The following is a 451,814-nucleotide window of genomic DNA, read 5'->3' as shown; positions in this document are numbered from 1 at the left end:
GGTCGCGCCCGCCGACGTCATCGTCTTCCACGACGAACTCGACCTCGCCCCGGCCAAGCTGCGCGTGAAACTCGGCGGCGGCAATGCCGGCCATAACGGCCTGCGCTCGACCACAGCCGCGATCGGCAACGACTACCGCCGGGTCCGCATGGGCATCGGCCATCCCGGCCTGAAGGAGCTCGTCCACGCCTATGTGCTGAACGATTTCGGCAAGGCGGAGGGGCCCTGGGTCGAGGATCTCTGCACCGCCTGCGCCGACAACGCCGAGCTTCTGGCGAAGCACGACGACGCCGGCTTTCAGAACAAGGTGCATCTCTTCATGGAGGCGCACGGCCACGGCGCCGTGAAGCGGCTGGGCGAGAAGGCCGGCGACTGAGACGACTCAGTAGGGCAGTTGCGCTCCGGGCTTGGCGATCGTCACGCGGCTGGCCGAATGGTCGCCCTCATCGGCCCATTGCATCGCGCTCATGATCACCTGCGCCCCCGGCTTAAGCTCGCTCGCTTCGGCTGGCGCCGCCTCTGTGGTGTTGTTTCGGGCGGGATCGTCAGCGTCCATCTTGCGCCAAAGGATATCAGACCGCCACGGACGTTCGTACGGCCGACCACAGCCCGGATCATTGACACGAAAACACGGAAACACGATGTTGGACTGCCGCGAGGTTGGTATGAGATGAAGAATTTGACGGTGACACTTCCTGACGAGACGCTGTCGCGCCTGCGCGTGGCAGCGGCGCGGGAAGGCAAGAGCATGTCCAAATTCGTGACCGAACTGCTCGAACGGCGCGTTGGCCGGACGATCAGCCAGCGCGAAGCGCTCGACAGGTTCCTCGCCGGGCCTCCTCTGCCGCTGTCGGACGAAAACGGCAAACTCCCTTCCCGGACCGAATTGTATGACGAGCACCTTCTTTCTCGACACGAACGTGCTGATCTACAGCCGGGATCCGGGCGCGAGGCAGAAGCAGGATCGGTCGCGGATGTGGCTGAACGCTCTGATCGAGACTAAGCCGCCGGTGATCAACCTGCAGGTCATCAACGAGTTCTGCCACGTCGCGCTGCGTAAGCTTCCGCATCTCGATGTGGAAACCGTGAGAGCCGACGCCGAAGGCCTGAGGATTTGGGGCGACACGCCCATCGATCACGAGACACTGACGGACGCCTGGCAGATCCGCGAGGCAGCAGGCTATCAATGGTTCGATTGCGTGCTACTCGCCGCTGCGCAGAATTTGGGGTGTTCCCACTTCCTCAGTGAAGACATGCGGCATGGTCACGTCGTAAACGGCATCACGATCGTCAATCCGTTCATCGCCCTCCCCGGCGATTTCATACTTCGAGACTGAAAGACCACCATGGGTTTCAAATGCGGTATCGTCGGCCTGCCGAATGTCGGCAAGTCGACCCTCTTCAACGCGCTGACGCAGACGGCGGCCGCCCAGGCCGCGAACTACCCGTTCTGCACCATCGAGCCCAATGTCGGCGACGTCGCGGTGCCTGATCCCCGGCTGGAGAAGCTCGCCGCCATCGCGGGCTCCAAGGAGATCATCCCGACGCGGCTGACCTTCGTCGACATCGCCGGCCTCGTCCGCGGCGCCTCGAAGGGCGAAGGGCTGGGCAACCAGTTCCTCGCCAACATCCGGGAATGCGACGCCATCGCCCATGTCGTGCGCTGCTTCGAGGACGGCGACATCACCCATGTCGAGGGCAAGGTCGCGCCGATCAACGACATCGAGATCATCGAGACCGAGCTGATGCTGGCTGATCTCGAAAGCCTCGAGAAGCGCGTCCTGCCGCTGGAGAAGAAGGCCAAGACCGGCGACAAGGAGGCCAAGGAACTCGCCGAGCTGATGAACCGCTGCCTCGTGCTGCTGCGCGAGGGCAAGCCCGCCCGCCTCGTCCAGGTCGCCGCCGACGAGCGCAAGGCCTTCGAGACGCTCGGCCTGCTCTCCTCCAAGCCGGTCCTCTATGTCTGCAATGTCGAGGAGGCCGCCGCCGACAAGGGCAACGCCTTCTCGGAAGCTGTGAAGGCCCGAGCGGCGGAAGAGAACGCCGTCGCCGTCGTCGTCTCCGCCAAGATCGAGAGCGAGATCGCCGTCCTACCGGCCGCCGACCAGAAGGACTATCTCGAGGCCGTCGGCCTGGAGGAACCGGGCCTGAACCGCGTCATCCGCGCCGGCTACGCCCTGCTCCACCTCGTCACCTATTTCACGGTCGGACCGAAGGAGGCGCGCGCCTGGACCATCGAGAAGGGCACCAAGGGTCCCGCCGCCGCCGGCGTGATCCATAGCGACTTCGAGAAGGGCTATATCCGCGCCGAGACGATCGCCTATGACGACTACATTGCCCACAAGGGCGAGAGCGGCGCCCGCGAGGCCGGCAAATTCCGGCTCGAAGGCAAGGAATACGTCGTCGCCGACGGCGACGTGCTGCATTTCCGCTTCGCCAACTGAGCGGGCGCTGGGCGCGATGCTGTTTTTCGAGGATTTCATCGTCGGCGAGACGGTGCCGATGGGCAGCCTCGCGGTCTCGGAAGGAGACATCGTCGCCTTCGCCTCGCGATTCGATGCGCAGGACTTCCACGTCGATCCGCACAAGGCAAAGGCGAGCTTCGTCGGCACGCTGATCGCCTCGGGCTGGCACAGTTGCTCGCTGCTGATGCGGCTGATGGCGCAGAGCTTCCTGCTCAACTCCTCAGGGATGGGCGCACCCGGCATCGAGGAGGTGAAATGGCTGCGCCCGGTCCAGCCGGGCGACGTGCTGCACGGCCGCCGCACCGTTACCGAGATCAAGCCCTCGCGCTCGCGCCCGGCGATGAGCCTCGTGCGTTTCAAGCTCGAGCTGCTCAACCAGCGCGACGAGCCGGTGCTGGAGCAGGTCAACTGGATCATGTTCGGCCGGCGCGGCGTCGCCGCCCTGCAGCCGGCGGGCGACTGGCTGGCCCATCCGCCGCTCTATGTCCCGCCCCCCTCGCCCGCCCCGATCGAGCCGCCGGCCGAGCCGACGCCCGCCGCGCGCTTCTTCGAGGACATCGTGATCGGCGACCGCTTCGAGCTCGGCAGCACCGTCTTCACCGCCGACGAGATCATCGCCTTCGCGCGCGCCTTCGATCCGCAGCCCTTCCACATGGACGCGGCGGCGGCGGCGGCATCCTCCTTCGGCCGGCTCGCGGCTTCAGGCTGGCACACGGCCTCGGTCTGGATGGCGACCATGGTCACGCATCGCCGCCGCCAGCTCGCCGCTTTTGGAGAGGGCCGCGCGCCGCGGCTGGGGCCCTCACCGGGCTTCAAGAACCTGCGCTGGACGCGGCCCGTCTTCGCCGGAGACCGCATCACCTACCATTCCGAGGTCACCGACAAGCGCGCCAGCACCTCGCGCCCGCAATGGGGTCTGTTCTTCCACCGCAACACCGGTGTGAACCAGAACGGCGAAGAGGTCTTCAGCTTCGACGGCTGCGTTTTCGTCGAGCGCCTGCCGGGCTGAGCGAGCCGCCCTGCTTCCTTCGCCGGTGCCCCGCGCAACGGTGGCGCTTTTGAGCGCGGGCCTCACCCTGTAGGCAAGGCGCGCGAGGTGGCCGCAGAGCCGCCGGCGAGACATCTCCGGGAGGAGCGCATCGTGGCGGCAGCCCGCATCTTCAGCACGACCCAGATGGCGGCGCGCGCCCGCAAGCGCCTGCCCCGCGCGGTCTACGACTTCATCGAGGGCGGCGCCGGCGCCGAACAGGCGGTGGCCCGCAACCGGGCGCGCTTCGGCGAGATCGCGCTGATGCCGCAGGCCCTGCGCGACTGCGCCGCCGCCCATACCGAGGTCACGCTGTTCGGCCGCCGCTATGCCGCGCCCTTCGGCGTCGCGCCCATGGGCTTCGCCGATCTCGTTTGCCCCGGCACCGACCGCGCGCTCGCCGCCGCGGCCAGGGCACAGAACGTCCCCTACACCCTCTCCACCGCCGCAACGACCTCGATCGAGACCATCGCCGGCATCGCCCAGGACAATCTCTGGTTCCAGCTCTATCCGGGCGCCGACGAGACCATCGCCGCCGGGCTGATGCAGCGGGCGCTCGCGGCCGGCGTGACGACGCTCGTCGTCACCATCGACATCCCCGTGCCGGCGAGGCGCGTGCGCGACCTCACCAACGGCCTCGCCATCCCGTTGAAGCCCTCGCTCGCCACCATCCTCGACGTCGCGCGCCATCCCGGCTGGCTCTGGCGGGCCGCGCGCGGCGAACGGCCGGGCATGGCGAACTTCGTCGAGAACAAGGGGTCGCTGAGCGGCCTCGCCCATGCCGAGTTCGTCGCCCGCCAGCTCTCCTGCCCCGGCCTCGACTGGGCGCGCATCGAGGCGATCCGCAAGGCCTGGCCGCATCACCTCGTCATCAAGGGCATCCTCAACCCGCAGGACGCGCTGATGGCCGAGCGCATCGGCGCCGATGGCGTCGTCGTCTCCAACCATGGCGGGCGTCAGCTCGATTCCGCGCCGTCTTCGATCGAGGTGCTGCCGCGCATCCGCGAGGCCTGCGGCGACCGGCTGGCCCTGATTCTCGACAGCGGCGTGCGTACCGGCGACGACATCGCCCGCAGCCTCGCTTCGGGCGCCGATTTCGTCCTGCTCGGGCGGCCCTTCCTGTTTGCGGTCGCCGCGCTCGGGCTGTCCGACGGCCCAAAGGCGATCATCGACATCCTGCGGGCGGAACTCCTCAACACGCAGATCCATCTCGGCTGCGCCGAGCCCACAGAGCTCGGCAGCGACCATCTCTGGCCCAGGCAGGGAGCCAACCGATGACCATCGCGATCATGGGGGCCGGCGGCGTCGGCTGCTACTACGGCGCCATGCTGGCCCGCGCCGGCCATGGCGTGACGCTGATCGCCCGGCCCCCGCATGTCCAAGCGATCGAGCGGCACGGCCTCGTCTTCGAGGCTCGGGGAACGACCGAGAGGCTTGCGGTCACAGCCACGACCGAGGCCTCCGGCATCGCCGAGGCCGACATCGTGCTGTTCTGCGTGAAGTCGGGCGATACAGAAGAGGCCGGCCGCGCCATCGCACCCCACCTTGCCACAGACGCCACGATCCTCAGCCTGCAAAACGGCGTCGACAATGCGCAACGCCTGCAGACGGTGCTCGGCCGGCCCGTCGTTCCGGCGGCCGTCTATGTCGCGGTCGAGATGCCCGGCCCCGGCCATGTCCGCCATCACGGGCGCGGCGAACTGGTGATCGGCCCGGGCGCGACCAGCGCGGCCATCGCCGAGCGGTTCGGCCGGGCCGGCATCCCCACCGAGGTCTCGGAAAGCGTCATCGGCGCGCTCTGGACCAAGCTGATCGTCAACTGCGCCTACAACGCCCTCTCCGCCATCCCGCAGCTTCCCTATGGCCGGATGATCGCGATCGAGGGCGTGCGCGCCAGCATGGCCGACATCGTCGCCGAATGCCGTGCGGTGGCGCAGGCCGCCGGCATCGCCATCGGCCCCGAAATCCTCGACACCGTCCTGGCACTCGCCCCGGCCATGCCGGCGCAATCCTCATCGACGGCGCAGGACCTCGCCCGCGGCAAGCACACCGAGATCGACCACCTCAACGGCTATGTCGTGCGCACCGGCGAGCGGCTCGGCATTGCGACGCCGGCCAACCGCCTGCTGACGGTGATGGTCAAGCTGATGGAGGAGCGTGCCGGCGCGTGAGGCAGGCCCCTCGGTCGCCGGGCCGTCATGCGCGCATGCGCGTTGTCCCCTCAGCCTCCACCATGCCAAGCTTCCGCTGCGCCAGCGACGGCGCCACAAGAAAAGACGGTTAGGAAACGACACCCATGAAGCGCAGATTGTTCTTGAAGGGCGCCGGCATCGGCGCCGCGGCCGGCATTGCGTCCCCCGCGATCGCCCAGAGCACGCCCACCGTGACATGGCGCCTGGCGTCGAGCTATCCGAAGTCGCTGGAGACGCTCTACGGCGCCTGCACCCATTTTTCGGAAGCGGTCTCGGCCGTCACCGACGGCAAGTTCAAGATCCAGGTCTTCGCGGCCGGCGAGATCGTGCCCGCTCTCCAGGTGGCCGATGCCGTCACCAACGGCACCGTCGAGATGGGCCATTCCGGCTCCTATTTCTACATCGGCAAGGACACCGCCTTCGCCTTCGGCACGGTCATTCCCTGGGGCCCCAACAGCCGCCAGATGCAGGCCTGGCTGTTCCATGCCGGTGGCCTCGAACTGCTCAACGAGTTCTACTCGAAGTTCAACATCTACAACCTGCCGGCCGGCAACACCGGCGCGCAGATGGGCGGCTGGTTCCGCAAGGAGATTAAGTCGGCGGCCGATCTCCAGGGCCTGAAGATGCGCATCGGCGGTCTCGGCGGCAACGTCCTGCAGAAGATGGGCGTGGTGCCGCAGCAGCTCGGCGCCGGCGACATCTACCCGGCGCTGGAACGCGGCGTGCTCGATGCGGTCGAGTTCGTCGGCCCCTATGACGACGAGAAGCTCGGCTTCGCCCGCGTCGCGCCCTATTACTACTATCCCGGCTTCTGGGACGGCTGCGCGGAACTGAGCTTCTTCATCAATCTGGAGAAGTGGAACAGCCTGCCCCCGACCTATCAGAAGGTGCTCAAGACCTGCGCGATGGCCTCCGGCCACGACATGCAGGCAAAATACGATGCGCTCAACCCGCCGGCCCTCAAGCGGCTGATCGCCGGTGGCGCGCAGCTGCGCCCGCTGCCCAACGACATCCTGCGGGCCAGCTACAAGCACACCAAGGATCTCTACGCCGAGATGTCGGCCGCCAACCCGATCTTCAAGAAGATCTACGACCACCTCTGGGCCTTCCAGCAGGACAGCACCCGCTTCTGGCAGATCTCCGACCTCTCCTTCGACCTGATGTCGGCGACGGCGCTGCAGCAACGCTGGCAGGACGGCTGAGACAGCCTGACACACTCCAGCGCAGATCCGGAGACGCTCGTTACGGGCGCCTCCGGACGGCAGCCTCCAGCCTCGGCGGAACGACGCGGCTTGGCCGCGTCATCACCCGGCCCAACTCGGATGGCGCTGCGACAGAACTTTGCCTGATACGATTGGATATTGAACATTTTATCCAATTGACAATCCTGCGGTTTGGAGGCCTTCTCCACACGGGGCCTGCGGGGCCCGTTGAATCCGGATAGCCATGTGGTCGCGCCCCAGTCCATCCGCTCGCGAAGGCCGCTGCTGCGTCAGACCGTCACCGGCGCCACGGTGGCCGAGCTGCGCCGCCGCATCCTCTCCGGGGCCGTCGCCGCCGGCGAGGCGCTGCGGCAGGACGCGCTGGCCCGCGAGTTCGGCATCAGCCGCATCCCCCTGCGCGAGGCCTTCCATCAGCTCGCGGCGGAAGGTCTGGTCACGCTGCATCCGCATCGCGGCGCGGTCGTCACGGCGCTCTCGGCCGCCGACATCGCCGAGCTCTTCGATTTGCGCGCCATGCTGGAGCCCGATCTGATCCGCCGTGCGGTCCCGTTGCTGAACGCCGCCGATTTCAAGCAGGCTGAAACGATCCTGGCCGACTATGCTGCCGCGATCGGTCGGGGCGATCTCGAAGCCTATGGCGAACTGAATCGCGAGTATCACCTCTCGCTCTACCGGGCTTCCGGCCGTGGCCAGACGCTCGAGCTGGTACGCGTCCTGCTCGCCAACACCGACCGCTACACCCGTGTCCAGCTCTCCATGTCCGAAGGCGCCACCGCCCGTGCCAAGCGAGAGCACGCCGCGCTTCTCGATTTCTGCCGGGCGGGCGACGCGGAAGGCGCGGCGCAGCTGACGCATGACCATGTCCTGGCCGTCCGCGAAGACCTGCTGCATCTGCTGGAGCCGGACGAGGCCGACATCACCCTTCCCCAGGCTCCAGCTGCCTGACTTTCACGACTGACCGGCGAGGACTGCGGATCATGACGATCGGAGTGGGCGGATCGAGCTTCGAGGCGGAACTCGCCAAAATGAAGCCGATGACGGACGGCGTCGAGCCGATCGCGGTCGGTGAGTTCAAGCAGCGCATCGCCAAGGCCCAGACACTGATGCGCGAGCAGGGTCTCCAGGCGCTCTACCTCGATACCTCGACGAGCCTGGCTTATTTCACTGGTATCCAGCTCGGCCTGAGCGAGCGGCTGCATGGCGCGGTGATCGCTGTCGAGGGCGAGATCGCCTATCTCAGCCCCGCCTTCGAGGAGCCGAAGACGCGCGAATACATGAAGTTCGGCGACGATGTCCGCTGCTGGGAAGAGCATGAGGACCCGACCGAACTCGTCGTCGAGACCATCCGCAGCATGGGCTATGAGAGCGGCCAGGTCGGCCTCAACCCGCAGACCCCGTTCTTTATCGCCGACGGACTGCGCAAGGCGGGCAACCGCTTCACCTTCACGCAGGGAAGCTCGATCACCGCGACCTGCCGCCAGCTCAAATCGGCGGCCGAAATCGCCCTGATCCAGCGCGCCATGGACATCACCATGGAGGTCCATCGCGCCGCCGCCCGCACCCTGCAGGTCGGCGTGACCACCGCGCAGGTCAAGGATTTCCTCGGCCAGGCCCACCGCAAGCTCGGGATGAGCACCTCCTTCGGCGCCGCGCAGTTCGGCGAGGCGACAGCCTATCCGCATGGCGTGCCCCATGAGCAGACGCTGCAGGATGGCGACATGGTGCTCATCGACATGGGAACCAAGGTCGGTGGCTACTGCTCCGACATCACCCGGACCTATGTCTTCGGCGAGCCGACGCAGCGCCAGCGCGAGATCTGGAACCTCGAAAAGAAGGCGCAGCTCGCCGGCTTCGCCGCTGCCCAGCTCGGCGCTCCCTGCGAGAACGTCGATTTCGGCGCCCGCGGCGTGATCGAGGCGGCCGGCTACGGCCCCGGTTACAAGGTCCCCGGCCTGCCGCACCGCACCGGCCATGGGCTCGGCCTCGACATCCATGAGGAGGCCTACATGGTGAAGGGCAACAAGACCCCCCTGCAGGTCGGCATGTGCTTCTCGATCGAGCCGATGATGTGCATCTACGGCGAGTTCGGCGTGCGCCTCGAGGACATCGCCTACATGGCCGAGGACGGCGCGCGCTGGTTCACCCAGCCCGCCCACACCGTCGACGACCCCTTCGCCTACGAAGCCTGACCCCGCCGGTCTCCGAAACCTGAACGACGCAAGAAACCGCCAAGGAAACGTTCAATGGCCTCAAACATCTTCTCCGGGACGATTCCCGCCCTCATGACGCCGTGCAAGGCGGATCGAAGCCCCGATTTCGATGCCCTCGTCCGCAAGGGCAAGGAACTCGTCGAGGCCGGCATGTCGGCGGTGGTCTATTGCGGCTCGATGGGCGACTGGCCGCTGCTGACCGACGAGCAGCGCATGGAAGGCGTCGCCCGCCTGTGCCAGGCCGGCGTGCCCGTCATCGTCGGCACCGGCGCCCAGAACACGCAGCGCGCCGCCGCCTTCGCCGCCCATGGCAAACGCGTCGGTGCCAAAGGTCTGATGGTGATCCCGCGCGTGCTCTCGCGCGGCCCCTCGGCATCCGCGCAGGCGGCGCATTTCGGCGCCATTCTGGAGGCCGCCGACGGCCTGCCGGCGGTGATCTACAACAGCCCCTATTACGGCTTCGAGACCCGCGCCGAGCTGTTCTTCAAGCTGCGCGAGAGCTACTCCAACCTGATCGGCTTCAAGGAATTCGGCGGCGCCAAGAGCCTGACCTACGCGGCCGAGAACATCACCGGCCAGTCGGAGGACATCACGCTGATGGTCGGCGTCGACACCCAGGTCTTCCACGGCTTCGTCAATTGCGGCGCCAGCGGCGCGATCACCGGCATCGGCAACGTCCTGCCCAGGCCGGTGCTGCACCTCGTCTCGCTCTGCGAGAAGGCCGCCACAGGCGATGTCACGGCGCGCGCCAAGGCGCTCGAACTGGACGGCGCGCTCGGCGTGCTGTCGAGCTTCGACGAGGGGCCGGACCTGGTTCTGTTCTACAAATACCTGATGGTGCTGGAGGGCAGCCCCGAATACGAGCTGCACTTCAACGCCTCCGACAGCCTGACCGAGGGCCAGAAGCACTACGCCAGCACCCAGCTCGCGCTGTTCAAGCGCTGGTATGCGGAGTGGGCGAAGGGCTGACGCTCATCGATCGCTGCGTGATGGGGCATCACGCGCGGGTCATCATCCCGGACGAGTTGGGAAGCGGCACCGCTCCGGGTTGACGCCCCCAGAGGCTTGGTCAGCCGACCTTGCCGTAACCCGCGAACTTCGCGCTCACCCGCGCCATCTCGGCCTCGTCGAGGATGACAGGCTCAAGCCCCGCGGCGAGAATGTCGAGATACTGGCCGGCCAGGTTCTCGACCTCGGCCACGATCTGGTGCGCCCCGGCGAGGGAGGCGCCGAGCGCGATGACGCCGTGATTGGCGAGCAGCACCGCCTTGCGTCCCTCCAGTGCCCGCACCGCATTGTCCGCCAGTTCGGGCGTGCCGAAGGTCGCGTAATCGGCACAGCGGATATCGGAACCGCCGCAGAGCGCGATCATGTAGTGGAACGCTGGGATGCCACGACGGGTGCAAGACAGGGCTGTGGCGCGCGGCGAGTGGGTATGGACGATCGCCTGCGCCTCGGGCCGGGCCCGGTAGATCGCGGCGTGGAAGGGCCATTCCGAGGACGGCTTGCGCGCGCCCGACAATACCGCGCCCTCGAGCGACAGCTCGATCAGATCCTCCGGCGTCGTCTGCGCATAGGGCAGGCCCGAGGGCGTGATCAGGAAACCGGCTTCCGTCCGGGCCGAGACATTGCCCGATTTCGATGGGCAAAAGCCCGCCTTGTCGATCGCCTGCGCCACAGTGACGATGCCGGCGCCGAGTTCGTTCCTGGTCATGATCTCGTCCTGCTCACGCGGTGCGCCGCCCGGCCCGTTCCGGAAACAGCCGCGCCAGCCCCTCAGCGCTGGCCTCGCAGACACCACGCTCGGTGATCAGTCCGGTCACGAGCCGGGCCGGAGTGACGTCGAAGGCGGGGTTCGCCGCAGGGCTGCCCGGCGCGACCACGCGGAACGAATGCACCTCGCCGTCCTCCGCCAGCCCGGAGAGATGGGTGACCTCCCGTGCCGCGCGCTCCTCGATCGGAATGTCGCGCAGGCCATCGGACAGGCTCCAGTCGATCGTCGGCGAGGGCAGCGCGACATAGAAGGGCACGCCGTTATCGCGCGCGGCCAGCGCCTTGAGATAGGTCCCGATCTTGTTGGCGACGTCGCCACTGGCCGTCGTCCGATCGGTTCCGACGATCACCATATCGACCTGGCCGCGCTGCATCAGATGCCCGCCCGCATTGTCCGCGATCACCGTATGCGGCACGCCATGGCCGCCGAGTTCGTAAGCCGTCAGCGCGGCGCCCTGGTTGCGCGGCCGTGTCTCATCGACCCAGACATGGACGGGAATTCCGGCGTCATACGCGAGATAGATCGGCGCCAGCGCCGTGCCCCAGTCGACGGTCGCGAGCCAGCCGGCATTGCAATGGGTCAGGATGTTGACGGTGGCCCCATCGGCCTTTTCCGCCGCGATCGAGCGGATCACGCCCAGCCCATGCTCGCCGATGGCGCGGCAGAGCGCGACATCCTCGTCGCAGAGCGCGGCGGCCTCGGCATAGGCGGCCTCAACCCGCTGCGCCTCCGGCAGCGGCGCCAGCCGTGTGCGCAGCCGCGCCAGCGCCCAGTGCAGGTTGACCGCCGTCGGCCGCGTCGCGCCGAGCAGGGCGAGTGTCGCCTCCAGCGCCGTGTCGGAGGCATCGGCCCGCATCGCCAGCGCCACGCCATAGGCCGCCGTCGCCCCGATCAGCGGCGCGCCGCGCACGACCATGCTGCGGATCGCCTCCGACGCCGCCTCGGCCGAGGACAGGGTCACCGTCTCGAACCGGAAAGGCAGCCGCGTCTGGTCGATGACGCAGACGCGCCAGCCATCGGGCGCGAGCCAGATCGTGCGGTAGGTCTGTCCGTTGATCTTCATGCGCGCGTCAATGCCCGCCGAAGGAGACAAGCGTGCGAACGGGCACGCCGAGCCGCCGCACCCGGTCGGCGCCACCGAGATCGGGCAGATCGACGATGAAGCAGGCGGCGACCACCTCCGCCCCCAGCCGCGAGAGCAGGTTCACCGCGCCTTCGGCTGTCCCGCCCGTGGCGATCAGATCGTCGACCAGCAGCACGCGCTCGCCCGACGACACCGCATCCTTGTGGACCTCGATCTCGTCGGTCCCGTATTCCAGCTCATAGGTGACACTGACCGTCTCGTGCGGCAGCTTGCCCTTCTTGCGCACCGGCACGAAGCCGGCCGAGAGTTGGTGTGCCACCGCGCCGCCCAGGATGAAGCCCCGCGCCTCGATGCCGGCGATCTTGGCGATCTTCAGACCGGCAAAGGGCTGCACCAGCTCGTCGACGGCACGGCGGAAGGCGCGGGCATCGCCCAGCAGCGTGGTGATGTCGCGAAAGACGATGCCCGGCTTGGGATAGTCGGGGATGGCGCGGATGCTGTCGGCAAGGTTCATCGCAGTCAGGCCGCTTTCAGGAGGCGCCCCGCCACGGCGTCGAGCTTGGCGAGGAGGGCCGCGTCGCGCATGTCGGGCGCGGTGATGAGGGCGTTGTCGAGCGCGTTGTGGGAGCCGACCGGACAGGGCACGCGCTCCTGCGGGAAATCGGCAGCCAGCCGCGCCACCAGCCGCTTCGCCTTGTCGGCATTGTCGTGCAGCACCTTGACCACGGAGGCGACGTCGACCGGCCCGTGCTCCTCATGCCAGCAGTCGTAGTCGGTGACCATCGCGACCGTCGCATAGGTGATCTCGGCCTCGCGGGCGAGCTTGGCCTCCGGCATCGCCGTCATTCCGATCAGATCGTAGCCGAGCGTCTTGTAGGTGATCGATTCCGCGTAGGTCGAGAATTGCGGCCCCTCCATCGTCACCAGCGTGCCGCCGCGCACGAAGGGCAGCCCCTCCGCGGTCGCGGCCTCCGCGATCAGCCCCTGCAGGGCAGGGCCGACCGGATGAGCGACGGAGACATGGGCGACGCAGCCCCGCCCGAAGAAGGAGGAGGCCCGCCCGCTGGTGCGGTCGACGAACTGGTCGACCAGCACGAACAGGCCGGGATAGAGTTCCGCCTTGTAGGAACCGCAGGCCGAAAGCGAGACGAGGTCGGTGACGCCGGCCCGTTTCATCACGTCGATATTGGCGCGATAGTTGATCTCCGAGGGCGGGATCGCGTGGCCGCGACCATGGCGCGGCAGGAAGACGATCCGGGTGTCGCCCATCCGGCCGATCCGCAGCACGTCGGACGGCTCGCCCCAGGGACTTTCGATGCGCTCCTCGCGCAGGTCGCTCAGCCCCGGCAGGTCGTAGATGCCAGACCCGCCGATGATTCCCAGAACCGCTGCGCTCATGTCGATGTCCTTCCTGACCGGGCGGGACTGTGCCGTGCGGTCCTCCCGGCATCAAGCGTGGGAGCATCGCGATCCGTGGCAGCGTCCAAGAAATGGTGGCACCCAAGAAAAAAGGCCCCGTCGCCGGGGCCTCGTTTCGATGGCGGTGTTCTTCAGTGCGCCGGCGTGCCGTCGGGCATGCGCGACCAGACCTTCTTCTTCGTGTAGTAAAGCAGCCCGCCGAAGATCAGCAGAAACAGCATCACCTGCAGGCCGAGACGCTTGCGCGCCTCGAGGTGAGGCTCGGCTGCCCACATCAGGAAGGCCGTGACGTCCTTGGCGTATTGCTGGGCCGTCTCCGGCACCTGCGGCTGCCCGTCGGCTCCCTTGGGGAACTCGACCTGGCCGTCGTTCAGCACGTTCGGCATCGCGATCAGATGGCCCGGCATATAGGTGTTGTAGTACTGGCCCGGCAGCAGCGTCACGCCTTCCGGCGGCGGATCCTTGTAGCCCGTCAGCAGGGCGGCGATGTAGTCCGGCCCCTGCTCCTGATACTGGCTGAAGATGTCGATGACGAAACGCGGGAAGCCGCGCTCATAGGTCCGCGCCTTCGCCAGCACCGACAGATCGGGCGGATAGGCGCCGCCATTGGCGGCGCGGGCAGCCTGCTCGTTGGGAAACGGTGCGGGGAACGGGTCGGCGGCGCGGCCCGGCCGCTCGAACATCTCGCCCGACTCGTTGGGGCCGTCCTTGATCTGGTAGGTCGCCGCCAGCGCCGTGACCTGGCCGGGCGAGAATTCCGGCCCGCCGGGCTGCGACAGGTTGCGGAACTTCAGCAGCGAGGCGCTGTGGCAGCCCGCGCAGACCTCCTTGTAGACCTTGTAGCCACGCTGAAGCTGGGCGCGGTCGAAGGTGCCGAAGGGGCCGGAGAACGACCAGCTCAGCTCCGGCGGAATGACGCGTTCACCGGCCGCTTGGGCGGTCAGCGGCAGGGCGGCGAGCAGGAGGCCGAAGGTGGCCGAGCGAATCGAGAGAGTGATCATGATTCGTCTCAGCCCTTGGCGTTGGGTTCGGCGGCGACGGCAGTGCCCATGCGCGCACCCGATCCGCCCTGCATGGCGCCGAGCACGGAGTCGGCGATCGAGTTCGGCAGCGCCTTGGGCCGTTCGAACAGGCCGACGACGAACAGAGCGACGAAGTAGCCGAAATACAGGACGGTGAAGATCTGCGAGGCGATGACGTAGCCGCCCTCCGCCGGCATGGCACCGAGCCAGCCGAGCCCGATGCAGACCACGACGAAGGCCCAGAAGAGCTGGCGGGCGATCGGCCGGTAGCTCATCGACTTGATCTTGGAGCTGTCGAGCCAGGGCAGAAAGGCCAGCACGACGATCGCCGCGCCCATCGCGATGACGCCGCCGAGCTTGTCGGGCACCGCACGCAGGATCGCGTAGAACGGCAGGAAGTACCATTCGGGCACGATATGGGCCGGCGTCACGGCCGGATTGGCAGGGATGTAGTTGTCGGCATGGCCCATGAAATTGGGCGTGTAGAACACAAAGTAGGAGAACACGAAGATGAAGCACACCATCGCGAACACGTCCTTGACCGTCGCATAGGGTGTGAACGGCACCGTGTCCTTGGCGACGTTCTTCACCTCGACGCCGGTGGGGTTGTTCTGGCCGACATGATGCAGCGCCCAGACATGGAGGATGACCACGCCGAAGATCATGAAGGGCAGCAGGTAGTGCAGCGAGAAGAAGCGGTTCAGCGTCGGGTTGTCGACCGAGAAGCCGCCCCACAGGAAGGTCACGATCGTCTCGCCGACGATCGGAAGCGCCGAGAACAGGCTGGTGATGACGGTCGCACCCCAGAACGACATCTGGCCCCAGGGCAGCACATAACCCATGAAGGCGGTTGCCATCATCAGCAGCAGGATGACGACGCCGAGGATCCAGAGCACCTCTCGGGGGGCCTTGTAGGAGCCGTAGTAGAGCCCGCGGAAGATGTGGATGTAGACGGCGAGGAAGAACATCGAGGCGCCGTTGGAGTGCAGATAGCGCAGCAGCCAGCCATAGTTCACGTCGCGCATGATGTGCTCGACGGAGTTGAACGCCATCGTCGAATGCGGCGTGTAATGCATCGCCAGGATGATGCCGGTGACGATCTGCGCCACCAGCATGAACATGAGGATGCCGCCGAAGGTCCAGAAATAGTTCAGGTTGCGCGGCACCGGATAGGAAACCGCCGAATCATGCGCCAGGCGGATGATCGGCAGGCGCGCATCGAGCCAGCGTTCGAAACCTGTCTTCGGGACGTAGGAGCTGTGACCACTCATGCGGATTGCCTCGGGGCTGTCTCTTACAGGCGGGTTCGGGCCGAGCGCGTGGCTCAGCCGATCCGGATCTTGGTGTCTTCGGTGAAGGCGTAGGGCGGGATCGGCAGGTTGAGAGGCGCAGGCCCCCTGCGGATGCGGCCCGAGGAATCATAGTGCGAGCCGTGGCAGGGGCAGAACCAGCCGTCGAAATCGCCCTTCGGATCGCCGGGATTGTTGCCGAGCGGCACGCAGCCGAGATGGGTGCAGTTGCCGTACACGACCAGGAACTGCTCGTGGCCCTCCTTGACGCGGGCCTGGTCGGCCTGCGGATCGGGCAGCGAGGCGACGTTGACCGCGCGGGCCTCGTCGATTTCCTTCTTGGTGCGGTGACGCACGAAGATCAGCTTGCCGCGCCAGAACAGCTTGATCGCCTGGCCTTCCGCGATGGGGGCGAGGTCGAGGTCGATCGGCGCGCCAGCGGCGACCGTCTGGGCGTCGGGCGCGAGCTGGCTCACCAGCGGCACCATCACCGCGCCGAGGCCGACGGCACCGGCGGCACCGGTCGCGAGCATGAGGAAATCGCGGCGGGTGGATTCGGTCGGTTTCGTATCGGTCGCGTTCGCCACGATCCAATCCTCTACAACGTCAGTCGAGCTTTGGAAAAACTCGAAATTGCAAGCCTGCGCCGTATCTACGGGCGCGTCGTCACGGCCGCAATGCGGCGGCGCGTCACTGCCGCGCTCTTTGGCATGCAGATTGGACGAAGTCTACTGTTGCAAGAGCCCTGCCGGTGCATGGCGCATCCTCGACAGACGAGCCTCAGGCCGGCAGCGTTTCCGGGTCGGCGGCGGCGAGAAACCCGCCCGACTGGCGCGCCCAAAGCCGGCCATAGAGCCCGCCCCGCGACACCAGCTCCGCATGGCTGCCGATATCGACGATCCGCCCGCGGTCGAGCACGACCAGCCGGTCCAGCGCGGCGATCGTCGACAGCCGATGCGCGATCGCGATAACCGTCTTGCCCTGCATCAGCGCGGTGAGCTGCTCCTGGATTGCGGCCTCGACCTCGGAATCGAGGGCCGAGGTCGCCTCGTCGAGGATCAGGATCGGCGCATCCTTCAGCAGCACGCGCGCGATGGCGATGCGCTGGCGCTGGCCGCCGGAGAGCTTCACGCCGCGCTCGCCGACGCGCGAATCGAAACCGTGGCGTCCGTCCTGGTCGCTCAGCCCCACGACGAACTCATGGGCCGAGGCCTGGCGGGCCGCCTGAGCGATCTCCTCGGCCGTCGAGCCGACCCGCCCATAGGCGATGTTGTCGCCGATCGAGCGATGCAGCAGGGAATTGTCCTGCGTGACCATCCCGATCTGCGCGCGCAGCGAATCCTGGGTCACATGGGCGATGTCCTGCCCGTCGACCAGGATGCGCCCGCCTTCGAGCGGGTAGAGCCGCAGCAGCAGGTTCACCAGCGTCGACTTGCCGGCGCCGGAGGGCCCGACGAGGCCGATCTTCTCGCCCGGCCTGATCGTGAGATCGAGCCCCTCGAACAGGCCGCCGCTCTTGCCGTAGTTGAAGCGGACCTTGTCGAACTGGATGCCACCCTGCTCGACCCGCAGCGGCACTGCGTCGGCCGCATCGGGCAGGTCGTGCGGCTTGGCGATCGTCTCCATGCTCTCCTGCACCGCACCGATGTTCTCGAACACCCCGCGCACGAGATGGATCAGCCAGCTCGACATCTGGACGAGGCGCAGCACCAGGCCGATCGAGGCCGCCACGGCGCCGGGCGTCATCGCGCCATGGCTCCAGAGCCAGAGGCTGAGCCAGGCGGTGACGACCACGAGCAGGCTGTTCATCGTCTGCAGGATGACGCTGACGCCGGTGATCAGCCGCGACAGGTTGAGGAAGGCCGCGTTCCAGCGCGACAGCGATTCGCGCACGGCCGAGCGCTCGGCATCGGCGCGCGCGAACAGCTTCACCGTCAGGATATTGGTGTAGGCGTCGACGATGCGCCCCGTGGTCGACGAGCGCCCGAGCGAATTGGCCTCCGAGCGGCTCTTGGCGCGCGGCACGAAATAGATCAGCAGCACGACATAGGCCGCGAGCCAGACCAGCACCGGCAGCGCCAGCCACAGCGAGGTCGCGCCGAAGAAGCCGATCGCGACCGTGGCGAAGATCAGCGCGTACCAGAGATCGTCGATGACCTCGATGGTGGCGCCGCGGATCGACTGGCCGGCCTGGATCACGCGGGCGGAGAGGCGCCCGGCGAAGTCGTTCTGGAAATAGCCGAGCGCATGGCCCAGCGTGTAGACATGGTTGCGCCAGCGGATCTGGTTGGTGATCTGCGGCACCACGACCTGATCGACGATGGCGTGGTTGGCGAAATAGACCAGCGGCCGCACCACGACCACGAGAAAGGCCGCTCCCGCCAGCAGCCAGCCATGATCGCGAAAGATCGTCTCCGGCGACTGCGTCGCCAGAAGATCGACGAACCAGCCGACCATCAGATACATCGCCGCTTCGATGCCGCTGAAGCCGAGCCCCGTCAGCATGACGAGGACGAGCCAGCCCTTCACCCCCTTGATGTGGTGCCACATGAACGGCCAGACGCCGCGCGGCGGCGTCTCCCGTTCGTCGAAGGGCGCGAAGACGTCGATGCGGCTCTCGAGCCAGCGGAACAGCGGGGTGAACATGTCCGCCCTCCTCTGGACCGGCATGGCGACGAAATCGGGGCAGGGCCCGGGGGCGGATCCGACCGGGAGCCGCGCATATGGCGTGCAGGCGCGACAATTGCCAGCCGTGCCGACGCATGCCCCCGCCCGGCCTACGGCTTGACGCATCTCCCGCCGTCATCCCATGACAGGACACGATGACGGCGACGGACGAAGCAGCATCTCCGAGGGGCCGGGCGCCGCTGCGCCTGGCGCTCTACCAGCCCGACATTCCCCAGAACACCGGCACGATGATCCGCATGGCCGCCTGCCTCGGCGTCGCCGTCGACATCGTCGAGCCCGCCGCCTTCGACGTCTCCGACCGGCATTTTCGCCGCTCCGGCATGGATTATCTCGAACGCGCGGCCGTGACCCGCCACGCCTCCTTCGCCGCCTTCGACCGCTGGCGCCGGCAGGCGGGGCACCGCCTGATCCTGGCCGAGACAGACGGGCGCACCCGCCATCTCGATATCGCCTTCTCGCCCGGCGACATCGTCATGGTCGGCCGTGAATCGGCCGGCGTGGCGCCCGAGGTCTATGCGGCCGCCGATGCGGTGGTCCATGTCCCGATGCTCGAAGGCCTGCGCTCCCTCAACGTCGCGATTGCGGCCGCCCTGGTTCTGGGCGAAGCCTTGCGTCAGGTCGGCGGCTTCGTCCCGGCGGCCGGGGACGAAGACCGACAACAAGAAGCGCATCCAGGGTGAGGAGACGGGGATGACTGACCACAAGGCCGCTACCGTGGCGCCGAGCAACCCCGCGGCGATGGCGCTGGCCGAGGCGATGAAGCCGCGCGCGAAAGCCTGGTTCGAGACGCTGCGGGACCGCATCTGCGCTGCCTTCGAGGCGATCGAGGCTGAGGCGACCGGCCCCTTCCCGCCCGAGACGGACGCGCCCGGCCGCTTCGTCCGCACGCCCTGGCAGCGCAACAACCATGACGGCGCGCCGGGCGGCGGCGGCGTCATGTCGATGATGAGCGGGCGCGTCTTCGAGAAGGTCGGCGTCCATGTTTCGACCGTTTACGGCACTTTCCAGCCCGAATTCGCCGGGCAGATTCCCGGCGCGGCGGAGGATCCGCGCTTCCACGCCACGGGCATCTCGCTGATCGCCCATCCCTGGAACCCGCACGCCCCGACCGTGCACATGAACACGCGCTTCGTCGTCACCACCAAGCCCTGGTTCGGTGGCGGCGCCGACCTCACCCCCGTGCTGGTCGCGCGGCGCAACCAGGACGATCCCGATGCCATCGCCTTCCACGCCGCGATGCGCGATCCCTGCGAACGCCATGCGCCGATCGCCGACTACCCCCGCTTCAAGGCCTGGTGCGACGAGTATTTCCACCTGAAGCATCGCGACGAGCCGCGCGGCATCGGCGGCATCTTCTACGACTATGTCTGGTCGGGCGATCCGGACGGCGACCTTTCCTTCACCCAGGCCGTGGGCGAGGCTTTCCTCAATGCCTATCCGCCGATCCTGCGCGCCAACATGGGCAAGCCCTGGAGCGCCGCCGAGCGCGAGGAGCAGCAGATCCGCCGCGGACGCTATGTCGAGTTCAACCTGCTCTACGACCGCGGCACGATCTTCGGCCTGCGCACAGGCGGCAATGTCGACTCGATCCTCTCCTCCATGCCGCCGACGGTGCGCTGGCCCTGAGCGAGGGCTGCTTCAGTCGGCCGCTGGTCCCGGGCGCGTCGACCGAAGGGCCTCATCCAGAAACCGCCATTGCGCGGATTCGTCGGGAGGGGCGCCCCCCTCGAGCCAGGTGTGCCGCGCCGCCGCCAGCACCTGCCCCACCCGAGGTCCGGCCGGCACACCCAGCGCGATCACGTCCCGCCCCGTCGGCAGAAAGGGCGGCGTGCGGGCCAGTTCGGCGATCATCGCCTGAGCCCGCCCGGCAGCCTCCGCGCCCCGCCCGGCCAGCAGCACGAGCCCGGCCGCCGTCGCGTCCTGCCCGATCCGATGAGCGAGATGGCGCAGTTGCGCCAGGGTCGCGGGCTTGTCCCGGCCCGACACCCCCTCCAGCGCCAGCGCGATCCGCTCGATCCGGTCGAACTCCTCATTGGAAAGGCGAAGCTCCTCGCGCAGCCGCAGCGCGTCCTCCCGCACACCAACGGCGAGGGCCGCCAGCCGGAAGGCGGGATAAATGCCCTCGCCTCCGCCCTCAGTCACCGCCTCGAAACGGGCCAGATGCGGCACGCGGCCGATCATCGGCACCAGCAGCCCGGCTTCGGCCATGACCCGCAGCGCAGCGGCCGCGCCGGGCGCCACCAGCAGCTTCATCAGTTCGGCCCGGACGCGTTCGCGCGACAGCCCCGCCAGCCCGCCCCGCCCCGCGATGCAGGCGCGGACGCCGTCGGCATCCGGCGAACCGGCCCCATAGCGGGCGTGAAAGCGGAAGAAGCGCAGGATCCGCAGATAATCCTCGCGGATGCGCGTCCCCGCATCGCCGATGAAGCGGATGCGCCGCGCGGCGAGATCGGCGAGCCCGCCGCAGGGATCGTGGACGGCGCCGAGCCGGTCGAGCGAGAGCGCATTGACCGTGAAATCGCGCCGCCGCGCATCGGCGACGAAATCGCGCCCGAAGCGGACCGTCGCGCGCCGGCCATCGGTCTCGACATCCTCGCGCAGCGTCGTCACCTCGCAGGCGATCCCGTCCGCGACGAGGGTCACCGTGCCGTGCTCGATCCCCGTCGGCACGGCCTTGAACCCGGCGAGCCGGCCACGCCGCATCGTGTTCTCGGGCAGCGCGGTCGTCGCCAGATCGACATCGCCGATCGGTTCGCCGAGCAGGGCGTCGCGCACCGCGCCCCCGACGATGCGGGTTTCCTCACCCTCGCCGTTGAGCGCTTCCAGCAGCCGGGAGAGCGATGGCCGCGCCAGCAGGGCGGCGATCCGCCCCTCGGAAGAGGTCATTTGAAGCGGCCGGGCACCAATTGCCCGTTCTCCATATGCGGCGGCTCATAGGCGCCGGTGGCGCGCGGCGCGGTCCAGCCGCCATAGGCGACGAGCGCGATCGACAGCAGCAACCCGACGATAGCAAGCCAGAACAGGTGCCGGCTCCAGTGCTCGACATCGAGCGGGTTGCGCCGTTTGACGATGAGGTAGCCGGCGAAGATGCAGAAAGGCAGGACGAAGAGAAGCACCTCTTCGATGATCGAGCGCAGCATGGCCTTGATCGTCCAGTCCGGTTCAGCCGGAGAGCCGCTCGTAGAGATTGCGGATCATGCCGGCGGTGGCACCCCAGATATAGCGATCCCCGAACGGGATCGCATAGTAGGTGCGGTAAAGCCCCTGCCATTCCCGGCCCTCGCGCCGGTGATTGGCAGGGTCGAGCAGAAAGGAGAGCGGCGTCTCGAAGGCGTCGTCGACCTCGTGGGCGTTCAAGGTCAGGGTGAACGGCGGCTCGAGCAGGGCGACCACCGGCACGATACGGTAGCCCGTCCCCGTCAGATAGGCATCGAGGAAGCCGAGCGTGCGAACGCGTTCCCGCGGCAGCCCGATCTCCTCCTCCGCTTCGCGCAGCGCCGTCACAACCGGCGAGCCGTCCACGGCATCGACCCTGCCGCCGGGAAAGGCCACCTGTGCCGAATGACTGCGCAGCGTCGCCGCCCGCTGCGTCAGAATGACCGTCGGCCCCTCGGGCCGCGGCACGATGCCGATCAACACCGCCGCGGCAACGGCCGCCCTCTCGTCCGGCGGCGGGACGGGGTGCGGCTGGTGGTCGTGGTCGCCGCGCGGCCGCGCGATCACGTCGCCCAGTTGCGGCGGCTCCAGCCGCAGCCGGCGTTGAGCCAGTTCGGCGAATTCGTCGACCGTCAAATCAAGAGCCTGCATCACAACCCGTCGATCTCGCCCGCCGGAACGGCCGGATGGAACAGCCCGCCCGCGGCCACGCCGAACTGCGCCAGACCCTCCACCTCGCGAACCTCCCCCAGCGCCAGCAGATCATAGGTCAGCGCGCGCGTGAGCCGGGCCCAGAGGTTGCGACGCACATGGACATAGGGCTTCAGCCCGTCTCCCGCCGCCTCCCGCTCGAAGCGAATCGGATGCTCCGGACCCACCTTCACGAGATCGTCGACCTGCGTGCGAAAGGCGATCGCGCGGGCCTCGCCCTCGCCCTCCACCGCCATCTCCACGGCCTGGAAGGGTGCATCCTCGACCGTGATGCCGAGCTTTTCCACCGGGGTCACGAGAACGTAATCATCGCCGTCCCGCCGCAGGACCGAGGCAAACAGCTTGACCAGAGCCGGCCGACCGATGGGCGTTCCGAGATAGAACCAGGTACCGTCGGCCGCGATCCGCATGTCGATATCGCCGCAGAAAGCGGGGTTCCAGCGCTCGACTGGGGGGATCCCGCGCGCCTTCCCGCCCTGCAGCGCCGCGACCAGCCGCTCCATCGCGCCGCCGCTGTCGCTCATGAGAGTCTCTGCCGGTGCTGCCTGCGGCATCGTGGTTACATCATCGCCTCTGCCTTGAACTCCACATAATCGTGAAGCCGTGTTCTGTGCACCGCGTCATTCCGCCCTTGAGCCGGCATGGCGCCCCGTCCACAGTCAACGGCTCAGGCCGTTGCGGGTTGCGGGACAGCGGATGGCGCGGAGCCGAGGGTGAAGGAGATCGATATGGTGGCGCAAGTCCAGGCTCTGGAAGCCAACCCCCCCGTCAGCCTGGATACCGGCATCGTCGAGGCTGCGGAAGCCGCGCTCGGCGCGATCGGCGCCGCCCGCAACGAAATCGGCCGGGTCATCTTCGGCCAGCAGAAGGTCGTCGATCTCTCGCTGATCACCCTGCTCGCGGGCGGCCATGGCCTGCTGGTCGGCGTGCCCGGCCTCGCCAAGACCAAGCTGGTCGAGGCGATGGGCACGGTGCTCGGCATGAGCGCACGCCGCGTCCAGTTCACGCCCGACCTGATGCCCTCCGACATCCTGGGCTCCGAGGTGCTCGACGAGAGCGCCGACGGGAAGCGCCATTTCCGCTTCATCAAGGGCCCGGTCTTCGCCCAGCTCCTGATGGCCGACGAGATCAACCGCGCCTCGCCGCGCACCCAGTCGGCGCTGCTGCAGGCGATGCAGGAGCACCACGTCACCGTCGGCGGCGAGCGCTACGACCTGCCCGCCCCCTTCCATGTGCTGGCGACCCAGAACCCGATCGAGCAGGAGGGCACCTATCCGCTGCCCGAGGCGCAGCTCAACCGCTTCCTGCTCGAGATCGACGTCGCCTATCCCGACCGCGAGGCCGAGCGCCGCATCCTGATGGAGACCACCGGCGCCTCCGAACACAAGCCGGCCCAGGCGATGACGGCCGAGACCCTGATGTCGACGCAGCGGCTGGTGCGCCGCCTGCCGGTCGGCGACGCCGTCGTCGACGCGATCCTCGATCTCGTCCGCTCCGCCCGCCCCGGCGAGGGCAGCGACGCCGCGATCACCGACAAGCTTTCCTGGGGCCCGGGCCCGCGCGCCAGCCAGTCGCTGACGCTGGCCTGCCGCGCCCGCGCGCTGGTCGAAGGCCGCCTCGCGCCCTCGATCGACGATGTCGTGGCGCTCGCCGTCCCGGTGCTCAAGCACCGCGTCGCGCTGACCTTCGCCGCCCGCGCCGATGGCGAGACGGTCGAGGGCATCATCGGCAAGCTCGTCGAGCGGCTGGGATAGGGGCGGACAGGGATGCTGCGCACGCGCGTTCTCGGATCGGCCGAACGCCAGCCCGCGAGGCCGGTCGTCACCGCCTCGCTCGATCTGGCGGCGCGCCTGCCTCGGCTGATCCTCGAGGCGCGGCGCGTCTCCGCCAGCCTGCACGGCATCCACGGGCGCCGCCGGGCGGGCCCGGGCGAGACCTTCTGGCAGTACCGCCCGCTCGTCACCGGCGAATCCTCCTCCCGCATCGACTGGCGCCGCTCGGCCCGTGACGGCCACCTCTTCGTCCGCGAACGCGAATGGGAGGCCTCCCACGCGATCTGGCTCTGGATCGACCGCTCCGCCTCGATGGGCTTCGCCTCCAGCCTCGCCATGGCCTCGAAGTTCGATCGCGCACTGATCGCGGGCTTCGCCCTCGCAGAGACCCTGGTCGATGGCGGCGAGCGCGTCGGCCATCTCGGGCTGACGCGGGCGCTGGCCTCGCGCCGCATCGTCGAGACGCTGGCCCAGGCCATCCTCGCCGATGCCAAGGGAGCCGATCTCGATCTGCCGCCGGACGGGCCGCTGCCGCGCCTGGCCGATGCGATCATCATCACGGACGGGCTTTCGCCAGCCGATTCGCTCGCGCGCCGCATCGCCACCCTCGCCTCCTCCGGCGCCCGCGGCCATGTCCTGCTGATCGCGGACCCGATCGAGGAGACCTTCCCCTTCACCGGGCAGGCCGAGCTCTTCGATCTTGAGGACGGGCTCTCGTTGCGCGTCGGCGATGCCGGCTCCTGGGGTGCCGAATACCGCCAGCGGCTGGAAGCCCATCGCGATGCAATCCGGGAGGCCTGCCGAAAGGCCGGCTGGACGCTGACCCTGCACCGCACCGACCGGCCCGCGAGCGAAGGCGTGCTGCGGGTCGCGAGCCTCGTCGCGGCAGCGCGCGGAAGCGGGAGATAGCCGGTGCTGAACGCGCTCCCCCTCGCCTTCTCCGCCCCGCTCGCGCTGGCCGCGCTCGCGCTGCTGCCCGCGCTCTGGCTGATCCTGCGGGTCACGCCGCCGCGGCCGCGCCGCATCGACTTTCCGCCGCTCAAGATCATGGCCGACCTCGTCGCCAAGCGCGAGATGCCGGCCCATACGCCGTGGTGGCTGCTGGCGCTGCGCATGCTGGTCGCGGCTCTGGCGATTCTCGCTGTGGCCGGCCCGGTCTGGAACCCGCCCCGCGAGGCCGGGCCGCTGCAGGGCCCGATGCTGCTGCTGATCGACAACGGCTTCGGCGCCGCCACCGACTGGCCGGAGCGCCTGCTGGTCGCCGAATCCCGCGTTGCCGCCGCCGCACGCGAAGGCCGCCCTGTCGCGCTCGTCGGCCTGGCGGAAAACCCAGCCGAGATCGCGCTGTTTGAGCCGCGCGCCGCCCTCGACCGCCTGCGCGCGCTCGCCCTGCAGCCGCATGCGCCCGACCGGGGCGCTCACCTGCCGCGCATCGAGAATTTCCTGCGCAGCGCCCCGGAGGCCGAAATCGTCTGGGTGGCCGACGGGCTTTCGGTCTCCGACGACGCCGCCTTCCTTGCCCGGCTGAGGCAGGAGGCCGGCGCCGGGCGCCTCTCGATCCATGCCGCCCCCGTCGCCCAGCTCGCTCTGGCCGCACCCGAGAATCTCGCCGGGGCGCTGGCGGTCAAGGTGCTGCGGCCGACCGCCAGCGCCGCCGCCAGCGGCCTCGTGCGCGCGCTCGACCTTAAGGGTCTGCCGCTTGGCGATGCGCCCTTCGTCTTCGAGGGCTCCGCTCTGCAGACCACCGCCCGTCTGACCCTGCCGATCGAGGTTCGCAATGCGGTCTCGCGGCTCGAAATCGTCGGCGAGCGCAGCGCCGGCGCGGTCGCCCTGCTCGACGACCGGTCCAAGCGCCGCCGCGTCGGCATCGTCTCGGGCGCGACGACCGACACGGCACAACCGCTGCTCTCGCCGACCTACTACGTCTCGCGGGCGCTTTCGCCCTTCGCCGAGATCAGGGAGCCGCGCCCGGGTTCGACCGACCCGGTCGGTGAATTGCTGGAGCAGAACCTCTCGGTGCTGGTGCTGGCCGATATCGGCGCGCTCGATCCCGAGACAGCGGGCAAGATCAACGATTTCATCCAGCGCGGCGGCGTGCTGCTGCGCTTCGCCGGCGCGCGCCTGGCTGCCGCCTCCGACGAGCTCACGCCGGTGCGCCTGCGCCGCGGCGGGCGCACGTTGGGCGGCGGGCTCTCCTGGGAAACGCCGCGCAAGCTCGCCGCTTTCACCCGCGAGAGCCCCTTCTTCGGCGTGCCGATCAGTGACGATGTCCGCGTCAGCCGCCAGATCCTGGCGGAGCCGGAAGCCGATCTGTCGCGCAAGACCTGGGCGGCGCTGGAGGACGGCACGCCCGTCGTCACCGGCGAGCGCCGCGGCGACGGCATGATCGCGATGATGCATGTCACGGCCGACACGACCTGGTCGAACCTGCCGCTGTCGGGCCTCTTCGTCGAAATGCTCAGGAAGATCGTCGGCCTCGCTGGCACCGGCCCGGCCGAGCCCCAGGGAGAGGATGCCCGCGTGGAGACGCTCTCGCCGACCCGCGTGCTCGACGGCACTGGCAGCTTCCGCAGCCCGCCCGCCACGGCCCAGCCGGTCGCACGCAGCTTCACCGGCCGCGCCACGCTCGCCCATCCGCCCGGCATCTACGGCCCCGCCGACGGCTCGCTCGCGGTCAACACGCTCAACCCGACCGACACACTGCACGCGATCGACCTCGCCGCGCTGGGCGTGGCTGTTCTGCCGGTCGACAAGCCGGTCGCGCTCGACATTCGCCCGCAGCTTCTCGTTCTGGCGCTGCTGCTGCTGGTCGCCGACACGCTGGCGACGCTCTGGCTCGGCGGCCGCCTGAACTTCGCCCGCCGGGCCCGCCGCGCCGCACCCGCCGCCATCCTCCTGGCGCTGGCGCTGGGCGGCGGCACGCTCCTGCCGGAGCCGGCTCAGGCCCAGACGCCTGCGTCGACGCCGGCTCCGGACCAGCGCCCGCCGATCCCGCGCGAGCTTTTCGCCGCCGGAGCGGTCACCCGCCTCGCCTATGTCGTCACCGGGGACCGCGCGGTCGACGAGATGTCGAAGGCCGGGCTCGCCGGGCTCAACGTCGTGCTCGGCGCGCGCACCGCGCTCGAACCGGGCGAGGCCGTCGGCGTCAACGCCGACCGCGACGAACTCGCTTTCTTTCCGGTGCTCTATTGGCCGATCGTCTCCGGACGGCCGATCCCCTCCTCGGAGACGCTGCGCAAGCTAGAGGCCTATATGAAGGGCGGCGGGCTGGTGATCTTCGACACCCGCGACGCGATGAGCGCACGTCCGGGCGGCGGCACCACCCCCGAGGGTGACCAGCTCCGGCGCATGCTGCAGACGCTCGACATTCCCGAGCTCGAGCCGATCCCGCGCGACCACGTCCTGACCAAGACCTTCTACATCCTCGACGGCTTCGTCGGGCGCTATGACAGCGGCACGACCTGGGTCGAGATCCTGCCACCGGCCGGCGCCGACGGTCGCCGCCCGGCGCGGGCCGGCGACAACGTCTCGCCCATCGTCATCACCTCCAACGACCTCGCCTCGGCCTGGGCCGTCAACCGCCGCGGCGAGCCGCTCGTGCCGCTTTCCGGCTCCGATCCGCGCCAGCGCGAAATGGCGCTGCGGGCCGGCGTCAACCTCGTGATGTACGCCCTCACCGGCAACTACAAGGCCGACCAGGTCCATGTCCCGGCCCTGCTCGAAAGGCTGGGCCAGTGAGGCGCACTCGAACCGTGCAATGGCTGCGGGGGCGTAGCGACAGGACCTTGATCTGATGTGGAGCCTCTCCTTCGCGCCGCTCGTCCCGCTGCCGCTGCTGATCGGCCTCGCCGTTCTGGCGGCGCTGGCGGCGGGTGCGGCGATCGTGCTCGCCGGCAGGAGCGCGATCCTGCGCGCGCTCGCCCTCGTCGTGCTGACCCTGACGCTGGCCGACCCCTCCCTCGTCTTCGAGGACCGCGAGCCGGTGAAGGACGTCGTCTCCGTCGTCATGGACCGCTCCGCCTCGAACCGCCTGAGCGACCGCTCCGCCCAGTCCCAGGCCGCCCAGGCCGAGATCGAGCGACAGCTGCGCGGCATCGGCAATGTCGAGTCGCGCATCGTCGAGGTCCGCGACGCGCAGGGTTCGGGTGACGGCACGAGGCTTTTCGAGGCGCTGGCCGCCAGCCTCGCCGACGTGCCCTCCGAGCGCGTGGCCGGCGCCATCGTCGTCACCGACGGCCTCGCCCATGACACGCCGCCGACGGCGGAGGCGCTCGGCCTGCGGGCTCCGCTGCACGTGCTGACCACGGGCCGCGAGCGCGAGATCGACCGCCGGATCGTGCTGGTGGATTCACCCCGCTTCGGCATCGTCGGCAAGGACCAGACGGTACGGCTGCGCGTGCTCGAGAAGGGCGGTCCCGGTCGCGCCGCCCTGACGGTGCGGCGCGACGGCGAGATCATCGCCCGCCGCGAGGTCGTGGTCGGCCAGACCGTGTCGCTGCCGGTCCGCATCGACCGCGGCGGCCCCAATGTCGTCGAGATCGAAGCGGCCCCGCTCGACAACGAGCTGACGCTCGCCAACAACCGCGCCGTCATCACCATCGAAGGCGTGCGCGACAAGCTGCGCGTGCTGCTGGTCTCCGGCGAGCCGCATCCGGGCGAGCGCACCTGGCGCAACCTGCTCAAGGCCGACGCCAATATCGACCTCGTGCATTTCACCATCCTGCGCCCGCCGGAGAAGCAGGACGGCACGCCGATCAACGAACTCTCGCTGATCGCCTTCCCGACGCGCGAGCTGTTCCAGGTCAAGATCAAGGAATTCGACCTGATCATCTTCGACCGCTACGCCAACCAGTCGATCCTGCCGCTGGTCTATTTCGACAACATCGTCCGCTATGTCCGCGAGGGCGGCGCGCTGCTGATCGCCGCCGGTCCGGAATATGCCGGTGCCCAGTCGCTGGCCCGCACGCCACTCGGCCAGATCCTGCCGGCCCTGCCGGACGGTTCGGTGATCGACGAGGCCTATCGCGCCCGCGTCAGCGAGCCCGGCCGGCGCCATCCGGTGACGCGCGACCTGCCGGGCTCGGAGGTCGAGCCGCCGCAATGGGGTGAATGGCTGCGCATGGTCGGCGCCCGTGCCCGCACCGGCTCGCCGGTGATGACCGGCCCGGGTGAGCGCCCGCTGCTGATGCTGGCGCGCGAGCAGAAGGGCCGCGTCGCGCTCTTCCTGTCGGACCATGCCTGGCTCTGGGCGCGCGGTTTCCGCGACGGCGGTCCCCATCTCAACCTGCTGCGCCGCCTCGGCCACTGGCTGATGAAGGAGCCCGATCTGGAGGAGGAGGCCCTGCGCGCCGTCTCGCGCAGCGGCACTATCGAGGTCGAGCGCCAGACGCTGGGCGACAACCCGGCCCCCGTCGTGGTCACCGGCCCCGACGGTCAGTCCCGCTCCATCCCGCTCGAGCCCGGTCGCCCCGGCCTGTTCACGGCCCGGATCCCGACCAGCGAGTTCGGTCTGCACCGGATCGCAGGCGACAACCTCACCGCCTTCGCCAGCGTTGGCCCGGAGAACCCGCGCGAACTGATGGAGGTCGTCAGCGATCCCGCCCAGCTTAGCACGCTGGCCGAGGCGACGGGCGGCTCGTCGCGCCGCATCGGCCAGGAGGGTGGCTCGGACGTCACCGTGCCGCGCATCGTGCCGGTGCGATCGGGCAGCCAGTTCGCGGGCTCGGACTGGATCGGCCTGCGCATCAGCGATTCCGGCATCGTGCGCGGCGTCCAGATCTCGCCGCTCTTCGTCGGTCTGATCGGGCTGGCGCTTCTGTTCGGGGCCCTCGTCGCGGGCTGGCTCGGCGAAAGCGGCCGGCGCTTCAACCGCAAGCCCGACGCGGCGGCCTAAAGATCAGGCGCGTCATGGTCGGGCTTGACCCGACCATCTCGGAAACCAGAATTTCCGTGTCATGAGATTCTCGGGTCAAGCCCGAGAATGACGATGTGGCAAGCCTCATGCGCCTGGCTTGATCGTCGTCACCGCGCCGCGCCGCTCCACCAGCACGCCCTCGGCCAGTTCCAGCGCCAGGAACCGCGCCGGATCGGCCGGGCCGGGCAGCACGAGCTGGCCCGGCGGAATGACCCTGAAGCCGAAGCGGGCGTAATAGGGCGCGTCCCCCACCAGCAGGATGAGGTCGTGCCCGTCGGCGCGCGCGGCCTCGATCGAGCGGTTCATCAGCGCAGCCCCGATGCCCCTTCCCTCGAAGGCGGGATCGACGGTGAGAGGCCCCAGCATCAGCGCGGCATGGCCACCGGCCGCAACCGGCGTCACCCGGATCGAGCCGACGAGGAAGGTGCCGACATGCGCCGCGAAGGTCAGCGCCGGATCGGGCGGCACGCCCTCGCGCAGGCGGAAGGCGGTGCGCGCGAAGCGCCCGGGCCCGAAGGCGCGCTCATGCAGCCGCTCGATCGCGGCGGCATCGGCGGGAAGCTCATGGCGAATGGTCAGGGGAAGCGAAGTCATGACGGCGTCAAACCTGCGGACGGGCAGAGGCGGGGCATGTTAGGGCGGGGTCCGCGCGCGGCGCGGCCCTGCCAGAAGCGCGTTCAGCGCGCCGGTCGTCGCAGGAGGGAGGTCGGGAGCCCGTTCGTCATGGTGGCGGCGCTGTAGCAGAGCACCGGGCGGCCGTCCATCGGCAGGTTTCACCACTCCGCCGAGGGCGTTGAGCTCCCCGCGATCTCGGCCAGCCTCCTCCGCGTCCCCGGCGTCAGCCCCTGCGGCAGCGCGTCGAGCGGAAAGAATGCGGCCTCCGCGATCTCCAGATCGGGCTTCTTGGCCGCGTCGACCACGAAATCCCTGACGACATAGAGCGCCACATGATCGCGCCGCGAGATCTTGCGGTTGAAGTAGACGCCGAACAGCGTGGCCGGCCCCGACAGGCTGATCCGGGCCTCCTCCGCCAACTCGCGCGCCAGCGCCTCAACCATCGGCTCGCCGACCTCAACCCCGCCTCCCGGCAATTGCCAGCCCGGCGTATAGGTGTGCCGGACTAGGAAGACCTCGCCCCGGTCGTTCAGAACCGCCGCGCGCACGCCCAGCGTCATGCCGCGCATCAGCCGGAAATAGACATGCAGCAGGCGGATCTGCAGGCGCTGGAGCCGCGTCAGGGTGCTGTCCGAGCCCTGCTCCGCGCCGGTCTGCGCTCGTCCGCTCACGCATGGCCTCCAATCGTTACCGAATTGTATATGCAAATTACGCATGACGGACCCCCGTCCTGCGGTCTCAAGCGTCACAAACGCGCCGCAAACCGGGCCGATATCCCAGCCTCATTGCTGGGGAATACCGACATGCTTCTCTCTTTCATCATCGCGTTCTTTCGCGCCAAGCCCGCCTTCGTCTGGCAGCCCGCCCTGACGCTGACCGATTCGCGCATCGTCTCCGAACTGACCGGCGCCGCAAACTGAACCATTCGCACCATCCGCGCACGCGAAAGCGTGCGGCACGGGTGGCTTGACGATGGCTTGGCCGCAAGGCTAGCGCAGGGCGTGTTCAAGCTCGCGCACCTGTCCGATCCGCATCTCGGCCCGCTCGCGGGTTTTTCGCTGCATCAGCTCTTCGGCAAGCGGGCGACCGGTTACGTCAACTGGCGCCGCAAGCGCCGGCACGCCCATGACATGGATATCCTGGCGCTGATCGTCGCGGATATCCGCGCGCAGATGCCGGATCATATCGCCTGCACCGGCGACGTCTCCCATATCGGCCTGCCCAACGAGTTCAAGACGGCCGTCGCCTTCCTCGACGAACTCGGTCCGCGCGAGGCCGTGAGCTTCGTGCCGGGCAACCACGATGCCTATGCGCGCTCCTCCCTGAAGGCGCTGGCCCATCATCTCGGGCCATGGGTCGCAAGCGACGACGGCAGCGTCGGCTATCCCTGGTATCGCCGCCGCGGCCCCGTCGCGCTGATCGGGCTCAACACCGGCGTGCCCACCCTGCCCCTGATGGCGACCGGCAGGGTCGGCCGCGACCAGATCGCCAAGGCGGAGATCCTGCTCAACCGCGCCCGCGACGAGGGGCTGATCCGCGTCGTGCTGATCCACCACCCGCCCTATGTCGGCGGCGCACGCCGCTCGCGCGAGCTGGTCGATGCCGCCGCCTTCGAGGCCATGCTCGCCCGCAAGGGTGCCGATCTCGTCATCCACGGCCACAATCACCGCTTCTCGCTGGCCTGGCGCCCGGGGCAAGGCCGCGACGTGCCGATCGTCGGCGTGCCCTCGGCCTCGATCGGCCCACTCGGCCATGGCGAACTGGCGGGCTGGCATCTGTTCAAGATCGAAGGCGATGGGCGCGACCCGCACATCGCCTTCGAGCAGCGCGGCTTCGAGCTCGACGGCACCGTGATGCGGCGACAGGAGATCGCGCTTCACACCAAGCCGGTGTGACGAGACGCGTCATTTTCGTGCGACGCAGAGCGCTGACCCGAGAATCCCGTGACGGGTTTCACTGGTTTACGAGATGCCCGGGTCCGCGCAGGGCGCGGCCCGGGCATGACACGACATCTCAGATGCAGCGACCGCCATCGACGGCCAGCACCGTCCCCGTCACCATCTCCGCATCGTCCGAGCAGAGATAAAGCGCGGCATTCGCCATATCCTGGGGTGTCGAGAGCCGGCCCCAGGGAATCGAGGCGCGAAACTGCGCGCGCTTTTCGGGCGTGTCCTCGCCCATGAAGGTCGCCAGCAGCGGCGTCTCGCCCGCGACGGGCGCGATCGCGTTGACGCGGATGCGGTCCGGCGCGAGCTCCACCGCCATCGACTTCGACAGCAGGTTCACCGCGCCCTTGGAGCCGTTGTACCAGGTCAGGCCCGGTCGGGGTCGTACACCGGCGGTCGAGCCGATGTTGAGGATCACGCCGCCGCCATGCTCGCGGAAATGCGGCACCGTCGCCTTCGTCATCAGGTAGATCGACTTCACATTGACGGCGAAGACCCGGTCGAACTCTTCCTCCGTCACCTCGGTCATCGGCATGTTGCGATGCGTCGTGCCGGCATTGTTGACGACGATGTCGAGCGGCCCGAGCTTGGCGATGACACGGGCCACGGCCTTCTCGACGCTCTTGGCCTTGCCGACGTCGCAGGTCACGGCGAAGGCCCGGCGGCCGATCGCCTGCGCGGCCTCCTTGGCCTTGTCGCCGTTGAGGTCGAGCAGCGCCACCCGCGCGCCCTCGCGCACGAAGGTCTCGGCGATGCCGAAGCCGAACCCCTGCGCCGCGCCGGTGACCAGCGCCGTCTTGCCCTTCAGTCTCATCGTCGTTCCCCTGCCAGCAGGCCGCGCGTCGCGACCGTTACGCGCCGATCTCCTCGCGGAGCATCTCCAGTTCCAGCCAGCGCTCCTCGAGCCCGGCGATCTCGCGGGTCACCTCCTCGAGCCGGGTCGTGGCCTTGGCGAAGAGCTTCGGGTCGCGCGTGTAGAGATCGCCGGCGAGCGCCTGGTTGAGCTTGGCGGCCTCCGCCTGCAGCACCGCGATCGTCTTCGGCAGCGTCTCCAGAGCGTGCTTCTCGTTGAAGGAGAGCTTGCGCTTCGAGGTCGGGGCGGCTGGCGAGATCGGCGCGGCAACCGCCGGTTCCGCCGCCGGGGCGCCCGCCTTGGGGGCCACCCTGACCTTCGCACCGACGCCGCGCCCGCGCTGGGCGAGCATGTCGGTGTAGCCGCCGGCGAACTCCGTCCAGACGCCGTCGCCATCCGAGATCAACGTCGCCGAGACGACGCGGTCGATGAAGTCGCGGTCATGGCTGACCAGCAGCACCGTGCCCTTGTAGTCGGCCAGCAGTTCCTGCAGCAGGTCGAGCGTCTCGAGGTCGAGATCGTTGGTCGGCTCGTCCAGCACCAGCATGTTGGAGGGCTTGGCGAGTGCACGGGCCAGCATCAGCCGGCCGCGCTCGCCACCCGACAGCGCGCCGACCGGCGTGCGCCGCTGCAGCGGCTGGAACAGGAAGTCCTTCATATAGGCGATGACATGGCGCGGCGTGTCGCCGACCATGACCTGGTCCGAGCCGCCGCCCGTCAGCGCATCGCCCAGCGGCGTCGCCGGATCGAGGCTCTCGCGGCGCTGGTCGAGCGTCACCATCTCCAGCGAGACGCCGAGCTTCACCGTGCCGGAATCGGGCGCGAGCTGGCCTGTGAGCAGGTTGATCAGAGTCGTCTTGCCGGCGCCGTTGGGGCCGACGATGCCGATCCGGTCGCCGCGCGCGACGCGCAGCGACAGATCCTTGATCACGACATTCGAGCCATAGGCCTTGGAGACGTTGAGCGCCTCGATCACCAGCTTGCCCGAGGTCTGCGCCTCGCTCGCCTCCAGCTTGACGCTGCCGACGGCGAAACGCGCGGTGCGGCGCTGCTCGCGCAGGCCGTGGAGTTCGCCCAGACGGCGCTGGTTGCGGGTGCGCCGGGCGCTGACGCCATAGCGCAGCCAGTCCTCCTCGCGGGCGATCTTGCGATCGAGCTTGTGGCGGTCGAGCTCTTCCTGGGCGAGGACCTCGTCGCGCCAGGCCTCGAACTCGCCGAAGCCCCGGTCCATGCGCCGGGTCAGGCCGCGGTCGAGCCAGATCGTCGCCCGCGAGAGATTGGTCAGGAAGCGCCGGTCATGGCTGATCAGGACCATGGCGGAGCGCAGCGATTTCAGCTCCTGTTCGAGCCATTCGATCACCGGCAGGTCGAGATGGTTGGTCGGCTCGTCGAGCAGAAGGATGTCGGGCTCCGGCGCCAGCACGCGCGCCAGCGCCGCACGACGCGACTCGCCGCCCGACATCGTCGCCGGATCCTCCTCGCCGGTGAGGCCGAGTTCCTCGATCAGATACTGCGCGCGATAGGCGTCGTCACCCGGCCCCAGCCCCGCCTCGACATAGGCGAGCGAGGTCTTGTAGCCGCTGAAATCCGGCTCTTGCGGCAGATAGCGCACGGTGCAGCCCGGCTGGACGAAGCGCTCCGCCTTGTCGGGATCGACGAGGCCGGCCGCGATTTTCAGCAGGGTCGACTTGCCCGAGCCGTTGCGGCCGACGAGGCAGACGCGTTCGCCGGCCGAGACCGCGATCTCGGCCGCTTCCAGCAGCGGTTGTCCGCCGAAGGTGAGCGCGACGTCGCGCAGATGCAGCAAGGGGGCCATGGCTTATCCGTGAAGGGAGATGGATGGCGGGATAGACCGGCAGCCCCCCGATGTCACGCCCGCAGGCCCTGGCACGGTGCTTGCCCCGCCCGGCGCACTTGCTAACCTCGCAGTCGCACAGGACGAAGAGAGCCACGATGTCTCGCCAGCGCCCCATCGGAATCGGCCACAATGGCGGGCCACCGCTCAAGGAGCGCAGGCGCCGTTCCGAGACCGGAACGGGCCGGATCGGCCGCTTCTTCGACTGGCGCTTCGCCCACCGCAAAGCGTGGAAGAAGCCGCGCGACATCGCCCTGCGGCGCGAAGACAACGCGCAGGCGCTCGGCCTGACCTATGAAGAGTACTCGCTCGAGATCATGGAGCGCGGCTACCATCCCCAAGCCGAGCATGTCCAGGCGATCAAGGCCAGGCGGGCGGAGCGGCGTCGCGCCGGCGGTGTCGTCGGTCAATCGCTGAAGGGCCGCCTCGACTGAAGGCGGGGCTCAGGCGCCGGTCCAGCGCCGCAGCGTGCGCGTCACCGGGACTTCGAACAGCTTGTGAACCAGAAGCGCCGCGATGACCGCACCGGTCAGGGCGGTCGCGACGAAAAGGCCGGGCTCGAACAGCCCGAGCCGCGCGAAGATTTCGCGAAGGCCCCTGATCACGAAGGGGTGGACGAGATAGAGCGCATAGGAGGCATCGCCGATCCGGGCGAGCGCTATCGTCAGCACTGAAGGCGCGGCCGGCTCGCGGGACCCGGTGACCGCAGCCAGGACCATCAGCGCAGCAGCAAAGCCGTGCATCGCCAGGTCGCGCCAGGGGCCGGCCACCAGCGGCAGGTGCCGGCCGAACAGCAGCAGGCCCAGCGCCGCGGCGAGAAGACTCAAGCGCATCCCTTGGCCCAGCTGCAAGCCACGCCGATGCAGCAGCGCGATCCCCATGCCAGCCGCGAATTCGAGCACGATCGGCTGGCCCCAGAAGCCGAAAGGCAGCGGCAGCGGGCCCAGCGCAACGGTGGCACCAACGAGGATCGCCAGCGCGAGCGTCACCGCGGGCACCACGAGGGGCCGCGGCAGGGCGAGCGCCATGCCGAACAGCGCGTAGAACAGCATCTCGTAGTTCAGCGTCCAGCCGAGCGAATAGACCGGCTGCACCAGCCCGCTGGACGAGACAGCGGGCCAGAACAGATAAGAGGCCATGATCTGCCCGACGCTCGGCGCCGCCGAGTTGAGCGTTGCAGGCAGCGCCAGAGCGATCAGCAGGAACAGCGTCGTCGCCGCCCAGTAGAGCGGCACGATTCGGACCAGCCGCCGCTTCAGGAACAGCCTCGGCGCGCCCGGCCGGTCGAACAGCGAGGCAGAGGCATGCACCATGATGAAGCCGGAGACGACGAAGAAGATGTCGACGCCCGCCATCCAGGGCAGCAGATCGCTGCCGGCGAAGGGCTGCCCCGCCAGCCGCGCCAGCACCGCGGCGTCGGGCTGGACGTGATGCACGGCCACCATGAAGGCGGCGAGCGCCCGCAGAACCTGAATCGGGAGGATGGCAGACAAGGCGGGGCGAGCCGTCCGTTAGGGCCCGCCGGACGGCGCGCCGTCGTCAGCCAAACCACAAGCGTGCGGGATCGTCGAGGCCGAAGCGCGCCGGCGCGGCGGCGATCGCGGCCATGCCGCGCTCGGCGCAGTCGTGGGCGGTGATGACATGCAGCGAGAATCGCGCGGCGAGATCCTCCATCGGCGGCTTGGCCGAAAAGACGGTCGCGATCGCGCCCCGCTCGGCCAGCGGCAGCAGGCGCGGCACGATCCCGCCCGAGAGATAAACGCCACCAGTCGCCTTGAAGGCGAGCGCGAGATCGCCGGCGACCCGGGCGAGCAGCCGCCAGAAGCAGATGACGGCCATCAGCGCGGCGGGTTCCCCGTCGAGCGCCAGGGTCGTCACATCCGCGGCGCTGACATCGGGCTCGCGCAGGCCAGAACTGTCGGCAACGGCGCGGTGGAAGCGAACCAGACCGTCGCCGCTGAGCAGCGATTCAACCGTGACGCGCGGCAGCCCGGCAGCCAGCGCCGGCCAGATCTTCTCCTCGGTCGGGTCCTCTGGGCCGATGCCGATATGCCCCGCTTCGGTCGGCACCAGCACGCTGCGCCCGGCGCGCGTGACGAGGGCGGCAGCGCCGAAGCCGGTGCCCGGCCCCAGCACGAGCCGCGTGCCACCGGCTTCCGGCTCTCCCGCCACCAGCGTCGTCACGTCCCCGGCTCCGAGCACGGCGAGCGAAGCGGCCTGCGCCTCGAAATCATTGACGAGGAGCCCCTGCTCCAGCCCCAGCGCCCGGCCGAGGCCGGGGCCGTCGAAGGTCCAGTTCGCGTTGGTCAGCCGTGCGGTGCGCCCTTCGAGCGGACCGGCCACGGCGAGGATCGCGGAGCGCGGGCGCTGGGCGAGAGTCGCCAGCACGCTCTCCAACGCGGCTTCGGGCGTGGCCTGGCTGCCGGTCGCGATGCGGGCAAGATGAACGGGCTGGGCGCCCGCCTGCTCGATCAGCGAAAGACGGCAATTGGTCCCGCCGATGTCGGCGACCAGGACCGGCCAGGCGAAGGGCGGCATCACGCCACGTCCAGCGGATCGGGCCGCAGGTCGTGCCGGCGATAGGGCGCAAACCAGCCGAGCCCCTCGAGCGTGCCCGCGCGCGGCCGGTATTCGCAGCCGACGAAGCCGTCATAGCCGAGCTCGTCGAGCAGCGCGAAGAGCTGCGGATAATCGGGCCCCTGGTCGTCCGGCTCGTGGCGGCCATTGGCGCTCGCGATCTGGACATGGCCGACGAGCGGGAACAGCGCCTTCAGCCGGCCGGCCACGTCGCCATGGATCAGCTCGCAGTGATACATGTCGAACTGCAGCCTGACATTGTCCCGCCCGCACTCGCGGACATAGGCCCCGGCCCGGTCGAAATCGTTCAGGAAATAGCCCGGCATGTCCTTGCCGTTGATCGGCTCGAGCAGAAGCTCGATCCCGTGCGGGGCCAGCGCATCGGCAGCATGGGCGAGCGAGGCGCGATAGGTCGCCTGCGCCTTCGCATCGTCGGGATCGGCGAGGCCCGCCATCATGTGCAGACGCTTGACGCCGGTCTCATGGGCATAGACCAGCGCCGTCTCGACGCCGGCCCGGAACTCGTCCTCGCGGCCGGCCAGCGCCGCGATGCCGCGCTCGCCCTTGGCGAAATCGCCTGGCGGCAGATTGAACAGCGCCTGCTCGAGATGCCCGCCGGCCAGGGCCAATCCGACCTGCTCGGCCGGATGCTCATAGGGGAACAGGAATTCCACAGCTTCGAAACCGGCATCCGACGCCGCCTTGAAGCGGTCGAGGAAGGCCCATTCGTTGAACATCATCGACAGATTGGCGGCGAAGCGAGGCATGACGATCCCGGAGGTTGACGATCTCAGGCGAAGCTAGCGCGCTGCGCGGCCCGCGTCATGCCGCAACGCGGCATCGCCGCGATGCGTTCCCTGTCGAGGCGCGACCGCTCTATTTCTTCTCGGCCCGGGCCGGCGGGTTCGGGTCCTTGGAGAAATTGCGGAACACCATGTCGGGCGAGGAGGTGTTGTGGCGCGAATGCGTGGTCCGCCCCATCCAGATATCGGTCGCCTTGCCGCTGGTGAACGGCATCAGCGGCTCCTCGCGCCAGCCCTTGGCGCCGGGCTCGCGGATGGCGATGCGGGCCACGTCGTTGTTGAACTCGGTGACATACATCGAGCGCAGGGCAACGAAGGCATTGCCGCCGCCGACCGGCCGGTCGAGCACGACGTCGAGCACCATCCGGTTCTCGTCGACGCTGTCGAGCTTCAGCGTGCCGGAGGAGCCGTCCCTGAAGCTCATCTTGAACGAGACCGTCTTCGGGTCGAACTCGATCTCGCGGATGTTGACGACCGGGCGGGCGCCGTCCTGCACGATCGGGCCGACCAGGAAGGACGAGCCATAGGCGGTGGCCGGCAGCGGCGCGGGCGGCATCGGCCGGGCGCGCCAGTAGCCATCCTGAGGATAGACCACGAGCAGTTCGTGCGAGCGGTCCTTGCCCAGCTTCCAGAGCTGGACGAGATGCAGGCCCTTCTCGACGCGGTCACCGACTTTGAACGTCGTCTCGGACGGCCGCCAGAAGGTCGGGAAGGTGTAGCCGACGAGCCAGTACTCGATGCTCTCGTAGAAGGTGACGCGGCGCGGCGGCGTCACGGCGGCGAAGACGGGGTCGCCCGTCATGTCGCAGGCTGTCCAGTCCGCATCCCAGTTGTCGCGCATCAGCCCGGCGATATAGGCCGGATGCGCGGCCTCGATCTGGAAGCGCCGCACCTCGGGCGAGATCGCCTTGATGGTGACGTTGTCCTTCTCGGCGCAGAGCACCGGCTCGGACTCGTTCCTGACCTCCACCGCCACGTCGCTGGCGGCGAGAGCCGGTGCCGCGGACAGGGCCAGGGCAATGAGGGCAAGGCGGAGGCGGTTCGCGCGCATCGTGATCGGGTCTCAGTTCTGCAGGAGGGCGTAGACATCGCCCGAATTCGCGGAATGGGGAAGGTCCCGCAGATAGCAGCCCATCGCCTCGGCGCTGGCGAAGGCCCCCAGTTCGAGCTGCTGGCTTTCGCCGAGCGCGACATTGAAGCGATACGGCCCCAGCGTTTCCAGCAGGGCGAGGCAGGCCTCGGCCACGTCGCGCTGGATCGTCGTGAATTCGAAGGAGATCACCGGCACGGGTCGCGTCAGCCCCGCGAGTACATGGGCCTCGAAACCCTCGACGTCGATCTTGAGCAGGGCGGGCAGGCCGTACCGGGCGATCAGCGCGTCGAGTGTGGTGCTGGGCACCTCGATCTCGCGGTCCCAGACCTGCTCCTGCCAGCCATCCGCCCCGCTGGCAGCCCCGATGAAGGCGTCGGACGCGGTCGAAACCGTCGGATTGGCGCTGTTGATCCGCAGCCGCACGACGCCCTCGGCGTCGCCACAGGCGGCCTCGACGAGGGTCACCTGCGGGTCGCGGCCATGGATCAGCCGCAGCGCGCGCGCCGGGCCGGGCTGCGGCTCGAGCGCGACCACGCGCGCGCCCAGCCGACGGAAGCAGGAGATCCGGTCTCCGACATGCGCGCCGATGTCGAAAGCAAGCTCGCCGGGCTTGAGGAAGCGGCCATAGAGCGCATCCATGGCGCCGTTGCGGGACTTGTCGCCGTGGTAGACGCGCAGCGACCGGCCGATGGCCCGCGCCGTACCGGGTGCGTGGAGAGCGGCAGTCATGAACGGGCCTTAGCGCGGATCGCCTGCAGCACCGGCGGCGGGTCGAAATCCTCGGGGATGCCGCAGAGCCCCTGCCGCGCGAACCAGGCTCCAAGCGCGGGCAGGGCCGTCGCCATCGCGAAGGGTATCGCCAGCAGGTAGCCGGCCGTCAGCGGCAGCGACCAGAGCAGCACCGTCGGCGAGATCACCGCCAGCGTGCCGAACAGATAGACCGCGAAGAGCAGATGCGGCCATAGCCCGGCGAAGGCTGTCGCCAGCGAGAGCGCATGGGCGTCACGCGCCTGCCCGCCCCAGCCGATGCGTGACCGCCCGAACAGCAGCCCGATCATGAACAGGGTCGTGCGGAAGCTCGACACCGCACCCTGCAGAAAGGCGAAGACGACCTCGATCGCCGCCGACGCCACGAAGCGCAGCCGCCCGCCATAGCTGCGGGCACCGCCCGGAGCGAGCAGGATGTCCGCGAAGCCCGCGAGCTTCGGCGAGAGGTACATTCCCAGGAAGAGCAGATAAAGCCCCGCCGCCAGCCCGGCGGGATAATCGGCGAGCCCGCGGTCCTCGATGACCTTCAGCGGCAGCAGCGCGATCATCAGCGTCCAGGCCGGCAGGCCGAGGAACATCAGGATCGCCCAGAACAGCTGGAAGCGGCTCATCGGCAGCAGGCCGGGAATATCCATCAGCTTGAGGTACTGCAGATTGCCGAGGCACCAGCGCAGGTCGCGCTTGGCGAAGTCGAGCATGGTCGGCGGGTTTTCCTCCCAGCTGCCACCCTCGACCGGCAGCACGCGAACCTCGTAGCCGGCCCGGCGCATCAGCGTCGCCTCGACCTGGTCATGGCTCATCACCGCCCCGCCCAGCGGCGGGCGCCCCGGCAGCACCGGCAGATGGCAGCCATCGCGGAAGGGGGCGATGCGGACGAGGGCGTTGTGCCCCCAGAACGGGCCGCAATCGCCGATCCACCAGGCGGACCCCATCGTGTAGGGGCGCATGCCCTGGCGCATGCCGAACTGGAAGATGCGCGCGAACGCCGACTGGCTCGGCATGCCGACGACGAGGCTCTGCAGGATGCCGAGCTTCGGATAGGCCTGCATCATCCGCGTCAGCTTCACGATCGCCTCGCCCGACATCACGCTATCGGCGTCAAGCGGCAGCATGAGTTCGTAGTCGGCGCCCCAGCGCTCGCAGAAATCACGGACATTGCCGGCCTTGAAGCCGGCATTGTCGGTGCGGCGGCGATAGGTGATGCGGCCGTCCTCGCCCGCCTCCTGCTGCCATACGGCGGCAAGCCGCTCCTCGGCGGCCGCGACCTCGGGATCGTTGGTGTCGGACAGCACGAAAAAGTCGTACCACCCGCCCTCGCCCGTCGCGTCGAGGCTCTGCTTGACCACGCGCAAGCGGGCGAAGGCGCGCGCCGGGTCCTCATTGCGCAGCGTCATCAGGATGGCCGTGCGGACCGTGTTCGGCGTCGGCAGATCGCCAGCGGCCGCGAAGGGGGCGACCCGCTCGAGCCCGTCCTTCACGCCATGCAGCAGCCAGAAGCCGAGCACCGCGTTCCAGAAGCCCAGCACCGTCCAGGGCGCTCCGAACAGGAAGGCGACGAAGATGGCGCCGTCCGCAAATGTCCAGCCGCCCGTGCCGAGAACCTGCGCCAGCCCGGAAAGAAGCACCGCCAGCGTCGCCAGATTGAGGCCGAGCACCAGCCAGCGGCGGCGCGACAACACCGCCCTGTCCTGCAATCCGGCAGGGGTCGTCCCCGCCGCGGGCAGCGGCATGGGGGCGATGGTGAGGCCTTGCGCCGCCGGCTGGAACGTGGTCGGAGCGGGACGCTGGTTCATGGCTGTCTCTGTCATGCGAGCGATCGTGGCGAGGCGGACGAAGCGGAGCGGGTGGGGAAGGCCGAAGACATGACGCCGAACGATGCAGCCGGGGAGCTAAAGCCGGCATTTCCGTCCGGCGCAAGCGCCCAGGCGACGGCCCTCTGGTATGTGAGCCCGCGTGAATGCGCCCTGAACGCCGAGGCGCTTCCGGCGCCCTCTATGGGCGACTGCCTCGTCCGCACGATCTGGAGCGGCGTCAGCCGCGGAACTGAACGCCTCGTCTGCGAGGGACGCGTGCCCGAGGCCGAATATGAGCGCATGCGGGCGCCCTTCCAGCAGGGCAATTTTCCCTTCCCCGTGAAATACGGCTACTGCGCCGTCGGCGTGGTGGAGGTGGGCCCCGCCGACAGGCTGGGACAGACCGTCTTCTGCCTGCATCCGCATCAGGACCGTTTCGTCGCGCCCGCCGATCGGCTCACTCCGGTCCCGCCGCAGGTGCCGGCCCGCCGTGCCATCCTCGCCGCCAATATGGAAACAGCGCTGAACGCCCATTGGGACGCCGGCTCCGGCCCGGCCGACCGCATCGTCGTGGTCGGCGGCGGCGTGCTCGGCCTGCTCGTGGCGTGGCTCGCGGCGCGCCTGCCCGGTGCGCAGGTGACACTGGTCGATGTCGAGCCCGCCCGCGCGCAACTCGCGCGCCATCTCGGCTTCGGCTTCGCCTTGCCGGCCGACGCGCCCACCGACGCCGACCTCGTCTTCCATGCCAGCGCCTCGGCTGGTGGCCTCGCCACCGCGATCGCGGCCGCCGGTTTCGAGGCTCGCATCGTCGAGCTGAGCTGGTATGGCGAGGGCACGGTGGCCGCCCCGCTCGGTGGTGCATTTCATGCCAGGCGGTTGCAGCTCGTCTCGACCCAGGTCGGCGGCATCGCACCCTCGCGGCGCCCGCGATGGGACTACGCCCGCCGGTCGGCCGCCGCCATGGCGCTGCTCGCCGACGACCGGCTCGACGCGCTGATCAGCGAAGACATCCCTTTCAGACAGGCAGCGGAACGCCTGCCTTCGGTGCTCGCGCACACATGGCATGGCCTGACGGCCGCCATCTGCTATTGAACGCGCCATGACTGCGCCTCGCTCGCATCCCCGCCCCGCGCTCGTACCCGAGCTATGCATCACTGCATTGCCCGCGAGCCTCGCCTTCTGGCGCGACCTGCTCGGCTTCCGCGTCCTCTACGACCGGCCCGAGCAGGGCTTCGCGGCGATCGAGCGCGACGGCGTCGAGTTCATGCTGGAGGAATACGAGACGGGCCCCTCGGAGCGCTGTTGGGACACCGGCGCGCGCGAAAAGCCCTATGGCCGCGGCATCAACTTCGAGATCACGGTCGTCGATGTCGCCCCTGTCCTCACAGCTCTGCAGCAGGCCGCATGGCCGCTCTTCTTCGGCCCCGAGGAACGCTGGTACAGGATCAGCGACACCGAAGAGACCGGCGTCCATCAATTCCTGGTACAGGACCCGGACGGCTATCTGCTGCGGTTTTCGCAGTCGCTCGGCCGCAGATCCCGCCCCGACTGACATCGATCCCACCGCCTGAAGGAACGCCCATGTTCTCCGTCGAAGTCCGCGACCGCATCATGATCGGCCATTCCCTGCCCGATCCCTTTTTCGGCCCTGCCCAGAACATGCACGGGGCGACCTTCGTCGTCGACGTCGCCTTCTTCCGGCCGACGCTGACGAAGCAGAACGTGGTCGTCGACATCGGCGCCGCGCTCGACGTGCTGAACAAGACGCTGAAGCCGCTGAACTACCAGAACCTCGACACGCTGCCGCAGTTTGCCGGCGTGCTGACGACGACCGAGTTCCTCTGCAAATACGTCTTCGACGCGATGGCGGCGGCGGCGAAATCCGGCGCGCTCGGGCAGGATGGCGCGGGGCTCGCACGCATCCGCGTGACGCTGCACGAGACGGATCTCGCCCGGGCCACCTATGAGGGCACGCTCGCGTGAGCGCCATCGCCTTCGCCATCCCCGGCGACATCGACCTGCCGACCGGGGGCTACGCCTATGACCGGCGGCTGCTGGCGGAATGGCGCGCGATCGGCATCCCGGCGCAGCACATCGCCCTGCCCGGCTCCTTCCCCTTCCCCACCGAAGGCGATCTTCACGAAACCGGCCGGGCTCTCCTGCAGCGGCCCTATGACGACACGCTGCTGATCGACGGGCTGGCCTATGGCGCCTTTCCCGAAGGGATCGCCGCAGGCCTCGCCGGGCGCGTCGTCGCCCTCATCCATCATCCGCTCGGGCTCGAGACGGGGCACGCCCCGGAGATCGCCGAGGCTCTGCTCGCCCGCGAGGCGGCGGCGCTGCGCTATGCGCGTGCGGTGGTGACGACCAGCCCGGCGACAAAGCGGCTGCTGGTCTCCGATTTCGGCGTCCCCGAGGCGCGCATCGCCATCGCGCTGCCCGGCGTCGATCCCGCGCCACGCGCCACGGGCTCGGCGGAGGATCAGCCCCTGCACCTTCTGGCCGTGGGCTCGGTCGTCCCGCGCAAGGGCTACCGCGTCCTTGTCGAAGCCCTCTCCGGCCTGCGCGGGCGCGACTGGCGGCTGACCATCGTCGGCGCGACCGACCGCGCACCGGAGACGACGCGCGACCTCATCGCCGCGATCGCGGCCGCGGATCTGGGCGGGCGGATCGACCTTCTCGGCGCCATCCCGGACGCCGCGCTGGCGGAGGCCTATGCCCGTGCCGACCTCTTCGTGATGCCCTCGCTCTTCGAGGGCTACGGCATGGTGCTGACCGAGGCGCTGGCGCGCGGCCTGCCGATCCTCTGCACGACCGGTGGCGCCGCGGCCGAGACCGCCCCCGACGATGCCGCGCTGAAAGTGGCGCCGGGCGACGTGACGGCCCTTGCCAAGGCCCTGGCAAGCCTGATTGATGCGCCGGCTCGGCGCCGGGCGATGGCCGATGCGGCCTGGGCGGCCGCCGATGCCTTGCCACGCTGGCGCGACACGGCGGCGATCGTCGCTGGCGTGTGTCTGCCCGGCTTCGGGCAAAAGGGGGATTGATGGCCGGATTTTCTCCCGAATGGCTGGGCCTGCGCGAGCCGGCCGATCACGCCGCCCGCAATCCGCAGGTGCTCGGGGCCGTGGGCGCGCATTTCGCCGGCCGCAGTTCCCTCACGGTCGTCGATCTCGGTTGCGGTGCCGGCTCCAATCTGCGCGGCAGCTATGCCGCCCTGCCGGCGCGCCAGCACTGGACGCTGGTCGATCTCGACGAGCGCCTGCTCGCCGCCACCCGGCAGACGCTGTCGGCCTGGGCCGACGAAGCCCGCGAGCAGGGCGAGGAACTCGTCCTGACCAAGGGCGACCACCTGATCACCGTCGACACCCGCCAGGCCGATCTAAACACCGATCTCGAATGGGTCCTCGGCTGGCAGCCGGATCTCGTCACCGCCGCCGCGCTGTTCGACCTCACCTCCCGACGCTGGCTCGAACGCTTCGTCGCGGGCCTGACCAGCCTGCGCCTGCCGCTCTATACGGTGCTGACCTATGACGGCCGCGAGATCTGGCAGCCGCCCCACCCCGCCGATGCTCCGATTCTGGCCGCGTTCAAGCACCATCAGCGCGGCGACAAGGGCTTCGGGCCGGCCGCCGGCCCCGAGGCCACGGACGTGATGGCGGAGGCCTTCCGCAAGTCAGGCTTCGCGGTTTCGATCGGCGACAGCGCCTGGCGTCTCGATGCGCGCAGCGGCGATCTGGCGCAGGTGCTGGCAAAGGGCATCGCCGAGGCCGTCCTGGAAACCGGCCAGGTCGATCCCGCCACCGTCGCCGATTGGCTCGCGGCCAAGGCGGGCGAGGCCACGGCGCTGGTCGGGCATCACGATCTCTGGGCGCGGCCGGTCTGAGACGGGCGCTAGCGCGGCCCGAGGCCCGGCAGCATCCGCCTGAGCACGCCGTCCTTGCGGATCAGATGGTGGTAGAGCGCGGCGCCGATATGGGCGCAGACGAGCAGCCCCATCGCCATGGCCAGGGTGCCATGGATGTTCAGGACCCTGCCGGCGAGATCCTGGTCCGGCGAGGCGATGGCGGGTAGGCTGAACAGGCCAAACACCTTGAGCGACGGGTAGAGCGAGATGCCGAGCCACCCAAGCAGGGGAACGATCAGCAGCAGCCCGTAGAGCAGCCAGTGGACCAGATGCGAGCCGGCCTTCTGCCACCAGAGCAGCGTCGGCTCGTCGGGCGGCGCGCCCTTGATCAGGCGATAGGCCAGCCGCCCGGCGACCAGCCAGAGGACGAGGAAGCCGAGCAGCTTGTGGGCGCTGTACATCGCGTCCGTCAGCCCATCCCAGATATTCAGCGTGTTGCCGCGATAGGTCATGGCGAGGCCTGCGGGGATCATCACCAGCACCGCGGCGGCGGTGACCCAGTGCATATGGCGCGCGGCGGCGCTGTAGACGGGAGCCGGGTTCGGCTCGCGGTTCGCCTGCGTCATCTTCGCCTCCCCATTCCCTGCCGCTCGTGACGCCGGCTTCGACATTCATCCCGCGTTCAAAGTCGCGCTCCTATATGCCTTGCTGCGACAGGGCCTGTCACGCGATTGCATGACGTCACGGGTCGGATCGCGTGAAATCGATGCGCAATGGAACTGCCGTCACCTAAAGCACGTTTGATGGAAATCTGTGCAGCTCTGATCTATATCGCCGTGGTGCCCGTAACAGCCTAACCCAACGCCGGGCGCGCGCTCTCGCAGCCGGCCCATTCTGACGGACAATCCGATGCTTCAGTCGCGTACGCTGTTCGGACGCCCGCTCGAGACGAGCCTCGTGGCGGTAGACCGGGCCATTGCCGAGTTTCGCGCCGGGCGACCCGTGCTGTTGCGCGCGGGCCAGCGGCTCGCCTTGGCCCTGTCCGCCGAGTTGGCCGACGAGGATCTGGTGGCGCGGCTCGATGCGCTGGCCGCCGGCAAGGCCCATCTCGTCCTCACCCCGGCGCGGCTGCGCCGGCTGGGTTCCAAGAGCCGCGCAGAGACCGGCATCCTCGCCATGCCGACGCTGGATCTCGTTCGCATCGAGATGCTGGCGCTGAAGATCGACGGCAAGGTCGATGCGCCCGTTGCGCCCGCGTCCGATCTCGACGACGCCGCTCTCGAACTGGCGCGGCTCTCGCTCGTGCTGCCGGCGACCATGATCGTGCCCGTCACGCCCGAGCAGATCGCCGGCGAGCCTCTGATCGAGGTCGCGATCGAGTCGATCAACGCTTACCGCGCCGCCCAGGCCGCGACGCTTGCCATCGTCGGCCGCGCGCCGGTGCCGCTCGAGGGCGCCGCCGAGACCGAGTTCGTCGTCTTCCGCGGCGGCGAGGGCCTGCGTGACCAGGTCGCGATCATCGTCGGCAGCCCCGATCTTACGGCCGCCGTGCCGGTGCGCCTGCATTCGGCCTGCCTGACGGGGGACCTGTTCGGCTCGCTGAAATGTGACTGCGGCGACCAGCTGCGCGAGACCGTGCAGTGGATGGCCGAGAACGAGGGCGGTATCCTGCTCTATCTCGACCAGGAGGGCCGCGGCAACGGCATCTCCAACAAGATGCGCGCCTACAAGCTGCAGAGCCAGGGCTGGGACACCTATGACGCCGACGAGGTGCTCGGCTTCGATCTCGACCAGCGCCAGTTCGACTTCGCCGCGACGATGCTGAAGCAGCTCGGCGTCACCCGCGTCACCGCGCTGACCAACAACCCATTGAAGGTCGGCGCGATCAAGGCGGCCGGCGTCGAGGTCGTCGGCACGCAGCGCGTGCTCGGGCGCCCCAATGTCCACAATGTCCGCTACCTCGCCTCCAAGCGCGACCGCGCCGGCCATTCGATCGACATGGACGCGCTGATGGCGCGGGCCGCGCCGAAGGATTGAGCTGAGCCGGGGCTGGCCCCACGGCCGGCGTGCCGGACATGTCGGAAGGGCTTGAACGCGATGCCGACTTCGGGCACCGCAGCCTGATGTCGCCCCTGCCGCGCCCGCACTCCGACGTCCCAGCTGCACCCTGGCCCCTCGCCCGGGTCGCCGGCCTCGTCGTCCTCGCCTGGATCGCCCTGTCCTGGCCCTGGCTGTCCGGCATCGTCACCATCCCCTGGGATGCCAAGGCGCATTTCCAGCCCCAGCTCCAGTTCCTGGCGGAAGCCTGGCACAGCGGCCGCTCGCCCTTCTGGACGCCCTACGTCTTCGCCGGATCGCCGCAAATCGCCGATCCGCAGTCGCTGATCTTCTCCCCGCCCTTCGCTCTGATCGCCGCGCTCGAGCCTGTCCCCGGCTTCCGGCTCGGCGACGGAGCGGTGCTCGGCACCCTGCTGGCGGGCGCGCTCGCCTTCGTCGTCATCTTCCACGACCGCGACTGGCACCCGGCCGGGGCGGTCGTCGCAGCGCTCGCCTTCGCCTTCGGGGCGGCAGCCGCCTGGCGCATCCAGCATATCGGCCAGGTCCTGAGCCTCGGCTACTTCGCCATCACGCTCGCGCTGATCGCGCGTGCGCTGGAACGCGGATCGATCGCCTATGGCTTCGCGGCCGGCATCGTCGCGGGTTTCATGGTGCTGGGGCGCGACCAGGTCGCGCTGCTCGGCGTCTATGTGCTGGCCGGGCTCGTGCTCGCCGCCATCGCCATGGCGCGCCAGCCCTGGCGGGCACTGAAGACGAGCCTGCTCCCTCTGCTCGCGGGCGGGGTCGGGGCCCTGCTGGTCGCGACGGTGCCGATCCTGCTGACCGCCATCCTCGCGGAGGGCTCCAACCGCCCCACCATCGACCTCGTCGGCGCCGGCAAGGGCTCGCTGCATCCGGCCGCCCTGCTGACAGGGCTCTTCGCCAATCTCTTCGGTGCAGCCGGCCCGCTGGAGAATTTCTGGGGCGCGCCGAGCCCCGCCTTCGAGGCCCGCTTTGGGCCCCAGGACCTCTACCTCGCCCGCAACATGAGCCAGCTCTATCTCGGGCTGATCCCGATGGGGCTGATCCTGACCATCGGAATCGTCCGCGGCGCGCTGCTGCGCCGCGAGATCGTCGCGCTGAGTATCGCGGCCCTGCTCGTCCTGATCTTCGCGCTCGGCCGCTTCACCCCGGGCTTCCGCCTGCTGTTCGAGCTTCCCGGCGTGTCCTTCTACCGCCGCCCGGCCGACGCGCTCTTCATCCTCGGCGCGCTCTTGGCCCTGCTCGGCGGCTATCTCACCCATCTGGTCATGACCGATGCCGCGCCGCGCGCCCGGCCCTGGCAGCGCGTTGTCGAGGTCGCGATCTTCGCGGGTGCGCTCGCCCTCGCGCTCTGGCTCGCCTGGACGGTGGGGCGTCTCTGGGTGGCGACTGTTCCGCTGGTCACCGCGCTGCTCTGCGGCGTGCTGGCGATCGGCGCTCTCGTCGCGGCGCGCGGCTTTGCCCTGCGAGGCGCCGGGCTGGCGGCGGCGATCGTGCTGGCCGCGACCCTGACCATCGACCTCTCGGTCAACAATGGTCCCAGCGAATCCACCGCCCTGCCCGCGCAGGATTACGACGTGCTGCGTGCCGACAGCACCAACGAGACCATAGCCCTGCTCAAGAGCGAGACCGCCGCCACCGCCGGCCCCGACCGGCGCGACCGCATCGAACTCGCCGGCATCGGCTTCCACTGGCCCAATGCCAGCCTCGTCCACCGGCTCGACAACACGCTCGGCTACAACCCGCTGCGGCTCGGGATCTACAGCAAGGCCACCGGCGCGGGCGATCATGTCGCTTTGCCCGACCAGCGCACGTTCTCAGCCCTGATGCCGGGCTACCGCTCGCTGCTGGCCGACATGCTCGGCCTGCGCTTCATCGCCACCGGCGTGCCCGTCGAGCAGATCGACAAGGCGCTCAAGCCCGGCGACCTGACCCTGATCGCCCGCACGCCCGACGCCTATGTCTATGAGAACCCGCGCGCCTTGCCCCGTGTGCTGCTCGTGACCAAGGCCGAGACCGCCGATTTCGACGCGATCCTCGCCACCGGCCAATGGCCTGAAGGATTCGACCCGCGCCGGACCGTGCTGCTCGACCGCCCCCTGCCGCCGCTCCCGCGCGACCCGCTGGCGACCGGCCGGCCTGCGGGCGCGGCAGCTCCCGCAGGCGCGACCGAACCCGGCCAGAGCCCGGCCGGCAGCGTCCGCATCACCGATTACGGCACGACCGACGTGACGTTGCGGGTCGAGGCGCCCCAGGGCGGCTATGTCGTGCTCAACGATGTCTGGCACCCCTGGTGGCAGGTCGAGATCGACGGCGCCCCGGCCGAGATCCTGCGCGCCAACGTCCTGTTCAGGGCCGTCGCCGTCCCGCCGGGCCGCTCGACGGTGCGCTTCGTGTTCAAACCGTTCCGGGGGCTGTTCCAGGATCTCGGGAAGCGGCTCCGGGCGGGGAAGGCCCAGGTCGCAGGCTAGTCCCAACGCGCGATGCTCCCTGCCTCGCCACCGGTCCGCCCCGCAGGCTTGAATGGCTCTTTCGGCAGGCTAGAGTTGAGGGCTCACGGTCGTCGGCACGGACGTGTTGTGCGGGGCCGGCGGCGCCCGGTCCGGACTGACGGCCCATCGGGAGACCAGCTTGGCGATCAGGGAACAAACCGCCTCGCCAGCCGCCAGCAGTATGAGCGGGCGCGTCGTCATGTTTCTCCGGGCGCTCGCCGTGATGGTTGTGGCCGTCCTCGGCGACGCAGGTCGTGGTTTTGCGCAGTCGCCCGCGAGCGTCGACGAGTCCGGCCGGCTCGAGAGCATCGAGATCCGGATCGCCAATCCATCGCCGGATGCCGCATTGAACAGCCGCGTCATCGACCGCATCCGCGTCGGCCTCGGTGCCTTCACCGGCGACCACTTCTCGCGAACGATCGCCGAGTTCAACCTGGCGAAAGCCCGCCGGGCGTCGCCGATCACACAGACGACGCTGCAGGTCTCGCCCGGCCCCACCGGCGGTGTCTCGGTCACGATCATCGCCACACTCGGTTCCGCGGCGGCGACCGCGGCCGGCCGCGGTGCGCTGATCAGCGGGACGATCAGCGATCTCCCCGTGCTCGTCGATCGCGACGGAACCTTCGTGAAGGCTCGCCTGGAAGGCGTGTCGATGTACTACGGCAACAAGAACGCCTGGTATGGTCAGGAGCAGCGTCTGCTGTCGGGCAATCCCCTGGTCAAGGGCCGCAGCGCAGGGCGCGCCTACAGCGACTGGACGGAAGGATACGTCCATACCGGCCTCTATGGCATTACGCCGCTGAACGACAACATCAGCGTCTATGCCGGCCTCAGCGGCATCTACAGCGCCTCCATCGGCCAGGAGTTGTTCACCGACCGGACGCGGGGGCACTTCGGCGTCGAGGATGCCTATGTCGGCGTGGTCGGCGGGACCACCACGACCCAGGGCGACCGCCTCGTCCTCAACGCCTCGGTCGGCCGCCAGCGCTTCGGTGTCGGCGATGGCTTCCTGATCGCCAACACGGCCTCGAACGGCAGCGCGCGCGGCGCCCTGCAGTCCAACCCGCGATGGGCGGCTGACCGCCTGGCGCTGGTCCAGGCGCGCTACAACAACACCAAGATCGAAGCCTTCGACCTCGATCCAGACGAATTGCCGCTGGTGGACTCCAGGACACGGATCACGGGCGTCAACCTCGAGACACGCCTGCGCGGCGATCTCGATGTCGGCGCGATGTATCTCTACGTCCCGCAGTCGAATTTTCAGTATTTCACCCTGTCCGACACCTTCAGCCGCAAGGGACTGCAGGTTTACAACGGCCGCTTCCGCTGGCAGCCGAACCCCGCCGGCGCCGGGCCCTTTCTGGCGGGCGAAGCCGCGCTCCAGCGCAACGAGCGGATCAACATGCGCGCCACCGGCGTGACGGCCGAGATCGGCTACAGCTTCGCCGACACCCTGCCCTGGTCGCCGACCCTCTCCTATCGCTATGCGGCGTTCTCCGGGGACAACCCGTCGACCTCGCGGTTTGAACGCTGGGACCCGCTGCTGTCTGGCGACAATGGCGAGCGCTGGGTCCAGGGCATCAATCACTTCAAGGTTTTCCAGAACAGCAACCTGCAGACCCACCGTCTGCAGCTGCGTCTGCGCCCCCACGGGCAGGTCGAGATCGTGCCCCAGATCTGGGTTTTCCTGTCGGAGAGCGCGAGGAATCTCGGCGGCAATCCGGCCTTCTCGTTCCTCAGCGGCAAATATCTCGGATACGAGGCCAATCTGACGATGAAATGGTTCATTTCGCCGCAATGGATGCTGCAGGGCCATGTGGCGGCGACCTTTCCGAGCTCGACGGTCGACAGGACCATCGGCGCGCGGGCCGAGCCCTGGATCAGCACAATGGCTTTCCTCAGAGCCAGTTTTTGACACGCAGCAGCGGGGGACCACGATGGAACGTCGAGACATGATCAAGGGCATGGTCGTGGCGGCCGGCTCGGCGGCCACCTTGGCCGCGGGCCAGGTTGCCTCGCCTTCACCGGCCCAGGCGCAGGCCAGGGGCGTCGGCGTCAAGGACATCACGCCGACGGACGACGAGTACTTCATCCCCGACCGCTTCAAGGGCAAGACCCTGCTCGTAACGGGGTGCGCGCGCGGGATGGGGGCGGCGGCGGCCCTCCGCGCCGCGCGGGAAGGAGCGTCCGTTGTCGGGGTCGACTGGATCGAGGATCTCGGACGGGCGACGATCGAGCGGATCAAGGCCCGCGGCGGCCAGGCGACCTTCCTTCACGGCGACATTGCCGAGTCCGCCGTCTGCGAGCGGATGGTCAGGATCGCGGTCGAGAACTACGGCAAGCTCGACATGGCCCTCAACAATGCCGGCGTCATGGACGGCGTGTTCTCGGGGGACGCACCCGACTATCCAAGGCAGCGCGAGCTTATCTTCGCGCCGCTCCATGAGGCGAGCGATGCCTACTTTGACAATGTCCTGCGCACCAACACGACCGGCATGTTCCGCTCCCTGCGGGCCGAACTCAAGCAGATGGTGGCCCAGGGCACGGGCGGCGCGATCGTCAATGTCGGTTCGATCGCCGGGATGACCGGACTGGCCGGAAACCCCGCCTATGTCGCCAGCAAGCACGCCGTCAACGGGCTGACGCGGAACGCGGCCATCGACTATGCGCCCTATGGCATCCGCGTGAACTCGGTCAACATGGCCGCGACCGACACGCCGATGGTCGAACGCGCGGGGATTCTCGTGGCGGAAGCGGCCAGGGCCTCCTCCGGTGTCGGCATGGGCCGCATCAAGATCGACAGCCTCCTGTCCTACACGGACTCGCGCAAGCGGCCCTCGACGGTCGCCGAGCAGGTGTCGGTCATGCTGTTCCTGCTGTCGGCAGAAGCGTCCAACCTCACGGGAGGCCTCTACGCGACCGATGGTGGCTGGACGGCCTACTGAGCGCGCCAGCCGTTGTCCCGACGCATACGACAATTCGGCCGGCAAAATGCCGGCCTGACGAAAGCGTCTGTCTGCGAAGCCCCACGTCGACGGGTCTGCCACTCACCCCAGCGCCGCCATCGCCGCGACCGGCTTCACCGGGTGCCCCGCCAGCACGGCCTCCAGCCCCGCCGGATCGAGCACCCCGTCGCGCAACGTCTCGTCGCGGTGGATGCCCCCGGCGATGAACAGGCTGTCGAAGCCCATCAGTCGCGCGCCGGCGAGATCGGTGCGGACCGCGTCGCCGATCACCAGAACCTTCGCGGGATCGGCCGGATGGCCGCCGCGCGCCGAGCGGGCCGCCTCCAGAGCCAGGTCATAGGCCGGGCGATAGGGCTTGCCGGCATAGGCGACGCTGCCGCCCAGTTCCTCATAGATGAGGGCGAGCGAGCCGGCGCAGGGCAGAAGATCATGCCCGACATGGACGACGAGATCGGGATTCCCGCAGATGAAGGGCAGCCCCCGCGCCGCAAAGCGCTCCAGCAGCGGGCGGTACTGCTCCGGCTGCTCGGTGCGATAGTCATTGAGCTCGGTGGCGACGACGAGATCGGCCTCGTCCTCGGAGACCAGTTCGACATCGGCGCAGTCGAAGACGGCGCGATCGCTCTGCCAGCCGATATGGAAGATCTTGCGGTGGTGGCTCTCGGCGATGAGCGAGCGGGTGACGTCGCCCGAGGTGATCAGCCGGTCCCAGGCTTTGCGCGGCACCCGCTTCTTGTCGAGCAGTTCGGCCACCTGCTCGGAGGGGCTCGGCGCATTCGAGAGCAGCACCACAGCGCCGCCCTGCTCGCGATAGCGCGTCAGCGCCTCGCAGGCCGGCGGTAGCGCCCAGACACCGTCATGCACCACGCCCCAGACATCGCTGATCAGCACGTCATAGCGGGCGAGCAGCGCGCCCGCCGTTTCCAGAATCTTGACGGCCATTACGTTGCCTTCTTCGCTTCGATCATGATGATTTAACAAGGAAACACCGCGTCATCCTGGACAAGCCGCGAAGCGGCGCAGCTCCGGGATCCATCATAGGGCTCCGACTGCACTCTAGGATGGATCCCGGGACGACCTTCGGTCGCCCAGGATGGCGGCGGGGTCCCGAGGTCAACGGGCAGCTTCGAGAGCCATCCGCGCCTCGACATCGGCGCGGCGCGGCAGGGGCGCCACCGCGCTGAAGCCCTGGGTGGACAGGGCCGCGGCCACATTGGCGTAGGCTCCGGCGGCAAAAGCGTTGCCGGTACGGATGTATTCGGCGAGGAAGGCCCCGTCATAGCAGTCGCCGGCGCCCGTGGCGTCGATCGCATCGACCTTGATCGGCACCAGCCGCTCGCGGCGCTCCGGCGTCGCGACCAGCGAGCCCTCATGGCCGAGTGTCAGCGCGACGATCTTCGCGCCCAGCCGCAGATAGAAATCGGCGATGGCGTCGGCATCGCTCAGCCCGGTGAGCTGCGTCGCGTCGTCATAGCCCGGCAGCACGATGTCGGCCATGCCGCAGGCCGCGTTGATGATCGCCTTCGCCCGGGTCAGCGGCCAGAGCTTGAGGCGCAGATTGGTGTCGTAGGCCGTGATCACGCCGGCCTCGCGCGCGATCGCGAAAGCCTCGAACACCGCGTCGCAGGCCGAGGCCGAGATCGCCTGGCTGATGCCCGACGCCTGCACAATCCTCACTGATGTGATCAGCTCGCGTGGAATGTCGCGCGGCCCCATCAGGCTCGCGGCCGAGCCGGCGCGCAGATAGGAGAAGACATGGCCCGACGGCCCGTGATCGACGAAATAGAGCCCCGTCGGTGCGCTTTGATGCGTCGTGACATGGCTGTCGTCGACGCCTTCGCGGCGCCAGAGATCGCGGATCGAGCGGCCCGCCATATCGTCGCCGAGCGCACTGAGATAGGCCGTCTTCGCACCCTGGCGCGCGGCGGCGACGGCGCAATTCGAGGTGTCGCCGCCATGGCCGAACTGAAACGCGCCGCTGTCGGCGCGGGTGGCGTTGAATTCGCCCAGCGGCTCGCCGATGCAGAGGAGATCGTAGCGGGTGTCAGTCACTGGGCGAAGACCATCTCGTTGGAAGCAGGGCGACCGAAGCGCAGGCGCGCCTTCCTAGAGCATCATCGCGGCAGGGGGAACGGCGTTTGCAGGGGAAAGCGCGCTACTCGGCCGCTTCCTGCTGCGGCGGCAGGTTCATCAGCCGCTCGGCGACCGCCATGATCTCGCGCCGCAGCGCGGCGTTGGCCTCCGGGTCGGGCGCAGGCGCCGCGGCGCCTGCCTTGCGCGCCGCGGCCGCCTCGCGCTTCAGCCGCGCGCGCTCGGCCCGCGATTGCTCGAGCGCGCCCTGAAGGGTCTGGAGCTCGGCATGAACCGTCTCGATCTGCTCGTCCCGAGCCCGCAGATCCGCACGCAATGTCGCAATCTCCCGGGCTGACTCTTCGGACCGCGCTTCCCCTGCCGAGCGCGCCTCGGCGAGTTCGTGTGCGAGCGCCTGCTTCGCCTCGCGCTCCGCGGCATGGGTCGCGATCTCCTGCGCCAGCTGCGTCTCGATGCGTGCGGCCTCGACGCCGGCCGCCACGGAGCGGGCATCCGCCGCCGCGAGCCCCGCTTCCGCCTGGGCCGTCCGCGCCGCGAGCGCGTCCGCCCGCAGGCGCTCGCTGTCGCGATCCTCGGTCATCGCCGCGAGCGCGGCCTGGCTCGCGGCATGGTCCCGCTCCTTCGCGGCCAGCCTGTCGGTGAGATCCGTCGCCTTGGCCTCGAGCACCATGATCTTCGTCCGGTCCTCGACCTGCGCCACGCGAATCTGGTCGTAATCCTGCCGCAGCCGGGCGAGTTCCCCGTCGCGCTCGGCCAGCAGCGCCTGGGTCCGTCCCAGCGTCTCCCGCTCGCCGGCCAGTTCGGCCTCGCGCGCGGCGAGGTCGGCACTGGTCCCGGTCAGCGAGCCGCGCGTCTCCGACAGGTCCCGCTCGATGCTCGCGAGGTCGGCGAGGCGCTGTTCGAGCGTGGCCCTCGTCTCGGCCAGCGTCGCGCTCTCCGTCGCCAGGGCCGCCTGGGTCTGTGCCAGCACGCCGCGCGTCTCGTCGAGATCGCCTTCGAGACCGGCGATCCGCCCGTCGCGCGCGCTGACCACGTTCTCGAGTTCACCGATCCTCATGTCGCGGCGGCCGAGGTCCTGCATCGCAGACGCCTTGGCAGCGAAGCTGCGCTCCACCTCCTGCTCCAGCGTGCGGGCGCGCAGGGCCAGTTCGGCGCGCAGATGGTCGCGATCGGCCGCGATCTCGGCGAGAGAGAGCGGGAAGGCCGCCTCCGCCCGCTTGCGCGCCAGCCGGTCGGCGCGCCGGTTGAGGGCCGGCACGATCGACAGCGCGAGCAGGCTGGCGCACAGGAAGCCGAGCGCGACGAGCATGACAGCTTCGATCAAGACGAGCGGCTCCACAAACGGGGGAGTGTCAGATTACGGCAATGCGCCCGAAACGGGAAATCGGATTTCCTAACGGCAGCACGCAGCCGCGCTCAGAAGGGGTTCCAGGTCGCCTGCGGCGTGAATTTGAGATAGCCGAGATTGACGCCGAGCCGCCAGCCGACCCCGGTCCGGATCGGCACCACCGTGACGCCCTCCGCCGCCAGCGCTGTGAAACCGAAGCCGCCAATGAAATAGGCCGAGCCATCGACGCCGACGAAGCGCTGATACAGCGCATCGACCGTCGGCAGCCCATAGACCAGCATCATCGTCCGTGAGCCCTCGCCGCCAAAATCGAAGCCGACCGAGGGGCCCTGCCAGAACACCTTGCGGTCGCCGGCGTTGCGGGTGAACAGCGTGCCCTCGCCATAGCGCAGGCCTCCGACGAAGGCGCCCGCCGCCTCCTGGCCGAGCACATAGCCATTGGGCTCGCCCCAGCGACGGACCGCCTCCTCGACCGTCAGCGCCAGGCCGCGCGAGATATTGCCGAAGAACTGGTGGCCGGAGCTGACGAGTTCGTTCTGAGAAAAGGAGCGGCTCTGGCCATAGGATTGTTGCGCGAGCGCAGGGCCGGCGAGCGGCCCGGCCGCGATGCCGGCACCGGCCAGGGCGAGGCTCCCCTTGATCAGGCTGCGACGGGTCGTGGTCATGGGATACGATCTCCGGGTGGGGGCTTGTCGCGCAGTCGGGGCGCGGGGCCTTGATCTCGGGTCTCCGGCCGGCCACGCGGCCGGCGGTGCGGGAACGGGCCTCACCGGGCCGGGCGCCATCAACGGAAAAACAACCGTCTCGCTCGATCCGGTGCAATGCGAACCAATTCGGTAACCAGTCTGATACCCCCGAAAGCGTATCCAACCCGTGAAGACGCCAGCCAGGGGGCAGGTCCACCGGCAGCGACGGAGGTGAGGATTTGCCGGTGATGAAGGCTGGAACAAGGCAGGGTCGCAGCGCCCTGTCATCGAAGGTCGCCGATCGTGCGGGCGTGATCGTCCGCATGGCGGGGGGGCTCGCGCTGCTCGCGCTGCTCGCACTGCCCGATCAGGCCATAGCCGGCACGGCCGGACTGCCTGCGGGGCTGCCGGAACTGCCCTCCCTGAGCGAAAGCGTCCAACATGACGCAAGGTCCGGCCTCGCGCTGAACGGCTACGATCCCGTGGCCTACCGGCTCGAAGGTCATGCCGTGGCGGGCGACCGGGACTATGAGATCGTGCACGGGGGCGCCGTCTGGCGCTTCGTCTCGGCGGCCAATCGCGCGGCCTTCCGCGACGCGCCGGAGATCTATGCACCCGCCTTTGCCGGGTTCGATGCCTCCGCCGTGGCTCAGGGCCGCGTCGTCGAGACAGACCCGCAGCAGTTCGCCATCATCGGATCGCGCCTGTTCCTGTTCAGGACGGCCGAAAACCGCAAGCGCTTCGTCGCCGACAGCACGCTGCAGCAGATGGCGGACGGCCAGTGGGCGAGCGTCTCGCAGACCCTGACCCGCTGACCGGGCTCCGTTCGCCGCAACCTCAGGACGTGGCGGCGGCGAGCGCACGCCGCGCCAGCGCCTCGCTCGACGCGGCGACGAAGGGCGGGTTGCGATAGCCCCGCTCGACGCAGCCATAGCGCGGAACCTGCCCGTCGAGCGTTAGCACGATGCCGCCCGCCGCGCACAGGATACAGTCCCCGGCGGCAATGTCCCACTCCATCGTCTGGCCGCCGCGGATGTGGAGATCGGCCTCGCCCGCCGCGATCAGCCCGAACTTGACCGCCGACGACATGGGACATGTGCTGGCTGACTGCAGCGCGTCCGAGACGCTCTCGCTCAGCGCGTCACCATGAAAGCGGCTGACCAGCGTCGTCGGGCCCGCCTCCGGTAGGGGCCGCACAGCAATGCGACGTTCCGCGCCGCATGTCGTTCCGTCGGAAGCGGTGTTCTGAGCGAAGGCGCCGAGACCGGCGAACCAGACCCGGCCGCTCGCCGGAGCCGCGATCGCGCCCGCGACCGGCCGGTGCCCCTGGATCAGGGCGATCGCGACGCAGTAGCTGTCGCCGCCGGCCAGGAATTCGCGCGTGCCGTCGAGCGGATCGAGCAGGATGAACAGCGCAGCCGGGGCCACGGCCGCCACGCTTTCCTCGCTGACGACGGGAATTCCGGGCAGCAGACGCGCCAGGGCCCTCTTGGCGGTGTGATCGGCCGCCATGTCGGCGGAACAGACGGGCGAGCCATCGGGCTTGATCCTGACGTCGCGCGCCGCGCGCATCGCCAGCAGCACGGCGCCGCTCAGGCGGGCGGCTTCCGCGAGACGCCGGGCGAGGTCGTCGCGGTCGGCAAGCCTCGGCTCGGCCGAAATACCGTCCTCTTGTTTCGCGGGCCGGGGGGTGGTCACGGCTGCGCGTCCTCCGCTGCACCCGGCCGGAAACCGGGACTTAACCACATCAAAACCAAGATACCACCATATCAGGGGTAACGGCGCATCGTTCACCCCTCGCGCCACGCAGCCATGTTCCCAGGACAAGCCCCATGACCGCCATCTCGCTCGAGCCGCTCGATCTGGCCGCGCTCCTCTGCAGCCGCGTCTGCCATGACGTGATCAGCCCGGTCGGGGCCATTGTCAACGCGCTGGAGGTTCTCGAGGAAGATGATCCCTCGATGCGCGACTTTGCCCTCGAACTGATCAAGAAGAGCGCCCGCAACGCATCGGCCCGCCTTCAGTTCGCGCGTCTCGCCTTCGGCGCCGCCGGCTCGGCGGGAGCCATGATCGATCTGGGCGATGCCGGCAACGTCGCAAACGGCTTCCTCAACGACGAGAAGCTCTCGCTCGACTGGGAGGCACCGCGTGCCCTTCTGCCGAAGAACCAGGTCAAGCTCCTGCTGAACCTGCTCGTGCTGGCGGCCCAGGCGGTTCCGCGCGGCGGCAAGCTGACCTCGCGTGCCACCGTCGAGGGCGAACAGGGCAGCTTCGTCATCACGGCAGCCGGTTCCCATGCCCGCATCCCCGCCCATGTCGAGGACCTGATCGCCGGCCGCTCCGACACCGGCACGATCGACGCCCATGCGGTGCAGCCGCTTTATACGGGGATGGTCGCGCGCGCCGCCGGCATGACGATCGGCTTCGCCATCGAGGGCGACACGGTCACGATCACGGCCCGCAAGTCCGACTGAGACCGGCCGATCAGATCGGCGCGTCTTTCGCGCCGATCTCAACTGATCATAAACCCTTCTGCTGCTTAGCTGTCGTCGTGTGTTGTCGCGTTGAGTGGTGGTCCCCTGCATGGACGACTTGCTGCAAGAGTTCCTGACCGAGACGGGCGAAAATCTCGACACCGTCGATCGGGAACTCGTGCGCTTCGAGCAGGAGCCCAATAACGGCGATATCCTGCGCAACATCTTCCGGCTGGTTCACACCGTCAAAGGCACCTGCGGCTTCATCGGCCTGCCGCGGCTGGAGGCGCTGACCCACGCCGCTGAAAACCTGATCGGGCAGTTCCGCGACGGCGCCACGGTCAGCGCCATCGCGGTCACGGCCGTTCTCGAGACGATCGACCGGGTCAAGGACATCCTCTCCGAGCTGGCGGAAAAGGGCGAGGAACCCGCCGGCAATGACGAGAACCTGATCCGCGAGCTCGGCATCCTCGCCGATCACGCCCGCTCCGAACTGCTGCGGAAAGCTGCGGCGGAGCCAGGTGCACCCGATCCCGTCGCTGCCTATCTCGCACGCCACTCGGGGCCGAGCGCCCTGCCTCCGGCGGAGGAAGGGCTCGATCTCGTCTTCCGCAGCGCGCCGGGTCCGCAGCGCGGAGCCGACGGGCGCATCGAGCGGGCGGATGCGGCCGCCGCACCCGAGGAGGCCGGCCCGCGCGAGCCACGTCCGACCGGCCCGGCCACGCTGCGCGTCAATGTCGACACCATCGAGCATCTGATGACGATGGTGTCCGAGCTGGTGCTGACACGCAATCAGCTCCTCGAAATCTCGCGCAAGCAGGACGACAACGGCCTGAAAGGCCCGCTCCAGCGCCTGTCGCTGATCACGGCGGAACTGCAGGACGGCGTCATGAAGACGCGGATGCAGCCGATCGGCAACGCCTGGTCGAAACTGCCCCGGATCGTCCGCGATCTCGGTGCCGAACTCGGCAAGCGCATCGAGCTGATCACCGAAGGTGCCGACACCGAACTCGACCGCCAGATCCTCGACCTGATCAAGGACCCTCTGATCCACATGGTGCGCAACTGCGCCGACCATGCGATCGAGCTCCCTGCCGAACGCCGCGCTGCCGGCAAGCCGGAGCAGGGGACGATCCGGCTCGCCGCCTATCACGAGGGCGGTTCGGTGACGATCGCCATCGCCGACGATGGGCGCGGCCTCGACTTCGAGCGCATCCGCAGCCGGGCGATCCGGCAGGGATTGGCCAGCGAGACCGAAATCGAGCGCATGAGCGATGCGCAGATCAGCCGCTTCATCTTCCATCCCGGCTTCTCGACGGCCGACAGCATCACCGCGATCTCGGGCCGGGGTGTCGGGATGGATGTGGTCAAGGTCAATGTGGACGCCGTGGGCGGCCTGATCGACATCATCAGCAAGCCCGGTCTCGGCACGACGATCAAGATCAAGATCCCGTTGACGCTGGCGATCGTCGCCGCGCTGATCGTGGTGGCGGGCGAGCAGCGTTTCGCCATTCCCCAGATCGTGGTCCGCGAGCTCGTGCGCGTCAAATCGGGCGCAGATCATCGCATCGAGAACATCAATGGGGCGCCGATCCTTCGGTTACGCGGACGGCTGCTGCCCGTGATCGCGCTCTCGGCGCTGATGGGCACGGCTGAGCCCTCCTTTGAGGACGGCTTCATCGTCGTCACGCAGATCGGCGAGCGGCAGTTCGGCATCCTCGTCGACGGCGTCTTCCACACCGAGGAAATCGTCGTCAAACCGATGTCGAGCAAGCTGCGGCACATCCCGCTCTTCTCCGGCAACACCATCCTGGGCGACGGCGCCGTCGTGCTGATCGTCGACCCCAACGGCGTCGCTGGCCTCGTCGGCGGCACCGGGGCGGGCGACGCTTTCAGCGTCGAGGCGTCGACCTTCCTCGCCGCCGCCGTCGAAAAGACGACGATGCTCGTTTTCCGGACCGGGGCCGAGGGCGTCCGGGCGGTGTCGCTGTCGCTCGTGACCCGGCTCGAAGAGGTCGATGCCGCGCTGTTCGAGCATGGCAGTGGCCGCACGCTGCTGCATTATCGCAACCGCCTGGTTCCGGTCGTGCCCGTCGGCGAGACGCAGTTGCGCGCCGAGGGGTTGCAGCCGCTCGTCATCATCAGCGAAGGGGACATGACCGTTGCGCTCGCCGTCGACGCGATCGTCGACATCGTCGATGAGGTTCTCGATATCGAGATGGCGGCCGTGCAGGATCGCGGCATCGTCGGCTCGGCCATGATCCGCGGCCGTGCCACCGACATCATCGACCTCGCGCACTATCTGCCGATCCACGAGCGCGGCTGGCGCACGAGCGCCGCCACCCCGGGCAGCCTTTCGACGGCAGCGCAGATCGTCCTCGTCGAACCCTCGAGCTTCCTGCGCGAGATGCTGACCCCGGTCCTGAAGGCCTCCGGCCACCGCGTCGCCTTCGCGGCCGATTTCGCGGCCGCCCATCAGATCATCGCTGCGGGACCGGCCGCCATCCTCCTCGTCGACCTCGACGGGGACATCGACGCGGCCTTCGCCTTTGCCGAAGACGTGCGCGCCGGCGAGCACGGGCATCGCCTGCGCCTGATCGGCATGACCACGCTCGTCACACCCGATCTCCATATGCGCGCCGGCCAGGCCAGGCTCGACGAGGTCGTCGCCAAGTTCGACAGGCGCGCCCTGCTCGCCGAACTGGCCGAGCGGCGGCCCGGCATGAGGGACGCGGCATGACGCTTCATGAGACCAACGCGAGCGACGACAGCGAGCGTCGCATGGTTGCCGAACCCGCGGCGCCAGGCTTCGATTCGCTCGACTACGTCACCGTGATGATCGGCGACCAGATCCTGGGCCTGCCGATCGGACGGGTGCACGACGTCTTCATCACCAACCGCATCACGCTCGTGCCGCGCGCACCCTCCGAGATCATCGGGCTCCTCAATCTGCGCGGTCGGATCGTCACCGCGATCTGCCTGCGCCGGCGGCTGGGCCGCCCGGTCACCCTCAGGCAAGATCGAGAAGGCAAGACGGAGCTGGTGGCCGTCGGCATCGACCATGAGGGCGAGGCCTATGCCCTGATCGTCGATGCCGTGGGAGAGGTGATGCGGCTGGATCAATCGACCTTCGAACCCGTGCCGGTCCATCTCGACCGCGCCTGGGCGGCGTTGGCGACGGGGGTGCACCGCCTGGATGAACGCCTGCTCGTCGTCCTAGACGTCGACGCGCTCCTCGCAATCGAGCTGGATGCCGCGGCCTGACGCGCCTCGGCACCAATCTGGAGATTGATCATGAAATACTGTCTCGTCGTCGACGACTCCGCGGTGATCCGCAAGGTCGCGCGACGCATCCTCGAGGGCCTGCAGTTCCGCATTGCGGAGGCCGAGGACGGCGCGCGCGCGATCGACGCCTGCAAGGGCGAGATGCCCGACGCGGTGCTGCTGGATTGGAACATGCCGATCATGGACGGCTACGACTTCCTGCGAACGCTGCGGCAGATGCCGGGCGGCCGGCGCCCGAAGGTTGTCTTCTGCACGACGGAAAATGACATCGCGCACATCGCGCGCGCCATGCATGCGGGCGCCGACGAATACATCATGAAGCCCTTCGACAAGGAGATCGTCGCCTCCAAGTTCCATCAGGTCGGGCTGCTGTGATCATGCGCACGCCAGCGCCCGACGGTACGCACCGGCCCATGGCCGACGTCGCCGCCGGCGTAGGCGCACCATGCCGGCGGATCTGCGACGCATGACCAGATTGTCCCCTTCCGGCACGGCGGGCGCCCCCAGGCACAAGACGGTGGTCATCGCCGACGACTCCGTGGTGGTCCGGGGCCTGTTCGCGCGCTGGCTCGGGGAAAGCGGCCAGTTTCATCTGGTCGCAGTCGCCGGCGACGGAGAGACCGCCGTGGCACATGCGGGACGCTTCAAGCCCGACGTCATGGTGCTCGATCTCGACATGCCGGGCGTGGACGGCGCCACCGCCCTGCCCCAGATCCTGAAGGAAAGCCCTCATACGGGCGTGCTGCTGGCGACGACGCTCAACGAGCGAAACACCCGCATCGCTCTCGAGTGCATGACCAAGGGCGCGATGGATGTCGTCTCGAAGCCGGACAGCCGCAACGGACTGACGCTCTCGCTGGAGTTCCGCAGCGAATTCCTGCTCAAGCTCGGGAATGTCGCGCAGGCGCGCGCCAAGCCCGGCGCCCTGCCGGTCGACGTCGAACTCGATTTCATCCCCGGCGGAAATGCCGGCCTGCGCCAGCTGGTCTCGGTCGTCCCGCGCTATCTGGTCATCGGCGCCTCGACCGGCGGACCCAGAGCTGTGGCCCGGGTGCTGTTCGACATCGGCGACGCGCTGCATGATCTGACGACGATCGTGGTTCAGCACATGCCGCCGGTGTTCACGGCCTCCTTCGCCGAGCAGATCTCGAGCTATATCGGCATTCCCGCCCGCGAGCCCTTCGATGGCGAGCGGCTTGTGCGCGGCACGATCTATGTCGCGCCCGGCGGCCGGCATCTCGGCATCGATCGACGGCTCGGTCACATCACCGCCAGCATCGACGACGGCCCCCCCGTGCGCTTCTGCCGCCCGGCCGTCGACGTGCTGTTCAACGACGCAGCCCGGCATCTCGGCCCTTCGGCCCTGGGCCTCGTGCTCACCGGAATGGGCGCCGACGGCACCGAGGGCGCCGGGGCCCTGCGCCGTGCCGGCGCGGCGGTCATTGCCCAGGACGAGCAGAGCAGCACGATCTGGGGCATGCCGGGCTCGATCGTCCGGGCACAACACGCCAGCGCGGTCATCGCTCTCGAAGACATCGGAGCGGCAATCCGCGGGCTGGTCCGCACAGGTCAGCCGTCGTGACCGACGCCGATTTCAATTTCCTGCGGCTGCTGCTGCATCTGCGTTCGGGGCTCTCGCTGAGTCCGGAAAAACGCTATCTCGCCGAAAGCCGCCTCGGCATCCTCTGCCGACGCCGCAACATTGCCGACATTGGGACGCTGATCCAGAAGCTGCGGCCGGGCCACGACGCCGCGCTCGAGCACGCCGTCATCGAAGCGATGACGACGAACGAGACGCTGTTCTTTCGCGACCACACGCCGTTTGATCTGTTCCGGGACGTCATCCTGCCCGAACGGATCGCAGCGAACGCCGCGACGCGCAGCCTGCGAATCTGGTGCGCGGCCGTCTCAACCGGCCAGGAAGCCTATTCGTTGGCGATGATCCTCGACGAGATGGCCCCGCGGCTGTCGGGCTGGAAGATCCAGATCGTCGGAACCGATATCTCCGGGGAGGTGCTCGAACGCGCCCGCACCGGCCTCTACAGCCAGTTCGAGATCCAGCGCGGTCTGCCGATCCAGATGCTGCTCAAGCATTTCAACCAGGAGGGCGACCGCTGGCGGATTTCGGAGCGCCTGCGCGCGATGGTGGACCTCAGGCAGCACAACCTGCTCGAGCCCAACAGCCATCTCGGTCAGTTCGACATCATCTTCTGCCGCAACGTCCTGATCTATTTCGACGTGCAGACCAAGGCGCGTGTCCTCGAAGCGCTCGCCCCGCGGCTGGCCCCGCAGGGAGCCCTGTTCCTGGGTGCGGCCGAAACCGTGATCGGAATCTCGACGACGATCCTGCCCGACCGGCAGCATCGCGGCGTCTATCGCGGCCAGAACTGCATCCACGCCCAGCCGGCCGGCATGAGCTTGCCGCGGGAGCCCCTTCGCGCCCTCGCGGGCACCAAATCCTGATCAAGCGAAGCGGACCTCGCGCCGCCTGGACGCCCCAAACAAAAACCCCGCCTCGCGGCGGGGTCCCCGTCAACCTGTCGTGTACATCCGACGATCAGGCTGTCTTCTCGTCTACAGGCGGAACGTGACCGGCGTGTGACGCCGCCGTTCCACCCGGAATTCAGGCCGGGATGCGATCCTCGGCTTCGGACGGCTCGCGCAGCACATAGCCGCGGCCCCAGACCGTCTCGATGTAGTTCTTGCCGTCGGACGCGTTGGCGAGCTTCTTGCGCAGCTTGCAGATGAACACGTCGATGATCTTGAGTTCGGGCTCGTCCATGCCGCCATAGAGATGGTTGAGGAACATCTCCTTGGTCAGCGTCGTGCCCTTGCGGAGCGAGAGCAGCTCCAGCATCTGGTATTCCTTGCCCGTCAGATGGACGCGGGCGGCATCGACCTCGACCGTCTTGGTGTCGAGATTGACGACCAGGTCGCCGGTCGTGATGACCGACTGGGCGTGGCCCTTCGAGCGGCGGACGATGGCGTGGATGCGGGCGACCAGCTCGTCCTTGTGGAAGGGCTTGGTCAGGTAGTCGTCGGCGCCGAAGCCCAGGCCCTTCACCTTGTCCTCGATGCCGGCGAGGCCCGACAGGATCAGGATCGGCGTCTTGACCTTCGCCACGCGCAAGCTGCGGAGAACCTCGTAGCCGGACATGTCGGGCAGGTTGAGGTTGAGCAGGATGATGTCGTAATCATAGAGCTTGCCGAGATCGACGCCCTCTTCGCCGAGATCCGTCGTATAGACGTTGAAGCTCTCGGATTTGAGCATCAGCTCGATCGACTGGGCGGTCGCGCTATCGTCCTCGATCAGCAGAACCCGCATGTCCACGTCCCCAATTTCGCCCGCAGGCAAGCCGATCGTTCCGCCCGAACCCGAACGGCCCTGAGCGAGAAGGCGCTTGCCCGATGAAACGCCACGCGACACGCTACGGGCACAATGGTTAACAAACCGTGATTCCCGTGCGCAAGCGGTTCCTGGGTGAAGGGCGACGATCCTTGTCGGAGTGAGTCGAATTTGACACGGATCGTTTCGCTATTCGCCCGCGAAATGCGCTTTCGCGGAGACGGCCTCGTGGAACCGGGACGAAAGACCCCTGCACCGCGACGCAGCCTCGAAAGACAGTGTTAATCACTCGGCTTAATGAAGGGTAAACGCGGCCGCTCGCTTGCAGCCTTTCACCCGGGGCCGTCTCAGGAGGAGCGGTCCTGCAGATACAGGCCCGCAAGATAGCCCGAGCCCAGCGCCAGCAGATTCCCGGCGAAGATGAAGAAGCTGAAGATGTCGACGTCGCTGAAGATCACCCAGCTCGCAAAAAGCAGCAGGATCGCCAGGATCAGCATGATCGCGCGGTATACGGCATCATACATGAGCCCGGCGCCCACGCCGAGGGTGAACAGCGCCAGTGCGAGGATCATCGAACGGTCCCGTTTCAGACCGCTCCGGCCTAGGCGTCCGCCCCTTTCCGCCCTGTTCTCTGTCCACAGACAATCCGATTCAAATTGGCGCCATCTCCGGGCCGCCGCCCGACGGGCGACGGCCGCAGGGAGGCCGTCATGAATAGCCCCGCCCAGGGTCACGATCGCCTGTCGGGCCTCGCCGCCACGATCGCAGGGCTCGACCCCGTCACGGTCTATGGCCGCGTCATCGCGGTGCGCGGCCTGCTGGTCGAGATCGCCGGCCCGATCGGGGCGATGAGCCTCGGCGGGCGCATCGGCATCGAGATCGCGCCCGGCAGCCGCGTCCCCTGCGAGGTCATCGGCTTCTCCGGCGACAAGGCGCTGGTCATGCCCTATGGCGGGCTCGACGGGGTGCGCCGCGGCTGCCCGGCCTATATCGACAAGGCGGCGCCCGGCCTGAAGCCGACGCCGGCCTGGCTCGGCCGCGTCGTCGACGCGCTCGGCCGCCCTGTCGATGGCGGCCCGCCTCTGCCGCAGGGCGAGGCGCTCTACACCTTCCGCAACGACCCGCCGCCGGCCCATTCGCGCCGCCGCGTCGGCCGCCCGCTCGATCTCGGCGTGCGCGCGCTCAACGCCTTCCTGACCTGCTGCCTCGGCCAGCGCATGGGCATCTTCGCCGGTTCCGGCGTCGGCAAGTCGGTGCTGCTGTCGATGCTGGCGCGCTATGCCCGCGCCGACGTCAACGTCATCGGCCTCGTCGGCGAGCGCGGCCGCGAGGTCCAGGAGTTCCTCCAGGACGATCTCGGCCCCGAGGGCCTGGCGCGCTCGGTGGTCGTCGTCGCCACATCCGACGAGCCGGCGCTGATGCGCAAGCAGGCCGCCCTGACCACGTTGACCATCGCCGAATATTTCCGCGACCAGGGCCTGCAGGTCATGTGCCTGATGGATTCAGTCACGCGTTTCGCCATGGCGATGCGCGAGATCGGCCTGGCGGCCGGCGAGCCGCCGACCACCAAGGGCTATACGCCGACCGTCTTCGCCGAACTGCCGCGCCTGCTCGAGCGGGCCGGCCCCGGCGTCGGCGACGGCGCCATCACCGGCCTCTTCACCGTCCTCGTCGATGGCGGCGACCATGACGAGCCCGTCGCCGACGCGGTGCGCGGCATCCTCGACGGGCATATCGTGATGGAGCGCTCCATCGCCGAGCGCGGCCGCTTCCCGGCGATCAACGTGCTGAAATCGGTCTCGCGCACCATGCCGCGCTCCTGCGATCCGGCCTTCTACCCGGTCGTGCAGAAGGCGCGCGCGACGCTCGCGACCTATGCCGACATGGAGGAACTGATCCGGCTTGGCGCCTACCGGCAGGGCGCCTCCCCCGAAGTCGACGAGGCGATCCGCCTCAACCCCGCGCTGGAGGCCTTCCTGAAACAGGCCAAGGACGAGGCCACCCCGCTGCCGGAATGCTATGCCCGCCTCGCCGCGATCATGAACGGCTGAGGTCGCGGCCCTGCGCCAGCAGGCGCAACAGCGCGACCATCGCGACGACCGCAAACAGCTGGATCACGGCGGCGCCGATCAAGGCGAGGTCGCGCCCGAACTGCGCGATCATCGCCGCGAAGAGCAGCGGCGCGGCGGCGAAGGCGAGATTCTGCGGCACGGTCAGCCGGCCCATCAGGCCGCCGAAGCCGTCGCGGCCGAACAATGCGAGCGGCAGCGTCGCCCGCGCGACCGAGATCACGCCCATCGCCGCGCTGAAGCTGACGACGAAGACGGTGGCGGCGAGCGCCGTCCCCGGCGCAATCACCAGCACCAGGCAGGCGAGCGGCCCGAGCACCAGCCCCGCCAGCGCCGTCCACTCGACCGGCAGCCGGTCGCCGAGCGTCGCGTCGACGAGCCGCGCCAGCAGCGTCGCCGGCCCGCTCAGCGCCGCGATGCCGACGGCCTCCGTCGGCCCGATGCCGGCATCGCGCAACAGGTCGATCAGATGCAGCGGCAGCCCCCAGGAGACCAGCCCGCTCGCCGAGAACACGACCGCCACCAGCCAGAAGGCGGCGCGGCGATGCGCGGGCGGCAGCCGCTCCTCGTCCCGCTCCGCCGCCGGCGCCCCCGCCGGGGACGCCACGCCGGAGGGGCGCTTGCGCGGAACCGCGAGATAGATCGGCAGCACGATGACGATCTGCAGCGCGGCGAAGATCAGACAGGTCGTGCGCCAGCCCCCCTGCGCCACGAGCCAGGCCGTCAGCGGCCAGAACAGGGCCGAGGAGAGGCCCGTCGCCAGCATCATCAGCCCGATCACCCGGCGCGCTCGCGCTCCCATCAGCTGCGCGATGGTGACGCCGCCGACATTGGCCAGCGACAGGGCATGCCCGATGCCGATCACCACCCAGGCGGCGAGATAGCTCACCGGCCCCTGCGCGAGGCCGAGCAGGACGAGCCCGAGTGCACATGCCAGCGCGCCGCAGCCCATCGCCCCGCGCGTGCCCGCGCGGTCGAGATGGCGGCCGACCGCCGGCGCCAGCGCCGCGCCCGTCAGCAGCAGCAGCGTGATCCCGCCGAAAACGAAGGTCACGTCGAGCGAAAGATCACGCTGGATGTCGCGCGCCAGCACCGAGAGCGCATAGAAGGTCGAGCCCCAGCCGATGATCCGCGTGACGACGAGGCCGGCAATCAGCGGGCCGTGCTCGGGAAGGCGCGGAAAGGCGGGCAAGGCGGGCAATCCCGGAGGCAGGCGGCGGGGCGCGGGAGCGGCCCGGACACCCCGCTACTAGCCCCTGCCGCCGTCATGCGTCAGCAGCGGCCACGCGACCGCGCCATGCAGCGAATGCGAGGCTTTCCGGTAAGGAACGGTCAACCTCCTTGCGCCATTGTCCTTTTCGTCTCGCGGCCAGGAGTTCCGGGCACGCGCCGAGGGGTCGGCGTTGGCCCATGCGTGATCAGGAGTTGGAAACGACATGAAGTCGCGAGACACATTGCTGCGTCTCAAGCGCTTCCAGGTGGACGAAAAGCGTCGCCGGGTAAGCCAGATCGAGATGATGATCGCGGATTTTCACCGCATGGCGAGCGATCTGGACCGCGAGATCCAGAGCGAGGAATCCCGGGCCGGCATCTCCGACCCCGCCCATTTCGCCTATCCGACCTATGCCAAGGCGGCGCTGGGCCGCCGCGACAATCTCCGCCAGTCCGCCGACAACCTGAAGGGTCAGCTCGAGGAGGCCAAGGCCGAACTCCAGGAGGCCTTCGAGGACATGAAGAAGGTCGAAATCCTCGACGACCGCGAGAAGGCGACCGAGCGCGCCGCCGAAGCCGCCCGCGACCAGGCGATGATGGACTCGATCGGCCTGCGCCCGAGGGCGTGAATGGCGGGTTGAGGTTGTGGATTTGAAAGGCCCGCCGGGATGTCCGGCGGGCTTTTTCCGTTCGTCCGGCCCAGAGCGGGCGAGAGACGAACTAGGGCAGCCATCCGCTGACGAAGCGTAATCCGCCACGAGGCGCATGCGTCCCATGTCGCAGCCTGATCTGTTTCACCCTCATGGAGAATGTTAGCCTGGGATCTGCGAGGGGAGACGGCAAAATGGCCAATGATCGGGTTGCAGGGATCGCCGTTTCGCTGGTCCTGCTCGCTGCCCCTGCTGCGGCCCAGCAGATTTTTTCTCAGGAGCCTGCCAAGGGGCAGATCCGTGCGGGACAGAAGGTACTCGTCGACAACGGCCGATGCCCGCGTGGCCACCTTCTTGAAGTCACCGGAGGCACAAATCCGGGGCTCAGGGGCAGGCATGGGCAGTCGACAGAACGGTCGCGGCGCTGCATCCCGCGGACATAGCCAGCGAGAAGCCAGCGTCGGGTTAGCAGAACGGGTTGGCTACCGACGTCAGCGGCGCGCGTCCCGCGTCGTTCCGCTGCGCCACCATTGTGAAGGCCCTACCCGATCACCGGATGATGCGGCGCGCAATCCCGGCGCATCTGCCCCTTGAGCCGCGGATCGTCATCGATCTCCACCCCCCGCTTGAACACCGAAAACCCCGAGCGCTGGTAGAATTCCGGCGCAGCGGGGTGGTCGAGCGTGCAGGTGTGGACCCAGAAGCGGGCGATCGGCTTGCCCCAGGCCAGCGCCAGCGCCCGGTTCATCAGCCAGCGCCCGGCGCCCTGGCCGAGCACCGCCTCGTCGAGGCCGAAGAAGGCGAGTTCCGCCTCGCCCGCCACCCGGAAGTCCAGTTCGAGCAGGCCCTGATCGGCGCCCTCGCGGCGGACCATGTAGGTTTCGACATTCGCGTCGCCGAGGATCGCCGCGACCTCGGCCCGTGGCTTGACCAGCCGGCTGAACCACATCCAGCGCTCGCCCAGCCGCCGGTACATGGCGAGATAGCGGTCGAGTTCGTCGGCGCCGATGCGCTCCAGCGCAAATCCCTCCAGCCCCGGCGGGTCGGGCCGCTCGGGCGGCCGCGCCCGCATCTCCAGCGAGGTGACGATGGCGGCGATCTTGCCGGGCGGCAGGTCGGTGGTGCCGGTGAGGCTGATGGTCAGGGTCTGGGTCATGTCGGCCTGGTCGGTGAAGCGGCATTCGGCGGCCGGCCGGATTCGGCTGGCGCCCTGCCCCGATCATGACATGATCGGGGCGGAGACATCACCTCATGACGAAGCGGCATCAGCGGGCAGGGACGGGCGGGCGCGGCCTCGCGCTGGCGCGGCTCGCGGTTGCGCTCGCGATCATGCTGCTCGCCGTGCTGCCCCATGCGACGCTGGCGGCGGGCCATGCGATGCCCGCGACCGGCCACGCCCGGCCGCACCCTGCCGCCGCCGCGGAGCCGACGCCCTGCCATGGGGAGGCCGGCCATCACGACACCGCGCCGGCCGCGCCCGGGCAGGCCATGCCCTCCTGCTGCATCCTCGGCTGCGGGCTCCTGGCCCAGGCTCCTGCCCTGCCCATGGCCAGCGATCCGGCCGGCTGGCGCAGTCTCGCCCCCGTGACGGTGGCCGCGAAACCGGAGCGGACGCCCGAACCGGCGGAACGCCCGCCGCGACGCAACCCGGCCTGAATCCTTCCGCCCTTTTTCGTTTCCAGGGAGCCGCGCGCCCGGCCAGCGCGCCGCCGCGGCCTCCCGTCTTCATCCAGGACCAGCCATGACAGGTTCCGTTTCCACCCGCCTCGCCCTCGGGCTCGTCGCCGCGCTCGCGCTCGGCGGCACCGCCCTCGCCCAGCAGCATCACGGCCACGGCTCCCATGCCGGCCACGGCGCGCCCGCCACGAAGGCGGGCGACAGCGCCGCCGTCGCTGCCTACAAGGCCGCCAATGCGAAGATGCACAAGGACATGGACATCGCCTTCAGCGGTGATGTCGACGCCGATTTCGTGCGCGGCATGATCCCGCATCACCAGGGCGCGATCGACATGGCCAGGGTCATCCTCGCCCATGGCAAGGACCCCGCCCTGAAGAAGCTCGCGACCGGCATCATCGCCGAACAGGAGAAGGAGATCGCGATGATGCGCGACTGGCTGAAGGCCAACGGCAAATAGCGAGCGACGAGGCGGCAGGCGGCGGCGACGCCGCTTGCCCTTCCCCCGGCCCGCTGGCACACAGGCTGCACCGACGGCTCTGCGCCGCCCGTCTCGCCTCGTCCCACGCCCCTCGCAGCCCGCGGGTCTCATGAAACGCTATCTCGATTATCTGTGGCCGCTGATCGGGCTCGTCGCGGTCGTCTGGTCCGTCGACCTGCTCTGGGACAAGCTCAAGACCGAGGCCGGGACCGATGCCGCCATCGAGGCGCTGCTGGCGCAGGGCGGCTTCTGGGACAATCTGGGCATCGTCGCCGGCCGCATCGGCCAGAAGATCGCTGTGATCCCCACCGAGGCCTTCTTTCACGCCGCGCTCGCCACCCTCGTCGCCTATGCGGCGCTCGCCTGGTACGACCGCATCGCCCTGCTGCATCTGGGCAAGGAGAAGGGCATCTCCTGGCTCTACATCTCCGTCTGTTCCTTCGTCACCTACGCGCTCTCGCACAACATCGGCGCCTCGGTGTTTTCCGGCGGCATGGTGCGCTTTCGCGCCTACACCGCCAAGGGCCTCACCGTCGGCGAGGTCGCGGTGCTCGTCGCGCTGTGCTCCTTCACCTTCGCCTTCGGGACGATCCTGCTGATGGGCCTCGTCCTGCTCTACGAGCCCGAGATCCTGCGCCCGCTCGGGCGGCTGTCGCCCTGGTTCGCGATCGGCGACAACGGCGCAAGGCTGATCGGCGTCGCCATGCTCGGCTTCGTCGCGCTCTACACCATCGGCTCCTGGCTGAAGTTCAGGCCGTTCCGGCTGGGCAAGCTCGAGATCATCTATCCGCGCTTGCCGATCGTCTTCCGGCAATATCTCGCCGCCCCGATCGAGCTCGCCGGCGCCGCCGGCATCATCTATTTCGCGCTGCCCGAGCAGGGCAATCCGGGCTTCATGATCGTGCTCGGCGCCTTCCTGCTCTCCTTCTCGGCCGGGCTGCTCAGCCAGGTGCCGGGCGGGGTCGGCGTGATGGAGGCGGTGTTCCTGGCGGTGATGCCGGGCATGCCGGCACCGGCCGTCTTCGCCGCGCTGCTGGTCTGGCGGATGTTCTACCTGATCATCCCGCTGGTGATCTCGCTGCCGGTCGTGCTGGCCTTCGAGCGTGCCCAGCTCAAGCGCAACACCCGGATCGCCCCGCCGCCATAGCATCGGCCCGAAAGGCGGCAACCGGTTTTCAGGGGAGGCCGATGCGCGAGAAAGCCTGTCAGCGCCGCAGCGCGATCGCGGCGGCGGCGAACATCAGCACCGCGCCGACCCCTTCCGCCCAGCCGAAGGGTTCGTCCAGCACGACGATGCCGGCCGCGACCGCGATCACCGGGCTGACGAAGGCATAGAGCCCGGCGCGGAACGCGCCCCAGTCGCGCAGAAGCCGCAGATAGACTGTGTACCCCACCAGCGATCCGGCGACGATGATGAAGCCCAGCGCCTGCGCCGTCGGCCACGACACCAGCGCCGCGAGGTGGCCCAGCGTCACCGGCTCGATCAGCAGCGACAGTGCCACCAGCCCCACCGCCCCGATGGTCGATTGCCAGCCCGCCAGCGCCAATGTCGGGATCGATGGTGCGATCGCCCGCGTCAGCACGGCGCCAGTGCAATAGGACAGCGTCCCGAGTGCGACCGAGGCAAGCCCCCAGAGTTCGAGGGGATCGCGTGCCGCCTTATTGAGGCCTTCCGCCGCCCGCGTCCAGAACAGGAAGCAGAGACCGAAGAGCCCGAGGCCGACGGCGAGGACCTGCCGGCCCGTGATGCGCGTGCCCTCGACCAACCGGCTCGCCAGCAGCGACCAGATCGGGATCGAAGAGAGGTTCACGATGGCGGCGAGCCCCGACGGGGCATGGGCCGTGCCCCAGAATACGAGGGCGTAGCAGGCGGTGTTCACCAGCATCGCCGTGCCCAGGAGGCGCCACCGGGCGTCGGCAGGCACGCGCAGGGCATCGCGCCCGGCCCAGAGCAGCAGCAAGGGGCCGGCGATGACGAAGCGGGCGGCGGCGAAAAAGATCGGCGGCACATGCTCCGCCGCGATTTTCACCGGCAGAAAGGTGAGCCCCCAGACGAGGCACATGGCGGCGAAGAACAGGGCGTTTCGGGACATCAGGCCGGCTTAGCCACGGCCCGCGGGGCTGACCATTGCGCCACCGGCATCGGCGCCCCGTGGAAACGGACGGCGGCGCCCGCTCAGACCGTGCCGACCGTCTTCAGCCGGACGCGCGGGTGGATCTCGGCTTGCGACAGCACCGGCGTCTCGCGGCGGAAGCGCTCGATGATCTGGCGCACGAAGGGCCGGGCCATGCCGGAGGTGACGAGCGCCGGCATCTCGCCCATGCGGGCCGCATCCTCGAACTTGTCGCGCACCTGGTGGACGAACTCCTGCAGGCGCGAGGGCTGCATGGCGAGATGGCGCTCCTCGCCCTGGCCGATGATGGATTCGGCGAAGACGCTCTCCCAGGCCGGCGAGAGCGTGATGATCGGCAGATGGCCCTGGGGGTTCGAGAACTGGGCACAGATCTGGCGGGCGAGGCGCATGCGGACATGCTCGGCGATGTCGCGCGGGTTCTTCAGCCCGCCGGCCGCCTCGGCGATGCCCTCGACGATGGTGGCGAGGTCGCGGATCGAGATGCGCTCGGAGAGCAGGATCTGCAGCACGCGCTGGATGCCCGTCGTCGAGATCTGGCTCGGCACGATTTCCTTGAGCAGGTCGGCATGGTCCTTCGGCAGCTCGCGCAGCAGCTTCTGGACCTCGCCATGCGAGAGCAACTCCGGCATGTGCGACTTCAGCACCTCGGTCAGATGCGTCGAGATCACGGTTGCCGCGTCCACCACCGTGTAGCCGCGCAGCTGCGCCTCGTCCTGTAGCGCACCGTCGATCCAGGTCGCCGGCAGGCCGAAGGTCGGCTCCAGCACATTGTGGCCGGGCAGGTTCACGCTGCCGCCCATCGGGTCCATCGCCATGTACTGGCCGGCATAGACGAGGCCGTGCCCGGCATCGATCTCCTTGATCTTGATGTAGTAGTGGTTCGCCTCGAGCTGGACGTTGTCGACGATGCGCACTGCCGGCATGACGAAGCCGAGCTCGGCGGCGAGCTGGCGGCGCAGCGCGCGGACCTGGTCGGTCAGCCGGTCCTGTCCGCCGGCCGAATTGACCAGCGGCAGCAGGCCGTAGCCGATCTCGATCTTCAGTTCGTCGAGCTTGAGCAGATCGTTGAGGGTCTCCTCCTTCGGCGTCCCGTCGGCCTGCAGCGGCGAGGCCGCCTCGGCCGCCTCGGCGACTTCGGTCTCCTTGGCCTTGGCCAGCCGCCCGAAATGGCGCGCGAGCCAGGCCGAGCCGAGAGCCAGCGCCATGAAGGGCAGCATCGGGATGCCGGGCAGGACGGCGATCAGCGCCATCACCGCCGCCGACATGCCGAGCGCCTTCGGATAGCCCGAGAGCTGCTTGCCGAGCGCCTTGTCGGCCGCGCCGCGCACGCCGGATTTCGAGACGAGCAGGCCCGCCGCCGTCGAGACGATCAGAGCCGGGATCTGGCTGACGAGGCCGTCGCCGACCGTCAGCTGGGTGTAGTTGCGGGCCGCGTCGCCGAAGCTCATGCCCTGCTGCGCGACGCCGATGATGATGCCGCCGAGGACATTGATGAAGGTGATCAGCAGGCCGGCGATGGCGTCGCCGCGCACGAACTTCGAGGCGCCGTCCATAGAGCCGAAGAAGTTCGCCTCGTCCTCCAGCGCCTTGCGCCGGGTCTTGGCGACCTCCTGGTCGATCAGCCCCGCCGAGAGATCGGCATCGATCGCCATCTGCTTGCCAGGCATCGCGTCGAGCGCGAAACGGGCCGCGACCTCCGCGATGCGGCCCGAGCCCTTCGTGATGACGACGAAATTGACGATGATCAGGATGGTGAAGACGATCACCCCGATCACGAAATTGCCGCCCATCACGAAGTTGCCGAAGGCCTCGATGACATGGCCGGCAGCGGCGCCGCCCTCATGGCCATGGGCCAGGATCAGCCGTGTCGAGGCGAGGTTCAGCGACAGCCTGAGCATCGTGACGATCAGCAGGACGGTCGGGAAAGCCGAGAACTCCAGCGGCTCCTCGATGAACAGCGCCGTCATCAGCACGAGCACCGACAGGATGATCGAAAGCGCCAGCAGCAGATCGAGCAGCACCCCCGGCAGCGGGAAGATGAGCACCACCAGGATGCCCATGACGCCAATCGCCAGGAACAGGTCCGGACGATTGAGGAGCTTCCCCATCGCCCCGCGGCTCATGTCGAAGCCGCCGCCTCCGCCTGCCGTCACATCGGTCATCGACCAGCCTGCTCCCAGCGCGGACGCCCACGCACAACCCGGCAATTCTTGCCGGGCTTATGGTGAACGAGTGGTTAAGGCGCGCAAAGAAACTCGTCCCGGAACCCTTTCCTGAACAGACCGTTAGTGAAGGGCCGCGTTGTGGCCCCATTCGGCTCGCCCACTCGGAACGGGGTGGATGGACTGGTCTGATCGACCACAGATACTGGAGACTGACTTTGGATAGACGTTCATTCGTGATGAGCCTTTTCGGTGGCCTGGCTGCCGCGAGCCTGGGTGGCATTGCCCTCTCCCATGCGGCGGGGCCGGAAGTCCCGGCGACGGCGGGCGACCTCGATGCCGCCATGAAGGCAGGGCTGGACAAGGCCGATGCGGACTTCAGCCAGGTGGTCGTTCGTGAACGCGTCGTCCGCCGTCGCGGTCCCTATCGGCGCCCGGTCGTGCGCGAGCGTGTCATCTTGAGGCGCCGTCCGCGGCGCTACCGCCGCCCGGTCGTGATCCGGCGCCGCGTCATCGTGCGCTGAGGCATCGGGGCGACGGCTCGCGCCGTCGCCCTTCTTGCATCCGGAGGAAGCCGCCGGCATGACCTCGCCAGCCCCGCTCCCGAGACAGTCCGACACGCCCACGCTGGCGACCCGAATCCCGGCAAGGCTGGACCGCCTGCCCTGGTCGCCTTTCCATACGCTCGTGGTGGTGGCGCTCGGCGTCACCTGGATCCTCGACGGGCTGGAGGTGACGCTCGCCGGCTCCGTCGCGGGAGCGCTGAAGGAAAGCCCGGCGCTGCGCTTCACCAACACCGAGATCGGGATGGCCGGCGCCGCCTACATCGCCGGAGCGGTCCTGGGAGCCCTGTTCTTCGGCTGGCTGACCGACCGGCTCGGCCGCAAAAAGCTCTTCACGATCACGGTGCTGGTCTATCTCGCGGCGACGGCGGCGACGGCCTTCTCCTGGAATTTCTGGAGCTTCATCATCTTCCGGTTCTTCACCGGCATGGGCATCGGCGGCGAGTACACCGCGATCAATTCGACCATCCAGGAACTGGTCCCGGCCCGGGTGCGCGGCTGGGTCGACCTCGTCATCAACGGCTCCTTCTGGATCGGTGCGGCGCTCGGCGCGATCGGCGCCATCGTCCTGCTCAACCCCGCCGTGATCGATCCCGAGATCGGCTGGCGGCTGGCCTTTTTCATCGGCTCGGCGCTGGGCCTGATCATCCTCGTGCTGCGACAGTGGATCCCCGAAAGTCCGCGCTGGCTCATCGGCCATGGCCGCGTCGACGAGGCCGAGGCCATCGTTGCGGCGATCGAGGCTCGCGCGGGTGTGACGCACCAGCCGCAGGAAGATCTCGCGGTGACCCATCTGCGGCCGCGACGCGTGACGCCGCTGCGCGAGGTCTTCAATGTGCTCTTCATGGTCCACCGGCAGCGGTCGCTCGTCGGCCTGGCGCTGATGGTGTCGCAGGCCTTCTTCTACAACGCGATTTTCTTCACCTACGCCCTCATCCTGACGGACTTCTACCAAGTCCCGGCCCAGGCGATCGGCTGGTTCATCCTGCCCTTCGCCGCCGGCAACTTCCTCGGTCCGCTGATCCTCGGGCGCCTCTTCGACACCGTGGGGCGCCGCATCATGATCGCAACGACCTATGCGCTCTCGGGCGTTCTGCTGACGGGAACGGGCTATCTGTTCTGGCAGGACCTGCTGACCGCACAGCAGCTCACCCTGTGCTGGAGCGTCGTGTTCTTCTTCGCCTCGGCCGCGGCGAGCTCGGCCTATCTGACGGTGAGCGAGACCTTCCCCGTCGAGATGCGGGCGCTGGCCATCGCCGCCTTCTATGCCGTTGGGACCGGTGCCGGCGGCGTCGCGGGCCCCTGGCTGTTCGGCGTCCTCATCGACACCGGTTCGCGGGCCAGCGTCTTCGGCGGCTATCTGTTCGGGGCCGTCCTGATGATCGCGGCCGCCGTCGTCGCCGCCCGCTACGCGATCAGGGCCGAACGCCAGCCGCTCGAACGCGTGGCCCGTCCGCTCAACGCCGTCGATTGAGGGCCGACGAACGTTCGGACGGATCGACGGCTTTCATCCCAAACGGAACAAACATCATTCGAATGCATTATCCCAAACCGCCGCTTTGGCCCTAGGATGACGGGGATGATGTGGTGAGCAACTCTCGGAGGATGTCGTGGACAGACGTTCGTTTCTGGTGACACTGATCGGCGGCATCGCCGCCGCGAGCCTCGGCGGCATGGCCGTCGCGGAGGCAGCGCAGCCCAAGGCAGCGCCCGCTCCCGGCCCGGCCACAGCTCCCGAAAGCGAGGCGGTCACGGCCGAGATGGCCGACGCGCTGGACAAGAGCGAGGCCGATTTCAGCCAGTACTATTACTACCGCCGCCGCCCCCGTTATGTTGCGCGGCCGCGCTATTACCGCCGTCCCCCGGTCTATTATCGCCCGCGGGCCTATTACCGGCCGCGCCCGTACTATCGCCGCCGCTACTGGTAGGACGCCGCCTCCCGGACCGGGCGCGTCGTTCACACAGCGTTGACGCGCGCCTGGCCGGGTTCGGCGACGGCGATGCCCGCCGAGGTGTATTCGCTGAGCTTGTTGCGCAGCGTGCGGATCGAGATTCCCAGGATCTTGGCCGCATGCGTCCGGTTGCCCAGGCAATGGTCGAGCGTGTCGAGGATCAGCTCGCGCTCGACATCGGCGACCGTGTGGCCGACGAGCGAGCGGGTGACGGCCTCCGCCGTCTGCGCGGCGCGCGCCGCGCTGTCACGCCCTGACGCGGGGCCCAGCGTCTCGCCCTCCGGAGTTAGCACGGCCTCGGCACCGATCTCGCCGCCCTGCGCCAGCAGCACTGCGCGGTGGATCGTGTTCTCCAGTTCGCGGACGTTGCCGCGCCAGCCGTTGGACAACAGCAGCCTGCGCGCATCGGCGGCGATCGGTCGGACAGGCACGCCGTTGAGTTCTGCATATTTCCGGGCAAAGTGATCGGCCAGGGCGAGGATGTCGCCCGGCCGCTCGCGCAGCGCCGGCAGTCGCAGATGCACGACGTTGAGGCGGTAGAACAGGTCTTCCCGGAACGAGCCCTCGCGCACGGCATCGCCGAGATTGCGGTTCGAGGTGGCGATGATTCGCAGATCGACCTTGACCGGCGTCGTGCCGCCTACGCGGTCGATCATCCGTTCCTGCAGCGCGCGAAGCAGCTTGGCCTGGAGCCGGACATCCATCTCCGAAATTTCGTCGAGCAGCAGCGTGCCGCCATTGGCCTCCTCGAACTTGCCGATGCGGCGCGCGATCGCGCCGGTGAAGGCACCCTTCTCATGGCCGAACAGCTCGGATTCCAGCAGGTTGTCGGGGATCGCCGCGCAGTTGACTGCGACGAAGGGCTTGTCCTTGCGCAGCGACTTCTGGTGCAGGTGACGCGCGATCACCTCTTTGCCGGTGCCGCTCTCCCCGGTCACGAGCACCGGCGCATCCGAGCGTGCGACCTGGGCCGCGAGTTGCACCACGCGCTCCATCGCCGGATCCTTCCAGATCAGGCTCGACTGGTCGGCGGCAACGGCTTCCAGCACGGCCGCGATCAGCTCGGGATCGGGCGGCAGCGGCACGTATTCGCGCGCGCCGGCCTGGATCGCCGCGACGGCGGCCCGGGCATCTGTCGAGGTGCCGCAGGCCACGATCGGGGTGCGGATGCGTTCGGCCTCCAGCGCGGCGACGAACTGCGCCACCGGCAGCGTGACCTCGACCATCAACAGATCCGCGCCCTTGGCGCGCAGCACCGCCAGCGTTTGCTCGAGCCCCTCCGTATGGGTGACGTTGGCGCCGTGCGCGATCGCGATCTTGGCAGCCGCGATGAGTTGTCCCTTGAGACCGCCGGCAATGATGAGGCGCATGGCTCAGGCCCTTTTGCGTGGAGATTTGGCGAGCAGACCGGCCATTACCGGTCCGCCTTGATGATCTCGGTCATGGTCACGCCGAGGCGATCCTCGACGACCACGACCTCGCCGCGCGCGACGAGGCGTTCGTTGACGAAGATGTCGATCGCCTCGCCGACGCGCCGGTCGAGTTCGAGAACGGCGCCGGGCACGATCTGGAGCAGATCGCCGATCGCGATCTTGGACGACCCCAGCACGGCCGAGACGTTGACCGGCACGTCGAAGACCTGCTCGAGGTCCTCGGCCGTCTTGACCGGGATCGGCCCCGACCGCGCCACCGAAGCGTCGTTGTTGTCGAAGGACAGGTCCGCCGGGTTCAGCGGCGGCAGCTTGAGGTCGTTGTCGGCGCTCATCGCTCAATCCTCACTGCGCGGGCGGCCGGAAGCTGGGGAAAGCGGTCGCGACCGCCTGATCCACCAGCAGCTTCAGCCGCTCCGCCTCGATGACGAAACCGCCATCGGCCCATTCGATGCGCCCGTCCTCGGGCGCGATGTCCGGTTCGCCCAGAACCACCAGGCGGCCCGCAAAACCCATTTCCTGCGCCAGCCGCTTGACCAGGCCTTCCGCCGCCTCGACGGCGGCGTCATTGACCCGCATGACCAGATGCGGCGCCTGCCGCGCCTGCGCCAGGCATTCCCGCAAGCCGTTCTCGAGCGCCGCGAGGGGGCGCTCGTCGAGGGCGGCCCCAGCCAGCGCCTTCGCCGCGACGATGGCGACATAGGCGGCCCTCGCCTCGACCTCCGCCGCATGCGCGGCCTCCTGCGTGACGAGCCGCTCGGCCGAGCGGGCCAGCTGCGCGAGCAGCCCGTTCAGCTGGTGCTCCGCGTCCCGGCGGCCTTCCTCGCGGCCGATCGCGAGCCCCTCGGCACGCGCAGCCGCGACCTCGGCCTCGCCGGCGGCGCGCCGTCCGCCTTCCCGAAAATCCGTTCCGAACGTGAAACGTGTGGCTGTGCTCATCGTCAATAAACCAACTCGTCTTCCGCATTGCCCTTGGAGAGGACGATTTCACCTTTGTCGGCGAGTTCCTTGGTCAGCGTGACCAGCTTCGTCTGCGCCTCGTCGACCTCCTTGAGACGCAGCGGCCCGAGGCCCTGAATGTCATCCTGCATGTTCTTGACCGCGCGCTGGGACATCGCGCTGAAGAAGAAGTCCCGCATGGTTTCGCTCGCGCCCTTGAGCGCGCGGGTCAGCGTGTCCTTGTCGACCTGGCGCATCAGCGTCTGCAGCCCAGCAGGATCGAGCTTGGCGAGATCCTCGAACGTGAACATGAGGGCCCGGATGCGGGCGGCCGAATCCTGGTTGGACACGTCCAGGGCCGAGAGGAAGCGCATCTCGGTCTGGCGATCGAAGCCGTTGAAGATTTCGGCCATCATCTCATGCGGGTCGCGGCGGCGCGTCTGTGTCAGCGTCGCGACGAACTCGGTGCGCAGCGTGTTCTCGATATGGTCGAGCGCTTCCTTCTGGACCGATTCCAGCCGCAGCATCCGCCCGACGACCTCGATCGACAGATCGTTGGGAAGGTTGCGCAACACATTGGCCGAGTGCTCGGGACGGATCTTGGAGAGAATCACGGCGATCGTCTGCGGGTACTCGTTCTTCAGGAAGTTGGCGAGCACCACGGCGTCGATATTGCCGAGCTTCTGCCACATGTTGCGGCCGGCCGGACCGCGGATCTCCTCCATGATCATGGCGACCTGGTCGCCGGGCAGGATCTTCTCGAGCAGCGAGATCGTCCGGTCGAAGGAGCCGGTGACGGCGCCGGCGCTGGACAGCTTGCCGACGAAATCCAGCATCAGCCGCTCGACATCGTCGGCATCGACCGTGCCGAGTTCCGCCATGGCGCGGGTGATGATGCGGATTTCCTCGTCGTCGAACTCCGACCAGATCTTCTTGCCGTGATCTTCGCCGAGCACGAGCAGGATGACCGCGGCCCGCTGCGGGCCGGTCATCTCATCGATATTGGTGACGCCGAGGCCACCGCCTTCGATGGAGCCGTCGCGATTGGCGAGGGAGCGCGATTCAGCCATGGCTCAATGCCCCGTCATGCCGCGGCTTTTTCATGGATCCAGGTCCGTAGCACCGCGACGCTGTCCGCCGGGTTCTGGGAAACCATCTGGCCGATCTTCTCGACCGACTGCGCCTTGAGCTGCCCCTTGAACTGGGCGACGGCCAGCATGCGTTCCGAGGGCAGCTCCACGTTGAGCGGATCGCCGTCGGCGCTGGGAAGCGCGCGCGACGCGGCCGGATCACCGTTCGTTTCGGCGGGAATCATCGCGACGCCGTTGCGGATGATCATGGGCCCGCCCCGCGCGGCCGCCCCGGGATCCGGCGCCAGGATCTGCTTCAGCAGCGGCCGCACGACCACCATCAGCACGATCAGCGTCAGCAGGGCGATCACGCCGATCTCGGCGAAGCGGATCACGTCCTCCTTGGTGATGGAGAGCAGTTGCTGCATCAGGGTCTGCTCGACGAGATCGGTCACCGTCGGCGGCGCCTCGGCGAAGCGCAGATTGACGACCTCGAGCTTGTCGCCACGGGCCTCGTCGAAGCCGGCCGCTGTGCGCACCAGCTGGCCGATCCGTTCGAGATCCTCGTTGCTGCGCGGCTGATAGGTCACCTCGCCATTGGCGCCGCGGGTATAGGTGCCGTCGACGAGCACGGCGACCGACAGGCGCTTGACGCGTCCGCCCTCCAGGACCTCCGTGCGGGTCGTGCGGGAGATCTCGTAATTGACGACCTCCTCGTTCTTCTGGGAGTTGTCCCGCGGCGCGTTGCCGCCCTGGCCCGGCTGGGCGCCGGGCAGTTCGTTGCCGACGGTGACCGCGCCGCCGCCCTCGGAGGTGGTCGAGGCTTCCGTGCGGTTCTGGCTGGAGCGGACGACGCGGCTCTCGGGATCGAAGGTCTCGGAGCGGCTCTCGATGCGGTTGACGTCGAGCGCCGCCGAGACCTGCACGCGGGCACGTCCATGACCGACGATGCTGGCGACGATATCCTCGATCTGGAGCTTGAGCCGGCGTTCGATGCCGACCTGACGCTCCTCGATGCCGAGTCCCGCAATGCCATTGTCCGACTGCGCGCCGTCGGCCAGCAGGCGCCCGCGCTCGTCGACGATCGAGACCCGCTCGGGCTTCAGCCCGTCGACGGCGGATGAGACGAGATGGCGGATCGCGCGCACCTGCGCGGCATCGAGCTCTCCAGCCAGCTTGAGCGCGATCGAGGCGCGCGGTGGCTCGCGGTCACGCTCGAACAGGCGCTTCTCCGGAATCACGAGATGCACGCGTGCGGCCTGGACCCGGCTGATCGAGCGGATGGTGCGCGACAGCTCCCCCTCGAGCGCACGCATGTGGTTGATGTTCTGGACGAAGCTGGTCGAGGAAAAGGCGTCGCCCTTGTCGAAGATCTCGTAGCCGACGCCGCCGCCGGCCGGAATCCCCTTGCTGGCGAGGTCGAGCCGCAGCCGCGCGACGGTTGCCTTGTCGACGAGAATGGTCTGGCCGTCGCCGCGCAGCTCGTATTTGACGCCGCGCGTGTCGAGATCCTTCAGGATGGCGCTGACGTCCGACGAGTTCAGGTCCGAGAACAGCACCCCCATGGTCGGCTGGGACATGCGCAGCATGACGAAGCCGAAGAACCCGACCAGCGCGAGCGTGACCGCCAGCATGGCCGCCAGGCGGGCTGACCCGAAACGCGAGAACTGTTCGACGATGCCGCTCACGCCGCTATCCGTTTCACAAAGCCGTCCTGCCCGCTTCTGATCGCGGGTCACTAGGCAAGTTTTTCCCGGTGCGTGGTTAGCGCCCGGTTAATTTTTGCCGGGCGGCCGTTAAAGATTGTGGGCAAGCCCCGTGCTCGCACCCGCGGACGGCGGTCATCCGCAACGCAAAAGGCGCCGGTCCGGAGACCGACGCCTGTCTGAATCTGGCAATGGTGGCAGCGCCTACTGCCGGTAATGCTGGATGCGTGTGGTCCGCAGCCCCGCCAGACCGTGCTGGTCGATCGACATCTGCCAGCTGAGGAACTCATCCACCGTGAGGGTGTACCGCTGGCAGGCTTCTTCGAGGCTGAGCAGGCCGCCGCGCACCGCGGCGACGACCTCGGCCTTGCGCCGGATCACCCAGCGGCGGGTATTCATCGGAGGGAGGTCCGCGATCGTCAGCGGACTTCCGTCCGGTCCGATCACGTATTTCACCCGCGGTCGCAAAGGCTCGCTCATGGTACACTCACACAACTCAACAGAGCTACTTGTGATGAGCATAGGGCCACCGCTTTAAGAATTGCCTAAGGCGAAAGCGCTGGGTTTCGGCATCGGTGATTCGCTCTTCACTGCGCCCGGACGACGCTCTTGACCTTGTCGATCGGCACGCTGATCGAGCCGATCTTCAGGGTCGGGATCGATCCGGTGAAGTCGACGCCATCGACCACGCCGCTGATCTTGGTCGCGGCCGTCATGGCGGCGCCCGTCGTGTCCTTCGCATCGACCGTGATGGTGTATTCGCCATCGGCCGCCTTCTGCGCCGTCGAGGTCGTGCCGTCCCAGCTATAGGTCTGGTCGCCTGCGGTCAGCGTCTTGGTCAGTGTCTGGACGACGCTGCCCTTCGAATCCTTGATCGTGATCGTCGCGACGCCGCCGCGCGGCACGTTGACCTGCCATTCGGCCTTGCCTTTCTCCAGGCGCGTCGTCGCTCCATCGGAGGTGATCGTCGCGCCGATGAAGCCCACCGCGTTCGTCGCCGTGCCCGCCGCATTCAGGCTGAGCAGCGAGGTCAGCGTCTCATTGGTCTTCAACTGCTGCTCGACGCCGGCAAACTGGACGAGTTGTTGCGTGAACTGATTGGTGTCGAGCGGATCGAGCGGCGACTGGTTCTTGAGCTGCGTCGTCAGCAGCGTCAGGAACTGGTCGAAATTCTCGGCGATCGCGGCGCCGCCGGAAACGGTGCTGGCACTGCTGGTTGAGCTGGTGCTGGTCGAGCTGGTGGTGCTGGAGACGGCCATGGCGCTCCTCCTTGGATCAGACGCTCATGTCCACGCCGCCGAGCCGCACGAAGCGGCGCAGGGGCGCGGATGACGTCACGATGGGGGTGTCTTCGGTAGAATTGGCGTTGCTCCCGGACCCGCGGGGGCGTTGGGGCGCCTCGTCCTGCTGCCGCGGCTGACGGAAGCCGGACTGGTCGGAGGGATCGCGCAGGCTGATGTCGACTCCGGCGTCGGAAGGCTTCAGCCCCGCCTGCTCGAAGGCGCGCTCGAGCGTGCGCGCATCGCGCTGCAGCAGATGCAGCGTCTCGACGCGGTCCACGACCATCTTCGCGCTCACCTCTCCGGCGTCGGAGATCGAGAGCGTGACATCGACGCGGCCGAGCTCACCCGGATCCAGCCGGATGTCGAACTGGCGCGCTCCGGCCAGGGCCTTGAGCCCGATCTCGATCGGCAGCACATGCAGCGGGGTCGGCGGGCCTTCCGCCGCCGTCTGGCCCTGCGGCTGGCTGGACGGAGCGACGATCGGGTCCGCAATGGTCATCAGGCGCAGCGGATCGGGCCGGGCCGCGCCCTGCTGGGGCTGCACCGATGCATCGATGGCATTCAGCAGTTGTTCGAACCGCTCTGCCGACTTGGTCTCGGTCCCGGCGACGGGCTGGGGCGCGGCGCCGCCTTCGCTCTTGGCCAGCTTGTCGAGACCTTCGCCCGGAGTCTGCGGGAGGGCGTCGGCCTTCGGCGCAGCGCCGGTCTCGGCCGCCACCAGCGACAGCTGGGATTGTGCCGGGGCGCCCGGCCGCGTCGGCGTGGGCGCGACAGCATCCGCGGACGCGCCGGACTCCGCGGTCTCGGCACCGGCCTGGGCGGCGATGCCGCTGGCTGCGGTGCCGGCCGCGGTGAGGGCCACCGCCGCGGCAAGGGCGGCCGCATCGGCCTGTTTCGTCTGCTTCTGTTCCTCGCCGACGGCCGCCGTGCCGGCCGCCGTCGCGGCGGGAAACTCGGGCGTGACGGGCGCTGGAACAAGCTGCGGCAACACCGGCACGGGCGTCGGCACGGCGGCGTCGGCCGCAGTGGCCGTGGCGCTCTCGCTGGCCTTGGCCTCCTCGCCGCCCTCCGTGGCGCCTGCGGCCTTCGTCTTGACCGTCGGCATCGGCAACATCTCGCCGGCGACCAGCGAGGGATCGACCTGCGGGGTCGGCTGCGCCTGGCTCTCGCCCTCGGCGGCGGCCGCGATGGTGACGAGCGCGGCGATGTCGAGCTTCGGCGCTTTCGGCCCGCTCGACAGCAGGACCTCGGGGGTTGCGGCGACGGGCTTGCCGGGCTCGGCGAGCGACGGCTTGGCGGGCGCCGTCTTCGCGTCCGGCTCCGCTGCGGCGGTCTCGTTGGAGGCAGCGGTCTCGTCGGAGGCAGCGATCCTGGCGCGGCTCTCGGCCTCGGCCTTGGTTCGCGGGTTTTGATCGTCAGCGGCGCGCTGCGTCTCCGATGTTTCGCGGGCGGCCTGATCCGCCGCAGCCGCCGTATCACGGCGGGCTTCGCGGCTCGCCGTCCGCGTGTCCGCGACCGGCTCGTCCGGCGGCAGGGCGAAGCTTTCCCGCGCCGCATCGGCGTCGCGATCGGCCATGCGCCGACGCGCAGCCGCGCCGTCGGCGGGAGGGGGGGAACTCGACAGGGGCTGTATCGACATCGTCTCGTCCGCAACACGGGCGCAGAACGCCCCTGCGGCTCTCACAGCAATGCCTGGGCCACGACCGCAATCAATGAAATCAGAGTGTTAGAGGCAACAAAGCCGATCGGCCGCGGCAAGATCGGCCGCATCGGGGCCTCCGGGCGGCAGCTTTTGCCCATCGCGGCTGGCCGCGCCGCGCCAAAACCGGTATAGAGCCCGCGTCTCGCCTCCCCCGCCGCAGGACCGCCCCGCTTTCCATGACCGCGCCCCGCAACTCCCTCGACATCGCCAAGCCGCCCGCGGCCACGCGCGTCGTCGCGGCGATGTCGGGCGGCGTCGATTCCTCGGTGGTGGCCGCCCTGCTGAAGCGCGAGGGCTATGACGTCGTCGGCGTGACGCTGCAGCTCTACGACCATGGCGCCGCCGTCCACCGCGCCGGGGCCTGCTGCGCCGGGCAGGACATCCATGACGCGCGCCGCGTCGCCGAGCAGATCGGCATCCCCCATTACGTCCTCGATTACGAGAACCGCTTCCGCGACGCCGTGATCGAGCGCTTTGCCGAGAGCTATCTCGCCGGCGAGACTCCGATCCCCTGCGTCGAGTGCAACCGCACGGTGAAGTTCCAGGACCTGCTCGGGCTCGCCCGCGAACTCGGGGCCGACGCGCTGGCGACCGGCCATTACGTCGTTGGCCGCGAGCTGGCCGATGGCCGTCGCGGCCTGTTCCGCGCCGCCGATGCCAACCGCGACCAGAGCTATTTCCTCTATGCGACGACGCAGGAGCAGCTCGATCTGCTGCGCTTCCCGCTCGGCAGCATCGACAAGGCGCAGACCCGCGCGCTCGCCGCCGAACTCGGCCTCGGCATCGCCGACAAGCCCGACAGCCAGGACATCTGCTTCGTCCCCAATGGCCGCTATGCCGACGTCATCGAGCGGCTGAAGCCGGGCGCGGCGCGGCCGGGCGAAATCGTCCATCTCGACGGCCGGGTGCTCGGCCGCCATGAGGGCGTGCTGCGCTTCACCGTCGGCCAGCGCAAGGGCCTGGGCCTGAGCACGCCCGAGCCGCTCTATGTCCTGCGGCTCGACGCCGACGAGGCCCGCGTCATCGTCGGCCCGCGCGAGGCGCTCAATGTCCGCGAGGTCCGGCTGCGCGATCTCAACTGGCTCGGCGAGACTGCGCTTGAGTCCCTGCCGTCGGAAGGCCTCGATGTCGCCGTGCGCGTGCGCTCGACGCGCCCCCCGCGCGAGGCGCGCCTGCTGCGCGACGCGGCCGGGCTCAAGGTCGAACTCGCCACCGATGAGGAGGGCGTCTCGCCCGGCCAGGCCTGCGTGATCTATGCCGATGCCGGCCCCGGCGCCCGCGTGCTCGGCGGCGGCACCATCATCCGCCCCGAATTGCGGATGCCGCAGGCGAAGGCCACCGCCGACCTCGCCCTCTCCTGACGCCGGCCGCCCGGCTCCTCTTCGTCCATCCCGCTCGCGAGCCGCTCCATGCCGGTGCCAGACCATCTCGAAAGCCAGAAGCGCGTCTATGCCATCTGGGCGCGCATCTATGACCGGATCTACCAGAACCTGCTGGCCGGGCCGCAGCGCGAGGCCGTGGCCGCGGCTTGCGCCTGCGGGCCCGACATCCTCGAGATCGGCGTCGGCACGGGCCTGACCCTGCCCTATTTCACCCCGGGCTCGCGCGTCGTCGGCGCCGATCTTTCGCTCGACATGCTGAAAGTGGCCAACCGCAAGGTCGCCAGCCAGGGCCTCTCGCATGTGCGCGGGCTGATGGTGATGGACGCCTGCCGGCTCGGTTTCGCCGACGAGGCCTTCGATGCGGTGACCGCGCAGTTCGTCATCACCCTCGTACCCGACCCCGAACAGGCGCTGACCGAGATGGACCGCGTGCTGAAGCCCGGCGGCGAGATCGTGATCTCCAGCCGCCTCGTCGACGATGGCGGGCCTTTTGCCGCGCTCTGGTCGGCACTCGCGCCGCTCGCCCGCGCCGTCGGCTGGAGCTCGGACTTCAAGGTCAGCCGCCTCACCGGCTGGGCCGCGCGCACCGGGCGCTACGAGACCACCCATGTCGGCTCGGGCTATTTCAAGGTGGTGCGGCTGCGCAAGCTCGCCTCCGCCGGCTCCGCGACCGCAACGGCCTGACCGCGCGGGAACCGGCGAGCCGAGGCTTGACGAGCCCCAGTCCGCCCCCCTATATCGCGGCCTCCGGCGAACGGCGGCCTTCGGGCGGGCCGGTCATTGGGGCGGGGTAGCTCAGCTGGTTAGAGCAGCGGAATCATAATCCGCGTGTCGGGGGTTCAAGTCCCTCTCCCGCTACCAACGGATCTTCCAGGATCCACGTCGTGAGAGTTCTGACCTCCGATCCATCCATCCGGCTCTCCTGATCTCCGTATCGGGTCCGAGGCCGGGCAGAGGGTTGAGCGATGTGCAACCTCTACAGCCACACCCGCAATGTCGAGGCGATGCGCAAGCTCTTCGCCACCTTCGACGTGGCCGCACAGATCGTTCCGCAGCCCGGCATCTTTCCCGACTATGCCGCGCCCGTCATCCGCAACGAGGGCGGGACGCCGACGCTGGCGATGACGCGCTGGGGCATGCCCTCGCCCGCCTTCGCGCTGGAAGGCAGGAAGACCGACCCCGGCGTCACCAATGTGCGCAACACCAAGAGCCCGCACTGGCGCCGCTGGCTCGGCATCGAGAACCGCTGCCTCGTGCCCTTCACCGCCTTCAGCGAGTTCAACAGGGCCGAGGGCGGCGACATCTGGTTCGCCTTCGGCGAGGACCGCCCCACGGCCTTCTTCGCCGGTATCTGGACGCCGCAATGGACCAGCGCGCGCAAGCTGAAGGAGGGCCCGGTTTCGGCCGATCTCTACGCCTTCCTCACCACCGACCCCAATGCCGAGGTCAAGGCGATCCACCCCAAGGCCATGCCCGTCATCCTGACCACGCCGGAGGCCTGCGAAGCCTGGATGACCGCGCCCTGGGAGCGGGCGGCCGCGCTCCAGCGTCCCCTGCCCGATGGCGCGCTGCGGATCGTCGCGCGCGGAGTGAAGCAGGATGGCGGCTAGCTGATCCCTCGGTCGATCCCTCTCCCCCGCACCACACCGCGCCTTGACGCACCCGGCTCCTTTCGGCCTTCTCGCGCACCTCCCCCTCCGGACGCCCCATGACAGCCCCTGCCGACACCACCTGGACCGTTCCCGCCACCGACGCCGCGCCGCTGGAGAGCATCCGCTTCCACGGCCTGCAGGCGGGGCCGAAGCTGCTCGTGCTCGGCGCCGTGCATGGCAATGAGAGCTGCGGCCCCAAGGCGATCGCGCGCATCGTCGACGATTGCCGGGCCGGCCGGCTGCTGATCGCGCGCGGCGAGATCACCTTCGTGCCCGTGACCAACCCCAAGGCCTATCGCCAGAACACGCGCGAGGGCGACCGCAATCTCAACCGGGACCTGCGCGAGCGGCTGCAGCCGCTCGACAACGAGGACCGGATCGGCCGCAGGCTCTGCGCCCTGCTGCGCGAGCACGAGGTGCTGCTCGATGTGCATTCCTTCCGCGGCGAGGGCGAGCCCTTCGTCTTCTTCGGGCCGGAGGACAACACCGGCCCGCTCGAGCCCTTCCGCCACGGCGCGGCGGAGCTCGCGTTGGCCGCATGCCTCGGGGTTCCCGTCGCGATCCATGGCTGGCTCGACAACTACGTCCAGATCATCGCCGCGCGCGAGCGTCTGAACCTGCCGCCGCTCGCCGTCACCGAGGGCTTCGGCACGACCGAGTTCATGCGCTTTGCCGGCGGCTATGGCGTGACGCTGGAATGCGGGCAGCATGACGACCCGGCTTCCGTCGAGATCGGCTATGCCGCCATCCGCAACACGCTTGCCCATCTCGGCCTGATCGACGCGCCCGCCCCTGCGCCGGCGCTTGCCTCGGTGATCCAGATGACCGAGGTGGTGATCTGCGAGGCCGAAGGCGACCGGGTGGCGCAGGGCTGGAAGACCGGTGACCGCGTGCCGGCCGGGGCGCTGCTCGCGACGCGCGCCGATGGCCGCGCCGTGACCGCACCCAGCGACGGCTTCGTCATCTTCCCGAGCGCCACGGCCAAGCCCGGCGAGCCGATCTGCCATTTCGGCGTGGCGAGCCCGCGCCGGCCGCTCTGAGCGCGCCTTTAGAGGCAGTTCACCCAGAGAACCCGCGTCTCGCCCGCCGCCGCATTGGCGAAGCGGTGCGGCCGCGAGGACAGGAAGCGGAAGCTGTCGCCCTCCTGCAGCGTCCAGCTCTCCTGCTCGACGCTGAGGCTCATCGCGCCGCTCATCACCAGCCCGGCTTCCTCGCCACCATGGGTGTAGAGCTCGTCGCCCGTGCTGGCACCCGGCTCCATCTCGACCAGATAGAGGCTGAGCTTGGCGCCCTCGCTATGAGGGGTCAGCATCTGCTTGCGGATGCCGGAGCGCCAGAGCTTCAACTCGCTGCGCCCGGCCGCGCGCACGATTGTCGCGGTCTGGGACGAAGCCCCCTCGCCGCCCCTCGGGAAGAGATCGCCGATGCCCACCCCCAGCGCATCCGCCATGCTGACCAGCGCCCGCAGCGTCGGCGAGGACTTGCCGCGCTCGATCTGGCTGAGGAACCCGATCGAGAGATTGGTCCGCGTCGACAAATCGATGAGCGAGAGGCGGCGCTCGCGGCGCAGGCGGCGCAGGCCGGCCCCGATCTCCTGATCGACTTCCGGGCGGGACGGCGGGGCGGCAGGGCTGCTCATGAAGGCTCCATTCGTCGCCGTTATTTCATGCACGTGAAATCGCTTGCCGACAAGTTTGTCCTATGCTCGTATCTTCACGCAGGTGAAAATCCTGCGACCGCGTCACGCAGGCGCACACTCAGAGGATATCGCCATGGAACGTCGGACCTTTCTGTCGATGCTGGCAGGCAGCGCGCTTGCCGGCGGCCTGAGCCCGGCCTGGGCGCAGGCGGTTCTCAAGGTCGGCTCGACGCCGACGGGCAGCCCCTTCACCTTCCTCGACACCAAGACCAACACCATCGAAGGCGTGATGGTCGACCTGATCAAGGCGATCGCCGCCGTCTCCGACTTCAAGGTCGCGGTCGAGGGCATGCAGTTCTCGACGCTGATCCCGTCGCTCACCGGCAACAAGGTCGATATCGTCGCCGCCGCGATGTACATCACCCCGGTCCGCAAGGAGGTGATCGACTTCTCGGACCCGATCTACACCTATGGCGAGGGCCTGATCGTGCCGGCCACCGACACGAAGGACTATGTCGCGCTGGAGGACCTGAAGGGCAAGACGATCGGCGTGCAGATCGGCACGGCCTATGTCGACAAGCTGCAGAGCTCGGGCCTGTTCTCGGAGGTGAAGCTCTACAAGACGCTGCCCGACATCCTCGCCGACGTGAACGCCGCCCGCGTCCAGGCCGCTGTCTTCGACCTGCCGATCATCGCCTACAACCTCTCGCAGGGCCAGTTCCCGCGCGTGCGCATCGTCAAGACCTACAAGCCGGTGATCTCGGGCTCCGTCGGCATCGGCGTGCGCAAGACGGATGGCGAACTGCTGAAGAAGATCAATGCCGGCCTCGCCAAGCTCAAGGCCGACGGCACGGTCGACAAGATCCTGGCCAAGTGGGGGCTCGCCTGAGCGCCGGTCGGGTTCTCCCGCACGAACCACACCGTCATCCCGGACGCAGCGAAGCGAAGCTCCGGGATCCATCGTAGGGCATTGTTGCATCCTATGATGGATCCCGGATCGGCGTCGCTTCGCGACTTGTCCGGGATGACGGGCTGAGGTTCACACGTTTCTGACTGCCTGCCTTAGACGCCAAGAACCGCATGCAAACCTTCCTGCGCGACGCCACCCAGTTCCTGCCGCTTCTCCTGCAGGGCGTGAAGTTCACGATCATCGTCGCGCTGGGCTCGCTCGCGCTCTCGACCGTGCTCGGCCTGGTCTGGGCGCTGATGCGCGTGTCGGGCATCGGCTGGCTGGCGACGACCGCCAAGATCGTCGTCAACACACTGCGCGGCATCCCGATCCTGGTGCAGCTCTTCTACATCTACTTCGTGCTGCCCGAGTTCGGCATCGCGCTGACGGCGCTGCAGGCGGCGATTATCGGGCTCGGCATCGCCTATTCGGCCTATCAGTCCGAGAACTTCCGCGCCGGCATCGAGGCGATCGACCACGGCCAGATCGAGGCCGCGCAGTCGATCGGCATGGGCTGGGGCCTGACCATGCGCCGGGTGATCCTGCCGCAGGCGATCCGCCTCGTTTTGCCACCCTATGGCAACATCATGGTGATGATGCTGAAGGATTCCTCGCAGGCCTCGACCATCACGGTGGCTGAACTCACGCTGCAGGGCACGCTGATCGCCTCCTCCACCTTCAAGAACATGACCGTCTACACGCTGGTCGCCCTGCTCTATCTGGCGATGTGCCTGCCGCTGATGGGGCTGGTGAGCTGGCTCGAACGCCGCTTCGGCAAGGGGGCCAGGCGATGACCGGGCATGCGATGGCGGGCGCGCCGATGATCGAGATCACCGGCGTCACCAAGAGCTTCGGCTCGTTTCCGGTGCTCAAGGGCATCACGGCGAGCGTCGCCAGGGGCGAAGTCGTCTGCCTGATCGGACCGTCCGGCTCCGGCAAGTCGACGATCCTGCGCTGCATCAACGGGCTCGAATCCTATGATGGCGGCGCGATCACGATCGACGGCGAACGCGTCGAGCGCGACAAGCCCTCGATCGTCGGCATCCGCACCGCGATGGCGATGGTGTTCCAGCGCTTCAACCTGTTCCCCCACCGCACCGCGCTGGAGAACGTCGTCGAGGGGCCGATCTTCGTGAAGAAGGAGCCGGCGGCACAGGCGATGGCGCGTGGGCGCGAACTGCTCGATCGTGTCGGCCTCGGCAACAAGATGGACGCCTATCCCGGGCAGTTGTCCGGCGGACAGATGCAGCGCGTCGCCATCGCGCGGGCGCTCTGCATGCAGCCCAAGGCGATCCTCTTCGACGAGCCGACTTCGGCGCTCGACCCCGAACTCGTCGGCGAGGTCCTGCAGGTGATGAAGAGCCTGGCCGAGGAGGGCATGACCATGCTCGTCGTCACCCATGAGATGGGCTTCGCCCGCGAGGTCGCCGACCGCGTGCTCTTCCTCGACGGCGGCGTCATCGTCGAGCAGGGCCCGTCGCGCGAGGTGCTGAGCGCGCCGACCCATCCGCGCACGCAGGATTTCCTGCGCCGCGTGCTGCGTCCGATCTGAGGAGCAAGCCCCGTGGCCGAACCCTTCCCGCTCGCCCCCTCGCTCTGGTTCGCGACCGCGCCGGCCGCAGCGCCAACACCGCCGCTGGCGCAGGACGTCAGCGCCGATGTCTGCGTGATCGGCGCCGGCTTCGCCGGACTGTCGACCGCGCTGCATCTGGCGGAGGCCGGCGTCTCCGTCGTGGTGCTCGAGGCGCATGAGCCCGGCTGGGGCGGCTCGGGCCGCAATGGCGGGCAGGTCATCCCCGGCATCAAATATGATCCGAGCGAAATCCTCGCCAAGTTCGGTCCCGTCGCGGGCGAGGCGCTGATCGGCTTCGTCGGCTCGACCGCCGATCTCGTCTTCGACCTGATCGCGAAACACGAAATGGACGTGCCGCACAAGCGCGCCGGCTGGATTCAAGGTGCGCATACCCCGGCCATGGTCGAGACGGTCAAGCGCCGTGCCGCCGAATGGCAGGCGCGCGGCGTCGATGCCGCCTTCCTCGACCAGGACGCCGCCGCCCGCCTGCTCGGCACGGATCGCTATCTCGCCGGCTGGGTAGACCGGCGCGCCGGCGGCGTGCAGCCGCTGGCCTATGCCCGCGGCCTGGCGAAGGCGGCCATCGCGGCCGGCGCCGCCATCCACGGCCAGAGCAAGGTCGTCTCGCTCACGCGCAGTGGATCGACCTGGACGGTGCGCACGGCCCAGGGCGCTACCGTCAAGGCGCCGCGCGTCGTCGTCGCCACCAATGGCTACACCGGCGACCTGATCCCGAAGCTGCGCCAGACCGTGATCCGGCCGAACTCCTTCATCGTCGCGACACAACCGCTGTCAGACAATGTCGCCGGCACGATCCTGCCCGAGGGACAGGTCACCTCCGACACGCGGCAATTGCTGCTCTACTTCCGCAAGGACCATCAGAACCGCCTGCTGATGGGCGGGCGCGGCCCGTTCCGCGAGCCGAGGGACGCCGCCGACTGGGCTCATCTCGAGCGCGTCGTCGGCAAGATGTATCCGCAGGCGAAGGGCGTGCCCTTCGACTTCCGCTGGTGCGGGCGGGTGGCGCTGACGCGCGATTTCCTGCCGCATCTGCACGAGCCGGAGCCCGGCCTGCTCGTCGACATCGGCTGCATGGGCCGCGGCGTCGGGCTGCAGAGCGCCATGGGCAAGGCGATGGCCGGCTATATCGCCACCGGCGACAAGGGCCGCCTGCCCTTCCCGGTCGTGCCGATCAGCCCGCTGCCCCTGCACGCGCTGAACGCGCTCTACGTCTCGGCCATCATCGCCTGGTACCGCCTCACCGATGGCGGCATGAAGGACAAGGCGGCCTGAGCACCGGCGGCGGGTATCCCCGCCACCGGCTCCAATCTCTCAGACGCAGCGCCCGCCATCGACGGCCAGCACGCTGCCGGTCACCATCTCGGATTCGTCGGAGCACAGGAACAGCGCGGCATTGGCGATGTCCTGCGGCGTCGAGAACCGGCCCCAGGGGATCGTCGCGGTGAAGGCCTTGCGCTTCTCCGGCGTGTCCTCGCCCATGAAGGTCGCCAGCAGCGGCGTCTCGCCGGCAACCGGCGCGATCGCGTTGACGCGGATGCGGTCCGGCGCCAGTTCCACCGCCATCGACTTCGACAGCAGGTTCACCGCGCCCTTGGAGCCGTTGTACCAGGTCAGGCCCGGCCGGGGCCGTACACCGGCGGTGGAGCCGATGTTGAGGATCACGCCGCCGCCATGCTCGCGGAAATGCGGCACCGTCGCCTTCGCCATCAGATAGATCGACTTGACGTTGACGTCGAAGACGCGGTCGAACTCCTCCTCACTGACGTCGAGCATGGGCTGGTTGCGGTGGCTGATGCCGGCGTTGTTGACGACGATGTCGAGCCGCCCGACCTTGGCGATGACTCGCGCCACGGCCTTCTCGACGCTCTTGCCCTTGCCGACGTCGCAGGTCACGGCGAAAGCCCGGCGGCCGATCGCCTGCGCGGCCTCCTTGGCCTTGTCGCCGTTGAGGTTGAGCAGCGCCACCCGCGCGCCCTCGCGAACGAAGGTCTCGGCGATGCCGAAGCCGAACCCCTGCGCCGCGCCGGTGATCAGCGCCGTCTTGCCCTTCAGTCTCATGATCTGTCCTCGGTCTTCCTGGGAATGCCATGTTTTTGGGAACGCCATCTTTGGCCGGGCCCGATGCCCGCGGCCAATGCGATTTGGCGATCCCGCTCAGACGGAAATGCTATGGCCGCGCATTCGCGCGCCCGCATGCTCCCCGCTTATGCCGGGGATCGCGAAACGATCTTTGACAGGCCCCGCCATTTGCGGCCCGATGGCGGCAACGACACAAGCCTGCCGAGGAACGCCTTCATGAAGATCCGCGCCGCCGTGCTGAACGCCAGCCCCGTCTCCGCCCCTTACGCGCAGAGCCGGCCGCTCTCGATCGAGGAGGTTCGAGCTCGCCCCGCCGGGTCCGGGCGAGGTGCTGGTTCGGGTCCGCGCCGCCGGTCTCTGCCACTCCGACCTGTCGGTGATCGACGGCAACCGCCCGCGCCCCGTGCCGATGGTGCTGGGCCATGAGGCGGCAGGCGAGGTCGTCGAGCCCGGCCCCGGCATCCAGGATCTGAAGAAGGGCGACCGCGTCATCATGGTCTTCGTGCCCTCCTGCGGCCATTGCTCGCCCTGCGCCGAAGGCCGCCCGGCGCTCTGCGAGCCCGGCAATGCCGCCAACGGCATCGGCGAGCTGATCGGCGGTGGTCGCCGGCTCTCGGCCCATGGCCAGCCGGTGCACCACCATGTCGGCGTCTCTGCCTTCGCCGAATACGCCGTGATCTCGCGCCACTCGCTGGTGAAGCTCGAGGCCGACATTCCCCACGAGATTGCCGCGCTCTTCGGCTGCGCGGTGCTGACCGGCGTCGGCGCGGCAGTTAACACCGCCAAGGTGCGGGCCGGTGAGACGGTCGCCGTCGTCGGCCTCGGCGGCGTTGGCTTGAGCGCGCTGATGGGCGCCGCCGCCTGCGGCGCTTCCCGGGTCATCGCGGTCGACCTCTCGGAGGAGAAGCTCGCGATCGCGCGCGATCTCGGCGCGACCGACACCTTCAACGCGGGCGATCCAGGCGTCATCGAGGCAATCCGCGCCGCGACCAAAGGCGGCGTCGACCACGGGCTGGAGATGGCCGGCTCGGTCAAGGCGCTCGACCTCGCCTACCAGATCACGCGGCGCGGCGGCACGACCACGACGGCGGGCCTCGCCAACCCCGCCCATACCCTGTCGCTGGCCCCCGTGCGCCTCGTCGGCGAGGAGCGGACACTGAAGGGCTCTTACGTCGGCTCCTGCATCCCGATGCGCGACATCCCCCGCTTCGTCGACCTCTATCTGCGCGGGAAGCTGCCGGTGGACAAACTGATGACGAGCCAAAGCGGCCTCGACGGCATCAACGAGGGCTTCGACGCCCTCAATGAAGGCCGCACCATCCGGCACGTCATCATGATGTGAGGTTTGTCATTCCGGGGCGCGCCAACGGCGCGAACCCGGAACCCACGACCGGGTGAGCCCGTCATTGCGCCGATTGACGTCCGACCCAGTCGTGGGTTCCGGGTTCAGCGCTGCGCGCTGCCCCGGAATGACAGTTCTCACCCGTGCTTGTGCACGATCGTCTTGGTCACCGCGAACTCCTCCAGCGCGGCGAAGCCCTTTTCGCGGCCATGGCCGGATTTGCCGGTGCCCCCAAAAGGCAGCTCGATGCCGCCGCCGGCGCCATAGCCATTGATGAAGACCTGGCCGGCGCGGACCTTCTTGGCGACGCGCTGCTGGCGCCCGCCATCCTTGGTCCAGACCGCCGCGACGAGCCCGTATTCGGTCGAGTTCGCGAGCTTGATCGCGTCTGCCTCATCGCTGAAGGGGAAGGCGGCGAGCACCGGGCCGAACACCTCCTCCTGCTCCAGCCGGTTGCCGCGTGGCACCTTCCCGAACAGCGTCGGCGTCACGTAAAAACCGCCATTGGGCACGCCCTGCGCGATCTGCCCCTCGGCGATGACCGGGATGCCGGCCTCGCGGGCCTGATCGATGAAGCTCTGCACCCGGCCACGCTGCTTGGCGTTGATCACCGGGCCGCAATCGAGGTCCATCTCCGGCGTGCCGGCGCGCAGCTTGGTGAACTCCTTGGCGACCGCCCCCATGAAGTCGTCATAGACGTGGCTTTGCACCAGCACGCGCGAGCCGGCCGAGCAGGTCTGCCCGGTGTTCTGGACGATCGCCTTGCAGACGATCGGCACGGCGGCGTCGAAATCGGCATCGTCGAAGACAATCTGGGGCGACTTGCCGCCGAGTTCCAGCGTGCAAGGGATCAGATGCTCGGCGCAGGCGTGCTGCACCATCTTGCCGACCTCGGGCGAGCCGGTGAAGGACATGAAGTCGACGCCGCGATGGGCCGAGAGAGCCGCGCCCGCCTCATGCCCGCGGCCGGTGACGATGTTGATCGCACCGTCGGGGAAGCCGACCTCGGAGGCCAGCACCGCCAGCCGCAACGCCGTCTGGCAGGCCTCCTCGGCCGGCTTCAGCACGACCGCATTGCCCATGGCGAGCGCCGCAGTCAGCGACCGCCCGAACATCTGCGCCGGGTAGTTCCAGGGCAGGATATGGCCGGTGACGCCATGCGGCTCATGGATGACGTTGACGCTGTAGCCGTTGAGAAACGGCACGATGTGGCCGTGCACCTTGTCGGCGGCACCGCCATAGAATTCGAAATAGCGGGCGGTCGCCTCGATATCGGCCCGGGCCTGCGCCATCGGCTTGCCGGTGTCCTGCGCCTCGGTGCGGGCGAGTTCGTCGAAATTGTCGAGCACCTTGAGACCGAGCTTGGCGATCAGCCGGCCGCGCTCGGCCGCCGTCAGCTTGCCCCAGGCGCCCTCATAGGCCGCGCGCGCCGCCTTCACCGCATCGTCGATGTCCTCGGCCGTGCCGCAGGCGATCCGGGTGAACTCCTCGCCGGTGGCGGGCGCCAGCACGGCCATGGTCTCGCCGCCGCGGCCCGCCACATGGCGGCCGTTGATGAAGTGCTGGGTCATAGGTTTCTCCTAACTCGACAACGAGTGCTTGATCTCAAAATCGCATCGTCATCCCGGGCTTCGCGCAGCGAAGTCCGGGATCCATCGGAGAGCGCTGGAGCCCTCCGATGGATCCCGGAGCGGCGCCGCTTGCGCGGCTTGTCCAGGATGACGGTGTGTTCCGTCTGCGACCTAATGCAGCCCCGCCGCTTCGAGCGAACTTGCCGCCAGGCCGCCAGCCACCTCCGTGACTTCGCCGCGCTCGATCGCATAGGCACGCTCGGCGAAGCTGCGCAGCAGACTGGGATTGGATTCGGTGATGAGCAACGCGATCTCGGGATGGCTGTCGCGCAGCGCACGCAGGGCAGTCGCGTAACGCTGCGCCAGCACCGGCGCGAGGCCCTGGAAGGGCTCGTCGAGCAGGATGATGCGCTGCCCCACCATCAGCGCCCGCGCCAGTGCCGCCATTTTGCCCTGACCGCCCGAAAGGCCAGCGGCCGCACGATGGCGCAGATCGGCCAGTTCCGGCAGCACCTGGTAGATCCCCTCCAATCGCCTGGCGATCTCGGCGCCCGGCACCTTCATCACCTCGGCCGGCAAGCGGATGTTCTCCTCGATCGAGAAACTGGAGAACAGCCGCCGGTCCTCCGGCGCATAGCCGATCCCGAGCCGCGGCCGCTCATGCGGCGGGATCGTCAGGATCGGCCGGCCGTCGAAGGCGATGGTGCCCTCCGTCACGGTCATGAAGCCCATGATCGCGCGCAGCAGGCTGGTCTTGCCCGCGCCGTTGCGGCCGATCAGCGCCACCGTCGCGCCCTCAGCCAGCGCGAAATCGACCTTGCGCAGCACCTGCACGCCTTCGATGACGGCAGACAGTCCCCTGATCTCCAGCATGGCTAAACTCCCACCCCGATCACGGTTTCGCGCACCTCGGGATGATTGAGGATCTCGTCGGGCGTGCCTTCCAGTGCGATGCGCCCGCCCGACCAGACCGCGACGCGGCTGGCGTAGCGCGCGACCACGTCCATGTCGTGCTCGACGAAGATCGCGGTCGTGGCGCGAGCATCGAGCGCGCGCGTCAGCGTGTCCATCACCTGGAACTTCTCGGAGCTGGAGACGCCCGAGGTCGGCTCGTCCATGAAGATCAGCTTCGGGTCGAGCGCCAGCGCCACCGCGATGTCGATGAGCTTGCGCATGCCCTCCGGCAGCTCCCGCACGAGCCGTTCGGCAGTGTCGCGCAGGCCGACACTGTCGAGCAGCGCCGTCATCTCCACGCGCTTGGGGTGGCGGTCGAGCCGCAGGAAGGGCGACCATGTGCCCTCGCGCGCGCTCAACGCCAGCAGCAGGTTCTCCATCACCGTGTTGTCGGTGAAGAGCTGCGGGATCTGGAAGGAGCGGCCGATGCCACGCCGCGCGATCGTGCGCGGCGACAGCCCCGTCACATCCTGCCCCGCGAAGACGACGCGGCCCGATTGCGGTTTCAGATAGCCGGTGCAGAGGTTGATGAAGGTGGTCTTGCCGGCGCCGTTGGGGCCGATGATGGCGATGCGCTCATTGGCCCGCACCTTCAGGCTCGCGCCATTGGCGGCCAGCACGCCGCCGAAACGCAGTTCCAGGTCGCGCGCCTCGAGGATGAACTCGCTCATCGCCCGCCCTCCTCGCCAGAGCTCGCGGCGGCCGGGCGCTTGCGGCCCGCGATCAGCCCGTAGAGCCCGCTCGGCGCGAAGAAGATGATCACCAGCAGCATCACGCCGAGCACCGCATGCCAGGTCTCCGGCGCATGCACGGCCGCATAACCGCGGATGATCTGGAACATCAGCGCGCCCAGGAAGGGTCCCGCCACGCCGCCGACGCCACCGAGGATCGCGATGAAGACGAACTCGCCCGAGCGCACCCAATAGGCCAGCTCCGGCGTGACATGGCCCGAGACCAGCGCGATGATCGCGCCGCCCAAGCCCGCCAGCAGCCCCGAGAGCAGATAGGCGCCGTAGAGCACCTTGCGGCTGGAGACGCCGAGATATTCCAGCCGCGTCTCGTTCGACTTGATCGCCTCCAGCGCCTTGCCGCCAGGCGAGACGAGATAGCGCGCGACCCCGAGCGCCGCGACCACCGCCAGCGCCAGGGTGATGTAGAACATCCAGAACTCGAAGGTCTCGCGATCGAGCGTCATGCCCGCCAGCGTCGGCCGCGGCACGCGCTTGCCGTCGGCGCCGCCGGTGATCGAGAACAGCTTCTCCAAAAGCGAGAAGAACACCATCGAGATGGCCAAGTTGAGCATGCCGAAGAAGATCGCGCGGTAGCGCACGATGAAGAGCCCGACGACCGCGGCGACAAGGCCCGAGGCCGCGGTGGCGATCGGCACCAGCAGCAGCACCTCGTGTCCGAAGCTCGCGGCCGCCATGAAGGCGACGACATAAGCCGACAAGGCGAAGAACAGCCCATGGCCGAAGGAGACTTGGCCCGCCCGCAGCAACACGAGGATGCCGAGCGCCGCCAGCCCCTCGCAGAGCGCGACGGTGAGAATGACCGTCGCCCAGGGCGAGATCACGGGAAAGACGATGAGCGCGATCAGCAGCGCCGCGCCGATGAGATATTGGCGCGCCATCAGACTTTCCTCGTCTGCAGCGTGGTGAACAGCCCTTCCGGCTTGATCAGCAGCACCGCGACCATGATCAGATAAGGGATCAGCACGTCGAATTCCGGCGCAAAATAAACCGCCGCCGAGCGTCCCAGCCCGATCATCAGGGCAGCCACCGCCGCGCCCTCGATCCGCCCCAGCCCGGCCGTGGCCGCCACCGCGAAGGACAGCACGATCATCCCCGAGCCGATGCCCGGCGTCAGCGAGGTCGTGGCCGAGGACAGAGCTCCGCCCAGCGCCGCCAGCGAGGCCCCGATCATGAAGGTGAAGAGATAGATCCGCGTCGCATTGATGCCCATCGCCATCGCCGCCTCGCGGTCCTGGGTCACCGCGACGATCGCGCGCCCGAAGGCGGTCCGGCGCAGGAAGAGCCGCAGGCCCACCAGAACGGCCAGCGCCACCAGCGGGATCAGGATGAGCTGGTATCGGGTGTAATAGATGCCGAAGACCTCGACCGTGCCGAGCCAGTTCATCGGCGCATTGGCGAAGAGCGGCTGCGTGCCGAAGACGACCTTCTGCGCATCCTCCAGGATCATGAAGACCGCGAAAGTCACGAGGAGTTGCAGCACCTCCTCCTTGCCGTAGATCCGCCGCAGCAGCAGCGCCTCGACCAGCCCGCCGACGACGACGCCGACGAGGATGGCGGAGATCAGGAACAGTGGGAAGGCAAGCCAGGTCGGCAGACCCATCCCGGCCGCCGCCAGCACGGCGCTCGCCGCGACATAGGCGCCGATCGCGTAGAACGAGCCATGGGCGACATTCAGCACGCCGAGCACACCGAAGATCAGCGACAGCCCGACCGCCACCAGGAACAGCAGCGAGCCATAGGCGAGGCCGTCGAGCGCGGCGAGGAAGAGCATTTCAGGAGGCATGGCCATCCGATTCTGGATTGCGATCAACCGTTCCGCGTCATCCCGGACGCAGCGAAGCGGAGATCCGGGATCCATCGTAGAGCGCGGTGCCCTCCGATGGATCCCGGAGCTGCGCCGCTACGCGGCTTGTCCGGGATGACGGCGGCGGATGCGGCTGGTTCGATTACTTCGAATAGTCGAAGGTCTCGATCGACTTGTCGGCGACCATCTCGGGCTTGATCTTGGAGAACCAGTCGAGCGACTTCTGGCCGACCGGCGTGGTCACCAGCTTGCCGGGATAGAGCGCCATCTTGTCGTAGACGGCGAAGGGGTATTCCGCCACGCGCTTGGTGGTGCCGAGCAGCTGGTCCTCGAGGCCCTGATGGTCCGAACGGATGGTGATCGTCCCGGTCAGCGACTTGAACTCCAGCCCCTCGAAGGCGGCGATGACCTGCTCCTTGGTCGGCCACTTGCCGCCATTGGCGGCGCTGGCCTTCTCATAGGCCTTGGTGAGGCCGGTGACGGCCTGGTTCATGTGGAAGGTCGGATAGATCGGATAGACGTTGGTCTTGTCCTTGTACTTCTTCACGAAATTCTGCATCTCGGCCGAGTTCTTGTGCTTGGGATGCAGGAAGTAGTGGTCGCCGCGGCCGCCGACGATAACGCCTTCGGGCATCACCGCGCCCAGGCGCTCCATCGAGCTTTCGGCGAGCGGGAGCACGAAAGTCGACTGCTTCAGGAGCCCGCGCGCGGCGGCCTGCTGGACGAAGGTGTCGAGATCGCCGCCCCAGGAGGTCGAGAGCACGACATCGGGCCGCAGCGCCGAAAGGCGCGTGATCTCGGTCGAGAAATCCGGCGCGCCGAATTTCGGGAACAGCTCGGCGACGATCTTGACGTCAGGCTTCAGCGCCTTCAGCCCGGCCTGGAACAGCGCCCAGGACTCACGCCCCCAGGCATAGTCCTGGTTGACCACCGCGATCGTCTTGAAGTCCGGCTTGGTCTTCATCAGGTAGAGCAGCGTCGCCATCATCTCGGCGCCGGCATGACCCTGGGTGCGGACCGAATACTTCCACTTGCCCTCCTCGAAGATGGTCTGCGTGCCGCAATCCCACATCACATTGACGACCTTGAGGTCCTCGGCGACGGGGGCGAGCGCGTTGCAGGAGCCCGACGAGATCGCGCCGAACATCACCTGCGCGCCCTGGTCCTGCACGACGCGGCGATATTCCGAGATCAGCTGGTTGGTGCCGGCGCCCTCGTCGACATAAACAGGCTTCACCGGCACGCCGAGGATGCCGCCCTTGGCATTGAGCTCCTCGATGAACAGATCGGCGGCATTCCGTCCCGGGACGCCGAAGACCGAGGCCGGCCCGGACAGGAAGGTCGCGATGCCGACGACCAGTTCCTTCGGCTTGTCCTGCGCCTGCGCCGGCAGCGCCATCAGCGCTCCCAGGGCGAATGCGGCTACGGCTGATCTCTTGGTGCTCATCGTGACCTCTCCCTGAATGGTTTCTGGAGCGCGCTCTTGGGTGGCACGCTGCCTGGAGCGCAGAGGGGTGCATGGGCGATCCGGCAGGACAAGTAGGATAAAACGATGAGGGCCATAGCGATAATCTATGGAGATCGCCGCACAGCGAGGATTTCGCTATGGCCCTCATCGCAAAACCCTATTTGACTTGGCCCCGGCTTCGACGGCCCGTCTGCGGTTGTGATGGGCAAGGCGAACCGCCGGAACGACGATGAACGCGCTCGAAGGAATTCTGGTGGTGGCGCTGGAGCAGGCGGTGGCCGTGCCGACCGCGACCTGCAAGCTCGCCGATGCCGGCGCGCGCGTGATCAAGCTGGAGCGCGCGGAAGGCGACTTCGCCCGCGGCTATGACGACTATGCGAAAGGCCTGTCCTCCTATTTCGTCTGGCTGAACCGGGGCAAGGAATCCTGCCGCGTCGATCTCAAGCAGGCCGATGACCGCGCCATGGTCGAGGCCATGCTGGGCCAAGCCGATGTCTTCATCCAGAACCTCGCACCGGGTGCCACCGGCCGGCTCGGCCTCGGCGCGGCCGAGCTGCGTGCACGCTATCCCCGCCTGATCACCTGCGACGTCTCGGGCTATGCGCCGGGCACGCCGCACCACACCCGCAAGGCCTACGACCTGCTGGTCCAGGCGGAATCCGGCCTCGCCGCCATCACCGGCACGCAAGCCTCGGGGCCGTCGCGGATCGGCGTCTCGATCGCCGACATCGCCACCGGCCAGGCCGCCTATGCCGCGATCCTGGAGGCGCTGCTGCGCCGCGCGAAGACCGGCGAGGGCTCCGCGATCCAGCTCTCGCTGTTCGACACGCTCGGCGACCTGATGAACGTGCCTTATCTGACGCGGCGCTATGGCGGCATCGAGCCACCGCGGCTGGGCCTCGCCCACCCCTCCATCGCTCCCTATGGGGTTTTCTCCACGGCCGATGGGGATGTGCTGATCTCGATCCAGAGCGAGCGCGAATGGCGGATCCTCGCCCGCGAGGTCCTGGGCAGCGCGGCGCTCGCCGAGGACGCCCGCTTCGCTACCAATGTCCTGCGGGTGCGGCAGCGCGAGACGGTGGATCGCGAGGTTCAGGCCCTGCTCGCGACGCGATCCTTCGCCGAGGTCACCGCCGCGCTCGATCGCTATGCCATCGCCTATGGCACCGTCTCCAGCGTCGGCGACCTGATCACCCACCCCGCCGCGACCGCGCTGGCCACGCCAACGCCGTCGGGCCCCGTCGAGGTCCTCGCCCCGCCGGCCATCGTCGACGGACAGCGCGTGACGATGCGCCCCGTGCCGGCGCTCGGCCAGCATGATGACGCGCTGCGGGCGGAATTCGGCGACCAATCCCGTCTCTCACGAACCCCACCGTCATCCCGGACAAGCGGCGAAGCCGCGCAGATCCGGGATCCATCGTAGAGCGAACGCTCTGGGCCGTATGCGCCCTACGATGGATCCCGGAGCTCCGCTTCGCTGCGTCCGGGATGACGCAGAGGTTGATCGAGCCCGACAGCAGAACAAGCGACGCCATGCAGCACCCGTCAGACCATGCCGAGATTCGCGACGCCGTCGCCCGCCTCTGTGCCGGCTTCCCCGGCGAGTACTGGCGCAAGCTCGACCGCGAAATGGCCTATCCGACCGAGTTCGTCGCGGCGCTCACGCAAAGCGGCTTCCTCTCGGCGCTGATCCCGGAGGCCTATGGCGGCGCCGGCCTGACGCTGTCGGCGGCCAGCGTCATCATGGAGGAGATCCAGCGCCAGGGCTGCAATGGCGGCGCCTGCCATGCCCAGATGTATGTCATGGGCACGGTGCTGCGCCACGGTTCGGAGGCGCAGAAGCAGGCCTGGCTGCCGCGTGTCGCCTCGGGCGAGCTGCGCCTGCAGGCCTTCGGGGTCACCGAGCCGACCAGCGGGACGGACACCACCGCGCTGCGCACCACCGCGAAGCGCGAAGGCGACCATTACATCGTCAACGGCCAGAAGATCTGGACGAGCCGCGCCGCGCAATCGGACCTGATGCTGCTGCTGGCGCGCACCACCCCGCGCGACCAGGTCGCCAAGCGCACCGACGGGCTCTCGGTCTTCCTGCTCGACATGCGCGAGGCGCTCAAGAGCGGGCTCACCATCCGGCCGATCCGGACGATGATGAACCACGCCACCACCGAGGTCTTCTTCGACAATGTCCGCATCCCCGCCGAGAACCTCGTCGGCGAGGAGGGCAAGGGCTTCCGCTACATCCTCTCGGGCATGAACGCCGAGCGCATCCTGATCGCGGCCGAATGCGTCGGCGACGCAAAATGGTTCATCGAGAAGGCCTCGGCCTATGCCAAAGAGCGCCAGGTCTTCGGCCGACCGATCGGCCAGAACCAGGGCATCCAGTTCCCGATCGCCAAGGCCTACGCCAACATGCGCGCCGCCGAGTTGATGGTGCGCGAGGCGGTGCTGCTCTACGAGGCCGGCGAGAATGCCGGCGCGGAGGCGAACATGGCCAAGATGCTGGCGGCGGACGCCTCCTTCGAAGCGGCGAATGCCTGCATCCAGACCCATGGCGGCTTCGGCTTCGCCGAGGAATACGACATCGAGCGCAAGTTCAGGGAGACGCGGCTCTACCAGGTGGCGCCGATATCGACCAATCTGATCCTGTCCTATCTCGCGGAGCATGTGCTGGGCATGCCGCGCTCCTACTGAAGCCACACGTCATGCTCGGGCTCGACCCGAGCATCTCCTGCCAGAGTTTCTCGGGTCTCCGCTCCGCTGCGCCCGAGAATGACGCCCCGGGAAAAGCACATGGACATCGACCATCTCCGCCGCTGGATCGGCAGGACGGAAGAGGCCTCCGACGTTGTCACGCCGCGCCTGATCGAGAGCTATGCGGCCACCTTCACGCCCCATCTCGCGCCCGGCCCAGAAGGCGAGGCGCCGCTGGCGCTGCACTGGTGCCTGGCGCCGCCGATCGCGCCGATGAACGCGCTCGGCCCCGATGGCCACCCGGCGAAGGGCGATTTCCTGCCGCCCGTGCCGCTGCCACGGCGGATGTGGGCGGGCGGGCGCCTCGAGGCGCTGGCGCCGCTGCGCGAGGGCGATCTCGTCACGCGCCGCTCGACCATCGGCGACGTCACCGCCAAGGAAGGCCGCAGCGGCGCGCTCTGCTTCGTCGCCGTCCATCACGAGGTCTCGACCCCGCGCGGGCTCGCGCTCCGCGAGCGCCACGACATCGTCTACCGCGAGGCCACGAACCTGCAGACCGCAACGCCCACCGCCACGGCCGAGCCGGAGCCGGCCGATCTCGTCTGGGAGGTCGAAGCCAGCCCGACCCTGCTCTTCCGCTACTCGGCGCTGACCTTCAACGGCCACCGCATCCATTACGACCAGCCCTATGCGACCACTGATGAAGGCTATGCCGGGCTCGTCGTCCACGGCCCGATCCAGGCGACGCTGATGCTCAACATCGCGGCCACGCTGGCGGGGACGACGACGCTGGCGCTCGACTATCGCGGCCTGAGCCCGCTGATCGCCGGGGTTCGCTTTCTCGTCAAAGCCCGGCGCAATGTCGACGGCAGCATCCGGACCTGGACGGAAGGCGGCGATGGACGCCTGCGGATGGAAGGGTCGGCGCGTTCGCTTTAGGCGGGGCGTCGCCAGCCTCAGCTATACAGTGTCGGCGGCCCGCCATCCTGTCCCAGCGTCGCCGTCCAGGTTTCGTCGGTGACGAGGCCGCGCAGGATCTCCCAGGAGAGCTGGCCGATCGCGCGCGCCGCCGCCGGCATCGGCCGCTCGGTCGAATAGGCGAGGTAGACCTTGCGGTAGAGCGTCGGGCGCTCGAGCGGCCAGGACCGGAACAGCCCAGCCTTCTCCTGCGCCGCCACCGCCATCCGCGGCAGGATGCTGTAGCCGAAGCCCTGCTCCACCAGCCGCTTGATCTGGCTGTAGGATTCGATCTCGATCGCCGGCTGGATGGTCGCCCCGGCCGAGGCCGCCGCCTCGTCGATCTGGTCGCGCAGACCATGCCCGATGCCGGGCAGGATCAGGTCGAGCGCTGCCGCATCGGCCATCGCCACCGCCTGCCCCGCCGGCGCCGGCGCACCCGCCACTCCCGGGGCGCAGAACAGGCAGAGCTCCTCGGTCAGGACATGGTGGATGCCGAGCCCCTTGGGATCGGAGGTTGAGTAGATCATCGCCAGATCGACCTCGCCGCGGCGCAGCCAGTCGAGCACAAAGCCGCTCATCGCCTCGGCGATTCGGATGCGGATCGCCGGATAGCGCTCGCGCGCCGCCTGGATCAGCGGCACGCTGAACTGCTCGCTGACCGTTCCCGGAAGGCCGATCCGGACCTCGCCGCCCGGCAGTTCGGCCTCGCCACGCACGGCCTCGCGCAGCGCCCCGAATTCGGCCAGGATGATGTGCGCCCGGGCCAGCAGCCGCTCGCCGGCCTCCGTCGGCAGCACGCCGCGCGTGCCGCGATGCAGCAGCGCCACGCCGAGTTCGTCCTCCATATGGCGCAGATGCTGGCTCAGCGCCGGCTGCGCCACGCGCAGCTTGGTGGCGGCCTTCGAGAACGAGCCCTGCTCGACGATGGCCGCGAAATAGCGGAGCTGCCGTAGATCCATCGCCGTCTGGGTCTCCTCAAGGCCTGCGGCGAGCCGCATGCCTGCATAACGGCGCAGGGCGGCCGTGACCAGCGATGCCCGCCCCTCCCACCAGCTTTGCCTTATGGCCGCTAGAGCGAACCGGTATTGGCCCGGCCCCCGACGCAGGTGCATCGTCGTGCCCGGAGCCGAGGGCGTGGCGACCGCCTCCCTCGTGCACACCCAAGAGCACAGGCCGCAAAGCCGGCCCCCACCGCCATCAGGAGGACATGCCATGTCGAACGACCCGTTCCGTCTGCCGTCGGCGAGCCGCCGCGGCTTCCTGGGCGCAGCCGCCGCCCTCGCCGCCACCGGTGGAAGCCTGCCATTGATCGGCCCGGCGGCGGCCAAGGCGCCGCTGTCGAAGACGCAGCCCGCCTATTTCTACCGCTTCATGCTCGGCACAGCCGAGGTCACCGTCGTCTCAGACGGGCCGCTGCCGCTCGGCGACCCCGGCACGAGCTTCCTCGGCGTGCCCAAGGACACCGTCTACGGCATGCTGGAGAGCAGCTTCCTGCCCAAGGACAATGTCGTCCTCGAGCAGAACATCCCGATCGTGAATTTCGGCGACCGGCTCGTCATGTTCGACACCGGCATGGGCTTCTCGAAGATGTTCGGTCCGACGACGGGTCGTCTCGCCAAGAGCATGCAGGAAGCCGGCATCAAGCCCGCCGACATCGACGACATCGTCGTCAGCCATGCCCATATCGACCATATCGGCGGCATCTGCAGCGCCGACGGCAAGCCGCTCTTTCCCAACGCCCGCATCCATATCAGCCAGATCGACTTCGATTTCTGGACCGACGAGGGCAAGCTCGGCTCGCCGCTCAAGGCATTTGTCGAGCATGCCCGCGCCAATCTGATGCCGGTGCGCGACCGCATCGTCTTCTTCAAGGACCAGCAGGAATTCCTGCCCGGCGTGCAGGCGATCGCGGCGCCCGGCCACACCGCTGGCCACCACATCTTCAAGGTCGCCTCGGCCGGAAAATCCTTCGTCTTCCTCGGCGACCTGACCCACCACGCCGTGCTGCTGACCGAGAACCCGCGGCTGGAGTTCGCCTATGACAGCGACCCCAAGCAGGCGGTGCAGTCGCGCGTTCGGCTCCTGACGATGCTGGCGCAGGAGAAAACGCCGGTGATGTCCTATCACTTCGCCTGGCCGGGCTTCGGCAACCTCGCCAAGGCGGGCGAAGGCTTCCGCTATTACCCGGCGCCGATGCAGTTGATCCCGGTCTGAACGCGATCAGGCGCCCGCATCGCTCGCGCCTGGCGGGCCATAGCCCGGCAGGCGCGACACCACCCCGGTCACGGGCCGAAGATGCTCGTCGAGGACGGCGCGCGCCCGCCCCTCGTCGAAGGCCCGCAGCGCCGCGATGAAGTCGCGGTGCTCGACGCGGATTCGCTCGATCCGACCTGGATCCACCGCCAGCGCCCGCATCGCGACGCGCTGCTGCCGTGCCCCCAGCGACTGGTAGAGTTCCGACAGCACCTCGTTGCCGAGCGCCTGCACCATCCCGAAATGGAACTCGCGGTTGAGTTCGACACGGGCGAAATGGTCGCTGCCGGCGATCGCGTCGAGCCGATCGAGGATCGCCTCCATCCTCTCGGGCAGCACGATCCTCTCCCTGCAGATCCGGGCGACCGCATAGCCCTCGATCATGCGGCGCGTCTCGTAGAGATCGGCCAGTTCCTGCGCCGTGACCTGCCTCACCAGCGCGCCCCGGCGCGGCAGCAGGTCGATGAAACGCTCCGCCTCGAGCCGGTGGAACGCCTCGCGGACCGGCGTCCGCGACACGCCCATCACGGAGGAGATCGCCTCCTCCTCGACGAAGGAGCCTCCGGCATAGACGCCGCGCAGGATCTGCTCGCGGACATGCGCATAGACCCGCTCGCGAGCCGGCCGGCTCTCCGCATCTTGCTCCTGGGGCGGCGTCATCATGTTCAAAGTCGGGCGTCCCTCGTCCGGGCATGTCGATGCGGCAACTCTAGGCGCTTCGCGGCCAGACATCAAAAATCCCCCACGTATACATGACGCATGGCCGACATGCGTTGCCGGACTGGCGTCGCGCGCCCGATGGCGCTCTTCTTGCCAGACGAGGGCTGCCGGACAGACGCCACAAGGCGCGCGGCGATGACGACCACAGCGAGGAGAAAGCCGATGACGATCTCACGCCGCACGATGCTGGCCGCCGGGCTGGCCGCGCCTTTCGCGAGCCTGCCGCTGCTCACCCGCCCGGCCAGCGCGCAGCGCGCGGCCGGCATCCTCCGCTATGGCCTCTCAGCCTACCCGCCCAATCTCCAGCCCTGGGTCTCGACCGGCGCCTCGGCCGGCACGGTCAAGATGCTGATCCACCGCAGCCTGGTCTCCTACGGCCCCAATGGTGAGCTGCGCGGCGAACTGGCGACCTCCTGGTCGCGCGACGGCGACGGCGCCTGGGTCTTCAAGCTCAGGCCCGGCTGCGTCTTCCACAATGGCGATCCGGTCACTGCAGAGGACGTCAAGTGGTCGATCGAGCAGATCGCCAGCGAGAAATCGACCGCCTATATGCGCAGCCAGTTCCAGAGCGTCGAGCGCATCGAGATCCCCGACCCGGGCACGATCCGCCTGGTCACCAAGACACCCCTGGCGACGCTGCCGAACTGGTTCGGCAACTACAACACCTTCATCCTCTCGCGGAAATCGACGCCGGCCGAGCCGATCGGCGCCGGCCCCTTCCGGCTGGTCGGCCAGGAGCGCGGCTCCTCGGTCGAGATCGCGGCCTTCGACAAATTCTACAAGCCCGGCATCCCAAAGCTGAAGGGCATCAAATTCGTCGTCTATGCCGACGAGAACCTGCGTTTCGCCGCCCTGCAATCGGGCGATGTCGACATGATCGAATACGTCCCCTGGCAGTCGATGGCGGCGGTCGAGGCCGATCCGCGCCTCAAGCTCGACACCCAGCAGGGGCCGTTCATGGACGTGCTCTTCAACGGCACCAAGCCGCCTTTCAACGATCCGCGCGTGCGCCGCGCCGTCGCCCATGCGGTGCGACGCGAGGACATCGTCAAGGTTGCCTTCTTCGGCCGCGGCAAGCCGCTCGAGGGGCTGCCGATCGTCGAGGGCACGCCCTGGTGGGACAAGGACCTCGCGCATGGCTGGAACTACGACCCCGCCCGCGCCAAGGCGTTGCTAACCGAGGCCGGATTCGGCAACGGCTTCCAGACCACACTGCTCGCGACGGCGCAGTTCGGCATGCACAAGGACACCGCCGAGATCGTCCAGCAGCATCTCGCTGCCATCGGCATCCAGTGCGAACTGCAGTTGCCCGACTGGTCGACCCGCGTGGCCCGCGGCTCGAAGGGCCAGTACGACATGGCGATCCACGGCGTCTCCTCGGACAATAACGACCCCGACGGGCTGACGGTCGTTCTCGACACCTCGCTCTCGCCGAGCCATGGCCGCTCCTTCCGCGTCGACGCCCCGCGCACCATCGCCGCCCTCGCCAAGGGCCGCGCCGAGTTCGACCAGGCCAAGCGCGTCGAGATCTACAAGGAGATGCAGCGGGCAGCGCTCGAGGAGGTGCCGCTCGTCGGCCTCGCCTGGCGCTCGCAGGGATACGGCATGGACAAGGGCGTGATGGGCTTCACCAACCTGCCCGGCGCGCTGTCCAACTCCTCCGGCAACATGCTCGAAGAGACCTATTTCGGATGAGCGCGACCTGGCTGGCGCGCAAGCTGACGGTCGTCGCAGGGCTAGCCTGGCTCGTCGCGACGATCGTCTTCCTGGCGCTGCACATGGTGCCCGGCGACCCCGCCGAGCTCCTGCTCTCGACGGGCGGCGTCTCGCCCGACCCGGCCTCCGTCGCCGAACTGCGCGAGAAGCTGGGTCTCGAGCGGCCGCTCTTCGTGCAATACGCCGCCTTCATCAGTGGGCTGCTGCGCGGCGATCTCGGCACCTCTCTCATCGACGACTATCCGGTGATCAGCGAGATCGCGCTGCGTCTGCCGCGCACGCTGGAGCTGATCGCGGCCGGCAGCGTCATCGCCATCCTGATCGGCGTGCCGGCGGGCGTCTTCGCCGCGCTCGATCGCGGTGGCGCCTTCGACCGCGCCGCTTCTGGCGTCACTGCGCTGCTGCTGGCCGTGCCGGTCTTCGTGCTGGGCACGCTGCTCGTGCTGCTCTTCGCGCAGACGCTGCGAATCATGCCCGCCGGTGGCTTCGTGCCCTTCGCGCAGGACCCGGTGCAGCATCTGAAGCTGCTGATCCTGCCCGCCATTGCCATCGCCAAGGGGCTGGCCGCCGTTCTGTTCAGGATGACGCGCGCGGCGATGCTGGACGCGCTCGCCAACGACTATGTCCGCACCGCCCGCGCCAAGGGCCTCTCGCCCACCCGCGTCATCGTCGTGCATGTCCTACGCAACGCGCTGAACCCGGTCGTCACCGTGCTCGGCCTGCAGATGGGCACGCTGCTCGGCGGCACGGTGCTGGTCGAATACGTCTTCAACTGGCCGGGAATGTCGACGCCGCTGCTGCGCGCGGTCGAGGGCCGCGACTATCCCATGGTGGTCGGCATCGTGCTGACGATCTCGGTGCTGTTCCTGCTGCTCAACCTCTTGGTCGAACTCGTCCACGCCTGGCTCGACCCGCGGGTGGCGCACGCATGAGCGGCAACCGGCATCTGAAGCGCCTCTGGCTGCCCGGCGGCTTCGTCGCCCTGATCGCGCTGGCGGCCCTCTGCGCGCCGCTGTTCCCTCTGCCCGACCCGATCCGCCAGGACGTCGCCAACCGGCTCGCCGGCCCGATGGCGGGCTCCTGGCTCGGCCGCGACGAGTTCGGACGGGATGTGCTCTCGCGCCTGCTCTGGGGCGCCCGCACCAGCCTGGGCGTGGCCTTCATCTCCGCCCTGACGGCCGGCGCCATCGGCGTGCTGCTCGGCCTGATCGGCGGCTGGGGGAAGGGCGCCGCGGCCTTTCTCTCGGTGCGCAGCATGGACATCGTGCTCTGCTTCCCACCGATCCTTCTGGCTCTTTTGGTGGTGACCCTGCTCGGCCCGGGCGCTGCGACGCTGATCCTCGTGCTCTCGGTGCTCTATCTGCCGGGCTTCGCCCGCGTCACCCATGTCGAGGTCGTTGCGGTCAAGAATCGGGACTATGTCGAGGCGACGCGCGCGCTCGGCGCGAGGCCCGCCTATCTCTTGCTGCGCACCGTGCTGCCCAACATCGCCGGGCCGATCCTGGTCCAGCTCTCGCTCGCGGTCGCCGCCGCCGTCGTGCTGGAGAGCGGGCTCTCCTTCCTTGGTCTCGGCGTCGTCCCGCCCGCCCCCTCCTGGGGGCTGATGATCCGCGGCGCCCGCGCCACCATGGAGCAGGCGCCGCTGCTGCTGGTCTGGCCCTGCGCGGCGCTGACGCTCACCATCCTCGCCATGAACCTGCTCTGCGACGGCCTGCGCGACGCGCTCGACCCGCGCACCGCCGGCCGTTGAACCACCACCGAAACCTGCAAGGACACAGTCCCATGGCTGCCAAGACCGACCCCCTCGTCCATATGGGCACGATCACCGGGGGCGAGGCCCGCGAGATCCTGGCCGAAAACCCCGTCATCCTCCTGCCGATGGGGAGCCATGAGGATCAGGGCCCGCACGCCCCGATGGGCGACTATCTGCTGGCCGAGAAGATCGCCGAGCTCGCCGCCCTCCGCGCCACCAAGGCCGGCACGCGCACGCTGGTCGCGCCCGTCCTGCCCTTCGGCGGGGCCGACTGGTTCGGCCCGATGACCGGTGGCATCGCGATCTCGCAGGCGACACTGACCGCCGTGATCGCCGAAATGGTGGATTCGCTGCATCGCAACGGCCTGACCCGGATCATCGTCATCAACGGCCATGGCGGCAATGTCGGGCCGATCTCGGAGGTGGCGCGCGAACTTTATCAGCGAGACGGCATCGTGCTGCCGAGCCTTTACCTCTGGCGCATCGGCTACGGCCTGCTGCCGGGCATCCTCGGCGGGGCCGACAAGGCCGCCGCCGTCGCCGGCCACGGTGCCGACCCGCTGACCTCGATCGGCCTGCACCTCTTCCCCGAGCTGATCCGCAAGGATCTGATCCCCGACGCCAAGCCGCTGAAGCGCGACCCGGTCCTCAACCTGCCCTTCACCGGGCTGGGCCTTGCGAGCTTCGACGGCCACGAGGTCGCGATGCCCAACGAATATGACGAGACCTACAATCTCGGCGTCGCCAAGGGCGATCCACGCCTCTGCTCCGCCGAGACCGGCGCCGCGCTGACCGAGAAGCTGACCGACATCTGCGCCCGCTTCATCGCGCATTTCGCCAGCAAGGTCGAAGCCTGATCCTGACGCCGCCGCGCCATGCCGCGGCGGCTCGCCCTGCCTAGCCGTTCATCCTTGACCCGGGAGGTTACCATGCCGACACGCCGCCGCCTTCTCCAGACCGGCCTCGCCACCATCGCCATGCCCTCCGTGCTGCGGGCCCAGGGCCTGAGCGGGCAGATCACGCTGATGTCCTATAGCGGCATCTTCCAGGACAACTACACCAAGGCCGTGGTCGAGCCCTTCCTCGCCGCCAATCCTGGTGTGAAGGTGACTTATGCGCCGGGCGGAACCTCGGCCCAGATGGTCGGCTCGGTGCGGGCGCAGAAGGCCGATCCGCAGGTCGACGTCGTCATCATGGATGTGACGACCTCGAGCATCGGCAACATCGAGGGCCTGTTCGAGAAGCTGACCCCGGCGGAATTCCCGGTGCTCGAGGAGCTGGCGCCCGAGGCGCGCGCGGCCGGCGGCGAGTTCGGCCCGGCGGTCACCTTCGACCACCTCGTGCTGGTCTACGACGCCCAGAACCTGAAGCCCCCCATCACGAAACTGGCGGATCTCTGGCGCCCGGATCTGAAGGGCCAGCTCGCGCTCTCGGCCCCGCCGAACATCCAGGGCCTCGCCCTCACCGCCATGGTCGAGAAGATGGAGGGTGGCGACCATCGCAAGTCGATCGACGCCGCGATGAGGAAGCTCAAGGAACTCGCCCCCTCGGTGAACACCTTCGAGCCCAATCCCGACGGGTACTCGCTGATCCTCAATGGCGTGGTAAAGGTCGCGACCGGATGGAACGCCCGCTCGCAGCTCTATGGCGACCAGTCCAACGGCAAGCTCGGCACGCTGCTGCCGCCCGAGGGCTCGGTCTTCCAGATCAACACGATCAATCTCACAGCCGGCTCGAAGAACCGCGCGGCCGCCGCCGCCTTCGTGAAGCACGCCCTGTCCCAGCCGGCGCAGAAGGCCTTCACCGAGCGGATGTTCTACGCGCCCACCAATGCGAAGGCGCAGATCGACCCCAAGGCGATGGCGCGCACCGCCGCGGCGCCGGAAAGCCGCGCCAACATGATTCCGCTGAACTGGAACGACATCCTCAAGGTCCGCGATCAGTGGAACAACCGCTGGCGCCGCGAAGTGATTTCGGCCGCACGGTGAGCCGTGCACGCGGCGTCATGCTCGCCCTTGTGGCGAGCATCAACGTCTTGGACACCGCGGTCGCTGAAGAAAGACTTCGATGGTCGGGACAAGCCCGACCACGACGGAACAGCCCGGAATGTCTGTATCATGAGCTATCTCGAACTGGCCGGCCTGCAGAAGCGGTACGGCGCTTCCGTCGCGGTCGATGACGTCTCGCTGTCGGTGGCGAAGGGCGAATCCGTCGCCCTGCTCGGCCCCTCCGGCTGCGGCAAGACCACGACCCTGCGCATGCTGGCCGGGCTGATCGCGCCCGACCGCGGCACGATCAGCGTCGACGGCACCGAGATCACGAAGCTTCCGGCGCACAAGCGCAACATGGGCTACGTCTTCCAGTCCTACGCGCTGTTTCCGCATCTCTCGGTCGCTCGCAACGTCGCCTTCGGGCTGGAGGAGCGCGGCGTCGCCAGGGCCGAGATCGCCCGGCAGGTCGCGGAAGGCCTGGCCATGGTCCGGCTCGGCCATCTCGGCGAGCGGCGCCCGCGAGAGCTCTCCGGAGGCCAGCAGCAGCGCGTCGCGCTGGCCCGCTCGCTGGTGATCCGCCCGACCGTCCTGCTGCTCGACGAGTCCCTGTCCAATCTCGACGCCAAGCTGCGCGACGCGATGCGCCACGAGATCCGCTCGATCCAGCGCTCGCTCGGCATCACCACCCTCTTCGTCACCCACGATCAGGTCGAGGCACTGACGATGTGCGACCGCATCGCCGTGATGAACCGCGGCCGCATCGCCCAGATCGGCACGGCCGAGGATATCTACGAGCGTCCCACGACGCGCTTCGTCGCCGAATTCGTCGGCAGGATGAACGCGCTCGCCGCCACGCGTGACGGCGACGGCAAGGTCCTGCTCTGGGGCGGGCGCCAGCCGCTCGCCGCCCCGCCCCACGGCGAGTTCGATCTCTTCGTGCGGCCGCAGCGCATGCGGCTCGTCGCGCCGTCCGAAGCCATCGGCGAGGCGAGCCTGCGCGTCGCAGGCCGCGTCCTGCGCAGCGTCTTCGTCGGCGATCATGTCGAGGTCCTGGTCGAGGGCAAGGGCGGGCAGCTCACGGTCGAGATGCCCTCTGGTACCGCGCTCCCGGCCGAAGGCGACGAGGTCGCCGTGGTCTGGCCGGCCGACAACAGCCTCGCCTTCGCCCGCGAGGCGGCATGACCGGCGCGCTCCGCCTGCCGCTGCTGCTGGTCCCCGCGGGCCTCTTCGTCCTGGCGATTTACGCCTGGCCGACGCTGCTGCTGCTGCGCAACGGCTTCAACGAGGTCGGGCCGACCGGCGCGATGGTCGAGGCCTGGTCGCTGAAGACGGCGGCCGACACCTTCGCGGACGGCTTCACCTTCGAGCTGACGCTGAACTCGCTGCAGCTCTCGCTGAGCGCGACGGCGATCGCGCTCGCTTTGTCCTATCCACTCTCGCTCTTCCTCTTCCGCACGGAGTCCCGCTTCCGCGGCCTGCTCGCCGTCGTCGCGATCATGCCCATGCTGATCTCGAGCGTGGTGCGCGTCTTCGGCTGGCTCGCCATCCTCGGCGACCGCGGGCTCGTCAACGGCATGCTGCAATCGCTGGGGCTGATTTCGGCACCGCTGCGGCTCGTCTTCAACTGGACCGGCGTCACCATCGGCCTGGCCGAGAGCATCATGCCCTATATGATCCTGGCGCTGCTCGCCGGCTTCGGCCAGCTCGACCGCACGCTGGAGGAGGCCGCCCGCTCGCTCGGGGCCTCGTCCTGGCGCACCTTCTGGAGGGTGACGCTGCCGCTCAGCCTGCCCGCGCTCGCGCTCGCCGCGGGACTCGGCTTCATCCTCTCCATGTCGGCCTACATCACGCCGAAGCTGCTGGGCGGTGGGCGCGTCTTCGTGCTGGCGACAGAGATCTTCGAGCAGGCGACGACCAACACCAACTGGCCGGTCGCGGCCGTGCTGGCGATCTATACGCTTGGCCTGCTCCTGCTGCTGCTCGTCCTCTCCAATCTGCTGGCGCGGGGGCTGAGGCGATGAACGGCGCCGGTCCCGTCCTCTCCACCCTCGCGGCCATTGTCTACGCGCTGATCCTGGCGCCGATCATCGTCGTCGTGATGCTCGCCTTCTCGGCCGACAACTTCATCCTGTTCCCGCCCTCGGGCTATTCCCTGCGCTGGTTTGAGGCGCTGAGCGCGCATGCGCCGCTGCTCTCGGCGCTGGGGCTGAGCCTGCAGGTCGCCAGTGTCGTCACGCTGCTGTCGCTCGCGATCGGCGTGCCCGCGGCGCTGGCCCTGGCCAAGGGCACGTTCCACGGGAAGGAAGCGCTGACCGGCTTCTTCCTGGCGCCGCTGCTGCTGCCGACGCTGATCACCGGCCTCGCTCTGCTCTTGTTCTTCACGCCGCTGCGGCTGACGGCGACGCTGCCGGGGCTCGTCCTCGGCCATATGACGGTGACGGTGCCCTTCGTCATCCGCATGATGACCACGGCGCTCGCGAACCTGCCTCATGACATCGAGGCCGCCGCCGCGACGCTCGGCGCCACGCCCTGGCGCGTCGTTCGGCGCGTGACGCTGCCGCTGGCGACGCCGGGTTTGATCGCCTGCGCCTGCCTGTCCTTCCTGCTGTCCTTCGACGAGACGGTGATCTCGCTCTTCATCTCCGGCCCGCGCGCATCGACGCTGCCCGTCGAGATGGTGCGCTATGTCGAGGGCCGGACCGACCCGCTGATCGCCGCCCTCTCCGTCGTCCTCATCATCGCCACGCTGATCATCGTGGTCGCGGTCGAGCGCCTCGTCGGCGTCGCCCGCGCCGTCGGCAAATAGGAGACCATCATGCCCGACTACCGTATCGCCCCGATGCCGGAACAGCTCCCGGCCGCCCTCGTCGCGAAACTGCTCAAGGTCGAGACCGCGACCATCGGGCACTCGCAGCATTGGGGCTTCATGGATCGCGGCATCCAGCCGCTCCTGCGGACCAAGCGGATCGCCGCCGCAGCGGTGACGCTCGCCATCCCCGGCCAGGATTCGACGCTGCTGCACCACACGCTCGGCCTGCTGCGGCCCGGCGACATCCTCGTCGTCGACCGGCTCGGCGACGACAAGCATGCCTGCTGGGGCGGCGGCGTCACGGTCGCGGCCAAGGCGGCCGGCGCGGTCGGCGGCATCGTCGACGGCCCCTGCACGGACCTGACCGAGATCCAGGACAGCGACTTCCCGATGTGGTGCCGCGGCATGTCCCCGATCACGACGCGGCTCTACAATCTCGGCGGCACGCTCAACCTGCCGATCTCCTGCGGCAATGTGCCGGTCAAGGCCGGCGACGTCATCCTCGCCGACGAATCCGGCGTGCTGGTGCTGCCGCGCGACGAGGCGGAGGCGATCGCCGACGCCGCCATCGCCCGGCAGGAGCGCGGCGAGCGCACGCAGGATCGCGTCCGCAAGGGCGAGAAGCTGGGTGACATTTCCGGCGCGACGAAGATGGTGCTCGACGCGCTGGCGCAGCAGGCCGGCTGAGGAAACGCCCCATCATGACCGCCACCGCCCGCGCGCCCCGCATCACCCCCTTCACCTGCGACAAGAGGCCGGCGACGGGCTCGCGCGGCATGGTCGTCACCAATCATCCGCTCGCCTCGGCGGCGGGCACGCAGATGCTGCTGGCGGGGGGCAACGCGATCGATGCGGCGGTCGCCGCGCTCTTCGCGCTGACGGTGGTCGAGCCGATGATGGTCGGGATCCTCGGCGGCGGGCTCGCCCATATCCGCATGGCCGACGGCCGCCATGTCGTGCTCGACGGACTCTCGACCGCGCCGCGGCGCGCCACGCCGGACATGTATGACTGCCTCTCCGACGAGATCGGCAAGCAGCGCGACGTGCGCGACCGCGAGAACGTCGTCGGCCCCAAGGCCGTCGCGGTGCCCGGCGCGCTCGCCGGCTGGTGCGAGGCCCTCGCCCGCTTCGGCACGCTGCCGCTCGCCGACGTCCTGCAGCCGGCCATCGCGCTGGCCGGCCGCGGTTTCACGGTCACGCCCTATCTCTCCAACTGCATCGCCGACAATGTCTCCGATCTGTCCCGCGACCCGGGCCTTTCGGCGCTGTTTTTGCGCGACGGTGCGGCCCTGCCTGCTGGCACGAGGCTGGTCCAGAGCGACTACGCCAAAAGCCTGACCCTGATCGCCGAGACCGGCCCCGCCGCGCTCTATGGCGGCCCGCTCGGCACCGCCCTGACCGATTTCATGGCGGCCCATGGCGGGCTGATCGGCCAAGACGATCTCGCCGCCTATCGTGTCGAGACGCGCGAGCCGATCCGCGGCAGCTATCGCGGCCACGAGATCCTGGGGCCGCCACCGCCGGCCTCCTCGGGCGTGCACATCGCGCAGATGCTCAACATTCTCGAGGGCTACGACATCGGCGCGCTCGGCTTCGGCTCGCCGGACGCGATCCATCTCCTGGCCGAGGCGCTGAAGATCGCCTTCGCCGACCGGGCCGTCGCCACCGCCGATCCCGCCTTCGTCGAGGTGCCGGTCGACCGGCTGATCGACAAGGCCTATGCCGACGAACGCCGCGCCCTGATCGAGATGGACCGCGCCAAGAGCTGGACGGCTGGTCTCTCGGGCGGTGAATCGGCCGACACCACCCATGTCACGGTCGCCGATGCGGACGGCAATGTCGTCACCGCGACGCAGACCATCAACGGCCTCTTCGGCGCCTGCACCCAGATTCCCGGCACGGGGATGCTGGCCAACAACTACATGTTCAATTTCGACCCGCATCCCGGCCGCGCGCTCTCGATCGCGCCTGGCAAGCGCGTCTTCACCTCCATGGCGCCGATGATCGTGCTGAGGGAGGGCAAGCTCGCCTTCGCGCTCGGCCTGCCCGGGGCGCTGCGCATCTTCCCCTCGGCACTGCAGGCGATCGTCAACCTGATCGATCACGGCATGAGCCTGCAGGAGGCGGTCGAGGCGCCGCGCATCTGGACCGAAGGCGGCGTGCTCGAACTGGAAGAGGCCTTTCCCGAGACGGTGGCAGACGCGCTGCGCGCGCGCGGTCACCGCATCGTCCGGATGCCGCGCATCGCCGGCGGCATGAACGCCATCCGCTTCGACGCCGACGGCACGCTGACCGGCGCCGCCTGCTGGCGCGCCGACGGTACGCCCGTCGCGGTCTCGGGCGGCCTCGCCCGCGCCGGCGCCCGCTTCACGATCTGACAACGGAACCAGACGATGACCGAGACCATCTGCCTCCTCGACATGACCACGCCGGCGCGCGCCGAGAAGCTGCGCGCCCTGCTGCCGCCGGGCTTCGTGCTGACCCATGGCACCGCCCGCGGCGACGAGCACATGAAGGAGATCATCGCGCAGGCCGACTACGCCATCTCCGGCCAGGTCGCCGTCTCCGGCGACGTCCTGCGCGCCGGCAAGAAGCTGAAGCTGCTGCACAAATGGGGCGTCGGCTACGACAACATCGACATCGCCACCGCCCGGGAACTCGGCATCAAGGTCGCCCGGACGACGGGCAGCAACGCGCTTCCCGTCGCCGAATTCGCGCTCGGGCTGATGATCTCGGCCCTGCGCTATATCGGCTACGGCCACGCCGAACTGAAGAAGGGGCATTGGAGCACCGGCAGCCTGCCGGGCGAGACCTTCATGCTCTCGGGCAAGACGGTCGGCCTCATCGGCTTCGGCGCGATCGGCCAGAACGTCGCCAGGCTGCTCCGGGGCTTCGGCTGCACCATCCTCTACAGCAAGCGCCAGCCCCTGACGGCAGAGGAGGAGGCCACCCTCGGCGTCCGCCATGCCACCCTGGACGAGATCCTGACCCAGGCGGACATCGTCTCGCTGCACTGCCCGCTGACGCCCGAGACCACCAATCTGATCGGCCGCGAAGCCTTCGCGAGGATGAAGAAGACGGCTGTGCTCATCAACGTCGCGCGGGGCGGCGTCGTCGACGAATCGGCGCTGGTCACTGCGCTGCGCGCGCGAGAGATCGCCGGCGCGGCGATGGACGTCTACGCGATCGAGCCGCTGCCGGCCGACAGCGAATTGCTGACGCTCGACAATCTGGTGGTCACGCCGCATCTCGCCGCGATGGCCGCGGACAATTTCGCCCCCACCGTCTCGCGCATGTTCGCCAACATCGCCCATGTTTCGCGCGGCGAGCCGGTGCCCGCCAAGGACCTCGTCGTCTGAAGCTGCGACACCCCGTCCCGCGGGTCCCTTGATATGCATCAAAGCCCGCGGGTGCCGCCCCCTCTAAGCCTCGGCCATGACAGCGTGCGCGAAGAGCGCCGCGGGGTGAGCAGGGGCTGGGCATGGCGACGACGGGCAATCCGATCCGACAGGCGACGATAGGCGAGTTGACGGGCATCGCGCTCGCCGCGGTATCCTTCCTGGGGCTGCTGCTGATCGCCGCGAAGACTGACCATGGCGCCTACGCCTTCCATGCCGCAGTCGGCATGGCGGCGGCCCTCGCCACGGTCTTTCTCATCGGCAACCGCTGCTTCAAGCCGGGCACCGGGCCCGCGCCGCAGGAGATCGACGGCCGGCCCAACTACAACATGGACCCGGTCAAGTTCGGCACCCTTGCCGCGATGTTCTGGGGCATCGCCGGCTTCACGGTCGGGCTGATCATCGCGCTCCAGCTCGCCTTTCCGGTGCTGAACTTCGATCTGCCCTGGATCAATTTCGGACGCCTGCGCCCGCTGCACACTTCGGCGGTGATCTTCGCCTTCGGCGGCAACGTGCTGATCGCGACCTCCTTCTACGTCGTCCAGCGCACCTCGCGCGCAAGGCTGGCGGGTGATCTGTCGCCCTGGTTCGTGGTGCTGGGCTACAACCTGTTCATCGTCATCGCCGGCACGGGCTACCTGCTCGGCATCACCCAGGGCAAGGAATACGCCGAGCCGGAATGGTATGCCGATCTCTGGCTGACGATCGTCTGGGTCGTCTATCTGCTGGTCTTCCTGCTGACGCTGGCGAAGCGCAAGGAACCCCACATCTATGTGGCGAACTGGTTCTACCTCGCCTTCATCGTCACCATCGCGGTCCTGCATCTCGGCAACAACCTGGCGCTGCCGGTCTCGATCTTCTCGCCGAAGTCCTACATCGTCTGGTCGGGTGTCCAGGATGCCATGTTCCAGTGGTGGTACGGCCATAACGCGGTCGGCTTCTTCCTCACCGCCGGCTTCCTCGCGATCATGTACTACTTCGTGCCCAAGCGCGCGAACCGGCCGGTCTACAGCTACCGGCTCTCGATCATCCACTTCTGGGCGCTGATCTTCATCTATATCTGGGCCGGCCCCCACCATCTGCACTACACCGCCCTGCCCGACTGGGCGCAGACGCTCGGCATGACCTTCTCGATCATGCTCTGGATGCCCTCCTGGGGCGGCATGATCAACGGAATCATGACGCTTTCGGGGGCCTGGGACAAGCTGCGCACCGACCCCGTGCTGCGCCTGATGGTCGTCTCGCTCGCCTTCTACGGCATGTCGACCTTCGAGGGCCCGCTGATGTCGATCAAGGCGGTCAACTCGCTCTCGCACTACACCGACTGGACCATCGGCCACGTCCATTCCGGCGCGCTCGGCTGGGTCGCCTACATCTCCTTCGGCGCAATCTATTGCCTCGTGCCCTGGCTCTGGAACCGCAAGGAGCTGTATTCGCTCAAGCTGGTGAACTGGCATTTCTGGATCTCGACGCTCGGCATCGTGCTCTACATTTCGGCGATGTGGGTCTCGGGCATCCTCCAGGGCCTGATGTGGCGCGCCTACACCTCGCTCGGCTTCCTCGAATACTCCTTCATCGAGACGGTCGCGGCGATGCACCCCTTCTACGTCATCCGCGCGCTCGGCGGCGCGCTCTTCCTGGCCGGCGCGCTGATCATGGTCTTCAACGTCTGGATGACCATCACCAGCGGCGAGCCGGAGAGCGCCCAGGACAACGCCCCGCTGCAGCCCCGCCTCGTGCCGGCCGAGTAAGGACCGCTCTCATGACCACCATCGAAACCAAACCCCCGCGCAAGTCGCTCTGGTCCAAGCACAAGATCTTCGAGACCAACTCCATCATCCTGATCATCGGCGTCCTGCTGGTGATCTCGGTCGGCGGTCTGGTCGAGATCGCTCCGCTCTTCTACCTGAAGAACACGATCGAGAAGGTTCAGGGCATGCGGCCCTACACGCCGCTCGAGCTGGCCGGACGCGCCATCTATGTCCGCGAGGGCTGCTACAACTGCCACAGCCAGATGATCCGGCCGCTGCGCGACGAGGTCGAGCGCTACGGGCATTACTCGCTGGCGGCCGAGTCCATGTACGACAAGCCCTTCCAATGGGGCTCGAAGCGCACGGGGCCGGACCTCGCCCGCGTCGGTGGCAAGTATTCGGACGAATGGCAGCGCGCCCATCTCGTCGATCCGCGTGCGCTCGTGCCGCAGTCGATCATGCCCGGCTACCCCTTCCTGACCAAGACCGAACTGAAGTTCGACGCCATCGCCGACGAGCTGCGCGCCAATCGCGGCGGCGGCGTGCCCTACACCGACGAGATGATCGCCCAGGCCGCGAGTGACCTGCGCGCCCAGGCGACGCCGGACCATCCCAAGCAGGGCGAACTCGAAGCGCGCTACCCGAAGGCCCAGGCCCGCGATTTCGACGGCGACCCGGCCCGCATCACCGAGGCCGACGCGCTGATCGCCTATCTCCAGGTGCTCGGCACGCTCGTCGACTTCAAGCTCTACGACAACAAAGCCAACATCCGCTGAGCGAGGGGACCATGGACACGACCTATCAGTGGCTCGCGCGCTTCGCGCAATCCGCCGGCCTTCTCTACTTCGTCGGAATCTTTCTCGCCGTCTGCGTCTACGCCTTCTGGCCGGCCAACCGGGCCCGGTTCGAGGAGGCGGCCCGCACCCCGCTGCAGGACGACTGAATCATGGCTCAGCATCAGGACCACCACGAGGTGGACGCCCATACCGGAGTGTCCACGACCGGCCATGAATGGGACGGGATCCGTGAACTCAACACGCCGCTGCCGCGCTGGTGGCTCGGCATCTTCTACGCCACGATCGTCTGGTCCGTGGGCTACTGGGTCGTCTACCCGGCCTGGCCGCTGATCACCACGACGACCCAGGGCGTGATCGGCTACGCCTCACGCAACGACATCGCCCGGGATCTCGCTTTGCTGCAGCAGCAGCGCGCCGGCCAGGCGGCCGGGCTGACCGAGGCGTCGCTCGAGCAGATCAAGGCCGATCCCTCGCTCTTCCGCATCGCCATGGCGCAGGGCAAGGCCGCCTTTGGCGACAACTGCGCGGCCTGCCACGGCGTCGGCGGCGGCGGAGCCAAGGGCTACCCCAACCTCAACGACGACGAATGGCTCTGGGGCGGCACGCTCGACGAGATCCATCAGACCCTTCAGCATGGCATCCGCGTCGCCGGCAACGCCGACACGCGCATCAGCCAGATGCCGGCCTTCGGCAAGGACGGCGTTCTGAAGCCGGCCGAAATCCGCGTCGTCGCCAACCATGTCCGCGCGCTTGCCGGCCTGCCGACGGAACAGGGCGCGGACCTGGCCAAGGGACCGGAGCTGTTCGCCACCAACTGCGCCGCCTGCCATGGCGACGACGGCAAGGGCAACAAGGAGATGGGCGCGCCCAACCTGACCGACGCGATCTCGCTCTACGGCATGGACATGGCCTCGCTCACCGAGACCATCACCAACAGCCGCGGCGGCGTGATGCCGGCCTGGAGCCAGCGCCTCGACCCCACGACGGTGAAGGCCCTGACCCTCTACGTCCACTCGCTCGGAGGGGGCCAGTAGTCATGGCCATCCAGGAGACGGAGCTCGGCGACCTGCCGCTCTTTGCGGCGACGAAGAAGGTCTATCCGCAAAGCGTGTCCGGTCCGTACCGGCGCGCCAAGTGGCTGATCCTCGGGCTCTGTCTCGGCGTGTACTACCTGTTGCCCTTCCTGCGCTGGGACCGCGGGCCGAACCTGCCCAACCAGGCGGTTCTGGCCGACATCGCCAATGCGCGGTTCTACTTTTTCTTCATCGAGATCTGGCCGCAGGAGGTCTATTACTTCACCGGCCTGCTCATCATGGCCGCCTTCGTGCTGTTCATGATGAACGCGGTCGCCGGTCGGGTCTGGTGCGGCTATCTCTGCCCGCAGACCGTCTGGACCGATCTCTTCCTGACGGTGGAGCGCTTTTTCGAAGGCGACCGGCGCGAGCGCATCAAGCTCGACGAAGGTCCCTGGACTGCCAGCAAGGTCTGGCGAAAGACGGCCAAGCACTTTGTCTGGCTGATGATCGCCTGGTGGACCGGCGGCGCCTGGGTGCTCTACTTCGCCGACGCGCCGACGCTGGTGCGCGACCTCGCGACGCTCCAGGCCCCGTTCACGGCCTATGCCTTCATCGCGATCCTGACCTTCACGACCTATGCGCTGGCCGGCATCATGCGCGAGCAGGTTTGCAAGTACATGTGCCCCTGGCCGCGCATCCAGGCCGCTCTCACCGACGACGACGCCCTGAACGTCACCTATCGCTATGACCGCGGCGATCCGCGGGTCTCGGTGAAGCAGGCCGAGCGGCTGCGCGCTCAGGGCGAACCGGCGGGCGACTGCGTCGACTGCCGCCAATGCGTCGCCGTCTGCCCGACCGGCATCGACATCCGCGACGGCGCCCAGCTCGACTGCATCCAGTGCGGCCTGTGCATCGACGCCTGCGACAACGTCATGGAGAAGATCAGCCGCCCCAAGGGGCTGATCGCCTATGAAACCGACGACAACGTCAAGCGCCGTATCGCCGGCGAGAAGCCGATCTACAACCCGCTGCGCCTGCGCACGATGATCTACGCGGCGCTGATCCTCGTGGTCGGCGGCGCCATGGTCTTCCAGCTCGCGACGCGCCGCACGATCGAGATGTCCGTGCTGCACGACCGCTCGCCGCTCTTCGTCCGTCTGAGCGACGGCTCGATCCGCAACGCCTATACCATCCGCATCCTGAACAAGCGGCCCGACGAACGCCCCGTCGCGCTGACGGTGCATGGCCTGCCGGGCGTCCGGATCGAGGCGGTCGGCGTCGCCGCCACAGCGGATCTGCGCCCGGTCGTCTCGGTCGCGCCCGACTCGTCGCGGGAGGTGCGCGTCCTCGTCACCCTGCCGCCCGACATCCGCCCCGAGAAGACGCAGGTCATCACCTTCACCGCCGCCGATCTCTTCGCCGGCGAGATGGTGACCGCGACCGACCATTTCATCGCGCCCTGAGGGGGCACGCCATGTCCTGCTGTGGAGCCTTCATCATGCCCGTGGACCTGACAGCGCCGGTTCGTCCGCGCAGCGACCAGCCCTTCCGTCTCAGCGGCCGCATGGTGCTGGGCGCGCTGATCGGCTTCTTCCTGGTCGTGGCCGGGGTGAACGCCGTGATGATGACCATCGCGATCACCACCATGCCCGGCGTCGACGTGAAGAGCGCCTATGAGACGAGCCAGCGCTTCAACGGCGAGATCGCCCGCATGCAGGCGCAGGAGCAGCGCGGCTGGCAGGCGAGCGCGCAAATCCGCCGGTCGGGAGCCGATGCCGTGGTGACGCTGTCGCTGCGCGACAACGCGGGCGCGCCGGTCACCGGCCTTCTCGTCGAGGCGCGGCTCGAACATCCCGCCGCCCGTCGCGAGGATCATGCGGCGCCATTGAACGAAGGCTCCGCCGGCGACTACACCGCCACCATCCCGGAGGTTCACGGCGGCCGCTGGACGCTCGCCGTCCAGGCCGCTCGGGGCACCGAAACGGTCTTCGTTTCGCGCAGCCGCGTCGTGTTGAAGGACTGAGCCGACATGGCCACGCAGCAGGACCTCTCCGTCTTCGTCCGTCATGGCGAAGGCGGCGTCGCGGGCATGGAGCTGGCGGTCGAGGGCATTCGCTGCGCCGGCTGCATGCACGCCATCGAGAGCGGGCTGGCGAAGGACGCGTCCATCCTCAAGGCGCGCGTCAATCTCGCCCTGAAGCGGGTCACCGTCGAGTGGAAGGAGGGTGCGCTGCGGCCGGAAGGCGTCATCGACCGTCTGGCCGCGCTCGGCTTCAAGGCCTATCCCTTCCTCCCCTCCTCCGAGCGCGACAGCGTCACGCAGGAAGAGCGGCGGCTGCTGCGCTACCTCGCCGTGGCGGGCTTTGCCGCCATGAACATCATGCTGCTCTCGGTCTCGGTCTGGTCCGGAGCCAATGGCGACATCACACCGGTCACGCGCGACTTTTTCCACTGGCTTTCGGCCCTGATCGCCCTGCCGACGGCGGCCTATGCCGGGCGCCCCTTCTTCGAGAGTGCGCTGCGGGCCCTGCGGGCCGGCGGCGTCAACATGGACGTCCCGATCACGCTCGGCATCGTGCTCGCGCTCGGCATGTCCGTCGTCGAGACCGCCAACCATTCCCAGCACGCCTATTTCGACGGCGCGGTGATGCTGATCTTCTTCCTGCTGATCGGCCGCTATCTCGACCAGATGATGCGCCGGCGCACGCGCGACCTCGCCGGCAATCTCGCCGCGCTCAAGGCCGAGACCGCGACGCGGCTGATGCCGGACGGCACCACCGTCACCCTGCCGATCGCCGCGATCGCGCCGGGCGATCTCGTCCTCGTCCAGCCCGGCGAGCGCGTCTGCGTCGACGGCCGTGTCGAGAGCGGCCGCTCGGAGATCGACCGCAGCCTCGTCACCGGGGAGACCGACCCCGCCCCGATCGCCACCGGCGGCCAGGTCCATGCCGGCACGATGAACCTGTCGGGTGCGCTGACGGTCCGCGTCGAGGCGGCCGGCACCGGCACGCTGCTCGACGAGATCGACAAGCTGATGGCCCAGGCCGTCGAGAGCCGCTCGCGCTATGTGCGCCTCTCGGATCGCGCCGCGCGGCTCTATGCGCCACTCGTCCATGCCACGGCGCTGGCCACGCTGGTCGGCTGGATCGTCTTCGGCCTCGCCTGGCAGCAGGCGCTGATCATCGCCATCACCGTGCTGATCATCACCTGCCCCTGCGCGCTGGGACTGGCGATTCCCGCCGTTCAGGTCGTCGCCGCCTCGGCGCTGTTCCGCCGCCAGGTGATGCTGAAGGAGGGCGACGCGCTGGAGCGGCTGGCCGAGGCCGACCTCGTCGTGTTCGACAAGACCGGCACCCTGACGCTGCCCGAGCCCGATCTCCTGAATGCGGATGCGATCGGCCCCGACATCCTGCGGGCGGCCGCCTCGCTCGCCGCCGCCAGCCGCCACCCCCTCGCCCAGGCGATCGGGCGCGCCGCCGGCAGCCCCGCCCCCTGCGCCGAGACGCAGGAGCATCGGGGTCTGGGCATCGCGGCGATCGTCGAGGGCGAGGAGATGCGGCTGGGCAGCCCCGCCTTCTGCGAGGCCGAGGCGCTTGCCGCGGAGGCTGGCGCCCGCTTCCCCACCGCCTCGCTCATCGCCTGGCGGCATGGCGACCGGCGCGCCGTCTTCGCCGTCGGCCAGAAGCTGCGCCCCGATGCCCGCGCCTGCGTCGAAAACCTGCGCCGCCTCGGCCTCGAGCCGGTGATCCTCTCCGGCGACCGCGAGGCGGCCGTCGCCGCCGTCGCCCATGATCTCGGCATCGCCGACTGGCGCTCGGGCCTGCGGCCCGACGAGAAGCTGCACGCGCTCGACGATCTCGCCAAGCGTGGCCGGAAGGTGCTGATGGTCGGCGACGGTCTCAACGATGCTCCTGCCCTGGCGAAGGCCCATGTCTCGATCTCGCCGATCAGCGCGACCCACCTCGCCCAGGCCGCGGCCGACATCGTCTTCCTCGGCGACAGCCTCGCCCCCGTGGCGACCAGCCTCACCATCGCCCGCAAGGCGCGCACGCTCATGGTCGAGAACCTCTGGTTCGCCGTGCTCTACAACGCCATCGCCGTCCCCATCGCCATCGCCGGCCTGGCGACCCCGCTGGTCGCCGCTGCTGCCATGTCGGGCTCGTCGCTGGTGGTGACGCTCAACGCGCTGCGCGCAGCCCACCGGCCGGCCGCGGCGACAGAGGAGGCCGCGTCATGAACATTCTCGTCGTGCTGTTCCCGCTGGCGCTGGGCATGGGCCTGGCCGGGCTCGGGGCCTTCTTCTGGTGCATGCGCACAGGCCAATATGCCGACATCGAGGGTTCGGCCTGGCGCGTGCTGCAGGATGACGACCTCGGGCTCGAAGCGGATGTGCTGGAGGACAGGCTCGACGAGACGCCCGCCCCGTCGCCGGCCGCGGAACGCAGCGCCCGTTCATTGACACAAGGCGCGATCTGAAACATGGGGTGACCCCACGGAGACCGTGATCGGGCACGGGCTCCGCCCTCTCCTGACCGGGCGGAACGGGCGTCATGACCACGGTTTCAACCCGCCGCGTCCTGCTCACCGGCGCGGCCGGCTTCGTCGGTTTCCATGTCACGCAGGCGCTGCTGGCGCGCGGCATCGCCGTGCTCGGCATCGACAACCTGACGCCCTATTACGATCCCGCCCTAAAGCAGGCCCGGCTCGACCGGCTCCTGCCTCAGGAAGGGTTCAGCTTCGAGCCGATCGACATCGCCGACCATGACGCGCTGACGGGCGCCTTTTCACGCTTCGCGCCTGACGTCGTGATCCATCTCGCGGCGCAGGCCGGCGTGCGCTACTCGCTCGACAATCCCCGCGCCTACGCCCACTCCAATCTCGACGGCTTCCTCTCGGTGCTGGAAGCCTGCAGGCACCACCCGGTCGCCCACCTCGTCTACGCCTCGTCGAGCTCGGTCTATGGCGCCAACGCCAAGGTGCCCTTCAGCGAGCACGACGGGGCCGACCATCCGGTCTCGCTCTACGCCGCGACCAAGCGCGCCAACGAGCTGATGGCCCACAGCTATGCGCAGCTCTACGGCATCCCTGCGACCGGCCTGCGCTTCTTTACCGTCTACGGCCCCTGGGGCCGGCCGGACATGGCCTATTTCAAGTTCACCAAGGCGATCCTCGAAGGCCGGCCGATCGACGTCTATGCCGAGGCAGAGATGAGCCGGGACTTCACTTATGTCGACGACATCAGCGAGGCGATCGTGCGGCTGGCCGCCCTGCCGCCCGCCCCGGGCGGGGCCGGCGCCGGCCAGGACCCCGCCACGGCGGACGCGCCCTGGCGGATCTACAACATCGGCAATCACACGCCCGTCCGCCTCGACCGCTTCATCGCGGTGATCGAGGCCGTCTGCGGCAAGTCCGCGATCAAGCGCCATCTGCCGATGCAGCCCGGCGACGTGCGGGCGACCTATGCCGATGTGTCGGACCTGATGGCGCGCGTCGACTTCAGCCCCGATACGCCAATCGAGACCGGCATCGCCCGCTTCGTCGCGTGGTATCGCGACTTCTACGGCCCCCCCGTTAGCTGATCAGCCGCCGACGAGCTGGCGGGAGAAGCGCGCCACGGATTCGTCCAGTCGGCGGGCCGATCCGTCGACGCCCGCGGCGGCGTCCGAAACCTGCCGGCCATTGTCCATGGTCAGGGCGGCGTCGGCGGCGACGAGATCGATCGCACCGGCGGCGCGCTGCGTCTCGCGGACCGCGCGTGTCAGCAGGTCGACCATGGTCCGGATCGCCTCGGCCTGCTGGTCGACCGCCAGCACGATCCCGCCTGTCGCGCCGACGATCGCATCCGTGGAGACGCTGATGTTCATGACGGCCGCCAGCGAGCGCTCCGTCGAGGCCCTCACCTCCTCGATCCGCTCCGCGATTTCCTGCGTCGCCGCTTCCGTGCGCTCGGCCAGGTTCTTCACCTCGGTCGCGACAACGGCGAAGCCGCGCCCCGCGACACCGGCACGGGCCGCCTCGATCGTCGCGTTCAGCGCAAGCAGATTGGTCTGGGCGGCGATCTCCCGGATCAGGGCCGAGACCTCGCCGATGTCCCTCACCGAGCGGGTCAACTGCTCCTTGATCGCGACCGACGCCGCCACATCGGACGCGGCCGTCCGCACCAGCTGCGTCGTCCGGTCCGCTTCGGCGCGGATCAGCGAGATGGTGTCGGTCAGCCGGTGCGAGCAGGATTCGACCGAGGCGATGTCGCGGCTGGCTTCGCCGACCTGCGTCAAAAGCCCGCCGAGCTTGTCCTGCGAGCGCTGGGAAATCGAGACGAGTTGCTCCGCCGCACCGTTCATGTGGTCGACCGACTGGAAGACCGGTTGCAGGATCGCACCGATCTCGTGCCGGAATGCCTCCGCCTGCCGCTCAACCTCTTCGCGACGCGCCTCCTCGACTCCGGCCTGGGCCTTCGCCTCCTGCCCGAGAGCCTGGGCGCTGCTGATGGCACGGACCCGGTCGATGAAGAGTTGCGCCATGCTGCGCAGCGACACCAGCATCACCGAGCCATAGATCGCCTGGAAGGTCAGGTTCTCCAGCATGTGATCGCCCGGCGACAGCGCGATGTGGATCACGCGTGCGCCGAGGATGATCCCCGCGAAGAGCAGCGCCGCCGACGGCATGCTCGCCATGGTGAAGGTCCCGGCGCAGACGAGGCCGGCGAGCAGCGTCGCGGTCAGCACCTCCATCTCCGGGACGGCGGTGGGATTGAAGACGACGGCCATGACCACCCAGGGCAGCGCCATCAGGGCGGAATCGATCAGGATCTTGTCGTTGAACTTGATCGAGGGTGCGTCCTCGCGGGCACGCTCCCTGATGCGGGTGATGCGCAGGATGCCGAGGACGCCGATCGCGACCACTGCGGAACTCCAGAGCAGCGGGAACCAGAGCCAGCCATGGATCATCGCCGTGATCGCGACCAGGACGGCGGACAGGAGATTGGAGAGCAGAATCGGCGGCAGCACGCGCCCGAACTGCTCGCCTTGCGCCTTCCGCAGAGCCGCCGCATCGCTGTCGTCGAGCCGGGTCATGCCCAACCGGCGGTTGACCCAGGCGTTGTAGCGCGCCGGCCATGAGGCTCTCACCGTGAGGGCTGTCGACGCCGGCTTCATCACATTCACACTCGACACCCGCGAGCAGGGGCAAGCAGGAAAACTCGCAGAGAGGTCTCAAGCATCCGTTAACGATAACGTTGAGGAAGCTGCGCCCAGGTATGGGACAGGCTGCTTGGCCCGCGGCGGCGGTCAGGACCAGCCGGGCCGCCAGGCTGCGAACTCGGCCTTGGTCTGTTCGTTCGCCGGATAGAGGCCAAACAGGCCCTGCCCGCCGCGAACGCGCTCGGCGACGAAGTCCTCATAGGCCGTCTGCTCATAGACCTCGGGCGCGATCTCGTTGGCGAGATGGGCGGGGATGACGCAGACGCCCTCGCTGTCGCCGACGATGATGTCGCCGGGATAGACCGCGACGTCCCCGCAGGCGATCGGCGCATTGATGTCGAGCGCATGATGCCGGATCAGGTTGGTCGGCGCGCTCGGACGGTTGTGATAGGCCGGGATCGCCATGCCGGCGATCTCGGGACTGTCGCGAAATCCGCCGTCGGTGACGATGCCGGCGACACCGCGCTGCATCAGCCGCGACACCAGAATCCCGCCGGCGGACGCCGCGCGCGGATCCTTGCGTGAGTCGATCACCATGACATGGCCGGGCGGACAATCCTCGACAGCGCGGCGCTGGGGATGCTGCGTCCCCTCGAAGGTGCCGAGATGGTCGAGGTCCTCCCGCGCCGGGATGTAGCGCAGCGTGAACGCCTCGCCGACCATGCTCTCCGCCTTCTGGCTGAGCGGCCGCACGTCCTGGATGAAGACGTTGCGGAAGCCGCGCTTGAACAGCGCCGTCGTCAGCGTCGCGGTCGAGACCCGCTTCAGCTTCTTGCGGTTGTCGTCGGTAAGGGTGGTCAATGTCATCGCGGCGCTATCCGGTTCTCGTGACGCAGTGGACGTGGGAAGGGCGTCATTCTCGGGCTTGACCCGAGAATCTCGGGACCAGATCGCTGGTTTCTGAGATGGTCGGGTCAAGCCCGACCATGACGCTGGCTTATTCGATCACTCGATCCGGACATTCGCCTTCTTGGCCACGTCGGCCCAGCGCTTGGTCTCCGCGGCAATATGGGCCGTGAACTGCTCCTGGCTGGAGCCCACGGGATCGACGCCGAGCTTCTTCATCTGGTCGATGACGGCCGGCTCGCGCATGATCGCCTGAACCTCGGTCGAGAGCTTGGCGACGATCTCCTTCGGCACGCCGGACGGCGCGAAGAAGCCGTGCCAGGACGCGGCCGAATAGCCCGGGATGAACTCGGCCAGTGCCGGCAGGTCCTTGGCGACGGCGAGCCGCTCGGGCGTGGCGGTCGCGAGCGCCCGGATCTTGCCGGCCTCGACATGCGGCCAGGCGATCGTGATGTTGTCGAAGGTGATCTGGATCTGGCCCGAGAGCAGGTCCTGCGTCACCTGCCCGCTCGAGCGATAGGGCACATGCACCATGTCGGTGCCGGTCGAAACCTTGAACAGTTCGGCCGCCATATGCGTCGAGGTGCCCGCCCCCGAGGAGCCGAAGGAATACTTGTTGGGGTTCTTCTTCAGCAGGTCGATCAGCTCCGGCACCGTCTTCACCGGCAGGTCGATATTGACCATCAGGATGTTCGGCACGCTCGCCACCTGCGAGATCGGGGCGAAGTCCTTGACGTGGTCGAAGGGCATCTTCGCATAGACACCGGGATTGATCGCATGGGTCGAGACCGTGCCCATCGTCAGCGTGTAGCCGTCGGGCGTCGCCCGCGCGGCGGCCGCGACACCCGTGTTGCCGCCGGCGCCGGGCCGGTTCTCGACGATGAACTTGCCGCCGAGCCGCGCGCCAAGGCGATCGGCCAGCACGCGTCCCAGCAGGTCGGTCGTGCCGCCGGCGGCGAAGGGGACGATGATCGTCACCACCTTGCTGCCAGGATAGTCGCTCTGCGCCAGCGCGGCCGGAGCGGCCAGCAGGCAAGCGGCGGCCAGCGCGGCCCTGCGTGTCATCGTCATCGGTCTTCCTCCCATTGCATCAAAGAGCCGGCGGGGTTCGCCGGCGCGGTCCGTTGTCGGATCCTTGTCGACTCCGATAGCACAGGATTCCAGATTTGAAATCTGAAATTTCAGACTTGCTGTGGCTTGTCCTTTATGGTGAGTGATGCCGTGATGAAGCCGACACCCCGCCGCCGGCGAAGGCGGATTCGCGGGTGCCGGCTTCGGAAACTGGACGCGAGATGCCGCAGACCCTGACCATCGAACCCGTCGCCCCTCATCTGCTGCGCTCGCTGCGCGAGCATGTGCATGAGCGGCTGCGCCGGGCGATCGTCGCGGGGCGCTTCCGCAATGGCGAGCGTCTGAACGAGCGGCATCTGGCCGAGATGCTGGGCGTCAGCACCACGCCGGTGAAGGACGCCATCCGCAAGCTCGAGAGCGAGGGGCTGGTGCGCACCGAGGCGCGCCGCGGCGTCTTCGTCGAGTTTTCCGCCCGCCAGGCGCTGGAAATGGCACTGGGGCGCGCCGCGCTCGAAAGCGTCATGACCCATATCGCCGCCAACCGCCTCGGCGACGCCGACATCGCCGAGATCGGCCGCCTGATCGAGGAAATGGCCCATGCGACGCAGCACAGCGCGCTGGAGGATCTCGTCACCCTGAACGAGGCCTATCACGGCGCGATCCACCGAATCTCGGGCTGCGGCTATCTCGAGCGCCGGCTCGACGGGCAGCGCATGTACGACCACGCGCAGCGCATCGCCCTGCTCTCGGAACCCTCCGAGCGCGGCCAGGGCTTCGAGGAACATCGCTCCATCTACGAGGCGCTGCGGGCGCGCGATCCCGCGCTCGCCGAACAGAGAATGCGCCGCCACATCGTCCGCTCGGCAAAGGCCCATGTGCGGCAGGTGTTCGGCGCCGACGCGGAAGGGCTGGACTATGACGAGTGATAAAATCCGCGGTGCTTTGCGCGGCATTTCGGGCGTGCATGTCACCGCCTGGGGCGCCGATGGCGAGGCCGACTGGGCGGTGACGGGTAAGATCGTCGCCCGCATCGCCGCGGCCGGCATCCACAACATCGTCTCCACCGGCAACACCGGCGAATTCTACCCGATGACATCCGACGAGGTCGTGCGCAGCCACGCCGTCGCCGCCGAGGCCGCCGCCGGCAAGGCGCTGGTCACGGCCGGCATCGGCCGGTCCTTGCGGGAAGCGATCTCGACCGGCCGGCTCGCGGCCAAGGCCGGCTGCGACGCGGTGATGGTGCATCACCCGCTCGACCCCTTCGCCGCGCCCCAGTCGCAGGCGGACTATATCCTTGCCATCGCCGAGGCGCTGACGCTGCCGCTGGTCGCCTATATCCGCTCGGATGCGATCGGCGTGAAGGATCTGGTGCGCGTCGCGACCCATCCCAATGTCGCCGGCGTGAAGTTCGCCTCGACCAACATGATGCTGCTGTCCGAATGCGTCCGCGCCACGCAAGGCACCTCCGCCAACTGGATCTGCGGCCTCGCCGAGGGCTGGGCCGCGCCCTTCTACGCGCTGGGCGCCCGCGGCTTCACCTCCGGCCTGATCAATGTCGCCCCGGAACGCTCGCTGGCGGTTTGGCGCGCGCTTGAAAAGGGCGACTACGCCGCCGCCCGCATCGAGGTCGACGCCATCGCCGGCTTCGAGACGCTGCGCACCAAATACGGCAACGGCGCCAACGTCACCGTCGTCAAGGAAGCGCTCGGCCTGCTCGGCACGAATGTCGGCCCCGTCCGCCTGCCCGGCCTGCCGGAGCTCAACGCCGAGGAGAAGGCGCAGCTGCGCGCCATCGTCTCCGGCTGGAGCGCCCAGCGCGCGGCGGCGGAGTAATCCCGTTTCACCACCCTCCCCGTCATCCCGGACAAGCCGCGAAGCGGCGTAGCTCCGGGATCCATCGGAGGGCGAACCGCTCTACGATGGATCCCGGGTCTGCGCTTCGCTTGCCCGGGATGACGCAGAGGTTCGAGAGCAAAAAGAACAAGCCGAGGAAACGCCGATGTCGCCCCATCCCCGCAAGACGCCCGAGACCCTGCGCTCGAAGCGCTGGTTCGGCGCCAGCGATCTGCGCTCCTTCGGGCACCGCTCGCGGGCGCTGCAGATGGGCTTCGCGCATGAGGAGTTCATGGGCAAGCCGGTCATCGGCATCATCAACACCTGGTCCGAGATCAACCCCTGCCACACCCACCTGCGCGACCGGGCGGATGCGGTGAAGCGCGCGGTCTGGGCGAGCGGAGGCTTTCCGGTCGAGATCCCCGTGATGTCGGTCTCGGAGCAGTACCAGAAGCCGACCACCATGCTCTATCGCAACTTCCTGGCAATGGAGACGGAGGAATCGATCCGCTCCCACCCGCTCGACGGCGCGGTGCTGCTCGGCGGCTGCGACAAGTCCACGCCGGCCCTGATCATGGGCGCCTGCAGCGCCGGGCTGCCCTTCATCTTCGTGCCGGCCGGGCCGATGCTGCGCGGCAACTGGGCCGGCAAGGTGCTGGGCTCGGGCGCCGACGTCTGGAAGTACTGGGCCGAGAAGGAAGCAGGCCTCATCACCGACGACCAGTGGAAGGACATGGAGAGCGGCATCGCCCGCTCGCATGGCACCTGCATGGTGATGGGCACCGCCGCGACCATGATGAGCCATGCCGAGGTGCTGGGCCTGACCCTGCCCGGCGCCTCCGCCATCCCCGCCGCCGACGCGGCCCATCCCCGCATGGCGGCGGCGTCAGGCAAGCGCATCGTCGAGATGGTCTGGGAGGATCTGACGCCCGACCGCATCCTCAGCCGCAAGAGCTTCGAGAATGCGCTCACCGTGCACATGGCGGTGGCGGGCTCGACCAACGCCATCATCCACCTGATCGCCATGGCCGGGCGCGCCGGCGTTTCGCTGACGCCGGATGATTTCGACGCCTTCTCGCGGACCGTCCCGGTCATCGCCAATCTGCGCCCGTCCGGCGAATTCCTGATGGAGGATTTCTTCTATGCCGGCGGGCTCCCGGCGCTGCTGAAGCAATTGGAGAGCAAGCTCCACACCGATGCGATGACGGTGACCGGCAAGCCGATCTCGGAGACCATCGCGCTTGCGACCGTCTATGACGACAACGTCATCCGCCCGCTCGACAACGCCGTCACGACTGCCAACGGTCTCGCCGTGCTCAAGGGCAACATCGCCCCCGATGGCTGCGTCATCAAGCCCTCCGCCGCCGAGCCGCGCCTGCTGAAGCATTCCGGCCCCGCGCTGGTCTTCGAGGATTACGATGCGATGATGAAGGCGGTGAATGACGAGGCGCTCGACGTCACGCCCGACCACATCATGGTGCTGAAGAACTGCGGTCCCGTCGGCGGCCCCGGCATGCCGGAATGGGGCATGATGCCGATCCCGAAGAAGCTCCTGAAGCAGGGCGTGCGTGACATGCTGCGCATCTCGGACGCCCGCATGTCGGGCACCAGCTACGGCGCCTGCGTGCTGCATGTCGCGCCGGAAGCCTATATCCGCGGGCCGCTCGCCGCCGTGCAGACCGGCGACGTCATCAGCGTCGATGTCGAGGCGCGCAGCATCTCGGTCGCCCTGACCGAGGCGGAGATCGCCGCGCGCCTCGCCGCCTGGACGCCGCCCGACCGCGACTATCCCCGCGGCTGGGGCAAGATGTCGGCCGCCCATATCCGCCAGGCCGACAAGGGCTGCGACTTCGATTATCTCGAGGGCACGGCGAAGATTCCCGAGCCGGAGATTCATTGAAAGCCGTCATCAACCTGTCAACGCCGCTGACCAGTTTGCCGCTCCCGTGAGGAGGGGAAGCCATGGTCACGCGTCGTCATCTGCTCGCCGGCGGCATTGCCGCGCCGGCCCTGTTGCCCCGGCTGGTCCGGGCGCAGAGCGATACGCGGCCGGTCCTGCGCGTCGCCGTGCAGGCTCTGCCGCCGACGCTGGAGCCGCTCGAGTCGATCTCGAATGTCGGCTTGCGGGTCTCCTACAACGTCTTCGACACGCTCTGGCGCCGCGACTTCCTGGGTGAGGCGGCCGAAGGCGGGCAGAAGCTCGTGCCGCATCTCGCCACATCGCTGCGCCAGCGCGACCCGCTGACCTGGGAGGTCAAGCTCCGACAGGGCGTGCGGATGCATGACGAGACCGTGCTGAGCGCCGACGACGTGCTCTCCACCTTCTCGCCGGAGCGCATGTACGGGGCTCAGGTTCAGCACCATGAGGGACGCGTCAATTTCGGCCATCTCGCTTCGGTCGAGGCGGAATCGCGCGACACCGTCATCCTGCGCACGAAGACGCCCGATGTGGTGATGCCGCAGCGCCTGGCCGCCTATGGCGGCTGGATCCATTCGGCCAAGGCCTATGGCGAGCACGGCATCGCCGGCCTGCGTCAGAAGCCGGTCGGCAGCGGGCCCTACCGCGTCGCCGCTTTCCAGCGCGATCAGCGCGCCGTTCTCGAAAGCCATGACGACTACTGGATGGGGCGCCCCAAGGCCCGGCAGATCGTCTTCACCGTCGTCCCCGACGCATCGAGCCGGCTGGCCGGGCTGCAGGCCGGCGACTTCGATCTGGTCACCAATCTGCTGCCCGAGCAGGCGCAGACACTCTCGGGCAACAGGACGTTCGAGGCCGTCGATGTGCCCTTGGAATTCGCCCACATCCTCTACTACGACACGCGCAACCCGGTCCTTCGGGATGCGCGTGTTCGTCAGGCCCTGAACTACGCCGTCGATTACGAAACGCTCGGCCAGTCGCTCTGGGGAGCCAGCTTCAAGCGCATGGCGGCGCTGCAGACGCCCTCCTTCGGCCCGCTCTACGACGGCAACCGCCGCGGCTTCACCCATGACCCCGAGCGCGCGCGCCAGCTGCTGCGCCAGGCGGGGTACAAGGGGGAGGAGATCGTGATCCGGATCACGCCGGGCTACTATCTGCAGATGCTGCTCGCCGTGCAGGTCATTCAGCAGATGTGGGAGGCCGTCGGCGTCAAGAGCCGCCTCGAGACGATGGAAAACCTGGCGCAGCTGGTCAATCCGGGCGCCGATGTCCGGCCGACCTCGGTCGCCTTCCGCTTTCCCGATCCGCTCGGCGGCGGGCTGCTGGTGCACCTGTCGAAGGACTATTTCCTGCAGAAATCGGGCTTCTGGCAGCCGACGGCCTTCAATGCCATCAGCGACGAACTGCGCCTCGCGACCGACCCGGCCGAGCGCAAACGGCTCTGGCTGCGTCTCATGGATGAGTACGAGGCGGAGGCTCCGGCGCTCATCCTCTATCCGGTGCGCGAATACTTCGCCAAGCGCCGCAGCGTGAAATGGACGCACTACCCGCTCTATTACATGGACTTCCGCTCCTTCAACCTGGACTTCGCCTGAGGCCGGCATGACCCGCATCATCATCCTGTCCGACCCACATCTCTCGCCGACGCACGGCTTCTTCTGGGAGAACTGGCTTCTGGTGCGCGATGCCGCCGCGCGGATCGAGGCCGCCTGCACCATCGTCAACGGCGATCTCTGCATCGACGGCCCCGACAGCGACGCCGAGATGGAATTCGCGGCAGAGGCCCTTCGCGCGTTGCCGGGCACCGTTCTGCCGCTGCCCGGCAATCACGATGTCGGCGACGAGCCTCCCGGCCAGGACGTCAGGCAGCTGATCGACGAACCTCGCCTTGCCCGCTGGGACCGCTTCATCGGAGCCGACCGCTGGCGCCATGATCTCGATGGCTGGACCCTGCTCGGCGTCAACGCCCAGCTCTTCGGCTCGGGCCTGGCGCGCGAGACCGAGCAGACCGACTGGCTCGACGCGGCGCTCGCCGACAGCCGGGGCCAGCGCATCGCGCTCATCCTGCACAAGCCTCTGTTCATCGAGCAGGCCGACGAAGCCGATCCGACCATCGGGTCGATGGGCCTCGCGCCCCGGCGCGACCTGATGCGACGGCTGGCGGGCGCCGACACCCGGCTGATCGTCAGCGGCCATCTCCACACCCACCGCGACCGCGTCGTCGAGGGCATCCGCCATCTCTGGGTGCCGTCCTGCGCCTTCGCCGGCAGCCATGGCTATCCGGACGATCCGGCCTGCGGCTTCCTGACGCTCGACCTCGACGGCGACACCGTAACGACCGCGGCGATCCGCCCGCAGGGACTGGTCTCGCATGACCTGGCCGCCATCAAGCAGCACGGCCGCTACAAATTCCTGCGCGAGATGCCGCCCTGCGCGCCGGAGCTCGGAAGCGCGACGCAACTGGCATTGGAGCAGGCGAGCCGCTAGCCTCAAACCCGACAGCGAGGGCAGGACCGCCGGCGCGATGGAACCCAGCATGATTGACGCGCCGGCCAACCCGCCCTCCCTCTCCTGGCAGGACGCCTTCGAGACGCCGACGAACTCGCAGATCGAGCAGGAGCGCTGGGTGCTGGCGATGTGCGGCGGCCGCCGTGGCGGGCGCTTCGCCGAGATCGGTGCCTTCGACGGGGTGCTGCACAGCAACACCTGCTTCCTCGAAGCCGACCATGGCTGGAGCGGTGTGCTGGTCGAGCCCAACCCGATCCTTTTCGCCAGGCTCACAGCCAGCCGCAAGGCCGCCTGCCTGGAGCGGGCCGTCCATCGCGAGGGCGGGCAGTTCCTGTCCTTCGTCCCCTCGCAGGAAATCGGCACACTCGCCGAATACGCCGAGTCGGACGGCTATGCCGAGCACAGGCGCCAGGCGATCAGCGAGAACGGACTGATCACCGTCGAGACCATGACCTTCGACCAGATGGACCAAGCCGACGGACAGGCGGGCTCGGGCTTCGACTATGTCTCGCTCGACACGGAAGGCTCGGAACTCGACATCCTCCGCACGATCGACCTCTCCCGCCACGCCATTGCCCTCTTCACCATCGAGCACAATTTCGTCGAGCCGCGCCGCGAGACGATGCGCGTTCTGCTGGCGGAGGCCGGCTACCAGCGGCTGAATGTCGGCTTCGACGACTGGTACTGGCACGAGGGCCATCTGCGGGTGCGCAATGGCGGGACGCTGCCGGACATCGCCGCCATCAACGCGCATGTGAAGAGCATCTATCAAGACTGACGAGGACGCTCCTTCACAGCTCCGCGTCGAAGGCGATGCTGCCGAAACTGGCCTGCACCCGGCCGGCGGCCGAGGCCGTCACCGAAGCGCGCGCCTCGCGGCGGGAGAGCACTATCAGCGCCGGACTTCCACCCGCGACATTCACCGTGCCCGAGACGGCGAAGGCGGCGCTCGGCGTCGCCCGCATTCTGGCCGGCAGCATCAGGGTCTGGCCCACCGCGCCGCCCGCGGCCTGATAGGCATCGAGCGCAATCGCGCTTTCTGGCCGCCAGAAATAGCGGGCGCAGAGCAGCTCCTCGAGCGTCGCCGGGCGCGCCGCCCAAGTGCTGGCGCGGCGCCCGATCTCCAGCTTGATCCGGCGCAGCGTCACGGCAGGCCCGGCCGGCGTCAGACTGACCGAGAGCGCGCCGGTATCGCCGGCCGCCGGCGTCAGCTTCACGCTGCGCCGGCCCGTCCCCGCGGCAATCGAACCCGAGACGCTGCCGACGGTCACCGAGAGCGCCCCACCCGACAGCCCCTCGACCGACAGCGTCAGCGGCAGGCCGGCGAAGGACGAGAGCCCCCACAGCGCCGGCTCGACCGGCTGCACGAGCGCCCCGGCACTGAGGGTGAGGTCATAACCCGCCACGGCGAGCGTCGCGCCCACCGGGCCGGCCTTCCAGCGGTCGAAGCCATAGATGCCCGCGGCCAGCGCGCCGCCGGCGAAGCCGCGCTGGTTGATCTGGAGATCGCCATTGAGCAGGAGATTGCCGCCGCTCGCCCAGGGTGTCGCCGGCAGCGAGACCTCGCCGGTTGCCGCGTCGATCACCAGGGCCTCGGCCCAGGCCGATCCATCCACGCTCACCTTGCAATGCAGATCGTCGTCACCCGCGAGGCCGATCTCGGCGCGGCCCGAATAGCCGTCCTGAAACAGCAGACTCGCCGTCTCGCCGGCGACCGCCTTGTTGAGCTTGAGCTGGTGCCCGGCACCGTCATGGTTGAACAGGCTCGCCGGCGCCTGCACCACGAAGCGCGTCGTGACGTCGGCGGTGCCGTTCACGCCCCATAGGCTGGCGCCGAGGCTGCTGAGCGGGCTGTCGCGCCGCCATTCGCTGCCGGTCCAGAGATGGTGCTCGCTCTCATCAGTGACCCAGGCCTGCCAGCCTGGGCGCGGCACCAGGAAGGTCCAGCCGCCATCCTCGAACAGCGCGATCTGGTCGGTGCGGCCGGCGAAGGCGCCCGTCGCGCCGGGCGGGATGATGAAGGCGGAAAGCTCGGTCGGCACCGCCGGCGGCGTGCCCTGCGAGCAGCTGTCGACGGTGAGATGCACCAGCGCGTCGAGCCGCGTCAGGGCGTCGTTATGGGTGACGTGCTTCTGCGCCTGCCCGGCAGCGAGCAGGGGCAGGAAAAGCCGCGGCGTTGCGGTCATGGAGCCTCGCGGGGTCGGGCGCCGCCTCGGCGCCGGGGGATGCGAAGCCCAGCATCGCTTCCCGTACAGGCACCGGGGATAAACCCCCTCGCCTATCCCCGCGTCGCTGCCCTGTCAGAACACCCGCGGCCTCAACCCGGCATAGAACCAGCTGATCATCGAGAAGATGTCGTGGACCGGCCGCCCGGTCGCCGCCTGCACGGCCGCGGCATAGGGCGGCATGTTGGTGCATTCGAGCACGATCGCGCCCACCTCCGGATGCCGCGCCACCAGATCGAGCGCCGCATCGACGACGTCCTGCCGCGCCAGATCGACATCCATGTCGTCCTTCTCGGCCTTGATCAGCACCCGGAAGAACTCGCGGCCGCCCTCCGTCCCGGCGACCGGCGTGTCGAGCGGCACGCCCGCCTTCTCCAGATGCGCGGGCGTCAGGCTCCCCGCGGAGACCGTGACGACGCCGACCCGCTGGCCAGGCGGCAGCGTTGCTTGCACCCAAGGCACCTGCATCAGCGAGGAGGTCGCGACCGGCACGCCGACGGCCGCCGCGAGCTCGCGTTGGAACAGCGAAAGGAATCCGCAATTGGTGGTGATCGCCTCCGCACCGAGCCGCACCAGATCCTGCGCGGCGGCGATGAAGTCCGGCAGCAGGCCGTCGGCGCCCCGTAGCACGACCTTGTCGGGGCTCGCCCCGCCGACCACGCGGTAGAGCACCGGGAAGGGCCAGGTGCCGCCATTCCCCATGTCGCCGAGAATGCGCGGGAAGCGCGCCTCCAGCATCAGGATACCGAGCGGCGCGCCATAGATCGCCTTGCCGCCACGCGCGATGCGTGGCCCCTGCGATGGTTCCGAAGCGATCGTCATGGCAGGTCCCCGCGTCATGATGGCGACGCAGAACTAGCCCCGCGCAACGCCCGCGCCAAGGCGGCGGCGGCCCGCTCGGTATGTCGGCCCGACATGGCGCGCGAGGGTGACGCTGCGGTGCAACAGGCGTATGGGTGGGCTCGGGCGCCGGCAACGAGCGCGCCCGTGAGGGTTGAACGTGCATCATCGGCTGGCACAGGGCTGCGTCGTCCCTCTCGGCCGGGATTGCCTGACCTGCGAGACGCGTCCCCACAGCATCTGCGCGGCCCTGCCGGAGGGCGACCTCCTCAACCTGCAGGCCCTCTCAACCTCCGTCCACTTCGCCACGCGTGAAATGCTGATGGTCCAGGGCCAGCCCGCAGGGAGCGTCTACACCATCACCTGCGGCTGCGCCCGCCTCTACACCCTGCTGCCGGACGGACGCCGCCAGATCGTCGGCTTCGCGCTGCCCGGGGATTTCATCGGCCTGTCGCTGGCGCAGACCGCCGGCTTTTCCGCCGACGCGATCGGGCCCGTCGTGGCCTGCGCCTTTCCCCGCGCCGGCTTCTCGCAGTTCGTCGATGCCAGGCCCGCGCTGCTGCGGCGCCTGCATGAGCAGGCGAGCCATGAACTCTCCCTGGCGCAGGAGCAGCTCATGCTGCTCGGCCGCCGCAACGCGCAGGAGCGGATCGTCTGCTTCCTGCTCGGGCTACAGCAACGCTTCGCCCGCATCGGCCGCGCGTCCGTCACCGTGCCCCTGCCGATGGGCCGGCAGGACATCGCCGATTGTCTCGGCCTGACGATCGAGACGGTGAGCCGGACGCTGACCCGGCTGTCGCGGGATCGCATGATCCTGCTGGTGCCGGACGGTGTGCGGCTCCTGAACGCCGAGCGCCTCGCCGCCATCGCAGCCGGCTGAGCGGCGCGCACAGCGCCGCGACCGCTGTTCCAGAACGGATCAGCCCGGCACGCGCCCGTCGCGCAAGACGTCCCGGCTGACCGAGAAACCAACGCGTTTCCGCACTTCAGCCGACGGAACAGCCCATTTTGGCGCGTTCTCCTGCGGTATACCGCTTGCGCTGCCACCGCCGAGACCAGCCCGAGAGCGAGGATCTGTGCCGCTGCCGCACAACTCGCCCGGGCTTCGGCGGAGGCGACGAACCGGATGAGCGTCAACGACATCGGCCTGGCCGCCTATGCGGCCCGCGAGGGGCGCGCCCGCGCCTGGCGCCACTGGCTCTGGCTGGTGACCGCCGCGACCGACGCGGCGACCGTCGCCTTGATGGTGGGGCTGGTGTCGCTGGCCTATCACCTGCCGGTCTATGGCGATCCGCGGGCCGACCAGGTGACCCTCGAACTCGCCCTGATGCTGGCCGCGATCTTCGTCTTCGTGAACGCGACGCGCGGCCGCTACCAGCTGTCCAACTATCTCTCGACCAAGGGGCAGATCGCCTCCGCCTTCGCGGTCTGGAACCTGACCATGGTGGCCTTCGTCGCCATCCTGTTCCTGGCCAAGATCGCCGACCACTATTCGCGCGGCGTCGTCCTCGCCAGCTACCTCGCCGGCATCCCGGTCATCGCGCTCGCCCGCTCGGCGATGGTGCGGACGATCTCGATCGGCAGCAAGACCGGCCGCATCACCAGCGAGCGCGTCTTCCTGATCGGCCGCGAGCCCGACGTCATGTCCTTCGTCTCGCGTCACCAGCCCTGGAACGTCGGTTTCGCCATCGTCGACGTCGCCTTCCTGCGCAGCAACGACGCCCGCCGGATCAACGACCCCGCCGCCGCGCTGGCCGCGGATCTCGCGAGCGCGGTGGCGAACTGCCGGGCCAAGCAGCCGGACTCCGTCTTCATCGCCCTGCCCTGGTCGGATCAGGAGACCATCGATGCCTGCATCGACGCCTTCATGAACCTGCCGGTGGCGATCCATCTGACGCCCGAGCGGATCATGGACCGCTTCGACCGGCCGCTCATCATGCGCACCGGCAGCCTGACCAGCCTGCGGCTCAACCGGCCGCCGCTTTCGGCGCTGGAGATCGCCCTGAAGCGGGGCTTCGATCTCGTCGCCGCCGCGCTCATCCTGGTGCTGTGCGCACCTTTACTCCTGCTCGTGGCCGCGCTGATCCGGCTCGACTCGCCAGGCCCGGTGCTGTTCCGCCAGCGACGCTACGGCTTCAACCAGCAGGCCTTCCGGATCTTCAAGTTCCGGACCATGACGACCACCGACGACGGCGCCGTCATCGTCCAGGCGAGGCGCGACGATCCGCGCGTCACGCGCATCGGCCGCATCCTGCGCCGTTACAACCTCGACGAGCTGCCGCAGCTCCTCAATGTGCTCGCGGGGCAGATGTCGCTGGTCGGGCCTCGCCCCCATGCGCTCGCCCATGACCGCGAGTTCGAACGCAAGATCGCGCTCTATGCCCGGCGCCACAACGTCAAGCCGGGCATCACCGGCTGGGCGCAGGTCCACGGGCTGCGCGGCGAGACCGACACCGACGACAAGATGGCCAAGCGCGTCGCCTACGACCACTGGTACATCGACAACTGGTCGATCTGGCTCGACATCGCGATCCTGCTCAGAACGGTGCTGAGCCGGAAGGCCTTCATGAACGCACGGTGAGAGATCTTACGAGACAATAGAGCTATCGAGCAGACGCCAATCGGCAAGCCTCTCCCCAGCGACCATCAGACGGTCATACCATCCGTCACCATAGGCAACGGCGGTGCCCGCACCGTCCCGCCCGAGAAAAACTGTGCTCCGGCTGGCCGGCGGGGTTCCGCTGTCAGTCGCCACGACGGCGCCGTTGCGGGCGACCGAGCGCCCGGTTCCGTCGAAGGCGCAGGCGGCGGCGTAGCTGCTGTTGCGCAGATCGGCCCCCGCCGCCGTCGCGAGCTGGCCCGAGCCGTCCATCAGCACGGAGAGCCGGTTCGACTGGGCGCGCAGCAGCGACGAGGTGCCGTTGACGCCGACGATGCGGGCCGCGTTGCGCTCGAGCCTCTGGCCGCGCACCACGATGGTCGCGGCACTGCGTTGCAGCAGCGCCTCCAGCACGGGCGACAATTCGGCCGTTTCCGCCGCCCGGCTCACTGCGGCGTCCGCGGTCGCGATGTAAGGCGAGGCGAAGCTGTTGGCCTCGAGCTGGGCGAGGCGGACATCGCCGTTGAGCGTCAGGGTGAGTGTGCCCGCTGCCGGGGTGAAGACGAGCGACACGCGGCTTGCGGCCCCCAGCCCCATCAGTGGCCCCGCGCTCGAAGCCCCCGAAAGCGCGATGCTGCCCGTACCCGTGAAGGAGAGCGCATGGCTCTGTGCGCTCACCACGACGCTCTGGCTGGCGGGCGCGGCGCTGTTCAAGAGCAGATTGGCGCAGGCGCCGTTGAGCGCGAGCTGGCGGCGCCCGTTCGTCCAGTCGAAGCGCGGCTCGTCGGCGGCGAGGTCGGCCTGCAGGTCGCCTTGCGCATCGAGATAGGTGCGCGCCGGCCCCGAGCTGCAGGTGAAGGCGATCAGCTCGGCAAAGCTCGCCGCGCGCTTGACCCGCAGCGCCGCGACGCTCGCCCCGGCGATGTCGGCGAGCGGCACGGTGGTGATCGCATAGCGGTCGGCGCCGAAATCGGCGATCGCCGCGAAGTCCCCATAGGCCGGCGCCTCGAACCAGGCGCGCTTGCCCGTGGGCGTGAGACGCGGCAGATCGAACGGGTCGCGCCGGCGGCGCGTCAGGGAGACGGGCTGTGCGACCATGGTCAGCCCCAATATTCCAGCGAGCCCTTGCAGGCATTCGCCGCCCTCAGGCACAGATGCGTCGCGGACGGCGGCAGGCGCCGGACGCCCGGATTGAGCGCGCTGCCGCTGCCATCCGTCGCCGTCGCCGCGGGCAGGGTCAGCGCGGTGTCGACCAGACCCGCCTTCACCCGGACATCGCCGTCGAAGGACAGCGAGACGAAACGCGCCCCCTCCGGCACGGCGACGCGCAGCAGCGTGTCGGCCGCCAGCACGATGTCGTGCACGGTGTCGGAGAATTGCGGCGCCTGCGCCAGCCGCCCCGCATTCAGCGGAAACTCTTCATGGAAGGAAAGCATGGTCTGGCCCCTCGCTGGTTGACGAAGGGCCAGATTAGGCCGGCCCCAAGGGGCCGGGGATAAGCGGTTGGATGGTTACGGATACCTCTGTGAAGCCAAATCAGCAGCACTCAAACCGCTCAGGCGGCGTCCCGCTTGCCTTTAAACGCGGGGGGTGATGCAGTTCGGCCGACATCGACATAGGTGAAGCCCTTGGCGCGGACCTGCTCGGCCCGGTAGACGTTGCGCAAATCGACGAGGACCGGTGCGGCCATGGCGACCTTGACGCGGTCGAAATCAAGCGCGCGGAAGATGTTCCACTCGGTCACGATCACCGCGGCATGGGCACCGTCGACGCACTCATAGGCGTCGTTGCAGTAGTTGACGCCGTCCGGCAGCATCGCCCTGGCCTGCTCCATCCCCTCCGGATCGAAGGCGCGGATGGTGGCGCCGCCATCCTGCAGCGCCGTCACGATCGACAGCGACGGCGCGTCACGCATGTCGTCCGTGTTCGGCTTGAAGGTCAAACCGAGCACGGCGATCGTCTTGCCGCGGACCGAGCCGCCGCAGGCGGCGACGACCTTCTTCGCCATGGCCCGCTTGCGCAGGTCGTTGACCGAGACGACGGCCTCGACGATCCGCGACGGGGTGCCGTAGTCCTGCGCCGTCTTGATCAGAGCCAGCGTGTCCTTCGGAAAGCAGGAGCCGCCATAGCCGGGGCCGGCATGCAGAAACTTGCTGCCGATGCGGTTGTCGAGCCCCATGCCGCGGGCGACGTCCTGCACATTGGCGCCGACCTGCTCGCACAGATCCGCCATTTCGTTGATGAAGGTGATCTTCGTCGCCAGGAAGGCATTGGCCGCGTATTTCGTCAGCTCGGCGGTGCGCCGGCTGGTGTTCAGAATCGGCGCGCTGTTCAGGTAGAGCGGCCGGTAGACATCGGCCATCAGCGCCTGGGCACGCAGATCGTCCGTGCCGATGACGATGCGGTCCGGGCGCTTGAAATCGTCGATGGCCGCGCCCTCGCGCAGGAACTCCGGATTGGACACGACGGCGAAGTCGGCATCGGGACGCAGCTCGCGGATGATCCGCTCGACCTCGTCGCCGGTCCCGACCGGAACGGTCGATTTGGTGACGATGACGGTGTAGCCGTCGAGCGACTGGGCGATCTCGCGCGCCGCCGCATAGACATAGGACAGGTCGGCGAAGCCGTCGCCGCGCCGCGACGGCGTGCCCACCGCGATGAAGACCGCATCGGCCTTGGCGACCGGCCCGGCCAGATCGGTGGTGAAGGACAGCCGGCCCGCATCGGAATTGCTGCGCACCAGCTCAGAGAGGCCGGGCTCGAAGATCGGGATCTCGCCCTGCTTCAGCGCCGCGATCTTGCTCTCCACCTTATCGACGCAGACGACCTCGTGCCCGAAATCCGCGAAACATGCGCCGGACACCAGCCCGACATAACCTGATCCGACCATGACGATCTTCATCGGAGACTCCCTGCCGACGTGCCGAACTAGCGTAATCCGACCGATAGCATCCGTGACCGCCGAGACAAAATCTGTCGTGATCTATCAGGGAAACAGAGCCCGCGGGACAAGGCTTTGGCGGTCAGAGCCTAGCGTAAGCGTCCTCGATCCGGATGATGTCGTCCTCGCCGGTATAGCTGCCGACCTGGACCTCGATCAGCTCGAGTTCGATCTTGCCGGGATTGCACAGCCGATGCGTGCAGCCGATCGGCAGATAGATCGAACTCGTTCTCGTGAATGTGGCTGATGCTGCCGTCCAGCGTGACCTCGGCCGTGCCGCGCACCACGACCCAGTGCTCGGAACGGTGGAAGTGTTTCTGCAGGCTGAGCTTGGCACCGGGCTTCACATTGATGCGCTTCACCTGGAAACGGGAGCCGATGTCGATCCGCTGATACCAGCCCCAGGGGCGATAGATCCGCAGATGCTCGGTCGCCTCGGGGCGGCCCTGCTGCTTCAGCGTCTCGACCAACTGCTTCACATGCGGCGCCGCCGACTTGGACGCCACCAGCACCGCGTCGCGCGTCGCGACAACCACCATGTCGGTCAGCCCGATCGTGGTCAGCAGCATGTCATCGCTGCGCAAGAGCGAATTGGTCGTGTCGAGCGCGACCACCGGGCCGCGCAGCACGTTGCCGGCGCCGTCCTTGTCCATCACCTCATGGATCGAGTCCCAGGCACCGATGTCCGACCAGTCGAAACCGGCCGCGATCACCCCGGCATGCTGTGTCTTCTCCATCACGGCATAGTCGATCGAGATCCGCGGCGCCTGACTGAAAGCGCGGCCGTCCAGGCGGATGAAGTCGAGATCGGTGGTCGCACCGTCCAGCGCCTCGCGTGCCGCCGCGATCACATCGGGGGCGAAGCGGGTCAGTTCCTCGATCATCGTCGGGGCGGCGAAAACGAAGTTCCCGCTGTTCCACAGGAAGCCCTGGTCAAGATAGCCCTGCGCCGTCGCGGCATCGGGTTTCTCGACGAAGCGCTTCAGCCGCTTCGTCCGGGAATCCCCGAGAGCCTCGCCCGCCTCGATATAGCCATAGGCCACCGACGGCGCCGTCGGTACGATTCCGAGCGTCACGATCAGCCCCGTGGCGGCGAACTTCGCCGCCGCGAGGGCGTCGGCCCGGAAAGCGGGTGCGTCTTCCACGACATGGTCCGCCGCCAGGGCGACGGCCACGGCATCGGGTGCGACGCGGCTCGCAAGCAGGGCTCCGACCGCGATGGCGGCGGCGGAATCGCGCCGCTCCGGCTCGAGCACGATCTGACCCTCGACACCCACCGCCTGCATCTGCTCGGCGACAATGAAGCGGAACTCGTGATTGGTGATCACGATCGGCGGCAGGAAGGGAGTGCCCTTCACCCGCAGCAGGGTCGCCTGGAAGGTCGACAGGTCATCCTCCAGCAGAGCGATGAACTGCTTGGGCATCGAATCCCGCGACAGGGGCCAAAGTCGCGTTCCGGCCCCGCCTGCCATGATCACTGGAACAATCAACGTCATCTCGACAACTCTCTCCCGGTCGCCCGAGAGCCCGCCAAAAGCTTGGAATTCCTACGTCACAGGGACATCCGCACATCCCGGTCCTATATGGCCCGAACGCCCGAAGCCATCGCATCCCCTTTCGGACATTAAGAATGGGTTAACCACGCGCAGTTGACCGTTTGGTGTCGGTTGCTCTGCCGCCGGAGGTGCGCCATCCCGTCATGAGGTCCCTCGCAAACACCTGGCCTCCAGCACCGCGTCATGCTGCAACCGGAGTTGCAGCCGAGACAGGCCCTACCTCCTCGAGGCCAGCCGTCAGGATCGGGTCGACGCAGATCCTTGAAGCCTTGGGCATGCCTTGCGCCTCCCTCGCGATCGAGCGGCTGACGAAGGTCTTGTAGCCAAGCCAGGACCCGATGACGCGCGCACACCCCCCGCACGAAACCGGTGCTTCATCCGCAACCATGGCAGGGATGATGATTGAGGGGGAACCGCATTCACACGCAGTGAATTGTCCCAGGACGGGCGTTCCGGTCATGATCGACTCCCGTTGCAGGCTCATGGCGAAGCGAGGAGCAATATCGGGGCCAACCAGCCCTATCCACTCGACACGGTGGCGATCGACGGCTCCAGAGGACGCTTCGCCGGCCTCAGCCGTCTGAGCGCCGTGGGTTCGCGGCGATCTCGGCCGCCATGCGCACGAGGTAACGGCCATAGTCGCTTTTCGCGAGGCGGCCCCCCAGAGCCTCCAACTGTGCGACCTCGATCCAGCCGCGCCGGCAGGCGATCTCCTCCGGGCAGGCGATGCGCAGGTCCTGCCGGCCCTCGAGGGTCCGGACGAACTCGCCGGCCTGCAGCAGGCTGTCAGGCGTCCCGGTGTCGAGCCAGGCGAAACCGCGCCCCATGCGCTCGACCGAGAGTTGGTCGCGTTCCAGATAAATGCGGTTCACATCGGTGATCTCGAGTTCCCCGCGAGCCGACGGCTCGAGCGACGCGGCGATCTCAACCACCTGCGCGTCATAGAAATAGAGGCCCGTCACTGCCCAGTTCGAGCGCGGGACCTTCGGCTTCTCCTCGATGGAGGTCGCCTTCCCGTCGGCGCCGAAGCTGACGACGCCATAGCGCTCGGCATCTCTCACCTGATAGGCGAAGACCGTCGCGCCCGCTTTGCATCGGCGCGCACGCTTCATCAGCTCGGGCAGGCCGTGCCCGTAGAACAGGTTGTCGCCCAAGATCAGCGCCGACGGACCGCCGGCCACGAACTCGGCCCCGATCAGATAGGCCTGCGCCAGCCCGCCCGGATGCGGCTGCTCGGCATAGCTCAGCGACAGGCCCCACTCCGATCCGTCGCCGAGCAGGCGCTGGAAATGCGGCAGATCCGTCGGGGTCGAGATGATCAGGATCTCGCGAATGTCCGCCAGCATCAGCGTCGTCAGCGGATAATAAATCATCGGCTTGTCATAGACCGGAAGCAGTTGCTTCGAAACCGCCAGCGTCATCGGGTGCAGCCGCGTGCCGGAACCGCCGGCGAGAATGATGCCCTTCATGAAATCGGCCCCGTTTCTTCGCTTTTGAGCAGCCTGGTCACGCAGGCGGTGGCGGCCCCGCGCCAATGCGGGAGTCTGATGCCGTGAGTGGCCGCGAGCTTTGCACCGTCCAGCCGCGAATTGGCCGGCCGACGCGCCGGCGTCGGATAGTCGGCGGTGGCGATGCGGCGCACCCGGACCGGGCGGCGCCCGGCCGCCGCGGCCTCGGAGAACACCGCCTCTGCCAGTTCGGCCCAATTCGCCTCGCCCTGCGCCGCCATGTGGAAGACGCCGCGCAGAGCCTGATCGGCAGGCGAGCCGACGAGGTTCCGCGCCACGGCCAAAACGGCATCCGCAATGTCCAGTGCGGAGGTCGGGCAACCGGTCTGGTCGTAGACGACGGACACCTCCTCGCGCTCCCCGCCGAGTCTCAGCATGGTCCGGACGAAGTTTGTCCCGAACGGGCTGTAGACCCAGGCGGTGCGCAGGATCGCATGATCGGGCGTGGCCGCCGCCACGGCCCGCTCGCCGGCGAGCTTGCTGCGTCCATAGGCCGAAATCGGCCCGGTCGCATCGTCCTCGCGATAGGGCCGCTCGAGCGAGCCGTCGAAAACATAGTCGGTCGACAACTGAATGAGCGGGACGCCGAGCCCGCGCGCCGCAACCGCCACCGCCCCGGCCCCGACCGCATTGACGGCGAAGGCCCGCGCCTCTTCTGTTTCCGCCCGGTCCACCGCGGTGAAAGCGGCCGCATGGACCACGACATGGGGGCGCGCGGCCGCCAAGGCTGGAGCGATCGTCTCGGGGCGCTCCAGATCGAATTCCGGCCGTCCGACGGCCAGCAGAACGTCACCCTGATCGGCCGCCCGCTCCGCGAGTGCCCGCGCGACCTGACCTGCGCGCCCGGAGACGACGACCCTCACGCGAAATACCGCGGCAGTTCGGCGAGGCGGGGGTGTCGGCGGTCCTTGTCGGACAGGATCAGCCTCTCGGGCGGCAGCCCCCAGTCGATCCCTATCGCAGGATCGTCGAAGGCTACGCCCCGGTCATGCTCGGGGGCATAGGGGGCGCTGACCTTGTAGAGCACCTCGGTGTCGGGCTCGAGCGTGACGAAACCATGCGCGAAACCGGCCGGCACGAGCAATTGCCGCCAGTTCTCCGCCGAGAGTTCCACTGTAACGAATCGGCCGAAATCCGGCGAAGAGGCGCGGATATCGACCGCGACGTCGAGGATGCGCCCGCGCGGCACCCGCACCAGCTTGTCCTGGGCGAAGGGAGGCGCCTGGAAATGCAGACCGCGCAGCGTGCCAACCGCGGCCGAGAGCGAATGATTGTCCTGGATGAAGTCGAGCTTGATGCCCGCCTCGGCGAAGGCCGAGCGGCTATAGGTCTCGGAGAAGAAGCCGCGATGATCACCGAACCTCTTCGGCTGGATGATCTTCACATCCGGCAGCGCGGTCGGCTCGACAAGCAGCATGCTCACTGTTCTCCCGGCAGACCGACCACCGCAGCCGTTCCCAGCCGCTCGCCGCGATAGACGCCGGAGCGGATGTCGCCCCACCAGTTCTGATGGGCCAGATACCATTCCACGGTCAGGCGCAAGCCACTGGCGAAGTCGCGGCGCGGGCTCCATCCGAGCTCGCGGCCGATCCTGCCCGCATCGATGGCGTAGCGCGCATCATGCCCGGGCCTGTCCGCGACATGCGTGATCAGCCGGTCATGCGGACCTGCGGGATCGGGCCGCATCTCGTCGAGCAGCGCGCAGATCGCGGCGACGACCTGCTGGTTCGACATCTCCGCCGAGCCGCCAATGGCGTAGGTCTCGCCCGGCTTGCCCCTCTCGGCGACGAGCAGCAGCGCCTCGGCATGGTCCTCGACATAGAGCCAGTCGCGCACGTTCAGCCCGTTGCCATAGATCGGCAGGGGCTTGCCCTCGATCCCGTTGATGATCATCAGCGGGATCAGCTTTTCCGGGAAGTGGTAAGGCCCGTAATTGTTCGAGCAATTGGTGATGAGCGTCGGCAGGCCGTAGGTGTGGTGCCAGGCCCGCACCAGATGGTCGGAAGCGGCCTTTGAGGCCGAGTAGGGCGAGGTCGGCGCATAAGCCGTCGCCTCGTCGAACAGGCCCTCAGGACCCAGCGAGCCGAACACCTCGTCGGTGGAGACGTGATGGAACCGGAAGCGCGCCCGCCGCTCGCCGGTCAGGCCGCGCCAATGCCTCAGCGCCTCCTGCAGCAAGACGAAGCTGCCGACGATGTTGGTGTCGATGAAGGCCGATGGTCCGTCGATCGAGCGGTCGACATGGCTCTCGGCTGCCAGATGCAGCACGATGTCAGGATCGACCTCGGCGAAGATCGCCCGCATCCGCTCGCCATCGGCGATGTCCGCCTTCTCGAAGCGGAAGCGCGGATCGGCGGCGACCGGCGCCAGCGAGGCGAGATTGCCGGCATAGGTCAGCTTGTCGACGACGCAGACGCTATGGCCGGTTTGCGCGATCAGCCTGCGTGTGACGGCCGAGCCGATGAACCCCGCACCGCCGGTAACCAGAAACCGCAAAGACGCCGGCAATACCGTTCTCGCTCCCGTTGGACGCGCGCATATAGGGCGCGCGGGCCCTCAGCGTAAACCCCGTGGCCCGGCCCGCCTCGGCTCAGCGGCCCTGCCATTGCGGCGGCCGCTTGCCAAGAAAGGCCTCCATGCCTTCGCGGAAATCGGCGCTGGTGTAGCACATCACCACGAGGTCCTCGCCGCCTTCGGCAGGCACCGACGCGTTGACGAGCCGGCGCAGCGCCTCCTTCGTGGCCCGCATCGTCAGCGGCGCGTGGCCGGCGATGGTCGCGGCCAGCTCGCGGGCGCGGCTCAACAGCGCTGCGTGATCGGCGAGGACCTCGCTGTAGAGGCCGATGCGCTGGCCCTCCTCCGCCTCGATCAGCCGTGCCGTGAAGACGATGTCCTTGACGCGGGCCGGCCCGAGTAGGGCCGACAGCCGGGCGTAATTGGCCGTCGACAGGCAGTTGCCCAGCGTCCGCGCGATCGGGAAGCCGAAGCGCGCGGACGCCGTCGCGATGCGGATGTCGCAGGCGCAGGCGATGCTGGCGCCGCCGCCCGTCACCGCCCCGGCGATCGCCGCGACAAGCGGGATCGGGGAGCATTCGATCGCCGTGAGCACGCGCTCGATCTTCTCTTCATAGCCCAGCGCGTCCTGCGGCGAGGCGAAGCTGCGGAACTGCGCGATGTCCGTCCCGGCCGCGAAGGCCCGGTCGCCGGCCCCGGTGATGATCAGCACCCTGGGGGCGCCATGCGCCGCCGGGTCGGCACAGATCGCCGCCACCCGCTCATACATCGAAAAGGTCAGAGCATTGCGCGCCTGGGGGCGGTTCAGCGTGATCGTGCCGATCCCGTCGTCCACCGCGTAGAGCATCTCATCGTCCATGCGCTCGCTTCCATGGCGGCCGGGGGAGCGGGACTATCCGGTCAGGCCTCCACTGCGTCAACGGCGGTGGCCCCCGTCGCGAAGTCACGCCCCGGCGCCGCCTCGATCAGGGCCCGCGTATAGGCATGAGCCGGCGCGGAGAACACCTGCAAGGTCGCGCCCTGCTCGACGATCACCCCCTTCTCCATCACCACGATCCGGTCGCAGATCTGGGCCGCCACCCGCAAATCGTGGGTGATGAACAGGATCGCCAGGTTGAAGCGCTCCTGGACATCGGCGAGCAGGGCCAGCACCTGCTTCTGGACGGAGACGTCGAGCGCCGAGACCGCCTCGTCCGCGATCAGGATCTCCGGCTCCATCGCCAGCGCCCTGGCGATCGCGATGCGCTGGCGCTGACCGCCGGAGAACTGGTGCGGATAGCGCTCGAGCGCATTCGGCTGTAGCCCGACCAAACCCATCAGGTCGCGCGCCCGCTGCAGCGCATCCGGCTCGCTCAGGCCGAAATTCATCGGCCCCTCGATGATCGAAGCGCCCACGGTCCGGCGCGGGTTGAGCGACCGGAACGGATCCTGGAACACGACCTGGATCTTGCGGCGATAGGACCGCAGCCGCCGCTCGGGCAGTGGCGCGATGTCGATGTCGGGCACCAGGATGGAGCCGACGCTGGGCGGCATCAGCCGCGCGATGCAGCGCGCCACCGTGGTCTTGCCGGAGCCGGACTCGCCGACGATGCCGACCGTCTCGCCCCGCCGGACGCGGATCGCGACGTCCTTCGCCGCATGCACGACCCGCTCCTTCCGGAACAGCGCCTTGGAGCTGTAGGTCTTGCCGAGCCCCACGGTCTCCAGCGCCAGCGGCCCGAGCACCGGCTTGCGCTGCGCCGGCTTCAGGCTCGGCACCGCCCCAATCAGCATCTGCGTGTAGGGGTGCTGCGGCCGGGTCAGGATGTCGGCTGCTGGGCCCTGCTCGACGACGCGGCCCTTTTCCATCACCACGACGCGGTCGGCGATCTCGGCGACGACACCGAAATCATGGGTGATGAAGAGCACGCCCGTGCCGCGTCGGCTCTGCATGTCCTTGATCAGCTTGAGGATCTGCGCCTGCGTGGTGACGTCGAGCGCCGTCGTCGGCTCGTCGGCGATCAGCAGGGCGGGATCGAGGATCAGCGCGGCGGCGATCATCACGCGCTGGCGCTGCCCACCGGAAATCTGGTGGGGATAGGAAGCGTGCATCCGCTCCGGTTCGGGCAGGCGCATCGACTCCAGCATGGCGAGCACCTGCGCGCGCCGCTCGGCGGGGCCGAGAGAGGTGTGGATGCGCAGCACCTCCTCGATCTGGTCGCCGATGGTCAGCACCGGATTGAGCGCCGTCATCGGCTCCTGGAAGATCATCGCCATCCGGTCGCCGCGCAGCGCGCGCAGCCGCTGCGGCGTTGCCGCCAGCACATCCTCGCCCTCCAGGCGGATCGCGCCCGCCACCGGCTTCAGCGCCTTGGCGAGCAGCCCCATCACCGAGAAGGCGGTGACGGATTTGCCCGAGCCCGATTCCCCGACGACGCAGACGATCTCGCCGGCGCCGACGCTGAGCGAGACGTCCTCAACCGCGAAGGCGCGATCGCCGCCGCCGGGCAAAGCGATGCTCAGCCCCGCGATCTCCAGGACGGGTGTCTGTCCCTCGCTCATCGGCCGGCCATCTTGGGGTCGAGGGTGTCGCGCAGGCCGTCACCCAGCATGTTGACCGCCAGCACCGTCAGGGCGAGGAAGATGCCCGGATAGAGGATGTTGTGCGGGAAGACGCGGAAGAGGTTGCGCCCCTCGGCCATGATGTTGCCCCAGGTCGGAATCTCCGGGGGTATGCCGATGCCGAGGAAGGACAGGATCGCCTCGACCAGGATCGCCGAGGCCGCGATGAACGTGCCCTGCACGATCAGCGGCGCGATCGTGTTGGGTAGGATGTGTCGCACCATCAGCTTGGGCAGCCGCGTCCCGGCCATGATGGCGGCCTCGACATAGGGCTCCTCGCGCACCGACAGCACGATCGAGCGCACGACCCGCACCACGCGCGGGATCTCCGGCACGATGATCGCGATGATCACCGATACCAGTCCGCTGCGGAACAGCGAGACCACGGCGATGGCGAGCAGGATGCCGGGAATCGCCATCAACCCGTCCATGAACCGCATGATGATGCCGTCGAGCGGGCGCACATAGCCGGCGACGAGGCCGATCACGAGCCCGATCGCGATCGCGAAGGACGCGACGGAGACCGCGATCAGCAGCGAGACGCGCGCCCCGTAGACGACGCGGCTGTAGACGTCCCGGCCCAGCGAATCCGTTCCCATCCGGTGCTTGAACACCGTCGCGGTGCCGTCGTCGGCGCGGATCGTCCGCTCGAAGCCGGGCAGGCGGTTGCGGGTGCTCGGATTGATGGCGGTGGGATCGAGCGTGCCCAGCCACGGCGCGAACAGGCCGATCATGGTCATCAGCAGCAGGACCGTGCCGCCGATGGCGACCACCGGGTTGCGCACGAGCCGCTTCATCACGGTGCGGGCCGGCGTCGCCGGCTCGGCCGCGGCCGGTGCGAGGAGGGTCGGCTCGGTGCTCAATAGCGGATCCTCGGGTCGAACAGGCTGTAGGCGAGGTCGATCAGCAGGTTGATTCCGACATAGACGCCCGAGAACAGGAGGATCACCGCCTGGATGGTGGGGTAGTCGCGGGCCAGGACCGCATCGACCGTCAGCCGGCCGAGACCGGGGATCGAATAGACGCTCTCGGTGACCACCACCCCGCCGATCAGGAGCGCGATGCCGATGCCGACGACAGTGACGATCGGCACCGCCGCGTTCTTGAGCGCGTGGCGGAACAGGATCTTGCGCTCGACCTGCCCCTTGGCGCGGGCGGTGCGGATATAGTCCTCGTTCAGCACCTCGAGCACGCTCGCCCGCGTCATCCGAGCGATCAGCGCGATGTAGATCACCGACAGCGTCACCGCCGGCAGCACCAGCCGCTGCAGGAATCCGCCGAACCCGCTCGACAGCGGCTGGTAGCCCTGGACCGGGAACCAGCCCAGCGTGATCGCGAAGACGTAGATCAGCGCATAGCCGATCACGAAGACCGGCACCGAGAACCCCAGCACCGAGAAACCCATCACGATCCGGTCGATCCAGGAGCCGTGCTTGTAGGCCGCGAGCACGCCAAGCGGAATGGCGACGCTGATCGCGATCAGCATCGTCGCGAAGGCGAGCGACAGCGTCGGCTCGATGCGCCCGATGATCAGCTCGCCGATCGGCTTCTTGAAGAAGAAGCTCTCGCCGAGCTCGCCCTGCAGCAGGTTTCCGGCCCAGATCAGGAACTGGGTCAGGATCGGCTGGTCGAGGCCGAGGCGATTGCGGATCAGCGCGATCTGCTCGGTGTTCGCGTTGTCGCCGGCGATCACCGCCGCCGGGTCGCCCGGCGTCAGGCGCAGCATCAGGAAGACCAGGACCGCGACGATCACCAGCACGGGGATCGTCGCCAGCAGGCGTCGCAGGATGTAGCCGAGCATCAGCGCCGGGTCCGGCCGATCAGCGTCGCCACCTCACTTCTTCTCGACGTTCCAGAACACCGGCGCCGGCGCGGTCAGGATGCCGGTGACGTTCGTCCGCGTCGCGATCGGCACGTTGTACTGGCCGAGATGGACATGGGTGACGACCTCGCGCCAGCGCATCTGGACCGCTTCCGCGATCGTCTTCTGCTTGGCCGGATCGGGCTCGCGGGCGAAATCGTCACGCAGCTTCTCCATCTGAGCGTCGCAGGGCCAGCCGAAGGCCGCCTTGTCGCAGCTCGCATTGAAGAAGCCCGCCATGACCGGGTTGAGGATGTCGGCCGAGACCCAGGAGGTCTGCATCACGTTCCAGCCGCCCTTGTCGATCGGGTCCTTGCGGACACGGCGAGACACCACGGTCTGCCAGTCGGAGGACTGCATGTCGACCTTGAAGCCGCCCTTCTCGAGCAATTGCTTGGCGACGGGCCCGAGATTGGTCAGAGACTGCAGGTCGGTGGAGTGCAGCAGCACGATCGGCTTGCCGTCATAGCCGGCTTCCTTCAGCAGCTCCTGCGACTTCTTGAAGTTCGATTCCAGCAGCCCGTCCATCCCCTTCTCGGAGGCGAGCTGCGTGCCGCAGACGAACATCGCCTTGCAGGGCTTGTAATAGTCGGGATTGCCGACCGTCGCCTCGAGGAAGTCCTTCTGGTTCAGCGCATAGGTCACGGCCTGGCGCACCTTCGGATTGTCGAAGGGCGGCTGCGTATGGTTGAAGCGCATCGTGTACTGCAGGCCGAGTGGATTGTAGTTCCACAGCTTGATGCTCTTGTCGCCGGCGAGCAGCGGGATCAGGTCGAAGGCCGGCTGTTCGACCATGTCGATCTCGCCCGCCAGCAGCGCGTTGACCGCCTGCTGCTGGTCGGACACCGCGAGCCACTCGACACGATCGACCTTCGCGACCTTGCCACCGGCGAGGCCCGATGCCGGCTCGGCGCGCGGCTTGTAGTCCTTGAACTTCGTGTAGACGATCTTGTCGCCCGGCTTCCATTCGTCGGTCTTCAGCACGAACGGGCCAGACCCGATGAATTCCGAGATCTGCGTGTTGGGGTCGGTCTTCGCGACGCGCTCGGGCATCATGAAGGGCACGTTCGACGACGGCTTGCCGAGGCCGAAGATCAGCAGGCCGGTCGGCGACTTCAGCTTCACCGTGAAGCTCTTGGCGTCGTCGGCGGTGATCGTGTCGACGAAGGTCATCATCTTCTGGCCGACGGGGTCCTTCGCCGACCAGCGCCTGATCGAGGCGATGCAGTCTGCAGAGGTGACGGGCTTGCCGTCATGCCAGAGCAGCCCGTCCCGGAGGGTGAATTTGTAGGTCAGCTTGTCCGGCGATTCGGTGAAGCTCTCGACCATCTGCGGCTTGATGTTGCCGGCCTCGTCCATCGAGAACAGCGTGTCGTAGATCATGTAGCCGTGGTTGCGGACGATATAGGCCGTGGTCCAGATAGGATCGACGATCTTCACGTCCGAATGCATGACGATCTTCAGGGTCTGCGCCTGCGCCAGCGAAGTGCCGACGACGATTGCGCAGGCGGCCACCAAAGTCTTCAAACGCCCTGCCATGGTGCTTTCCCCTTCAACTGTCGTGCGCGTTCGGCGCATCGCGATCTATGCAGGCCCCGTGCCACCGGGAGGGCCCATGCTCGCCCGGCATCCTCACGCGGTCAACCGCGCCAGCAGGCCGGCCATCAGCCGCGTCCGCTGCAGCAGGCTGCCCACCTCGATATGCTCGTCCAGCGTATGATAGCCCGCTCCGAGCAGGCCGAGCCCGTCCAGCGACGCGATGCCCTCGGCGCCAGTGAAATTGGCGTCCGAGCCCCCGCCGGCCGAGTCGTGCTCGAGGCTCCAGCCCAGTTCCTGGGCCACCTCGCGGGCGAGGCCGAACAGCTTCAGCGTCGCCTCGCTGGGCTCCCAGACCGGGCGGGTGACGCCGCGCGTGACCGCGAATCGCGTGCCGTCGGCGTTCTGCACGCCGAGCGCCAGCATCCGCTCGACTCCGCGGTCGAGATCGGCCTGCCGCTTCGCCATGCTGAGCGCCTCGGCCCGGCAGGTCGTCGGCACGCAATTGACCCATTGCCCGCCCTGGATCACGCCGACGCTGAAGGTGCAGTCGTCACCCGTCATCGCCTCGATCGCGAGCAGTTGCTGCGCCATCATGCTGATCGCCGAACGCCCGTTCTTGAGCTGGGAGCCGGCATGGCTCGGCCGCCCCTCGGCCAGCAGGTTGAAGCGTGCGATCGCATAGCGTCCCGTGACGACGCCGTTGCCAGGCCGCCCTGGCTCGGGAACCAGGATGAAGCGGTGCCGGCGCGCCTGCTCCATGATCAGGTCGCGTGTGCCGGGACTGCCGATCTCCTCGTCGCTCGTGAAGAGCACGCTGACCGGCAGCGGCGTCTCGATGCCCGCCTTGGCCAACGCGATGATCGCCTGCAGCCCGGCATAGGCGCCGCCCTTCATATCGAGGATGCCCGGCCCGTAGCAGCGCCAGCCATCGCGCCGGAAGGGCAGTGTCTTCAGCGTGCCGACCGGATGCACCGTGTCGAGATGCGACATCATCAGAATGCCGGGCTCGCCCTGTCGCGGATGGGGAAAGTCGCCGCGCAGGCAGTCGCCGAGCCCCGCCGGGCCGGGAAAGCGCGTGACGACGGCGCCGGCCGCAGCCAGTTCGCTCGCCGCAAAATCCATCATCCGATTGACAGCCGCGACGTCGAAGGTCGGGCTTTCGCATTCGATCCAGGGCCGAAGGCCCGCGAGCAGGGCATCGAGATCGAGAGGCAGATCGGCGGGATTCATGCGGGGCGCCTTCAGGTTTTGCTGCGCGTTTCGACGAGGCGCGCCAGCAGGCTCGCCCCGATCGGCAGGATGCCGTCATCGAGCACGAAGGCCGGGTTGTGGACGGGCACGCTGCCCGCATGGCCGACCCAGGCATAGGCGCCGGGCACCACGCGCAGCATGTCGGCGAAATCCTCGCTGCCCATCACCGGCTTCGGCTCGGTCAAGACGTTGCCGGCGCCGACGATTTCGGCGGCGACCGCCGCGGTCGCGACCGCCTGCTCGGGATGGTTCACCAGCACGTCGAAGATGCCGCGGATGTCGATATCGACCTGCACGCCGAAGGTCGCCGCCATGCCGGCGCAGATCTCGCGCATGCGCTCGCGGATCAGCTTGGCGATGTCGGGCGAGAAGGTCCGCACCGTGCCGGCCAGCACGGCCTCCTCCGGGATTACGTTATAGGCCGAGCCGGCGTGGATCTGCGTGATCGAGAGCACGGCGGCCTCGCGCGGATCGGCATTGCGGCTGACGATCGTCTGCAGCGCCGCCGCCAGCGAGATCGCGACGATGACCGGGTCGCGCCCGACATGGGGCATGGCGCCATGGCTGCCCTTGCCGGTGATCTTGATGTCGAAGAAATCCGCACCCGCCATCGCCGGACCGGGAAAAACCGCGATCTGTCCGGGGTCGAGATTGGGCGCGTTGTGGAGGCCGTAGATCTCATCGCAGGGAAAACGCTCGAACAAATTGTCGGCGAGCATGGCCCGCGCCCCGCCGAGCCCCTCCTCGGCTGGCTGGAACACGAAGATCGCCGTGCCCGAAAAGCCGCGGTTCTCGGCGAGGTAACGCGCTGCACCGAGCAGCATGGTGGTGTGCCCGTCATGGCCGCAGGCATGCATCCGGCCGGGAATGGTCGAGCGCCAGGGCAGGTTGGTGATCTCGTCCATCGGCAGCGCGTCCATGTCGGCGCGCAGGCCGATGCGCCGACCCGGCCCACCCGTGCCTTCGAGGATACCGACCACGCCTGTGCCGCCGATGCCACGATGCACCTCGATGCCCCAGGCCGTCAGCTTCTCGGCGACGATGCCGGAGGTGCGGACCTCCTCAAAACCGATCTCGGGATGGGCGTGGAGATCGCGGCGGATGGCGACGAGTTCGTCCGTGAAGGCCTCGATTGCGGTCAGGGCAGGCATGGGAAGTAACTCCGGGAGGATTGGGGGCGGTCAGCCGAAGACGGGGCCGAGCGGCGCGGTGCGCAGACCCGGACGCAGATGCTTCCAGGGCAGCACGGAGGGATCGACCGGCATCGGGCCGGGCGCAGCACAGACCAGGATGGAATGCGCGATCGGCTCGAAATCGGCGCGGAAATGCACGGAGCTTTTGTTCACGAGGATCGCCTGCTCGGTCGGCTCGATGCCGACCTGCCGGTACATCGCCTGGTCTGCCATCTGCGCCTTGCGCGAAGCGACGACGATGCGGACCCCGCCGATCCGCAGCGCGGCACAGGGCCCAAGATTCATCCGCGATCCCCCGAAGAAGGGGCCCGGCGCGACGAAGCGTCCGTCCGACAGCTGCTCGACGACGAACTCGCCCTCCAGCGGCACATCGCCGGGAATGCCGGACTTGGCACCGAGCGCAGCCCGGATCGTCGCCCCGACGCCCGCCTCATGCGCCTGGCGCGCCACCTCGGGATCGACGATCAGCCCGATCGCGGCCCGCTGTGCGCCGTTGCGGACGAGCGCGCGCGCCATCCCCATCGTGTCGGAATCGCCGCCCGCACCGGGATTGTCCTGCGTGTCGGCGATGACGATCGGCTTCGTCGCGCCGCTCGCCAGCCCCATCGCTTCCAGAACACCCGCATCGGGATCGAAGACCTTGCCGTTGAACGCCGCCTCGCTGGCCATGACACGCGCAGCGACCGCATCGGCCGCCCGGTCGGCGTCCTCTTGCGTCGCGCCATAGGCGACGACGGTCGGCCCGCAATCGGCGAAATCGGCGGCCGGGAAGCCAGGCAGGAAGGACAGCGTCGGCACGCTCTCGCCCTCCAATGCCGCGAGTTCGGCATAGATCGTCGCGCACGGCTCCATCGCCGTCGCCTGCCAGGCAATCGGGATCAGATAGGGGATCTGCCGGAAGGCCTTGGCGTCACGCTTCGCCGTGCCGATCAGCCGCGCGAGATAGGTTGTCGCGCGGCTCCCCGTCAGGGCCATGTCGACATGGGGGTAGGTCCGGTAGGCGACGAGCGCATCGGCGCTGTCGACCATCAGCTGCGTGACATTGCCATGCAGGTCGAGACTGGCGACCAGCGGCACGTCCGGGCCGATCGCGGCGCGCACCCGCCGCAGCGTCTCGCCCTCCCCGTCTGGAAAGCCTTCCGCCACCATGGCGCCGTGCAGATCGAGATAGACGCCGTCCAGCGGCAGCGCCGCCGTGATAGCCTCGACCAGCTCGCTCAGCAGCGTCTCGAAGGCCTCCGCCGTGACATGGGCGGAGGGGCTGGCGGCGCACCACAAGGTCGGCACCATCTCCCAGCCCAGCCCCCGCGCCGTCTCGACGAAGCCCGACGCGCCGACATTGACGTTGCGGACAGCCTCGAACACGGCCTCGCCCCGCGCCAGCGACGGCCAGCCGCCCCCTTGGACGAAGGCGTCGAGGCCCGCCTTGCTCGGTGCGAAAGTGTTGGTCTCGTGCAGGAATCCGCCGAAGGCGATGCGTGGCGACATGGGGGTAGGCTCCGGCTCGGCGACGAACCGGTGCAGGTCATCACGCCGGACGACCGCCTACAAGGCCGAAAACGAGCCGGCTGCCTTTCAAAAAGGCAGAGCTGGCCTGCGTCCCGTCACTTCTCCACGAAGGCGCGCTCGACCACATAGGTCGCCGGCGTCGAGCTCGAGCCCTCGACGAAGCCGCGCCCCTCGAGCTGGGCCTTCATGTCGGCCAGCATCGCCGGGCTGCCGCAGAGCATGACGCGGTCATGCGCGGCATCGGCCATCGGCAGGCCGAGCGAGGTAAACCAGGCCTCCGAAGCGAAGAGCTCCGTCACGCGCCCGCGATTGGGGTAGTCTTCGCGGGTGACGGTCGGGTGATAGATCAGCTGGGCCGAGACCATCTCGCCGATCAGTTCGTCGGCCGGCAGGTCCTTGCGGATGAAGCTCTCATAGGCCAGCTCCGAGACCAGTCGCACGCCATGGATCAGGACGATCTTCTCGAAGCGCTCATAGGTCGTGGGATCGCGGATCAGGCTCATGAAGGGCGCGAGCCCCGTACCGGTGGAGAGGAAATACAGGTTGCGGCCGGGCACCAGATTGTCGTGCAGCAGCGTGCCGGTGGCCTTGCGGCCGATCAGGATTTCGTCGCCGGGAACGATCTTCTGCAGCCGCGAGGTCAGCGGCCCGTCCGGCACCTTGATGCTGAGGAATTCGAGCTCCTCGTCGTAAGGAGCGCAGGCCATGCTGTAGGCGCGCAGCAGCGGCCGCCCCTCGACCATCAGGCCGATCATCGCGAACTGGCCGGCCTCGAAGCGGAAGGCGGGATTGCGGGTGGTGCGGAAGCTGAACAGCGTGTCGTTCCAGTGATGGACCGACAGCACCTTCTCGACAAACTGGTTGCTCATGCTCGCGTCTTCCGTCCAGCCGTTGCGTTCCGCATCGCGGGGCGTGGCCGTCGGGCGATGCGCGGCCACTCCTCTTCGAAGCCGGCGCGGAAGGCAAGCCGTTCCCTGCCTGCGTTGGCGCCATCTTTGCGCAAGCGGCTTGCAGATCGCGCGGCACCGCGCCGGAGGCAAGGCCCTCCCGACCCCGCCCGAACGGGTCGCCCCGGCGCGAAACCTCCGCTATGTCGGATGATCGCCGCACCGAGAGAGCGAGCGAGACCGGAGCGACCATGACCATCCGCGCCCAGCTGATCGAACGCTTCCTCCGCTATGTCGCGATCGAGAGCCAGAGCGACGCCAAGGCGACCACGCTGCCGAGCACGCCTGGCCAGCAGCGCCTCGCCGATCTGCTGGCCGGGGAACTGCGCGCGCTCGGCCTCGCCGACGTCGTCGTCGACGACCACGCCACCGTCACGGCGGTGAAGCGCGGCAACCGTCCGGGCGCTCCGCGGATCGGCTTCATCGCCCATCTCGACACCGTCGATGCCGGGCTGTCCCCGGTCATCCGTCCGCAGGTGCTGCGCTTCGAGGGCGAAGATCTCTGCCTCAACCGCGAGCAGGACATCTGGCTGCGTGTGGCGGATCATCCCGAGATCGCGCGCTGGAGCGGCGCCGACATCCTGTTCGGCGACGGCACCAGTGTGCTGGGAGCCGACAACAAGGCCGCCATCGCCATCGTCATGACGCTGCTGGCGACGCTCGGCCCGGACGACGGCCATGGCGACGTCGCCATCGCCTTCGTCCCCGACGAGGAGATCGGCCTGCGCGGCGCCAAGGCGCTCGATCTCGCGCGTTTCCCCTGCGACTTCGCCTATACGATCGACTGCTGCGAGGTCGGCGAGGTCGTGATCGAGAACTTCAACGCGGCAGGGGGCGAGATCGTCTTCACCGGCGTCAGCGCCCACCCGATGTCGGCCAAGGGCGTGATGGTCAATCCGCTGCTGATGGCGCATGACTACATCGCCGCCTTCGACCGGGCCGAGACCCCGGAGCACACCGAGGGCCGCGAAGGCTATGTCTGGTTCATCGAGCTAACGGCCCATGCCAGCCAGGCGCATCTCAAGCTCGCCATCCGCGACTTCGACCGGGAGAGCTTCGCCAGCCGCAAGCGACGCGTCGCCGAGGTCGCCGACGCGATCGCCGCCCGCTATCCGACGGGGCGTGTCTCCTGCAGCGTCACCGACACCTACGGCAACATCTCCGACAGCCTGGGCGATGATCGTCGCAGCGTCGATCAGCTGCTGGCGGCGATGCGGAGCCTCGGTATCGAGCCCAGGCTGATCCCCATGCGCGGCGGCACGGACGGCGCGGCGCTGGCGGCGCGGGGCCTGCCCACCCCGAACTTCTTCACCGGCGCCTACAACTTTCACTCGCGCTTCGAATTCCTGCCGATTCCCGCCTTCGAAACCGCGTTCGCGGTCGCGCGGGCCCTTTGCCGGGAGCCGGTGTCAACGGCGCCTCTCAGCTGAGGCTGCGACCGAACCCGGCGGACCAGGGCTCTCCGGCGACGGGCTCGTCGGCGAAGCCGGCGACATAGGCGGCGCAGGACGCCTCGGCGGCCGTTGCCGCGCCGCGGCGATCGGCCAGCCGCCGCAGCAGGCCGATCTTCAGCGGGCAGGAGCCGGCGCCAGCCATGCCCGAGGCCTCTGCGAGGTCGCAGAGGCAGGTCGTGCAGGGCAGTGCCGGCCGCAGGCCGCCTGGGCTCGGAGAAAGTCCGCTGCTGAGGCTCATCGATTGGGTGTCCGGGCGGGCGCACACATCGCCGACCCGAACCTGCAACGAAAAGCCTCACCACCGCGTTAACCCAGCCGGAGGGTTCTGCCCGATACAACGGCATTTTAACCACAGCGGGCGATGCTCCCGAAATCGTAGCCCTCAGGGACGAAACATGCCCACTAAATCCTCCCATCGGGTGATCGATCAGGGATTGCGCGACGAGGTCTACGTATCGCTGGTCCGCTCGCTCTATGCCGATCCGCGCACGCTGATCGTCGGCTCGAGCGGGACGGTTCTGGCCGCCTTCGTCTCGGGCGCGATGACGGGTCACCCCGTCTTCTATGGCTGCGCCTGCGTCCTCCTCGCTCTCGCGCTGATCCGCGCCACCGATGTCGCCCAGTTCCGGGCTGCAGCCAAGCGGATCCGCGACCCGCACGAGGCGACCCGCTGGGAAATCCGCTACACCGTATTCTCCTCCGCCTATGTCTTCGTCTTGGGTCTGTGGTCCTTCCTGACCTTCGCGCTGCACGCCAGCCCCCCGGTCCAGATCCTCGCCTTCTCGATGACGCTGGCGAACATGATCGGCGTGGCCGGCCGCAATTACGGCAGCCGCATGCTGGTCATGACGCAGTTGAGCTGTGCGGGCGTGCCGCTGCTCGCGGGTCTCACGCTCGGCGGCAACAGTCATTACGCGATCGTCGCCTGCGTGCTCGGGCCCTTCCTGCTCAGCTTCAAGACCATCGCCGACAAGCTGCGGGCGACGCTGACGACGGCCGTCGTCTCCGCCAAGCATGAGCGCCTGCTCGCGGCCCGCCTGGAGGCCGCACTCGACAACATGGCGCACGGCCTCTGCATGTTCGATCGCAACGGCATGCTCTCGCTGGTCAACAGCCGCCTGCCGGCGATCGTCGGCCTGCCCGTCGGCCTGGGGGAGCCTGGCCGCAGCATCGGTCGTTTTCTGGTCCGCTGCCAGCGCGCGGGCCTGATCGGCCGTACCCAGCTTCGCAGCCTCGTCCTCGCCGCCCAACTCGCCCTGCGCGATCACAGCGAGGCGCGGCTGACCGCCACGCTCGCCAATGGTCATATCCTCGAGCTGACCTTTCGCACATCCGGCGCCACGGGCACTGTGGTCGTGATCGAGGACATCACCGAACAGCGCCAGCAGGAGGACACGATCCGCCAGCTCGCACTCTACGACCCGCTGACCAGCCTGCCCAATCGCAGCCTGCTGAAGGCGCATCTCCAGTCGCTGATCGGGGACGCCGGCAAGAGCTTCGCGATCCTGTTCATCGATCTCGACCACTTCAAGAAGGTCAACGACACGCTGGGCCACCCCTGCGGCGACGCGCTGCTGGTCGAGGTGGCGCGGCGTCTCACGGCGCTTCTCGACGGCGCCTCGCTGATCGCCCGTCTCGGCGGCGACGAGTTCGTCGTCGTGATCCCGGATGTGATCGACCGCGCCGCGCTGGAAAAGATCACAACGCGGGTCAGCACCAGCCTGCTGCAGCCCTACGAGATCGAGGGCAACGCCATCGTCAGCAGCGCGAGCATGGGCATCGCCATCAGCCCCGACGACGGCCGCGACCCCGACATCGTCATCCGCAACGCCGATCTTGCGCTGTATGATGCGAAATCGAGCGGCCGTGCCTGCGCGCGCTTCTACGACAGCAGCATGATCGAGGTGGCGCGCGCTCGCCGCATCGTCGAACTGGACCTGCGCGAGGCGCTGGCCGAGGACCAGTTCGAACTGTTCTACCAGCCGATCGTCGCCATCAGCACCGGCCGGATCACCAGTTGTGAGGCGCTGCTGCGCTGGCGCCATCCCGAACGCGGCATCGTCGCCCCCGGCGACTTCATCGGCATCGCCGAGGAGGTCGGCCTGATCACGCAGATCGGCCGGGTCGTGCTCGACAAGGCCTGTCGCGAGGCGATGTTGTGGCCCGACTGCGTGTCGGTGGCGGTCAACATCTCGGCCATCCATTTCCGCGGCGAAGCGATCATCGAGGACGTCGCCGGAGCGCTCGAGCGCAGCGGCCTCGACGGGTCGCGTCTCGTCATCGAACTGACCGAGTCGGCCCTGATGCAGGACGATGCGCAGGCGCTGGCGATCCTGATGCGCTTGCGGAAGATGGGGGTCCGGATCGCGCTGGACGACTTCGGCACGGGCTATTCCAGCCTCAGCTATCTGCAGTCCTTCCCCCTGCAGAAGATCAAGATCGACCGCTCCTTCGTCTCCGGCGGACGGGAGACGCAGAAGGACCAGACGCTGCTCGTCGGCATCGCACGCCTGTGCAAGGAGCTCGGGCTCACCGTGGTGGCCGAGGGTGTGGAGACGGCCGAGCAGCTCGACAACCTCGCCAAGATGGGGGCGATCGACGAGGTTCAGGGCTATCTGCTGGCCCGTCCGCAGGCGACACCGCTGGTGCGAGATCTGATCACCGCCTTCGCCGCGCGCTCTCTGACGGCGAAGGTCGAGCGGCTGCCACTGCGGCGGAGCGTCCGCTGAAATCGCCGCCGGTCGCGAGACCGCGAGGACGACCGTCACATCTTCGTCGCAGTGGCGCGAAATCTGTTTCGAACGACGTAGCGGCAGGCTGAAACTTGTGCAGCCCGCGCCTTGACGCGTCGCTGATCGCACGACGATGGTTAATTCCAGTTAACCATCACCGGTCGCATCATGGTCCAAGCCGTCGCTCACCAGGGATCGTCCTTGAACGATCGTGTCATGCGGGCGCTCGAGCGGATCGATTATCGCCCGGCCCTGTCGCACGAGGACCGGGAGCAGGTCTTCAACCTGCGATACCGGGCCTATCTGCGCGAGGGCGTGATCGCCGCCAGCGAGGACGAGCGGTTCACCGATCCCGTCGACGAACAGCCCAACTGTCTGATCTTCGGCGTCTATGCCGATGGCGAACTGGCCGGTGCGATCCGGCTCAGCATCTCCATTCCCGGCCTGCCCCAGATCCCGACGGCGCACGTATTTCCCGACACCGTTCTACCCCAGATCGAGGCCGGGCGCATGCTCGTGGACCCGACACGCTTCGTGGCCGATGCGCGCTGGTCGCGCGAACTCCCGGAACTGGCCTATCTGACACTGCGTTTGCCCTGGCTCGCCATGGAGCAGTTCGAAGCGGACGTGATGCTCGCCGCCGTCCGCCCCGAGCACTACCCGTTCTATCGCCGCCTCTGGGGCAATACCGTGGTCAGCCCGCCGCGGCTGTATCCCGGCCTCGCCAAGCCCGTCATGCTGTCACAGCTCGACTATCCCAAGGCCGTCTCGCGCGTCGAAGCGCTCTACCCCTTCTTTCAGGCCCGCGAAGACGAACGCGCGGCGATCTTCGGCGCGTGTCCCCTGGCCTGGCTGCCGGCGGCGGCCGCCCATCTGGCGCAGCCCATTCGAACCTGAACGCAGGCGGACCCGTTCGGTTCCGCGCACAGTTGCGAACCGCACCTGCAAAAAACGGATTTCCTCCGCTTCCGCCGATGCTCTAGAAGATGTCCGCTTCGACGCCTCCCGGCGCGACGCTCGTGCCCGCGTCGGCGCGACGAGCCCTGACGAGCGGAATTTCATGCCCGACCCAGCACCGGTTCCGCCGTTTCTCCAGGGCGAGGGCGAACTCGCGGCGCTGATCCGCGCATTCGAATGGTCTGCAACCAGCCTCGGCCCGATCGCGCAATGGCCTGCGGCGGTGACGTCGATCGTCGGCATGATTCTGCGCTCGCCCCTGCCGATCGTGACCCTCTGGGGCGAGCCCGGCATCATGATCTACAACGACGCCTATTCCGGCTTCGCGGGTGCGCGCCACCCCGCCTTGCTGGGGTCGGAGGTCCGCAAGGGCTGGCCCGAGGTGGCCGACTTCAACGACCATGTCGTCCGCACCGTCTTCGGCGAGGGTCGGACCCTGTCCTACAAGGATCAGGAACTGACGCTGAACCGCGGCATGGGGCCGGCTCAGGTCTGGATGAACCTCGACTACTCACCCCTCCTCGGGGAGGGCGGCAGGCCGCTCGGCGTCATCGCCATCGTGGTGGAAACAACCGAAAAGGTCCGTGCCGACCGGCAACTGCGCGACGAACGCCTTCGCCTCCAGCAGATGTACGAGCAGGCGCCGTCCTTCATGGCGATGCTGGAAGGGCCGGAGCATCGCTTCACCCTCGTCAACGAGGCCTATCAGCAGTTGGTGGGCCATCGCGAGGTGCTCGGCCGGACCGTGGCCGAGGCGATGCCCGATGCCGTCGAGCAAGGCTATCTGCGCATCCTCGACGAGGTGTTCGACAGCGGCCAGGCCTATCGGACGGCGGGCGCACGCTTCGTCCTGCAGCCATCCGACGGCAGCGCCCCCCAGACGCGGTTCGTCGACTTCGTCTTCCAGCCAATCACTGACGCCACCGGGACCGTCACGGGTATCTTCGTCGACGGCATCGACGTGACGGAGCGCATCCTCGCGCAGGAAGCGATCCGCACGAGCGAGGCGCAGTTCCGCGGCTTCGCTCAGGCGATGCCCAACCATGTCTGGACGGCGCCTGCGAACGGCCTGCTCGACTGGTTCAACGAGCGTGTCGCCGAATACAGCGGCCGCGAACCGCAGGAACTGCTCGGCGCGCGCTGGCTCGACATCGTCCACCCCGATGACCGCGAGATGGCGGTCGCGCAATGGCAGGAGGCCCTCGCTTCGGGCGAGGCCTACCAGACCGAATTCCGCATTCGCAATGCGGCCGGCCAGGACCGCTGGCATCTCGTGCGGGCCGTGCCGATCCATGGCGAAGCCGGCGAGATCATCCGCTGGATCGGCACGAACACCGACATCCACGAGCAGAAGCTGGCGGAGGTCGAGACAGCGCGCGATCGCGACCGGCTCTGGACGCTGTCGCAGGAGCTGATGCTCGTTTGCGATTACGAGGGCGTCATCACGGCGGTGAACCCCTCGGCGGAACGGCTGCTGGGCTGGAGCGAGTGCGACATGGTGGGCCAGTCGCTCGCCACCTTCATCCACCCCGACGACCTCGCCCGGACCATTGCCGAGCTCGGCAGGCTGTCGCAGGGGGCGACCACGCTCGCCTTCGAGAACCGCTATCGCTCGAAGACGGGCGACTATCGCCTGCTCGACTGGACGGCAGTGCCCGATGCAGGCCGCATCCATGCGATCGGCCGCGACATCACCGAGGAACGGCGCGCCACCCGCGATCGCGACCGGATCTGGAACCTGTCGCCGGTCCTGAAGGTCGTCGCGACACGGGATGGCATCATCGCGGCCGCCAACCCGACCTTCAACAAGGTGCTCGGCTGGCTGCCGGAAGAGACCGTCGGGCGCAGCATCGTCGACTTCGTCGAGCCCGCCGATCGCGAAGCCGCCAAGGCCCGGCTGGCGCGCGTCGCCAACGGGTCTTCAATCATGAGTTCGGAGAGCGTGCTCCTGACCCGGGACGGCGAGCGACGCCGCATTGCCTGGACCAGCGTGCCCGACGGCGAGACGATCTATGCCTTCGGCCGCGACATCACCGCCGAGACCGAGGCCGCCGCCGCCCTGGCCAGCAGTGAGGCGGCGCTGCGTCAGGCCCAGAAGATGGAGGCCATCGGCCAGCTCACCGGAGGCGTCGCGCACGACTTCAACAATCTGCTGCAGGTCGTCAGCGGCAATCTGCAGCTCCTCGCGCGCGACATCGCCGGCAACGAGCAGGCGGAGCGCCGCATCCGCAACGCCATGGAGGGCGTCGCCCGCGGCTCGCGCCTCGCCTCGCAGTTGCTCGCCTTCGGCCGGCGCCAGCCCCTGGCTCCGAAGGTCCTCAACCTCGGCAAGCTCATCCGCGGGATGGACGAGATGCTCAGGCGCGCTCTCGGCGAAACCGTCGAGATCGAGAGCGTGGTGGCGGGCGGCCTCTGGAACACGATCGTCGACCCCGGCAATGTCGAGAACGCGCTGCTCAACCTCGCGATCAACGCCCGCGACGCGATGAACGGCAGCGGCAAACTCACCATCGAGGCCGGCAACGCGACCCTCGACAGCGCCTATGCCCGCGCCCACCCCGATGTCACGCCAGGGCGCTACGTGATGCTGGCGGTGACCGATACCGGTGTCGGCATTCCGCCCGACATCATCGACAAGGTCTTCGACCCCTTCTTCAGCACCAAACCCGAGGGCAAGGGCACGGGCCTCGGCCTGTCGATGGTCTATGGCTTCGTCAAGCAGTCCGGCGGTCACGTGAAGATATACAGCGAGCCCGGCGAGGGCACGACGATCCGCCTCTATCTCCCACGCTCGGTCGAGGCGGAGGAGGATCTCACCTCCCACGACAGCGGCCCCGTGACCGGTGGCGCGGAGACCATCCTCGTCGTCGAGGACGACCGGGGCGTACGCGAGACGGTGATCGAGACGCTGGCGGATCTGGGCTACCGCGTCCTGCAGGCGCCCGACGCGAAATCGGCGCTGGCCATCGTCGAGAGCGGTATCCCGATCGACCTTCTCTTCACCGACGTGGTGATGCCGGGGCCGATGAAGAGCACCGAGCTCGCTCGCCGGGCGGTGGAGCGGCTGCCGAACATCAAGGTCCTGTTCACCTCCGGCTACACCGAGAACTCGATCGTCCATGAAGGGCGGCTGGACGAGGGCGTCGAGCTCCTGAGCAAGCCCTATTCGCTCGAGCAGCTGGCCCGGAAGGTGCGCCACCAGTTCGCCAATGCCGAGCAGCGCCGGCAGGCGCTCGAGGCTCCTCCCTCGACGCAGCCCGTGGCGGCGCCGGAGCGCAAGCTGACGATCCTGCTCTGCGAGGACGATGCGCTGATCGCGATGGCCACGGTCGACATGATCGAGGATCTCGGCCATGCGGTCATCGAGACGGGCACGGCGCGCGATGCGCTCGCCATGCTGGAGCAGACCGAGGTCGACCTTTTGCTGACCGATGTGGGCCTGCCCGACATGCCGGGCACGGCCCTCGTGGAGAAGGCCCGCGCGCTACGGCCGACATTGCCGGTGATCTTCGCCACCGGGCACTCGCGGGTCGAGGGGGCGGAGACGAATGACCAGACCGCTCTGGTGGTGAAGCCCTATCAGTCCTGGGACATCGCGGCCGCCATCGCCAAGGTCGTCGGAGCCCGCACCGGCGGCTGAGGCACCGGCACCGGGCCTCAGGCCGCGGCCGCGTCGCCCGGCGCGTCCTTGAGGGTGATGGCGAACAGCCCGACATCGGTCGCCGCGCTGCGGAACCCGCCCTCGCAATAGCAGAGGTAGAATTCCCAGAGCCGGCGGAAGGGCTCGTCGAACCCCAGCGGCCCGATCGACTGCCATTGGACCAGGAAGCGCCGGCGCCACTCCTGCAAGGTCAGCGCGTAGCTCTCGCCGAAGCTGAAGCGCTCGGCGAGATCCAGACCGGCCGCGGCGATCTGTTCGCGCATCGCGCTCGGCGAGGGCAGCAGCCCGCCGGGGAAGATGTAATGCTGGATGAAGTCCGCGCCGCTGGCATAGGAGGCGAAGCGGCTGTCCTCGATGGTGATGGCCTGCAGCACGATGCGCCCATCCGGCTTCAGGCAGTCGCGGAGCGTCGCGAAATAGCTCGGCCAGAATTCGCGGCCGACGGCCTCGATCATCTCGATCGAGACGATGCGGTCGAATTGCCCGGTCGTGTCGCGGTAGTCCTGCAGCCTCAGATCGACCCGGTCAGACAGGCCCGCCGCCGCGATCCGCTCCCGTGCATAGGCGAGTTGCGACGGCGACAGCGTGATGCCCGTGACATGGCAGCCTTCGCGCGCGAGCCGCTCGGCCAGGGCGCCCCAGCCGCAGCCGATCTCCAGCACGCGCTCGCCGCCCTTGAGCTGCAGCCGCTCGACGATGAGGTCGAGCTTGGCGGCCTGCGCCTCCTCGAGAGTCTGCCCCGGCTGGGTATAGAGCGCAGAGGAATAGGTCATGCTCTCGTCGAGCCACTGGGCATAGAAGGCATTGCCCAGGTCGTAATGCGCCGTGATGTTGCGCTTGCTGCCGCGGCGCGTATTGGCGCGGCCGAGATGCAGCATCCGTGTCACGGCGCGTGCGGGCCAGGTTCCCGAGATCAGCGCGCGCAGGGTGTGGTCGTTCACCGCCGCGAGCTCGATCACGGCCGTCATGTCGGGGCTGCTGAAATCACCGTCGCAATAGGCGCGCGCAAAGCCGATGTCACTTTGCAGGACGAGCCGGCGGATCGCCCGCCAGCGCTTCAAGACGATGACGGCCTCTGGTCCGGGCTCGGGTGCCTGCTGCACCAGGACAGAGCCGTCGGGCGTGACCACCGTCAACCGGCCCCGGGCCAGAAGCGCCATCAGCTTCGCCAGGAAGGCCCGAGACAGCCCGAGGCTCCAGTCGTGGCTCGGCCGGTCCAGGGTGCGCTGATGCGTCTCTCTCGTCGTCATGCTCTGAGACCAACCCTTCTGGAACGCGACCCCGATCTGGGCGTTGGTCGCAGGCGGAAGACCGCTGCGCCCCCGCCTTCGTTTGGGGCTTTCCATTCCATACGCTGCAACCAAGCAAACAGATTTGCCGCGGCAGCGTCCAGTGAGGCCCCTCGCCAGGGCCGGGCGATCCGTCGCGCGGCCGGCGTCGTAAGGCTTCGTCGTCAGCCGGAGAACGTCATGACTTTCATCGCTGGTTATTTCGTCTTCCTGCTCGTCTTCGGCGTCATCGACGTGATCTGGCTGTCGGTGATGGCCGGCCGTCTCTATCGGCCGCCCCTGGGCGAGATCCTTCTCGAGAAGATCCGCTGGGCGCCGGCACTGCTGTTTTATTTCGCCTTCCCGGCCGGCCTGATCCACTTCGCCCTCATGCCGGCACTGCAGGCCGGTTCGGCGATGGCAGCCTTCGTCAATGGCGGGCTGCTCGGCCTGCTCGCCTACGGGACCTACGACCTGACGAACTACGCCACCTTGCGGCCCTGGACACTGAAGATCACGATTGCCGACCTGATCTACGGCACGGTCGTTGCCGGCATCTCGACGCTCGGCGCCTATGCCGGCGTCCTGACGATGCGCGGCTGGGGCTGGCTCTAGGCCGGCCGCAGCCGGTAGTGGCCGACGCCCCAGGACTCGCCGGCGGCGTAGCCGAACAGACCGCTCGTCGCGAGGAAGAAGAGGCGCCAGCGGCGCCGCCACAATGCGGCGTCCGGGCCGTAGACCTCGGCGAGGATCGGATCGATCACTGATAGGTTGCGGTCGAAATTGCTCAGCCAGTCATCGGCGGTCCGCCGGTAATGCTCGCCGCTCCAGTGCCATTCCTGCTCGACCGCGAACAACTCGGGAAAGCCGTGGACGATCGTGCGGCTCGGCATCAGACCGCCGGTGAAGAAATGCTGGGCGATCCAGTCCGACTTGTCGTCGATGTCGAAGCGATAGCACGCCGTGCGATGCGTGAAGACGTGCAGGAAGAGCCGTCCCTCCGGCTTCAGCCAGCCCCGGGCGCGTGACAGGAGCTCCGTCCAGTTGGCCATGTGCTCGAACATCTCGACAGAGACGATCCGGTCGAACCCGCCCTCGCAGGCGAAGCTGTTCATGTCGGCGGTGACGATCCGCAGATTGCTCAGCCCGCGCGCCGCGATCTCGCCTTCGATGAAGGCCCGCTGCGAGGCCGAGTTCGAGACCGAGACGATCTCGGCTCGCGGCAGCCGCTCGGCCATGAACAGCGAGAGCGAGCCCCAGCCGCAGCCCAGTTCGAGGATGCGCTGCCCGTCCGCCAGATCGGCATGCGCGAGCGTCAACTCGAGCGCCCTGACCTCGGCCTCGTCGAGCGTCGTCTGCGCCGTCTCGTAATAGCAGGACGAGTATTTGCGCCTGGCCCCGAGCACCGCCTGGAAGAAGGCGGCCGGGACCTCGTAGTGCTGCTGGTTGGCGGCGTCGGCGTGCTGGGCGATCGGATAGGCCGCCATCTCCCGGATAAAGGCGCTGTCCGGCTGGACGTCGGCCTGCCGCAGCCGGCGATCCGTCCGGCCGACCAGCGTTGCGATGCCGGCGCGGGTCACGACATCGGGCAGTGGCAGCTTTTCGCCCCAGGTTCCGAGATTCTGGAGAACGCCCATCGCTTCAGGCCTCTTTGGCGGCGGGCGGCCAGGGCAGCAGCGCGCTCGTGCGGCGCTGGTAGGCACGGTAGGCCTCGCCATGCTTGGCGACCATGTGTTCCTCCAGAGGCGGAATGCCGGAGATCTTGGTGAGGAGCAGCGTCATCGCCAGCGGCGCCAGCACGGCGACGAAACCATAAGCATAGCCGGAGAGCGCGATCGCGATCACCGGATAGGCGGCCCACAGCACGCATTCGAAGAAGTAGTTCGGGTGCCGCGACCAGGCCCACAGCCCCGTATCGCAGATCTTGCCCTTGTTGGCCGGATTGCCCGCAAAGGCGCGCAGCTGACGGTCGGCCACGGCCCCGCCACCGACGCCGACCGCGAAGATCAGCACGCCGATCAGGTCCTGCAGCCCGAGCCCCGGAGCCGGGTTGTGCGCCGCCAGCACGATGGCGATGGCGAGCGGCGAGCTGGCCAAGGCCTGCATCATCATGAAGCGGAACATCTGGCGGTCCTTGTCGGCCCCCCAGTCGCGCTTCAGCTTGGCGTAGCGCGGATCGTCCGAGATGCCGCGCGTGCGGGAGGCAACATGCAGGCCAAGCCGCAGCGCCCAGGCCGCGGCGAGCGCAGCCACGAGCAGGCGCCGCGACATCGGCCCGTCCCCGAACGGAAGCAGCGCGGCGACCACGCCCGTCGTCCCAAGCCCGAAGGTCCAGATCGCGTCGACCCAGCCGGAATTGCCGGTGCGCCGTTCGACCAGCCAGGCGGTCGTCATCGCGGCGGCCATGAGAGCCGCGACGGTCGCCAGCGCTAGGACGAAGGAGCCGAAGGTCACAGCCGCACCAGCGGTTGCAGCAGGCGTCCGAGCCAGCCGCGGAACCTCACCTCTCCCGTCAGGGCGACAATGCAGGTGCAGCCCTCGACGGCGTCGACCCGCGGGTGATGCTCGTGGTTCTCGTTCGCCTCGTCGAAGTCGCCGCGGCCGAACCGGCCATATTCATGCTCATAGGCGCCGGCGAGAATCGTCGTCCACTCGTTGCCGGTGTGGCGATGCTCGGGCAGCCAGATGCCGGGCGCGGCGCGCAACATGAAGACCCGCGCCTGTGCGCCGGGCACATGGACGCGCCGCATCGCCACGCCCCGGCCGATCGGATGCCAGCGGCCGAGTTCGTAGGGCTGCAGCACCTGCGGCAATCCGGCCTCGACCGCGCGGACCGGAACCGGCACCGGCGCCTCGCCTGGCTCGCGATCGAGCCGGGCCAAAGCATCCTCCGCCGAGGTCAGCATCGGCACGGCCTCGCCTTGCGCCAATACGCCGCCGCCGACGGCCTCGATCTCGCGAAGCGCCTTGGCCGAGGCGGCGTTGATTTCCAGATGCGCGGCGACGACGAGCGACATGCCCTCATCCAAGCGGCCGGCGGAAAATCCGGCCAAGGTTTCGTCCGACGCGAGATGCCGGGCGTTCATCGCAGATCCTCCAGATGCCGGCGCAGATGCGCCATCGCGAGCCGCAGTCGCGATTTCACCGTCCCGAGGGGGATCGAAAGCCTTTGGGCGACATCCTGATGGCTGAACCCCTCGAGGAACGCGAGTTCCACGACCCGGTATTGTTCTTTGGACAACCCCTTGAGTGCCACACGCACCCGGGAGTCCCGCTCCGACCCGGAGAGCACCGCATCGGGCTGCTCCGGACCCTCTTCCTCTTCGAGAATCTCATAGACCTGCGACAGCCGCGAACGCTTTTCGCGGCGGGCATGGTCGATCCTGAGATTGCGCGCGATCGTCGCGATCCAGGTGCTGGCCCCGGCCTTGGCCGGGTCGAACAGGGCGGCCTTGCGCCACACCGTCATCAGCGTTTCCTGGGCCAGTTCCTCTGCCAGATCGGGGGGCGTGCCACCGCGCATCAGCAGGCCCTTCACGCGCGGCGCGAAATGCTCGAACAGCTGCGCGAAGGCGCGCCGGTCGGCAGATGACGCGATGGCCTGAACGAGAGCGTCTGCATCCATGGGAACGCTGGTCGAACCTCTCCGCACCCCGGCCGGAGCCGGAGGTCGTGTCGTGCTGGCTGTCTCGGACGTTGCGAACATGACCGCTTTACGCAGCCGGCCCGCATCTGGATCAGAGCACCGTCAACTCAACCGCCCTCCGCGAATGGAAGCCGGCTGTCAGACCGGCTAGCACCTGTCGCCGTCCTCATAAAGACTGAACCGAAGCCGGGAGCCGTTCGTACCCGTGACGAAACATCGCGACACAGGTCGGTTCATGCACGGCTCCCTCCATAAACGCCTCGAGATCGCAGTCGTCGGCTCCGGCATCGCCGGACTGTCCTCGGCCTGGCTGCTGTCGCAGGCCCATGACGTCACGCTCTACGAAAGCGCGACGCGCCTCGGCGGCCATGCCAACACCGTCGACGTTCCCCAGACGAGCGGGGCCAGCGTGGCGGTGGACACCGGCTTCATCGTCTACAACGAGGCGACCTATCCGAACTTCAAGGCGCTGATGGCCCATCTCGGCGTGGCGACGAAGGCGACCGAGATGTCCTTTGCCGTCTCGCTCGACGAGGGGCGCCTCGAATACAGCGGCACCAGCCTGTCGGGCCTGTTCGCCCAGCGCCGCAATCTGCTCAGCCCGCGCTTCTGGTCGATGCTGAGCGACCTTCGACGCTTCTACTCGCAGGCGACGCAGGATGCGCTGGCCCAGTCCCCCAGCAGCCAGTCGCTCGGCGACTATCTCGATGCCGGCCGCTATGGCGTGCCCTTCCGCGAGGATCACCTCCTGCCCATGGCGGCGGCGATCTGGTCGGCCCCCTGCAATGAGATCCTGGCCTATCCCGCGGCCGCCTTCATCCGCTTCCACCACAATCACGGCCTGCTGAAGCTGACCAACCGGCCGGTCTGGCGCACTGTCGAGGGGGGCAGCCGCTCCTATGTCGAGAAACTGCGGGCCGCCTTTTCCGGAGAGGTCTGCGCCGGCAACGCCGTGCGCAGCGTCGCGCGCACGGCCGATGGCGTCATGCTGGAAACGGCCGAGGGCGCGCGACGGAGCTTCGACCATGTCGTGATCGCAGCCCATGCCGACCAGGCCCTGGCGATGCTGTCCGACCCCTCGGCGGAGGAACGGGCCCTGCTCGGCGCCTTCCGCTACAGCCGCAACCGGGCCATCCTGCACAGCGACACAACCCTGATGCCACGCCGCCGCAGTGCCTGGGCGAGCTGGAACCATCTCGGCGACCGGGCGGCCCCCGACGCGCCCTGCGCGGTGACCTACTGGATGAACCGTCTGCAGGGCCTCGAGACCGAGAAGCCGCTCTTCGTGACGCTGAACCCGCCCCGCGATCTGGCGCCCGAGACCGTCCTGCGCGACGAGATGTATGAGCACCCGATCTTCGACGGACCGGCGCTGGCCGCGCAGGAGCACCTCTGGTCGCTCCAGGGCGGCCGCAACACCTGGTTCTGCGGCGCCCATTTCGGCTCCGGCTTTCATGAGGACGGACTTCAGGCGGGCCTGGCGGTGGCCGAGGACCTCGGCGGCGTGCGCCGGCCCTGGAACGTCGCCGAGGAATCCGGCAGGATCGTCCGCACGCCGCTCGCCACGGCTCTGGAACAGGCAGCATGATCGGCCAGGCCGCCTCCGCACTCTATGTCGGCATCGTCCGGCATCTGCGGACGCGGCCGCGCGCACACAAGCTCGCCTATCGCGTCTTCTGGATGCTGCTCGACCTCGACGAGGTCGACACGCTCGCGGGACGTCTGCGCTGGTTCTCGCGCAACCGTTTCAACCTCTACGCCTTTCGCGACGCGGATTATGGCGACCGCAGCGGCGCACCGCTCCGGCCGCAGATCGAGGCCCTGCTCAGGCAGGCCGGACTCGAGCCCGATGGCGGGCCGCTGCGCCTGCTGACGATGCCGCGCATCCTCGGCTATGCCTTCAACCCGCTCAGCACCTGGTTCTGCCACCGCCGCGACGGCGAGCTGATGGCGATCGTCTACGAGGTCCACAACACCTTCGGCGAGACGCACAGCTATGTCGCGCCCGCCGCGGGCGAGGCCCGCATGGTGGCTCAGGAGGCCGAGAAGCGCTTCCATGTCTCGCCCTTCATGGGGCTGGACATGCATTATCGCTTCCACGTCGTCCCGCCGGGCGAGACGATGTCCGTCTCGATCGACGGTTCCGATGCGAGCGGGCGCCTGATCGCCGCTACCATGAGCGGAAAGCGGCGTGACATCTCGGACAGCACCCTCCTGGGGCTCCTCGCGAGCCATCCGTTGCTGACCCTGAAGGTGACGCTCGCGATCCACTGGCACGCGCTGCGCCTGGTCCTGAAGCGGATCCCGTTCTTCCCCCATCCCGCACCCGTGGAGCCCAACGTCACGCTGGGCCGCGAGGCCCCCGCCGCCCCGTCCGCGGCCATCGGGTCCTCGCCGACGTGAAAAAGGCGCCAGCAGGCGCATCTCGCACCGGCTAGCGGTGGCGCTTCGCCTGCCAACGCTCGATCCGGTCGATGATCCACATCGTGAACCGGGCCATCGGCCGCCGCAGGAACGGCACGTCGGACGCAATCAGCATCAGGCCGAGCGGCAGCATCCAGACGCCCAACACCGGCAGGAATGAAAACACGCCACCCAGGATCAGGACGAGCCCGACCGGCAGCCGCGCCCAGCGCGACGCCGGGTGGCGCAGCCAGCGCAGCGATGACGCGACCCGGCCCGGCAGCAGGCGCTCCAGCCTCTTGAAGGCGGCGCGCAGTTGCTGCTGCGCGCTGGAGAGGGGCTGCGAGGAGCTCATGCCCCGTCCCCTCCGGTCATTGGTGTCTCGCTCATCACCGGGATGTCAGCACATCGGCGAATTCGGGGTGGCGGCGCGCCCAGGCGGCGACGAAGGAGCAGGCCGGCACGACCCGCCGTCCGCTCGCCCGCGCCTGCTCGAACAGGCCCCGCACCAGCAGCGAGCCGATGCCCTGGCCGTTGAAGGCGGGAGGGACTTCCGTATGCGTGACGATCAGCCTGTCCCCGTCGCGGCGATAGACGGCGAAGGCCTGTCCGCCGGGAAACGCCAGTTCGAAGCGCCCGGCCGTGGCATTCTCGACCACCGGACCGTCGGCGCCCTGCACCCTATCCATGAAAACCTCTGCTGCGACTGTGCCGACCTTATGTCGGTGCCACGTCGCCGGAGTTCAACCGGACAGGTCGATGCCGGTTCCGGTCAGGGCGATCGCCCGCCTGCCGAGCCGCGTCAGTGACGGGTGCCGCTGCTGAAGGCTCCGGTGCGGACCTTGTCGGCGAGCCCCTCGGCGAAGATCGCGGTCGCCTCCTCGCCATAGGTCTCGACGAGCGTGCGGAAGGCTGCAAACAGCGCGGCATGCGCCAGCGCGTCGCTGTCGAGCCCATCCTGCTGCGCTTCGGCGAAGGCGTCCTCGACATAGCCATAAGCGACGCGACGGGCGTCGTGGCTGTCATCGGTCGAGACGAGGTCAAGCGGCAGGTCGTCGGAGATGATGGACATGAAGGCGAGGACTCTACGGCTGGCTTTGATCGGCTTCTTGTCGCGCACCGCCCGCGCTGATGTCGCGAACTGTGCCAGTTTCGGCTCTCGATGACCGGGGCCGGACACACCGTAACCATAGGGCGTGCCAGAGCGGGACGCTACCACCCCCTTTAGGAAAGGTTAACGCGGCCGCGCGAATCCTCCGCAGGCAGGCAGTTCGCGCAGCGCTGTCACCTATCCGCCATAGCGGCCGGCCAGGGCCCGGGCGAGGCGCTCGCCTTCCCCAGCCAGCCGCGTCGACGCCTCCTGGCTGCCGTCGGTGCAGGCCCGGTGCGTCAGCGAATAGGCGCGGAAGCCGCGGTTATAGGCGCTGGTCAGCCGCTCGCGGCGCGCGGGCGTCCGCCCCTCCGCCTCGACCAGCGCCGCCATCCGGTCGCGCCAGTCCTGGGCCTCCTTGCCACCGCACAGCGTCCGCAGATAGGCGAGCGAGCCCATGATCTCGGCGAGCTTCAGCAATTGCGGCTCGTAGGGCGGCGGCGGCGGTTCGGGCGCAGGCGCAGGCTCGGCCGGCTTCGTGGCCGGCGGGGTGCGCTGCTGTGCGGGGGCGGCGCCCCAGGGCGCAGCCACCAGCAACGCGAGCAGGCCGAGTGCCGCCCGCCTCATGCGCCCTCCCCGGCCCGGAGCAGGATCGCTCTCGCCTGCCGCAGGACCTCTCCCAGGTCCCGCGTCGTCGGCAATCCGCCGAGCTTGAGCGGATCGGCCCACATCACGGCCCCGGCTTCGGGTCCGGGCTGCGGTTCGCCCGACAGCCATTCGCCGACGAAGGAGGCCACGACGAAGTGATGGGTGACGGCGCCCAGCGCGTCGCGCCCGAAGATCTCGACATGGCGGTTGAAGCCGACGATGCGCGCCCGGACGCCGACCTCTTCCTCCAGTTCGCGCAGGGCGGCCTGCTCCAGGGTCTCGCCGGCCTCGACCTTGCCGCCGGGCAGCGACCAGAGCCGGTCCGCCGGGGGCTTGGTGCGCGTCGCGAGCAGCACCTTGCCATCGCGGAACACGGCCACGGACGCCGCCAGAACCGGGCGCGCCGGGGCCTTGCCCGGCGCCGGAAAGCGGATGACCTGGCCGCCGTCGCCGCTCATCTCAGCCGGCCTGGATCATACGTGCTGGCCGCCGTTGATGTGCAGCTCCGCGCCGGTAACGTAGCTCGACCCATCCGTGCAGAGGAAATGGATCGCGCGGGCGACCTCCTCCGTCCGGCCGAGCCGCCCGAGCGGCAAGGTCGCGACGATCTTCTCGGTGCCGGGCGAGAGGATCGCGGTGTCGATCTCGCCCGGCGAGATCGAGTTCACGCGAATGCCGAGCGGGCCGAAATCGGAGGCCATCTCGCGCGTCAGGCTGGCCAGCGCCGCCTTCGAGGTCGCATAGGCGGCTCCCGCAAAGGGGTGGACGCGCGATCCCGCGATCGAGGTGACGTTGACGATCGTGCCCTTGGCCACCGTCAGTTCGTCGAGCAGGCCGCGCGCCAGCATGATCGGCGCGAAGAAATTGACCTGGAAGACCTTGTGCCAGTCGTTGAAGGAGGTCGTCGCCGCGCCCAGCCTGGCGCCCTTGGGCCCCTTCGGCGAGATGCCGGCATTGTTCACCAGCGCGTTGAGCTTGCCGCCCTCGGCCGCCAGCCGGCGCTTGATCTCGGCGATGCCGCGCATCGTGTCCTCGGGGTCGCCGAGATCGATCTGGACATGATCGTCGGCGCCCGACGGCCAGGGGCACTTGTCGGAGAAGGCCTGGCGCGAGCAGGACAGGATGCGCCAGCCCGCCATGGCGAACTGCATCACCGTGGCATGGCCGATGCCGCGGCTGGCCCCCGTGAGCAGCATCACGGGCCGCTTGCCGGGCTCGGTCTTGGGAAAGTCGAATTTCGGCATCGCCATCGGACTATCGATCCTCAAGGGTAAAGGCGGGCGCGCGCCCAGGGCTCGCCGACCTGGGCGCGACGGAAGACGACGCGATCGTGCAGACGGAAGGCCCCGTCCCGCCAGAACTCGAGATAGACCGGGCTGATGCGGAAGCCGGTCCAGTGCGGCGGGCGCGGGATCGTGCCGACGCCGAATTTCGCCGCCTGGATCGCGACCGCCTTCTCCAGGGCGAAACGGCTCTCCAGCGGGCGCGACTGCTGCGAGGCCCAGGCGCCGATGCGGCTGTCGCGCGGGCGCGACTGGAAATAGGCGTCGGCCATCTCGTCGCTGACGACCGTCACGGCACCGCGAATGCGGACCTGCCGGCGCAGGCTCTTCCAGTGGAACAGCAGCGCCGCCTTGGGCTGGGCCAGCAGTTCCTCGCCCTTCTGGCTCTGGGTGTTGGTGTAGAAGACGAAATCCTCGCCGTCGCGCCCGTTGAGCAGCACCATCCGGCTGTTGGGCATGCCCTCCGCATCGACCGTCGAGAGCGCCATCGCGTTCGGATCGTTCGGCTCGCTCTTCTTGGCCTCCGCAAACCAGGTCTCGAACAGCGCGAACGGGTCCTGTTCCTGGGTGAAGTCACCGCTCGTTAACTGTTCCACGTTCTAATCCTCGGCGAATGAAGCACTGCGTTTGGGCGAGCGCGAGCGGTGATACCGGACCTGACCGAGCGACTATATAGGACAGGCCGGCGGCCGTCCCAAAGCCTTCCGCAGCGCAGCCGCGTCATGCGCATCCGCAGCCTTGGTGCGGCCCTTATTCTGGCCCTGGCCGGTGCCGGCTGCTCGGTGTCCTTTCCCATTCTGGGGCTGTCGAGCAAGGCCGAGGACGAGATCGTCACGACCTCCTCGGTTTTGCCCGCGCGCGGCGCCAGCAGGCCGGGCGCCCTCGCCTCGCTGACCTCCGAACTCGGCCCCGAAGATCTGCGCCGCGCCGAAGGCGCGATGGCGGTCGCGCTCGACCCGCAGGGCAACGGCGCCGCCGTCTCCTGGGACAATCCCCAGAGTGGCGTGAAGGGTTCCTTCATTCCCGTCGGCGGCCCCTTCCTGCGGGCCGACGAAATCTGCCGCGCCTTCATCGCCCAGGTCCAGACCCAGACGAAACCCGCGAAGCTGCAGGGCACGGCCTGCCGGCCTTCGGGCGGCGAATGGGCCGTCAAGGACGTCGCTCCCTGGAAGGGCACGGGCTGATCGCCTGAGGCGCCATCGATCTGCCGCGCCGGCTGTTGCACTCAGGCCACACCATTCCCAGATAAGGCTCGACGATCAGGCTGGCCTCCGGCGCGTGTCCCGGCGGGCCGGTCGCCAGTGCCACATGGGGTTCATCGATGCGCGACCCGTATCAGATTCTGGGCGTCGCCCGCACGGCGAGCGAGGCGGAGATCAAGAAGGCCTATCGCCGCCGTGCCAAGGATCTGCATCCCGACCGCAACCAGGACGATCCGAAGGCGCAGGACCGCTTCGCGGAACTCAACGGCGCCTATGAGATCCTGGGCGACGAGACCAAGCGCAAGCAGTTCGACCGCGGCGAGATCGATGGCGAGGGCAAGCCGAAATTCTCCGGCTTCGAGGGCATGGGCGCGGGCCGCGGCGGCCGGGCCGGCGGCTTCGAGTTCAACTTCGGCCAGGGCGGCGGCAGCAACCCCTTCGGCGCCGGTGGCGGCGCCGGCGCGGGTTTCGATCCCTCCGACATCTTCGGCTCGCTGTTCGGGGACGCCGCGCGCCGGGCGGGTCGAACCCGTGGCGAGGCCCCCAAGCCGCCGGAACAGAGCTTCACGCTGGAGGTGACGCTGGCCCAGGCCGCGACCGGCGCGACGCGCCGCGTGCGGCTGCCGAGCGGCCGCGAGGTCGAGGTCACGATCCCCGAGGGCGTCGCCGACGGCAAGGTCATGCGCCTGCGCGGACTCGGCCCGACCGACCCGTTCTCGGGCCAGGCCGGCGACGTGCTGATGACGATCAAGGTCAAGCCGGATTCGCGCTTCACCGTCGAGGGCAACGACCTGCGGATTCGTGTTCCCGTCCCGCTGGCGCGCGCCGTTCTCGGCGGCGAGGTGCATGTGCCGACGCTCACCGGTGCGGTCGAGATGAAGATTCCGCCTCTGACCGGCACCACCCGGTCCTTCCGCCTGCGTGGCAAGGGCCTCAAGGGCGAGGGCGAGACGGTCGGCGATCTGTTCGTTTCGATCGATATCGAGATGCCGGAGAGCGATGCCGAGTTGCTGGCGTTGATGAAGGCCCGCACGCCGTGAGCCCTCGGCTTCCGGCAAAGCCGGTTCCCACTGGCGCCGCCATGCTCTAAGAGACGGCCTCGTCTTTTCCAGTTTGCGGGTTCCCGATGCCTGATTCCAACGCCCTCGCCCGGCCGACCGCCAATCTCCTCAAGGGCAAGCGCGGCCTCGTCATGGGCGTCGCCAACAACCGCTCGATCGCCTGGGGCATCGCCAAGGCCGCAGCCGACGCCGGCGCCGAGCTCGCCTTCACCTATCAGGGCGACGCGCTGAAGAAGCGCGTCGAGCCGCTCGCCAAGGAGCTGGGCGGCCATGTCGTGGGCCATTGCGACGTCACCGATTCCGCCTCGATCGACGCCGTCTTCGCCGAGGTCGAGAAGCTCTGGGGCAAGCTAGACTTCGTCGTCCACTGCATCGCCTTCTCCGACAAGGACGAGTTGACCGGCCGCTATGTCGAGACCACGGAAGCGAACTTCACCAAGTCGCTGCTGATCTCCTGCTACTCCTTCACCGCCGTCACCCAGCGCGCCGAGAAGCTGATGACCGATGGCGGCTCCATGCTGACGCTGACCTATTACGGCGCCGAGAAGTGGATGCCGCATTACAACGTCATGGGCGTCGCGAAGGCTGCGCTGGAGTCGAGCGTGCAGTACCTCGCCGCCGATCTCGGCCCCTCGAAGATCCGCGTCAACGCGATCTCGGCCGGGCCGATCAAGACGCTCGCGGCGTCGGGCATCGGCGATTTCCGCTACATCCTGCGCTGGAACGAGTACAACTCGCCGCTCCGCCGCACCGTGACGATCGAGGAAGTCGGCGAGACCGCCGTGTTCCTCGTCTCCGACATGTCGCGCGGCATCACCGGCGAGATCCTGCATGTCGACGCCGGATACCATGTCGTCGGCATGAAGGTGCCGACGGCGCCGGACATCACGCTCGACAAGGCCGAGTGAGGCGAAGCTAGACCACCGGCATCATCCGCAGCCGCTCCGTCGCGGCCGGGTCCCGGCGGATGGTCTCGTCGATGACCTCCTCTAGGAGGTCGGCGACCGATCGCCCCCCGATCACCAGCCCCGGCGCGATCTCCGCGAGCGGCGCCAGCACGAAGGCGCGTTCCGCGATCCGCGGATGCGGAACTTGCAGCCCCGGCTCGTCGATCACCTGCCCGCCATAGGTCAGGATGTCGATGTCGAGCGTGCGCGGCCCCCAGCGTTCGCGCCGCTCCCGGCCGCCCTCGCGTTCGAGAGCAAGGCACAAATCCAGCAATGCCCGCGCCGGCAGATCCGTCTCGACCAGAACGGCCATGTTGAGAAATTCCGGCTGGTCGAGCTTGCCCCAGGGTGCCGTGCGATAGACGCTGGACGGGCGGACCCGCGCGACCGCCTCATGCCTCTCCAGCCGCCGCAGCACCGTCGCGAAGGCCACCACCGGATCGCCCAGATTGCCGCCAAGGCCGAGCGCGGCCTCAGCCTTCACGCGCGAAACTCAGCTTGATGCCGACGCTGGCGAGCGTCGCATGGATCGGCGGCGTCGGCTTGCGCAGCGTCACCTCGATGCGGGTCACGGGCGGAAACCGCTCCAGCACCGCCAGCGCAACGGCGCGGGCGGCCGCCTCCAGCAGATTGAAGCGGCGCGTGGTGAAGACCTCCGTCACCACGCCAACCACAGTGCCGTAGTTGACGGTGTCGGCCAGCGCATCGCTCACCGAGGAGGGCCTCAGGTCGGTTTCCAGCGCGAGGTCCAGCACGAAGCGCTGCCCCAGCCGCTCCTCCTCCGAGAAGAAGCCGTGATAGGCGTAGATATCGAGCTTCTCGATCAGGATGACGCCGGTTTCGCTCACGCGCTGGGCTCCGAAGACTGTGACAGGGCGGCCCAGACTTTGAACGCCTGCACATGAGGAGCGATGTCATGGGCGCGGATGATGGCCGCTCCTTGCGTCGCTCCATAGAGATGGGCGGCGACGCTGCCGGCGACACGCTCGGCGGGGACACTCTGGCCGGTGACGACGCCGATCACCGATTTCCGCGAGGCGCCCAGCAGGACCGGGCAGCCGAGGCTCTCGAGCTTTGCCAGTTCGCGGATCAGCCGCAGCGACTGCTCCGGCGTCTTGCCGAACAGCCCGATGCCGGGATCGACCACGATCTGCTCGCGCGGGACGCCGGCCTCCAGCGCGATCGCGATAGAGCGTTCGAGGAAGCGCAGCACGTCGGACAGGATGTCGAGCCCGGGATCGGTCGTCTCGCGGTTGTGCATCAGGATGATCGGTGCGCCATGACGCGCCGCAACGCCGGCGATGGCCGGGTCGCGCTGCGCGCCCCAGACGTCGTTGACGATCGAGACGCCCGCCGTCAGCGCCGCCTCCGCCACCTCGGCCTTCCAGCTGTCGATCGACAGCGGCGTTCCGACCCGCTCGCGCAGGCCGTCGATGACCGGCAGCACCCGTCCGAGTTCGGTGGCGGCATCGAGCGGGGCATGGCCGGGCCGCGTCGATTCCCCGCCGACATCGACGATGTCGGCGCCCTCCTCCACCAGCCTCACGCCATGCGCGATCGCTTGCTCGGCATTCTGCAGCATCCCGCCATCGGAGAAGGAATCGGGCGTGATGTTGACGATCCCCATCAGCAGGGGGCGGTCATTCAGGGCGAGCCTGCGACCATCGGGCAATGTCAGGGCCGGCGGCATGAAGCGGGGTCCGAAGGAAGCGGAGGCCCGCCTATAGACCGTCGGCTGCGGCAGGCCAAACGAAACGCTTGCCCGCGGCCATGGCTGCGACGCATGGCCCCGCGCCCGCCGGATGCTTTGACCTCGCGGCCGGCAACGTGCAGAAGCCCGCCATGGTCCCGATCACGCTCCCGCACCGGCTCATCCTCATCCGCCACGGCGAGACCGACTGGAATCGCGAAGGCCGTCTCCAGGGCGGCCAGGACATTCCCCTGAACGATCTCGGACGCCGGCAGGCCGCTGAGGCTGCGGAGCGGTTGCGGACCCTGGCACCCGGCTTCGCCGCGCTGGATTATATCGGCTCCCCCATGCAGCGGGCGCGCGAGACGATGGACATCCTGCGCGCCACGCTCGGGCTGGAGGCTGGCGCCTACCGCACCGACGACCGGTTGAAGGAACTCACCTTCGGCAGCTGGGAGGGCTACACCTGGCGCGACATCCGCAAGGCCGAGCGCGAGCAGGCGCAGCTGCGCGAGCGCGACAAGTGGAGCTTCGTGCCGCCGGGCGGCGAGAGCTACGGCATGCTGGCAGAACGCATCCGGCCGGTGCTGGAAGCACTGTCGCGCGAGACGGTGATCGTCAGCCATGGCGGCGTCGCCCGCGCCGTCCTCGCCCTCGTCGGCGCGGTGCCGCCGGCCAAGGCCTCGATGGTCGAGATCTGGCAGGGCAAGATTCTCGTGGTCACCGGCCGCCGCGCCGACTGGATCTGACTCAGACCAGCGGCTGCGTCTCGACGATCTCGATGCCGAAGCCGCCCAGTCCGACGAATGAGCGCGACGACGAGGCGAGGTTGATGATGGAGCGCACCCCGAGATCGCGCAGGATCTGCGCGCCGAGCCCGACCTCGCGCCATTGCTGGGAGCGCTGGGCTTCGGCCCCCTCCTCCACCGGCTTGATCGGCACACCGGCCGAACCGTCGCGGAGATAGACCAGCACCCCGCGCCCATCCTGCTGGAAACGCCGCAACGCGCACTGGATCGCGCTCGCGCCGCCCAGCACATCGGCCACGACATCGGCCCGGTGCAGCCGGGCGGGAACACGCTCTCCGTCACCGATCTTCCCGGCAACGAAAGCGAAGTGCTGCGTGTCGTCGAAGGGCGTGACGTAGACATGGCCGGTCATCTCGCCGAAGGCGGTCTTGACCGGGAAGGAGTGCACCCGCTCGACCAGCTTCTCGCGCGACTGGCGATAGGCGATGAGGTCCGCCACCGTGATCTGCTTCAAACCATGCTTTTCGGCGAAGGCCGCAATCTGAGGACCCTTCATCACCGTGCCGTCGTCATTGGCCAGTTCGCAGATGACGCCGACCGGCGGCAGCTCGGCGAGCTTGCACAGATCGACCGCGGCCTCGGTATGGCCCGAGCGCATCAGCACCCCGCCCTCCTTGGCGATCAGCGGAAAGACATGGCCCGGCCTGACGAAATCGCCCGCGCCCATGTTGCCGTTCGCCAGCGCCCGCACGGTGTTGCAGCGCTGCTCGGCCGAGATGCCCGTCGTCAGCCCGTGCTTGACGTCGACCGTGACGGTGAAGGCCGTGCCCAGCGGCGCGTCGTTGGAGGACACCATCGGGTCGAGCCGCAGGCGCCGGGCTTCGGATGCGGTCAGGGGCGCGCAGACGATGCCGCAGGTGTTGCGGATGATGAAGGCCATCTTCTCCGGCGTGCACAGCGAAGCGGCAACGATCAGGTCGCCCTCGTTCTCGCGATCGTCGTCATCGGTCACGATGACGATCTCGCCGCGGGCGAAGGCCTCGATGGTGGCAGTAATGTTGGTGGGCATGGTGGCCTCGCGCGGCCTGACGAGGCCGAGGAAATCATTGGGGGTGACGGCGCCGCCGGTCGCGGCGGCGATGCGCTCGGCGCTCTCGCGCGAAATCCAGGCGCTCTGGTCGTTGCAGAGCGCCGTCACGCTGGCCGGCGACAGGCCGACCAATCGCGCGAAGGCGCTGCGGCCGATCTTGTTCTGCGTGAGCCAGGCGTCGAGCTTCATCGCGCTAAGCTAAGGCAGCAACCCTTCATCCGCAATGAAGCAGCTACGCAATTTCAGTATGACTGAAATGCAAGCGAGGCCTCACGTATCGTCAGGGGCCGGCTGGCCATCACTCCTGGAACGGCCAGCGCGGCTCGACCACGCCGACCTGCGCCCGATGCCGCAGGAAATGATCGGCCAGCACGCAGGCGACCATCGCCTCGCCCACAGGCACCGCACGGATACCGACGCAGGGGTCGTGTCGCCCCTTGGTGAACATCTCGGCCTCGCCGCCGCTGCGCGTCACGGTCGCCCGCGTCGCCAGGATCGACGAGGTCGGCTTGACCGCGAAGCGCGCCACGATCGGCTGCCCCGTCGAGATTCCGCCGAGGATGCCGCCGGCATGGTTGGACAGGAAGAGCGGCCGCCCGTCATTGCCCGCCCGCATCTCGTCGGCGTTCTCCTCGCCGGAGAGTTCCGCCGCCGCGAAGCCGTCGCCGATCTCGACGCCCTTCACCGCATTGATGCTCATCAGCGCAGCCGCGATCTCGGCGTCGAGCTTGCCATAGATCGGCGCGCCCAGGCCCGCCGGCATGCCCTCCGCCACGATCTCCAGCACGGCGCCCGTCGACGAGCCCGACTTGCGGACACCGTCGAGATAGCCCTCGAAAAGCTGGGCCGCTTTGGCGTCCGGGCAGAAGAACGGGTTATTGGCTATCTCATTCCAGTCCCAGTTGGCGCGGTCGATCTTGTGAGGCCCCATCTGCACCAGAGCCCCGCGCACGATCAGGCCCGGCACGACCTTGCGCGCAATCGCGCCCGCCGCCACCCGCATCGCCGTCTCGCGCGCCGAGGAGCGCCCGCCGCCGCGATAGTCGCGGATGCCGTATTTCACGTCATAGGTGAAATCGGCGTGTCCCGGCCGGTACTTGTCCTTGATCTCGGAATAATCCTTCGAGCGCTGGTCGACATTGTCGATCATCAGGCCGATCGAGGTGCCGGTCGTGACCTGCACCCCGTCGCTCTCCCGCGCGAAGACGCCCGAGACAATGCGGACCTGATCGGGCTCCTGGCGCTGCGTGGTGAAGCGCGACTGGCCGGGCCTGCGCCGGTTGAGATCGCCCTGGATGTCGGCCTCGCTCAGCGGGATCAGCGGCGGGCAGCCATCGACCACGCAGCCGATGGCCGGCCCATGGCTCTCGCCGAAGGTCGTGACGCGGAAGAGATGGCCGAAGGAGTTGTGGGACATGGAAACCTGCACAGAAATCCGTGCAGGCTCATAGTCCCGGGCAGGACTGGCGGTCAAACGCCATGCTGCCGATCAATGGCCCGCGGGCGCCCCCGCCGGCACGGCCGGTGCGCCCTCCCAGCACGTATGCGCCGGCAGGTTCTCGCCCTTCATGATGACGGTGAGCAGGCCGATCTGCGCGAAATCCCCGACGCGGGTGTCGTAGAGCACCGTCGCCGCCGCCCCGACGCAGACGCCCTTGCCGAGATGCACCCGGCCGACCTTCATGACGCGGTCCTCGTAGAGATGCGTCTGCAGCGCGGAATGGGCGTTGATCTGGCAGAAATCGCCGACGGTGACGCAGTCGAACTCGGTGATGTCGGTCATGTCCATCCAGACGCCCCGGCCGAACTTGGCGCCGAACAGCCGCAGGAACCAGGGCAGGAACGGCGTGCCGCGCAGATACTCGAACAGCACTTTCCCGCCGAGGCCTGAATAGAGAACCGCGATGGACTCCGTCCGCATCGCCCACCACGACCACATCGGCTTCATCAGCGGCTTGTAGACGCCCATCATCAGCCATTTGATCGCGACGCAGATCAGCGCCTGTGCCACGGCGATGAGCACGGCGACCGCCATGAAGGACAGGACGAGCCCGAGCCAGTCGCGCTGGTTGATCCGCTCCTGCAGGACGAGATCGACCGCGATCGTGCCGAAGGTGATGAACAGCATGGCCGGGAAGGAGGTGTGAAGCGCCTCGAAGACGCCGCGCAGCGTCTGCTTCTGCCAGGACGGCCGATAGGTCCAGTCCGCCCCGAGATCGACCTTCTGCCGGTTCGGCAACTGGATCGGCGGCGAGCCGAACCAGGTGTCGCCCGGCTGCATGCGCTCATTGGCGGGCGGCTTCGACTTGATGCCGATCAGCACGCGGTCGGGGATCTGCGCGCCCGGCGGCACGACCGCGTCGTTGCCGACGAAGACCTGATCTCCGGTGCGGGTCATGTCGAGGCGCATATAGCCGCGCCGCATGTCCTCGTCGCCGAAGACGACCTCGTCGGCGATGAAGTTGCCGGCACCGATGCCGGTCACGTCGTAGCGACCCGACAGATTGGTTGAGATTTCCGAGCCCTTGCCGATCGCCGCGCCCATCATCCGGTACCAGGCCCGCATATAGATCGTCGCAAACAGCGAGGAGAGCGTCTCGAGCGTCACCTCCGTCGCCAGGCCCACCGTCCATTTGCGGGCGAAGAACGCGGAATGGATCGAATAGGACCCTGACGACACGCGCGGCAGGATCGCCCAGCGCAGCGCGGCGATCAGGAACACCGTCAGCGTGACCAGCCCGATCGCGGTCGGCCAGGTCAGGAGCGGCAGATACCAGAGATAGCTGATCTCCGACCAGGTCGCGATCCAGTCGTCGATCTTGTCGAACAGCATGAAGGCCGGGAAGATCGGCAGCAGACTCACCGGCGGCAGCACGACAAGCATCAGGATGTAGAAGGCCGTCATCCCGGCCCGTCGACGGGGGCTCGCTTCGGCCTGCGGCGGCAGGGCCGCCAGATCGACCATCCCGATCTTGCGCCCCGGCGAACCGTCCCAGATCTCGGCTTCGCCGACCTGTCCGCCGATCGGCACGGTCGTCAGGTCGAGCAATTCGGCATGGTCGGAGACGACACAGTCATGACCGAAGACCACGGAGGACCCGGCATAGACATCCTTGCCGATGGTGATCCGGCCGATGACCAGCTTGTCGCCGATCGCCTCGGCATTGGCGAAGGTCGTCTTGGCGCCCAGCGAGGAGCCGTCTCCGATGCTAACCAGGTCGACCGCGCCCGCCTCGTAATCGGAGATGATCACGTCGCGACCGACCTTGGCGCCGAGCAGCCGCCAGTAGACGCGCATGACAGGCGTCGACTGCAGCCATTTCAGATGGACCAGGCCAGCGATGCGGGACGCGAACCACCAGCGGAAGTAATAGACGCCCCAGAGCGGATAGACGCCGGGCTTCGTCCGCCCCAGCACCAGCCACTTCAGCGCGATGGCGATGAAACCCGTGACGATCGTGATAGCGACATAGACGCCCAGCAGCGCGATGACCTGCCCGGCCAGCGGCAGATCCTCGCCCGACAGCAGCATGTAGGTGACGAAGATGCCGAGCCACTGCGTCGTGGCAAGGCCGATGATGACCGGAAGGACGGCCGCCTGCGCAAGACCACAGAGGAAGCGGCGCAGGAGGGGCGGCGGCGTGAAGGAGAGGTCTTGCGCCTCCGCGATCCCGCGCCCGTCGAGCAGCGCGGCCATGCCGCGCAGCGTGCGCGCACCATACACGTCCTGAAGCGTGATGCCGGCATAGGACGGGTTCTCGCGGACGATCGAGATGAAGCGCGCCGCCAGGAGCGAATGCCCGCCGAGATCGACGAAGAAGTCGGCCTCCAGCGGCAGGCTCGATGCGCCCAGCACGCGCTTGGCGGCCTCCAGCAGCGCGGCCTCGGTGGCGTTGCGCGGCGGCTCCTGCTCGCCCTGCGCGCTCGGCGCCGTCAGCGGCGCCGCCTTCAGCATCCGCCGGTCGACCTTGCCGGAGACCATGCGCGGCAGCGAGCCGACCGCCTCGAAATGCGCCGGCACCATATAGGGCGGCAGCTTGTCGCGCAGCGCCGCACGCAGCACGGCACCATCCACGGCGACGCCCGGCTCGGCCACGACGAAGGCGACGAGACGTTCGATCTCGTCATCGGTCCGCATCACCACGGCCGCCTGATTGACGCCGGGCTCCTCGGCCAGTTTCGATTCGATCTCGCCCAACTCGACGCGGAAGCCGCGGATCTTGATCTGGTCGTCGATGCGTCCGTGAAAGACGATGTTGCCGGCCTCGTCGATGCTGACCGCATCGCCCGAGCGGTAGAGCACCGGGTCGTCGGCTCCGAAGGGCTGCCCGAACGGGTTGGCGATGAATTTCTCGGCCGTCAGCTCGGGCCGGCCGTGATAGCCGCTGGCCACGCCCGGGCCGCCGATCAGGAGTTCGCCCTGCTCGCCGGGGCTCACGAGCGCCATCGCCTCATTGACGACATAGGCCGTGTAGTTGGGGATCGGCCGGCCGATGGTCACCGTCTCGCCCGGTAGGACCTCCGCCGCCGTCGCCACCACCGTCGCCTCTGTCGGCCCGTAGGTGTTGAGGATACGTCGGCCCGGCCGGGACCATTTCTGCACGGTCGCCGGCGGCAGCGCCTCGCCGCCGAGCAGGATCAGCTTCAGCGAGGGCACGTCTTCGGGCAGGATGCCGAGCAGCGTCGGCACCGTGTCGATCACGGTGACGCCGGCCTGCGTCAGGATCGCCGGCAGATTCTCGGCATCGCCCATCATCTCCGGCGAGGCCACGAACAGCGTCGCACCGGCGAGATAGGGCGTCCAGATCTCCTCCATCGACAGGTCGAAGGCGACCGAGGCCCCCTGGAAGACGACGTCGTCGGGGCCGATCCCGTAGAGCGCGTTCCCTGAGCGCAGGAAATGGCAGATGTTGAGATGGCTGATGACGATCGCCTTCGGCGTTCCCGTCGAGCCGGAGGTGTAGATCAGATAGGCCGGGTGTTCGCGCGTCAGCCCGGCCGCCCGGGCGGGCATCGGATGCCCGTCATCGCCCTGCGCCAGCGCCTCAGGCGTCCAGACGTTGCGTTCGGTGGCGGCGGCGCGGCCGCTCCAGGCCGCGCAGGTCACGATGCCCTTCGCCTGGGCGTCGGCGAGACAGATCGCGATGCGCTCGACCGGCGCCTCGGCGTCGAACGGAATCCACGCCGCGCCTGCGCGCGTGATCGCGATCTGCGCGATCAGCAGGTCGATGCCGCGGGGCATCCACAGTCCGACGAGATCGCCCGGCCCGACCCCCTGAAGCGCGAGCCCGCGCGCCTGCCGGCCCGCTTGCGCCCAGACCTCGTCATAGCTCAGCCGGCGGGTGCCATCGACGAGGGCGGGATGCCCCCCACGGCGTTCGACGGTGGCGGCCAGGATTTCACCCAGCACCTCGTCGCGCAGCAGATCGGGACGCTTCTCGCCCGCCATCATGGCGACGACGGTCGGGTTTGCCTGGTCTGCCGTTCCCGGCAGCATGGTCATGTCGTTCATCGCGCCCCGCTGCGCGCAGCCGACCGGTCTCGCGAAGCGACGCGTCCTGGCGCCCTCCCCGGTCCGATGCAGCCGTCACGCACCTCGTTCTTGTTGGAAAACGCGCGACCCGACGCCGTTTTCCCAGTCGATTCCCCCGGCCGGGCGAGTGCCGCAACGTGCCCCCGCACTAGCACGGTTCTCCTGCCCACGCACCTCTGAACCCATGATGAACGCCCCTCACCGGCCCGGTGCAGCGCGGCGTCACCCGCGCATCAGTGCCATGACATGCGCGGCCACGGACCGCGACAACCCCTCCAGGTCGTAGCCGCCCTCCAGCACCGAGACGATGCGCCCGCCGCAACGTCGGTCCGCGATCTCCATCAGCTGCTGCGTCGCCCAGGCGAAGTCGGTCTCCTTGAGGTTGAGATTGGCGAGCGGGTCGCGCCAATGGGCATCGAACCCGGCCGAAATGATAATGAGATCGGGCGCAAATGCGTCGATGCGCGGCAGCAGCACGCTGTCCATCGCCTCGCGGAAAGCGTCGGACCCGTCTCCCGCGCTCAGCGGCGCGTTGACGATCGTGCCATGGGCTCCCCGCTCGGACAGGGCACCGGTGCCCGGATAGAGCGGCATCTCGTGGCTCGAGGCGTAGAGCACGCTCGGATCGCTCCAGAAGATCTCCTGGGTGCCGTTGCCGTGATGGACGTCCCAGTCGATGATCGCGACGCGCTCCGCGCCATGGGCGCGCTGCGCATGCCGCGCCGCGATCGCCGCCTGGTTGAAGAAGCAAAACCCCATCGCCTTGACGCTCTCGGCATGGTGGCCCGGCGGCCTCGTGGCACTGAAGGCGTTGGCGACGCGTCGCGTCATCACCTCGTCCACGGCCTGCACCGCACCGCCGACGCCATGCATCACAGCACCGACCGTCCCCGGCGACATCATCGTGTCGGCGTCGAACGGCACGAGCCCGCTGGCCGGCGAAGCGGCCAGCACCGACTCGACGAAGTCGTGCGGATGGCAGAGGCCGATCTGCTCGAGCGTGCCCTGCGGGGCGGTCTCGCGAATCAGCGGTGCGAACCGTTCGCTTTCCAACGCGGCCTCGACCGCCCGGATGCGATCGGGCCGCTCCGGGTGGCCGGGTGGCGTCTCATGCGCCAGACTGGACGGGTGGGTGATCAGCAAGGTCGTCACGGCGGGGCGCTTTCGGACTGGCGGGCGGAGAAAGCGTGACCATACGGCCACGGTGCGGGGCGAAAAGCAGGGTGGGCGCTTCCTGCGCGGAACCCAAATTGCACGCCCCCCGTTTCCGGCCTAGAGCAAGTCTCGTTCGGTCGTGCCGCCCCTGCAGCCGGTGGATACCAAGCGTTAACCCTGAATTCATCATAAGGATGGCTTGCAGGCCGTCTGGTGGACGTCATGAAACAGACCGTGATCCTCGCGTTGGCGATGTCGACCCTGCTGGGGGCGTGCCAGTACAAGAGCGTCAACGCGCCGGCTCTGTCGTCACGCGATGCCGAGTACATCGCGCTGGTGCCGAAATTCGAACACCACCTGACGCACCTTCCCTATGAGATTACCGATCCCACCGGCCAGGCGCCCGGCACGATCGTCGTCGATACCCGGGAGAAGTATCTCTATTACGTCCTGCCGAACAAGAAGGCGATCCGCTATGGCGTCGCCACCGGCGACGAGGCCTTCGGCTGGACCGGCGAGGCGATCGTGCAGCGCAAGGCGGAGTGGCCGCGCTGGACGCCGCCCGCCGAGATGATCGCACGCTGGCCGCACCTCGCTCCGCGCGCCGGCGGCATGGAAGGCGGCCCGGACAATCCACTCGGCGCCCGCGCCCTGTACCTCTACCAGAACGGCCGCGACACGCTCTACCGCATCCACGGCACCAACGAGCCGGAGACGATCGGCCGCTCCGCCTCCTCCGGCTGCATCCGGATGCGCAACATCGACGTGATCGACCTGTTCAACCGCGTGCCCAACGGCACCAAGGTCATCGTCACCTGAAGCCGGGGCCGGCGCGCGCCGCTCACCCCAGTTCGATCAGCACGATCTCGGGCGGAATCCCGAACCGGATCGGCAACTGGCTCGTGCCGATGCCGGCCGACACGACGAGATCGCGCCCTCCCTCTCGGACATGGCCATAGGCGTAGCGGTTGCCGTAGCGCGACGGCACGATCGGCGCCCAGCCCAGGAACCGGACCTGTCCGCCATGGGTGTGGCCCGACAAGGTCAGCGTCACCCGGTCGGGCATGCGGGCGAAGACGTCCGGCTCATGCGCCATCAGGATCACCGGCGCCCCGTCATCGGCGATCTGCGCCATCGTGCCGGCCAGATCGTCGATCCCGTGCGGGCGCCCGCGCAGCCGCGGCAGGAAGGCGATCTGATCGCCGAGGCCGGCCAGCCAGAGCGGGCCTGCCTGAGTGGACAGCCGCAAGGCGCGGTTCTCCAGCACCGGGATGCCGGCGCGCTCGAGGGCCTGGCCGACCTGGGTCGGGCCGGCCCGCAGCGCCTGCGTCGGCTCGTCATGCCACCAGTCGTGATTGCCGAGGATGGCGAAGACGCCGTTGCGGGCCTCGAGCTTCGCGAGTTCGGCCGCCCAGTCCGCCATGGCGGGGTCCGAGGCGACGCGCCGCCGGCTGGCGACGAAATCGCCGAGCAGCAGCGTGAGGTCGGGCTCGAGCGCATTCGTGGCGGCGACGAGTTCGGAGACGCGGGCGAGCGGCACGTGCAGCGATCCGACATGCAGGTCCGAAAGCACTGCCAGCCGCAGCCTGCGTCCCTCGGGCCAACCGCGCGGCGTCAACCGGTAGCGCGTGATGACCTGGCGCCCAGGCTCCCAGATCGCAGCATAGGCGCCCGTCCCCGTCACGGCCAAAAAAAGACCGGCGAGTGTCCGAAGGACGCTGCGCCGGTCAAGCATGGAGGGTCTCGAAGAAGTCTCGAAGGTCAGTCGTCGAAGCCATTACGAAGGACACCGGCAAGCCGGGATGGTGCATCCTTCGTACGGTGATCCAACGCAGCCGGAGCACGCCTTGTTCCAGCCGCCAGTGCGGGAAGCGCGATGGGCTTGAACCAGGACGCATAGGCCTCCCGGGCATGGGCATCGTGGAAACTCGCATGGGCGGGAATCGGGCGGCGGGGTTGGGACGGGCTCGTCATGGGGTCCGACTGGGTTGGCTGCGATGTGGCGACGGGTCCGTCGCCACATCGCAAGCTGACCTCAGATCGGGACTCCAAAACGGCATGATCGTGATGCGTTCGCGGCGTTTTGTGTCGCAACGTCACATTGCGCCACAATCGTGAACGACCTGCATCGCACGCGCGGCACCGAAGTGCCGCTTCCGCATCAGGCCGCGAGCAGACCTTCCGCCTTGGCCCAGGCGAGCGTCTTGTCGAGGGCGCGCTCGTAGCGGTTGAACATCTCCTCGATCTCCGCCTCCTTCATGATCAGCGGCGGGCAGAAGGCCACCCGGTCGCCCATGGCGCGCAGGATCAGGCCCTCCTGCTGCGCGAAGAAGACCGATTTCGGTCCGACGCCCTTCTTGATCTCGAAGGAAGCCTTGGTCGCCTTGTCCCTGACCAGCTCGACGCCGCCGATCAGGCCGACGCCGCGCGCCTCGCCGACAAGCGGATGCTCCTCGAGCTTGGTCAGCCGGCGCAGGAAGGTCGGCGAGACGCTGCGGACATGCTCGACGATCTTGTCGCGCTGGTAGATCTCCAGCGTCTTGACCGCGATCGCGCAGCCGACCGGATGGCCGGCATAGGTGTTGCCGTGGCCGAAGGTCCCGATCTTGCGGCTCTGGTCGACGAGGACCTCGTAGACCCGCTCGTTCATCATCACCGCGCTGAGCGGGAAATAGGCCGAGGTGATCTGCTTGGCGCAGGAGAGCGTGTCGGCGGCCAGACCATAGGTGGTCGTGCCGAACATGTTGCCGGTCCGCCCGAAGCCGGTGATGACCTCGTCGGCGATGAACAGGATGTCGTACTTCGCCAGGACCGCGTTGATCTTCTCGAAATAGCCCGCCGGCGGCGTCATCGCCCCGCCCGCGCCCATCACCGGCTCGGCGATGAAGGCGGCGACGGTGTCGGGGCCCTCGCGCAGGATCATCTCCTCCAGTTCGGCGGCCATGCGCGAGGAGAAATCCTGCTCGCTCTCGCCCGGCTCGGCGAAGCGGTAATGGTGCGGGCAGGAGGTGTGGAGAATGCCGGGCAGCGGCAGGTCGAAATCGATATGGTTGTTGGGCAGGCCGGTCAGCGAGGCCGAGGCGACGGTGACGCCGTGATAGCCTTTCAGCCGCGAGATGATCTTCTTCTTCTGCGGTCTGCCGAGCGCGTTGTTCATGTACCAGACGATCTTGATCTGGGTGTCGTTGGCGTCCGATCCGGAGGCGCCGTAGAACACCTTCGAGATCGGCACCGGCGCGATCTCCTTCAGCTTCTCCGCCAGTTCGATCGCCGGGTCGTGGCTGCGCCCGCCGAAGATGTGCTGGAAGGGCAGCTTCTTCATCTGCTCATAGGCGGTCTCGATCAGCTCCTGGTTGGAGTAGCCGAGCGCGGTGCACCAGAGCCCCGCCATGCCCTCCAGATACTCCTTGCCGGCGCTGTCGTAGACATAGACGCCCTTGCCGCTCTCGAGCACGAGCGGACCCGTCTCGCGATGCGTCGCGAGGTTCGTATAGGGATGGACGAGGGTCTCGATGTCCCGGACGGCGAGGTTGGACAGCATCGTGCGGTTCCCCTGATGCGAGTGGCGTCTCCCGTCACCATAGACTGCGGCCGGCGCAAGCTCTCAGCGATTTTATCGCAACCCGACGCAGACTCTGCCGCAGGGCCGTGCTTGCCAGCGCCATCCGCCCTCGCCATGCTGATGCGGCGCCGGCCGTCGCCCGGCGGCCGGACGGAAATGATGACGAGCCTGATCGCGCCCGGCCGCAGTTGCGGCACCTGTACGCTGTGCTGCAAGGTCTATGACGTCCCGGCGGCCGGCGCGACCGCAGGCAACTGGTGCCCCAATTGCCTTCCGGGCCGTGGCTGCAAGATCTACGACGCACGTCCGCAGCAATGCCGCGATTTCCTCTGCCTATGGATGACGCAGGATTTCCTCGGCCCGGAGTGGAAGCCCGAGAAGGCCCGTTTCGTCCTGACGATGGACGCAGCGACCCGCTGGCTCTTCGTGCAGGCCGATCCCGGGGCCGCACAGGCCTGGCGCAAGGAGCCCTATCTCGAACAGTTGCGGCGTTGGGCCGTGGCCGGCAAACGGCCGGTGATCGTTTTCGTGCGCAGGCACGCGACGGCGTTGACCGCGAGCGGAGAGATGCTTCTCGGCGAGGTCGCGGCGCATGAGCGTCTCGTGCTGCGCGATGAGCCTGGCGGCAGCCAGATCGTGGCGAAGATCAGCCCGGCTCCATAGCGCTCGAGGCCGGTTTCAGCCGGCCATCCGGTCCTCGTCGGCGGCCCTCGCCAGATCGCGCCAGGCCAGCACCAGCCGGTCGAGCTCCGCCAGGTCCTGCTCCGGCAGCTTCCCGAGCGTCTGCGCCACGAAGTCGCGCTGCGCCCTGATGCCGTCCTCCGCCAGCCTTCGCCCCTCCGGCGTCAGATGCATGGCATAGGAGCGCCGGTCTCCGGCGATGGCGCGCCGCTCGACGAGGCCCGCCTGCACCAGCCGGTCGACCAGACCCGAGACATTGCCTTTGGTGACGTAGAGCCGCTCCGCCAACTCGTTCTGGCTGATGCCCTCGCGCTCCGTCAGCGTCGACAGCAGATCGAATTGCGGGATCGACAGGCCCAGCGCCCTGATCCGGCCGGTCATCTGGCCGAGCATGCGCTGGTGCAACCGCATGAACCGGAACCAGACGCGGTCCGGCTCGGTCGCATCGGCACGCGGCACTGTCTTCAAATCCGGCACGTTCTGGGCCCCCGTCACGATGGATCACGCCTAAACCATCTCGGCGGGACAGGCGAGCCCGGTTGTTCCGCGCGAAACAGGCAAATGCCGAAGCGTCATGCGAGCCTTCTGCCCATCGCTTCCTGAGCAGCGGGACAGACCCATGTATGTCGCAGCGGAACTGGCCGAATTCTACCGCAAGAATTTCAGCGAACCGAACCGGCATGTCCAAGCCAAGGCCTGGATCGAGGCCAATCCCGACAATTTCGCCGTCGTGCTGATGGCGACGATGAACGCCACCATGGAGGACATTTCGATGGCGCCGATCCGCGTCCCCGAGATGCTCGCGCTGGACATGATGCAACTGGGGACCGGTGCGGCCGAAGGCAGCAAGCTCGGCATTGCCGAGGACGTCTTGCGTCTTCTCAGCGTCACCCCCGTCGGCCGGGTCGTTCGGGGAACCGGCAACCTGATGATCCCCTTCGTCGGCGGCGTAACCCAGCGAGTATCAAATGTCGCAATCTGGCGGCGGATCAGGGGCGGCGTCTGCGGCCTCATCGCGGCAGCGCAGGCCATGCAGCGGACGGGAAGCTCCATCGTCGTTCCGCTTGCGGAAATCGCCAAGAAAACCGGCCGCCCGCTCGACGCCATTTCGCGCAAGGGGATGACCATCATCGAGATCGGCAAGGCTCTCCGGAGCCTGGGCGCTCATGTCAGCGCGACGTCGGGTCGCCACATCCGGACATGGCATGACCTGGCGACTCATGCGCGAGGCGTCGATGGCGTCACGATCGCTTTCCTCGACGGCACCACCAGTCTGGGCGAGCCGGTCGGCCACTTCATTGTCGTCGGGCGAAGCGGTGGCGGCAGCGTCCGGATCTTCGATCGCGCCGGCGTCTTTTCGAGTCTCGACGACCTCGCCCGGCGCTATGGCGTGAATTTCCGCCTCACGAACGAGCCGATTCTGGACATCGGCAACTGGGCGCTCGATCCTGCTCTGGCGAACCAGTTGGACCGGCTCGGCCCGCTCGGCGCCGTGGTCGTGCGCGCGGCCGCCATGATCACCCTGAGTCCCTCGGTATCCGTCGCCAAGCTGCAGGCCGATTTCGACGCCTTCCTTGCGGACCGGGATGCCGGCCCGCTGCCGCAGAACCCTTCGCCGGGCTCTCCGCCGGCTTCGGACGTGCTGGCGATGCACTATGTCCCGGCTCAGGGCGCGATGCTTTCCAAGGTCTCGCTGAGCTATTACGGCACCTATCACATGTGGCCACTGATCTGGGATGCCAACCGCGAGCTGATCGGCCCCAACCCCAACCGCGTGCCGAAGGACATTTATCTCAGGATCCTGAAGCCGCATGTCTACAGCGCGGCCCAGATCGCCGAGGCGAAGCGTCGCTCGCTGAACTGGAAATCCTTCAACTGAGCCTGCCGCCCCGCGGCTACCGAATCACCCGCGGATGGCCCGGGGCGGCTTGCCTTCCCGCGCCGGGAATTGCACCACTGGCCCATGCATCGCCGTCTCGTCTTCGAGGAGCCTGTCTCGCGTGCCGCGCTCTGGAGCCGGCGCCTGGCCTGGTTCGCGCTGGCGGTGCTGGTGCTCGCGCTGCTCGTCTTCCGCAGCGGCGAGCCGACGCTGGAAGGCCTCGCGCCCGTCGTCGCCGCCTATGGCGTCGCCCTGCTGGCGCTCCTGTTGTCGCTGATGGCCTTCGCCCGCATCTGGCAGTCGGGCCACCGCGGAGTCGGCATGGCGGCCGGCGCCTTCCTGATGGGCGTGCTGATGCTGGTGCCGGCCGCCTATGTCGTCTTCAGGCTCGTCACCCTGCCGGCCCTGGCCGACATCTCGACCGATATCGACGATCCGCCGGCCTTCAGCCGCTCGCGCGTGGCGCTGGACGCCCGCGCCGGGCGGGTGCCGCCCGACGTTCCCGCCGAGCGCCGGCGCCTTCAGCGCCGGGCCTATCCCAAGACGGTGCCGATCGTGCTCGAGGTCCCTGCCGAGACAGCCTTCGACATCGCCCGCCGCGCCGCCATCGCCCGCGGCTGGCAGGTTCTGGAGGCGACGCGCCCCGGTGGCCGCAGCGGCGCCGGGCGAATCGAGGCGGTGGCGCGCTCGCGCTTGCTGCGGATGGCTGAGGACATCACCATCCGCATCCGCCCGCGCGCCGACGGCAGCCGCATCGACATCCGCTCGGCCTCCCGCCTGGGCCCCCATGATCTCGGCGTCAACGCGGGCCGGATCGCCGCCTTCGCCGAGGAGGTCGAACTGCTGGTCGAATCGCGCTGAGCCTCAGGCGGGGCGGTAGCGACTGCCGAGCCCCGGCACCGCCTCGTCGCAGGTGACGATCCCGCGCATCACGAGATCCTCGAGCTGCGCCAGCACGGAAAGGCCCGCGGCAGCGTGCAGCGCCGCAGGCAGCCCCTGATAGATCGGCGGCACCATCGCGGAAATGCGCTCGTCCCCGGCCCGCAGGCGGCCGAGGATCGCCGCCTCGCGCTGCCGGCGGTGCTGCACCAGCCCGCGCAGGAAGCGCTGCGGCTCGGTCACCGGCCCGCCATGGCCCGGCCGGTAGAGCGCGTGCTCCATCGCGCGCAGCTTCTCGACCGAGGCCATATAGGCCGCCATCGAGCCGTCGGGCGGGGCGACGATGGTGGTCGACCACGCCATGACATGGTCGCCGGAGAACAGCGTCTCCTCCTCGGGCAGTGCGAAGGCGAGATGGTTGGCGGTGTGGCCCGGCGTCTCGATCGCGGCCAGGGTCCAGCCCGGCCCCGTCACGGCGTCGGCCTCGGCCATCAGCCGGTCCGGCGCGTGCTCGGAATCGGCAGCGGCGTCGAGGCGCGTCGCTTCGCCCGCAGCGAGTTCGCGGAAGGGACGGTGCGGCCCGCAGCCGACGATCGGGGCGCCTGTCGCCGCCTTCAGCGCCCGCGCGCCGGGCGAATGATCGCGATGGGTATGCGTGACGACGATATGGCTCACCGTCTCGCCGGAGACCGCCGCGAGCAGCCCCGCCAGATGCGCCCCGTCCTCCGGCCCCGGATCGATGATCGCGACTTTGCCCTGCCCGACGATGTAGCTGCAGGTGCCGGTGAAGGTCATCGGCCCACCATTGCCGGCGATCAGGCGCCTGACCAAGGGCGACAGCTGCACCACCTCGCCGGGAGGAGCCGTCGCGCTGCGGTCGAATTCGATGTCGTCGCTCATGCCTGTTTCCGCAGGGCCACCTGGCAAGCCTGCGCGGGCCGCGCGGCTTGTGGGGCTTTGCCGCATTTTCTATAGACGGAAAAGCCGGCCGCGCAGCGCGGCCATCGCAGACAGGACGACTTGCCCATGGCGCAGATGCTTCCCCTCCAGGCTCCGACGCTGGCCCATGCGGCCCTGCCCGCCGTCTCCGGCCCGCGCGCCGCACTGCTGCGCAACATCGCGCTCGCCGTCGTCGGCAGCCTGCTCCTCGTCCTCGCAGCCAAGATCAAGGTGCCGTTCTGGCCGGTGCCGATGACGCTGCAGACCCTGGTGGTCTTCGGCGTCGGCGCGGCTTACGGCTCGCGGCTCGGCGCCGCCACCGTCGCGCTCTACATCGCCTATGGCCTCGCCGGCCTGCCGGTCTTCACCAACACGCCGCCGGTCGCCGCCGGCCCGCTCTACCTCGTCGGCCCGACGGGCGGCTTTCTTGTGGGCTTCGTCGCCGCCGCAGCCATCGCCGGCTGGGCCGCCATGCGCGGTGCCTCGCTGCCGCGCCTCGTCGGCGGCCTCGTCGTCGCCGAAGTCGTGATGATGGCGCTGGGCTTCGGCTGGCTGGCGCTCGGCGCCCAGATGGCTGCCGGCACCACCGGCATCGGCTTCGCCAAGGCCTTCGCCTTCGGCGTGCAGCCCTTTATCCTGGGTGATCTGCTCAAGCTCGCTCTGGTCGCCTGCCTCGCCCGCGCCGGCTGGTCGGTCCTGCAGCGTCGCGGCTGAACGATCCGCAGCGACGAGACGATCGAGGCTGGGCGCGAGCCCGGCCTTTTTCATATCTGCCCGGTTTCCTGCCCGCCTGATTCGGTGGGAGACGCTCAGCCCTGCGGCGTCGAACTCGTGCAGGTCTTCTGCTCCGGCCCGGTGAAGAAGGGGCCGAGATTGCCGCATTTGTCGCAGCCCGCGAGCAGGGTCGCGAGGCCGAGGATGCCGAGGAGTTGAAAAGCGCGCTTCATGATGATGCCCGTGATGCTGTCGGGCGTTTCTAGAGCCTCGCCGGGCAATTGACCATCACCGGCGTGAGGCCCCCGCGCCTCGGCTCTTGCCGCCTCTACCGGGTGCGGCGATCATCCTCGGGAAGCGGACGCCTCGGAGACGACCATGATCGCACGCCTCCTCATCATCGGATGGGCTGCCCTGACGATGGCGCCCGGCCTCCCGGCCCATGCCCAGGACCGGACCGTGCCGGTCCGGTTCCAGCCCGGCGCGACCGCCGCGACGGTCAAGGGCGCGATCCGGGGTGACCGGGGAATCAACTACACCTTCGAGACCGTCGCCGGGCAGACGCTGCAGTTGCTGTTCACGCCGTCGAACCGATCCTGCTACGTCAACGTCTATGCGCCGGGCTCGGACGAGGCGGTCCATATCGGCTCGGTCGCCGGCAACGAATTCGGACAGACGGCGACGCGGGCGGGGACCTATCGCGCGCAGGTCTATCTGATGAGGAACGCGGCCCGCCGCAACGAGACCTGCCGCCACACGCTGTCGATCGAGATCACCGGCACTCCGGGCGGGAGCAGTGCCGGCATGTCCGACGCGATGCTCCGGGACCGCTGCCGGGCCGAGGCCGCGCCGATGTACGGCGTTGCCCCGCGCCGGATCGCCCTCGCGTCACGCATCGCGACCTCGGCCGAAGGCGGCCTTCAGATCGACGGCACGGTCGACAAGGGGCGCGAGGGCGTCAAGAAGCTGCGCTGTCTCTTCACGCGCGAACGCGGCTTCGACCGCGTGATGGCGATGACGCCGGACGGGCGCTGACGGCCGCCGGGGGCCGGCGCCAAAGAAAAAGGCCCGTGAGGGCCTGTCTCCGAACGTCTTGCGATGTCCCGGGAAATTTTGGTCGGAGTGGCAGGATTTGAACCTGCGACCCCCTCGTCCCGAACGAGGTGCTCTACCAGGCTGAGCCACACTCCGATTGACTGGTGGCGGGCTTATAGCCAGCGCCGCGCCGCGGCGCAACAGGCGTCGCGCGAATGCGTGACGAATTATCCGCAGGCCCTCCCCGCGCTGCCGCCGCGGCCTCTGGCAGAGGCGCTCTCGCGACGATCTGGCCGGTTGCGCGCGCCCCCGCCGCGTTCTAGAAGGCGCGGCGCGTTGGGGCGTCGCCAAGCGGTAAGGCAGCGGTTTTTGGTACCGCCATGCGGAGGTTCGAATCCTCCCGCCCCAGCCAGTTTCCTCCAAGCCGCAGACAGTGATGGCAGGACGCGCAACCAGGCGGCTCCGCCATGGCCGCCGGCCAGACGGTCGCGCGATCGCCTGTCGCGTCAGGGCCGTCGTCAAGCGTGTCGATCAGCCCCGTCTGCGCTCAACCAGGCCCGCTGGGGACGCGACCACCCGCACCGCGCCATAGATCCTCCGCCGCTTCGCTCAGCCGCGCGGCCGACCGGAACAGCCGGATCTCGACCGGGATGTCGAAGCGTTCCGATCCGGCCCGGACGAGGCGGCCACGGCCCAGATCCTCGGCCGCGAGCGTCAGCGGCAACCAGGCGACGCCATGTCCGTCGCGTGCCATCGTCGCCAGCGTCGCGGCGAGATGGGATGTCACGCCGGTCACGGTGGCGCCGATCTCGAGCCCGCCGCAGGCCGCGATGATCCGCCCGAGGCCGGAGGCCTGGCTGTAGCCGAGATAGCGGGTCGGCTGCGCGGCCGTGCCGGGCAGCGCCCATCGCGGCCCGCCGCTTTCGGTCGGCGCGCAGAGCGGCACGAGCACGTCATCGCCGACGCGCAGGCTGGGGAACCGGTCGGCCGCGAGGGGCGGGGCGGCGGCCTCATGGACGTGGCAGAGCAGGAACTGGACCTCGCCCGAGAGCATCTGCTGCTCGCACGCCGCCATGCTGTCCGAGATCAGATTGATCGGGCCGAGCGCCTGCGACCGCATCACCCGCCGGATCCAGCTCGGGAAAAAGGTGAAGGACAGGGCATGGGTCGCAGCGATCGCGAGCGCGGTGGTCTTCCGTTCGCCGACCGCGCGCGTTTCGCGCCTGGCCCGGTTGAGAAGGCCCAGAAGGTCCCGGGCATGAGGCTGAAAGGACTTGCCCGCCGCCGTCAGGCGCGCGCCTTGCGGCCCTCGCTCGAACAACGCCGTCCCGATCCACACCTCCAGCGCGCGAATCCTGCGGCTGAAGGCGGGTTGCGTGATGTTGCGGACGTCGGCGGCCCGCGAGAAGCTTCGGTGTTCCGCCAAAGCCTCGAAATCCGACAGCCAATCGTAATCCATCCCGATGCCGTTCGCGCATGGCCAAAACCGAACTTGGCATTGGCCTCGGCGGCACGTCCAGCCTTAAGCAGGGTTTGCAGCGAGCCCGACCCCGCCACACAGGCGCAGGACGATGCCGAACCGGCATGCTGATACCAGGGAGGAACGCGATGCGGATCGTCGATGTCTGCGAGGTCACCAAGCCGATCGCCTCGCCTATCCGCAACGCCTATATCGACTTCTCGAAGATGACGGCGAGCCTCGTCGCCGTCGTCACCGATGTCGAGCGCGACGGCCGGCGGGTCGTCGGCTACGGCTTCAACTCCAATGGCCGCTACGGACAGGGCGGCCTGATCCGCGAGCGCTTCCGCGACCGGCTGCTCCAGGCGGAGCCGAAGAGCGTCCTCAACGCAGCCGGTGACAATCTCTGCCCGCACAGGCTCTGGGCGGCGATGATGGTCAATGAGAAGCCGGGCGGCCATGGCGAGCGCTCGGTCGCGGTCGGAACGTTGGACATGGCGATCTGGGACGCGACGGCGAAGATCGCCGGCCAGCCGCTGTTCCGGATGCTGGCGCAGCAGAAGGGCCGCGAGGCCGACCCGCGGGTCTTCGTCTATGCCGCCGGCGGCTATTACTATCCCGGCAAGGACGACGCCCAGCTGCGGGCCGAGATGCGCAGCTATCTCGACCGCGGCTACACGGTCGTGAAGATGAAGATCGGCGGCGCCTCGATCGGCGAGGACCAGCGCCGGATCGAGGCGGTTCTCGCCGAGATCGGCTCCCGGGCGCGGCTCGCGGTCGATGCCAATGGCCGCTTCGATCTGAAGACCGGCATCGCCTATGCCGAGATGCTGCGCCAGTATCCGCTGTTCTGGTACGAGGAGGCCGGCGATCCCCTCGACTACGCGCTCCAGGCGGCGCTGTCGGAGTTCTATCCGGCACCGATGGCGACGGGCGAGAACCTGTTCTCGCATCAGGATGCCCGTAATCTCCTCCGCTACGGGGGAATGCGCCCCGACCGCGACTATCTCCAGTTCGACTGTGCGTTGTCCTATGGGCTCGTCGAATATCTGCGCACGCTCGATGTGCTCGCCCAGTTCGGCTGGTCGCCCGCGCGCTGCATCCCGCATGGCGGCCACCAGATGTCGCTCAACATCGCGGCAGGGCTCGGTCTCGGGGGGAACGAGAGCTATCCCGACCTGTTCCAGCCCTATGGCGGGTTTCCCGACGGTGTCAGGGTCGAGGACGGCCACATCGTCATGCCCGAACTCCCAGGCATCGGCTTCGAGGGCAAAAGCGACCTCATCAAGGTGATGCGCGAACTCGCCGAATAGATCGCGCCAGCGCCGGCGCCTTGGCCTGTGCCCGGCGCTCTGGCCGCCGCTATCAACGAGCCGGTCACCGACGCCGGGTTCCGTCACGATGGAAGCGCCTCGTGCCGGTCTTCGGCACGGCTGCTGCTCCGCCCTGTCTCGGCCTCGGCTGGCCAATAGCGGCCGCGCCGCCCGGATCCCCGGTAACCATGCCGAGCGCGCACCGGGGCGGTCTCTTGACCTTCCCCCTTGGGAAGCTTCATTTCTTCGCGCACCTCCCGAATCGGCGTCTCGACGTGATTGCATTGGACATCCCGGCCAAGCTGCTGAAGGCGATCGCCCTGGTCGCCCTGCTGTCGCTTGCCTGGGCCATGCCAGCGAATGCGCATGCCGGTCACGGCGCGGCGCCCAGGGCCGTCGCGCCAGCGGCCGAGCCCAGGCCACACGATGCGCGCTCGCCGATCGCCGCCTCTCCGCGCGCGGCCGAGGCGGCTGCCCCCTGCGAGCCGGTGGCGACCGGCATGCCGGTTACGCCGGGCTGCCCGCAAGACGAGGGTGCGCAGGGCCGCAGCTGCTGCGGCACGATCTGCACCGTCGCCGCGATCGAGTACGACGCCATGTCGCTTCCGCTGCGGACCCCTCACGGGATCCGACCCGGCTTGCCGCCGGAGCAGACGAATCCCGTCCAAGTGCCAAGCCTCGACGCGAGACCTCCACGAACCATCGACATCGCTTGAGCGTCGGCCGGCTTTTCAGCCGCGCCGCCGGATGGTCATGCCGATCGTGATGGGTTCGTTTCATGTTTTCGTTCGTCCGCAGCCTCGCACGCTGCCTCATGGCGCCTTTGGCGCTGGCTTCCCTCCTGTCCGTTGCCCCGCTCGCGGCCCATGAGGGCCACGACCATGGCGCCCCGCCCGCTCCCGTCCCCACGGCGGGCTCGCCGCGGATCGCGCTGCATTCCGACGCCTATGAGCTCGTCGGCATCCTGCGCGGCGACCGGCTGACGCTGTTTCTCGACCGCTATGCCGGCAACGCCCCCGTCACCGATGCCGGCATCGTCGTCACGATCGGCACCGGGGCGGATGTTGAGGCGACACCGACGCCGGAGGGGACCTACGTCGTGGCCTCGGACCGGCTCGTCGGCGCAGGCCCGCTAGAGCTCGTCTTCGCCATCACCCATCCCGGCGGCGACGACCTCCTGATCGGAACACTGGACCGCCCGGCCGCCCCCGCCCCGGCGGCCGGCGCTCAGGCGGGATCGAGCCAGGCCTCCGCTCAGGCGGCGAGCGTCGTCATCGCGGGCCGGCCAGTGCCGGTCCTGTACCTGGCCATGGGCGCGGCGCTGGCTGTCGGGCTCCTGCTCGGCGCCGCCATCCGCCGCTCGCGCCCGGCCCTGTCCCTGACCGGCCTCGTCCTTCTGGGGCTGATCGCGGGGACGGGCCTGGCGAGCGCCCATGAGGGCCATGATCATGGCGAGGCCGCCAAGGCGGCACCGCCCGCCGGCGATACCCCCCGCCGTCTCGCGGATGGGTCGGTCTTCGCGCCGAAGCCGACGCAGCGGCTGCTGGAGATCCGCACTCAGGTCACGAAGACCGAGGAAGCCCGCAAGACCCTGGCCCTGGTCGGCCGCGTGATCGCGGACCCCAACCGGTCGGGCCAGGTCCAGAGCATCACCGGTGGCCGGATCGTCGCGCCCGAGAGCGGCCTGCCGCGTCTGGGCCAGATCGTCCGGCGCGGCGATATCCTGGCCACCGTCGAGCAGGCCGTGCCGCAGGCCGACCGCACCACCATCGCCGAGCGTGTCGGCGAGATCGAGCAGCAGATCGCCATGGTCGAGGCGAAGCTGAAGCGCTCGCGCGGCCTGGCCGAGCGCGCCATCGCGCCGCAAAGCCAGGTCATCGATTTCGAGATCGAACTCGCCGGCCTGATGCGGCGGCGCGAGATCGTCGGACGGATCCGGATCGAGCCCGAACTGCTGCGCGCGCCACTCGACGGCGTGGTCTCGGCGGTGCGGGTCGTCGCGGGTCAGGTCGTCGGCTCGCAGGACGTCCTGTTCCAGATCGTCGATCCCGCGGGGATGTGGGTCGAGGCCCTGTCCTATGGCGATGTCGATCTCTCGCAGCTCGACGGCGCCTCGGTCCTGCTGCCCGGCGGCAAGCCGCTCAACCTGTCCTTCCGGGGCACCGGACGGGCGCTGCAGCAGCAGGCGACGCTGGTGCACTTCGCCGTCGAGGACCCGCCCGCCACGGTCGCGATCGGCCAGCCCGTGCGGGTGACGGCCCGCAACGGCGCCAGCGTCAGCGGCATCATCCTGCCGCGCGACGCCGTCGTGCGCGGCGGCAATGGCGAGGCCCTGGTCTGGCGCCATACCGATCCCGAGCGCTTCGAGCCCAGGCCTGTCCGCACCGAACCGTTCGACGCGACAAGGCTGGTGGTCCGCTCAGGCGTCGCGCCGGGCGAACGCATCGTCGTCCGCGGCGCCGAACATCTCAACCAGATCCGCTGAGACGAGGGCGCGATGTTCAACCTCCTCGTCTCGGCCAGCCTGCGCAACCGGCTCTTCGTCATCGCCGCCGCGCTCGTGCTCATGGCCTATGGCAGCTATGTGCTGCCGCGCGTCCCCGTCGACGTCTTCCCCGATCTCAACCGCCCGACCGTGACCCTGATGACGGAGGCCGAGGGGCTCGCCCCGCAGGAGGTCGAGCAGCTCGTCACCTATCCGCTGGAAACGGCGATGAACGGCATGCCCGGCGTGCTGCGCGTGCGCTCCGTCTCGGGCGTCGGGCTCTCGATCACCTATGTCGAGTTCGACTGGGGCACCGATATCTACCGGTCGCGCCAGCTCGTCGCCGAGCGGCTGTCGCTGGTGCGCGAGCAGCTGCCGCGCGGCGTCAACCCGCAGATGGGCCCGGTCTCCTCGATCATGGGCGAGATCATGCTGGTCGCGGTGACGGCCGACCGGGCCTCCCCGATGGAGGTCCGCGAGATCGCCGACTTCATCATCCGGCCGCAGATCCTGAACATTGCCGGTGTCTCGCAGGTCATCCCGATGGGCGGCGAGGTCCGCCAGTACCGGATCACGCCCGACATCGCGGCCATGCAAGCACTGGATGTCTCGCCCGAACAGATCGAGGCGGCGGTGACGCGTTTCGGCACCAACACCGGCGGCGGCTTTATCGACCAGCAGGGGCGCGAATACCTGATCCGCAATGTCGGGCTGACGCAGCGGCTGGAGGATCTGCGCAACACCGTCCTGCTGCAGCGACAGGGCCAGCCGATCCTGCTGCACCAGGTCGCGGGCGTCGACTTCGCGGCCCGGGTCAAGCGCGGCGACGCCGGCTACCAGGGCAAGCCTGCGGTGATCATCGGCATCCAGAAGCAGCCGGAAGCCGACACCGTGGCGCTGACGCGCCAGGTCGAGACGGCACTGGCCGAGATCCAGAAGACGCTGCCCGCCGGCATCTCCGCGACGAACGTCCAGTTCCGGCAGGCGAGTTTCATCGAGACCTCGATCGCCAATGTCGAGCGCGTGCTGCTGGAGGCTGCGGGCGTCGTCGCCGTCATCCTGCTGCTCTTCCTGATGAATGTCCGCGCGACCCTGATCTCGCTGACGGCGATCCCGGTCTCGATCCTGACGACGGTGCTGGTCTTCCAGGCCTTCGGACTGACCATCAACACGATGACGCTGGGCGGGCTCGCCATCGCGATCGGCGAACTGGTCGACGATGCCGTCGTGGATGTGGAGAACATCCTGCGGCGGCTGAAGCAGAACCGGGAGAGCGCCGCGCCCAGGCCCGTGCTGGCGGTCATTGCGGCGGCCTCGCAGGAGGTCCGTTCCGGCATCGTCTACGCCACCGCGATCATCATCCTGGTCTTCATCCCGCTCTTTGCCCTGTCGGGCATCGAGGGGCGGCTCTTCGCGCCGCTCGGCATCGCCTACATCGTCTCGATCCTGGCCTCGCTGATCGTCGCGGTCACGCTGACCCCGGTGATGGCCTATTACCTGTTGTCGCGCGCTCCCAGCGGCCATGAGCGCGACTCCTTCGTGGTTCGCCATCTCAAGCGGGGTAATGCGGCGCTGCTGCGCTTCGCTTTCGAGACCCGCGCGCTGCTGGTCACCCTCGTCGGCATCGGCGTGGCGCTGGCCGTCTACGGCGCGACGCTCTTGCCGCGAACCTTCCTGCCGCCCTTCAACGAGGGCACGCTGGTGGTCTCGCTGCAATACAACCCGGGCATCTCGCTGGCCGAGAGCCACCGCCTCGGGCTCCTCGCCGAACAGCTCGTCCTGAAGGTTCCGGAGGTAAAGTCGATCGGCCGCCGCACCGGCCGCGCCGAGCTCGACGAGCACGCGGAAGGCGTCCATTCCTCGGAGGTCGACATCGATCTCCATCGCTCGGACAGGCCCAAGGAAGCGGTCCACGCCGAGATCCGCGCGGCGCTGAGCGTGCTGCCGGTCTCGGTCAATATCGGCCAGCCGATCAGCCACCGGCTCGACCACATGCTCTCGGGCGTGCGCGCCCAGATCGCGCTCAAAATCTATGGCGAGGATCTCGACACCATCCGCAGCCTCGCCGAAACGCTGCGCGAGCGGCTCGCATCCGTGCCCGGCCTCGTCGATCTCCAGATCGAGCGGCAGGTCCGCATTCCGCAGCTGCGCATCGACGTCGACCACGACAAAGCGGCGCTCTACGGGCTGACGCCGGCCAGCGTCACCCAGGCGCTGGAGACGCTCTCCAACGGCCGCACCGTCTCGCAGATCGTCGACGGCAACCGCCGCTTCGACGTCGTGCTGCGGCTTTCGGATCAGGACCGCTCGACGACCGGGCTCGAGGATCTGCTGATCGCGACGCCCGGTGGCCACATCCCCTTGCGCCTGATCGCCTCGGTCTCCGAGACCGACGGCCCCAACCAGATCCAGCGCGAGAACGGCCAGCGCCGCATCGCGGTCTACGGCAACGGCGACGGCCGGCGCGACATGGCGGCGATCATCGCCGACATCCGCGGGATCGTCGCGCAGACGCCGCTGCCACAGGGCTATGTCACGCGCCTGGAGGGCACCTTCCAGGCGCAGGAGGAGGCGACGCTGCGGATCGGGCTGCTCAGCCTGGTGTCGCTGGCGCTGATCTTCGTGGTGCTGTTCACGCGCTACCAGTCGGCGGTGCTGGCGCTGATCATCATGGGCAACATCCCGCTCGCGCTGATCGGCAGCGTCGTGGCGCTACACCTCGCCGGGCAGCCGCTCTCGGTCGCCTCGATGGTCGGCTTCATCACGCTCGCCGGCATCTCGGCGCGCAACGGCATCCTCAAGGTCTCGCACTACATCAACCTGACCCTCTACGAGGGCGAGCGCTTCGGCCGAGACCTCGTCATCCGCGGCAGCCTGGAGAGGCTGACCCCCGTGCTGATGACGGCGCTCTCGGCCGGGCTCGCGCTGATCCCGCTGCTCTACGGCGCCGACCAGCCCGGCCGCGAGATCCTGCACCCGGTCGCGGTCACGATCTTCGGCGGGCTGATCTCGGCGACGATCATCGACACGGTGCTGACGCCCGTCCTGTTCCTGACCTTCGGCCGCAAGCCGCTGGACCGCATCGTCGCCAGCCGCATGGCGAGCGAGGGCGGCTCATCGCCCCAGGAAGCCTTCTGAACCGTCCAAGGAGACCAGCCATGCTCAACCGGATCACCGCGCTTGCCTTTCTCGGCCTCGTCTCTGGCGCTTCGGCCCATGAACTGTCGAAGGGCCCCAATGGCGGCCCGCTCGTCGACATCGCCGGGCACCATATCGAGATGGTCGCGAAGGGAACCGAGCTCGTCCTCTACCTGACGGACGCCGTCGACAAGCCCCTGTCATCGGCGGGAACGAAGGCCGCGCGCGCCATCGTTCAGGACGCCGGCAAGACCACGACGGTGCCGCTCAGCGCCGCCGAGCCCAACAAACTGGTGGGAAGGCTCGCCCAGCCGCTGGGAACGGGCGCGCGGATCGTGATTTCCGCCACGCTCGCGGACGGCCACGCGCTGCAGGCGCGCTTCACCAACAACTGACCCCCGAAGAAGGGATGGCCCCTGACGCTTTCAACACTCATGACACGTTCGGTACTGACGCAGCGCCGACGCTGACGCCCTTGTCGAGCGCGCGCCGATAGGCCAGCCGTTCGGCCTCATCGACGAGGAAGGGGAACACGGCGCGATCCAGGTCGCACGCCCGGCGCGCTCGCCCAGGCGCGGACCTGTGGCGGCGAGGCGCCGCCGCCGATGTCGGCAAGGGGGCGTCTGTGCCCAGACCGGTCAGCCCGATCATGTCGAGTGACGGCGGTGGTCCTTTAACCGCGACCACTCGATATCGCCTTCATGAGGAGCGGTGCGAGCGACGTCATCACGCTCGCGATGAAACCACCTCGACGATCCGGCCGTCGCGCAGATGGACCATGCGGTCGAGGCGCGAAAAAATCTTCTCGTCATGCGTCACGACGATGACCGCAGCGTCTCGTTCGATCGCGACCTGCTTCATCAGATCGATGACGATGGCGGCTCGTTCCGAATCGAGCGCCGCAGTCGGCTCGTCGGCGAGGATGATCCGGGGCTCGTTGGCGAGCGCGCGTGCGATGGCCACGCGCTGGGCCTCGCCGCCCGATAGCTTGGAGGGAAGCGCATCGGCGCGGTGGTCGACCTGCAGATAGCCGAGCAGTTCCATGGCGCGCGCCTTGGCCCGCTCGGGGCTCTCGCCCATCAGGGTGCGAACGATCGCCACGTTCTCCCAGGCCGAGAGGAACGGCAGCAGGTTGTGGAACTGGAAGATGAACCCGATCGTCTCGAGCCTCAGCCGCCTGAGATCGCCGATCAGCCATTTGCCGTCGAAGATCGCGCGACCATCGAGACGGATTGCGCCGGAATCGGGCTCCGTGATGCAGCCGATGCAGTTGAGCAGCGTGCTCTTGCCGGACCCGGAGGGGCCGATCAGGCCCACCACCTCGCCGGTCCCGATCGTCAGATCGATGTCGATCAGTGCTGGCACCTTCGTCGCCCCAGTGCCGAAGGTCTTCGAGAGGCGGGCGATTTCGACGACAGGTCTCGGCGCGACGGCGGGTGTTGGCGCGGTGGTCATATCAGCCTCCGAGCGCCGAGGCTGGATCGATCTTCAGCGCCGAGCGCACCCCAAAGATGCTGGCGATGAGACAAACCATGATGATGATGCAGAGCAGGATCGCCGTGTCGGAGGTCTCCAGCACCACGCGTCGCGGGAAGTAGTCCTTGGCCAGGCGGATCAGGGTCGCGCCGATGGCGAAGCCCACCAGCCCCATCGCCAGCGCCTGCTGCAGGATCAGCGAGACGATGACGCGATCGGGCGCACCGATGAGCTTGAGCGTCGCGATCGCCTTCTTCTTGTCCATGGTCATCGTGTAGACGATCAGTCCGATCACCACCGTCGAGACGACCAGCAGGATCACCGCGAACAGGCCCAGTTGCCGCCTTGCGCGCTCGATCACCGAGCGCGTCAGAATCTCCTCCTGCTGGGCGGCCGTCATCGCGGTCAGATGTTTCCAGCGGGCGATCGAGCCGATGACGCCGTCCGACGAGGCATCGGGGCGCATGCGCACGATGATGGCGCTGACCAGGTCGCTCGAACCACCGGCCGGCGCGTCGCGGGCCATCTCCCGCCTGACCGCCGAGGGATCGAACTGCCACTGGACGATCTGGGCGTCGCGCAGGGTCATCATCAGCACCGGATCGCCTCCCGAACTGGTGGCGTTCGCGGTCAGGCCGACGACGGTGAAATCGTCGCGGCCGATGCGGATTCGTTCGCCGAGTGCGAGGCCGGTCTTGCGATCGGCCACCACTTCGGAGCGCGACTTCAGGATGGCGCGGCCTTCCTCGATTGCGACCTCGCTGCCAGGCCGCCCGATCTGGGCGCCGACGATGAAGACGCGCAGGTTCGTGCCGCGATAGGGAAACTCGACGGTCTGGTAGACGACCGCGCCGGCCGCCGCCACGCCGGCATGGACGGCGATGGCATCGCGCGTGTCGCGCGGCAGGCGCGAACTCTCGGCGAAAGGCCCCCGCTTGCCCGCTTCGACGACCCAGGCATCGGCCGCGGCACTGCGGACCAGGCCGAGCGCCTCGGCAACCAGCCCGCGATAGATGCCGACCATGCCCATGACGACGCCCAGCAACAGGCTGAGGCCGACGCAGGTGAGGATGAACCGTCCAAGACCATGCTGGACATCGCGCCAGGCGAGGTTCATCGGGGGCTTTCGGAGGCCACCGCCCTGCGCCCGACCTTGAAGCCATCATCGGGCACGGAGACCACCGCGCGTGCATCGGCGGGCAGGCCGTCGACGATCAGCACGCGACCGTCGAGCAGCCGGTCTCCGAGAGCGACGAGACGCCGATGGAGCTTGCCGTCCTCGACCGTCCAGATCATGCCCGCACGACCATCGAAGCCGCTCACGGCACGTAAGGGAACGAACAGACCCTCCGGGACGACCCGCTTGATGATCTCGATCTCGGCCTGCTCGCCGAGATAGCGGCCCTGATGTTCCGGCTCACAGGTCAGGCAGCGCACATAGACCCGGCGCTCCTCGGTGACGCGGTCGTTCTCCTGGTCGATCCGGACGATCTGCGCCTCGACGACGGTGTTCATCTCGGAGCGCAGCCGGACCAGCGCCTTTTGCCCGATCGCGAGTCCGCCGGATACGGCCTCGTCGATGAAGGCACGGACCCAGACCGAATGGGGTTCGATGATCGTGAAGACGACCTCCCCGACACCGGCGACAGCGCCGGCCTCCTTCAGGCGGGACAGAATGCGCGCGCGATAAGGCGCAATGAGCCGGTGCTGGTCGAGCAGCACCTGTTCGATCGTCAGCGCCGCGGCGACGTCATCACGGGCCGCTTCGGCCACGCGGACCTCCGCCTTGGCAACGGCGAGATCGGCCTGGGCGAGCGTCTCGTTGGTCTGGGCTTCGTCGGCCTGCTCGCGCGAGACGCTGCCGCGATCGACGAGCGACTGGCGGCGCTGGTTCACCAGCACCCGCTGCTGAAGATTAGCCTCCGACCGCTGCAACAGTGCCTGCGCCTTGGCGAGAGCCGCCTGCGCCTGGAGCTTCGCCACCTCCGCCTTGGCGACACGGGCGCGCTGGGAACTGTCCTCGAGAGTCGCCAGCACCGTGCCAGCCGGAACGATCTCGCCCTGGTCGGCCGAGAGCTGCACGATCCTGCCCCCGACCTGGAAGCCGATCCGGGACAGCACCTGCGCTTCGACGCTGCCCAGTCCGAAGACCCGGATTTCGACATCACGCTCGACCCGCGCGACGTCGACGGTGACGGGGCTCAACGTGCGGACATAGAGAATGCCGGCCATCGCCATCGCGACGAGGATCAGAACGGCCGGCAGCGCGATGCGCTTGGACATGGACGGTTTCGATCCCAGATCGGCGCAACGTGCCGGAAAGACTCTCCCGCCAGTCCTTATCATCGCGGCCGCACCTGCATTGCGTTTCGTCAATCACCGGCAAAACAATCATGTTTCGCTCGGCGAGAGGATCCGAGGCGGAGGGAGTGGCGCCGCCATCGGCGACGGCACGGTTCGACCAAGGGCAACGGGAGAAGATCGTCTCAGGCGATCCAGGCCTTGAGCCGCGCCTTCACCGGCGAAAATGGGGGCGAGCGCAGCAAACATGATCGCGATCATGTTCGAGGACGCTGCGGCATGCGAAGCGTCTCTCAAACAAGGAAGACATCATGATCCGCGCACTTGCCCTCGTCGCCTCGCTCGCCCCGGCCGCCGCGCTGGCGCAATCTCATGCCGGTCAGTCCCATGCCGGCCATGCGTCGCCCCCGGCCCAGCAGATGGGTCAGCAGCATGGCGCCGCAGCCGCCGCGCCGGTTCAGCCCGGACAGGGCGCTTTCGCGGCCATCCAGGAGATCGTCGAAATCCTGGAGGCCGATCCGAAGACCGATTGGTCGAAGGTCAATATGGAGGCGCTCCGGCAGCATCTGGCGGATATGAGCGCCGTCACGCTTCAATCCGAGGTCAAGGCCGAGCCCATCGACGGCGGGATGATGTTCACCGTGACGGGGGCGCCGCCGGTGAGGGACGCCATTCGCCGCATGGCGCTCGCTCACGCTGCCACGATGAACGACGCCGGTGGCTGGCAGTTTGCGGCGGCACAGGTCGAGGGTGGGGCGACCATGGCGATCAAGGTTCCGGCCGCCGACCTCGCCAGGCTGCAGGGGCTGGGTTTCATCGGCGTCATGACACGCGGCATGCATCATCAGCAGCACCACCTGATGATCGCGCGCGGCGCCAACCCGCACCATTGAGCGTGTCGTGCGCTGCGCGCCCCCCGCTCCTGGCGCCGTAGCGCCCATGGGCCAGATGGGGATGGGTGAGATGGACGCAGGCACGATGAGCATGAATTCAAGGCGGGCCATGAGGAAACGATGATGCCCGCACCTTGGGACGTCGCCTCGACGAAGGAATTCAAGCGCGCCGACATCGACATGAAGATGAGGCACGACATGGCCCTCCCTTACGCCGGCAACGCCGACGTCGACTGCCGCACCAGCAAAGGGTCCCGCATCATCAGGGGGCGGTCGATATGACCAAGGTCGTGCTGGCTCACGCCAATGACGAGACCAGCGAGACGCTCGCCGCCGAGATCATCAAGGACCACGAGCGCGAGATCACCCAGATGCGTCACTGGCCCAGCAAGGACGTGCCGAAGTGATGCGTGCCCTGCCGGCATGTCCCCGACGCGGCCCCCAAAAAAAGCGATTGAGATGCCGCCAACCCAATGCAAGCGGCAACTGTCGTACCGCCGCGCCGTGGAGGCGTGTTGCACGATGTGAACAATTCGTGCAGCGTAAATTATGACGCAATGTGAGATTCATTGAATAACTTCAGACGCTTGCAGGTTGGCGACTCTGGCTGCGCATCCTCCTACCCAGCCAGCGCCCGCACATTCGCGCGCGCGGGCGAGCGATGTGCTAGCCTTCGCGCCTCTGCCTGCGGGCTCCGGATACGGCCGATGAATGCGATGGATGGCTTGGGTCTCGCGGGCTTCGTCGTTGCCTGTGTGGTGGCGGCGAGTTCGGGCGCGATCTTCAAGCCCGGCGCCTGGTATGAAGGGCTGGCCAAGCCCTGGTGGCGACCGCCTAACTGGCTGTTCCCGCCGGCCTGGACGTTGCTCTATTGCATGATCGCGGCATCGGGCTGGCTGGTCTGGCGCAAGGCGGGCTTCACCGGCGCGGGGCTGCCGCTGACGGTCTACGGCCTGCAACTCGTGCTGAACGCGATGTGGTCGGGGATGTTCTTCGGCCTGCGCCGGATGGACCTCGCCTTCGTCAATGTCTGCGCGCTCTGGCTCTCGATCGCCGCGCTGATCGTCCTGTTTGCGCCGATCGATTCGCTCGCCGCCTGGCTGCTCGTCCCCTATCTCGTTTGGGTGAGCTTTGCCGCCTTCCTGAACTTTACGGTCTGGCGGATGAACCCCGACGCATCGCCCCGGAACAGCGCCGCTTAGGCGCCGACATATTTGAAATGGGCGCCGACGCTGCGGTAGGACGCTTCGAGCACATCGACACCACCGGCGAGCCGCAGCGCTTCGGCGGTCACGAGGCCGAGCTCGACGGCCTCCCGGCCCGGGCGCTCGTCATGGGCCGTGATGCGCTTGCCGCCGTCGAATGAGGTGATCTGCGCGTGCAGATGGAGCCTGTCGCCCTGCCAGGTCGCGCTTGCGCCCACGGGCAGGCTGCAGCCGGCGCCCAGCGCATGCAGCATCGCCCGCTCGCAATCGACCTCGGCGCGCGCCTTGGGGTCCTCGATGTCCTTGAGCATGGCGAGGATCGTCGGATTGTCGTCCCGCGCCTGCACGCCGAGCGCGCCCTGCCCGATCGCATAGGGAAACAGGATCGGGTTGAGCAGCTCCGAGGTCGCGCCTTCGAGGCCGAGCCGCTGCAGCCCGGCCTGGGCCAGGATGACCGCGTCCAGCCCGTCATCACCGTTGATCTTGGCCAGGCGCGGACCGACATTGCCGCGGATCGGCACCACCTCGACATCGGGCCGCAGGCTCAGGATCTGCGAGCGCCGGCGCAGCGAGCCAGTGCCGACGCGCGCGCCCTGGCGCAGATCGGCCAGCGTCGAGCCGCAGAGCACGTCGCGCGGATCGACCCGCTCCGGCACCGCCGCCAGCACCAGCCCCTCGCGCAGCGTCGTCGGCAGATCCTTGAGCGAATGCACGACGATGTCGACCTCGCCCGAGGTCAGCTGGTCCTCATGCTCGGTCGAGAACACGCCGATGATGCCGAACTGGTGGAATTCGGAAACGCGGTCCTTGTCGGCGATCGTTGCGATCGGGTGGAGCGAGAACTCCGTGTCGGGATGCTTCGCCTTGATCAGCGAGGCGATGTAGTTCGTCTGCGCGATGGCGAGGGGGCTGCGGCGCGTACCGATTTTCAAAAGCATGGACGATTGACCTAAGCCTGGGCCCGAAGGGCGCCCTCGTGAACGATCGAAGTCTCTATCAGCCGAGCAAGTCGCCGAGGCAACGTCAACTGCTTTCCCGTCCCGGACGGCACCGTCATCGCGCCACCAGCGGGAAGGTCGCGGCGATCGCCCAGGCGAAGGCGAAGGCATTGGCGATGCCGGCCATGAAGGGATGGCCGGAGCGCCGGAACGCCCAGGCGCTGAACAGCCCGTAGACGAGGAAGAACAGCACGATCACCGGGACGATGATCAGCAGGAAGAACAGCCGCTGGAAATCGAGCGCGACCGCCAGTCCGAGCGAGACCAGAAAGGCGAGCTTCGAGGCGAGGAACGCTCCACGCGCCGCCCCCTCCCCGCGCGTCAGCCATTCATCGGCGAGGAAATAGATCAGCGTGCCGGCCAGCGTCGCGGCAAAGAGCGGCAGGCGATGGCCGGCCGGCACGAACGCCGTCACGAAACTGTGGACGGGCCAGGCAAGCGCGACGAGCCCGAACAGCATCAGCGCCAGCGTTCCGCCGGCCAGCGCGCCCCGCGACACGGTTGAACTTGGAGAGGTCCGCCCGCGCTGGATGAAGGCGATGCAAAGCGCCGTGAGGGCGCCATAGGCGGCGAAATGCACGGCGAGATAGTCGCCGACGATGACCGGCAGGAAATTCGTCGGCACGAAGCGCAGCAGGACAGGCGTGAGCAGAGCCGGCAGAACCAGCGGCAGCGCGATCCGCCGCCAGCCCAGCCCCGCACCCACCGGCGGCGCCGCCACGCGTGGCAGCAGCGCCGAGAGCGGCCAGGCCAGCACAACAACGCCGGCGAGCAGCAGCAGGATCCAGACGCCCCGGCCGTCGAGATCGGGGCTCGTCGCAGTCGGCCGGCCGAAGCTGGCATCGAGCCAGGCCAGCGCCTCGCGCAGGTTCGCCTCGTTGTAGAGCACGCCGACATGCTCGGCCCGGGGGCTGACGGCGGCGCGCCTGGCGGTGCCCCCTGCGATATCGCCATAGGTGACGCCCGGCTCGGGCGAGGCCGGCGCGGAGACCAGCCCGACCGCGCGCAGCGCCTCGCGCCGCAGGCCCCCCTCCCATTCCCCGGCGATGACCAGCAGGTTGCGCGGGCTCGTCGCCGTGACGGCGGGCGAGAACATCGAAACCGCCACCGTCGCCGCGACATCGGCCCGGCTCAGGGCGACGCGCACGATAATGTCGGTCGCCATCGAGTGGCCGAGCAGAGCGAGCCGCCCGTCACCCAGCCCTTTGGCAAGGTCGACGACGCGCGCGGTTTCCTCAACCAGCCGGCGCGTCGCACCGTCCTCCCGGGAGATGTTGCCCGTGAGCGGCCTCGGATTGGCGCCATGGCCGGCGAAATCGAAGGTCACCGCGACATAGCCGCCACGCGCGAGCGTGACCGCGAAGGGCTGCATCAACTGCTGCGAGCCGGCGAAACCATGCGCGATCACGACGACCGGGGCTGTCCCCGTGCGGTCGACCGGGCGGAACACCGTCATCGGCGTGCCCTCCGCCGTCATCGACTCGGTGGTGACGCCGCGCCGCGCATCCTGCAACTGCGACAGGGCGACACCGATCGCGACGACGGCGAGGCCTCCGAGCAGAAGCTGGATCCATCCCAGGGCAGGCCGGCCCGGCTCGCGCCCCGTCATGCCGCGCGCACGCCCAACGCCTCAAAAGCCCGCGGGCAGGCTGCGCACCGCGACCGCGCTCGCCATCATGCCGAAGACGAAGAGCGGCACGCCGAAGCCGCTGTAGAACAGCGCCTTGCCGACCGGATCGCGCAGGAAGCGGGCCATCAGCACGAGCTGCCCCGCCAGAAAGGCGCCGACCACGACAGCCTCGATCGGCCGCTGCCAGTGCAGCAGCAGCGCGATGACGACGAACTGCGGCGCGGCCATGATCGCGCAGGCGACGCGCGCCGCGCCCTGCGCCCCGAGCTGGACCGGCAGCGAGGCGATGCCCATCTGCCGGTCGCCCTCCATCGCCTTGAAGTCGTTGAGCGTCATGATGCCGTGGGCGCCGAGGCTGTAGAGCAGCCCCAGCGTCAGCACCGGCCAGGACGGGAGCGCGCCGCCGAGCATCACCGCAGCCCCCGTCACCCAGGCGAGCCCCTCATAGGAAAAGCCGCAAGCGGCGTTGCCGAGCCAGCCATTGCGCTTCAGCCGGAAGGGCGGCGCGCTGTAGGCCCAGGCCAGGAACAGGCCGAGGCAGGTTGCGATCAGCACCCAGGAGCCGAGCAGCGATGCCACCGCCAGCGACAGCCCGGTCCAGATCATCGCGATGTAAAGCCCCCAGCGCCCGGGAATCCGGCCCGAGGGGATCGGCCGGTGCGGCTCGTTGATCGCATCGACATCGCGATCATACCAATCGTTGATCGCCTGGCTCATCGCGCAGACCAGCGGGCCTGCGAGAACAATGCCCAACAGCGCGACGACGGGATTGTCAGCGATCGACACGCCCGACGACACCACGCCGCAGGCGAAGGCCCACATCGGAGGGAACCAGGTGATCGGCTTGAGCAGTTCGAGGACGGCCGATGGCGCGGGATAGGCCACGGGCCCCGTGCCGGGCCTGAACGTGGCGCCGGTCTCGCTCATGCCGCCGCCTCCATGCCGATGCCTTCGAGCCGGTCCTCCAACTCGTCGCCGGCCTGCTGCAGCGCCGCCAGCGTCGCCGCATCGGGCTGCCAATATTGGCGCTGCTGCGCCTCGATCAGCCGGTTGGCCAGCTTGGCGGAGGCCGTCGGATTGAGCGCCGCGAGCCGCTCGCGCATGGCGGGGTCGAGCAGATAGGTCTCGGTCAGCTTCTGGTAGACCCAGGGCTCGACCTGGCCCGTCGTCGCCGACCAGCCCATCGTGTTGGTGACATGGGTCTCGATCTGCCGCACGCCCTCATAGCCGTGCTTGAGCATGCCCTCGTACCATTTCGGATTTAGCATGCGGGTGCGCGTCTCCAGCGAGACCTGCTCGGAGAGCGTGCGCACCGTGCCCTCGCCGCGGGTCTGGTCGCCGATATAGACCGGTGTCGAGACACCGCCCCGCGCCCGCCGCACCGCCCGGCTGATGCCGCCCAGCGTGTCGAAGTAGTTGTCGACCGTGGTGACGCCGAGTTCGACCGAATCGAGATTCTGATAGGCGAGTTCGACGCCGCCGAGCACGCTCTTCAGGAGGTCGGGCTGCTGCACCGCCCGCCCGCCCCGGCCATAGGCGAAGCCCTTGCGGCGCGTATAGGTCTCGGCCAGTTCGTCCTCGTCCTGCCAGCGGCCGCTCTCGACGAGATTATTGACGTTGGAGCCATAGGCGCCCTCGGCATTGCCGAAGACCCGCAGCGACGCCGTCTCCAGATCGCAGCCATGCTCCGCCTGATAGTCCAGCGCGTGCTTGCGCACGAAGTTCCGCTCCGGCGGCTCGTCGGCTGATGCCGCGAGGAAGGCGGCTTCCGCCAGCAGCCTGATCTGCAGCGGCAGGAGATCGCGGAAGATGCCCGACAGCGACATCACCACGTCGATGCGCGGGCGCTGAAGTTGGTCCTGCGGGATCAGTTGCGCGCCGGCGAGCCGGCCATAGCCGTCGAAGCGCGGCGCGGCCCCCATCAGCGCCAGTGCCTGGGCGATCGGCGCGCCTTCCGTCTTGAGGTTGTCGGTGCCCCATAGCACCAGCGCGACGGTCTCGGGCAGCGGGTTGCCGTCCGCCAGATGTCGGTCGAGCAGCCGCGCGGCCTGCTTCGCACCATCCTGCACCGCATAGGCGCTGGGGATGCGGAACGGGTCGAACCCGTGCAGATTGCGCCCGGTCGGGAGCACGGCCGGCGTCCGCAGCAGGTCGCCTCCGGGTGCCGGGCGGATGAAGCGCCCGTCCAGCCCGCGCATCAGGCCCTGGATCTCATGATCCTCAGCCAGGAGCGCATCGGCGGCCGCCAATTCGGTCAGCATCGCCAGCATCGGGCCCTGCGGCTCGAGACCCTGCGCCTTCAGCGCCCGCTCGGGGCTCAGGCCCGAGACGAGATCGCCGATCAGCCCCCGGTCGGGCCGCTGGCCATGGCTCGATTCCGCCATCGCCAGCAGCATGTCGATGCGCTCTTCCAACGACAGCGGCTCGCCGACGACATGCAGCCCGTGCGGGATCAGCGTGTATTCCAATTCCAGCACCGTCTCGGTCAGCCGGGCGATGCGCGGCTGCAGCTCCTGTCGGCTCCAGGCCGGCTCGGCGGGCGCAAGATCGAGCGCGGCCGCCTGGGCCTGGACCAGCACAGCGAGTTCGTCCCGTTCGCGCATCTCGTCCGGCGCCAGGCCGCGCCAGCGGTCGAGCGAGCCCTTGAGTTCGATCAGCCCGCGATAGAGCCCGGCCGAAGCCACCGGCGGCGTCAGATAGCTGATCAGCGTCGCCGCCCCGCGCCGCTTGGCGATCGCGCCCTCGGAGGGGTTGTTCGAGGCGTAGAGATAGATGTTGGGCAGATCGCCGATCAGCCGGTCCGGCCAGCACTGGGCCGAAAGTCCGCTCTGCTTGCCGGGCATGAATTCGAGCGCGCCATGGGTGCCGAAATGCAGCACGGCATGGGCGCCGAAATCCTCGCGCATCCAGCGATAGAAGGCCGAGAAGGCATGCGTCGGCGCAAAGCCCTTCTCAAAGAGCAGGCGCATCGGGTCGCCCTCATAGCCGAAGCTCGGCTGGATGCCGACGAAGACATTCCCGAAGCGCTCGCCGAGCACGAAGATCGAGGAGCCGTCGCTCTGCTGGCGGCCGGGAGCCGGGCCCCACTGCGCCTCGATCTCGGAGAGCCAGCGCTCGCGCCGGATATGCTCGCCCGCGCCGATCCGGACATGCACATTCGCCATCGCGCCATAGCGCGAGGCATTGCCCTCGATGATCGCCTGGCGCAGCGCATCGACGCTGTCGGGAACCGCGACGCTGTAGCCCTCGGCCCGCATCGCCAGCAGCGTCCGGTGCAGCGATTCGAACACCGAGAGATAGGCCGCCGTGCCGGTGTTGCCGGCATTGGGCGGGAAATTGAACAGCACGATGCCGACCTTGCGTTCGGCCCGGGCCGAGCGCCGCAGCGCCACCAGCTTCTCGGTCCGTGCCGCCAGCACCTCGGCGCGCTCGGCGCAGACATGCATGTCGCGCTGGCCTTCGCTGGGCGGGAACTGGCAGGCGCGGCTGCAGCCGGTGCAGTGCCCGGCGTTTTCCGTGCGCCCGCCGAAGATGATCGGCCCGGTCGCGCCGTCGAGCTCGGGAATCGCGACCATGATGGTCGATTCGACCGGGAGGAGCCCGCGATCCGACGGGCCCCACTGGTCGAGCGTCTGGAACTCGGCCGGGTGCGCGGCGAGATAGGGCACGTCGAGCCGCGCCAGAACCTCCTGCGCGGCGTGTGAATCATTATAGGCCGGACCGCCGACGAGCGAGAAGCCGGTCAACGAGACCAGCGCGTCGATGACCGGGCGGCCGTTCCGGAAGAAGAAGGCGTCGATCGCCTCGCGCGCATCGAGCCCGGTCGCGAAGACCGGAAGGACGTTGAGACCGCGCGCCTCGAACGCCCGGATCACGCCGTCGTAATGGGCTGAATTCCCGGCGAGCACATAGGAGCGCAGGACGAGCAACCCGACCGTGCCCTTGGCCCCCGCTCCGATCGGCAAAGACTGCGCATCGGCGCTGACGCGGCCGGGCATGGCGGGGTGATAGACGCCGGTTTCGGGATAGGCGACCGGTTTGCCGACCTTCAGCGTGCCACGCAGCACGCGCCTTTCGCCGTCGGCATAGCGATCGACGAGGAAGCGCACGAGATTGGCGATGTTCTCTTCCGAGCCCGCGAGCCAGTATTGCAGCGTCAGGAAATAGGCGCGCACATCCTGTGCCGTGCCGGGGATGAAGCGCAGGATCTGCGGCAGCCGGCGCAGCATCTTCATCTGGCTGGCGCCGCCACCGGCCGCCTTGCCCTTGTTGCCGCGCAGCCGCTTGAGCAGCGCCATCGGGCCGCTCGACGGGCCGTCCATCTTGAAGCGGCCCAGCCGGGTCATTTTGGTGACCTCGCCGGCCGACATGATGCAGACCATGGCGTCGCAGGAATCCCGCCGCGCCTGCAGCGCCGGCAGCAACGGGAGGAAATGATCCTCCATGAACAGCATCGTGTTGATCACGATATCGGCGCCGGCAATCGCCTCTAGACAGCGAGCGAGCGTGCGCGGATCGGCAGACCATTCGGACGCCGCGTGGACGCTGAGTTCCAGGCCCGGCAGATCCCGCTTCAGCGACAGATGCGCCCGGGCCGTCGCGCTGGCGACATGGGTATCCATGGTGACGATGACGACGCGGATCCGCGTCGCAGCGCCGCCAGGGACCTCGGCCCGGGAAGGGGCGGCCATGTCACAGCCCCTTCATCGGCAGGGCCTCGGCCGGATCGCCGTCGCGGCCGCGCGCTCCGCTGGTCGCCGGCGACATGCGCCATCCCAGCAGTCGGCGGGTCGGACAGGCATGGAGCGCGTCGTAGAGCGGCTCGCGGGCCGGGGCGGATCGCACAGCCGCTGACGGGCGGGAGGGAGAGAGCTTCGCATTCGAACCGCGTCGCGACGCGGGCTGGGTCAGTTCTGCGTGAAACGTCATCGGCGACGCCTCCTGCCGACGCCGTCAACCGGGTGGCGGTTGCGCTCGTGGCCAACCAAGGCTCGCTCCGCGGAAGCGACATGTCAAGTTTGATTGACGCTTTTAGATCGATGATTTGTATATTTCACTTTACATCGTTTCGATGTGCGCTACCGTTCTGGAAACGGAACAGACGTGCGGATGACAGTCTCCGGCACCGCGTGGAAGGCGCGCGCCGGCATCCCTCACGATCGAGCCATCCGACGCGGACCGCTTGGCTGCGGTTCTCATATCCGTCCCGGGTGGAGTGTCAGGATCATGCCGACCTTGCCGGATGCCGTTCGCGACTCGGCGGGTGGCTCGCAGGTCTCCTGCATCGCTCCGGTCCAGGGACATCGCAGATGACGACGGTGCCGGTCTCGTCCGGTTCCGATGCAGCTCACACACATGCAGGCCGTCAACACGGAACGGGCCTTCGTCGCCATGTCTTCTGCTCCGCCCCGGGACCAGACTGCGCAACCACAGGCCGCCGGCTGGCCCGGCGGTCTGTCGGCCTTCGTGCGGGAGATCATCGCATCGGCAGCCGACGTCGCGCTGCTGCTCGATCCCGCCGGCGTGATCGTCGCGGCGATCGGCGACGGCGAAGCCTGGGTCGGCCGCAGCTTCCCCGATGTGGTCTCGCCCGACAGCAGGGCCAAGGCGGCGGGTCTGGTCGGCGACGATCCGGCGTCCGAAACGGCAGCCAGCGAGATCAACCACCCGGGCCCCGACGGCACGCAGCGGTCGTTTCGCTACCACCGCGTGAGCGACGGCGGCAGCGGCCTGCGCTGCCTGATCGGGCGCGACCTCTTCCGCGTCGCCGCCCTCCAGAACCGGCTCCTGGAAGCCCAGCAGGCAATGGAGCGCGAATATGCCCGGCTGCGGCTGTCCGAGACGCGCTACCGAATCATCTTCCACTCCTCCCCCGAGCCGATCCTGATCGCAGACGCCGCGAGCCTGAGACTGATCGAGGCCAATCCCGCCGCGCTGGCCGAACTCGACCTGCAGCCGGACCGCCTCGGCCGGATCACGCTGCCCTCCCTGTTCTCCCCGATGAGCGGCGATGCGCTGGAAACCATGCTCGCCTCGGCGCGCCATTCCGGCGTCGCGGGAGAGGTCGAGGTGTCGCGGCCCGGCACCGCGCGCAAGACCGCAATCCGCGCCATCGCCTTTCGCCAGGACAACGCGATGCATCTGCTGGTGCGTCTGCGCCCGCCCGAGACGGATGCGGTCGCGCTCGGCGCGGACGCCTCGCTGCGACATGTCCATGGGATGGTCGAGCAGACACCCGACGGCTGCGTCATCATGAGCCCCGAGCGCATCGTCCTGCATGCCAACCGGGCCTTTCTCGAACTGGCGCAGCTGGCCTCGCGCCACCAGGCGATCGGCGAGCCGCTGGACCGCTGGCTCGGGCGGCCCGGCATCGATCTGCCGCTGATCCAGGGCACGCTCAGCGATCACGGCGTCATCCGGAACTTCCCCACGATCGTGCGCGGTGCCTTCGGCGGCGTCGAGGCGGTCGAGTTGTCGGCGGTCACGGCCTGGGCCGGTGATTCCGGCTCGATCGGGCTGATCATCCGAAGCAAGGGCGCGCAGGCCGCCTCGCCCCAGCAGCGCGGCCCCGCCCTGCCCCGCTCGGTCGAGCAGTTGGCGCAACTCGTCGGCAATGTGCCGCTGAAGGACATCGTGCGCGAGACGAGCGACGTCATCGAACGACTCTGCATCGAGTCGGCGCTGGATCTGAGCCGGAACAACCGCGCCGCCTCGGCGCAGATGCTCGGCCTCAGCCGCCAGAGCTTCTATGCCAAGCTGCGTCGCCACGGCCTCGGCGATCTCGCCGACCAGGACGAACAGCTCTGAGCCGCGCGCGAAGCCTCAGCCGGCCGCGGAACCGCGCCGCAGCCTGAGCACGAGATCGGCCACATGGGCGAGGCCACCGAAGCTCAGCGCCGCCAGCGTCAGACGCGGATCGGCTCCGGCGAGGCCGGTGCGCAACGCCAGCAGCAGGCCGAGCCCCGACAGAACGGTCGGCAGCAGCGCCAGGCTCCCGCCCCGCCGCCGGGCGAGCGCGATCAGCACCAGCTCGACCACGATCACCGCCAGCGCCAGATCGACGACGCTTCCGAGCGGGAAGCCGGCCATCAGCGCGCCATGCCCAGCAAATGGCTGAGATCGTTGAAGAACACGCGAACGTGGGCCATGAACTTGCCGCGCACGAGCTGCTTGTTCATGTAGGATTCCCAGGTCAGCTTCTGGACGTCGGGATTGCGGCAGAGCTTGACGAACTGCTCGCGGCGCCGGTCGCTGCGGTACCAGATCCGCTGCATCAGGCCGAGAATCCAGAACACCCGGCCGTGATCGGCCATGAAGCGCTTGCGGGCCGTGGACAACGCGCGCGCATCGCCGGTCTTCAGCGCGAGCTGGACGGCCTCGCCCGCCAGCCGCCCGCCCAGCATGGCGTAGTAGATGCCTTCGCCCGAGGCGGGCGCGACGACGCCGGCCGCATCCCCGGCCAGCAGCACGTCGCGGCCATTGTCCCATTTCCGCAGCGGCTTCATCGGGATCGGCGCGCCCTCGCGCCGGATCGTCTCGGCGCCCTCGAGGCCCGCCTCGCGCCGCAGCACGCCGACGGCATCTTTCAGCGAGAAGCCCTTGTGCGCGCTGCCGGTTCCGATGCTCGCCGTCTCGCCATGGGGGAAGATCCAGCCGTAGAAGTCCGGCGAGATCCGCCCCTGATAGACGACGTCGCAGCGCTTCGCGTCATAGCCGGTGCCGGCCTGGGGCGGCACGCGGACGATCTCGTGATAGGCGAAGACGAAGGGCGGCCGCTTGCTGCCGGGCATCGCGGCGCGGGCCAGGGGGGAATTGGCGCCGTCCGCGCCGATCACCATCCGCGCCCGCAGGCTCAGCGGCGCCTCGCCCTCCCGGGGCCGCAGATGCAGCCGCGCCGTCCCGTCGGGATCGCGCTCGAAGCGTTCGAAGGTCCCGGTGATGCGCCGGGCGCCGGAGAGGGCGGCGCGCTCGCGCAGCCACTCGTCGAAGGGCTCGCGATCGACCATGCCGACATAGCCGTCGTCGATGGGCATATCGACGCTGGTCTGCGACGGCGCGACCATGCGGGCACAGGCGATGCGCGCGACGATCTGCGACGGCGGGATGGCGAAGTCGCGGATGGCGCGGGGCGGGATTGCGCCGCCGCAGGGCTTGATCCGCCCGGCCCGGTCGATCAGCACGACGCTGTGTCCCGCACAGGCCAGATCATGGGCCGCGGTCGCACCCGCCGGTCCGCCGCCGATGACGGCGACGTCATAAGTCATCTCCGGATCGTCACGCAGAGGCGGCAGGGCCTGGTTCATCGCGTTCACCCTGGGTTGGGAAGGAGCAGTCCGTCCGTGTCTTTCCGCGCGCGGCGGTCGCGCTCGGTCGCCTGCCGTGCCACGGCCAGCGCGAGCCCCGCCGCCACCACGAAGAGCAGCGCCTCGGCGGCGAAGACGGCGGCATAGGCCGCCGCCGGCGTGGCGGCGAGGTGCCGCGCGAGGTCGGTCGCAGCCGCGCCGCACAGCCCGCCGAGCCCGAAGGCGACGCCTTGCGCCGCGCCCCACAGGCCCATGCGGACGCCCTGCCGCTCTGGCTTGCCCTGGCCGACCAGGCGCATCATCGAGCCGATCGCCGCGACCGCATAGGCGCCGTTGGCGAGGCCGAGCGCGAACACCGTCGCGCGCAGCGGGAAATCCGTGCCCGCGAAGGCGGACATCGCGAGGCCGGTCAGCGCCAGCGCCGAGGCGAGGCAGCCGCCGACCGCCCAGAGGCGCAGGGAGCCCGCGCGCGAGCCCCCCAGTGTCGTCACCACCGCGACCAGCACCATGCCGGCGAGGACACCGCCGTTCTGGACCCCGGCGAGCCTTGTGCTCTCGCCCGGCGTGAAGCCGAAGACAGTGCCCGCGAAGGGTTCGAGGATGAGATCCTGCGCGCTGTAGGCGATCATCGAGACGAAGATGAAGATGGCGAAGAGCCGGGCCTGCGGCTCGTCCCAGACCTCGCGCAGCGCCACGCGGAAGCTCGTGTCGACGGGCGCGGTCCTGTCGGGAACGGCGGCGGCGCCCTCGCCCTCGACGCCGCGGACCGCCAGCACCGTGATCGCCAGCGCCAGCGCGCTGACGACGCCGGACACGGCCACCAGGCGCCCCGTCGAGAACGGGTCGAGCACATGGCCGACGAGCCCCGCGGTCACGATGAAGCCCGCGATCATCATCACCCAGACGACGGTCGCCGCCGCCGGGCGCCTCGCATCGGCGACCCGGCGCGAGAGCAGGATCAGCAGGCAGGTTCCGCTCGCGCCGACGCCCATGCCGATCGCCGCGAAAGACGCCGCCGCGAGCAGGACGCCGAGCCAGAAGGCGGTCTCCATCAAAGCCGTCGCCGCCGCGGCGCCGAAGCCGCCGAGCGCCAGCACCGCCATGCCGCCGGTGATCCAGGGGGTCAGCCGCCCGCCGACATCGGAGCCATGGCCCCAGCGCGGCCGCAGGATCTGCACCGCGTAATGCAGCGCGACGAGCAGGCCCGGAAGAATGGCGGGAAGCGCCAGCTCCACCACCATGACCCGGTTGATGGTCGATGTGGTCAGCACGACGATCGCGCCGATCGCGGTCTGGACCAGCCCGAGGCGCATGATGCCGAGCCAACCCAGCGGCGCCGTCATCGCTCGGCTCCGTGGGGCAGCCCGGCCGGGCGAGGGCCGCTGGCCTGCCGACAATCCGGGGAGGATGGATGAAACCGCGTCATGACGGGAGGCTAGGCGCAGCCCCACAGATCGTCAATCAAAACTGACAGATCGAAGCTCGATATGTGTCAGATTTTTTGGACAGTCCAGCGATCAATTCAGATCGCTGCCGTCACCGTCGCCATCGTCGAGATCGCCCAGGCCGTGGCGGCGCAGCTTCGCGTAGAAGCTCTGCCGGCTGAGGCCGAGCATGTTCGCGGCGGAGGCGCGGTTGTCCTTGCTCAGTTCCAGCGCCGCCTCGATGCAGAGCTTCTCGATGACGTCGGTGGTCTCGCGCACGAGTTCGCGCAGCGACACCCGCCCGACCAGATCCGTCAAATCCTCGACGGAACGGGGGAGCAGCCGACCGCGCTGCCCGGCCATCGCGTTGCGAACGCCGAGGCTGCGGATGACGAAGCCGTAGGACGGGCTGCTGCCGCTCAGCGCGGGAACGGCGGAGAGCTCGACCTCCTCGACCGTCCCGAACTGGCCGCGCATGATCGTGTTGAAGTTGCGCACGACGCCGTGTTCCGTCAGCGTCACCATGAGGAGCTGCAGGTCGATCCCGGGCCGGCCGAGCCAGCGGTCGAGCGGCTCGCCGAGCGCCTGATGCTTGCTCGAAAGCTGGGCGAGATCGAGGAAGGCCCGGTTGGCCTCGAGCACCTTCAAATCCGGGCTGATCACGACGAACCCGTCGGGCAACTGCTCCAGCACGCCAAGGATTCGGCTCTCGGCGGCGGCAGTGGCCGTGCTCGCATCGGTGAGCGGCGTCAGCCGGATCAACAGATAGGCCGCGTTGTCCTGGCGGAAGGACGAGGCCATGGCCCGGAAGCGCTTTGCCCCCGAGGCGAGTGCGATTTCCGTCTCGTCGGCACGCCCGGTGGCCTGCACGGCCCGCAGCATCCCCTGCAGGGCTTCGCCGCTCTGTGGCGCGAGGCCGGCCAGGATCGAGGTGTTGGCGAGCTTTTCGACCGGCAGTTCGAGCTGCTGCTGCGCGGCGGGATTGGCCTCGACCACGCGGTACTGCGCCGCCTCGACGATCACGACGGGCTCGGAGGTGAGGTGAAACAGCATGCGATAGCGGGTTTCCGCCATCCGGAGCCGCGCATATTCGCGCTCCATCGCCTGCTGCGCCTCGACCAGCTGCTGCTGGAGATTGGCGAGGTTGCGCAGGTCGCGCCCCAGCGCGACGATCGTGCCATCCGCACCGACCTGCATCGCCGAATAGCGGACAGGCACATCGACGCCACCCTCCGTCGGGTGGTTCAGCTCGCGGAACTGGATGGTGGTCTCGCTTCCGGCATTCTCGATCAGGTTGAGGACCTTCGGCCGGCTTTCGAGAGAGACGATATCGGTCCAGTTGCGGCCGATCCAGTCCCGATGCCCCTCGCGCCGCAGATCCTCCGTCCCGAGCGAGACGTCGCGGATGACGCCGTCGCGGTCCATGACGAGGGCGATGTCGCAGGCTGCGGTGATCAGGCTCCCCGCCACTTCGGGCGCAAGCCGCCCGAGCCATCCCGACTGACCCTTGAAACCGAGCGTAGGAGCCTGGGGAGCGAAGACGTTCATCACGACGAGTACCCGGGTCCTGCCTGTGAGGGGCGGTGGAACGGCCTTGAGCAGATAATGGTGTACCCGATCTTCAACAAGACATCTTTTTCGTCTCGAGCATCCAATCGACACGATTGACGGCTTCCGCTGCGTCGCGCGCGCCGAAATCGGCCCCCAGCGAAACGGCAAGATCCGGATCGGACACGAACAGGTTCCCGCCGAGCATGACCTTGACGGACGGGTTCAGCGAGGCCGTGCGAACCGCCTTGACCACGGCGGCCACGCCGGCCGCCGACACCTCGCCACTGGCCGACAAGCCCACCAGGTCGAACCATTCGGTCCGGACATGCTCGATCAGGATCGGCTTCGACGGCAGGAATTCGGACTGCACATGCCAGCCGGCCCGGCGGAAGAACTCCTCGACCACCGCGAGTCCGAAGGTGTGCTGCTCGCCAGGCACGACGGCGAGCAGCACCCGCCCGCGCTCCACGAGTGGGGTGGGACTGACCTCGAAAGCCGGTCCATAGACCCGCAGCAATTGCTGCAGCCGCGACAGCCCGACGGTGACGTCGACGAAGGTGCAGCGGTCCTGCTCCCACAGCACGCCGAGATGGCGCGCCGTCGCCGAGAGAACGCTCGTGATCACGGCCTCCGCCGAGAGGCCGCGGTCACGCAGCCCGTCGAGATGCGCGCGCGCCGCGCTCAAGGGCTTGTGCACGATCATGTCGGCGAAGGCGGCGACGTCGGCATCCGAGATCGCGATCGGCCCCTCGGCCTCCACCGTCGGCCTCACCGCGCCCGGCCCGCGATGCGCGAGCATCAGGCGCGGGATGATCTCCGTCTCGATCGTGCGGGCGAGGTCGGAGCGCAGCCCCGGCTCGGGCCCGACCGCATCGAGGGGGCACCAGTCGACGCCCGGCAGATCGGGCAATCCGATTTTGTCTTCGGCATACGGCGTTCGCGCAGCCAGGAATCCGCGTCCCGAGTCAGGCATGAGGTCACCTCCCTCAGGCAACCGTCCGATCCAGCCAGGAACTCTGATGGTCCTGTTACGTAGTGGCCGCACCGCGGCCGACGGTCTGGAAGGCAGTTCCTTTGACCTATGTCAAAGAGTGAAGCACGACCTCCGCCGCTCCGCAATCGTGAAATTACTATCGCTCGAATGAATAAGCGCGGGAATTCAGTTGTAAAAACAACGAAGAGACCAGCAAAACCAAGCTGATCGACGTCCCGCACCGCAAGGTTGAGACTAGCGCGCCTGCGCGCTCGGCGCCACTCACGAAGCGGCGATTGCACCCTAGCCCGCCCGCCGGCACGTGTCCAATAGAAATGACAATGTCGCTCGATAAAGTGTCATGATGAGTTGACACCCGGATAAGCAGGCGCCAATCTCACAGCCATCGACGCCGCGGCTATCCGCCGACGGCGCAGCGGACCGGAGACGTCCGATGCCAGTTCGGGGCAGGAAACACAGCGCCACACCGCTCTACACGCCCGAGCAGCGCATGCGCCGCGACGCGTCGTCCTGGACCCTGGTTCAGGGCATCCTCGCCCCCCTGCAGTTCCTCGTCTTTCTGGTCAGCCTGGCGCTCGTGCTGCGCTATCTCGCCACCGGCGCGGGCTATGACGCGGCGAACCTGTCGATCATCCTCAAGACCCTGGTGCTCTACACCATCATGGTGACGGGGGCCCTCTGGGAGCGGGACGTCTTCGGCGTCTATCTCTTCGCGCCCGCCTTCTTCTGGGAGGACGCGGTCAGCTTCGTCGTGATCGCGCTGCACACGGCCTATCTCGTCGCCATCGTCACGGGATGGCTGACGCCGACAGAACAGATGCTGATCGCGCTCGCCGCCTACGCCACCTATGTCGTCAACGCCGCCCAGTTCCTGTTGAAGCTGCGCGCGGCCCGCCTGCAGGCGGCGGCCGCCCCCGGCGCGCTCGACGACCGGCTGGAGCTCGCATCATGAACGCGCCGCTCCTCGCCACGCCGGTTCCCGCCTCGGGCTGCGACGCCCCGCCGATCCTGCGCGAGCGCGGCCAGCGGGAGGTCTTCTGCGGCCTGACCGGGATCATGTGGCTGCACCGCAAGATCCAGGACGCCTTCTTCCTGATCGTCGGCTCGCGCACCTGCGCCCATCTGATGCAGTCGGCCGCCGGCGTGATGATCTTCGCCGAGCCGCGCTTCGCCACGGCGATCATCGAGGAGAAGGATCTCGCCGGTCTGGCCGACGCCAATGCCGAGCTCGACGCCGTCGTCGAGCGGCTGCTGGCGAGGCGGCCCGAAATCCGGATGCTCTTCCTGGTCGGCTCCTGCCCCTCCGAAGTGATCAAGCTCGATCTGTCGCGGGCGGCATTGCGGCTCGGCCAGCGCTTCACGCCGCAGGTCCGGGTGCTCAGCTATTCCGGCAGCGGCATCGAGACGACCTTCACCCAGGGCGAGGACGCCTGCCTGACTGCGCTCGTGCCGACCCTGCCGGCCGAACCCGCGGGCGCTGAGGCCTCGCTCCTGATCGTCGGCGTTCTGGCCGATGCGGTCGAGGACCAGTTCCGCCGACTCTTCGCCGCGATGGGCATCACCCGCCTCGCCTTCCTCCCCGCCCGTCGCGCCGCCGACATGCCGGCCGTCGGTGCGAACACCCGCTATCTGCTGGTCCAGCCCTTCCTGGGCGAGACGGCGCGCATGCTGGAAAACCGCGGCGCGACGCGGCTCGCCGCCCCCTTCCCGCTCGGCGCCGAAGGCACCACCGCCTGGCTGCGGGCAGCAGCCGACGCCTTCGGCGTTGCGGACGACGTCTTCGAGGCCGCCATCGCCGCCCCGCGCGAGCGCGCCGACAAGGCGCTGCAGCATTCGCGCCGGGCGTTGCGCGGCCGGCGGATCTTCTTCTTCCCCGACAGCCAGCTCGAGATCCCGATCGCCCGCTTCCTCGCCCGCGAACTGGAGATGGAGCTGGTCGAGGTCGGCACGCCCTACCTCCACAAGGAGCATCTCGCGGCGGACCTCGCACTGTTGCCGGCCGGCGTGCAGCTCAGCGAGGGCCAGGACGTCGACCGCCAGCTCGACCGCTGCCTGGCCGCGGCGCCCGACATCACGGTCTGCGGGCTCGGCCTCGCCAATCCGCTGGAGGCGCGGGGCCTGACGACGAAATGGGCGATCGAGCTCGTCTTCACCCCGATTCAGGGCTTCGAACAGGCCGGCGATCTCGCCGAGCTGTTCGCGCGGCCGCTGAACCGACGCGCGGCGCTGGAGGTGTAGCCATGCAGCTCACCGTCTGGACCTATGAAGGCCCCCCGCATGTCGGCGCGATGCGGATCGCGACCGCGATGACCGACGTGCATTACGTCCTGCATGCCCCCCAGGGCGACACCTATGCCGACCTGCTCTTCACCATGATCGAGCGGCGCGGTCAGCGCCCGCCCGTGACCTACACCACCTTCCAGGCGCGCGATCTCGGCGGCGACACGGCCGATCTGTTCCAGCGCGCCGCCCATGACACCTATGAGCGCTTCAAGCCGGCCGCCATGCTGGTCGGCGCCTCCTGCACCGGCGAGTTGATCCAGGACGATCCGGCCGGTCTGGCGCGCGCGCTCGGGCTGCCGATCCCGGTGATCCCGCTCGAGCTGCCCTCCTATCAGCGCAAGGAGAACTGGGGCGCGGCCGAGACCTTCTACCAGCTCGTGCGCACGCTGGCGGGCCCGCATATGCCGACCCCGGGCACCGCCCGCCCCGCCCGCGCGCCCGGCGAGCCGGCCCGCTGCAACATCCTCGGCGCCACCGCGCTCGGCTTCCGCCATCGCGACGACGTCCGCGCCGTCAAGGATCTGCTGGCGCGGCTTGGCGTCGAAGTGAATGTCGTCGCCCCCTGGCAGGCCGGCGCGGCCGACATCGCCCGGCTCGGCCAGGCCGATTTCAACGTCGTGCTCTATCCCGAAATCGCGGGGCTCGCCGCGCAATGGCTCAAGCGCGCCTTCGGCCAGCCGACCATCGCCACCGTGCCGATCGGCGTCGGCGCCACCCGCGACTTCATCACCGAGGTCGCCCGCCTCGCCGGCGTCGACGCCACCGCGGTCCTCGCCGACGAGACCTCGCGCCTACCCTGGTATTCGCGCTCGGTCGATTCGACCTACCTCACAGCCAAGCGCGTCTTCGTCTTCGGCGACGCGACGCACGCCATCGCCGCAGCCCGCATCGCCAGCGAGGAGCTCGGCTTCAAGGTCGTGGGCCTGGGCACCTATTCCCGCGAACGCGCCCGCGACGTCCGCGAGGCGGCCGGCCGGCTCGGGCTCGAGGCCCTGATCACCGAGGATTATCTCGAGGTCGAGGCGGCCTGCGCCGAGCTCCAGCCCGAGCTCGTGCTCGGCACGCAGATGGAACGCCACATCGCCAAGCGCTTGGGCATCCCCTGCGCAGTGATCTCGGCGCCGGTCCATGTCCAGGATTTCCCGGCGCGCTACTCGCCGCAGATGGGCTTCGAGGGCGCCAACGTCATCTTCGATTCCTGGGTCCATCCGCTGATGATGGGCCTCGAGGAACACCTGCTCGGCATGTTCCGCGACGATTTCGAGTTCCACGACGGCGCCGGCTCCTCGCATCTCGGACATGGGGCCAAGCCTGTCATTCCGGGACGGCGCGAAGCGCCGAACCCGGAACCCACGACCGGGCTCAACGCGGATGGCCGACAAGACGACAGGGCTCACCCCGACGTGGCTTCCGGGCTCGGCCCTGATGGGCCGCCCCGGAATGACAGCGGGACAGCCGACAGGCCGATCGTCCTCAGCTGGGCGCCCGATGCCGAACTCGAACTGAAGAAGATCCCGTTCTTCGTGCGCGGCAAGGCTCGGCGGAACACCGAGAAATTCGCAGGCGAACGCGGGATCAGCCCGATCACGGTGGAGACACTCTACGATGCCAAAGCCCATTTCGGCCGCTGATTTCGTCCCCACCATGCTGGCGATGGTCATGCTCGACCGCCGCCGCGCCCTGATGGGAGACGGCTGCGAATCCGCCGGCGACAGCCGCGCGGAGAGCGACGCAGCCGGCCCCGCGCCCCGACGCGCCGGCAGCCGGCGCCGGCGCAACCGCCGCGCCGAATGCGGCAGCGAGGCCACGCCATGACCGTCCTGTTCCAGCATCCGGGCCTCAAGGCCGACTACCGCGCCAAGACGCCCCCGCCTCCGGGCGAGGATGGCGAGGGCTCGGTCCAGGTCCAGATGGACCAGCTCATGGCCTGCGAGAGCGCCAAGGTCTTCGCCGTCTACGGCAAGGGCGGCATCGGCAAGTCGACGACCTCGTCCAACCTCTCCGTCGCGTTCTCGCGCATGGGCAAGCGGGTCCTGCAGATCGGCTGCGACCCCAAGCACGATTCCACCTTCACCCTGACCAAGAAGCTGATGCCGACCGTCATCGACGTGCTCGAGACGGTGAACTTCCACTCGGAGGAGCTGCGCGTCGAGGATTTCTGCTTCGAGGGTTATAATGGCGTCATGTGCATCGAGGCCGGCGGGCCGCCGGCCGGCACCGGCTGCGGCGGCTATGTCGTCGGCCAGACGGTGAAGCTGCTCAAGGAGCACCATCTGCTCGAGGACACCGACGTGGTGATCTTCGACGTGCTCGGCGACGTCGTCTGCGGCGGGTTCGCGGCGCCCCTCCAGCATGCCGAGCGGGCCGTCATCGTCACCGCCAACGACTTCGATTCGATCTTCGCGATGAACCGCATCGTCGCCGCCATCAAGGCCAAGTCGAAGAACTACGAGGTCCGCGTCGGCGGTGTCATCGCCAACCGTTCCGCCGGCACCGACGAGATCGACCGCTTCAACGCCGCCACCGGCCTGAAGCGCCTCGCCCACTTCCCCGATCTCGACGCCATCCGCCGCTCGCGGCTGAAGAAGGCGACGCTGTTCGAGATGGGCGACGCGCCCGAGGTCCTCGCCGTCCAGCGCGAATACATGAACCTCGCCGAGCAGCTCTGGGCCGGCGGGCCGGCACTCGATGCCCGCCCGATGAAGGATCGCGAGATCTTCGATTTCCTGGGGTACGAGTGATGGCAGACGCCAATTACCTCCAGCGTCGCAGCGAGTTGCAGACCTATTTCGACCGGACCGCGGTCGATGCCTGGGCGCGGCTGACGACGGACGCCCCCGTCAGCGGCATCCGCGCCACGGTGCGCGCCGGCCGCGACGCCATGCGCGCCAAGCTCCTCGCCTGGCTGCCTCAGGACATCCGCGGCGCCCGCATTCTCGACGCCGGCTGCGGCACCGGGGCGCTCGCCGTCGAATGCGCCCTGCGTGGCGCCCATGTCACCGCCATCGACCTCTCGCCGACGCTGGTCGCGCTGGCGCAGGACCGCAGCCCGCGCCAGCTCTGTGGCGGCTCGATCAGCTTCCGCACCGGCGACATGCTCGACCCGGCGCTCGGACGCTTCGACCATGTCGTCGCGATGGACTCGCTGATTCACTACAAGGCCGCCGACATCGTGGCCGCACTGGCCCGGCTGGCCGAGCGGACCAGCGGCTCCATGCTGGTCACCCATGCACCGCGCACACCCGCGCTGACGCTGATGCACTGGGCCGGCCTCGCCTTCCCGCGGGCCGACCGCGCGCCCGCGATCGAACCTGTCAGCACCCGCAGCCTCGCCACGGCCATCGCCGGTGAGCGCAACCTCTCGCCCTGGCGCGTCGGCCGCAGCGAGCGCGTCTCCAGCGCCTTCTACAAGTCCCAGGCCCTGGAGCTCGTCGCCCGATGAACCCGGTCTCGGCCGCCTTCGTAAAGGGTCTGACGCGGATCGGTCCGCGCTGGCTTCCCTTTGCCGATGCGGCCTCGCCGGAACTTCCCCTCGGCCGGATTCTGCGCCTCTCGCTTTTCCAGGTTTCGGTGGGGATGGCGACCGTCCTGCTGGTCGGCACGCTCAACCGGGTCATGATCGTCGAGTTGAACGTGCCCGCGACGCTCGTGGCGGCGATGGTCTGCCTGCCATTCCTGTTTGCCCCCTTGCGGGCGCTGATCGGCTACAAATCCGACACGCACCGCTCCGTGCTGGGTTGGCGGCGCGTGCCCTATGTCTGGTTCGGCTCGCTGCTGCAGTTTGGCGGGCTGGCGATCATGCCCTTCGCGCTTCTGGTTCTGTCCGGCGGCGGCGTCGGCCCGGTGATCTACGGCCAGATCGGCGCGGCACTGGCCTTCCTCCTCGTCGGCGCCGGGCTCCACACCACGCAGACCGCGGGGCTCGCACTCGCCACCGACCTCGCCACGCCCGCGACGCGGGCCCGCGTCGTCGCATTGCTCTATGTCACCTTGCTGGTCGGCATGGTCGCGAGCGGGGTGATCTTCGCGTGGCTGCTCACGGATTTTTCCCCGGTGCGCCTGATCCAGGTGATCCAGGGCGCCGCTGTCGCGACCATGGTGCTCAACGTCGTCGCGCTATGGAAGCAGGAAGCCCGCAATCCGGCCCGGACCGCCGCCGATATCGAGCGCCCGGCCTTCCGCACACTGTTCGGGCAGTTTATCGCGCGGCCGCGCGCGGCGCGCTTCCTCGTGGCGGTCGCGCTCGGCACGGCCGCCTTCAACATGCAGGACATCATCCTCGAGCCCTATGGCGCGCAGGTGCTGAAGCTCAGCGTCAGCGGCACGACGGTGCTGACCGCGCTGCTCGCGACCGGCGCGCTGGCGGCCTTCGCGCTCGCCGCCCGCACGTTGGCGGCTGGCGTGGATCCCTACCGCCTGGCCGGGCTTGGCCTCGTCTCGGGTCTCGTCGCCTTCCCGAGCGTGATCTTCGCCGGCGCGATCGACGCACCCGATCTGTTCCGCTGCGGCACGGTCCTGATCGGCTTCGGCGGCGGACTGTTTGCGGTGAGCACCCTGACGATCGCGATGGAACTCGAAGAGGGCGTCGACCACGGCCTCGCCGTTGGCATCTGGGGCGCGGTCCAGGCAAGCTCCGCCGGGATCGCGATTGCGCTCGGCGGTGGCATCAAGGACGGCGTCGAGGCGCTGGTCGGAGCCCGGGCGCTCGGTCCCGGCCTGTCGGATCCCTCGGTCGCCTACAGTGCCGTCTACCATCTCGAGGTCGCGCTCCTGTTTGCCACCCTCGTCGCCATCGGTCCGCTGGTGCGCAGTGCCGCAGCTGTGCGTCCGGTCCCATCAACCCGTTTCGGCCTCGCGGAATTTCCAGGCTGACCGGACACCCAGCCAAAGGCCTTGCAAGGAGGGCTCTCTGATGCGTGAGATCTTGGGTAACATGGACGTCGCTCAGATCGCGATCTGGCTGTTCTGGCTGTTCTTCGCCGGGCTGGTCATCTATCTGCGCCGCGAGGACCGACGCGAGGGCTATCCGCTCGAAGCCGACACGCATCCCGGCAAGATGCTGGCGCCGAGCCTGATCTTCTACCCGGCGCCGAAAACCTTCCGGCTCGCCAACGGTGCCAGCGTCAAGGCGCCCAGCGGACAACGCGACAGCCGTCCGGTCGCCGCGCAGCCCACGGCCAAGTTCCCGGGCGCGCCGCTGGCGCCCACCGGCGCCAGTCCGATGCTCGATTCGGTCGGCCCCGGCTCCTGGGCCGAGCGCGCCGATGCCCCGGAGATGACCTATGACAACCATCTCAAGATCGTCCCTGTCCGTGTCGCCACGGGCTATTCCTGCTCGGCCAAGGAAGATCCGCGCGGCTACGACGTCATTGGCGCCGACAGGAAGGTCGCGGGCAAAGTCGTCGATCTCTGGGTCGATCGCTCCGAGGCCCTGATCCGCTACTTCGAGGTCGCTCTGCCCAGCGGCCGCAGCGTTCTGCTGCCGGTCACCTTCTCCGACATCACGCGCGGCGCGAGACCCGGCATTGGCCGCATCAAGGTCGAGGCGCTGCTGGCGAGCCAGTTCGCCGACGTGCCCGCGACCCGCCAGCCCGATTCCGTCACGCGGCTCGAGGAGGAGAGGATCTGCGCCTACTACGGCGCCGGCACGCTCTACGCGACGCCCGACCGCGCGGAGCCGCTGCTATGAGCCACGACGATTTCGCCTTCGAGCCGATCCCAGGCCTGCCCGCCCGTCCCCCGGAGGGTGAGGCCATCCTCTGGCAGGGCGGGCCGGACTGGCGCGGCCTCGCCTGGCGCGCCTTCCATGTCCGCGAGGTCGCCTTCTATTTCGGCGCCCTCGTCGCCGCCCAGCCGGTCCTCGCGCTGATCCAGGGCACGCCGCTCGCCGCCACGCTGCTGCCGATGACCTGGATCGCTTTGGCGGGCAGCGTCGCCGCCGGCCTGCTCGCCGCGCTCGCCTGGCTCTCCGCCCGCGGCACCGTCTACACGATTACCAGCCGGCGGCTGGTGATGCGCTTCGGCATCGCCCTGCCGATGACGATCAACCTGCCCTTCGCGCTCGTGGCCGGAGCCAGCCTGAAGCTGCGTCGCAGCGGCCTGGGAGACATCCCGGTCGCCCTCGTCCCGGGGGAGCGTGTCTCCTACATCGTCATGTGGCCGCATGCGCGGCCCTGGCGCCTGGGGCGGCCGGAGCCGATGCTGCGGGATCTGCCGGAGGCAAAGCGCGCCGCCGACATCCTGGCCCGCGCCCTGTCGGTCCATTGCGGCGCCGCTGTCCCCGCACGCCTGCCGGTTGCGGACGCCGCCAATGACCACCGCCTGCCGCAGGGCATGGCGGCGGCGGGTTGAGGAGACCGGGACGATGAGCGACACCGCCCTTCCCCCGCAACCATCGGCCAGCCTGTCGCCACCGCGCTGGACGCTGGTCGGCATGGCCCTGCTGATGGTCGCGACGATCGCCATCGCCGGCTTCGCGCGCCAGACCGGCATCGGCGCCACCGGCATCCCGGACAGTCCGACCGTCGCCCGGGCCGATCTGCGCTTCGAGGACCGCGAGGACGGCTCCGTCCTGGTCCGTGACGGCTCAGGCCGGGCGCTCGCGACGATCGCCGTCGGCGCCGACGGCTTCATCCGTGGCACGATGCGCAGCCTGGCGCGCCAGCGCAAACAGGCCGGCCTGCCGCAGGACCTTGCCTTCCTCCTGGAGCGTCGCGAGAATGGCCGCCTGAGCCTGAGCGATCCCTCCACCGGCGCCCGGATCGAGCTCGACGCCTTCGGAAGCGGCAACGCCGCCACCTTCGCGCGCTTCCTGCCCCCTCGGGAGAACCGCTCATGACCGATTTCACTTTGACGGACAGAACCATGGCCGAGCCGAAGCAGTTCGACGTCGGCTGCACCATCGAGGTGTCCCACACCTTCGACAGCCTGCACGCCCACGTGACGCTCGACGGCGACGTCCGGATCCGCCCGGGCGACGAGGTCATCGTCCATGGCGAGCCGATCAAGGTTCCCTATGGCGAGGTCCAGACCTTCCGCCGCATTGCGACCGTCAAGCGCGCCGGCTGGCTCGAGCAGCTCTGGACCAGGATCACCGGCCGCGCCGAATTCATGGAGCTGCTCGAATTCAGCTTCTCGGAAAGGACCAAGCTATGACCGCTGCAACCCTTTCGGCCGGCGCGATGCGCGCGGCCCCCAACGAAGCCACCCGGATGGCCCAGCAGGACACCATGCTGACGCCGCGCTTCTACACCACCGATTTCGAAGAACTCGACAAGATCGACGTCACGCCGGTGCGCGCCGAATGGGACGTGCTGATCGCCGAGATGAAGAGCGACCCCAACAAGGGCCACTTCACCCGCAACGCCGACTGGAAGCTCGAGCTCGAGAAGATTCCCGAGCCGCTGCGCAAGGAGTTCATCGATTTCCTGGTGTCGTCGCTAACGGCGGAGTTCTCCGGCTGCGTCCTCTATGCCGAGATGCGCAAGCGCGGCACCAACCCCGACATCTGCGAGCTGTTCAAATACATGAGCCGCGACGAGGCCCGCCATGCCGGATTCATCAACGACGCGCTCAAGGAATTCAGCATCGGCGTCGATCTCGGCTTCCTGACGAAGGCCAAGAAATACACCTTCTTCAAGCCCAAGTTCATCTTCTACGCGACCTATCTCTCCGAGAAGATCGGCTATGCGCGCTACATCACCATCTTCCGGCACCTCGAGCGAAACCCCGACAAGTGCTTCCACCCGATCTTCAAATGGTTCCGCGAGTGGTGCAACGACGAGTTCCGCCATGGCGAGGCTTTCTCGCTCTTGATGCGGGCGAACCCGCATCTGCTCACCGGCGGCAACAAGCTCTGGGTGCGCTTCTTCCTGCTCGCCGTCTACGCGACGATGTATGTGCGCGACCATGTCCGGCCGGAGTTCCACAAGGCGCTCGACATCGACCCGACGGAGTATGATTTCGAGGTCTACCGCATCACCTCGGAAATCTCGCGCCAGGTCTTCCCGGTCGTCCTCGACACGGACAATCCGAAGTTCCGGGCCGGGCTCGAGCGCGTCCGCATCCTCGCCGGCAAGATCGCCGAGGCCTCCGAGCAGGGCGGCTTGGCCGCGCAGCTCCGGATGCGCGCCTATCAGGCCCAGGTCGGCTACGCCCTGCTGAAGCTTTATCTGCTGCCGACGATCAAGAACGAGATCCCCCGCACCAGCCGGCTCCAGCCGGCCTATTGAGGAGGCGGCATCTTGGTCACCTACGGGCTCCCGATCGTCGCGACACTGGTCGCCTGGTGGTTCTCCACCGGCGCGATCCTCTATCTCGACGGTCTGCCCAGGGCGACCTTCCGCTGGAGCCTGGCGGGCGCCACGCTCGCTGTGCTCGCCGCCTTCTGGGGACTGGCCGCCACGGCCGGCGACACCAGCGTCGCCGGCGCCTATCTCGCCGTGTTCTGTGCGCTCGTGGTCTGGGGCTGGAACGAGCTCGCCTTCCTGCTCGGCTATGTCGCCGGCACGACGCGGGAGCCCTGCGCCCCCGGCCTGCGCGGCTTCGCCCGCTTCGGAGCCGCGACCCGCGCCATCCTGCATCACGAGCTGGCGCTGCTCGCCTCGCTGGCGATCATCGCCGTCCTGACCGCCGACGGGGCGAACCTGTTCGGCCTCGCCACCTTCGCGCTGCTCTTCGCCATGCGCCTCTCGACCAAGCTCAACATCTATCTCGGCGTGCCCAACACCACGGTCGAGTTCCTGCCCGAGCACCTCGCCTATCTGAAGAGCTATTTCCGCCAGCGGCCGATGAACCTGCTGTTTCCGCTCTCGGTGACCGCCGCGACGCTGCTCAGCGCCTGGCTCGTGCACAGCGTCGTGCGGGCCGGGGATCCCTTCGCGATCACGGGCTTCGTCCTGCTGGCGACCTTCGCCGTGCTCGGCCTCGTCGAGCACTGGTTCCTGGTGCTGCCGCTGCCGGTCGCCGAGCTCTGGGCCTGGGGCCTGCGCTCGCGTGACGAAGCCGCCCATGCCGATCCCGCGCTCGCGCCCGCACGGGTCGCGACGCCGCTCCCTTCCGCCACCGGCCTCGCGACACCGCGCGCCGTTCCCCCGCCAACCCTCGTCGCATAGCGCGACAGCGCGCTCCCAGGAGGCCGCCGATGGACTACGAGATGTTCTTCCGCAAGGAACTCGACGGGCTCCACAAGGAAGGCCGCTATCGCGTCTTCGCCGATCTGGAGCGCAAGGCCGGGCAGTTTCCCCGCGCCACCTTCCATGGCACGGACGGCCCGCGTGACGTCACCGTCTGGTGCTCCAACGACTATCTCGGCATGGGCCAGAATCCCGACGTGCTCGCCGCGATGCATGGCGCGCTCGACGGCTGCGGCGCCGGCGCCGGCGGCACGCGCAACATCGGCGGCACCAACCACTACCATGTGCTGCTGGAGCGCGAGCTCGCCGACCTGCACGGCAAGGAAGCCGCGCTTCTCTTCAACTCCGGCTACATGTCGAACTGGGCCTCGCTCTCGACCTTCGCGGCGCGCATTCCCGACTGCGTGGTCCTGACCGATGGTCTCAACCACGCCTCGATGATCGAGGGGATCCGCCATTCGCGGGCCGACAAGGTCGTCTTCGCCCACAACGACCCCGACGATCTGCGCCGCAAGCTGCAGGCGATCGACCCGCGCCGGCCCAAGCTGCTCGCCTTCGAATCCGTCTACTCGATGGATGGCGACATCGCCCCGATCGCGGAATTCTGTGATCTCGCCGACGAGTTCGGCGCCATGACCTATATCGACGAGGTCCATGCGGTCGGCCTCTACGGGCCGCGCGGCGGCGGCGTCAGCGAGCGCGAGGGTCTCAGCCACCGGCTCGACGTGATCGAGGGCACGCTGGCCAAGGGCTTCGGCATCATGGGCGGCTACATCGCCGCCTCGGCCGCCACCTGCGACTTCATCCGCAGCTTCGCCTCGGGCTTCATCTTCTCGACCTCGCTGCCGCCGGCCCTGGCCGCCGGCGCGCTCGCCTCGGTGCGCCACCTCAAGGCGAGCCAGGCCGAGCGCGACGGCCAGCGCGATCGGGTCGCCGCCGTCCGGGCCGGGCTCGATGCCGCCGGCATCCCCCATCTGCCCAATCCCAGCCACATCGTCCCGGTGATGGTCGGCGATCCCGTGCTGTGCAAGCGCATCAGTGACGAACTGCTCGAGCGCTTCGACATTTATGTCCAGCCGATCAACTACCCGACCGTGCCGCGCGGCACCGAGCGGTTGCGGATTACCCCCTCGCCGCTTCACTCCGACGCCGATATCGCGGCCCTGGTCGGGGCGCTGACCGCGATCTGGCGCCAGGTCGGCCTGCGCCGCGCCGCCTGAGGCGATCCTCCACCGCAGACAGGAAAAGGCCGGGCCCAGCGCCCGGCCTTTTTCGTTGCCGCTCTATGCAAAAACCCTTGCGCGGCTGTGGCCCGCTGCGCGCGTCGCGCCCGGCCGAACCCGTGTTCCCGGCACGAAAAAGGGAGGCCGTTTCCGGCCTCCCAGGGATCGTCCGCTCGGTCGCGGTCGAGGATGGCGCGGGCAGGCTCAGGGCCGCGGCGGGGGCACCGGCGTCGCCGGCCACATGGTCGGGTCACTCGGGGCGAACTTGTGCTTGATCGCCCATTCGTACCAGTTGTCGACCGCTGTTCCGGTCAGCAGGATGCCGATGCCGCCGGTCACCGTCGTCAGCACGGCGAACCACCAGGCCCAGCGATGGATCGACTCCATCGTCGCATTGAAGCCCATCGTCCAGCGCCAGAACAGGGCGGCGCGCTCGGACGCCGTGCCACGGTCGACGATCTGCTCGATCTCGCGGTCGCCGCCATAGCGCGAGACGGCCAGGATCGTTGCGCCGTGCATGGCGAAGAGCAGCGCCGAGCCGTACAGGAACACGATCGAGAGCGCGTGGAAGGGGTTGTAGAAGAGGTTGCCGTAGCGCAGCGAGAAGTTCTGCGTCCAGTCGAGATGCGGGAAGACCCCGTAGGGGACCGCCTCGCTCCATGAGCCCATCAGCATCGGCCGGATGAAGCCGAGAACGAGCATTAGCCAGATGGCACCGGCGAAGGCCCAGGCGACATGCGTGCCCATGCCGAGCGCCCGGGCGCGATTATAGGTCCGCACCCACCACAGGAGGACAGACACGGTGAAGAAGAAGCCGGCGATGATGAACCAGCCGCCCTCCTTCAGAGGCACGAACGGACTGAACCCGTATTCCGGGCCGGGAGGCGCAAGCTGCAGCCAGAACAGTTCGCGGACGAAGCGAACCGGGTCCCAGTTCACCGAGGCCAGCATGTTGAAGCCGATGATCTCGAACGCGATAAGGCCGCAGATGAGCGAGGTCACCCCGGTCCAGCCGAGATAGATCGGGCCGATCTGGGCGTCGCCGATCATGCCGAACAGGTGGCTCACCCGTGTGGCGGTACCGCGGCGCGTGCCCCGCCCGGGAAGCGGGACGCCGAGATCGGGCGCGCCGTGGATCTGAACCCGGGTGAAGATGTTCTGATAGGTTGCCATCGCCTTGATCCTTGGAGAACCGGGCTGCGTCTGGGACGGGTTTGGTCTTGGACGGTTTGGTCTTGGGCCTGGCGCCTCCTCTCGGCGTCAGGCCGCATGGTCGGCCTCGGGCCGGCGCCTCAGCGCCAGATCGAGAAATGGCGCGACAGGTCCCACCACTCGGCCCAGCCCTCGCTCCAGTACGGGCCGCTGATGATGATGCAGACCGCGCTCCAGAACACCGCCGACAGCGCCAGGAAGAGACCGAGCCGGTGGATGCCGAGCGTGCCGATCGAATAGCCGATCGTGTCGCGGAAGAAGCTGTTCTCGTGCTCGGGCGTCTTGACCGGCTCGCCCCGCTTCGGGTTGGTCGCCGACAGGATCAGGGCGCCATGCAGCGAAAGCGCGAGCGTCGTGGTGAAGAAGAACGTCACCGCGATCATGTGGGCGGGATTATAGTGGAACTGGAGATACTGGTAGCCGACGTTGGAGACCCACTCGAGATGGCTGAAAATGCCATAGGGGAAACCATAGCCCCAGGCGCCGAGCAGGAACGGCCGGAAGATCACCAGCGTCACATAGGCCAGGATGGCGAAGCCGAAGGCGACGGGCACGTGATAGCCCATGCCGAGCTTGCGGCAGATCTCGACCTCGCGCAGGGCCCAGGAGATGAAGGAAGCCGTGGCGCAGATCGTGATGATCTGCCAGAGCCCGCCCTCGAGCATCGGGGCGAGGGACAGGCCATATTTGGGGTCCGGCGGCGCGATGTTGATCAGCCACGGATTCCAGGTCGGTCCCTGGCTGGCACCAAACAGGATCAGGGCCGTGCCGAGCCCCGCGAAGAAGACGGTCGCGATGCCGAAGAAGCCGACATAGAAGGGGCCGACCCAGAAATCGAACAGATCGCCGCCAATCAGCGTCCCGCCCCTGACCCGGTATTTTCTCTCGAAATTGAGCAATGCCATCGCGTGGCCCTCCCCGCAGCAGCGAGCGAAAACGATTTAGAATCATCGACAAAGATATGCGGAGCGAGGCGGGCGGACGTTGCCGAGCAAAGTCGGTCATCCGTCCGCCTCAGAGCTAGAAAGGCCTATTTCGGAGCAGCCGTCGACGCCAGCGGCGCGTTCAGCCAGCTTCCGTAGCGCGGCGTGCTAAGCTGAATCAGATGATTCAGCATCACCATGCCAAAAGCGAAAGTCGCGACAGCGATCAGCGTACGCCGCGGATCGAAGAGTAACCACATTCTCCACATCGTCCATTCTCCTTCATTGTTCAGACCGTCAGAACCACGGTCTCCACATCCAGATCAGCAGGTGCGCGACCGCGGATATAGCGACGAAACCCAGAGTTCCTTGCACGAAGAAGGAATGGAATTCTTTCGCTTCCGCTGCGGTCAATCCTGACAGCGTGTCTCTCTCTGCCATGATCAATCCTCTCCTTTGGCCTTGCGGCCGTTACCGCACGAAGCCGTGCGGCTGGCTGTCGGGCTTCGACCCCCGGCAGTTCCTCCCGCCCGAACCGGGCGAAAGCGCGTGACCTTCGCGTTCCGGGCTCAGCCCATGAACATGAAGGGAATGGTGGCGTTGGCCTGGGCGCGCGCCTCGGCGACGATCGACAGGCGCGGCCCACGGCCGGCCGGACGAACGACCCTCTGAACCAGCGCGACGACGAGGAAGAAAGGCATCGAAAGTGCGGTCAGCCGCCGGCACATGCGCCGGTCGGAGGCCAGCGACTTCACCCGCCGGACATGGTCCTGCTCGGAATGGCGCGCCGTGAACTGCATGGTCATTCGTCTCTCCTCCCCTCGGAAACGGTTCTGGTGCGGCCGTCTTGCCGCCGATGCTGGCTCGGTGCGCTCATGCGAAGGCTCCTTCGCGGCTGGCGACACGATCGACATGGTCGACCTGGACCCGGGCGGCGCCGGCCTGCCGGGCGCGGGCCTCGGCGGCATCGCGCAGGCGCTTGGCGGCGGAGATCCGCACCAGCACCGGCTGGCGCTCCAGGCAGTCCTCGAGCAGGGCTTTGGCCTCTTCCGACCAGGGCAGCTCGCGATGCAGGCGCGCGGGCGTCGCCTCGACGGCGTCCATCTGCGTGCCCAGCGGCAGGATGTGGAAGAGCGCGTCGAACAGCGCGTTGCAGACCTCCTGGACGAGGTAGGTCGCGCCCGCATAGCCCATGAACGGCGTGCCGGTGTGCCGGCGGATCACGGCGCCGGGGAAGGAGGCGGGGATGTAGATCCCGCGCCCGCCGGCTTCCGCCATGTACATGCGCTCGTTGAAGGAGCCGAACAGCACCAGCGGCGGCTTCTCCTTGAGCGAGGCGCGCACCGCATCGTTGTCGGATTTCTTCCCCGCGCAGCGCGAGGCCGAGAAGGTGCAGGGCAGCCCCATCTCGGTCTCGAGGAAGTGGCGGATGCCGCGCGCATAGGTCTCGTTGGCGACGATGGCGAAGGAGGCCGTGCCGAAGAAATCCTGCGTCACCGATCGCCACAGATCCCAGAGCGGCTTGATCGTCGTGTGCTTCTCGCGCTCGATGAAGGGCTCGGGGTCGAGCCCTAGCAGTTCGCCCAGCGAACGCAGGAAGGCGGTCGTCGAATGCAGCCCGATCGGCGCCTGCAGATAGGGCCGCTCGAGCGCCTCGCAGAGCAGCCGGCCATATTCGCGGTAGAGGCAGACATTGACCTCGGCATCGGCCAGCCGCTGCACCTGCGCGAGATGCGAGCCGAGCGGGAAGGTCATGTGGACCTCCGCGCCGATGCCCTCGATCAGGCGGCGCACCTCGGCGAGGTCGGAGGGCATGTTGAACATGCCATAGGCCGGGCCGATGATGTTGACCTTGGGCTTCGCGCCCTCCTTGCGGGGCTTGGCCTTGGGCACGATGCCGCGCTTGGCGCCGTACTCGCCCCAGAGCCAGAACAGCGCGCGGTCGGCGCATTGCCACTGGTCCTCGTCGATCGTGCGCGGCAGGAAGCGCTGGATGTTGGTGCCTTCCGGCGTCACGCCGCCGCCGATCATTTCGGCGATCGAGCCGGTGACGACCACGCTCGGCAGATGCGGATCGAGCACGGCATTGGCGCGCTTCATCGCGCCTTCCGTGCCGTGCTGGCCGAGTTCCTCTTCGCCGAGACCGGTCGTAACGATCGGCAGCTCATGCGGCGGCAGTGCGTCGGTGTAGTGCAGCACCGAGGTCACCGGCAGGTTCTCGCAGCCGACCGGGCCGTCGATGACGACCTGCAGGCCCTTGATGGCGCAGAAGACGTAGACCGCCCCCCAATAGCCCCCGGCCCGATCGTGATCCTGGATCAGCATCACGGAATCTCCTCGGCCGCCGCCTTCGCCTTGGCGGCGCGGCGGGCGAACTTCTCGCGGAAATCGGGATGCAGCTGCGGCGTCTCCTGCCAGATGCCGGCGGTATCGCCCTCGCCGACGCCGGCGAAGAAGGCCTTCATCGCGTCCATGCGGCCCTTGTTGCCGATGGCGGCGTTGACGACCTGGGCGAGCGAACCCGCGCCGGCGGGCCCGAAGAGCGGCCGCGCCGAGATCAGATTGGTGAAGTAGAGCGAGGGGATGCCGAGCTGCTTGGCCTTCTGCACCACCGGCGTGGTGCCGATCGCGAGATCGGGCTGGAACTCGGCCATCGCCGCCAGATCCTGCTCGAGCGTCGCGCGGAAATTCACCATCACACCGCGTGCCGCCAGCCACTCCCGGTCGGGCTCGGACCAGGGCGTGCGCGGGCAGGCGGTGCCGACATAGCGCAGATCGGCACCGCTCTCGACGAGCAGCCGCGCGACCAGAAGCTCCGAGCCCTCATAGCCCGACAGCGTGATCCGGCCGGTGATCGGCATCGCCGAGAGCGCGCCACGGATCGCCGGGACGAGCCGGTTCTGCGCCGCCTCGACCAGGGGCTTGGCCACGCCGCAGGCCTCGCCGATCGCCGAGAGCCAGGCGACCGTGCCCTCGACGCCGACCGGGCCGGAGCCGACGACGCTGCGCCCCGCCGCTTCGAACTCGCGGATGGAGGCCGTGTAGAAGGGGTGGATCGCCGCGACGACCGCGCAGTCGAGCGCCGCATAGAGCTCGCGCCATTCCCGCGTCGGCACGACCGGGCCGGCCGCCAGGCCCAGCGGCTCGAGCATCATGCCGATGCCGACGGGGTCGGCCGGGAACATCTCGCCGAGCAGGGTCACCGTCGGGCGTTCCGCCTTGCCGGCGCGCGGTGCCTGGACCGGGCCGGCTTCGGCCTCCTTGCGAGCATAAGCCAGCATGGCGCCCGCCAGCACGTCCTTGGCCTCGGCATGGGTCGGCACGCCGAACCCCGGCACGTCGATACCGATGATGCGGACGCCGTTGATCTCCTTGGGCAGGAGCCGCAGCGGCACGCCCGAGGCCGAGGGGACGCAGAGATTGGTGACGACGATGGTGTCGTAGAGCGCGGGGTCGGCCAGCTTGAACACCGCCTCGCGGATGTCCTCGAACAGCTTGCCCGTGACCAGCGTCTCGGAATTGAACGGCACATAGCCGACCGAGCGCCGCGCCCCGTAGAAATGCGAGGTGAAGGTCAGCCCGTAGACGCAGCAGGCCGAGCCCGACAGCACCGTCGCGGTGCGCCGCATCCGCAGGCCTACCCGCAGGGAGCCGAAGGCCGGGCACATGCTCTGCGGCTTGTCATGGGGCCCGACGGGGTAGTCCTTGGCGAAGCGCTCCAGCATCTCGGCATTGCCGGCCGCGGTGGCCGCGCTGCGCATCGCCTCCTGGCCGGAATGACAGCCCAGCCCGTCACCTTTCGTCGCCGCCGCATTGATCGCGGGGGCGGAGGCGGCGTCGGGAAGAGGCTGGTGCACGGTCATGATGCGCCTCAGACCTGGTCGTAGACGACTTCGAGGGTCGCCTTCTTGAGGGCGGAGGGGCCGCACATGTCTTCCAGCGTGGCAGGGACCAGAACGACGTCGCGGCCGGTGCTTTCGCTCGAGAACAGGGAGAGCAGCGCGTCCTGCGTCAGCGGCATCGGCCGCACCGGCGGCGCCTCGGAGACGTTGAGTCCCAGCTCCTCGAACAGCGGCGCCCAGACGTCGCCCGGCCGCCCGATGATCTCGTAATTGGCGCTCTTCTTGCGGATGTCGTCATTGGCGGGGATGGCGGCGAGAACCGGGATCCCGACCTTGTCGCAGAAGGCCTGGGCCTCGCCGGTGCCGTCATCCTTGTTGATGACCATGCCGGCCACGCCGACATTGCCGCCGAGCTTGCGGAAATACTCCACCGCCGAGCAGACATTGTTGGCGACGTAGAGGCTCTGCAGATCGTTGGAGCCGACGACGATGACCTTCTGGCACATGTCGCGGGCGATCGGCAGGCCGAAGCCGCCGCAGACCACGTCGCCGAGGAAATCAAGCAGGACGAAGTCGAAGCCCCAGTCGTGGAAGCCGAGCTTCTCCAGCAGCTCGAAGCCGTGGATGATGCCGCGCCCGCCGCAGCCGCGGCCGACCTCCGGCCCACCGAGTTCCATCGCGTAGACGCCGTCGCGCTTGAAGCAGACATCGCCGATCTTGACGTCCTCGCCCGCCGCCTTCTTGCGCGAGGAGGTCTCGATGATGGTCGGGCAGGCCTTGCCGCCGAAGAGCAGCGAAGTGGTGTCGGATTTCGGATCGCAGCCGATCAGCAGAACCTTCTTGCCCTGCTGGGCCATCATGTAGCTGAGATTGGCCAGCGTGAACGACTTGCCGATGCCGCCCTTGCCGTAGATCGCGATGATCTGCGTTTCCTTGGTCGGGGCGGTCGTGACGACCGCGTCCTGCGGCTGGGCAGCCTCGTCGCGCAGGCGGGCGGCCATGGCGGCGGCGGGCGAAGGAACGGGATTTCGGATCTGGATGTTCACGAGCAGGCACTCCAATCCAGGATCATCTTGAGGCAGGACGGATCGCTGAAAGCGGTGCGATAGGCGGCCGGCGCGTCATTCGCCGGGGCGCTGTGGGTGATCAGACCGTCCAGCGAGAGCCGTCCGTCGGCGATCAGCGCCATGACGATGTCGAGGTCGGCCTGGCGCCATTCGGCGGCGACGCGCAGACGCGCCTCGCGCATGAAGGCCGGCGGAAAGGCAAAGGAAATCGGCTGGTCGTAGAAGCCGGCGAGCACGATTTCGCCCTGCGGCGCCAGCCTCGCGATCAGCATGTCGAGGAGCGAGGCGTCGCCGCTGACGTCGCAGATCACGCGGTAGTCCTTGCGCGGATCGGCCTCGGCGGCGACGACCGCATAGCCCTGCGCCTGCGTCGCCCGCAGCGGGTTGCTTTCCCACACCACCGGCTGGCCGCCATGCGCGAGGACGAGCCGGGCGAGCAGACGCCCGAGCACGCCGTGGCCGATGATCAGTTCGGGAAGGGCGCCGCCGGCCAACGCATGCTGGGCCGTGGCCGCAAGCGCCAGCAGCACGCCGGACGGGCCGAGCGCCTCGGGGATCGGCACGGCCTTCGCCCCGGGCACGACGAGATGGGAAGAGGCGCCGCCAAACAGGCCGCGCGCCGCCTTGAAACCGCGGGAGCCGGGCACGAAGACGAGATCGCCGACGCTGCGCCCCGAGGCGTCGCCGGCCTGGATCACCCGGCCGACCGATTCGTAGCCCGGCACCAGCGGATAGCCCATGCCCGGAAAGGGCGGCATCCGGCCCGACCAGAGCAGGCGCTCGGTGCCGGTCGAAATCCCGCTCCACTGGGTGGCGACGACGACGTCCTCAGGGCCGGCGGCGACGAGCTCGAGCTGGCTCAGGACCAGATGCTCGGGCCTTTCGACGAGGACTGCCAGCGCATGCATCGGAGCACTTTCGAGGTCGGGGGAGGCGGCCGCTCTGGCCAGGCTCCGTCGCCTGAGTGTCAGGCTATCGGAACAAAGATATGTGTCAATCTTAAATTACACATCAGGTGTCATGCGACGCGGGCGGTCATGCCGCCGGTCAGCAGGGGCCGCCTTGTGCGCAGCGTCCGGATCTCGGTGAAGCCCGCCTCCTGGAGGAAAACCGTCAGTTCTGCGGGGCTGCGGGCGCGGCCGCTGCCCAGGGCCAGCAGGTAGAAAGCGAAATAGGCCTCAGCCATGCGCCGGGTTTCGGACGAACCCGCCATCGGCTCGGCGATCAGCAGCGTCCCACCCGGCGGCAGGCTGGCGCGAATCCGCGCCAGCAAGGCGCGCACCGCCGCGTCGTCGTGATCGTGCAGGACCCGCACCAGCGTCACCAGATCGGCGCCCTCGGGCAGCGAGTCGCGATGCATGTCGCCACCAAACGTGCTGGCGCGCGCGCCCAGCCCTTCCGCCTCGAAACGGGCCTGCGCCCGCGCCGCCACGGCCGGCAGGTCGAACAGCGTCAGCGCCGGCGCCTTCGCCTGGGCGGCCACGCGGATCAGGAAAGCGCCCTCTCCGCCACCGACATCGAGGATGCGGCGATGCTGCGCGAAATCGTAGGCTGCCAGGATGTCGTCGGCGACGAAATGCTGGGACTGCGCCATCAGGGCGCTATAGGCCGCCACCTCCGCGGGGGGCGCCGACGCCGGCTGGTCGGCGGTCGCATAGCCCCAGTAGCCCGACAGCGCGGTGGGCCGGCTCTCGCCCCGCAGCAGAGCGAGCGGATTGGCGAGATCGTCATAGAGCAGCCGGTGATGGGCGATCATGGCGCCGACACCGGGATTGCCGAGCAGCGCCGCGCCCAGCATGGCCAGCCCATAGCGTCCGCCGCTGCGACGCTCGACCAGGTCGAGCGCAGCCGCCGCTCCGAGCAGACGCTCGGTCGCGCTCTCGCTCATCGCGAGGCGCGGCGCCAGTTCGGCCACGCTGCGCGGCCCCGATTCGAGAATGCGGAACAGGTTGAGCTGGATACAGGCCTGCAGCACCTGCGCATAGACGAAGCCGGCGCAGAGATCGAACAGCGCCTGCGACTGGCGCTGCGCGATCGGCTTGGTGAGCGGAAAGGAGGCGGCGAAGCGCTGGAAGCGCGGGCTCGCCACCAGCCGGTTGCGCCATCCCGCCAGCCGGTCGGCCAGCGAGACCGGCCGGGCCGGTTCCACCACGGGGCCGGCGGCTGGGACCGAGGCCGGGCGCACGGTCAGGCCGCGCGGCGCTGCAGGCTCTCGGGCAGGAAGCTCTTGGCGGTGAGGCCGATCAGCGTTCCCAGATCCTGGCGGCCGGGGCAGGCCGGGATCGCGGCGATCGCCTCCAGCACGAGCGCGTCGAGATGCGCGATCGCCGGGCCGAGCCCATAGGCCGAGGCGTAGTTGGGGCGCAGATGCGCCGCATCCTGGCCGCAGGGCTTGCCGAGCTCCTGCGGCGTCGCAGCGACGTCGCGAATGTCGTCGGCGACCTGGAAGGCCTCGCCGAGCTTTTCCCCGAGCCAGCGCCAGTCCTGATGCGCGACGCCGGCCGCCGCGGCGCCCGCCATGGTCGCGCCGGCAAACAGCGCGCCCGTCTTGGCCTGATGGTAGAGCGCGCAGTCGATCGTCGCTTCCGATTCCCAGGCCTGCCCGGCGACGATGCCGCCGCGGCTGCCGACGGCGGCGCTGACGACCCGCACCAGGGTCGCCAGGCTCTGCGGCTGGCGGGCCGCGGCTTCGGCCAGCGTCTCGAAGGCGAGCACGATGAGCGCATCGCCGGCCAGCACCGCCAGCGGCTCGCCATAGGCCTTGTGGACCGAGGCTTTGCCGCGCCGCATCGCAGCGTCGTCGAAGCAGGGCAGATCGTCATGCACCAGCGAGGCGCAATGCAGGAACTCGATGGCGGCCGCCGCCGCATTCGCGATGCCGGGGTCCGGATCACCGCAGGCCCTCGCGACGGCCAGCGTCAGGCGTGGCCTGATCCGCGCCCCACCGGGGAACACCGCGTGGCGCATCGCCTGGGCGAGCAGCGGCGGACAGTTCTGCAGATGGGCGGCGGCGATGGCGGCGTCGAGGGTCTGTTCGATCCGTGTCCCGGTATCCATCACGATCCCCCTGTGAATGAACGTTCTTCCAAATTGACAGTTTATGTGTCAATAAGACTGGACAGTTGTGACCGTGAAGTCAACCCGCACGAGGCCGCCGCTTGGGCACCCCCCGCATCCTCGTCATCGGCGCCGGCATCGGTGGCCTGGTCTCCGCCCTCTTGCTGGCCGCGCGCGGCTGCGACGTCACCCTGGTCGAGAAGGCGGCCGCCCCCGGCGGCAAGATGCGCGAGGTCGCGGTCGGTGGCCGCAGGCTGGATGCCGGCCCGACCGTGATGACGATGCGCTGGGTCTTCGACCGCATCTTTGATGAGGTCGGCGAGGCGCTCAACCGCCATGTCACCTTGACGCCGGCCACGGTGCTGGCCCGACATGCCTGGAGCGAGACGGAGCGGCTCGATCTCTTCGCCGACCGGAGCGCCTCGGCGCAGGCCGTCGCCGCCTTCGCCGGGCCCGCCGAGGGCCGCAACTACCTCGCTTTTTGCGATCAGGCGCGCGGCATTCACGACGCGTTGAAAGACAGCTTCATGGCCCGCGAGCGACCGAGCATGCTCGGGCTGGTGCAGCACATGGGGCTGGGCGGCCTGCGCCAGCTCTGGGGCGCGAGCCCGTTCGGAACGCTGTGGGATGCGTTGGGCCAAGCGTTCCAGGATCAGCGCCTGCGCCAGCTCTTCGGGCGCTACGCCACCTATTGCGGCTCGTCGCCCTTCGCCGCGCCCGCGACGCTGATGCTGGTCGCCCATGTCGAGCAGGAGGGTGTCTGGCTGGTCGAGGGGGGCATGCACCGGCTCGCCCGAACCCTGTCCGACCTCGCCATGACGAAGGGCGCAAAGCTGCGTTACGGCGAAGCCGTCAGCGAGATCCTGATCGAGGGTGGTCGCGCGGCCGGCGTCCGCCTGGCCGGCGGCGAGACGCTGCGCGCCGACGCGGTCGTCAGCAATGCCGACGTCAACGCCATCGCCACCGGCCGCTTCGGCGAGGCCGCCGCCCGCTTCGCGACACCGACCAAGCCGGCCGAGCGCTCGCTGTCGGCGCTGACCTTTGCCGCGGTCGCGCAGACGAACGGCTTTCCGCTGCACCGGCACAACGTCTTCTTCTCGCGCGACTACGCGGCCGAGTTCGAGGCGATCTGCCGGCAGGGCCGCCTCCCCGAGGAGCCGACGATCTATGTCTGCGCGCAGGATCGCGACGAGGCGGGCGCCGCCCCGGCCGGGCCCGAGCGACTGCTCATCCTGGTCAACGCCCCGCCCTGCGGCGACCGCCCCGCCTTTCCGCCCGAGGAGATCGAGACATGCCTGCGCAGGAGCCTCGCCCGGATGGCGCATTGCGGATTGGAGATCGCGCTGCAGTGCGATGCGATGCTGACGACGCAGGCCAGCGACTGGGAGGCCCTGTTTCCGGCGACGGGCGGCGGCCTCTACGGCCGCTCGACCCATGGCGCGATGGCGAGCTTCAACCGGCCGGGCTCGCGCAGCCGGCTGCCGGGGCTCTACGGGACGGGGGGCAGCGTCCATCCGGGCCCGGGCGTGCCGATGGTGGCGCTCTCGGGGCTTTTGGCGGCGCAGAGCGTGGTCGCGGACCTCGCTTCGACGTCGCGGTCGCGCCCGGCGGCTATGTCTGGTGGTATGTCGACGCGCTGAGCGATGACGGCCGCTACGGGCTGAGCATCATCGCCTTCATCGGCAGCGTGTTCTCACCCTATTACGCCTGGGCACGGCGGCGCGGCATCGCCGACCCGCTCGACCATTGCGCCTTGAACGTCGGCCTCTACGGCCCCGGTGTACGGCGCTGGACGATGACCGAGCGCGGGCGGCGGCATGTCTCAGCCGCGACGGATCATTTCGCGATCGGCCCCAGCGCGCTGCAATGGGACGGACGAACCCTGACGATCGCGATCGACGAGGTCGGCACGCCCCTGCCGCGCCGGGTGCGCGGGACGGTTCGCGTCACGCCGCAGGCGATCACCGACCATGTCGTGACATTGAACCCCGAGGGCCATCATCGCTGGTGGCCGATCGCGCCGCTGGCCAGCGTCGAGGTCGCGCTGAGCGAGCCCGATCTGTGCTGGAGCGGCCCGGGCTATCTCGACATGAACCAGGGCGATGCGCCGCTCGCCGACGGCTTTCGCTCCTGGCACTGGTCGCGCGCGCCGACGCCCGACGGCGCGGCCGTGCTCTATGGCGGCACGCGCCGCGACGGCTCGACCTTCGATCTCGGCTGGCGCTTCGACGCCGACGGCCAGGCCAGCGCCATCCAGCCGGGCCCGACCGCCCCCCTGCCGAAAAGCGGCTGGCGCATCGCGCGCGAGACCCGCAGCGATCGCGGCCGGCCGGCCGCGCTGGTCGAGACGCTGGAGGACACGCCCTTCTATGCGCGCTCCGTGGTGCGGACCTCGCTCGGCGGCGAGAGCGTCACGGCCATGCATGAGAGCCTGTCGCTCGACCGCTTCGCCAGCCCGGTCGTCCAGGCGATGCTGCCCTTCAGGATGCCGCGGCGGAGTTAGGGTCGCGCGGCGGGCCCGCGGCGCTCTCGGCTGCGGCCTTGGCCGCATCCTTGGCCTTCTCGCGGCGCAGGTCCCAGAGCTGGTGGAAGCAGAAGCCGAAGCAAAGCCCGAACATCAACACCATCTCGACGACGATCAGCGTACTGGACGACATCGCGGCCTCCCGTCCCTCACGGACCCCTGACGGCGGAACGCTCGACCCGGCCGAGGCGCTCGAACATCTCGATCACCGCCGTGGTCCGTCCGATCGGATCCCACCATGGCACGGGCGCCGCCCGCAAGGGCGTGCGGGGTCCCTGCGACATCCTGGTCACAGCCGTGACCAGATAGGCCGTGGCCGGCAGGGCCGGCAGGCCGAGATGTCCGTCATCGCTGCTACCCCCCGCCAGCGCGCGGGCGAGGAGCCCGAGCTTGCGCCAGGCCGGCACCACGGCCCGCTGCGACACGCCGTCATGCCCGCGCCGCGCGACCTCCCGGCCGATCTCGGCATAGATCGAGCGCGCCGCGCGGATCCCCGACCGGCACGAGGCGGGGAGAGCCTCGATCCCGGCGTCGGCCCGGGCGTAGAGCCTGTCGGCCTCGGCCAGCAGCCGCGCCACGACGCCGCCCAGGGCCGGAGAGAAGCGCGGGTTGGCGAGAAACGCGTCGGGGTCGATGCCGGCCTCGCGCAGCCAGGACAGCGGCAGATAGACCCGCCCCATCGCCGCATCCGCCCCGACATCGCGGGCGATGTTGCTGAGCTGCATGGCCACGCCGAGATCGGCCGCCCGCGCCAGCACCTCCGGCGCGCGCCTCTCCATCAGCGTCGCCATCATCACGCCGACGGAACCCGCCACGCGCGCGCCATAGCCGCAAAGGTCGTCGAACGTTTCGTACCGCCGCCCCTGGGCATCCCAGGCCAGCCCCTCGATCAGCGCCAGCGTGACCTCCGGAGGCAGGCCGAAGCCGAGCACGGTCTCGGAAAAGGCGCGGTCGACCGGGTGCTCATGCGGCCGGCCGGCATGGGCGGCGATGACGCGCTGTTCCAGCAGCGCGATCGTCGCGGCATCGCCCGGCCCCTCGTCGATCGCATCGTCGGCGAGCCGGCAGAAGGCGTAGAGCGCAGTGGCCGCCCGGCGCGTCTCGCGCGGCAGCAGCAGCGCCGCGGCCCGAAAGGACTTGGAGCCGACGCGCAGGATCGCATCGCAGGCCGCCAGATCCGCCGACATCGGCGCAGGGGAACGCAGATCAGACCCGTTCTGTCGCATGAGGCACCACCATATCGAGAATTTTGGCCGAAGACAGGACGCCGGGCAGGCCGGCGCCGGGATGCGTGCCGGCGCCGACGAGATAGAGCCGGTCGAGCTCTTCGCTGAGATTGTGCGGCCGGAACCAGGCGCTTTGCAGCAGCCGCGGCTCCATCCCGAACGCCGCACCATGGGCGGAGAGCAGATCATCGCGGAAATCGGGCGGCGTCATCAGCCGGGAGGTGACGAGCGTCTCGCTCAGGCCCGGCAGCAACGTCGCCTCGAGCCGCTCCTGGATGCGAGCCCGGAACGGCTCGGCCTGCGTCGCCCAATCGGTGTCGCCCTGGAGGTTGGGCACCGGCACGAGCGCGTAGAACGCATCGCAGCCCTCCGGTGCGAGCCCGGGATCGGTCGCCGTCGGGCGGTGCAGGTAGAGGCTGAAATCCTCCGCCAGAACCTTGCGTTCGAAGATGTCGTCGATGAGCCCGCGGTAGCGCGGCCCGAACAGGATCGTGTGGTGCTCGATGTCGTCATAGCGACGGCGCGTGCCGAAATACCAGACCACGACACTCATCGAATAGCGCGCCCGCTGGAGCTTGGCGTCGCTCCAGCGCCGGCGCGGCTGCGCCTTCAGCAAGGTACCGTAGGTGTAGGTGGCGTCGGCATTGGAAACGACGATATCGGCGGCGATGACCTCGCCGTCCGAGAGCCTCACGCCGGTGGCCGCTCCCTTTGCCACGGTGATCTCCGCGACCTTCGCGCCGTAGCGCAGCGTCGCGCCCTGCCCTTCGAGCAGGCGCACGAGACCCTGCACCAGCGCGCCCGTGCCGCCATGGACGAAATGCACGCCGAACTTGCGCTCCAGATGGAGCACGAGGGCGTACATGGCCGTGGCTGAAAACGGATTGCCGCCGATGAACAGCGGGTGGAAGCTCAGCGCCGTCCGCAGCCGCTCGTCGCGGACATGGCGGGACGCGAAGCCATGGACACTGCGGTCGGCCCGCAGCCAGGCCATCGCCGGCATGGCCTTGAGCATGGCGGAAAGCGTGCTGAAGGGCACATGGGCGAGCTTTTCGAACGCGACCCGGTAGATCGCCTCGGCGTCCTTCAGGATGGTGCGGTAGCCGCTCAGATCGTCTGGCGCGAAAGCCGCGATCCGGGCCTGCATCGCCTCCTCGTCGCCACAGCAATCGAGGGTGGAGCCATCGTCGAAGACCAGGCGGTAGAACGGGTCGAGCGAGGTCAGCTTGACATCGTCCTCCATCCGCCGCCCGCACAGCGCCCAGAGCTCCTCGAACAGGAACGGCGCGGTGACGATCGTCGGCCCGGCATCGAAGGTGAAGCCGTCCTGCCGGAAGACGCGCGCCCGCCCGCCGGGCTGATCGAGCGCCTCCAGCACCGTGACGCGATAGCCCCGCGCGCCCAGCCGGATCGCGGCGGCGAGCCCGCCGAAGCCCGAGCCGATCACCACCGCATGCGGCCGGCGGTCGGGGGCCGGCGCGCGCGTCCCCGAACCCAGGCTCGGCGGGTGCAGTTCGGTCAGCATGCGATCACCTCCCTGTGGCGCAGCATCTCGGCCCCGATCAGAGCCGCGATGTCCGCCGGCTTCTCCTCATGGACGAGGTGGCCCGCGCCCGGCAGCGTCTCAATCCGCGCGTCCGGCAGGCGCCGCGCGACCTCGCGCGCATCGCCGGGCGGCACCGCCCGATCGCCCGCCCCGACCACCAACAGCACGGGCAGATCGAGCCTGCCGAAGCTCCGGCCCAGGGCCTCGAGATCCCAGTTCGCCATCATCCCGAGCGTCGAGGCGACGTGGACCCGGTTCGAGAACAGCCGCTGGTAGAGATCCTGCCCGCGCGCATCGAGCTGCGAGCCCATGCCTTCCAGGAGCTGGGTCACCGCCTCGGTGCTGCCCGCCCGCCAGGCGAAGAGGCGCGGCACCAGCGGGTTGAGCGCCAGCAGCCGGGCTACCGAGGGGAAGAGCTGCGAGGCCACGCCCTTGAAGGGCAGCAGCGCCCCGTTCAGGCTGATCAGGCAGGAGGGCGCGACCGCCCCGGTCAGCACCATCTGCATCGCGATGGCGGCGCCCGCGGAATGGCCGACGATCCCCTCCGGTTCGACCCCGAGCTTGCCGAGCAGCGCGGTGAGGCCGCGCGCCATCGCCGGCAGCGAGAGCCGGTCACGCTCGGGCGCCTCGGTGAAGCCGTGCCCCGGCAGATCCGGGGCGACGACATGGAAATCGCGTGCCAGCAGCGGCAGCAGGTCCCGCCAGGAATGGGTCGAGGCGCCCGTGCCGTGCAGGAGCAGCAGCGTCGGCCCCTGCCCCATCTCCTGCACATGCCAGGACAGGCCGCCCGCCTGGACGAAGCGGCTCGCTGCGCGATGCGGCCAGTCGCGCCCGTCCCGCGCCCAGGAGAGGGCGCCGGTCATCGGCCCGCCGCCAGGGCGAGGCCGACCGCCCGGCCGACGCCCGCCGCATCGGCCTGCGGCAGCGGCAGGTAGAGCCCGCCCATCGCCGCGGCGATGTCGGCCGCCTGCGGCTGGGGCTGCGGCGAGGTGTCGATCAGGATCGCGTTGAAGCCCTCGCCGCGCAGGCCCCGGGCAGCAGCCAGTGCGTCGGCTTGCGCCTGAGCCCGCCCCTGCCGCCCGGCGCGGTCGATATTGGCGCGGCCATCGGTCATGAAGACGAGCGCCGGCGTCCGGCCCTTGCGCCTGACGGCATCGGCCAGCGCGCAGGCGGCCTCGATCGCGGTCGCGAGCGGCGTCGCACCACCACCCGGCAGACCGGCCAGTGCCCGCTCGGCCGCGACCAGCGAACGCGTCGGCGACAGCACGATCTCGGCCTGGGCCTTGCGAAAGGCGATCAGCGCGACCTCGTCGCGCCGGACATAGCACTCCGCCAGCAGCAGCCTGACGGCGCCCTTCGCCTCGGCGAGCCGCTGCAGTGCCGAGGACCCCGAGGCGTCGACGATGAACAGCGTCGCGGTCTCGCTGCGCTGCTTGTAGCGCGCGATCCGGAAATCCTCGCGCCTGACGATCAGGCCGTTGCGGCCCGCCATCGCGGCTTCGCTGTGCCGCAGCCGCTGCCAGGGCGCCGCGGCGCGCAGCGTCTCAACCACATCGAGCCTGGCGCCGCCGCGCAGATCACCGGCCTTCGAGCCCACGACGCGGCCGCGCCGCGCCGCCTTCTGCAACTGCCCGGCCCGGCCGGCGGCGCGCGCCAGCGCCCGACCTCCCGCCGCCAGCAATTGCCCCAGCAGACCGGCGGGGATCGCGGCCTTCGCGGCGTCGAGAACCATCTCGTCGAGATCGCGCGGCGGGGCCGCCGCCTGCTCGTCGCTTTCGGAGGGCGGCGACTCCGGTTGCGGCTCCGATTCGGGCCCCGGCTCCTGGGCCTCGGCCTCCTCGCTCGGCGCCGGCAACTGTGTCGCGCGCGGCGCCAGCACGAGCGCGGCGGCGAGCGCCGCATCCTCGGGCGCGACCGCCTCGCGGCCCGACAGCGCGGCCACCAGCCGCGCCACCTTCACCGCCTGCAGCGCGGTGCGGGTCGAGCCGATGCCGAGCGCCAGCGCCGCCGTGCACAGGCAGGCGATCGTCTCGTCGTCGATCGTCGCGGCGACGCGGGCGCGCGCAGCGGCGATGCTCCCGGCGTCGAAGACGGGGGGCTCGATCTCGCGATGCGACAACGCGGTGAGGTCGAGCCGCAGCGCCAGCCGGTCGGTCAGGGCCGCGGCGGGGCGCTCATCGGCGGCGATGCCCTCGTCGAGGGCGACAACGGCAAAGCGGGTCGACACGGTCAGGGCGATGCCGTCGCGCTCAACCGTGACCGCGCCGGCATCGAGCACGGCGCAGAGCTTCGCCGCCGTCGCAGCCTCGACGCGCTCGGCCATGGCGACGATCAGGACGCCGCCATCGGCCTCCGCGAGCAGGCCGCGTTCCGCAACCGGGCGCCCCATCGCCAGCGTCGCGGTCAGATCGAGCCCGCCGAGCAGGCGCGCATCGCCGATGCCGGCCGGCATCCGCGAGCAGGGCGCCCCATAGCGCAAGGCCGCGAGGCGGGCGAGCCAGGCCTCCCGGACCGGCCCGGCCGGCGCACGCAGGGACACGCCGCCGATCGACGCACCATCCAGCGCCAGCAGCGCGGCCGCGATCTCGGCGAGCCGCCAGGGCGCCAGCACCGGAACCTCGGTCGCGCTGGCGCCGGGCGTGGTCATGGGCCGAAAACCTCGGCCAGCGCCCGCTCGACACGCACGGTCGAGCCGGCCTCGTCCAGCGGATTGCGGCGCAGCCGGTGGCGCAGCGCCATCGGCGCGACCGTCCGGATATGGCTGTCGAGGATCTCCTGCGCGCCTTCGAGCGCCGCGAGCGCGCGTGCTGCCCGCATCAGGGTCAGTTCGCCGCGCAGGCCGTCGGTGCCCAGATGCAGGCAGAGTTCCGCCACACGCGTCAGCGCGGCATCGGAGGTCTCGATCTGCGCCAGCCGCTTGCGCCCGGCGATCAGCCTCCGCCCGATCGCCTGGTCCGCCGCCTGCCATTGCGCGCAGAACCCCCGCGGGTCGCGGTCATAGGCGTCGCGGCGCTTCACCACCGCGATGCGAGTCGGCAGATCGACCGGTGTCGCGACCTCGACGGAGAGGCCGAACCGGTCGAGCAGCTGCGGACGCAGTTCGCCCTCTTCGGGATTGCCGCTGCCCACCAGCACGAAGCGCGCCGGATGGCGGATGCTCAGCCCCTCGCGCTCGACGACGTTCTCGCCGGAGGCGGCGACATCGAGCAGCACGTCGACGAGATGGTCCTCCAGCAGATTGGCCTCGTCGATATACAAGAACCCGCGGTTGGCCCGCGCGAGCAGGCCGGGCTGGAAGGCCTTCTCGCCGCTGGCCAGCGCCTTCTCCAGATCGAGCGCGCCGACGACGCGGTCCTCGGTCGCTCCCAGTGGCAGGTCGACCACCGGCACGGGGACGAGATGCGTCTTCTGGCCGCGAACCCCGGCGCGCGGCGCGGCCTGATAGGGGTCGCCGACGACCGCGCGCATCGGCGGCAGCAGGGCGGCCAGCGCCCGCACCGCCGTGGATTTGCCCGTGCCACGATCGCCGAAGATCAGCACGCCGCCGATGGTCGGGTCGATCGCCGCCAGCAGCAGGGCGCGCTTCATCTCCTCCTGGGCGACGATGGCGGAAAACGGAAACGGCGGCGCGCGCCCGTCGGCCGGCAGGGCCGAGGCACGCTTCGGCGCGCGCCGGGGCCGTTTGGCGATCGCGGCGGCCGACATCGCGAGGGAGGACCCGATCTCGCCGGACTCCGCCTCGCTTTCGCGGCGCAGACGCTGCCCGACGACATCCGCATGATCCAGGAGCCCGTCCATCGCCGTCTCTCCCCGTTTCAGGACGCCATCGCCTCGACCAGGCGCGGCGGCAGGCGGAACACCACCTCCTCGTCGACGCCCTCGAGCTCCCGCACCGTGACCGAGCGGAAGCCGCGCAGGCGATCGATCGCATCCTGGATCAGCCGCTCGGGCGCCGAGGCGCCGGCGGTGAAGCCGACCGTCTCGACCGCCTCGAACCAGGCCGGGTCGATCGCGTCTGGCCCCTCGATCAGATGGCTCGCGACGCCGGCGATCTCGCCGACCTCGCGCAACCGCGTCGTGTTGGAGGAGGAGCGCGAGCCGACGACGAGGATGAGGTCGCAATGCGGCGCCATCGCCTGCACCGCCGCCTGCCGGTTCTGGGTCGCGTAGCAGATGTTGCGGATGTCGGGGCCGACGATCGCCGGGAAGCGTGCGGTCAGCGCGACGATGACCTCGCGCGTATCCTGCACGCTCAGCGTCGTCTGGCTGATATAGGCCACTTTCTCTGGATCGGCGACGACCAGCCCGGCCACCTCGGCGGCCGTGGCGACGACATGGAGGCGCCCGTCGATCTGGCCGCGTGTGCCCTCGACCTCGGCATGGCCCTCATGGCCGATCAGCACGACGTCGTAGCCGAGCTGCGCGTAGCGCCGGCCCTGATTATGGACCTTCTGGACCAGAGGGCAGGTCGCGTCGATCACGTCGAGCCCGCGCGCCGCCGCCGCCGCCTCGACCCCGCGTGACACGCCATGGGCCGAGAAGATCGTCGTCGCACCCGCCGGAATCTGGTCGACCTCGCCGACGAAGACCGCCCCCTGCGCGCGCAGGCCCTCGACGACATGGGTGTTGTGGACGATCTCGTGGCGGACATAGACCGGCGCGCCCGCCTGCGCGATGGCGCGTTCGACGATCTCGACCGCCCGCACCACGCCGGCGCAGAAGCCACGCGGCTTGGCCAGAAGCACCGTCAGCGGGCGCTTGAAGGGCGTCACGGCATTCATGTCGAGGCCTCGTGCAGGGGAGCCGGCACCAGCCGCAAGGCCCCGGACCCCGCCACGGCGCTGCGCCGCGTGGCCGGTCGGCAGAGCCCTGCCGCCACCGCCACGATCGCATCCGCATCGAGCCCCGCCTGTGCATAGAGCCGCGCCTGGCTGTCCTGGTCCTGGAAGCGGTCCGGCAGCGTCAGCGTCTTGATCTTCAGCCCGGCCTCGAAGAGCCCGTCATCGGCCAGCGCATGCAGCACGAAGGAGCCGAAGCCGCCGACCGAGCCTTCTTCGACCGTGATCAGCGCCTCGTGATGCTGCGCCAGGCGCCGGATCAGCGCGCGGTCGAGCGGCTTGGCGAATCGGGCATCGGCGACCGTTGTCGACAGCCCCAGCGCGTCGAGCCGCTCCGCCGCCTCGAGGCATTCGCCCAGCCGCGTCCCGTAGGACAGGATGGCGATGCGCGTCCCTTCGCGCAGCACGCGCCCGCGGCCGATCTCCAGCGGCAAGCCGACATCCGGCAGCGAGACGCCGACGCCGTCACCGCGCGGATAACGCAGCGCGATCGGCCCCTCGTCGTGGGCGCAGGCCGTGGCGACCATATGCACGAGTTCGGCCTCGTCGGCCGCCGCCATCAGCACGAAGCCGGGCAGGCAGCCGAGATAGGCGGTGTCGAACGCCCCCGCATGGGTCGCGCCATCGGCGCCGACCAGCCCCGCCCGGTCGATCGCGAAGCGCACGGGCAGCTTCTGCAGGGCGACGTCGTGGACGATCTGGTCATAGGCGCGCTGCAGGAAGGTCGAGTAGATCGCGCAGACCGGCTTGAGGCCCTGGCAGGCGAGGCCGGCGGCGAAGGTCACCGCATGCTGCTCGGCGATGCCGACATCGAAGAAGCGGGAGGGATGGGCCTTGGCGAAGGCATCGAGCCCCGTGCCCGAGGGCATCGCGGCGGTGATCGCGACGATGCGCTCGTCGCGCGCCGCCTCGCGCAGCAGCGCCTGCGAGAACACCTTGGTGTAGGAGGGCGCGGCGGCCGTCGCCTTCTCCTGCTGCCCCGTCGCGACGTCGAAGCGGGCGACGGCATGGTACTTGTCCGCCGTCGCCTCGGCCGGGGCGTAGCCCTTGCCCTTCTGCGTCACGACATGAACCAGGATCGGCCCGTTCGGTGCGTCGCGGACATTGCGCAGCACCGGAATGAGATGGTCGAGATTGTGGCCGTCGATCGGACCGACATAGTAGAAGCCGAGCTGGTCGAAGAGCGTGCCGCCGGTGAGATAGCCGCGCGCATGCTCGACGGCGCGGGTGATCTTGGAATCGAGACCGCGCCCCAGCCGCCGCGTGAGCTGGCGGCCCTGGTCGCGCAGCGACAGATAGGTCTTGCCCGAGAGCAGCTTCGCCAGATGCGCCGACAGCGCCCCCACAGGCGGAGCGATCGACATGTCGTTGTCGTTCAGGATGACGATCAGCCGCTTGCCGAGCGCACCGGCATTGTTCATCGCCTCATAGGCCATGCCGGCCGACATCGCCCCGTCGCCGATCACGGCCACGACATGCCCGTCCTCGCCCTTGAGGTCGCGGGCGACGGCGAAGCCCAGCCCCGCCGAGATCGAGGTCGAGGTGTGGGCGGCGCCGAAGGGGTCGTACTCGCTTTCGTCGCGCTTGGTGAAGCCGGACAGTCCCCCGCCCTGCCGCAGCGTCCTGATGCGGTCCCGCCGGCCGGTGAGGATCTTGTGCGGATAGGCCTGGTGGCCGACATCCCAGATCAGCGTGTCGCGGGGGGTGTCGAAAAGGTGATGCAGCGCGACCGTGAGCTCGATCACCCCCAGCCCCGCCCCGAGATGGCCACCGGTGACGGCGACCGCATCGATCGTCTCGGCTCGCAGTTCGTCCGCCAGCTGCTTGAGCTGTTTGACCGAGAGACGGCGAAGATCGGCGGGAACGGTGACGTCGTCCAGAAGCGGGGTATCGGGCATTGAGGTCCCCTTCTCTCGCAGTCGCCAATATGTCAGCCTGGATTTACATATTGCTGTAAGGCTGACGATACACTACGAAGGAGTTGCACGACATGCAATCGCTTTGGTCGTGCTTTCTCACGATCGGCCGGCGACAGCCCGCAAGAGGCTCTGGACCTGAAAATTGCGAAAATGAAACCACCTGGGGGGGGGTGCGACGGTTACGGGCTTGCCCGCCATCCATCGTGCCCACATTATAACCGGAATAAGTCTGGAGAGGTTATCGCCATGAGACAGCTTGCCTACGCAGCCGCGGCCGCCGTCGTCGGCCTCCTGCCTGCCACGGCCCAGGCGCAGGACGCCGCTGCCGGAGAGAAGGTCTTCCTGCAATGCCGGACCTGCCACCAGGTCGGCGAAACCGCGAGGAACGCCGTCGGCCCCGTGCTGAACGGCATGTTCGACAACCGCAAGGCTGGAACCTGGCCCGGCTATACCTATTCGGCGGCCTACAAGTCGCTCGACAAGGTCTGGAGCGAAGAGAATTTCCGCGTCTACATCAAGGATCCGCGCGGCGTCACGCCGGGCACGAAGATGATCTATCCGGGCCTCAAGGACGATGCCCGGATCACCGATCTGATCGCCTATCTCAAGCAGTTCGGCCCGGACGGGAAGAAGAAGTAAGCGCGCGCCGCATCTCACGGAAGCTTGTCAGGCCCGCATTCGGCATCGGCCGGAAGCGGGCCTTTCTCATGGCGGACGTCAGGCCGCGAAGCTACCGATCCGGAACAGGTCGGCGGGGTTCGTGCTGCTCATGACCCGCAGCTCGGCTTCGCTGAATCCGTCCGTTTCCAGCAGCACGAGGAACTCGCGGAAGGCCTCAACCGGCGGCGGCAGCAGGTAGATGCCGGCGTCGCCCGAGACGATCGCTTTGTCGCCGGCCGCACGAATCTTAGGCGTCAAATCCTGCACGGTCTTGGACGGCGCGCGGTGCTTCTCCTGGTCGACATGGGTGAGGCCGACCTGCGTCGCATGGGTCAGGACGAAGAACGAGAACTCGCAATAGGCGCCCAGCGAAACCAGCGTCTCGATGGTCTTGATATCGTAGCCGCCGGCATGGGTGCGCACCCGCGCAGCCCCACGCTTCTTCGCCTCTTCCGCCAGCGCCACCGCCTCCCAGCCATCGACATGCCCGCAATCGAAAACGATGTCGCGCTCGGCACAGAGGTCGATGATCGCGGGCACCGGGTCGGGCACCTTGCCGCTCTCGTGGACCCCGAAAGCGGCCTCCAGATACAGCCCCGTGCGCCCCTCGCGCCGCGCCACCGCCTTGGTGTGATGCGTCGGCAGCGACAGGAAACGCGCGCCCGTGCCCGGCCCGTAGCCGTAGTCGACGGCATTGCGCGCCGCCTCATAGGTCACGCCGCCGGCGGTGGGCTGCATGATCAGCCCCCCGAAGATCTCAATGCCGAGATGGCCGAGCTCGGCGGCGGCGAGCGCGGCATAGCCTGACGAATTCATGAAATTGTCCATCAGTCCGATGGCGCGCATGCCCGCTGCAGCCGCCTGGCGCACCGATTCGAAGATGTTGGCGCTGCGCCCGTTGAGATGCGGGCAGGTGTGGACATGGCAATCCACCGCGCCCTTCAGGTAGTGCATGCCGTAGCTCATCGGGCTCTTCCTTCAGTGCCGCAGTTCTTCAGTGCCGCAGGATGCGGCGGACGAAATCGGAGCAGCGCTCGGTCTGCGGCGCATCGAAAATCTGCTGGGGCGGGCCGACCTCGACGACCTTGCCGTCGGCCATGAACACGACCTTGCTTGAGATCTCGCGGACGAAGCCCATCTCGTGGCTGACGATCAGCATGGTCATGCCTTCGGCGGCGAGCACGCGGATGGTGTCGAGCACCTCCGCGACGAGCTCGGGATCGAGCGCCGAGGTCACCTCGTCGAGCAGCAGGATCTCCGGCTTCAGTGCCAGCGCGCGGGCGATCGCGACGCGCTGCTGCTGGCCGCCGGAGAGCTCGTCCGGATAGGCCTCGATCCGGTGCGACAGCCCGACCTTCTCGAGCAGCGCGCGCGCCTCGCGCTCGACCTCGGCGGCGTCGCGCTTCTTCACGATCGTCGGCGCGATGGTGACATTGCGCAGCGCCGTCATGTTCTGGAACAGGTTGTATTGCTGGAACACGACCGCGAAGCGGTCGCGCACCTTCTTCAGCGCGGCTGCGCTGCCATAGTCGACCTGCGCGCCGGCGACATGGACAACCCCGGCATGGGGCTTCAGCAGCCCGGTCAGCACGCGCAGCAGCGTGCTCTTGCCCGAGCCGGAGGGGCCGATGATCGAGACGATCTCGCCGCGCTCCACCGACAGCGAAACATCCTGCAGGACCGGCGCCGTGCCGTAATTGGCGCTGAGCCTATCGATGACGAGATGGGGCAAGCCGGCGCTCCAGATGCGATGCGAACAGGTTCAGCGGATAGCAGAGGATGAAATACAGGATCAGGATCGTGCCGAAGCAGATCGCCGCCGAGAAACCCTTCTGGTTCAGGATCTTGGCGGCATAGGTCAGCTCGACCACGCCGATCTGCGAGGCGATCGAGGTGCTCTTCACCAGCCCGACCGAATAGGTCATCGAGGGCGGGATGATGATCGCCCAGGCCTGCGGCAGGATCACCCGGCGCAACGCGGTGAGCCCGCCCATGTTCATGGTCTCGGCCGCGTCCCACTGGTTCCTGTGCACGGCTTCCAGCCCCGCGCGGATGTTCTCGGCCGAGAAAGCCGAGGCCGAGAGCGCGACCGTGGTGGCGGCGACCGCGAACATGCTGGCGTCGAAGCCGGCGAGTTGGAAGGCGAAGAACACCACCATCAGCTTCACCAGGAAGGGGATGCGCCGGAAGATCTCGACATAGATCGTGGCGAACCAGCGCAGCGGCGCGAAGCCGACGATCCGCTCGTTGCGGAGAACCGCCAGCACGAAGCCGACGAGGAAGCCCAGTCCGCAGCCGACCAGCGAGAGGAGCGCCGTATAGGCGAAAGCCTGCCCCAGGAAGATCAGGTTGTAATAGCCGAAGAAGCGCGGCGCCTCCTCGATCAGCGAGGCCATCGGCAGCCCTCCGTCGTCGGACGATGCCGTTCCATCAGAAGACCTTGCCCTTGATGCGGAAGAAATAGCGCCCGACGGCGTAGAGCGCCCCGCTCGCGACCAGGGTCAGCGCGATGTAGTAGAGCGCCGCGATCGAGAAGATCTCGAAGGAGCGGAAGGTCTGGGCGTTGATGTTGTAGGTCCGCCCGGTCAGCTCCTCGACGCCAAAGATCGCCGCGATCGAGGTCGTCATCGTCAGGATGATGTACTGGTTCGACAGGGGCGGAAACAGCACCTTGCCGATATGCGGCAGCACCACGTAGCGGATGATCTGGATGCGCGAGAAGCCCAGCGTCTCCGCCGCCTCGATCTCCGCCTTGCGGATCGACCGGAACCCTGCCCGCTGGATCTCGGTGAGATAGGCGCCGGCATTGATCGCCATGCCCAGCAGCACGGCCTGGTAGGAGCCGAGCACGATGCCCCAGTCTGGCAACGCAAAATACAGAAAGAAGATCTGCACCAGGAGCGGCGTGTTGAGGAAGAACACGACATAGGCCTTCACCAGCCAGCGCAGCGGCCGCGGCCCGTATTCGAGCACCGAGGCGCAGACGAGCCCGATCGCCCAGCCGATCACGAAGGCGATCGCCGCCAGTTGCAGCGCCAGCCAGGCGCCGCCGGCGAGATAGCCGAGATAGGGCGTCACCTGCCCGTATTGGAGGGTGTAGGCCATCAGCAGGGCGCCGCCTTGTCCCCTTCCCCCCGCTTGCGGTGGGGAAGGGTTAGGGATGGGGGGGCGTGCAGGAAGAGTCTCGATGGTCGAGCCAAGCGGCACTGCCCCCCACCCCAGCCCTTCCCACCGCAAGCGGGGGGAGGGAGTGGCGTCGCGCCGATCACGGCGAAGCCGTCACACTGGGCTCCCGTACACGGCATCAGAAATACGGCGTGACGGGCACCTTGGTGTCCATCGGCTTGAGGAACCACTTCTCCCAGATCGCCTCGACCGTGCCGGCGGTGTGCAGCTCGTAGAGCGCGATGTTGAGCCAGTCGCGTAAGCCGTGATTGCCCTTGGCGACGCCGAAGCTCGAATAGGTGACGCCGTATTCCGGCGCCGGGATCACCTTCCACTTGATCGCCGGGAAGATCTTGAGCCGGTAGGCGACCGCGTCGATCCCGTCGAAGGAGGCATCGCCTCGTCCCTGCGCCAGCGCCCGGTCGCGATCGTTGTAGTTGTCCAGCAGGACGAGCTTGGCCTTGGGCAGGTTCTTCTGGATGAAGGGGATCGCGGTCGTCCCGCGCACCTGGATCAGCGTCACGCTCTCGCTGTTGAGGTCGGCGAGTTTCGTGAACGGCTTCGCGTCGGTGGTGACGATCCCGTAATTCTCCGAATGGATCGGCGCGGTGAAGTCGATCACCTTGGCGCGCTCGGAGGTACGACTCATCGCGCCCATGACGAGATCGACCTTGTCGGCCACGACGAAGGGGATGCGGTCGGGCGAACCGACCTGCACGAGCGTCAGCTTCACGCCCAGCTTGGCGGCCACCGCCTTCGCCAACTCCGGCTCGAAACCGTCGATCTCGTTCTTCTCGTTGAACAGGGCGCGCGGCGGCAGGGTCGGGTTGACCCCGACACGCAGCTCTCCCGCCCTCAGGATGTCATCGAGGGAGCGGGCCGAGGCCGGCGCGGTCGCGCCCAGTCCAAGGCAGGCAGCGAGCAGGCAGGCGAAGCGCGACATCGTCATTCAAGCCTCCTCAGAGAAGCGCCGCAGCGCGATCATTGTATACGTTTAGCATGCAATGAGGCCACCGCCCGGCGCGATTGTCAACGCGGGGCGCCGGCTTTTTCGACATGAGCGAGCGCAGCCTCCAGCCGGCGGTATTCCTCCGGCGGCAGCGGCGCGAAAGGCGGACGCACGGCATCGCAGGCGAGCCGCCCGAGGATCTTGAGGCAGGCCTTGAGGCGGGTGGTGGCACGCCCGCCCGGCGCCTCGCGATAGACCGCGCAGGCGAGCGGATAAATCGCATCGTGCCAGTGCCGGGCCGCGTCCCAGTCGCCGGCCTGCGCCGCCCGCCAGAGCGCGACCAGCGGCGCCGGCGTCACCGCCGCGAGGCTGACCTGGCTGCCCTCGGAGCCGATCAGATAGCTCGTCAGCAGATGCTCGTCGCCCGACCCCAGCACCGCGAGATCGGGCCGCAATCCCTTGGCGAGCCGGCGGTTGGCGTCATAGGTCGCGACCTCCCAGCTGCCCTCCTTGATGCCGCAGACCCGCGGCAGCGCCACCAGCCCCGCCAGCGTCGCGGGGTCATAGGGCATGGACCCTGCCCCCACCGGCGCCTGATAGAGCAGGAAGGGCAGGCCGCAGCCCGCCATCGCATGCCGGTGATGCAGCAGCGCCGAATCACGATCGCGAAACAGCCCCCAGGCATTGGGCGGAAACAGCAGGATGGCGTCGGCGCCGGCCTCCTCGGCGTCACCAGCATGCAGCGCCGCATCGAGGCTCGATTCCGCGTTGACGCCACTGGTCAGGAAGACGCCGGGCCCCAGCACCTCCCGGCAGATCGCGACGACGCGGCGCTTCTCCTCGCGCGTCAGCAGGAAGTTCTCGCCGGCATGGCCGTTGATCAGCAGCCCCTCGATGCCATCATGCCCCGCGACCGCGGCGACATGGTCGGCGAGCGCCTGCTCGTCCATCCGGAACGCTGGCGTCATCGGGCAGATCGTCGCCGCATGGATGCCGGTCAGGCGCGCGATGGCCGCCGTGACAAGGGCATCGGGTGCGAGGGCGGGATCAGACATGCTGTGGCTGTTCATCGGTGGCTCGGCCTGCATCGGCGGATGGATTGGGCGAGGCGGCCGGCGACGCCAGCAGCCGATCGATCGGGAAGAGTGGATCGGTGGGCGCCTGCTCGAGGATGCGCTGGGCGAGCAGCCGGGCGATGTAGGGGCCGCTGGTGTAGCCGGAGTGGACGCTGCCGCAGACATAGGCGTCGGGGATGCCCGGGATCGGCCCGGCCGCCGGCAGCGCATCGGCCGTCTCAGCCTCGAGCCCGGCCCAGGCGCGCGCCAGCCTGGCATTCCGCAGCGCGGGAATGGCATGGCAGGCGAGGCGCATATTGCCGATCAGGCTCTCGGGCACGAGCTCGACGCCGCCGCGCTCCCGGTCGCCCCGGCCCTGCCAGCCGCCGCCGATCACCACCGTGCCATGCGGGTACTGCTTGAGCGACAGAAGTCCGCTGGCGATGCCGACGACCGTGCGCATCACCGGCGCCACGCGCTCGGTCACCGCGAGCTGGTTGACCAGCACCTTGATGGGCAAGGCGATGCCGAGCCAGGCTGCCATCTCCTCGAGCCAGACCCCGCCGGCCAGCACGAGCCGCTTGGCCCGGACGAAACCGGCCGCGGTCTGCACGGCGAAGCCACCCTCCTCGCGCTCGACACCCGACACGGGCGTCTCCTCGCGCAGATCGACTCCGGCCTCGATCAGTGCGGCGCGATAGGCCTGCCCCGTCAGATAGGCATTGGCGTAGCCATCGACCTTGCAATGCCCGGCGAGCAGGACGCCTTCGCCCAGCCCCGGCTCGACCGCACGCGCGGCCGCTTCCGAGATCAGCTCGATCGGCGCGCCCGCCTCGCGCCGCTTGCCGGCGCGGAAGCTGAGCAGCTCGGCCTCGCGCGGCGTGAAGGCGAGCGAGAGCCCGTCGCAGACGACGACGCCGACATCATGACCGAGCCACTCCCGCGCCGAGGCCCACATCGCATGGGCCTTCAGCGCATAGGGGATCAGCGCCACCCGCGTCATCTGCATGGTCAGCGTGCCCGCATTCACGCCGGACGCCTCGCGGCACAGCGCCCCGCGCTCGAACAGCACGGTCTTCATGCCGGCCCGCGCACAGAACAGCGCCACCGTCGCGCCATGAATGCCGCCGCCGACGATGGCGAGATCGTAGGGCGCGCTCATAGCGGGGCCGGCGTCGGCACGGGGATGTCGGCATAGTCGAACTGGCCGAGCAGATCGGCCAGCGGCACCGGCCGCAGCGGCGGCCGCCCGGTCCAGTAGCCCGCCGCCTCGCGCGAGCCGACATGGCGGGCGAGCAGCGTCGCCGCCGTCTCGCCGCACATCCGGCCCTGGCAGGGGCCCATGCCGCAGCGGGTGAAATGTTTGAGCTGGTTGATCTCGCGCGCGCCGGCCATGATCGCGACCTCGATCTCGCCGCGGCGGACATCCTCGCAGCGGCAGATCACCGTCTCAGGCGCGATCGCCTCGACCATCGCCGGCCGCGCCCGCATCAGCCGGTTGATCGCCCCGGCGAAGACCAGCGCCTTGTCGAGCGCAGCACGCGCCTCCCCTGCTTCGCGGGCGAAGACATCATCCGGCAGCCGCCCCGCATCCTGCGCCGCGGCCAGCCCCGCGAGACGCCCCGACAGCCGCGCCGGTTCGGCACCCGCCACCGCTGCCCCGTCTCCGACGGCGTAGAGCCCGGCGACCGAGCAGCGCCCGAACGCGTCCCGCAGCGGCGTCCAGCCGCCCGCCTCCGGCGCGAAGCGGTGCTCCGCCCGCAGCAGCTTCGGGATCTCGCTGCCCGGCACCAGCCCATGGCCGATGGCGAGCGCATCCGCTTCGAACACGCGCGAGCGGCCGCCCGTCAGCCGCCCCTCCGCATCGACAGGCGCGACCGTCACCGCCTCGCAGGTCTCTCCGCCCGCGACGGCCGTGACGGCATGGCGAAACAGCACCGCCACGCGCGCCGCACCCAGCTTCAGCGCCCAGCCGACCCCCTGTCGCAGCAGATCCGGCCGGCTCGCCATCGCCGGCAGCGCCTTGAGCCAGTCAGCCGGCCCCGCCAGATCGACCACCGCCGCGACCGAGCCGCCACCGGCGACGATCTTGGCCGCGACCGCCGCGAGCAGCGGGCCGCAACCCGCCACCACCGTGCGCCGGCCCGGCACCATGCCCTGCGATTTCAGAAGGATTGTCGCCGCCGCGAGCCCGATCACGCCCGGCGTCGTCCAGCCCGGAAAGGGCACCAGCCGCTCATGCGCGCCGGTGGCGGCGACGAGACGCGGCGCGGTGAAACTCTCGCTACCCGCCGCCGTCACCGCATCGACGCGAAACGCGCCCGAGATCGACCAGACCCGCGCCCCACCCGTCCAGAGGACGCTGGAGGCCGCAACCGCCGCGCGCAACGCATCGCCGGCCGCATCGTCGGCGCCCCGCGCTGCCGCTGCGACGGAGAGGGGAGGCGGCGGCGCGCGGTAGACCTGACCGCCGGGCGCGTAGGCCTCGTCCAGCAGCACGACCTGAAGGCCGGCCTCGCTCGCGGCCAGCGCGGCTGCGGCGCCGGCCGGCCCGGCGCCCACGACGATGAGATCGGCTGGCGTCATCCTAGAGCGAGCCCTTGAGTTCGACGACGAGCCCGTCCTCGACGTGAACCTGGCAGGACTGGCGCAACACGCCGTCGACCTGCACCACGCATTCCTGGCAGACGCCCATGAAGCAATAGGCACCGCGCGGCGCGCCCTCGCGCGGGCTGTGCCGCAGCCGCGTGATACCGGCCGCCAGCAGCGCCGCCGCCAGGGTCTCGCCGCGATGGGCCATGACGCTGCGCCCCCCGACCGCCAGCGTCACGGCGTCACCCCGCCGGAAGGCGTCCTTCATCCGCAGAGCCGTCATCCGTCCGCTCGATTCCCCGTCCGCCGCAGCTTTACAAGAGCGACGCAGTGTATACAGTCCGTCGACAATCGGTGCAACATGCGCGGCCGTCAAGAGCCGGACATGGCCGCAGCCGAGGCGTTCAACCGACCAGTCTGAGGGGACTCCATGTTCAAGAAAATCGCACTCGGCCTCGCCGCGCTCCTGAGCGTCGCCAGTGCCGCCCTGCCCACCGCTGCGAGCGCCCGTTCGCTCGACGAGATCCTGAAGTCCGGCACGCTCAAGGTCGGCGTCAACCCGACGCTGCCGCCGCTGGCCAAGTTCGACGAGAAGAACCAGATCGTCGGCTTCGACGTCGATTTCGCTACCGAGATCGCCAAGATGCTGGGCGTGAAGCTGGAGATCGTGCAGACCGGCTCACCCGACCGCATCCCCTTCGTCGCCTCGGGCAAGATCGATCTCGTCATGGGCGCGATGACCCGCAATCCCGAGCGCGCCAAGGTCATCGACTTCACCGTGCCGGTTCACACCGAGGTCTTCGGCGTGCTGACGACCGAGGCCAAGCCCTACAAGGACTGGAAGGAACTCGACAGCCCGAGCGTTACCCTGATCCAGGTACGCGGCACCACGCCGGTCAAGTTCATCGAGGACAATCTCAAGCAGGCCAAGGTCACGCTGCTCGACAACTATCCCGATGCGGTGCGCGCGCTGGCGCAGGGCCGCGGCGACGCGATGATCGACGTGATCGACTTCGTCGGCGAACAGATGAACCGCTTCAAGGACGTCAAGTGGAAGGTCGTTGAGACGCCGGTCGACGTCTACTACTGCAGCTTCGGCCTCGCCAAGAATTCCACCGGCCTGAAGGACTGGCTCAACGTCGCCATCTTCGAGATGCACCGCCGCGGCAAGACCGACGCGCTCTGGGTCAAGTGGTTCGGCATCAAGATGCTCAACCCGACCGGCTTCACGCCGTATTTCTGAGGGCTTCCTCAACAAAACACGCCGTCATCCCGGACAAGCCGCGTCAGCGGCGCTGCTCCGGGATCCATCGTAGAGTGCAGTTCCCTACGATGGATCCCGGCGCTCCGCTTCGCTGCGGCCGGGATGACGACGCGATTGAACCAGCGTCCGAGACAGCCGGGCCATCCTCGACATGCCGCCGACCCGCCCTGCCGTCCCCGGCGAGATCCAGACCGTCTGCGGCCCGATTGCGCCGGCCGTTCTCGGCCCGACGCTGATGCACGAGCATCTGCTCTGTGACGTCACGCCGCCCGAACTCGCCGCGCAGGGCTTGCCCGAAGTCGAGATCACGCCCTGGAACGCCGCTGAGATCCGCTATCACTGGTGCCGGCATTACGGGAACCACATTCTCTCGGACGTGGCGGAGATGACGGAGGAGGTGCGGCTCTTCCGCGAGCGCGGCGGCCGCGCCATCGTCGAACTGACCATCGAGGGCATCAAACCCGATCCGCTGGGCCTGCGCGCGATGTCGCAGGCGACCGGCGTCGCCATCGTCGCCGGCTGCGGCGTCTATATCGAGAGCTTCGCCGGCGAGGCCCTGACCACCCGCTCGACCGACGACCTCGCTGCGCTGATGATCGGCAGCGTCCGTCACGGCCTCAACGGCAGCGACGTCCGCGCCGGCATCATCGGCGAGATCGGCATCAGCGATCCGCCCACTCCGGGAGAGTTGCGCGCCCTCACCGCCGCCGTCATCGCCCAGCGCGAGACCGGCGCCAGCATCAACGTCCATCCCGGCCGCGACCCCGCCTCGCCGCTCCAGGTGATCGAGCACGTCCGTGCGGCCGGTGGCGACGTGACGCGCCTGATCATCAGCCATCTCGATCGGACGTTCTCCACGCTGGATCAGGCGCTGGCGCTGGTCGCGACCGGCGCCGTCGCCGAATGGGATTTCTTCGGCATCGAATCCTCGCATTACCCCTTCGCCCCGATCGACCTGCCCAATGACGGCATGCGGCTGAACTGGATCGCCGGGCTCGTCGCGCGCGGCCATGGTGCGCAGGTGACGCTCTCGCAGGACATCTGCACCAAGACGCGGCTGTGCCGCCATGGCGGCCATGGCTATGGTCATCTGATCGAGAATGTGGTGCCGATGATGCGCCGCAAGGGATTCGACGAGGCCATGATCGACCAGTTCCTGATCGAGACGCCGCGCCGGCTGCTCACTCTTGTCTGAGGTCGTCGGGGACACCGCCGCACGCGCGAGGCGCGACATCCTCATCGGCGCCGCGCTGATGGTGGTGTCGACCTTCTGCTTCGTCAGCCTCGATTCGATCCTGAAGGCGCTGGCGGCGCGGCACGACGTGCTCTTCCTCGCCTGGGGCCGAAACCTGTTCCAGGTCGTCTATCTCGTCGCCGTCATGCCGCTCTTCGGTGCGCGCCGCATGCTGGTGACGCGCCACCCCGTGATCCAGCTCTGCCGCGGCGCGGCGCTGGTCGGCACCACGGTCTTTATCGTGCTGGCGCTGAAATCCATGCCGCTGGCCCAGACCTACGCCATCACCTTCTCGGCCCCGCTGATCGCGACCATCCTCGCCATGGTCTTCCTGAAGGAGCGCCCGTCGCTGAAACGCTGGGCGCTGATCCTGATCGGCTTTTGCGGCGTCATGGTCGCGCTGCAGCCGACGGCGCCGGGTGCCGGCGGCTTCCTCGTCTTTCCCCTCGCCATGGCACTGGCGAACGCCGGCTATCACGTCCTGACACGGGCGATCGCCGCCGACGAGGACCCGCTGGCGATGCTGTTCCAGGTCGGCTTCTTCGCGCTGCTGATCACCTCACTCGCCCTGCCCTGGTCCTGGTCACAGATGGAGCCCTGGGAGTGGGGCGTGCTGGCGGTGGGCGGCGCCTTCGGCACGCTTGCGCATCTTCTGCTGATCGAGGCCTTCCGGCGGGCGCCGACCGCAGTGATCTCGCCGATGATCTATTCGCAGATCATCGCCGCCTGCCTGATCGGCTATCTCGCCTTCGGCGAGGTCCCGACGCTGGCGACCCTGCTGGGCGCGGCGATCGTCGTCGCCAGCGGCGTGGCGCTGATCCGCTCGAGGGGTTGATCAGCCGATCCCGTCATTGCGAGCGAAGCGAAGCAATCCAGACGCTCTCTCGAGGCCCTGGATGGCGTCGTCGGCTCCGCCTCCTCGCAATGACGAAACATGGCTGAAGCGCAGATCGAGGGCAGCTCTCAGGAGATATTGTCGAGAGAGAAGCGCGACAGGCTCTTGATATGCGCCTGGGCTGCCTTGCGGGCGCGCTTGGGGTCCTCGGCCTCCAGCGCGACGACGATCTCGAGATGCTCGACCGCATCCTGCCCGACGCGGTCGGCGAGGCGGGCGATCTCGAACAGCCGCGTGGTGACGCGCAGCGAGCGGATCATCTGGCCCATCACGGCATTGCCGCAGCCGTCGATGTAGAGGCCGTGAACATTGTCGTCGGAGCGCCAGTGCGCGTCCGTGTGATAGGTCGTCGCCGCCATCAGCTCGTCGATCTCGCGATGGACCATGGCGAGCTTGGCCTGCGACAGCCGCCCCGCGGCGAGCGCCGCCGCCTCGCCCTCGAGCAGTTCGCGCACCTTCAGGCTCTGCAGATATTCGCCGAGATCGACATTGCGGACCATGAAGGAGCGGTTGGCGGCCTTCACCACCAGCCCCTCGCCTTCGAGCCGCTGCAGCGCCTCGCGCAGCGGCGTGCGCGAAATGCCGAGGATCTCGGCGAGCTTCGCCTCGACGATGACCTCCCCGCCCTTGAGCCGGCGCCCGCGCACCATGTCCGACACCGCCTTGTAGGCGAGGTTGGAGAGGTTGTAGCCGCCGGTCTGCTCGGGGGCCTCGCTCGGCTCGGTCAGGGTCATGCTGGAGTCTTCGTGCTCAGGTTGCAGGCCCGTCTTTGGACGAGCCGGCGCCGGCCATCAAGACCGGAGGCCGCGATCATCCTCATCTGTATCGCCCCGCAGGCTCGAATCCGGTCGGAAGCTGGCCAGCCGGCGCCGCCAGCGCCGAGCGCTCGCGCGCGACATGGCCGCCCTGCCCCGGCCTACCGACGAGTTCGCCGTCGCGCACCACGACCTGCCCGCGCAGGATCGTGGTCACCGGCCAGCCCGTGACCGCAATGCCCTCATAGGGTGTATAGTCGCTGCCATGGTGGAGCAGGGACTGGCTGATCGTCACCTCGCGCTGCGGGTCCCAGATCGCGATGTCGGCATCCATGCCGATCGCGATCGAGCCCTTCTTCGTCAGCCCATAGGTCTTCGCGTGATTGGTCGCCGAGAGCGCGACGAACTGGTTCAGCGTGATCCGTCCCTTGCCGACGCCCTCGGAGAACAGGATCGGCAGCCTTGTCTCGACGCCGGGAATGCCGTTGGGCACCCAGCGGAAGGAGGTCCTGCCCTTCGGGATCAGCTTGCCGGCCGGATCGTCGTAGCGGAACGGGCAATGGTCCGAGGAGAAGACGTTGAAGATGCCGTTCGACAGCCCTTCCCAGCAGGCCTGCTGGCTGGCGGTGTCGCGCGGCGGCGGCGAGCAGACATATTTCGCGCCCTCCATGTTGAGGCCGTCCATGTCCTTCTCGGTCAGCACGAGATATTGCGGGCAGGTCTCGCCATAAACCTTGAGGCCGCGCGAACGGGCCCGGGCGATCTCCTCCATCGCCTCGCGGTTCGAGACATGGACGATCATCACGGGAACATCGACGAGTTCGGCGAGCGAGATCGCGCGATGCGTCGCCTCACGCTCGACGGGGATCGGCCGCGAGGTGCCGTGGAATTTTGGCGCGATGTGCCCGCCCCGCTCCAGCCGGTCGGTCAGGAAGCGGATCGCGTCATAGTTCTCGGCATGGACCATGACGAGCGCGCCGGTCTCGCGCGCCACCGACATCACCTCGAGCATCTCGCGGTCGTTCAAAGCGAGCCCGTCATAGGTCATGAAGACCTTGAAGGAGGTGTAGCCGTCCTCGATCAGCGCCGGCAGGTCCTGCCCGAGCACCTGCTCGGTCGGCTCGGAGATGACGAGGTGGAAGGACACGTCGGTGTAGCAGCGCCCCTCCGCCAGCTTGTGATAATCCTTCACCGTCTCGCGCAGCGACGTGCCCTTCTCCTGCATGCAGAACGGCATCACCGTGGTGTTGCCGCCGAACGCCGCCGAGAGCGTGCCCGAGGCGAAATCGTCGGCCATGACGATGCCCTCGCCGCTCGGCTGGGCGATATGGACATGGCTGTCGATGCCGCCGGGCAGCACGAGGTGGCCGGTGGCGTCGATCGTCTCCTTCGCCGGGCCGAGATCATGCCCCATCGCCACGATTGTCCCGTCGCGCACGCCGATATCGCAGGAGAACGTGTCGGAGGCGGTGGCGACCGTGCCGCCGGCAATGACGAGATCGTAGCTCATGGACTGTTCCTGTCGGATCCCGCCCGCCACGAGCCGAAGCCCCCGACGGAATACAGAGTGTATGCAGCCCGCATTTTGATGGCTGGACCGTCGCGCTGCAAGCGCGAACATGGCGCCGCGTGCGATCGCGGCGCGGGCGACGGGCCCGGCCGACCCGGGGCGGAGGCCGGAGCCTGCGGCAAAGCCTAAGGCGTCACGTCCCGACCTTGGCGAGCACGTCGGCCCGCAGGAAGCGCTCGATGAACAGCATGAACAGCACCGAGGGCACCAGCAGGATCAGCGCCGTGATCGAGGCGACCTGGTAGTTGCCGCCCATCGCCGCGCTGTAAAGCAGCAGCGGCAGCGTCGTCACCTGCGGCACGCCGACGAAGAAGGTGCCGGTGAACTCGTCGAGCGATTCGAGGAACACGAAAATGCCGCTGGCGATGATTCCCGGCGCCGCCAGCGGCAGCGTTACGGTGAGGACGGCCCGCAGCGGCGAGGCGCCCATGTTGCGCGCCGCCAGTTCGAGATCCTTGTCGACCGCGGCAAAAGCCGCCGCCGCGATCCAGACCGAGAAGACCAGCCCATGGGCGGTGTGGACCAGCACCACCGCCAGGACCGTGCCGTTGATGCCGAGCTGGTAGAAGATCCGGGCGACGTTGATGTAGATCGCTACCGACGGAAACGCCTGCGGGAGCAGGAACATCAGCATGAACAGCGCCCGCATCGGCAGCCTCAAGCGCGCCAGCGCGTAGCCGGCGGGAATCGACAGCGCCAGCGCAAACAGCACCGTCAGCACCGCGATCCAGACGCTGGTGCCGAGCGAGGCCATGGCGTCGCCGGTCGGCCGGAAGACCTGCTCCCAATAGCGCGTGCCATAGGTCACGGGCAGCTTGTGGGGCGTGTACCAGCGCTCGGCCACAGACCAGAGCGCGAGGTTCAGGATCGGCCCGATCAGGACGAAGGCGAAGGCGGCAAGCAGGCTCGCGGCCAGCACCATCCGGGCAGAGGCGGCGAGACGGATCATCGCGGGGCCTCCTGCGAGAGGCCGCGCCGCAGATACAGGATCGCGGCGCCGGCGCTGATCAGATAGGTGATGACGCCGAGCGCATTGGCGGTGGCGTAGTCGCCATAGGCGTTGATGCGGAAGGCCATGTCGACGGTCAGCATGGTCGGCTGCGAGCCCGACACCATCAGCGGCACCGACAGCACCGAGAGCATCGTCACGAAGGAGAGCACGAGCGCCACCAGCAGCGTCTGCATGACCTGCGGCAGCGCCAGTTCGATCAGCACCCGCAGCCGCGAGGCGCCGAGATTGCGGCCGGCCTCCAGCGTCGCGCGGTCGATCGAGGCGAGCGCGCCCGCCAGCAGCAGCGCCACGAAGGGCGTCTGCTTCCAGACGAAGGTGGCGATGATGCCACGCCAGTCGAGATAGCTCACCGCCTGCAGCGGCTCCATCAGCCCCAACGAGACGAAGCTGTTGTTCATCAGCCCGTTCTTGGCGAGGAAGGTGCGCATGCACTGCGCCGCGACGATGAAGGGGATGAAGAGCGGCCAGCGATAGAGCGCCTTCAGCGTGCCGACGATGTAGCGGTTCTCGCCCAGCGTCAGCGTGCCGGCGATGACGATGGCGGCCAGCGCCGTCAGCGCGCAGGAGGTCAGCACGATCACCACCGTGAAGACCATGTCGGTCGAGTAGAGCTCGAACGCCTTGGCGAACCACTCCAGCGTGAACGCCCCGTCCTTGCTGAAGGCGGAGATCAGCGAGAAGCCGAGCGGATACAGAAACAGCGCCGCGACCAGCACGAGGCCGGGCGTGATCAGCAGCAGCGCCAGATGGCGTTGGGAGAGGCTCATTCCACTGCGCTTTTTTAAGGAGGAGCGGCCCGGCATCGTGCCGGGCCGACGTAAGGTGATCGAGAGGCGCGCCGCTGCTTCAAAACGCACCGTCATCCTGGGCTTGCCCCAGGATCCATCATAGAGAGCAGCGCCCTACGATGGATCCCGGAGCTCCGCTTCGCTGCGTCCGGGATGACGGTCGTGGTTCAGAGCACGAACACGACGCTCGCCGATCTCAGTTCGCGACCTTCTTCTCGTAACCCTCGAGGATGTCGTTGAAGTAGGGCGCGATCGGGAACGCCTTGCCGTTCTTGGCGAGGTCGGCCGGGGTCACGTCGACGAAGAGCTTGTCCCAGGCCGCCTTGTCGAGCTTGCCTTCGAGATGGCTGGCGTCGATGCCCGGATACCAGTTGAACTTCTTGACGATGCCGTCGGCCTGCACCTGCGGCGAGGTGGCGAGCGCGATGAAGGCCTCGGCCAGCTTCTTCTGCCCGGCCTTGGCCGGCACGGCGTAATACATCGGCTGGCCGGGCATGCCGGGCGAGATCAGCTTCAGCTTCATGTTCGGCGGCAGCTTGCCGTCGGCCTGCCAGGAATAGAACATGTCGACCCAGACCGGCCCCATCGCGATCTCGCCGCGGTTGAGCATGTCGAGCGTGCCGGCATTGCCGGGCGTGATCGTGACGTTCTTGTTGAACTCCTTCAGATCGGCGAAGGCCTTGTCCCAGGTCGTCTTGGTGGCCGCGTCATAGGGGCCCTTCATCAGCTTCTCGGCGTCGCCGCCGAAGGCATAGACCCAGCCGGCGACGAAGGAGACGCCCGACATGCCGCCCTTGATGCCGTTATAGCCGAACTGCTTGGGGTTCTTCTTGGCCCACTCCGCCAGTTCGGCGAAGGTCGAGGGCGGCGTCTTGACCATGGCGGCATTGTAGGCGAGCGCCGTCTGCGACTGGAACATCGGGATGACATAGCCCGAGACGTCGGTGCCCAGCGCGTTGCGGGCCGCCTCGCCGGTGGCGAGCTTGGCGGTCGGGACATTGGCCGTGTACTTGTCGAGCAGCCCGTCCTTGACCATCTGGCCGGCGGCCTTTTGGTGGATCACGACGACGTCGAAATCGGTCGTCGCCGAACCCTTCTGGGCGTCGAGCTTCTCGAAGATCTTCTGCGAACCGGAATCGCCGGCGCCGGTCCCGACCGAGACGACCTTCACGCCTGGGTTGGCCTTCTCGAACATCGGCCCGAGGAAGTCCTTGACGTAGTCGACCATGTTCTGGTCGCCGGCGGAGGCGACGTTGAGGGTCTGGGCGGAGAGCGGGGATGCCGCCATCAGCGCCGCGAGCGAGCAGGCAATCGTAAGGATGCGCATGGGAGACTCCAGGGTTGGGACGTCAGGCGGCAATCCCGGCCTCGGATGCCGGGAAGATGTGCAGGCGCTGCAGCGGGATGCGCAGGCCGATCGTGGTTCCGAGTTCGTGGCGGTCGGCGTCGTCGACCGTGATCTGGCGGCCGGCGGCCTCGATCCGGTAGCGGTAGACCCCGCCCGGATAGGCGCGCGCCGCGATGGTGCCGGGGACCAGCAGGTCCCCGCCCGCCGCCGCATCGCTGGCGTCGAGCCTCGCGACGTCGTCGCGGAAATAGGCGACAGCCTCGCCGGCCGGCAGCGCCTGGGCCGCCTCCGGCGCGAGCCGCGCCATCGCCGTGCCGGCGCTGACGGAGACGCCGCTCTCGGCGCGGGCGACCTGCAGCGGCAGCACGTTCTCCGCGCCCATGAAATTGGCGACGAAGGCGCTGGCCGGGCGGTCATAGACCTCTTCCGGCGTGCCCACCTGGGCGACGCGCCCCGCCTGCATGATCACCAGACGGTCGGCCATGGTCATGGCCTCCTCGCGGTCATGGGTGACATGGACCGCGGTCAGCCCGAGCCGCTGCTGGATCGAGCGGATCTCGTGGCGCATCACCATGCGGATCTTGGCGTCGAGATTGGAGAGCGGCTCGTCGAGCAGGAGGATGCCGGGGTCGATGGCGAGCGCCCGGCCGAGCGCGACGCGCTGGCGCTGCCCGCCCGAGAGCGCCGTGACCTTGCGGTCCTCATAGCCGGAGAGCCCGAGCATGGAGAGCAGCGCGCCAACCTTGGCCGCGATCTGCGCCTTGGGTACGCCACGCAGCTTCAGCCCGTAGCCCATGTTCTGCAGCACGCTCATATGCGGCCACAGCGCATAGGACTGGAACACCATCGCCATGCCGCGCTTCTCCGGCGGCAGCGGGGCGACGTCCTGCCCGCCGACCAGGATCGCCCCGGATTCGACCGGCACGAAGCCCGACAGCGCCCGCAGCAGCGTGGTCTTGCCGCAGCCCGAGGAGCCCAGCAGCGCGGTGAAGCTGCCCGGCTCGAAATCCAGGCTGACGCCATGCAGCACGCGCGTGCCGCCATAGGCGACCTTGAGGTCGCGCACGGCGATCGACGCGCCGCTGCGCGGCCCGTTGGGCAAGTCGGTCGGCACGATGCCATCTCCCTAGAACGCGCATTTTGCTCGGCTGTAATGGAATGGATCTTCCATTTCCGATACGCTTGGAGCAAACATAACGTCTGTGTCGGACCGTGTGCAATAGGTTTATGAAGCTCTGATGACAGCCCCGATCCACTCCCTCTGGCTGATGCCCTCGGTCGAAGACGGCGCCCTCCTCGCGGGCGTCCTCGCCGATCTCTCCGCCCGCCTCGGCACGCCGCTCTTCACGCCGCATCTGACCATCGCAGGCGATACCGACAGGCCGGTGACGCAGCTTGCGACCGAGATCGCGGCCGCCGCCGGCGAGGTCGCGGCTTTCTCCGGGGAGGTGCTGGGGATCGAGACGAGCGAGACTTTCTTCCGCTCCTTCTATGCGCGCTTTGCCATGTCGGCCCCGCTGGCCGCGCTCAAGCAGCGGCTCGACCCGCAGGCGCGCGAGCCCTTCCTGCCGCATGTCTCGCTGCTCTACGGCCCGGTCCCCGCCGGCCCGAAAGCGGAGGCCGCAGCCCAGGTCTCGACCGCGCTCACCGGCCGCCCGATCCGCTTCGACCGCCTCTGCATGGTGACGTCGGGCCAGGACGTCCCGATCGCCGACTGGCGCATCATCGAGACGGCGATGTTGGGCTGAGAGAACGCCCCGAGGCTGTCATTCCGGGGCTTCGCGTAGCGAAGAACCCGGAACCCACGACTGGGCGAACCCGCATCATGGCAGTTGCCTGGCGCTCACCCGGTCGTGGGTTCCGGGCTCAGGCCTTCGGCCTGCCCCGGAATGACGGCAGTGGTTCAATCGCGAACCCTCAGCCCCTTGGCAGCGCCTCCAGGAACCGCGCCGGCTCGCCCTGCGAGGGCGTCACGATCTCGGCTTCCCACGTCACCTTGCGGCCGCGCACGAAGGTGCCGACCGGCCAGCCGGTGACGGTGACACCGTCATAGGGCGTCCAGCCGCATTTCGAGGCGCCCCAGGCGTTGGTGATCGTCTCGCGCCGCTTCAGATCGACGATGGTGAGGTCGGCGTCGTAGCCCGCGGCGATGCGCCCCTTGCCCTCCATCCCGAAGATGCGTTGCGGCCCGTGGCTGGAGAGATCGACGAAGCGCTCGAGCGAAAGCCGGCCGGCATTCACATGGTCGAGCATGATCGGCACCAGCGTCTGCACGCCGGGCATGCCGGAATGGCTGGCGGGATAGGCGTGGTGCTTCTCCTCATGCGTATGCGGCGCATGGTCGGAGCCGAGCACGTCGACGATGCCCTGCTCCACCCCCCACCAGATGCGCTGGCGGTGGCTGTCGTCGCGGATCGGCGGGTTCATCTGGGCATAGGTGCCCAGCCGCTCGTAGCAGTCCGGCGCGACCAGCGTCAGATGGTTCGGCAGCACCTCGACCGTCGCGACATCCTTGTGGTCCTTGAGGAAAACCATCTCCTCACCGGTTGAGATGTGCAGGACATGCACCCGCGCACCCGTCTCATGCGCGATCCGCACCAGCCGCTGCGTGCAGGTCAGCGCGACTTCCGGCGAGCGCCAGACCGGGTGGCTCGCCGGGTCGCCGGTGACGCGCAGGCCCATCCGCTCGCGCAGCATGCCCTCGTCCTCGGAGTGGAAGGCGGCGCGCCGGCGCGTCTGGCGCAGGATGGCGGCGACGCCCTCGTCGTCCTCGACCAGAAGGTTACCGGTGGACGACCCCATGAACACCTTGATGCCGGCCGCGCCCGGCAGGCGCTCCAGCTCGGGAATATCCTTGACGTTTTCATGCGTGCCGCCGACCCAGAAGGCGAAGTCGCAATGCATGCGGTGCCGCCCGCGCGCGATCTTGTCCGCCAGCGCCGCTTCGCTCGTGGTCAAGGGATTGGTGTTCGGCATCTCGAAGACGCAGGTGACGCCGCCCAGCACCGCCGCGCGCGAGCCGCTCTCCAGATCCTCCTTGTGGTCGAGCCCCGGCTCGCGGAAATGCACTTGGCTGTCGATCACGCCGGGCAGGATGTGAAGCCCCGTGCAGTCCACCACCTCGCCGGCCGAGGCGCGCGAGAGATCGCCGAGCGCCATGATCTTGCCGCTGGTGATGCCGAGGTCGCGCTGCACGCGCCCGTCATGGTTCACCACCGTGCCGCCCTTGAGGATCACGTCGAACATCTGCGGCATGGCGGGTCTCCCGGTGGGTCTGCGATGAACGGCGATTAGCCGAAACGGCGGGCGCTGGCGAGTTGAGAACGCGCGCGAAGCCGCCTACCTATCGGGTCAATCGTCATTGCGAGCGAAGCGAAGCAATCCAGAAGCCGGGTGCTCTGCCGCTCTGGATTGCTTCGCTTCGCTCGCAATGACGGACACGCAGGAGACCACGCATGCCCGCCACCCATCTGATCGACCGCGGCGTCATCCGCGTCGCCGGCGAGGACGCCCGCCCCTTCCTGCAGAACCTCGTCACCAACGACCTGGACGCGGTGACGCCGGAACAGGCCGGCTATGGCGCGCTGCTGACACCCCAAGGCAAGATCATCTGCGATTTTCTCGTCGTCGCGGTCCCCGATGCGGAGGGCGGCGGCTTCCTGCTCGACACGCCCCTGCTCCAGACCGCCGACCTGATGAAACGCCTTAAGCTCTACAAGCTGCGCGCCAAGGTGACCCTCGAAGACCTCTCCGAGGCGACCGCCGTGATCGCCGCGACCGATGGCGGCGCGCTGCCAGCCGATTCAGGCCTCGTCTATGCCGATCCGCGCCTGCCGGGGCTGGGACAGCGCGCCCTGATCGATCGCGGCGGCGCCACCGAGATCGCGACCGCCCCCGCCGATGACTGGCACGCCCGCCGCGTCGCGCTCGGCATCCCCGAGGGCGGCCGCGATTTCGCCTATGGCGACGCCTTCCCGCATGAGGCGCTGCTCGACCAGACCGGCGGCGTCTCCTTCAGGAAGGGCTGCTATATCGGCCAGGAGGTGGTCTCGCGCATGCAGCATCGCGGCACCGCCCGCACCCGCGTCGTGCCGGTCGTCTTCGCGGACGGCATCGCGGCGGAAACCGGCGCGGAAGCCGTGGCCGGCGGCAAACCACTGGGCAAGATCGGCTCCGGCGCCAACGGCCGCGCGCTCGCTCTGCTCAGGCTCGACCGTGTCGCCGATGCGCTGGCGGCCGGCGAGTCCCTGCTCGGCGGCGGCATGGCCTTCACCCTGGCGAAGCCGGATTTCATCCGCTTCCCCTTCCCCGGCGAGGCGGGCTTTGGAGCCGCGGCATGAGCGACACGACCACCGCGAGCGAGGAGCGCATCGCCATCGCCGGGCCCGACGGTAAATTCCGCTGCCGCTGGCCGGGCACCGACCCGCTCTATCTCGCCTATCACGACACCGAATGGGGCGTGCCGGAATATGACTCCCGCGCGCTTTGGGAGAAGCTGATCCTCGACGGCTTCCAGGCCGGGCTGTCTTGGATCACCATCCTGCGGAAGCGCGACGCCTTCCGCGCCGGCTTCGCGAATTTCGATCCGGAACAGGTCGCGCGCTTCGCCGAAACGGACGTCCAGCGCCTGCTCGCCGACCCCGGCATCATCCGCCATCGCGGCAAGATCGAGGGCACGATCAAGAGCGCGCGCGCCTATCTCGCCATCAGCGAGCGCGAGCCCTTCGCCGATTTCCTCTGGAAGCATCTCGACGGCCGCGTCCTGCAGAACAATTTCCGCACGCAGGGCGAGGTGCCGACGCAGACGGCGATCTCCGAGGCGATGGCGAAGGACCTGAAGAAAGCCGGCTTCACCTTCTGCGGCCCGACCATCGTCTACGCCTTCATGCAGGCCTGCGGGCTGGTCAATGACCACCTCACCGGCTGCTTCCGCCGCGACGAATGCGCCGCCCTGGCGCGCGATGTGCGGGTGGCATGAGCGCCTCCACCGTCATTGCGAGCGCAGCGAAGCCATCCAGGAGGGCTCGCTCGACGTCCCCCTGGATGGCTTCGTCGCCAGCGCTCCTCGCCGTGACGGAAGCCGCCTGACCATGGCCCGTGCTCCCGCCCCGCCGCGCGCCTGGCAGCGCATGCTGTCGGGCCGCCGGCTCGACCTGCTCGACCCCTCCCCGCTCGATGTCGAGATCGAGGACATCGCCCATGGGCTCGCCCGCGTCGCGCGCTGGAACGGCCAGACCAAAGGACCGCACTCCTTCTCGGTCGCGCAGCACAGCCTGCTGGTCGAGGCGATCGCCGATCATCTCAACCCCGGCTGGTCGCAATCCTGGCGGCTGATGGCGCTGCTGCATGACGCGCCCGAATACGTCATCGGCGACATGATCTCGCCCTTCAAGGCCGTGATGGGCGACGCCTACAAGGCGGTGGAGACGCGCCTCCTCGGCGCCATCCATCTGCGCTTCGGGCTGCCGGCGGCGCCACCCACTCTGCTCAGGCGCAAGACCAAGGAGGCCGACACCATCGCCGCCTTCCTGGAGGCCACCGAACTCGCCGGCTTCTCGCGCGAGGAGGCGCTGCGCTATTTCGGCCGGCCGCAGGCGCTGCCGCGCGCGGTCACGGTCCTGCTGGACCCGCTCGACACGCAGGCCGCCCAGGACCTCTTCCTGGCGCGCTTCGCCACGCTCACTGCGTCAGGCGGATCTGGCTGATCTCGCGCGCGATCTGCTGGAACACCGGCGTGAGTTGCGAGGCGCTGCTGACCTCGTAATACATGCTCGGCGTGGTCGCGCAGTTCTGCAGCAGCGTGCGGTCGCCATTGATGACGCGCACCGTGTAGATGCGGATGCCGGCGTCCTTGGCGCTCTGGCAGGCGAGCCTGGTGCGCTCGTCGATCGCGCTGCCACTGGTCGTGAAGCGGTTCTGCGTGTTCTCGCCATCGGTCAGGAGGATCATGTATTTCTGCAGCCGCGGCGTGGAGAAGGGCTTGGCGCCGGTGAAGGGAACGCCCGGCGTCAGCGTCGCCATGCCCCAGTTCGCGCCGATCGTGACGTTGGTGTTGCCGACCGGGGTCATGCCGTTGATCGCGTTGGTCAGCGCCGTCCAGTCCGAGGTTAGCGGCGTGATCGGCGCCAGCGTCGAATACGCGCAGAAATCCGCCGGGTAGAGCGTGGCATAGGCCGAGACGGTCTCGTTGTCCTTGACGTCGTTGGGCTGGTCGCGGTCGCTGATGCAGCCGGTCCATGTCGACTTGGTGATGCTGACGGTGTTCGGAATCCAGTTGCCCCAGCGGTCGCGCGACCAGGTCGTCTTGCTCTGATCATAGCGCAGCCAGGATTCGTCCTTGAGATCGGTCGAGACCTTGATCTGGGTGGCGAAGGGCACGACCGAGATCCGGATCTGGTCCGTCGTCAGCGTCGCGTCCTTCATGATCTTGATGAGGTCGAGCGAGGCGGCTTTCAGCGCGTCCATCTTGCCGGACGAGGCCATCGAGCCGGTGTTGTCGAGCGCCAGCGCCAGCTCGATCGTGTTCGTGCCCCAGGTCGACTGCGAGGTGCTGGCGACCTGCATGTGGTCGTGCCCGATCAGCCGCGTCAGGCTGGTGTCGATCGAGAGATTGGCCGCCACGGAGATCGTCCGGGCCGTCCGGTCGATGGTGATGGCGGCGCTGGTGAAGCTCTTGGCGGCCTCACCGCTGAGATTGCTGGCGATCCACTTGTTGATCCGCTCGCGCAATTCGCTGTCGCTGAGCTTGGTCGCGTCGCGGGCCGCCATCAGCGCCGCGGAATCCACCGCCGCGTTCAGCATCTGGCGGGCATCCGTGGCCCGGGAATAGTCGATCGTGGCGCCGGTCAGGCCGATCACCGGCACCATGGCGAAGCTGAACATCACCATCACATTGCCGCGCTCTTCCGAGCAAAGCCGTCTCAGCCGCCGCATCATGGACCCGACTTTCATGGACTATCCCCCGATAATCAGCGCTCACGACACCCCCGCCCCCGTTGCGGCGGGCTGAATCCGATCGCTCGATTTGTCGGCATCGTCGGGTTTTGCGCGGGGGACCGGGACGGCACTGTCACAATCGTTAACGAATGCTGTCATCTTTTCGAAATCGGCAAAGGTCCTCGGCGCTTTTCGTCGTTTCGCGAAGGATCGTCTCGGGCGATAAGGGGCCAACGAGACCGTCAGCCGGAGCCCGCCATGACCCAAGCCTCCCTCACCCTGCCCAAGGGCGTCGTCGTCAAGGGCGCGCTCGCCACGCGCTATGACGAGGTTTTGAGCCATGACGCGCTCGCTTTCGTCGCCGATCTGCACCGCCGATTCAACGAGACGCGCAAGCGCCTGCTGGCGCTGCGCGCCGAGCGACAGAAGCGTTTTGACGCCGGCGAGACGCCGGACTTCCTGGCCGAGACCCGCCATATCCGCGAGGGCGACTGGACGGTCGCGCCCATCCCCGCCGATCTGCTCGACCGCCGCGTCGAGATCACCGGCCCGGTCGACCGCAAGATGATCGTCAATGCGCTCAACTGCGGCGCGAAGGTCTTCATGGCCGATTTCGAGGATGCCTCCTCGCCGGTCTGGGCCAACATGATCGAGGGCCAGATCAATCTGAAGGACCGCTGGGCCAACGCGATCGACTTCACCGATCCGACCACCGGCAAGGCCTACGCGCTGAAGCCCAACCCCGCCGTGCTGATCATCCGCCCGCGCGGCTGGCACCTGCCGGAGGCCCATATCGAGATCGACGGCGAGATCGCGTCGGGCTCGCTGGTCGATTTCGGGCTCTATCTCTTCCACAACGCCAAGGCCGCGCTCGCCGCAGGCTCGGGCCCCTATTTCTACCTGCCCAAGCTCGAGAGCCATCTCGAGGCCCGGCTCTGGAACGACGTCTTCGTCGCGGCGCAAGCCGCGCTCGGCCTGAAGACCGGCACGATCAAGGCCACCGTCCTGATCGAGACGCTGCCGGCCGCCTTCGAGATGGACGAGATCCTCTACGAACTGCGCGACCACATGGCCGGCCTCAACTGCGGCCGCTGGGACTACATCTTCTCCTTCATCAAGAAGCTCGCCCGCAACCCGGCCTTCGTCCTGCCCGACCGCTCGCAGGTCGTGATGACCAAGGCCTTCCTGAACGCCTATTCGCTGCTGCTGATCAAGACCTGCCACCGCCGCGGCGCCTTCGCCATGGGCGGCATGGCCGCCCAGATCCCGGTCAAGAACAACCCGGAGGCCAATGCGGCGGCCTTCGCCAAGGTCAAGGCCGACAAGGAGCGCGAGGCTGGCAACGGGCATGACGGCACCTGGGTCGCCCATCCCGACCTCGTCCCCGTCGCCATGGAGGTCTTCGACCGGCTGATGCCGCAGGCCAACCAGCTCGACAAGAAGCGCGAGGACGTCGCCGTCACCGCCAAGGACCTTCTCGAAGTCCATCAGGGCACGCGCACGGAAGAGGGCTTCCGCGAGAACATCCGCGTCGGCGTGCAGTATCTCGAAGCCTGGCTGCGCGGCCGCGGCGCCGTGCCGATCTACAACATGATGGAAGACGCCGCGACGGCCGAGATCAGCCGCGCCCAGATCTGGCAGTTCGTCAGCTACGGCGTCGAGGTCGACGGCACCACCAAGGTCACCCCCGATCTGTTCAAGCGCTGCCTCACCGAAGAGATGGCCCGCGTGAAGACCGAACTCGGCGCGGAGACCTACGACAAGGGCCGCTTCCCCGAGGCGATCGCGCTGTTCTCGGAGCTCTCGCTCGCGCCGCAGTTCGAGGATTTCCTGACCCTGCCGGCTTATGGGAAGCTGTGAGGGGCTGAGGCTCTGATGATCCGAGGGCGCCGCCGCGAGCTTTGTGGCTTAGTTTGATCTGCCGGGGGCCGGCAGGCGGCCCCCCGTTAGTCTTAAAACGCCTCGCCCATGATACGCGCGCAATGGGGCCGAATGGGACCTGACGCTCGATATTAGGACCCTCATGGGGAACGCCCCATGAGGGCAACCTTCAAAAGACGCCGGCGAAGCGCAAGATGTCGCTAATCTCGTTGATCACGCCACCGACCCCTGGTTTGACGTCAATGCCGTTGGCACGCACGGCGCCGTCATGCCGATGGTAAAGATAGCTCGACGGATCGTTCTTGATGAGGCCGATCACCGTTTCACAGACGATCCGGCTGCCAACCTCGCCGAGGCGTTCCCCATTCTGCTGCACCTGGGCCTCGCGCAACACATAGTACCAGAGCGGCGATCGGTGATGGAACGAGTAGGTCTCCAGCACATCACGGATGCCTGCATCCTCGCCATCGAGAATTTCGGCAGGCTTGAGCGCAAGGACGCCGAAAGCATCGGCCACCGCTTGGCCGATGGGGATCGACAAATTCTTGCTCCGCAAGAGGTTCGAGCGCGCAAGGTGGCCCAGCACCGGGTCGTCGGTCCGATTGCCGAGAGTTAGAGATCCAAGACCACGCGCAATCTTGGTGTCGAGCTTGCGTGTATGTTGTACGTTGGACCCGCCCCTTGCGAAGAAGTTCCAGTCGATCGTGAAAAGCTTCTTCAGTTGCTGAGATCCGTCGGGCGCCGCATCGAAGAACTGGTCCTTGCCAGCAAATCCGAGCATCTCATTGATCGGGACCAGCGGCGCAGCGGCATTCGCCTGGTATGAGGGCCTGATCATAGTGTGCGCAAATCGGAATCCGGCCACCGAAAATTCGAGAGGCATGAAGGAGCCGCCTTGGCCAGCGGCGTTGCCGAAGAAGCGGGGACCGTTGGCAAGCGTATCATCGACGATCAGTGGCTCGCACACTGTTTTCAGCCAGTCATGGACGACGACATACTGGAAGGCCCATGCGCACAACTGGCGGGCTCGGATATAATTCGCTGCAGCACTGCTGCCCGACTGAGCCGCGTGGACGGCGTTGTAGAACGCCATCATCGCATACTGGAGCTGGCTAAGATTGGGATTCTCGTCATTGCGACCATCGGGAATGATCGCGCTTCGCCCCGGTCCCCTCAGGACATCCCGCCGCCCCGCGTCTTGAAATAGCTTAAGTTTGAAGTTGGCATCGTAGAGCACCCGCGAGTTTGTCTGCGCCGGCTTCGGCCCCCCGAGCCCGGCAAGACCGGGGGCTTCGCCGAACACGCTGTCGAGATCGAAGCCGGGACGGCGACCGTTTCGGAGATTGGCCACGATGAAATCGGGGTCGAGCGGGTGGACCGGCTCGGCCCGGCCGACGCTGGTGACATTGCCTTCGCGGTCCGTGCGCGCGGTCGTATCGTGATCGATGAACTGGCCGAAATAGGTGTAAATGGCGGGTATCGCGGACTCGTGGGGGTCCGCCGGCGGCTCTAGGTCATCAGTGGCCATGGCGGTGCCCAAGGCCCGCAATCCGGTCGTACTTTCTTCCGAGTTCGGAACGAGACACAGTTTCGAACGTGCCGCCTCAGGAAAGAGATAGTCGAAACGGGTAGAAAAGAGAATCTCGTCTTCGCTGACAATGCCGTTCACGTGACTGATGCGCTCAAACATCTTACACCTCCAACAACGGGAATGAACAGGCCACACTATCGGATCAGAGCCGCACTGAGAGGGATAGGTCGCTAAAATTTAAATCGATTTAACAAATTGAATCCTTCAGCGCGCATTTCTCATTACTCTCTTTAAAATATACGGTCAACGCCGCACAAAACTGCTAGGGAGACGTTGAATTTATAGTCTATGAACATGAATATATAAGTATATTTTCCTAATATTTACGTAAAATCGAATCCGATGATGACTTTCTCTTGGCGACTGAATTTGGTGGCGCTGTGGCCACCGAGATGGGCGAAGGCCGCGCCAGAAGAGGGCCGCTGGGGCGCGCCCTCATCCCTGCCGTACCCTCTCCTTCCGAAGGGAGAAGGAGGCTGACTTATCCCCGGAGCAACATTCTCACCCTAAGATGCACCACCTCATCCCCGAGGGCCGCCATCCGGAAGGCACGCCGTTGGCGGGGATGGGCGCGGCGCCTGCGGCCAGCCTTGCAAGCAGGACTCGGGAGGCTTCGGGGCGCCGCCCTGGGGACACTAGGATCCCTGTGCGAGGAGCTCGCTGGACCGGTCGATGGCGTCAGGCCCTCGTCCCATGCCGGAGTAGACGCGACAACCCGATGAGGGGCACTGGCGTCGAAAGGGCTCGCGGCGGAGGCTGGCTTTCGACCCGATAAGCGCGGCCCGGAGTCAAAAATCGCCGACAGGCGGAGCGCCACGGGGCGTGCGGATGGTGGCTCAATCCATCCGCGCCGCATCCTGGCTCTAGGGATGCGGCTAGTCTACCCAACGCGCCTCGCGGCGCTCCGCTGCCCCTCGTTTGTGACGCCTGCGTGCGAGCGCGGGCGGGGAATTGCTGTGCGCGCTTGAGGTGAAGCGCGGGGAACCCTTCTCCCGGATGGGAGAAGGGCAGGGATGAGGGACTGCCGCTGATCATTGAAACGCGACGGAGCCGTGGCGCCTTCTGGCTGCATCGGCAGGCCCTCATCCAGCGCTCCGCGCCACCTTCTCGATCGTGTCCCTGATGGTGGTGTAGCTTCTTGGAGCCACCACGTTGCCGGCTTTGGCCGGGCTGGTCAGGCGGCCACGGCTGGCAGGCTGACGATGGGATCATCGCTGATCGGCGCGATGCTTTCCAGCGTGATGTAGCGGGCGCGCTGGACGGCCCATTCGTCGTTCTGTTCGAGCAGGATCGCGCCGACGAGCCTTGTGATGGCGGCCTCGTTGGGGAAGATGCCGACGACCTCAGTCCTGCGCTTGATCTCGCCGTTGAGGCGCTCCAGCGGGTTGGTTGAGTGCAGCTTGGCGCGGTGCTGCGTCGGGAAGGTCATGTAGGCGAGGACGTCGGTCTCGGCCGTGTCCATCAGGGCGGCGAGCTTGGGGACGGTCGGCCTGAGCTGGTCGGCGACCCTGCGCCATTGCTGGCTCGCAGCGGCCGCATCATCCTGGGCAAACGCCGTGGCGATGAAGGCAGAGACGACACGCCGCCCGGAGCGGCCGGCATGGGCGAGCGCGTTTCTCATGAAGTGAACCCGGCAGCGCTGCCAGGTCGCGGTGAGGACCTTCGAGACGGCCGCCTTGATGCCTTCATGGCTGTCGGAGACGACGAGCCTCACCCCGCGCAGGCCGCGCCGCGCCAGCTTGCGCAGGAAGGCGGTCCAGAAGGTCTCGGCCTCGGAAGGGCCGATATCCATGCCCAGAACCTCGCGCCGGCCGTCGCTGTTGACGGCGACGGCGACGATCACCGCCACCGAGACGATCCGGCCGGCCTGGCGCACCTTCACATAGGTTGCGTCGATCCAGAGATAGGGCCAGTCGCCCTCGATGGGACGATCGAGGAAAGCCTGGACTCGTTCGTCGATCTCCTCGCAGAGACGGCTGACCTGGCTCTTGGAGATGCCGCTCATGCCCATCGCCTTGACCAGGTCGTCGACCGAGCGGGTCGAGATGCCCTGGATGTAGGCCTCCTCGCCAATTGCTTCGCATTTGGCTGGGATCACCGCCGTCAGCGCCTTCTCGGCCATGCGGCGCGGCTCGAGGAAACCCGGGAAGTAGCTGCCCTTCCTCAGCTTGGGGATGCGCAGCTCCACCGTGCCGGCGCGCGTCTCCCAGTCTCGCTCGCGATAGCCGTTGCGCTGCGCCAGGCGCTCCGGGCTCTTCTCGCCAAAGCCGGCGCCGGTCAGGCCGCCGACCTCCAACTCCATCAGGCGCTGCGCGGCAAAGCCGATCATCTCGCGCAGAAGATCGGCGTCAGGGCTCTTCTCCAGCAGCCCGCGCAGGTTCATCATCTCGTCGGTCATCGGGGATCTCTCGGTTCAGGGTTGGATCTCGCAACCCAAACCTAACCGGCAATCGCCGATGACCACCCGCAGCTACACCACGCTGTGGGACACGACCGCCCGGAGTCGTCAAATCGCCGACAAGCGGAGCGCCACGGGGCGTGCGGATGGTGGCTCAATCCATCCGCGCCGCATCCTGGCTCAACGGATGCGGATTTCAGGCTACGCGCCTCGCGGCGCTCCGCTGCCCCTCGTTTGTGACGCCTGCGTGCGAGCGCGGGCGGGGAATTGCTGTGCGCGCTTGAGGTGAAGCGCGGGGAACCCTTCTCCCGGATGGGAGAAGGGCAGGGATGAGGGACTGCCGCTGATCATTGAAACGCGACGGAGCCGTGGCGCCTTCTGGCTGCATCGGCAGGCCCTCATCCAGCGCTCCGCGCCACCTTCTCCCATCCGGGAGAAGGGAAGAGGCGGCGCGGTTGCGGAGCCTCTCTCGTCCCGAGTTGCTCGGGGCGAGCCCGAGCATGACGCGCGTGAGGCGCGGGGAACCCCTCCCCCTTGTGGGGAGGGGGGTATCGCGTTGCGCTTCCGGAGCCTCTCCCGCGAGGGGAGAAGGGACGAGCGCTGCTGCCAACCCGCCCTCGAATCGGCTAGACCCACGCCATGATCCAGACCTTCCCCGCCCGCCTCGCCGAAGCCGTCGCGCGCTACCGCGCCGAGATCGCCGGCCCGCGCGAACATCTCTCGCTGCTGCGCTGGCAGATCGATCAAGGTCATGCGCTCGACTCGCGCGACACCTTCCCCGGCCATGTCACCACCAGCGCCTATGTGCTCTCGCCCGATCACAGCCGCATCCTGCTGATCGACCATGTCGTGATCGGCCGCTGGCTCCAGCCCGGGGGGCATTGGGAAGAAGCCGAGAGCTTCCACGCCTCCGCCGCGCGCGAGGCGCTGGAGGAGACCGGTGTGCAGGGGCTTCGCCTGCATCCCTGGCACGAGGGAACCGACCTGCCCTTCGTCATCGACAGCCACGACGTTCCAGGCAAGCCGGCCCGCGGCGAGCCGGCCCATATCCATCACGACCTGCAATATCTCTTTCTCGCCGATCCGGCGGCGCCGCTCGTCGCCCAGATCGAGGAGGTCCACGCCGCCGCCTGGAAGCAGCTGGCCGAACTCGCCGACATCGCCCCGCTCGGCCTGGCGCGGATCCGCAGCCTGACGCCGGTGGGCTGAGGCTGCGGCGCCGCGGCCGCGTTGACGGCTCAGGCCCGGCAACCTAGAACGGCGGGACGATACACCCCCCCAGTATCGGGGAGCCCATGCCGCACACGCCCGAAGAGAAGAAGCGCGCCGTGACGCGGCTCAAGCGCATCCGCGGCCAGGCCGATGCGCTGATCGCCGCCGTCGAGCGCGGCGAGCCCTGTGGCGCGCTGCTGCAGCAGCTGTCGGCCCTGCGCGGCGCCGCGACCGGGCTGATGGCGGAGGTGCTGGAAAGTCATCTGCGCGAGACGCTGATGGGCCAGACCTGCGGCGGCCACGACGACCGTGACCATGCACCGGCGAGCGAGCCGGCCGAGATCGGCGAGATCATGCGCGTGATCCGCCCCTATCTGAAATGACCCGAGAAACCGAGGAAGGAACCGCCCGATGAAGACCCGCGCCGCCGTCGCCTGGGAAGCCGGCAAGCCGCTCACCATCGAGACCATCGAGATCGGCGGCCCGAAGGCCGGCGAGGTGCTGGTCGAGGTCATGGCGACCGGCATCTGCCACACCGACGCCTACACGCTGTCGGGCCTGGATTCGGAAGGGAAATTCCCGGCGATCCTCGGCCATGAGGGCGCCGGCATCGTCCGCGAGGTCGGCGCCGGCGTGACCTCGCTGAAGCCCGGCGACCATGTCATCCCGCTCTACACGCCCGAATGCCGCAGCTGTAAATCCTGCCTCTCGCGCCGGACCAATCTCTGCACCTCGATCCGCTCGACGCAGGGCCAGGGCGTGATGCCCGACGGCACGAGCCGCTTCTCCTGCGATGGCGGCGAGGTGTTCCACTACATGGGCTGCTCGACCTTCGCGAACTTCACCGTCCTGCCCGAGATCGCACTCGCCAAGGTCCGCGAGGACGCACCCTTCGACAAGATCTGCTACATCGGCTGCGGCGTCACCACCGGCATCGGCGCGGTGATCTACACCGCCAAGGTCTGGCCGGGCGCCAATGTCGTGGTCTTCGGGCTGGGCGGCATCGGCCTCAACGTGATCCAGGGTGCCCGCATGGTCGGCGCCGACAAGATCATCGGCGTCGACATCAACCCGGCCAAGCAGGAGATGGCGCGCAAATTCGGCATGACCGACTTCATCAACCCGAAGGAGGTCGGCAACGACAAGGTCGTCCAGGCGATCGTCGATCTCACCGGCGGCGGTGCCGACTTCTCCTTCGACGCCACCGGCAACGTCAACGTCATGCGCCAGGCGCTGGAATGCTGCCATCGCGGCTGGGGCGAGTCGATCATCATCGGCGTCGCCGAGGCCGGCAAGGAGATCGCGACGCGCCCGTTCCAGCTCGTCACTGGCCGCGTCTGGAAGGGCACGGCTTTCGGCGGCGCGCGCGGCCGCACCGACGTGCCCAAGATCGTCGACTGGTACATGGAGGGCAAGATCAACATCGACGACCTGATCACCCACAAGCTCAGCCTCGACGAGATCAACCACGGCTTCGACCTGATGCATGAGGGCAAGTCGATCCGGAGCGTGGTGGTCTACTGAGGCCATCCGTCATTCTCGGGCGAAGCGCAGCGCAGACCCGAGAATCTCTGGCCGGAGGAGGAGCGCCTCTCCGCAGAGCACGCCTGCCCCATAAAAGGCACTGGTTTCCGAGATGGTCGGGTCAAGCCCGACCATGACGGCCACGACCAGAGCATAAGGAACACCCCATGGAACTCCTCTCGTCCTCGAAGGCCTTCGGCGGCTCGCAGCGCGTCTATCGCCACCAGAGCGAGGCTTGCGCCTGCCCGATGACCTTCGCGATCTTCCTGCCGCCGCAGAGCGAGGACGGGCCGGTGCCGCTGCTCTGGTATCTCTCGGGCCTGACCTGCACGCATCAGAACGTCATGGACAAGGGCGAGTACCGGGCTGCTGCCGCGGCCAATGGCATCGCCATCATCTGCCCCGATACCAGCCCCCGCGGCGAGCACGTGCCCGACGAGCCGGGCAACTGGCAGCTCGGCTCCGGCGCAGGGTTCTATCTCGACGCCACGCAGGCGCCCTACGACACGAACTACCGGATGGAGAGCTACATCCGCGACGAGCTGCCCGAGCTGGTCGCGCGGCATTTCCCGGTCGATATGGGCCGCCAGGGCATCTTCGGCCATTCCATGGGCGGCCATGGCGCGATCACGCTCGCGCTGAAAAACCCCGATCGCTACGCCTCCGTCTCCGCCTTCGCGCCGATCGCCCAGCCCTCGACCGCCGGCTGGTCGCGCCCGGCCTTCGAAAATTATCTCGGCCCCGACGAGAGCGCGTGGCGTCCCTACGATGCGACGCTGCTGATCGCCGACGGCCATCGGGTGAAGGATCTGCTGGTCGACCAGGGCACCGCCGACGGCTTCCTTGAGGAGGGCCTGCGGCCGCAGCTGCTCGAAATCGCCTGCGCCGCCGCCGGCATTCCGCTCGAGCTGCAGATGCGCGAGGGCTACGACCATTCCTACAACTTCATCTCGACCTTCATGGCCCAGCACATTGCCTGGCATGCGCAGCGGCTGACGAAGGCCTGAGCGGACGGCCTGCGGATTATTTTCGAACCGCCTGTCGAAACCGGCAGGGGCTGGACGTCATCATGGCAGCCGGGGGATGGTTCTCCGGCGTCAGTTGACGAGGAGTTCGCCCCATGCAGTACATGCTCATCTTCCGCGAGACGGACACCGAATTCGGCCTGCGCGACGATCCCGAAAAGGCTCCCGCCTATTGGGGCTCGTGGATGGCCTATGTCGGCGCGCTCAACCAGGCCGGCGTCGTGGTCAGCGGTGCCGGCCTGCAGCCGCCCCACACGGCCACCATGGTCCGCATGCGCGACGGCCGGCGGCAGGTGCAGGACGGCCCGCATCCCGACACCAAGGAGCAGCTCGGCGGCTATTTCGTCATCGACGTGCCCGACCTCGACGCCGCGCTCGACTGGGCGGCGCGCAGCCCGGCCTCGGCCTATGGCTCGACCGAGGTGCGCCCGGTGCTGCCGCCCCCGCCGCCGCCGGCCGGCTGATGGCCGGCGAGGCCGGTGCACATAAGGCGCGGATGGCGGCCGATCTCGCCGCCCGCGCCTCCTATGGCCGCCTGCTCTCGCTGCTGGCCCGGGACTGGCGCGATCTCGCGGCCGCCGAGGATGCGCTCGCCGAAGCCTTCCGGCTGGCGCTCGACCACTGGCCCTCCGACGGCGTCCCGGCCCGTCCGGACGCCTGGCTGCTGACGGCGGCGCGTCGCCAGCTGATCGACGGACGGCGCCGCCAGACCATCCGCGCCGCGGCGGAGCCGACCCTGACCCTGCTGGCGGAGCAGGATGCCAGCGCCGACGGCGCCGCCTTTCCCGATGAACGGCTCAAGCTGCTCTTCGTCTGTGCCCATCCGGCGATCGACGCCGCCGCCCGCGCACCGCTGATGCTGCAGGCCGTGCTGGGTCTCGATGCCGCCCGCATCGCCCAGGCCTTCCTGACCTCGCCCGCGGCGCTCGGGCAGCGCCTGGTGCGCGCCAAGGCCAAGATCCGCGATGCCCGCATCGCCTTTGTCATTCCCGAACAGGCCGAGTTGCCCGGGCGGCTCGATGCCGTGCTGCAGGCGATCTACGCCGCCTATGGCAGCGGCTGGGACGATATCGCCGGTGCCGATCCCCGGCGCCGCGGCCTCGCGGAGGAGGCGATCTGGCTCGCGCGGCTCGTGATCCAGCTCCTGCCCGAGGAGCCCGAGGCGCGTGGCCTGCTCGCGCTGATGCTGCATGGCGAGGCCAGGCGCGAGGCCCGCAGGGCGGCCGACGGCGCCTTCGTGCCGCTCGCCGAGCAGGACACGGCGCGCTGGTCGACCCCGCTTATCAAGGAGGCGGAAGCCGAACTGGCGCAGGCCGCCCGGCATGCGAGTTTGGGGCCGTTCCAGCTGGAGGCGGCGATCCAGTCCGTCCATGCCGCCCGGGCGGTGACGGGGCGCACCGACGCCACAGCCCTGGCCCGCCTCTATGAAGGGCTGGCCCGGCTCGCACCGACGACCGGCGTGCTCGTCAGCCGGGCCGCGGCACTGGCGGAGGCATCCCACCCGCAGGCCGGGCTCGCGGCCCTGGCCGAGCTGCCACCCTCTGACGTCCTGTCCTATCAGCCCTACTGGGCTCTCAAGGCTCATCTGCTGCGGCGGTCAGGACAGGACGGGGCTGCCCGGGACGCCTATGACCGCGCGATCGGCCTGAGCAGCGACCCGGCCGTGCGCGATTTCCTGATGCAGGCGTCTCGGCGCCCGCCGGACTGAACCTGGGCTTTCGAGAAGCGGGCGGCCGGCCTCACACCACCGCGGTCAGCCCGCCATCGACCATCAGCAGATGGCCGTTGACATAGTCGGATGCCGCCGACGACAGGAAGATCGCCGCGCCAACCAACTCTTTCGTCTCGCCCCAGCGCCCGGCCGGGGTGCGGTTGCAGACCCAGGCGGTGAAGGCTTCGTCCGCGATCAGCGCCTTGTTGATCTCGGTAGTGAAATAGCCGGGGCCGATCGCATTGGCCTGGATGTTGTGCTTGCCGAGCTCGGCGGCGAGCCCGCGCGTCATCATCTTCACCGCGCCCTTCGAGGCCGTGTAGGGGATGATCGTCGCGCGTCCGAGTTCGCTCATGACCGAGCCGATGCTGATGATCTTGCCGCGCTTGCGCGGCAGCATCCGCTTGGTCACAGCCTGGGTGACGTAGAACACCGAGTGCAGGTTGGTCGCCATCACCTGGTGCCAGCCCTCGACCGGGAACTCGTGGATCGGCGCGCGCTTCTGCATGCCGGCATTGTTGATGAGGATGTCGATCGGCCCGATCTCGGCCTCGATTGCAGCGACGCCCGCCTCGACAGCCGCCTGGTCGGTGACGTCGAAGGGCGCGACCGAGACCTTGCGGCCGGCCGCCGAAATCGCCTGCGCGGCGCGCTCGAGCTTTGCCCTGTCGCGTCCGTTCAGCACGACATGAGCGCCGGCTTCCGAGAGCCCTTCCGCCAGCGCCAGCCCGATGCCCTGGCCGGAGCCGGTGACGAGGGCGATCCTGCCCTCCAGACTGAACAGCGACAGAGACATGGCGGACCTCTCCAAGGGATCGCCGGCATCTTTCGAATTGCGCCGGCTCGGCGAAACTGGGTAAGCAGCTTTCAATCGATTAGACAATATCGGCGAGGCTGTCGGGCCTCCCTCAGCCCTCATCCAGAGGAGCCGCGCTCCTGCGGAGCGCTCCTCAGGATGAGGGCTGAGAAGAACGCCAACATCAGGGAAGAAGCCATGCGCGCCGTCGTCATCCACGCCGAAAAAGACCTCCGTGTCGACGAGGTCGCCACGGCTGAACCCGGTCCGCGGCAGGTCCGCGTCCGAATCGAGGCGGGCGGCATCTGCGGCTCGGACCTGCATTACTACCTGCATGGCGGCTTCGGCACGATCCGCGTGCGCGAGCCGCTGATCCTCGGCCACGAGATCGCGGGCCGGATCGAATGCGTCGGCGCCGAGGTCACGCGCGTCAAGGTGGGCGACCGCGTCGCGGTCAATCCCAGCCGCGCCTGCGGCCATTGCCGCTACTGCCAGATGGGCCAGCAGCAGCACTGCACGGACATGCTATTCTACGGCAGCGCCATGCGCTTCCCCCATGTCCAGGGCGGCTTCCGCGAGATGCTGGTGATCGAGGAGCGCCAGGCGGTCAAGGTCGCCGACCATGTCACCGCGGCCGAAGCCGCCTTCGCCGAGCCGCTCGCGGTTTGCCTCCATGCCGTCAAGCGGGCCGGCCCGCTGCTGGGCAAGCGCGTCCTCGTCACCGGCTCGGGGCCGATCGGCATCCTCACCATCATCGCGGCGAAGGCCGCCGGCGCGGCCGAGATCGTCGCCACCGACGTGGTCGACGGCCCCCTGCCGACGGCACTCAAGATGGGCGCCAGCCGCGCCATCAACGTCATGGCGGAGCCGGAGCGGCTGAAGGCCGAATACGGCGCCGAGAAGGGCGCATTCGACGTGATGTTCGAGGCCTCGGGCAATCAGCATGCGCTGACCGGCGCCTTCGACGTGGTGCGCTCCGGCGGCGTGATCGTGCAGATCGGCGTCGGCGGGAACTTCACCCTGCCGATGAACGTCGTCGTCGCCAAGGAGTTCGACCTGCGCGGCTCCTTCCGCTTCCACGAGGAGTTCGACTGGGCGGTGGCGATGATCGGCTCGAAGACGATCGACCTCTCGCCGCTGCTGACCGCGACGATCCCCGTCGAGCGCGCGATCGAGGCCTTCGACCTCGCCGCCGACAAGTCGAAGGCGATGAAGGTCCAGCTCGCCTTCGGGTGAAGTGAGCTTTCTCTCAGCCCTCATCTACGATCCGTCACAAATCGTGACGAGCCGGAAACCTATTCCCGCTATAAAACGCAGCCGAGCGGGCGCCTCGCCCGGTTGGACGGACACGACATGACACGCAAATATTTCGGGACCGACGGCATTCGCGGACGCGCCAATGGCGTGATCACGCCGGACCTCGCCCTCAAGGTCGGGCAGGCCACCGGCCTCGCCTTTCACCGCGGCTCGCACCGCCACCGCGTCGTGATCGGCAAGGACACGCGCCTCTCCGGCTACATGATCGAATATGCGATGGTCGCGGGCTTCACCTCGGTCGGCATGGACGTGATGCTGCTCGGCCCGATGCCGACGCCGGCGGTCGCCATGCTGACGCGCTCGATGCGCGCCGATCTCGGCGTGATGATCTCCGCCTCGCATAACGCCTATGAGGACAACGGCATCAAGCTGTTCGGTCCCGACGGCTACAAGCTGAGCGACGAGGTCGAGAGCGAGATCTCGGCTCTGATCGATTCCGATCTCTCGCCGCGCCTGTCGTCCTCGCCGACGCTGGGCCGCGCTAAGCGCATCGAGAGCGCCCATGCGCGCTACATCGAATTCGCCAAGCGCACCCTGCCGCGCAACATGGACCTGGACGGGCTGCGCATCGTCGTCGATTGCGCCAACGGCGCCGGCTACAAGGTCGCGCCCGAGGCGCTCTGGGAGCTGGGAGCCGAGGTCATCGCGATCGGCGTCGAGCCCGACGGCTTCAACATCAACAAGGATGTCGGCTCGACCGCGCCCGCGGCGCTGATCGCCAAGGTCCGCGAACTGCGCGCCGATATCGGCATCGCGCTCGATGGCGACGCCGACCGCGTGCTGATCGTCGATGAGCGCGGACAGGTCGTCGATGGCGACCAGCTCATGGCGGTCATTGCCCGCACCTGGCAGGAGGATGGCCGCCTGTCGCAGCCCGGCGTGGTCGCCACCGTGATGTCCAATCTCGGGCTCGAGCGCTATCTGGCGGCGCTGGGCCTCAGCCTCGCCCGCACGGCGGTCGGCGACCGCTATGTGCTGGAGCACATGCGCAGCCACGGCTTCAACCTCGGCGGCGAGCAGTCCGGCCACATCATCCTGTCGGATTTCGGCACGACCGGCGACGGCCTGGTCGCGGCGCTGCAATTGCTGGCGGCGGTCAAGCGGCAGGACAAGCCGGTCTCCGAGGTCTGCCACGCCTTCGAGCCGCTGCCGCAGATCCTCAAGAACGTGCGCTACGCCAATGGCAAGCCGCTCGAGAAGAAGCCCGTCGTCAGCGCCATCGAGGCGGCGCGGCAGATGCTGGGCGAGAGCGGCCGCCTCGTCATCCGCCCCTCCGGCACCGAGCCGGTGATCCGCGTCATGGCGGAGGGCGACGACCGCGACCTCGTGATGCGCGCCGTCGATGACATCGTCGACGCCGTGACGAAGGCCGCCGCCTAGAATTAGGTCGTCTGCCCTCCCCGTCATCCTGGACGAGCGGCACAGCCGCGCAGGCCGGGATCCATCATAGGGCACCGTTGCATTCAATGATGGATCCCGGTCGACCTACGGTCGCCCAGGATGACGGAGATGGCAGAGGCATCACCGGTGACGCTGCCCCGCATCCGATGCGTGTGCACCGACGCCAAGCGTCAACAGCCTCACCACCCACCCATTAACCTCTCGGCAAGTCTTCAGGCCCGCTTCAGACTTTTTTGAGGTTAATTCCTAAGGTTAAGTCTCGTTTAAGGAATTCCCGGCATCGTCTCCTCGTCGGTAACAAGCGTGGGCTGCGTATTCGGCGCCGCGCAAACTCGAGGGACACTGCCATGGGCAGCCTGAAAACTTTTGCGCTGGCAAGCGCCATGGCGCTCGGGGCGTCCGCCGCCGCTGCCGCCGATCTCGCCTACGCACCGCCCCCGCCGCCCCATGAGCCGCTCGGCCTCAAGGGCACGATCAGCAGCGGCTTCTATCTCCGCGGCGACGTCGGCGTCGGCTCGCAGTCCTATGACGAGCTGGACGTGAAGCTGAACAACGGCCCCGTCGCAGCCGCGGCCGGCGTCACCTCCTTCTCCACCGTCAAGCCGGATCGCGGCTTTGCCGCCTTCGCCGGCGTCGGTATCGGTTATCAGTTCAACAGCTATCTGCGCTTCGACCTGACCGGCGAATACCGTGGCGCTTCCTTCAACGGTCGCGATCAGCTCTCCTACAATTTCGGTGTCCCGACCAACCAGACCAATGTCTACCGCGCCGATGTCGCCACCTTCGTCGCGCTCGCCAACGCCTATATCGACCTCGGCACCTGGAACTGCCTGACGCCTTATCTCGGCTTCGGCATCGGCGTCGCCAACCATTCGGTCAGCGGCCTGACGGACCAGGGCGTCAACCAGGCGGTGGGCGCGGCTTTCGCCAACGCCTCCTACGCCTATGGCGACTCGGCCGACAAGACCAACTTCGCCTGGGCGCTGATGGCCGGCGTCTCCTACGACGTCACCTCCAATCTCAAGCTCGACATCGGCTATCGCTACCTGAACATGGGCGACGGTCCGACGATCGGCCTGCGCGGCGCCAACGGCCTGCTCGCCAACCCGAGCTCCTCGGTCCGCTTCAAGGGCATCGACAGCCACGACATCCGCATCGGCATGCGCTGGAACTTCAGCGACCCGAACTGCTGCGGCCCGGTCGAGAAGCCGATCGCCTACGCGCCGGCCCCGACCGTCCGCAAGTACTGAAGCGAGACAACGTTCCAATCGAGACGGCGCGGACCCCGGTCCGCGCCGTTTGCGTTTGGAAAGAGGGCAGCGCTCAGCGCAGCAGCGACGCGCCCGTCATCTCGGCCGGCTGGGGCACGCCGAGCAGCGCCAGCAGAGTCGGCGCGACATCGGCCAGGCGCCCGTCTGCCAACCCGGCGGCACCGCTGCCGATCACCATGACCGGGACGGGATTGGTGGTGTGGGCGGTATGCGGCGCCCCCGTCTCGGGATCCACCATCAGCTCGCAATTGCCATGATCGGCGGTGACGAGCAGCGTGCCCCCTGCGGCCGCGACCCCATCGGCGATGCGCCCGAGCCCTGCATCGACCGCCTCAACCGCCTTGATCGCAGCAGCCAGCACGCCGGTGTGGCCGACCATGTCGGGATTGGCGAAGTTCAGCACCACGAGATCGTAGCGGCCCGATGCGATCGCCTCGACGGCGCGCTCCGTCAGTTCGGGAGCCGACATCTCCGGCTGGAGATCATAGGTCGCGACCTTCGGCGAGGGCACCATCACCCGGTCCTCGCCGGTCAGCGCCGTCTCCTCGCCGCCATTGAAGAAATAGGTGACGTGCGGGTACTTCTCGGTTTCCGCCATGTGGATCTGGGTGAGACCCGCCTTTGAAACGGTTTCGCCGAGCCCGTTGGCCAGCGTCTGCGGCGAAAACAGCGCCGGCATCACCGCATCGAGTTCGGCGCCATAGGAGGTCATGCTGACCGCCTTCGCCAGGATCGGCCGGCGCGGCCTCGAAAAGCCGCCGAAGCCGGGCAGCAGCACAGCATCGAGGATCTCGCGGATGCGGTCGGAGCGGAAGTTGAAGCTCAACAGCCCGTCGCCGTCCTCGATGCCGGCATAGCTGCCGATCACGCTGGCCGGGATGAATTCGTCGGTGACGCCCTGAGCATAGGCAGCCTCGATCGCGGAGACGGTGTCGATGAATTCCGGCCCCTCGCCCAGCACCATGGCCCGCCAGGCGTGCTCGACACGCTCCCAGCGGTTGTCGCGATCCATGGCGTAGTAGCGGCCGGTCAGGCTGGCGATCACCGCCTGCGCCGGCAGGGCGGCGGCGAACTCGCGGACATAGCCGGCAGCCGAGCGCGGCGGCGTATCACGCCCGTCGGTGAAGATGTGGACCCTGACCGGGATGCCCTGCTCGACCAGCAGATGCGCCAGCGCCACCGCATGGTCCTGATGCGCATGCACGCCGCCGGGCGAGACCAAGCCGAGCAGATGGCACGCCCCGCCGCTCGCCTGGAGCGCGTCGACCAGCCCGCTCGCCGCCAGCGCCTGCGCCAGCGAGCCGTCCGCGATCGCCTGGTTGATCCGCGGCAGGTCCTGCATCACGACGCGGCCGGCGCCGAGATTGAGATGGCCGACCTCGGAGTTGCCCATCTGCCCGGGCGGCAGGCCGACATCGAGCCCCGAGGTCTTCAGGAAGGCATGGGGCGAGGCGGCCCAGAGCCGGTCGAAATGCGGCGTCGCGGCGAGGCGCACCGCATTGTTCTGCGCCTCCTCACGCCAGCCCCAGCCGTCGAGGATCATCAGCATGACGGGGCGCTTGGCGGCGGTGGCGGACATGACGACCTGTGAGAAACTGTGAAGCCCCGCTGTGCGGATAACATGCGCCGCAGCGCCATTGCGAGTGCTAAGAAGGCTGCAGGAAAGCCGTCGGGGGGAAGGCTCATGACGATCAAGGCCGTGGTCTTCGATGCCTATGGCACGCTCTTCGACGTGCAGTCGGTGGCCGGCATCACCGAAGCCGCTTTCCCCGGCCATGGCGAGACCATCACCCAGCTCTGGCGGTTGAAGCAGCTCGAATACACCTGGCTGCGCGGCCTGATGGGCGCCTATGCCGATTTCTGGGCCGTGACGCAGGATTCGCTGGCCTACACGCTGGAGGCGCTCGGCCTGTCCGCGACGCCGGATTTCGTCGCGAAGGTCGCGGAGGCCTATGACGCGCTGGCGCTCTATCCCGAGGCGCGCGCAGCGCTTGGGGAACTCGCCGGCCTGCGGCTCGCCATCTTCTCGAATGGCAGCCCGGCCATGCTCGGGCGCCTCGTCGCGCAGGCGGGGATCGGCGATCTCCTGGAGACAGTGATCAGCGTCGACGAGATCGGCGTCTACAAGCCCGATCCGCGCGGCTACGCCCATGTCGAGGCGCGCCTGGGCCTCGCGCGCAGCGAGATCCTGTTCGTCTCCTCCAACGGCTTCGACATCGCCGGCGCCCGGGCCCATGGCTTCCGCGTCGCACGGATCGCCCGCCTGCCGGAGGAAGCGCTGCGCCGCGATCTCGCCGCCGCCACGACGATCGGCCCGGCCCTGATGTTCAAGGCGCTGCGGCTGCGCCCCGAGCGTCTCGGCTTCGAGGCCGACGCGACCATTGCCCGGCTGACCGATCTCTCCGCCCTCCTGGCGCGGGGCGAGGACGCCTGGGGTCGCTGACGCCGTCGGTCCCGCCGGGCCGCCTCAGTCGGCGAGCACGAAGTCGAAGCGGCCGATCTGCCCGCCGGCCGCGGCCGTGACCTGCATCAGCAGGCTGTCATGGAAGATGCGGTCACGCTGGTTGGCCGCCCGCTCCTCGGGAAAATAGAGCTGCGTCGTCAGCAGGGGCCGGTTGCCGGCCTGCACCTTGACGTGGAAGTGCCGGGTCCGGCCGGGATAGAAGCCGGGAATGCGGGTGATGAACTGGTAGCGCCCCTGGGCATCGCTGAGCTGGTGGCCGCGAAAGCGATAGCCGGCATTGTCGTACTGCCCCTGCGTGTCGGCATGCCAGAGATCGACCAGCGCACCCGGCAGCGGCTGGCATTGCCGCGTCAGCACGAAGCCGGAGAGCACCAGCATCTCGCCCGGGCCGTCGCCGCGCAGGTCGCGCTTCAGCGGTGAGGACGGCGTGAAATAGGGCCCCTCCGTCTGGCGCCGCGTCCCGGAGGCCAGCGCCTCGCAGGCCGGCGTCGCCGGCAGCGCCTGCGCCTCCGCCAGCCCCGGCAAGGTCAGGCTGGCGAAGCCGAAGGCCGAGAGGCGGGCCGTGAGATGCCGGCGGGTGAGTTGGCTGGACGGTGGCGTCATCCGGAGGGTCCTCTGTCGATCCCGACGCGGCGGGCGCCGCACCTGCCAGAGGTGGCGAGCGCGGCAGCCCCGGCAAGCCACCCCTCACAGGGACGTGATCCTCCATGCCCGGGACGCCGTGGCCGGAACCGCCGGCGGCGGATATGCAGGAAGCCCGACAGCCGGAGGCCGCTCATGATCAAGTTCTACTACCACCCCTCGCCCAACCCGGCGAAGATCGCGCTCTTCCTCGAGGAGGCCGGCCTGCCCTATGAGCTGGTGCCGGTCGACACCCGCAAGGGCGACCAGTTCAAGCCCGAATTCCTGGCGATCAACCCCAACGCCAAGACGCCGGCGCTGACCGACGGCGACGCCACGATCTTCGACAGCAACGCGATCCTGCTCTATCTCGCCGAGAAGACCGGGCAGTTCCTCCCCGAGGACACACCCAAGGCGCGCGGCGAGATGCTCTCCTGGCTGATGTTCGTCGCCACCGGCATCGGCCCCTATTGCGGCCAGGCGGTGCATTTCAGCCGCTTCGCGCCCGAGAAGCTGCCCTACGCGATCAACCGCTACGCCCGCGAGGCCGAGCGTCACTGGGGGCTCATCGATGCGCAACTCGCCAAGGGGCCCTACATGCTCGGCGAGCGCTACACGCTGATCGACATGTCGGTCTGGGGCTGGGCGACGCGGCTCGGTTTCGCCGTCGGGGACCACTGGGCCGAGCTGTTCCCGCATGTGAAGCGTCATCTCGACGAAATCTCGGCGCGGCCCGCGGCCCAGCGCGCGACCGCGTTGAAGGACGCCTTCGCCTTCAAGACCGAGTTCGACGACGAGGCCCGCAGGATCCTGTTCCCGCAGAACGCCCATCTCGCCTGAGCGCCTCCCGCCGGCGCGGCCTCAGGCGCGCGCCGGCTCCTCGCCATCCCCGTCCTTCAGCGCCTCGAGCGGCGCATCCAGCGTGAAGACGAGGCCGGTCGGCAGATAGGCACTGTCCGCCCGCCCCTGCGCGGCGGTGAAGGTGCGCTGGATCAGCCGCGATCCGAAGCCGCGGCGCGAGGGTGGCACGACCGGCGGGCCTCCGCTTTCCTGCCAGCGCAGCCGGAACTGCGGCACCGCGTCGATCTCGTCGACGCGCCAGGACACGGCGACACGACCGGTCTCGTTCGACAGAGCGCCGTATTTGACCGCATTCGTCGCCAATTCGTGCAGAACGAGGGTCAGTGCCAGCGCGGCTCGCGGCCCGAGCACGACATCGGGCCCGCTGATCGCAAAGCGCGTCGGATCGCCCTGAATGCCGATGACGCTGTGGGCGACATCGTTCATCGCCGCATGGGCACGGGCGCCGTCGACGAGCAGGTCATGCGCCCGCGCCAGGGCCGAAAGCCTCGCCGTGAAGGTCTCGTTGGCGGCTTCCAGCGAGGTCGCGCCCCGCAGCGTCTGGGAGGCGATCGCCTGGATCATGGCGAGCGTGTTCTTCACGCGATGGGCCAGTTCCTGCATCAGCAGGCGCAGCTGGGCCTCGGTTTCCTTGCGCTCGGTGACGTCGATATGCGCCCCGATCAGCCGAAGCGGCCGCCCCTCCCCGTCGCGCTCGATCTGCGCCACCGCCGAGATCCAGCGCACCTCCCCGTCGGAGGGGCGGATGATGCGGTACTCCATCTGATAATCGGTCGCCGAGCCGGCGACGCTCTCGCGGAAATGGCTCTCGACCATCGCCCGCTCCTGCGGATGGATGCGCCGCACCCAGTCCTCATGGGTCTCGTGCGCGGCCTCCGGCGGCAGGCCGTGGACCAGCAGATATTCGGGCGAGCGCGTGTTGCGGAAACCATCCCGTAGATCGACCTCGAGCCCGCCGACCTTGCCGATCTTCTGGACCTGGGCGAGTTCCTGCTCGCGCCGGCGCAGCGCCTGCTCGGCGGCGTCGCGCGCGCGCTGCGCATGGATCAGCTTGGTCGTCTCGGTGACGACGGCGAGCACGCCGAGCACGCCGCCGTCATCGTCGAAGATCGGGCTGTAGTCGACATGGATCCAGACATCCTCCGCAACTCCGTTCCGATGGAGAACGAGCGGCAGGTCGCGGAAGGACAGGGGCTGGCCGCCGTCGAACACGGTCCCCATCACCTGGTCGTGAAGGTCCCGGACCTCGGGCCAGGCCTCGTGCAGCGCGCAGCCCAGGATGTCGGGATGCTTTGCGCCCGCGATGACGGCATAGGCGTCGTTGTAGAACAGGAGCCCTCCGGACCCCCAGAACATCACCATCGGCGTCTGCGTCGCCAGGACCATTTGCAGGGACGAGCGCAGCCGCGCCGGCCAGGCCGAGGCAGACCCCAGCGGCGTTTCCGCGCCGGTCCAGCGGCGCAGCATCGCGCCCACCTCACCGCCCCCGACCGGCCAGGATCGCTCGTTCATTCGTCTCCCCCGAGCCGGGCGGCAGGGCCGCGGCCAATCCATGCCGGACCATGGTGATGCCAGCCACGGATGGGCACGGCAAGCCCGCATGGCCCGCGCAGGACTAGCAGGCCCGCAGGCCCGCCCCTGCGTCAAATGACACGGGCGCCCGGCACCACCCTCCCCCCTGCGAAAGCAGTGGCAGGCGGCGGGGTTTCGCGGCAGTGTCGCCGGAACGATTCCGACCGGACGAACCGGCGGACGAGAGCCTGGAAGAGGGGCAGGAATGCCGACTGACATCGAGATCGCGCGCGCGGCCACCCTCCGGCCGATCGCGGACATCGCCGCACGTGCCGGCATTCCCGAAACCGCCATCGAGCCCCACGGCAAGTTCATTGCCAAGGTCGACACGCAGGCCATCCCCGATTTCGCGGGCAAGCCGGACGGCAAGCTGATCCTCGTCACCGCCATCAACCCGACCCCCGCCGGCGAGGGCAAGACGACGACCACGGTGGGCCTCGGCGACGGCCTCAGCCGCATCGGCAAGCGCTGCATGATCGCGCTGCGCGAGCCCTCGCTGGGCCCCTGCTTCGGCGTCAAGGGCGGCGCGGCTGGCGGCGGCCATGCCCAGATCGTCCCGATGGAGCAGATCAACCTGCATTTCACCGGCGATTTCCATGCCATCACCAGCGCGCACAACCTGCTCGCCGCGATGATCGACAACCATGTCTACTGGGGCAACGCGCTCGGCCTCGACACGCGCCACATCGCCTGGCGCCGCGTGATGGACATGAACGACCGCGCCCTGCGCCAGACGGTCTCCTCGCTCGGCGGCGCCAGCAACGGCTTCCCCCGGGAGGACGGCTTCGACATCACCGTCGCCTCCGAGATCATGGCGATCTTCTGCCTCGCGACCGATCTCGATGACCTCGAAGCCAGGCTCGGCCGCATCGTCGTCGGCCGCACCCGCGATAAGCGCCCCGTCACCGCCGCCGATCTGAAGGCGACCGGCGCGATGAGCGTCCTGCTCAAGGATGCGCTGATGCCCAATCTGGTGCAGACGCTGGAAGGCACGCCCGCCTTCGTCCATGGCGGCCCCTTCGCCAACATCGCCCATGGCTGCAACTCCGCCATCGCCACCCGTGCGGCGCTGAAGCTCGCCGACTACACGGTCACCGAAGCCGGCTTCGGCGCCGATCTCGGCGCCGAGAAGTTCTTCGACATCAAATGCCGCAAGACCGGGCTGAAGCCCGCCGCGGCCGTGATCGTCGCCACCGTGCGCGCGCTCAAGATGCATGGCGGCGCGGCGAAGGAGGCACTCGGAACCGAGGATCTCGCCGCGCTTCAGGCGGGTCTCGCCAATCTCGCCCGCCACGTCGGCAACATCCGGAAGTTCGGCGTGCCCCCGATCGTCGCGATCAACCATTTCACCAGCGACACCGAGGCCGAACACGCGCTGATCGCGAGCTATTGCCGCAACCATCTCGGCGTCGAGGCGGTGATCTGCCGGCACTGGGCGGACGGAGGTGCCGGAACGGAAGAACTGGCCCACAAGGTCGTCGCGCTGGCCGAGAGCGGCGAGGCCGATTTCGCGCCGCTCTATCCCGACGAGATGCCGCTCTGGCAGAAGCTCGAGACAGTGGCCCGCGAAATCTACGGGGCCGAGAGCATCTCCGGCGACGCGAAGGTCCGCGCCCGCTTCGCCGAGTTGGAGGCCGACGGCTACGGCCACCTTCCCGTCTGCGTCGCCAAGACCCAATACTCCTTCTCGGCGGATCCCACGCTGCGCGGCGCGCCGTCGGGCCACATCGTGCCGGTGCGCGAGGTCCGTCTTTCGGCCGGCGCCGGCTTCGTGGTCGCGATCTGCGGGGACATCATGACCATGCCGGGCCTGCCGCGCGTGCCCGCTGCCGAGCGCATCCACATCGACGCGCAGGGGCGCATCGAAGGACTGTTCTGACGCCGGCTGACGCAGCGCCTGCCCGCCGCCGGCGGGCCGGCAGATGCCGCCGACAGGTCTCCGGAGCGACCGCCACGCACGCTTCGGTCACCGCCGGTCTCAGGAGACGCCATGCCGTTGAGGTCAGCCGCTGCCGCCATGCGATTGCCGAAGGGCCTGCGTGGCCGGGTGCTGGCCTGGACGCTGGCCATTCTGGTCGCGATCGCGGTTCCGGCCGCCGGCGTCTTCATCTGGCTGGTGGACAGCAGCGTGGTCAAGCTCGGCACCCTTTTTGCCGAAAAGCAGATCCTGTTCGATCGCTATCGCGGCCTGGAATCGCTGATGCGCGAGGTCTCGCTGGCCGAGACGGTGGCCCGCTCACCGGCGATCCTGGACTGGGCGCGTGACGAGGCCGATCCCGTGAAGGCGCAGCGCGGCCTGGCCGAGCTCGAGCACTACCGCCTGTCGTTCAAGGACAGGAGCTACTTCGTGGTGCTCGACGGCTCCGGCAATTATTACTTCAACGACAAGGCCAACACCTACGAGAACGATCGCCTTCGTTACACGCTCTCGCGCGACAACCCCCGCGACGGCTGGTACTTCAAGACGATCGCGCAGGGTTCCGGCTGTCACCTCAACGTCGATCACGACGACAACATCAAGGTGACCAAGGTCTGGATCAACTGCATCATCCGTGATGGCGACCGCGCGCTCGGCATCATCGGCACCGGCGTCGATCTCAGCCAGTTCATCCGCGAGGTCGTCGATATCCCGCAGACCGGGGTGCACAGCATGTTCGTCGACCGCAACGGCGCCGTGCAGGCTCATCGCGACCCCAAGCTCGTCGACTTCCACAGCCTGACGAAGGACAGTAAGGCCAAGAAGACGATCTTCCTCCAGCTTGACCATGAGCGCGACCGCCACGCCCTGGCGGAGATGATGCAGCAGGTCGCCTCCGGCAGCGCGCTCGTCAGTTCCCGCTTCATGCAGATCGACGGCCACCGGGCGCTCGTCGGCGTCGGCTATCTCGACCGGCTCGGCTGGTTCAACGTCACCATCATGGATGTCGAAGCGATCATCGACCGCCGCCTGTTCCTGCCGATCGCGCTGCTCCTGGCGGCGATGCTCGTGGCGGCGGCGGCATTGATGACGCTGGCCTTCCAGCGTCGCGTGCTCGATCGGCTGGCGCGCGTCGAGGCGGATGTCGAGAAGGTCCAGTCGGGCCATTTCGACGAGGTGACCAGCGATGCCGCCGACGATGAGATCGGCCGGCTGTCGCGCGCCTTCCGCGGGATGGCCAGCGCCGTCCGCGACAACACCGATCGCCTCGAGGAGATGGTCCGCGACCGCACCCGCGACCTGGAGCGCCTCGCCCATCTCGACCCGCTGACCGGCATCTTCAACCGCCGGGGCTTTGAGCATGCCTTCGACATGGGCCAGAGCCGCGCCCGCCGCGCCGCGGCGCCGATGGGTCTGCTCCTGGTCGACATCGACCGCTTCAAGCCGATCAACGACAGCCACGGCCATCATGACGGCGATCGCGTCATCATCGCCGTCGTCGAGCGCCTGACCCGTCTGCTGCGTGGCTGCGATGTCTGCGCACGCTGGGGTGGGGACGAGTTCATCCTGCTGCTGGACGCGGGCGATCGGGCTTCGCTCTCGGCCGTCGCCACCAAGATCTGCGCCGCCATGCGGGCGCAGCAGGTGACGCTCGCCGACGGCAGCCTTCTGCCGGTCACCGTCAGCATCGGGGCGAGCCTCGTGCGGGAGGGGCAGAGCCTCGCCGACGCCGTCGGCCAGGCCGACCGGGCGCTGTATGCCGCCAAGCAGGGCGGCCGGGACACCTTCGTCCTTGATGACGACGCCTGGCAGAGCGAGTTGCACGCTGCGCCGCCCGTGTCCGGCTGAGACGCGCGCGGCGACGCCATCCAGCAAAAAAGGGCGCCCCCTGTCGGAGGCGCCCTTGCCGTTGTTTTCCAGCCGATCCCCTGCGGACCCGCGCGCCTCAGACCTGCGGCTGCGGCTCCAGCCCGGCATCGGGCTCGTCGCGCTTGCGGCCCTTGCCAGCGCTCGGGACGGCCGAGCCGCGCGGCGGCTGCGGCGTGTCGTCGAGATCGCGCACCGGGCGCTTGCCGGCAATCAGGTCGCGGATTTCCTCGCCGGTCAGCGTCTCGAACTCCAGCAGCGCCTCGGCCACCGCCACGAACTGCTCGTGATGGTCGGTGAGGATCTTCTTGGCATCCTGATAGCCCGTATCGACCAGCTTCTTGACTTCGGCGTCGATCTTCTGGGCGGTCGACTCCGAGATGTTCTGGCTGCGGCCCATCGACATGCCCAGGAAGACCTCTTCCTGGTTGTCACCATAGGCGACCATGCCGAGTTCGTCCGAATACCCCATCTGCGTGACCATGGCCTTGGCCATCTTGGTCGCCTGCTGGATGTCGCCCGTGGCACCCGAGGTCACGTTCTCGCGTCCGAAGGTCATCTCCTCCGCCACGCGCCCGCCCATGGCGACAGCGAGCTGCGAGGTGAACTCCTTGTACTTCATCGAGTAGCGGTCGCCCTCGGGCAGGAACTTGACCATGCCGAGCGCACGACCGCGCGGGATGATCGTGGCCTTGTGCACCGGGATGCCCGCCGGGACATAGAGGCCGACGATGGCGTGGCCGGCCTCGTGATAGGCGGTGAGCTTCTTCTCCTCCTCGGACATCGCCATGGATTTGCGCTCGGCGCCCATCATGACCTTGTCCTTGGCGTCCTCGAACTCGGCATGCGTGACCATGCGCTTGCCGCGACGCGCCGCCAGCAGCGCCGCCTCGTTGACCAGGTTCATCAGGTCCGCGCCCGAGAAGCCAGGCGTGCCGCGGGCGAGGATGCGCAGATCGACATCCGGCGCCATCGGCACCTTGCGGACATGGACGCGCAGGATCTTCTCGCGGCCGGCAACATCGGGGTTCGGCACGACGATCTGGCGGTCGAAGCGGCCCGGGCGCAGCAGAGCGGGGTCGAGCACGTCGGGCCGGTTGGTGGCCGCGATGATGATGACGCCCTCGTTCGGCTCGAAGCCGTCCATCTCAACGAGGAGCTGGTTCAGCGTCTGCTCGCGCTCGTCGTTGCCACCGCCGAGGCCGGCGCCGCGATGGCGTCCGACGGCGTCGATTTCGTCGATGAAGATGATGCAGGGCGAGTTCTTCTTCGCCTGCTCGAACATGTCGCGCACGCGGCTGGCGCCGACGCCGACGAACATCTCGACGAAGTCCGAGCCCGAGATCGTGAAGAACGGCACATTGGCTTCACCCGCCACGGCGCGCGCCGTCAGCGTCTTGCCGGTGCCGGGAGGGCCGACGAGCAGCACGCCGCGCGGGATACGCCCGCCCAGCCGCTGGAACTTCTGCGGATCGCGCAGGAACTCGACGATCTCGGTCAGGTCTTCCTTGGCCTCGTCGATGCCCGCGACATCGTCGAATGTGACGCGGCCATGCGCCTCGGTCAGGAGCTTGGCCTTGGACTTGCCGAAGCCCATCGCCCGGCCGGCCCCGTTCTGCATCTGGCGGGACATGAAGATCCACAGCCCGATGAAGATGACGAACGGCAGCGAATTGACCAGCAGCGCCATGAACCAGGGCGTGCCCTCGGAGGGAGCGCGGGCCGAAACCTGCACGCCCTTCTGCGCCAGCGTCTTCAGCAGGGCCGGATCGCCATAGGGCGCGTAGGTCACGAAGCTGCGACCATCCGAGAAAGTCCCGGAGATCTCCTGGCCGGCGACGACGACATTCGTGATCCGCCCGGCCTCCGACTCGTTGATGAGCTGGCTGTAGGGGATCTCGTTGATGTTGGCGCGCTGGCTCGGGCTCTGGAACAGCGTCACGAGCGCCAGCACCAGAAGGAAGATCACCACCCAGAGGGCGAAATTGCGGAAGTTCGGATTCATCATCTGTCCGATCAGGCCTGCCGGACCAACCGGAAGAGGCCGAGAGTTTGCAGCATCAATCTAGGTGCGGGCGAGCCCATTGCCAAGGGAAAGACATTTGAGCCCTTTCGCCTATGTTGCCGCAGGGTGAATGCCACGCCGGCGCGGGCGCTCTCGCCGCAGCGCCAGGGTGCCGTCGCGGGTAAGCACCAGCATGGCCCCGGCCAGGGTGCGCGTCACGGGCCGGCTCGCCCGAGCCGCCTCGCACAGAGCCGCGACACAGGTCTCGAGCCGCTCGAGCCGCACCGGGCTCTCCGCCTCGGCGCCCAGCCGCTCGAGCGCCGCGGCCACGACGCGCAGCACGATCTCGTCCGGCTCCTGCCGCAGCGCTGCGAAGTTCAGCCGCACCAGCGGTGCCTCGGTGGTCGGCAACAGCACCGCGCCCAGCACAGCCTGCGCCCGGGCGGCGGCCGCCTCGTCCAGCCGCGCCAGCCGACCCGCCAGCAGCGACAGGCGCTCGGCATCCAGCCCCTCCGCCGCCAGCAGCGGCATCAAGGCCCGCCAGCGCGCCCGCGCGAAGCGCGGATCGCCATTGCTGGGATCCTCGACGAAAGGCAGCCCGCGCGCCTGTGCGGTCGCGATCAGCCGGGCCTTGGGCACGGCCAGCAGCGGCCGAGCGAGAACCGCGCCGCCCCGCCTCACCCCCCCGCGCATGCCCGCGAGGCCTGACGGCCCGGAGCCCCGCGCCATCCGCATAAGCAGCGTCTCGGCCTGATCGTCGAGCGTATGCGCGGTCACCAGGACGGCCCCGCCGGCATTCTGCGCTTCGGCCGCGAGCAGGGCATAGCGCGCCCCGCGCGCCCGCTCCTGCAGCCGGCTGCGCGGCTTGTCGCCCTCCCAGTGCAGGATGCGATGCACCACGCCGAGGCCCGCACAGAGAGCGGCGACGCCCTGCGCCTCGTCGGCGGAGCTGGGACGCAGCCCGTGATCGACGGTCGCGGCGAGGAGGCATGGCCTGCCCGGCTCTCTCAACCAATCTGCCAGCAGGGCGAGCAGCGCGACGGAATCCGGTCCGCCGGACACGGCGACGAGGAGACGCGCTTCCCCCGCGAGGTCTTCGAAAAGCTCCGCCGCCTCGCGCGAGCCGACGGGCGGATGGTCGCTGCTGGACTGCTCGACCGCGCTCAAGCGCAGCCCGAGCGGCGGCGCTCGCGCTCGACGCCCTGGCGAACCGAGTTGGGCGCGGCGGGGTAGTCGACGCCGACCTTGGCATAGGTCGCGCAGGCCTGGTCGCGCGCACCGAGGCCGTTCAGCGCGATTCCCAGCCGCAGCAGGCTTTCGGGCGCCTTGGCCGACTTCGGCGCATCGCTGCTGACCTTCAGGAACTGCTCGGCCGCCTCGCGGTAGCGCTTGCGCTGGAGATAGCTCTCGCCCAGCCAATAGGTCGCATCGATGGCGAGCCGATCGCGCGGATAGCTCTGCAGGAACTGGCGGAAACCCATCTCGGCCTGCTCGTATTCCTTGCGCAGGATCGCGGCATAGGCGAGGTCGTAGGCCTCCTTGGCGGTGGCGGGGCCGCTGGCGGCAGCAACGCTCGGGCCGCGCGGTGCGGGCTGCGGCAGCGCGCCTGAGGGCACGCCGCGCGCGACGCCCTGCAGGTCGAGCGGGCCCTGGCCGGCCGTGTTCGCGTCCTCCTCGATGATGCCCCCGATGCCGCCATTGAGCGGGCGCGGCGCCCCGGCGGCGCCGACCTGCGTGTTCGGGTCGAAGGCGTCGCTGCGCCGCTGCGGGCGCTGGGCGCCGGCTGCCGGAGCGGCAGGCGCACGGCCACCAGCCTTCTCGTTCAGGCGGAACTCGACATCCTCCTGGAACTTGCGCAGCTGCTCGGTGAGCCGCCGGTTCTCGAACTGCAACTGCTCGATCTGCCCGGAGAGCTGGCGGATCTGGTTCTCCATCCGCGAGGTCCGCACCACCAGATCGGCGGCATCCTGCGCCGAGGCTGGCAGGCTCAGGCAGGAGACCGCTGTGCCGAGCGCCAGGGCGGCGAGGCAGGAGCGGAGCTTCCAGGCGGGAGCATGGATTGGCGACATCGGGAACGGACCGGGGTTTGAGAGATGAGCGTCGTATAACACGCCCTGACAACGGCCAAAATATGAAAAGGCCGGCACGTTCCCCTCAGGAAGGCGCCGGCCTCGTGGCCGATCCGGCAGGCTGTCTGCGTCAGACGCCGCCGGCGGCACCGTCGAGCACCGTCACCGAGCGACGGTTCTGCGACCAGCAGGAGATGTCGTTGCAGACCGCGACGGGGCGCTCCTTGCCATAGGAGACGATGCGCATGCGGTTGCCCTGGATGCCGCGCGAGGCGAGGTAGTCGCGCACGGTCTGGGCGCGGCGTGCCGAAAGCGAGAAGTTGTATTCGCGCGTGCCGCGCTCGTCGGCATGGCCCTCGACCACGAAGGTGTAGCGCGGGTAGCGTTGCAGCCAGGCCGACTGCTTGTCGAGCGTCGCGACCGCCGTCGGGGTTAGGTCGGTCGAATCGGTCTCGAAGAAGACGCGGTCGCCGACATTGACGACGAAGTCCTGGGCGCTGCCCGGGGTCGCCGCGCCACCGGCGCCGAAGCCGTCGGCGTTCTGGTTGTTGTTGGCGCAGGCGCCGAGCGCCAGCGAGGCGGCGATGGCGGCGGCGAAGCGGACGGCGCGGCCGCCGGCGAAGAGAGTGGCGAACATGGGGAGCTCCGGGGCGTTCGGTTTGTGCGAGGCGCGTCTCACGGACGGATGATGATCATTGGGGCTGGAATGCGCTTCATCGCATCAATGAAGCGTCAACCTAAACGAGACCTTGCCAGAACAAGGCGAAGTGGCGGCATTGCGGCGTAGGGTTAAGCAAATCTCACCAACGACCGGTTTCGGCGCGTTGTGGCGCATTTGCACCGGCCCTCAGCGCGCCGCCGTCAGCAGCGGCGACCAAGTCGGGTCGGAGGCGAAGGCCGGCGTCGGCACCGGCGCTTCGACGCGGCCGGTGATGTCCACCATGTAGAGCTTGCCGCCGGACTGCCCGCCCGGGTCGCGGAAGAACATCAGATACTGGCCGTTGGGCGCCCAGTTCGGCGCTTCGTTATGGAAGCCCTCGGTCAGCAGCCGCTCACCCGAGCCGTCCGGGCGCATCACGCCGATGGCGAACCCGCCACCGCCGCGCTTGGTGAAGGCGATCAGGTCGCCCCGCGGCGACCAGGACGGCTGCGAATAGGAGCCCTGGCCGAAGGACAGGCGCTTGCCCTCACCGCCGCCCGCGCCCATCAGATAAAGCTGCTGCGAGCCGCCGCGGTCGCTCTCGAAGACGATTTGCGTGCCATCCGGCGAATAGGAGGGCGAGGTATCGATCGCCCCGGTCGAGGTCAGCCGCATCGTGGTGCGAGAGCCGATATCGATCGCATAGAGATTGGCGTTGCCGCCCTGCTGCAGGCTGAGCGCGATGCGCGCACCGTTGGGCGCAAAGCGCGGGCTCGAGGTCATGTCGGGGAAATTGCCGACGATTTGGCGCTGGCCCGTCTCGATGTTGAGGACATGCACGCGCGGCTGCTCGCCGAGCCGTTGCGACATGTAGGTCACCTCCTGCGAAACCGGCGAATAGCGCGGCGTCACCACCGAGACGGAGCCGTCGGTCAGAAAGCGCACATTGGCGCCGTCCTGGTCCATGATCGCCAGGCGCTTGCGGCGGTTCTCTTTCGGGCCGGACTCGTCGACGAAGACGACGCGGGTGTCGAAGAAGCCGCCGACCCCGGTGATCTTGGTGTAGATCGCGTCCGAGATGATGTGGCCGACGCGGCGCGCATTGTTGGGGTCGGTGAAATACTGCTGGCCGTCGGTCTGCGTGCCGGTCGTCACGTCCCAGAGCCGGAACTCGGCCTTGATCCGCCCCGAGCCGTCGCGCGAGACCCGCCCCGTCACCAGCGCCTGCACACCCGCCGCCTTCCAGGAGCCGAACTCGGGTACAGCGTCGAAGGGCGGGTTCCTGTCGGGATGGCGCGCCTTGTCGATCGGCGCGAAATAGCCGCAGCGCTTCAGGTTGTTGCTGACCACGCCCGAGACCAGGACCCCGCCCTCGCCGCCGAAATCGGCGATCGCGATCGGCAGCGGCTGGAACGTGCCCCCGCGAAGATCGATGACGAGTTCGGCCCGGGCTGTCGCAGGCTTCAAGGATACCGCGGCGGGCACGAGCAGCGAGGCACCCGCCAGCGCCATCAGGCGCCGGCGCGTCGGCATGGCCGACAGGAGCGGAAGAGGATTGCGGTCGATCAGGGTCACAGCACGTCCCTTGCGTCGAAATTGACGATGACGTCGCGCCAGTCGTCGTAATAGGCGGCGAATTGAGCCGGAATGCGCAAAGGCGCGCAGCGGCGGGTGGCGGTCAGGGCCGAGCTGGCCGCGACGGAAAACAGCGGATCGGAGGAGGAGTTCACCACGCCGGGCTGCCCGAGCAGGGAGCCGTCCGCGGCGAGCTTCATGCGCACCTGCGGCACCACCGCCCCGCGCGCATTGGCGAGCGCGATCGGCACGTTCCAGCACTTCATCAGCTGGTCCTGGATGATGCCGATGAGCTGGCCGCGCAGCGAGGGGCTGAGCTTCTGCGAGGAGCCGCGCTCGGTTCCCAGCGAAGCCGTGCGGTTGACCTGGGGCGCGGCCGAGCCGGTGGATTGCGCCCGCTCCTTGGACTGCAGCAGCTTCGAGATGTCGCTCGGATTGAAGTTCTTGGCGATCTCCATCTCGCGCCTGGCCTTGGCCTCGGCCTCCTGCTTGGCCTTGGCGGCGGCGGCGATCTTGGCCTTGGCCTCGGCTTCGGCCTTTGCCTTGGCAGCGGCCTCCACCTTCTCCTTCGCGGCCTTCTCGGCCTCGGCCTTGGCCAGCGCCTCGGCCTTCGCCTTGGCGGCGGCTTCGGCACGGGCATTCGCCTCGGCTTCCGCCTTGGCCTTGGCCGCGGCCCTTGCGGCCTCCTCCGCCTGCTTCGCCTTGCTCGCGAGTTCGGCCTCTTCGGCAAGCTTCGCCAGTTCCTCGCGCTTCTGTTCGGCGATCTCGGCCGCGCTCGGCCCGCTCTTCTGCGGCGGCTGCTTGACCGGTTCCGGCGGCTTCACATCGGGCTTGGGCAGATTGGCCACCCGCGAGGGTGGCAGCGGCGCGGCGGCATTGTCCTCGGCGGTCTTGAGTTCGGCCGGGCGGCTCGGCGGCGCCGGCGCATCCTGCTTGGCCTCGCCCTCCTCTTTGCGCTCGACGATCTCGGCCTGGCGCTCGGCCCGCTGGAGCGGCTGCTCCTGCACCTTCTCGGCCTTGCGCTCGCCACGCGTGACCTGGTTCAGGGCGCTGGCGTCGACCATCTCGACGGCGATCGCCTCCTCGTTGTCCGGCAGCGGCGCAGGCGAGGAGAACGCAAGCAGCCCCGCGACGAGAAACGTCGCGTGGCCGAGCGCCGACACCACCATGCCCGGTTCGGAGGAGAGCTTCACCGTGTCCGAATCCTCGATTCCATCCTGATCAGCGGGCCGGCTCGGTGACGAGCGCGACCCGCTTGAATCCCGCCGAGGTGATCGTCGACATCACCGAGGCGACCCGGCCGTAATCCACCATCCGGTCGCCGCGAACATAGATGCGCTCGTCGAAGCCCTGCCTCGCCAGCCCCTGCAGCTTGGTGACGAGATCCGGCTCCAAAGTTGGCTGGTCCTGCAGGAAGATCTGGCCCTTGCCGTCGATGGCGATGGTGATCGGCTTCTGGTCGACATTGATCGGCTTGGCGCCGGTCTGCGGCAGGTCGAGCGGCACGCCCGTCGCGATCAGCGGCGCCGCGACCATGAAGATGATCAGCAGGACGAGCATGACGTCGATGAACGGCGTCATGTTGATCTCGGCGATGGCGCCGTGCCTGCGACTGCGGCGGCCGCGCCGGCCGCCGGACTTCGCCCCTGATGCTGCGGACATACCCATGGTTTCAGCCCCTCACGCCGCCAGCCGCTCGTCGATCTGCCGCGACAGGATCGCGGAGAACTCGTCGGCGAAGGCTTCCAGCCGGCTCGAGGCCTTGGCCACCTCGGACTGCAGCTTGTTGTAGGCCATCAGCGCGGGGATCGCGGCAAACAGGCCGATCGCGGTGGCAAACAGCGCCTCGGCAATGCCCGGCGCCACGACGGCAAGCGAGGAATTCTTGGAGACGGCGATGGCGGTGAAGGAGTGCATGATGCCCCAGACCGTGCCGAAAAGGCCGATGAACGGCGCGGCCGACGCGATCGTCGACAGCACCAGAAGCTTGGATTCGAGCCGCTCGGTTTCGCGCTGGATGGTGACGTCGAGCACCTTGTCGATGCGCTGCGACAGGCTGGCGACGGAGCGCCCGCCATTCTCGAAGGAGCGCTTCCATTCCCGCATCGCCGCGACGAACACGGCCGACATGTCGGAGACCGGCTTGGCGGCGAGTTCGCGGTAGAGCTCTTCCAGAGAGCGGCCCGACCAGAACACCTCCTCGAAGGCGTCCATCTCCTTGCGGGTGCGGCGGTAGAGCAACGTCTTGTCGATGATGATCGACCAGCACCAGATCGACGCGCCGATCAGGCCGAGCATCACGAGCTTGACGACGATGTGGGCGTGCCAGAACAGGGTCCAGAACGACATGTCGATCTGCGGCGCGGCCTGCGCGACGTCGGCGGGGTTCATCCTGTCATCCTCTTGCACGGGCGGCTCCGGCCGGTCGCCCGGCCAACGCCCCGCCACACGCGCCGCGAGCCTCCCCGCGACGCCGCCCGATTTGCGATCCGGGGAAATGCCGTGGCCCCTCAATCGCCTTTGAATCCGGCGAAAGATGGGCGCAAAGGGGGTTTCCTGCGAAACGCATGCGCGCGACCGAGTTAAGCCTCCAGCAAGGTTAATGCCGGGTATACGCATGACCGGCGCGGCGGCGGCGAACGGTCTCCGGACATGAAAGCGCCCGCCCCGGTTTCCCGGGACGGGCGCTTCGATTCGTGACCAGCGAGGGGAGCTTCAGCCGGCGCTGGCCTGCGGCTCGGGGTTGTCGCCGCGGCGGGCGGCCATGAACTGGTCGAACTCCGCCTTGTCGCGGGCCATGCGCAGCCGGCCCAGGAAGTCCTGGAACTCCTTCTGCTCGTCCTCAAGGCGCCGCAGCGTCTCGGCGCGGTATTCGTCGAAGGCGCGGTTGCCGCTGGACGGCCCGCCGCCCCAGCCGCCGCCGAAGCCGCCCTGACGGCCGCCCATGCGTTCCTTCAGGCGCTCCATCTTGCTCTGCAGACGATTCATCCTGTGTTCGTAGCGGTCGGCACCGCTCATTCCGCAACCCATGCGTCCACTCCAGAACAGAAAGGCCAGGGTCGCCAGACCCAGAGGCCAGAACACGACGAAGCCGAGAACCGCGAAGGCGATCCAGGCTCCCTTCCCATATTCATCGAGCTTCTCGACGATCGGCATTGGTCCCTCACCATGACAGAGCGTGAATGTAAATCACATTTACATAAATGGGGGACAGCGATCGGCTTGTCAAGATCGCACCGGCCGGACTTGCAGGCTCAGCCCTTGCCGCGACCGAGACCGAGCCCCTGCAGATAGATCAGCATGCCGGCCTCGAGCAGCTCGGCCGCCGACATCGGCAGCGGCCGCCGCCCACCATCGGCCCGGCCGAACAGCGCGGCGACGCCATGCGACATCGACCAGACATGCAGCGCCATCATCAGCGCCGGCGGGCGGTTGCCGGCGGGCAGTCGCGCGATCAGCGCCTCAGAGGCCGCGCGCAGATTCTGGAAGGCGCGGTCGGCCGCCGCGCGCAGTTCCGGGCTGGCATCGAGCGGCACGCCCGCTTCGAACATCGCCGCGTAATAGGCCGGCTCGTCATGGGCGAAGGCGAGATAGGCCCGGCCGAGCCGGTGAAAGGCGGCCTCGGGATCGGGGCGCCCCTGGTCCCAGGCCCGCGCCAGCGCCGCCTCGAAGACGACGAAGCCGCGCGTCGCGACATCGGCCAGAAGCTCGTCGCGATCGCGGAAATGCCGGTAGGGCGCGGCCGGGCTGACCCCAGCGAGGCGCGCGGCTTCGGCAAAGGTGAAGCCGTTGGGGCCTTTCTCGCGGATCAGGCCCAGCGCGGCCCGCACCAGTTCTTCCTTGAGGTTGCCATGGTGATAGCCGCGCGGAAGGGCCTCGGGCTTGTCGCGTTTCCAGCTCATGTGACGAGCGCTAACATGGCGCCGCGGGCGCGTCGATCAGCTCAATCCTCGATCCCCAGGCGCCGCCGCAAGCCGTCGGGAATGCGCCGCGCCCGGCCTCCGCCGACGCAGGCGACCTTGACCTGCGCCGTGACCAGCACGTCCTCGCCGCGCAGCACCCGCTGCTCGAGATCCATCGTCGCGCCACGCGCGGCGACCGAGCGCGTCTCGATCGTCAGCAGGTCGTCCATCACCGCGGGCTTCAGGAAATCGATCGTCATGCGGCGGACGGCGAAGCCCAGCGCCGTCTCGCCGTCGAACAATTCGCGCTGCTCGACCCCGAGCGCCCGAATCAGTTCCGTGCGACCGCGCTCCATGAAGCGCAGATAGGAGGCGTGGTAGACCACACCGGAGAAATCCGTGTCCTCGTAATAGACGCGGACGGTGAGGCTGTGGGAGGCGGTCATGGCAACGCGGGATGAGCGACGGGAGGGCGGAGCTTTAAAGCGCCCGGGAGCGGCCGCATAGGGGCAGCGGACGGTCCGCAGCCCCGGGAACACCACCGCGCGGTGAGTGTTGAGTCTGGAGCGCAGAACCACAAGAAAAGGACCGCCCGCATGTCGCTCTCGACCAAGCAATTGAAGCGCGTTCTCGACAAGGACGAATGGGACCTGATGGCGCGCACCCGCAGCCATGCCATCGGCGATGTGCCGGATGCGGACCTGCGCGATCTGGCGTCGGGTCTGCGCGGCCGCCGCGACAAGGCCCGCGACATCGCGCGCCGGCAGCGTCGCGAAATCCGTGGCAAGGTTGCGCCGCAGGGAGCAGCCGCCGCTTCGGACGATTCCGGCACCAAGGCCAAGGCCGATGCGCTCACCGTCGCCCTCAAGCGCGTCGGCGCCGAGCAGACCCGCCGGGCGGAGAAGCTGCGCCAGCCGAGCCAGCGTTCGCTCGCCCGCAAGGCCATGGCCATGAAGATGCGCAAGGAAGCGCTGAAGCGCCCGGCGACCCGCACCCCCGACGAAGGCATGCAGCCGATCGTCAACCGCAGGGCGGCACCATCCGGCGCCCTCGAGCATGCCGGCCAGCACCCGGCCATGCAGCGCGCCAAATTCGCGCGTTGAGCCGACCCTGTTTCAACGAGCCAGCCTCTGCGAGCGCTCAGCGCTTGCAGGGCTTTCTCATGAAGGAGCCGCACTCATAGGGCTGCGACAGCAGATCGCGCACCGCATAGTCCTGGCCCTCGACGCGGTTGACGATGTCGTCGATCTTCCAAGTCCCGCTTTCCTCGACCATGCGGAAGCGCACGCTGACCGGCTGCCTGAAGCTGCGGAAGGAGGCGGTGACGAGCGCCTTGCAGTTGGCCGGCTTCTCGGTGACCGTGACCTTGAGGTTCTTCACCTCGCCGTCCTGTCCGCTGAGGAAGGGGTCGGCCCCGAGATGTCCCATCTCGCCGGCTTCATCCTGGTAGAGCTCATCGCGCGCGAACAAGCCGGCGAGCGCGCGGCTCATCAGCCTGTCACGGTGCGGCTTCTGCCAGGGCGCCGGCTGCGCCGCGCCGCCGGAGCCAGCGAGTTGGCGGGTGGTGATGGCATAGGCCTCGCGCACCGGAGCCTCGGGACCGGCGGGGGCGGCGACGGCACCGGCTGAGAGCGTCGCGGCGATGCTCAAAGCGGCCGTTGCGACCAGCCATTGCGACACCGACCGTCTCGTTTGGTTCATATCGTTCAGCTCTCCATCAACGCGGCATAGTCCTGCCCGCCATACAGCACACGCACGATCCTGACGCGGTCTCCGAGGACGCGATAAGCGATCACGGCCCGGCGGTAGGGTAGAATGCGCAGTCCGGGCGAAAGGTCGGCCCGCTCGACACCCATCTCGGGAAAGAAGCGCAACTGCAGGCATTGGCGCTCGATCGCGGCCACCCATCGGCGCGCCGCCGGCAAATTGTCCCGGGCGATATAGCGAAGAATGGCCTCGAGGTCGGACCGTGCCCGTCCCGAATAGACCAGATCAAGCGGCATTCGGGCCTTGTCTCTGCAGCGACGCGGCAACGCGGTCGAGATGGTCCCGGATCTCGTCCGGCGTCACATCCGTCGGGTCCGCATCACCTTCGGCGATCTTGGCGCGCAATTCGTCGAGCGTCGCGGAGCGCGCCTGCTCGCGGGCGATCCAGGGAGCCATGGCGGCTCGCAGCACCTCCTCGGGGCTGGCGAAGTCGCCACTCTCGACCCGGGCCATTACCAGCTCCGCGATATCAGGGGGAAGCTTCACTGCCATCGCCCGGCCCTCCTGCCTGCGAAGATAAGGCCGTGGCGGCGATCCGCCAACTCACGCCTCCTCGTCCCCGAACAGCCCGAACTGCGCCGCCTCGCGGCTGGGCTCGGGCATGCCGAGATGCCGGAAGGCGTGCGGCGTCAGGATGCGGCCGCGGGGCGTGCGCTGAATGAAGCCCTGCTGGAGGAGGAAGGGTTCGATGATCTCCTCGATCGCGTCGCGCGGCTCCGAGAGCGAGGCGGCGATCGTCTCGATCCCGACCGGCCCGCCGCCGAAATTGATCGCCACCGTCGTGAGATAGCGCCGGTCCATCTGGTCGAGGCCGATCGGATCGACATCGAGCAGCTTCAGCGCCTTGTCGGCGACCTTGCGCGTCACGATGGCATCGCCGTCGACGATGGCGAAGTCGCGCACCCGCCGCAGCAGCCGCCCCGCAATGCGCGGCGTGCCGCGCGAGCGCTTGGCGATCTCGTTCGCGCCATCATCCGACATCGGCACGCCGAGCACCCGCGCCCCGCGCGCGACGATGCCCTGCAACTCCTCGACGGTGTAGAACTGCAAGCGGATCGGGATGCCGAAGCGGTCCCGCAGCGGCGTCGTCAGCAGGCCGGCGCGGGTGGTGGCGCCCACCAGCGTGAACTTCGGCAGGTCGATCTTCACCGAGCGGGCGGCGGGCCCCTCGCCGATGATCAGGTCGAGCTGGTAGTCCTCCATCGCCGGATAGAGGATTTCCTCGACCGCCGGGTTGAGCCGGTGGATCTCGTCGATGAAGAGCACGTCGCGCTCCTCAAGATTGGTGAGCTGCGCCGCGAGATCGCCGGCCTTGGCGATGACCGGCCCGGAGGTCGAGCGGAAATTGACGCCCAGTTCCCGCGCCACGATCTGCGCCAGCGTCGTCTTGCCGAGCCCGGGCGGGCCGACGAACAGCACATGGTCGAGCGCATCGCCGCGGCTCTTGGCCGCCTCGATGAAGACCTGGAGATTGGCCCGCGCCGCCGCCTGGCCGGTGAAATCCGACAGCGAGAGCGGCCGCAGCGACGACTCGGCGTCGTCGTCGCGCTTCTCGGCGGAGAGCAGGCCGGGGCGTTTGGTGTCGCTCACTTCGCCAGCTCCCGCAGGCCCAGCTTGATCAGCTGTGCCGTGCCGGCGCCCTCGCCCGCCTCACGCGCGGCGGCCGCGACCGCAGCCACGGCCTGAGCCTGCGGATAGCCGAGATTGCTCAGCGCCGAGACGGCGTCCGCCACCGGTTGCGGCAGCTTCCTGTCGGCGAGCGCGCCGGCGAGCTGCGCGACGCCCGGATCGACATGGCCGAAGGCCGGCGCCTTGTCCTTCAGCTCGGCGCAGAGGCGTTGCGCCAGCTTGGGGCCGACGCCGGGCGCGCGCGCCACCGCCGCCTTGTCGCCGGTGGCGATGGCGGTGGCCAGCGCGCCGGGCTCGAAGGTTGAGAGGATGGCGAGCGCGACCTTGGCGCCGACGCCCTGCACCATCTGCATCAGCCGGAACCAGTCCCGCTCATTGTCGGAGAGAAAGCCATAGAGCCGGATCGCATCCTCGCGCACATGCGTCTCGATCGACAGCACCGCCGCCTCGCCCGGCTTCGCCAGCCGCTGCAGCGTCCGCGACGAGCACTGCACGACATAGCCGACGCCCTGCACGTCGAGGATGACATGATCCTCGCCATAGGAATCGACGATCCCCTTGAGCTTCCCGATCATCGCGCCACACCTCTGCCCGTCATCCTGGGCTTCGCGCAGCGAAGTCCCGGAATCCATCCTAGAGCGCAGAAGCCCTTCGATGAATCCCGGATCTGCGCGGCTTCGCCGCTTATCCAGGATGACGCAGAGGATGTCGCAATCTGCCAGTGCGTCATGACCACGTGCTCACCCCACCCGCATCTGCGCGACCAGCGCGCGCATGCCGCGATGCTGGGCGTGGCAGATTGCCACCGCCAGCGCGTCCGACGCATCGGCCGAGCGCGTCTCCGCCTTGGGCAGCAGCACGCGGATCATCATCTGGACCTGTTTCTTGTCGGCATGGCCGACGCCGACCACCGTCTTCTTGACGAGGTTGGCGGCATACTCCGCCACATCCAGCCCCGCCAGTGCCGGCACGACCAGCGCGACGCCGCGCGCCTGGCCGAGCTTCAACGCCGATTGCGGATCGCGGTTGACGAAGGTCTCCTCGACCGCGACCTCGTCGGGCGCATGCGCGTGCACGACGCGGCTGAGCCCGTCATAGAGCTGGCGCAGCCGCTCCGCCAGCGACAGCCCGGCCTCGCTCTCGACGCAGCCGCAGGCGACGAAGCCGATCTTGCTGCCCTCCGAGACGATGACGCCCCAGCCCGTCTTCCGGAGGCCGGGATCGATGCCGAGAATGCGAATCGGTGGGTTCATGTCGGGCGCAGCCTAAACCTTGGACACGCTTTGTTCCATGTGGCGTCCTAAGGATTCCTTCCTCCTCCACACCGTCGATGAACGGCGCGCATCGGTCGCATCACAGCGACGGGGGTTGTCCCGGCGCCCGCTTGGCTGTTGGTGCGAGGCATAACGCCTCGCAAAACCCTGCGCTTCCCCTCGGACGGCATGACCGATCTCCTGGCCTTCCTGTTTCCCGCCGTCTCGGCGAGCGGGCTCGCCGTCCTGCTGCTGGCGACGCTGCTCGGCGGGCTCGTGCGCGGCTTCACCGGCTTCGGCTTCGCCATGGTGTTCATGCCGCTGGCCTCGATGGTGATCGGCCCGGTCGCGGCGCTCGCCCTGATCTGGTGCATCGACGCGCCCTTCGCCCTGCCGATCGCGCTGCGCAACGCCAAACACGCCGAATGGCGCGAGGTGGCGCCGCTGCTGCTGACCGCGACCCTGGCGCTGCCGGCCGGCATCTGGCTGCTGATCTGGCTCGACCGGGAGACGATGCGCTGGATCCTCGCCGGGCTGATCTTCGCCGCCGTGGCGCTGATGGCGTCGGGCTGGCGCTATCACGGCCGGCCGGGCGTGCCGCTTTCGCTCGGCGTCGGCGTTCTCTCGGGGCTGTTCAACGGCATGGCCTCGATCGGCGGCATGCCGCTCGCCGTGTTCTGGCTCGGCGCCCAGCGCAACGACCGCCACAAGACCCGCGCCAATCTGCAGACCTTCTTCGGCTGCTCGACGCTGATCTCAGGCACGGTGCTGTGGTGGAATGGTATTCTGACCGTGTCGGCGCTGCTGATGGCGCTGCCGCTCTTTGCCGCCTATGGCGCCGGCATGTGGGCCGGCACCCACGGCTTCCGCCTCGCCGACGAGGCCACCTTCCGCCGCATCGCCTATGCGGTGATCTTCCTGAGCGCGCTGGTCAGCCTGCCGCTGTGGGATGGGTTCGTGGGGCGGTAGGAGGCACCTCACCCGTCATTGCGAGCATAGCGAAGCAATCCAGGGGCAACACGCAATCCGTCTGGATTGCTTCGCTATGCTCGCAATGACGGTGAGGCACAATCCTCAGCCTAGCTTCGCCATCACCTCGTCGGAGATCTCGTAATTGGCGAAGACGTTCTGGACGTCGTCGTCATTGTCGAGCGCTTCCATCAGCCGCATCATCGACGCCGCCTTCTCCTCGTCGAGCGGGGCCGAGGTCGTCGGCCGCCAGACCGGCTTGGCCGAGGCCGGCGCTCCCAGCGCGGCTTCGAGCGCCTTCGACACCTCGTTCAGCGCATCGAAGGCGCACAGGATGGTGTGGCCGGTCTCGTCGGAGATGACGTCGTCGGCCCCGGCCTCGATCGCCGCCTCCATCAGCTTGTCGGCATCGCCGGCCTCCGGCGGATAGGCGATCTCGCCGACGCGGTTGAACATGAACGAGACCGAGTTGCTCTCGCCCATCGCACCGCCCGACTTGGTGAAGTAGGAGCGCACGGCCGATGCGGTGCGGTTGCGGTTGTCGGTCAGCGCCTCGACGATGACGGCCGCCCCGCCCGGGCCATAGCCCTCGTAGCGGACCTCGTCGTAGTTGTCGCCCTCGCCGCCGGCGGCCTTGTTGATGGCGCGCTGGATGTTGTCCTTGGGCATGTTCTCGGCGCGCGCGGCCAGCACCGCCATGCGCAGGCGCGGGTTCATCGCGGGGTCGGGCATGCCCATCTTGGCCGCGACGGTGATTTCGCGCCCGAGCTTCGAGAACAGCTTGGCCCGCACGGCATCCTGCTTGCCCTTGCGGTGCATGATGTTCTTGAACTGGGAATGACCGGCCATGGAACCCGAACCTCTGCTGCCTTTTCGTATTTCCGGCGCCGCCGGAAGGGCATCGAGCGTCCCCGGCGGGCAGACCGGCCTTATAGGCGCCGCCTTTGCCGCCGCGCAAGCGAGGGCACTCGCCGCTGACTGGGAATGTGTCGGCATTTGCCCGATCGCGGCAACCCGACGTTAAGTCATCGGGCTCCATACCAGAGACGCGACGGGCCGCTTTCGGCTCGTGCCAGCCTACCCTTCGGACACCGATGACCACCGACTCCAGCAAGCTCGTCGCAGAGCAGGAAGCACGCTTTCGCGCTTTCCAGATCGACGATGCGGACATCGCCGCCTTGCGCCCCTATGGCGACTTCGCCCGCTCCCGATTGCCCGCCCTCCTGGATGAGATGCAGAGCGCGCTCGCGCCCTGGCCCGAGACCGCGCGGGCCTTCGAGATCGCCGAGGTCAGGACGCTGCGGCTCGCGCATTGGACGAGGCTCGCCGCTGGCGAACTCAGGGACGGCTTTCTCGAGTCGGCCCATCGTCTCGCCTCCGCCTTCCACCGCCACGACGTGCCCGCCTATGGCATCGCCATCGATCATGCGCTCGTCACGCACCGGATCGGGACCGAGCTCGGGCTCGACCGGCAGGCCCTGCAGACGCTCGGCTGGTGGAAGAGCAGGGAGCGCAACCGGCGCATCGCCTCCCGCTCCGCCCTGAACAAGAGTGCCGCCTTCGATCTGGAACTGCTGCTGGAGACCTATGCCCGCATCCAGCATGAGGCGCGCGAGTTGACCCGCAGCGAGATCGACGGCTTCCAGGCCAGGGTGCGCCGGGTCGTGGACGCTGTCAGCAGCGGCGCCCGCCGGGTCGAGACGCTGGCGGCGACGATGAATGCGGTCGTCAAGGACACAGGCGGACAGGCCGTCATCGCGGCACGCGCGTCAGATGAAGCCTCGGTCAACGTCCAGAGCGTCGCCAGCGCGGCCGGAGAGCTGTCGGCATCGCTCAACCATGTCGCCGTCGAGGTGACGCGCGCTGCCAGCATGGCTCATAGCGCCAACGCGGCGGCGACCAAGACCGACGTCATCGTCAAGAGCCTGGCCGCCTCCGCCCAGACCATCGGCTCGATCGTCGAGATGATCCGCGACATCGCAGCCCAGACCAACCTGCTCGCCCTCAATGCGACGATCGAGGCGGCGCGCGCCGGTGAGGCCGGGCGGGGCTTCGCCGTCGTCGCCACCGAGGTCAAGCAGCTCTCGGCGCGCACCGCCCAGGCGACCGATGAGATCGCCGCCCAGGTGCCCGCCATGCAGTCGGCGACGCGCGAGGCCGTCGAGGCGATCGACAGCATCGTCGCCTTCGTCGGCCAGATGCACAACACCACCGCGACCGTCGCGAGCGCGCTCGAGCAGCAGCGCTGTGCCACGCAGGAGATCGCCCGCAGCGTCGATCTCGCGGCGGTGGGGACGCAGGAGGTCGCGCAGACCGTCTGCGGCGTCAGCGATCTGGCCGCCACGGCCGGCACCAGCGTCGGCGAGGTGCTCGCTCTCGCCGGCACGCTGGCCGAGGAGGCCGCGTCGCTCGCGGCCGCCTTCGAGGGCCTGGTGCAGCGCGCCAACGGCGCCTGAGGCGGCGACGGAAGAGGCTTCAGGCCTCGTCCCAGGGCGGCGCCGACGGCGCCAGATGCGGCCCGATCCGGACCGGAAACACCGCCTTGGCGAGCCCTGTCCCGTCGTCGATCTCGACCGCGAGGCCTGACAGCGTCCCCGGCCCGCTGGCGGCTTCCAGGCGGGCGCCCGGCGTCTTCTGCAGGAAGCGCCGGATCGGCTCGTCCTTCTGCATGCCGAGCACGGAATCATAGTCGCCGCACATGCCGGCATCGGAGAGATAGGCCGTGCCGCCCGGCAGGATGCGCGCATCGGCGGTGGGCACATGGGTGTGCGTACCGACCACCAAACTCGCGCGGCCGTCGAGAAAATAGCCCGCCGCCTGCTTCTCGCTGGTCGCTTCCGCATGAAAGTCGACGATCACCGCGTCCGCCACCTCGCCCAGCGGGCAGGCGGACAATTCCCGCTCGAGCGCCTGGAAAGGGTCGTCGAGCGCTTCCATGTAGATGCGGCCCATGACGTTGACGACCAGCACCCGCGCACCGTTGCGCGCCTCGATTACCGCCGCGCCGCGCCCGGGCGTGCCCTTGGGATAATTGGCCGGCCGCACCAGCCGGTCCTGCCGCTCGATGAAGACGAGCGCCTCGCGCTGGTCCCAGGAGTGGTTGCCGAGCGTCACCGCATCGGCACCCGCCGCCAACAGCTCGTCGCAGATCGCCTCGGTGATGCCGAAGCCGCCGGCGGCGTTCTCGCCATTGATGACGACGCAGTCGAGCTTCCACTGCTCGCGCAGCCGCGGCAGGCGCTCCTGCACCGCGACCCGCCCGGGGCGGCCAACGACATCACCGAGGAAGAGAAAGCGCATGGGAAGGGTCCGAAGGCGGAAGACGCTTCTCCGTCGCGCGAAAGCGGCCGGGAATCAACCGCGGCGGTTGGGAGCACGACTCTGGCCCGCACGCCTGCCGTCATTCCGGCCAAGCCGCAAAGCGGCGCCGCGCCGGAATCCATCATAGGGCAACGTCGCGTCTTACGATGGATTCCGGGTCTGCGCTTCGCTTGCCCGGAATAACGGTGAGGGGAGATTCGGTAAGGCGCCACTCACCCGCAGCGGATGGTCTCGCGCTCGGTGACGATCCAGTCGAGCCGCCGGTCATGCGGCTCGTCCGGCACGGCGTCGATCTCCTGCGCGGCATAGGCGATGCCGACGCTGATCACATCGCCCAGTTCAGCTAGCTTGGCGTCGTAATGCCCTTTGCCATAGCCGATGCGGTAGCCGCGTCGGTCGAAGGCGGCGAGCGGGACGATCAGGATGGAAGGAACGCTCTCGGGCTGGGCCGGGTCCGGCACCAAGGTGCCGAAGCCGCCGGGCACGATCGGCTCGTAAGGTGCCCAACGCCGGAAGAGCATGCGCTTGGCGACGATGGCGGGCAGGCAGAGCGGCAGGCTGCGCGCGTGCAGCGCTTCGAGAATCGGGCGGGGATCGGCCTCGGATCGCATCGGCCAATAGGCGGAGACGGGCCCTGCCGCATCGTCGAACACCGGCAGCGCCAGAGACCGCTCGGTGATCGCCTCGTCCCAGATCAGACGATCGTCGATCTCGAGCGCATCGCGCCGGGCCAGAGCCTGTTCGCGCAGCGCCGCCTTGCGGAGCGCGGGATCGTCGGGAGAAGGCCTGTCGGACATGGGAAAGTGCGGAGCCACCTCGGCCGTGGAGTTTCGATCCCGGGACACCTACAAAGTAGGTGGGCGCCGTGTGCTCGGGTCCAGGGACCCAAGCAGGGACAGCTCCCTAGGGAGTCGTATGGGCCCGGAAATACATACTCTCACGCACCAGACAGCCCCGCCACACCAATGTAGGCAAGACGCCGGCAAAGCGCCAGTGCCCGCGCGACGATAACGCTAGCCGGCGGCGCTCGGGATCAGGCTCCGGGCGATGCCCTCGATCCGCTCCGCGGCGGTCACCAGCGCCTCGGCGGCGCGGTCCTCGATTTCGCCGAGGCGGCGGTCGGCCGCTCCCGCATCGCCCTGCAGCGCCGCGAGTTCGGCTTCCAGCCGCGCCACGCGCCGCTGCAGCTCGGAGGCTTCGTCGGCCACCATCAGCGCCGCCATCACATGCAGGCGCATGTCGCCGATCTCGCCGAAGGCCTGGCGCATCTCCTGGATCTTGCCGTCATAGACGCGGGCGAGCCCCTCCAGATGCGGCTCTTCCCCCTCTCCGCAGGCCATGCGGTAGGCCTTGCCGGCGATGGTGACGTTGACTTGCGGCATGGCGCTCTCCGCTCAATGCTCCCGGGCGAGGCTGGCCGCGGCCGGCTCGCCTTCGTCATCCTCGCCGTCTTCGCGGCCGGGAGCTGAAGCCGGCTCCGGCCCGGCCTCGGCATCCGCCCGGGCGATCACGGCGCCGATCACGGTCATGGCGCGCTCGAGGCGCTGGTCGACATCGGCCGCGGCGGTCTCGACATCGCCGAGACGCGCCGTTGCGCCGTCCAGCTCGGCCGCCAGCCGCGCCCGGTCGTCCTGCATCAGCGCCAGCTCGGTTTCCAGATTGGCCCGGCCGCGCTCCGCCTCGACCCGTCGCCGCGCCGCGGCCTCGAGTTGCGCCAGCGCCCCGTCGAGGCGCGCCAGCGCATTGTCCAGCATCAGGCTCGCCATTTTCGCTCCCCCTTCAGATCGAAGCCGGCTCACACGATTCGGGACCCTAGACCAACTCGCTGGAAAACGTGAATCGCGCCGGGCCGGTATCCCCGTCAATGCCAAGGGGTTGGACGATCTTGTTCGTTCGCGCTTGCAGCGCGGACACGCTGCGACGCAGCGAAACCGGTCGATCGCCGGCCCCGCCGAATTGACACCCACCGAGCCCGCGGCCTAATCCGGGCCACCAGTCGAAACGACAGAGCGATCGCAAATCGGACCGTCCCGGCCTGCCGCATGTGCAGGATTTGGCCGCGGCCTCGTCCCCCCGCCAGACGGAGCCAGACATCACCATGACCACGATCGACCGTGCGCGGCACGACAAGCTCGCCAATGCCATCCGCGGCCTCGCCATGGACGGCGTCGAGCAGGCCAAATCCGGCCATCCCGGCCTGCCGATGGGCGCCGCCGACGTCGCCACCGTGCTCTTCACCCGCGTGATGAAGTATGACGCCGCCGATCCGCGCTGGCCCGACCGCGACCGTTTCGTGCTCTCCGCCGGCCACGGCTCGATGCTGCTCTACGCGCTGCTCTACCTCACCGGCACGCCGGGCATGGAGCTCGACGACCTCAAGAAGTTCCGCCAGCTCGAATCGAAGACCCCGGGTCACCCCGAGAACTTCATGACGCTCGGCGTCGAGACGACGACCGGCCCGCTCGGCCAGGGCCTCGCCACCGCCGTCGGCATGGCGATGGCCGAGCGCATGCTCGCCGCGGAATTCGGCCGGAAGGTCGTCGATCACTACACCTATGTGCTCGCCTCCGACGGCGACCTGATGGAGGGCATCAGCCACGAGGCGATCGCGCTCGCCGGCCACCAGAAGCTCAACAAGCTGATCGTGCTGTGGGACGACAACGGCATCTCGATCGACGGCCCGCTCTCGATCTCCGACAATGTCGATCAGGTTGCGCGCTTCAAGGCCTGCGGCTGGCGCGCCGAGCGCGTCGACGGGCATGACCCCGATGCCATCGAGGCCGCGATCCGCCGCGCCCAGAAGTCCAGCAAGCCGACCATGATCGCCTGCAAGACGATCATCGGCTTTGGCGCGCCGAAGAAGCAGGGCACCTCCAAGGCCCATGGCGAGGCGCTCGGCGCCGAGGAACTCGCTGCCGCCAAGAAGAACCTCGGCATCACCGGCGGCGCCTTCGAGGTCGCGGCGGACGTGCTGAAGGCCTGGCGCGAGGCCGGCAAGGCCGGCGCCAACGAGCACGCCAACTGGCGCAGCCGTTTCGGCCTGCTCTCCGATCGCAAGCGCGCCGAGTTCGAGCGCCGCCTCGCCCATGGCGTGCCGGCCAGGCTCGGCAAGGCGATCCTCGCCCACAAGAAGGCGCTGATCGCCGCGCCGCAGGCGGTCGCCACCCGCAAGGCCTCGGAGCTGGCGCTGGAGGCGATCACACCGGTCATGCCGGAGCTGGTGATGGGCTCGGCCGACCTGACCCCCTCCAACAACACCCGCACCAAGGCCGCCGAGGACTTCACGCCCAAGACCCCCAAGGGCCGCTATGTCCGCTACGGCATCCGCGAGCACGGCATGGCTGCGGCGATGAACGGCATCACCCTGCATGGTGGCTTTCGCACCGGCGGCGGCACCTTCCTGGTCTTCGCCGACTATGCCCGCCCCTCGATGCGCCTCGCCGCCCTGATGGGGCTGCCGATCGTCTACGTCATGACCCATGACTCGATCGGGCTGGGCGAGGACGGGCCGACGCACCAGCCGGTTGAGCAGATCGCGTCGCTGCGCTGCATGCCGAACATGCATGTCTTCCGCCCCGCGGACGCGATCGAGACGGCGGAAGCCTGGCAGTTCGCGCTCGAGAACACCAAGGGCCCCACGGTGCTCGCCCTCTCGCGCCAGAACCTGCCGCAGCTGCGCACCGACGCCACCGCCACCAACCGCTCGGCCAAGGGTGGCTACGAGCTTCTGGCCGCCGAGGGGGGCAAGGCGCAGGTCACGCTCTTCGCCTCGGGCTCCGAGGTCGAGATCGCGGTCGCGGCCCGCAAGCTCCTGGCCGAGAAGGGCGTGCGTGCGCGTGTCGTGTCGGTCCCGTCGCTGGAGCTGCTGCTGGCGCAGGACGAGGCCACCCGGGCGGCGATCATCGGCACGGCGCCGGTGAAGATCGCGATCGAGGCCGGCGTCCGCTTCGGCTGGGATGGCGTGATCGGCGACGACGGCGCCTTCGTCGGCATGTCGTCCTTCGGCGCCAGCGGCCCCTACAAGGAGGTCTACAAGCATTTCGGCATCACGCCGGAGGCGGTCGCCGATGCTGCAATGAAGCGCCACAACGGCTGACACCCTGCAAAACGGAGAGAAAGCGGCGCCGTTCCCCGCTTTCTCTCACGCAAACACTTGCTTTCGGTCACGCTTTGGCCGAATTGCCCGCGTGAATGGCGCGCAAGCGCCGCAGTTCGGCGAAGGAGAGGTTCGAGATGACGGTCAAGGTGGCGATCAACGGTTTCGGCCGCATCGGGCGCAACGTGCTGCGTGCGATCATCGAGTCCAAGCGCAAGGACATCGAGGTCGTCGCGATCAACGATCTCGGCCCGGTCGAGACCAACGCCCATCTCTTCCGCTTCGACAGCGTCCATGGCCGCTTCCCCGGCACGGTGACGGTCTCCGGCGACACGATCGATGTCGGCCGCGGCCCGATTAAGGTCACCGCTGTGCGCGATCCAAAGGACCTGCCGCACAAGGCGCTGGGCGTCGACATCGCGCTCGAATGCACCGGCATCTTCACCACCAAGGAGAAGGCCTCGGCCCATCTCGCCGCCGGCGCCAAGCGCGTGCTCGTCTCGGCTCCCTGCGACGGCGCCGATCTCACCGTCGTCTTCGGTGTCAACAACGGCGCGCTGACCAGCGACCACGTCGTCGTCTCGAACGCGTCCTGCACCACCAACTGCCTCGCGCCGGTTGTGCGCGTGCTTCATGACGCGGTGGGCATCGACAAGGGCTTCATGACCACGATCCACGCCTATACCGGCGACCAGCCGACGCTCGACACCATGCACAAGGATCTCTACCGCGGCCGCGCCGCCGCGCTCTCGATGATCCCGACCTCGACCGGCGCCGCCAAGGCGATCGGCCTCGTCATCCCCGAGCTCAAGGGCCGTCTCGACGGCTCCTCGGTGCGCGTGCCGACGCCCAACGTCTCGATGGTCGACTTCAAGTTCCTCGCCAAGCGCAAGACCACCGTCGAGAAGATCAACGACGCCATCCTCAAGGCGAGCAAGCGCGGTCCGCTCAAGGGCATTCTGGCCGTTACCGACCAGCCCAACGTCTCGATCGACTTCAACCACGACCCGGCCTCGTCGACCTTCGCGCTCGACCAGACCAAGGTCATGGACGACAAGTTCGTCAGCGTCGTCGCCTGGTACGACAACGAGTGGGGCTTCTCGAACCGCATGAGCGACACCGCCGTCGCCATGGGCAAGCTGCTCTGAGCTGACCTGCCCGACGGGCCGCGCCAGACCGGCGCGGCCCCGCTCCTGTCTCGAATCGAACGGAACGACCATGGCCAAGATCGAGCCGACCGTCGCATCGCCTGCCGACAACTCGATGCCGACCACCGTCACGCCCGCACCCGGCTACGGCGCGCCCGTGAGCATCGGCTCCTCCGCACCGGCCACCGAGGCCGCACCGGTGACGGAGCCGCGCCAGCTCGACCAGCTCTCCCGCATCGAGGAGAAGGCGGCCCGCATCGAGGAGAAGTTCGCCCGCTACGAGGCCGTGCTGACCCGCGCAGAGGCCTCGCTCGAGCGCAGCGCCCACAAGGTCGACGCCGCCGCCGGCACGATGGACTTCGCCGCCATCCGCGCCGAGATCGCAGCCCTGCGCGACCGCGTCGACGCGACCCCGCGCGCCGCCACGCTCTTCACAACCGCCATCGTCACCGCGGTCCTCACCGTGGTCCTGACCATCCTGGTGCTACGCTTCGGCGTGCCCGGCCTGATGCCGAGACTGCTGCCGTGACCGCCTTCAAGACCCTCGAAGACGCCGACCTCGCCGGCAAGCGCGCGCTGGTGCGCGTCGACCTCAACGTCCCGATGGAGGATGCCAAGGTCACCGACACAACCCGCATCGACCGCATCCTGCCGACGATCCGCGAGATCGCGGCCAAGGGCGCCAAGGTCATCCTGCTCGCCCATTTCGGCCGGCCCAAGGGCCCCGATGCCAAGAACAGCCTGAAGCAGGTCGTGCCGGCGCTGGCCCATGCGCTCGGCCAGCCCGTGACCTTTGTGGCGGACTGCATCGGCGACGACGTCGCAAAGGCGATCGCTGCCGCCAAGAACGGCGACGTCCTGCTGCTCGAGAACACCCGCTTCCACGCCGGCGACGAAAAGAACGACCCGGATTTCGTCAAGGCGCTCGCCGCCAATGGCGACCTCTACGTCAACGACGCCTTCTCGGCCGCTCATCGCGCCCACGCCTCGACGGAAGGGCTCGCCCATGTCCTGCCGGCCTATGCCGGCCGCGCCATGCAAGCGGAGTTGGAGGCGCTCTCGGCGGGCCTCGACAATCCCGCCCGCCCGGTCATGGCGATCGTCGGCGGCGCCAAGGTCTCGACCAAGCTCGATCTGCTCGGCAACCTCGTCAGGAAGGTCGACGTCCTCGCCATCGGCGGCGGCATGGCCAACACCTTCCTGGCTGCACGCGGCATCGACGTCGGCAAGTCGCTCTGCGAGCACGACCTCGTCGCCACCGCCCGCGAGATCGAGGCCAAGGCGAAGGAAGCCGGCTGCGAGATCCTGCTGCCGGTCGATGCGCTGGTCGCACGCGACTTCAAGGCCAACCCCGGCCACCGCGTCGTGCCGGTCGGTGATGTCGCGGCCGACGAGATGATCCTCGACGCCGGGCCGATGAGCGTCGCCGAGGTCGTGCTCAAGCTCGACCATGTGAAGACGCTGGTCTGGAACGGGCCTTTCGGCGCCTTCGAGCTGCCCCCCTTCGACACCGCCACCGTCACCGTCGCCAGGGCGGCTGCCGAGCGCGTCAAGGCGGGCAAGCTCGTCGCGGTCGCCGGCGGCGGCGACACGGTGTCGGCGATGAACCATGCCGGCGTGGCGGACGACCTGACTTACGTCTCGACCGCCGGCGGCGCCTTCCTGGAGTGGATGGAAGGCAAGCCGCTGCCGGGCGTCGAGGCGCTGCGGAAGGGCTGAACGGCCCTGCCGTTTGCAGCAGGGCTTGTTTATGCTATGTTCTCGTCGCTTTTCGGAGAGAGCGGCGATGAGCGAGAACGTCCAAACAGCGATGTTTGAGATCCTGAAGTCGATTCAGGGCAAATTGGCTGAGCACGACAGGCGCTTCGACGAGATCGGCGACCTTGTACGCAAACAGCGCCGCGACACCGCCGGCCTTCTGGTGATGGCCAAGGCCACGACCGGACAGTTCGCCGAGGACCTCGCCGCCGTCGAGGAGCGTGTTCGCGTTCTGGAAGCCCGCGGGCGCTGAATCCGATCCCAAATGCCGCTTTGGCTTTGCCATCCGGCCGGCGGCGCACTACATCCTCCCCATATCCATGCCTCAAGGGGAGTGCCAACGTGGCCCGTATCACGCTTCGCCAACTGCTCGACCATGCCGCCGAGAACGATTACGGCGTGCCCGCCTTCAACATCAACAACATGGAGCAGGCGCTGGCGATCATGGCGGCCGCGGACGCCACCGACGCGCCCGTCATCATCCAGGCCTCGCGTGGCGCGCGCTCCTACGCCAACGACATCATGCTCAAGCACATGATGGACGCGGTCACCGAGATCTACCCGCACATCCCCGTCTGTGTGCATCTCGACCACGGCAACGAGCCGGCGACCTGCATGACCGCGATCCAGGCCGGCTTCACCTCCGTCATGATGGACGGCTCGCTGAAGGCCGACGGCAAGACCCCGGGCGACTGGGACTACAATGTCGGCGTCACCCGCACCGTCACCGAAATGGCCCATCTCGGCGGCATCTCCGTCGAGGGCGAGCTCGGCGTGCTCGGCTCGCTGGAATCCGGCGAGGGCGAGAAGGAGGATGGCCACGGCTTCGAGGGCAAGCTCTCCCATGACCAGCTCCTGACCAATCCGGACGAGGCGGTGAAATTCGTCGCCGAGACCAAGGTCGATGCGCTCGCCATTGCCATGGGCACCTCGCATGGCGCCTACAAGTTCACCCGCAAGCCCGACGGCGCGATCCTGGCGATGCATGTCATCGAGGAGATCCACAAGAAGCTGCCGAGCATGCACCTCGTCATGCACGGCTCCTCTTCGGTGCCGCAGGACCTCCAGGACATCATCAACCAGTATGGCGGCAAGATGCCCCAGACCTGGGGCGTGCCGGTTGAGGAGATCCAGCGCGGCATCAAGCACGGCGTCCGCAAGATCAACATCGACACCGACAACCGCATGGCGATGACCGGCCAGATCCGGAAAATTCTCTCCGAGCATCCCGGCGAGTTCGATCCGCGCAAATATCTCAAGCCCGCCATGGAGGCGATGACGAAGCTCTGCAAGCAGCGCCTGCAGGAGTTCAACACCGCCGGCCAGGCCAGCAAGATCAAGCGCGTGCTGACCACCGCCGAGATGGCCAAGCGCTACGCCAAGGGCGATCTCGACCCGACCTTCGGCAAGGCGGCCTGAGTTCAATACCTCAAGGAAAGGTGCGGGAAGCCCCTCTCCCGCAAGGAGAGGGGTAGGGGAGAGGTGCTGGCCCCTGGACCAGTTGAGCGCGCAGCTTGCAGAAGAGCGCTGTTAGGTCCGGCCGCAGCGTCAAACCGCCGACCCCTCACCCTGTCCTCTCCCTACGGGAGAGGGTTCCCCGCGCTCGATCGTCCAGGCCACCGTAAAGCGACGCCAGCTCAAACCCCGATCTTCCCCCCGCCCTTGCGGGTAATCGCCACCACCGACGGCCGCACCGGCATGTCCGGCTTGAAGTCCGGCCAGCGCGTCGAGAGATCCTCGTAATAGGAGCGGCGACCGAACTCCGGCCAGTCCGGGCCATCATCGCCGGGGTGCTGCACCGCCACGAAGGCCGTGGTGTCGTCCGGCGTAAAGCAGGGGCCGCAGAGCTCGGCGCCATGCGGCACGCGGTAGAACAGCTTCGAGGTCCGGCGCGCGCCGCCCTCCGTGTCCACCGCCCAGAGCCCGTCGGTGCGCCCGGTCGCTTTCGGGCCGTTGCCGTCGGTCGAAACCCAGAGCCGCCCGGCGGAATCGACCACCGAATTGTCGGGCATGCCGAACCAGCCGCTCTTGGTCGTGTCGGTGGAGAAGGTCGCGCCGAGCTCTGCGACTGAAGGATCGCCGCATTTCAGCAGGATTTCCCAGCGACCCTTGTTCTGCGTGTGATCGCCGCCATCCTCGATGATCTCGATGATGTGGCCGAAGGCGTTCTTGGCTCGCGGATTGGCACCATCGACCTGTTCCTCGGTCCGGCGCGTATTGTTGGTCAGCATCACATAGACCTTGCCCGTCACCGGGTTGGGCGTGATGTCCTCGGGCCGGTCCATCTTGGTGGCGCCGAGCAGGTCGCCGGCGCGGCGGGTCTCGAGCAGCACATCGGCCTGGCTCTGGAAGCCGTTGGCGGCCGTCAGCGGGCCCTGTCCGAAGACGAGCGGCAGCCATTCGACCATGCCGTCCGCCGCGAATTTGGCGACGTAAAGCGTGCCGGAATCGAGCAGATCCAGATTGGCGGCGCGGTTGGCGGCGTCGAAGCGGCCCGCCGTGACGAACTTGTAGACGTAGTCGAAGCGCTCGTCGTCGCCGAGATAGACCACGACGCGGCCGTCCTTCGCCACGATCATGTCCGCGCCCTCATGCTTGAAGCGCCCGAGCGCCGTGCGCTTCTTCGGCACGGAGGTCGGATCGAACGGGTCGACCTCGACGACCCAGCCGAAGCGGTTGGGCTCGTTGGGCTCCTTGGAAACGTCGAACCGGTCCTCGAAACGGCCCCAGGCATAAGGCGAGGACGGGAGTGCGAGGCGCTTGTAATTCGCCTCCTCGCGATGCCCCTCCGGCAGCTTGCCGGAGAAATAGCCGTGGAAGTTCTCCTCGCCCGAGACGAAGGTGCCCCAGGGGGTCATCGCGCCGGCGCAGTTGTTGAGCGTGCCGAGAACCTTGCGGCCGGTGGCATCAGTGCCGGTCTTCACCCGGTCGGTTCCCGCGACGGGGCCCGAGAGCTGCATCTCTGTGGCGACCGTGATGCGCCGGTTGAGCTTCGAATCCCTCACCAGCGCCCATTGGCCGTCGGTGCGACGGATCTCGGCGACGGTCGCGCCATGCGCCATCGCCTCGATGCGGTAGCGCTCCGGCGTCGCATTCTTCAGCACCGGCTTGCCGTCCTTCATCTCGACCACGCCCGGGAACATCAGATGCGGGTTGGTGTATTCGTGATTGACGAAGAGCACGCCATGGGCGGACGGGTCGGCCGCGCCCGGCATCGGCAAATAGCCGACGAAGTCGTTGTTGTAGCCGAACTGCTTGGCCTGGGCCTCCGGCGTCTGTTTCGTCGGGTCGAAGGCGGGCGCATCGGCAGTGACCGGATCGCCCCAGCGCAGCAGCACCTGCGCGTCATAGCCCTCGGCGACATGATGGTCGGCATCGACGCCGGCCTCGACCTCCTTGAAGGCGAAGGCCGAGCCGCCGGCCTGGGCCCTCGCCGCATCGGCGGTGGCCAGCGCCACCGTGCCGACGGTCGCGGAGATCGCGGACACCGCCAGCGCCCCCTTCAGCAGCCCGCGGCGCGAGAAGCGTTGCGAGATCAACTCGCCCATCGTGGCGTTGTCGCTGAGGTTCTGCGGCTCGGCATCCTCATGCTCGAGCAGGCTGGCGCCGAAGGTCGATTCGTAGCGCGTTTCGTCGGTCATGGCTGCGGTCCTGGCGAAGGATCAGATTGGCATTGGACGAACTCCAGCGATAGACTGTCGCCGTGACGCGGCGGTGACGGCAGCCTTCCGGCAACGCACGCGGGACATGCCCATCGCCCGCGCAGCCCCTTCCGGTCGAAAGCTGTTTCTGGTTGAAGGAGCGCCCTTCCGCCGCGCAGGACCCGCATGTCCCTCGTCTTCTCAGCCTTCGTCGCAGTCTTCGTCGGCTTCGCCGCCTCGGTCGCGGTCGTGCTGGCGGCGGCGGAGTCGCTCGGCGCGACGCCCGCCCAGACCGTGTCCTGGGTCGCGGGGCTCGCGCTCGCCAAGGGCGCCGCCAGCCTCTGGCTCTCCTGGCGCCACCGCCTGCCGATCATCTGCGCCTGGTCGACGCCGGGCGCCGCGCTCATCGCCGCCAGCAGCGGGCTCGACATGGCCGCCGCCGTCGGCGCCTTCCTGCTCGCGGCCGCGCTGATGATGCTGACCGCCGCCTTCCGTCCGCTGGGAGCGTTGATCGAGAAGATCCCGATGCCGATCGCCGCCGCCATGCTCGCAGGCGTGATCTTCCGCTTCGTCGTCGCGGTCTTCGACGAGATGCGGGTGTCGCCCGGCCTCGTCCTGCCGCTACTGGCGGTGTTCCTGCTGGCGCGGCTGGTCAATCCCTTCCTCGGCGTCATCGCCGCGCTCGCGGCCGGCATCGTCCTCAGCTTCGCCGGCGGGCTGGCGACGTGGCCGGCGGGCGGGCTTGCCCTCTCCGGCCTCGAATTCGTCACACCACGCTTCGATACCGCCGCCATGCTCGGCATCGGCATCCCGCTCTATCTCGTCACCATGGCGGCGCAGAACCTGCCCGGCTTCGCCGTGCTCCGTGCGGCCGGCTACCAGCCGCCCGTGCCGGCCTGCCTCTTCGTCACGGGCCTGGCCTCTTTCCTCACCGCCCCCTTCGGCGCCCATATGGTCAACATGGCGGCGATATCAGCCTCGATCTGCACCGGGCCCGATACCCATCCCGATCCCGCGCAACGCTGGAAGGCCGGGATCGTCTACGGCCTCGCCTGGCTCGCCATCGCCGCGACCGCGGGGCTGCTGCTCGCCCTCATCCTCGCCATGCCCAAGGCGCTGATCGTCGCGGTCGCCGGCCTCGGCCTCGTCGGCTCGCTGACCGGCGCCCTGACGCAGGCGACCTCCTCGGACGGGCATCGCTTCGCCGCGGTCGTCACCTTCGCCGTCGCGGCCTCCAGCCTGGCTCTGTTCGGCGTCGGCTCGGCCTTCTGGAGCCTCGTTGCCGGCCTTGGAGTCTTGACATTGGACGCCATCGCGGGCCGTTTGCGCGCAAGATCATGACCACGACCTCTCCCCCCACCCGCCTGATGCTCGTCACCCCGCTCGTGGCGGATGCCGACGCGATGGCCTTCAGGCTCATGCAGGCCCAGGCCGGCGGCGACATCGCGGCCGTGCTGCTGCGGCTCGCGCCCGGCGACGAGCGCAGCCGCATCGAGCGTGTGAAACGCCTCGCCGGCCCGGTCCAGGCCGCCAATGTCGCGCTCGTCGTCGAGGACAGCGCCCTCGTCGCGACGCGCGGCGGGGCCGATGGCGTCCACCTGACCGGCGGGCCGGATGCGATCGCCGAGGCGCGCTCCAGCCTCAAGCGCGAGCGCATCATCGGCGCCGGCGGCCTGCGCGCCCGCCACGACGCCATGGATGTCGGCGAGGCCGGCGTCGACTACGTTCTCTTCGGCGAGCCCCGCCCGGACGGCTCGATGCCGCCGCTGCCGGCCGTGATCGAGCGCGCCGGCTGGTGGGCCGAGATCTTCCAGACGCCCTGCGTCGCCTATGCGCCCGACGCCGGCTCGGTCGCCGCGCTCGCCGAGACCGGGGCGGAGTTCATCGCGCTGGGCGACTGGGCCTTCGCGGAGGGCAGCGACATCCGCACCATCGTCGGCGAGGCCAACGAGGCCATCGCCGCCTGCGGGCTCCGCAGGGCCGCGGTGCGATGAGGCGCTGCCGCCGGGCCCTCGCCGGCCTGTTGCTGGCCGGCCTTGCATTCCCCCATCCCGCCGGGGCGGCCGAGCGCGACGCCGCCTATGCCGCCTACCAGACCGGCCATTACCGCCGCGCCTTGGCGGAAGCGCTGAAGCGCATCGAGGCCGACAGCAAGGACGCCGCGGCGATGACGCTGGTCGGCGAGATCTATCGCCAGGGGCTGGGCGTGCGGCCCGACCAGACGGTCGCCACCGAATGGTACGAGCGCGCCGCCGAGCGCGGCGACATCAACGCCGCCTATGCGCTCGCCGTCGCCCTGCTCGACACCACCGGCCCGCGGCGGGATCCGGACCGCGCCTCCGTCCTGATGCGCCGCGCGGCCGAGGCCGGCCATCCGGCTGCGAACTACAACCTCGCCCTCGCCTGGCTCGCCACCGGCCAGCCCGACGACGAGGCGCGTGCGATCAAGAGCCTCGGGATCGCGGCGAAGGGCGGGATCCCGGACGCGCTGCATGCGCTGGCGACCCTGGCGCGGCAGGGCCGCGGCATGCCCCGCAGCGACGAACAGGCCGCGCGCTGGATGGGCGAGGCTGCCGCGGCCGGCCACCTGCCCGCCGAGATCGAATATGCGATCATGCTGTTCAACGGCACCGGCGTTGCGGCCGACGAGACCGCGGCCGCGAAGCTGTTCCTGCGCGCTGCCGGCAAGGGCAACCCGATCGCGCAGAACCGCATCGCGCGGCTCTACCAGAGCGGGCGGGGCATTCCCCCCGACTCGATCGAGGCTGCCGCCTGGCATCTGGCGGCGCGGGCGCGGGGCCTCGACGATCCGGCCCTGGCCCAGCTCTTCGACCGCCTCAACCCCGAGCAGCAGGGCCGCGCCGCCCGGCTTGCCGCCGACCGCATCGAGGGCGCGGCCTTGACGTCGCCCTGACAGGCGAGCAAGTGACGGGCGAGTTTTTTCAAGCCCTCACCCCGAGCGCGCCCCCCGCCTCGGACCCCGGGCCCGCTGTCTGAACCGGATGCTCGCCTGCCGAGATCCGCCTGCTGCGCCGAAACGGCGCGAACGAGGTTACCGATGATCCGCTCCCCCCTGATGACCGTGATGACCGACGCCGTGATGAAGGCGTCCCGCTCGCTCAAGCGCGATTTCGGCGAGGTCGAGAACCTGCAGGTGCTGGCCAAGGGCCCGGGCGACTTCGTCTCGAAAGCCGACACCAAGGCGGAGGAGATCATCCGCGCCTCGCTGGAGAAGGCGAGGCCCGGCTACGGCTTCGTCATGGAGGAGGCCGGCAGCGTCGCCGGCACCGACGAGAGCAACCGCTGGCACATCGACCCGCTCGACGGCACGCACAACTTCCTGCGCGGCATCCCGCACTGGAACATCTCGGTGGCGCTGGAGCGCGACAACCAGTTCGTCGCCGGCGTGATCTACGACGCCGCCAAGGACGAGCTCTTCATCGCCGAGAAGGGCAAGGGCGCCTATGTCAACAACCGCCGCATGCGCGTCTCGGGCCGGCGTGAGCCGACCGAGATGCTCGTCGGCATGGGCGTGCCCCATATCGGCAAGGGCGGCCACCCGCTCTTCCTGCGCGAGCTCGGGACGGTGATGACCCGATTCTCCAACGCCCGCCGCATGGGCTGCGCCGCGCTCGACATCGCCTATGTCGCGGCCGGCCGCTTCGACGCCTATTGGGAGCGCGACCTGAACACCTGGGACTTCGCGGCCGGCGCGGTGATGATCCGCGAGGCGGGCGGAACCTTCGGCACGCTCGACGGCAAGCTGCCCACGATGGCGCGCGACATCATCTGTGGCAACGAGATCGGCGAGCAGGCCCTGCGCGCGGCGCTCAAGGCGGCCTGAGCCGAGGAGCATCGCGGCAACAGCCCGCGCTTAGGTCATATCTCCTTGATCTTTCGCGCTTGATCATCGCGGCATGGGAAGCGACAGTCCCACCCGTCACGGTGACGAACGGAAGATTAAGCATGGCGACTGAGGATCTGGCGGCCGAACGCGACGCGGCCGCGCCCCCGCGGGACGAGACGCGTTTCTCGCGGCCGCTGCGCTATGTCATCCGTGCCCTCGTCTTCCTCGCGCTGATCGGCTTCCTCGGCTTCATCCTCCAAGGCGGGCTGATCACCGCCTTCATGACCAATCCGGGCCTGAACGGCCTGATCCTCGGATCGCTCTTCGTCGGCGTGCTGATCGCGCTGCGCGAACTCTGGCGCATCCATGCCGAGGCCCGCGCCGCCACCCGACTCGCCGCCGACCCCGGCGCCGCCCAGATTCGCCGCGGCCAGGTCATCGCGCCGCTCGGCCCCGTCCTGGCCGCGCTCGACAGCCGCAGCCTCGCGCCCGCCCAGGCCGCGACGGTGCTCGAATCGGTCGCGGTGAGGCTCGATGACGGCCGCGAGGTGCTGCGCTATCTCGCCGGCCTGCTCGTCTTCCTCGGCCTGCTCGGCACCTTCTGGGGCCTGCTCGACACCGTGTCCTCGGTCGGCAACGTCATCAAGAGCCTGCGCACCGGCGCCGAGGCCGGCGTGCTCTTCGACGAGCTCAAGGCCGGCCTCGCCGCGCCGCTCGCCGGCATGGGCCTGTCCTTCTCCTCCTCGCTCTTCGGCATCGCCGGCTCACTGATCCTCGGCTTCCTCGAACTGCAGGTCGCCCAGGCGCAGAGGCGCTTCCGCAACGAGATGGAAAGCTGGCTCGGCACCCGCACCGGCGGTGCGAGCCTGCCCGGCCTCCAGCCGCTGGCGGGCGACCCGCTCGGTGACCGGCTCGACCGGCTCGGTGCAGCCATGGCCGAGAGCGGCGCCAACAACCGCGCCGCGACGCAGGCGCTCGCCAGTCTCGCCGAGGGCATCCAGGGGCTCGTCCAGCACATGCGCTCCGAGCAGCAGCTGATCCGTGATTGGGTCGAGGCCCAGGCCGCCCGTGAGAAGGACATGAAGCGTCTGCTCGAACGCCTCACCGCCGACAATGTGATGGAGCCCTGACGGCGATGGCCCTCTCCCGCTCCCATCGCCGCGACGAGGTCAATTTCTGGCCGGGCTTCGTCGACGCGCTCTCGACGATGCTGATCGGCATCGTCTTCCTGCTCTCGGTCTTCGTGCTCGGGCAGTTCTTCCTGTCGCAGGAGCTGACCGGCAAGGACACCGCCCTCGAGCGGCTGAACCAGCAGATCTCGGAGCTGACCGACCTGCTCGCGCTCGAGCGCGCCTCGAACCGCCAGGCGCAGGAGAGCCTGACGCTCCTGCAATCCTCGCTGACGCGCGAGCAGGCCGAGCGCAGCCGCATCCAGGACATGCTCGCCGCCCAGCCCGGCAACCAGGCGGCCCAGCTCGGCGAGGCGCAGAAGGCGCTCGATGCCGAAAGGCAGCTCTCTGCCCGCGCCCAGGCGACGGTGGAACTCGTCAACCAGCAGATCCTCGCCATGCGCCGGCAACTCGCCGCGCTGGAAGAGGCCCTGAGCGCCTCCGAGGCAAAGGACAAGGAGGCCCAGGCCCGCATCTCCGAGCTCGGCTCGCGGCTGAACGTGGCGCTGGCGCAGCGCGTCCAGGAACTGGCGCGCTACCGTTCGGACTTCTTCGGCCGCCTGCGCCAGGTGCTCGGCACGCGGCCCGACATCCGCGTCGTCGGCGACCGCTTTGTCTTCCAGTCCGAGGTCTTCTTCGATGCCGGCCAGGCCGTGCTCAAGCCCGAAGGACGCGGCGAACTCGACAAGCTCGGCGCCATCATCGCCGATCTCGGCCGCGAGATGCCGCCCGATCTGCCCTGGATCCTGCGCGTCGACGGCCACACCGACAACCGGCCGATCCGCTCGGCGCAGTTCCCGTCGAACTGGCATCTCTCGGCCGGCCGCGCCATCGCGGTCGTCGAATATCTGGTGAGCAAGGGCATCCCGGCCGATCGCATCGCTGCGACGGGCTTTGGCGACAACCAGCCGCTCGACGTCGCCAACACCGACGATGCCTGGCGCCGCAACCGCCGCATCGAGTTCAAGATCACCGAGCGGTGAGGCGCGTGACGGGAGGGCGGGCGATGGCGTGGATGGCCGTGATGCTGCTCGCCCTGTCGGCTGCGGCGACCAGCGCCCCCGCGCTGGCCGAGCCCCGCCGATCCGTGGTGGACGATTGCGCCGCCTGTCATGGCGAGGATGGCATCGCGCGCGACACCGAGGTGCCCCACCTCGCCGGCCAGAACGAGCGCTACCTCTTCAACCAGATGATGGCCTTCCGGAGCGGCAAGCGCGCGCATAAGGAGATGCGCTACATGGCCCGGCATATGAGCGTCCAGGAGATCGCGGCGCTCGCAGCCTATTACGCGGCGCTGCCGCCGCGCTGACCTGACCACCGCCGACCGGAGCCCGCCATGCCTTTCGCAGAGCCCGCCGACGCCGCCGCCCGCCGCTCCCGGCCGCTGACCATCTGCTACCCCGTCGAGAGCCTGCCGAAGCCCGACATGGCGCTGCTGTCGCGGGCACGCGAGCAGCTCACGAAGATCGACGAGATCATCGTCGCGCCGCGCGACGCGGAGGCCTTCGAGGTCCCGGCCGGCCACTTCTTCCGGATCGTGGGCGTCGACGGCCCGCAGGTCGGCGATCTCAACCTCTGGAACATCAACGACCTGTCCGAGCGCTTCTTCAGCGGCAAGACGCGCCAGCTCCACGCCACCCATGTCTCGACCGGCGACCGGCTCTGGAGCAGCCTGCCGTCCCTGCGGCCGCTCGCGACCATCACCCACGACACGCTCGCCTGGTACGGCATCGACGCCGATGGCGGCGCCGTCCATGACGTGATCGGCACGCGCTGCGACCCCTACACCAACCGCCTGCTGTCCGGCGGCGACTACCACCATTGCTGCCATTCGAACCTGACGCGGGCCCTCGCCAGGGCGAAGGGGCTGCCGGTCAGGGAGGCGGAGATGCATGTCCACGACGTGCTCAACGTCTTCATGTGCACCGGCTTCACCCGCGGCACGCATCAATACTTCATGAAGGCGAGCCCGGTGCGCCCGGGCGACTTCCTCGAGTTCTTCGCCGAGATCGACCTGCTCGGCGCGCTCTCCGCCTGCCCGGGCGGCGATTGCAGCACGACGCATTCCAGCGACGTCGCCGCCTGCTACCCGCTCAAGGTCGAGATCTTCCGCACCGAGCCGGAGCTGCTCACCGGCTGGACCTCGCCTCAGCCCAGTGCCTACCCGCGCACGCATGGGCTCTGAGCCCCCGGAACCGACCCGCAGCCCTCTTCGCGGACGCCCGAACGGCGGGTTTGACAAGGCTGCCCCGGCGGAAGTCAGATATGCGCGGGACTGAGTTTCGATGGGTGGGGGATTTTGATGAGGATGGTAGCCTTGGTGGCCTTCGCCGCCATGATGTCGGTCGGCACGCCGGCTCTCGCCCAGCAGCAGCAGACCGAGATTGTCTTCTGCAACAAGACCGGCTCGAAGATCTTCACCGCGCTGGCCCATGTCCCCCAGACGACCAGGAAATGGACGCTGACCGCCTGGCAGACGATTCCCGCCGGAGGCTGCAAGAGCGTCGCGCGCTGGAACACCGCGCTGTTCTACTATTATGCCGAGAAGGAGGGCCGGACCTATCACTGGCCGGGCAAATCCGGCGTCGACAAGACCTTCTGCGTGCCCTCCCGCGCCATCACCCGCGAGATCGTCGGCGGCACCTGCGCCTCTGGCGAACGCAGCGTCGGCTTCAAGGGCACGGTACCCAACGCAGGCAAGTACACGATCAACCTGACCTCCTGAGCGCGGGCCCTAAAGGCTGCGCTCACGCCGCCTCCAGACCGAACTGCAGCGCCGCCAGCCGCGCATAGAGCCCGCCGCGGGCCTTGAGTTCGGCATGCGTCCCCTCCTCGACGACGCGGCCGTCCTCCATCACCAGGGGTCCGTGGCGAGGATGCCGTCGGAGAAAGCCTCAATTGCCGATCATTGCGGCTTCGTAAACCGCGCAGCATCGCCTTTAGCGTTCGCCTTGACCCGGCATTAGAGCGACATCGCCTAAGAAGGAGATCGACCCTAGGGAGACCTCCGGCGATGGCTCTGCCGCTTTCCATTCCACTGCTGTTGGCAGGTCTGCTGGGCGTCATGGCCGCGCCTGCCTGGGCGCGCGGCCCAAATCTCTGCACGGTCGAGCGGATGGAGACCGATCCGGCCTCGGTGGAGGCCCCCTGCAGCGCACGCCTCGACACCGCCAAGCTCAGCCCCAAAGCGCAGGCCGAAGCCCTGCACATCCGTGGAAAGGGGCGCGACCGTACCGGCGCGGCACAACTCGCTCTTCAAGATTACGAAGCCGCAATCGTGCTGCAGCCGAAGAACGGCGACCTCTATGCCAGCAGGGCCAGCGCCCGTTTCAACCGTACCGATTTCGAAGGCGGCGTCGCCGATCTGCAAACCGCGCTCCAACTCGACGAACGGAATACGCGTGCCTTGGTCAGCATCGGGAATCTGATGATCGAGTCCGGCCAGCCCGATGGGCTCAAGCTGCTCGACAAGGCCCTCAGGATAGACCCGAAGCAACCTTTCGGGCTGCTTTTCCGGCTGCGAGCCTATGCGGAACTCGGTCGCTGGCAGGAGGCCTTCAAAGATGCCGACGCGCTGGTGGCCTTGCCGCGCAAGAGCCTCGACCGCGTCAGCTACCGCGGCCGCGACGGCCTGCCCGAAGATTTCCACATCGTCGCTCTGGAAGAGCGGGCGAAACTCTTCAATGCCCGCCGCCAAACCGCCGAAGCGGAGGCGGATCTGAACGCGGCCGTCGCCTACAAGGAAGGGCCTCAATCTTATCTTGCCCGGGGTACCTTTCTCTTCGGCAAGGTTGGCCGTGAAACCGATGCGCTGCGCGACTTTGACAGGCTGGTCGACACCCAATCGCATCGAGCCTGGTTCCATTCAGCCCGAGCCGAATTGTTGCTTCGCCTCAAGCGATCGACAGATGCCCTGGAAGCCTCAGAGCGAGCCATCGTCATCGACGATAGCGAGGGGGTAGCCTACGAAATCCGTGGGAACGCGCTGACGCAACTCGGGCGCTTCGACGAAGCCTTCGCCGATTTCACCACGGCCCTGGATCGCGACCCGTCGCTCATTCCAAAGCATCTCGACCGCCTCCAGATGGCCGGCTACTTCCCCAGTCGACAGCCTCCGACGGAGATGACGCCCCTGCTCCGGGACGCACTCAAGGCCTGTTCGCTCGATCCCCAGTGCCGGGAGCATTGACGGTCATGAAGCGCCTTGCCCTTCTGTCGCTGTTGCTCCTATCGGCCGCCTTGCCCTGCGCTGCGGCGAACGATGCTGGTTTGTCCGGACCTTTCCGCATGATGGGCGGAGCGACCTGCGACGCTGGCGGCCTCGCCCAGCACCAGGGCGCCTGCGATCCGCCCGCCCTGGACACGACCGGCCTTCCCGCCGCGACGGCGGCGGCCGCCCGTTTCGAGCGCGCGCGCAAGCTGCTCGCGCTCGTGCGGCTGGATGCGGCCAAGGAAGAACTCGGCAAGGCAATCGCGGCCGAGCCGACCGCCGTCGAAGCGCTGCATTTCCGCGCCCGCCTTTGGCTCAGCATGGGCGATCCCAAGGGCGCGCAACAGGATCTGGACGCGGCCATCAAGGCCGCTCCCGACAACGCCCTGGTCAGGAGTTCGCTCGCCTATCTGCATCTGCAGATGCGACGCTTGCCGGAGGCACTGCGCGAGATCGAGACCGCCTTGGCGGCGATGCCCGACGATCCGGACGCCCGCTGGATTCGTGCCTCGATCCTGATCGCCCTCGGCCAGAGCGACAAGGCGATCGCGGATCTCGACGTCGCCGTCCGCGACGCCGGCAATGTCAGGGCACGGGAAACCCGGGCCGCTCTGCATCTCCGGCAAAACCGCCTGGAAGCCGCGGTCGCGGATGCCGACCGCGTGCAGCAGGCGCGTCCCGAAGACCCGACCACGCTGACCATCCGCGTGCTTGCGAAGATCGGCGCCGGCAAGACCGACGAGGCGCTCGCTGACCTCGACAAGCTGATCGGCCCGCCGGGCGGGCCCTACCGAATGCCCGTGGAGTATCACGACTTCGGACGGCTGACCTATCAGCGGGCGATGCTGCTGGCGTCTGCCGGTCGCGGGGAGGATGCGATGAAGGACGTCGCCTATGTCCTCGACAAGGGCGGCATCAGGGCGATTCTCCGGCTTCAGATCTTCCTGCGCCACAATGGGATGCCCGATGTGGTCCTCGACGGACAGCGCTCATCCCAACTCGACGCTGCCGTCATGGCCTGTTTCGGCAACGCGGCCTGCGGACGCGGTCTGAGCCGGCCGCTGTGAACCGCCGCCCGGTCCACCTCTAAGCCGCCTCCAGCCCGAACTGCAGCGCCGCCAGCCGCGCATAGAGCCCGCCGCGGGCCTTGAGCTCGGCATGCGTCCCCTCCTCGACGACGCGGCCGTCCTCCATCACCAGGATGCGGTCGGCCGAGAGGATGGTGGCGAGGCGGTGCGCCACGACCAGTGTGGTGCGGCCCTTCATCAGCGCGTCGAGCGCATCCTGCACCGCCCGCTCGCTCTCGGAATCGAGCGCGCTCGTGGCCTCATCGAGCAGCAGGATCGGCGCGTCCTTCAGCACCGCCCGCGCGATCGCCAGCCGCTGCCGCTGCCCGCCCGAGAGCGTCACGCCGCGCTCGCCGACGACGGTGTCGTAGCCCTGTGGCAGCTCCCGGATGAAGCCGTCGGCCGCCGCCAGCCGCGCCGCCTCCTCAACCTGCGCCAGCGTCGCCTCGGGACGGCCATAGGCGATGTTGTCGCGCACCGAGACGCCGAACACGGTCGGCTCCTGCGGCACCAGCGCGAAGCGCTGCCGCCAGGCCTCGGGGTCGACCTGCGGCCCGGCCATGCCGTCGACCACGACGCGTCCGGCGGCCGGATCGTAGAAGCGCAGCGCCAGTTGCAGCACCGTGCTCTTGCCGGCGCCCGAGGGCCCGACCAGCGCCACCCGCTCGCCGGCCCGCACCGAGAAGGTGAGGTCCGACAGCGCCTGGACGCTGCGGCCGGGATAGCTGAAGGAGACGCCCTCGAAAGCGAGTTCGCCGCGCGCCGGCTCCGGCATCGGCGCCGGGTTCGGCGGGGCGGCGATGGCCGGCTTCAGGGCGAGGATCTCTCCCAGCCGCCCGGCCGCGCCAGCCGCCGCAGAGACGTCGCCATAGACCTCCGAAAGCTGGCCGAGCGAACTCGCCGCCAGCACGGCATAGAGCAGGAACTGCGACAGCCGCCCGCCGCTCATCCGCCCCTCGAAGACCTCCGTCGCGCCCGTCCACAGCACCCAGACCACGCTGGCGCTGACCAGGAAGATCGCGACGCCCGAGAGCAGCGCGCGCGAGGCCGTCGCGGCGCGCGAGGCGCCATAAGCCTCGTCCGAGGCCTGGCCGAAGCGGGTGGCCGTCTGTCGCGCCGCGCCGAAGGACTGCATGGTGCGGATCGCGCCCATCGCCTCCGAGGCGAAGGCGGAGGCGTCGGCGAGCCGGTCCTGCGCCGCCCGGGCGCGCCGGCGCACCGAGCGCCCGGAGAAGACCAGCGGCAGCACTATCAGCGGGATCGCGCCGATCACGATCGCCGCGAGTTGCGGGCTGGTCGCGATCATCAGCGAGAGCGCGCCGATCGTCATGATCACGTTGCGCAGCGCGATCGAGGCCGTCGAGCCGAAGGTCGACTTGATCTGCGTCGTGTCGGCGGTCAGCCGCGAGACTAGGTCGCCGGCCCGGCTCGAATCGAAGAAGGCGGGCTCCAGCCGCGTCAGATGCGCGAAGACGTCGGCGCGCAGATCGGCCACGATGCGCTCGCCCACCGTCATGACGAGGTAGAACCGCGCCGAGCTCGCCAGCGCCAGCACCGCGACCACGCCGATCAGCAGCACGAAATAGCTGTTGGCGAGCTGCTGCTCGCCGCCGGAGAAGCCGACATCGATCACCCGCCGCACCGCCACCGGCAGCGCCAGCGTCGCCGCCGAGGCGATGACGAGGGCCAGCAGCGCCAGCGCAATACGCTTGCGGTATCTCAGCGCATAGGGCCAGAAGGACGCCAGGGAGCGGAAGTCGGGCCGTGTTTTGGTGTTGTCTTTTTCGGCTGCGGGCACGCGTCTTTGTCCTGTTCTGCTTGCGCTGTCGGCCCGGCTGAGATATGTGCACGCGACTTCACGACAGGCTCATACGAATTTTTCGACGGGCCGGGCAGGCTTGCCTGCTTGTCGACCACGCCCGTTTTCGACGTTTGAGGATTTAGCCATGGCCAAGACCGGCATCCACCCCGACTACCACACCATCAAGGTCGTCATGACCAATGGCACGGAATACTTCACGCGTTCGACGCTCGGCAAGGAGGGCGATACGCTGAACCTCGACATCGACCCGACGACGCATCCGGCCTGGACCGGCGGCTCGCAGCAGATGCTCGACCGTGGCGGCCGCGTGTCGCGCTTCAATTCGCGCTTCTCCGCGATCGGCGCGCTCGGCAAGAAGTGATCTGCCGGCGGGTGCGCCCGCCCGCGCTGATCTGAATCAAGAACGGCCCGGTCTTTCGACCGGGCCGTTTCGTTTTGTGGCGGTGCTCGGCGCGGCGATCGGCCGCGCGGCGAAATCAGAGCGCGAGGCCGAGGCGGGCGTGCAGGCTGGCGAGCTGGTCCTGGACCGGATTGGCCTTCTCGGCCGGAGCGGCCGTGTTCATCTGGCCCTCGAGATGGCGGATGCGGGCCTGCAGCCGGAAGGAATGGGCAATGAGGTCGCTCAGGCCCTGCGGCAGGCGCTCCAGCTCGGCGGGCGTGCCCGACACGCCGGTCTCGGGGATGCGGACCTTGGCGTTCTCGGCGCGCGCCTGTTCGGCAGTCATCTCGCCCTCGGCGACGGCGCGCTGGACCAGGAGCCAGGAGGCGATCTGCATCAGCCGCGTCGTCAGCCGCATGCTTTCGGTCGCATAGCTGAGCGCGACCTCGCGCGGCAGCGCCGCGGATTGGGTGCGGCCCTCGCCGTCGAGATAGGCGGCGGTGTTCTCGACCAGCCCCATCCCCTCGCGGAACAGCACCATGAAGGCATCGGACTTCACGAAGCCGCGCGCGAAGGAGATCGCACCGTCTTCACTCGCAGTCTCGCGGATCAGCAGGTCGTTCATGGCCTTGTCTCCCATCGGCACAACGCCGTGTCCGCATGGCACACGTCACGGCTCATGCCGCCGTTGTCGCAAGGATAGCGCCGATGGGCAGGCGCCGCGCCGGTAACGTCCGGTTAACCTTAACGCGGGTAGAGACCATAAAAAAGAGCCGCCCGGAGGCGGCTCGAAGGTCAACAGGGAGGCGTCAAACAGAGCGGGCAGGAGCCACTCGCATCCAGACAAACTGGATGATATGATTCATACTTTGGAATCGTTAAGAGCCCCTTAACGCAGGCGCCTTCCGCCGCTTTTTCAGTCGGGTTTCCGGAAGAAGGCGTCGGCCGCGCTGCGCGAGGCGTCCTTCTTCGCCCGCGCCTCCGCCAGCCGCTCGATCTCGGCCTGGAGCGCCGCCACCCGCAGGTCGATTTCGGCCAGGGACAGCATCGACAGATCCTGCCCGATCTCGTGGACGGGCTTGGGCTTGGGCCGGTCATCATCGGAAAACAGCGACATCGGCGCCTCCCCTGCAAGATCGCCCGCGTGACGATCCCGGCAGATTACGTCCCGCGAGCGGCCCGCGCCACCGCTGCGGCGAGGCGTCTCGCCGGCTCTTTTTCTTGGACAGCCGCCCCCGCCTCCCCTATAAGCCGGCCATCCTGTTCATCGTCGATGATTTGGATGGCCGGCCGAAGAGGCCGGTCGGCGCCCGAGAGCTATTGTCCGCGACGTTGCCCCGGCAAAGCGCCGGATTCCGAGATTCCAGGAGACAGCCCGTGTCGTTACCTCCGCTGATGCCGAAAGCCACCGCGGTCTGGCTGGTCGAGAACACGTCCCTGACCTTCGAGCAGATCGCCGAGTTCTGCAAACTCCACCCGCTCGAGGTGCGCGGCATCGCCGATGGCGAGGTCGCGGCCGGCATCAAGGGGCTGGACCCGATCAACTCCGGGCAGCTCACCCGCGAGGAACTCGAGCGCGCCGCCGCCAACCCGGCCCATCACCTCAAGCTCGCCGAGCGCAAGGTGAAGGTGCCCGAGATGAAGAAGACGAAGGGGCCGCGCTACACCCCCGTCTCGAAGCGGCAGGACCGGCCCAACGCCATCCTCTGGCTGCTCCGCAACCATCCCGAGCTCAAGGACGCGCAGGTCATTCGCCTGATCGGCACGACCAAGTCGACGATCGCGCAGATCCGGGACCGCACCCACTGGAACGCGCAGACGCTCTCGCCGATCGACCCGGTCAGCCTCGGCCTGTGCTCGCAGATCGATCTCGACTTCGAAGTCGGCCGCGCCGCCAAGGACCGCCCGGCCATGATCGCCGAGATCGGCTCGACCCTGCTGCCGGCCGAGGAAACCACGGCGCCGGAGCCCGCACCGCTCAGCCAGACCTTCACCGACATGGGCAAGCCCAAGCGCGAGGAAGAGGCAGCGATCGACGTCGATTCCGTCTTCGCCAAGCTCAAGCAGATGAAGCGTCCGGTCGACGAGGACGACGAGGCCTGAGGCGTATGCGGCTTGCCGAGAACCGCTCGCGCTGACACCTTGCCGGAATGAGTGCCGGACTGGCCTTCACCTTTCTGGGAACCGGCGCGCCGCCTGTCAGCCTGCGGCGCGCCGGTCCCTCCCATCTCGTCGAGGCCGGCGGCTGCAAGCTGCTGATCGATTGCGGTTCGGGTGTCAGCCAGCGGCTTGTCGCGAGCGGCCATCGCGGCGCCGACATCGACCTGCTCATCGTCACCCACGAGCATTCCGACCACCTGGTCGATTTCTATCAGCTCGTCATCTCCTCCTGGCATCAAGGCCGCAACCGCCCCTGGCGCGTGCTGGCGCCGGCCCCCGCACTGGCCAATCTGCGGGACCAGTACGAGGCCTTCGCGCGCGAACGCCGCTTGCGCATCGCCTTCGAGCAGCGCCCGGACGCCAGCGGTCTCGATGTCGTCTTCGAGGAACTGCAGGAAGGGCCGGTCGCCGGACTCCAGGGCCTCTCGGTGACGGCGTTCCTGGTGGACCACAAGCCGGTGGAGCCGGCCTTCGGGCTGACGCTCGGCGACGGCACGAGCCGGATCGTTTTCTCCGGAGACACCCGCCTCACCCCGACGCTCGAGCAGGCCTCCGAGAACTGCGATCTGCTCGTCAGCGAAGTCTATGTCGAGAGCCAGATGCCGGTCGTCGCCGGCATCCGCACGGCCGCCACCGTTGCAGCCGTGAAGAGCTACCACATGACGCCGCAGGTGGTGGGCGATCTGGCACGCAGGAGCGGCGCCAGGGCGCTGGCGATCACGCACATCGTGCCGCCCGCTGCCGATACCGCGCTGGTCGCGGAGGAGATTCGCGCGAGCGGCTATGCCGGGCCGCTGATCATCGGCGAGGATCTGATGCGGCTGGACTGGCCGCAGCGCCTGCTCCGATGGAACGGCGCGACCATCGGCTTCTAGCCCTGCGATCCGCGCAGGCGCACTACCCCAGCCCCTTCGCCTTCAGCGCCAGCCCGATCTCGTCCAGCACCGCCGGGTCCTCGATCGTCGCCGGCATGGCGTAGTCCTCGCCATCGGCGATCTTCTTCATCGTCGCCCGCAGGATCTTGCCGGAGCGCGTCTTGGGCAGCCGCCCGACCGTCAGCGCCAGCCGGAAGGCGGCGACGGGGCCGATCTTCTCGCGCACCAGCGCGACCAACTCGCGCTCGACCGCGTCGGGGCTCTGGGTGATGCCGGATTTGAGCACGACGAAGCCGCAGGGCTGCTCGCCCTTGAGCGCGTCGCGGATGCCCACCACGGCGCATTCGGCCACGGCGGGATGCGAGGCCAGAACCTCCTCCATGCCCCCCGTCGAGAGGCGGTGGCCCGCGACATTGATGATGTCGTCGGTGCGCCCCATGATGAAGACATAGCCGTCGGCGTCGATGAAGCCGGCATCCGAGGTGTTGTAGAAGCCCGGGAAGGCCGAGAGATAGGATTCGACGAAGCGCTCGTCGGCCTGCCACAGGGTGGGCAGGGCGCAGGGCGGCAGCGGCAGCTTGATCACGATCGCGCCCATCGTGCCCGGCGGCACCGGCCGCCCGCCCTCGTCGACGCATTGCACGTCGTAGCCCGGCATCGGCACCGTCGGGGAGCCCGGCTTCACCGGGAGCAACTCGAGTCCGAGTGGATTGCCGACGATCGGAGAGCCCGTCTCGGTCTGCCACCAATGGTCGATCACCGGCACCTTCAGGATGTCTTGCGCCCAGATCAGCGTGTCGGGATCGGCCCGCTCGCCGGCCAGGAACAGCGCCCGGAACCGCGAGAGGTCATAGGCCGGCAGCAGGCTCGCCTGGGGGTCCTCCTTGCGGATGGCGCGGAAGGCGGTGGGCGCCGTGAACAGCACGACCGCCTTGTGCTCGGCGATCAGCCGCCAGAAGGCGCCGGCATCGGGCGTGCCCACCGGCTTGCCCTCGTAGAGCACCGAGGTCGCGCCCTGGATCAGCGGCGCATAGACGATGTAGCTGTGGCCGACGACCCAGCCGACATCCGACGCCGTGATCATCACCTCGCCCGGCTTCACGCCGTAGAGATTGTCCATCGTCCACTTCAGCGCGACCATATGGCCGCCATTGTCGCGCACCACGCCCTTGGGCTTACCCGTCGTGCCGGAGGTGTAGAGGATGTAGAGCGGGTCGGTCGCCGCGACGGGGACGCATTCGGCCCGTCGCCCCTGCGCCTTGGCGGCCGCGACCAGCATGCGCCAGTTCTTGTCGCGGGTGGCATGCATCGAGGCCTCGACCTGCGGCCGCTGCAGGATCAGGCAGGTCTGCGGCTTGTGCGCGGAGAGCTCGATCGCCTGGTCGAGCAGCGGCTTGTATTCGACGACGCGGCTGGGCTCGATGCCGCAGGTCGCGGCCAGGATCACGCGCGGCTTGGCATCCTCGATGCGCGTCGCCAGTTCCTTGGCCGCGAAGCCGCCGAACACGACCGAATGCACCGCGCCGATGCGCGCGCAGGCGAGCATGGCGAAGGCCGCTTCCGGCACCATCGGCATGTACAGGACGACCCGGTCGCCCTTGCTGACGCCGAGATCCTGCAGCACCGCCGCGAGCGCCCCGACCTCGTCCAGCATCTGCGCATAGCTGAAGACGGTCTTGGTTCCCGTGACCGGGCTGTCATGGATCAGTGCCGGCTGCTCGCCGCGCCCGTCGCGCACATGCCGGTCGAGCGCGTTGAAGCAGGTGTTGCAGGTCGCGTCGGGGAACCAGCGGCCATAGGCGCCCTGGGAGGCATCGAAGATGCGCTGCGGCGGCGAGATCCAGTCGATCGCCTGCGCGGCCTCCGCCCAGAACCCCTCCGGATCAGCCTGCCAGCGCCCGTAGACCTCGCCGTAGCGGCCCTGCTCCGTCATGGCACCCTCCCCTCGCTTTTTGTTGTCGCCATCCCTTCACAGAGGCGCGGCGCGCCGTCGAGAGCGACTTTCGCACATGACACCCCTGCACCCTTGATCTTCTACCGCGCTTCGGGAAATGCCACGGTTGATCTGGCGCAATTGCCCGCCTTCGCCTTTCGGACCCCTCCCGACATGCTGCTCGACCCCGCTTTCTTCGCCGCCATGGTGCCGGCGGTCATCCTGATGGGGCTTTCCAAGGGCGGCTTCTCGGGGCTCGGGCTTCTCTCGCTGCCGCTGATGGCGCAGGTCGTCTCGCCGGTGACGGCCGCCGCGATCATGCTGCCCGTGCTGATGTCGCAGGATGTCGTGACCGTCTGGTCCTACCGCCGCGACTTCGACAGGCGCACGTTGGCGACGCTGCTGCCCGGCGCCGCGCTCGGCATCTTCGCAGGTTATCTGCTGGCGGCGCGCGTCGCTGATGGTGCGGTCGTGCTGGCGATCGGGCTGATCTCGGTCGTGTTCGCGCTTCGCAATCTCGTCTCCGGCGGCAAGGCGGAGTTGCCGCCGACGCGATCGAACTACCCGCAAGGCACGTTCTGGGGCGCGCTCTCGGGCTTCACCAGCATGATCGCCCATGCCGGCGGGCCGCCCTACCAGATCTACACCATGCCGCTGCGGCTGCCGCCGGCCGTCTTCGTCGGCACCGGCGCGATCTTCTTCGCGCTGATCAACGTCATCAAGGTCTTTCCCTACATCGCGCTCGGCCAGTTCACCGCCGACAACCTCACAGCCTCGCTGGCGCTGCTGCCGGTCGCCATCGTCTCGACGGTGGCGGGCGTCTGGCTGGTCCGGAAGGTACCGGTGAAGCGCTTCTACCGGATCATCTACAGCCTGCTCCTGCTGGTCGGGCTGAAACTGACCTATGACGGGCTGAAGGGACTGCACTGGCTCTGACGTGATGCGCCCGTGCCCCCTTGCGCCCTATCGGACAAAGGGATGGATTACGGTGAAGGCCCGCAGAGGCTAAGCCGAACGGGAGGGGACACCGCATGACGACATCCGCCTACGACACCGATCTCGACCGCAACCCGGCCAACCACCAGCCGCTGACGCCCCTGCCCTTCCTCGAGCGCGCGGCCTCGGTCTTCCCCCACCACACCGCGATCATCCACGGCCCGCTGCGGCGCTCCTATGCGGATTTCTACGCCCGCTCGCGCCGCCTCGCCTCGGCGCTGGCGCGCCACGGCATCGGCAAGAACGACACGGTGGCCGCCATGCTGCCCAACACGCCCGCCATGCTCGAATGCCATTACGGCGTGCCGATGTGCGGGGCCGTGCTCAACACGCTCAACACCCGCCTGGACGCCGCGATCATCGCGTTTTCGCTGGATCATGGCGAGGCCAAGGTCGTGATCACCGACCGGGAGTTCTCGAAGACGATCAAAGAAGCGCTGACGCTGTGCAAGGCGAAGCCCTTGGTCATCGACTATGACGACCCGGTCTATGACGGCCCCGGCGAGCGGCTCGGCACGATCGAATACGAGGCGTTCATCGCCGGCGGCGACCCCGATTTCGACTGGCAGATGCCCGCCGACGAGTGGGACGCGATCGCGCTGAACTACACCTCGGGCACGACCGGAGACCCCAAGGGCGTGGTCTACCACCATCGCGGCGCCAATCTGCTGGCGACCTCCAACATCCTCACCGGACAGATGGGCCGGCATCCGGTCTATCTCTGGACGCTGCCGATGTTCCACTGCAACGGCTGGTGCTTCCCCTGGTCGATCTCGCTCGTCGCCGGCACCCATGTCTGCCTGCGCCAGGTCCGCGCCAGGGCGATGTACGATGCGCTGGCCGACCATGGCGTGACCCATCTCTGCGGCGCGCCGATCGTGATGTCGGCCCTGCTCAACGCGCCCGCCGAGGAGCGCCGCGACTTCCCGCAGACGGTGTCCTTCTTCACCGCCGCCGCCCCGCCGCCGGAGGCCGTGCTCGCCGGCATGAAGCAGGCCGGCTTCGAGGTGACGCATCTCTACGGGCTGACAGAAGTTTACGGCCCCGCCGTCGTCAACGACTGGAACGGCGCCTGGGACGCCCTGCCCGCGCCCGAACAGGCGGCGCTGAAGGCGCGCCAGGGCGTGCGCTATCCCGCGCTCGAAGGGCTCGACGTGCTCGACCCCGAGACGATGGCGCCCGTCCCGCGCGACGGCGCCACGCTGGGCGAGGTCATGATGCGCGGCAATGTCGTGATGAAGGGCTATCTCAAGAACGCGAAATCGACGCAGGCCGCTTTCGCGGGCGGCTGGTTCCATACTGGTGATCTCGGCGTGCGCTATCCCGATGGCTACATCCAGCTCAAGGACCGCTCGAAGGACATCATCATCTCCGGCGGCGAGAACATCTCCTCGATCGAGGTCGAGGACGCGCTCTACAAGCACCCGGCGATCCAGGCGGCCGCCGTGGTCGCGCGTCCCGACGAGAAATGGGGCGAGACGCCCTGCGCCTTCGTCGAACTCAAGCCCGGCCAGACGGCGACCGAGGCCGAGATCGTCGCCTGGTGCCGCCAGCACCTCGCCGCCTTCAAATGCCCGCGCACGGTGGTCTTCACAGAAGTCCCGAAGACATCGACCGGCAAGATCCAGAAATTCCGCCTGCGCGAGATGGCAAAGGCGCTGTGAGCGCGCCCCTCCTGCCTTACTCGCTCGGCTGAGGGGCGGCGGGAGCAGGGGTAGGAGCCGGCGCGGTTGCCGGAGCCGGAGCGGCGGCCGGGGCCGGCGCCGTCCAGGTGCTGATCCAGGTTTCGGAGAGCGTGCGCCCCCGCGCCCGCAGATAGATCCGCATCTCGCCCGTCTGTCCGTCGGGCAGGCTGGCGTCGACGATGGCGCGGAATCCGACCGCAGCCGGATTGGGCTGCAGGATCCGCGTCATCACCGATCCCGCCGTCACCGAGACGACGAGTTCGACGCGGGCCGGATCGCCGAGATGATAGGCGAGGTCGCCGCCGGCGAAATCGACGATGAAGCGCTTCGTGCCGTGCCCCTCGGCATGTCCGTCCTCGAGATCGGACCCGGCGAAGCTGTGCTGCGTCTGCGCATAAGGATGCAGATGCCCGGTCGTCGACAGCGCCGAGAGGCGGTAGCGGAATTCCGAGGCCTCGCCGACGGGAAGCGGCGCCTCCGGCGTCCAGCAGGCGCCGATATTGTCGAAGGCTTCGTTGTCGGTCGGGATCTCGATCAGTTCGACGCGGCCCTTGCCCCACTCGCCCTGCGGCTCGACCCAGTAACCCGGCCGGGCATGGTAATGTGCCTCCAGGTCCTGGTAATTGCCGAAGTCCCGGTCCCGCTGCATCAGGCCGAAGCCGCGCGGGTTTTCGTCGCCGAAGCTGGAAATCCGCAGCGATTGCGGGTTGCGCAGCGGCCGCCAGATCCACTCGCCGCGGCCGGCCTGCATCATCAGCCCGTCGGAATCATGGATTTCGGGGCGGAAATCACTGCGCTGGGCGAGGTCGCCCTCCCCCGCCTGGAACATCGAGGTCAGCGGCGCGATGCCGATCCGCTCGATGAGCTTGCGCGGAAAGAGCGTGGCGGTGACGTCGGCATGCGTCGTTGGCCCGGGCCTGACGACATAGCGATAGGCCCCGGCGACGGAGGGCGAATCGAGCAGCGCGTAGATCACGAGCTCGGTCGCGTCGGGCGCCGGCTCCTCCAGCCAGAGCGCTCGCATGAACGGAAATTCTTCCGGATAGGCCCCGCCGATGTCGATCGCGAGCGAGCGGGCCGACAGGCCGTAGTTGTGGCCGCGCCCGATCAGGCGGAAATAGCTCGCTCCGAGGAAGGAGATCACCTCGTCCTGCACCGTCGGGTGGTTGAGATTGGTGGTGACGGCGAAGCCGGCGAAGCCCAGCGAGGGCGACAGCCCCTTCGGCACCGGCACCTTGCCGTATTCGAACAGCGATGTGGTGAAGGGAATCGGCAGCGCCACGCCGTTGGCGACGATGTGCAACTGCACCGGCTTGTCGTGCAGGAAGCCGAGATGGAACGGCAGCAGGCGGAAATCGGAGCCGCCCTCGCGCCAGAAGGCCCTGTCACGGCGGAAACGGATCTCCCGATAGCTGTCATAGGTCAGCTGCGACAGAGACTCGGGGATCTTGGCAGCGTCCGCGTCGAAGGCAATCTGGCCGAGCCGGCGCGCGCGCTCCACCACATCGCCATAGCCGAAGCTCGGCTTGGGAGCGCTCGTCGGCGCCTGCCCGCGGGCGGGAAGCGCCGCCAGGATGCCCGTCGAGCCGAGGAGGCCCAGCAGCATCCGGCGGGAGGGCCGGCCATGGCCATGCCGGGCCGGAGGGGCATAGCAGAGCCCGGCCGGGTGCATATCGGGATCTGGCCGCATCGTTTCGTCATCCTGCCTGTGGTGCAGCCCCAACAAGGGCGCCCGGCAGAAGTTCCGGCCCGATGACGTCCGCTGCGCACGGCCACAAAAAAAGCCGGCCCGCGAGGGCCGGCGACGATCTCGACACAACCTCGAACCGAGCCCGCGGGCTCGGCCGGCGCTCAATGCAGCGTTCGCTCCGGCATGGTCTGCCGAACGCGCTCGATCTCCTCCTTCAGCAGCAGCTTCTTCCGCTTCATCTCGACCACGGTGAGATCGTCGGAGGAGGGGCGGGCCACGGCCTGGGCGATGGCTTCCTCGAGCTGACGATGCTTGCGTTCGAGTTCGACGAGATGGGTCTGCAGCGACATCTGGATCCTCCTGATGAGCGGTTGACAGAATCAGTGTGACATAGAGCCGGCTTCACGTCTGCAAGGCCCTCGGGGCCAGCGGCATGACATTCTGTGATCGTCACCGACTCCTTTCCGCGACCCCGCGAATATGAGGGTCGCCGGCACGCCGGCTCCCGCTCTTGCAGGGCGCCCGGCGTCTGACCATAGTCGCCCCCAATCGCGGCGATGATGGGACGGCCATGGGATTCGAACTCAGCCCCGAAGAGGTCGAGGCCTTCACCACCGAACTCGCCCGCCTGCGCGAGGAGCACCGCGATCTCGACAGCGCCATCGATGCGCTGGAGCGCGTCGGCGCGATCAACCAGGTCCAGGTCCAGCGCCTCAAGAAGCGCAAGCTCTACCTGAAGGACCGGATCTCGCAGATCGAAGACGCCCTGACACCCGACATCATCGCCTGAAGCGCGCGAAGAGCACCGCTCCGGCTTTTAAATCGATTTACATGCCAGCTCCGTCGCATTAGAGCCGGGCCGCGCCGACAGGGAGCCTGTCTCTGCGGAAGGGCTCGATCGGCCCTCCGTTGCCGACCTCCCGCAGGTGCGCTACACGCATGCGACGAGCGTTTTCTTGGGATCAGACCATGGCCGATCACGGACACACCGCCTCCGACATCCCGCAGATGGACTACCGCGAGCATGAGCGGACCTATCAGGGCTTCGTGCACTTCGCCGAGGTCGGGACGGTCGCCTGCCTCGCCATCGTGGCGGCGCTGGCCGTCGGCGGCACCAAGCATGCCTGGGGCATCGCGATCATCGGCACGCTGCTGACGCTGGTCGGCACCGGCGTCGGCATCGCCTCGAAGTCGATCGGCTGGCGTGCGCCGGCGGTCCCCTTCGGGCTCCTGATGCTGGCGCTGCTGCTCCTCCCCGCCTCGCACTGACCCCCCCGCACCCGCGCCCGAGAGGTTCCGCCGCAATGCGCATCGCCGTGCCTGCCGAAACGCAAGGGGCCGAGACCCGTGTCGCCGTGACGCCGGAGACCGTCCGCAAGTTCAAGGCCCTCGGGGCCGAGATCGCCGTCGAAACCGGCGCCGGCCTCGCATCGGGCATCTCGGACGCCGATTATGAGGCCGCGGGCGCGTCGATCGCCGCCAATGCGGCGGCCGCACTCTCGGGCGCCGCCATCGTGCTGAAGGTCCGTCGCCCCGCCGAGAGCGAGATCAAGGGCCTGCCCGCCGGCGCGCTGGTCGTCGCGACGATGGATCCCTATGGCAACGAGGCCGCGCTCGCGGCGCTCGCCAAGGCCAAGGTCTCCGCCTTCGCGATGGAGTTCATGCCGCGCATCACCCGCGCGCAGGTGATGGACGTGCTCTCCTCGCAGGCCAACCTCGCCGGCTACCGTGCCGTCATCGACGGCGCCGCCGAATATGGCCGCGCCTTGCCGATGATGATGACGGCGGCGGGCACCGTGCCGGCCGCGCGCATCTTCATCATGGGCGTCGGCGTCGCCGGCCTGCAGGCGATCGCGACCGCGCGGCGTCTCGGCGCCATCGTCACCGCCACCGACGTGCGCCCCGCCACCAAGGAACAGGTCGAATCGCTCGGCGCGAAGTTCCTCGCCGTCGAGGACGAGGAGTTCAAGCAGGCGCAGACGGCCGGCGGCTACGCCAAGGAAATGTCCAAGGAATATCAGGCCAAGCAGGCCGAGCTGACGGCGAGCCACATCGCCAAGCAGGACATCGTCATCACCACCGCGCTGATCCCCGGCCGCCCTGCTCCCAAGCTGATCTCGGCCGCCATGGTCGAGAGCATGAAGGCCGGCTCCGTCATCGTCGACCTCGCGGTCGAGCGCGGCGGCAATTGCGAACTCGCCAAGCCCGGCGAGGTCTTCGTGACGCCAAACGGCGTCCGGATCGTCGGCCATCTCAACGTACCCGGCCGCCTGCCGGCGACCGCCTCGCAGCTCTACGCCAAGAACCTGCTCGCCTTCGTCGAGACGCTGATCGACAAGGCCGAGAAGAAGGTCGCGGTGAACTGGGACGACGAATTGGTCAAGGCCACCGCCCTGACCCGCGACGGCGCCGTGATCCACCCGAATTTCGCGGCCAAGCCCGCGCCCAAGCCAGAACCAGAGCCCGCGCCGGCCGTCGAGGGGAGCGTCACCAATGGCTAATCCGACACCCGAACAGGCCCTCGAACAGGCCCGCTCCGTCGCGGCCGCCGCGCGTCAGGCCGCCGATCTCGCCGCCCAGCATGCCGACAGCATCGCCGCCGGCGCCAGCGCCGCGACCGGCGGCTTCGTCGACCCGACGGTGTTCCGCCTCGCCATCTTCGTGCTCGCCGTCTTCGTCGGCTATTACGTCGTCTGGTCGGTGACGCCGGCCCTGCACACCCCGCTGATGTCGGTCACCAACGCGATCTCCTCGGTCATCGTCGTCGGCGCATTGCTGGCGGTCGGCGTCGAGGCGGCGCCTGCGCTGGGCGACGGGCCGGTGTGGGCCAAGATCTTCGGCTTCCTCGCGCTGGTCCTGGCCTCGGTCAACATCTTCGGCGGCTTCCTCGTCACCGAGCGGATGCTGTCCATGTACAAGAAGAAGGGCTGAGCGCCGATGGCCGCGAACCTCTCCGCCCTTCTCTACGTCGTCTCCGGCGTCCTCTTCATCATGGCCCTGCGGGGCCTGTCGCACCCGACGACCTCCCGCCAGGGCAATCTCTACGGCATGGTCGGCATGGGCATCGCCATCGCCACCACGGTCGTCTTCTTCCCGCCGACCGGTTTCTCGGGCTGGCTTCTGGTCGTGGCCGGCATCGCCATCGGCGGCGGAATCGGCGCCTTCATGGCCAAGCGCGTCCAGATGACGCAGATGCCGCAGCTCGTCGCCTTCTTCCACTCGCTGGTCGGCCTTGCCGCGGTGCTGGTGGCGGCGGCAGCGCTCTATGCGCCGAGCGCCTTCGGCATCGGCCGCGTCGGCGGCATCAGCGGCGCCAGCCTATTCGAGATGGGCCTCGGCGTCGCCATCGGCGCGATCACCTTCACCGGCTCGATCATCGCCTTCCTCAAGCTCGACGGCCGCATGAGCGGCAAGCCGATCATGCTGCCGCAGCGCCATGGCATCAATATCGGGCTCGGCATCGCGCTCGTCGTGCTGCTGCTGATCTTCCTGAAGACCGAGAGCCATGTCGTCTTCTGGCTGATCGTCGCGGTCTCGTTTGCGCTCGGCGTCCTGCTGATCATCCCGATCGGCGGCGCCGACATGCCCGTCGTCGTCTCGATGCTGAACTCCTATTCGGGCTGGGCGGCCGCGGGCATCGGCTTCACGCTGGGCAACATGGCGCTGATCATCACCGGCGCGCTGGTCGGCTCGTCGGGCGCGATCCTGTCCTACATCATGTGCAAGGCGATGAACCGGAGCTTCATCTCCGTCATCCTCGGCGGCTTCGGCGGTGACGATGCGGCGGCGGGCGCAGGTGGTGCGGTAGAGGCGCGTCCGGTCAAGCAGGGCTCGGCGGACGACGCCGCCTACATCATGAAGAACGCCGGCAAGGTCATCATCGTGCCCGGCTACGGCATGGCGGTGGCGCAGGCCCAGCACACGCTGCGCGAGATGGCCGACCTCCTCAAGAAGGAAGGCGTCGAGGTCAAATACGCCATTCACCCGGTCGCGGGCCGCATGCCCGGCCATATGAACGTGCTGCTGGCCGAGGCCAACGTGCCCTATGACGAGGTCTTCGAACTCGAGGACATCAACTCGGAATTCGGCCAGGCGGATGTGGCCTTCGTCATCGGCGCCAACGACGTCACCAACCCGGCGGCCAAGACCGACAAGACCTCGCCGATCTACGGCATGCCGATCCTCGATGTCGAGAAGGCCAAGACCGTGCTCTTCATCAAGCGCGGCATGGCGGCAGGCTATGCCGGCGTCGAGAACGAGCTGTTCTTCCGCCCCAATACGATGATGCTCTTCGGCGACGCCAAGAAGGTCACCGACGACATCGTCAAGGCGATGGCGCACTGAGGCACCCTCGCCCGTCTTGTTGCGAAAGGCCGGCCTCGTGCCGGTCTTTTTCGTTTGGAGCCCGACACCGTGAGCATCACCATCCGCACGATGCGCGAGACCGACCATGAGGGCGTGACCGGGCTGCTGCTGCAGCTCGCAGCCTGGGAGGCTGCGCTGAGCCACACCCGCGCCAGCGGCCCCGCCACCGCGCGGGCGCTGCTCGAGGCCGACAGCGCGCAGACGCGGGAGCACGGCGGGGCACAGTTCGTCGCCGAGACCGAGGGCGCCTGCGTCGGCTATCTGGCGCTGCGGCTGGGGCGCACCGGCCCTTATGTCCATGACGATCTGCGCGACCATGTCCTGATCGAGAACATCGTGGTCGCGGAGGACCAGCGCGGCACGGGGATCGGCCAGATGCTGCTGGCGCAGGCCGAGCGCTTCGCCCGCGAGCGCGGCTGCCGGGCGCTCCAGCTCGGCGCCCTGACGGGCAACGAGGCGGCACTGCGGGCCTATCGTCGCGCGGGCTTCGAGCCCGTCTCCTACGAGATGCTCAAGCGGCTCGACTGAGCGTCGCGGCGGCGCCACGCTCGCGGTGGAGACTCGCAGCCATGATGATTCTGACCCGTCTGCTGGCGATCGCGCTGACCGTCTATCTCGGCCTGCTCGGGCTGCTCTTCGTCCGGCAGCGCGATCTGGTCTTTCCGCGCAATCCGGCCCGCGCCGACCTCGCCGCCGCCGGGCTGCAGGCTGCGGAGGAGCTGACCCTGACCGCCGCCGACGGCGAGCGCATCGTCGCCTGGGCGGTGCCGCCGCGGGCGGGCAAACCGGTGATCCTCTATTTCCACGGCAATGCCGGCAATCTCGGCAGCCCCGGCCGGGTCGCGCGCTTCCGGGCCCTGACGGAGGACGGCACCGGCCTGCTCGCCGTCAGCTATCGCGGCTATGGCGGCTCGACCGGCCGGCCCAGCGAAGCCGGGCTGCATCTCGACGCCCGCGCCGCCTATGGCTTCGCCGCCGAGCGATTCGGCGCGGCGCAACTCGTCGGCTATGGCGAATCTCTGGGCACCGGGGTGGTGCTGAAACTCGCGGCCGAGACGCCGCTGGCGGCCGTCGTGCTGGAGGCGCCCTATCTCTCCACCGTCGCAGTCGCGCAGGGCATCTACCCTTACGTGCCCGTATCCTGGCTGATGCTCGACAGCTTCCGGTCGGACGAGGTGATCGGCCGCGTCAGAGCGCCGCTGCTGGTGCTGCATGGCGAGCGGGACCGGGTCATCCCCTTTGCCCAGGGCGAGACGCTCTACAGCCTCGCCAACGCTCCCAAGCGCTTCCTGCGCTTCCCCAAAGGCGGGCATGAGGACCTGCCCGCGCATGGCTCCCTGCCGCAGATCCGGCGCTTCCTCGCGGAGGCCACCCAGGGCGCCGTTCAGGCGGGCGAGAGCCGCACCGTCGAGTGATCAGCTCCGGAACAGCCCGCCGCCGCCGAGACGGCCCTGCCCGGCGCGAGCGGCCGCGTTGTTGCCATCGAGACCCAGCGCCCGCTGGTAGCTCTGCGAGGCTTCCGACTTCTGGCCGAGCTTTTCCTGCGCGAAGCCGCGGCCGGCCCAGGCATCGGCGTTGCGGTTGTCGACATTGAGCGCGGCGGTGAAGTCCTCGAGCGCCGAATCATACTTGCCGACAGCGTTCAGGCTCTGTCCGCGGGCGATATAGGGCGGTGCGTTGTAGGGGTTGCGGTCGATCACCGAATCGAAATCCGAGATCGCGTACTGGTGCTGGCCCTCGCGCTGATAGACCAGACCGCGGGCATGGAACGCCTCCGCGGATTCGGGATTCAGCCGGATCGCGGTGTTGAGGTCGGCCAGCGCCTGCGGGCTGTTGCCCTGGGCCCGCAGCAGATTGGCCCGCGCGATGAAGGCCGGCGCATAGTTCGGGCCGACGCTCGTCGCCTTGTTGAAATCGGCCAGCGCCGCATCGTTGCGGCCGCTCTGGCGCAGCGCCAGTCCGCGATTGGTGTAGGCCGCGGCGAGGTTGGGATCGAGTTGCACCGCCTTGGTGAAGTCGGCGACGGCGTCGGAGAAGCGACCGACGCGGGCATAGGCCGCGCCGCGCGTGTTGTAGGCGCCGGGATCGTTGGGGTTGCGGTTGATGACCTCGGTCAGCGAGCCGATGTTGACGCTGGCCTCGGCCGCCGAGGCGGTGTCGAGTTCGGCGATCGGCTGGGCCGTCATGGTCGAAACGGTGTCGCAGCCCGCCAGCGCCACCGCCAGGCCCGCTGCCGCAAGCCAGTTCCTGCCACGCATCATGCTTCGCCTCATCGGTCCGGTTTCGTGCCTCGTCCGCCGCGCCGATCCGTCCGGATCGCCGCCGCCTCGTCGCGCTCCCCAACCGACCGCGCTCCGCTCAGGAAAGCGCCCGCTTGTGACAAGAGTTGGTTAACGCCGCCGGAAAAGCAACAGCGCCCGGAGACGGCTCCAGGCGCAGTCGGGTCTCTTTGCAGATCATCGAGGGCGGGCGAAACGCCGCAGCCCTGGCGAGATCAGGGGCGCTTCGGCTTCACCGGCGCCGGCAGCAGGCCTTCGCGCTGGAGCTTCTTGCGCTGCAGCTTGCGGGCGCGACGAACGGCTTCCGCCTTCTCGCGGGCCTTCTTCTCGGAGGGCTTCTCGTAATGGCCGCGGAGCTTCATCTCGCGGAAGACGCCTTCGCGCTGCAGCTTCTTCTTGAGAGCGCGGAGAGCCTGATCGACGTTGTTGTCGCGAACGAGAACCTGCACGTGAGTGTCCGTCTTTAGCGGGTTGGTCTAATAAGGGTGGACGGAGGATCGGCGAAGCAGACCCTTCGAAGGTTCGTGCGGATAACAGAAAAGCCTGCGGCTGTCCACGCCGCCAAACCGGGAAAAACGATGACGAACGCCGCCCCCGAACAGCCCCATGATTCCGAGGTCGAGCGGCGCATCATGATTCTCGCAAACGACCTCGCGATTCCCGCCTGGGCGCGGGTCGAGCAGGCCTATGCCAAGGGTGCAACCTTCCTCGAGGCCAAGCATGCGGTGCTGGAGGCCGACCTCGCCAGCCTCGCCGGCACCACCGACGACGCCATCCTCGACCGGCTGGTGCAGCTGATCATGCAGACGCCACCCTCGGCGCTGCACCCCGTGGCGCGCCAGCGCCATCGCAAGATCGTGCTGGAGCGGCTGATGGAGCCCTATCGCGCAAGCGGCGGCGCCGAGCCGGGCGCCTTCGCCCTGTTCCTCTATCGCAAGCTGGGCATCGTTCCGGCCCCGCTCAAGGCGTTCTGGCTCGCGCGGGGCGAGCCGCTGCAGCGGGTACTCTGAGCAGCCTTCAGCCGGCCTCGGGCCAGACCCGCGTGACATGGCCCATCTTGCGCCCGGCCCTCGCCTCGCGCTTGCCGTAGAGATGCAGCTGCGCGCCGGGCTCGGCCAGGAACTCGCGCCAGCGCAGCGCCGCGTCGCCGATCAGGTTCTCCATCTCGACCCGGCCGCGACGGGCGGCCGAGCCCAGCGGGAAGCCGCAGACGGCGCGGACATGCTGGTGGAACTGCGAGGTCTGGGCACCCTCGCTGGTCCAGTGACCGGAGTTGTGCACCCGCGGCGCGATCTCGTTGACGACGACGCTTTCGTCCACGCCCTCGCCGACGATGAACATCTCGACCGCGAAGACGCCGACATAGCCGAGCGCCGCTCCGATCCGCCGCGCCGCCTCGATGGCGGCGGCCTCCGTCGCGGCCGAGACCTGCGCGGGGATACGGGTGAAGGCGAGGATATGGTCGCGATGCTCGTTCTCGCAGAGATCGAAGGCGGCGAAGCTGCCGTCGGTGCCGCGCGCCGCCACGACCGAGACCTCGCGCGAGAAGCTCACGAAGCCCTCCAGCACCGCCGGCGCCCGGCCGATCGCCTGATAGGCTTCCGCGAGATCGGTCCCCGGCAGGATCTTGACCTGGCCCTTGCCGTCATAGCCGAAGCGGCGGGTCTTCAGCACGCAAGGCCGCCCCAGCGCCGCGACCGCAGCTTCGAGATCGGCCAGCGAGTCCACCGCGCGGAAGGGCGCCACCGTCAGCCCCTGCTCGGAGACGAAGCGCTTCTCGCTCAGCCGGTCCTGCGTCACCGCCAGCGCATGCGCGCCCGGATGCAGCGGCTTGCGGGCTGCGAGAAACGCCGCCGTCGCGGCCGGCACATTCTCGAACTCATAGGTCACGACATCGACGGCATCCGCGAAGCGAGCCAGCGCCGCCTCGTCCTCGTAAGGAGCCACCGTCTTCGCCGCCGCCACGTCAAAGGCCGGATTTTCCGGCTCGGGCGCGAAGATATGGCTGGCGATGCCGAGATCGGCCGCGGCGAGCGCGATCATCCGGGCGAGCTGGCCGCCCCCGATGATGCCGAGCACGGCGCCGGGCGCGAGTCCCTCGAAAGGCATGCCCTCGACCACCGGCGCGCTCACGCCTCGTCCTTCACGGGGCGTTCCGCGATCGCCGCGCTCTGGCGGGCGCGATAGGCGTCGAGCCGCTGCGCCAGGCCCTCGTCCGACAGCGCCAGCACGGCCGCCGCCAGCAGCGCCGCATTGACCGCGCCGGCCCGGCCGATGGCGAGCGTGCCGACGGGGATGCCGGCCGGCATCTGCACGATCGAGAGCAGCGAATCCTGCCCCGACAGCGCCTTGGATTCGACGGGCACGCCGAAGACCGGCAGCGGCGTCAGCGACGCCGTCATGCCCGGCAGATGCGCCGCGCCGCCGGCGCCCGCGATCACCACCTTGAAGCCTTCCGCCTTGGCGCCGGTCGCGAATTCGACCATGCGCTGCGGTGTGCGGTGGGCGGAGACGATGCGGTCGTCATGGCCGATGCCGAGCGCATCGAGCGTCTCGGCGGCATGGCGCATGGTCGCCCAGTCGGACTGGCTGCCCATGATGATGGCGACGGGCGCGGAGGTGGTGGCCATGGCGGGAAGCGCTTCCGGAAACGCTGGACGGGAAGCGCGCGATCTAGACCGCCCAACGCCGCACAAGCAAGCGCCGAATCGGGAAAGGGCCCGAATCCAGCAATCCCCTCCCGGCAACAGACGCGTCATCCTGGGGCGACCGCAGGTCGTCCCGGGATCCATCATAGGGCATCGACGGTGCCTTATGATGGATCCCGGCCTGCGCGGCTGCGCCGCTTGTCCAGGATGACGCGGTGTTTCCCCGCGATATGTCGGGCCCTAAGCCGTCGCCACCAGCCCCGCCCGCGCCAGTGCCGAGGCCTGGTCGGCCGCCACCGTCTCGATCTGGAAGCCCTCGATCTCCGCCTCGAACAGCCGGTGGAAGTTCAATTCCGCATCGAGATGCAGGAAGACCCCGCCGAGCCCGATCGCGGCCCGGTCCATGAAGACGAATTCGCGCGGCACCGTCACGGGCCCGCGCTTCTTCAGCGCCTGATGCACCTCGAAGGCCTGGCGGCGGCCATACTCCGCCGGGCTGACATCCTCGGCGATGCGGCGCGTGCGGTCCTCCAGCAAGGGCCCGTAGATGAAGCGCGCCCAGATGTTGAGCGTGTCGACCAGCTCCTTGGTCAGCCCCTTGAAGCCCCAGACCTCGTAGGCGTGGACGACGCGGGCCTCGTCGCCCTCCAGCAGGCCGCGATAGAGATCGACGACCCCGCCCACAAAAGACGGCGGGAAGATGCGGATGCAGCCATAATCAAGCAGGTTGATGCCCTGGGGGGCGCCGTCCTCCGAAAAGACCGTGTAATTGCCGAGATGCGGATCGCCATGGATGATGCCGTGATGGCTGAACGGCCGCCACCAGGCCTTGAACATCGCGGTCGAGATGCGGTCGCGGGCCTGCTGCTCGTCCTGCTTGTGGGTCAGGATGCCGTCGCCCTCGAGCCAGTGCATGGTCAAAAGCCGCTTGGTCGAGAGCGAGCTCTCCAGCGCCGGCACGCGGATCTCCGGCGTCTGCGCCAGAACCTCCCGGTAGAGCGCGATGTGCTTGGCCTCGCGCTGATAGTCGAGCTCCTCGCGGACGCGCGCGCCGATCTCCGTGGCGATCTCGCTGGTGTCGATCACCGGGTCCATGCGCCGGTGCAGCGCAAACAGGATGTCGAGCTGCGAGATGTCGGCCTCCACAGCCGATTCCATGTCCGGATATTGCAGCTTGCAGGCGAGCGCCGTGCCTTCCAGCGTCGACGCCCGATGCACCTGCCCGAGCGAAGCGGCTGCGGCCGGCTGCAGGTCGAACTCGCCGAAGCGCGCGCGCCAGTTGGCGCCCAGCTCCGCCATCATCCGGCGCTTGACGAAGGCCGCGCCCATCGGCGGCGCCTGCGACTGCAGCTTCTGCAGCTCGGCGGCATATTCCGGCGGCACCACATCGGGGATGGTAGCGACGAGCTGCGCCACCTTCATGATCGGGCCCTTCAGCCCGCCCAGCGCCTTGGCCAGCGCTTCGGCATTGGAGGCGTTGCGCCCCTCCATCCCGAACAGCCGGGCGCCCGCGATCCGCGCCGCCACCCCGCCGACATTGGCCCCGACACGCGCATAGCGCGCCGCACGGGCGGAAAACCGGTTGGCTTCGGAGTCGCGGTCGGACATGGGGCGGGGCGCTTTCGGGGGCGGGCTTAGCTCCTATGTAGGGTGGCGTCGTCGCGGGGCCAATGTGGCGGGTCGTCTCGCGGAGCGAGAGGGTGGTGGCTCGGGGAGGACGGCCCGGCGCAGGCGTTCGGAAGTGGCTGTTTCTGTGAAGGGTTTCGGATGCCGGCCCATGCGAGCGGGTTCGGACTGGGCTGAGGGCCGGCGTCCGAAAGCCTCCAAGGGAGGAAGCCGCGGCCCGGGGCCGTGGGCTATGGGGATTTCGCCGCGCGGTATGGTCTGCGAGATCGTGCGAGGCGCGAGGCGACGGTGCGATGCTCCGACCGAGCGGCCCCGAAGCTGAGGTTTAGCTGCACATTTGGTGGATCCGAGACCGCGGCCATCTCCGTTTCCGCGATTGGGCCGAACGGGATTGCCCGCTCTCTGGCCGAGATCGGCAGTGCTTCCTGAAGATGCCGCCATGGGGCCATCGTCATGATGTGTCGATCCTGACGGCGAGGATGGTTCGCGGCGCTGTGCCCGGCGCGAAGCGCTCGACGAGGATCATGCGGCCGCCGCAGCATGGGCATGGCGGGTGGGGTTCAGAGGCCTGCTCGGGTTGCGCTGCGGCGACCGGGACGTCGTCTCTGGCGATGTCGTCCGGCGTCGTCGCCGCGATGATCTGCCTGATGCGGACGATGGTGTCGGCACGGCGGCTCGAGGCGAGCAGGCCGTAATGGCGGATGCGGTGGAAGCCGTCGGGCAGGACATGGAGCAGGAAGCGGCGGATGAACTCGTGGGCCGTCAGCGTCATGGTCTTGCGCCGGCCCTTGCCGGTGGAGCGGGCGCGATAGTCCTTCCAGCGGAACGTGACCCTGTGCCGATCCACGGCAATGATGCGGCTGTTGGCGATGGCGACACGGTGGGTGTAGCGGGCGAGATAAGCCAGCACGGCCTCAGGGCCACCGAAGGGGCGCTTGGCATAGACGACCCAGTCGGCGCGCCGCAGCGGCGCCAGCATGGAGGCGAAGGCATCGGCCTCAGTCAGATCGGCGAGATTGCCTTGGAAAGCGAGCCGCCCGGCCGCGTGCAGGGCCGCGAGCCCTTCGAGGAAGAGCCGTCTGAACAACCGCGAGAGCACGCGCACGGGCAGGAAGAAGCCGGATCGGCATGAGATCCAGCGAGCGCCGTCCGGCGACAGGCCGCCGCCGGGCGCGATGATGTGGAGATGGGGATGGTGCGTCATCGCCGATCCCCATGTGTGCAGTACGCTGGTGAAGCCGATGCGGGCGCCGAGATGCCGGGGATCGCTCGCGATGGTGGCGAGCGTCTCGGCTGCAGCCCTGAACAGCAGGCCGTAGACCTCGGCCTTGTTCTGGTAGGCGACCGCTGCGATCGACGCCGGCAGTGTGAAGACGAGATGATAGTAGGGCACGGGCAGGAGATCGGCCTGGCGATCCGCGAGCCAGTCCTTTGCCGCTGCGCCCTGGCAGCGCGGGCAGTGCCGGTTGCGGCAGGAGTTGTAGGCGATGGCCGCGTGATCGCAGTCGCCGCAGGCCATGACATGGCCGCCGAGCGCAGCCGTGCGGCAGGCCCGGATGGCACCCATCACCTTGAGCTGACCGCGGCTGAGCCGATGGCGCGCGAGATAGGCCTCGCCATGCCGGTTCAGGATATCCGCAACCTCCAGCGAAGGCCGCGCCATGATCGGCGCGGGACCGCTATGGCGGTGGCGGCGGCGCCAGCAGCGCGAGCGGGCTCGTCACTTCGCGCAGCGTCTTCAGCGCGACGCGGGTGTAGACGGCGGTGGTGTCGAGCTTCCTGTGCCCGAGCAGGACCTGGATGACGCGGATATCGGTCTTCCGCTCCAGCAGATGGGTGGCGAAGCTGTGCCTGAGCGTGTGCATTGACACCCGCTTGTCGAGCTTGGCTGCCTCGGCTGCAGCATGGCAGGCCCGGTTGAGCTGGCGCGTCGTGATCGGCTGGCCCGGCTGCTGGCCGGGGAAGAGCCAGCCGCGCGGCCGCTTCACCCGCCACCACTGCCGCAGCAGATCGAGCAGGTCGGGCGCGAGCATGACATAGCGGTCCTTGCGGCCCTTGCCCTGCTCGACCCGGATCAGCATGCGGGCGCTGTCGATGTCGGTGACCTTGAGGTTGGCGATCTCCGAGACGCGCAGGCCGCAGCCATAGGCGATGCTCAGCGCGGCGCGGTCCTTCAGGCTCCGCGCATGCGCCAACAGCAGCGCCACCTCCTGCGTGTCCAGAACCACCGGCAGGCGATCGGGCGTCGGGATCCGCGCCATGCGGTCACCAAAGCCGGTCCGGCCCAGCGTGACGTGGAAGAAGAAGCGCAGGGCCGTGCAGGCCAGGTTCATCCGGGCATAGCTGGCGCCGAGCGAAGCCATGTGAAGCTGATAGCGCCGTAGATCCTCGGGCTCGGCCCGGTCCGGCGGCAACCCAAGGAAGGCCGTGAACTCACGCACCTGCCGGACATAGTCGCGCTGCGTGTGCTCGCCGAACCGGCGGATGGTCATGTCCTCGATCATCCGCTGGCGCAGCGGGCTGACGGTGACGGCATCGATCATGGAAACCTCCAGGGATCAGGGGAAACGACCCCAAATCCTCGGATGCAGCGCCTCACAGGCGAAATCTCAGCGATGACCGCGCCGCAGCACCCTGCCGCGAGAGCGGCTTAGTCCTCTGGCGAGCAACGGCCATCGCGACGTATCCTCGCACCGCCACAACTCCGCCCTCACCCCAACGCCGGCGAGGCGCCCTCCAGCGGCCTCAACCACCCGCACCATCTCCCCCACCCGACCGGCATTCGTCCTCCCGCAGCCGAAAGGCGCATCGGCCGAAGCGCCCCCTCAGACCCGCCTCCGCCGCCAATCCGCCAGCACGGCCGTCGCCGCGTTGTACCCCGGCGCGCCGGTGACGCCGCCGCCGGGATGGGCGCCCGAGCCGCAGAGATAGAGCCCCGGCACCGGCATCCGGTAATCGGCATGGCCGAGCACGGGGCGGGCCGAGAAGAGCTGGTCGAGCGTCAGCCGGCCATGGAAGATGTCGCCACTGACGAGCCCGAAGCGCGCCTCCAGATCGGCGGGGCCCATCGCCAGCCGCCCGACCACCGAGGCCTTGAAGCCCGGCGCATAACGGTCGACCGTCTCGATCATCAGATCGGCGACCCTGTCGCGGCCATCCTCCCAGTCGAGCCCCTCGGGCAGCACCGGCGCGACATGCTGGCAGAACAGGCTCGCGACATGGCAGCCGGGCGGGGCCAGCGTGTCGTCGAGCGTCGAGGGGATCAGCATCTCGACGATCGGCTCCTGCGACCAGCCTGAGAGCCGCGCCTGCGCATGGGCGCGGTCCATATAGGCCAGGCTCGGCGCGATGATGATGCCGGCGGTGTGGTGGTCGCCGGGCTCGGGGAGACTGGTGAAGCGCGGCAGCTCCGACAGCGCGACATTCATCCGGAAGGTGCCCGAGCCCGAGGCATAGCGCGTCATCCGCTCGGTGAAATCCGCAGGCACGATCGCCGGATCGACCTTGGCGAACAGCAGCCGCGGGTGGAGATTCGAGACGACCGCGCGCGCCCGCACAACGTCGCCTTCCTCCGTCACCGCGCCGACCGCCCGGCCCTTCTCGCTCAACACCTCGGCGACGGGGCTTTCGAGCCGGATCTCGACGCCGGCTTCCGCGCAGGCCTTCGCCATCGCCTGCGTGATCGCACCCATGCCGCCGATGGCGTGGCCCCAGGCGCCCTTGTTGCCGTTCACCTCGCCGAAGACATGGTGCAGCAGCACATAAGCCGAGCCCGGCGTGTAGGGGCTGGCATAATTGCCGACGACGGAATCGAAGCCGAGCAGCGCCTTGATCGGCTCGCTCTCGAACCAGCCGTCGAGCCAGTCCCCCGCCGATTTGGTGAAGAGGTCCATCACGTCGCGCTTTGCGGTGAGATCGAGCCGCGACAGCCGCCGCGCCACCCGGCCGGCATCGATCAGATCCGGCAGCGCAGCCAGCCAGCCGCCCGCGCCGAGATTGGGGGGCGCCTGCAGCACGAGGTCGCGCAGCAAGGCGGCCACCGTCTCCAGCCGCGCCTCATAAGCCGGCAGACGCTGCGCATCGCGCTCCGAGAAGGCAGCGACGGAAGCCGCCGTCCGCCCGGGCCCGGCCGCGAGATGGCGCCCATCCGGCAGCGGCAGGAAGTTGGCCATGCGCCGCTCGACGATCCGCAGACCGTGGCGCGGCAATTCCATCGCGGCGATGATCTCGGGCCGCAGCAGGCTGACCGTGTAGCTCGCCGTCGAGTTGCGGAAACCGGGATGGAACGTCTCGGTCACGGCCGCGCCGCCGACGACGCCGCGCCGCTCCAGAACGGTGACCGAGAGCCCCGCCCTGGCGAGCCGGTGGGCGCAGACGAGGCCGTTATGGCCCGCGCCGAGGATCACGACATCGCAGTTCGTCGTCGCCATGGGCGGGTGGTGTCCTGGGGTGTGCGGCGGGTGGTCTGGCCGCGTTGTCGCTTCAGCGCCCGGAAAAGTCTTATCGGCGGCGCGTGGACTGGGCGAGTTGGTCGCGCAGCCATTGGGCGAGGACGTCCTCTTCCGCCTCGCCGGCCGCGACCGCGAGAATCGCGGCCGTCATGTCGGCTTGCGGCACGAACAGGTCGACGCCGTTCAGATTGAAGAAGACGATCAGGGCGGCCAGCGCCGCACGCTTGTTGCCATCGATGAAAGGATGATTGCGGGCAATACCGAAAGCATAGGCGGCCGCCAACGCTGCGAGATCATGCTCGCCATAAGCAAACTTGTTCTGGGGACGGCCAAGTGCCGACTCCAGCATGCCCCGGTCACGGATTCCGGCGGGGCCGCCGAACAGAGCCAGCTGTTCGGCATGCATATCAATGACGAGCTCCAGAGTAAGCCATTGCGGCTCGTTCATTTTGCCAGCTCGCGAAAGGTATCGGCGTAATCCTTGAACGCCCGACGGGCGAACGCCATGCCCCGGGCGTGGACATCATCATAGGGAACCAGCTTGACCTCACGATCCGGCTGGCGAACGACGGTGAACCTGTCGCCTTCGGCCAGACCGAAGCGGGCCAGGACATCTTTCGACAGGATGATCCCGACGGAATTGCCGATTTTTCGAAGCTGCACGACGTCCGATAGAGCTTCGCCATCTTGCGGCGCGACGATCTCGTTCATGGCAGGTATCTCCCTGTTGTACGTTTCGTATAACATGCCGGCACCCGGCTGTCAGCCACGAACGCCCACCACCCGCCCCTTGCCAGCCCGCCCCGCCCCGCGCCAAATCCCCCGCCACGACGCAGCAGGTGAGGCCGATGCTCCAGCGCCACGCGACCTATCGTGAAACGTTCGACCGGTTTCGCTGGGATATCCCCGCGCATTTCAACATCGGCGTCGCCTGCTGCGACCGCCATGCCGATGGCAGCGACAAGCCGGCGCTAACCTATGAGGATGAGGCGGCCGGCCTCGTCACGCTCTCCTTCGACGATCTCAAGCGCGCCTCCAACCGCATCGCGAACCTGCTGCGCGGCCATGGCGTCGCGGCAGGCGAGCGCGTTGGCATCCTGCTGCCGCAGCGGCCCGAGACGGCGATGGCCCATCTCGCGGTCTACAAGCTGGGCGCCATCGCGCTGCCGCTCTTCATCCAGTTCGGGCCCGAGGCGCTGGAGCACCGGCTGCAGCACAGCGGCGCGGCGGCGCTGATCACGGATACCGAAAACCTGCCGAAGATCGAGGCGATCCGCCACGCCCTGCCCGATCTGCGGCTGATCATCCTGGTCGACGGCCCCGGCCCCGGCGGCACGCTCAACCTCGCGAGCGAGATGGCGAAGGCCTCGGATGCCTTCGCCCCGGTCGACACAAGCGCCGACGATCCCGCCGTCATCATCTACACCTCCGGCACCACCGGAAAGCCGAAGGGCGCGCTCCACGCCCATCGCGTCCTGCTCGGCCATCTGCCAGGCGTGCAGATGCCGCAGGCCTTCTTCCCGCAGGTCGGCGATCTGTTCTGGACCCCGGCCGACTGGGCCTGGATCGGCGGGCTGCTCGACGTGCTGCTGCCCAGCCTCTGTTTCGGCGTCCCCGTGCTGGCCTCGCGGGCCCGCAAATTCGACCCAGAGGCCGCTTTCGAGCTGATGGCGCGGCACCGCGTGCGCAACGCCTTCCTGCCGCCCACCGCGCTCAAGCTGATGCGCCAGGTCGCCGATCCCCGCCGCTTCGGCCATGCGCTACGCTCGATCGGCAGCGGCGGTGAGACGCTCGGCGCCGACATGCTGGACTGGAGCGCTGAGACCTTCGGCTTCGCGGTCAACGAGTTCTACGGCCAGACCGAGGCCAATCTGCTGGTCGCCAACAATGCCGATCTCTTCCCGATCCGCCCAGGCTCGATGGGCCGCGCCGTGCCCGGCCACCGCGTCGCGGTGGTGTCGCCCGAGGGGCAGCCCCTGCCGGCGGGCACGCACGGCCTGATCGCGGTCGCCCGTCCCGACCCGGTGATGATGCTGGGCTACTGGCGCCAGCCGGAGGAAACGGCGGCCAAATTCGCGGGCGACTGGCTCCTCACCGGCGACACCGGCCATTGCGACGAGGACGGCTATCTCTGGTTCCAGGGCCGCGACGACGACATCATTTCCTCGGGCTCCTACCGCATCGGGCCCGGCGACATCGAGGACTGCATCATCCGCCATCCCGCCGTGCTGATGGTGGCCGTCATCGGCGTGCCCGATCCGATCCGTACCGAAGCCGTCAAGGCCTTCGTGCTGCCGCTGCCCGGCATCGCGCCGTCGGCGGCGCTGGCCGCCGAGATCCAGGCCTTCGTCCGCGACCGCCTCGCCGCCTATCAGTATCCGCGCCATGTCGAGTTCGTCACCGAACTGCCGCTGACCGCGACGGGCAAGATCCGGCGCAAGGCTCTGCGGGAGATGGAGGCGGCGCGGAGGCGACAGGGAGAAGCGGGCTGAAAGGCGTCATGCTCGGGCTTGACCCGAGAACGATGCGCGCCCAGCGCCTCCTACCCCACCTCCAGCACCAGCTCGAACGTCATCAGCACCGGGTTGTCGCCACGCCGGTAGCGCCCGGCGGCCATCGCGCCGGTGTAGTCGACCAGAGCGACATCGATCCGCGCCTCCAGCCCGTCGCCATCATCGACGATCACACCGCCCGTGATCGCGACCTCGGTGGCGAAGTTCTCGACGACCCCGCCGTCCTCAAAGCGCGCCCCGATGGTCGAGCCGACGCCGCCATGGATGGTGGCCCGCGCGATGCCGCGCTCGGCGCAGAAGGTCTCCAGCGCCCCGCAGAAGTCGATGTTCGGCTTGACGCGCAGCGCGAAGAAGCGCCCGTCGCGCGTGGCGCCGAGCGGCTCCGCGGGCCTCGGCCCGAACAGCTTGAAGTTCGTCTCCGGATCGACCTCGCCGAGGAAGGCCGCCCCGTCGAGCCCGACCGCCTCAAGCGTGATCGCCTCCGCCACCATGGTCTCGTCGGGCAGGATATGGCCGCCGCTGCGCCGCCCGTCGCCCTCAACCCACAGCGCATGAGCGTGAAAGAAGGGCGCCCCGTCGCGCAGGCCGAAGGTCATCGCGCCCACCTCGATGCGGGCGACGCCGACGGGCCGGAAGGTATCGCTGTAGAAGGCGGCATGCTCCGGCGTCTGCGACAGCGCCGGCATCACATAGGCGAAGGGCGACAGCGCCAGCCCGTCGAGCTTCACCGTCCCGCTGACGAAACCGGCCGCCGCGAAGCCGCGCCGGATCCCTTCGAGCAGTGTCAGCCCGGGTTGCAGCGTCAGCGGAAAGCGCAGGCCGTGGCACTCCGCCCATTGGATGCGGCCGGGCGTCTCCGGTCCGGGCTGCTGGATACGCCTCACGAGCCTTGCCCCCTCAGCCAGTCCAGTTGTCCGCGCGCTTCCAGCTCGTCGCGCACGAGTCGCTTGGGCACCTTGCCATAGCCGGATTTCGGCAGCGCCTCCCAGAAGAAGAAGCGCTTGGGCATCTTGTAGCGGGCGATCTTCTCGGCGAGGAAGCCGGCGATTTCCGCCTCGCTCGCCTGCGCGCCGCCGCGGCAAACGCAGACGGCAACCCCGATCTCGCCCCAGACCGGATCGGGCAGGCCGAGCACCGCGACCTCCGCGATGGCGGGATGGGTCAGGATCTTCTCCTCGATCTCGCGCGGATAGATGTTCGAGCCGCCGGAGATGTACATGTCCGAGGCGCGCCCGGTGATGTAGACGAAGCCCTCCTCGTCCATATGGCCGAGATCGCCGGTGCGGAACCAGCCGTTCCGGAACGACTTCGCATTCGCCTCCGGGTTGTCGTAATAGCCGGCGAAGACGGCCGGCCCGATCACGCAGATCTCGCCCTGCACGCCGGTTGCGACCTCCTCGCCCGCATCGTCCTGGATCTGCACCTGCATTGCCGTGCGGGCATAGCCGCAGCTGCCGACACGCGCCTGAGGCCCGTCCTCCGCGACATGCAGCGAGGGCGGCAGCACGGTGATGTTGCCGGTGACCTCGCCCAGCCCGAAATACTGCACGAGCACGGAGCCCAGCGTCGCGAGCGCACGCTTCTGGTCCTCGCGATACATCGGCGCGCCCGCATAGATGACGTAGCGCAGCGAGGAATGGTCGTGCTGCTCGACCGCCGGATGCTCAACCAGCATCTTCAGGATCGTCGGCACCGTGAACAGGCTGGTGACGCGGTGGCGCGCGATCAGCCGCCAGGCCTCGTCGATGTCGAAGCGCTCGGTCGGCAGCAGGATCGAAGCCGCCCCGCGCGAAGCCAGCATCAGCTGATGGACGCCCGCGCCATGCGAGAGCGGCGCCACCACCAGCGAGCAATCGGCTTCCGTCGTGCCGGGCACGAGGTCGCAGAGATGGTTGGTGATGACGAAGCCCATCTGGCCATGGGTCAGCACCGCGGCCTTGGAGCGCCCGGTGGTGCCGGAGGTGAAGAAGAACCAGCAGGGGTCGTCATGCTCGACGGCGACATCCGCGACGCGTTCACCCATGTGCCGGGCGATCACCGCGCCGACCTCGTCCTCGCCGAAGCCGCCGGGCCCGATCCGCCAGGTGAACTCCGGCGCCGGAACCGCCTTCGCCACGGCCGCTGCATGGTCGGGGAAATCGCCATGGCAGAGAAACGCCTTCGCGCCCGAGGAGGTCGAAAGATAGGCGACCTCGTCCGGCAGCAGCCGGAAATTGGTCGGCACCCAGACCGCGCCGATCCGGAAGGTCGCGAACATCGAGACATACATCGCGTCGCAGTTCTTGGAATGCACCAGGATGCGGTCGCCCTTGCCGATGCCGCGCGCCCGCAACCCCGCCGCCAGCGCCGAAACCTGCGCGTCGAGCTCGGCCCAGCTCAGTGTCAGATCGCCCCAGACGAAGGCGGGGTGGGCGGCCAGCCGCCGCCCGTTCTGCGCGACGATATGGCCGAGATTCATCACCCGCCGCGTCATCGGCGCGACGCCGCCTGCGGGGGCGGTCGAAGACGATTCAGCCATGTTGGGTTCTCCTCAATCTTGTCTTGAAACGGCGGTCATGAAGAAAAACCGCGCCGTCATCCCGGACGCAGCGAAGCGGAGATCGGGGATCCATGCCTGAAGCGTTCCGGAATGGATCCCGGGTCTCCCTGCGGTCGCCCGGGATGACGCCGTTTGGGAAGGATACAATACACCTCACGCCCGCCTCGCCTCGAGCGCCGGCGCGACCGGCCGCCCGGCCCGGTGCGCGACCATGCGGCCCGGCACGAACATCTCCGCCAGCAGCCGCTCCATCCGCGTGACCTCGGCGCGCAGATGGGCGGCCAGTTCCTCCTGCCGCGCCGGCTGCATGCGGCTGTCGATCGCCGCCAGGCTGAGCGCGCCGGCGACGCGCCCGTCCGGATAGCGAAAGGCCATGCCGACGCCCCAGGAGCTGGCGACGAGCCGGCCGGGGTTGAGCGCGAAGCCGCGCTGGCGCGCAAGCGCGAGATCGTCGCGCAGGATCTCCGGCGCGAACCCCTGGTAGCGGGCGCGCAGCGCGGGCTCGTTGGCGGCCAGGATGCGGTCCACATCATCATCGGGCAGCGATGCCAGCAGCGCCAGCGAGCCGGCCCCGACACCCAGCGGATGCTGGTCGCCGGTCTGCAGCGCATGGGTCCGCACCGGATAGGTGCCCTCCTCGCGATGCAGGCAGACGCAGTAATGGTCGCGCCGCACGGAGAGGAAGCTGGTGTCCATCGTCACGCCGGCGAGACGGCGCAGGCTCTCCATCGCGAGGTCGAGCAGGCCGTGCCGGCGGGCCGCGAGCACGCCGAGAACGAAGGCCTCCTCGCCCAGGCAGTAATGGCGTGTCTGCGGCTCCTGCTCGACGAGGCCGGCCCGGATCAGGGCCAGCAGCAGCCGTCGCGCGGTCGGCTTGTTCAGGCCGCTGCCGGCGACGATCTCAACCAGCGGCAGCCCGCCCGCCGGCTCGCGGCCGATCAGCGCCAGCAGCTGCAGCGCGCGGTCCACGCTCTGCGAGCCGGACATCCCGGCCCGTGCCTCGTCGCTTCCTGCCACCCTGGCGCCCTCACCGAAGGTCCATGATGTGGACCTTATTCTTATTGCTTCAGCCTAGTTCGCCCGATTGCCGATTGCAATGCGGGTTGCCTCGTGTAATCTCCGGCCCGCTTCACAGTGATCGCGATCACGATGTGGACCGCATCGACGGCCGCTCGACAGGCCAGACAAGATCGATGCGACCGGGAGGATGAATCGATGTCGATGCAGGCACCCTGCGAGGGGTCCGGCCCCACGACCGCAACCGTGACGTCGCAGGCCAACCCGGCCGTCGCGCGCCGCTGGCGCTGAGCCGCGCCATGGTCGACGTCGCCGACAGGATCGCCCTGCCCGAGGCCATCGCGGAGCTCGCGGATGTCCGCCCGGGTTCGCCCTTCATGCGGCCCGTCGAGGCCGTCGCGGCGGCCCTCGTCGCACTGATCATCGGCGTCCTGCTGCTCGGCGTCACCTCGCGCTATGTCTTCTCGCTGCCGGTGATCTGGATCGACGAAGTCGCCTCGATCTCCTTCCTCTGGCTCGCCATGCTCGGTTCGGCGATCGCGATCGACCGCAACGAGCATCTACGGCTGACGCTCTTCATCGGCATGATCCCGGAGCGTCTGCGCGGCTTCGCCAACACCTTCGCGCTGCTCGTCGTCGCCGCCTTCCTGCTGGCGATGATCTACCCGGCGATCGACTATGCGATCGAGGAGAGCTTCGTCACCTCGGCCGCGCTCAACATTCCCAACAGCTGGCGCGTCTCGGCGCTCGCCACCGGCATCGTCCTGATGTCGCTGCTGGCGCTGCGCCACGCCTGGCGCACCTCGACGCTGCGCGATCTCGTCCTGGCAGCGGCGTTGATCCTCGCCATCGGCGCCGCCTTCTGGTGGCTGACGCCGGTGCTAAAGGGGCTGGGCTACGGCAACATCCTGATCTTCCTGGTCGTCGTCGTCGCGCTCTGCCTCGTCGCCGGCGTGCCGATCGCCTTCTGCTTCGGCATGGGCACGCTGTGCTTCCTCGTCTTCTCAACCAATGTGCCGATGCTGGTGATGGTCGGCCGCATGGACGAGGGCATGTCGAGCATCATCCTGCTCTCGGTGCCGATCTTCGTGCTGCTCGGCTGCATCCTCGATGCGACGGGCATGGGCAAGGCGATCGTCGACTTCCTCGCCTCCATGCTCGGCCATGTCCGCGCTGGCATGTCCTATGTCCTGCTCGGCTCGCTCTTCCTGGTCTCGGGCATTTCCGGCTCGAAGGTCTCGGACATGGCGACCGTCGCCCCCGCGCTGTTTCCGGAGATGAAGCGACGCGGCTACAAGCCCAAGGAACTGATCGCGCTGCTCTCGACCGGCGCGGCCATGGCCGACACGGTCCCGCCCTCGATCGTGCTGATCGTGCTCGGCTCGGTCGCGGGCGTCTCGATCGCCGGCCTGTTCAATGCCGGCTTCGCCATCGCCATGGTGCTGCTGCTGGCGCTCGCCATTCTCGCGCGCTGGAAGGCGCGCCACGAGGATATGCAGGGCGTGCGCCGGGTCTCGCTCTCGGTCATCGGCAAGACCGCGCTGATCGCCGGCCCCGCCCTGGTGCTGCCCTTCATCATCCGCGGCGCGGTCGGCGGCGGCGTCGCCACCGCCACGGAAGTCTCCACCATCGCGGTGCTCTACGCGCTGATCATCGGCATGATCCTCTATGGCGGCATCAGCCGGCGCAAATTCTACGCCATGTTCGTCGAGACGGCGGCCCTCTCGGGCGCCATCCTGATGATCCTCGGCACCGCACTCGCCATGGCCTGGGCCCTGACCCAGACCGGCTTCGCCCGCGACCTCGCCGCCGTGATGACCGGCCTTCCCGGCGGCTGGCTGACCTTCATGGTGGTGACGATCGCCGTCTTCATGATCCTGGGCTGCGTGCTCGAGGGGCTGCCCGCCATCGTGCTGATGGCGCCGCTGATGTTCCCGATCGCCAAGAGCCTCGGCATCAACGACGTGCATTACTCGATGGTGGTGGTCACCGCGATGAACATCGGCCTGATGACCCCGCCGATCGGCATCGGCTTCTACATCGCCTGCAAGATCGGCAACGTCTCGCCCGACGAGGCGATGGGCGCGATCTGGCCCTATCTGATCGCGCTGCTCGCGGGCCTCGTCGTCATCGCCTTCGTGCCCGGCCTCTCAACCTGGGTTCTGTGAGGAAGCCGCCGCAACACCCTTCGTCCGTCACACCAGAACACCACCAGAAACCACAGGGAGAAACGACCATGACCATCTCACGCCGCATCCTGCTTCAGGGCACCGCCGCCGCTTCGGCGATCGGCACCTTCCACATCGGCACGGCTTCCGCGCAGACCCCCGAATTCACCTACAAATACGCCAACAACCTGCCGCTCGCGCATCCGCTGAACCAGCGCGCCAACGAGGCGGTCGAGAAGATCAAGGCCGAGACCAAGGGCCGCGTCGCGATCCAGATCTTCCCGAACAACCAGCTCGGCTCCGACACCGACATGCTGAGCCAGGTCCGCTCGGGCGGCGTCGAGTTCTTCACGCTCTCGCCGCTGATCCTCTCGACGCTCGTGCCCAACGCCTCGGTCTCGGGCATCGGCTTCGCCTTCCCGAACTATGACGCCGTCTGGAAGGCCATGGACGGCGAGCTGGGCGCCTATGTGCGCGGCCAGATCGGCAAGGCCAACCTCGTCGTCATGGACAAGATCTGGGACAACGGCTTCCGCCAGATGACCTCGTCCAAGGGCCCGATCAGCACGCCTGACGACCTCAAGGGCTTCAAGATCCGCGTGCCGGTCTCGCCGCTCTGGACCTCGATGTTCACCGCCTTCCAGTCGGCCCCCGCCAGCATCAACTTCGCCGAGGTCTACACTGCGCTGCAGACCAAGATCGTCGACGGCCAGGAGAACCCGCTGGCGATCATCTCGACCGCCAAGCTGTTCGAGGTGCAGAAATACTGCTCCCTGACCAACCACATGTGGGACGGCTTCTGGTTCCTCGGCAACAAGCGCGCCTGGGAGCGCCTGCCGGCGGATCTGCGCGCCATCGTCGCCAAGAACCTCAACGCCGCCGCCGAGCTGGAGCGCGCCGACGTCGCCAAGCTCAATGCCGGCCTGCGCGACGACCTGACGTCCAAGGGCATGGTCTTCAACGAGACCAAGGCCGACCCCTTCCGCGACGCCCTGCGCAAGGCCGGCTTCTACGCCGAGTGGAAGAAGAAATATGGCGACGAGGCCTGGGCGATCCTCGAGAAGGCCGTCGGCGGCTCACTGAGCTGAGAGCCTTCGACGACCGAGCCCGTCATTCCCGGGCGAAGCGCAGCGCAGACCCGAGAATCTCCTGCAGGAGATGCTCGGGTCGAGCCCGAGCATGACGGCGCGGTTCCACCGCGAGACGAAAGAAGACCACCATGGCCGACCGCCTCAAGGGCAAGATCGCCGTCGTCTTCGGCGCCGGTTCCTCCGGCGAGGGCTGGGGTAACGGCAAGGCTGCGGCCGTCGCCTTCGCCCGCGAGGGCGCCCGCGTCGCCTGCATCGACATCAGCCAGGCGGCGGCCGACGAAACCGCCGCGATCATCAATGGCGAGGGCGGCATCGCCATCGCACTTGCCGCCGACGTCACCCGTCAGGCCTCGATCGACTCAGCCGTCGCCGCGACGATGACGCGCTTCGGCCGCATCAACATCCTCCACAACAATGTCGGCGTCACCCATATGGGCGGGCCGGTCGAGTTGTCGGAGGAGCAGTTCCAGGCGGCGATCGACCTCAATCTCGGCCCGGTCTATCGCTGCTCCAAGGCGGTGATCCCGCATATGCTGGCCGGCGGCGGCGGCGCCATCGTCAACATCTCCTCGATCGCCGCGATCCGCTGGGTCGGCTATCCCTATTTCGCCTATTACGCGACCAAGGCCGCCGTGAACCAGGCGACGGTGGCGCTCGCCATGCAATATGCGCGGCAGGGCATCCGGGCGAACTGCATCATGCCCGGGCTGATCGACACGCCGATGATCTATAAGCAGATTTCCGGCCAATACGCCTCGGCAGACGAGATGGTCGCCGCCCGCGACGCGCTCGTGCCGATGGGCAAGATGGGCACCGCCTGGGACATCGCCAACGCCGCCGTCTTCCTCGCCTCCGACGAGGCGAAGTTCATCACCGGCGTCTGCCTGCCGGTCGACGGCGGCCAGACCTGCGGCGCGAGCGGGGTGGGGTGAGGCCCTGCCGTCATTCCCGTCATGCTCGGAACCAGCCCCGTCATCCTGGGCGGCCAAAGGCCGACCGGGATCCATCATCGGGCACCGCGGAGCCCGATGATGGATCCCGGCCTGCGCCGCTGCGCGGCTGTCCAGGATGACGCGGGTGGTGCTGGAGTGAGCAGGGGGAGGTCACCCCCGCCTTGCGATCCAGTCCGCCAGCGGTCCCGCCAAACCCACGCTCTCCTTGCCCGCCGGGCGCGCGAAGCTGCCCGTGCGCGCCTTGAGCGGACGCAGCAGCGCCAGCGTCTGCGCCTGCCGCACCGCCGCCTGGACCTGGTCGATCACCGGCACCGGAATGCGCTCGCGAACCTTCGCCGCCAGCCCCGCCAGCGGCGCTCCCGCCAGGATCACCACATCGGCCTGCGTGCTGGAAACCGCCTCGTTGGCGAGCGCGACCAGCAGGTCTTGCTTCTCCTCCTGCACGTCGGAGATCGAGCGGAAGGCGCCGTCGAGCATGCGGATACCGGCGCAGCGATCGACCATGCCGTGCATCTCGACGCATTCCTGGTACCAGGGCCCCAGCGCGCTCGCGAAGGTGACGATCGCGAAGCGCCGGCCCAGCATGCAGGCCGTCAGCATCGCGGCCTCCGCCATGCCAACCACCGGCACCTCGAACAATTCGCGCGCCGCGAACAGGCCGGGATCGCCGAAGGCCGCGATCACCGCCGCATCATACGTCCCCGCCCGCTCCGCCAGCATCTCCAGCGCCATCGCCCCGCCGATCTGCGCCTCCGCCCGCGTCGAGATGTAAGGAACGCCGCGCGGGGCCGTGGCGGGCACGATCTGCGTGTCCGCGCCGACGACCTGCACCGCCGCAGCCAGCAGCCGCGTCGTCAGGCTCTCGCTGGTGTTGGGGTTCAGCAGCAGGATCTTCATCGCGTCACGCTCTCTGGGGCCGGGCGCGTCGCGCCTGCAGGCTGCGTGCCATGGCGCGGGCGCGAGAGCCAGTCCTGCGCCGCGCCGGCGAAGCCCGTTCCATCACTGGAACACTTGATCCATTCCGCGCACGCTGCCAGAAGGGCTGACGCGCGGCGCGCGGCCGGGAGAGGGATGGCATGACGGACGAGACGGCCCTATCGGCCCCTCGCGATTTCGACGGCCTGAGATCGCTGATCCTCGCCCGCCGCCAGTCGCTGCCCAAGCGGATCGCCCAGGTCGCCGCCTATGCGCTCGACAATCCCGACGAGATCGCCTTCGGCACGGCGGCCAGCATCGCGGACGCCGCGGGCGTGCAGCCCTCGACGCTGGTGCGCTTCGCCCAGCATCTCGGCTTCGACGGCTTCACCAGCCTGCAGAGCGTCTTCCGCGAGCGCCTGCGCGAGCGCAATTCGAGCTATGAGGAGCGGCTCAACGCGCTGCGCGCCAATGTCGGCGACAACGGCGCCAACCACCGCATCCTCGAGGGTTTCCTGACCGCCTCGGGGACATCGCTCGACCTTTTGGCCCGATCACTCGACGAGGCGCTGCTCGACCGCGCCATCGCCGCGCTCGCCGGCGCGGAGACGGTCTATATCCTGGCGCGGCGGCGCTCCTACCCGGTGGCGAGCTACATGGCCTATGCGCTGGGCAAGCTCGGCGTGCGCAACCAGCTCGTCGAATCGGCTGCCGGCCTGAGCCCCGAGATCCTCTCCTTCGCAACGCCGCGCGACGTCGCGCTCGTCGTCAGCTTCTCGCCCTATGCGGCCGAGACGATCGACGAGGCCCGCCAGCTCTCCGAGCGCGGCGTGCCGGTCGTCGCCATCACCGACAGCGCCTTCTCGCCGCTGGTCCAGTTCGCGACGCTCTGGTTCGAGGTCGCGGAGGCCGATTTCGGCGGCTTCCGCACGCTTGCGGCCACCATGGCGCTGTCGATGGCGCTGGCCGTCGGCATCGGCGACGCCCGCCGGGACCGCAAGCCCGGCAAGCCGCGCGGACGCGCGCGCAGCCCCTCCTGACGCTCTCGGCCCCCACCCTCCAGATCGGGAACATCCATTCCGAATTGACTGGCAAGTAGAACTGTTATTTCGTAAACGACGGATCGCCGGAGCGCATGGCGCAGCCGGAACCAGGGGCAGGACGAGCCGGGAGAACGACATGGCGGCATCGCAGGGCACATCCGCCCCGTCGCTCGACGTCATCACCATCGGGCGCGCATCGGTCGATCTCTACGGCCAGCAGATCGGCTCGCGGCTCGAGGATGTCGGCAGCTTCGCCAAATCGGTCGGCGGCTGCCCGGCCAACATCGCCATCGGCACCGCCCGGCTGGGGCTGCGCTCGGCCCTGCTGACACGCGTCGGCGACGAACAGTTCGGCCGCTTCCTGCGCGAGCAGCTCGCCCGCGAGGGCGTCGATCTCGGCGGGCTGAAGACCGACCCGCAGCGGCTGACGGCGCTCGCCATCCTCTCCGTCGAGAGCGACAAGTCCTTCCCGCTGCTGTTCTACCGCGAGAACTGCGCCGACATGGCGCTGGAGGAGGAGGACGTCGACGCGGCCTTCCTCGCCACGGCCCGCGCCGTCGTCGTCACCGGCACCCATTTCGCGAGGCCCAACACCGAGGCCGCCCAGCGCAAGGCGATGCGGCTGATCCAGGCGCAGGGCGGCAAGGTCATCCTCGACATCGACTACCGCCCCAATCTCTGGGGGCTCGCCGGCCATGCCGCCGGCGACAACCGCTACATCGCATCAGCCGCCGTCTCGGAGCGGATGAAGAGCGTTCTCCCCGGCTGCGACCTCGTCGTCGGCACAGAAGAAGAGGTGCTGATCGCTTCGGGCGAGAGCGAGCTGCTGCCGGCGCTGAAGACGATCCGCGCGCTCACCCCCGCCACCATCGTGCTCAAGCGCGGCCCGATGGGCTGCATCGTCTATGAGGGCGAAATCTCCGACGATCTCGAGGACGGCATCATCGGCAAGGGCTTCCCGATCGAGGTCTATAATGTGCTCGGCGCGGGCGACGCCTTCATGTCCGGCTTCCTGCGCGGCTGGCTCGGCGGCGAAACCCTCCAGACGGCAGCGACCTGGGCCAATGCCTGCGGCGCCTTCGCTGTCTCGCGGCTGCTCTGCTCGCCCGAGAGCCCGACCTTCGCGGAGCTGCAGTATTTCCTAAAAGAAGGCAGCCCGCATCGCGCGCTCCGCAAGGACGAGGCGATCAACCACATCCACTGGGCGACGACGCGCCGCCGCGACATCCCCTCGCTGATGGCGCTCGCCTGCGACCACCGCGCCCAGCTCGAGGAAGTCGCGCAGAAGGTCGGTGCAGACCCCGCCCGCATCCGCGACTTCAAGGTGCTGGCGGTCAAGGCCGCCGCCCGCGTCGCCGCCGGCCGGCCGGGCTACGGCATGCTGCTCGACGAGAAGCATGGCCGCGAGGCGATGTTCGAGTTCGCCCGCCACCCCTTCTCCTGGCTCGGCCGCCCGGTCGAGCTGCCGGGCTCGCGGCCGCTACGCTTCGAGGGCAGCCAGGATATCGGCTCGGCTCTGCCGGAATGGCCGGTCGATCACTGCATCAAGGCGCTGTGCTTCTACCATCCCGACGACGAGCCCGCGCTCAAGTTGGCCCAGCAGGAGAAGCTGCGCGGCCTGTTCGAGGCGGCCCGCAAGGTCGGCCGCGAATTGCTGATCGAGATCATCGCCGGCAAGCACGGCCCGCTCGGCCCCGACACCATCGCCCGCGCGATGCAGGAGCTCTACGATCTCGGCATCCGGCCGGACTGGTGGAAGCTCGAGCCGCAGGCCTCGCCCGCCGCCTGGGCCGCGATCGAGCAGACCGTCGCCCGCAACGACCCGTGGTGCCGCGGCGTGCTGCTGCTCGGGCTCGACGCCCCCGCCGAAGAGCTGGAGGCGGGCTTTGCCGCCACGGCTGCCACCCCCATCGTCAAGGGCTTCGCCGTCGGCCGCACCATCTTCATGGCCGCAGCCGAAGCCTGGCTCGCCGGCCGCATGGACGACGAAGCGGCGATCGCCGACATGGCCCGCCGCTTCGGCGCGCTGACCGAGCTCTGGATCGCCACGCGTGGCCGTAAGGCGGCATAGGCGGTGTTCGGCCGGGAGCCACCTCTGTCATTCCGGGACGCGCCGCAGGCGCGAACCCGGAACCCACGACCAGGTGAGACATCTCAAACCCGGTTGCGACCGGCTCGCCCGGTCGTGGGTTCCGGGTTCTTCGCTCCGCGAAGCCCCGGAATGACATCGCAATTCGTGATGGAGAGTCGAAACCCGACATGACCGCCACCATCCGCCTCACCATGGCCCAGGCGCTGACGCGCTATCTCAGCCGCCAGATGACCGAGATCGACGGGGAGCGCCTGCCGATTGTCGGTGGCGTCTGGGCGATCTTCGGCCATGGGAATGTCGCCGGGATCGGCGAGGCGCTCTGGCAGGAGCGCGAGCACCTGCCGACCTTCCGCGCCCATAACGAGCAAGCCATGGCCCATGCCGCCATCGCCTATGCCAAGACGAACATGCGCCGCCGCTTCATGGCCGCGACGACCTCGATCGGCCCAGGCGCCACCAACCTCGTCACCGCGGCCGCGCTCGCCCATGTCAACCGCCTGCCGGTGCTGCTGCTGCCGGGCGACGTCTTCGCCAACCGCATCCCCGACCCCGTCCTCCAGCAGGTTGAGCATTCCAGCGACGGCACGATCTCGGCCAATGACTGCTTCCGGCCGGTCTCGCGCTATTTCGACCGCATCACCCGGCCCGAGCAGATCATCCCCGCGCTCCAGCGCGCCATGCAGGTGCTGACCGACCCCGCTGAATGCGGCCCCGTCACGCTCGCGCTCTGCCAGGACGTCCAGGCGGAGGCCTATGATTACCCGGAGAGCTTCTTCGAAGAGCGTCTCTGGACGCCGCGCCGCCCGCGGCCCGACCGGGCCGAACTCGCAGCCGCAGCCGCAGCACTGAAGGCCGCGAAGAAGCCGCTGATCGTGGCCGGCGGCGGCGTGCTCTATTCCGTCGCCAGCGACGAGCTCGCCCGCTTTGCGATGCAGACCGGCATCCCCGTCTGCGAGACGCAGGGCGGCAAGTCCGCCCTGCCCGACGACGCCGCACTCAACATGGCCGCCGTCGGCGTCACCGGCACGGGCGCCGCCAACCGCCTCGCCGCGGAGGCCGACCTGATCCTCGCGGTGGGCACGCGGTTGCAGGATTTCACCACCGGCTCCTGGGCACTCTTCGCCGCCGGCAAGAGCGTGATCGGCCTCAACGTCCAGGCGTTCGATGCCGGCAAGCACCGCGCCTTGCCGCTGGTGGCGGACGCCCGCGAGGGCCTCGCCGAACTGCGCGACGCGCTCGGTGGCTGGATGGCCCCTGAAAGCTGGACCAGCGACGCGAAGGCCGGCAAGGCGGCGTGGCGGAAGGAGGCGCAGGCCGCCACAGCCGCGACCAACGTGGCGCTGCCCTCGGACGCGCAGGTCATCGGCGCCGTCCAGCGCAGCCTCGGCTCGGAGGTCATCCTGCTGCATGCGGCCGGCGGGCTGCCCGGCGAATTGCACAAGCTTTGGCAGGCGGGCTCGCCCGGCTCCTACCATGCCGAATACGGCTTCTCCTGCATGGGCTACGAGATCGCCGGCGGGCTCGGCGCCAAGATGGCGCGGCCCGAGCGCGAGGTCGTCGTCATGGTCGGCGATGGCTCCTATCTGATGATGAACTCCGAGATCGCGACCTCGGTGATGCTCGGCCTCAGGCTCACCATCGTGCTGCTCGACAACCGCGGCTTCGGCTGCATCAACCGTCTCCAGAACGCGACCGGCAGCGCCTCCTTCAACAACCTGCTGAAGGACGCCCGGCACGAGACCCTGCCCGAGATCGACTTCGTCCAGCACGCCGCCAGCCTCGGCGCGATCGCCGTGAAAGCCGCCTCGATCGCCGAGTTGGAAGTCGCTCTGACACAGGCGAAAACCAACACCCGCACCACGGTCATCGTCATCGACACCGACCCGCTGGTCTCGACCGGCGCCGGCGGCGCCTGGTGGGACGTGGCGGTTCCGGAGGTCAGCGAACGCGCCGAAGTCCGCGCCGCGCGGGCGCAGTACGACATCAAACGGCAGCACCAGCGTGTCGGGAATTAAGCGCGGGGAACCCCTCTCCTGTAAGGAGAGGGGCAGGGGTGAGGTGCTGGCCCCTGGACCAGTTAATCTCGTCCTGACAGCGGCTGCCGTCAGGTCACAGCCACGGTGTCCAACGGCCGACCCCTCACCCTGCCCTCTCCCTACGGGAGAGGGTTCCCCGCGCCCGATCCCATCAACCTGAGCCTGAAGACCCTCGAGGACGCACACATGATCCGCATCGGCGCAAACCCCATCGGCTGGTCGAATGACGACATGCTGGAGATCGGCGGCGACATCCCGCTCGAGACCTGCCTGAGCGAGGCCCGCACGGCCGGCTTCACCGGCATGGAGCTCGGCAACAAGTTCCCGCGCACCGCCGCCGCGCTGAAGCCGATCCTCGACGCCCATGGCCAAGCACTCGTCTCGGGCTGGTACTCGACGGAGCTTTTGATCCGCGACGTCGCCGCCGAGATGGCGGCCGTGAAGGCCCATGCCACCCTGCTGCGCGACATGGGCTGCACCGTGCTGATCGCGGCCGAGACCTCGAACGCCATCCATTCCGACATGGCCAGGCCGCTCTCCGCCCGCCCCGTGCTGGCGAAGGAGGGCTGGGCGCCGTTCGGCGCGCGCTACACGAACTTCGCCGAGGGCCTGAAAGCCGAATACGGCCTCCAGCTCGTCTATCACCACCATATGGGCACGGTGGTGCAGACCGAATCCGAGATCGACCGCTTCATGGCCGTCACTGGCGACGCCGTCGGGCTCCTGCTCGACACCGGCCACGCCACCTGGGGCGGCGGAGATCCCGCCCGCATCGCCCGGCACTGGAAGCCCCGCATCCACCATGTCCACTGCAAGGACATCCGCGACGCCGTGATGTGGCAGTCCAACAGGGAGGACTGGTCCTTCCTGCAGTCGGTGCTCGCCGGCGTCTACACCGTGCCGGGCGACGGGCTGATCGACTATGTCCGCGTGCTCAAGGAACTGCAGGGCTATGCCGGCTGGATCGTCGTCGAGGCCGAGCAGGACCCGAAGAAGGCGGAGCCCGCGGCTTATGCGAAGCTCGGCCACGCCAATCTCAGCCGCTTCATCACGGAAGCGGGGCTGGGCTGACGACAGCGTCATTCTCGGGCGAAGCGAAGCGCAGACCCGAGAATCTCTTGCAGGAGATGCTCGGGTCGAGCCCGAGCATGACGAACCCGGATAGGAGCAACCCATGTCCCACCTCAAGATCCGCCCCTCCGGCCGCCAAGGGCTCGTGACCCGCGTCACGCCGCAGAGCGCCGGCTGGACCTATGTCGGCTTCGAGCTGCACCGGCTCAAGGCCGGCGAGAGCGTGTCAGCGGCGACGGGGGATCGCGAGGCCTGCCTCGTCTTCGTTACGGGCAAGGGCGAGGTTACGGCCGGCGGGCAGGAGCTCGGCACCCTAGGCCAGCGCATGTCGCCCTTCGAGGGCAAGCCCTGGTCGGTCTATGTCCCGCAAGGATCAAGCTGGTCGGTGACGGCGACCACGGATCTGGAGCTGGCGGTCTGCACCGCGCCCGGCCTGGGCGGCGGCCTGCCGGTGCGGGTGATCGCGCCCGACGATCTCGGCCAGGAGGTCCGCGGCATGGGCTCCAACACCCGCCACGTCACCAACATCCTCCCCGAGGGCGAGCCGGCGGATTCGCTCCTCGTCGTCGAGGTGATCACTCCCGCCGGCAACACCTCGAGCTACCCGCCCCACAAGCACGACCAGGACGACCTGCCGCGCGAAAGCTATCTGGAGGAGACCTACTACCACCGGCTGAACCCGCCGCAGGGCTTCGGCTTCCAGCGCGTCTACACGCACGACCGCAGCCTCGACGAAGCCATGGCGATCGAGGATGGCGACGTTGTGCTGGTGCCCAGGGGCTACCATCCCTGCGCCACCTGCCACGGCTATGACCTGTATTATCTCAACGTCATGGCCGGCCCGAAGCGGACCTGGAAATTCCACAACGCCACCGAGCATGAGTGGCTGACGAAGCTGTGAGCCCAACAGGGTGATGCGTCATCCTGGGCGGCCGAAGGCCGACCGGGATCCATCATAGGGCAGGCCGATGCCCTATGATGGATCCCGGCCTGCGCGGCTGCGCCGCTGGTCCAGGATGACGGCCTGAGGCCAGACGGTCCGTGACGCCCCCTCACGCCCCGCATTTGTAGACCGTCCCAGTCGTCGACGGACCCTTCCACTTGATGTCGGCGACGCTGCTGAGGACATGGGTGCCGCCCATGTCGGCACCTCGCGTCTTGAGCCGCGCCAGCGCGGCATCGCGCGCCTTGTCGAGGATCAGCACGGCATGCAGCTCCGAGGCGCCGTCGATCTCGCCGAGCTTCGTGCAGGGCTCGACCACGCTCTTGTTGTCCGTCAGCACGACGACGTTCGAGCGCGCGGTCGGAATCGCGCAGGCGCCGAGCAGGACGGGCAGAACAAGGGCCGGCAGCAGCGGGAGACGGGGCATGAAGGCTGTCCTTGGGCGGTGGCGAAACATCGGGCGCCATGATCCGCCGCTTTGCCGCAATTTCAAGGCCGGATCGACCGCCTCAGCGCACGGTCGGCCCGCCGAGATGCAGCACGGCCTCCAGCAGCGTGCGGGCGTAGTCGGTCTGCGGCGCGGCAAACAGCGCCAGGCTCTCGCCCTGCTCGACGATGGCGCCGTTCTGCATCACCACGGTGCGCTCGCACATCATCCGGACGACGTTGAGGTCGTGGCTGACGAAGAGCAGCGCCAGATCGTCCTCGCGCCGCAAGCGGTCGAGCAGCTGCAGGATCACCGCCTGGACGGAAACGTCGAGCGCCGCCGTCGGCTCGTCGAGGATCAGGAGCCGCGGCCGGCAGGCAATGGCGCGCGCGATCCCGACACGCGCCTTCTGGCCGCCCGAGAGCTGGTGCGGGAAGCGCTCCAGCAATTCGCTCGGCAGCCCGGCGCGCTCGGCGCATTCGCTGACGCGGGCGGTGAGCGCGGCCCCGTCCTTCATGTTCAGGAGCCGCCGCAGCGGATGGGCGATGCAGTCGAAGGCGTTGAAGCGCGGGTTGAGGCTGTCGGTCGGGTCCTGGAAGACGATCTGGATGTCCTTGCGCAGCGGCGAGCGGTGGAAGTCGCGCGCCGGCAGCGTGCCGATCGCCTGGCCGTCGAACAGGATCTCGCCCTCGCTGGCGTCGATCAGCCGGCAGACGAGCCGCGAGATGGTGCTCTTGCCCGAGCCGGATTCGCCGACGAGGCCGAGGCTCTCACCGGCCCGGATCGCGAAGGAGACGTCGTTCACCGCGACCACGCCGCGGTCGTAGCGCTTCACGAGGTTCTGGACTTCGAGCAGCAGCGGCGTGCCCGGCGCGGGCTTGGCCTTCCCCGAGCCCTCATCCTGAGGAGAAGCCGCAGGCTTCGTCTCGAAGGATGAACCAGGAGGCTCCGAGACCACTGAACCATCCTTCGAGACGGCCGCTGGCGCGGCCTCCTCAGGATGAGGGGTGTGGGAGACGGCAGACGGCGCCAAGGCCTCCGGCGCCAGATCCGCGATCGTCGAGGTCGCGGTCGGCGAGGCGGCGACGAGGCGCTTGGTGTAGGGGTGCTGCGGCGCGCTGAACAGCGACAGCGGCTGCGCCTCCTCCACCACCTGGCCCTGCTCCATCACGCAGACGCGCTGGCAGTAGCGCGAGGCGAGGCCGAGATCATGCGTGATCAGGATCATCGCCATGCCGCGCTCGGCGGTGATCTTCGCCAGCAGGTCCATCACCGTCTTCTGCGTGGTGACGTCGAGCCCCGTCGTCGGCTCGTCGGCGATCAGCAGCTTGGGCGCGCAGGCGATGGCCATCGCAATCATGATGCGCTGGCACATGCCGCCCGAGAGCTCGTGCGGATAGGCGTCGAGCCGCTTCTCGGGCTCGCGGATCAGCACGGCCTTGAGCAGCTCGAGCGCGCGCGCCCGGCCCTCAGCCGAAGAGATCGGCTCATGGGCCATGATCGCGTCTGCGATCTGCTGGCCGACCGTGCGGATCGGGTTCAGCGCGCCGCGCGGGTTCTGGAAGATCATCGAGATCGCCGCGCCATGCAGGCGGCGCAGCTGCTTCGAGGAGGCGCTGGTGATGTCCTCGCCCGCAAAACGGATGCGGCCCTGGCTGACCCGGCCCGAGGCATCGAGCAGCCGCGTCACCGCAAACGCCGTCACCGATTTGCCCGAGCCGCTCTCGCCGACGACGCCGAGCGTCTCGCCCGCCGCGACCGAGAAGGACACGCCACGCACGGCCTCGACCAGCCCGCGCCGCGTCGAGAAGGTGACGTGCAGGTCTTCGATGGCGAGAAGGGGGGCGTCTTGTGAAGCGTTCACGGTCAAAACTCTGACGCCAAACCAAAGCGCGCCGTCATCCCGGACGCAGCGAAGCGGAGCTCCGGGATCCATCGTAGAGCGCGGTGGCCTCCGATGGATTCCGGATCGGCGCCGCTAACGCGGCTTGTCCGGAATGACGGAGAGTGTTCGAGCGAAAACACCATGCGCTTCACGTCCGCATCCGCGGGTCGAGGATGTCGCGCAGGCCGTCGCCGAGCAGGTTGAAGCACAAGACCGTCAGCATCAGCGCGAGCCCCGGGAAGGCCACGAGCCACCATTTTCCGGTCGAGATGAAGCGCGCGCCCTCCGCGACCATGATGCCCCATTCCGGCGTCGGCGCGGAGACGCCGAGCCCGATGAAGGAGAGCCCAGCCGCATTCAGGATCGCCCAGCCGAGATTGAGCGAGACCTGCACAGCCATCGCCGGCAGCACGTTGGGCAGCAGGAAGCGCAGCACGACGGAGACATGGCTGTCGCCGCTCGCACGCGCCGCCTCGACCCAGCCGGCATTGCGGCGGACATTCACCTCGGCCCGCGCGAAGCGGATGTAGAAGGGCAGGTTGATGATCGCGGTCGCGATGACGATGTTCTCGACCCGGTTGCCGAGCGCGGCGACCATCGCCATCGCCAGCACGAACAGCGGGAAGGCCATCAGCACGTCGACGAAGCGCCCGACATAGCGGTCGAGCCGCCCGCCGGTATAGCCGCAGAGCGCCCCCACCACCGCGCCGAGCACGAAGGACAGGCTCACCGCCGAAGCCGCGATGGCGAGATCGAGCCGCGCCGCCACGATCAGCCGGCTGAACACGTCACGGCCGAGCTGGTCGGTTCCGGCCCAGTATTTGGCGCTCGGCGGCTTCAGCGCATTGGCTACATCCGACGCGATCGGGTCGAAGGGCACGATCCAGGGGCCGATCACGGCGAGCACGCAGAGGATGAAGGCACCGGCGGCAGCGACGGCCGTGACCGGGTTGCCGCGCAGGATCCAGACGGTATGGCGGAGCGTGGAGGAGGTCACGGGTTGGCTCCTCCCCTGCCACAGCCGCGACGCGCCCTCTCCCCCCTGGTGGGGGAGAGTTGGAGAGGGGGGGCGTGCCGCTTGGCGAGCGATTGGAAAGGGCACTGCATTGGCATCACGCTTTGAAACGACGCACCACGTGCCCCGGCTTTCCGCCCCCCACCCCTGACCCCTCCCCACCAGGGGGAGGGGAACGCGCGCAGTGTTTCCGCAGCCCTCATTCCACCGACACCCTGGGATCGGCGATGCCGTAGAGCACGTCCACGGTCAGGTTCACCACGACGAAGATCGAGGCCATCAGCAGGACGAAGCCCTGCACCGGCGCATAGTCGGAGGAGAGCAGCGCATCGAGCGCATAGGAGGCGACGCCGGGCCAGGAGAACACCTTCTCGACCAGCACGTTGGCGCCGAGCATGGTCGAGAACACGATACCGGCGATGGTCAGCACCGGTAATAGCGCGTTCCGGAGCGCGTAGGTGACGATGACCTTCGCCGGCGGCAGGCCGAGCGAGCGCGCGGTGCGGACGAAATCACTGCCGAGCGAGGCCAGCATCGCCGCCCGCGTGATCCGCGCCAGCGGCGCCACCACGAACAGTGCCATGGTGAAGGCCGGCAGCACGAGCTGGGAGGCCGCCGCGCGCCAGCCCTCCCAGTCGCCGGCGAGTGCGAAGTCGATCAGCAGGAAGCCGGTCAGGCGCGGCGGCAGCGAGGTAAAGATGTCGACGCGGCCCGTCGGATCGGGTGCGAGCCCAAGAAGGTAGTAAAAGGCATAGATCAGCAGCAGGCCGGAGACGAAGGTCGGCACGCAGACGCCAAGCGCGCAGATGAAGCGCACGACATGGTCGATCCAGGAGCCCTGCCGCAGCGCCGCCGCGACGCCGAGCGGGATCGCGGTCAAAAGCGCGATCAGCAGCGCCGAGAAGGTCAGCTCCAGCGAGGCCGGCAGCCGCGATTGCAGATCCGCCAGCACCGGCTGCCCGGTGGTCAGCGACCGCCCGAGATTGCCCGAACCGATATCGCCGAGATAGCGCAGCAGCTGCTCGGGCACCGGCTTGTCGAGGCCCATCTGCTTGCGGATCATCTCGATCTCCTCCTTGCCCGCGGTGGGGCCCGAGGCGAAGAACACCGCCGGATCGCCCGGCAGCACCCGCATCAGCAGGAAGGTGAATACCAGCACGCCAAACAGCGCCGGCAGCGACGAGGCGAAGCGCCAGCCGGCCCGTTTGGCTGTGGTGGAGAGTTGCGACATGGGTTCTCGCTCGCCTGGCTAACCCCTGCAGCGTCATCCTGGCCAAGCCGCAAAGCGGCGCGGGCCGGGATCCATCCGAGGGCACTGTCGTGCTTTACGATGGATCCCGGGACTTCGCTGACGCGAAGCCCAGGATGTCGTCGTAGGTTGTCGAGCCACTCAGGCCGATATCACTTCCGGCTCAGATCCCGGAAGTCGATCTGACGATGGAACTGGTAGACATAGCCTTCGACGGAAGGCGCCATCACCGCGTCCTGCGAGGGCTGCCAGAGCGGGATCTGCGGCATCAGCTCGAAATGCCGCGTGTTGAGCTGCTTGCCCAGCGCCGCATATTTGGCCGCATCCGGCTCGAAACGGGCCGTCTGAGCCCATTCCGTGATCTGCGGATCGTTGATCGAGGAGTAGTTCCAGCGGATCGGGCCGATGTAGAAGTTGCGGTAGAAGTAATCCATCGAGGGCAGCCAGGCGACGATGCCCTCGGTGAAGAACGGCACCTTCTTCTCGTTGATCAGCGTCGACATCTGCGCGTCCGGCAGCTTCTGGATGTCGACCTTGATGCCGATCTTGGCGAGCAATTCCTTGAGCAGCGCCGCCATCGGCTCGGCCGTGCCGGCCTGGCCGACATTGAAGGAGAAGGTCGTCGAGAACCCGTCGGGGAAGCCGGCTGCGGTCAGGAGCTTCTTGGCCTCGACGAGGTCGGTCTTCACCGGCTGCGGGATCGGGAAGGTCGCGCCCGTCGGAGCCTTTCCGTCCGCCCAGGTCGCGCCATAGAGCGGCGCGCCACGGCCGAACAGCGCCGCCTTGAACATGTCCTCATAGGGCAGCGCGGCGGCGATCGCCTTGCGCACCTCGATCTTGTCGAAGGGCGGGATCTGGTTGTTGAACGAGACGAAGGTGATGGCGTTGTACTGCGGGGTCGAGATGACCTTGAGCTTGCCCTTCTTCTCGAGATCGGCGGCATCCGTCGCCTGCAGGTCGATGGCGATGTCGGCATCGCCCTTCTCGACGAGGTTGGCGCGGGTCGCGGCCTCGGGGATCGTCTGGGTGATGATGCGCTTGAAGGCCGCGGGCTTGTCGGCCGAGCCGCGGTTCCAGTCCGGGTTGCGGCGCAGGATCGTAGTCTCGCCCGGCTTGAAGCTCTCGATGATGTAGGCGCCCGAGCCCGCGGTATTCTCCTTCAGCCAAGCCAGCGCCCAGGGGTCTTCGGCGGTGGCCTTCGACTTGGCGAGCTTGGAGTTGAAGATCACCGGATAGACCACGGCGAGGTTGGCCAGAGCCAGCTTGTCGGGCTTGGGCAGCGTCACCTCGAAGGTGTGGGCGTCGATGACCTTGAACTGGTCGGGGCTGGTCAGCGAGCCCGTCAGGAGCTGGCCCTTGCCGAGCACATTGGCGGTCACCGCGCGATCGAGCGACCATTTCACGTCATCGGCCGTCACCGGCGCACCGTCGTGGAACTTGGCGTCCTTGCGCAGCTTGAAGGTGATCTTCAGCCCGTCGGGACTGACCGTGTAGCTCTCGGCCAGCTCCGGCTTGAAGGTGTCGAGGTCGAAGACCCATTTGCCGTCGAGCTGCTTCTTCCCGAAGGAGAGCAGGCGGTCATAGGTCAGGAGCGAGAGGCCGAAGGCCTCGCGCGTCGAGCCCGGAATGTTGGGGTCGAGCGTGTTGATCGCGGCGCCGGTGACGTGGCGCAGCGTCTCGGCGCGCGTCTGCGCCAGAGCCGGCAGCGCCGTCGACGTCAACAGTGCCGCCGCGAGGCAGGCGGTCCGCAGCATGCTCATGATGATCCCCTCTTTTTTGTGGTTCGATCGACAGGTTGGTTCCGAACGGAACAGGATGCAAGCCCGGTGCCATGCAGGCCCGTCTCACCCGCCCCGCGCCGGGGAGCGCAGCACCGCCTGCGGCACGTCATAGGCCTGGAACTCCTCCCAGAGCGTCCCGACATCGGCCCGGAATAGCCCGCGCGTCAGCCCCGACACCAGCTTCGGCACCGCGGTGGTCATGGCGTTGATCGAGGAGCCGGACGCGCCGAAGCTCATCGTCGAAGCGATGCTGAACAGATGGATGTCGGCGATCCAGGGCGTCGCGCCGGGCACCCGCTCGCTCAGTGCATAATCGTCGCCGAGATAGGGAAAGCGCGCCAGCCGCTCGTCCCGCTCGGCCGGCGGCGGCGTGTAGCGGTCGCCCCAGGAGGCGGTGTTGCCGGCAAAGCGCGCGAGCTCCGGCCGGGCCGCGAGGTCGATCTCGATGCCCGACGCGCAGATCACGAAATCCGCCGTGACGGAGCCGCACGGCGTCGCCAGCTCGACCCCGCCCGGACCGTCGATGGCGCTGATGACGGGCGATCCCAGATGCAGCCGGAAGGCGTCGTGAACCGCGCAGCGGTCATAGGTCGCCTGCGGAAACCCCTCGCGCAGACCCAGCACCGCGCTCATGAAGCGCCAGCGCCAGGCGTCGTCGAGATCGCCGAGATGGCGCAGGAAGCCCCGGAAGGTCAGCCAGCGATAGGGCTGCACCACCTGGATCTCCTTGCGCCGGCAGAGCAGATGCACCGCCGCGGCCCCGGCTTCGAGTGCGGTGGCGGCATTGTCGAAGGCCGAGGCGCCGGCGCCGATCACCGCCACGCGCTTTCCCGCCAGCGCCGTAAAGTCGATGGCTTGCGCGCAATGCGCCCGGCGCTGCGCCGGCAGCGCCGCGATCGGCGCCGGCAGGCTCCAGTCGCCCATGCTCTCCTGGCCGGTGGCGAGCACGACCTTGCGCGCGTAGAGCCGGCTCTCGACGCCCCGGCTCCTGACCGTGACTGCCAGCAGGCCCGAATCCGGCGCGATGTCGACGACCTCGGCCTCGCTGCGCACCGGCAGGCCGGTGACATGCCGGAACCAGTCGAGATAATCCGCCCAGTGCCCCTTCGGGATCAGGGCAAGCTCGTCCCAGCTGTCGGCGCCGAACTTCGCCTCGTGCCAGGACTGGTAGGTCAGGCAGGGCATGTCGAGGTCGGGGCCGGTGAAGTCCTTCGGGCTGCGCAGCGTGTGCATGCGCGCATAGGTCCGCCAGGGCCCCTCCTGCCCCGCCGGGGCCTTGTCCAGCACCAGGATGTTGTCGACGCGCGAGCGCAGCAGCCCGAAGGCCGTGGCGAGGCCTGACTGTCCGCCGCCAACGATGATCACGTCATGGGCCGGCTGGCCGTCGGGGCCGGTCACCGGCTTTAGCCAGGGCGCACGCGGATGGGCAGTGCGGGCGAGATCGGCCGCCACGCGGCTTTCGAGCAGGGAGAGACCGTCATGTTTCATGGCGTCCCCCGATGCAGCGTTCATGCCGTCCATCGCGCCCTCCTTCGCCGGCTTCAGGCCGCCAGCCAGCCGCCATCGACGACCATGGTGGTGCCGGTGCTGAAGGATGAGGCATCGCTGGCGAGATAGAGGGCGGCCTGCGCGACCTCCTCCGCCCGGCCGAAGCGCTTCATCGCATGGCGGCTGCGCGAGGCCTCCCGCACCGGCTCCGGATCGGCATGCCGGGCGAAGCTGCGCCGCAGCATCGGCGTGTCGATGGCGCCCGGCGCGATCGCGTTCACGCGGATGCCGTCGGCTGCATAATCCAGCGCCATCGTCCGCGTCAGCGAGAGGATCGCGCCCTTGGCCGCGATGTAGGCGCTGTTGCCGCGCCCGCCGGCGAGCGCGAGCTGCGAGGCGAAGGTGACGATCGCCCCGCAGCCGCGGGCCTGCATCAGCGGGATCGCGGCGCGCGCGAACAGGAAGGTGCCGCCGACATTGGCGCGGAACACGGCGTCCCAGTCTTCCGGCGCCGTCGTCGTCACCGTGCCGCCGCAGGAGAAACCCGCCGCCGTCACCAGCACGTCGAGGCCGCCGAAGCGCGCGGCGCAGGCCGCGACGGCCGCCTCCGCGAAACCGGGAGCGCCGACATCGCCGCACTGGATGATCGCCGCGCCACCCGCCGCCGCGATCTGCGCCTGCGTCCCGGTGAGCCCGGCCTCGTCGCGGTCGACCAGTGCGAGCTGCGCGCCCTCGGTGGCGAACAGAAGCGCGATCGCCTGGCCGATGCCCGAGCCCGCGCCCGTCACCAGTGCCGTCTTGCCGGCGAGTTTCATCGTCCCGTCTCCATGGTCCGTCCTTGGGTGTGCCACCAGGCGGCGAGCCGGTCGGCCGAATCCAGCCCCTCCGTCTGCGCCACCCAGCCGAGATCCTGCGCGATCCGGGTCACCGCCATCGGCGCACGGTCGGAGGGGCCGTGGAAGTCGATCGTCGCCGCCTCGCCCGGCTCCGCCAGCCGACAGACGAAACCAGGAAAGGCCTGCGCCAGCCGCTGGCTCCAATCGAGCAGCGTGAAGCGCTTGCCCGTCGAGACATTGTAGACGCCGTGGCCCAGCTTCTCGGCCGCCGCCACCGCCAGCACGGCGTCCGCCACATCGGGCGCGTAGATCCAGTCGCGCAGGCCCGGCCGCGGCAGGATCGCCGGCTGCCCCGCCACGGCCGCCGCCAGGACCTGGCAATGCGGGCTCAGCGTGTCGCGCACGCCCGTCGCATGCTCCCAGGGGCCGAAGACGCCGCTCAGCCGCAGGCTGACGACGTCGAGCCCCCAGAGATCGCCGAGCCGCGCGCCGACGCGCTCGCTCGCCCATTTGGTGATGGCGTAGAGCCCGACCGGGTCGCCCGGCGACGCCTCGTCGAGTTCGGGCAGGCGCTCGCCGGCCGACCCATAGGCGGCCGCCGAGCTCAGATTGACGACCCGGCGCACGCCCGCCGCCCGCGCCGCGGCCAGGATGGGCACCTGTGCCAAGAGATTGACCTTCAACGTCGTCGCCGGATCGGCCGCGTCGCGCTCGCGCCCCGCGGTGATCGCCGCGCCGTTGACGACGAGATCCGTCCCCGCCGACACCGCCCAAGCCACGGCGGCCTCGTCGGTGACGTCGCCCGCGAGCGCCGTGAAGCGGCCCGGCAGGCCGGCGAAGGCGTCGACGGCCGCCGCCGGAATCGGCGAGCGGTCGAAGGCGGCGACCTCGTGCCCGGCCCGCAGCAAGGCCTCCGCGATGTTGAGGCCGACGAAGCCGGCGCCGCCGAAGATCAGGGTTCTCACGGTGGGCCTCACGCAGCGGGACAGGCTCCGCCGAAGGCGGAACAGGACAGGCGGGTTCGCGCCTCGGTTCCGTCATCGGACAGCCGGGAACGTCATGAGCTAAGGCCACCGCCGGGACCGCCGCAAGCCCGTATCCTGCGGGGGTGCCTGCGGATTCGGCACGTCCCGGCGCATTGCAAGGCATCGCCTCTTGGGCTAGGCGTCCCCGCATCACCCTTCGGCCCCGTCCCCGCACTGGCCTTGCGCGTCCTCGCAAGGTGTGGCGCGCCATCGCCCCGCGGCGCCGACATGACCATCGCTTGAGAGGAGCCTGCCATGGCCCGGAAGAAATCGAAGCCGCTCGAGGCCGAGTTCGTGATGTTCGACGTCGTTTATGTCGATGGCTCGCGCCGCTCCAACCGTCGGGTGCCCACGGAACTGCTCGGCGGGCTCGACGGCGACGAGCCTGCCCGCGACGCCATCATGGAGCAGGACCGGATCATCGCCGAGAAGTCCGGCATGCCGCCGCTCGAGATCGCGAGCCTGACGCGCTCGGGCAAGCCGGTTGAGAAGCCGGCACGCAAGGCCGGCTGAGCCGCCCATCGCCTTCGGCCGGGATTACGAGGCGCCGCCGCGGCGCGCGGCCGAAGTGTTGCCGGATGTGTCGCTGTTTGTCTTGACCTTCCGGAGGTCCTGCATTTTAGTCCGGTGAGCCTTTGGGAGGCTGCAAAAAGGGACAAGAAATGCGTACCATTCTGATTGTCGGAGCTATGGCGGCCGTGCTCGCCGGCTGCCAGACGGCGCAGGAATCGCTTGCCGACGCCGAGATCACCTGCGAATCGCAGGGCTTCCGCCCCGGCACCCGCGCCTATCAGCAGTGCCGCTCCGCCAATTACGTGGAGAACCGCCGCGCCTCGAACGAAGCCGGCAGCGCGGTTGCGGCCGGCGTCGCAGCTGGCGTCGTCGGTGGCGCGATCGCGGCTTCGGCCAATCATGGCTATTACGGGCGTGGCTATTACCGTCGTGGCTATTACGGCGGCGGCTGGTGGTGAGCCTCGGCGCCTCCCGGTTCGGGAGCGCGTAGGGTTAGCCGACGAAAAAAGCCCTGCCGCAGCAATGCGGCAGGGCTTCTTGTTGGGCCGAGCCGGACCGGCCGCTCAGCGCTTGGCGGTGCGGCGGCGGGCTGACGCGCTGTCGCTGGCCGTGGCAGAGGCGATCAGCGAGCCGATGACATAGACGGCGATGCCGACGCCGATCATCGCCGCGATCGGCTCGCGCTCGGCGCGATGGGCGATCGCGCGACTGCCGTAATCGGCATAGTCACGCGCCTGGGAGGCATAGTCGCGGGCCTGTTCGCGCGCGCTGCCACTCTGGCTGCGCAGCCACTTTTCGCCGCTCTTCAGCACACCCTCGCCGGTATCGGCGGCCTCGCTGCCATAGCCCTGCAGCATCCGGCTCCAGCGTCCGTAATCAGGCTGATAGCGCTCGTAGCGCGACGTCGACTGGCCCCGCATCGCCGCCCAGGCGATCAGGCCGACGCTGAGCGCGCCGAGACCGAAGGCCGCAAGCGGGTGACGCTCCACGGCATCGCGCACCGCCTCGCCACCCTCGCGGGCCATCTCCATCGGGTCCGCGTCCGTCAGAGCGTCCTTGGCGCGGTAGTAGCCGTCGCGAACGGTCTCGGTCGCCTTGTCGGCGAGATCGGCGGCCTTGGCACGGACGGTGCCGGCAGCGCCCTCGACGTCTTCGCGAGCCTCGTCGATGTCCTTTGGAACGTCCGGCGGAAAGCTGTTCATGGTCGCCATGGCGAAATCTCCATCATGCGGTTGGGCACAGGGCACGGTGCGGACGCGGTCGCCCGCCATGCGTCGTGAGCTGTTGCGGACAGAACGGGCCATCGCCGACAGAGTTCCCCTGCCTATCGAGAAAGCTCGCCGCGGTCGGCAGCGGAGGCCCACCGATACACTTTGGGCGGGCTTGCGGCGGCAGCGGCCATGACGAGGCCGCGATTCACTGCGACAAGCGCGCTTCATTCCTTGCGAAGAAAGGAGACGCTCATGGAAATCCAGCACCTCCTGATCAGGCACCCCGGCGTGCTGTCCGATCCCGAGTGGATCGCCCTCGAGAGCATCTGCGAGGAGACCTCTCGCTTCGTCTTCGACGATTCGATGCTTTACCTGCTCGAGGACCGAGGCCTCGTCGAGACCACCGGCCCCCGCTGGCGTGTCACGGCGAACGGCCAGCGCCGCCTCAGAGAGCGCAGCGGCTGAGGCCGGGCGAACGGACGAAGGAGAGGCCGGCCGCATCGCGCGCCGGCCTTTTTCAGGCGCACATGGCGGGATCTGGCACCCCGGCGCGGGGTTGCGTCTGGAAATCGCCGCCCGCCATGCCCATTCTCCGGCCAAAGCCGATCGCTCCAGACAGAGACCCGCATGGCCAAGCCCGTCAGCATCACCGTCTCCCACGATCTGGGCCGTGAAGGTGCCGTGGCACGCCTGCGCGACGGCCTGGATCGCATCCGCGACCGCCTCGGCATGGTGAAGATGCAGCTCGTCGAGGAGCGCTGGGAGGGCGACAGCCTGCATTTCGGCGTCGCCGCCCTCGGCTACACCGTGCGCGGCCGCCTCGACGTCGAGCAGGCGCTCGTGCGCGTCGAGGTGATGCTGCCCTGGGTGCTCGCCATGTTCGCCGAGAAGCTGAAGATCGGCGTCGAGAAGCAGGGCCAGATCCTGCTGGAGAAGCCGCGCGCCTGAGAAAGACCGGCGCGAAACCTGCGCGAAGCTGACCGCCGCGCCCGCCGTTTCCCGAGATGAGGGTCTGCGCGGTTGAAATCCCGGGGGCCAGCCGGCATGGTCACCCCTCGCCCCGCTTCGCCCCTTTCGCCGTCTGACCGACCGGGAGCCCCATGCATCACGGCCCGCTGATCGCCATTCTCGTTGCGGGCCTTGGCCTGGCTTTCGTCTTCGGCGCGCTCGCCCAGAAACTGCGCATCTCGCCTCTGGTCGGCTATCTCGTCGCCGGCGTCGCGGTCGGCCCTTTCACGCCGGGCTTCGTCGCCGACCAGAACCTCGCCAACGAGCTCGCCGAAATCGGCGTCATCCTGCTGATGTTCGGCGTCGGCCTGCATTTCTCGCTGAAGGACCTGCTCTCCGTGAAGGCGATCGCCGTGCCCGGCGCCATCGTCCAGATCGGCACCGCGACGCTGCTCGGCATGGGGCTTGGCCTGCTGATGGGCTGGGGCTGGGTCGCGGGCGTCGTCTTCGGCCTGGCACTCTCCGTGGCGAGCACGGTCGTGCTGCTGCGGGCCCTGCAGGAGCGCCGCCTCGTCCAGAGCGAGAAGGGCAAGATCGCCGTCGGCTGGCTGATCGTGGAAGACCTCGCCATGGTGCTGGCGCTGGTCATGATCCCCGCTGTCGCCGACGCCGTCCGGGGTGCCCAGCCCGGCGTCCCCTCCCCGCTGTCGGGCCAGTTCGATCTCGGCCTCTGGGGCGTGCTCGGCTTCACCCTGATGAAGGTCGTCGCCTTCATCGCCTTCATGCTCGTCGTCGGCCGGCGCGTCATTCCCTGGATCCTGCACTGGGTCGCCCATACCGGCTCGCGCGAGCTGTTCCGCCTCGCCGTGCTGGCGGTGGCGCTCGGCGTCGCCTTCATCGCCGCCAGCCTGTTCGGCGTCTCCTTCGCGCTCGGCGCCTTCTTCGCCGGCATGATCCTGAGCGAATCGCCGCTCAGCCAGCGCGCGGCGGAAGAGTCGCTGCCGCTGCGCGATGCCTTCGCGGTGCTCTTCTTCGTCTCCGTCGGCATGCTGTTCGACCCCGCGATCCTGTTGCGGGCGCCCGGCCCGCTGCTGGCGACGCTGGCGATCATCCTCGTCGGCAAGTCGCTCGCCGCCTGGCTGATCGTGCGCGCCTTCGGCAAGTCGAACGGCGTGGCCCTGACGATCTCGGCCTCGCTGGCGCAGATCGGCGAGTTCTCCTTCATCCTCGCCGGGCTCGGTGTCTCGCTCGCGCTGCTGCCGCCGCAGGGGCGCGACCTCATCCTGGCCGGCGCGATCCTCTCGATCCTGCTGAACCCCGTCCTGTTCGCGCTGGTCGACCGTTTCGCCGGCGACGCCGCGGGCAAGGCCAAGCCTGCGGCGAAGCCGGCTGCGGCCGGAGACGTCGCCGCACCCGAACCGGCTGCGGAGCCGACACCCGATCTCGACATCACCCCCACCACGCTTTCCGACCACATGGTCGTCGTCGGCTATGGCCGCGTCGGTGCGCTGCTCGGCGCCGGGCTGAAAGCGCGCGGCGAGAAGGTGCTGGTGATCGAGGAAAAAAGCGATGCCGTCGCCACCGCACGCCGCGACGGCGCCGAGCTGCTGCTCGGCAACGCCGCCGATCCGGCGGTACTGGCGGCCGCCGGTCTCGACCGGGCGCGGCGCCTCTTCGTCGCCATTCCACAGAGCTTCGAGGCGGGGCAGGTCTGCGAGCAGGCCAGGCGCGACAACCCGGCCCTGCCGATCGTCGCCCGCGCCCATTCGGACGCCGAGGTCGCGCATCTGACCCGCTGCGGCGCCACCCTGACGATCATGGGCGAGGCCGAGATCGCCCGCGCCATGCTGGCGCTGTGTGGGGCCCCGGAAACGCCGCCGTCGGAGGGTGAACCGCAGCCGGCGGCGTGACGCGAAGGATCGTCGGATGCGGAACCAAGACCGTCATCCTGGGCGGCCGCAGGCCGTCCCGGGATCCATCATAGAGCGCGACAGGGCCCTGTGATGGACCCCGGCCTGCGCCGCTCCGCGGCTGGTCCAGGATGACGGGGTCCGTTGCGACCGGTGCCCAGGCTGACCTCAGACCATCTCGAACCGGATGTCCTGCGCGCCCTCCCAGAGCGTCTTGCGGCCGAGCGTGTAGAGGTTCTCCAGCCCCGAGGTCAGGGTGATGAAGTGGTTGCCGGCGAGTTGGCCCATCTTGCTGGCGAAATGCACGCCGCCATAGGCGAGCAGGATCTCGGTCTCGCTGATGCCGCCCGGATAGAGGATGATCTGGCCCGGCGCCGGATAGCTGGTGTGGTTCTCGTAGCCGACGCCGAAATCGAGATCGCCGAGCGGCATCCAGACGCCCTCACCGCTCCAGCGCACATGCACGATCTTGCTGGTGAACGGCATGTGCCGGAGGAAGGCGGCGCAGGTCTTGGGCGCGTTCTCGAGTTCGAGCTTGGCTTCGAAGGTGAAGGGGCCGGCGGTGACGATGAGCTGGGACATGCGGGTTGCGCCTCTGAGATGGATGCCGTTACCGCCGGGAAACGCCCTCCGAGGCCGCGCCGCGAGACGGTAGAATAAGATTATTTGTGAAATGATCTTATCCCGATTACCCTAGCATAAGGAGGTGCGCCATGGCGACAATGACGATTTCCTTGCCCGATCCGATGAAGGAATGGATCGAGGCCCAGATCAAGCAGGGCGAATACGCCAGCACCAGCGACTATGTCCGCGACCTCGTCAGGCGCGATCGCGAGCGACGCGCCCACCCCGAGCTGACCCTGGCCGATCTCCAGCGCATCGTCGCGGAATCGCGCGCCAGCGGCACCAGCGACAAGACCCTGCCGGACATTCTGGCGCAGGCGAAACGCGCGGCGGGGGGCAAGGCCGGCCGCCATGGCTGAGTTTGCGCTGACCAAGCGCGCCGAAGCCGATCTTTACGACCTCGCCCTGTTCGGCCTGGAGCGGTTCGGAGAACGGCAGGTCGAGGCTTACCTAGCCGAATTCGACCATGTCTTTCGGCTTCTGGCGAACCAACCTCGCATGGGCCGTAAGGCAGAGGCGATCGCGCCGGGCGTTCGCCGTCACGAACATCGCTCGCACGTCATCCTCGATGAAGAGGCGGCATCGGGAGTCCGGATTCTGGCGGTCGTCCACGTGAAGAGCGTACGAAGGCTGTCCCTGTAGCGGACCGGCAGCCGCTACGAGAACGCCGCCTTCAGGTCGAGCGTCCCGACGGTGCCGATCGCCTCGTAATTGCGCTTCAGCCAGCGCCTGGCCGCAGCACGGCCGATGTCGCGCAGGCGCAGCAGGAAATCCCAGTCGGCATTGAGGCGCGAGGAGGAGGTCATCTCCGCCAGCGGCGGGCCACCGTCGATGCGGTGCATCAGCACGCGCTTGTACTCGTTCTTGTCGAGCTTGCCGCCATCGACCAGCCGGTTGACGAAGTCGATCGCGCGCAGTTCGCGCAGCAGCGAGGCGTTGAAGGTGATCTCGTTCAGCCGGTCCTGGATGTCGCGTGCCTTGGTCGGCAGCTCCTTGCGCAGCAGCGGATTGATCTGCACCAGCAGGATGTCGTCGCCGGCCGCCTCGTAGAACAGCGGGAACAGCGCCGGGTTGCCCATATAGCCGCCGTCCCAATAGGCCTCCTTGCCGATCTCGACCGCCTGGAACACCATCGGCAGGCAGGCAGACGCCATCAGATGGTCGGCCGTCAGCTCCGGCCCGTTGAACAGCTTGATCTTGCCGCTGCGGACATTGGTGGCGGCGATGAACAGCTTGACCTGCGTGCAGGCGCGGACCTTGTCGAAATCGATCAGGTCCGCGATGACCCCGCGCAGCGGATTGATGTTGAGCGGATTGATGTCGTAGGGGCTCGCCACCTTCGAGAACATCTCGAACCAGATCATGCCCGGCGGCACGCCGTTGGAGCCGCCCCAGGCGCCCAGCATCGTGTCGATCAGCGAGCGCTCCGAGCCGCCATATTTCCCGTCGACGCTGATCGCCCGCCAGAACGCCTCGAGCTTCGTCCGCGCTCCCTCGGGGCCGCCTTCGATCCAGCCTTCCGCCAGCACGACCGCGTTCATCGCCCCCGCGCTGGTGCCCGACAGCGCCTCGATGGCGAGCCGCCCGTCTTCCAGGATCGCGTCGAGCACGCCCCAGGTGAAGGCGCCATGCGCGCCTCCGCCCTGCAAGGCGAACGAGATCGACTTCTGCGCCTTCGGGCCGGCGAGCCCGAGAACGGGAGAAGCCGCCTTCTTGCGCCCGGTCACGCCGCGGTCCAGCCGCCATCCATCGGCAGCGTCGTGCCGGTAATGGACTTGGCCGCATCGGTGCAGAGGAAGACGGCGAGCGCCGCGACCTGCTCGACCGTGACGAACTCCTTCGTCGGCTGCGCCGTCAGCAGCACGTCGTTGATGACCTGCTCCTTGGTCAGCCCGCGGGCCTTCATCGTGTCGGGAATCTGCTTCTCGACCAGCGGCGTCCAGACATAGCCCGGTGCGATCGCGTTGACCGTGATGCCCTTGGTCGCGACCTCGAGCGCGACCGTCTTGGTGAAGCCGGCGATGCCGTGCTTGGCGGCGACATAGGCGCTCTTGAAGGGCGAGGCGACGAAGGCATGCGCCGAGGCGGTGTTGATGATCCGGCCCCAGCCCTTCGCCTTCATCTTCGGCAGCGCGGCGCGGGTGGTGTGGAAGGCCGAGGACAGGTTGATCGCGATGATCTGGTCCCATTTCGCCAGCGGGAACTCGTCGACCGGCGCGACATGCTGGATGCCGGCATTGTTGACGAGGATGTCGACCGCCCCGAACTCGGCCTCAGCCTGGGCGATGAAGCCGGCGATCTCCTCGGGCCTGATCATGTCGGCGGCCGAGAACAGCACCTTGACGCCGAACTCGCTGGCCAGTTCGGAGCGTAGCTTTTCGGCCTCGTCGGCCGGCAGGATGCCGTTGATGACGAGATGGGCCCCTTCCTTGGCGAGCGCCCTCGCATAGGCGAGGCCGATGCCCGAGGTCGAACCGGTGATGGCGGCCGCGCGGTCTTTGAGAAACATCGGCGTCAAGGCTCCTGACAATCGCTTCGAAAATGCTTAGGTTCGGGCCGGACAGGGCAGCGCCGCCGAGGCGCGACCGCCCGCACAGGAACGCGCTCACGTTGCCCGATGACCCTTCGCAACGCAACATGACCAAGATGCAGCCGCACGCCCACAGCCATGGCGACCATGCCCATGCCTCCCATGAGGACGGTGGATGCCGCCACGCCCATGATCACCGCGCCCATGCGGCCGAAGCGCTGGAACGGGCGGAGCGTATCTGCCGCGAGCGCGGCCTGCGTCTGACCCCGATCCGTGCCAAGGCGTTGCAGGCACTCCATGCCGATCACCGCCCCGTCGGCGCCTATGATCTCGCCGACCGGATCTCGCCCGCCGGCGGGCGCCGTCTCGCGCCGATCTCGATCTACCGCGCACTGGATTTCCTCGTCGAGCAGGGCTTCGTCCACCGGCTCTCCTCGCGCAATGCCTATGTCGCCTGCCTTCACGGCCATGGCGCCGGGGACGTCGTCGCCTTCCTGATCTGCGAGGCCTGCGGCGGCGTCGACGAGGATTCCTCGCCTGCGATGAAGCAGGCCGTCGCCGCCATCGCCCAGTCGCGTCAGTTCGCGCCCTCACATCAGGTCGTCGAGATCGTCGGGCGCTGCGAGCATTGCCGGAACCTGCAGTCATGAGCGGAACGCGCGAGACGGAGCACGGCCGATGAACGAGCGGGCCCTTCCCTGCCTGGGCGCCGAGCATTCGGGGCCGCAGCCACGCCATCTCACCGTGCCCGTGCGCGTCGGCAATGTGCTGGTCGGCGGCGGCTCGCCGATCGTCGTCCAGTCGATGACCAACACCGACACCGCCGACATCGACGGGACGGTGGCGCAGGTCGCCGCACTCGCCCGGCAGGGCTCGGAACTCGTCCGCATCACCGTCGACCGCGACGAGGCGGCGGCCGCCGTGCCGAAGATCCGCGAGCGGCTCGACCGCGTCGGCATCGACGTGCCGCTGATCGGCGACTTCCACTATATCGGCCACAAGCTGCTGGCCGAACATCCGGCCTGCGCGCAGGCCCTGGCGAAGTACCGCATCAACCCCGGCAATGTCGGCTTCAAGGACAAGAAGGACCGCCAGTTCGGCCAGATCGTCGAACTCGCGATCAAGCACGGCAAGGCTGTCCGCATCGGCGCCAACTGGGGCTCGCTCGACCAGGAACTGCTGACCGCGCTGATGGACGAGAACGCGCTTCAGCCGCGCCCGCTCGACGCCCGTGCGATCATGCGCGAGGCGATGGTGCAATCGGCCCTGCTCTCCGCCGTGCGGGCGGAGGAGATCGGGCTGGGCAAGGACAAGATCATCCTCTCCGCCAAGGTCTCCGGCGTGCAGGACCTGATCACCGTCTACCGCATGCTGGCGCAGCGCTCCGACTACGCCATTCATCTGGGCCTGACCGAGGCCGGCATGGGCTCAAAGGGCATCGTCGCCTCCTCGGCGGCGCTCGGCATCCTCCTGCAGGAGGGGATCGGCGACACGATCCGCTTCTCGCTCACGCCCGAGCCCGGCGGCGATCGCACCCTCGAGGTCAAGGCGGCGCAGGAACTGCTCCAGACCATGGGCTTCCGCGCCTTCGTGCCGCAGGTCGCCGCATGCCCCGGCTGCGGGCGCACCACCTCGACGGTCTTCCAGGAACTCGCCCGCGACATCCAGGACTGGATCGCCGCGTCCATGCCGGAGTGGAAGACGCGCTATCCCGGCATCGAGGCTCTGAACGTTGCGGTGATGGGCTGCATCGTCAACGGCCCGGGCGAATCGAAGCACGCCGATATCGGCATCTCCCTGCCCGGCACCGGCGAGGAGCCGACCGCACCCGTCTTCGTCGACGGCAAGAAGGTCAAGACGCTGCGCGGCCCCCGCATCGCCGAGGACTTCAAGACGATGGTCGAGGATTACGTCACGCAACGCTACGGCCGGCGTGTCGATGCGGCGGAATGACGCCGCGGCAGGACGGCGGCCCTGCGCCGAATGCATGACAGTACCTTTGCGTGATCACGGCATCGTGCTAGAGGCCCCGGCCTTTCGCTGCAGCGCAGCGCTCGCGGAGATCCCCGATGGGGCATGACCAGACGAATCCTTCATCCCCCCAGGGGGAGGATTCCCGTTTCGGCCTGGACAACGGACACAACGGACAGCACGGGCCGTCCAAGCACAGCCATGGCAGTTATGCCGCGCTGGCGCTGGGTGCGCTCGGCGTCGTCTATGGCGACATCGGCACGAGCCCGCTCTACGCGCTGCGCGAAACCGTCCTGGCCGCCACCGGCGCGGCCTCGGGCGGCCATGGCGGCGCCTCCGACATCGTGCTGGCGGCCCCGATCCCGCGCGAGGTCATCATCGGCGTGCTGTCGCTGATCCTGTGGTCACTCGTGGTCGTGGTGACGCTGAAATACGTCGTCCTGCTTCTCAGCGCCGACAACAACGGCGAGGGCGGAACGCTCACCCTCGTCGCCCTGGCGCAGCGCGCGCTCGGGCGCATGCGCGGCGGCGTCGTGCTCTTCCTCGGCATGGCCGGGGCAGCCCTGTTCTACGGCGATGCCGTCATCACCCCCGCGATCTCGGTCCTTTCGGCTGTGGAGGGCATCAAGCTCGTCACGCCGGCGCTGAACGACTATGTCGTGATGATCGCGTCGGGCATCCTCATTGCGCTGTTCCTGGTCCAGAGCCGCGGCACCGCCAAGGTCGCGAATTTCTTCGGGCCGATCATGATGGTCTGGTTCCTGACCCTGGCGGGCCTGGGCATCTACCACATCGCCGACGATGTCGGCGTCTTCGCCTCGATCAACCCCTATTGGGGCTTCCGCTTCTTCTACGACCATCCCGGCGTCTCGCTGGCCGTGCTCGGCTCGGTCTGTCTGGCGGTGACCGGGGCGGAGGCGCTCTATGCCGACATGGGCCATTTCGGCCGCGGGCCGATCCGCAGCGCCTGGATCTGGATGGTGTTTCCGGCGCTCTGGCTGAACTATCTCGGCCAGGGCGCGCTGATCCTCTCCGACCCGACCGCGATCGACAACCCGTTCTACAAGCTTGCCCCTCCCGGCCTGATCCTGCCGCTCGTGATCATGGCAACGATCGCCACCATCATCGCCAGCCAGGCCGTGATCACCGGCGCCTTCTCGCTGACCCGCCAGGCGATCCAGCTCGGCCTGCTGCCGCGCCTCGAGATCCGCCATACATCCGAGACCACCTCCGGGCAGATCTACATCCCGCGCATCAACGTCATGCTGCTGGCCGTCGTGCTGATGCTGGTCTGGACCTTCCAGACCTCGTCGAACCTGTCGCATGCCTACGGCATCTCGGTCTTCGGCGCGATGATGGTCGATTCGCTGCTGGCCTTCATCGTGATCTGGAAAGGCTGGCGCTGGTCGCTCGCCGCCACGCTCGCCGTGGTAACGCCCTTCCTCATCATCGACATCGCCTTTTTCTCGGCCAACATGCTGAAGCTCTTCAGCGGCGGCTATGTCCCGGTGCTGCTGGCGATCGCGCTGATCATCCTGATGTGGACCTGGGTGCGCGGCACCAAGATCCTCTTCGACAAGACCCGCAAGACCGACGTACCGCTGCTCGAGCTCGTCGGCATGCTCTCCAAGAGCCCACCCTACCGGGTCAAGGGCATGGCCGTCTTCCTGACCAGCGACCCCGAAACCGCGCCCGCCTCGCTGCTGCACAACCTCAAGCACAACAAGGTGCTGCACGAGCGCAACGTCATCCTGACCGTGCGCTCGGCCGACACGCCGCGTGTCGCCGAGGAGGAGCGCGTGCGCCTCTCCCGCATCACCGACGATTTCTGGCGGGTCGACCTGGTCTACGGCTACATGGAGAGCCCCAACGTGCCAAAGGGGCTGGCCGTGCTGCGCAAGCAGGGCTTCAAGTTCGACATCATGTCGACCTCGTTCTTCCTCTCGCGCCGCTCGATCAAGGCCTCGCCGCAATCGGGCATGCCGGTCTGGCAGGACAATCTCTACATCTCGCTGACCAAGAGCGCGACGGACGCCACGAGCTTCTTCCAGATCCCGACCGGTCGCGTCGTCGAGGTGGGGACGCAGGTCACGGTGTGACAGCTCGCCGTCATTGCGAGCGTAGCGAAGCAATCCAGAGCGGCAGCGCTCGACGTCCCCTGGAATGCTTCGCTACGCTCGCAGTGACGGCCTAAAGTCAATCGATCCGCGCCGCGGTCCCCGGCACCTTCCGCACCCGCTCGCGATAGAGCAGGTAGAGCCCGGACGCGATCACGATCGTGGCGCCGGCGAAGGTCCAGCCATCCGGGAACTGCCCGAAGACGACCCAGCCCAGCAGCACCATCCAGACGATCTGCGAATAGATGAAGGGCGCAAGCACGGTCGCCGGGGCCAGCCGGTGCGCCAGGATCAGCAGCCAGTGGCCGAAGCCGCCGAGCAGCCCGGTCCCCAGCAGGATCGCCCAGGCGAGCGGCGTCTGCGGCATCGTCCAGACGAAGGGAATCACCGGCAGCATGACCAGTGTCCCGGCGACGCCGGAATAGACCATCGTCGTCTCGGGCGGATCATAGGCCGCGAGCTGGCGCGTCGCGAGCGCATAGAAGCTGTAGCAGATGCAGCCGAAGACGCTGAGGATCGCGGCCGGATGCATGCCGCCGAAGCCCGGCCGCGTGATCACCAGCACGCCGAGGAAGCCGACCGCGATCGCCGCCATGCGGCGCGGCCCCGGCCATTCGCCCAGCAGGGGGCCCGCCACCAGCGCCACCAGCAGCGGCCCCGCGAACATGATCGAGACGGCCTCCGCGAGCTGGAGATACTTGATCGCGATGAAGTTCAGGACCGTCGAGCCCAGCAGCAGCAGCGACCGCACGCCCTGCAGCACCGGCCGCTTGGTCCGCAGCACCCCCGGCCGGCTCCACGGGTTCAGCAGCATCAGAACCAGGACCATACTGCCGGCATAGCGCGCGAACACCACCTGCAGCGGGTCCATATGCGCCGAAAGCCATTTCGCGCTGGCGTCGAGCAGGGCGAAGAACAGCACCGCGCCGCAGATCAGCCCGATGGCGATCAGCCGCGAGCGGCGGGTTTCGGGGAGGTGGGTGGAGGCGGCGGGCAATAGGGGTCCCGTCATGCGCGGCGAGAATGGCTGCGCCAGAGTGGACCGATTTGCGCCGGTGGGCCAGCGGCCCCGCGCATGCGCTCCATGCGCCGCCCGGGTTGAGGCGCCCCGGCCGCGCGCGCCGGCTCAGGCGTCGCTGTCGGCCTCGTCGCCATCCGCCTCGGCGTCGTCCACGTCGACACCGGCCTTGGAGAGGCCCTTGGCGGCCTTGCGCAGCAGCCGCCGCAGCTGCTTCCGCTCCTTGCCGTCGAGCCGGTCAAGCAGTTCCTCCTCGACCTGCGTCCAGACCGCATCCAGCGCCTGCGCCGTCTTGTGGCCGCTCTCGGTGAGGGCGACCTGCACGAGACGCCCGTCGCGGCCGCCGCCCTCGCGCGTCACCAGCCCCTGCAGCGACAGTCGGCCGATGGTCTTGGAGACGGTCGGCGGCTTGACCCTGAGCAGCGTCGCCAGTTCGCCCATCGTCATCGGCGCCGGCTGCAGCGCCTTCAGCGCCTGCTCCTGACCCGGGAAGAGGCCCAGCGCATTGAGTCGTTCGCCCATGCGGGCGCGGTGCAGGCGCGCGGTGACGAGCAAGGCCCGGCCGACGCTCTTTTCGAGTGCCTTGGTCATCTCGCGCGATCCCCAGCTCAACCTTAGTCTCGATCCTTATGCGGATCAGGAAGTCGCTTCGCCGGCTGCCTGTTCGCGCGCCAAGATGACAGCGTGATGACACTCACTGGCGTGCTGTCACAGAGAGCGCATGCGCTCGGACACTTTGGCGCGGAAGGCCGCCCGGCTCTCGGGCGTCGCCCGGTTCATGTCGTAATGGGCGAGATAGCGCGGCCGCGCGGTCGGATGGCAGACCGCCCGCAGCACCCGGCACACCGCCTTGCGCGGCGGGTCGCCCATCAGAAAAGCGCGCCAGCGCGTGCCGCCATAGGTGGTGACGGCGACGAGCTTGCGGATGGTCCAGAGATTGGGCCGGACCTTGCCGTCGACCAGCTTGAACGAGATGCCCGGCAGGAAGACGCGGTCGAAGAAGCCCTTCAGGATCGCCGGATAGCCGAAATTCCAGACCGGGAAGCACAGCACCAACGCCTCGGCCGCCTGCACCCGGGCGACATAGCCGGCGACGGGATCGGTGTTCGTGGCGAGGTCGTGATAGCCGACGCGCTCCGCCCGGCTCAGCACCGGATCGAAGCCCTCCGCATAGAGATCGCAGTCGTCGACCTCGTGCCCGGCCGCCATCAGGGCCTCGACCACCGCCGCATGCAGGGCTGCGCCGTAGCTCTCCGGGTTGGGATGGGCATAGAGGACGAGCACGCGCATTCTTAGCCGACCCCGGCTTCGGACAGGCTGCGAAACAGGAAGGTGCCGCCCGCCTTGTAGTCGTAGGACGGATCCTCCCAGGCGATCATCTTGCCCGGGTTGAGCAGGCCCTGCGGGTCCGCCTCGCGCTTGAAGGCGAGCTGCGCCTCGTCGGTCTGCTTCATGCCGCCCTCCTCCAGCGTGTAGCGGTGCGGATTGAAGATCGGCGCGCCCATCTCCTCATGGATGGCCATGATCTCCTCCAGCCGCTCCTCCGTGGTGAAGCGCACCAGCGGCAGGCCGAAGCAGGTGACCTTGCCGTCGAAGCGGACGAATTCGAGATGGCAGATCACCTCGTCCCCGAAGCGGGCGTGGATGGCCTCGACCAGCTCGACCTGGTTGGGGAAGGGATAGAGCACCTGCAGATAGGTGATCGCGGGATCGACCCGCAGCGCCCGCAGCGTGGTGTGGTTCCAGCCCAGCTCGTAAGCCGGCGGCAGGCCCTTCGCCTCCTCCGGCGACAGCCTGTCCGAGCGCAGCAGCAGTTCCGCCCCCTTGAAGCGCCGCGCATAGGCCGCGAGCGACTCGACCGCGAAATCGGCGACCATGACGATGACGAGATGGCTGTCGCGCGGCAGGAACTTGCGGTGGCGCAGGAAATAGTCATGCGGCGCGGGAGCTGCGACGACACAGAGGTTCTTCAGCGCCAGCCCGTCCTGCTCGCCGAGGCTGTTGGCGAACTCCGTCGCCGCGCGCAGGGTGGGAAAGCCGAGGATCGCGTCGACCCACTCATAGGCCGGCCCGAGCGGCATCTCGACCTGGGTGATGATGCCGTTGGTGCCATAGGCATGGGCGACCTTGTGCAGGTCCTCGCCCTGGAGTTCGAGGATGCGCGGGCTTGCCTCCATCGTCGCGACCCGCAGGCGGATGATGTTGCCCCAGTCGCGAAGGCCGCCCCATTTGATCGAGCCGACACCGCCCGAGCCGCCGGCGATGAAGCCGCCGATCGAGGCCGTCTGGTAGGTCGAGGGGTGCAGCCTGAGCTCCTGCCGCGAATGGGCCCGCGTCTGCTCGTCGATCCGGGCCATGATCGCGCCGGGCTCGGCGACATAGCGGCCGGGCGCGATGTCGAGCACCTTGTCGAAGCCCGAGAGATCGAGCAGCACGCCGCCCGAGAGCGGCATGGCCTGGCCGTAATTGCCGGTCCCCGTGCCGCGCGGCGTCACGGGGATGCCGAGTGCGTGGCAGGCGGCGAGCACCTCCAGAACCTGCGCCTCGCTGGTCGGCGAGACCACGAGGTCTGCGGTGACATGGTCGAGCTGGCGCTTCAGCACCGGCGAGTACCAGAAGAAATCGCGGCTCTTCTGCTTCACCAGCGCCGGATTGTCCTCGCTGCGGATCGAGCCGAGGCGGGCCTTGAGCGCGGCGATGTCGTAGCGGGTGGTCATGGCTCTCGGGTTTCCCAGGTTGGCTCGACCCCTTCGATCCCCTCAGCCGTCATCCCGGCGCAAGCGCAGCGAAGCGCCGGGATCCATCGAAGGGCGATGCGCTCGACGATGGATCCCGGGCCGGCCTTCGGCCGCCCAGGATGACGTCGAGGTTGGGTCGACGGTTTGGACGTCACGACCGCACGCCCATCAGGTGGTCCAGTTCGCGATGATCCGGCAGCGTCGTGTCGATCGCGCGGCCGGCAACCAGCACCGTGCGGTTGGATTGCGGCCGGGCGAAGAACTCGGTCCAGTCGCGCGCCCGGGTCAGGATCAGGTCGGCCGGGCCGCCTGGCGACAGCACGCCCGTGCCCTCCAGCCCCAGGATGGAAGCCGGCGTCCGCGCCACCGCACTGGCCCAGTCGGTTCCGGCATGGTCGAGCTGGAGGATTCGGGTGCCCTCGCGCAGCACTTCGATCAGGTCGAGATCGCCATAGGCGTAGAACGGGTCGCGGGTGTTGTCGGACGCGATCATCACCGGCACGCCGGCCGCCTTCAGCTCGTGCAGCGCGGTGACGCCGCGCCAGCGCGGGGTGCGGCCGGGCGTCCTGTCCTGCAGATACATGTTGCACATCGGCAGCGAGACCACCGCGATGCCGGCCTCCCTGACCTTGGCGATGATGCGCGCCTCGGCCTCGGGCTCCTGCAGCGCCAGCGAGCAGCAATGCCCGGCCAGGATTTTGCCCGTGAAGCGATGCCGGATCGCCGCGTCCGCAATGTGCTCCAGCGAGCGCGCGTCGGGGTCATTGGTCTCGTCGACATGGAAATCGAGGTCGAAGCCATTCTCGATCGCGGTCCGGAAGATCACGTCCAGCGCGGCGTCGAGTTCGGGGATCATGTAGCTGACGCAGCCGAACAGGCGGTCGCCATGCGCCTTCACCGCCGCGACCACATCGCGGATATGGCCTTCGTCGAGCGCGAACTGGATGCCGAACAGGGGCGAGCCCTGGACCGCGATGCGCCCCGCCCATTCCGCCCGCAGATCCGCCAGCACCGGCCAGGAAAGGCCGATCTGCTTCCCCAGCGAATCGATATGCGTCCGCACGGCGGCGGTGCCATGCGCGAAGGCGCAGCGCAGGCCGAACGCCATCCGCGCGCGGACATCGGTGGCCGACCAATTCGCCTCGCGGTCGGCCATGACGCTGTTCAGCGCGCCCATGAAGCTGCCATCGGGATTGCGCCGGCGCGGCCAGATATGCCCTTTGTCGAGATGGACATGGCAATCGACCAGGCGCGGCAGCACGATGCCGCCGTCGAGATCGAACACGGGACCCTCGCTCAGTCCCTCCGTGCCCGCCGGCAGGATCGAGGCGATCAGGCCGTCCTCGACCGCGAGATCGACCAGCGCCAGCCCGTCGCGGTCGGCGGCGAGCCCACCGGCCTCGACGAGGCAGAGCGGCAGACCGGCCCTTGTCAGGCGATAGGACGAAGCAGGCGGCACAGCGGCGAAACCGGTACTCACGGGGACAGCATCTCCATCGGCGTCGCCATGCACGATCGATACCGGCGCGCTTGACGGCGGGCAAGCCGGCGCCGCATGAGGGCGGCTTCCCGCCGATGGAGAGTGTCCCCATGCCGCAGGCCCGAATGATCGATGGCAAGGCCATCGCCGCCGCCTTGCGCGCACAGATCGCGACCGAGGTCGCCGGCATCAAGGCGGCGAGCGGCAAGGTGCCCGGCCTGCATGTCGTGCTGGTCGGGGACGATCCGGCGAGCCGCGTCTATGTCGCCTCGAAAGAGAAGCTCGCGGTCGAGGTCGGCATGAACTCGGTCGCCCACCGCCTGGCGGCCGACACCAGCCAGGAAACCCTGCTGGCCAAGCTCGCGGAACTCAACGCCGACGACGCGGTCGACGGCATTCTCGTGCAGCTGCCGCTGCCGAAGCATCTCGACACCGCAGCCGTGATCGACGCCATCGACCCCGCCAAGGATGTCGACGGGCTGCACCCGCTCAATGCCGGCCGCCTCGCCGGCGGCAAGATCGATCCCGAGCACCTGCTCGTACCGTGCACGCCGCTGGGCTCGATGCTGCTGCTGAAGAGCGTCCTGCCCGCGCTCGCGGGGCTCGAGGCGGTGGTGATCGGCCGCTCCGAACTCGTCGGCCGCCCCGTCGCGCAATTGCTGCTGCAGGCCGACTGCACGGTGACGATCGCCCATTCGCGCACGAAGGATCTGGCAGCCGTGGTGCGCCGCGCCGACATCGTCGTCGCTGCGGTCGGCCGCCCCGGCTTCGTCAGGGGCGACTGGATCAAGCCCGGCGCGACGGTGATCGATGTCGGCATCAACCGCCTGCCCGACGGCAAGCTCACCGGCGACGTCGCCTTCGCGGAAGCCGCCGACATCGCCGGCGCGATCACCCCCGTCCCCGGCGGCGTCGGCCCGATGACGATCGCCTGCCTGCTGCGCAACACGCTGACGGCGTTCAAGGCGCGGCGGGGATAGGCTCAGACGTCATGCTCGGGCGAAGACCTGAGCATCTCGGGACGAGAGGGCGACTTTAGACCGGGATCATTCTTCGATACCGCGTAGCAGATCCTCGATGGCGGTTTTCAAGGCTGGCAGATCATCCATCACGATCGACCAGATGAGGCCTGAATCGACACGCCAGTACTCATGCCTCAGCCTGTTACCGATCCCACGGACCTCGCCCCATGCGATTTCCGGCTTCGTCGCGATCAGGGCGTCGGGGAGATGGCGCGTCGCTTCCGAGATGATCTCCAGCGATCGCTCCGTCGCGCGTTGCAGAAAAAGCGCTCTGGAAAACGACGCTTCAGTATGGCGGGAAAGCTCGCTCTCCACGAGCATGATCGCGTCGAAAAATTTCCTGCAGGACAACATCGACGCGACGGGCCATCAGAAGATCCTGACGGCCTCGCTCTCGATTTGGTCTTTCAGCTTCGGATGCAGGCTCGATCGAGTCGTCAGGTCGATCTCGACGCCGAGTTCTTCGGCCAAGTATAGCTGCATGCCCACGAGATCGAGCAGCGAGAACTTCCGGCCGGGCTCGATGTCGATGAAGATGTCGATGTCGCTGTCGGCTCGCGCCTCGTTGCGGGCGGTGGAGCCATAGACGAACGCCGCCCTGGCGCCGCGCTGGCGCAAGGCATCCGTACGACGGACCAGTTCGGCAGTGGCCTCATCCCGCGTCATGGCCCCATCTTACACCAGACGGGGCCGGACGCGAAGAACGGCGCCAGTCACATATGAATCTGGCGCTTCTCGACGGCCATCGCCGCTTCCTTGACCGTCTCGGCCAGCGTCGGATGGGCGTGGCAGGTGCGGGCGAGGTCTTCCGACGAACCACCGAACTCCATCAGCACGGTGACTTCCGCGATCAGGTCGCCGGCGCGGGGGCCGATGATGTGGCAGCCCAGGACGCGGTCGGTCTTGGCGTCGGCCAGCACCTTCACGAAGCCGTCGGTCTGGCGCATCGCGCGGGCGCGACCATTGGCGGTAAAGGGGAACTTGCCGACCTTGTAGTCGACGCCCGCCGCCTTCAGCTCCTCCTCGGTCTTGCCGAGCGAAGCGACCTCCGGCGAGGTGTAGACGATGCCGGGGATCGCGTCGTAGTTCACATGGCCGTGCTTGCCGGCGATGATCTCGGCGACCGCGACGCCCTCGTCCTCGGCCTTGTGCGCCAGCATCGGGCCGCGCACCACGTCGCCGATGGCGTAGATGCCCGCGACATTGGTCTTGAAGTGGTCGTCGATGACGACGCGGCCGCGCTCGGTGGCGACGCCCGCACCCTCCAGCCCGAGCCCGTCCGTGTTCGGGCGGCGGCCGATCGCGACCAGCACGATGTCGGCGGCCAGCGTCTTCGCCTCGCCGCCTGCGGCGGGCTCGACCGTGACGGTCGCGCCCCCCTTCTTCCCGGTCTCGACCTTCGTGACCTTCGAGCCGAGGATGAATTCGAAGCCCTGCTTCTCCAGGATGCGCTGGAACTGCTTGCCGACCTCGGCGTCCATGCCCGGCAGGATGCGGTCGAGATATTCGATCACGGTGACCTTGGCGCCGAGCCGGCTCCAGACCGAGCCGATCTCCAGCCCGATCACGCCGGCGCCGACCACGACGAGTTCCTTGGGAACGGCGGTTAGCTCGAGCGCCCCCGTCGAGGTCACGACCGTCTTCTCGTCAATCGCGACGCCCGGCAGGCCGGCGGCCTCGGAGCCCGTGGCGATGACGATGTTCTTGGTCTCGAGCTCCTTGGTCGAGCCGTCCTCGGCGGTGACGACGACCTTGCCGGCGGCCGGAATGCTGGCCGTGCCGTGGAAAGGCTCGATCTTGTTCTTCTTCAAAAGGAAGGCGACGCCGTTGACGTTGGCATCCACCGTCTCCTTCTTGTGGGTCATCATCTGCTTGAGGTCGAGCGTCGGGGTGCCGACGACCACGCCGAGGCTCGGGAAGACATGACCCGCCTCGGCGAACATCTCGGAGGCGTGCAGCAGCGCCTTGGAGGGGATGCAGCCGACATTGAGGCAGGTGCCGCCATGCGTCTTGCGCTTCTCGACCACAGCGACCTTGAGGCCGAGCTGGGCGGCGCGGATGGCGCAGACATAGCCGCCAGGGCCGGTTCCGATGACGACGAGATCGTAGGACATGGCAACATTTACCTTATTGGCGCACTTGTGGACCAAGCTTGATTGCTCGTCTCACAAATCCTGTTGTATTCTAGCGTGCCGAGGTGGATGATAAGGAGTATTGTTACAATAATAATACATGTATACATACCTACGCCCGATAAATTCAATTCAAATTTCAAGCCGTCAAAATATATCTTGTCGACTGAGTAAGCCAGTCCAGGCGCAGATGTGAAGACTACCAAGCAAAATCTGTACATTCGTATGTTCTTCTGACTGTTAAGAGCTGGGCTGTCAGGGAATATCCGAGAATAGAGCTGGAAACACATGTACAATATCGCCACTTCGCACACAAAAACAATAAATACGCGAGTTGGTACATTATTTAACCACAAAAAACCGCTCTCATCCACAAAGAACCATACCAAAAGGCCTGCGACTAGCGCTGCAAAAAAACATAAAATCAAAAATAATCTAATTTTATCGGATTTACGCATTGTGAAGACGCCTAATCCGAGTAATGAGAGAGTCAATTGCAACAGCAAAAAAGGTAAAGACAATTGCCCGGATAAATTCTTGACTTATAAGTGCATTAATAGCAGACAAAATACACAACGTAATACCAAAATATGAAACCGCGACTTCAATATAAGGCTTCCCCAAAGGTCTTAGAGGCCTCTGCACATACTCCGATTTTTGCAAAGGCGCAGAGTCCTCACCGCGCAAAGAGAGGTTAATAGCATCGGCTATCAACTCTCGCTCATGCCGCGTGAGTTCAGACATCACTTGGGAATGGGTTGTCTGAGCAACCACATGATCATCTCCCCATAAATCTAAACTGGATCGAGGGCGATGGCCGATCATGGGATCTGCAACTTCAACCTTTCGCTCCCACCGTCCAATATCATGGCTCCGGCTTGGCTCGATACGGCGACGTTCGCGAAGTGAACCGCCTCCATCGCGAGAGCGAGAACCCAACATCCGCTGTTGCTTTACCCCTTCAAATTCTTGAATTACCATTCCAGCCCCCTAGGGATTATAGGTAACCACTTTCCGCTCGATCAGCTTTGACATTTGCGCTTCAGCAACCTGAACTTTCTTCAGTGCAGACTCGGCATGCTCTCCAATTTTCTTTAAATCATCAATGCCGACATCGATTATATACTCTATATCCCTCTCGATGCCGTCAGAAATGATCATGTGGATTTGCGACGTAACAATAAAATTGACTATCTGGCTACGATCCAACGAAAATATAGGCTTGAGATTTGTCAATATTTTAAAACTGTGAAAATGATGGTTTGTCGAAAAATATATATCAGACGCCTTATCGAGGACTTTAACTTTATTGAGACTAAACTGAGATATCAAACTCGTGAAAAGAACTTTGAACCGATCTATTTGTTCGGCTGAGAAAACGTCACTAGGCAACCCCAAAGCGATGCGGGCAACCAACTCGCGAGAGTCAATGCCCATCTCGTCCATCATTCGAACAAGAGAAAGAGATATTGTTGATATTGGATCAGCAAGCTCAGGACCAAAGGCAACAACGTTAGCCTCTGTATAATCCTTCAATGAGAATTGATCAGCAACATTCCAATCAATTCTAGCCATGCCATCCTTGACCGCCTGTTCGTGCGCTAGAATAGTGGCTATCAATTTGACATTTCGTTCCGACGTGCGCAACGGCTGCATGGTACCCATCTCCTCACAGATCCAGCACGAGCCGCGCCGGGTCCTCCAGGGCCTCCTTGATCCGGACGAGGAAGGTCACCGCCTCCTTGCCGTCGATGATGCGGTGATCGTAGCTGACCGCCAGATACATCATCGGCCGCACCACGATCTGGCCGCCGACGACCATCGGGCGCTCCTGGATCTTGTGCATGCCGAGGATCGCCGACTGCGGCGCGTTCAGAATGGGCGTCGACATCAGCGAGCCGTAGACGCCGCCATTCGAGATGGTGAAGGTGCCGCCCTGCATGTCCTCGATCTTGAGGGCGCCCTCGCGGGCCTTCTTGCCGAGCGTGCCGATCGCCTTCTCGACGCCGGCGATGGAGAGCTGGTCGGCATCGCGCACGACCGGAACCACCAGGCCCTTGTCCGTGCCGACCGCGACGGCGACGTGATAGTAGTTCTTGTAGATGATGTCGGTACCGTCGATCTCGGCGTTGACGGAGGGGATCTCCTTCAGCGCCTGGACGCAGGCCTTCACGAAGAAGCCCATGAAGCCGAGCTTCACGCCGTGCTTCTTCTCGAACACGTCCTTGTACTGGTTGCGCAGGGCCATCACCGCCGACATGTCCACCTCGTTGAAGGTGGTCAGCATCGCAGCCGTCGCCTGCGCTTCCTTGAGGCGGCGCGCGATGGTCTGGCGCAGCTTGGTCATCTTCACGCGCTCTTCGCGCGAGGCGTCGTCGACCGGCGACGGCGCACGGACCTGCACGGGCGCGGCCGGAGCGGAGGCGGCAACCGCAGGGCCGGTCGCGATCGCGGCCAGCATGTCGCCCTTGGTGACGCGGCCGTCCTTGCCGGACGCATTGACCTTGGACGGGTCGACGCCGCTCTCGGCGGCCAGGCGCGACACGGCCGGGCCGGAATCGGCGGCCTTGGTCGCGGGCTTGATCTCGCTGTCGCCGGCCACTTCCCCGGCCTTCGCCTCGGCGGCGGCGGTGGTCGCCTCGCCGGCCTTGCCGGAGGCCTGCGCCACGGCGGTATCGGCCTTCTTCTCCTCGGCCTTGGCGGCAGGAGCCGCAGCCTTGCCCTCGCCGGCCGAGATCATGCCCAGCAGCGCGCTGACGCCGACGGTGTCGCCTTCCTTGGCGACGATCTCGCCGAGCACGCCGGCGGCCGGCGCGTTGACCTCGAGCGTCACCTTGTCGGTCTCGAGCTCGAACCAGCGGCTCGTCTGCCTTAACAGTGTCTCCCGGCTTCTTGAACCACTTGCCGATGGTGGCCTCGGAGACGGATTCGCCGAGGGTGGGTACGCGGATTTCGGTCGCCATGTCAGGCCTCTGTTCTGTTCTGTCTGACGTTTTGGGTGTCTGGGCGTCAGCCGGCGAAGGCTTCGTCCAGGAAGGCGTTGAGCTGGGCGAGATGCTTGGACATCAGGCCGGTCGCGGTCGCGGCCGAGGCCGGGCGGCCGACATAGCGCGGCCGCTTCGACTTCGAGCCGGCATGGCCCAGCACCCATTCCAGATAGGGCTCGACGAAGGTCCAGGAGCCCATGTTCTTCGGCTCCTCCTGGCACCACACCACGTCGGCGCCCTTGAAGCGCGCCAGCTCCTGCGCCAGCGACTTCAGCGGGAAGGGATAGAGCTGCTCGACGCGCATCAGGTAGACATCGTCGATGCCGCGCTTCTCGCGCTCGTCCAGCAGGTCGAAATAGACCTTGCCCGAGCAGAGGATGACGCGCCGGATCTTCGAATCCTTGACCAGCTTGGTCGTCGAGTTGCCGCGCTCGGCGTCGTCATGCAGCACGCGGTGGAAGGTCGAGCTCTCGGCCAGCTCATCCAGCGTCGAGACGCAGCGCTTGTGGCGCAGCAGCGACTTCGGCGTCATCAGGATCAGCGGCTTGCGGAAATCGCGCTTCAGCTGGCGGCGCAGAATGTGGAAATAGCTCGCCGGCGTCGAGCAGTTCGCCACCTGCATGTTGTCCTCGGCGCACATCTGCAGGAAGCGCTCGAGACGGGCCGACGAGTGCTCCGGACCCTGGCCCTCATAGCCATGCGGCAGGAGGCAGACGAGGCCCGACATGCGCAGCCACTTGCGCTCGCCCGAGGAGATGAACTGGTCGAACACGACCTGCGCGCCGTTGGCGAAGTCGCCGAACTGCGCCTCCCAGCAGGTCAGCGCATTCGGCTCCGACAGCGAATAGCCGTATTCGAAGCCGAGCACCGCCTCCTCCGAGAGCATCGAATTGATGACCTCGTAGCGGGACTGGCCCTCGCGGATGTGGTTGAGCGAGGTGTGGCGGGCCTCCGTCTCCTGGTCGATCAGCACCGAATGGCGCTGTGAGAAGGTGCCGCGCTCGCAATCCTGGCCCGAGAGGCGCACCGGGTTGCCGTCGAGCAGCAGCGAGCCGAAGGCCAGCGCCTCGGCGGTCGCCCAGTCGATGCCCTGCCCGGTCTCGACCGCCTTGCGGCGGTTGTCGAGGAAGCGCTGGATCGTCTTGTGCACGTTGAAGCCCGGCGGCACCGCCGTGATCTTCTCGGTGATCTCGCGCAGGACGTTGGCGTCGACGCCGGTGGCGCCGCGGCGCGGATCATCCTCGTCGGCACGGATCGCCTTCATGCCGGCCCAACGGCCGTCGAGCCAGTCGGCCTTGTTCGGCTTGAAGGACTGCCCGGCCTCGAACTCGACCTCGAGCTTCGCCTTCCAGCCCGCCCGGATCTCGTCGACCTCGCCGGGCTGGATCACACCCTCGGCCTCGAGCTTGGCGGTGTAGAGTTCCAGCGTCGTCTTGTGCCCGCGGATCTTGCGGTACATCAGCGGCTGGGTGAAGCCCGGCTCGTCGCCCTCGTTATGGCCGAAGCGGCGATAGCAGAACATGTCGATGACGACCGGCTTGTGGAACTTCTGCCGGAACTCGATCGCGACCTTCGCCGCGAAGACCACCGCCTCCGGATCGTCGCCATTCACATGGAACACCGGCGCCTCGACCATCTTCGCCACGTCGGACGGATAGGGCGAGGAGCGCGAATAGCGCGGATAGGTGGTGAAGCCGATCTGGTTGTTGATGATGAAGTGGATCGAGCCGCCGGTGCGGTGGCCCTTCAGCCCGGACAGGCCGAGGCACTCCGCCACCACACCCTGGCCGGCGAAGGCGGCGTCGCCATGCAGCAGCAGCGGCAGCACCTTGGAGCGCTCGACGATGTCGCCGAACTGGTCCTGCTTGGCGCGCACCTTGCCGAGCACGACGGGGTCGACGATCTCGAGATGTGAGGGGTTGGCGGTCAGCGAGATGTGGACGTTGTTGCCGTCGAACTCGCGGTCGCTGGAGGCACCAAGATGGTACTTCACGTCGCCCGATCCCTCGACGTCGTCGGGCGCGAAGGAGCCGCCCTTGAACTCGTGGAACAGCGCGCGATGCGGCTTGCCCAGCACCTGGGTCAGCACGTTCAGGCGGCCGCGATGGGCCATGCCGAAGACGATGTCGCGCACGCCGAGCGCGCCGCCGCGCTTGATGATCTGCTCCAGCGCCGGGATCAGCGCCTCGCCGCCGTCCAGGCCGAAGCGCTTGGTGCCGGTGTACTTGAGATCGATGAACTTCTCGAAGCCCTCGGCCTCGACGAGCTTGTTCAGGATCGCCTTCTTGCCCTCGCGGGTGAAGGCGATCTCCTTGTCAGGCCCCTCGATGCGCTCCTGCAACCAGGCCTTCTGCTCCGGGTCGGAGATGTGCATGAACTCGATGCCGACCGTGCTGCAATAGGTCCGCTGGAGCACGGCGACCATCTCGCGGATGGTGGCGAACTCCATGCCGAGCACGTTGTCGATGAAGATCTTGCGGTCGAGATCGGCCTCGCCGAAGCCGAAGGCGGCCGGCGACAGTTCCTCATTGTCGGTGCGGCTCTCGATGCCGAGCGGATCGAGCTTGGCATGGAGATGGCCGCGCATCCGGTAGGCGCGGATCAGCATGATCGCGCGGACGGAATCGCGCGTCGCCTGCTGCACGTCGGCAGCCGAAATCTCGACGCCCTTGGCCTGGGCCTTACCCTTGAGCTTGTCGGAGACGACCTTCTCGACCACGGCCCAGTTGCCGTCCAGCGCCGAGACCAGTTCGCCATTGGCGTGGATCGGCCAGTTCGGCTTGGTCCAGGAAGCGCCCTTGGCGTTCTGGACGATGGACGCGCCATCATCCTTCAGCCCGGCGAAGAAGCCCTGCCACTGCTCGTCGACCGACTTCGGATCGGCCTGGTAGCGGGCGTAGAGGTCCTCGATATAGGCCGCGTTGCCGCCATAGAGGAAACCCGTCTGCGCGAGAGCCTCGTTGATGTCCTGGCGAGCCATGGTGCCTTTGCCTTTCAGAATGCTTCGTACCGGAACCGCGACCTGACCCCTCCCCCTTGTGGGGAGGGGCAGGGGTGGGGGTCGACCCGCATGGTGAGCGCTCGCCAGGCGGCACCACCCCCATCCCCAACCCTTCCCCGCAAGGGGGAAGGGAGAAAACCTCAGCCCTTCAACACTTCGACCAAGGTCTTTCCAAGGCGCGCCGGCGAGGGCGAGACCCGGATGCCGGCGGCTTCCATCGCCGCGATCTTGTCCTCGGCGCCGCCCTTGCCGCCCGAGATGATCGCGCCCGCATGGCCCATGCGGCGGCCGGGAGGGGCCGTGCGGCCGGCGATGAAGCCAACCATCGGCTTCTTGCGACCGCGCTTGGCCTCGTCCTTGATGAACTGCGCCGCGTCCTCTTCGGCCGAGCCGCCGATCTCGCCGATCATCACGATCGACTTGGTGTTGTCGTCGGCCAGGAACATCTCGAGCATGTCGATGAACTCGGTGCCCTTGACCGGGTCGCCGCCGATGCCGACCGCGGTCGTCTGGCCGAGGCCCTCGCGGGTGGTCTGGAACACCGCCTCATAGGTCAGCGTGCCCGAGCGCGAGACGATGCCGACCGAGCCGGGCTTGAAGATGTTGGCCGGCATGATGCCGATCTTGCTCTCGCCCGCCGTCACGACGCCGGGGCAGTTGGGCCCGATCAGCCGCGACTTGGAGCCGACCAGCGAACGCTTGACCTTGACCATGTCGAGCACCGGGATGCCCTCGGTGATGCAGATGATCAGCGGGATCTCGGCATCGATCGCCTCGCAGATCGCGTCCGCCGCGCCCGGAGGCGGCACATAGACGACGGATGCGGTGGCGCCGGTCTTGGCCTTGGCCTCGTGGACGCTGTCGAAGACCGGCAGGCCGAGATGAAGCGAGCCGCCCTTACCCGGCGAGGTGCCGCCGACCATCTGCGTGCCATAGGCGATCGCCTGCTCGGAGTGGAAGGTCCCGTTCTTGCCGGTGAAGCCCTGGCAGATGACCTTGGTGTTCTTGTCGATCAGGATGGACATGGTTGCTCCTCAAGCCTTCTTGATCGCGGCCACGATCTTCTGCGCGGCGTCGTCGAGGTCGTCGGCGGGAATGACGTTGAGGCCCGAGGACGAGATGATATCCTTGCCTTCCTGGACGTTGGTGCCCTCGAGGCGCACGACCAGCGGAACCTGCAGGCCCACCGCCTTCACCGCGGCGATGACGCCGCGCGCGATGACGTCGCACTTCATGATGCCGCCGAAGATGTTGACCAGGATGCCCTTCACCTTCGGGTCGGCGGTGATGATCTTGAACGCCGCCGTCACCTTCTCTTCCGAGGCGCCGCCGCCGACGTCGAGGAAGTTGGCGGGCGATTCCCCATAGAGCTGGATGATGTCGAGCGTGGCCATGGCCAGGCCCGCGCCATTGACCATGCAGCCGATCGTGCCGTCGAGCGCGATATAGGCGAGGTCATATTTCGAGGCCTCGATCTCCTTCTCGTCCTCTTCCGTCGTGTCGCGCAGCGCGACGATCTCGGGGTGGCGGTAGAGCGAGTTGGAATCGAACGAGATCTTGGCGTCCAGGCACTTGATCTGGCCCTGCTTGGTCACGATCAGCGGGTTGATCTCCAGCATGTCCATGTCCTTGGCCACGAACGCGGTGTAGATCTGGCCCAGCACCGTGCCGGCCTGCTTGGCAAGGTCGCCGGAGAGGCCGAGGATGCGCGCCATGCTGCGGCCGTGATGGGGCATGATGCCGGTGGCGGGATCGACCGAGAAGGTCTCGATCTTCTCCGGTGTGTCATGGGCCACCGCCTCGATGTCCATGCCGCCTTCCGTCGAGACGACGAAGGCGACGCGCGAGGTCTCCCGGTCGACCAGCGCCGAGAGGTAGAACTCCTTCTCGATGTCCGAGCCGTCCTCGATGTAGAGGCGGTTGACCTGCTTGCCGGCCTCGCCGGTCTGCGCGGTGACGAGCGTGTTGCCGAGCATCTCCTTGGCGTGGGACTCGACCTCCTCGACCGACTTGGCGAGACGCACGCCGCCCTTGGCGTCGGGGCCGAGTTCCTTGAACTTGCCCTTGCCGCGGCCGCCCGCATGGATCTGCGACTTCACGACATAGAGCGGTCCCGGCAGCTTCTTGGCGGCCTCGACCGCCTCCGCCACCGTCAGGGCGGGGAAGCCGGCGGAGACCGGCGCGCCGAACTCCTTGAGGACGGCCTTGCCCTGGTATTCGTGGATGTTCATGTGCTCGGTTTCCCTGGAAGCTTATGGGGGATGGCGGGGCGGGCGGGTCCGCACGGCGCGCGATGAGCGCACCACCGGACCCGCCCGTCCTGGATCACGCCAGTGACGAATCGATGGCCTTGCACGCGTCGATCAGGCCCTGGACCGAGGCGACCGACTTCGCCAGCATCTCCTTCTCGGCGGCGTTGAGGCGGATCTTGACGACCCGCTCGACACCCTTGGCGCCGATCACCACCGGCACGCCGACGAACATGTCCTTGACGTCGTACTGGCCGCGCAGCGCGGCAGCCGCCGGCAGGACGCGCTTCTGGTCCTTGAGATAGCTCTCGGCCATCGCAATCGCCGAGGCCGCCGGGGCGTAGAAGGCCGAGCCGGTCTTGAGCAGGTTGACGATCTCGCCGCCGCCCTTGCGGGTGCGCTCGACGATGGCGTCGAGACGCTCCTGCGTCGTCCACTTCATCTTGACGAGATCGGGCAGCGGGATGCCGGCGACGCCGGAATAGCGCACCAGAGGCACCATGTCGTCGCCATGGCCGCCGAGCACGAAGGCCTGGACGTCCTTGACCGAGACCTGGAACTCGTCGGCAAGGAAGTGGCGGAAGCGGGCGGAGTCGAGCACGCCGGCCATGCCGCAGATCATGTTGGGCTTCAGGCCAGAGAACTTCTGCAGCGCCCAGACCATCGCGTCGAGCGGGTTGGTGATGCAGATCACGAAGGCCTTGGGGGCGTAGGTCTTGATGCCCTCGCCGACGGCCTTCATCACCTTGAGGTTGATGCCGATCAGGTCGTCGCGGCTCATGCCGGGCTTGCGCGGCACGCCGGCGGTGACGATGATCACATCGGCGCCCTTGATGTCCTCATAGGACGAGGTGCCCTTGTAGGCAGCGTCGAAGCCGTCGACCGGAGCCGACTCGGCGATGTCGAGGCCCTTGCCCTGCGGGATGCCGTCGGCGATGTCGAACAGCACGATGTCGCCGAGTTCCTTCAAGCCGGCGAGATGGGCGAGCGTGCCGCCGATCTGGCCGGCGCCGATGAGGGCGATCTTCTTGCGGGCCATGGCCTAGTCCTTTGTCCTGACGCTGCGAAAAGCCGGAGTCCCGGCGAAACCGTGCGTTCCTTTGGCCCAAATGGCCCTTTTGCCGCAACCCTCGCGCGATAAGGCGCGCAAGCCCGGCACAGGCCGCCGCCGCCCGGCACAGGCTCGTCGCACACTCGACTTATCAAGCACTTACCGGAAAACACCCGGTCAACCGACCCAGAATGACACGGAATGGCTGTAATGACAATTTACACGGGATGTAATTCGTCACGCCGTTTTGTCAGACGATCCCGCTGATCAGCACCCGCAGCGAGACGCGGATCAGCGTCGACAGGCGGATATCGACCGAGGCCTGCGGCACGTCCGATTCCAGCTCCAGCGCCGCAGGATGGATGAAGCGGTGGGTCGCGTCGATGACGAAGGCGATCGCCCGGTCGCGGTCGCGCGGCTCGAAGGTGCCCGAGGCGATGCCCTCGTCGATCACCCGCTCGAACAGCGCCCGCACCCGGGCCCGGTTGCGCCGGCTGATGGCATGGCGCTTCGCCACCGCCTGCGACAGGGCGGCGAAGAGGTGCGGCTCCTCGGCCAGCAGGTCGCGATTGGCCTTGGCCAGCGCCAGGATCAGCCGCTCGAGCTTGTCGTCGGCGGGGTCCGGCCCGTCGGCGATGTCGGCGAGGCGCCGCTCCGTCGCCTTCAGCCAGACATCGACGACGGCATCGACCAGCGCCGCGCGCGAGGGGAAATAGCGATAGACATTGGCATGGGTCATGCCCGCCTCTTCGGCCACCGCGACGACCGTGAAGCGCTTCAGCCCGAACCGACGCAGATGCTCGCTGGCGACCGTGAGGATGCGGGTCTCGCTCGGCTCGCGCTGGGTCATGGCGCTATCGGGCCCCGGGGACTGACATCAGCGACACCATCCTCACGTCTCCACCAGCCCACCGCTGTCGCCTGAGGCCGCCGAATCCGCCCGGCCATGCGGAAGGCCGAGGTAATCGTCGGAGCGCATCTCGATCAGCCGCGAGACCGTGCGGTCGAACTCGAAGGCCTCGCGTCCGGTCTTCGCGCGGTAGAGCTCATGCGGCTCGGCCTGCGCCGAGGCGACGAGCTTCACATGATGCTCGTAGAGCGTGTCGATCAGAATGATGAAGCGCTTGGTCTCGTTGCGCTGCTCGTCGGCCAGCACCGGAATATCGTCGAGCACGAGCGTGTGGAAGCGCTGCGCCAGCGCGATATAGTCCGAGGCGCCATAGGCCTTGCTGCAGAGATCGCCGAAGCCCGCCCGCGCCACGCCGGCCGCCGCCTGCGGCACCACCAGCTCGTGGCCCTTCACGTCGATGACGAGGCGCTGGCCCTTCGCCGCGCCGGAGAGCTTGCGGAAGGCGTCGTCGAGCGCGGCCTCCGCCGCCGCATCGGCCGGCACACGATAGACCGGCGCGCCGCCGAGCTTCTCCAGCCGGAAATCGGTGCGCGCCTCGAGCTTGAGCACCTCGACCTTCTCGGCCAGCAGCGCCACGAAGGGCAGAAACAGCGCCCGGTTCAGCCCGCCCTCATAGAGCCGCGACGGCTCGACATTCGAGGTCGCGACCACCACGACGCCGGCGGCGAACAGCGCCGTGAACAGCCGCCCGAGGATCATCGCATCGGCGATGTCGGTGACGGTGAACTCGTCGAAGCAGAGCAGCCGCGCCTCCTTCGCCAGCTCCGCCGCGACGGGGCCGATTGGGTCCGGATCCTTGACCTCGCCGGCCTTGAGCTTCTGGCGATAGGCGTGGATGCGGCCATGGACGTCGGCCAGGAATTCATGGAAATGCACCCGCCGCCGCAGCGGCATCGGCACGGAGTCGTAGAACAGATCCATCAGCATGGTCTTGCCGCGGCCGACCGAGCCCCAGATGTAGAGCCCCTTGGGCACGTCCCTGGCCGCCGCCTTCTTGCCGAAGAGCCAGCCCAGCGCGCTGCTCTTCTGCGCTAGGCGCTGCGCGGCCAGCGCCTCGGCCAGACCCTGCAGCCGCTTCACCACCACGACCTGCGCCGGATCGCGCTCGATCGCCCCGGATTCGACCAGGGCGGCATAGCGTTGGGCGATCGAGGCGGTCATGGCGGGGCGGTCTTCGGGCAGGCGCTGGGGACTCCCGGGTTACGGCAGCCCCGCCGGCCCGGCAAGAGCGGAGGGAGGCAAACCCCTCCCCCTTGTGGGGAGGGGAAGGGGTGGGGGTCGAAAAGCCAGGGCGCGTCGCTGAAGAGGGAGCCGTATCGCCGTTGCAGCCGCGCTGGTCCGGCTCGCGCTCACCAGGCGGCCCCACCCCCACCCCTGCCCCTCCCCACAAGGGGGAGGGGTTCCCCGCGCTTGACCCGCCCAAAACGGCCCCGCCCCCGCCCCGGCCTCAGGCCGCCGCCAAGCGCGCCCTTGGGTTACGCTTGCGGAAGCGGCGCTTCGCCCAGATCACCAGCCCCGTGCCCCAGAGTCCGGCCAGCACCAGCGACAGCGCGAGGTTGAGCCCGCTGCCCCAGAGCGCATGCCAGTTGCCCTCGTGCAGCGCGCGCGGCCAGTTCATCGGCGGCGTCGCGAGACCCTCGCGCGTCACCACCACGCCGGTCAGCCGGTTGCCGACATAGACCCGCGCCAGCAGCCGCCCGCCGCGCACCCGCAGCGAGGTCAGGTCGGCGAGGTCATGCGCGCGGGCGACCAGCGGGATCGCCTCCGCCAGCGGCAGCCGCGCCGGCCGCGCCCCGCCCGTCGGCGCCGCCGCCGGGATCAGGGTGATGCCGAAGGCGATGGCGAGCCCGGTCAGCGGCGACAGCACGATCAGCGGCAGGAAGACCCACGCGGAGACATTGTGCCAGCCGCCCAGCGTGTTGCGGAAACGCGGCCAGCCCATCAGCACGCCCAGCAGCGCCAGCACCAGCATCGCGATGGTCGAGGCGGTGACGAGCCAGCCGAGATCGAGCAGCAGCCGCTCATGCAGCTGCCGCGCCGTGCCGAACCATGCGGCCCAGCCCGGCTCGTCGATCTCCTCGCCGCTGCGCAGGCTGACATCGACCGAGCCGTCCGGCCCGACGCCGTTCAGCGTCATCAACTGGTCATAGGTGCGGATCGTCAGCCCGGTCGCCTGGCCCTGCGGATCGAATTTCTGCAGCGCCGCCAGCACCGAGGCCTCGGTCACCGGCGCCGCGGGGCGCGTGCGCTGCGCCAGCGGTTCGACCGAGAGCACGAGACCGCTCAGGATCAGCGCCAGCAGCGGCAGGGCGAAGACGAGCGTGATCCAGCGGTGGAACCGCAGCCAGTAAGGCTTGAGCATCATGGGGATGACTTTCGGAAGAGCAGCGTCGCCTTGGAACAATTCTAAAGTTGGAACGGCCCCGGCGGCAATGGGGCGGGCGCTCGTCTTTGCGCTGGATCAAGGCGACGGAACCACGCACCGAAACCCCCGACCGGCTCACGCCGCGGGGTTTCGGGCTCTTCAAGGCGTATCCGAGGGGATGCGCGGGACGGGGTGGCGTCGCAGTCGACGGCTGCGTGCCGATGTCGATGTCGAATGTCGTGTCGAAGCAGCGCCAACAGCCGCCGCACCGTCCCGCGCGCGGTTGTCTGGGGGTCCCTCGTCGTCCCTACGTCCCGGCACGGGCTCGGGCCTGCCCAGTTTCGGCCCTGACGATCGACGGCACCTCCATGGCGTCCGGCCAGCGACGGCCTTCCCCCATGAACACCGCACCCTCCCCGGCCACACGACGCCTCGCGAAGCCCCCTCGGTCGGGGAGAGCGAGGGGAGAATAGGGTCGGGTGCGAGGGGCGGGGATAAGGTTTGTCGCAGGGTGCAAACGTGCCCGGCCAAGGCGCGGGGAACCCTCTCCTGTAAGGAGAGGGCAGGGAGAGGTGTCGGCCGTTATCCGGATAGGGCGAACCCTGCCCGCCGGCTGCGGTTGGCTCAGCGTTTCGCAGGTCCAGGGGCCGACACCTCTCCCCTGCCCCTCTCCTTACAGGAGAGGGGTTCCTCGCGCCCATCGACGGCCGCCC

The 451,814-nt window shown here is 68.3% G+C and carries 429 protein-coding genes, 3 tRNA genes, 1 other RNA gene and 3 pseudogenes (1 of these 436 running past the window's edge); 204 read left to right on the top strand and 232 right to left on the bottom strand.

Annotation, left to right across the window (positions count from 1 at the left end):
• A protein-coding gene (pth, locus tag SJY11_RS09370) for an aminoacyl-tRNA hydrolase (protein ID WP_376986313.1) crosses the window boundary here: on the top strand, positions 1-376 show its 3' portion. Its footprint begins 239 nt before the window's first position; only the last 376 of its 615 coding nucleotides appear in the window; its start codon lies off the left edge, out of view; the stop codon is at positions 374-376.
• Between the two features lie 6 nt (positions 377-382).
• Here the strand turns inward: pth and SJY11_RS09365 are convergent, their stop codons facing one another.
• A complete protein-coding gene (locus SJY11_RS09365) occupies positions 383-556 on the bottom strand; it encodes a hypothetical protein (RefSeq protein WP_376986312.1) in 174 nt (57 codons plus the stop codon).
• Between the two features lie 114 nt (positions 557-670).
• On the opposite strand from SJY11_RS09365, the gene SJY11_RS09360 reads away from it, so the two are divergent.
• From SJY11_RS09360 to SJY11_RS09315, 10 genes are all read left to right on the top strand, one after another.
• Positions 671-1,003, top strand: a complete 333-nt coding sequence (locus tag SJY11_RS09360; protein WP_376986311.1) for a FitA-like ribbon-helix-helix domain-containing protein — start codon at positions 671-673, stop codon at positions 1,001-1,003.
• Positions 891-1,337: a PIN domain-containing protein gene (locus SJY11_RS09355; protein ID WP_376986310.1), complete on the top strand. Its 447-nt coding sequence runs from the start codon at positions 891-893 to the stop codon at positions 1,335-1,337. Before SJY11_RS09360 ends, SJY11_RS09355 begins: the two co-directional genes overlap by 113 nt.
• Positions 1,338-1,346: 9 nt before the next feature.
• Positions 1,347-2,444 carry a redox-regulated ATPase YchF gene (ychF, locus tag SJY11_RS09350; protein WP_376986309.1) on the top strand — a complete coding sequence of 366 codons (1,098 nt, stop codon included), beginning with the start codon at positions 1,347-1,349 and terminating at the stop codon, positions 2,442-2,444.
• A gap of 16 nt (positions 2,445-2,460) precedes the next feature.
• Positions 2,461-3,474 (top strand): MaoC family dehydratase, encoded by a 1,014-nt coding sequence (locus SJY11_RS09345; RefSeq protein WP_376986308.1) that lies wholly within the window; start codon positions 2,461-2,463, stop codon positions 3,472-3,474.
• A 132-nt stretch (positions 3,475-3,606) separates the two neighbouring features.
• Positions 3,607-4,770, top strand: a complete 1,164-nt coding sequence (locus SJY11_RS09340) for an alpha-hydroxy acid oxidase (protein ID WP_376986307.1) — start codon at positions 3,607-3,609, stop codon at positions 4,768-4,770.
• The gene (locus SJY11_RS09335) at positions 4,767-5,663 is read left to right on the top strand and encodes a ketopantoate reductase family protein (protein WP_376986306.1); all 897 of its coding nucleotides are present in this window, start codon (positions 4,767-4,769) and stop codon (positions 5,661-5,663) included. The genes SJY11_RS09340 and SJY11_RS09335 overlap by 4 nt, the downstream gene beginning before the upstream one ends.
• A gap of 125 nt (positions 5,664-5,788) precedes the next feature.
• A complete protein-coding gene (locus tag SJY11_RS09330; RefSeq protein ID WP_376986305.1) occupies positions 5,789-6,886 on the top strand; it encodes a TRAP transporter substrate-binding protein in 1,098 nt (365 codons plus the stop codon).
• A gap of 246 nt (positions 6,887-7,132) precedes the next feature.
• Entirely contained in the window at positions 7,133-7,852 is a 720-nt protein-coding gene (locus SJY11_RS09325; RefSeq protein ID WP_376986304.1) for a GntR family transcriptional regulator, read from the top strand.
• Positions 7,853-7,884: 32 nt separating this feature from the next.
• Positions 7,885-9,096, top strand: a complete 1,212-nt coding sequence (locus SJY11_RS09320; RefSeq protein WP_376986303.1) for a M24 family metallopeptidase — start codon at positions 7,885-7,887, stop codon at positions 9,094-9,096.
• 54 nt (positions 9,097-9,150) lie between these two features.
• Positions 9,151-10,086, top strand: coding sequence for a dihydrodipicolinate synthase family protein (locus tag SJY11_RS09315; RefSeq protein ID WP_376986302.1), 936 nt, complete (start codon positions 9,151-9,153; stop codon positions 10,084-10,086).
• A gap of 100 nt (positions 10,087-10,186) precedes the next feature.
• On the opposite strand, the gene SJY11_RS09310 is transcribed toward SJY11_RS09315, so the two are convergent.
• From SJY11_RS09310 to SJY11_RS09275, 8 genes are all read right to left on the bottom strand, one after another.
• Positions 10,187-10,831 carry a class II aldolase/adducin family protein gene (locus SJY11_RS09310; RefSeq protein WP_376986301.1) on the bottom strand — a complete coding sequence of 215 codons (645 nt, stop codon included), beginning with the start codon at positions 10,829-10,831 and terminating at the stop codon, positions 10,187-10,189.
• Between the two features lie 13 nt (positions 10,832-10,844).
• Positions 10,845-11,954, bottom strand: coding sequence for an S-methyl-5-thioribose-1-phosphate isomerase (mtnA, locus tag SJY11_RS09305; protein ID WP_376986300.1), 1,110 nt, complete (start codon positions 11,952-11,954; stop codon positions 10,845-10,847).
• Positions 11,955-11,961: 7 nt separating this feature from the next.
• The gene (locus tag SJY11_RS09300; protein ID WP_376986299.1) at positions 11,962-12,489 is read right to left on the bottom strand and encodes an adenine phosphoribosyltransferase; all 528 of its coding nucleotides are present in this window, start codon (positions 12,487-12,489) and stop codon (positions 11,962-11,964) included.
• 5 nt (positions 12,490-12,494) lie between these two features.
• Positions 12,495-13,373: an S-methyl-5'-thioadenosine phosphorylase gene (locus SJY11_RS09295; protein ID WP_326906099.1), complete on the bottom strand. Its 879-nt coding sequence runs from the start codon at positions 13,371-13,373 to the stop codon at positions 12,495-12,497.
• A 152-nt stretch (positions 13,374-13,525) separates the two neighbouring features.
• Positions 13,526-14,395, bottom strand: coding sequence for a cytochrome c1 (locus SJY11_RS09290; RefSeq protein ID WP_376986298.1), 870 nt, complete (start codon positions 14,393-14,395; stop codon positions 13,526-13,528).
• An 8-nt stretch (positions 14,396-14,403) separates the two neighbouring features.
• A complete protein-coding gene (locus SJY11_RS09285) occupies positions 14,404-15,687 on the bottom strand; it encodes a cytochrome b (RefSeq protein ID WP_326906097.1) in 1,284 nt (427 codons plus the stop codon).
• Positions 15,688-15,740: 53 nt separating this feature from the next.
• Positions 15,741-16,292: a ubiquinol-cytochrome c reductase iron-sulfur subunit gene (gene petA / locus SJY11_RS09280; RefSeq protein ID WP_326906096.1), complete on the bottom strand. Its 552-nt coding sequence runs from the start codon at positions 16,290-16,292 to the stop codon at positions 15,741-15,743.
• A gap of 193 nt (positions 16,293-16,485) precedes the next feature.
• Positions 16,486-18,351: an ABC transporter ATP-binding protein gene (locus SJY11_RS09275; protein WP_376986297.1), complete on the bottom strand. Its 1,866-nt coding sequence runs from the start codon at positions 18,349-18,351 to the stop codon at positions 16,486-16,488.
• Between the two features lie 176 nt (positions 18,352-18,527).
• Here SJY11_RS09275 and SJY11_RS09270 point away from each other — a divergent pair, with 176 nt between their 5' ends.
• A complete protein-coding gene (locus tag SJY11_RS09270) occupies positions 18,528-19,073 on the top strand; it encodes a tRNA (cytidine(34)-2'-O)-methyltransferase (protein WP_376986296.1) in 546 nt (181 codons plus the stop codon).
• 58 nt (positions 19,074-19,131) lie between these two features.
• Positions 19,132-20,019, top strand: a complete 888-nt coding sequence (gene hemF, locus SJY11_RS09265) for an oxygen-dependent coproporphyrinogen oxidase (RefSeq protein ID WP_376989287.1) — start codon at positions 19,132-19,134, stop codon at positions 20,017-20,019.
• 12 nt (positions 20,020-20,031) lie between these two features.
• On the opposite strand, the gene SJY11_RS09260 is transcribed toward hemF, so the two are convergent.
• Genes SJY11_RS09260 through SJY11_RS09245 form a run of 4 tightly spaced genes read right to left on the bottom strand, consistent with a single transcriptional unit; the run spans position 20,032 to position 22,784 of the window.
• Positions 20,032-21,279 carry a CCA tRNA nucleotidyltransferase gene (locus SJY11_RS09260; protein WP_376986295.1) on the bottom strand — a complete coding sequence of 416 codons (1,248 nt, stop codon included), beginning with the start codon at positions 21,277-21,279 and terminating at the stop codon, positions 20,032-20,034.
• Entirely contained in the window at positions 21,276-21,533 is a 258-nt protein-coding gene (locus tag SJY11_RS09255; RefSeq protein ID WP_376986294.1) for a DUF6111 family protein, read from the bottom strand. Before SJY11_RS09255 ends, SJY11_RS09260 begins: the two co-directional genes overlap by 4 nt.
• A gap of 22 nt (positions 21,534-21,555) precedes the next feature.
• The gene (locus SJY11_RS09250; RefSeq protein WP_376986293.1) at positions 21,556-22,200 is read right to left on the bottom strand and encodes a CoA pyrophosphatase; all 645 of its coding nucleotides are present in this window, start codon (positions 22,198-22,200) and stop codon (positions 21,556-21,558) included.
• Complete coding sequence (locus tag SJY11_RS09245; protein ID WP_376986292.1) at positions 22,200-22,784, bottom strand: DUF1285 domain-containing protein; 585 nt, start codon at positions 22,782-22,784, stop codon at positions 22,200-22,202. The genes SJY11_RS09250 and SJY11_RS09245 overlap by 1 nt, the downstream gene beginning before the upstream one ends.
• 204 nt (positions 22,785-22,988) lie before the next feature.
• On the opposite strand from SJY11_RS09245, the gene SJY11_RS09240 reads away from it, so the two are divergent.
• Genes SJY11_RS09240 through SJY11_RS09225 form a run of 4 tightly spaced genes read left to right on the top strand, consistent with a single transcriptional unit; the run spans position 22,989 to position 29,925 of the window.
• Positions 22,989-24,014: an AAA family ATPase gene (locus SJY11_RS09240; RefSeq protein WP_376989286.1), complete on the top strand. Its 1,026-nt coding sequence runs from the start codon at positions 22,989-22,991 to the stop codon at positions 24,012-24,014.
• Between the two features lie 12 nt (positions 24,015-24,026).
• Positions 24,027-24,941, top strand: coding sequence for a DUF58 domain-containing protein (locus SJY11_RS09235; protein ID WP_376986291.1), 915 nt, complete (start codon positions 24,027-24,029; stop codon positions 24,939-24,941).
• Positions 24,942-24,947: 6 nt separating this feature from the next.
• Positions 24,948-27,770, top strand: coding sequence for a DUF4159 domain-containing protein (locus SJY11_RS09230; RefSeq protein ID WP_376989284.1), 2,823 nt, complete (start codon positions 24,948-24,950; stop codon positions 27,768-27,770).
• A gap of 55 nt (positions 27,771-27,825) precedes the next feature.
• The gene (locus SJY11_RS09225; RefSeq protein ID WP_376986290.1) at positions 27,826-29,925 is read left to right on the top strand and encodes a hypothetical protein; all 2,100 of its coding nucleotides are present in this window, start codon (positions 27,826-27,828) and stop codon (positions 29,923-29,925) included.
• 105 nt (positions 29,926-30,030) lie between these two features.
• Here the strand turns inward: SJY11_RS09225 and SJY11_RS09220 are convergent, their stop codons facing one another.
• Together SJY11_RS09220 and SJY11_RS09215 are read right to left on the bottom strand one after the other, a co-directional pair.
• Positions 30,031-30,540 (bottom strand): GNAT family N-acetyltransferase, encoded by a 510-nt coding sequence (locus SJY11_RS09220; RefSeq protein ID WP_376986289.1) that lies wholly within the window; start codon positions 30,538-30,540, stop codon positions 30,031-30,033.
• Between the two features lie 179 nt (positions 30,541-30,719).
• Positions 30,720-31,232, bottom strand: a complete 513-nt coding sequence (locus SJY11_RS09215) for an NUDIX domain-containing protein (protein ID WP_376986288.1) — start codon at positions 31,230-31,232, stop codon at positions 30,720-30,722.
• A gap of 330 nt (positions 31,233-31,562) precedes the next feature.
• Here SJY11_RS09215 and SJY11_RS09210 point away from each other — a divergent pair, with 330 nt between their 5' ends.
• On the top strand, positions 31,563-32,456 hold the full coding sequence (locus SJY11_RS09210; protein WP_376986287.1) for a metallophosphoesterase family protein: 894 nt from the start codon (positions 31,563-31,565) through the stop codon (positions 32,454-32,456).
• Between the two features lie 118 nt (positions 32,457-32,574).
• Here SJY11_RS09210 and SJY11_RS09205 read toward each other — a convergent pair whose 3' ends face one another.
• Positions 32,575-33,321, bottom strand: coding sequence for an SDR family oxidoreductase (locus tag SJY11_RS09205; RefSeq protein WP_376986286.1), 747 nt, complete (start codon positions 33,319-33,321; stop codon positions 32,575-32,577).
• A 37-nt stretch (positions 33,322-33,358) separates the two neighbouring features.
• Entirely contained in the window at positions 33,359-35,176 is a 1,818-nt protein-coding gene (locus SJY11_RS09200; RefSeq protein ID WP_376986285.1) for an ABC-F family ATP-binding cassette domain-containing protein, read from the bottom strand.
• 137 nt (positions 35,177-35,313) lie between these two features.
• On the opposite strand from SJY11_RS09200, the gene SJY11_RS09195 reads away from it, so the two are divergent.
• On the top strand, positions 35,314-35,649 hold the full coding sequence (locus SJY11_RS09195; protein WP_376986284.1) for a hypothetical protein: 336 nt from the start codon (positions 35,314-35,316) through the stop codon (positions 35,647-35,649).
• Positions 35,650-35,658: 9 nt separating this feature from the next.
• Here SJY11_RS09195 and SJY11_RS09190 read toward each other — a convergent pair whose 3' ends face one another.
• The 6 genes from SJY11_RS09190 to mdoH all read right to left on the bottom strand — a co-directional run bounded on the left by SJY11_RS09190 (position 35,659) and on the right by mdoH (position 42,264).
• Positions 35,659-36,708 carry an acyltransferase family protein gene (locus SJY11_RS09190; RefSeq protein ID WP_376986283.1) on the bottom strand — a complete coding sequence of 350 codons (1,050 nt, stop codon included), beginning with the start codon at positions 36,706-36,708 and terminating at the stop codon, positions 35,659-35,661.
• A 46-nt stretch (positions 36,709-36,754) separates the two neighbouring features.
• Positions 36,755-37,753 carry a glucokinase gene (locus SJY11_RS09185; RefSeq protein ID WP_376986282.1) on the bottom strand — a complete coding sequence of 333 codons (999 nt, stop codon included), beginning with the start codon at positions 37,751-37,753 and terminating at the stop codon, positions 36,755-36,757.
• A complete protein-coding gene (gene otnI, locus SJY11_RS09180) occupies positions 37,753-38,559 on the bottom strand; it encodes a 2-oxo-tetronate isomerase (RefSeq protein ID WP_376986281.1) in 807 nt (268 codons plus the stop codon). Before otnI ends, SJY11_RS09185 begins: the two co-directional genes overlap by 1 nt.
• Before the next feature lie 109 nt (positions 38,560-38,668).
• Entirely contained in the window at positions 38,669-39,646 is a 978-nt protein-coding gene (locus SJY11_RS09175) for a hypothetical protein (protein WP_376986280.1), read from the bottom strand.
• A gap of 12 nt (positions 39,647-39,658) precedes the next feature.
• Positions 39,659-40,417: an FkbM family methyltransferase gene (locus SJY11_RS09170; RefSeq protein WP_376986279.1), complete on the bottom strand. Its 759-nt coding sequence runs from the start codon at positions 40,415-40,417 to the stop codon at positions 39,659-39,661.
• A complete protein-coding gene (gene mdoH, locus SJY11_RS09165; RefSeq protein ID WP_376986278.1) occupies positions 40,414-42,264 on the bottom strand; it encodes a glucans biosynthesis glucosyltransferase MdoH in 1,851 nt (616 codons plus the stop codon). Before mdoH ends, SJY11_RS09170 begins: the two co-directional genes overlap by 4 nt.
• Positions 42,265-42,318: 54 nt before the next feature.
• On the opposite strand from mdoH, the gene SJY11_RS09160 reads away from it, so the two are divergent.
• Genes SJY11_RS09160 through SJY11_RS09140 form a run of 5 tightly spaced genes read left to right on the top strand, consistent with a single transcriptional unit; the run spans position 42,319 to position 46,132 of the window.
• Positions 42,319-43,341 (top strand): zinc-dependent alcohol dehydrogenase, encoded by a 1,023-nt coding sequence (locus SJY11_RS09160; protein ID WP_376986277.1) that lies wholly within the window; start codon positions 42,319-42,321, stop codon positions 43,339-43,341.
• A 7-nt stretch (positions 43,342-43,348) separates the two neighbouring features.
• Complete coding sequence (locus SJY11_RS09155) at positions 43,349-43,801, top strand: bleomycin resistance protein (protein ID WP_376986276.1); 453 nt, start codon at positions 43,349-43,351, stop codon at positions 43,799-43,801.
• A 29-nt stretch (positions 43,802-43,830) separates the two neighbouring features.
• Positions 43,831-44,232: a 6-pyruvoyl trahydropterin synthase family protein gene (locus SJY11_RS09150; protein WP_376986275.1), complete on the top strand. Its 402-nt coding sequence runs from the start codon at positions 43,831-43,833 to the stop codon at positions 44,230-44,232.
• Positions 44,229-45,293 (top strand): glycosyltransferase family 4 protein, encoded by a 1,065-nt coding sequence (locus SJY11_RS09145; RefSeq protein ID WP_376986274.1) that lies wholly within the window; start codon positions 44,229-44,231, stop codon positions 45,291-45,293. Before SJY11_RS09150 ends, SJY11_RS09145 begins: the two co-directional genes overlap by 4 nt.
• The gene (locus SJY11_RS09140) at positions 45,293-46,132 is read left to right on the top strand and encodes a class I SAM-dependent methyltransferase (RefSeq protein WP_376986273.1); all 840 of its coding nucleotides are present in this window, start codon (positions 45,293-45,295) and stop codon (positions 46,130-46,132) included. Before SJY11_RS09145 ends, SJY11_RS09140 begins: the two co-directional genes overlap by 1 nt.
• 8 nt (positions 46,133-46,140) lie before the next feature.
• Here the strand turns inward: SJY11_RS09140 and SJY11_RS09135 are convergent, their stop codons facing one another.
• Positions 46,141-46,719 carry a cytochrome b gene (locus SJY11_RS09135; protein WP_376986272.1) on the bottom strand — a complete coding sequence of 193 codons (579 nt, stop codon included), beginning with the start codon at positions 46,717-46,719 and terminating at the stop codon, positions 46,141-46,143.
• Positions 46,720-47,002: 283 nt separating this feature from the next.
• On the opposite strand from SJY11_RS09135, the gene ribA reads away from it, so the two are divergent.
• From ribA to SJY11_RS09115, 4 genes are all read left to right on the top strand, one after another.
• A complete protein-coding gene (gene ribA, locus SJY11_RS09130; RefSeq protein WP_376986271.1) occupies positions 47,003-48,130 on the top strand; it encodes a GTP cyclohydrolase II RibA in 1,128 nt (375 codons plus the stop codon).
• A gap of 38 nt (positions 48,131-48,168) precedes the next feature.
• The gene (locus SJY11_RS09125; protein WP_376986270.1) at positions 48,169-50,643 is read left to right on the top strand and encodes a hypothetical protein; all 2,475 of its coding nucleotides are present in this window, start codon (positions 48,169-48,171) and stop codon (positions 50,641-50,643) included.
• A 220-nt stretch (positions 50,644-50,863) separates the two neighbouring features.
• Positions 50,864-52,579: an alginate export family protein gene (locus tag SJY11_RS09120; RefSeq protein WP_376986269.1), complete on the top strand. Its 1,716-nt coding sequence runs from the start codon at positions 50,864-50,866 to the stop codon at positions 52,577-52,579.
• A 22-nt stretch (positions 52,580-52,601) separates the two neighbouring features.
• Entirely contained in the window at positions 52,602-53,609 is a 1,008-nt protein-coding gene (locus tag SJY11_RS09115; RefSeq protein WP_376986268.1) for an SDR family NAD(P)-dependent oxidoreductase, read from the top strand.
• 102 nt (positions 53,610-53,711) lie between these two features.
• Here SJY11_RS09115 and SJY11_RS09110 read toward each other — a convergent pair whose 3' ends face one another.
• From SJY11_RS09110 to SJY11_RS09095, 4 genes are all read right to left on the bottom strand, one after another.
• On the bottom strand, positions 53,712-54,572 hold the full coding sequence (locus SJY11_RS09110) for a TIGR01459 family HAD-type hydrolase (RefSeq protein WP_376986267.1): 861 nt from the start codon (positions 54,570-54,572) through the stop codon (positions 53,712-53,714).
• 171 nt (positions 54,573-54,743) lie between these two features.
• On the bottom strand, positions 54,744-55,682 hold the full coding sequence (locus SJY11_RS09105; RefSeq protein WP_376986266.1) for a sugar kinase: 939 nt from the start codon (positions 55,680-55,682) through the stop codon (positions 54,744-54,746).
• Between the two features lie 103 nt (positions 55,683-55,785).
• The gene (locus SJY11_RS09100; RefSeq protein ID WP_376986265.1) at positions 55,786-57,045 is read right to left on the bottom strand and encodes a coiled-coil domain-containing protein; all 1,260 of its coding nucleotides are present in this window, start codon (positions 57,043-57,045) and stop codon (positions 55,786-55,788) included.
• A 92-nt stretch (positions 57,046-57,137) separates the two neighbouring features.
• Entirely contained in the window at positions 57,138-57,734 is a 597-nt protein-coding gene (locus SJY11_RS09095; RefSeq protein WP_376986264.1) for a DUF1134 domain-containing protein, read from the bottom strand.
• A gap of 269 nt (positions 57,735-58,003) precedes the next feature.
• Between SJY11_RS09095 and SJY11_RS09090 the strand changes: the two genes are divergently transcribed.
• Positions 58,004-58,570 (top strand): YHS domain-containing (seleno)protein, encoded by a 567-nt coding sequence (locus tag SJY11_RS09090; protein ID WP_326906062.1) that lies wholly within the window; start codon positions 58,004-58,006, stop codon positions 58,568-58,570.
• 22 nt (positions 58,571-58,592) lie between these two features.
• Here SJY11_RS09090 and SJY11_RS09085 read toward each other — a convergent pair whose 3' ends face one another.
• Positions 58,593-59,549: a 3'(2'),5'-bisphosphate nucleotidase CysQ family protein gene (locus SJY11_RS09085; protein WP_376986262.1), complete on the bottom strand. Its 957-nt coding sequence runs from the start codon at positions 59,547-59,549 to the stop codon at positions 58,593-58,595.
• A 38-nt stretch (positions 59,550-59,587) separates the two neighbouring features.
• Between SJY11_RS09085 and chpT the strand changes: the two genes are divergently transcribed.
• The 6 genes from chpT to SJY11_RS09055 all read left to right on the top strand — a co-directional run bounded on the left by chpT (position 59,588) and on the right by SJY11_RS09055 (position 65,977).
• Positions 59,588-60,229 (top strand): histidine phosphotransferase ChpT, encoded by a 642-nt coding sequence (chpT, locus tag SJY11_RS09080; protein ID WP_326906060.1) that lies wholly within the window; start codon positions 59,588-59,590, stop codon positions 60,227-60,229.
• Between the two features lie 109 nt (positions 60,230-60,338).
• Positions 60,339-62,969, top strand: a complete 2,631-nt coding sequence (locus tag SJY11_RS09075) for a hybrid sensor histidine kinase/response regulator (protein ID WP_376986261.1) — start codon at positions 60,339-60,341, stop codon at positions 62,967-62,969.
• A gap of 41 nt (positions 62,970-63,010) precedes the next feature.
• A complete protein-coding gene (locus SJY11_RS09070; RefSeq protein WP_326906193.1) occupies positions 63,011-63,493 on the top strand; it encodes a chemotaxis protein CheW in 483 nt (160 codons plus the stop codon).
• 30 nt (positions 63,494-63,523) lie between these two features.
• The gene (locus tag SJY11_RS09065) at positions 63,524-63,889 is read left to right on the top strand and encodes a response regulator (protein WP_066613758.1); all 366 of its coding nucleotides are present in this window, start codon (positions 63,524-63,526) and stop codon (positions 63,887-63,889) included.
• A 91-nt stretch (positions 63,890-63,980) separates the two neighbouring features.
• A complete protein-coding gene (gene cheB / locus SJY11_RS09060; RefSeq protein ID WP_376986260.1) occupies positions 63,981-65,096 on the top strand; it encodes a chemotaxis-specific protein-glutamate methyltransferase CheB in 1,116 nt (371 codons plus the stop codon).
• The gene (locus SJY11_RS09055; RefSeq protein WP_376986259.1) at positions 65,093-65,977 is read left to right on the top strand and encodes a CheR family methyltransferase; all 885 of its coding nucleotides are present in this window, start codon (positions 65,093-65,095) and stop codon (positions 65,975-65,977) included. Before cheB ends, SJY11_RS09055 begins: the two co-directional genes overlap by 4 nt.
• A gap of 160 nt (positions 65,978-66,137) precedes the next feature.
• Here SJY11_RS09055 and ctrA read toward each other — a convergent pair whose 3' ends face one another.
• Both ctrA and SJY11_RS09045 read right to left on the bottom strand, forming a co-directional pair.
• A complete protein-coding gene (gene ctrA, locus SJY11_RS09050) occupies positions 66,138-66,839 on the bottom strand; it encodes a response regulator transcription factor CtrA (protein ID WP_376986258.1) in 702 nt (233 codons plus the stop codon).
• Positions 66,840-67,207: 368 nt separating this feature from the next.
• A complete protein-coding gene (locus SJY11_RS09045; RefSeq protein WP_326906056.1) occupies positions 67,208-67,432 on the bottom strand; it encodes a hypothetical protein in 225 nt (74 codons plus the stop codon).
• Positions 67,433-67,600: 168 nt separating this feature from the next.
• Between SJY11_RS09045 and fliI the strand changes: the two genes are divergently transcribed.
• The gene (fliI, locus tag SJY11_RS09040) at positions 67,601-68,911 is read left to right on the top strand and encodes a flagellar protein export ATPase FliI (protein ID WP_326906192.1); all 1,311 of its coding nucleotides are present in this window, start codon (positions 67,601-67,603) and stop codon (positions 68,909-68,911) included.
• Here the strand turns inward: fliI and SJY11_RS09035 are convergent.
• Entirely contained in the window at positions 68,898-70,121 is a 1,224-nt protein-coding gene (locus SJY11_RS09035) for an MFS transporter (RefSeq protein WP_376986257.1), read from the bottom strand. The genes fliI and SJY11_RS09035 overlap by 14 nt on opposite strands.
• Positions 70,122-70,365: 244 nt before the next feature.
• Here SJY11_RS09035 and fliJ point away from each other — a divergent pair, with 244 nt between their 5' ends.
• Positions 70,366-70,770, top strand: coding sequence for a flagellar export protein FliJ (gene fliJ, locus SJY11_RS09030; RefSeq protein ID WP_069056139.1), 405 nt, complete (start codon positions 70,366-70,368; stop codon positions 70,768-70,770).
• 173 nt (positions 70,771-70,943) lie between these two features.
• Positions 70,944-71,234: a DUF6719 family protein gene (locus tag SJY11_RS09025; protein ID WP_376986256.1), complete on the top strand. Its 291-nt coding sequence runs from the start codon at positions 70,944-70,946 to the stop codon at positions 71,232-71,234.
• A gap of 98 nt (positions 71,235-71,332) precedes the next feature.
• Here SJY11_RS09025 and SJY11_RS09020 read toward each other — a convergent pair whose 3' ends face one another.
• Positions 71,333-71,947 carry a GNAT family N-acetyltransferase gene (locus tag SJY11_RS09020; RefSeq protein ID WP_376986255.1) on the bottom strand — a complete coding sequence of 205 codons (615 nt, stop codon included), beginning with the start codon at positions 71,945-71,947 and terminating at the stop codon, positions 71,333-71,335.
• A gap of 95 nt (positions 71,948-72,042) precedes the next feature.
• Here SJY11_RS09020 and SJY11_RS09015 point away from each other — a divergent pair, with 95 nt between their 5' ends.
• From SJY11_RS09015 to SJY11_RS09005, 3 genes are all read left to right on the top strand, one after another.
• Positions 72,043-72,447: a hypothetical protein gene (locus SJY11_RS09015; RefSeq protein WP_376986254.1), complete on the top strand. Its 405-nt coding sequence runs from the start codon at positions 72,043-72,045 to the stop codon at positions 72,445-72,447.
• Between the two features lie 85 nt (positions 72,448-72,532).
• Complete coding sequence (copM, locus tag SJY11_RS09010) at positions 72,533-72,925, top strand: CopM family metallochaperone (RefSeq protein WP_376986253.1); 393 nt, start codon at positions 72,533-72,535, stop codon at positions 72,923-72,925.
• Between the two features lie 130 nt (positions 72,926-73,055).
• A complete protein-coding gene (locus tag SJY11_RS09005) occupies positions 73,056-74,093 on the top strand; it encodes a lysylphosphatidylglycerol synthase transmembrane domain-containing protein (protein ID WP_376986252.1) in 1,038 nt (345 codons plus the stop codon).
• A 58-nt stretch (positions 74,094-74,151) separates the two neighbouring features.
• Here the strand turns inward: SJY11_RS09005 and SJY11_RS09000 are convergent, their stop codons facing one another.
• Positions 74,152-75,039, bottom strand: coding sequence for a DMT family transporter (locus SJY11_RS09000; RefSeq protein ID WP_376986251.1), 888 nt, complete (start codon positions 75,037-75,039; stop codon positions 74,152-74,154).
• A gap of 83 nt (positions 75,040-75,122) precedes the next feature.
• A complete protein-coding gene (gene flhA / locus SJY11_RS08995; RefSeq protein ID WP_326906191.1) occupies positions 75,123-77,204 on the bottom strand; it encodes a flagellar biosynthesis protein FlhA in 2,082 nt (693 codons plus the stop codon).
• Positions 77,205-77,482: 278 nt separating this feature from the next.
• Between flhA and SJY11_RS08990 the strand changes: the two genes are divergently transcribed.
• From SJY11_RS08990 to SJY11_RS08980, 3 genes are all read left to right on the top strand, one after another.
• Positions 77,483-77,767: a hypothetical protein gene (locus SJY11_RS08990; RefSeq protein ID WP_376986250.1), complete on the top strand. Its 285-nt coding sequence runs from the start codon at positions 77,483-77,485 to the stop codon at positions 77,765-77,767.
• Positions 77,768-77,825: 58 nt separating this feature from the next.
• Positions 77,826-79,280: an MFS transporter gene (locus SJY11_RS08985; RefSeq protein ID WP_376986249.1), complete on the top strand. Its 1,455-nt coding sequence runs from the start codon at positions 77,826-77,828 to the stop codon at positions 79,278-79,280.
• Positions 79,281-79,416: 136 nt separating this feature from the next.
• Positions 79,417-79,734, top strand: coding sequence for a hypothetical protein (locus SJY11_RS08980; RefSeq protein ID WP_376986248.1), 318 nt, complete (start codon positions 79,417-79,419; stop codon positions 79,732-79,734).
• A 29-nt stretch (positions 79,735-79,763) separates the two neighbouring features.
• Here the strand turns inward: SJY11_RS08980 and flbD are convergent, their stop codons facing one another.
• The 8 genes from flbD to SJY11_RS08940 all read right to left on the bottom strand — a co-directional run bounded on the left by flbD (position 79,764) and on the right by SJY11_RS08940 (position 87,762).
• A complete protein-coding gene (flbD, locus tag SJY11_RS08975) occupies positions 79,764-81,128 on the bottom strand; it encodes a sigma-54-dependent transcriptional regulator FlbD (RefSeq protein WP_376986247.1) in 1,365 nt (454 codons plus the stop codon).
• A gap of 44 nt (positions 81,129-81,172) precedes the next feature.
• The gene (gene fliN / locus SJY11_RS08970; RefSeq protein ID WP_305691305.1) at positions 81,173-81,523 is read right to left on the bottom strand and encodes a flagellar motor switch protein FliN; all 351 of its coding nucleotides are present in this window, start codon (positions 81,521-81,523) and stop codon (positions 81,173-81,175) included.
• 10 nt (positions 81,524-81,533) lie between these two features.
• On the bottom strand, positions 81,534-82,127 hold the full coding sequence (locus SJY11_RS08965; RefSeq protein WP_376986246.1) for a FliH/SctL family protein: 594 nt from the start codon (positions 82,125-82,127) through the stop codon (positions 81,534-81,536).
• Positions 82,128-82,129: 2 nt separating this feature from the next.
• Positions 82,130-83,119, bottom strand: a complete 990-nt coding sequence (fliG, locus tag SJY11_RS08960; protein ID WP_376989282.1) for a flagellar motor switch protein FliG — start codon at positions 83,117-83,119, stop codon at positions 82,130-82,132.
• Between the two features lie 92 nt (positions 83,120-83,211).
• Positions 83,212-84,885: a flagellar basal-body MS-ring/collar protein FliF gene (gene fliF / locus SJY11_RS08955; RefSeq protein ID WP_376986245.1), complete on the bottom strand. Its 1,674-nt coding sequence runs from the start codon at positions 84,883-84,885 to the stop codon at positions 83,212-83,214.
• 222 nt (positions 84,886-85,107) lie between these two features.
• On the bottom strand, positions 85,108-85,383 hold the full coding sequence (gene sciP, locus SJY11_RS08950) for a CtrA inhibitor SciP (protein WP_054144637.1): 276 nt from the start codon (positions 85,381-85,383) through the stop codon (positions 85,108-85,110).
• 107 nt (positions 85,384-85,490) lie between these two features.
• Positions 85,491-86,162 (bottom strand): flagellar hook assembly protein FlgD, encoded by a 672-nt coding sequence (locus SJY11_RS08945; RefSeq protein WP_376986244.1) that lies wholly within the window; start codon positions 86,160-86,162, stop codon positions 85,491-85,493.
• Positions 86,163-86,178: 16 nt separating this feature from the next.
• Positions 86,179-87,762, bottom strand: a complete 1,584-nt coding sequence (locus tag SJY11_RS08940; protein ID WP_376986243.1) for a flagellar hook-length control protein FliK — start codon at positions 87,760-87,762, stop codon at positions 86,179-86,181.
• A 302-nt stretch (positions 87,763-88,064) separates the two neighbouring features.
• Here SJY11_RS08940 and mnmA point away from each other — a divergent pair, with 302 nt between their 5' ends.
• The 5 genes from mnmA (at position 88,065) to SJY11_RS08915 (ending at position 91,962) form a co-directional block, all read left to right on the top strand.
• The gene (gene mnmA / locus SJY11_RS08935; RefSeq protein ID WP_376986242.1) at positions 88,065-89,249 is read left to right on the top strand and encodes a tRNA 2-thiouridine(34) synthase MnmA; all 1,185 of its coding nucleotides are present in this window, start codon (positions 88,065-88,067) and stop codon (positions 89,247-89,249) included.
• Between the two features lie 48 nt (positions 89,250-89,297).
• On the top strand, positions 89,298-89,954 hold the full coding sequence (locus SJY11_RS08930) for a class I SAM-dependent methyltransferase (protein ID WP_376986241.1): 657 nt from the start codon (positions 89,298-89,300) through the stop codon (positions 89,952-89,954).
• Positions 89,955-90,054: 100 nt separating this feature from the next.
• Positions 90,055-90,131, top strand: a tRNA-Met gene (locus SJY11_RS08925).
• A 104-nt stretch (positions 90,132-90,235) separates the two neighbouring features.
• Positions 90,236-90,880: an SOS response-associated peptidase gene (locus tag SJY11_RS08920; RefSeq protein WP_376986239.1), complete on the top strand. Its 645-nt coding sequence runs from the start codon at positions 90,236-90,238 to the stop codon at positions 90,878-90,880.
• Positions 90,881-90,978: 98 nt separating this feature from the next.
• Positions 90,979-91,962, top strand: coding sequence for a M14 family metallopeptidase (locus tag SJY11_RS08915; RefSeq protein ID WP_376986238.1), 984 nt, complete (start codon positions 90,979-90,981; stop codon positions 91,960-91,962).
• Positions 91,963-91,970: 8 nt separating this feature from the next.
• Here the strand turns inward: SJY11_RS08915 and SJY11_RS08910 are convergent, their stop codons facing one another.
• Positions 91,971-92,561: a helix-turn-helix domain-containing protein gene (locus tag SJY11_RS08910; protein ID WP_376986237.1), complete on the bottom strand. Its 591-nt coding sequence runs from the start codon at positions 92,559-92,561 to the stop codon at positions 91,971-91,973.
• Between the two features lie 133 nt (positions 92,562-92,694).
• On the opposite strand from SJY11_RS08910, the gene SJY11_RS08905 reads away from it, so the two are divergent.
• The 4 genes from SJY11_RS08905 to SJY11_RS08890 all read left to right on the top strand — a co-directional run bounded on the left by SJY11_RS08905 (position 92,695) and on the right by SJY11_RS08890 (position 96,376).
• A complete protein-coding gene (locus tag SJY11_RS08905) occupies positions 92,695-93,450 on the top strand; it encodes an ABC transporter substrate-binding protein (RefSeq protein WP_376986236.1) in 756 nt (251 codons plus the stop codon).
• 191 nt (positions 93,451-93,641) lie between these two features.
• A complete protein-coding gene (locus SJY11_RS08900; protein WP_376986235.1) occupies positions 93,642-94,304 on the top strand; it encodes an amino acid ABC transporter permease in 663 nt (220 codons plus the stop codon).
• A gap of 26 nt (positions 94,305-94,330) precedes the next feature.
• Positions 94,331-95,062: an amino acid ABC transporter ATP-binding protein gene (locus SJY11_RS08895; protein WP_324135143.1), complete on the top strand. Its 732-nt coding sequence runs from the start codon at positions 94,331-94,333 to the stop codon at positions 95,060-95,062.
• A 12-nt stretch (positions 95,063-95,074) separates the two neighbouring features.
• A complete protein-coding gene (locus SJY11_RS08890; RefSeq protein WP_376986234.1) occupies positions 95,075-96,376 on the top strand; it encodes an NAD(P)/FAD-dependent oxidoreductase in 1,302 nt (433 codons plus the stop codon).
• 39 nt (positions 96,377-96,415) lie between these two features.
• On the opposite strand, the gene SJY11_RS08885 is transcribed toward SJY11_RS08890, so the two are convergent.
• Positions 96,416-97,162, bottom strand: a complete 747-nt coding sequence (locus SJY11_RS08885) for a glucose 1-dehydrogenase (RefSeq protein WP_376986233.1) — start codon at positions 97,160-97,162, stop codon at positions 96,416-96,418.
• Positions 97,163-97,399: 237 nt separating this feature from the next.
• On the opposite strand from SJY11_RS08885, the pseudogene SJY11_RS08880 reads away from it, so the two are divergent.
• Positions 97,400-98,525 (top strand): annotated as a pseudogene (locus SJY11_RS08880) (zinc-dependent alcohol dehydrogenase family protein).
• Between the two features lie 137 nt (positions 98,526-98,662).
• Here the strand turns inward: SJY11_RS08880 and SJY11_RS08875 are convergent.
• The 6 genes from SJY11_RS08875 to SJY11_RS08850 form a co-directional block, all read right to left on the bottom strand.
• Positions 98,663-100,096, bottom strand: coding sequence for an aldehyde dehydrogenase family protein (locus SJY11_RS08875; RefSeq protein WP_376986232.1), 1,434 nt, complete (start codon positions 100,094-100,096; stop codon positions 98,663-98,665).
• Between the two features lie 171 nt (positions 100,097-100,267).
• Positions 100,268-100,969, bottom strand: coding sequence for an ABC transporter ATP-binding protein (locus SJY11_RS08870; RefSeq protein WP_376986231.1), 702 nt, complete (start codon positions 100,967-100,969; stop codon positions 100,268-100,270).
• Between the two features lie 2 nt (positions 100,970-100,971).
• Positions 100,972-101,721 carry an ABC transporter ATP-binding protein gene (locus SJY11_RS08865; protein WP_376986230.1) on the bottom strand — a complete coding sequence of 250 codons (750 nt, stop codon included), beginning with the start codon at positions 101,719-101,721 and terminating at the stop codon, positions 100,972-100,974.
• A complete protein-coding gene (locus SJY11_RS08860; protein ID WP_376986229.1) occupies positions 101,718-102,680 on the bottom strand; it encodes a branched-chain amino acid ABC transporter permease in 963 nt (320 codons plus the stop codon). Before SJY11_RS08860 ends, SJY11_RS08865 begins: the two co-directional genes overlap by 4 nt.
• Positions 102,680-103,585, bottom strand: coding sequence for a branched-chain amino acid ABC transporter permease (locus SJY11_RS08855; protein ID WP_326905972.1), 906 nt, complete (start codon positions 103,583-103,585; stop codon positions 102,680-102,682). The genes SJY11_RS08860 and SJY11_RS08855 overlap by 1 nt, the downstream gene beginning before the upstream one ends.
• Before the next feature lie 163 nt (positions 103,586-103,748).
• Entirely contained in the window at positions 103,749-105,053 is a 1,305-nt protein-coding gene (locus SJY11_RS08850) for an ABC transporter substrate-binding protein (RefSeq protein WP_376986228.1), read from the bottom strand.
• A 250-nt stretch (positions 105,054-105,303) separates the two neighbouring features.
• On the opposite strand from SJY11_RS08850, the gene SJY11_RS08845 reads away from it, so the two are divergent.
• The 3 genes from SJY11_RS08845 (at position 105,304) to SJY11_RS08835 (ending at position 108,704) form a co-directional block, all read left to right on the top strand.
• Complete coding sequence (locus SJY11_RS08845) at positions 105,304-106,497, top strand: CaiB/BaiF CoA transferase family protein (RefSeq protein ID WP_376986227.1); 1,194 nt, start codon at positions 105,304-105,306, stop codon at positions 106,495-106,497.
• A gap of 110 nt (positions 106,498-106,607) precedes the next feature.
• Positions 106,608-107,765, top strand: coding sequence for an acyl-CoA dehydrogenase family protein (locus SJY11_RS08840; RefSeq protein ID WP_376986226.1), 1,158 nt, complete (start codon positions 106,608-106,610; stop codon positions 107,763-107,765).
• 99 nt (positions 107,766-107,864) lie between these two features.
• A complete protein-coding gene (locus tag SJY11_RS08835) occupies positions 107,865-108,704 on the top strand; it encodes an HTD2 family dehydratase (RefSeq protein WP_376986225.1) in 840 nt (279 codons plus the stop codon).
• A 17-nt stretch (positions 108,705-108,721) separates the two neighbouring features.
• Here the strand turns inward: SJY11_RS08835 and SJY11_RS08830 are convergent, their stop codons facing one another.
• On the bottom strand, positions 108,722-109,684 hold the full coding sequence (locus SJY11_RS08830) for a LysR family transcriptional regulator (protein WP_376986224.1): 963 nt from the start codon (positions 109,682-109,684) through the stop codon (positions 108,722-108,724).
• 253 nt (positions 109,685-109,937) lie between these two features.
• Here SJY11_RS08830 and SJY11_RS08825 point away from each other — a divergent pair, with 253 nt between their 5' ends.
• Positions 109,938-110,939, top strand: a complete 1,002-nt coding sequence (locus SJY11_RS08825) for an MBL fold metallo-hydrolase (protein WP_376986223.1) — start codon at positions 109,938-109,940, stop codon at positions 110,937-110,939.
• A 6-nt stretch (positions 110,940-110,945) separates the two neighbouring features.
• Here the strand turns inward: SJY11_RS08825 and SJY11_RS08820 are convergent, their stop codons facing one another.
• Complete coding sequence (locus SJY11_RS08820; RefSeq protein WP_376986222.1) at positions 110,946-111,641, bottom strand: GntR family transcriptional regulator; 696 nt, start codon at positions 111,639-111,641, stop codon at positions 110,946-110,948.
• Positions 111,642-111,860: 219 nt separating this feature from the next.
• Between SJY11_RS08820 and SJY11_RS08815 the strand changes: the two genes are divergently transcribed.
• From SJY11_RS08815 to SJY11_RS08720, 20 genes are all read left to right on the top strand, one after another.
• Complete coding sequence (locus SJY11_RS08815; protein ID WP_376986221.1) at positions 111,861-113,393, top strand: ABC transporter substrate-binding protein; 1,533 nt, start codon at positions 111,861-111,863, stop codon at positions 113,391-113,393.
• A complete protein-coding gene (locus tag SJY11_RS08810) occupies positions 113,390-114,346 on the top strand; it encodes an ABC transporter permease (protein ID WP_376986220.1) in 957 nt (318 codons plus the stop codon). The genes SJY11_RS08815 and SJY11_RS08810 overlap by 4 nt, the downstream gene beginning before the upstream one ends.
• A complete protein-coding gene (locus SJY11_RS08805; RefSeq protein ID WP_376986219.1) occupies positions 114,343-115,164 on the top strand; it encodes an ABC transporter permease in 822 nt (273 codons plus the stop codon). Before SJY11_RS08810 ends, SJY11_RS08805 begins: the two co-directional genes overlap by 4 nt.
• Before the next feature lie 32 nt (positions 115,165-115,196).
• Entirely contained in the window at positions 115,197-116,024 is an 828-nt protein-coding gene (locus SJY11_RS08800; protein WP_376986217.1) for a creatininase family protein, read from the top strand.
• Between the two features lie 72 nt (positions 116,025-116,096).
• Positions 116,097-117,155, top strand: coding sequence for an extracellular solute-binding protein (locus SJY11_RS08795; RefSeq protein ID WP_376986216.1), 1,059 nt, complete (start codon positions 116,097-116,099; stop codon positions 117,153-117,155).
• Between the two features lie 129 nt (positions 117,156-117,284).
• Positions 117,285-118,340 (top strand): ABC transporter ATP-binding protein, encoded by a 1,056-nt coding sequence (locus SJY11_RS08790; RefSeq protein ID WP_376986214.1) that lies wholly within the window; start codon positions 117,285-117,287, stop codon positions 118,338-118,340.
• Positions 118,337-119,179, top strand: a complete 843-nt coding sequence (locus tag SJY11_RS08785) for an ABC transporter permease (protein ID WP_376986213.1) — start codon at positions 118,337-118,339, stop codon at positions 119,177-119,179. Before SJY11_RS08790 ends, SJY11_RS08785 begins: the two co-directional genes overlap by 4 nt.
• Complete coding sequence (locus tag SJY11_RS08780; protein WP_376986212.1) at positions 119,176-119,964, top strand: ABC transporter permease; 789 nt, start codon at positions 119,176-119,178, stop codon at positions 119,962-119,964. The genes SJY11_RS08785 and SJY11_RS08780 overlap by 4 nt, the downstream gene beginning before the upstream one ends.
• A gap of 9 nt (positions 119,965-119,973) precedes the next feature.
• The gene (locus SJY11_RS08775; protein ID WP_376986211.1) at positions 119,974-120,654 is read left to right on the top strand and encodes an RraA family protein; all 681 of its coding nucleotides are present in this window, start codon (positions 119,974-119,976) and stop codon (positions 120,652-120,654) included.
• A gap of 14 nt (positions 120,655-120,668) precedes the next feature.
• On the top strand, positions 120,669-122,345 hold the full coding sequence (gene ggt / locus SJY11_RS08770) for a gamma-glutamyltransferase (RefSeq protein WP_376986210.1): 1,677 nt from the start codon (positions 120,669-120,671) through the stop codon (positions 122,343-122,345).
• 15 nt (positions 122,346-122,360) lie between these two features.
• Positions 122,361-123,326 carry a 2-hydroxyacid dehydrogenase gene (locus SJY11_RS08765; RefSeq protein ID WP_376986209.1) on the top strand — a complete coding sequence of 322 codons (966 nt, stop codon included), beginning with the start codon at positions 122,361-122,363 and terminating at the stop codon, positions 123,324-123,326.
• Between the two features lie 122 nt (positions 123,327-123,448).
• On the top strand, positions 123,449-125,116 hold the full coding sequence (gene ccoN / locus SJY11_RS08760) for a cytochrome-c oxidase, cbb3-type subunit I (protein WP_376986208.1): 1,668 nt from the start codon (positions 123,449-123,451) through the stop codon (positions 125,114-125,116).
• Between the two features lie 11 nt (positions 125,117-125,127).
• The gene (ccoO, locus tag SJY11_RS08755) at positions 125,128-125,892 is read left to right on the top strand and encodes a cytochrome-c oxidase, cbb3-type subunit II (protein ID WP_376986207.1); all 765 of its coding nucleotides are present in this window, start codon (positions 125,128-125,130) and stop codon (positions 125,890-125,892) included.
• Positions 125,893-125,903: 11 nt separating this feature from the next.
• On the top strand, positions 125,904-126,059 hold the full coding sequence (locus SJY11_RS08750; protein WP_069056186.1) for a cbb3-type cytochrome c oxidase subunit 3: 156 nt from the start codon (positions 125,904-125,906) through the stop codon (positions 126,057-126,059).
• Positions 126,060-126,062: 3 nt separating this feature from the next.
• Positions 126,063-126,947 carry a cytochrome-c oxidase, cbb3-type subunit III gene (gene ccoP / locus SJY11_RS08745; RefSeq protein WP_376986206.1) on the top strand — a complete coding sequence of 295 codons (885 nt, stop codon included), beginning with the start codon at positions 126,063-126,065 and terminating at the stop codon, positions 126,945-126,947.
• Between the two features lie 2 nt (positions 126,948-126,949).
• Positions 126,950-128,392: a cytochrome c oxidase accessory protein CcoG gene (gene ccoG / locus SJY11_RS08740; protein WP_376986205.1), complete on the top strand. Its 1,443-nt coding sequence runs from the start codon at positions 126,950-126,952 to the stop codon at positions 128,390-128,392.
• A 35-nt stretch (positions 128,393-128,427) separates the two neighbouring features.
• Complete coding sequence (locus SJY11_RS08735; RefSeq protein ID WP_376986204.1) at positions 128,428-128,952, top strand: FixH family protein; 525 nt, start codon at positions 128,428-128,430, stop codon at positions 128,950-128,952.
• A 6-nt stretch (positions 128,953-128,958) separates the two neighbouring features.
• Positions 128,959-131,166, top strand: a complete 2,208-nt coding sequence (locus SJY11_RS08730; protein WP_376986203.1) for a heavy metal translocating P-type ATPase — start codon at positions 128,959-128,961, stop codon at positions 131,164-131,166.
• Positions 131,163-131,405, top strand: coding sequence for a cbb3-type cytochrome oxidase assembly protein CcoS (gene ccoS / locus SJY11_RS08725; RefSeq protein ID WP_376986202.1), 243 nt, complete (start codon positions 131,163-131,165; stop codon positions 131,403-131,405). The genes SJY11_RS08730 and ccoS overlap by 4 nt, the downstream gene beginning before the upstream one ends.
• A gap of 74 nt (positions 131,406-131,479) precedes the next feature.
• The gene (locus tag SJY11_RS08720; protein ID WP_376986201.1) at positions 131,480-132,508 is read left to right on the top strand and encodes an NAD-dependent epimerase; all 1,029 of its coding nucleotides are present in this window, start codon (positions 131,480-131,482) and stop codon (positions 132,506-132,508) included.
• Here SJY11_RS08720 and SJY11_RS08715 read toward each other — a convergent pair whose 3' ends face one another.
• The 3 genes from SJY11_RS08715 to SJY11_RS08705 all read right to left on the bottom strand — a co-directional run bounded on the left by SJY11_RS08715 (position 132,509) and on the right by SJY11_RS08705 (position 136,045).
• Complete coding sequence (locus tag SJY11_RS08715) at positions 132,509-134,056, bottom strand: methyl-accepting chemotaxis protein (protein ID WP_376986200.1); 1,548 nt, start codon at positions 134,054-134,056, stop codon at positions 132,509-132,511.
• A gap of 159 nt (positions 134,057-134,215) precedes the next feature.
• Positions 134,216-134,935, bottom strand: a complete 720-nt coding sequence (locus SJY11_RS08710) for a ribonuclease activity regulator RraA (RefSeq protein WP_376986199.1) — start codon at positions 134,933-134,935, stop codon at positions 134,216-134,218.
• A gap of 138 nt (positions 134,936-135,073) precedes the next feature.
• Complete coding sequence (locus tag SJY11_RS08705) at positions 135,074-136,045, bottom strand: Bug family tripartite tricarboxylate transporter substrate binding protein (RefSeq protein WP_376986198.1); 972 nt, start codon at positions 136,043-136,045, stop codon at positions 135,074-135,076.
• A 221-nt stretch (positions 136,046-136,266) separates the two neighbouring features.
• Here SJY11_RS08705 and SJY11_RS08700 point away from each other — a divergent pair, with 221 nt between their 5' ends.
• The 6 genes from SJY11_RS08700 (at position 136,267) to SJY11_RS08675 (ending at position 143,082) form a co-directional block, all read left to right on the top strand.
• Positions 136,267-136,971 (top strand): GntR family transcriptional regulator, encoded by a 705-nt coding sequence (locus SJY11_RS08700; protein ID WP_267521630.1) that lies wholly within the window; start codon positions 136,267-136,269, stop codon positions 136,969-136,971.
• A complete protein-coding gene (locus SJY11_RS08695) occupies positions 136,961-137,878 on the top strand; it encodes a dihydrodipicolinate synthase family protein (protein WP_376986197.1) in 918 nt (305 codons plus the stop codon). Before SJY11_RS08700 ends, SJY11_RS08695 begins: the two co-directional genes overlap by 11 nt.
• Before the next feature lie 166 nt (positions 137,879-138,044).
• The gene (araD, locus tag SJY11_RS08690) at positions 138,045-139,778 is read left to right on the top strand and encodes an L-arabinonate dehydratase (RefSeq protein WP_376986196.1); all 1,734 of its coding nucleotides are present in this window, start codon (positions 138,045-138,047) and stop codon (positions 139,776-139,778) included.
• A gap of 62 nt (positions 139,779-139,840) precedes the next feature.
• Entirely contained in the window at positions 139,841-141,391 is a 1,551-nt protein-coding gene (locus SJY11_RS08685; RefSeq protein ID WP_376986195.1) for an ABC transporter substrate-binding protein, read from the top strand.
• 7 nt (positions 141,392-141,398) lie between these two features.
• On the top strand, positions 141,399-142,283 hold the full coding sequence (locus SJY11_RS08680) for a metallophosphoesterase family protein (RefSeq protein WP_376986194.1): 885 nt from the start codon (positions 141,399-141,401) through the stop codon (positions 142,281-142,283).
• A gap of 49 nt (positions 142,284-142,332) precedes the next feature.
• Positions 142,333-143,082 (top strand): FkbM family methyltransferase, encoded by a 750-nt coding sequence (locus SJY11_RS08675; protein WP_376986193.1) that lies wholly within the window; start codon positions 142,333-142,335, stop codon positions 143,080-143,082.
• A 13-nt stretch (positions 143,083-143,095) separates the two neighbouring features.
• On the opposite strand, the gene SJY11_RS08670 is transcribed toward SJY11_RS08675, so the two are convergent.
• Both SJY11_RS08670 and SJY11_RS08665 read right to left on the bottom strand, forming a co-directional pair.
• A complete protein-coding gene (locus SJY11_RS08670; protein WP_376986192.1) occupies positions 143,096-144,490 on the bottom strand; it encodes a DUF2793 domain-containing protein in 1,395 nt (464 codons plus the stop codon).
• Between the two features lie 114 nt (positions 144,491-144,604).
• A complete protein-coding gene (locus tag SJY11_RS08665) occupies positions 144,605-145,351 on the bottom strand; it encodes an aspartate/glutamate racemase family protein (RefSeq protein WP_376986191.1) in 747 nt (248 codons plus the stop codon).
• A 178-nt stretch (positions 145,352-145,529) separates the two neighbouring features.
• Between SJY11_RS08665 and SJY11_RS08660 the strand changes: the two genes are divergently transcribed.
• A complete protein-coding gene (locus tag SJY11_RS08660; protein WP_376986190.1) occupies positions 145,530-146,249 on the top strand; it encodes a Crp/Fnr family transcriptional regulator in 720 nt (239 codons plus the stop codon).
• Between the two features lie 246 nt (positions 146,250-146,495).
• Positions 146,496-147,950 carry an undecaprenyl-phosphate glucose phosphotransferase gene (locus SJY11_RS08655; protein WP_376986189.1) on the top strand — a complete coding sequence of 485 codons (1,455 nt, stop codon included), beginning with the start codon at positions 146,496-146,498 and terminating at the stop codon, positions 147,948-147,950.
• A 6-nt stretch (positions 147,951-147,956) separates the two neighbouring features.
• Here the strand turns inward: SJY11_RS08655 and SJY11_RS08650 are convergent, their stop codons facing one another.
• From SJY11_RS08650 to SJY11_RS08570, 17 genes and pseudogenes are all read right to left on the bottom strand, one after another.
• Positions 147,957-149,066, bottom strand: coding sequence for a hypothetical protein (locus tag SJY11_RS08650; protein ID WP_376986188.1), 1,110 nt, complete (start codon positions 149,064-149,066; stop codon positions 147,957-147,959).
• Between the two features lie 2 nt (positions 149,067-149,068).
• Positions 149,069-149,404 carry a hypothetical protein gene (locus tag SJY11_RS08645; RefSeq protein ID WP_326905937.1) on the bottom strand — a complete coding sequence of 112 codons (336 nt, stop codon included), beginning with the start codon at positions 149,402-149,404 and terminating at the stop codon, positions 149,069-149,071.
• 119 nt (positions 149,405-149,523) lie between these two features.
• On the bottom strand, positions 149,524-150,870 hold the full coding sequence (locus SJY11_RS08640; protein WP_376986187.1) for a UDP-glucose dehydrogenase family protein: 1,347 nt from the start codon (positions 150,868-150,870) through the stop codon (positions 149,524-149,526).
• 121 nt (positions 150,871-150,991) lie between these two features.
• Positions 150,992-152,405: pseudogene (locus SJY11_RS08635) on the bottom strand (mannose-1-phosphate guanylyltransferase/mannose-6-phosphate isomerase).
• 632 nt (positions 152,406-153,037) lie between these two features.
• Positions 153,038-153,934: a glucose-1-phosphate thymidylyltransferase RfbA gene (gene rfbA, locus SJY11_RS08630; protein WP_376986186.1), complete on the bottom strand. Its 897-nt coding sequence runs from the start codon at positions 153,932-153,934 to the stop codon at positions 153,038-153,040.
• Entirely contained in the window at positions 153,931-154,836 is a 906-nt protein-coding gene (rfbD, locus tag SJY11_RS08625) for a dTDP-4-dehydrorhamnose reductase (RefSeq protein ID WP_376986185.1), read from the bottom strand. Before rfbD ends, rfbA begins: the two co-directional genes overlap by 4 nt.
• On the bottom strand, positions 154,833-155,390 hold the full coding sequence (gene rfbC / locus SJY11_RS08620; protein WP_376986184.1) for a dTDP-4-dehydrorhamnose 3,5-epimerase: 558 nt from the start codon (positions 155,388-155,390) through the stop codon (positions 154,833-154,835). Before rfbC ends, rfbD begins: the two co-directional genes overlap by 4 nt.
• Positions 155,391-155,392: 2 nt before the next feature.
• Positions 155,393-156,481 carry a dTDP-glucose 4,6-dehydratase gene (gene rfbB, locus SJY11_RS08615; RefSeq protein ID WP_376986183.1) on the bottom strand — a complete coding sequence of 363 codons (1,089 nt, stop codon included), beginning with the start codon at positions 156,479-156,481 and terminating at the stop codon, positions 155,393-155,395.
• 82 nt (positions 156,482-156,563) lie between these two features.
• The gene (locus tag SJY11_RS08610) at positions 156,564-157,346 is read right to left on the bottom strand and encodes an enoyl-CoA hydratase/isomerase family protein (RefSeq protein WP_376986182.1); all 783 of its coding nucleotides are present in this window, start codon (positions 157,344-157,346) and stop codon (positions 156,564-156,566) included.
• Positions 157,347-157,387: 41 nt separating this feature from the next.
• On the bottom strand, positions 157,388-159,028 hold the full coding sequence (locus SJY11_RS08605; RefSeq protein WP_376986180.1) for an ABC transporter ATP-binding protein: 1,641 nt from the start codon (positions 159,026-159,028) through the stop codon (positions 157,388-157,390).
• On the bottom strand, positions 159,025-159,951 hold the full coding sequence (locus SJY11_RS08600; protein WP_376986179.1) for an ABC transporter permease: 927 nt from the start codon (positions 159,949-159,951) through the stop codon (positions 159,025-159,027). Before SJY11_RS08600 ends, SJY11_RS08605 begins: the two co-directional genes overlap by 4 nt.
• A complete protein-coding gene (locus tag SJY11_RS08595; protein WP_376986177.1) occupies positions 159,948-160,889 on the bottom strand; it encodes an ABC transporter permease in 942 nt (313 codons plus the stop codon). Before SJY11_RS08595 ends, SJY11_RS08600 begins: the two co-directional genes overlap by 4 nt.
• A gap of 33 nt (positions 160,890-160,922) precedes the next feature.
• Positions 160,923-162,488: an ABC transporter substrate-binding protein gene (locus tag SJY11_RS08590; protein WP_376986176.1), complete on the bottom strand. Its 1,566-nt coding sequence runs from the start codon at positions 162,486-162,488 to the stop codon at positions 160,923-160,925.
• 93 nt (positions 162,489-162,581) lie between these two features.
• Positions 162,582-163,718, bottom strand: a complete 1,137-nt coding sequence (locus tag SJY11_RS08585; RefSeq protein ID WP_376986175.1) for a M20/M25/M40 family metallo-hydrolase — start codon at positions 163,716-163,718, stop codon at positions 162,582-162,584.
• 11 nt (positions 163,719-163,729) lie between these two features.
• Positions 163,730-164,890: a M20 aminoacylase family protein gene (locus SJY11_RS08580; protein ID WP_376986174.1), complete on the bottom strand. Its 1,161-nt coding sequence runs from the start codon at positions 164,888-164,890 to the stop codon at positions 163,730-163,732.
• A 30-nt stretch (positions 164,891-164,920) separates the two neighbouring features.
• Positions 164,921-166,420, bottom strand: coding sequence for a M81 family metallopeptidase (locus tag SJY11_RS08575; protein ID WP_376986173.1), 1,500 nt, complete (start codon positions 166,418-166,420; stop codon positions 164,921-164,923).
• 116 nt (positions 166,421-166,536) lie between these two features.
• Positions 166,537-167,310 (bottom strand): ferredoxin--NADP reductase, encoded by a 774-nt coding sequence (locus SJY11_RS08570; protein ID WP_376986172.1) that lies wholly within the window; start codon positions 167,308-167,310, stop codon positions 166,537-166,539.
• Positions 167,311-167,579: 269 nt separating this feature from the next.
• Here SJY11_RS08570 and pepT point away from each other — a divergent pair, with 269 nt between their 5' ends.
• A complete protein-coding gene (pepT, locus tag SJY11_RS08565; protein ID WP_376986171.1) occupies positions 167,580-168,818 on the top strand; it encodes a peptidase T in 1,239 nt (412 codons plus the stop codon).
• Here the strand turns inward: pepT and SJY11_RS08560 are convergent.
• Positions 168,811-169,080 carry a hypothetical protein gene (locus SJY11_RS08560; RefSeq protein WP_376986169.1) on the bottom strand — a complete coding sequence of 90 codons (270 nt, stop codon included), beginning with the start codon at positions 169,078-169,080 and terminating at the stop codon, positions 168,811-168,813. The genes pepT and SJY11_RS08560 overlap by 8 nt on opposite strands.
• A 157-nt stretch (positions 169,081-169,237) precedes the next feature.
• Between SJY11_RS08560 and SJY11_RS08555 the strand changes: the two genes are divergently transcribed.
• The 3 genes from SJY11_RS08555 (at position 169,238) to SJY11_RS08545 (ending at position 176,171) form a co-directional block, all read left to right on the top strand.
• Positions 169,238-171,571 (top strand): putative bifunctional diguanylate cyclase/phosphodiesterase, encoded by a 2,334-nt coding sequence (locus tag SJY11_RS08555; protein ID WP_376986168.1) that lies wholly within the window; start codon positions 169,238-169,240, stop codon positions 171,569-171,571.
• A gap of 204 nt (positions 171,572-171,775) precedes the next feature.
• On the top strand, positions 171,776-172,471 hold the full coding sequence (locus SJY11_RS08550) for an N-acyl amino acid synthase FeeM domain-containing protein (RefSeq protein WP_376986167.1): 696 nt from the start codon (positions 171,776-171,778) through the stop codon (positions 172,469-172,471).
• A gap of 163 nt (positions 172,472-172,634) precedes the next feature.
• Positions 172,635-176,171: a PAS domain S-box protein gene (locus SJY11_RS08545; protein WP_376986166.1), complete on the top strand. Its 3,537-nt coding sequence runs from the start codon at positions 172,635-172,637 to the stop codon at positions 176,169-176,171.
• A 17-nt stretch (positions 176,172-176,188) separates the two neighbouring features.
• Here the strand turns inward: SJY11_RS08545 and SJY11_RS08540 are convergent, their stop codons facing one another.
• Positions 176,189-177,442 (bottom strand): class I SAM-dependent methyltransferase, encoded by a 1,254-nt coding sequence (locus SJY11_RS08540; protein ID WP_376986165.1) that lies wholly within the window; start codon positions 177,440-177,442, stop codon positions 176,189-176,191.
• 219 nt (positions 177,443-177,661) lie between these two features.
• Between SJY11_RS08540 and SJY11_RS08535 the strand changes: the two genes are divergently transcribed.
• Entirely contained in the window at positions 177,662-178,075 is a 414-nt protein-coding gene (locus SJY11_RS08535) for a DUF2177 family protein (RefSeq protein ID WP_376986164.1), read from the top strand.
• On the opposite strand, the gene SJY11_RS08530 is transcribed toward SJY11_RS08535, so the two are convergent.
• Genes SJY11_RS08530 through SJY11_RS08515 form a run of 4 tightly spaced genes read right to left on the bottom strand, consistent with a single transcriptional unit; the run spans position 178,072 to position 181,085 of the window.
• Entirely contained in the window at positions 178,072-179,097 is a 1,026-nt protein-coding gene (locus SJY11_RS08530) for an SAM-dependent methyltransferase (protein ID WP_376986163.1), read from the bottom strand. The genes SJY11_RS08535 and SJY11_RS08530 overlap by 4 nt on opposite strands.
• A 4-nt stretch (positions 179,098-179,101) precedes the next feature.
• The gene (locus SJY11_RS08525) at positions 179,102-179,914 is read right to left on the bottom strand and encodes a DUF1295 domain-containing protein (RefSeq protein ID WP_376986162.1); all 813 of its coding nucleotides are present in this window, start codon (positions 179,912-179,914) and stop codon (positions 179,102-179,104) included.
• Positions 179,911-180,546, bottom strand: a complete 636-nt coding sequence (locus SJY11_RS08520; RefSeq protein WP_326905912.1) for a ChrR family anti-sigma-E factor — start codon at positions 180,544-180,546, stop codon at positions 179,911-179,913. Before SJY11_RS08520 ends, SJY11_RS08525 begins: the two co-directional genes overlap by 4 nt.
• On the bottom strand, positions 180,543-181,085 hold the full coding sequence (locus SJY11_RS08515; RefSeq protein ID WP_069056230.1) for a sigma-70 family RNA polymerase sigma factor: 543 nt from the start codon (positions 181,083-181,085) through the stop codon (positions 180,543-180,545). Before SJY11_RS08515 ends, SJY11_RS08520 begins: the two co-directional genes overlap by 4 nt.
• Before the next feature lie 256 nt (positions 181,086-181,341).
• Here SJY11_RS08515 and SJY11_RS08510 point away from each other — a divergent pair, with 256 nt between their 5' ends.
• Positions 181,342-182,694: an NAD(P)/FAD-dependent oxidoreductase gene (locus SJY11_RS08510; RefSeq protein WP_376986161.1), complete on the top strand. Its 1,353-nt coding sequence runs from the start codon at positions 181,342-181,344 to the stop codon at positions 182,692-182,694.
• Positions 182,691-183,509, top strand: coding sequence for a DUF1365 domain-containing protein (locus SJY11_RS08505; RefSeq protein WP_376986160.1), 819 nt, complete (start codon positions 182,691-182,693; stop codon positions 183,507-183,509). Before SJY11_RS08510 ends, SJY11_RS08505 begins: the two co-directional genes overlap by 4 nt.
• A 31-nt stretch (positions 183,510-183,540) precedes the next feature.
• On the opposite strand, the gene SJY11_RS08500 is transcribed toward SJY11_RS08505, so the two are convergent.
• The 7 genes from SJY11_RS08500 to pdxH all read right to left on the bottom strand — a co-directional run bounded on the left by SJY11_RS08500 (position 183,541) and on the right by pdxH (position 187,126).
• A complete protein-coding gene (locus SJY11_RS08500) occupies positions 183,541-183,864 on the bottom strand; it encodes a hypothetical protein (RefSeq protein ID WP_291821303.1) in 324 nt (107 codons plus the stop codon).
• A 34-nt stretch (positions 183,865-183,898) separates the two neighbouring features.
• Positions 183,899-184,198 (bottom strand): GNAT family N-acetyltransferase, encoded by a 300-nt coding sequence (locus SJY11_RS08495; RefSeq protein ID WP_171905196.1) that lies wholly within the window; start codon positions 184,196-184,198, stop codon positions 183,899-183,901.
• Between the two features lie 113 nt (positions 184,199-184,311).
• Positions 184,312-184,581: a hypothetical protein gene (locus SJY11_RS08490; protein WP_069056233.1), complete on the bottom strand. Its 270-nt coding sequence runs from the start codon at positions 184,579-184,581 to the stop codon at positions 184,312-184,314.
• 216 nt (positions 184,582-184,797) lie between these two features.
• Entirely contained in the window at positions 184,798-185,226 is a 429-nt protein-coding gene (locus SJY11_RS08485; protein ID WP_376986159.1) for a TIGR02301 family protein, read from the bottom strand.
• On the bottom strand, positions 185,223-185,705 hold the full coding sequence (locus tag SJY11_RS08480; RefSeq protein ID WP_376986158.1) for an NUDIX hydrolase: 483 nt from the start codon (positions 185,703-185,705) through the stop codon (positions 185,223-185,225). Before SJY11_RS08480 ends, SJY11_RS08485 begins: the two co-directional genes overlap by 4 nt.
• A 15-nt stretch (positions 185,706-185,720) precedes the next feature.
• Positions 185,721-186,443 (bottom strand): SDR family NAD(P)-dependent oxidoreductase, encoded by a 723-nt coding sequence (locus tag SJY11_RS08475; RefSeq protein ID WP_376989281.1) that lies wholly within the window; start codon positions 186,441-186,443, stop codon positions 185,721-185,723.
• Between the two features lie 68 nt (positions 186,444-186,511).
• Complete coding sequence (gene pdxH, locus SJY11_RS08470; protein ID WP_267521562.1) at positions 186,512-187,126, bottom strand: pyridoxamine 5'-phosphate oxidase; 615 nt, start codon at positions 187,124-187,126, stop codon at positions 186,512-186,514.
• Positions 187,127-187,252: 126 nt separating this feature from the next.
• Here pdxH and SJY11_RS08465 point away from each other — a divergent pair, with 126 nt between their 5' ends.
• The 3 genes from SJY11_RS08465 to fabI all read left to right on the top strand — a co-directional run bounded on the left by SJY11_RS08465 (position 187,253) and on the right by fabI (position 189,701).
• On the top strand, positions 187,253-187,714 hold the full coding sequence (locus SJY11_RS08465) for an RT0821/Lpp0805 family surface protein (RefSeq protein WP_291821290.1): 462 nt from the start codon (positions 187,253-187,255) through the stop codon (positions 187,712-187,714).
• A gap of 137 nt (positions 187,715-187,851) precedes the next feature.
• Positions 187,852-188,772, top strand: coding sequence for a DnaJ C-terminal domain-containing protein (locus SJY11_RS08460; protein WP_376986157.1), 921 nt, complete (start codon positions 187,852-187,854; stop codon positions 188,770-188,772).
• A gap of 86 nt (positions 188,773-188,858) precedes the next feature.
• Positions 188,859-189,701, top strand: coding sequence for an enoyl-ACP reductase FabI (gene fabI / locus SJY11_RS08455; RefSeq protein ID WP_376986156.1), 843 nt, complete (start codon positions 188,859-188,861; stop codon positions 189,699-189,701).
• Between the two features lie 7 nt (positions 189,702-189,708).
• Here fabI and folK read toward each other — a convergent pair whose 3' ends face one another.
• The 3 genes from folK to folP are packed head-to-tail and all read right to left on the bottom strand — an operon-like array spanning position 189,709 to position 191,430.
• Complete coding sequence (gene folK, locus SJY11_RS08450) at positions 189,709-190,224, bottom strand: 2-amino-4-hydroxy-6-hydroxymethyldihydropteridine diphosphokinase (protein WP_376986155.1); 516 nt, start codon at positions 190,222-190,224, stop codon at positions 189,709-189,711.
• Entirely contained in the window at positions 190,214-190,588 is a 375-nt protein-coding gene (folB, locus tag SJY11_RS08445) for a dihydroneopterin aldolase (protein ID WP_326905896.1), read from the bottom strand. The genes folK and folB overlap by 11 nt, the downstream gene beginning before the upstream one ends.
• Positions 190,585-191,430: a dihydropteroate synthase gene (gene folP / locus SJY11_RS08440; protein WP_376986154.1), complete on the bottom strand. Its 846-nt coding sequence runs from the start codon at positions 191,428-191,430 to the stop codon at positions 190,585-190,587. The genes folB and folP overlap by 4 nt, the downstream gene beginning before the upstream one ends.
• Before the next feature lie 152 nt (positions 191,431-191,582).
• Between folP and SJY11_RS08435 the strand changes: the two genes are divergently transcribed.
• Entirely contained in the window at positions 191,583-192,179 is a 597-nt protein-coding gene (locus tag SJY11_RS08435; protein ID WP_376986153.1) for a histidine phosphatase family protein, read from the top strand.
• A 1-nt stretch (position 192,180) separates the two neighbouring features.
• Here SJY11_RS08435 and ribB read toward each other — a convergent pair whose 3' ends face one another.
• From ribB to SJY11_RS08415, 4 genes are all read right to left on the bottom strand, one after another.
• Positions 192,181-193,458: a 3,4-dihydroxy-2-butanone-4-phosphate synthase gene (gene ribB / locus SJY11_RS08430; protein ID WP_376986152.1), complete on the bottom strand. Its 1,278-nt coding sequence runs from the start codon at positions 193,456-193,458 to the stop codon at positions 192,181-192,183.
• A 109-nt stretch (positions 193,459-193,567) separates the two neighbouring features.
• Positions 193,568-194,686 (bottom strand): chorismate synthase, encoded by a 1,119-nt coding sequence (aroC, locus tag SJY11_RS08425; RefSeq protein WP_376986151.1) that lies wholly within the window; start codon positions 194,684-194,686, stop codon positions 193,568-193,570.
• Positions 194,687-194,758: 72 nt separating this feature from the next.
• A complete protein-coding gene (locus tag SJY11_RS08420; RefSeq protein WP_376986150.1) occupies positions 194,759-198,781 on the bottom strand; it encodes a Pls/PosA family non-ribosomal peptide synthetase in 4,023 nt (1,340 codons plus the stop codon).
• 243 nt (positions 198,782-199,024) lie between these two features.
• Positions 199,025-199,954, bottom strand: a complete 930-nt coding sequence (locus SJY11_RS08415; protein WP_376986149.1) for a histone deacetylase family protein — start codon at positions 199,952-199,954, stop codon at positions 199,025-199,027.
• Between the two features lie 225 nt (positions 199,955-200,179).
• Here SJY11_RS08415 and SJY11_RS08410 point away from each other — a divergent pair, with 225 nt between their 5' ends.
• Positions 200,180-200,776, top strand: a complete 597-nt coding sequence (locus tag SJY11_RS08410) for a L,D-transpeptidase (protein ID WP_376986148.1) — start codon at positions 200,180-200,182, stop codon at positions 200,774-200,776.
• Between the two features lie 22 nt (positions 200,777-200,798).
• Here the strand turns inward: SJY11_RS08410 and SJY11_RS08405 are convergent, their stop codons facing one another.
• Together SJY11_RS08405 and SJY11_RS08400 are read right to left on the bottom strand one after the other, a co-directional pair.
• Complete coding sequence (locus SJY11_RS08405; RefSeq protein ID WP_376986147.1) at positions 200,799-201,692, bottom strand: metallophosphoesterase; 894 nt, start codon at positions 201,690-201,692, stop codon at positions 200,799-200,801.
• 426 nt (positions 201,693-202,118) lie between these two features.
• Positions 202,119-203,498, bottom strand: coding sequence for an aspartate aminotransferase family protein (locus SJY11_RS08400; protein ID WP_376986146.1), 1,380 nt, complete (start codon positions 203,496-203,498; stop codon positions 202,119-202,121).
• Between the two features lie 180 nt (positions 203,499-203,678).
• On the opposite strand from SJY11_RS08400, the gene SJY11_RS08395 reads away from it, so the two are divergent.
• Positions 203,679-204,182, top strand: a complete 504-nt coding sequence (locus tag SJY11_RS08395) for a YkgJ family cysteine cluster protein (protein WP_376986144.1) — start codon at positions 203,679-203,681, stop codon at positions 204,180-204,182.
• A 15-nt stretch (positions 204,183-204,197) separates the two neighbouring features.
• On the opposite strand, the gene SJY11_RS08390 is transcribed toward SJY11_RS08395, so the two are convergent.
• The gene (locus SJY11_RS08390) at positions 204,198-204,611 is read right to left on the bottom strand and encodes a MarR family winged helix-turn-helix transcriptional regulator (protein ID WP_376989280.1); all 414 of its coding nucleotides are present in this window, start codon (positions 204,609-204,611) and stop codon (positions 204,198-204,200) included.
• 208 nt (positions 204,612-204,819) lie between these two features.
• On the opposite strand from SJY11_RS08390, the gene SJY11_RS08385 reads away from it, so the two are divergent.
• Together SJY11_RS08385 and SJY11_RS08380 are read left to right on the top strand one after the other, a co-directional pair.
• Complete coding sequence (locus SJY11_RS08385) at positions 204,820-206,079, top strand: LysM peptidoglycan-binding domain-containing protein (protein ID WP_376986143.1); 1,260 nt, start codon at positions 204,820-204,822, stop codon at positions 206,077-206,079.
• Positions 206,080-206,163: 84 nt separating this feature from the next.
• Entirely contained in the window at positions 206,164-206,940 is a 777-nt protein-coding gene (locus SJY11_RS08380; protein ID WP_376986142.1) for a DUF1499 domain-containing protein, read from the top strand.
• A gap of 3 nt (positions 206,941-206,943) precedes the next feature.
• Here the strand turns inward: SJY11_RS08380 and SJY11_RS08375 are convergent, their stop codons facing one another.
• Complete coding sequence (locus tag SJY11_RS08375; protein ID WP_376986141.1) at positions 206,944-207,858, bottom strand: MBL fold metallo-hydrolase; 915 nt, start codon at positions 207,856-207,858, stop codon at positions 206,944-206,946.
• A 126-nt stretch (positions 207,859-207,984) separates the two neighbouring features.
• On the opposite strand from SJY11_RS08375, the gene SJY11_RS08370 reads away from it, so the two are divergent.
• Positions 207,985-208,611, top strand: a complete 627-nt coding sequence (locus tag SJY11_RS08370; protein ID WP_376986140.1) for a biotin transporter BioY — start codon at positions 207,985-207,987, stop codon at positions 208,609-208,611.
• A gap of 95 nt (positions 208,612-208,706) precedes the next feature.
• On the opposite strand, the gene SJY11_RS08365 is transcribed toward SJY11_RS08370, so the two are convergent.
• On the bottom strand, positions 208,707-208,844 hold the full coding sequence (locus SJY11_RS08365) for a hypothetical protein (RefSeq protein ID WP_171905198.1): 138 nt from the start codon (positions 208,842-208,844) through the stop codon (positions 208,707-208,709).
• Between the two features lie 145 nt (positions 208,845-208,989).
• On the opposite strand from SJY11_RS08365, the gene SJY11_RS08360 reads away from it, so the two are divergent.
• Complete coding sequence (locus SJY11_RS08360; RefSeq protein WP_376986139.1) at positions 208,990-209,646, top strand: hypothetical protein; 657 nt, start codon at positions 208,990-208,992, stop codon at positions 209,644-209,646.
• Positions 209,647-209,725: 79 nt separating this feature from the next.
• On the opposite strand, the gene SJY11_RS08355 is transcribed toward SJY11_RS08360, so the two are convergent.
• A tRNA-Pro gene (locus SJY11_RS08355) sits at positions 209,726-209,802 on the bottom strand.
• A gap of 181 nt (positions 209,803-209,983) precedes the next feature.
• Here SJY11_RS08355 and SJY11_RS08350 point away from each other — a divergent pair.
• Positions 209,984-210,058 (top strand) — tRNA-Gln (locus SJY11_RS08350).
• Positions 210,059-210,193: 135 nt separating this feature from the next.
• Here SJY11_RS08350 and SJY11_RS08345 read toward each other — a convergent pair.
• Positions 210,194-211,105, bottom strand: coding sequence for a LysR family transcriptional regulator (locus SJY11_RS08345; RefSeq protein ID WP_376986138.1), 912 nt, complete (start codon positions 211,103-211,105; stop codon positions 210,194-210,196).
• A 149-nt stretch (positions 211,106-211,254) separates the two neighbouring features.
• Here SJY11_RS08345 and SJY11_RS08340 point away from each other — a divergent pair, with 149 nt between their 5' ends.
• From SJY11_RS08340 to SJY11_RS08320, 5 genes are all read left to right on the top strand, one after another.
• On the top strand, positions 211,255-212,418 hold the full coding sequence (locus SJY11_RS08340; protein ID WP_376986137.1) for a mandelate racemase/muconate lactonizing enzyme family protein: 1,164 nt from the start codon (positions 211,255-211,257) through the stop codon (positions 212,416-212,418).
• 188 nt (positions 212,419-212,606) lie between these two features.
• Positions 212,607-213,134: a hypothetical protein gene (locus SJY11_RS08335; protein WP_376986136.1), complete on the top strand. Its 528-nt coding sequence runs from the start codon at positions 212,607-212,609 to the stop codon at positions 213,132-213,134.
• A 62-nt stretch (positions 213,135-213,196) separates the two neighbouring features.
• Positions 213,197-214,903, top strand: coding sequence for an efflux RND transporter periplasmic adaptor subunit (locus SJY11_RS08330; protein ID WP_376986135.1), 1,707 nt, complete (start codon positions 213,197-213,199; stop codon positions 214,901-214,903).
• 12 nt (positions 214,904-214,915) lie between these two features.
• Positions 214,916-218,041: an efflux RND transporter permease subunit gene (locus tag SJY11_RS08325; protein WP_376986134.1), complete on the top strand. Its 3,126-nt coding sequence runs from the start codon at positions 214,916-214,918 to the stop codon at positions 218,039-218,041.
• 20 nt (positions 218,042-218,061) lie between these two features.
• Positions 218,062-218,436, top strand: a complete 375-nt coding sequence (locus SJY11_RS08320) for a hypothetical protein (protein ID WP_376986133.1) — start codon at positions 218,062-218,064, stop codon at positions 218,434-218,436.
• A gap of 331 nt (positions 218,437-218,767) precedes the next feature.
• Here the strand turns inward: SJY11_RS08320 and SJY11_RS08315 are convergent, their stop codons facing one another.
• From SJY11_RS08315 to SJY11_RS08305, 3 genes are read right to left on the bottom strand one after another with little or no spacing between them, the layout of a single operon-like run.
• Entirely contained in the window at positions 218,768-219,496 is a 729-nt protein-coding gene (locus tag SJY11_RS08315) for an ABC transporter ATP-binding protein (protein WP_376986132.1), read from the bottom strand.
• 1 nt (position 219,497) lies between these two features.
• On the bottom strand, positions 219,498-220,634 hold the full coding sequence (locus SJY11_RS08310; protein ID WP_376986131.1) for an ABC transporter permease: 1,137 nt from the start codon (positions 220,632-220,634) through the stop codon (positions 219,498-219,500).
• Positions 220,631-221,800, bottom strand: a complete 1,170-nt coding sequence (locus SJY11_RS08305) for an efflux RND transporter periplasmic adaptor subunit (RefSeq protein WP_376986130.1) — start codon at positions 221,798-221,800, stop codon at positions 220,631-220,633. The genes SJY11_RS08310 and SJY11_RS08305 overlap by 4 nt, the downstream gene beginning before the upstream one ends.
• A 329-nt stretch (positions 221,801-222,129) precedes the next feature.
• On the opposite strand from SJY11_RS08305, the gene SJY11_RS08300 reads away from it, so the two are divergent.
• The 3 genes from SJY11_RS08300 (at position 222,130) to SJY11_RS08290 (ending at position 223,913) form a co-directional block, all read left to right on the top strand.
• Positions 222,130-222,711 (top strand): hypothetical protein, encoded by a 582-nt coding sequence (locus SJY11_RS08300; protein WP_376986129.1) that lies wholly within the window; start codon positions 222,130-222,132, stop codon positions 222,709-222,711.
• A gap of 134 nt (positions 222,712-222,845) precedes the next feature.
• Positions 222,846-223,118 (top strand): DUF305 domain-containing protein, encoded by a 273-nt coding sequence (locus tag SJY11_RS08295; RefSeq protein WP_376986128.1) that lies wholly within the window; start codon positions 222,846-222,848, stop codon positions 223,116-223,118.
• Between the two features lie 300 nt (positions 223,119-223,418).
• Positions 223,419-223,913: a TspO/MBR family protein gene (locus SJY11_RS08290; protein WP_376986126.1), complete on the top strand. Its 495-nt coding sequence runs from the start codon at positions 223,419-223,421 to the stop codon at positions 223,911-223,913.
• Here SJY11_RS08290 and hemC read toward each other — a convergent pair.
• From hemC to SJY11_RS08265, 5 genes are all read right to left on the bottom strand, one after another.
• The gene (hemC, locus tag SJY11_RS08285) at positions 223,910-224,854 is read right to left on the bottom strand and encodes a hydroxymethylbilane synthase (protein WP_376986124.1); all 945 of its coding nucleotides are present in this window, start codon (positions 224,852-224,854) and stop codon (positions 223,910-223,912) included. The two genes, SJY11_RS08290 and hemC, sit on opposite strands and share 4 nt — an antisense overlap.
• Positions 224,855-224,969: 115 nt before the next feature.
• Entirely contained in the window at positions 224,970-226,523 is a 1,554-nt protein-coding gene (locus SJY11_RS08280) for an alpha/beta hydrolase (RefSeq protein ID WP_376986122.1), read from the bottom strand.
• Between the two features lie 21 nt (positions 226,524-226,544).
• Positions 226,545-227,471 (bottom strand): chlorophyll synthase ChlG, encoded by a 927-nt coding sequence (gene chlG / locus SJY11_RS08275; RefSeq protein ID WP_376986120.1) that lies wholly within the window; start codon positions 227,469-227,471, stop codon positions 226,545-226,547.
• Complete coding sequence (locus SJY11_RS08270; RefSeq protein ID WP_376986119.1) at positions 227,468-231,235, bottom strand: magnesium chelatase subunit H; 3,768 nt, start codon at positions 231,233-231,235, stop codon at positions 227,468-227,470. Before SJY11_RS08270 ends, chlG begins: the two co-directional genes overlap by 4 nt.
• Position 231,236: 1 nt before the next feature.
• Positions 231,237-231,473 (bottom strand): hypothetical protein, encoded by a 237-nt coding sequence (locus SJY11_RS08265; protein WP_376986118.1) that lies wholly within the window; start codon positions 231,471-231,473, stop codon positions 231,237-231,239.
• A 426-nt stretch (positions 231,474-231,899) separates the two neighbouring features.
• Between SJY11_RS08265 and ppsR (SJY11_RS08260) the strand changes: the two genes are divergently transcribed.
• Positions 231,900-233,351 carry a transcriptional regulator PpsR gene (gene ppsR / locus SJY11_RS08260; RefSeq protein ID WP_376986117.1) on the top strand — a complete coding sequence of 484 codons (1,452 nt, stop codon included), beginning with the start codon at positions 231,900-231,902 and terminating at the stop codon, positions 233,349-233,351.
• A gap of 15 nt (positions 233,352-233,366) precedes the next feature.
• Here the strand turns inward: ppsR (SJY11_RS08260) and SJY11_RS08255 are convergent, their stop codons facing one another.
• From SJY11_RS08255 to SJY11_RS08235, 5 genes are all read right to left on the bottom strand, one after another.
• Positions 233,367-233,633 (bottom strand): hypothetical protein, encoded by a 267-nt coding sequence (locus SJY11_RS08255; RefSeq protein WP_376986116.1) that lies wholly within the window; start codon positions 233,631-233,633, stop codon positions 233,367-233,369.
• Positions 233,633-234,847 carry a geranylgeranyl diphosphate reductase gene (locus tag SJY11_RS08250; protein ID WP_376986115.1) on the bottom strand — a complete coding sequence of 405 codons (1,215 nt, stop codon included), beginning with the start codon at positions 234,845-234,847 and terminating at the stop codon, positions 233,633-233,635. Before SJY11_RS08250 ends, SJY11_RS08255 begins: the two co-directional genes overlap by 1 nt.
• A 5-nt stretch (positions 234,848-234,852) precedes the next feature.
• A complete protein-coding gene (locus tag SJY11_RS08245; protein WP_376986113.1) occupies positions 234,853-236,190 on the bottom strand; it encodes a BCD family MFS transporter in 1,338 nt (445 codons plus the stop codon).
• 174 nt (positions 236,191-236,364) lie between these two features.
• Entirely contained in the window at positions 236,365-237,819 is a 1,455-nt protein-coding gene (gene ppsR, locus SJY11_RS08240; RefSeq protein ID WP_376986111.1) for a transcriptional regulator PpsR, read from the bottom strand.
• A 73-nt stretch (positions 237,820-237,892) separates the two neighbouring features.
• Complete coding sequence (locus SJY11_RS08235) at positions 237,893-238,732, bottom strand: cobalamin B12-binding domain-containing protein (protein ID WP_376986110.1); 840 nt, start codon at positions 238,730-238,732, stop codon at positions 237,893-237,895.
• 517 nt (positions 238,733-239,249) lie between these two features.
• Between SJY11_RS08235 and bchF the strand changes: the two genes are divergently transcribed.
• From bchF to hemA, 14 genes are all read left to right on the top strand, one after another.
• Positions 239,250-239,768, top strand: a complete 519-nt coding sequence (gene bchF / locus SJY11_RS08230) for a 2-vinyl bacteriochlorophyllide hydratase (RefSeq protein ID WP_326905863.1) — start codon at positions 239,250-239,252, stop codon at positions 239,766-239,768.
• On the top strand, positions 239,765-241,054 hold the full coding sequence (locus tag SJY11_RS08225) for a ferredoxin:protochlorophyllide reductase (ATP-dependent) subunit N (RefSeq protein ID WP_376986109.1): 1,290 nt from the start codon (positions 239,765-239,767) through the stop codon (positions 241,052-241,054). Before bchF ends, SJY11_RS08225 begins: the two co-directional genes overlap by 4 nt.
• Positions 241,055-241,056: 2 nt before the next feature.
• Positions 241,057-242,730, top strand: coding sequence for a ferredoxin:protochlorophyllide reductase (ATP-dependent) subunit B (bchB, locus tag SJY11_RS08220; protein ID WP_376986108.1), 1,674 nt, complete (start codon positions 241,057-241,059; stop codon positions 242,728-242,730).
• On the top strand, positions 242,705-242,914 hold the full coding sequence (locus SJY11_RS08215) for a hypothetical protein (RefSeq protein WP_376986106.1): 210 nt from the start codon (positions 242,705-242,707) through the stop codon (positions 242,912-242,914). Before bchB ends, SJY11_RS08215 begins: the two co-directional genes overlap by 26 nt.
• A 95-nt stretch (positions 242,915-243,009) precedes the next feature.
• Positions 243,010-243,840 carry a ferredoxin:protochlorophyllide reductase (ATP-dependent) iron-sulfur ATP-binding protein gene (gene bchL, locus SJY11_RS08210; RefSeq protein WP_210171827.1) on the top strand — a complete coding sequence of 277 codons (831 nt, stop codon included), beginning with the start codon at positions 243,010-243,012 and terminating at the stop codon, positions 243,838-243,840.
• Entirely contained in the window at positions 243,840-244,541 is a 702-nt protein-coding gene (gene bchM / locus SJY11_RS08205) for a magnesium protoporphyrin IX methyltransferase (protein WP_376986105.1), read from the top strand. Before bchL ends, bchM begins: the two co-directional genes overlap by 1 nt.
• On the top strand, positions 244,538-245,971 hold the full coding sequence (locus tag SJY11_RS08200; protein WP_376986104.1) for a BCD family MFS transporter: 1,434 nt from the start codon (positions 244,538-244,540) through the stop codon (positions 245,969-245,971). The genes bchM and SJY11_RS08200 overlap by 4 nt, the downstream gene beginning before the upstream one ends.
• A 40-nt stretch (positions 245,972-246,011) precedes the next feature.
• Positions 246,012-246,788: a photosynthetic reaction center subunit H gene (gene puhA, locus SJY11_RS08195; RefSeq protein WP_376986103.1), complete on the top strand. Its 777-nt coding sequence runs from the start codon at positions 246,012-246,014 to the stop codon at positions 246,786-246,788.
• Positions 246,785-247,450, top strand: a complete 666-nt coding sequence (gene puhB / locus SJY11_RS08190) for a photosynthetic complex putative assembly protein PuhB (protein WP_376986102.1) — start codon at positions 246,785-246,787, stop codon at positions 247,448-247,450. Before puhA ends, puhB begins: the two co-directional genes overlap by 4 nt.
• A gap of 13 nt (positions 247,451-247,463) precedes the next feature.
• On the top strand, positions 247,464-247,937 hold the full coding sequence (gene puhC / locus SJY11_RS08185; protein ID WP_376986101.1) for a photosynthetic complex assembly protein PuhC: 474 nt from the start codon (positions 247,464-247,466) through the stop codon (positions 247,935-247,937).
• Entirely contained in the window at positions 247,934-248,254 is a 321-nt protein-coding gene (locus tag SJY11_RS08180) for a hypothetical protein (RefSeq protein WP_376986099.1), read from the top strand. Before puhC ends, SJY11_RS08180 begins: the two co-directional genes overlap by 4 nt.
• Positions 248,251-249,330, top strand: a complete 1,080-nt coding sequence (gene acsF, locus SJY11_RS08175; RefSeq protein ID WP_376986098.1) for a magnesium-protoporphyrin IX monomethyl ester (oxidative) cyclase — start codon at positions 248,251-248,253, stop codon at positions 249,328-249,330. The genes SJY11_RS08180 and acsF overlap by 4 nt, the downstream gene beginning before the upstream one ends.
• Positions 249,331-249,342: 12 nt before the next feature.
• The gene (gene puhE, locus SJY11_RS08170) at positions 249,343-250,212 is read left to right on the top strand and encodes a putative photosynthetic complex assembly protein PuhE (protein WP_376986097.1); all 870 of its coding nucleotides are present in this window, start codon (positions 249,343-249,345) and stop codon (positions 250,210-250,212) included.
• 29 nt (positions 250,213-250,241) lie between these two features.
• A complete protein-coding gene (gene hemA, locus SJY11_RS08165) occupies positions 250,242-251,453 on the top strand; it encodes a 5-aminolevulinate synthase (protein ID WP_069056293.1) in 1,212 nt (403 codons plus the stop codon).
• Between the two features lie 207 nt (positions 251,454-251,660).
• Here hemA and pufM read toward each other — a convergent pair whose 3' ends face one another.
• From pufM to SJY11_RS08110, 11 genes are all read right to left on the bottom strand, one after another.
• The gene (pufM, locus tag SJY11_RS08160; protein ID WP_376986096.1) at positions 251,661-252,629 is read right to left on the bottom strand and encodes a photosynthetic reaction center subunit M; all 969 of its coding nucleotides are present in this window, start codon (positions 252,627-252,629) and stop codon (positions 251,661-251,663) included.
• 119 nt (positions 252,630-252,748) lie between these two features.
• A complete protein-coding gene (pufL, locus tag SJY11_RS08155; RefSeq protein WP_069056295.1) occupies positions 252,749-253,573 on the bottom strand; it encodes a photosynthetic reaction center subunit L in 825 nt (274 codons plus the stop codon).
• 125 nt (positions 253,574-253,698) lie between these two features.
• The gene (gene pufA / locus SJY11_RS08150; protein ID WP_069056296.1) at positions 253,699-253,860 is read right to left on the bottom strand and encodes a light-harvesting antenna LH1, alpha subunit; all 162 of its coding nucleotides are present in this window, start codon (positions 253,858-253,860) and stop codon (positions 253,699-253,701) included.
• Between the two features lie 28 nt (positions 253,861-253,888).
• On the bottom strand, positions 253,889-254,032 hold the full coding sequence (pufB, locus tag SJY11_RS08145; protein WP_069056297.1) for a light-harvesting antenna LH1, beta subunit: 144 nt from the start codon (positions 254,030-254,032) through the stop codon (positions 253,889-253,891).
• A 128-nt stretch (positions 254,033-254,160) separates the two neighbouring features.
• A complete protein-coding gene (locus SJY11_RS08140) occupies positions 254,161-254,397 on the bottom strand; it encodes a hypothetical protein (protein ID WP_267521510.1) in 237 nt (78 codons plus the stop codon).
• A gap of 67 nt (positions 254,398-254,464) precedes the next feature.
• Positions 254,465-255,916 (bottom strand): chlorophyllide a reductase subunit Z, encoded by a 1,452-nt coding sequence (gene bchZ, locus SJY11_RS08135; RefSeq protein WP_376986095.1) that lies wholly within the window; start codon positions 255,914-255,916, stop codon positions 254,465-254,467.
• A complete protein-coding gene (gene bchY, locus SJY11_RS08130) occupies positions 255,916-257,454 on the bottom strand; it encodes a chlorophyllide a reductase subunit Y (protein ID WP_376986093.1) in 1,539 nt (512 codons plus the stop codon). Before bchY ends, bchZ begins: the two co-directional genes overlap by 1 nt.
• A gap of 8 nt (positions 257,455-257,462) precedes the next feature.
• Positions 257,463-258,434: a chlorophyllide a reductase iron protein subunit X gene (locus SJY11_RS08125; RefSeq protein ID WP_376989279.1), complete on the bottom strand. Its 972-nt coding sequence runs from the start codon at positions 258,432-258,434 to the stop codon at positions 257,463-257,465.
• A 41-nt stretch (positions 258,435-258,475) separates the two neighbouring features.
• Positions 258,476-259,408: a chlorophyll synthesis pathway protein BchC gene (gene bchC / locus SJY11_RS08120; RefSeq protein ID WP_376986091.1), complete on the bottom strand. Its 933-nt coding sequence runs from the start codon at positions 259,406-259,408 to the stop codon at positions 258,476-258,478.
• A gap of 110 nt (positions 259,409-259,518) precedes the next feature.
• Entirely contained in the window at positions 259,519-260,652 is a 1,134-nt protein-coding gene (locus SJY11_RS08115) for a methyltransferase (protein WP_376986089.1), read from the bottom strand.
• A gap of 35 nt (positions 260,653-260,687) precedes the next feature.
• On the bottom strand, positions 260,688-261,557 hold the full coding sequence (locus SJY11_RS08110) for a polyprenyl synthetase family protein (protein WP_069056302.1): 870 nt from the start codon (positions 261,555-261,557) through the stop codon (positions 260,688-260,690).
• A 101-nt stretch (positions 261,558-261,658) separates the two neighbouring features.
• On the opposite strand from SJY11_RS08110, the gene crtD reads away from it, so the two are divergent.
• Together crtD and SJY11_RS08100 are read left to right on the top strand one after the other, a co-directional pair.
• Positions 261,659-263,197: a 1-hydroxycarotenoid 3,4-desaturase CrtD gene (crtD, locus tag SJY11_RS08105; protein ID WP_376986087.1), complete on the top strand. Its 1,539-nt coding sequence runs from the start codon at positions 261,659-261,661 to the stop codon at positions 263,195-263,197.
• A complete protein-coding gene (locus SJY11_RS08100) occupies positions 263,194-264,060 on the top strand; it encodes a carotenoid 1,2-hydratase (protein WP_376989278.1) in 867 nt (288 codons plus the stop codon). The genes crtD and SJY11_RS08100 overlap by 4 nt, the downstream gene beginning before the upstream one ends.
• Here the strand turns inward: SJY11_RS08100 and SJY11_RS08095 are convergent.
• The 8 genes from SJY11_RS08095 to dxs all read right to left on the bottom strand — a co-directional run bounded on the left by SJY11_RS08095 (position 264,038) and on the right by dxs (position 273,589).
• On the bottom strand, positions 264,038-264,214 hold the full coding sequence (locus SJY11_RS08095) for a hypothetical protein (protein WP_376986086.1): 177 nt from the start codon (positions 264,212-264,214) through the stop codon (positions 264,038-264,040). The genes SJY11_RS08100 and SJY11_RS08095 overlap by 23 nt on opposite strands.
• A 16-nt stretch (positions 264,215-264,230) precedes the next feature.
• Positions 264,231-265,268 (bottom strand): phytoene/squalene synthase family protein, encoded by a 1,038-nt coding sequence (locus SJY11_RS08090; RefSeq protein ID WP_376986085.1) that lies wholly within the window; start codon positions 265,266-265,268, stop codon positions 264,231-264,233.
• A gap of 19 nt (positions 265,269-265,287) precedes the next feature.
• A complete protein-coding gene (locus tag SJY11_RS08085) occupies positions 265,288-266,832 on the bottom strand; it encodes a phytoene desaturase (RefSeq protein ID WP_376986084.1) in 1,545 nt (514 codons plus the stop codon).
• Positions 266,826-267,716 (bottom strand): alpha/beta fold hydrolase BchO, encoded by an 891-nt coding sequence (bchO, locus tag SJY11_RS08080; RefSeq protein ID WP_376986083.1) that lies wholly within the window; start codon positions 267,714-267,716, stop codon positions 266,826-266,828. Before bchO ends, SJY11_RS08085 begins: the two co-directional genes overlap by 7 nt.
• The gene (locus tag SJY11_RS08075; protein ID WP_376986082.1) at positions 267,713-269,500 is read right to left on the bottom strand and encodes a magnesium chelatase subunit D; all 1,788 of its coding nucleotides are present in this window, start codon (positions 269,498-269,500) and stop codon (positions 267,713-267,715) included. Before SJY11_RS08075 ends, bchO begins: the two co-directional genes overlap by 4 nt.
• Positions 269,497-270,441, bottom strand: coding sequence for a magnesium chelatase ATPase subunit I (gene bchI, locus SJY11_RS08070; protein ID WP_376989277.1), 945 nt, complete (start codon positions 270,439-270,441; stop codon positions 269,497-269,499). The genes SJY11_RS08075 and bchI overlap by 4 nt, the downstream gene beginning before the upstream one ends.
• 227 nt (positions 270,442-270,668) lie before the next feature.
• A complete protein-coding gene (gene ispH, locus SJY11_RS08065; RefSeq protein WP_291829153.1) occupies positions 270,669-271,634 on the bottom strand; it encodes a 4-hydroxy-3-methylbut-2-enyl diphosphate reductase in 966 nt (321 codons plus the stop codon).
• Positions 271,631-273,589: a 1-deoxy-D-xylulose-5-phosphate synthase gene (dxs, locus tag SJY11_RS08060; RefSeq protein WP_376986081.1), complete on the bottom strand. Its 1,959-nt coding sequence runs from the start codon at positions 273,587-273,589 to the stop codon at positions 271,631-271,633. The genes ispH and dxs overlap by 4 nt, the downstream gene beginning before the upstream one ends.
• Positions 273,590-273,856: 267 nt before the next feature.
• On the opposite strand from dxs, the gene SJY11_RS08055 reads away from it, so the two are divergent.
• Positions 273,857-274,249, top strand: coding sequence for a c-type cytochrome (locus SJY11_RS08055; RefSeq protein ID WP_376986080.1), 393 nt, complete (start codon positions 273,857-273,859; stop codon positions 274,247-274,249).
• 78 nt (positions 274,250-274,327) lie between these two features.
• Here the strand turns inward: SJY11_RS08055 and SJY11_RS08050 are convergent, their stop codons facing one another.
• From SJY11_RS08050 to SJY11_RS08010, 9 genes are all read right to left on the bottom strand, one after another.
• Entirely contained in the window at positions 274,328-275,236 is a 909-nt protein-coding gene (locus SJY11_RS08050) for a DUF6282 family protein (RefSeq protein ID WP_376986079.1), read from the bottom strand.
• Positions 275,237-275,264: 28 nt separating this feature from the next.
• Positions 275,265-276,002, bottom strand: a complete 738-nt coding sequence (locus SJY11_RS08045; RefSeq protein WP_376986078.1) for an amino acid ABC transporter ATP-binding protein — start codon at positions 276,000-276,002, stop codon at positions 275,265-275,267.
• The gene (locus SJY11_RS08040) at positions 275,980-276,666 is read right to left on the bottom strand and encodes an amino acid ABC transporter permease (protein ID WP_376986077.1); all 687 of its coding nucleotides are present in this window, start codon (positions 276,664-276,666) and stop codon (positions 275,980-275,982) included. The genes SJY11_RS08045 and SJY11_RS08040 overlap by 23 nt, the downstream gene beginning before the upstream one ends.
• 34 nt (positions 276,667-276,700) lie before the next feature.
• Complete coding sequence (locus SJY11_RS08035) at positions 276,701-277,375, bottom strand: amino acid ABC transporter permease (protein ID WP_326905828.1); 675 nt, start codon at positions 277,373-277,375, stop codon at positions 276,701-276,703.
• Positions 277,376-277,574: 199 nt separating this feature from the next.
• The gene (locus tag SJY11_RS08030; protein ID WP_376986076.1) at positions 277,575-278,384 is read right to left on the bottom strand and encodes a transporter substrate-binding domain-containing protein; all 810 of its coding nucleotides are present in this window, start codon (positions 278,382-278,384) and stop codon (positions 277,575-277,577) included.
• 80 nt (positions 278,385-278,464) lie between these two features.
• Positions 278,465-279,439, bottom strand: coding sequence for a dihydrodipicolinate synthase family protein (locus SJY11_RS08025; RefSeq protein WP_376986074.1), 975 nt, complete (start codon positions 279,437-279,439; stop codon positions 278,465-278,467).
• A complete protein-coding gene (locus tag SJY11_RS08020) occupies positions 279,432-280,601 on the bottom strand; it encodes an NAD(P)/FAD-dependent oxidoreductase (RefSeq protein ID WP_376986072.1) in 1,170 nt (389 codons plus the stop codon). The genes SJY11_RS08025 and SJY11_RS08020 overlap by 8 nt, the downstream gene beginning before the upstream one ends.
• A complete protein-coding gene (locus tag SJY11_RS08015) occupies positions 280,598-282,025 on the bottom strand; it encodes an FAD-dependent oxidoreductase (protein WP_376986070.1) in 1,428 nt (475 codons plus the stop codon). Before SJY11_RS08015 ends, SJY11_RS08020 begins: the two co-directional genes overlap by 4 nt.
• A gap of 1 nt (position 282,026) precedes the next feature.
• Complete coding sequence (locus SJY11_RS08010; RefSeq protein ID WP_376986069.1) at positions 282,027-282,314, bottom strand: (2Fe-2S)-binding protein; 288 nt, start codon at positions 282,312-282,314, stop codon at positions 282,027-282,029.
• Between the two features lie 147 nt (positions 282,315-282,461).
• On the opposite strand from SJY11_RS08010, the gene SJY11_RS08005 reads away from it, so the two are divergent.
• The 3 genes from SJY11_RS08005 to SJY11_RS07995 all read left to right on the top strand — a co-directional run bounded on the left by SJY11_RS08005 (position 282,462) and on the right by SJY11_RS07995 (position 285,364).
• Positions 282,462-283,274 carry a transporter substrate-binding domain-containing protein gene (locus SJY11_RS08005; RefSeq protein ID WP_376986068.1) on the top strand — a complete coding sequence of 271 codons (813 nt, stop codon included), beginning with the start codon at positions 282,462-282,464 and terminating at the stop codon, positions 283,272-283,274.
• 172 nt (positions 283,275-283,446) lie between these two features.
• Positions 283,447-284,490, top strand: a complete 1,044-nt coding sequence (locus SJY11_RS08000; protein WP_376986067.1) for a phosphotriesterase family protein — start codon at positions 283,447-283,449, stop codon at positions 284,488-284,490.
• Positions 284,483-285,364: a DMT family transporter gene (locus tag SJY11_RS07995; protein WP_376986066.1), complete on the top strand. Its 882-nt coding sequence runs from the start codon at positions 284,483-284,485 to the stop codon at positions 285,362-285,364. Before SJY11_RS08000 ends, SJY11_RS07995 begins: the two co-directional genes overlap by 8 nt.
• 128 nt (positions 285,365-285,492) lie before the next feature.
• Here SJY11_RS07995 and SJY11_RS07990 read toward each other — a convergent pair whose 3' ends face one another.
• The 6 genes from SJY11_RS07990 to SJY11_RS07965 all read right to left on the bottom strand — a co-directional run bounded on the left by SJY11_RS07990 (position 285,493) and on the right by SJY11_RS07965 (position 292,011).
• The gene (locus tag SJY11_RS07990; RefSeq protein ID WP_376986065.1) at positions 285,493-286,158 is read right to left on the bottom strand and encodes a GntR family transcriptional regulator; all 666 of its coding nucleotides are present in this window, start codon (positions 286,156-286,158) and stop codon (positions 285,493-285,495) included.
• An 82-nt stretch (positions 286,159-286,240) separates the two neighbouring features.
• Positions 286,241-287,689: a dihydropyrimidinase gene (gene hydA, locus SJY11_RS07985; RefSeq protein WP_376986064.1), complete on the bottom strand. Its 1,449-nt coding sequence runs from the start codon at positions 287,687-287,689 to the stop codon at positions 286,241-286,243.
• A gap of 193 nt (positions 287,690-287,882) precedes the next feature.
• Positions 287,883-288,698 (bottom strand): ABC transporter permease, encoded by an 816-nt coding sequence (locus SJY11_RS07980; protein ID WP_376986063.1) that lies wholly within the window; start codon positions 288,696-288,698, stop codon positions 287,883-287,885.
• Entirely contained in the window at positions 288,695-289,528 is an 834-nt protein-coding gene (locus tag SJY11_RS07975; protein WP_376986062.1) for an ABC transporter permease, read from the bottom strand. Before SJY11_RS07975 ends, SJY11_RS07980 begins: the two co-directional genes overlap by 4 nt.
• A gap of 217 nt (positions 289,529-289,745) precedes the next feature.
• Positions 289,746-290,876 carry an ABC transporter substrate-binding protein gene (locus tag SJY11_RS07970; protein WP_376986061.1) on the bottom strand — a complete coding sequence of 377 codons (1,131 nt, stop codon included), beginning with the start codon at positions 290,874-290,876 and terminating at the stop codon, positions 289,746-289,748.
• Between the two features lie 22 nt (positions 290,877-290,898).
• On the bottom strand, positions 290,899-292,011 hold the full coding sequence (locus tag SJY11_RS07965; protein ID WP_376986060.1) for an ABC transporter ATP-binding protein: 1,113 nt from the start codon (positions 292,009-292,011) through the stop codon (positions 290,899-290,901).
• 124 nt (positions 292,012-292,135) lie between these two features.
• On the opposite strand from SJY11_RS07965, the gene SJY11_RS07960 reads away from it, so the two are divergent.
• Positions 292,136-292,645 (top strand): 2'-5' RNA ligase family protein, encoded by a 510-nt coding sequence (locus tag SJY11_RS07960; RefSeq protein WP_376986059.1) that lies wholly within the window; start codon positions 292,136-292,138, stop codon positions 292,643-292,645.
• A gap of 169 nt (positions 292,646-292,814) precedes the next feature.
• On the opposite strand, the gene SJY11_RS07955 is transcribed toward SJY11_RS07960, so the two are convergent.
• A complete protein-coding gene (locus SJY11_RS07955; protein WP_376986058.1) occupies positions 292,815-294,152 on the bottom strand; it encodes a dihydroorotase in 1,338 nt (445 codons plus the stop codon).
• Positions 294,153-294,352: 200 nt separating this feature from the next.
• On the opposite strand from SJY11_RS07955, the gene ygfZ reads away from it, so the two are divergent.
• The 3 genes from ygfZ (at position 294,353) to SJY11_RS07940 (ending at position 296,602) form a co-directional block, all read left to right on the top strand.
• Positions 294,353-295,237, top strand: a complete 885-nt coding sequence (gene ygfZ / locus SJY11_RS07950; protein WP_376986057.1) for a CAF17-like 4Fe-4S cluster assembly/insertion protein YgfZ — start codon at positions 294,353-294,355, stop codon at positions 295,235-295,237.
• Positions 295,234-295,875, top strand: coding sequence for a DNA-3-methyladenine glycosylase I (locus SJY11_RS07945; protein ID WP_376986056.1), 642 nt, complete (start codon positions 295,234-295,236; stop codon positions 295,873-295,875). The genes ygfZ and SJY11_RS07945 overlap by 4 nt, the downstream gene beginning before the upstream one ends.
• Positions 295,876-295,987: 112 nt before the next feature.
• Complete coding sequence (locus SJY11_RS07940; protein ID WP_376986055.1) at positions 295,988-296,602, top strand: YfbR-like 5'-deoxynucleotidase; 615 nt, start codon at positions 295,988-295,990, stop codon at positions 296,600-296,602.
• On the opposite strand, the gene SJY11_RS07935 is transcribed toward SJY11_RS07940, so the two are convergent.
• Positions 296,577-297,848 (bottom strand): vWA domain-containing protein, encoded by a 1,272-nt coding sequence (locus tag SJY11_RS07935; RefSeq protein ID WP_376986054.1) that lies wholly within the window; start codon positions 297,846-297,848, stop codon positions 296,577-296,579. The genes SJY11_RS07940 and SJY11_RS07935 overlap by 26 nt on opposite strands.
• 243 nt (positions 297,849-298,091) lie before the next feature.
• Between SJY11_RS07935 and aceB the strand changes: the two genes are divergently transcribed.
• Entirely contained in the window at positions 298,092-299,693 is a 1,602-nt protein-coding gene (gene aceB, locus SJY11_RS07930; protein ID WP_376986053.1) for a malate synthase A, read from the top strand.
• 190 nt (positions 299,694-299,883) lie between these two features.
• Here aceB and SJY11_RS07925 read toward each other — a convergent pair whose 3' ends face one another.
• Positions 299,884-301,404, bottom strand: a complete 1,521-nt coding sequence (locus tag SJY11_RS07925) for a peroxidase family protein (protein WP_376986052.1) — start codon at positions 301,402-301,404, stop codon at positions 299,884-299,886.
• A gap of 1,075 nt (positions 301,405-302,479) precedes the next feature.
• On the bottom strand, positions 302,480-303,703 hold the full coding sequence (locus tag SJY11_RS07920; protein ID WP_376986051.1) for an IS256 family transposase: 1,224 nt from the start codon (positions 303,701-303,703) through the stop codon (positions 302,480-302,482).
• Positions 303,704-304,342: 639 nt separating this feature from the next.
• Here SJY11_RS07920 and SJY11_RS07915 point away from each other — a divergent pair.
• From SJY11_RS07915 to SJY11_RS07890, 6 genes are all read left to right on the top strand, one after another.
• Positions 304,343-304,912, top strand: a complete 570-nt coding sequence (locus tag SJY11_RS07915) for an NUDIX hydrolase (RefSeq protein WP_376986050.1) — start codon at positions 304,343-304,345, stop codon at positions 304,910-304,912.
• 86 nt (positions 304,913-304,998) lie between these two features.
• Positions 304,999-305,298: a metal-sensing transcriptional repressor gene (locus SJY11_RS07910; protein WP_376986049.1), complete on the top strand. Its 300-nt coding sequence runs from the start codon at positions 304,999-305,001 to the stop codon at positions 305,296-305,298.
• Between the two features lie 28 nt (positions 305,299-305,326).
• Positions 305,327-306,439: an S-(hydroxymethyl)glutathione dehydrogenase/class III alcohol dehydrogenase gene (locus tag SJY11_RS07905; protein WP_376986048.1), complete on the top strand. Its 1,113-nt coding sequence runs from the start codon at positions 305,327-305,329 to the stop codon at positions 306,437-306,439.
• A 167-nt stretch (positions 306,440-306,606) separates the two neighbouring features.
• Positions 306,607-307,446 carry an S-formylglutathione hydrolase gene (gene fghA, locus SJY11_RS07900; RefSeq protein ID WP_376986047.1) on the top strand — a complete coding sequence of 280 codons (840 nt, stop codon included), beginning with the start codon at positions 306,607-306,609 and terminating at the stop codon, positions 307,444-307,446.
• A 113-nt stretch (positions 307,447-307,559) separates the two neighbouring features.
• A complete protein-coding gene (locus SJY11_RS07895; RefSeq protein WP_376986046.1) occupies positions 307,560-307,928 on the top strand; it encodes a YciI family protein in 369 nt (122 codons plus the stop codon).
• Positions 307,929-307,960: 32 nt separating this feature from the next.
• Positions 307,961-309,172 carry an RNA polymerase sigma factor gene (locus tag SJY11_RS07890; protein WP_376986045.1) on the top strand — a complete coding sequence of 404 codons (1,212 nt, stop codon included), beginning with the start codon at positions 307,961-307,963 and terminating at the stop codon, positions 309,170-309,172.
• A gap of 31 nt (positions 309,173-309,203) precedes the next feature.
• Here the strand turns inward: SJY11_RS07890 and SJY11_RS07885 are convergent, their stop codons facing one another.
• Complete coding sequence (locus SJY11_RS07885; protein ID WP_376986044.1) at positions 309,204-309,971, bottom strand: SDR family NAD(P)-dependent oxidoreductase; 768 nt, start codon at positions 309,969-309,971, stop codon at positions 309,204-309,206.
• Between the two features lie 198 nt (positions 309,972-310,169).
• On the opposite strand from SJY11_RS07885, the gene SJY11_RS07880 reads away from it, so the two are divergent.
• The 3 genes from SJY11_RS07880 (at position 310,170) to SJY11_RS07870 (ending at position 313,939) form a co-directional block, all read left to right on the top strand.
• A complete protein-coding gene (locus SJY11_RS07880; protein ID WP_376989276.1) occupies positions 310,170-311,207 on the top strand; it encodes an L-idonate 5-dehydrogenase in 1,038 nt (345 codons plus the stop codon).
• A gap of 117 nt (positions 311,208-311,324) precedes the next feature.
• Positions 311,325-312,668 carry a phosphoglucosamine mutase gene (gene glmM, locus SJY11_RS07875; RefSeq protein ID WP_376986043.1) on the top strand — a complete coding sequence of 448 codons (1,344 nt, stop codon included), beginning with the start codon at positions 311,325-311,327 and terminating at the stop codon, positions 312,666-312,668.
• 368 nt (positions 312,669-313,036) lie between these two features.
• Positions 313,037-313,939: an outer membrane protein gene (locus tag SJY11_RS07870; protein WP_376986042.1), complete on the top strand. Its 903-nt coding sequence runs from the start codon at positions 313,037-313,039 to the stop codon at positions 313,937-313,939.
• 73 nt (positions 313,940-314,012) lie between these two features.
• Here the strand turns inward: SJY11_RS07870 and gpmI are convergent, their stop codons facing one another.
• The gene (gene gpmI, locus SJY11_RS07865; RefSeq protein WP_376986041.1) at positions 314,013-315,539 is read right to left on the bottom strand and encodes a 2,3-bisphosphoglycerate-independent phosphoglycerate mutase; all 1,527 of its coding nucleotides are present in this window, start codon (positions 315,537-315,539) and stop codon (positions 314,013-314,015) included.
• A 105-nt stretch (positions 315,540-315,644) separates the two neighbouring features.
• Between gpmI and SJY11_RS07860 the strand changes: the two genes are divergently transcribed.
• Positions 315,645-316,403 carry a haloacid dehalogenase type II gene (locus tag SJY11_RS07860; protein WP_376986040.1) on the top strand — a complete coding sequence of 253 codons (759 nt, stop codon included), beginning with the start codon at positions 315,645-315,647 and terminating at the stop codon, positions 316,401-316,403.
• Positions 316,404-316,427: 24 nt separating this feature from the next.
• Here the strand turns inward: SJY11_RS07860 and SJY11_RS07855 are convergent, their stop codons facing one another.
• Positions 316,428-317,027, bottom strand: coding sequence for a dioxygenase family protein (locus SJY11_RS07855; RefSeq protein WP_376986039.1), 600 nt, complete (start codon positions 317,025-317,027; stop codon positions 316,428-316,430).
• A gap of 174 nt (positions 317,028-317,201) precedes the next feature.
• Between SJY11_RS07855 and SJY11_RS07850 the strand changes: the two genes are divergently transcribed.
• Positions 317,202-317,885, top strand: a complete 684-nt coding sequence (locus SJY11_RS07850; RefSeq protein ID WP_376986038.1) for a glutathione S-transferase family protein — start codon at positions 317,202-317,204, stop codon at positions 317,883-317,885.
• 21 nt (positions 317,886-317,906) lie between these two features.
• Here SJY11_RS07850 and SJY11_RS07845 read toward each other — a convergent pair whose 3' ends face one another.
• Positions 317,907-319,418, bottom strand: a complete 1,512-nt coding sequence (locus tag SJY11_RS07845; RefSeq protein WP_376986037.1) for a sensor histidine kinase — start codon at positions 319,416-319,418, stop codon at positions 317,907-317,909.
• Between the two features lie 265 nt (positions 319,419-319,683).
• On the opposite strand from SJY11_RS07845, the gene SJY11_RS07840 reads away from it, so the two are divergent.
• A complete protein-coding gene (locus tag SJY11_RS07840; protein ID WP_376986036.1) occupies positions 319,684-321,357 on the top strand; it encodes a formate--tetrahydrofolate ligase in 1,674 nt (557 codons plus the stop codon).
• A gap of 111 nt (positions 321,358-321,468) precedes the next feature.
• Positions 321,469-323,244 carry a sensor domain-containing diguanylate cyclase gene (locus SJY11_RS07835; protein ID WP_376986035.1) on the top strand — a complete coding sequence of 592 codons (1,776 nt, stop codon included), beginning with the start codon at positions 321,469-321,471 and terminating at the stop codon, positions 323,242-323,244.
• Between the two features lie 97 nt (positions 323,245-323,341).
• Here SJY11_RS07835 and ftsH read toward each other — a convergent pair whose 3' ends face one another.
• The 11 genes from ftsH to ybgC form a co-directional block, all read right to left on the bottom strand.
• Positions 323,342-325,267 carry an ATP-dependent zinc metalloprotease FtsH gene (gene ftsH / locus SJY11_RS07830; protein ID WP_376989274.1) on the bottom strand — a complete coding sequence of 642 codons (1,926 nt, stop codon included), beginning with the start codon at positions 325,265-325,267 and terminating at the stop codon, positions 323,342-323,344.
• 111 nt (positions 325,268-325,378) lie between these two features.
• Positions 325,379-326,434: a tRNA lysidine(34) synthetase TilS gene (gene tilS, locus SJY11_RS07825; RefSeq protein ID WP_376986034.1), complete on the bottom strand. Its 1,056-nt coding sequence runs from the start codon at positions 326,432-326,434 to the stop codon at positions 325,379-325,381.
• The gene (gene ybgF, locus SJY11_RS07820) at positions 326,431-327,336 is read right to left on the bottom strand and encodes a tol-pal system protein YbgF (protein ID WP_376986033.1); all 906 of its coding nucleotides are present in this window, start codon (positions 327,334-327,336) and stop codon (positions 326,431-326,433) included. The genes tilS and ybgF overlap by 4 nt, the downstream gene beginning before the upstream one ends.
• A 130-nt stretch (positions 327,337-327,466) precedes the next feature.
• Positions 327,467-327,973 carry a peptidoglycan-associated lipoprotein Pal gene (pal, locus tag SJY11_RS07815; RefSeq protein WP_376986032.1) on the bottom strand — a complete coding sequence of 169 codons (507 nt, stop codon included), beginning with the start codon at positions 327,971-327,973 and terminating at the stop codon, positions 327,467-327,469.
• Between the two features lie 210 nt (positions 327,974-328,183).
• Positions 328,184-329,488, bottom strand: a complete 1,305-nt coding sequence (gene tolB / locus SJY11_RS07810) for a Tol-Pal system beta propeller repeat protein TolB (RefSeq protein WP_376989273.1) — start codon at positions 329,486-329,488, stop codon at positions 328,184-328,186.
• A gap of 59 nt (positions 329,489-329,547) precedes the next feature.
• On the bottom strand, positions 329,548-330,744 hold the full coding sequence (gene tolA, locus SJY11_RS07805; protein ID WP_376986031.1) for a cell envelope integrity protein TolA: 1,197 nt from the start codon (positions 330,742-330,744) through the stop codon (positions 329,548-329,550).
• Between the two features lie 28 nt (positions 330,745-330,772).
• Positions 330,773-331,219, bottom strand: a complete 447-nt coding sequence (locus SJY11_RS07800) for an ExbD/TolR family protein (protein WP_376986030.1) — start codon at positions 331,217-331,219, stop codon at positions 330,773-330,775.
• A gap of 12 nt (positions 331,220-331,231) precedes the next feature.
• Positions 331,232-331,942 carry a protein TolQ gene (gene tolQ, locus SJY11_RS07795; protein WP_376986029.1) on the bottom strand — a complete coding sequence of 237 codons (711 nt, stop codon included), beginning with the start codon at positions 331,940-331,942 and terminating at the stop codon, positions 331,232-331,234.
• A 324-nt stretch (positions 331,943-332,266) separates the two neighbouring features.
• Positions 332,267-332,707 carry a DUF2852 domain-containing protein gene (locus SJY11_RS07790; protein WP_376986028.1) on the bottom strand — a complete coding sequence of 147 codons (441 nt, stop codon included), beginning with the start codon at positions 332,705-332,707 and terminating at the stop codon, positions 332,267-332,269.
• Between the two features lie 98 nt (positions 332,708-332,805).
• Entirely contained in the window at positions 332,806-333,453 is a 648-nt protein-coding gene (locus SJY11_RS07785; RefSeq protein WP_376986027.1) for a TetR/AcrR family transcriptional regulator, read from the bottom strand.
• A gap of 41 nt (positions 333,454-333,494) precedes the next feature.
• Positions 333,495-333,899, bottom strand: a complete 405-nt coding sequence (gene ybgC / locus SJY11_RS07780) for a tol-pal system-associated acyl-CoA thioesterase (RefSeq protein WP_376986026.1) — start codon at positions 333,897-333,899, stop codon at positions 333,495-333,497.
• 150 nt (positions 333,900-334,049) lie between these two features.
• On the opposite strand from ybgC, the gene SJY11_RS07775 reads away from it, so the two are divergent.
• Positions 334,050-334,556 (top strand): hypothetical protein, encoded by a 507-nt coding sequence (locus tag SJY11_RS07775; RefSeq protein ID WP_376986025.1) that lies wholly within the window; start codon positions 334,050-334,052, stop codon positions 334,554-334,556.
• 37 nt (positions 334,557-334,593) lie between these two features.
• Here SJY11_RS07775 and SJY11_RS07770 read toward each other — a convergent pair whose 3' ends face one another.
• From SJY11_RS07770 to ruvC, 6 genes are all read right to left on the bottom strand, one after another.
• Positions 334,594-335,154 carry a DUF3828 domain-containing protein gene (locus SJY11_RS07770; RefSeq protein ID WP_376986024.1) on the bottom strand — a complete coding sequence of 187 codons (561 nt, stop codon included), beginning with the start codon at positions 335,152-335,154 and terminating at the stop codon, positions 334,594-334,596.
• 5 nt (positions 335,155-335,159) lie between these two features.
• Positions 335,160-335,456: a type II toxin-antitoxin system RelE/ParE family toxin gene (locus SJY11_RS07765; protein ID WP_376986023.1), complete on the bottom strand. Its 297-nt coding sequence runs from the start codon at positions 335,454-335,456 to the stop codon at positions 335,160-335,162.
• Positions 335,446-335,712 carry a ribbon-helix-helix domain-containing protein gene (locus tag SJY11_RS07760; RefSeq protein ID WP_376986022.1) on the bottom strand — a complete coding sequence of 89 codons (267 nt, stop codon included), beginning with the start codon at positions 335,710-335,712 and terminating at the stop codon, positions 335,446-335,448. Before SJY11_RS07760 ends, SJY11_RS07765 begins: the two co-directional genes overlap by 11 nt.
• Positions 335,713-335,763: 51 nt before the next feature.
• On the bottom strand, positions 335,764-336,810 hold the full coding sequence (gene ruvB / locus SJY11_RS07755) for a Holliday junction branch migration DNA helicase RuvB (RefSeq protein ID WP_376986021.1): 1,047 nt from the start codon (positions 336,808-336,810) through the stop codon (positions 335,764-335,766).
• On the bottom strand, positions 336,807-337,424 hold the full coding sequence (ruvA, locus tag SJY11_RS07750; protein ID WP_376986020.1) for a Holliday junction branch migration protein RuvA: 618 nt from the start codon (positions 337,422-337,424) through the stop codon (positions 336,807-336,809). The genes ruvB and ruvA overlap by 4 nt, the downstream gene beginning before the upstream one ends.
• A gap of 165 nt (positions 337,425-337,589) precedes the next feature.
• Entirely contained in the window at positions 337,590-338,102 is a 513-nt protein-coding gene (gene ruvC / locus SJY11_RS07745) for a crossover junction endodeoxyribonuclease RuvC (protein ID WP_376986019.1), read from the bottom strand.
• A 189-nt stretch (positions 338,103-338,291) separates the two neighbouring features.
• On the opposite strand from ruvC, the gene SJY11_RS07740 reads away from it, so the two are divergent.
• Complete coding sequence (locus tag SJY11_RS07740; RefSeq protein WP_376986018.1) at positions 338,292-339,071, top strand: sulfite exporter TauE/SafE family protein; 780 nt, start codon at positions 338,292-338,294, stop codon at positions 339,069-339,071.
• 105 nt (positions 339,072-339,176) lie between these two features.
• Here the strand turns inward: SJY11_RS07740 and SJY11_RS07735 are convergent, their stop codons facing one another.
• A complete protein-coding gene (locus tag SJY11_RS07735; RefSeq protein ID WP_376986017.1) occupies positions 339,177-339,920 on the bottom strand; it encodes a YebC/PmpR family DNA-binding transcriptional regulator in 744 nt (247 codons plus the stop codon).
• A 245-nt stretch (positions 339,921-340,165) separates the two neighbouring features.
• On the opposite strand from SJY11_RS07735, the gene SJY11_RS07730 reads away from it, so the two are divergent.
• A complete protein-coding gene (locus SJY11_RS07730; RefSeq protein WP_376986016.1) occupies positions 340,166-341,527 on the top strand; it encodes a methyl-accepting chemotaxis protein in 1,362 nt (453 codons plus the stop codon).
• 19 nt (positions 341,528-341,546) lie between these two features.
• Here SJY11_RS07730 and SJY11_RS07725 read toward each other — a convergent pair whose 3' ends face one another.
• The 5 genes from SJY11_RS07725 to SJY11_RS07705 all read right to left on the bottom strand — a co-directional run bounded on the left by SJY11_RS07725 (position 341,547) and on the right by SJY11_RS07705 (position 344,158).
• Complete coding sequence (locus SJY11_RS07725) at positions 341,547-342,371, bottom strand: TIGR00282 family metallophosphoesterase (protein ID WP_376986015.1); 825 nt, start codon at positions 342,369-342,371, stop codon at positions 341,547-341,549.
• Positions 342,372-342,604: 233 nt separating this feature from the next.
• Complete coding sequence (locus SJY11_RS07720; protein WP_376986014.1) at positions 342,605-343,189, bottom strand: 5-formyltetrahydrofolate cyclo-ligase; 585 nt, start codon at positions 343,187-343,189, stop codon at positions 342,605-342,607.
• Positions 343,190-343,196: 7 nt separating this feature from the next.
• Positions 343,197-343,350: non-coding RNA, 6S RNA (gene ssrS / locus SJY11_RS07715), on the bottom strand.
• A gap of 55 nt (positions 343,351-343,405) precedes the next feature.
• Positions 343,406-343,774, bottom strand: a complete 369-nt coding sequence (locus tag SJY11_RS07710) for a cell division protein ZapA (protein ID WP_326905768.1) — start codon at positions 343,772-343,774, stop codon at positions 343,406-343,408.
• A 12-nt stretch (positions 343,775-343,786) separates the two neighbouring features.
• The gene (locus tag SJY11_RS07705; RefSeq protein ID WP_376986013.1) at positions 343,787-344,158 is read right to left on the bottom strand and encodes a DUF4164 family protein; all 372 of its coding nucleotides are present in this window, start codon (positions 344,156-344,158) and stop codon (positions 343,787-343,789) included.
• 332 nt (positions 344,159-344,490) lie between these two features.
• On the opposite strand from SJY11_RS07705, the gene tkt reads away from it, so the two are divergent.
• The 6 genes from tkt (at position 344,491) to fba (ending at position 350,813) form a co-directional block, all read left to right on the top strand.
• Positions 344,491-346,488 (top strand): transketolase, encoded by a 1,998-nt coding sequence (tkt, locus tag SJY11_RS07700; protein ID WP_376986012.1) that lies wholly within the window; start codon positions 344,491-344,493, stop codon positions 346,486-346,488.
• 137 nt (positions 346,489-346,625) lie between these two features.
• Entirely contained in the window at positions 346,626-347,636 is a 1,011-nt protein-coding gene (gene gap / locus SJY11_RS07695) for a type I glyceraldehyde-3-phosphate dehydrogenase (protein WP_376986011.1), read from the top strand.
• Between the two features lie 70 nt (positions 347,637-347,706).
• Positions 347,707-348,165: a hypothetical protein gene (locus tag SJY11_RS07690; protein WP_376986010.1), complete on the top strand. Its 459-nt coding sequence runs from the start codon at positions 347,707-347,709 to the stop codon at positions 348,163-348,165.
• Entirely contained in the window at positions 348,162-349,355 is a 1,194-nt protein-coding gene (locus SJY11_RS07685; RefSeq protein WP_376986009.1) for a phosphoglycerate kinase, read from the top strand. The genes SJY11_RS07690 and SJY11_RS07685 overlap by 4 nt, the downstream gene beginning before the upstream one ends.
• A gap of 67 nt (positions 349,356-349,422) precedes the next feature.
• On the top strand, positions 349,423-349,647 hold the full coding sequence (locus SJY11_RS07680; protein ID WP_376986008.1) for a hypothetical protein: 225 nt from the start codon (positions 349,423-349,425) through the stop codon (positions 349,645-349,647).
• 89 nt (positions 349,648-349,736) lie between these two features.
• Positions 349,737-350,813, top strand: a complete 1,077-nt coding sequence (gene fba / locus SJY11_RS07675; RefSeq protein WP_376986007.1) for a class II fructose-bisphosphate aldolase — start codon at positions 349,737-349,739, stop codon at positions 350,811-350,813.
• A gap of 218 nt (positions 350,814-351,031) precedes the next feature.
• Here the strand turns inward: fba and SJY11_RS07670 are convergent, their stop codons facing one another.
• Positions 351,032-353,035 carry a PhoX family protein gene (locus SJY11_RS07670; protein WP_376986006.1) on the bottom strand — a complete coding sequence of 668 codons (2,004 nt, stop codon included), beginning with the start codon at positions 353,033-353,035 and terminating at the stop codon, positions 351,032-351,034.
• A gap of 186 nt (positions 353,036-353,221) precedes the next feature.
• Between SJY11_RS07670 and SJY11_RS07665 the strand changes: the two genes are divergently transcribed.
• From SJY11_RS07665 to SJY11_RS07615, 11 genes are all read left to right on the top strand, one after another.
• Positions 353,222-354,376 carry a benzoate/H(+) symporter BenE family transporter gene (locus tag SJY11_RS07665; protein ID WP_376986005.1) on the top strand — a complete coding sequence of 385 codons (1,155 nt, stop codon included), beginning with the start codon at positions 353,222-353,224 and terminating at the stop codon, positions 354,374-354,376.
• Positions 354,373-355,029: a thiamine phosphate synthase gene (locus SJY11_RS07660; RefSeq protein WP_376986004.1), complete on the top strand. Its 657-nt coding sequence runs from the start codon at positions 354,373-354,375 to the stop codon at positions 355,027-355,029. The genes SJY11_RS07665 and SJY11_RS07660 overlap by 4 nt, the downstream gene beginning before the upstream one ends.
• A complete protein-coding gene (locus SJY11_RS07655; RefSeq protein WP_376986003.1) occupies positions 355,026-355,949 on the top strand; it encodes a tetratricopeptide repeat protein in 924 nt (307 codons plus the stop codon). Before SJY11_RS07660 ends, SJY11_RS07655 begins: the two co-directional genes overlap by 4 nt.
• A 144-nt stretch (positions 355,950-356,093) precedes the next feature.
• Entirely contained in the window at positions 356,094-356,879 is a 786-nt protein-coding gene (locus SJY11_RS07650) for an inositol monophosphatase family protein (RefSeq protein ID WP_376986002.1), read from the top strand.
• A gap of 122 nt (positions 356,880-357,001) precedes the next feature.
• Positions 357,002-358,012 (top strand): flagellar motor protein MotA, encoded by a 1,011-nt coding sequence (locus SJY11_RS07645; protein ID WP_376986001.1) that lies wholly within the window; start codon positions 357,002-357,004, stop codon positions 358,010-358,012.
• A gap of 5 nt (positions 358,013-358,017) precedes the next feature.
• Positions 358,018-359,034: a peptidoglycan -binding protein gene (locus tag SJY11_RS07640; protein WP_376986000.1), complete on the top strand. Its 1,017-nt coding sequence runs from the start codon at positions 358,018-358,020 to the stop codon at positions 359,032-359,034.
• Positions 359,035-359,057: 23 nt separating this feature from the next.
• Positions 359,058-359,360, top strand: a complete 303-nt coding sequence (locus SJY11_RS07635) for a c-type cytochrome (protein WP_376985999.1) — start codon at positions 359,058-359,060, stop codon at positions 359,358-359,360.
• A gap of 27 nt (positions 359,361-359,387) precedes the next feature.
• Positions 359,388-360,236 carry an urea carboxylase-associated family protein gene (locus SJY11_RS07630; RefSeq protein ID WP_376985998.1) on the top strand — a complete coding sequence of 283 codons (849 nt, stop codon included), beginning with the start codon at positions 359,388-359,390 and terminating at the stop codon, positions 360,234-360,236.
• Between the two features lie 123 nt (positions 360,237-360,359).
• Positions 360,360-360,776: a DUF1036 domain-containing protein gene (locus SJY11_RS07625; RefSeq protein ID WP_376985997.1), complete on the top strand. Its 417-nt coding sequence runs from the start codon at positions 360,360-360,362 to the stop codon at positions 360,774-360,776.
• A gap of 288 nt (positions 360,777-361,064) precedes the next feature.
• The gene (locus SJY11_RS07620; protein WP_376985996.1) at positions 361,065-362,240 is read left to right on the top strand and encodes a tetratricopeptide repeat protein; all 1,176 of its coding nucleotides are present in this window, start codon (positions 361,065-361,067) and stop codon (positions 362,238-362,240) included.
• 98 nt (positions 362,241-362,338) lie between these two features.
• Positions 362,339-363,328: a tetratricopeptide repeat protein gene (locus tag SJY11_RS07615; protein ID WP_376985995.1), complete on the top strand. Its 990-nt coding sequence runs from the start codon at positions 362,339-362,341 to the stop codon at positions 363,326-363,328.
• Positions 363,329-363,347: 19 nt separating this feature from the next.
• Here SJY11_RS07615 and SJY11_RS07610 read toward each other — a convergent pair whose 3' ends face one another.
• A complete protein-coding gene (locus SJY11_RS07610) occupies positions 363,348-365,126 on the bottom strand; it encodes an ABC transporter transmembrane domain-containing protein (RefSeq protein WP_376985994.1) in 1,779 nt (592 codons plus the stop codon).
• Between the two features lie 148 nt (positions 365,127-365,274).
• Here SJY11_RS07610 and rpmE point away from each other — a divergent pair, with 148 nt between their 5' ends.
• The gene (gene rpmE / locus SJY11_RS07605) at positions 365,275-365,511 is read left to right on the top strand and encodes a 50S ribosomal protein L31 (RefSeq protein WP_192643908.1); all 237 of its coding nucleotides are present in this window, start codon (positions 365,275-365,277) and stop codon (positions 365,509-365,511) included.
• A 115-nt stretch (positions 365,512-365,626) separates the two neighbouring features.
• Here the strand turns inward: rpmE and rcdA are convergent, their stop codons facing one another.
• The gene (gene rcdA, locus SJY11_RS07600) at positions 365,627-366,154 is read right to left on the bottom strand and encodes a protease adaptor protein RcdA (RefSeq protein WP_326905751.1); all 528 of its coding nucleotides are present in this window, start codon (positions 366,152-366,154) and stop codon (positions 365,627-365,629) included.
• Positions 366,155-366,445: 291 nt separating this feature from the next.
• Positions 366,446-366,646: a DUF1192 domain-containing protein gene (locus SJY11_RS07595; RefSeq protein ID WP_376985993.1), complete on the bottom strand. Its 201-nt coding sequence runs from the start codon at positions 366,644-366,646 to the stop codon at positions 366,446-366,448.
• Positions 366,647-366,906: 260 nt separating this feature from the next.
• On the opposite strand from SJY11_RS07595, the gene SJY11_RS07590 reads away from it, so the two are divergent.
• Positions 366,907-367,632, top strand: a complete 726-nt coding sequence (locus SJY11_RS07590; protein WP_376985992.1) for a DUF1013 domain-containing protein — start codon at positions 366,907-366,909, stop codon at positions 367,630-367,632.
• A 47-nt stretch (positions 367,633-367,679) separates the two neighbouring features.
• A complete protein-coding gene (locus SJY11_RS07585; RefSeq protein WP_376985991.1) occupies positions 367,680-368,564 on the top strand; it encodes an MBL fold metallo-hydrolase in 885 nt (294 codons plus the stop codon).
• Between the two features lie 22 nt (positions 368,565-368,586).
• On the opposite strand, the gene SJY11_RS07580 is transcribed toward SJY11_RS07585, so the two are convergent.
• The gene (locus SJY11_RS07580) at positions 368,587-370,497 is read right to left on the bottom strand and encodes a propionyl-CoA synthetase (protein ID WP_376985990.1); all 1,911 of its coding nucleotides are present in this window, start codon (positions 370,495-370,497) and stop codon (positions 368,587-368,589) included.
• A 174-nt stretch (positions 370,498-370,671) separates the two neighbouring features.
• Between SJY11_RS07580 and SJY11_RS07575 the strand changes: the two genes are divergently transcribed.
• Both SJY11_RS07575 and SJY11_RS07570 read left to right on the top strand, forming a co-directional pair.
• A complete protein-coding gene (locus SJY11_RS07575) occupies positions 370,672-371,433 on the top strand; it encodes a sulfite exporter TauE/SafE family protein (RefSeq protein ID WP_376985989.1) in 762 nt (253 codons plus the stop codon).
• Between the two features lie 95 nt (positions 371,434-371,528).
• On the top strand, positions 371,529-373,157 hold the full coding sequence (locus tag SJY11_RS07570) for an acyl-CoA synthetase (RefSeq protein WP_376985988.1): 1,629 nt from the start codon (positions 371,529-371,531) through the stop codon (positions 373,155-373,157).
• 16 nt (positions 373,158-373,173) lie between these two features.
• Here SJY11_RS07570 and SJY11_RS07565 read toward each other — a convergent pair whose 3' ends face one another.
• Both SJY11_RS07565 and SJY11_RS07560 read right to left on the bottom strand, forming a co-directional pair.
• A complete protein-coding gene (locus SJY11_RS07565) occupies positions 373,174-374,868 on the bottom strand; it encodes an OpgD/OpgG family glucan biosynthesis protein (RefSeq protein WP_376985987.1) in 1,695 nt (564 codons plus the stop codon).
• A 161-nt stretch (positions 374,869-375,029) separates the two neighbouring features.
• Positions 375,030-375,218, bottom strand: a complete 189-nt coding sequence (locus SJY11_RS07560) for a YdcH family protein (protein WP_305692137.1) — start codon at positions 375,216-375,218, stop codon at positions 375,030-375,032.
• Between the two features lie 221 nt (positions 375,219-375,439).
• Here SJY11_RS07560 and SJY11_RS07555 point away from each other — a divergent pair, with 221 nt between their 5' ends.
• From SJY11_RS07555 to SJY11_RS07525, 7 genes are all read left to right on the top strand, one after another.
• Entirely contained in the window at positions 375,440-375,658 is a 219-nt protein-coding gene (locus SJY11_RS07555; RefSeq protein WP_069056399.1) for a YdcH family protein, read from the top strand.
• 179 nt (positions 375,659-375,837) lie between these two features.
• Positions 375,838-376,137: an aa3-type cytochrome c oxidase subunit IV gene (locus SJY11_RS07550; RefSeq protein WP_376985986.1), complete on the top strand. Its 300-nt coding sequence runs from the start codon at positions 375,838-375,840 to the stop codon at positions 376,135-376,137.
• Positions 376,138-376,172: 35 nt separating this feature from the next.
• Complete coding sequence (locus tag SJY11_RS07545; protein ID WP_376985985.1) at positions 376,173-377,369, top strand: Re/Si-specific NAD(P)(+) transhydrogenase subunit alpha; 1,197 nt, start codon at positions 376,173-376,175, stop codon at positions 377,367-377,369.
• Entirely contained in the window at positions 377,362-377,799 is a 438-nt protein-coding gene (locus SJY11_RS07540) for an NAD(P) transhydrogenase subunit alpha part 2 (RefSeq protein WP_324131852.1), read from the top strand. Before SJY11_RS07545 ends, SJY11_RS07540 begins: the two co-directional genes overlap by 8 nt.
• Positions 377,800-377,805: 6 nt before the next feature.
• Entirely contained in the window at positions 377,806-379,212 is a 1,407-nt protein-coding gene (locus tag SJY11_RS07535; RefSeq protein ID WP_376985984.1) for an NAD(P)(+) transhydrogenase (Re/Si-specific) subunit beta, read from the top strand.
• A gap of 69 nt (positions 379,213-379,281) precedes the next feature.
• Positions 379,282-379,761 carry a GNAT family N-acetyltransferase gene (locus tag SJY11_RS07530; RefSeq protein ID WP_376985983.1) on the top strand — a complete coding sequence of 160 codons (480 nt, stop codon included), beginning with the start codon at positions 379,282-379,284 and terminating at the stop codon, positions 379,759-379,761.
• Between the two features lie 41 nt (positions 379,762-379,802).
• Positions 379,803-380,648, top strand: a complete 846-nt coding sequence (locus SJY11_RS07525) for an alpha/beta hydrolase (protein ID WP_376985982.1) — start codon at positions 379,803-379,805, stop codon at positions 380,646-380,648.
• On the opposite strand, the gene SJY11_RS07520 is transcribed toward SJY11_RS07525, so the two are convergent.
• Complete coding sequence (locus SJY11_RS07520) at positions 380,649-381,494, bottom strand: tetratricopeptide repeat protein (RefSeq protein ID WP_376985981.1); 846 nt, start codon at positions 381,492-381,494, stop codon at positions 380,649-380,651. It lies immediately after the preceding gene.
• Positions 381,495-381,727: 233 nt separating this feature from the next.
• Positions 381,728-381,961: a 30S ribosomal protein S21 gene (gene rpsU, locus SJY11_RS07515; protein ID WP_054140900.1), complete on the bottom strand. Its 234-nt coding sequence runs from the start codon at positions 381,959-381,961 to the stop codon at positions 381,728-381,730.
• A 129-nt stretch (positions 381,962-382,090) separates the two neighbouring features.
• Here rpsU and SJY11_RS07510 point away from each other — a divergent pair, with 129 nt between their 5' ends.
• Complete coding sequence (locus SJY11_RS07510) at positions 382,091-382,522, top strand: hypothetical protein (RefSeq protein ID WP_326905738.1); 432 nt, start codon at positions 382,091-382,093, stop codon at positions 382,520-382,522.
• A 7-nt stretch (positions 382,523-382,529) separates the two neighbouring features.
• Here the strand turns inward: SJY11_RS07510 and SJY11_RS07505 are convergent, their stop codons facing one another.
• The 8 genes from SJY11_RS07505 to SJY11_RS07470 all read right to left on the bottom strand — a co-directional run bounded on the left by SJY11_RS07505 (position 382,530) and on the right by SJY11_RS07470 (position 390,948).
• On the bottom strand, positions 382,530-383,621 hold the full coding sequence (locus SJY11_RS07505) for a 5-(carboxyamino)imidazole ribonucleotide synthase (protein WP_376989272.1): 1,092 nt from the start codon (positions 383,619-383,621) through the stop codon (positions 382,530-382,532).
• A gap of 20 nt (positions 383,622-383,641) precedes the next feature.
• On the bottom strand, positions 383,642-384,142 hold the full coding sequence (gene purE / locus SJY11_RS07500; protein WP_267521418.1) for a 5-(carboxyamino)imidazole ribonucleotide mutase: 501 nt from the start codon (positions 384,140-384,142) through the stop codon (positions 383,642-383,644).
• Between the two features lie 258 nt (positions 384,143-384,400).
• A complete protein-coding gene (locus SJY11_RS07495; protein WP_376985980.1) occupies positions 384,401-385,768 on the bottom strand; it encodes an ABC1 kinase family protein in 1,368 nt (455 codons plus the stop codon).
• A 469-nt stretch (positions 385,769-386,237) separates the two neighbouring features.
• Entirely contained in the window at positions 386,238-387,449 is a 1,212-nt protein-coding gene (locus SJY11_RS07490) for an IS91 family transposase (RefSeq protein WP_376984328.1), read from the bottom strand.
• Between the two features lie 16 nt (positions 387,450-387,465).
• The gene (locus tag SJY11_RS07485) at positions 387,466-388,329 is read right to left on the bottom strand and encodes a tyrosine-type recombinase/integrase (protein WP_376984330.1); all 864 of its coding nucleotides are present in this window, start codon (positions 388,327-388,329) and stop codon (positions 387,466-387,468) included.
• Positions 388,330-388,611: 282 nt separating this feature from the next.
• Positions 388,612-390,216, bottom strand: a complete 1,605-nt coding sequence (locus tag SJY11_RS07480) for a phytoene desaturase family protein (protein ID WP_376985979.1) — start codon at positions 390,214-390,216, stop codon at positions 388,612-388,614.
• 70 nt (positions 390,217-390,286) lie between these two features.
• A complete protein-coding gene (locus SJY11_RS07475; protein WP_376985978.1) occupies positions 390,287-390,685 on the bottom strand; it encodes a type II toxin-antitoxin system death-on-curing family toxin in 399 nt (132 codons plus the stop codon).
• Positions 390,682-390,948: an AbrB/MazE/SpoVT family DNA-binding domain-containing protein gene (locus SJY11_RS07470; protein WP_054140909.1), complete on the bottom strand. Its 267-nt coding sequence runs from the start codon at positions 390,946-390,948 to the stop codon at positions 390,682-390,684. The genes SJY11_RS07475 and SJY11_RS07470 overlap by 4 nt, the downstream gene beginning before the upstream one ends.
• Before the next feature lie 137 nt (positions 390,949-391,085).
• Here SJY11_RS07470 and SJY11_RS07465 point away from each other — a divergent pair, with 137 nt between their 5' ends.
• A complete protein-coding gene (locus tag SJY11_RS07465) occupies positions 391,086-392,729 on the top strand; it encodes an acyl-CoA synthetase (RefSeq protein ID WP_376985977.1) in 1,644 nt (547 codons plus the stop codon).
• Positions 392,730-392,779: 50 nt separating this feature from the next.
• On the opposite strand, the gene SJY11_RS07460 is transcribed toward SJY11_RS07465, so the two are convergent.
• From SJY11_RS07460 to SJY11_RS07450, 3 genes are all read right to left on the bottom strand, one after another.
• On the bottom strand, positions 392,780-393,634 hold the full coding sequence (locus SJY11_RS07460) for a PCC domain-containing protein (RefSeq protein WP_376985976.1): 855 nt from the start codon (positions 393,632-393,634) through the stop codon (positions 392,780-392,782).
• Positions 393,631-395,268, bottom strand: a complete 1,638-nt coding sequence (locus tag SJY11_RS07455) for an acyl-CoA synthetase (protein ID WP_376985975.1) — start codon at positions 395,266-395,268, stop codon at positions 393,631-393,633. Before SJY11_RS07455 ends, SJY11_RS07460 begins: the two co-directional genes overlap by 4 nt.
• Positions 395,269-395,442: 174 nt before the next feature.
• Positions 395,443-396,276 carry an IclR family transcriptional regulator gene (locus tag SJY11_RS07450; RefSeq protein ID WP_376985974.1) on the bottom strand — a complete coding sequence of 278 codons (834 nt, stop codon included), beginning with the start codon at positions 396,274-396,276 and terminating at the stop codon, positions 395,443-395,445.
• Positions 396,277-396,605: 329 nt separating this feature from the next.
• Here SJY11_RS07450 and SJY11_RS07445 point away from each other — a divergent pair, with 329 nt between their 5' ends.
• The 3 genes from SJY11_RS07445 (at position 396,606) to SJY11_RS07435 (ending at position 400,497) form a co-directional block, all read left to right on the top strand.
• Positions 396,606-398,474, top strand: coding sequence for a TRAP transporter large permease (locus tag SJY11_RS07445; RefSeq protein WP_376985973.1), 1,869 nt, complete (start codon positions 396,606-396,608; stop codon positions 398,472-398,474).
• A 68-nt stretch (positions 398,475-398,542) separates the two neighbouring features.
• Positions 398,543-399,562 carry a TRAP transporter substrate-binding protein gene (locus SJY11_RS07440; protein WP_376985972.1) on the top strand — a complete coding sequence of 340 codons (1,020 nt, stop codon included), beginning with the start codon at positions 398,543-398,545 and terminating at the stop codon, positions 399,560-399,562.
• A gap of 131 nt (positions 399,563-399,693) precedes the next feature.
• A complete protein-coding gene (locus tag SJY11_RS07435; RefSeq protein ID WP_376985971.1) occupies positions 399,694-400,497 on the top strand; it encodes an SDR family NAD(P)-dependent oxidoreductase in 804 nt (267 codons plus the stop codon).
• Between the two features lie 171 nt (positions 400,498-400,668).
• On the opposite strand, the gene SJY11_RS07430 is transcribed toward SJY11_RS07435, so the two are convergent.
• Positions 400,669-401,415: an aspartate/glutamate racemase family protein gene (locus SJY11_RS07430; RefSeq protein WP_376985970.1), complete on the bottom strand. Its 747-nt coding sequence runs from the start codon at positions 401,413-401,415 to the stop codon at positions 400,669-400,671.
• A 179-nt stretch (positions 401,416-401,594) separates the two neighbouring features.
• On the opposite strand from SJY11_RS07430, the gene SJY11_RS07425 reads away from it, so the two are divergent.
• From SJY11_RS07425 to iolB, 5 genes are all read left to right on the top strand, one after another.
• A complete protein-coding gene (locus SJY11_RS07425; protein WP_376985969.1) occupies positions 401,595-402,473 on the top strand; it encodes a MurR/RpiR family transcriptional regulator in 879 nt (292 codons plus the stop codon).
• A gap of 139 nt (positions 402,474-402,612) precedes the next feature.
• On the top strand, positions 402,613-404,547 hold the full coding sequence (locus SJY11_RS07420; RefSeq protein ID WP_376985968.1) for a bifunctional 5-dehydro-2-deoxygluconokinase/5-dehydro-2-deoxyphosphogluconate aldolase: 1,935 nt from the start codon (positions 402,613-402,615) through the stop codon (positions 404,545-404,547).
• Positions 404,548-404,735: 188 nt separating this feature from the next.
• Positions 404,736-406,583, top strand: coding sequence for a 3D-(3,5/4)-trihydroxycyclohexane-1,2-dione acylhydrolase (decyclizing) (gene iolD, locus SJY11_RS07415; protein WP_376985967.1), 1,848 nt, complete (start codon positions 404,736-404,738; stop codon positions 406,581-406,583).
• Positions 406,584-406,790: 207 nt separating this feature from the next.
• Positions 406,791-407,675, top strand: a complete 885-nt coding sequence (gene iolE / locus SJY11_RS07410; protein WP_376985966.1) for a myo-inosose-2 dehydratase — start codon at positions 406,791-406,793, stop codon at positions 407,673-407,675.
• A gap of 103 nt (positions 407,676-407,778) precedes the next feature.
• Positions 407,779-408,576: a 5-deoxy-glucuronate isomerase gene (gene iolB / locus SJY11_RS07405; protein ID WP_376985965.1), complete on the top strand. Its 798-nt coding sequence runs from the start codon at positions 407,779-407,781 to the stop codon at positions 408,574-408,576.
• A gap of 151 nt (positions 408,577-408,727) precedes the next feature.
• Here the strand turns inward: iolB and SJY11_RS07400 are convergent, their stop codons facing one another.
• From SJY11_RS07400 to SJY11_RS07365, 8 genes are all read right to left on the bottom strand, one after another.
• Positions 408,728-409,045: a hypothetical protein gene (locus SJY11_RS07400; protein ID WP_376985964.1), complete on the bottom strand. Its 318-nt coding sequence runs from the start codon at positions 409,043-409,045 to the stop codon at positions 408,728-408,730.
• Positions 409,046-409,127: 82 nt separating this feature from the next.
• On the bottom strand, positions 409,128-410,909 hold the full coding sequence (locus SJY11_RS07395; protein WP_465247434.1) for a dipeptide ABC transporter ATP-binding protein: 1,782 nt from the start codon (positions 410,907-410,909) through the stop codon (positions 409,128-409,130).
• 169 nt (positions 410,910-411,078) lie between these two features.
• Positions 411,079-411,927: an ABC transporter permease gene (locus SJY11_RS07390; RefSeq protein WP_376985962.1), complete on the bottom strand. Its 849-nt coding sequence runs from the start codon at positions 411,925-411,927 to the stop codon at positions 411,079-411,081.
• A gap of 217 nt (positions 411,928-412,144) precedes the next feature.
• Entirely contained in the window at positions 412,145-413,176 is a 1,032-nt protein-coding gene (locus SJY11_RS07385; protein WP_376985961.1) for an ABC transporter permease, read from the bottom strand.
• 170 nt (positions 413,177-413,346) lie between these two features.
• Positions 413,347-414,954 (bottom strand): ABC transporter substrate-binding protein, encoded by a 1,608-nt coding sequence (locus SJY11_RS07380; RefSeq protein ID WP_376985960.1) that lies wholly within the window; start codon positions 414,952-414,954, stop codon positions 413,347-413,349.
• A gap of 84 nt (positions 414,955-415,038) precedes the next feature.
• Positions 415,039-416,487 (bottom strand): FAD-dependent oxidoreductase, encoded by a 1,449-nt coding sequence (locus SJY11_RS07375; protein WP_376985959.1) that lies wholly within the window; start codon positions 416,485-416,487, stop codon positions 415,039-415,041.
• 29 nt (positions 416,488-416,516) lie between these two features.
• Entirely contained in the window at positions 416,517-417,278 is a 762-nt protein-coding gene (locus SJY11_RS07370; protein WP_376985958.1) for an SDR family oxidoreductase, read from the bottom strand.
• Positions 417,275-418,264: an NAD-dependent epimerase/dehydratase family protein gene (locus SJY11_RS07365; RefSeq protein WP_376985957.1), complete on the bottom strand. Its 990-nt coding sequence runs from the start codon at positions 418,262-418,264 to the stop codon at positions 417,275-417,277. Before SJY11_RS07365 ends, SJY11_RS07370 begins: the two co-directional genes overlap by 4 nt.
• A gap of 315 nt (positions 418,265-418,579) precedes the next feature.
• Between SJY11_RS07365 and SJY11_RS07360 the strand changes: the two genes are divergently transcribed.
• Both SJY11_RS07360 and SJY11_RS07355 read left to right on the top strand, forming a co-directional pair.
• On the top strand, positions 418,580-418,837 hold the full coding sequence (locus SJY11_RS07360) for a hypothetical protein (RefSeq protein ID WP_192643951.1): 258 nt from the start codon (positions 418,580-418,582) through the stop codon (positions 418,835-418,837).
• A gap of 149 nt (positions 418,838-418,986) precedes the next feature.
• Complete coding sequence (locus SJY11_RS07355; protein ID WP_376985956.1) at positions 418,987-419,295, top strand: hypothetical protein; 309 nt, start codon at positions 418,987-418,989, stop codon at positions 419,293-419,295.
• 105 nt (positions 419,296-419,400) lie between these two features.
• On the opposite strand, the gene SJY11_RS07350 is transcribed toward SJY11_RS07355, so the two are convergent.
• Entirely contained in the window at positions 419,401-420,048 is a 648-nt protein-coding gene (locus SJY11_RS07350; RefSeq protein ID WP_376985955.1) for a hypothetical protein, read from the bottom strand.
• Positions 420,049-420,300: 252 nt separating this feature from the next.
• Between SJY11_RS07350 and SJY11_RS07345 the strand changes: the two genes are divergently transcribed.
• The 3 genes from SJY11_RS07345 to ybaL all read left to right on the top strand — a co-directional run bounded on the left by SJY11_RS07345 (position 420,301) and on the right by ybaL (position 422,906).
• Entirely contained in the window at positions 420,301-420,513 is a 213-nt protein-coding gene (locus tag SJY11_RS07345) for a hypothetical protein (protein ID WP_376985954.1), read from the top strand.
• 162 nt (positions 420,514-420,675) lie between these two features.
• Complete coding sequence (locus tag SJY11_RS07340) at positions 420,676-420,996, top strand: polyhydroxyalkanoic acid system family protein (protein WP_376985953.1); 321 nt, start codon at positions 420,676-420,678, stop codon at positions 420,994-420,996.
• Positions 420,997-421,148: 152 nt separating this feature from the next.
• The gene (gene ybaL, locus SJY11_RS07335) at positions 421,149-422,906 is read left to right on the top strand and encodes a YbaL family putative K(+) efflux transporter (RefSeq protein WP_376985952.1); all 1,758 of its coding nucleotides are present in this window, start codon (positions 421,149-421,151) and stop codon (positions 422,904-422,906) included.
• A 168-nt stretch (positions 422,907-423,074) separates the two neighbouring features.
• Here the strand turns inward: ybaL and SJY11_RS07330 are convergent, their stop codons facing one another.
• The gene (locus SJY11_RS07330; protein ID WP_066726067.1) at positions 423,075-423,488 is read right to left on the bottom strand and encodes a DUF3830 family protein; all 414 of its coding nucleotides are present in this window, start codon (positions 423,486-423,488) and stop codon (positions 423,075-423,077) included.
• A 131-nt stretch (positions 423,489-423,619) separates the two neighbouring features.
• Between SJY11_RS07330 and SJY11_RS07325 the strand changes: the two genes are divergently transcribed.
• Positions 423,620-423,889, top strand: a complete 270-nt coding sequence (locus SJY11_RS07325; protein WP_326905703.1) for a type II toxin-antitoxin system ParD family antitoxin — start codon at positions 423,620-423,622, stop codon at positions 423,887-423,889.
• The gene (locus SJY11_RS07320; protein ID WP_376985951.1) at positions 423,882-424,172 is read left to right on the top strand and encodes a type II toxin-antitoxin system RelE/ParE family toxin; all 291 of its coding nucleotides are present in this window, start codon (positions 423,882-423,884) and stop codon (positions 424,170-424,172) included. The genes SJY11_RS07325 and SJY11_RS07320 overlap by 8 nt, the downstream gene beginning before the upstream one ends.
• A 14-nt stretch (positions 424,173-424,186) precedes the next feature.
• Here the strand turns inward: SJY11_RS07320 and SJY11_RS07315 are convergent, their stop codons facing one another.
• Together SJY11_RS07315 and SJY11_RS07310 are read right to left on the bottom strand one after the other, a co-directional pair.
• Positions 424,187-425,257, bottom strand: coding sequence for a patatin-like phospholipase family protein (locus SJY11_RS07315; RefSeq protein ID WP_376985950.1), 1,071 nt, complete (start codon positions 425,255-425,257; stop codon positions 424,187-424,189).
• Positions 425,254-426,039 (bottom strand): 3-hydroxybutyrate dehydrogenase, encoded by a 786-nt coding sequence (locus SJY11_RS07310; protein ID WP_376985949.1) that lies wholly within the window; start codon positions 426,037-426,039, stop codon positions 425,254-425,256. The genes SJY11_RS07315 and SJY11_RS07310 overlap by 4 nt, the downstream gene beginning before the upstream one ends.
• Before the next feature lie 128 nt (positions 426,040-426,167).
• On the opposite strand from SJY11_RS07310, the gene SJY11_RS07305 reads away from it, so the two are divergent.
• From SJY11_RS07305 to SJY11_RS07295, 3 genes are all read left to right on the top strand, one after another.
• The gene (locus SJY11_RS07305) at positions 426,168-426,710 is read left to right on the top strand and encodes a Fur family transcriptional regulator (protein ID WP_376985948.1); all 543 of its coding nucleotides are present in this window, start codon (positions 426,168-426,170) and stop codon (positions 426,708-426,710) included.
• 28 nt (positions 426,711-426,738) lie between these two features.
• On the top strand, positions 426,739-428,013 hold the full coding sequence (ispG, locus tag SJY11_RS07300; protein WP_376985947.1) for a flavodoxin-dependent (E)-4-hydroxy-3-methylbut-2-enyl-diphosphate synthase: 1,275 nt from the start codon (positions 426,739-426,741) through the stop codon (positions 428,011-428,013).
• Positions 428,014-428,129: 116 nt separating this feature from the next.
• Positions 428,130-430,130 carry a potassium transporter Kup gene (locus SJY11_RS07295; RefSeq protein ID WP_376985946.1) on the top strand — a complete coding sequence of 667 codons (2,001 nt, stop codon included), beginning with the start codon at positions 428,130-428,132 and terminating at the stop codon, positions 430,128-430,130.
• Positions 430,131-430,227: 97 nt separating this feature from the next.
• Here SJY11_RS07295 and SJY11_RS07290 read toward each other — a convergent pair whose 3' ends face one another.
• The 5 genes from SJY11_RS07290 to SJY11_RS07270 form a co-directional block, all read right to left on the bottom strand.
• A complete protein-coding gene (locus tag SJY11_RS07290; protein WP_376985945.1) occupies positions 430,228-431,145 on the bottom strand; it encodes a DMT family transporter in 918 nt (305 codons plus the stop codon).
• 129 nt (positions 431,146-431,274) lie between these two features.
• Positions 431,275-431,757, bottom strand: coding sequence for a MarR family winged helix-turn-helix transcriptional regulator (locus SJY11_RS07285; protein ID WP_376985944.1), 483 nt, complete (start codon positions 431,755-431,757; stop codon positions 431,275-431,277).
• Between the two features lie 117 nt (positions 431,758-431,874).
• Entirely contained in the window at positions 431,875-432,456 is a 582-nt protein-coding gene (locus SJY11_RS07280) for an NAD(P)H-dependent oxidoreductase (protein WP_376985943.1), read from the bottom strand.
• 2 nt (positions 432,457-432,458) lie between these two features.
• Positions 432,459-433,883: an FAD-binding oxidoreductase gene (locus tag SJY11_RS07275; RefSeq protein ID WP_376985942.1), complete on the bottom strand. Its 1,425-nt coding sequence runs from the start codon at positions 433,881-433,883 to the stop codon at positions 432,459-432,461.
• A 172-nt stretch (positions 433,884-434,055) separates the two neighbouring features.
• Positions 434,056-435,384 carry a cytosine deaminase gene (locus tag SJY11_RS07270; protein ID WP_376985941.1) on the bottom strand — a complete coding sequence of 443 codons (1,329 nt, stop codon included), beginning with the start codon at positions 435,382-435,384 and terminating at the stop codon, positions 434,056-434,058.
• 110 nt (positions 435,385-435,494) lie between these two features.
• Here SJY11_RS07270 and folD point away from each other — a divergent pair, with 110 nt between their 5' ends.
• Positions 435,495-436,364 carry a bifunctional methylenetetrahydrofolate dehydrogenase/methenyltetrahydrofolate cyclohydrolase FolD gene (gene folD / locus SJY11_RS07265; RefSeq protein ID WP_376985940.1) on the top strand — a complete coding sequence of 290 codons (870 nt, stop codon included), beginning with the start codon at positions 435,495-435,497 and terminating at the stop codon, positions 436,362-436,364.
• A gap of 66 nt (positions 436,365-436,430) precedes the next feature.
• Here folD and SJY11_RS07260 read toward each other — a convergent pair whose 3' ends face one another.
• The 14 genes and pseudogenes from SJY11_RS07260 to SJY11_RS07195 all read right to left on the bottom strand — a co-directional run bounded on the left by SJY11_RS07260 (position 436,431) and on the right by SJY11_RS07195 (position 451,101).
• The gene (locus SJY11_RS07260; RefSeq protein WP_376985939.1) at positions 436,431-436,727 is read right to left on the bottom strand and encodes a HepT-like ribonuclease domain-containing protein; all 297 of its coding nucleotides are present in this window, start codon (positions 436,725-436,727) and stop codon (positions 436,431-436,433) included.
• 48 nt (positions 436,728-436,775) lie between these two features.
• The gene (locus SJY11_RS07255) at positions 436,776-437,072 is read right to left on the bottom strand and encodes a nucleotidyltransferase family protein (protein ID WP_326905689.1); all 297 of its coding nucleotides are present in this window, start codon (positions 437,070-437,072) and stop codon (positions 436,776-436,778) included.
• 47 nt (positions 437,073-437,119) lie between these two features.
• A complete protein-coding gene (gene lpdA, locus SJY11_RS07250; protein ID WP_376985938.1) occupies positions 437,120-438,520 on the bottom strand; it encodes a dihydrolipoyl dehydrogenase in 1,401 nt (466 codons plus the stop codon).
• A 468-nt stretch (positions 438,521-438,988) separates the two neighbouring features.
• Complete coding sequence (locus SJY11_RS07245; protein WP_376985937.1) at positions 438,989-439,519, bottom strand: hypothetical protein; 531 nt, start codon at positions 439,517-439,519, stop codon at positions 438,989-438,991.
• Between the two features lie 9 nt (positions 439,520-439,528).
• A complete protein-coding gene (locus SJY11_RS07240) occupies positions 439,529-440,194 on the bottom strand; it encodes a hypothetical protein (RefSeq protein WP_376985936.1) in 666 nt (221 codons plus the stop codon).
• A 13-nt stretch (positions 440,195-440,207) separates the two neighbouring features.
• Positions 440,208-441,371 (bottom strand): 2-oxoglutarate dehydrogenase complex dihydrolipoyllysine-residue succinyltransferase, encoded by a 1,164-nt coding sequence (gene odhB, locus SJY11_RS07235; RefSeq protein WP_376985935.1) that lies wholly within the window; start codon positions 441,369-441,371, stop codon positions 440,208-440,210.
• A gap of 64 nt (positions 441,372-441,435) precedes the next feature.
• Positions 441,436-441,501 (bottom strand): annotated as a pseudogene (locus SJY11_RS07230) (hypothetical protein); the annotation flags it as partial.
• A gap of 46 nt (positions 441,502-441,547) precedes the next feature.
• Entirely contained in the window at positions 441,548-444,505 is a 2,958-nt protein-coding gene (locus SJY11_RS07225; protein WP_376985934.1) for a 2-oxoglutarate dehydrogenase E1 component, read from the bottom strand.
• Between the two features lie 161 nt (positions 444,506-444,666).
• Entirely contained in the window at positions 444,667-445,551 is an 885-nt protein-coding gene (gene sucD / locus SJY11_RS07220; RefSeq protein WP_069056452.1) for a succinate--CoA ligase subunit alpha, read from the bottom strand.
• Between the two features lie 9 nt (positions 445,552-445,560).
• Complete coding sequence (gene sucC, locus SJY11_RS07215) at positions 445,561-446,757, bottom strand: ADP-forming succinate--CoA ligase subunit beta (RefSeq protein ID WP_326905683.1); 1,197 nt, start codon at positions 446,755-446,757, stop codon at positions 445,561-445,563.
• 94 nt (positions 446,758-446,851) lie between these two features.
• Complete coding sequence (gene mdh, locus SJY11_RS07210) at positions 446,852-447,814, bottom strand: malate dehydrogenase (protein WP_376985933.1); 963 nt, start codon at positions 447,812-447,814, stop codon at positions 446,852-446,854.
• A 262-nt stretch (positions 447,815-448,076) separates the two neighbouring features.
• Positions 448,077-448,676, bottom strand: a complete 600-nt coding sequence (locus SJY11_RS07205) for a TetR/AcrR family transcriptional regulator (RefSeq protein ID WP_376985932.1) — start codon at positions 448,674-448,676, stop codon at positions 448,077-448,079.
• Positions 448,677-448,718: 42 nt separating this feature from the next.
• Positions 448,719-449,897: a cell division protein ZapE gene (gene zapE / locus SJY11_RS07200; RefSeq protein ID WP_376985931.1), complete on the bottom strand. Its 1,179-nt coding sequence runs from the start codon at positions 449,895-449,897 to the stop codon at positions 448,719-448,721.
• A 286-nt stretch (positions 449,898-450,183) separates the two neighbouring features.
• Positions 450,184-451,101: a PepSY-associated TM helix domain-containing protein gene (locus SJY11_RS07195; RefSeq protein WP_376985930.1), complete on the bottom strand. Its 918-nt coding sequence runs from the start codon at positions 451,099-451,101 to the stop codon at positions 450,184-450,186.
• Positions 451,102-451,814: the final 713 nt, after the last annotated feature.

Origin of the sequence: Allobosea sp. R86505 (assembly GCF_042466375.1) — a bacterium.
Lineage (GTDB): Bacteria > Pseudomonadota > Alphaproteobacteria > Rhizobiales > Beijerinckiaceae > Allobosea.
This window is presented reverse-complemented; position numbering and strand designations above follow the sequence as displayed.

Coding starts and splice junctions, on each gene's coding strand:
- SJY11_RS09365 (WP_376986312.1), bottom strand. CDS start 556: ATGGACGCTGACGATCCCGCCCGAAACAACACCACAGAGGCGGCGCCA.
- SJY11_RS09360 (WP_376986311.1), top strand. CDS start 671: ATGAAGAATTTGACGGTGACACTTCCTGACGAGACGCTGTCGCGCCTG.
- SJY11_RS09355 (WP_376986310.1), top strand. CDS start 891: ATGACGAGCACCTTCTTTCTCGACACGAACGTGCTGATCTACAGCCGG.
- ychF (WP_376986309.1), top strand. CDS start 1,347: ATGGGTTTCAAATGCGGTATCGTCGGCCTGCCGAATGTCGGCAAGTCG.
- SJY11_RS09345 (WP_376986308.1), top strand. CDS start 2,461: ATGCTGTTTTTCGAGGATTTCATCGTCGGCGAGACGGTGCCGATGGGC.
- SJY11_RS09335 (WP_376986306.1), top strand. CDS start 4,767: ATGACCATCGCGATCATGGGGGCCGGCGGCGTCGGCTGCTACTACGGC.
- SJY11_RS09330 (WP_376986305.1), top strand. CDS start 5,789: ATGAAGCGCAGATTGTTCTTGAAGGGCGCCGGCATCGGCGCCGCGGCC.
- SJY11_RS09320 (WP_376986303.1), top strand. CDS start 7,885: ATGACGATCGGAGTGGGCGGATCGAGCTTCGAGGCGGAACTCGCCAAA.
- SJY11_RS09315 (WP_376986302.1), top strand. CDS start 9,151: ATGGCCTCAAACATCTTCTCCGGGACGATTCCCGCCCTCATGACGCCG.
- SJY11_RS09310 (WP_376986301.1), bottom strand. CDS start 10,831: ATGACCAGGAACGAACTCGGCGCCGGCATCGTCACTGTGGCGCAGGCG.
- mtnA (WP_376986300.1), bottom strand. CDS start 11,954: ATGAAGATCAACGGACAGACCTACCGCACGATCTGGCTCGCGCCCGAT.
- SJY11_RS09300 (WP_376986299.1), bottom strand. CDS start 12,489: ATGAACCTTGCCGACAGCATCCGCGCCATCCCCGACTATCCCAAGCCG.
- SJY11_RS09295 (WP_326906099.1), bottom strand. CDS start 13,373: ATGAGCGCAGCGGTTCTGGGAATCATCGGCGGGTCTGGCATCTACGAC.
- SJY11_RS09290 (WP_376986298.1), bottom strand. CDS start 14,395: ATGATCACTCTCTCGATTCGCTCGGCCACCTTCGGCCTCCTGCTCGCC.
- SJY11_RS09285 (WP_326906097.1), bottom strand. CDS start 15,687: ATGAGTGGTCACAGCTCCTACGTCCCGAAGACAGGTTTCGAACGCTGG.
- SJY11_RS09275 (WP_376986297.1), bottom strand. CDS start 18,351: ATGTTCACCCCGCTGTTCCGCTGGCTCGAGAGCCGCATCGACGTCTTC.
- SJY11_RS09270 (WP_376986296.1), top strand. CDS start 18,528: ATGACGGCGACGGACGAAGCAGCATCTCCGAGGGGCCGGGCGCCGCTG.
- hemF (WP_376989287.1), top strand. CDS start 19,132: ATGGCGCTGGCCGAGGCGATGAAGCCGCGCGCGAAAGCCTGGTTCGAG.
- SJY11_RS09260 (WP_376986295.1), bottom strand. CDS start 21,279: ATGACCTCTTCCGAGGGGCGGATCGCCGCCCTGCTGGCGCGGCCATCG.
- SJY11_RS09255 (WP_376986294.1), bottom strand. CDS start 21,533: ATGCTGCGCTCGATCATCGAAGAGGTGCTTCTCTTCGTCCTGCCTTTC.
- SJY11_RS09250 (WP_376986293.1), bottom strand. CDS start 22,200: ATGCAGGCTCTTGATTTGACGGTCGACGAATTCGCCGAACTGGCTCAA.
- SJY11_RS09245 (WP_376986292.1), bottom strand. CDS start 22,784: ATGAGCGACAGCGGCGGCGCGATGGAGCGGCTGGTCGCGGCGCTGCAG.
- SJY11_RS09240 (WP_376989286.1), top strand. CDS start 22,989: ATGGTGGCGCAAGTCCAGGCTCTGGAAGCCAACCCCCCCGTCAGCCTG.
- SJY11_RS09235 (WP_376986291.1), top strand. CDS start 24,027: ATGCTGCGCACGCGCGTTCTCGGATCGGCCGAACGCCAGCCCGCGAGG.
- SJY11_RS09225 (WP_376986290.1), top strand. CDS start 27,826: ATGTGGAGCCTCTCCTTCGCGCCGCTCGTCCCGCTGCCGCTGCTGATC.
- SJY11_RS09220 (WP_376986289.1), bottom strand. CDS start 30,540: ATGACTTCGCTTCCCCTGACCATTCGCCATGAGCTTCCCGCCGATGCC.
- SJY11_RS09205 (WP_376986286.1), bottom strand. CDS start 33,321: ATGAGACTGAAGGGCAAGACGGCGCTGGTCACCGGCGCGGCGCAGGGG.
- SJY11_RS09200 (WP_376986285.1), bottom strand. CDS start 35,176: ATGGCCCCCTTGCTGCATCTGCGCGACGTCGCGCTCACCTTCGGCGGA.
- SJY11_RS09195 (WP_376986284.1), top strand. CDS start 35,314: ATGTCTCGCCAGCGCCCCATCGGAATCGGCCACAATGGCGGGCCACCG.
- SJY11_RS09185 (WP_376986282.1), bottom strand. CDS start 37,753: ATGCCGCCCTTCGCCTGGCCGGTCCTGGTCGCCGACATCGGCGGGACC.
- otnI (WP_376986281.1), bottom strand. CDS start 38,559: ATGCCTCGCTTCGCCGCCAATCTGTCGATGATGTTCAACGAATGGGCC.
- SJY11_RS09175 (WP_376986280.1), bottom strand. CDS start 39,646: ATGCGCGCGAACCGCCTCCGCCTTGCCCTCATTGCCCTGGCCCTGTCC.
- SJY11_RS09170 (WP_376986279.1), bottom strand. CDS start 40,417: ATGACTGCCGCTCTCCACGCACCCGGTACGGCGCGGGCCATCGGCCGG.
- mdoH (WP_376986278.1), bottom strand. CDS start 42,264: ATGACAGAGACAGCCATGAACCAGCGTCCCGCTCCGACCACGTTCCAG.
- SJY11_RS09160 (WP_376986277.1), top strand. CDS start 42,319: ATGACGCCGAACGATGCAGCCGGGGAGCTAAAGCCGGCATTTCCGTCC.
- SJY11_RS09155 (WP_376986276.1), top strand. CDS start 43,349: ATGACTGCGCCTCGCTCGCATCCCCGCCCCGCGCTCGTACCCGAGCTA.
- SJY11_RS09150 (WP_376986275.1), top strand. CDS start 43,831: ATGTTCTCCGTCGAAGTCCGCGACCGCATCATGATCGGCCATTCCCTG.
- SJY11_RS09140 (WP_376986273.1), top strand. CDS start 45,293: ATGGCCGGATTTTCTCCCGAATGGCTGGGCCTGCGCGAGCCGGCCGAT.
- SJY11_RS09135 (WP_376986272.1), bottom strand. CDS start 46,719: ATGACGCAGGCGAACCGCGAGCCGAACCCGGCTCCCGTCTACAGCGCC.
- ribA (WP_376986271.1), top strand. CDS start 47,003: ATGCTTCAGTCGCGTACGCTGTTCGGACGCCCGCTCGAGACGAGCCTC.
- SJY11_RS09125 (WP_376986270.1), top strand. CDS start 48,169: ATGTCGGAAGGGCTTGAACGCGATGCCGACTTCGGGCACCGCAGCCTG.
- SJY11_RS09120 (WP_376986269.1), top strand. CDS start 50,864: ATGTTTCTCCGGGCGCTCGCCGTGATGGTTGTGGCCGTCCTCGGCGAC.
- SJY11_RS09115 (WP_376986268.1), top strand. CDS start 52,602: ATGGAACGTCGAGACATGATCAAGGGCATGGTCGTGGCGGCCGGCTCG.
- SJY11_RS09110 (WP_376986267.1), bottom strand. CDS start 54,572: ATGGCCGTCAAGATTCTGGAAACGGCGGGCGCGCTGCTCGCCCGCTAT.
- SJY11_RS09095 (WP_376986264.1), bottom strand. CDS start 57,734: ATGACCACGACCCGTCGCAGCCTGATCAAGGGGAGCCTCGCCCTGGCC.
- SJY11_RS09090 (WP_326906062.1), top strand. CDS start 58,004: ATGAAGGCTGGAACAAGGCAGGGTCGCAGCGCCCTGTCATCGAAGGTC.
- chpT (WP_326906060.1), top strand. CDS start 59,588: ATGACCGCCATCTCGCTCGAGCCGCTCGATCTGGCCGCGCTCCTCTGC.
- SJY11_RS09075 (WP_376986261.1), top strand. CDS start 60,339: ATGGACGACTTGCTGCAAGAGTTCCTGACCGAGACGGGCGAAAATCTC.
- SJY11_RS09070 (WP_326906193.1), top strand. CDS start 63,011: ATGGTTGCCGAACCCGCGGCGCCAGGCTTCGATTCGCTCGACTACGTC.
- SJY11_RS09065 (WP_066613758.1), top strand. CDS start 63,524: ATGAAATACTGTCTCGTCGTCGACGACTCCGCGGTGATCCGCAAGGTC.
- cheB (WP_376986260.1), top strand. CDS start 63,981: ATGACCAGATTGTCCCCTTCCGGCACGGCGGGCGCCCCCAGGCACAAG.
- ctrA (WP_376986258.1), bottom strand. CDS start 66,839: ATGCGGGTTCTGCTGATCGAGGACGATAGCGCGACCGCCCAGTCGATC.
- SJY11_RS09045 (WP_326906056.1), bottom strand. CDS start 67,432: ATGATCCTCGCACTGGCGCTGTTCACCCTCGGCGTGGGCGCCGGGCTC.
- fliJ (WP_069056139.1), top strand. CDS start 70,366: ATGAAGTCGCGAGACACATTGCTGCGTCTCAAGCGCTTCCAGGTGGAC.
- SJY11_RS09025 (WP_376986256.1), top strand. CDS start 70,944: ATGGAGAATGTTAGCCTGGGATCTGCGAGGGGAGACGGCAAAATGGCC.
- SJY11_RS09020 (WP_376986255.1), bottom strand. CDS start 71,947: ATGACCCAGACCCTGACCATCAGCCTCACCGGCACCACCGACCTGCCG.
- SJY11_RS09015 (WP_376986254.1), top strand. CDS start 72,043: ATGACGAAGCGGCATCAGCGGGCAGGGACGGGCGGGCGCGGCCTCGCG.
- copM (WP_376986253.1), top strand. CDS start 72,533: ATGACAGGTTCCGTTTCCACCCGCCTCGCCCTCGGGCTCGTCGCCGCG.
- SJY11_RS09005 (WP_376986252.1), top strand. CDS start 73,056: ATGAAACGCTATCTCGATTATCTGTGGCCGCTGATCGGGCTCGTCGCG.
- SJY11_RS09000 (WP_376986251.1), bottom strand. CDS start 75,039: ATGTCCCGAAACGCCCTGTTCTTCGCCGCCATGTGCCTCGTCTGGGGG.
- flhA (WP_326906191.1), bottom strand. CDS start 77,204: ATGAGCCGCGGGGCGATGGGGAAGCTCCTCAATCGTCCGGACCTGTTC.
- SJY11_RS08990 (WP_376986250.1), top strand. CDS start 77,483: ATGAGCCTTTTCGGTGGCCTGGCTGCCGCGAGCCTGGGTGGCATTGCC.
- SJY11_RS08985 (WP_376986249.1), top strand. CDS start 77,826: ATGACCTCGCCAGCCCCGCTCCCGAGACAGTCCGACACGCCCACGCTG.
- flbD (WP_376986247.1), bottom strand. CDS start 81,128: ATGCGCCTCATCATTGCCGGCGGTCTCAAGGGACAACTCATCGCGGCT.
- fliN (WP_305691305.1), bottom strand. CDS start 81,523: ATGAGCGCCGACAACGACCTCAAGCTGCCGCCGCTGAACCCGGCGGAC.
- SJY11_RS08965 (WP_376986246.1), bottom strand. CDS start 82,127: ATGAGCACAGCCACACGTTTCACGTTCGGAACGGATTTTCGGGAAGGC.
- fliG (WP_376989282.1), bottom strand. CDS start 83,119: ATGACCGGCCCGCAGCGGGCCGCGGTCATCCTGCTCGTGCTCGGCGAA.
- sciP (WP_054144637.1), bottom strand. CDS start 85,383: ATGAGCGAGCCTTTGCGACCGCGGGTGAAATACGTGATCGGACCGGAC.
- SJY11_RS08945 (WP_376986244.1), bottom strand. CDS start 86,162: ATGGCCGTCTCCAGCACCACCAGCTCGACCAGCACCAGCTCAACCAGC.
- SJY11_RS08940 (WP_376986243.1), bottom strand. CDS start 87,762: ATGGCCGATCGCGACGCCGATGCGGCGCGGGAAAGCTTCGCCCTGCCG.
- mnmA (WP_376986242.1), top strand. CDS start 88,065: ATGACCGCGCCCCGCAACTCCCTCGACATCGCCAAGCCGCCCGCGGCC.
- SJY11_RS08930 (WP_376986241.1), top strand. CDS start 89,298: ATGCCGGTGCCAGACCATCTCGAAAGCCAGAAGCGCGTCTATGCCATC.
- SJY11_RS08920 (WP_376986239.1), top strand. CDS start 90,236: ATGTGCAACCTCTACAGCCACACCCGCAATGTCGAGGCGATGCGCAAG.
- SJY11_RS08915 (WP_376986238.1), top strand. CDS start 90,979: ATGACAGCCCCTGCCGACACCACCTGGACCGTTCCCGCCACCGACGCC.
- SJY11_RS08910 (WP_376986237.1), bottom strand. CDS start 92,561: ATGAGCAGCCCTGCCGCCCCGCCGTCCCGCCCGGAAGTCGATCAGGAG.
- SJY11_RS08905 (WP_376986236.1), top strand. CDS start 92,695: ATGGAACGTCGGACCTTTCTGTCGATGCTGGCAGGCAGCGCGCTTGCC.
- SJY11_RS08900 (WP_376986235.1), top strand. CDS start 93,642: ATGCAAACCTTCCTGCGCGACGCCACCCAGTTCCTGCCGCTTCTCCTG.
- SJY11_RS08895 (WP_324135143.1), top strand. CDS start 94,331: ATGATCGAGATCACCGGCGTCACCAAGAGCTTCGGCTCGTTTCCGGTG.
- SJY11_RS08885 (WP_376986233.1), bottom strand. CDS start 97,162: ATGAGACTGAAGGGCAAGACGGCGCTGATCACCGGCGCGGCGCAGGGG.
- SJY11_RS08875 (WP_376986232.1), bottom strand. CDS start 100,096: ATGACCCAGCACTTCATCAACGGCCGCCATGTGGCGGGCCGCGGCGGC.
- SJY11_RS08870 (WP_376986231.1), bottom strand. CDS start 100,969: ATGCTGGAGATCAGGGGACTGTCTGCCGTCATCGAAGGCGTGCAGGTG.
- SJY11_RS08865 (WP_376986230.1), bottom strand. CDS start 101,721: ATGAGCGAGTTCATCCTCGAGGCGCGCGACCTGGAACTGCGTTTCGGC.
- SJY11_RS08860 (WP_376986229.1), bottom strand. CDS start 102,680: ATGGCGCGCCAATATCTCATCGGCGCGGCGCTGCTGATCGCGCTCATC.
- SJY11_RS08855 (WP_326905972.1), bottom strand. CDS start 103,585: ATGCCTCCTGAAATGCTCTTCCTCGCCGCGCTCGACGGCCTCGCCTAT.
- SJY11_RS08850 (WP_376986228.1), bottom strand. CDS start 105,053: ATGAGCACCAAGAGATCAGCCGTAGCCGCATTCGCCCTGGGAGCGCTG.
- SJY11_RS08845 (WP_376986227.1), top strand. CDS start 105,304: ATGAACGCGCTCGAAGGAATTCTGGTGGTGGCGCTGGAGCAGGCGGTG.
- SJY11_RS08840 (WP_376986226.1), top strand. CDS start 106,608: ATGCAGCACCCGTCAGACCATGCCGAGATTCGCGACGCCGTCGCCCGC.
- SJY11_RS08835 (WP_376986225.1), top strand. CDS start 107,865: ATGGACATCGACCATCTCCGCCGCTGGATCGGCAGGACGGAAGAGGCC.
- SJY11_RS08830 (WP_376986224.1), bottom strand. CDS start 109,684: ATGGATCTACGGCAGCTCCGCTATTTCGCGGCCATCGTCGAGCAGGGC.
- SJY11_RS08825 (WP_376986223.1), top strand. CDS start 109,938: ATGTCGAACGACCCGTTCCGTCTGCCGTCGGCGAGCCGCCGCGGCTTC.
- SJY11_RS08820 (WP_376986222.1), bottom strand. CDS start 111,641: ATGATGACGCCGCCCCAGGAGCAAGATGCGGAGAGCCGGCCGGCTCGC.
- SJY11_RS08815 (WP_376986221.1), top strand. CDS start 111,861: ATGACGATCTCACGCCGCACGATGCTGGCCGCCGGGCTGGCCGCGCCT.
- SJY11_RS08810 (WP_376986220.1), top strand. CDS start 113,390: ATGAGCGCGACCTGGCTGGCGCGCAAGCTGACGGTCGTCGCAGGGCTA.
- SJY11_RS08805 (WP_376986219.1), top strand. CDS start 114,343: ATGAGCGGCAACCGGCATCTGAAGCGCCTCTGGCTGCCCGGCGGCTTC.
- SJY11_RS08800 (WP_376986217.1), top strand. CDS start 115,197: ATGGCTGCCAAGACCGACCCCCTCGTCCATATGGGCACGATCACCGGG.
- SJY11_RS08795 (WP_376986216.1), top strand. CDS start 116,097: ATGCCGACACGCCGCCGCCTTCTCCAGACCGGCCTCGCCACCATCGCC.
- SJY11_RS08790 (WP_376986214.1), top strand. CDS start 117,285: ATGAGCTATCTCGAACTGGCCGGCCTGCAGAAGCGGTACGGCGCTTCC.
- SJY11_RS08785 (WP_376986213.1), top strand. CDS start 118,337: ATGACCGGCGCGCTCCGCCTGCCGCTGCTGCTGGTCCCCGCGGGCCTC.
- SJY11_RS08780 (WP_376986212.1), top strand. CDS start 119,176: ATGAACGGCGCCGGTCCCGTCCTCTCCACCCTCGCGGCCATTGTCTAC.
- SJY11_RS08775 (WP_376986211.1), top strand. CDS start 119,974: ATGCCCGACTACCGTATCGCCCCGATGCCGGAACAGCTCCCGGCCGCC.
- ggt (WP_376986210.1), top strand. CDS start 120,669: ATGACCGCCACCGCCCGCGCGCCCCGCATCACCCCCTTCACCTGCGAC.
- SJY11_RS08765 (WP_376986209.1), top strand. CDS start 122,361: ATGACCGAGACCATCTGCCTCCTCGACATGACCACGCCGGCGCGCGCC.
- ccoN (WP_376986208.1), top strand. CDS start 123,449: ATGGCGACGACGGGCAATCCGATCCGACAGGCGACGATAGGCGAGTTG.
- ccoO (WP_376986207.1), top strand. CDS start 125,128: ATGACCACCATCGAAACCAAACCCCCGCGCAAGTCGCTCTGGTCCAAG.
- SJY11_RS08750 (WP_069056186.1), top strand. CDS start 125,904: ATGGACACGACCTATCAGTGGCTCGCGCGCTTCGCGCAATCCGCCGGC.
- ccoP (WP_376986206.1), top strand. CDS start 126,063: ATGGCTCAGCATCAGGACCACCACGAGGTGGACGCCCATACCGGAGTG.
- ccoG (WP_376986205.1), top strand. CDS start 126,950: ATGGCCATCCAGGAGACGGAGCTCGGCGACCTGCCGCTCTTTGCGGCG.
- SJY11_RS08735 (WP_376986204.1), top strand. CDS start 128,428: ATGCCCGTGGACCTGACAGCGCCGGTTCGTCCGCGCAGCGACCAGCCC.
- SJY11_RS08730 (WP_376986203.1), top strand. CDS start 128,959: ATGGCCACGCAGCAGGACCTCTCCGTCTTCGTCCGTCATGGCGAAGGC.
- ccoS (WP_376986202.1), top strand. CDS start 131,163: ATGAACATTCTCGTCGTGCTGTTCCCGCTGGCGCTGGGCATGGGCCTG.
- SJY11_RS08720 (WP_376986201.1), top strand. CDS start 131,480: ATGACCACGGTTTCAACCCGCCGCGTCCTGCTCACCGGCGCGGCCGGC.
- SJY11_RS08710 (WP_376986199.1), bottom strand. CDS start 134,935: ATGACATTGACCACCCTTACCGACGACAACCGCAAGAAGCTGAAGCGG.
- SJY11_RS08705 (WP_376986198.1), bottom strand. CDS start 136,045: ATGACGATGACACGCAGGGCCGCGCTGGCCGCCGCTTGCCTGCTGGCC.
- SJY11_RS08700 (WP_267521630.1), top strand. CDS start 136,267: ATGCCGCAGACCCTGACCATCGAACCCGTCGCCCCTCATCTGCTGCGC.
- SJY11_RS08695 (WP_376986197.1), top strand. CDS start 136,961: ATGACGAGTGATAAAATCCGCGGTGCTTTGCGCGGCATTTCGGGCGTG.
- araD (WP_376986196.1), top strand. CDS start 138,045: ATGTCGCCCCATCCCCGCAAGACGCCCGAGACCCTGCGCTCGAAGCGC.
- SJY11_RS08685 (WP_376986195.1), top strand. CDS start 139,841: ATGGTCACGCGTCGTCATCTGCTCGCCGGCGGCATTGCCGCGCCGGCC.
- SJY11_RS08680 (WP_376986194.1), top strand. CDS start 141,399: ATGACCCGCATCATCATCCTGTCCGACCCACATCTCTCGCCGACGCAC.
- SJY11_RS08675 (WP_376986193.1), top strand. CDS start 142,333: ATGATTGACGCGCCGGCCAACCCGCCCTCCCTCTCCTGGCAGGACGCC.
- SJY11_RS08670 (WP_376986192.1), bottom strand. CDS start 144,490: ATGACCGCAACGCCGCGGCTTTTCCTGCCCCTGCTCGCTGCCGGGCAG.
- SJY11_RS08665 (WP_376986191.1), bottom strand. CDS start 145,351: ATGACGATCGCTTCGGAACCATCGCAGGGGCCACGCATCGCGCGTGGC.
- SJY11_RS08655 (WP_376986189.1), top strand. CDS start 146,496: ATGAGCGTCAACGACATCGGCCTGGCCGCCTATGCGGCCCGCGAGGGG.
- SJY11_RS08650 (WP_376986188.1), bottom strand. CDS start 149,066: ATGGTCGCACAGCCCGTCTCCCTGACGCGCCGCCGGCGCGACCCGTTC.
- SJY11_RS08645 (WP_326905937.1), bottom strand. CDS start 149,404: ATGCTTTCCTTCCATGAAGAGTTTCCGCTGAATGCGGGGCGGCTGGCG.
- SJY11_RS08640 (WP_376986187.1), bottom strand. CDS start 150,870: ATGAAGATCGTCATGGTCGGATCAGGTTATGTCGGGCTGGTGTCCGGC.
- rfbA (WP_376986186.1), bottom strand. CDS start 153,934: ATGAAGGGCATCATTCTCGCCGGCGGTTCCGGCACGCGGCTGCACCCG.
- rfbC (WP_376986184.1), bottom strand. CDS start 155,390: ATGCTGCTTGTCGAGCCGACCGCGCTGCCGGATGTGAAGATCATCCAG.
- SJY11_RS08610 (WP_376986182.1), bottom strand. CDS start 157,346: ATGGACGATGAGATGCTCTACGCGGTGGACGACGGGATCGGCACGATC.
- SJY11_RS08605 (WP_376986180.1), bottom strand. CDS start 159,028: ATGAGCGAGGGACAGACACCCGTCCTGGAGATCGCGGGGCTGAGCATC.
- SJY11_RS08595 (WP_376986177.1), bottom strand. CDS start 160,889: ATGCTCGGCTACATCCTGCGACGCCTGCTGGCGACGATCCCCGTGCTG.
- SJY11_RS08590 (WP_376986176.1), bottom strand. CDS start 162,488: ATGGCAGGGCGTTTGAAGACTTTGGTGGCCGCCTGCGCAATCGTCGTC.
- SJY11_RS08585 (WP_376986175.1), bottom strand. CDS start 163,718: ATGAATCCCGCCGATCTGCCTCTCGATCTCGATGCCCTGCTCGCGGGC.
- SJY11_RS08580 (WP_376986174.1), bottom strand. CDS start 164,890: ATGCCTGCCCTGACCGCAATCGAGGCCTTCACGGACGAACTCGTCGCC.
- SJY11_RS08575 (WP_376986173.1), bottom strand. CDS start 166,420: ATGTCGCCACGCATCGCCTTCGGCGGATTCCTGCACGAGACCAACACT.
- SJY11_RS08570 (WP_376986172.1), bottom strand. CDS start 167,310: ATGAGCAACCAGTTTGTCGAGAAGGTGCTGTCGGTCCATCACTGGAAC.
- pepT (WP_376986171.1), top strand. CDS start 167,580: ATGACCATCCGCGCCCAGCTGATCGAACGCTTCCTCCGCTATGTCGCG.
- SJY11_RS08560 (WP_376986169.1), bottom strand. CDS start 169,080: ATGAGCCTCAGCAGCGGACTTTCTCCGAGCCCAGGCGGCCTGCGGCCG.
- SJY11_RS08555 (WP_376986168.1), top strand. CDS start 169,238: ATGCCCACTAAATCCTCCCATCGGGTGATCGATCAGGGATTGCGCGAC.
- SJY11_RS08545 (WP_376986166.1), top strand. CDS start 172,635: ATGCCCGACCCAGCACCGGTTCCGCCGTTTCTCCAGGGCGAGGGCGAA.
- SJY11_RS08540 (WP_376986165.1), bottom strand. CDS start 177,442: ATGACGACGAGAGAGACGCATCAGCGCACCCTGGACCGGCCGAGCCAC.
- SJY11_RS08535 (WP_376986164.1), top strand. CDS start 177,662: ATGACTTTCATCGCTGGTTATTTCGTCTTCCTGCTCGTCTTCGGCGTC.
- SJY11_RS08530 (WP_376986163.1), bottom strand. CDS start 179,097: ATGGGCGTTCTCCAGAATCTCGGAACCTGGGGCGAAAAGCTGCCACTG.
- SJY11_RS08520 (WP_326905912.1), bottom strand. CDS start 180,546: ATGAACGCCCGGCATCTCGCGTCGGACGAAACCTTGGCCGGATTTTCC.
- SJY11_RS08515 (WP_069056230.1), bottom strand. CDS start 181,085: ATGGATGCAGACGCTCTCGTTCAGGCCATCGCGTCATCTGCCGACCGG.
- SJY11_RS08510 (WP_376986161.1), top strand. CDS start 181,342: ATGCACGGCTCCCTCCATAAACGCCTCGAGATCGCAGTCGTCGGCTCC.
- SJY11_RS08505 (WP_376986160.1), top strand. CDS start 182,691: ATGATCGGCCAGGCCGCCTCCGCACTCTATGTCGGCATCGTCCGGCAT.
- SJY11_RS08500 (WP_291821303.1), bottom strand. CDS start 183,864: ATGAGCTCCTCGCAGCCCCTCTCCAGCGCGCAGCAGCAACTGCGCGCC.
- SJY11_RS08495 (WP_171905196.1), bottom strand. CDS start 184,198: ATGGATAGGGTGCAGGGCGCCGACGGTCCGGTGGTCGAGAATGCCACG.
- SJY11_RS08490 (WP_069056233.1), bottom strand. CDS start 184,581: ATGTCCATCATCTCCGACGACCTGCCGCTTGACCTCGTCTCGACCGAT.
- SJY11_RS08485 (WP_376986159.1), bottom strand. CDS start 185,226: ATGAGGCGGGCGGCACTCGGCCTGCTCGCGTTGCTGGTGGCTGCGCCC.
- SJY11_RS08480 (WP_376986158.1), bottom strand. CDS start 185,705: ATGAGCGGCGACGGCGGCCAGGTCATCCGCTTTCCGGCGCCGGGCAAG.
- SJY11_RS08475 (WP_376989281.1), bottom strand. CDS start 186,443: ATGCTGCTCACGGGGGCCAGCCGCGGCATCGGCCATGCCACGGTGATG.
- SJY11_RS08465 (WP_291821290.1), top strand. CDS start 187,253: ATGCGCATCCGCAGCCTTGGTGCGGCCCTTATTCTGGCCCTGGCCGGT.
- SJY11_RS08460 (WP_376986157.1), top strand. CDS start 187,852: ATGCGCGACCCGTATCAGATTCTGGGCGTCGCCCGCACGGCGAGCGAG.
- fabI (WP_376986156.1), top strand. CDS start 188,859: ATGCCTGATTCCAACGCCCTCGCCCGGCCGACCGCCAATCTCCTCAAG.
- folP (WP_376986154.1), bottom strand. CDS start 191,430: ATGCCGCCGGCCCTGACATTGCCCGATGGTCGCAGGCTCGCCCTGAAT.
- SJY11_RS08435 (WP_376986153.1), top strand. CDS start 191,583: ATGGTCCCGATCACGCTCCCGCACCGGCTCATCCTCATCCGCCACGGC.
- ribB (WP_376986152.1), bottom strand. CDS start 193,458: ATGAAGCTCGACGCCTGGCTCACGCAGAACAAGATCGGCCGCAGCGCC.
- aroC (WP_376986151.1), bottom strand. CDS start 194,686: ATGTCCCACAACTCCTTCGGCCATCTCTTCCGCGTCACGACCTTCGGC.
- SJY11_RS08420 (WP_376986150.1), bottom strand. CDS start 198,781: ATGAACGACATGACCATGCTGCCGGGAACGGCAGACCAGGCAAACCCG.
- SJY11_RS08410 (WP_376986148.1), top strand. CDS start 200,180: ATGAAACAGACCGTGATCCTCGCGTTGGCGATGTCGACCCTGCTGGGG.
- SJY11_RS08405 (WP_376986147.1), bottom strand. CDS start 201,692: ATGCTTGACCGGCGCAGCGTCCTTCGGACACTCGCCGGTCTTTTTTTG.
- SJY11_RS08400 (WP_376986146.1), bottom strand. CDS start 203,498: ATGCTGTCCAACCTCGCCGTCCGGGACATCGAGACCCTCGTCCATCCC.
- SJY11_RS08395 (WP_376986144.1), top strand. CDS start 203,679: ATGACGAGCCTGATCGCGCCCGGCCGCAGTTGCGGCACCTGTACGCTG.
- SJY11_RS08390 (WP_376989280.1), bottom strand. CDS start 204,611: ATGCGGTTGCACCAGCGCATGCTCGGCCAGATGACCGGCCGGATCAGG.
- SJY11_RS08385 (WP_376986143.1), top strand. CDS start 204,820: ATGTATGTCGCAGCGGAACTGGCCGAATTCTACCGCAAGAATTTCAGC.
- SJY11_RS08380 (WP_376986142.1), top strand. CDS start 206,164: ATGCATCGCCGTCTCGTCTTCGAGGAGCCTGTCTCGCGTGCCGCGCTC.
- SJY11_RS08375 (WP_376986141.1), bottom strand. CDS start 207,858: ATGAGCGACGACATCGAATTCGACCGCAGCGCGACGGCTCCTCCCGGC.
- SJY11_RS08370 (WP_376986140.1), top strand. CDS start 207,985: ATGGCGCAGATGCTTCCCCTCCAGGCTCCGACGCTGGCCCATGCGGCC.
- SJY11_RS08365 (WP_171905198.1), bottom strand. CDS start 208,844: ATGAAGCGCGCTTTTCAACTCCTCGGCATCCTCGGCCTCGCGACCCTG.
- SJY11_RS08360 (WP_376986139.1), top strand. CDS start 208,990: ATGATCGCACGCCTCCTCATCATCGGATGGGCTGCCCTGACGATGGCG.
- SJY11_RS08345 (WP_376986138.1), bottom strand. CDS start 211,105: ATGGATTACGATTGGCTGTCGGATTTCGAGGCTTTGGCGGAACACCGA.
- SJY11_RS08340 (WP_376986137.1), top strand. CDS start 211,255: ATGCGGATCGTCGATGTCTGCGAGGTCACCAAGCCGATCGCCTCGCCT.
- SJY11_RS08335 (WP_376986136.1), top strand. CDS start 212,607: ATGCCGAGCGCGCACCGGGGCGGTCTCTTGACCTTCCCCCTTGGGAAG.
- SJY11_RS08330 (WP_376986135.1), top strand. CDS start 213,197: ATGTTTTCGTTCGTCCGCAGCCTCGCACGCTGCCTCATGGCGCCTTTG.
- SJY11_RS08325 (WP_376986134.1), top strand. CDS start 214,916: ATGTTCAACCTCCTCGTCTCGGCCAGCCTGCGCAACCGGCTCTTCGTC.
- SJY11_RS08320 (WP_376986133.1), top strand. CDS start 218,062: ATGCTCAACCGGATCACCGCGCTTGCCTTTCTCGGCCTCGTCTCTGGC.
- SJY11_RS08315 (WP_376986132.1), bottom strand. CDS start 219,496: ATGACCACCGCGCCAACACCCGCCGTCGCGCCGAGACCTGTCGTCGAA.
- SJY11_RS08310 (WP_376986131.1), bottom strand. CDS start 220,634: ATGAACCTCGCCTGGCGCGATGTCCAGCATGGTCTTGGACGGTTCATC.
- SJY11_RS08305 (WP_376986130.1), bottom strand. CDS start 221,800: ATGTCCAAGCGCATCGCGCTGCCGGCCGTTCTGATCCTCGTCGCGATG.
- SJY11_RS08300 (WP_376986129.1), top strand. CDS start 222,130: ATGATCCGCGCACTTGCCCTCGTCGCCTCGCTCGCCCCGGCCGCCGCG.
- SJY11_RS08290 (WP_376986126.1), top strand. CDS start 223,419: ATGAATGCGATGGATGGCTTGGGTCTCGCGGGCTTCGTCGTTGCCTGT.
- hemC (WP_376986124.1), bottom strand. CDS start 224,854: ATGCTTTTGAAAATCGGTACGCGCCGCAGCCCCCTCGCCATCGCGCAG.
- SJY11_RS08280 (WP_376986122.1), bottom strand. CDS start 226,523: ATGACGGGGCGCGAGCCGGGCCGGCCTGCCCTGGGATGGATCCAGCTT.
- chlG (WP_376986120.1), bottom strand. CDS start 227,471: ATGAGCGAGACCGGCGCCACGTTCAGGCCCGGCACGGGGCCCGTGGCC.
- SJY11_RS08270 (WP_376986119.1), bottom strand. CDS start 231,235: ATGGCCGCCCCTTCCCGGGCCGAGGTCCCTGGCGGCGCTGCGACGCGG.
- SJY11_RS08265 (WP_376986118.1), bottom strand. CDS start 231,473: ATGACGTTTCACGCAGAACTGACCCAGCCCGCGTCGCGACGCGGTTCG.
- ppsR (WP_376986117.1), top strand. CDS start 231,900: ATGCAGGCCGTCAACACGGAACGGGCCTTCGTCGCCATGTCTTCTGCT.
- SJY11_RS08255 (WP_376986116.1), bottom strand. CDS start 233,633: ATGGCCGGCTTCCCGCTCGGAAGCGTCGTCGATCTGGCGCTGGCGGTG.
- SJY11_RS08250 (WP_376986115.1), bottom strand. CDS start 234,847: ATGAACCAGGCCCTGCCGCCTCTGCGTGACGATCCGGAGATGACTTAT.
- SJY11_RS08245 (WP_376986113.1), bottom strand. CDS start 236,190: ATGACGGCGCCGCTGGGTTGGCTCGGCATCATGCGCCTCGGGCTGGTC.
- ppsR (WP_376986111.1), bottom strand. CDS start 237,819: ATGAACGTCTTCGCTCCCCAGGCTCCTACGCTCGGTTTCAAGGGTCAG.
- bchF (WP_326905863.1), top strand. CDS start 239,250: ATGCCAGTTCGGGGCAGGAAACACAGCGCCACACCGCTCTACACGCCC.
- SJY11_RS08225 (WP_376986109.1), top strand. CDS start 239,765: ATGAACGCGCCGCTCCTCGCCACGCCGGTTCCCGCCTCGGGCTGCGAC.
- bchB (WP_376986108.1), top strand. CDS start 241,057: ATGCAGCTCACCGTCTGGACCTATGAAGGCCCCCCGCATGTCGGCGCG.
- SJY11_RS08215 (WP_376986106.1), top strand. CDS start 242,705: ATGCCAAAGCCCATTTCGGCCGCTGATTTCGTCCCCACCATGCTGGCG.
- bchL (WP_210171827.1), top strand. CDS start 243,010: ATGGACCAGCTCATGGCCTGCGAGAGCGCCAAGGTCTTCGCCGTCTAC.
- bchM (WP_376986105.1), top strand. CDS start 243,840: ATGGCAGACGCCAATTACCTCCAGCGTCGCAGCGAGTTGCAGACCTAT.
- SJY11_RS08200 (WP_376986104.1), top strand. CDS start 244,538: ATGAACCCGGTCTCGGCCGCCTTCGTAAAGGGTCTGACGCGGATCGGT.
- puhA (WP_376986103.1), top strand. CDS start 246,012: ATGCGTGAGATCTTGGGTAACATGGACGTCGCTCAGATCGCGATCTGG.
- puhB (WP_376986102.1), top strand. CDS start 246,785: ATGAGCCACGACGATTTCGCCTTCGAGCCGATCCCAGGCCTGCCCGCC.
- puhC (WP_376986101.1), top strand. CDS start 247,464: ATGAGCGACACCGCCCTTCCCCCGCAACCATCGGCCAGCCTGTCGCCA.
- SJY11_RS08180 (WP_376986099.1), top strand. CDS start 247,934: ATGACCGATTTCACTTTGACGGACAGAACCATGGCCGAGCCGAAGCAG.
- acsF (WP_376986098.1), top strand. CDS start 248,251: ATGACCGCTGCAACCCTTTCGGCCGGCGCGATGCGCGCGGCCCCCAAC.
- hemA (WP_069056293.1), top strand. CDS start 250,242: ATGGACTACGAGATGTTCTTCCGCAAGGAACTCGACGGGCTCCACAAG.
- pufM (WP_376986096.1), bottom strand. CDS start 252,629: ATGGCAACCTATCAGAACATCTTCACCCGGGTTCAGATCCACGGCGCG.
- pufL (WP_069056295.1), bottom strand. CDS start 253,573: ATGGCATTGCTCAATTTCGAGAGAAAATACCGGGTCAGGGGCGGGACG.
- pufA (WP_069056296.1), bottom strand. CDS start 253,860: ATGTGGAGAATGTGGTTACTCTTCGATCCGCGGCGTACGCTGATCGCT.
- pufB (WP_069056297.1), bottom strand. CDS start 254,032: ATGGCAGAGAGAGACACGCTGTCAGGATTGACCGCAGCGGAAGCGAAA.
- SJY11_RS08140 (WP_267521510.1), bottom strand. CDS start 254,397: ATGACCATGCAGTTCACGGCGCGCCATTCCGAGCAGGACCATGTCCGG.
- bchZ (WP_376986095.1), bottom strand. CDS start 255,916: ATGCTGATCCAGGATCACGATCGGGCCGGGGGCTATTGGGGGGCGGTC.
- bchY (WP_376986093.1), bottom strand. CDS start 257,454: ATGACCGTGCACCAGCCTCTTCCCGACGCCGCCTCCGCCCCCGCGATC.
- SJY11_RS08125 (WP_376989279.1), bottom strand. CDS start 258,434: ATGGCCGCCCGCCTGCGCGACGAGGCTGCCCAGCCGCAGGACGCGGTC.
- bchC (WP_376986091.1), bottom strand. CDS start 259,408: ATGCATGCGCTGGCAGTCCTCGTCGAAAGGCCCGAGCATCTGGTCCTG.
- SJY11_RS08110 (WP_069056302.1), bottom strand. CDS start 261,557: ATGGATACCGGGACACGGATCGAACAGACCCTCGACGCCGCCATCGCC.
- SJY11_RS08095 (WP_376986086.1), bottom strand. CDS start 264,214: ATGTCGTCCAGTACGCTGATCGTCGTCGAGATGGTGTTGATGTTCGGG.
- SJY11_RS08090 (WP_376986085.1), bottom strand. CDS start 265,268: ATGTCGGCGGATCTGGCGGCCTGCGATGCGATCCTGCGCGTCGGCTCC.
- SJY11_RS08085 (WP_376986084.1), bottom strand. CDS start 266,832: ATGCTGACCGAACTGCACCCGCCGAGCCTGGGTTCGGGGACGCGCGCG.
- bchO (WP_376986083.1), bottom strand. CDS start 267,716: ATGACCGGCGCCCTCTCCTGGGCGCGGGACGGGCGCGACTGGCCGCAT.
- SJY11_RS08075 (WP_376986082.1), bottom strand. CDS start 269,500: ATGACCACGCCCGGCGCCAGCGCGACCGAGGTTCCGGTGCTGGCGCCC.
- bchI (WP_376989277.1), bottom strand. CDS start 270,441: ATGAAGCGCGCCCTGCTGCTGGCGGCGATCGACCCGACCATCGGCGGC.
- ispH (WP_291829153.1), bottom strand. CDS start 271,634: ATGAATGCCGTGACGCCCTTCAAGCGCCCGCTGACGGTGCTTCTGGCC.
- dxs (WP_376986081.1), bottom strand. CDS start 273,589: ATGCCCGATACCCCGCTTCTGGACGACGTCACCGTTCCCGCCGATCTT.
- SJY11_RS08055 (WP_376986080.1), top strand. CDS start 273,857: ATGAGACAGCTTGCCTACGCAGCCGCGGCCGCCGTCGTCGGCCTCCTG.
- SJY11_RS08050 (WP_376986079.1), bottom strand. CDS start 275,236: ATGAGCTACGGCATGCACTACCTGAAGGGCGCGGTGGATTGCCATGTC.
- SJY11_RS08040 (WP_376986077.1), bottom strand. CDS start 276,666: ATGGCCTCGCTGATCGAGGAGGCGCCGCGCTTCTTCGGCTATTACAAC.
- SJY11_RS08035 (WP_326905828.1), bottom strand. CDS start 277,375: ATGGCCTACACCCTCCAATACGGGCAGGTGACGCCCTATCTCGGCTAT.
- SJY11_RS08030 (WP_376986076.1), bottom strand. CDS start 278,384: ATGACGATGTCGCGCTTCGCCTGCCTGCTCGCTGCCTGCCTTGGACTG.
- SJY11_RS08025 (WP_376986074.1), bottom strand. CDS start 279,439: ATGTCTGATCCCGCCCTCGCACCCGATGCCCTTGTCACGGCGGCCATC.
- SJY11_RS08020 (WP_376986072.1), bottom strand. CDS start 280,601: ATGAGCGCGCCCTACGATCTCGCCATCGTCGGCGGCGGCATTCATGGC.
- SJY11_RS08015 (WP_376986070.1), bottom strand. CDS start 282,025: ATGACGCCAGCCGATCTCATCGTCGTGGGCGCCGGGCCGGCCGGCGCC.
- SJY11_RS08010 (WP_376986069.1), bottom strand. CDS start 282,314: ATGACGGCTCTGCGGATGAAGGACGCCTTCCGGCGGGGTGACGCCGTG.
- SJY11_RS08005 (WP_376986068.1), top strand. CDS start 282,462: ATGTTCAAGAAAATCGCACTCGGCCTCGCCGCGCTCCTGAGCGTCGCC.
- SJY11_RS08000 (WP_376986067.1), top strand. CDS start 283,447: ATGCCGCCGACCCGCCCTGCCGTCCCCGGCGAGATCCAGACCGTCTGC.
- SJY11_RS07990 (WP_376986065.1), bottom strand. CDS start 286,158: ATGACCCTGACCGAGCCGAGCGAGGCCCCCGAGCAGACCGGCGGCTAC.
- hydA (WP_376986064.1), bottom strand. CDS start 287,689: ATGAGCTACGATCTCGTCATTGCCGGCGGCACGGTCGCCACCGCCTCC.
- SJY11_RS07980 (WP_376986063.1), bottom strand. CDS start 288,698: ATGATCCGTCTCGCCGCCTCTGCCCGGATGGTGCTGGCCGCGAGCCTG.
- SJY11_RS07975 (WP_376986062.1), bottom strand. CDS start 289,528: ATGAGCCTCTCCCAACGCCATCTGGCGCTGCTGCTGATCACGCCCGGC.
- SJY11_RS07970 (WP_376986061.1), bottom strand. CDS start 290,876: ATGCGCATCCTTACGATTGCCTGCTCGCTCGCGGCGCTGATGGCGGCA.
- SJY11_RS07960 (WP_376986059.1), top strand. CDS start 292,136: ATGACAGCCCCGATCCACTCCCTCTGGCTGATGCCCTCGGTCGAAGAC.
- SJY11_RS07955 (WP_376986058.1), bottom strand. CDS start 294,152: ATGCCGCAGATGTTCGACGTGATCCTCAAGGGCGGCACGGTGGTGAAC.
- ygfZ (WP_376986057.1), top strand. CDS start 294,353: ATGCCCGCCACCCATCTGATCGACCGCGGCGTCATCCGCGTCGCCGGC.
- SJY11_RS07945 (WP_376986056.1), top strand. CDS start 295,234: ATGAGCGACACGACCACCGCGAGCGAGGAGCGCATCGCCATCGCCGGG.
- SJY11_RS07940 (WP_376986055.1), top strand. CDS start 295,988: ATGGCCCGTGCTCCCGCCCCGCCGCGCGCCTGGCAGCGCATGCTGTCG.
- SJY11_RS07935 (WP_376986054.1), bottom strand. CDS start 297,848: ATGAAAGTCGGGTCCATGATGCGGCGGCTGAGACGGCTTTGCTCGGAA.
- aceB (WP_376986053.1), top strand. CDS start 298,092: ATGACCCAAGCCTCCCTCACCCTGCCCAAGGGCGTCGTCGTCAAGGGC.
- SJY11_RS07925 (WP_376986052.1), bottom strand. CDS start 301,404: ATGTTTGAGCGCATCAGTCACGTGAACGGCATTGTCAGCGAAGACGAG.
- SJY11_RS07920 (WP_376986051.1), bottom strand. CDS start 303,703: ATGACCGACGAGATGATGAACCTGCGCGGGCTGCTGGAGAAGAGCCCT.
- SJY11_RS07915 (WP_376986050.1), top strand. CDS start 304,343: ATGATCCAGACCTTCCCCGCCCGCCTCGCCGAAGCCGTCGCGCGCTAC.
- SJY11_RS07910 (WP_376986049.1), top strand. CDS start 304,999: ATGCCGCACACGCCCGAAGAGAAGAAGCGCGCCGTGACGCGGCTCAAG.
- SJY11_RS07905 (WP_376986048.1), top strand. CDS start 305,327: ATGAAGACCCGCGCCGCCGTCGCCTGGGAAGCCGGCAAGCCGCTCACC.
- fghA (WP_376986047.1), top strand. CDS start 306,607: ATGGAACTCCTCTCGTCCTCGAAGGCCTTCGGCGGCTCGCAGCGCGTC.
- SJY11_RS07895 (WP_376986046.1), top strand. CDS start 307,560: ATGCAGTACATGCTCATCTTCCGCGAGACGGACACCGAATTCGGCCTG.
- SJY11_RS07890 (WP_376986045.1), top strand. CDS start 307,961: ATGGCGGCCGATCTCGCCGCCCGCGCCTCCTATGGCCGCCTGCTCTCG.
- SJY11_RS07885 (WP_376986044.1), bottom strand. CDS start 309,971: ATGTCTCTGTCGCTGTTCAGTCTGGAGGGCAGGATCGCCCTCGTCACC.
- SJY11_RS07880 (WP_376989276.1), top strand. CDS start 310,170: ATGCGCGCCGTCGTCATCCACGCCGAAAAAGACCTCCGTGTCGACGAG.
- glmM (WP_376986043.1), top strand. CDS start 311,325: ATGACACGCAAATATTTCGGGACCGACGGCATTCGCGGACGCGCCAAT.
- SJY11_RS07870 (WP_376986042.1), top strand. CDS start 313,037: ATGGGCAGCCTGAAAACTTTTGCGCTGGCAAGCGCCATGGCGCTCGGG.
- gpmI (WP_376986041.1), bottom strand. CDS start 315,539: ATGTCCGCCACCGCCGCCAAGCGCCCCGTCATGCTGATGATCCTCGAC.
- SJY11_RS07860 (WP_376986040.1), top strand. CDS start 315,645: ATGACGATCAAGGCCGTGGTCTTCGATGCCTATGGCACGCTCTTCGAC.
- SJY11_RS07855 (WP_376986039.1), bottom strand. CDS start 317,027: ATGACGCCACCGTCCAGCCAACTCACCCGCCGGCATCTCACGGCCCGC.
- SJY11_RS07850 (WP_376986038.1), top strand. CDS start 317,202: ATGATCAAGTTCTACTACCACCCCTCGCCCAACCCGGCGAAGATCGCG.
- SJY11_RS07845 (WP_376986037.1), bottom strand. CDS start 319,418: ATGAACGAGCGATCCTGGCCGGTCGGGGGCGGTGAGGTGGGCGCGATG.
- SJY11_RS07840 (WP_376986036.1), top strand. CDS start 319,684: ATGCCGACTGACATCGAGATCGCGCGCGCGGCCACCCTCCGGCCGATC.
- SJY11_RS07835 (WP_376986035.1), top strand. CDS start 321,469: ATGCCGTTGAGGTCAGCCGCTGCCGCCATGCGATTGCCGAAGGGCCTG.
- ftsH (WP_376989274.1), bottom strand. CDS start 325,267: ATGAATCCGAACTTCCGCAATTTCGCCCTCTGGGTGGTGATCTTCCTT.
- ybgF (WP_376986033.1), bottom strand. CDS start 327,336: ATGTCGCCAATCCATGCTCCCGCCTGGAAGCTCCGCTCCTGCCTCGCC.
- pal (WP_376986032.1), bottom strand. CDS start 327,973: ATGTTCGCCACTCTCTTCGCCGGCGGCCGCGCCGTCCGCTTCGCCGCC.
- tolB (WP_376989273.1), bottom strand. CDS start 329,488: ATGGCGCTGGCGGGTGCCTCGCTGCTCGTGCCCGCCGCGGTATCCTTG.
- SJY11_RS07800 (WP_376986030.1), bottom strand. CDS start 331,219: ATGGGTATGTCCGCAGCATCAGGGGCGAAGTCCGGCGGCCGGCGCGGC.
- tolQ (WP_376986029.1), bottom strand. CDS start 331,942: ATGAACCCCGCCGACGTCGCGCAGGCCGCGCCGCAGATCGACATGTCG.
- SJY11_RS07790 (WP_376986028.1), bottom strand. CDS start 332,707: ATGCCGATCGTCGAGAAGCTCGATGAATATGGGAAGGGAGCCTGGATC.
- SJY11_RS07785 (WP_376986027.1), bottom strand. CDS start 333,453: ATGAGCTGGAAACGCGACAAGCCCGAGGCCCTTCCGCGCGGCTATCAC.
- ybgC (WP_376986026.1), bottom strand. CDS start 333,899: ATGACCGCCTCCCACAGCCTCACCGTCCGCGTCTATTACGAGGACACG.
- SJY11_RS07775 (WP_376986025.1), top strand. CDS start 334,050: ATGTCGCTCTCGACCAAGCAATTGAAGCGCGTTCTCGACAAGGACGAA.
- SJY11_RS07770 (WP_376986024.1), bottom strand. CDS start 335,154: ATGAACCAAACGAGACGGTCGGTGTCGCAATGGCTGGTCGCAACGGCC.
- SJY11_RS07765 (WP_376986023.1), bottom strand. CDS start 335,456: ATGCCGCTTGATCTGGTCTATTCGGGACGGGCACGGTCCGACCTCGAG.
- SJY11_RS07760 (WP_376986022.1), bottom strand. CDS start 335,712: ATGGCAGTGAAGCTTCCCCCTGATATCGCGGAGCTGGTAATGGCCCGG.
- ruvA (WP_376986020.1), bottom strand. CDS start 337,424: ATGATCGGGAAGCTCAAGGGGATCGTCGATTCCTATGGCGAGGATCAT.
- ruvC (WP_376986019.1), bottom strand. CDS start 338,102: ATGAACCCACCGATTCGCATTCTCGGCATCGATCCCGGCCTCCGGAAG.
- SJY11_RS07740 (WP_376986018.1), top strand. CDS start 338,292: ATGACCGATCTCCTGGCCTTCCTGTTTCCCGCCGTCTCGGCGAGCGGG.
- SJY11_RS07735 (WP_376986017.1), bottom strand. CDS start 339,920: ATGGCCGGTCATTCCCAGTTCAAGAACATCATGCACCGCAAGGGCAAG.
- SJY11_RS07730 (WP_376986016.1), top strand. CDS start 340,166: ATGACCACCGACTCCAGCAAGCTCGTCGCAGAGCAGGAAGCACGCTTT.
- SJY11_RS07725 (WP_376986015.1), bottom strand. CDS start 342,371: ATGCGCTTTCTCTTCCTCGGTGATGTCGTTGGCCGCCCCGGGCGGGTC.
- SJY11_RS07720 (WP_376986014.1), bottom strand. CDS start 343,189: ATGTCCGACAGGCCTTCTCCCGACGATCCCGCGCTCCGCAAGGCGGCG.
- SJY11_RS07710 (WP_326905768.1), bottom strand. CDS start 343,774: ATGCCGCAAGTCAACGTCACCATCGCCGGCAAGGCCTACCGCATGGCC.
- SJY11_RS07705 (WP_376986013.1), bottom strand. CDS start 344,158: ATGGCGAGCCTGATGCTGGACAATGCGCTGGCGCGCCTCGACGGGGCG.
- tkt (WP_376986012.1), top strand. CDS start 344,491: ATGACCACGATCGACCGTGCGCGGCACGACAAGCTCGCCAATGCCATC.
- gap (WP_376986011.1), top strand. CDS start 346,626: ATGACGGTCAAGGTGGCGATCAACGGTTTCGGCCGCATCGGGCGCAAC.
- SJY11_RS07690 (WP_376986010.1), top strand. CDS start 347,707: ATGGCCAAGATCGAGCCGACCGTCGCATCGCCTGCCGACAACTCGATG.
- SJY11_RS07680 (WP_376986008.1), top strand. CDS start 349,423: ATGAGCGAGAACGTCCAAACAGCGATGTTTGAGATCCTGAAGTCGATT.
- SJY11_RS07670 (WP_376986006.1), bottom strand. CDS start 353,035: ATGACCGACGAAACGCGCTACGAATCGACCTTCGGCGCCAGCCTGCTC.
- SJY11_RS07665 (WP_376986005.1), top strand. CDS start 353,222: ATGTCCCTCGTCTTCTCAGCCTTCGTCGCAGTCTTCGTCGGCTTCGCC.
- SJY11_RS07660 (WP_376986004.1), top strand. CDS start 354,373: ATGACCACGACCTCTCCCCCCACCCGCCTGATGCTCGTCACCCCGCTC.
- SJY11_RS07655 (WP_376986003.1), top strand. CDS start 355,026: ATGAGGCGCTGCCGCCGGGCCCTCGCCGGCCTGTTGCTGGCCGGCCTT.
- SJY11_RS07650 (WP_376986002.1), top strand. CDS start 356,094: ATGATCCGCTCCCCCCTGATGACCGTGATGACCGACGCCGTGATGAAG.
- SJY11_RS07645 (WP_376986001.1), top strand. CDS start 357,002: ATGGCGACTGAGGATCTGGCGGCCGAACGCGACGCGGCCGCGCCCCCG.
- SJY11_RS07640 (WP_376986000.1), top strand. CDS start 358,018: ATGGCCCTCTCCCGCTCCCATCGCCGCGACGAGGTCAATTTCTGGCCG.
- SJY11_RS07635 (WP_376985999.1), top strand. CDS start 359,058: ATGGCGTGGATGGCCGTGATGCTGCTCGCCCTGTCGGCTGCGGCGACC.
- SJY11_RS07630 (WP_376985998.1), top strand. CDS start 359,388: ATGCCTTTCGCAGAGCCCGCCGACGCCGCCGCCCGCCGCTCCCGGCCG.
- SJY11_RS07625 (WP_376985997.1), top strand. CDS start 360,360: ATGGTAGCCTTGGTGGCCTTCGCCGCCATGATGTCGGTCGGCACGCCG.
- SJY11_RS07620 (WP_376985996.1), top strand. CDS start 361,065: ATGGCTCTGCCGCTTTCCATTCCACTGCTGTTGGCAGGTCTGCTGGGC.
- SJY11_RS07615 (WP_376985995.1), top strand. CDS start 362,339: ATGATGGGCGGAGCGACCTGCGACGCTGGCGGCCTCGCCCAGCACCAG.
- rpmE (WP_192643908.1), top strand. CDS start 365,275: ATGGCCAAGACCGGCATCCACCCCGACTACCACACCATCAAGGTCGTC.
- rcdA (WP_326905751.1), bottom strand. CDS start 366,154: ATGAACGACCTGCTGATCCGCGAGACTGCGAGTGAAGACGGTGCGATC.
- SJY11_RS07595 (WP_376985993.1), bottom strand. CDS start 366,646: ATGTCGCTGTTTTCCGATGATGACCGGCCCAAGCCCAAGCCCGTCCAC.
- SJY11_RS07585 (WP_376985991.1), top strand. CDS start 367,680: ATGAGTGCCGGACTGGCCTTCACCTTTCTGGGAACCGGCGCGCCGCCT.
- SJY11_RS07580 (WP_376985990.1), bottom strand. CDS start 370,497: ATGACGGAGCAGGGCCGCTACGGCGAGGTCTACGGGCGCTGGCAGGCT.
- SJY11_RS07575 (WP_376985989.1), top strand. CDS start 370,672: ATGCTGCTCGACCCCGCTTTCTTCGCCGCCATGGTGCCGGCGGTCATC.
- SJY11_RS07570 (WP_376985988.1), top strand. CDS start 371,529: ATGACGACATCCGCCTACGACACCGATCTCGACCGCAACCCGGCCAAC.
- SJY11_RS07565 (WP_376985987.1), bottom strand. CDS start 374,868: ATGCGGCCAGATCCCGATATGCACCCGGCCGGGCTCTGCTATGCCCCT.
- SJY11_RS07560 (WP_305692137.1), bottom strand. CDS start 375,218: ATGTCGCTGCAGACCCATCTCGTCGAACTCGAACGCAAGCATCGTCAG.
- SJY11_RS07555 (WP_069056399.1), top strand. CDS start 375,440: ATGGGATTCGAACTCAGCCCCGAAGAGGTCGAGGCCTTCACCACCGAA.
- SJY11_RS07550 (WP_376985986.1), top strand. CDS start 375,838: ATGGCCGATCACGGACACACCGCCTCCGACATCCCGCAGATGGACTAC.
- SJY11_RS07545 (WP_376985985.1), top strand. CDS start 376,173: ATGCGCATCGCCGTGCCTGCCGAAACGCAAGGGGCCGAGACCCGTGTC.
- SJY11_RS07540 (WP_324131852.1), top strand. CDS start 377,362: ATGGCTAATCCGACACCCGAACAGGCCCTCGAACAGGCCCGCTCCGTC.
- SJY11_RS07535 (WP_376985984.1), top strand. CDS start 377,806: ATGGCCGCGAACCTCTCCGCCCTTCTCTACGTCGTCTCCGGCGTCCTC.
- SJY11_RS07525 (WP_376985982.1), top strand. CDS start 379,803: ATGATGATTCTGACCCGTCTGCTGGCGATCGCGCTGACCGTCTATCTC.
- SJY11_RS07520 (WP_376985981.1), bottom strand. CDS start 381,494: ATGATGCGTGGCAGGAACTGGCTTGCGGCAGCGGGCCTGGCGGTGGCG.
- SJY11_RS07510 (WP_326905738.1), top strand. CDS start 382,091: ATGACGAACGCCGCCCCCGAACAGCCCCATGATTCCGAGGTCGAGCGG.
- SJY11_RS07505 (WP_376989272.1), bottom strand. CDS start 383,621: ATGCCTTTCGAGGGACTCGCGCCCGGCGCCGTGCTCGGCATCATCGGG.
- purE (WP_267521418.1), bottom strand. CDS start 384,142: ATGGCCACCACCTCCGCGCCCGTCGCCATCATCATGGGCAGCCAGTCC.
- SJY11_RS07495 (WP_376985980.1), bottom strand. CDS start 385,768: ATGTCCGACCGCGACTCCGAAGCCAACCGGTTTTCCGCCCGTGCGGCG.
- SJY11_RS07490 (WP_376984328.1), bottom strand. CDS start 387,449: ATGGCGCGGCCTTCGCTGGAGGTTGCGGATATCCTGAACCGGCATGGC.
- SJY11_RS07485 (WP_376984330.1), bottom strand. CDS start 388,329: ATGATCGATGCCGTCACCGTCAGCCCGCTGCGCCAGCGGATGATCGAG.
- SJY11_RS07480 (WP_376985979.1), bottom strand. CDS start 390,216: ATGGCGACGACGAACTGCGATGTCGTGATCCTCGGCGCGGGCCATAAC.
- SJY11_RS07475 (WP_376985978.1), bottom strand. CDS start 390,685: ATGAACGAGCCGCAATGGCTTACTCTGGAGCTCGTCATTGATATGCAT.
- SJY11_RS07470 (WP_054140909.1), bottom strand. CDS start 390,948: ATGAACGAGATCGTCGCGCCGCAAGATGGCGAAGCTCTATCGGACGTC.
- SJY11_RS07465 (WP_376985977.1), top strand. CDS start 391,086: ATGCTCCAGCGCCACGCGACCTATCGTGAAACGTTCGACCGGTTTCGC.
- SJY11_RS07455 (WP_376985975.1), bottom strand. CDS start 395,268: ATGGCTGAATCGTCTTCGACCGCCCCCGCAGGCGGCGTCGCGCCGATG.
- SJY11_RS07450 (WP_376985974.1), bottom strand. CDS start 396,276: ATGTCCGGCTCGCAGAGCGTGGACCGCGCGCTGCAGCTGCTGGCGCTG.
- SJY11_RS07445 (WP_376985973.1), top strand. CDS start 396,606: ATGGTCGACGTCGCCGACAGGATCGCCCTGCCCGAGGCCATCGCGGAG.
- SJY11_RS07440 (WP_376985972.1), top strand. CDS start 398,543: ATGACCATCTCACGCCGCATCCTGCTTCAGGGCACCGCCGCCGCTTCG.
- SJY11_RS07435 (WP_376985971.1), top strand. CDS start 399,694: ATGGCCGACCGCCTCAAGGGCAAGATCGCCGTCGTCTTCGGCGCCGGT.
- SJY11_RS07430 (WP_376985970.1), bottom strand. CDS start 401,415: ATGAAGATCCTGCTGCTGAACCCCAACACCAGCGAGAGCCTGACGACG.
- SJY11_RS07425 (WP_376985969.1), top strand. CDS start 401,595: ATGACGGACGAGACGGCCCTATCGGCCCCTCGCGATTTCGACGGCCTG.
- SJY11_RS07420 (WP_376985968.1), top strand. CDS start 402,613: ATGGCGGCATCGCAGGGCACATCCGCCCCGTCGCTCGACGTCATCACC.
- iolD (WP_376985967.1), top strand. CDS start 404,736: ATGACCGCCACCATCCGCCTCACCATGGCCCAGGCGCTGACGCGCTAT.
- iolE (WP_376985966.1), top strand. CDS start 406,791: ATGATCCGCATCGGCGCAAACCCCATCGGCTGGTCGAATGACGACATG.
- iolB (WP_376985965.1), top strand. CDS start 407,779: ATGTCCCACCTCAAGATCCGCCCCTCCGGCCGCCAAGGGCTCGTGACC.
- SJY11_RS07400 (WP_376985964.1), bottom strand. CDS start 409,045: ATGCCCCGTCTCCCGCTGCTGCCGGCCCTTGTTCTGCCCGTCCTGCTC.
- SJY11_RS07385 (WP_376985961.1), bottom strand. CDS start 413,176: ATGTCGCAACTCTCCACCACAGCCAAACGGGCCGGCTGGCGCTTCGCC.
- SJY11_RS07380 (WP_376985960.1), bottom strand. CDS start 414,954: ATGAGCATGCTGCGGACCGCCTGCCTCGCGGCGGCACTGTTGACGTCG.
- SJY11_RS07375 (WP_376985959.1), bottom strand. CDS start 416,487: ATGAACGCTGCATCGGGGGACGCCATGAAACATGACGGTCTCTCCCTG.
- SJY11_RS07370 (WP_376985958.1), bottom strand. CDS start 417,278: ATGAAACTCGCCGGCAAGACGGCACTGGTGACGGGCGCGGGCTCGGGC.
- SJY11_RS07360 (WP_192643951.1), top strand. CDS start 418,580: ATGGCCCGGAAGAAATCGAAGCCGCTCGAGGCCGAGTTCGTGATGTTC.
- SJY11_RS07355 (WP_376985956.1), top strand. CDS start 418,987: ATGCGTACCATTCTGATTGTCGGAGCTATGGCGGCCGTGCTCGCCGGC.
- SJY11_RS07350 (WP_376985955.1), bottom strand. CDS start 420,048: ATGGCGACCATGAACAGCTTTCCGCCGGACGTTCCAAAGGACATCGAC.
- SJY11_RS07345 (WP_376985954.1), top strand. CDS start 420,301: ATGGAAATCCAGCACCTCCTGATCAGGCACCCCGGCGTGCTGTCCGAT.
- SJY11_RS07340 (WP_376985953.1), top strand. CDS start 420,676: ATGGCCAAGCCCGTCAGCATCACCGTCTCCCACGATCTGGGCCGTGAA.
- ybaL (WP_376985952.1), top strand. CDS start 421,149: ATGCATCACGGCCCGCTGATCGCCATTCTCGTTGCGGGCCTTGGCCTG.
- SJY11_RS07330 (WP_066726067.1), bottom strand. CDS start 423,488: ATGTCCCAGCTCATCGTCACCGCCGGCCCCTTCACCTTCGAAGCCAAG.
- SJY11_RS07325 (WP_326905703.1), top strand. CDS start 423,620: ATGGCGACAATGACGATTTCCTTGCCCGATCCGATGAAGGAATGGATC.
- SJY11_RS07320 (WP_376985951.1), top strand. CDS start 423,882: ATGGCTGAGTTTGCGCTGACCAAGCGCGCCGAAGCCGATCTTTACGAC.
- SJY11_RS07310 (WP_376985949.1), bottom strand. CDS start 426,039: ATGTTTCTCAAAGACCGCGCGGCCGCCATCACCGGTTCGACCTCGGGC.
- SJY11_RS07305 (WP_376985948.1), top strand. CDS start 426,168: ATGACCAAGATGCAGCCGCACGCCCACAGCCATGGCGACCATGCCCAT.
- ispG (WP_376985947.1), top strand. CDS start 426,739: ATGAACGAGCGGGCCCTTCCCTGCCTGGGCGCCGAGCATTCGGGGCCG.
- SJY11_RS07295 (WP_376985946.1), top strand. CDS start 428,130: ATGGGGCATGACCAGACGAATCCTTCATCCCCCCAGGGGGAGGATTCC.
- SJY11_RS07285 (WP_376985944.1), bottom strand. CDS start 431,757: ATGACCAAGGCACTCGAAAAGAGCGTCGGCCGGGCCTTGCTCGTCACC.
- SJY11_RS07280 (WP_376985943.1), bottom strand. CDS start 432,456: ATGCGCGTGCTCGTCCTCTATGCCCATCCCAACCCGGAGAGCTACGGC.
- SJY11_RS07275 (WP_376985942.1), bottom strand. CDS start 433,883: ATGACCACCCGCTACGACATCGCCGCGCTCAAGGCCCGCCTCGGCTCG.
- folD (WP_376985940.1), top strand. CDS start 435,495: ATGCCGCAGGCCCGAATGATCGATGGCAAGGCCATCGCCGCCGCCTTG.
- SJY11_RS07260 (WP_376985939.1), bottom strand. CDS start 436,727: ATGCTCGTGGAGAGCGAGCTTTCCCGCCATACTGAAGCGTCGTTTTCC.
- SJY11_RS07255 (WP_326905689.1), bottom strand. CDS start 437,072: ATGACGCGGGATGAGGCCACTGCCGAACTGGTCCGTCGTACGGATGCC.
- lpdA (WP_376985938.1), bottom strand. CDS start 438,520: ATGTCCTACGATCTCGTCGTCATCGGAACCGGCCCTGGCGGCTATGTC.
- SJY11_RS07245 (WP_376985937.1), bottom strand. CDS start 439,519: ATGGTAATTCAAGAATTTGAAGGGGTAAAGCAACAGCGGATGTTGGGT.
- SJY11_RS07240 (WP_376985936.1), bottom strand. CDS start 440,194: ATGCAGCCGTTGCGCACGTCGGAACGAAATGTCAAATTGATAGCCACT.
- SJY11_RS07225 (WP_376985934.1), bottom strand. CDS start 444,505: ATGGCTCGCCAGGACATCAACGAGGCTCTCGCGCAGACGGGTTTCCTC.
- sucD (WP_069056452.1), bottom strand. CDS start 445,551: ATGTCCATCCTGATCGACAAGAACACCAAGGTCATCTGCCAGGGCTTC.
- sucC (WP_326905683.1), bottom strand. CDS start 446,757: ATGAACATCCACGAATACCAGGGCAAGGCCGTCCTCAAGGAGTTCGGC.
- mdh (WP_376985933.1), bottom strand. CDS start 447,814: ATGGCCCGCAAGAAGATCGCCCTCATCGGCGCCGGCCAGATCGGCGGC.
- SJY11_RS07205 (WP_376985932.1), bottom strand. CDS start 448,676: ATGACCCAGCGCGAGCCGAGCGAGACCCGCATCCTCACGGTCGCCAGC.
- zapE (WP_376985931.1), bottom strand. CDS start 449,897: ATGACCGCCTCGATCGCCCAACGCTATGCCGCCCTGGTCGAATCCGGG.
- SJY11_RS07195 (WP_376985930.1), bottom strand. CDS start 451,101: ATGATGCTCAAGCCTTACTGGCTGCGGTTCCACCGCTGGATCACGCTC.